Source organism: Bradyrhizobium sp. SZCCHNR1098 (assembly GCF_032489375.1).
Lineage (GTDB): Bacteria > Pseudomonadota > Alphaproteobacteria > Rhizobiales > Xanthobacteraceae > Bradyrhizobium.
In genome coordinates this window covers 1-384934 of the sequence record NZ_JAUEXY010000006.1, presented here as the reverse complement: position 1 = coordinate 384934, position 384934 = coordinate 1, and the positions used below count along the sequence as shown (strand labels likewise).

Here is a 384934-nt window from a genome sequence, read left to right as displayed (position 1 = left end):
GGTGAGCCGCGGCCGCACAAGACGGCGGACAGGCCAAGCGTACGATCAGAAGCCGGCGACAAGAAAAGCGCGTGACGATTTCAGTCCCGTTTCCAGAGAGATGCCTTGAGCCGCTCAGCCAATGCCTTGCGCCGGTGAGATCGTTCTGCGGTGGGTCGCAAGCTCCAGTTCGGGGTGTGGCTCGCCTTCGCTCAGCTGAGCACATTCGTGCTTGCGAACAACGCCGTCGACCGTTCGAGGTCTAGGCGGCCAGACTGCCCAGTCCAGGTTCACAGCCGCGAAGAGTGGAGAGGCCGATCGCCGCCCTAGCCGGACTGCGACGGGCGGGGCAGATCGTGACTGAGCAACTCGTGCAGAGCGCAACCGACCGCTAGGAACGCACCCAACAAACCGATGATCTCGCGCCAGAGCGGCGATGGCCCAGCAAGCAAGGCAACACTCAGCGCCGTATGACGGCCGGCCATTGCTGCCGGGACGAGAAAAGCTGCTGCCACGGAGGCGCGCATCAGCGGGGATCGTGAGGTTGCGAACAGAATTCGGCCGACGGTCAGGGTGAGAGCCGCCGCGGTGAGGCCGACCAAAAATGCCCCGGCGATCCCGACGCCTGCACTCAGGACCGCCATGCTGGTGCTGACCGCAACGAAGAACGGGAGAGCGTGAACAATGAGCTTAAACAGCGCGCGGCACAATAGTCCGACGCTGAACAGTGCAAAAATGAGAGCAATCGCGGGCATGGCGGTGGCCTCCGTGCAAAGCTATGACGGGATGCGCCTTCCACCACCACCGCGGCGCGATCCGAACAATATGCATCGTGATCTGGACAAAGTTGCGGAGAGTCATGCCGGCGCTGGAGCAGCGTCCGACGCGTTGTGAGATCGGCGGAACGTCGAGGAGCTGACGGCGCTCACGCGCCGCCTTTCCCGAAGGTCCAGACGGGAATGCCGAGGCGACGGGCCTTGTCGGCGAGGTTACCTTGGATCCCCGAACCGGGGAAGACCATCACGCCGATCGGAAGCGTCTCCAGCATGGCGTCGTTGCGCTTGAACGGTGCTGCCTTGTTGTGCCTCGTCCAGTCGGGCTTGAAGGCGATCTGCGGCACCTTCCGGTTCGCGGCCCATTTGGAGGCGATCAGCTCGGCGCCTTTTGGCGAACCGCCGTGCAGAAGGACCATGTCGGGATGCTTGGCGTGAACCTTGTCGAGCCGGTCCCACACCAGCGCGACGTCATTGAAGTCAGCCCCGCCGGTGAGTGCGATCTTCGGCCCCTGCGGCAGCATGATCTCGGTCTCGGCGCGTCGCTTGGCGGCGAGGAAGTCGCGGGAGTCGATCATGGCAGCCGTCAGCGTGCGATGGTTGACCTGCGAGCCTGATCGCGGGCGCCAGGGCGATCGCGTATGCAGCTCGAAGGCCTCCGCGGCAAGGTCGCGGAACAGCTCCATGACGTTGCGGCGTTCGACCAGCGACACTCCTTCCGATGTCAGCCGCTCGAGCTCGACGGAACGGACCTCCGAGCCGTTCTGTTCGCGTTGACTCGAGCGCTGCGCCTGCTCGTTGTCGTCGAGCTCGCGTTCGATGCGCATGGTGGCGCGGTGGAACAGGTTGACCGTCGACCACAAGAGATCCTTGAGCTCAGGCTCGAGGCGGGTGTCGGAGAGAGTCGCCACCAGGGCGTCGAAGATGTCGGCGACCGCACCAGTGATGGCCCTGCCCTCCGGCAGCGGCCGCGGATCAGGCTCGTCGTCGAAGGGCCGGTAGCCGTGCAACTGGAGTTCGGCCAAAGCGTCGTCGGTCGTCGACCTAGTGTCGTGCGGCTCACGCATCTCGTCGTGGTGGTCGGACATGGGGATCCCGTCTGTGATCTCTGACCGCGCCGATCGCGGCCTTCCATAGCGATCTCCAAGACGGCGGGCGGACCGGACCAGAACCCGCTGATCACTTCGAGCAGCGGGCCGGAGCGACAGCGGAGGATGGCGGTGCGCGGCTATTTTGCTTCGCGATGCAAAGGCCCGCAAACGGGCCGGCGGAAAATAGCCGCGCACCGCCATTGCCGGACCGGACCGCCTGCCGTCCGATCGCCTCTGAAGAAGGCCCCGGCGCGGCTCTCGGAGGCTCAGATGAGATCCTCTCGCCCACCCACGAGTTGCGATCGCAGAGCAGCCCCCCCGACGTGAGACCGACGTTTAGGCCGAGATCACGTCCAGGAAGCGCGTGGCGTCCTCCGGCAACAGCTGATGGCGCAGCATATCCCGGAGCTGGGCTTTCCCGAATGCGCGCAGATCTTCGTTGAAGTCCCCAAGGCGAGGACACAGGACGATCGCCTCGATACCGGCGTCCAGCGCTCTGACCGTCAACGCCTGTGCCGCATTGATCCCGGCAGCGTCAGCGTCGACAGCGACATACAGCCGGCGCAGCGTGACCGGCCAGAGCAGCGTGGCGAGATGGTTAGCCGAGAGCGCGGCGGCAACCGGCAGGGATGGCAGCACCGTCCGCAACGACAGCATGGTCTCGATGCCCTCACCGGCCGCCAGCACGTCATCAGCAGTCCCGAAGCGAACGGCATGCCCCAGGAGATCGCCCATCGCCCGCCGCGGCGTCTCAATCGGCGCCTTGCCGAGCCGTCGATCATCAAAGCCGTCAGGATCGAGCCAGGTGCGATGGACACCGGTGATGCAGTCATCGAGATCGGTCACGGCGGCAATCAGGGCCGGCCAAGTCTCGACCGTTGTGGTGTCATCCGGGCGATAGAAGCATTGCGGATGGAACCGGAGTGCTACAGCGTTGGCAGGCGGATCGATGCCTCGATTGCGCAGATAGACCTCGCCGAGCGTCCCCATCAGCGGCTGAGACATCGCAAAGAGCCGGCGCGCCGCCTTGATCGGGTCGCGCGAAAGCCGGGGAGCCTTGGGCGGCGCGATCGGCGGATCACGCTGCCAGCGAGGCAGCTTCAGGAATCGCCGCGCCTCGTCGGCAATTTCGCGGAAGCTGCGCAGCGCGCATGTTGTCCCGATAAGGTCGAGCAGATCGCCATGCTCGCCGGTCGCGGCATCGGTCCATTTGCCGGCCGGCCCCTTCGACGAGGCATGCAGCCGGACGAACAACGAGCGGCCGGGCGTGTTGTTGATATCCCCTACTAGCCAGTACCGCCCCTCCCTCCTGCCGTTGGAGAGATAGTGACGGCAAACCGCCTCGGCCTCACGCGCGAGGCGGCGCGCCAGTTCGGACGCGTCACCTGCCATCACGGTCGCTCCCGCCCACGGACCGCCGCAATCGGAAAGCGCTTCAGAACCTTCGCCAGAATCGCTGCACCGCTTGCATCGGTCGGCACGAACATCCGCAGCTTCCAGGAGATGATCTCGCCGAACAGTCCATAGGTCCTGAGGCAATCTCTGAGCCCCTCGGTGAAGCCCAATAGCTCGATCCGATTGGCGCCCATGACGCGGGCTCGCCGCAGCTGCAGGCCTTCGGCGAGATCGAACACATGGCCGTCGCGCAGCAGTGCCGCGAACGCGTCCTCAGCTGCGAGCGCCGGTCTCTCCGCCGACATTGCCGTGACCCAAGTGAGCGGGACCTTCCGGCCGATGATGCGCTCGCCTGCATCGGTCTGGAGGCGGTAGACCCGCGTCGACTCCTGAGGCAGGCGCTTCCAGATCGGCAGCAGAAGCCCGGTGACGAGGTAGATCGTGCTGGTCGTGAACTCTGGGATGGATGCGAGCTCCGCGCTCCAGCCGGCCTTGAACTGCTCGCGATCGGCCTCGACCCAACCCTGCTCGGCGAGCTTGGCCAGCGGCACAGTGCGGCGTCCCATCGGTCCGATCAGATGAACCCGTGGCTCGATCTCGCCATCGTCGAGCAGCCAGCTCGGCGCCGGCACCTGGATCGCCGCCCGCCCCGAACGACCATTGCGCAGCGGAACAGCGCGGCGCTGCAGCAGCCGCTCCACAGCCTCGTTCAGCGGCATGGGCCGGTTGCGATCGCGCTGGGTGATGGTGACGAGATGCGTTTCGGCGCCTGTCGCCGGATGGCTGTAGATCGTGCGCCGCTCCGTGACGACGAAGCTCTCGGCGCGTAGCGTCTCCAGGCCAGCATCGTAGGTCCCTGATGCGATGGCTCCCTCGATCCGCGCTGCCAGCAACTGCTCAAACACAGTGAACAAGATGTTCTGCAGCTCGATGGTCAGCGCCAGAAGCCGGTTCAGGAATGTCGTGATCGGCGGCAGCTCGTCACGCAAGCCGTTGTCGTCCGTCAGCTTCAATCCCGTCGCCTGCTCGAACCGCTGCAGCGAGCAGCTTCCGACCTGGCCACGAACCAGTAGCCCATAGAGCTGACGCAGCGCATCGCGGGCATGCGGGCTTTCGAGATTATCCTCCGGGCGGAACAGCCCCTGCCCGCCGGTCTGGCGCTGGCCGCGGGTGATGGCTCCCAGCGTGTCGAGCCGACGCGCGATCGTCGAGAGGAAGCGCTTCTCGGCCTTCACGTCGGTGGAGATCGGGCGAAACAGCGGCGGTTGTGCCTGGTTGGTGCGGTTGGTCCGCCCAAGCCCCTGGATCGCGGCATCTGCTTTCCAGCCCGGCTCCAGCAGATAATGCACCCGCAGCCGCTTGTTCTTGGCCGAGAGCTCGGCGTGGTAGCTGCGGCCGGTGCCGCCGGCATCCGAGAACACGAGGATACGCTTCTGGTCATCCATGAACGCGGCGGCTTCAGCGAGATTGGCAGAGGCCGCCCGCGTCTCGACCGCAAGCCGATCATGGATTCGGACGATCCTTCGCGATCGCCCCGTCACCTCGGCGACCATATCGGTGCCGAACCGCTGGACGATCTGGTCGAGTGCACCGGGCACCGGGGCAAGCGAGGCGAGATGCTCGATCATCCGGTCGCGGCGCGCGACCGCTTCGCGGCTCTCGACCGGTTGGCCGTCACGATAGACTGGCCGCGACAACAGATTACCCTCGCCGTCGGTGAACGGCTCGTAGAGCTGCACCGGGAAGGAATGGGCGAGGTAGTCCAGCACATATTCGCGGGGCGTGATGTCGACCTGGACATCGCCCCAGTCCTCGGTCGGGATCTCGGCCAGGCGGCGCTCCATCAGGGCTTCGCCGGTCGAGACGATCTGGATGACTGCGGCATGGCCGGCTTCGAGATCACGCTTGATCGCGTTGATCAGCGTCGGCGTCTTCATCGAGGTCAGGAGGTGCCCGAAGAAGCGCTGCTTGGCGGATTCGAAGGCCGAGCGCGCAGCAGACTTCGCTTGCGCGTTCAGCGTGCCGGTTGCGCCGGTGATGTTGGCCGCGCGCATCGCGGCGTCGAGATTGTTGTGAATGATTGCGAAGGCCTCGGCATAGGCGTCATAGATCCTGACCTGCTCGTCCGTCAGCCGGTGCTCGAGCAGCTCGTATTCGATCCCCTCGAAGGACAGCGACCGTGCCGCATAGAGCCCGAGCGCCTTGAGATCCCTGGCCATCACCTCCATGGCCGCGACGCCGCCCTCCTCGATCGCCGCCACGAAATCCGCCCTCGTTACAAATGGGAAGTCCGCGCCGCCCCACAATCCGAGCCGCTGGGCATAGGCGAGATGATGGACGGTGGTTGCACCGGTTGCCGAGACATAGACGACACGAGCTTGGGGCAGCGCGTGCTGCAGTCTCAACCCGGCGCGTCCCTGCTGTGAGGCCGCCTGCTCGCCCCGATCGCCCTTGTTGCCCGCGGCGTTCTGCATCGCATGGCTCTCGTCGAAGATGATCACGCCGTCGAAATCCCGCCCTACCCAATCGACGATCTGACGCACGCGTGAAAGCTTTTCGGCCTTCTCGTCGGTCCGTAGCGTGGCGTAGGTCGTAAAAAGGATGGCTTGATCGAGCCGGATCGGCGTTCCCTGGCGGAAGCGCGACAGCGGCGTGACCAGCAACCGCTCCATGCCGAGCGCCGCCCAGTCGCGCTGGGCGTCCTCGATCAGCTTGTCGGACTTGCTGACCCAGATCGCCCGGCGCCGGCCCTTCAGCCAATTGTCGAGCAGGATGCCTGCGACCTGGCGCCCCTTCCCCGCACCGGTGCCGTCGCCCAGGAACCAGCCGCGCCGGAAGCGTACCGCGCCGTCGGCGTCCTCGCTGGCCGCACGGACCTGGTCGAATGTCTCTTCGACCGTCCAGAAGCCCGCGAGGAACCCGCTATGCGCCTCGCCGGCATAGATGATGCTCTCGAGTTGTGCGTCCGACAGCACGCCATCGGTTACGAGCCGGGGCAACACATGCGGCCGATACGCCGGCTTGGGCGGAGCGACCGACGCCATGGCGGCGGATTGCACGAGCTTCGTCGGATGCGGCTGTGCTCCCTGGATTCGGATCGACTGCAGCTGATACGCCTCGTACAGCGCTTCAGTCAGGCGGGGTCCTTCCGCGGGCACATCATCCACCACTTCGTAAGCGAGCTCACAGCCCGCAGGCTCGGGCGTGGTCGACGGGGGAGAGGAGCAGCTAGAGGCCAATGCGCGCTGGTCTCTCGGCCGCCGACCCGCACGCACGTCCACCTGCACAACAAAGCGGCCCGCCATGGGCAGCCGCGGCGGCACGAGCGCCGTGATCCAACCAAGCAAGGCCCTCACATCGGGCGCGATCCCGGCCGACTGCGGAAAGACATGAGGATCTCGCGCCGGCTGCTTGTCGATCACGAGCAGCCGGGTGGCCGTCGTCGTCCCCTGCCGCGCATAGACAGCGCCATCGATCGCAGCAGAGAAGACGAGGCGGCCCCGCTCCTGCAGACACACGAAAGCATCCGTCCAGGTCGGATTGTCCGGCGCAAAGCTTGCGGCAGTGATTGCGACCAGCCGTCCTCCATCTCCGAGCCGTGCGAGCGCCGAAGAAACATGGCGCAACGTCGTATCGGCCAGACGGCGATCCACATTCGCGGTCGCCGAGAATGGCGGATTCATCAGGACGACGCTTGGGACAAGAGCGGCATCGAGATGATCATCGATCTGCGCAGCATCGAAACGCGTCACGCTCACACCCGGAAACACCAGATCGAGCAAGGCGGCGCGGCTTGCAGCTAGCTCGTTGAGCAGGAGCGAGCCGCCGGCGAGCTCCGCGAAGACCGCCAGGCTCCCCGTCCCTGCTGAAGGCTCGAGCACGCGATCGGCCGATGTCACTTGCGCCGCCGCGGCCGCGGCGAGCGCCAACGGCAACGGCGTCGAGAACTGCTGAAAACTCTGGCTCTCCAGTGAGCGCCTGGTATGGCTCGGAAGAAGAGCTGCGATCTTTGCGACCATCGGCAGCATGGCCGAGGGCACGCCATGGCTCGCCTTGATCATCGCCGGACCGTACTTGGCCAGGAACAGAACAGAAGCGACCTCGCAGGCCTCGTACGCCGTCTTCCAATCCCAGCTGCCCTCGGCATCACTGCCGCCAAACGCGGTCTGCATGACCAGGCGGAGGCACCTGGCATCGATGCGCTCGCCGCGGGCGAGGATTGGCAGGAGCAGCTTGGCCGCACGAAGGACGGCCTTGGCGCGCGCTAGCAGAGCAAAGGATGCTGTCGGGCAGCTCGTCTCGGTGATCATGTCGAGGAACCTCAGAGAAAGCGGGATGCGGAAGAGCGCCGCCGAATGCTCTCTCTTGTCCGGCGGCCTCACCCGCCCTGCTCCGCCTCTCTTCCTCTCGACCCGCTCGAGGAGACGGTGACCTCAACGAAAAAAGCCCGGCCGATTTGGCCGGGCTTCCATCAACGGTTTCTCAAGGCCCAGGGCGATCCTCCGCCGCGCGGCTTATTCCGCGGCAACGATCTCCTCGACTTGGTCTGCGCCTTCCGTCGCCTCCTCATCCTCGCTGAGGAACGCCGGCAGACTGTCGGCATCGGCGCCTTCGACTGCCGGCGTCATGTCCGCCTCGGCGCCACGCAGCGGCTCCGGCAGCCAGCGGCTGCCTTCGAGCAGCCGTTCGGCTTCGCGCGCCATGTCCGGCTTCTTCAAATGCGCGATGAGCTGAACCGAAGCTTCGCCCTTCGCTTCGCGCACCGCTTGCAAGATGCGGTGCTTGGTAACCCGACCGAGGTAATTGTCCACGGAGGGCCTCCAGCCGGCGCTGACCATATCGAGCCCAACGGCATGCGACAGCCGGCAAGCCTGTTCGAGGCGGCCGCGGACGCCTTGGGCCGACATGCGGCCTTGAGACATCCGGCTGGCCGGCTCAAAGATCGCGTTCACCGCCTGTGAGGCGCAATGGGCGAACAGTTCGGCCTGGGCCGCTCCGTCCATCGCCGTCAACGCTGCCCAGAGGTCTTTGTCGCTGGCCGGCAGTTTCGCCTTCCAGGCCGCGTGACGGGCGGCGATCGCCTTTGCCGGAGCGCTGTCCTGCAGGCCGGGCGGCTGCGCCGGGAAGCTCGGCGTACGCAGCGAGATATCCAGGCAATTGAGCGTCGAACCGAACGGATAGAATGTCGCCAGCACGAAGCTGTGCAACACCGCCTGGAACGCGATCGAGGGCTCCTGGCCGATCGCATCGCGAAGGGCGAACGTGCGATAGGCTGAGAGCTCGCTGATCAACCGGTCGGGCAAGGGGCGCTCGACATCCTCCCCGTCCTCATCAGTCCCATCCTGCTCGCCGCTACCGATGACGATCGTCGGCGCCGGTCCCCTGCCCGCCACGTCAGGAACGCCGGTCCCGTGATCGCCGTCGGCACCAGCTTTGGCATTCGGCTCGTCGCTGGTCGCCGCGACCTCATCCCTCCGGACGGACGAAGCCACGGGCGACACGGAGGCCGCCCTCGGAGTCGATGCTGACGAACGCGCCGGCCCGCGCCATCTCGGCGGCATCGTAGATCATCGGCCGTTCATCGAACGACTGCAGCGCCGCCTCGATCTCACCGAGACGCCGATCGACGTCCTCGGGCAATTCGTCGGCCTGGCCATAGTCAGCCTCGAGCTTGGCCTGCTCGGTCCGCAGTGTTTCGATGGCCGCCTGTTCATCGGCGGTGAGTTCGGCGGGCTCTCCGTGAAGCTCGCGCAGGCCATGCGTATGTCCGAACGGGAAATCGACGGCGGCTGCGATCCACTTCCAGCCCTCGGCGCCGATCCGCTCCGCTTCCGTCTGCAGCTTCTCAGCAACGAGCCGATCGAGCAGCGCGACATCCTGCAGCCAGCCACCGTCATCGGCCTCAAACAGATCCCGCAGCACCACGCCGCCGGCGGCCTCGTAGGCTGCAAGCCCGACGAACTGGGCCCTGCGATCGGAAGCCCGCACCGTCTGTTCCGTGAGCAACCGGCGGATCTGGTAGGGTGCATCGCAACCGGAACGGCTGACCTTGTCCCAGACCTCCTGCTGGCGCGCATGATCCGCCGTCACCGTAAACGCCATCAACTGCTCGAGCGTCATGCCGTCGGCGGCGTAGACATCGAGCAGCGCTGGCGAGACGGCAGCCAGCCGCAAGCGCTGCTTGACGACCGCAACCGTCACGAAATGCCGCGCCGCGATCTCCTCCTCGGTCATACGGCTCTCACGCAACGCCTGGAATGCGCGGAACTGGTCGAGGGGATGCAGGCCGACCCGCTGATCGTTCTCGGCGAGCGAGTCGTCTAGAGCCGAGCCCTGATCCCGCACCACGCAGGGCACAGCTTGCGTCTTCGCCATCCGCTTCTGTTTGACCAGAAGCGCCAGCGCCCGGTAGCGGCGGCCTCCCGCCGGCACTTCGAACATCCCGGTCTCCCTGCCCTCCCCATCGAGGACGGCGCGCACGTTCAGGCTTTGCAGCAGCGTCCGCTCAGCGATGCTCTCCGCCAGCTGTTCGATCGAAACGCCGCCCTTCATCCGGCGCACGTTGGATTGGCTCAGCACCAACTTGTTGAAAGGAATGTCGCGCGACGGCGACAGAGTGATCTTCTGGACAGCCTTGGTCATGTCTTGGTTCTCCACAACGGGCGGCCCAGAGCCTCTCTCTCAGGCCTTCACCCCGTCGCAGAGCACCTCTCGCCCTCTTCCTCTCCTGAGCTCGTCCAGAGCGTTATTCTCAGGCAGCGGCGCAATCCGGTCCGATCGCCTGAGCGAGGCCAGCCACATCCGGTGCAAAGCCGAGGAGATAATCGGCCACACGGCTCGCCTGGCTCGCCGCCCGCACGATGGCGCGATTGTCCTCGCGCAGGACGTCGAGCCAGAAGCCGATATAGTCCGCATGGCGCACGGTCGGCACGATGCCGAGCGCGGCGCAGCTGAAGGCGGACGCGATTTCTGCGATCAGCTCCTCGAAGGCGTAGTTGCGGCTGCCGAACCGGCCCGACAGATCGCGGTTCAGCCGCGACGCATGTCCACTCGCATGGGCGAGCTCATGCAAGGCCGTGCGGTGCCAGTTGATTGGCTCGAAGAACGCTGCTGGCGGTGGCACCTGCACGAAATCTTCAACTGGAGCATAGAATGCCCGATCGCCGCCAATCCGGAAGTCGACACCACTGTTCGCAATCAGCGACTCGACCACCGGCTCGATCGCCCCCGGCGGCGGTGGCGGCACCGCGGTCGCGATGTCCGCCGGCAGAGCCGCGCACTGATCGGCGTTGAAGACCATAAAGCGCTTCAGAAACGGAATCGCCCGTGCTTCTTCACCGGTCTCGCAGGCACGCTGCCGCTCATCCGATGGCACGAAGCGATCGGCATAGACGACCGTAACACCACGCTCGCCCTTGCGCACATGGCCCCCAACCGAGAGCGCCTGCTGGAAAGTCAACCAGCTCTGGCCGGTAAACCGATGCTCGATCACCGCTCCCCATAGGATCAGAACGTTGATCCCGGAATACGCCCGTCCTGTCGCGGCATTCCTAGGCAGTGACAACTGAGCCTTCGCCGCTTGTGTCCCCCATGGTTGAACCCAGGGCACGTGGCCGGCCTCCAGCTCGCCGATGATCTTCCCCGTAATCTCCTCATAAAGGCTCGCCCGGCCCTCGCCGGTGCGCGCTCCAATTCTCCGTCCCTGCATCGCGGATCTCCGCGACGGGCGCGGCGGAACTCTCTCGCCGCTTCCAACCCGTCACGGCCAACCCGGCCTGCACTCTTCCTCTGGCGTACGGGCCACCTCCCGAGACCCTCATCGTGTTAGCGGATGTAGCGGAACCTGACGTCTTCTGCGTGGTTCGTCCCATCCAGGGAGCAGCCGATGTCCATCAAACAATTCGACGGCACCACGCCGATCTTTCTGCCCGAGCGCTTCTTCGACGGGCGGCTTGAAGGGTGGGCCGTACTTGAAAGCCTAATTGGCGGTCTGCTGAAGCGGGCGACGATCACAGCAGAGGGCCGATGGGACGAAGCGAAGCAGGTCGTTCACTTCGTCGAGACGTATCGTTTCGATGATGGACACGAGGACACGCTCAACTGGATGATCCAAAAGCTCGGTCCAGGTAAGTACAACGGCCTTGAGCCACGCCTCGACGGAGAGGCGGAGGGCGACCAGGCCGGCTGCGCATTCCATTGGCGTTACACGAGGGACACACCGCAGTCCGACGGCAAGACCACGAAGCTGAACTTTGACGACTGGTTTTATCTGATCGAGGACAACGCCTGTATCGTTCGAGGATCAGCGGGCCGCGCCGGTCTTCCTTTCGCGACAGCCCATGTGACCTATCGTAAAATTCCTAGGCCATAGAGACTTCCGCTCGCGTGACTCGCTTCGCTTTCATCTGCTCGCGTACGCGAAAGCTACTGAAACACAGCAACAGCCGAAAGAAGGCAGCCGCCTCAATTCGATTTTTGCTCGATGATGAAACGGCGATCCGGAGAATCACCGAGGTCGAGCCGAAGCGGAGCGAAGGCAGAGAAGGCACCCGCAGGAGGGTCAGCATAGCGGCCGCCGCGTGAGCGGAGGGACCCGGGACCGAGTGCAGTCGCGAGACCGGTAACAAGGCACCCGCGCGAAGGCAGCATAGCGGCGCCGCAGCAATGCGGAGGCGGCCTTCGCCCGAGTGCCTCCGGCGAGCGACACGATATCCCGGTTTCAAAACGGCAAAGTCTCTTCCTTCCCAATTGAATTGGAGGCCCAGTCCCCCCTGCTCGCTGCAATGGTGTCGGAACTCACAACGTCCAAACGTCTTGAATCCGGACCACTTCAACCTCGGAGTTCCGCGTAAATGGCCCCCCGCGCCAACTGGAAAGGCTTCCTGCGTCTGTCGCTCGTCACGTGCCCGGTAGCCCTCTACCCGGCCACGTCGGAGTCCGAGAAGATCTCGTTCAACCAGCTGAACAAGCAGACCGGCCATCGTATCAGGTACGTCAAGGTCGACGCCGACACGGGCGAGGAGGTCTCGAACGAGGACATCGTCAAGGGTTATGAGCTCGAGAAGGGCCAATACATCGAGGTCTCGAAGGAGGAGCTCGAGGAGATCGCCCTCGAGTCCACGCGCACGATCGAGATCGACGAGTTCGTGGACAAGGCCGACATCGACCCGCGCTATCTGATCCGCCCCTACTACCTGCGCCCCGACGGCAAGGTCGGGCACGATGCCTTCGCCGTGATCCGCGAGACCATCCGGGAGATGAACAAGGTCGCGATCGGCCGGATCGTGCTCACCAACCGCGAGCACATCATCGCGCTCGAACCGATGGACAAGGGCTTGGTCGGCACGCTGCTGCGCTATCCCTACGAAGTGCGGTCGGAGCAGGAGTATTTCGACGAAATTCAGGATGTGAAGATCACGAAGGACATGCTGGATCTCGCGCGGCACATTGTAGAGCAAAAGGCCGGCACCTTCGCGCCGGAGAAGTTCGAGGACCACTATGAGACTGCGCTGATCGACCTGATCAATCAGAAGCGTTCGGGTAAGACGATCCGCCCCAAGGATCGGCCGAAGGGCGAGAATGTCGTCGATCTGATGGAGGCGCTACGGCGGTCGATCGGGCAGAAAGCGCCACCGACGGAGGTGGCAGCCAAGCCGGCGAAGAAGCCGAAGAAAGCTGCTGCCGGCCAGAAAGAGATGCTGATGCCGATCGCAGGCAAGAAGACCGCCGGCAAGGAGGCGTCGGCGAAGAAGCCGCCGTCCGGTCGGCAGCGGAAGTCGGCTTGAAGTATCCCGCAACTCCGGACGGACGCTACTTCGTCGTCCGCGGGCGTCTTTGGCGCATGACCGATCCTGCGATCAGCGAGGACGAAAGAGCTAAGCTGACCACGCAGCTCATGTCGGCAAGGCGCGCAGTTCGGGCCGCCAAAGCGGCGAAAGATCCGGATGCCGAAGCCGCAGCCCACCGCGCCGTGGATCAAGCCAAGAGAGCGCTGGGCGAGCGGGGGCCGGTCTGGTGGAGCGACGGCTCGCCCGATCTGAACCGTCACATGGCACGGAACACTCCCTACGCCGCGTGGTATGCTGCAGTCTCACGGTCGCGCAGGTAAGCTCCGGTGCCGCGTAAGCTGAAGACCTATCAGACCTCACTTGGCTTCTACTATCTCGCGATCGCGGCTCCCTCCATGAAGGCAGCGCTGGAGGCATGGGGCGCGGGCAGCAATCTCTTTCACCAGGGAGCCGCAACGGAGACCGAAGATCCGGACGTCGTTGCCGCCACCATGGCGAAGCCGGGAGTGGTCCTGAAGCGTCCGGCCGGGTCGATAGGACGATTTGCCGAGCAGTCCGAACTGCCCGATCTGGATGATGAGGAAAGTACCCCGAAAAAGAAGGCCAAACGTCCAGAGGCAAAGCGGCGAGCAGCCCCGAACGCTAGCGTTGAAGATTCGCGGAAGGCCGCCGCGCAGTTCGAGCGCGAACAGCGGCGTCGAGACGCCCAGCGGCGCAAAGACGAGGCTGTTAGGGAGAAGCAACGGGCTAAACGCGAAAAGCTGATCGCGAAGGCGCAAGCGGCGCTGGATGCCGCACAGCAGGAGCACGATGAGCGGCTTGGGACTCTCGAAGTCGAGCGGCGCGATCTCGAGAAGCGGATTGAAGCCGAGGACCGACGCTGGGAAGCCGAGGCGGCGAAGCTCAGGGACGATTTTTCCGAGCGCAGCTAATACAACTCTTCATTGACCGGCCCCCTCCAGCTAGCAAATTCGGATCTATAGGAAGCGTGGAAGTGCCCGTCGAATTCCTGGCCGCGGTGCACACACTAAAAAAACTGCGCGGTCGAGTTCTCCGGCATTTACAACCGGCATGTATTGGATAGAGTTTCAAACTTTTAATGGGGTGGGTGTTATGCGTCTGTTCGTCGAGCATTCCTTTGGCAATTGGCGGAGACAATACACTACCGCCTGCCATCCAACACTGATAGATGAGCGGTTCTCTCAGTTCGCCGGCTACGAGTAATTACACGGCGATCGAACCGCCCCTATTAAATCAGGTCTCTCCGAAGCTCCTGCGGATCACGCGGGATGACATGGGCACGCCTATTGAAGGTCTAGACTCATGATTTCTCCATTTCGTTCTGTCCGAGCCTGTCTCGTGATCCTTATATCCGCGATCTCTGGAAGCTGTGCCGTGGTGCCGCGGATCGACGGTGCCGCGAATGTTTCGCTGGACGATATTGCCTGGCGCGTAAAGTGCGACATCTGGAAGGTCGTCGCGCGCAAAATGAACGAGTTTCCGACCGATAAGCGGAACCCACGGGCAAACCCATATTATTTTCTAGCTGGCTGGGGCGCAAAGGTTCACATGACCCTGGCTGTTGACTTGACCGGCTCGCTAAATCCCGGCGCCACGTTGATTGAGCCGCTGAGCGGAAGCCAGTCGCGTAGCCTCGGGCTGGGTGCGGGGATTTCGAGCGAAGCGATCTCGACCACCGACTATGAGTTCTTCATGTCGTTTCCTGAATTACGGGACGACTATAACCGGACCGCGGCCGCCGGCCTTGTGGAAGGATACTGCGCCCGGCCGAAGGGGCTGCTTTTGGAGAGTGATCTTCAACTCGACGATCTTTTTGATCGAGCGCTTGAACCGGTAAAGAAGGGAACGCTGAGAGTCGGCATCCATCCGGGCTTTGCGGGAAGTTCGCCGCCGGCAACCCCTCCCGATCAGGTACCCGATTATCGGGAGCTTGAGAAGATCTTTAGTCAGATGAGGGACAAGAAGCCGAGCCCGACCGCGCGTCTCTCACCCAACGAGGTTGAGCTCTTCCGACAAAACTCAAAGACAAAAGACTTTTTTCAGCTAAACGATGACGCCATCCAACTGCAGCATGTCATCGACGACAACAAGCTAGCTGCCGCACAACAGGAGACAAAGGCGCAAGCCTACATCAACAACATCGTGAAGCCCGTCACTGACGTTCTGGCTTCTGTCTATCCAGGGTGCGTTAAAGCGGTTACTCAGCTACGCAATAAGGCGATTATAGAGGCTGCGCTCGTCTCAAATGACAAGATTGAGGTTGATCGCGCTACGAGCGAAGGCGCTTCAAATGACGCCCGTCGGGCCCTTGATCAAAAGGTGGCTGATCTCGAGAAGGTTGTTTCAGACGTGATCAAGCAATTGAAGCTTTGTCCGAATGTACCTGATCCGCCAAGCGCGCCGCTCGTTTACGACCCGCTGGATCTTGTGTCGCAGACCATAAACTTCTACATCACGTCGAGCGGAAGCGTAACGCCGAGCTGGAAGCTAGTACGAGTCACGGCGCCACTTTCGGGTACGTTCGCCTCGGTCAACCGCAAGGATACCAACACGCTCATTATCGCCTTCGGCCGCCCTGATCTGAGCAAGAGCAATTCGTCCGGCACCGCGATCAGCAACCAGATTTTGACAAGCACTCTGAGGGACGCCTTAAGCACGCCGCATTGAACGGCGGCCGAGTGGCATTGATGATCCCCCTCACGCTTCCTTTCACGACCACTCTCTCCTGAGGAGCGCGGCCGCATGATAAAACCTTAAACTGTGGAAAACCGGCAGATCGTCGTCCGGTTCACCGTGGATGAGAGGGCCGGCGGCTAAGATCGTCCTATTTCGTGGAGACTCGGATGGCCACCGCGCATTTCGGGGGCGACGATCAGGTACTGTTGATAGTGAGTCTGATCCTGACCGTTGCAACTCACTTTTTGAATCGCAGATCCCGGTCGATCGTTGATCGCGCGATGGCCCCCCTCTGTATTCCCGAACGCATGAGGCGCGGTTACGACGCCCATCAGCTTTCGGCCTTCATCGCGAAGGCGACCAGCTGCTCAACAGATCGCGGCCGGACGATCCTCGATCTGTACCGCGGTAAAGTGCTGTCAATGGATCTCGGCTTTGCCGTCGGCCTTTGTCTCTTCAGCGCGTTGGTCTGGAGCCTTGTGACTCCGCACCTACCGGCGTATCCGCTGTTCACCTGGGTCGGCTGGACCGCCTCGCTTCTCTATCTTTGCCTCGACGTGGCGGAAGATATCGCGCTTATCCGTCTCCTACGCGCAGATCGGCAGGTCGGCCGGATGGAGACCTCGATCGCAAGCATCTTCACAATCGGAAAGATCATCACGATCACCGTCTCGCTGTTTGGTCTGGCGGTCTTCCTTCTCCTTGCCGGCGTCGACCGGATTCTCGAACAATACGATTAGATCAAGCAGAAGGTCGCACGCAGCGAGGGCGGAATGGCAAAGAATATCGTGATCTTTTCCGACGGCACCGGCCAAGCCGGCGGCATTCATTTCGATGAAGCCCGCACGAATGTTTATAAGCTCTACCGTGCGTCCCGCGTGGGACCCGACACCAAAATCAATCCGGCCGAGCAGGTGGCCTTTTACGACCCCGGCCTCGGCTCGGCGGCGGATGGCGGCCACTTCAAGGTCGGCTGGATGCGCTGGGTCTATAATCTGCTCAGCATGGCAACCGGCCTGGGGATCACCCGCAACATCGTCGATTGCTATGCCGCGATCCTAGGCCTCTACGCCGAAGGCGACCGCATCTTCCTGATCGGCTTCAGCCGTGGCGCATACACGGTCCGGTCGCTCGCCGGTGTGATCGCGCAATGCGGCATCCCTCGCCATATGCCGGACGGGTCAACGCTGAAGCGGGACCCCGCCAACCTGCAAAAACTCGCCGAGCATGCGGTGAAGGATGTCTACCAGTTTTGTCCATCCTATGCGCGGACGCCGCATCATTGGTATCGTCAATTTCTTCTCGAAACCAGGTGCGCCATCGCGCGCCAGTTCCGCGAGCGGTATGGCAGTTCGGCGACCGTGAACGGAGTTGAGCAGGCGAATGTCTTCCCGTACTTCATCGGTGCGTTCGATACAGTTGCGGCCCTCGGCCATAAATATCTTGGCCCCGTCGTGTTTCTGCTTGGGACTGCTGTTCTCTTCGGCCTCCATGGGCTCGGCTCATGGATGGAGCCCTCGTGGCCGTGGGCAGGCCGGGTGATCCGCGATGTCAGCTATCTCGGTATGGCGACGGCTGGGGCCCTCTTCCTGAAGAACTATCTCAAGATGGCGCCTTCGCTGCCGGGCTATAGCTTCTTCAAACGGCTGCTTACCGTGCATTTTGCGCCGCCGAAGCACAAATTCTACGATACGACCCTGAATCCCAATGTGCCTTACGCCAAGCACGCGATCTCGATCGATGAAAATCGCGCCGACTTTGCGCGCGTGAAGTGGAATCCCCTGGACAGCTCGCGGACCTATACGCGCGATGCTCAAGGCAATATCTTCTTTGAGCAGGTCTGGTTTCCGGGCGTCCATGCTGATATCGGCGGCGGCTACCTGGAGAACGAGGCGCGCCTGTCGGATATCGCCCTCAACTGGATGCTCGCCGGGGCTTCCATGATACCCGATGGTCTGAAGCATGACGGCAGCGTGCTGCGCCTCTCGCCCGACCCCGCCGGGCCGCAGCATAATGAGCAGGCGGGCGGTTTCCTCAAGCTCGGCATCCGGACTATTCCAACCGATGAAGCGACGGGACTCTCGAACTCCCCGATGCACAAATCCGTCTATGATCGCTTCAAGGCGACAGAAGTCTTACTCTATGACCGGATCACCGCTTATCGGCCAGACAACATGAAAGTTCACGTGGATTTCCGGCACTACTTCGACGGAAGCCCTCCGCCGCCTGTACTCCAATCTGTTGCGGATGACATCGAATCGAAATGGACTACCGAGGGCTTTCCCGGCCGCCTTTGATACTGCCGCATTCTGCATATCCGCAAAGCCGTCGCAGATTGGCGACTACCCATGCCAGTCAGCGCTCTGAAAGCCTATGGCAGACTCGATCAACGAGTTCCTGAGTCGAAACTCTAAAGCGGGCGAATAATGAAGACCGTGAAGGAAAGCTGCGCATACTGCGGCAAGGATGCCGCCACATACGACCATGTCGTCTCGCGAGCGCTCTATCCCGCCTCAAAGGCGAAATCTCGTTTTCAACGAATCAAGGTGCCCGCCTGTAGTGCCTGCAATGGTGGCTGGGTCGATGACGAGCCCCATTTCCGAAACGTGCTGATGGTCGCAGGCGATCCGAACGCAGCAGTTCGGGAACTTTGGGAGAGCAAGGTTTGGCGAAGCTTTCACCATACCGATGGCCTCCGCCGTGTCAGGGATCTCGCGCGCAAGATCGAGCCGGTCGAGACCTCCGGGGGGCCTCGCCACATGATCTATCCGGGACGAGATGAGCGGGTGCTTCGGATCGTGAAAAAAGTCGTGCGAGGGCTTTCTTATCATCACGGCCTGCTATCCCCCGTGTCTGATGACCAGGTCTTCGCGGATATTCACCGGTTCGTCATTCCGGACGCGTTCCTCGAAGAGATGACCGCCGCGCATGCGGAAGCCGATATCCTTGAGTATCGCTACGCTGTGATCGAGGTTGAAGATATCCACGCGGTCTGGCTCCTGACCTTTTATGGACGGACGCCTTTCCTCGGCCTGGTTTTCCACTCGTCGGCTTCGTGTGACCGCGCCGTCATCGAGGCTCGTCGGGAAGCTTCGTAACAATACGATCAGGGCGCTGACCCTGCAGTTGCTTGGATGCGGGCATCGACGATACGGAGCAGATGGTTTGCCAGTAGAATGATCTCGGCGGCTTCCGCCGGATCATCGAGCGCGATATTACGGTGAGAGTGCGGGTTCTTGTAGGAGCCCATAGCACCGCTGAACAGGCTGGCACGAGCCTCGCGCTCGGCCTTCTCGACATTGAGATCTGTTAAAGGCCCGGTCTCTGGATCGAATGCCTTCCGCATAAGGTGAGTACCGACGTCACGGGCGGGCAATTTGGCGGCGTCACGAACGGCGACCTCAACCGCCTTCATAGCCTCGAAGACCGCCGTATCGTACTTTCCACGGTGGTAGAGCGCCCAAACATCCTCGCGTATGGACAAGTGGAGAATGTCCTTTGGCAGACGGCGGGCGCCGGCGGCCTGAGCGGGGTCAGGCTCCTCGGTCAGACGTAGTGCCTTACGGCTCAGGATACGAAGTGTATTCGGTTCATGATAACCCGGGTGCGGTATCAGTAGCGCAGCCCCTTCGAGCCAGTACCAGGCCTCGCGGATCGCCCGCTCCAGTTCGGATCTCTGATTGGGTGGATAGGCGCCGTTCTGGACCCCCAGCGGACCCAGTGCCGACCGAACGAAGGTCCCCAGTTCGGCATGCTGAAGGTGATCCGGCCAGTGGCGCAACACCTGAAGGATGCGCAGGCCGAGCTCTTCGGGCTCCAGCGCGGTAACCACTTCGGCATCGGGCAAGATATCAGACAGGTTCATGCGGCGACTCGCGTCATGCGGGCGGCATGTTATCCGGTTCGGTCGAACTCGTCATGCCGATGAATCTCGAATGCCAGTATCGGAGCGGTCACCGGTTCTGCGCGAGGCTCTTCAGTGCCCGACAATTCCAACAGTTACCAGACCGTGCCGTTTCTCGCGCCGCCGGCCCCGGTAAAGTGTGACGATCTGGTCAAATTCTTCTGAAGGGTCAACATGAGCAGTATCAACCGCATGGCGAAATTCGCACGCTTAATCGTCATGAGCGGACGAGCCATCTTTTCCTGCGCCATCGGCGGCGTATTAATCGCATGCGCCGCGTGGCTCGTGTTACCGGACGGGGGGTGGTGGCTAATCGACTTGTTCGCTGCCCATCTGAGCTGGAAAGGATTTGAGGCAATAAGCCTCGGCTTGGAGCCTTTCGCCAACCAGGCCAGCGGACCTCGCGGTGCCGCCTCGCTACGGACGACCGATGCCTTGTATGAAAGCCGCAGATTTGGGAGTCGTGAGCAGGGGGGCGCTGTTCCGCACCGGCATCTCAGCCGCCGTTGAGCCCCTCTCGATTTCGCGCCACGGCCGGTCGAGCTTGCACTTTCCGTGCCGGTGGGATACCGCCGCGGCTCAAGCCGCGGCGGATTTTTCAGCGCTAGGGGCGTGCAGGAAGTCTGCCGCGCGCTGTGCATGCGAAGCTGCCGAAAAGATCGCGCGCTTATCGTTCTTCAGCACATTGATCCAGGACGCGATATAGGCGGCGTGATCGTCGCGCACCTCAGGAATGAGCTCCAGATCGGCGCAAAGGAACGCGGCTCCGAGCTCGGCCACAAGCTCTTCCATCGCGTACCCCTCATCACCGAACCTCTTGCGCCCGAAGTCGCGGTTAAGGCGCGTCTCGTGACGGGTCCAGTGTGTGCATTCGTGGGCGAGCGTCGCGCAATAGCTGATCGCATCTTCAAGAACTCGATGCGCGGCATATGAATGGCGTCGGTCGCAGGGACGTAACAGGCGCGATTGCCGCCATGGATGATGGACGCACCGGCTGCGGCGAAGAAAGCATCGGCTCGGGAAATACGCTGAACGGCTTCGATGGGCTGCGGCGGCTTGCCGTAATACTGGCCGGGCAGTCCTTCGATCTGCTCGACATTGACCGTATAGCCCTTCATGAAGGGGATAGCGCGGTCGGCCTCTTCGCCGGTTTCCTTGTCGAGATCCTTGCGGATCATCTTGTCGGCATAGACCACTAGGGTTCCGCTCTCGCCCTTGCGCACATGCGCGCCGAGTTCGGCGGACTGCCTGAAGGTCATCCAGATGGGAGCGCTATAGCCATACTGAATAGCGGCAGACCACAACATCAGAATGTTGATGCCGTATAGGGCGCTCCGTTAGCGCGCAGGAGCCGGATTATACGGCCTTCGGCGTGCGAGGCGTTCCACGTCTGGTGCCAGGGTCGCACGCCGCATTCAAGAGCGGTGATGATCTGGTCGGTAATCTTCTGATAGATATCCGTTTTCATTTGTGGCCTTCCTAATTGCCGGTTGCGCATGCAACCGGAACTAGGCCAGCGCCAATGAGCGGGGGTTGGCCGTCACAGGCCGGAAAACGAGCGGAGCTGGTGCGGGCCGGAGCCGCGCATCGCGCGGCGACTACACGGTCCGCCGTTTTCCGCCGCATTCTTCACGCGGCCTCGGCCTTGACGGACAGGGGGCCGCAGGCCCCTCATTCACTCCCAGCCGTGTCCGAACACCATCAGGCATCGTCGTGAGCAGGCGCCCCCGATGCTCAAGCCGCCACTCGACCCGGACTTCGAGAATTACGAGCCCGAAACCGTGTCAGAGTCTGGGGAAAGAATGGGCCAAGGTTTGCCCGACGCCAGATCGGGGTGCCGCGGCTCGTCTTCCGGTGCGCCGAATTCATCCCGAAGGCGATCGATTTCGCGAAGCACGCGAGCCGCCGCATCAGCCTGACCGCCATCCGTCGTGAGAGCCAATAGTTTCAGCCGCAGCTCAGTGGCCGCGACTGGTAACATCTCAAACGCTCCCCGCGCTATGTCGGAGGGTATATGCTCCGTCACCGCTCTTTGTATGGTCCGCGAGGTGATGAACCGTTGACCGAGCTTGTTTTCCAGCTGAACAAGTTGGATAAGCCCATCCGGATCGCTGCCCTCGGCGATGGCTCTCGCCAATAGAGCCACCTTCGGCGCCTCCCCGTCGTTCAACACGTTATAAGCATATGTCCGCAACTCAGAGTGTTTATTCAGCAGCTCGGCAAGGTGCTCTGAGCTTTGCCAGCCGTCCCGCATGTCAATCTTGTTTTCCAATACCAGATCAAGATAGCGCCGGGCTGAGGTCAGTGTACCGCGAAGACGGATGGCCTCACGCCATACCTGACTGTCGAGGAACGCCGCGTCATTATCGGCCAGATCGAACAGTGCGCACTCGATCGCGGAGGACTCGACGTGCTCCGTCACGCGGAGCATTTCCTCCAGAAACTGTGGGCTGCGGAAACGCTCTGGTAAATCGGCGATTGTCTCGGGCAGCTTTTCGGGATGGTCCGTAAACGGCAGTAGTGAGAGCCAGGCCTTGAGCTGCCATCCTTCATCCAATATCCACGGGTACTTTTTCGCATCCTCAAAGACATCTTTGATCCCGACTTTTACGACGTCCAACGGGACCGCTCCACCAGAGAGGATGAGATTCCTTACAATGACCGCTCGGGCCTGTTGCGGCGCGATTTCCAAGAGGGTTTTAATCACGTCGGACCGATCACCGTGAGGCAGTCTGCCCCCGTGAATCGCCAGCTTTACAGCATGCTGCTTTTGTAATTCGGTAGCGCCTTCTCCGATGAGCGGGGTGATTGCCGCGAAGATTGCATCAGCTTCTGGCGTGGAAGCGTTGGAGCTGCTAAATCGAGCTTTCCGCGCGTCCTCAACGCGGGAAAACTCATTGCTATGGCCGGGAGCGCCTTCCAACTTCGGTTCGTGCAAGTCGGCCCACTGACTCTGGAGAACGTTGGCAGCCGTGTCGCCAAAATGTTCATCCGATAAATAGCTGACCATCAACGCGGTTGTTTCTGACGAGCGGATCGCCGCGAACGCACGTTGATAGCTCGGAAAGTGGTTCATTCTCGCCCCGTTCGCGGCCGGCCCTTGCCATTGTTCGGTTGCCGCCTCCTTTCGAAGGGTGCGATACTTCGTCAGCTCCACCTCCAGAAGTCGGTGAAGGATCGACAGCAATCCAACACTTGGGAACTGCGCGATAAGGTCTGCGATAGCGGCAAATTGCTCTCGTGTTGCCGTATCACCGCTGGCAACCAAGCGCTCGCCCCATTCGGTCGCCAATTTCGCGACTTCAGCGTGTGCATTATTCGGTAAGGGGCGTGCCCGTGCACCGTTCTCTTGTTTGCGGGAGAGCAACTTCGACAACTCATGGATGGCGTCGTTATTGGCTGAGGCAGCACGTTGTTGAACCGCGATGAGAACGCTGGCGCCGGGCGCGTGGGCGATGAGCTCGCGCAACCCGTAATAGCGGTTCGCTAAGCCCTCGTCATATCTTCCAAGTGCTTTCAGTTCAGCGTTCAGCGCGAGTTTCGCGTCGATCAACTTACTAACGCTCGCAGGGCCGAGCACGGAGGCAGCGGCTTCGGCCCGAAAGTCATTTCTTTTTGGTGGCGCCAGTGCCATCTCGACAAGCGTATCGTCTTCGATGACGATACCGGACGCGGCTAAAATGTCGTCAGCGCCATAGAACAGCTCTCGGCCGTCCTTGAGGCGTCTCAGTAGCCCCTGGCCGACTGTCTCGCTGTAGCGTCTACTTGCTTCGTAAATCAGCGCAGCCTGCGAGTCCTGTTGGCTCTTGATGTCGACAGTGGCAATCAGTTCAACGAGTTCCGCTACATGGTCTTTGCCGTCGCTTGAATACAATGCGGCACGAAGCCTCTCATAGGCCGACAACTCTTTCTCGGCGCGCGCACGCGCCGCTGAGAGACCATCCTGGACGGCTTTGTCGTCAATCTCTTCGAGATAGCCCTCTGTGTATAAAAGGTCGAAAGTCTCCTGGTTCGCTGTGCTTAGAACGTCAGCGATATGGTGATCCGCGCGCCGCCAGGCCATTCCCTCAACAGCAGCAGCTTTCAGCGCGGGGTCTGCATCACTCTTTGCAATCTGGGCGGCAAGATCGATTCCGTCCATGCCGCTCCGGAAGGCAATCTCGGAAACGATCGTCTCGCGCTTCTTTGAGGGCAATGCCAGAATGTCGTTCGCCGCATGGGGACCAAGAACAGACGTACGGAACCGCCGAGCCGCTCGGAGTGCTGGTAAGCTCCGCTGCTGATCGTCATGAGTGACGAGCGGCCACACCTGATCCCGGAACTCGGGCCTGCCGGACGTGATCATGAACCGCACGGCCCGATCGTACTTTTCTGGCCTATGCCACCGCCGAACGCGATCGCAAATCTCGGGCGAAACTTGAGCCCATACCGCATCGGTCGAACGGTAGATCATTTCGGCAGCCAAGTCGGGGTCTACGTCAAAAGCAGCAAGGATTGTCACTGCGCAGGCCTTCACTTGGCTGTCATCACCGCGGGACATACGCTCGGTAGCAAACAAAATCGCCTCTTCCCAAGGCTTGGCATTCAGTATGTCGGCTTTGAGCCTTTGCAGCGCTTGCACGTCCCTAATGGCTGAAAGCATCGCGCTTTCGACGTCCTTCGAGGCATACCACTCCTGAAACTGCTGATGCTGAAAGCGATAGCTCGTAGGTGCGCCTGTCTTGAGGAGCAGGTGATGTTTCACAAGGGCATCGAGCACGTCGTTCGGTTGCGGCTTGATCGTCAGTTGGCCGTCACTGACGAGCACGTCATCCGTTCTTGAGACGGATCGGCGGGCGGTGCTTTCCGGGATCGAGGTGTTGGCAGCCCGCGTAGCTGTCACGGCCAGATCGCTCAAGAACGCCGTTTGGAGTCCATGCGTGACGGCGCACAGCGGCTCGGCGTGCTGGGGCTGTTTTTCGTGAGCCTCGACGAAGCGCCGCAGCACCTCTTCCTTGGTATTTGGGAACGGTCGCCCCTCTGGTAGGGAAAGCAGGGTCGTAAGGTAGAGAGGTATCGTGACGAGCTCTCGTACACCCGGCGTGCGCCATGCCTGATCCACAAGCCGCACACCTTCCTGGCCCTTGAGCTCGCGAGCGATATCAATCTGTTGCTGATCGTTGAGCTCAAGCACAGTTAAGAGCTGGCCTTCGAACGGGACCGTAGAACTCTCTGGACGCGTGGTAAGGACGAATGTCGCTGCCGGCAATTCGGCCCGCAGGGCCTGAATTTCGCTCCGCGCGCGTCGTCGCGCGTCACCGCCGAGTTCATTCCAACTGTCGAACATGAACACAACGCCGGGCTGCTCGGCCACCGCACGCAAATCACTTTCGGTTAATCCGCGGAAGGCCGGCCGACGCAAAATGGACTCGACCAGCGAGAGCCCACCGGTTGACCAGTCCGATAGGGAAATGACCAAAGGCGTCCCGCTCTTGGCGCTAACGCACCCCTCGGCCATCTGAAACAGAACGGTGCTTTTGCCGGTGCCCGGTGGGGCCACGATCACCAGATCGTCCAGGATGCCGAGTGTTTGACCCAGCACGCTCGCGAGCACCGGCTCAGGCTGACCTTCGACCTTTAGCATTAGACTGACGTTGGTCTGTGGCCCTTTGCCGGAGCGCTTGAACACTTCGAGATCTGCAGCCGCTGCAGCTTGCAGGAGGGCACCGATCTCCCCGACGGTAGGGGGCATTGTCGGCCCGAACGGGGTCTTTTCGACAATGCTTCTCCACATGTCTTCGGCGTGCTTGCGCTTCCAACCGTGCAAGACCCGCTCCGAGAATGCGGGATCGTCAGAGTCGATAGTCTTGGCACAGTCTTGGCAAAGGTGGATGCCGTTGTCGGGCGACATCCGCTGCTCAGGCGTCATGTCGGAGCGGTAGCGGCGCGCGCCAGGACCTGGCGCTGCAGCGCAAATATGGGCGGCAACACCAATGTTGATTTCCTTGGCGCCGTCGCTCGTGGGTGCGTATGTCAGATGCCTACAGCTGGGATTGCTGCAATGATACCGAGCCTGCCTGGCAAGTCGGTTCTTCGTTGCCTGTGAGAAATCGTCTCGGTTGCCGTTCTTAGCCATTCAATGTGCTGCATAGGGTTTCAGCCACGGCTTTAAGGCGGCCACCTTGATAATACCGCATTTCGGGACTGCGCACACCTGGTCTACTCGGCTGATCTTACGTCCATCTGCGCGGCATGCGCCGCAAGCTCGTGCGTGCCCGGATCGGCTTTTTGTTCGTGAGCTGCAGCAGCAGGCCAGAGTTCACCGGGTACGCCAAAAACCTCTTGCCCCCGCCCTTGCGCCGCGCCGAGGGCAGCGCCCTAAGAACTGCCGCGGCAGCGGCGTGAAAAGGATTTACTTTACCGCATCGTCACCGCTTGCCGGACCGTCACAGCCTGATCAAACTCTCGGGCGAGCTTCGCCATGGCTGGCCAGGAGATCCCAGGGAAAACGTGCCGCTCGATCCCGATTGCGACGATCTCGCGCCGGCAGATGACGCATTGACGCCCTACGATCACGCGCATGCGATCACCTATCTGCGGCTGCTGGATGCGGACGCTGAGGGCGCGGACTGGCGAGAGGTGGCGGAAATCGTCCTGCATATCGATCCTGTCCGGGAGCCACCTCGAGCCCGTCAGGCTTATGAAAGCCACATGGCACGCGCCCGCTGGCTCAGCGAGAGCGGATACAAGCTTCTCCTGCGTCATCATGGTTGGCCCAGCGAGAACTGACGCAGTCAAACCGCGTGCGCCGAGAGGCGCATCGCCCGGAGACATGGCGTATCAGCCGCAGCGCAGCGGAGGCAACTCGCCGGTGCCGAGACCGGTTAACAGGGCACCCGCAGGAGCGTGAGCATAGCGACGGCCGAGCGCTAGCGAGGGCGGCACGCGGGACCGAGTGCCCCCGGCGAGGCACTCCAAAGCCCTTGCGTCAGGGATGGAAGCCCGCAGGGCGGAGACGCTTGCGGCTCCGTTCACGACAGCCCGGCCGCGCCATGCGCGGGACGCCACCGTCATCGCCAATTGCCGAAGCAACCACAAATCGCCTATGAATCTGCTTTCAATTCTATTTATGAGATTGACTGATGGCGGCGACTTACGACGAGAAGCTCAAGGCTTTTTCGCAGCGTTTCGACACCTCCTACGAAGATACAGCAGCCCAGAGCCGGGGCGCGTTTTTGCGGGCCTTTCCGCTGAACCGGCTCAAGTCTCTGAAACTCGACGACTACGTCATGGGAAAGCAGACGCCGACTTTCTGCACCTATGTGGAAGCCAAGACGAAACCCTGGGCCAACATCCTCGGCGCCACCGCGATCAAGTTCGGCATCTATTTCGGGAAGATCAAGGGCGATCCCACGATGAAGTACCGCTTTCACAAGCGATACGGAACGAAGGAGCAGGCGTTCGCCGCCGTAAAGCGGAACATTCTCGACCTGATTGAGGCTGGCCGGTCCCGGCAGTTCGATGTCGTCGACGACGATCGAGATTTCACAGAACTTCAAGGCCAAGATCCTGAGCCTCTATTTCCCCGATATCTATCTCAATGTGTGCAGCCGGGACCATATCGATGCGTTGAGCGACGAACTCGATATTCCGGGCGACCTCCCGACCAGTGAAAAGCAGCACCGCTTGCTCCAGGCCAAACTCGACAACAGGATCGCGCAATCCTGGAGCAATCCGAAATTCATGACTTTTCTCTACAACACCTATCTTCGCACGCCGAGCGAACAGAAGCATGTCGGGCGGCTGCGCAAGGTGCATCACCGCCGCGTCAACATCGACGAGATGCTGGAGAACCGCAACCGCATCGGAAAGTTGAGCGAAGCCTACGCCCTCCGATGGGAGAAGGAACGCCTGCATGGTGCCGGACACGCGAAGCTGGTCAAGAAGATCAAGGATTGCCGCGACCGGCCGGGTTGCGGCTATGATTTTCTGTCACACTCGGAACCGGGTAAGGAGCGTTTCATCGAAGTGAAGTCGGCCGGGAAGCTTCGGACCTCTCAAGGCTATCGGTTCTTCCTATCCGACACCGAGCACAGGGTCTCGCGAACTGCCGACGCCAAAGATAATTACTATTTTTATCTGGTGTTTTACGACGAGGCCGGAGAGCCCACTGACCTGCAAGCCTGGACGGCGGAGGAAGTGTACGCCATCAGCGAGCTCGGGCCCAATGGTTACATTGTTTCGTTCAACTTCGACCGAACCGATCTATAGGGTCGCTTCATGAAGCAACATGGGCCGCAGCCTCCAACCTTGACTCTGATCGACACCGCGCTTCAGAGCCAGAGCATCTGGGACTTCACGAACACTATTCTCTACAATCTTTGTCGCGATCACCCCGAACACAAACAGGTCGATGTCATCATTTCCAAGCTTATGATCGTTGGCCGCGTTTATGCCGCGCAGCTTGAGCGCCGCCGAAATGCAGGTGAGGAATCCACGGACACTTTTTACGTCAAGGTTGCTGAAGGGCTCATACGCTCTGATATCGATGAGTGGCTTCGATCGCTACGCACCGCCAATAAGCCGACGACCGACCTCACGCTGGTCGTCCATCGCCGTCTGCTCGACCTTTTCAAGTCGCTGACCGGCATGGAAAATCGCTCATTCGCGTCAAAGTATCTGCATTTTCATTGTCCTGGTCTCTTCTTCATCTACGACACGCGGGCACGCCGCGTTGCGCGCGAGCCGGTGAAGGAGCCTCGTCGGAGGGGATCTGCGGTACGGACTGATATCGACGCCGATTATGCTGCTTTTTGCCGGCAATGCACCTCTCTAACCGGATCGCTTCGTGAGCTTCTGGGACACACCCCGACGCCGCGGGAGCTCGACAAGATCTTGCTCTATCTGGAGGAGCGCAACCGTTCGCCAGCAATAGCGGCAGCGTTCTCCGGCGATCACAACTAGGCGGTGTTGATCTCTATCCTCGCTTACCAAGAGCCTTGTTCAACGCCGCGCGAACTGTGAGATCCAGATCTTCGTTGGCGAGCCGCGATTTGACCTTGCTGCGGTAATTCTCATAATCGCATATCTTGGCAACGATTTCCTTTTCGGTCGAGTAGATACTGCCATAGAGCATGAGCGTCAGACCGTCGACGGCTTCACTTTTTTCGAGCTGCTCATCCAGCGCCTTGCGGCAGGGCTCATCCCAAATGCCAGTGTTGATCATGGTATAAATAGGCATCAAATCCCAGCGGCATGGGATCAGCCGCCCGGACAGATGCTCAGTTCGCCAGCCGTGCGACAGGTCCTTGGTCATGGCTTCTGTTTGCTCGGCCGTGAGAAACAATGCCTTCTCCTGCTGCTTCTCCTGCTCATAAAGCCCGTAGCCAGAGATATGTCGCCGAAGCCAAAGTGCTGTGAGGACGCCGTCACCCTGGCTCTTGAGATTAACGAAGATCTTCGTAGCTGTTTCCTTAAACGCTGGATCGCGTTTAACGCGATCCATAAGTATGTCACTGAGTTTTTGCAGAATTTCATGCATGGGATTGTAACTTCGCATCCATTCGCAGTCGGGCTTCTTGGCGAAAAGTGCGATTCCAAGCCAAAGGTTGACGTGATCGACGTCCGGCGTTTGGGCGTAGATGTCATCAAAGCGGTCGATAAAGGCGCGTATTGACCTAGCATCATAAGCGGTCCGCAGAATGTCCGCGGCAGCTCTCGGCGAGGCAGCAATGAACGCCAAAATACTCGTCCGGGAATACTCGCCGGGGGGCAAGCCCAATCGCATTGTGGTGAGAAATGGTCGCCGATGGTAGATCGCATCGGGCCGATTTTCATTTCCGCTAGTCCCGCTCGCTCTGATGGACACGACAGGAAACATGAAACCTACAAGAGCTCGGATACCGTCGGAATACTCTTCTGCGGGGAGTAGCCTGTTGATCCGCTCTTCCTTTTTTTCTTCGTTTTTGTCGAGCCGATTTATTATCCGTCGAACTATGGCGGCTTCAGAGAAGATCTCCTGCGTAAAATCGTCGGGGGACGATCGCAGTAATTCGACGGCTTGCGGCGCCTTTGTAAGCAACGCAGTGAAACCAAGCAGGTCGATCCAGTCCACCTCATCGCGCAGCATGCCAGCGATGGCGTGAAACGTTCCGATCAGGCGGGAGACATCGCGGGGCGTATCGAGAACCTGCTCGGACAAAAGCTTTAACAGCTCCCGATAGCGATCTAGGTCTTCGAATTGATCCGGCAACTCTAGCTCGTCCTTGAGTGCCCGGATCTCGCCGGTCAGAAGTTCTGATATCTCGTTCGCAAAAATCGTCGGAAGCGGTATCTGCAGCTGGACGATCTTTTCCAGATAGGCCCGGCCGCGCTCCTCAGCGTTCGCGCCACTCTGGCCGACGCCGAGCGCCTGAACGACGCGCTTTTGATCGTAGGCAAGAACGTAAGAGATTCCCGGAAAATCAGCGACGGATCGGACCAGCTGGGCAATTGTCCGGATTTCTTCGTCCTCGACCCGGTCGAGTTCATCGATGAGAGCCACGATGGGCACATCAAGAGCAACCAGTTCCTTCATGAGACGGGACTTCAAGGCGCTCAGACTCTCGCGGTTTTTCGCGTGCTCCTTGTAAGCGGACGCACCGCCCCTTAGCAGGGTACCAAAGATCGGGTTCGCGAGAGTGGCGATGGGCGCGATATAGTCGCCATAGACAGCGAAAGTATCCCCTACTTTTTTGAGTTGGGCGCTCGCCCACGATTCCGTACCGATGGTGCGGATCAGCTCACGTATAAACTCCGCAATCAGATCTGTGCGGCCAGAAATGAGCCAAGGATCGAAGCGCACCACTACGGCTTTAGGAAAGCTTGCTTTCAGGTGCTCGCGAAGAAGATTTAGGATCGACGACTTGCCGCTTCCCCAAGGACCGGTAATTCCGATGGCTATACCACGTGATTTCCCAGTTTTTTTGTCGATAAGCGCATCCGCGAGCCGCCGGACGAAGTTCATTCGGCCGAGAACATCCTGCTCCTGACTATCGATCGGCCGCTCCGGCCGTCCAGGCGCCTCTGAATGATCTTTGGCGTGCGCGTCGGTCATGAGAGTTGTTCTTTCGTCCATGTTGAGCGGTCGTCTCCGTTCGCGGCCACACTTGGGCGGCACCGAGCAGACGCTTGAAATCGCTGACGCTGAGAGCGCCGCGTTCGTTCCGGGCCCGCGAGCCTGGCTCGGCCAGCCGCGTCGCAACCGAGCTGAACGGGGCTTCCCACATTTCCTTCGGCTCGAGCGTGGCAGCGTCGAGCAGCACCAGCAGCACGACATCGCAGTCGGAATCGAGCTTGATGCGCCCGATCCGCTGGCTCCGATTGGTGCCTTCGGTGAGAGCACGTCCTTTAATCTGGATACGAATGGGACCCCGGGGGCTTTGGCGTACAGCGTCATATCCGGCTGTGCGGGCAACCGTGAGTTCAAGACCGAGACACTCTGCGGCGGCGAACTCGGCAACCTCGCCGGTCACGCCAAGCGGCTTGCCTGTGAGCGCGTAATATTCGGCTGCCAGCGGCCGGACGGCAGCTAGGATCGAGCGGACGCGTGAAGCGGCGGAATCTCCAGGCGACGCCATGGCGGAAGAACGACCTGCGGTTGTCATTGGGTCATCCTGCAAGAAGATTCGGCAGGCGCAAAGAAGATTTCGGCCGTTTGTCCAGCGTCAAGGCTCCGGTCCTCGCCAACGTGCGCCTTGTTACGGCTTGATCGCGCCGGTTCGCCTGCAAGCAGGCCGTCGGCTCAAGGATGCAAGCGCACCTAAAGGGACGCTCCTCCACTTCGTTGCGGTCGCCAGCGATGCATCCGCCTCCTCCGGCGCAAGCCCCTCCGTCCAAGGCCGCGATTAGCGCGGCCGCACGATGGAGGCGATGATGCGACTTTGGACAATCGACGAATTGATGCTGCTGACCCGCGAAGAGCTCTGCCGGCTGGCGGAAGGCCTTGAGCGGGGGCTCACCAGGCTCGAGCCTGGAACGGCTGTCAGGATGACCGCCCTTACCTCTCTCGACAATATATGGCGGGTGATGACCATACGAGACCTGCATTTCTGACACCCATAGAGAAAACGCCTCTGCCGGAGCTTTCGGCAGAGGCGCTCTACACTCGATGCTTCAGGTTTCGTCCGACCTCAGGCCTGAAACCCTTCCATCCAGCGAGAGCCGTTTCGGCCTCTTTGCGGACGGCGTGGTGACCGTTTTGGGACGGGCGCCATCGCCACCTTGGCGCTCAGTATTTCCGCGATGACGATCTCGGGAGACGTGACGAGCAGCTTACTTTGCTCCTCGCCGGCGAGGTCCCGCCATTTGAGGCGCGTCTGGTACGGCTTGGCCGGCTTTAAGCGCTCGGTTGGCTCAAAGGTCTCGATCTTGAAGTGGATCGCCTTGTTGACCGCGACACTGTCCTCCGTGAACAGATGCAGTGCATGCTCCACCGCAAAGTCTTGCGGCGTCTGTTCGGTGAGAATCATCTCGCGGTTGAGCAGGACCACTCGTCCCTTGAACTCCTTCTTGAAGTCTGGATTGCTCGCGGGATCGAACGGTTCTACGTAAGCGATCTGTTCGACGGGAACGAGGCGTTTGCCGATCGTGATGACTTTCATGATGATCTCCTTGGTTGTGGTTGGTGGAGATCAGCTTACTGAAGGCAGCACAAACGCCCCATCGGAAGGATTGGGAATCGTAGCGGAATGGCTGAGAATCTCTGGTAGATGCGGTCTCATCCGCGACATAGAGCGTTGTCAGCGTGATCGCTCGCGACGCCGCTCGTCATCATCGGCGATATGGCGGCAGGCCATTTCGTACCACCTGTACCCATCGAAATAGTCAATCGCACCGCCAGCGCCGTTGATATAGTAAGCCCAGGCCTGAGAACGCTCGATCTCAACCCGCTGCGCGGCTGTGACACCACGGTTCGGCTCGCCCGTTGCTGTCAGCGGCTCCCACATTGCGCTCTCCCTCGGAACAGGTCGTCACCATCAATCGTGACGGTACTGACCTCTAGTACTCGCAAGGAGATGCCAACGCCCACGAAATGATTGGTATTCGTTGGTAGGCAGAGCTCGTGAAGGCAGCAGCCGAACGGCTCGATGAAAGGAGGAGCCTTTAGACTTTGCCGGCTTGTCGTTTGCAAGCGCCCGAAACGCGGAATCTTTGAGAAAGTCTGTTAATAGCTACCCCTGACATGTAAGGAGCGTCATGTCTCACCGTGGAAGCGCGTCAGCATCAAGATTATTACTGAGGCGGAATGATTGTGAACGTTCCGCACTGCACCATTTTAAGTTTGACTCCACACCTACCCAAAAATGACAATAGGACTTCTGCAGCCAGAGGTTTTCAAGCAGACGATCACAGGAACTACCTTTTATTGGCAGCATAATAGACCGCAGCAACGCGGCACGAGACTGAACCAGGGGATTTGCAGGTTACGTATGAATTCGAAAAGAACGTGGAGGGCGCATGGTGCTACAGGAGGTGACAACAGAACCTTTGGCTGACGACATCCTCAAGGGAGCAGCTGCCATCGCCTCATATCTTTTCGGCTCGGACGGGCATCGTTACCGCCGCAAGGTCTACCATTTGGCGGAAACTTCGAAGTTGCCCGTGTTCAGACTTGGGTCAGTCCTGTGTGCACGCACATCGGTGCTCGTTGACTTCATAGCAAGCCAGGATAAACGCGTTCACCGGCCGAACTAGAGGCGGCGGAAGCGCCTCAGACCTTATTTGGAAGCCAGTACGCGCTCAAGGCCGGCAACGAGTTCATCGCGCTTTTCTTGGGGCAGCTTGTTGAGGTTTTGCTGGCGCCATTTTACGGCCGGCAGATCAGGAGCGGCCGGAACACCAAGCAGATCCCAGTCGGGCTTACCCCGTTCGAACGCAACAAGAAATTTTCGGTGGTCATCGGGCATTTCGTCTAGGATTGCCGCGACGAGAGCCGCTCGCGCAGCAAGGAGCTCGTCTTTTGAAACCGCCTCATTGGTCATCCCCTGAAAGCCATGCAGGAATTCGTCGCTGATGTCCTTGGCCGATGATCCGAGCACTTCGAACATTGGCCGATCGTGGCTCAACAGATAAATGATGAAAGCTTTGCGGAGATCGTCCGTCACGCCCTCATTCGCGAGGAGGTCGCGTATGTCAAACAGGTCTCGGGGATGCTGACGATCGAGCGCCGCCACGATCTTTCCGCCATACAGATCGGCAAAGGATACGATCCGGGCCTCCGCAAAGCCGAACTGGTTTTGGACGGCATGGGTAGCAGGAGCAAGGACCGGCTCGAATACGCAACCGCGCAGGACCGGGGTTACTTCGATCTTGATCTGGACTCCCTGCGATCTGACCACGAGCTTGATCGTCGCATTTTCTTTTTGCGTCTCGTGAACCTGCGCACCCGGTATGGTTTGTCTGATCTTGGCCGCGATGCGTTTCATCGCAGCGTCGATGGCGGCCAACGATTTTGGTCGCAGCGCAACGGGGACGTAAGTCAGATCGATATCGGCCGAAAGACGCGGCATGTCGCGCACGAACAGATTGATCGCAGTACCGCCCTTGAGGGCAAAGCAATCTTCTTCCGTGACGATGGGTAGAACGCGGAGCAGCAGGGCGACCTGCTTTCTGTAGATCTCAGCGAACGCCATGGAGATCTCCCGGCACCGTTATCTGGTAGGTGGGATCGAGAACGCCTCCCCTTACGAGCATGCGCTTGCCATGGCCGAGGTCAACCGTGTCTTTCTTGAGATATTTGAGCCAGGCGTGCTTGTGGCGATCCGCGAAGTAGAAAAACAGTCGCTTGACCTTTACACTTGCGCAGTCATTGAGAAGTTTCTGCAGCCGGTCGGGGCGTAGATTGGCAAGGCCGCCGAACAAGGCATCAACTTGGTCGAAGCTTTCGTCCTTGGGAAGCTCATCAAGCAGTTCGAAGAGAGCGCGCTCTGGCGTCGAGAGAGTCAAAGGCCAATCCCACTGGCCCCAATTCAGCTGAGTAACATCGCCGCCTCGGAAGGCCGTGACATCGGTCATCTGCCCGGTCTCGACGTTCCAGCGAACGCTGCTTATGCCCTTGGCCACGGGATCGTTTTTGAAGAGGCGCCGGTCGTTGTGATAGACGAACGTGACCGATAGCGGCAACTTGTGGAGCCAGGCCGGGGGCGCTTTCGGGCCGTAGAGATGGACGCGTATCGTCGACTGCGTCAGGTAGTGTGCATAGCCTTGAAGTTCGAGTGCGGTTCGGCCCCCGATAACGAGGGGCGAAAAGTTCAGGATTGTCTGAAGCGAGATCACGGCCTGTTGCCAGCTCAGGGAGCCGCGCGGACGCCGAAAGACTCCGCGAGCGGGTTGCTCAAGCCAGCCCGACTTCACGTACTGATGCTGCAACTGGGGGGAATAGCCATGGGCCTTTAGCCAGGCAGCATCGACGAGCATCCCCTCGGGGAGCATGTCGGCGAGCTGGTTTAAAAGTTTGCCTCTTTGTCTATCCATGCTTGATAATATAGTACAATTTCAAACCGAAATCCAGTTTGAAAAAGTCCAGATATATCAAGCTACTATTGATATGTGAGGGCTTTCTCAAACCGTCGGTCAAAGGATTTTGTGCCATTTTTGTGCCGTGGAGAATCTGGGAGCAATTGGTAATTCTCGCCGAAATTCCCGTAACCAATTGAAAATACTTAGATTTATTTTGTACTGGTTGGGAGAGATTGGTAAGGCATGAAAAAGCCCGCCAGAGGCGGGCTAATCCGTTGATTTTACTTCTAAATTTTTGTTGCGGGATAGGATTTTGAACCTATGACCTTCAGGTTATGAGCCTGACGCGACTCCTAAGCACACTAAAGGGCACCACGAGCAATGTGATTGTTGAAAGAGAAAAAGCCGTTTGAAAAACCGTTTTAGTTTTCAAAACTCAAACGGTGATTTTGGCTAAGTGCTTGATTTGAATGGCGCGCCCGGAACGATTCGAACGTCCGACCCTCAGATTCGTAGTTACAAAGTCTGACCTCAGGGTACGCTAGAGTACCCTATTGCTTCCATTCGCTGGCGAATCTTTCAAATTGTCCTACCGACAGGCGTATGCCTGTTTCATTCGAGTTCGATCGGCTTCAATTGCTGCGTTTCGCACAAGGAAATCGATCATGGCTCGCCAGGAAGGCACGGTACTGAGACGAACGATCCGGCGGCACCAGCTCCGCGAAATGGTCCCTCTCGCCGACAGCACCATCTACGAAATGGAGCAGCGCGGCGAATTTCCGCGACGCTTCGCACTCTCTCCTCGGTGCGTGGTGTGGGACCTGAGCGAGGTAGAAGCATGGCTCCTGCTGCGGCGGAGCGCGCCCCTCACCCGCGCTCCTCATCCAGACGTAAAGCTGCGACGAAGCCGCCCGGTCAAAGGGCAGGATCGGGCTCGAAGATCGGCATCGAAGGCGGAATGAGGGTTGGCGCGTACTTTTGACCACCGACCCACGCGTCGATGATGTTCGACCACTCCTGCATCATGTGTCGGCGCTGCAGCTCGTACTCCGCCTTGTTATAGACTCCGCGTGACGAGCGGCCATCCTCGTGCGCCAGGCACTTCTCGATCCAATCGCTGTTGAAGCCAAGCTCGTTGAGCAGCGTCGACGCTGTCCGCCTGAGGTCGTGGACCGTGAAATGTTCGAGCGGCAGCGCCTCCTTACGGGCGCGCTCAATGACCGCAGTGGTGACCCGGTTGAATGTGGCGCGCGACATCGGGCTGTCAGCATCGTACCGGGATGGAAGCACATATCGCGAGTTACCAGCACAGGTCTTCAGCGCGATGAAGATATCGAGCATCTGACGCGAGAGGTAGACATTGTGTGCCTTCGAGCGCTTCATCCTCTCCTTCGGGATGGTCCAGACGGCATTCTCGAAGTCGACCTCATCCCAGGTCGCATCCTGTAATTCGCTTTTTCGCACCATGGAGAGAAGATAGAGCCTGACGCCCAGCCGGATGGTCGGGAGCGTCGCAACGTGTTCTAGCTGCTTCAGCATGATGCGGATTTCTGCCGGCGACAGCGAGCGATCGCGCGGTACGAACTGCGCGATGGACGATGGGCCGACGTCATCCGCTGGATTGGCGACCTTCTCGCCATGCAGAATGGCGAAGCCGTAGATCTGCTTGACGATATCGCGGACGTGGATCGCGGTTGCCGGCGCACCACGGTCGACAATCGCGGCACAGTGCTTTCGCAAATCGTCTGGCGTGATTTCGGACAAGAGTCGCTTGCGCCAGGGCGGCAGGAGCTCCCGCTCGAAGATTGAACGGCGCATAGCCCGGGTGCTGTCAGCCATCGGAGCCGCCGTGAGCCACTTCTCACCGAACTCTCCGAATGCCTTGGCCTCCATCAGACGCCGTTTGGCGCGCTGCTTCTCGATGGCTGGCGAACGCCCCTCCTTGATGGCGCGCCTCGCGTCGATGCAGAGCTCTCTTGCTCGTGCAAGCGACAGGTCGGCCGGACCGTATTTGCCGAAGGTGATGGTCTCCCTGCGTCCGTTCATCCTGTAGTCGAGCCGGAACGAGATCGAGCCCTTCGTACTGACAAGGACGTACATGCCGTCCCGATCGGTGACCTTGTAGGACTTTTCCTTTGGTCTCAGGTGCTTAAGCGCAGCATCGGTCAGCATTTGTCCGCCTTCTGGGTTCGATACCGTCACGCCGATTTCGGCCGCGGATCTGAAGGAAAGCGACGCCATTTCAATTGGTTGGACCAAAAAAAATACCGTCAGGGCTCATTTCGAGCTGACGGTATCGATCAAAACGGGGTGGGAATAAGGAAGCCGATGCCGTCAAACAGTCCGGCACTGGCGACCTTGGTCCAACGATAGTTCGCGATAGGAGCCGGCAGATTTTATTTTTCGTTTCAGGCAGTTAGGGCGTAGATTTGAGTAGATCCGATTAGCTCTGGCTAGCTGCGAATTATTCCCACTCAATCGTCCCCGGCGGCTTTGATGTCACGTCATACACCACCCGGTTCACGCCCTTCACCTCGTTGATGATGCGCGTGGCCGTGTTGCCCAGGAACTTCATGTCGAACGGATAGAAATCCGCGGTCATGCCGTCCGTCGAGGTGACGGCGCGCAGGCCGACGACGTAGTCGTAGGTGCGGCCGTCGCCCATGACGCCGACGGTCTTGACGGGGAGCAGCACGGCGAAGGCCTGCCAGATGGTGTCGTAGAGGCCGGCCTTGCGGATCTCGTCGATGTAGATGGCGTCGGCCTTGCGCAGGATGTCGAGCTTGTCTGTCGTGATCTCGCCGGGGCAGCGGATGGCGAGGCCGGGGCCCGGGAACGGGTGGCGGCCGACGAACACGTCGGGCAGGCCGAGCTCGCGGCCGAGCACGCGGACCTCGTCCTTGAACAGCTCGCGCAACGGCTCGACCAGCTTCATGTTCATGCGGGCCGGGAGGCCGCCGACATTGTGGTGCGACTTGATCGTCACCGAGGGGCCGCCGGTGAAGGAGACGCTCTCGATCACGTCGGGATAGAGCGTGCCCTGCGCCAGGAAATCGGCGCCGCCGATCTTCTTGGCCTCCGCCTCGAACACGTCGATGAAGAGTCGTCCGATCGTCTTGCGCTTCTGCTCCGGGTCGGTGACGCCGGCGAGCTCGCCGAGGAAGAGCTTTGACGCGTCCACATGCACCAGCGGGATGTTGTAGTGGTGCCGGAACAGATCGACGACGGTCTCGGCCTCGTTGAGCCTGAGCAGGCCGTGATCGACGAACACGCAGGTGAGCTGGTCGCCGATCGCCTCGTGGATCAGCACCGCGGCAACGGCGGAATCGACACCGCCGGACAGGCCGCAGATCACCTTGCCCTTGCCGACTTGCGCGCGGATCTTCTTGATCTCCTCCGCGCGGAAGGCGTGCATGGTCCAGTCGCCGCCGAGGCCGGCGATGTTGCGGACGAAGTTGCGGATCAGTTTTGCGCCGTCGGGCGTGTGCACCACCTCGGGGTGGAACATCAGGCCGTAGTACTTGCGCTGTTCGTCCTGGATCACGGCGAACGGCGCGTTCGGCGAGACGCCGGCGACCGAGAAGCCCGGCGGCATCTGCGTGATGCGGTCGCCATGGCTCATCCATACCTGGTGTTGCTCGCCGGTCTGCCAGACGCCCTCGAACAGGCGGCTCGTGGTCTTCACCTCGACGTCGGCGCGGCCGAACTCGCGGTGGTGGCCGCCCTCGACGGTGCCGCCGAGCTGGGCGGCCATCGTCATCTGGCCGTAGCAGATACCCATCACGGGGACGCCGGAGTCGAAGATCAGTTGCGGGGCGCGCGGGGAGCCTTCCTCATGGACCGATTCCGGACCGCCGGACAGGATCACGGCCTTGGGCTGCATCTCGCGGAAGGCGGCCTCCGCCTTCTGGAACGGCACGATCTCGCAATACACGCCGTCCTCGCGCACCCGGCGCGCGATGAGCTGCGTGACCTGGCTGCCGAAATCGACGATCAGGATCTTGTCGTGGAGCGCGGCCACGGAGGTGTCGGCGGCGGCGCTGGCGGGGGTGTTGGGCTGGGCTGTCATGGCAAGCAATTACGCCGCGGCGGGAGGACTCGCAACCCTTGCCAGCAAGCGATTCACCGGTGCGTACCCCACCCACCGCTGTCGTCCCGGCCAAGCGGACTGGGGCAATGCGCAGCATTGCGCCAGTTCGCGCCGAGCCGGGATCCATAGCCACAGGACGCGGGGCTCGGGCACGCTGTGGCCACAGCTCGCGCCAGACGACGGCCGCGGAGTATGGGTCCCGGGTCGGCGCCCCACGCGCTACGCGCGCGGGCTTGCCCGGGACGACAGCGGGGAATGTTCGTGGCGGGGGGCCGTAGGGTGGGCAAAGGCGCGCGGCAGGCCTTCCGTTTGGTCCACGCTGATGCGCGCCGTGCCCACCGTCGGGCGGCGTTCACCGCGGCGACACGGTGGGCACGGCGCCATTGCCATTGTCGTGCGCGGACATGGCGCGGCAGCGCCTTTGCCCACCCTACGGCGGCGTGGGTGCGGCTACGCCTGCTTCTTCAGCACCGACACGAAGAACCCGTCCGTACCCGTCCGGCGCGGGGTCATCAGCCAGCCCTCCGGCGTCTTCAGCGCGGCCTCGGCGAAGGCCTCGGCCTTGTCCCAGAGGACGGTGGCGGTTTGCTCCGGGGGCTGGATGGAGAACTCAGGGTGGCGTCCGACGAAGGCGCGGACCTGGTCGCCGTTCTCCGGGTTCAGCACCGAGCAGGTGATGTAGGCGATGCGGCCGCCGGGCTTGACCAGGGAGGCCGCGCGATCAAGCACTTCGGCCTGGTCCTTGAGACGGATCTCGAGGGCGCCGGGGCGCATGCGCCATTTGGCGTCGGGGTTGCGGCGCCAGGTCCCCGTGCCCGTGCAGGGGGCGTCGATGACGACGAGATCGGCCGAGGCCTTGATATCGGCGAGCGGGTCGGCGTCGCCCTTCGGGCTGCGCACATCGGCATTGTGGACCCCGGCGCGCGACAGCCGCTCGTGGATCGGCGCGAGCTGGCGCTTGTCGTGGTCGGTGGCGATCAGCCGGCCCTTGCCGCCCATCATCGCGGCCAAAGCGAGCGTCTTGCCGCCGGCGCCGGCGCAGAGGTCGATCACCTGCTCGCCGGGCTTGGCGGCGGTGAACAGCGCCGCAAGCTGCGAGCCCTCGTCCTGGACCTCGATCGCGCCCTTGATGAAATCCTCCTCGGCATGGATTCCGGGATTGCGGGCGTCGGCGCCGAGCGTGATGCGCAGGCCAATCGGCGACCATGGCGTCGGCACGGCGCCGAGATGCTTCAGCGAGGCCTGCACCTTGTCGCGCTTCGCCTTGAGCGTGTTGACGCGCAAATCGAGCGGCGCGCGGCTGGCCATCGCCATGGCTTCCGCAACGCGGTCGTCGCCGAACACGGCGGCGAGATACGGGTCGAGCCAGTCCGGATAGTCGCCGGCGACCGGCGGCGGCGCGCCGTCGGTGGTGCGCGAGGCCAGCGCCTTCTCCTCCTGCGTGTTCAAGGGCGGCGGGGCGAAGCGGCTGCCGTCGCACATCGCACCGATGGTCGCGACATCGAGGCCGCGCTCGAGCTTGAGCATGCCGAGCACGCGGGCGCGCGCAGTGTCGTCCTCCATGACATAGGCGCTGGAGGCGCGGCGGCGGAGCACGTCCCACACGAGCCCGGCAATGGCGGCGCGGTCGCCGGAGCCGGCGAAGCGGTGGCTGGTGCCCCAGTCCTTCAGCGCCTTGGCCGCCGGCGCCCTGTCGGCCTCGATGGTTTCGATGATGTCGATGGCGGCGGACAGCCGGGCGGCGGGGGTCATTCAGGGTCCAGTTCTAGATCAGGAGAAGGATCTTGAGGGCGAAATACAGCCACATCGCCAGCAGCACCAGCGCCGAGGCGGTCCAGGCGAGCCCGCGCTGGCGGCTGTCCTTGGCGCCGCTGACGAGACCGGCATTGACGAAGCGGGTCACCACGAACACCCAGGACAGCAGCACGATCACCAGATCGGCGTGGCGCAGCGGCAGCGCAATGGCGATCAGGGCGTAGAACAGGGTCGGCAGGCCGAATTCGTCGGCGGCGTCAGTGGCTTGCGCCCGCGTCCTGTTCCAGAACAGCAGCGCGAAGGTGAGCCCGACCTCGACGAAGACGGGCAGCAGCACCATGGTCAGCGACATGAGAATCCCCCTCACGAATGTCGAAGGCCCGGCGCGATGCCGGGCCCTCGTGGATGAACCGGTTCCCTCAGGACTCCCGAAAAGCGTCCATGGTTCCCATGTTTTTGCGGAAAGGCTTAAGAATTACATCAGGAGTGGCTCAGGCCTTGTCCGGCCCGACCCGCACCAGCTGCTTGCCGAAATTGGCACCTTTCAGCAGGCCCATAAACGCTGACGGCGCATTCTCCAGGCCCTCGGTGACGTACTCCTTGTACTTGACCTTGCCGTCGCGGACCCAGGCCGACATGTCCTTGAGGAAGTCGCCATGGCGGGAGGCGAAGTCGGAGACGATGAAGCCGCGGATGGTGAGCCGCTTGGTCAGCACGTTGCGCATCAGGGCGCCGGCCCATTTCGGCGCCACCGACTGGGTGTCGTTGTAATGGGCGATCAGGCCGCAGACGGGCATGCGGGCGAAGGCGTTGAACAGCGGGAACACCGCCTCGAACACCGGGCCGCCGACATTCTCGAAATAGACGTCGATGCCTTTCGGGCAGGCTTCCTTGAGCTTGGCGGCGAGATCGGGATCGCGATGGTCGAGGCAGTCGTCGAAGCCGAACTCGGATCGAACGTAGTCGCATTTGTCCTTGCCGCCGGCGATGCCGATGGCCCGGGCGCCCTTGATCCGGGCGATCTGGCCCACGGCCGAGCCGACCGCGCCGGAGGCTGCGGCGACCACCACCGTCTCGCCCGGCTTGGGCTGGCCGATGTCGAGCAGGCCGGTATAGGCCGTCATGCCGGGCATGCCGAGCACGCCGACCGCGGTCGAGATCGGCGCCAGCGCCGGGTCGACCTTGGCGAGGCCCTTGCCGTCGGAGATCGCATGCGTCTGCCAGCCGGCGCGCGCCAGCACGATGTCGCCGGCCTTGAAGCCGGGATTGTTCGAGGCCACGACTTCGCACACGGTGCCCGCTTCCATCACGCCGCCGACCGGCACCGGCTGGGCATAGGACGGCCCGTCGCTCATGCGCCCGCGCATGTACGGATCGAGCGACAGCCAGATCGTGCGCAGCAGCACCTCGCCAGCACCGGGCGTCGGGACGGCGTGCTCCTCGAGACGGAAGTCGGTCGGCTTGGGCTCGCCGACGGGACGTGCGGCGAGAACGATGCGCTTGGCTTGGGACATGGGATGTTTCCTCTTTTGTTGGTTGTGACGGTCGATGCTGGTAGCCCCACGGGCGCCGTCATTGCGAGAAGCGAAGCGACGAAGCAATCCAGGGCTTCACGCGCCGCCCTGGATTGCTTCGCTTCGCTCGCAATGACGGAGAGAGCAAGCGTCGCTTACACCCCGCCCGGATAGTTCGGGCTTTCGCGCGTGATCGTCACGTCATGCACGTGGCTTTCGCGCAGGCCCGCGCCGGTGATGCGGACGAACTCGGACTTGGAGTGAAACTCGCCGAGATCCTTGGCGCCGACATAGCCCATGGCGGCACGGAGGCCGCCGGCGAGCTGGTGCATGACGTTGCCGACCGGGCCCTTGTACGGCACCTGGCCCTCGATGCCCTCCGGCACGAGCTTGAGCGTGTCCTTGATGTCCTGCTGGAAGTAGCGGTCGGCCGAGCCCCGCGCCATCGCGCCGACCGAACCCATGCCGCGATAGGCCTTGTAGGACCGGCCCTGCCACAGGAACACCTCGCCGGGCGTCTCGTCGGTGCCGGCGAGCAGCGAGCCGACCATGGCGACGTCGGCGCCGGCGGCGAGCGCCTTGGCGAGATCGCCGGAGAACTTGATGCCGCCGTCGGCGATGACCGGCACATCGGCCTTCTTGGCCGCCTCGACCGCATCCATGATCGCGGTGAGCTGCGGCACGCCGACGCCGGCCACGATGCGGGTGGTGCAGATCGAGCCCGGGCCGATGCCGACCTTGACGGCGTCAGCGCCGGCATCGATCAGCGCCTGCGCGCCGTCGCGGGTGGCGATGTTGCCGGCGATCACCTGCACGGCGTTGGAGATGCGCTTGATGCGGTTGACCGCCTCGAGCACGCGCGAGGAATGACCATGCGCGGTGTCGACCACGATGAGGTCGACGCCGGCCTCGATCAGCCGCTCGGTGCGCTCGAAGCCGCCCTCGCCGACGGTGGTCGCAGCCGCGACACGCAGCCGGCCCTGGCCGTCCTTGCAGGCCAGCGGATGCGCGACCGCCTTCTCCATGTCCTTGACGGTGATCAGGCCGACGCAGCGGTACTGATCGTCGACGACCAGCAGCTTCTCGATGCGGTGCTTGTGCAGGATCTTCTTGGCCTCGTCCTGGCCGACGCCCTCGCGCACAGTGACGAGGTTCTCGTGCGTCATCAGCTCGGAGATCTTCTGGCGCGGATCGGTGGCGAAGCGCACGTCACGATTGGTGAGAATGCCGACCAGCTTGCCCGGGATGCCCTTGCCGCCGCCGGTCACCACCGGAATGCCCGAGAAGCCGTAATCCTTCATCAGCGCCAGCGCGTCGGCGAGCGTCGCGTCGGGCGAGATGGTCAGCGGGTTGACCACCATGCCGGATTCGAACTTCTTGACCTGGCGCACCTGGGCGGCCTGGCCCTCGGGATCGAAATTGCGGTGGATGACCCCGACACCGCCGGCCTGCGCCATGGCGATCGCCATGCGCGCTTCGGTGACGGTATCCATGGCGGAGGCCATGATCGGAATGTTGAGCGGGATCTCGCGCGTCACGCGCGAGCGGATGTCGACCTCGGAGGGAAGCACATCGGAGAGGCCCGGCTTCAGGAGCACGTCGTCGAAGGTGAAGGCTTCGCGAAGTGTCTGGACGGTCGCCATCGTCAACTCCTTGTCTGCGGCCAAAACGGCCGCGATGCGGGTACGGATGAGCGACGCCGCCGTCGAGACCATGCCTCGCCGTCGAATCGGTGCCCATCGGGGGGGTTGACGCGGGTCGATAGCATGGGCCTGTGACGAATCAAAGGGCCGATCCACCATCCTCCCGCGATTGCGAGGAAGGGCTGACAACGGCCCTCATTCGCGCGCCGCGCGCAATAAAAGATCGTGAATACCCTGAATCCGGAGCAGAAATTCCGCTCGCCTCCAGACCCGCCGGCCTCAGCGCCAAGCGCCCGGCGGCGGGCCGTAGCGCCGGATCGCGTCGACCACCTCGCGGTGCCGCCGGTCCTCCCGCCGCATGTGCACGGCGATCAAAGCGTGCGCCGAGGGCAGCAGCAGCAGCACATGGAAGAACAGGCCGAGGACCAGGCACACCACGCAGAGCAGCAAGTTGAACACCGCCGCAAACGGCTGCCCGTTGAGCAGCAGGCCCAGCGGCGGCACCAGAGCGGCGAGCAGGTAGATCATCGGCACATCTCCAAGAAGCGGGGACGCGACAGCGTCGCGCTGCATTTAGGCGGCCATGCCAGCAGCGCAATGGCCTCGTTCGTCGCAGGGTGTTAAAGCCCCAGCGCCCGCCCTAGTCCTCCCGCTGCCGACCTCCGATGAACAAGCAACGCGTCATTCCGCTGATCGTCGCCACCGCCCTGTTCATGGAGAACATGGACTCTACGGTGATCGCGACCTCGCTGCCGGCGATCGCCAGGGACATCGGCACCAGCCCGCTGACGCTGAAGCTCGCCATCACCTCCTATCTGCTGTCGCTGGCGGTGTTCATCCCGGCCAGCGGCTGGACCGCCGACCGCTTCGGCGCGCGACGCGTGTTCTCCAGCGCGGTCGCCGTGTTCATGATCGGCTCGATCGGCTGCGCCTTTGCCAACTCCGTCGAGAACTTCGTGTTCGCCCGCATCCTGCAGGGCATGGGCGGCGCGATGATGACGCCGGTCGGGCGTCTCGTTCTCTTGCGTTCCGTCGACAAGAGCGCGCTGGTCGGCGCGATGGCCTGGGTCACCATTCCCGCGTTGATCGGTCCCGTCATCGGGCCGCCGGTCGGCGGCTTCATCACCACCTATTTCTCCTGGCACTGGATCTTCCTGATCAACATCCCGATCGGCATCGTCGGCATCATCATGGCGCTGCGCTTCATCGATCCGATCAAGAGCGAGAACCCCGAGCCGTTCGATCTCACCGGCATGGTGCTGGCGGGCATCGGCCTCGCCGGTCTCGCCTTCGGCCTCTCCGTCGCCGGCCTCAATTTGCTGCCATGGTCGGTGGTCGGCAGTCTCGGCGCGATCGGCGCGATCTCGATGACGCTCTATGTCCGCCACTCCTGGCGGACCAACTCGCCGGTGCTCGACTTCTCGCTGCTGCGACTGCCGACCCTGCGCGCCTCGATCGTCGGCGGCTTCATGTTCCGGCTCGGCATCGGCGCACTGCCTTTCCTGCTGCCGCTCTTGATGCAGCTCGGCTTCGGCCTGTCGCCGTTCCAGTCCGGCCTCGTCACCTTCGGCTCCTCGGCCGGCGCGATGGGCATGAAGGCGCTGGCCGCGCGCCTCATCCGCGCCTTCGGCTTCCGCCATCTGATGACGGTCAACGCCGTCGTCAGCTCGGTCTTCCTCGCCGCCTGCGCGCTGTTCACGCCGGCGACGCCGCTGCTGCTGATCCTGATCATTCTCGTGGTCGGCGGCTTCTTCCGCTCGTTGCAGTTCACCGCGATCAACACCGTCGCCTATGCCGAGGTCGAGACTGCGCAAATGAGCCGCGCCACCACGCTCACCAGCGTCAACCAGCAGCTCGCGATCTCCGCCGGCGTCGCGGTCGGCGCGTTCTCGGTGGAGACCACGATGTGGATGCACGGGGCGAGCCAGCTCACCGCGTCGTCCTTCGCGCCCGCCTTCATTGTCGTCGCCATCACCTCGGCGCTGTCGTCGATCCTGTTCTGGCAGATGCCGGATGACGCCGGCAGCGAGATCTCAGGCCGTAAGGTGGCTGCGATCGCGAGCCGCAAGGGCGCTGAGAAGGGCGCGGAGAAGGCCGCCAGGAAATCGGCGAGCGAGACCACGCAGGACGTGCGGGATCAGCGGCTGGGGTAGCGACCGTTCTGCGGTCAAGGTCTCCTCGCGCCGGACTTCCAGAACTCGGCGAGGCGATCCGCCCACATCCGGGCGTGCAGCTCCGTGCCGGCACGGCTCATGTGGCAGCCGTCATGGCGCAGCGTAAGCCCGATCTGATCCGTATCCGGGCCAGGATGGACGCCGAGCGCCGGGTTCGGCACCGCAGCCTGCGCCGAGCGTATGATCTCGTCGGGAACGCTGCCGCAAAGCGTCGCCGTGGCCACGAAGATCGGCGCCGTCACGTCGGCCGCCCGCAGGCCGGCGACGATCTCCAGATAGTTTCGCAAATACGACAGCCGGCCCGCTTCCTTCATCTTCGGGGTGACTTGCAGATGCGTGCCGTCCTCCGCCCCGTTCGTCGAGAAGGCGAAGGCGTTGTGCTCGCCCTGATGCCAGAGCACCGCGCTTGGCTCGAGACCGGCGTCGCGCAGGCCGGCGATGGTTGCGAGCAGCACCTCGAAATACTTGCCGCCGCGGGCACGCCACTCCTCGAGATAAGTCCCGCCGATCGCAACGGGTGCGATCACGACCGTCTTCGCCAGCCCGCGATCGATCAATTCGTCGCCCAGCCGGGTGGCGACGTTCTCGCCCCCGCCCGGCGTTCCCAGCAATGGATTGCGCGCCACGTAGCAGCGGCCGTCGAAGCGGTCGAAATTGTAGAACCGGTTGTGAGGCTGATAGAGCCGGCCACTCTGATCGGGCGCGCCGGTGTTGGAGATGTTCGACTGGCCCGCGGTCAGAAGCACCACCAGCCCCTCGCGCGGAATGGCGTCGCAGGCAATTGGCGTCGCCCTGGCACGCGCAGCCTCGTTGTCCCCCATGAGACAGCGCGAGGCGTTGCCGCCCGCGATGAAATCCGCGTCAGAACCGTACAGCGCAAGGGCAAGGTTGCGTCCCTGCAGCAGGCTCTGCACCTCCGGGTCGCTGCTCGCGCCGTCGATGCGACGGTCGATGTCGGCAAAGGCGGCGCGCCGCGTGCGTACCTGCTCCAACAGCGCCAGGAAGCCTGGGCGGGTCGAGATCGGTCCGACGGCGCAGGGAACGCAATTGCCGTCGCGTGTCCTGGCCGCGGTGGTCGGCTGGCAGACGTCGCGGGCCGGCAGCACCTCCGCGGCGCCGGCCGTGGCAGCGAACGAGGCGAACCACGCTGCGACAAGTACGACGATTGATACACGCAGGTTCATGTTCCAGTCACTCTTCGTCGCCAACCTTGGATATCACCTCTGTTCCAGAGCTTGCATATGACTTCCAGCCGTTCCGGGCCTCATGGTTCGAGACGCGCCGCAAGCGGCGCTCCTCACCATGAGGGGCTTGGATTGCGCTCCGAACACAGACCTCGTCCTGAGGAGCGCGCCCCTTGGCGCGCGTCTCGAAGGACGGCCACAGGGCACTCCCGTTGGTGTCATCCATGTGAAAGCAGCCCCGCGTTCGTGCGGAAGAACCAAGGAGCGCCAATCTCGTTATGCACGCCGGCACCGCCCTGTTTTGTGGATACGGCGCGAGCCGCCTTTTCCATTATAGTCCGCCTCCATGAAGGAGAGCCGAATCGATGCACGGCCGCTCGCCACCCTGGCGACGGACTGTTGGCCAACCGCGCTTCTGCTCGCGGCGACGGTGCTCGCCGTGCCCGCACTCGGCGGCCTTGTCAGGCCGGCCTTCGTGCTCGGCTGCGCGGTCGCCGGCTGGTTCGCGTGGCGTCGCAGCCCCGAAGCCCACGTTCAGTCGGCGATCCTGATGTTCGCCTTCGCTCCTTTCGTGCGCCGCCTGGTCGACATCTCCGGAGGATTCGATTCGTCCGGCATCATGTTGAGCGGCCCCCTGCTGTTCATCATCGCGCCAGTTCCGAGTCTGGCACTCTCGCCCTCGGACAAGGACAGGCCGGGCAATCCCTGGCTCGTGGCGCCGCTCATCATCCTCGCCTGCATCGTCTATGGCGGCGCGCTTTCGATCTTCCAGAACGACTGGTTCAACGCCGCCAATGGCGGAATGAAATGGGCCGCGCCCGTACTCTATGCGATCGCCCTGCAGCAGCGGGCGCAATCCGACGGCGTCCTGCTCGATGCCATCACGCGCGTGTTCCTGCTGGTGCTGCCGCTCACCGGCCTCTACGGCATCTGGCAATATGTCGATCCGCAAGGCTGGGATCGGTTCTGGATGGTGAACGCCAGCATCACCTCGGCCGGCTATCCGCTGCCCTACATGGTGCGCGTGTTCAGCACGATGAACGGCCCGGCCAGCTACGCGACCTTCACGGCCACGGGCCTGCTGCTGGTGGGGTTCCTGCGCCCGGGATGGCTGGCACTGGCGGCGATGGCGCCCGCAGCGCTCGGCCTGTTGCTGTCGCTCTACCGCACCAGCTGGATCACGCTCGCGGTGGGCGTGCTGTTCTGCATGTTGTTCCCCGCGACGCGGCGTCGGGCCGTATCGATCACGGGCGGACTGGTCGGCGCGGTGATCGTCACCGTCATGTTCACGCCGTTCGCGGAGGTCATCACCTCTCGTCTGGAATCGCTCGGCAGCGTGTCGCAGGACAGTAGCGGCAGCGAGCGGCTGGATGAGTTCGTCACGCTGTGGAATGCGCCGAACAGCATGGTCCTGGGATCTGGCTTCACCATCACCGACGTCGGCGTCGCCGGCGCGATGCCGATCGACGGGCAGATCATCGCAAGCTGGGTGACGATGGGCATTCCGGTCGGACTGATCTGCCTCGCGGCCTATGTCTGGGTCGGGCTCGCCGCCACCGGCGCCGCCTGGCGGATGCCGACGCGCGAGGGCGCCGTGCTCGGCGCGCTCGCCATCAGTGCGCTGCTGATCCAGCTGCCGCTGACCAGCATCTCCTCCGGCGAGGTCTCGGCGCTGTTCTGGATGCTCGTCGCCATGGCCTGTCCGCTCGACCAGATGGCCGGCGGCGCACGGCGCACCGTCGCCGCTCAGCAGCATCAGGCCGGCGCCTGATCGGACGTTGCAACGCGCGGCGCGATCGCTGCGGCCTGCGGCTTGCGGGAGGCCGGCGGTGCAAGCCCGAAGACCGGCAGCAGATGCAGCCGCTGCAGGATGGCATGCGCCATCAGAGGAAGCACGACACCGGCCGCCGTCCCGGCCAACAGATAGACCCATGGCGATGGTGGGATGTGCAGCTTGAGCATGATGATGCGCATGCCCGAGCCGCTGAGGATGTGCAGCACATAGATCGTCATCGACGCGACGCCTGCGGCCGCAAGCCAGCGATGACGCGCCGGGGCAAGCAGCTTGCAGAGCCCGACCGTGCCGGCGATCCCGAGCACACAGGCCGGCAGGGAGGCGAGCCCATTGGCGTCCATGCCGGACAGCTGGCCGCCCAGCGCCACCGCGGCCGCAAACGCGATCCCGATCACGGCCAACGCGGACCAGCCGAACGGCCGCCATTCCGCCACCACGCTGACACCGTAGACGCCCGCGACGTAGAACGGCAGATGATGCAGGGTGAGTGCGAGGTCCGGCCGGATCGGCAGCGCGAGGAACACGCAGAGCCCGGCCAGCGCGAGCGTAATCAAGACCGTCCGCGACGGGACCAGCACCGCGATCACGTGGCAGATCATCAGCGCGTAGAGAAACCAGAACTGTGCGATCGGACGATACCAGATCGCGGCGAGATCGCCGGGATGAATCGGGATGTTGGCATCCCGCGCCAGCAGCATCGTGATCCCGCCCTGGATCAGCGACCACAGCACATAGGGATAGGCGATGGTCCAGAGCTTGGACGTGAGGAAGGGACGCGCGCCGCGCCGCAAGCTGTGCTGCACATTCAAGCCGGCCAGAAAGAAGAACAGCGGCATGTGGAACGTGTAGAGCGTGTAGTCCATCCAGCGCGCGACGGCTCCATCCGGGAAGATGCCCGGGCGCACCAGACCGCCAAGCACGTGACCGTACACGACCAAGATGACGCCGAGGCCGCGCGCGAAATCGATCCACGCCGTGCGCGCTGTGTCAGCCGTTGCCCTCTGCGTTCCAGCATCCATGCCCGACTTGTCCTGCCCGTGTCGCGCAGCCCGTGTCCAGTTTGCGATCCTACGAAGTCCGCGCCGCATTCGTCCAAGTCTTAGCGCAGCCGGCTTTGCAGCGCCGTCGGCGCCTGCCAGGACATCGGGGGTATTCTCGCGTTAGTCTTAACCAACCGATAAGCCTCTGCCGGATGGCTGCGCCTACGCCGGGGATCGCGACCAGAGGTGGCGCGGTTCGGCTTACGCGCCACACTCAATCCTCATTCGCCTTGAAGCGCCCGAGTCCCTTGAGGACGAACGGCGCGACGAGCGCAATCAGCGCGACCGCCAGCAGAGTGGCAGAGATCGGCGACTGCAGCAGGGTCATGGGATCGCCGAGGCTGATCGCGAGCGCCCGCCGCAACTGGCTCTCGGCGATCGGCCCGAGGATCAGCCCGACCACGACCGGCGCAATCGGGAAATCGAACCGACGCATCAGGAAGCCGAGCACGCCGAAGCCGGCCAGCATCGACAATTCGACCACGGACGGCTTTGCGGCGATCGTCCCCATCGTGGCGAACACGAGGATGCCGGCGTAGAGCCAGGGCGTCGGGATCGCGAGCAGCTTCACCCACAGACCGACCAGCGGCAGGTTGAGCACCAGCAGCATCGTGTTGGCGATGAACAGGCTGGCGATCAGGCCCCAGACCAGGTCGGGCCGCTCGGCAAACAGCAGCGGGCCCGGATTGAGGCCATATTGCTGGAAGCCGGCGAGCATCATCGCGGCGGTCGCCGACGTCGGCAGGCCGAGGGTCAGCAGCGGCACCAAGGTGCCCGCGGCAGAAGCGTTGTTGGCGGCCTCAGGGCCGGCGACGCCTTCGATCGCGCCTTTGCCGAATTGGTCGGGATATTTGGTCAGGCGCCGCTCGGCAGAATAGGACAGGAACGTCGGGATCTCCGCCCCGCCCGCCGGCAGCGCGCCAATTGGAAAGCCGAACATGGTGCCGCGCAGCCACGGCTTCCACGACCGCTTCCAGTCCTCGCGCGTCATCCACAGCGAGCCCTTGATGGCCTCGATCTTCTCCTCGGTATGATGCCGGCGCGAGGCGACGTAGAGCGCCTCGCCGACCGCGAACAGGCCGACCGCCAAGGTCGTCACCTCGACGCCATCGAGCAGCTCCGGCACGCCGAAGGCGAGCCGCGCCTGCCCGGTGAGCTTGTCGATGCCGATGAGGCCGAGCGTGAGACCAATGAACAGGCTGGTGAGGCCGCGGATCGGTGAATCGCCGAAGGTCGCGGACACCGTGACGAAGGCGACGCACATCAGCGCGAAGTAGTCCTCCGGCCCGAAGCGCACGGCGATGTCGACGAGATACGGCGACAGGAAGGCGAGACCGATGGTGGCGATGGTGCCCGCGACGAACGAGCCGATTGCCGCCGTCGCCAGCGCCGGGCCGCCGCGGCCGGCCTTGGCCATCTTGTTGCCCTCGAGCGCGGTCGCCATCGAGGCGCTCTCGCCGGGGGTGTTGATCAGGATCGCGGTGGTCGATCCGCCATACATGCCGCCATAATAGATGCCGGCGAACATGATCAGCGAACCGCCGGGATCGAGCTTGTAGGTCACCGGCAGCAGCAGCGCGACGGTGAGCGCCGGCCCGATGCCCGGCAGCACGCCGACGGCGGTGCCGAGGAACACGCCGACCAGCGCATAGAGCAGGTTCATGGGCTGGACGGCGATCGCCATCCCATGCGCGAGCGCGGCAAAGGTGTCCATCAGAGCAGTCTTTCGAGCGGACCGGCGGGAAGGCTCAGGGTGAGGAGGCGGTCGAATGCGAGATAGATCAGCGTCGTCAGCACCGCGCCGATGACGAGATCGGTGACGAAGGCGCGCCGGCCGAACGCGGCCGACGTCGTCACGAACAGCGCGGTGGTCGCCAGGATGAAGCCGCCACCGAACCCGATGATCGCGATCAAGAGCGCAAGGCCTGCGAGGATCAACAGCACCGCCATCGGATCGGAGCTCTCGCGCGGCGGCAGGTTGCCTCTGAGGGCATCGATCAGATTGGCCAGTGCAAGAATGCCGAGCCCGATCGCGATCACGACCGGCATGACCTGCGGGCCCATGCCGTACATCGTGGTCGCCGGGATCTGATTGGCGTCATAGACAAGCACGAGCGCGACAGCCGCCAGCAGCGCCGCAATGACGATGCCGGCCTTGTCGACGCCACCCGAGGCGGGTGTCTCGGTGCCGGCACTCTCCGTCGTCATGACTTGACGAGGCCGACCGACTTCAACACGTCGGTGACGCGGACGTTCTCCTTTTTCAGGAAGTCGGCGAACGCATCACCCGGAAGATAGGCGTCATCCCAGCCTTTCTGCTTCAAGATCTCCTTCCACGCATCCGACTTCACCATCTTCTCGACGGCCTCGCTGAGCACCTTCTTCTGCTCCGGCGTGATGCCGGGCGCCGCGACCACCGAGCGCCAATTGGCGAGCACGAGGTCGATGCCCTGCTCCTTGAAGGTCGGGATGTCGACCCCTGGAATGCGTTTCTCCGAGGACACACCGATGGCGCGCAGCTTGCCGCTCTTGATCTGCCCGTCGTATTCCGACAGGCCGGAAATGCCCGCCGTGACCTTGCCGCCGAGGATCGCCGCCAGCGACTCGCCGCCGCCCGAGAACGGGATGTAGTTGACCTTCTTGGCGTCGGCGCCGACGGCGCCGGCGAACAGCGCCGCCATCACGTGATCGACGCCGCCGGCCGAGCCGCCGGCGAAGGTGACCTTGGCGATGTCGGCCTTCAGCGCCGCGGCGAGATCCTGCGCCGTCTTGATCGGCGAGTTCGCGGGCACGACGATGACCTGGATCTCCTCGGTCAGCCGCGCGATCGGCGTCACCTGCTCCAATGTCACCGGCGACTTGTTCATGGCGAGCGCGCCGACCATGACGAAGCCGTTGACCATCAGCTGGTTGCCGTCGCCCTTGGCGCCGTTGACGAACTGCGCGATGCCGACGGTGCCGCCGGCGCCAGCGACGTTGGTCACCTGGACGCTGCGTGCCACGCCCGACGCCACGAAGGCCTGCTGCATGGCCCGCGCGGTCTGGTCCCAGCCGCCGCCGGGCGCGGCAGGCGCCATCACCTTCAGCTCGAGCTGCTGGGCGAAGGCCGGAGCACCGGCAAGGAAGGTCAAAGCGACGACGGCGCCGAACAGGCGCGTACAGAACGAATTCAAAGCGGTCCTCCACGGTCGGCCGAACGAACGGCTCGCGTTTCTTCTCTTGCCCCTCACGAGCGGCATTTCAGCGGGAAATGCGGCCTCTGTCCAGACGGGATTGCTCGCGCCGTCGCCCGCGTTGCAGCAGCAGCCCTGGGAGGACGAGACGGTTGTGGGAGGAGCGGCCTAACCGCAAGTCCAGACCATCCCCACTGGCGTCCGCGTCCAGCACGGGCCGAAGCTGCCGCCATTGTAATGGCCGCGATAGAAGCCTGGCTGGCCGAAATAATGCCACTCGCCGTTGTAGAGCATGTATTTCGGCGTGCCGTCGATATACCAATGGCGGCGGCTGCCGCGCGGCCCGTTGCGCATGGCCTCCTTGTCGGCATAGAGCGGCAAGCTGTTGTTGGGCGGCTGCTTGTAGCCGGGCAGGAAGCCATAGCCCTGCCAGCGGTGCGCCTTGCGCTTGTGCGACGGCGCGGCGGTCGCGATCGCGGGGACCAGCAGCAGAAGCATCACGATCGCGACGATGAAACGATGCGGCATCACGGCAGCCCGATGGGTACGAGGGTCTCGAATCTTCAGTTCGATTGCGGCACGGCAACGGCCGTTCCGTCATGAAATGTTTCAGCGATGCCGCCGATGCGCGCGGCGCGGCGGAGGCGACGGCGGGGCGTAGAAGGGATTGAGATCGCACATCGCCGCACGGCCCGACGCCGTCGCGCGACATTGCGGCAGCGACGTATAGCTGCAGTCGATCCACTCGCCACCGCCAAACCGGCCGCCTTCATAGACCTTCATGCACACGGGATAGCGCGGATCGTAGGCCTGGGCGTGAGCCGGCCCCGATATGGCCGAGCCCACCATCAAAGCGACCGCGACAGCGCTGCAGGTCAGGACACGCATTTCGGGACCTCCGGAACGGGTCTCGTCGGCCCAAGCCGATTCCCGAGACCTTGTTGCATCTGCTCTGTATCGCCGGCGCTGGCCGGTCGCAATGACGCCGTTACAGCAGGTCGGCCTGCTCTCCGCCGCGGAACCCCATCGCCAGCACGTAGCGCTCCGACGAATCCTGCCGGCTCGCCGCCGGCTTGACGTGGCGGACGCTGGCGTAATCGCGCTTGAGCTGCGCCATCAAGTCGGCATCGGCGCCGCTCTGGAACGTCTTGGCGAGAAAGCTGCCGCCCGGTTTGAGCACCTCGCTGGCGAAATGCGCGGCGAGTTCGACGAGACCGACGATGCGCAGCTGGTCGGTCTTGCGGTGGCCGGTGGTGTTGGCCGCCATGTCCGACATCACCACGTCGGCACGCCCGCCGAGCATCGCGCGAAGCTTTTCCGGCGCGTCCTGGGCGTGGAAATCGAGCTGGGTGAAGGTGACGCCGGGGATCTCGCCCATCTCCAGCAGATCAATCGCGATCACCTTGCCCTTCCCGGCTTCGGCCCCGACCCGACGCGCCGCGATCTGGCTCCAGCCGCCGGGTGCGGCGCCGAGATCGACCACCGTCATGCCGGGCTTGAGCAGCCGGTATTTGTCATCGATCTCGAGCAGCTTGTAGGCCGCGCGCGAGCGATAGCCGTCGCGCTTAGCCTGGACGACATAGGGATCGTTGAGCTGGCGCTCCAGCCAGAGCTTCGAGGACAGCTTGCGCTTGCCTCCGGTCTTGACCTGCACATGCATGCGGCCGGTCGTGTCTTTTGCCATGTGTTTCTCGGTCGTCGTGACCAGACGCGGGAGGCGAAAATCCGTCCATGCTCGAGGTCTGGCGGAACTACAAAGGTCACCCTCCCCTGGAGGGGGAGGGTCGATCGGGAGCGAAGCGAGCGATCGGGGTGGGGTGAGCCACACGAAGACTGCTCGTGGAACTCACCCCACCCCGTCTCACATTGCGCTGCGCTCCATGTGAGACGACCCTCCCCCTCCAGGGGAGGGTAAAGTCGCTACGCCGTGCGCAGCGCACCGTCTTCGCGCATCATCTCGACCAGCATGCCCTCGCGCAGGCCGCGATCGGCGACGCGCAGCCGCGGCAACGGAAACGCCAGGCGAATCGCGTCGAGAATGGCGCAGCCCGCGAGCACGAGGTCGGCACGGTCGATGCTGATGCAGTTGTTCTCGGCGCGCTCCTGGTAGCTCATCGCCAGCAGCTTGGCGATCGTCGTCGTGATGTCGGCATCGTTGATCCAGATGCCATCGACCCGGCGCCGATCGTAACGCGCGAGGTTGAGATGAATGCCGCCGAGCGTCGTCACGGTGCCGGAGGTGCCGAGCAGGTGCATGCCGGAGAGGTCGCCGCCGTTCTCGGCCGCGAACGGCCCGACATGCTCGGCCACGGCCTCGACCATGGCGGCATAGATCTCCGGCGTCACGTCGCGGCCGCCGAAGCGTTCGGCCAGCGTCACGACGCCGAGCGGGATCGACATCCAGGCCTTGATCCTCGGCTCGGCGTTGCGGTCTGCCGGATCGCGCTCGATCCGCACCAGCTCGCTGGAGCCGCCGCCAATGTCGAACAGGATGGCCCCGCGCCCGCCTGGATCCAGTAGCGGCGCGCAGCCCTTGACGGCCAGCGCCGCCTCGGTCTCGCGGTCGATCACCTCGAGCTCGATGCCGGTCTCCGCCGCCACCCGGCTGCGGAACCCCTCCGCATTGGAGGCGGCGCGGCAGGCCTCGGTCGCGATCAGACGCAGGCGGCTGGCCTTCTTGGATTGGATCTTGTCCCGGCAGATGCTGAGCGCGGCGATGGCCCGATCCATCGCCGCATCGCTGATGCAGCCGGTGGTCGAGATGCCCTCGCCCAGCCGGACAATGCGCGAGAAGGAGTCGACCACGCGGAAACTGTCGCCCGAAGGACAGGCGATCAGGAGCCGGCAATTGTTGGTTCCGAGGTCCAGGGCCGCGTAGACGCTGCTGCCATTGCTGGCGCAGGAAGGCGTCGCGACGTCCAGACCCGGACGCAAGCCGGGCTCCAGGTTCCCGCGCGGCGTGGGACTCTCCCGCAGCCGCGTGTCATTGATCATTCAAATGTCTTTCCGCTGGCCGAACCGGCTCAGATGGAAGTTCTCTTTCGTGAGACATTATCAGTGGATAGCGCCGGCGCAACAGCCCCTCCGTCAGGCGTGATGCACCATTCCTAATCAACCGTTGTCCGGCCGCGGGCGCTGCACTATCTGGGAACAGCCCGCATTTGCGACCAATCCAGCCTCTTGGGTCCTCATTCATGCAAGATCACACCGTCCCGGCCTCCCTCGAAAACGCGATCGCGCTGCAGAAATTCGGCGTCGGGCAGCCGGTCCGGCGCAAGGAGGACGACACGCTGGTGCGCGGTCACGGCAAATATACCGACGATTTCAACCTGCCCGGCCAGGCCCATGCCTGGATCGTGCGCTCCAGCCACGCCCATGGCATCATCAAGAGGATCGACACCGCGGCCGCCAAGGCCATGCCCGGCGTGCTCGGGGTGTGGACTGGAGCCGACCTCGCCGGAGCCAACTATGGCCCGTTCACCTGCGGCCTGCCGCTGAAGGGCCGGGACGGCTCGCCGCTGCTGCAGACCAACCGGCCGGCGCTCGTCACCGACAAGGTGCGCTTCGTCGGCGACCCCGTCGCGTTCGTGGTGGCGGAGACCGCGGCCCAGGCCCGCGACGCGGCCGAGGCGGTCGAGGTCGATATCGAGCCCCTGCCCGCGGTCACCAATGCCGAGGAAGCCGCCAAGCCCGGCGCGCCGCAGCTCTATGACCATATCCCCAACAACGTCGCGCTCGATTATCATTACGGCGACACGGCCAAGATCGAAGAGGCCTTCGCCAAGGCCGCGCACGTCACCAAGCTCGACATCGTCAACACCCGCGTCGCCGTGGTGTCGATGGAGCCGCGCGTGGCGCTCGCCGCGTTCGACGGCAAGACCGAGCGCTTCACCTTGCAGGTGCCGACCCAGGGCGTGTCCGGCAACAAGGCGACGCTGGCCAAGATCCTCAACGTCGCACCGGACAAGGTCCGCATCCTCACCACCAATGTTGGTGGCTCGTTCGGGATGAAGAACGTCTCCTATCCTGAGTACGTCTGCATTCTGCACGCGGCGAAGCAGCTCGGCCGTCCCGTGAAGTGGCGCGACGAGCGCACCACCGCCTTCCTGTCCGACAGCCAGGGTCGCGACCAGATCATCCATGGCGAGCTGGCGCTCGACGCCGACGGCAAGTTCCTCGCTGTCAGGCTGTCCGGCTATGGCAATCTCGGCGCCTACATCATGGGCGTGGCGCCGCTGCCGCTGTCGCTCAACACCGGCAAGAACCTCGCCAGCGTCTACAAGACGCCGCTGCTGGGCGTCGACATCAAGACCGTGCTCACCAACGTCACCCTGATGGGCGCCTATCGCGGCGCCGGCCGCCCCGAGGCGAACTACTTCATGGAGCGGCTGATCGACACCGCCGCGCGCGAGATGGGCATCGACCGTCTCACCATCCGCAAGCGCAACTTCATCAAGCCGAGCCAGATGCCGTTCCCGGCCGCGTCGGGCGTGACCTACGACTCCGGCGACTTCGCCGCGGTGTTCGAGAAGGCGCTGCAGGTCTCCGACTACGCCGGCTTCGCCAAGCGCAAGCGCGAGAGCCGCAAGAACGGCAAGCTGCGCGGCATCGCGGTCGGCTCGTATCTCGAGGTGACCGCGCCGCCGTCGGGCGAGCTCGGCAAGATCACCTTCGACGCCGATGGCGGCGTGACCCTGACGACCGGCACGCTCGATTACGGCCAGGGCCACGCGACCCCGTTCTCGCAGGTCTTGTCGGCGCAGCTCGGCGTGCCCTTCGAGAAGATCAGGCTGGAGCAGAGCGATTCCGATCTCGTGCGGTTCGGCAACGGCACCGGCGGCTCGCGCTCGATCACCGCGACCGGCCAGGCAATCGTCGAGTCCTCGCAGCTCGTCATTGCCAAGGGCAAGCAGGCGGCGGCGCATCTGCTCGAAGCCTCGGAAGCCGACATCGAGTTCGCAGACGGCCAGTTCACCATCGCCGGCACCGACCGCAGCATCGACGTCATGGAGCTAGCGCGCCGCCTACGCGACGGCAAGATGCCCGAGGGCGTGCCGGCCTCGCTCGACGTCGACCACAACTCGACGGTCACGGAGTCGACCTTCCCCAATGGCTGCCACGTCTGCGAGGTCGAGATCGAGCCGGACACCGGCGTCGCGCAGATCGTCGCGTATACCGCAATCAACGACTTCGGCACGGTGATCAATCCGATGATCGTGGCCGGCCAGCTGCATGGCGGCGTCGCCCAGGGCATCGGCCAGGCGCTGATGGAGCATCTGCGCTACGACGAGAGCGGCCAGCCGATCACCGGCTCGCTGATGGACTACGCGCTGCCGCGCGCCTCCGACGTGCCGATGATGACGGTGGACAACCATCCGGTGCCCGCCAAGAGCAATCCCTTGGGCACCAAGGGCTGCGGCGAAGCCGGCTGCGCCGGCTCGATGGCGAGTGTGATCAATGCCGTGATCGACGCGCTGTCGGACTATGGCGTGAAGCACCTGGACATGCCGCTGACCACCGAGAAGCTCTGGCGCGCGATCCAGGACGGCAAGGCGAAGACCGCGGCGTAGCTGCTTCGCTGCGCTCGCGATGAGGCGAAAACATCTCATTGCTAAACGAAAAGCCCGTAGCCCGCACGAGCGCAGCGATATGCGGGGTCTCACGGGCCGTATCGGTGAACCCGGATGTCGCTCCCGCCTGCACCCGCGTGCGCGCATCCGGGCTACGGACTGTCGAGATTGGGCCGCGGGTCCTCTCCACGTCATTGCGAGCGTAGCGCGTAGCGAAGCAATCCAGAATCCTTCCACGGAGACAGTCTGGATTGCTTCGCTGCGCTCGCAATGACGGGAGCGTGGGGCGACCAGCATGCCCCAATCTCAACTGTCATCGTCCGCATGCGGACGATCCAATACTCCGAGGCGGCTACGATTCAGCCGAGACGTCGCGGCGTACTGGATGCTCCGCCTGCGCGGAGCATGACAGCTGCTTTATGGATGCCGCCTGCCTTTTACCATTACGCCGCCGCCTGCGCGCGCGGCTGGTAGATCGCCACATGGTGACAGTGCGCCAGCGGCCGCGTGCCGTTCGCCACCACCAGCGCATCGATCTCGACGAAGCGGTGTCCCTTCTTCTCGTAGTTCGCGACCACCCGGCCACGCGCGGTGATCTCGTCGGTTTCGGCAATCGCCGACAGCAGCTGCATGCGGCTGCCGACGTGAATCCACGGACCGAGCACGATGTTGTCGACCAGCAGGCGGTTCATCACCCGCTGCAGCATGCCGGGATGACCGAGCCGCTCGCCGGAATAGATCGGATCGCGCTCGCGAATCTCGGCGAGATAGGCCGTCGCCGCCTGCCCCGGCCAGGCGCGTGGCGCAGTGCCGAGCCAGTTGCCGACGGCGAACGAGTCTGCGCCGATCACCGACCGCACCGCTGCTGGCGGAACATCGCGATAGCCGGCCAGCACCACGTCCGGCGCCGCCGCCGGCAACGACGCGGAACCGGTGGCGCAGATCTCGCTTTTACTCGTCACCTCCAGGCGGAGCCCGTCGCCGACCTCCTCCGCCCTGACCTCGGCGATCTCGCCGTCATAGACCGGCTTGGTGAACCGCGCCTCGATCAGCCCGCGCTCCAGGAATGCCCGGCCCCAGCGCACAACCGGCTGATGCAGCATGTAGGCCAGCACCTCGACGCCGGGCACGAGGCCGCCGGCGAAGCCGAACCGGCGCGCCACGCTGTCATCGTGCATCTTGTTCTCGGACTGCTTGGCCGTGTTGAACGCCTCGACCGCATAGGTCGCGATTCCGTCTGCCATCCTTGCCTCCCTTTGACCCTTTTCGGGCGATGGTAACGGCCGGAAAGGTCCTGGCAAGGCCAGCGTTTGGCTCGCAATTTGGCTGGCGATGGGGTACCAACCGGCCACCCCCAGCAGAACGCCAGATGACGACCGAAACCGCCGAGCTCGCCCCTGTCACGATCTATGTCGACGCCGACGCCTGTCCGGTGAAGGACGAGATCTATCGCGTCGCGATCCGCCACGGCCTGCCAGTGATCGTGGTTGCGGGCGGCTTCATCCGCGTGCCCGAGGATCCCCTGATCACGCGCGTGGCGGCCGGCAGCGGCATGGATGCCGCGGATGACTGGATCGCAGAGCGCGCCGGCGCCGACGACGTCGTCATCACCGCGGACATTCCGCTGGCGAGCCGCTGCGTCAAGGCCGGCAGCGCCGTGATCGCACCGAACGGCAAGCCGTTCACCGAGGAGTCGATCGGCATGACGCTCGCTGTGCGCAACCTCATGACCGATCTGCGGTCATCGGGCGAGGTGACCGGCGGCCCGCGCTCGTTCACGCCGCGCGACCGCTCCACCTTCCTCTCCACCCTCGATACCACGATCCGCCGCCTGCAGCGCCAGCGCGCGGCGCGGGTCCAGCAGCAGAGCTAGAGATATGGCGCCGCCTCTCATCCAACTCAAAGACATCCGCCTGACCTTCGGCGGCACCGCGCTGCTGCAGGGCGTCGAACTGTCGGTCTCGCCCGGCGAGCGCGTCTGCCTGATCGGCCGCAACGGCTCCGGCAAGTCGACGCTGCTCAAGATCGCCGCCGGCCTCGTCGAATGCGACAGCGGCACCCGCTTCGTGCAGCCGGGCGCCACGGTTCGCTATCTGCCGCAGGAGCCGGATTTCTCCGGCCATGCCACCACGCTGTCCTATGTCGAGGCCGGGCTCGGCCCGGGCGACGATCACTATCAGGCGCGCTATCTCGTCGAGCAGCTCGGACTGACCGGAGAAGAGGATCCCGCGCATGTCTCCGGCGGCGAGGCGCGTCGCGCGGCGCTGGCGCGCGTGCTTGCGCCCAACCCCGACATCCTGCTGCTGGACGAGCCGACCAACCACCTCGACCTCACGACCATCGAGTGGCTGGAGAACGAGCTCGACGGCCGAAGCTCGGCGCTGGTGCTGATCAGTCACGATCGTCGTTTCCTTACCAATCTGTCCCGCGCGACCGCGTGGCTCGACCGCGGCCAGATCAGGCAGATCGACCGCGGCTTTGCGGCGTTCGAGGCGTGGCGCGACGAGGTGCTGGCGGAGGAAGAACGCGAGCAGCACAAGCTCGACCGCAAGATCGTCAACGAAGAGCACTGGCTGCGCTACGGCGTCTCCGGCCGCCGCAAGCGCAACGTCAAGCGGCTCGCCAATCTGCATGCGCTGCGCCAGCAGCGCCGCGACTATCGCGGCACGGCGGGCGCCGCCAACCTCGCCGCGGCCGAGGCCGACAAGTCCGGCAAGCTGGTGATCGAAGCGAAGGGCGCATCGAAGAGCTATGGTGATCGCAAGATCGTCGACAACTTCTCCATCCGCATCCAGCGCGGCGACCGCATCGGCATCGTCGGCCCCAACGGCGCCGGCAAGACCACGCTGGTCAACCTGCTCACCGGCGGCAGCGAGCCGGACAGCGGCAGCATCCGGCTCGGCGTCAATCTGGAGACGGCGACGCTCGACCAGCACCGCGAGAGCCTCGATCCCCGGACGACGCTCGCCGAAGCGCTGACCGGCGGCCGCGGCGATCACGTCATGGTGGCCGGCAAGCCGAAGCACGTCGTCGGCTACATGGAGGACTTCCTGTTCTCGCGCGAGCAGATGCGCACGCCGCTCGAAGTGCTCTCCGGGGGCGAGCGCGGCCGGCTGATGCTGGCGCGCGCACTGGCCAAGCCATCGAACCTGCTGGTGCTGGACGAGCCGACCAACGATCTCGACTTGGAGACACTCGACGTGCTCGAGGACATGCTCGGCGACTACGAGGGCACGGTGATCCTGATCAGCCACGACCGCGACTTCCTCGATCGCGTGGTCACCTCGGTGATCGTCCCCGAGGGCAACGGCAAATGGCAGGAATACGCCGGTGGCTACAGCGACATGCTGGCGCAGCGCGGCGCCGACCTGAAGCGCCAGCATGCCAAGGCGGCTGAGGAGAAGAAGGAAACCAAGCACGCGGCCGCGGCGCCTGCGAGCGCGCCGAAGCGCAAGCTCTCCTTCAACGAGAAGCACGCACTGGAGACCTTGCCGAAGACGATCGCCAAGCTGCAAGCCGAGATCGCCAAGCAGCAGGCCGTGCTCGCCGACCCCGCGCTGTATGCGAAAGACCGCAAGAAATTCGACGCCGCCTCCCTCACCCTCGCCACTGCGCAAGCCGAGCTCACCGCCGCCGAAGATCGCTGGTTGGAGCTCGAAGTGCTGCGCGAGGAGATCGAGGGCGCGTGACGTTCATCGAAATCACTTCGTCATTGCGAGCGAAGCGACATGTCCGCCATAGCCCGAAGGGCGACGGCGGAAGCAATCCAGGGCTGCAGTCGTGACTCTGGATTGCTTCGTCGCTTCGCTCCTCGCAATGACGGTTATATGGAGTAAATGACATGACCACCCCGCTCGCCGCCAAGATCGCCAGGGACTACGGCACGCCCTGCGCCGTCATCGACATGGACAGAGTTGAGCGCAACATCGCGCGCATCCAGGCCCAGTGCGAGGCCGCGGGCGTCGCCAACCGCCCGCACATCAAGACCCACAAGAGCCCGGTGCTGGCCAAGCTGCAGATCGAGGCCGGCGCGCAAGGCATCACCTGCCAGAAGATCGGCGAGGCCGAGATCATGGCGGCCGCTGGCATCAGTAACATCCTGATCAGCTACAACCTGATCGGCGAGGAAAAAATGGCGCGTCTTGCCGCGCTGCAGACCAAGGCCGATATGACCGTCGCCGCCGATAACGCGACCGTGATCGCCGGCCTGCCGCAGGCAGCAAAACAATCCGGCCGCACGCTGTCGGTCGTGGTCGAATGCGACACCGGCCGCAAGCGCGCCGGCGTCGAGACACCGGCCGAGGCGATCCAGCTTGCGCGCCAGATCAAGGCCAGCGAGGGCCTGCGCTTCGCCGGCTTCATGATGTACCCGACCGAGACCGGCTGGGACGAGGCGCAGCGCTTCTATGACGAGGCCCTGGCCGGCGTTCGCGCCGAAGGGCTGGAGGCTGCCATCGTCTCGACCGGCGGCTCGCCCAACCTGAAGAATCTCGGCAAGCTCAAGGGCGCCACCGAGCACCGGCCCGGCACCTACATCTACAACGACCGCATGCAGGTCGCCGCCGGGGTCGCGAGCTGGGACGACTGCGCGCTGCACATCTACTCCACCGTCGTCAGCCGCGCCGCGCCCGAGCGCGGCATCCTCGACGCCGGCTCGAAGACGCTGACGACCGACACCGGCGGCCTCGACGGCCACGGCCTGATCCTGGAGCACCCGGAAGCGAAGATCGCGCGCTTCGCCGAGGAGCACGGCTTCCTCGATCTCTCCCGCAGCAACACCCGCCCCAATGTCGGCGACGTCGTGCGCATCATCCCCAACCACGTCTGCGTCGTCGTCAACATGATGGACGAGGTCGTGATGGTCCGCGGCGAGGAGATCCTGGGCACGTTGCCGGTCGCGGCGCGGGGCAAGCTGCGGTAGGACGAAGCTCTCTCGCAGCGTCACTGCGAGGAGCGAAGCGACGATGACGAGAAATCTGTAGGGTGGGCAAAGGCGCGAAGCGTCGTGCCCACCGCGTTCTTGTACGAATGCCAATGGTGGGCACGCTTCGCTTTGCCCACCCTACAATTCGAGCCGCTTCAAGATGCCCCTGCCCGCGGCGGCCCCGGTCGCGAACGAGGCTTGCAGCAGATAGCCGCCGGTCGGGGCCTCCCAATCGAGCATCTCGCCGGCGGCGAACACACCGGGCAGGCGTTTGAGCATGTAATCGGCGTCAAGCTCGTCATGCGCGATGCCGCCGGCGCTGGAGATGGCGCGGGCGAGTCCGGCGGTGCCCGTCAGCTTCAGCGGCACGGCATTGATCAGCGCCGCGAGACGATCGGGCGGCAGCGACGAGAGTGACAGGCCGTGCGCCCTGGCCGCCTCCTGCAGCAGCCCGATCGCCACCGGCGACAACTGCACCGCCTTGCGCAGCACGTTCGAGAACGACTGCTTGCCGCGCGGTGCCGAGAGCCGCGTGATGAGATCGGCCGTCGCGAGGTCGGGCCGCAGCGCGACGTGCAGGATCGCCCCCCCTGTCAGCGCGATCGCCTCGCGCAGCTCGGCCGACAGCGCATAAACGGCGCCGCCCTCAATGCCATCGCGCGTGACGACAGCCTCCCCGCGCACGCCGCGATCACCGAACGACAGCGCGATGCCCTTCAGCGGCCGGCCCTCGAAGCGATCGCGGAAGATGTCTGACCAGGCGACGGTGAAGCCGCAATTGGCCGGCCGCAGCGGCGCGATCGCGACGCCCTTCGCCGCCAGGATCGGCACCCAGCCGCCGTCGGACCCGAGCCGCGGCCAAGAGGCGCCGCCGAGCGCGAGCACGACAGCGTCAGCGGCGACCGCGCGCGCTCCCGCCGGCGTCTCGAATGTGAGATGTTCGTCCGCGTCCCAGCCGGTCCAGCGATGCCGCAACTCGACGCGCACGCCCTGCGCATCGAGGCGGCGCAGCCACGCGCGCAGCAGCGGCGAGGCCTTCATTGCCCTCGGAAACACGCGGCCGGAGGAGCCGACGAAGGTCGGCTCGCCCAGCGCCTCGCACCAGTCGCGCAGCCGCTGCGGCGGGAACGCGCGGATCGCCGGCTCAAGCCACGCCGCCGCCTCGCGGTAGCGCGCCAGGAAGGCGGGCAGCTCTTCGCTATGGGTAAGGTTGAGGCCGCCGCGACCGGCCATCAGAAACTTACGCGCCACCGACGGCATCGCATCGTAGACGGTGACGGCGGTCCCGCCCTCGGCCAGCACCTCGGCCGCCATCAGTCCGGCCGGGCCGGCTCCGATGACGGCGACCTTGTTGAGCAGGCGGTTGGCCGTGTCCGACACGATATCTCCAGGCATCGACTCAGCCCCTCATCCTGAGGAGCGGCTGTAAGCCGCGTCTCGAAGGATGAGGCCCGTGCGCGGCCTCATGGTTCGAGACGCACGGCTTTGCCGTGCTCCTCACCATGAGGGTCCTACGAGTTTGCACTTACAGCTTGAGCCCCAGCCGCGCCGCAGCCTGGCCGACGTATTTCTGCGTCTGCTCGAATGCGCCCTGCAGCGCCCTCGCCTTCGACATGTCGCTGATCTCGGCAAAATGCGCGGCGATCGCGTCCGGCGTCCACTCCTCCGGCGGCAGGTTGATGCCCTCGCTCTCCAGGATCTTGATCACCGCGAACGAGCCGGCGCCGGCGCCCATGATGGTGCGGGTGGGCGCTTCCTCGCTGAGAAGATATTCGACGGCCGGCGTGATCGATTCCGGCTTCATCAGCTGCAGCGCCTGCGGTGGCAGCAGTTCCTCCGTCATGCGCGTCGCCGCCGTCGGCGAGATGATGTTGACGCGGATGTTGGTCTTGCGGCCCTCCTCCGCCAGCACGTTCATGAGGCCGACCATGCCGGTCTTGGCCGCGCCGTAGTTGGCCTGCCCGAAATTGCCGAACAGGCCCGAGGACGAGGTCGTCAGCACGATGCGGCCGTAATTGCGCTCGCGCATGCCGTTCCACACCGCCTTGCAGCAGTAGAAGCTGCCGACAAGATGCACATCCAGCACCTTGGCGAAATCGGCAACCTCCATCTTGCCGAACGACTTGTCGCGCAGGATTCCGGCATTGGCGCACATGATGTCGACGCTGCCCCACTCTTTGGTTGCGCGCTCGACCATCGCCGTGACCTGTTCGAAATTCGAGACGTCGGCACCGTCAGCCATCGCGGTGCCGCCGGCTTTGCGGATCTCTTCGACCACCGTCTCCGCCGCGGTCATCGAGCCGCCGGTGCCGTCGCGCGCGCCGCCGAAATCATTGACCACGACCTTGGCGCCGCGGCTCGCCAGTCCCAGCGCATGCGCGCGTCCGAGACCATTGCCTGCGCCGGTGACGATGGCGACGCGTCCGTCGAATCTGATTGCCATGATGTTTGTCCTAGGTTCTAGGCTCGTCATGCCCGGGCTTGACCCGGGCATCCATCACTTTCCATCAGTGAGATGGATCGCCGGGTCAAGCCCGGCGATGACGAGGGGTGGGTTGGGACGAAGAGAGTTAGCTGAGATAGATCAGTCCGATCCAGTCGGCGACCAGCGCGGGCTTGTCCTCGCCTTCGATCTCGACCGTGACATGGGTGCGCGACTGCAACTCCTTGGGCTTGCGCAGCGTGGCTTCCGCCAGCACGAAGCGGCCGCGCACGCGTTTTCCCGATTTCACCGGCGAGATGAAGCGCAGCTTGTCGAAGCCGTAATTGACGCCCATCGCCGTGCCCTCGATCGCCGGCATGACCTCGTAGGACATCACTGACAACAGCGACATTGTCAGGAATCCGTGCGCGATCGTGGTGCGAAACGGCGTCGCCTTGGCTTTCTCCGGATCGACATGGATGAATTGATGATCCTCGATCACATCGGCATAGGTGTCTATGCGCTGTTGATCGAGCACGTGCCACGATGACACGCCGATCTCCTGGCCCACCATGGCCTGATAGGCTGCGAGCGAAATCGGCGGCTTCTTCCAGATCTGGTTCATGCGTTCCTACACCTCGTGCCCGGACGGCCTGGTCTTCAGCTCCGGGAAATCCTCTTCCTTGAACTCCGTGCCGCGCAGATGATCCGTGCGGTCGTCCTCATGCTCCAGCCGGCGCAGCTGCACGCGGCGGATCTTTCCGGAGATCGTCTTCGGCAGCTCGCTCACGAGCTCGAGCCGGCGGATGCGCTTGAACGGCGCCAGCCGCGCCTGAAGATGCACGAAGATCGACAGCGCCGTGGCGCGCGAGCGCTCCGCGCCCGCCGTCAGCAACACATAGGCTTTCGGGATGGCGAGACGGATGGGATCCGGAGACGGCACAACAGCAGCCTCGGCGACGGCCTCATGCTCCAGCAGCACGCTTTCCAGCTCGAACGGCGAGATGCGGTAGTCGGACGATTTGAACACGTCGTCGGAGCGGCCGACGAAGGTGAGATAGCCGTCGCCGTCCTGGAACACGACGTCACCCGTGCGGTAGCGCGTGCCATCGGCGCCGGACAGCTTACCGTCGTCGCCCTGATAGCCCTGCATCAGGCCGGCCGGACGCTCGCCGGTGAGCGCCAGCGTGATCTCGCCTTCGCTGGCGAGATTGCCGTCGATGTCGGCGACCTCGACGCGATAGCCCGGCAGCGGCCGACCCATCGAGCCGATCTTCAGTTTCTGGCCCGGCGAGTTGCCGACGATGGCCGCGGTTTCGGTCTGGCCATAGCCGTCGCGAATCGTCAGCCCCCAGGCGGCTCGCACCTGATCGATCACCTCCGGATTGAGCGGCTCGCCGGCGCCGCAGGCCTCGCGCAACGAGACCTTGAAGTCGGCGAGATGCTCCTGGATGAACAGCCGCCACACCGTGGGCGGCGCGCACAGCGTCGTGACGCCGCAGCGCTTGATGATGGCGAGCAGTCCCTTGGCGTCGAAGCGCGGCTGATTGACCACGAATACGGTGGCGCCGGCATTCCAGGGCGAGAAGAAGCAGCTCCAGGCATGCTTGGCCCAGCCCGGCGAGGAGATGTTGAGATGCACGTCGCCCGGCTGCAGGCCGAGCCAGTACATCGTCGAGAGATGGCCGACCGGATAGCTGCGATGGCTGTGCCGCACCAGCTTCGGCTTGGCCGTCGTTCCCGAGGTGAAATACAGCAGCATCGGATCATCCGGCTGCGTCGGCCCATCCGGCGTGAACGCCTCGGCCGCGTCGGCCGCCTGCTCGAACGGCAGCCAGCCGGCAGGCGCTGCCGGCGCGCCGACGACGATCCGGACGAGATCATCGGCGCCGAGATCGGCGAACTTCGCCACCTGGTCCTGCGCGGCGACGACGGCTTTGGCGCGGCCGCGCTCCAGGCGATCACGCAACTCGTCGGTGGTCAGCAGCGTGGTCGCAGGGATCACGACGACGCCGAGCTTCATCGCCGCCAGCATCGTCTCCCACAGCGGCACGACATTGCCGAGCAGCAGCAGCAGATGGTCCCCGCGCTTCAGCCCCTGCGCGCGCAGGAAATTCGCGACCTGGTTGGAGCGGCGCGACAGCGCCGCAAAGGACAGCTTGGTCTGGCGGTCCTGCGCGGCATCGAAGATCCATAGCGCCGTCCGCTCGCGACTCTCCGGATCAGATGCGAGTTCGGCATCGAACCAGTCGAGCGCCCAGTTGAACGGGACGGGATCGGGCCAGCGAAAACCCTTCACGGCCGCATCGTAGTCGGTGCGATGCGCCAGCAGAAACGCGCGTGCGTCCTTGAATGTCGTCATCAGATGGTCCCGGCGAGCTTACGGACGTGCTGAATGATCCCTGAAAAGTCGACGCCGCCATGGCCGGCAGCCTCAAATGCCTTATAGATCTCCTGCGCATGCTGCCCGAGCGGCGTCGCCGCGCCGGCCGCCTTGGCGGCGTCCTGCGACAGCGTGAGGTCCTTGAGCATCAGCGCGGTCGCAAAGCCGGGCTTGTAGTCGTTGTTGGCCGGCGAGGCCGGCACCGGGCCCGGCACTGGGCAATAGGATGTCAGCGACCAGCACTGCCCTGACGAGGTCGAGGCGACGTCGAACAGCGCCTGATGCGACAGGCCGAGCTTTTCGCCGAGCGCAAAGGCCTCGCTCACCGCGATCATCGAAATGCCGAGGATCATGTTGTTGCAGATCTTGGCCGCCTGCCCCGCGCCGGCGCCGCCGCAATGGACGATCTTCTTGCCCATCTTCTCCAGGATCGGCTTCGCCGTGGCGAAGGCGCTTTCCTCGCCGCCGCACATGAAGGTGAGCGTTGCGGCCTTGGCGCCGCCGGTGCCCCCGGACACCGGCGCGTCCACGGCGGCGATGCCGTGCTTCGCAGCCAGCGCATGCGCGGCGCGCGCGCTCTCGACGTCGATGGTCGAGGAATCGATGATCAGCGCGCCCTTCGTCATTGCCGGCACGACCTCGGTCCAGACTGCCAGCACATGCTTGCCGGCCGGCAGCATGGTGACGACGGCATCGGCGCTTTTGGCCGCGGCGACGGCGCTGTCGGCGATTTCGGCGCCATCGGCCTTGGCCTGGGCGCGCGAGGTCTCGACCAGATCGAACGCGACCACCTTGTGGCCGGCCTTGACCAGGTTGGCGGCCATTGGTCCGCCCATGTTGCCGAGGCCGATGAATGCGATCGTTGCCATGGTTCGTTCTCTCCCCTCGACCTGATTGTTATTTGCTCTGCGGAAAGGTCAGCTCGTCGGCGCCAATCTCGGCAAGATATGGCGCCAGCATGTCCGGTGTCACCTGATCGACATCAGGCGGCGACCATCTGGGATTGCGGTCCTTGTCGATGATCGCCGCACGCACGCCCTCGCGGAAATCGTCGCTGCGGAACACTTCGAGCGCCGCACGATACTCGCGCACCAGGCATTCCTCCAGGGACGCCGCACCGCGTGCCAGTCGCAGCAGCTTGAGCGTCACGACCATGCCGCGCGGCGACTTCTCCTTCAGCATCTTCAGCGTCGCCAACGCGAGCTCCGAGCCGTCCGCTCTCAGCGCGGTAAAGATGTCGTGCATGCTGTCATGGGCGAACCACGCGTCGATCTTCGCCTGCTGCGCCGCCACCGGGCCGGCCGTCTCCGACGTCGCGAAGCCGGCGATCAGCCGGTCGATCTCGATCGACAGCGTGCCCGGCCTGACTTTGGTCAGGACCTCGCGCAGCGCCGGCCATCTCTCGGTCGGCACCACGGCATCGGCAAAGCGCGCATGGATCGCATCGGGCCCGTTCATGGTCTGCCCGGTCAGGCCGAAATAGGCGCCGAGTTCGCCAGGCGCGCGCGACAAGAGCCAGGTGCCGCCGACGTCGGGAAAGAAGCCGAGGCCGACTTCCGGCATCGCGAGCTTGGTCTTCTCGGTCACGATGCGGTGACGGCCATGCGCCGACAGCCCGACGCCGCCGCCCATCACCAGCCCGTCCATGTAGGCGACATAGGGTTTTGGGAACGCCCCGATGCGCGCGTTCATGATGTATTCCTGGCGCCAGAACACCTTGCCGAGATCGCCGTTCGTCTTCGAGCTCTCATAGAGCCCGCGGATGTCGCCGCCCGCGCAAAGTCCACGCTCGCCCGCGCCTTCGAGCACGACAATTGCGACGGCCGGATCGCCCTCGAACCGATCCAGCGCGGCGTCGATGCCCATCGACATCTCCAGCGTCATCGCGTTGATCGCCTTCGGCCGATTCAGCCGGATGATGCCGGCCGAGCCTTCGCGGCGGATGATCAGGTCGCCTTCGATGACCTCGCTCATCGCGCCGCCTCGATCAGCTTGCGCGACACGATCAGGCGCATGATCTCGTTGGTGCCTTCGAGAATCTGGTGCACGCGCAGATCGCGGACGATCTTCTCGATGCCGTATTCGCTCAAATAGCCGTAGCCGCCGTGCAGCTGCAGCGCCTGGTTGGCGACCTCGAAGCCGACATCGGTCCCGAAGCGCTTGGCCATGGCGCACAGCATGGTCGCGTCAGCATCCTTGCGGTCGAGCGCAGCCGCCGCGCGCCAGACGAAGGTGCGCGCCGCCTCCAGCTCGATCGCCATGTCGGCGATGCGAAACTGCAGCGCCTGGAATTCGTCGAGCCGCTTACCGAACGCCTTGCGCTCTTTCGTATAGGCCAGCGTCTTGTCGAGCGCCGCCTGCGCGCCGCCGAGCGAGCAGGCGGCGATGTTGAGACGGCCGCCGTCGAGCCCTGCCATCGCGATCTTGAACCCAATGCCCTCCTCACCCAGCCGGTTGGCCACCGGCACCCGCGCATTCTCGAAGATCACGGCCCGGGTCGGCTGCGCATTCCAGCCCATCTTGCGCTCATTGGCGCCGAACGACACGCCGGGGGCATTGGCGTCGATCACCAGCGTGGAGATGCCTCCGGGACCATCGGCGCCGGTTCGCACCATCGCGACGAGGATATCGGTGGCGCCGGCACCGGAGATGAACTGCTTCTGCCCGTTGAGCACGTAGTCGTCGCCGTCGCGCACCGCGCGCGTGCGCAGCGCCGCCGCATCGGAGCCCGCGCCCGGCTCGGTCAGGCAGTAGCTCGCGATCAGGTCCATGGCGCAGAGCTTCGGCAGGTAAGCCTGGCGCTGGGCCTCGGTACCGAAGGTGTCGATCATCCACGAGGCCATGTTGTGGATCGAGATGAAGGCTGACACCGTGGGGCAGCCCGTCGCCAGCGCCTCGAAGATCAGCGCCGCATCGAGCCGGCTGAGACCCGAGCCGCCGACATCGTCGCGGATGTAGATGCCGCCCATGCCGAGGCCCGCCGCCTCCCGCATCACATCGACGGGAAAATGCTTCTCCTCGTCCCAGCGCAGCGCATGCGGGGCAATCTTCTCGGCCGCGAAGGCGCGCGCCATGTCGCGCACCGCGATCTGATCCTCGTCGAGAGCGAACTGCATCCGTTCTCCGCGTTTCCTGGTCTTGTTTGTTGGTCTTTGCGCTTTCCTCATGCGCCGTCATTGCGAGGAGCCGAAGGCGACGAAGCAATCCAGACTGCCTCTGCAGAAAGATCCTGGATTGCTTCGCTTCGCTCGCAATGACGAAGGAGAGAGTCCGAACGGACCCGACCTCACTTCATCAGCGGGATCGAGAACTCCGCGCCTTCCTTGACACCGGACGGCCAGCGCGAGGTGACGGTCTTGGTCTTGGTGTAGAAGCGGATCGAATCCGGACCGTGCTGGTTGAGGTCGCCGAAGCCGGACTTCTTCCAGCCGCCGAAGGTGTAGTAGGCGATCGGCACCGGGATCGGCACGTTGATGCCGACCATGCCGACATTGACCTTGGCCGCGAAGTCGCGCGCCGCGTCGCCATCGCGGGTGAAGATCGCGACGCCGTTGCCGTAATCATGCTCCGACGGCAGCGCCAGCGCCTCGGCGTAGTCCTTGGCGCGCACGACCGACAGCACCGGGCCGAAGATCTCCTCCTTGTAGATCCGCATGTCCTTGGTGACGTTGTCGAACAGACACCCGCCCATGTAGAAGCCGTTCTCGTAGCCCTGCATCTTGAAGCCGCGGCCGTCGACGGCGAGCGTCGCGCCTTCCTTGAGGCCAATATCGACATAATTCTTGACGCGCTCGACCGCCTCGCGGGTCACCAGCGGACCGAAATCGGCCGAGGGATCGACCGAGGTGCCGATCTTCAGGCTTTCAACGCGCGGGATCAGCTTCTCCATCAGCCGGTCGGCCGTGGTCTTGCCGACGGGCACGGCGACCGAGACCGCCATGCAGCGCTCGCCGGCCGAGCCGTAGCCGGCGCCGATCAGCGCATCGACCGCCTGGTCGAGATCGGCGTCCGGCATGATGATGGCGTGGTTCTTGGCGCCGCCGAAGCACTGGCAGCGCTTGGCGTGCGCAGCCGCGCGCTCATAGATGTACTGCGCGATCGGCGACGAGCCGACGAAGCCGATCGCCATGATGTCCGGATCCTCGAGGATGGCGTCGACCGCCTCCTTGTCGCCGTTGACGACGTTGAGGATGCCCGCCGGCAGCCCGGCCTCGATCATCAGCTCGGCGAGCTTCATCGGCACGCCCGGATCGCGCTCCGAGGGCTTGAGGATGAAGGCATTGCCGCAGGCGATGGCAGGGGCAAACTTCCACATCGGAATCATCGCCGGGAAATTGAACGGCGTGATGCCGGCAACGACACCGAGCGGCTGGCGCATCGAATAGATGTCGATGCCGGGGCCGGCTCCCTCAGTGTACTCGCCCTTCATCAGGTGCGGAATGCCGCAGGCGAACTCCGCGACCTCCAGGCCGCGCTGGATATCGCCCTTGGCGTCGGGGACGGTCTTACCATGCTCCCGCGCAAGCAGATCGGCGAGCTGGTCATAGTCGCGCTGGACGAGTTCGACGAACTTCATCATCACGCGGGCGCGGCGCTGCGGATTGGTCGCGGCCCAGGCCGGTTGCGCCGCCTTTGCGTTCTCGACAGCGGCACGGAGCTCGGCGCGAGAGGCCAGCGCGACCTTGGCCTGAACGTCGCCGGTCATGGGCTCGAAGACGTCGGCCGTCCGTCCAGACGTGCCCTTGACCTCTTTGCCGCCAATGAAATGACCGATCGAACGCATGGGGTATCCTCCGCAGGGGTAAGCAGTGCCGATTTGGCCGGCATCTTGCAGTCTTTGCGGCGTTTGGGAAGGGTCTAAGCGCTGCCCGGCGCTGCGAAAATGCCGCCCCTTCGCTCGGCCGGCACGATCACGGCAGACCCTGCAGCGTGGCGCGCTGCGTCCACCATCCGAGCCGCGACGGATCAGCGCTTCGCGGCTGCCGCCTTCTTCACGGGCCTTTTCGCGGGCGCCCGCGCAGGGGCCCTCCCCGCCGGCCCGCCGCCGCTGGCGACAGCCAGCGCCACCTCGCGCCCGGAGCTCAGGATTTCGTCTGACAATTCGCCGCTGCCCATGAGTCGCGCCATCACGAGCGTCCCCATCAGCGTCGCGAGCATCGCCGAAGCCCGCCTTCGCGCAGTCTTGGCCGGCACGTCGCTGATGTACTCGGCGAACAGGGCGATCAGCTCTTCCAGCTTCGCAGCAAAGGCCTTGCGGGTCTTTGCGCTCTCGCGGGCGATTTCCGCTCCAAGCGCAGGAACCGCGCAGCCGTGACCGACATCGTCGCGATGAGCCGCGGACAGATAGCCGTCGACGATGGCCGCGAGTCGCTTCTGCGGCGGCAGTTGGTCCAGCAGCTTGCGCCAATGCTCAATCGAACGGTCGATCGCATAACCGAACGCCTCCACGACCAGCGCCTCGCGCGAATCGAAATGCGCATAAAAGCCGCCATGAGTCAGCCCGGCCTCCTTCATCAGGTCGGCAACCCCGACACCGTGAGCACCACGCTCGCGCAGCCGCACCGATGCCTTGCGCACGATCCGCGCGTGGGTTTCCGCCTTGTGTTCCGGAGAGTAACGCATTGCCGTCCCATTGAATGTCTGCGGTCATACAATAACAGTTCTGCGTCCTGCTGACTGCAGCTATTTGATGAATTCGAGTTGATCTAAATCAACTTCGCTGGCCTGATTTATTCCCGGCACACTCTCCCTTGCCCAGGAACCCGACGAGGACAACCATGGACATGCTCAATTCCCACTGCGGCGTGAGTCGTGACGGCCGCGGCGTGGTCCGGCTGACGATCTGCAATGCCGGTCCGCTCAATATTCTCGGTTCGGCGGCGATTCTCGACATAGAAGCCGGCCTGCAATCGCTCGCCGCCGAAGCCGGCATTCGCGTTCTCGTTTTGGCCGGCGAAAGCGGGAAGAGCATGATCGGCGGCGCCGACATCAAGGAGATGGCGACGCTCGATCAGGCTTCGGCGGAAACGTTCATCTCGCGACTTGCCGGGCTCTGCGATGCGGTGCGAAATTTTCCTGCACCCGTGATTGCGCGGATGCCGGGGTGGTGTCTGGGTGGCGGATTGGAGGTCGCAACGGCCTGCGATATCCGTGTCGCGGCACCTGATGCCAAGTTCGGCATGCCCGAGGTTCGTGTCGGCATCCCCTCGGTCATTCATGCCGCGTTGCTGCCGCGTCTCATCGGCTGGGGCCGCACGCGCTGGCTGCTGATGACGGCCGAGACGATCGACGCGCCGACGGCGCTCGCCTGGGGCCTTGTCGATGCCGTCGCCACCGAGGGAGAGCTCGACATCGCGGTCGAGAAGGCCGTGGCATCCCTGCTCGCCTGCGGTCCCGAAGCGCTGCGGACTCAGAAGGCTCTGCTGCGGCAATGGGAGGAGCTGCCGCTGAAGGAGTCCGTCGAGATATCGATCGGCGCCTTCGGACGGTCGTTCCTGACCGACGAGCCGAAACGGCTGATGCAGCAGTTCATCGACCGCAAGCGATAGCAAGTTTCTCCAAGTCTCGTCTCACGGATTCCGGCAGTGTCGCGCCAGCTTCACGACAAGTTCAGCGCGATTGCCGGGGTTTCCTTTTTCGTGATGTCATTATATGATGATCATCATCTTTTTTAAGGGAGCCTGTCATGGCCTCGTCCGATCCCGTCGTGATCCTGTCCGCTGCCCGCACTCCACTCGGCCGCTTCATGGGCGAGTTGTCGCCGCTGAGTGCGCACAAGCTCGGTGCGCACGTGATCAAATCCGCGCTCGAACGCGCCGCCGTTTCGCCTGACGCGGTCACGGAGGTTGTCATGGGCAACGTGCTTCCTGCAGGTCAGGGCCAGGCTCCGGCGCGGCAGGCGGCACGGGGCGCCGGCCTGCCCGATGCCACGGGCGCCACCACCATCAACAAGGTCTGCGGCTCTGGAATGAAGGCCACGATGCTGGCGCACGATATCATCCAGGCCGGTTCTGCCGACCTCGTCGTGTCCGGTGGCATGGAAAGCATGAGCAACGCGCCGTATCTGCTGACCAAGGCGCGCGGCGGCTATCGTGCCGGGCACGATCGGATCCTCGATCACATGATGCTGGACGGCCTGGAGGACGCCTATGAGACCGGACGCTCGATGGGCGATTTTGGCGAGGCGACGGCCGAGGCCTATCAGTTCACCCGCGCCGACCAGGATGCCTACGCCGTCGAGACGCTGACGCGTGCGCGCAGGGCGGTCGAGAGCGGCGCATTCAAGGCCGAGATCGCGCCGATCACGCTCGTCGAGAAATCCGGCGCACGTCTGGTCGTCAATGACGAGCATCCGCTCAAGGTCGATCCGGCGAAGATCCCGGCGCTGAAGCCGGCGTTCCGCAAGGACGGCACTATCACGCCCGCGGCGTCCTCTGCGAACGCGGATGGTGCCGCAGCGCTCGTACTCGCCAAGCGCTCGCGTGCGGACCGTGACGGGCTGCCCATCATCGCGGAGATCAAGGGCCACGCCACGCACAGCCAGGAGCCGCAATGGTTCACGACCGCGCCGATTCCGGCGATCAGGAAGCTGCTCGACAAGGTCGGCTGGCGGGTGGAGGATGTCGACCTGTTCGAGATCAACGAGGCGTTTGCGATCGTCGCGATGGCCGCGCAGCGCGACCTTGGCATTGCGCGTGACCGGCTGAACGTCAACGGCGGCGCCTGCGCGCTGGGCCATCCCATCGGCGCCACCGGCGCGCGGCTGATCGTGACGCTGCTGCATGCGATGCAGGCCCGCGGACTAAAGCGCGGCGTGGCGTCGCTATGCATCGGTGGCGGCGAGGCGACTGCGATCGCCGTAGAGCGACCTTGATGTCCTGAAACGAGGGAACTTAGCCATTTATGTCGTTGAGGCGCCCTGGCAGAATGGGCGCGCAATCCCCATCGAACTGAGAAGCATATGATCTCGAACCGGCTCGCGGCAGCACTCGAACGGCGCAATATCCACTATGGCTGGATCATGGTGGCCGTAACGTTCTTCACGGCCCTGGTATCGGCCGGCACGGTGGGAGCACCCGGCGTGTTCATCGTGCCGCTCCAGCAGGAGTTCGGCTGGAGCACCGCGGAGATCTCCTCGGCACTGTCGATCCGCTTCGTGCTGTTCGGGCTGATGGCCCCCTTCGCCGCCGCCCTGCTCAACCGCTACGGTCTGCGCAACATCACGCTTTTGGCCCAGTTGATCGTCGTGACCGCGCTGCTTTCGTCGTTGGCGATGACCCATGTCTGGCACCTCGTGCTGCTGTGGGGCGTCGTGATCGGCATCGGCACCGGCATGACCGCGCTGGTGCTGGGCGCCACCATCGCGACGCGCTGGTTCGTCGCGCGCCGCGGCCTCGTCGTCGGCATCCTCACCGCCAGCGTCGCCACCGGACAGCTGGTGTTCCTGCCGCTGCTCGCCAGCCTCACCGAGCGGCTCGGCTGGCGCGTCGCGCTCGGGCTCATCTGCGTCATGCTCGGCGTTTCCGCGACCGCCGTCCTGCTGCTGATGCGCGATCGCCCGAGCGATCTCGGCCTGCGTCCCTTCGGCGACAAGGGCACCGACCCGATCGCCGCACCCGCGCCCGTCACCACACCGATCCTCGCCGCCGCGCTCGGCACCCTCCGCGATGCGGCGCGCGCGCCGGTGTTCTGGATGCTGTTCGCGACCTTCTTCATCTGTGGCGCCTCGACCAACGGCCTCGTCCAGGTCCATCTGATCCCGATGTGCCTCGACTTCGGCATTCCGCAGGTGCAGGCGGCGAGCCTGCTCGCCGCGATGGGCATGTTCGACTTCGTCGGCACGATCGCCTCGGGATGGCTGTCGGACCGGTACGACAATCGCTGGCTGTTGTTCTGGTACTACGGCTTGCGCGGGCTCTCGCTGCTGTTCCTTCCGTTCACCGACTTCTCGTTCTACGGCCTGTCGCTGTTCGCGATGTTCTACGGCCTCGACTGGATCGCCACCGTGCCGCCGACGGTGCGGCTGACCGCGCAGCGGTTTGGGGCCGAGCGGGCCAATCTGGTGTTCGGCTGGGTGTTCGCCGGACATCAGCTCGGCGCCGGCACCGCCGCGTTCGGCGCCGGCCTGTCGCGCACTCTGTTGCAGAGCTACCTGCCGGCGTTCTTCACGGCGGGCGCACTGTGCATCGTCGCCGCGCTCCTGGCGCTGGCGATCGCGCGGCAGGCGAAGCCCGCCGCGGCTTAACATCAGCCGCTCACGGCCGAGTCGTCATCGCCGTGGGCGGCCCGGGCGTGCGCAGCGGCTCGGCAAGGCGCGCGAACTCGCACAGCAGCGCGCGCGTCTTGCGCGGGTCGATGATCTCCTCGACCCAGAACTTCTCGGCCGAGCGGAACGGCGAGCGCAGCTTGTTCAGCCGATCCTCGATCTCCTTGAGCTTGGCTTTCGGGTCGGGCGCGGCGTCGATCTCGGCGCGATAGGCCGCCTCGATGCCGCCTTCGAGCGGCAGCGAGCCCCAATAGGCCGACGGCCAGGCGTAGCGGATCGAGAACCGGTCGGCTGGCTGATGCACGACACCGGCGACGCCGAAATTGTTGCGCACGATCACCGTGCACCACGGCACCGTCGACTGATTGACGGCGGCCATCGCGCGCACGCCATGGCGGATGGTCGCCGCCTTCTCCGCCTCGAGCCCGACCATGAAGCCGGGGCAATCCATCAGGTAGACGATCGGCAGATGGAAGGTCTCGGCGAAATCGACCCAGCGGATCACCTTCTGGCAGGCATCCGCGGTCCACGAGCCGCCATAGTGATAGGGATCGCTCGCCAGCACCATCACCGCGCGGCCTTCGAGACGCGCGAGGCCGATGATGATCGGACGCCCATAGTTCTGCGTCACCTCGAAGAACGAGCCGTTATCGACGACGGACTCGATGATCGGCCGCATCTTGTAGACGCGCCGGCGATCCCGCGGCACCGCGCTGATGAGCTGCTCGTCGACGCGCTGCGGGTCATCGGTGCAGGGCAAGGTCGGCGGCAGCTCGTAGACCGACGATGGCAGGTAGGACAGGAAGCGCCGCGCGCAGGCGAACGCCTCCGCCTCGGTGTCCACCGCATGATCGACGCCGCCGGCGCGGGTCTGGATGTCGGCGCCACCGAGCTCCATCTTGCCGAGGTCCTGCCCCAGCCGCTTCACGACCGGCGGGCCGGCGACGAACATCGCCGACTGCTTGGTCATCACCGAGTAGTGGCTCGCCGCGAGCCGCGCCGCGCCTAGCCCTGCGACCGAGCCGAGGCCGAGCGCGACCACGGGCACCAGCGACATGTTCTCGGTCGTGTAGCGGTACCAGCGATTGCCGCCGATGCCGCCGGGCAGGTTGGCCGCGCCCTTGGTCTCGATCGTCTTGACCGAGCCGCCGCCGCCGGAGCCCTCGATGATGCGGATGATGGGCAGGCGGAAGTCGTGCGCCATCTCCTCCGCCATCAGCGGCTTGGCGGCGATCGATGCGTCGGCCGAGCCGCCGCGCACGGTGAAGTCATCCCCGACCACGACGACGGTGCGGCCGTCGATGCGGCCGCGCCCGAACACGCAATTGGCGGGCGTCACATGCGTGAGCTCGCCCTGCTCGTCATACTCGCCGATCCCTGAGACCGCGCCGATCTCGTGGAAGCTGCCGGGATCGACGACGCCGTCGATGCGCTCGCGAACGGTGAGGCGGCCCTGGTCGTGCTGACGCTTGACCTTGTCAGGCCCGCCCATCTCCCGCGCGAAGGCCTCGCGCCGGGCCAGTTCCTCGAGCTCCGGCTGCCAACTCATTCGTTCCCCCTGCCCCGGTGATGGTCTTGTTCTTATGGTTGGTCTTCGCGTTCACCTGGAGCGGCTTTCTGTCCATCCGGCTGTTGAAGACGTCGGCTTCCGCGCCCTGCAGCAGCGCGGCGATGCTGCGGCCGAGCTCGCGCATCGGCTGGGCGACCTCGTCGTGCAGCCGCTGCTCGTCGTACATCGCCGACAACAGGCCGATCGTGAGCACGACATAAGTCTGGTATTGCGGCGACCACAGCGGCAGCGCGACGCCATTGATGTGCGGACTCCACAGGCCGCAGGCTACGACGTAGCCATGCTCCTTGAGAAACTGTCTGTTGTGCTCGAGGCGTGGCCGCAGCAGCTTGGCCGCGTCCGGCATCTCGCGCTCCATCTCGGCCAGCAAGGCGTCGCCGACCTCCGGCTCGAGCGCGGCGACATAGGCATGACCGGCCGCGGTCGAGGCCATCGAGATGCGGCTGCCCGTGGTCTCATGCAGGCCGAGCGCATTCGCGGCGCGGCCGAACTCGAGATAGACGAGGTGGAAGCGGTCGGGAATGACGAAGCCGACGGTGCCGGGCAACTGCTCGGCGACGTCCTGCAGCCGCTGCCGGATCAGATTGCGCAACTGCAAGCCTCTGGTCATCGACGTGCTCATCGCCACGGCGCTCGGGCCGATGCGGTATTTCTGATCGCGCGGCAGGTAGACCAGCTGGCCCATGCGCGTCAGCGTGTGCGTCAGCCGCGACACCGTCGACCGCGGCAGGCCGCAGCGGTTGGAGATTTCGAGATTGCCGAGCCGCGCCTCGTGCCCCTCGAAACAGCGAAGCACGTCGAACGCCCGCGACACCACCTGAATGACCTCGCCCTCGCCGGCAAGATCTCCGGGCAGCATGCTGCTCCTGCTCAATCGCTCAGACCGTCGTCCCATGCGTTTCCCACCAATTCCGTCATGCGGAATGATATTCCGCTTATTGAACAAGCTAACCCAGCCGTTTTGCCGTCACAACAGTAGACCGTCTCTAAAAGCCGCCGTTCTTCAGCGTGTTGGCACAAGACTCGGCATCCTTAGACAACGGCCAGCGGCATGCGGGCGTGACGACCATCGCCGGTTCCAAAGCGCGGTACCGCAGCGCTGGCTTTCGATCGGCATCGTCCCCGCGCATGGCAACACGGAGCGGTCATCGCGCCCGCAAACCCGCTCAATCGGTGAGCAGCGGCAACATTTGACCAGCGTTGCGACAAGTGTGGGCTGGCTGCGCCCTCGCAGCTGCGACATAACCGGCGCGAAACCTTGTTCCCGCCGAGCTTCCCATGACCACCCACCCCCGGCCGATCCGAAATCCGCAGCATTGGGCGACGGCCGCGATGCCGCCGCTGCAGCGCTTCCTGTCGGCCTGCCATGCCGACTTCTGGCCTGACCACGACGGCGCGGTCGCGAACTACATTCCCGAGCTCGGCAAAGCCGACCCGGCGCATTTCGGCATCAGCCTCGCCACGCTCGACGGCCATGTCTATGAGGTCGGCGACAGCCGCGTGCCGTTCACGATTCAATCGATGTCGAAACCGTTCGTGTTCGCGCTGGCGCTCGATACGCTCGGCTCCGACGAGGTCGAACGCGTGATCGGCGTCGAGCCGTCGGGCGATCCCTTCAATTCGATCCGGCTCAATGCGGAGAACCACCCGTTCAATCCGATGGTCAATGCCGGCGCGATCGCCTGCAGCGGCCTGATCCGCAGGGCACGGCACGACGACGCCTTCGAGACCATCCGCGATGCGCTCGGCCGCTTCGCCGGCCGCAAGCTCGATGTCGACGACGCGGTGTTCGCATCGGAAGCCGCCACCGGTGATCGCAACCGCGCGATCGCCTATCTGCTGCGGACTTCCGACGTCATCAGGGAGCCTGTCGACGACGTGCTCGCGGTCTACTTCAGGCAATGCGCCGTGCTCGTCACAGCGCGCGACTGCGCGATCATGGCGGCCACGCTCGCCAATCGCGGCGTCAATCCGGTCACCGGCGAGCAGGTGGTGACGCCCTACGCCGTGTCGCGCACGCTGTCGGTGATGACCTCGTCGGGCATGTATGACTTCGCCGGCGAGTGGATCTACCGCGTCGGCATTCCCGCCAAGAGCGGCGTCGGCGGCGGCATCCTGGCAAGCCTGCCGGCACGGCTCGGGCTCGGCAGCTATTCGCCCAGGCTCGACGGTCACGGCAACAGCGTGCGCGGCATCAAGGTCTGCGAGGCGCTGTCGGCGCACTACGGCCTGCACATGCTGAACCGTTCCGACGATGCCCGCACCACGATCATCGCCGACTACGACATCGGCGCCAACCCGTCGCGACGCAGCCGCCGCGCTCAGGAGCGCAACATCCTCACCGCCCATCCCGACGCGGTGCGCGTGCTCGAGCTGGTCGGCACGCTGTCCCTTTCCAGCGTCGACTACGTCTCGCGCCAGCTTGCGGCGAGCACGCGACCGCAATTCGTCATCGTCGACCTCCACCGCGTCACCGCGATGACACAAGCAGGCCTGCGCCTGCTCTCCGAGCTGTTTCACGAGCTCGCCGACTTCCACGTCACCGTCGTGCTGTCGGGCATCCGCCGCAGCTCGCCGGAATGGCAGGAGATCGCGGCCCGTACCGGCGACAGCAAGAACGTGCGCGACTTCTACCTGCTCGACACCGCGATCGAATGGGCCGAGGACCAGATCGTCTATCGCTATGGCGGCGCCATCGATTTCCTCGAAACCACCGAGCTCGCCGAGCAGCCGCTGCTCGCGGGGCTCTCCGCGGACGAGCGCCATGAGCTCGCGGCACTGGCGATCATCCGGCACTATCGGCAGGGCGAACGCATCCTTGCGGCCGGCGATGCTGCGGCCTCGCTGTTCTTCCTGCGCTCCGGCGTCGTCCACGTCACCCTGCCCGACGGCATCCGGCTCGCGACGCTGACGGCAGGGCAATGCTTCGGCGAGATGGCACTGCTGGAGCCCGTGCGCTCCGCCGACGTCGTCGCGGATTTCTCGGCCACCGCTTTCGAGATCTCGCTGGTGGATTTCGAACGTTTCCGCGTGCGACATCCGAAAGCCGGCGAGCGGATCATGCGCAATCTGGCGCAGCTGTTGGCCGAGCGTCTGACTGTCGCCAATGCGCGGCTCAATTTGCTTGCGGCAGACTGATCTCAGTGCGTCGAAGTCCGTCATCGAAGTGTCGCACGCGGTTGAAGTAAACAATTACTCAAGGTTGCAATCCACAGTAACTAACGGCTTTCGGTCGATAATTCGCATCACTCGTATTTGTACGGGCTCGCCTAAACGTTACCGGGACTCGGTCGCAGGACAACCATAAGCGAGCCCAATTCACGCCGCATTACCCGACGATGTTCTGAACCGTCGATGAACGCCGAGTGGGGACTCGCGAAGCGAACGTCGAAGTGGGGTGTTCCGAGTAAAATTCCAGCCGACGTAGCGTGTGTATTTGCGCCACGGAGAGTCGTGTCCAGTGTCCAGGGAGGAACGGCATGAAGGAAGCCACTAAGAGGGCAACGTCGGAGGCACTCGCGCATATGCTGGCGGTGACGTCCATGATCGTCATCGCCAGCGTCCTGTTCTACGGGCGATGAAGGGCTGTCTGGAGGTTCTGCGTCGCAGTTTCTTCATCGCCCGTAGGTAGGAATGTGAGCTTGATTGCTCACGCGAACGACCGAGTAGAGTTGCGTTTGAGTTGGTGAGCGTAGCGTAACAGTTTTGCGTCAATCGCGCGGCGATCCGGGTCGGGACGAATTTGTCATGCGTATCGTCCCGCCTCGGCCGCCTGCGCTTGGCGTGTCCTGTCATAGCGCGGCGCTCCATCGTCATTTCGCCTTCCTGAAGTAAGGCACCGTGCCGCCTGCAAAGGCGACGAAGCGCGCTTCGACCGAATCGCCGATCGCAAGTTCGTGGTCGCCATGGGCCATCATGCGAAAGCCCTCGCGCATATCCACCAGCACGATGTTGTAGGGCACATGCGCGCGCGTCTCTGGAGTCGCGGCCCGGCAGACCAATGATGCCGCATAGATGGTGCCTTCGCCCGTCGCCGCGTGATCGGTGAGCGCAAGCGAGCCGCAGGCCGCGCAGAAGTCGCGGCGGAAATACTGCAGGTGGGCACAGCACGCACAGCGCTGAAAGCGAATCGCTGCAACGCCCCTGGTCCAGTCGGCCGATTCGCTCATCGCACCCGCTCCCAGAACATGCTGACATGCGACGACAGCACGCCGCCATCGCCGTGCAGCAGCGCCAGCGCTGCTTCGCGGACTTGGCGAGGTCCGGCGCGCTCCGTCATCTGCAGATGTGCCTCGCTGAGATGCGCCATCGCGCCGCCGACGCCGCAATGGCCATAGCTCAAGAGCCCGCCATGGGTGTTGAGAGGCACCACGCCGTCACGGCTGAAATTCCCGGCCCTGACCCGCGCCGCAGCCTCGCCGCGGCCGGCGAGCCCAAGGTCTTCGAGCAGCATGCACAGCGTGATGGTGAAGCTGTCATAGACCGCGGCGTAGTCGACGTCGGCGATCTCGACGCCTGCGGCCGCCTTGGCCTTTTTGATCGCGATTTCGGCACCGAGCTCGCTCAGGGCCGGCGCCGCCGTGACGTGCTGATGCGTGTGCGCCTGGGCGCAGCCGCGCACGCGCACCGCTGTCGCTCCGGTCGGCTCGCGGCTGATGATGATGGCGGCGCCGCCGTCGGAGACCGGACAGCAGTCGAGCAGCTTCAGCGGCCGCGCCACCGGCTTCGATGCCATGACGTCGGCCACCGTGATCGGCTCTTGGAACTGCGCGCCGGGATGATCCAGCGCATGCGTGCGCATCAGCACGGCGAACTCGGCGAGGTCATGCTCGGTGACGCCGTATTCGTACATGTAGCGCGAGGCGACGAGGCCGTAATAGGCAGGGATGGTCGGCCCCAGCGGCAGCTCATAATCGGGATGGCCGACCTGGGCCAGCGCCTGGATCGACGCATCGCGGCTCTGTCCGGTCAGCCGGTTCTCGCCGGCGACCACGAGCATGTGCCTGACGACGCCGGCTTCGACCAGGTGATGCGCGAGCATCACCATCGCGAGCCCGGTGGCGCCGCCGACCTGCACCGCATGGGCGTAAGAGGGCGCGATGCCGAAGTGCTCGGCGAACACGGTCGCGAGCATGATGTGCGGCGACACCGTGGAATAGCCGCACAGGATGCCGTCGATGTCGCGCCGCGTCAGCCCGGCATCATCCAGCGCAAGCTGCGCCGCCATGCTCATCAGGTCGAGCGAGGAGCGGCCGTCGTGACGGCCGAATGATGTCAGGCCAGTGCCGGTGATATAGGTCATCGCGCCACGCCCTCCGCCGTCATTCCGGGGCATCGCGCAGCGATGAACCCGGAATCTCGAGCTGAGAAACGAATGCGCAAAACAATCTCGAGATTCCGGGTTCGCGACTTCGTCGCGCCCCGGAATGACGGCCACACAACGAATCTTTGCTGGGTACCCCCCTCCCTGCCCCTCCCCCACAAGGGGGGAGGGAATGCAGGCAGCGTTCGTCCCTGACAGCTGAATGGTTCATCATCTCAATACCGGCTCGTCCCACTACGACATCTCAATACGACTTGGGCAGGCCGAGGACCTTCTCGGCGATGAAGCTCAGGATCAGTTGCGGGCTGATCGGGGCGATGCGGGGGATCAGGGATTCGCGCAGGTAACGCTCGACGTGATACTCGCGCGCGTAGCCGAAGCCGCCATGGGTCATCACCGCCTGCTCGCAGGCGTGAAAGCCGGCCTCTGCCGCGAGATATTTCGCGGCGTTGGCGGCCGGGCCGCACGCCATGCCCTGGTCATATTGCCAGCCGGCCTGCAGCACCATCAGCCAGGCGGCTTCCAGCTCCATCCAGTTCTTCGCCAGGGGATGCTGGATGCCCTGGTTCTGACCGATCGGGCGGTTGAACACGTTGCGCGTCCGCGCATAGGCGCTCGCACGTGACAGCGCGAGATGACCGAGCCCGACGGCTTCGGCGGCAATCAGGATGCGCTCGGGGTTCATCCCATGCAGAATGTAGTCGAAGCCCCGCCCCTCCTCGCCCAGGCGGTCCTCGACCGGGATCTCGACATCCTCGAAGAACAGCTCGTTGGAGTCGACCGGCTTGCGGCCCATCTTCTCGATCTCGTGCACCTTGATCCGGCTGCGATCGAAATCCGTGTAGAACAGGCTGAGCCCATGGGTCGGGCGCTTCACCTCCTCCAAGGGCGTCGTTCGCGCCAGCAGCAGGATCTTCTCGGCGACCTGCGCGGTCGAGATCCACACCTTCTGGCCGTTGACGATGTAGCGGTCGCCCTTGCGCACGGCGCGCGTCTTGAGCTGGGTGGTGTTGAGGCCAGTGTTGGGCTCGGTCACGGCGAAGCAGGCCTTCTCGCTGCCATCGACGATGCCCGGCAGCATCCGCACACACTGCTCTTTGGTCCCGAACACGACGACCGGATTGAGCCCGAACACGTTCATGTGGATCGCCGAAGCACCGGACATGCCGGCGCCGGATTCGGCGATGGTGCGCATCATGATCGCAGCATCGAGAATGCCGAGGCCGGAGCCGCCATACTCCTCGGGGATGCAGATGCCGAGCCAGCCGGCATCTGCCAGCGCCTTGTGGAAGTCGAAGGGGAAGCCGCCCTCCTTGTCCTTCTTCAGCCAGTAGGCGTCGTCGAAATCAGCGCAGATTCTTGTCACCGCGTCGCGGATCGATTCCTGGTTGGCGGAGAGCGCGAAATCCATCGTCTCACTCCCTGGCTGGCGCCGGCGTCGTCACGCCGTCGCGGATCATCGCATCGATCTCCTCGTCCGAGAAACCAAGCTCGCGCAAAATCTGTGCGCCATGCTCATTCGGCCGCGCCGCCAGACGCTGCGGCTCGGCCTTGGTCTCGGACCAGGTCGCGGAGACGCGGGTGCTGCGAATGGGACCTTCGGTCGGATGTTCGACCACGGGAAAGAAATCGGTCGCCACGAGGTGCGGATCGTTCAGCAGGCTTTCGAGATCGTGCATCGGCATGACCGGAATATCGGCGTCGTCCAGCAGATCGGTCCATTCGGCCGTGGTGCGCGTCTGAAAGATGCGCGCGAGCTCGGCATAGACGAAATCGATGTTGGCGGCACGCCGGGCAAAGCTGTTGAACCGGTCATCGCCCCGCAGATCGGTGCGGCCGGACGCCGTGAAGAATGCGTCCCATTGCTTGTCGTTGTAGACGATCACGCAGATATGGCCGTCGGCGGTCTTGTAGGGCCGGCGGTCGGGCGACAAATGCCGCGCATAGCCGCCCTTGTCGAGCGGCGGCTCGTAGGTGAGCCCGCCCATGTGGTCGCCCATGATGAAGGCCGACATGGTCTCGAACATCGGCACGTCGAGGCGCTGGCCGCGCCCGGTGCGGTCGCGATGCACGAGGCTGGCGCAGATGGCACCGACCGCCGTCAAGCCGACGATGCGGTCGACCAGCGCATTGGGCACATAACGCGGCGTGCCGTCACCGGCGACCGCCATCAGGTGCGACAGCGCCGCCCCACCCTGGATCAGGTCGTCATAGGCGGGCTTGGCCGCATAGGGACCGTCCTGGCCGAAGCCGAACACGCCGGCATAGATCAGCCGCGGATTGAGCGCGGAGACCACGTCATAGCCGAGGTTCAGCCGCGCCATCGCCTGCGGCCGGATGTTGTAGAGCAGGACGTCGGCGTCCTTGACCATGCGCAGCGCGGCCTCGCGGCCGGCCGTCTTCTTGAGGTCGAGGCAGATCACGCGCTTGCTGCGGTTGGTGTTGAGGAACACCGGGCCCATGCCGGGATGGTGCCAGGGGCCGATCTTGCGGGTGACGTCTCCTTCCGGCGATTCCACCTTGATGACATCTGCGCCGTAGTCGCCGAGCGTCTGGGCAGCATACGGCCCCATCAGCACGGTGGTCATGTCGATGACCTTGATGCCCGCAAGCGGTCCCATCGTGGCGTCGGCTCCCTCGATCCTTGTTGTCGCCAGAGCTAACGGCACCTGATGTTCCCTAGCAAGCGGGCCTGCGGGTATGGGGCCATGCGTCTGATCCCCCGCCGCAACATTCCGTGTCGCGGATCACGGACGAGGACCGCTGCGCTGCACCAGATGTTCCCTGCAGCGAGCTACATTCTAGGATTCCATTTCAACGTTCAGGTGTGTCAGCATGCCGGTCCAACATCCAGAACACACACGAGGGAGAACGCTCTCATGACGCTCTATCAGGGCAAATGCTTCTGCGGCACGGTCGAGATCGAGGCCGACGGCGAGCCGGAGGCAATGGGCTATTGCCATTGTTCGTCGTGCCGGTCCTGGTCGGCCGGCCCGGTCAACGCCTTCACCCTGTGGAAGCCACAGAGCGTGCGGGTGACAAAGGGCGCCGATGCGATCGGCACCTACCACAAGACCGACATGAGCTACCGCAAGTACTGCACCAAGTGTGGCGGACATCTGATGACCGACCACCCGCCGCTCGGCATGATCGACGTCTATGCCGCGACGATTCCGACGCTGAAGTTCACGCCCGGCGTGCACGTCAACTACGCGGAAACGGTGCTGCCCATCAGGGACGGCCTGCCGAAGCTGAAGGATTTCCCGGCCGAGTTCGGCGGCTCCGGCGAGATGATGCCGGAGTAAGGCAAGGTCTGCTTCCAGCAACCACGCGAGCATCAGGGGCCTCGCGACAGGATCTGTCCGAGCTGTGCTGATCGAAGCCGCCCCCTTCGAAACAGAGGGCGCAGGGAAGGCCGGGTGCCGACTGGCACCCGTGGCCCCCGTGCGAAAGAAAGCACGGGGAGAGAACCACAGGTTCAGCCGGACCGACCCGGCCTTCCCTGCGCGATGGTTTTCACGCTTACTTCGCGATCTCCTCGGTGCACCGGCTTTTGGCCACCGTCGCCGTTGGGATCATCATGCCCCTTAGGCTTGGCATCAGCGTCGGGATGCCGGGACCACGCGACTTCACGTCCGCGCCATGCCGTTCGTCCGCGCAGACAAGCTACGCTGCGACACGTCGCGGCCACCGCCTCCCTGCCTCAACGTTCGTGACGATCGCGAAGCGCCCCTCGTGGCGAAGCAGGATGGCGGGAGTGAAACATATTTTCTGTAAAAACGAAACATGAATATTTTTCGCGCGGGGACTGGACAGGGCAAATCAGCCTGAAGGCACAAGCGAAATTCGCCGCTCGACGCAGCCACAGGCCTGTAGCCCGGATGAGCGAAGCGATATCCGGGGTCACACGAGCTGTGCGTATGAACCCGGGTGTCGCTTCGCTCAGCCGGGGCTGCGCGTTCTACGCCTGGACCTGCACCCCCTCCGCCGTCCGCTCCGGCGCCAGCTCGGGGGCGGCGTCGGGTGGCCTCGTATCCAATTCCTCGATCATACCGCGCGCGATCTCGCGCTCGCCCATGATGACCTTGTCCGCGCCCAGCGACTTGAGATGATCGACCTCGGCATCGGAATGCGCCCGCGCCACGATGTGCAGCGCCGGATTGGCGGCGCGCGCCTGCTCGACGATCTGCCCGGCCTCGAACGCCTCGGGGATGGCGATGACGAGCGCGTGCGCCAGGGCCGGATTGGTCGCGCGCAGCACGTTGCTGCGGGCGGCGTTGCCTGTGATGGTCTCAACGCCGGCGCCTTTCAGTTGCTTCGGGATGTCCTCCGACGTCTCCACCACAAGGAACGGATGCCCGCGCTGCTGCAGCGCCTCGCCGACGAGGCGTCCGACGCGGCCATAGCCGACGATGATCGTGTGCTCGGTCAGTTGCGTCACCGGGATCTCGGCCGCCGGTGTTGCGGCCGGTGCGGAGGCATCGGCGCGGCGGCGCTCCAGCCGCGGCAGCAGCCAATCGAGCGCGGCGAACATCAGCGGATTGAGCATGATCGAGATGATGGCGCCGGCCAGGATCAGGTCGCGGCCCGCTTTCGGCAGCAGGTTCGAGGCACCGCCGATCTCGGCGAGGATGAAGGAGAACTCGCCGATCTGGGCGAGGCTCGCGGAGATCGTCAGCGCCGTCGACGTGGGATGGCGGAATGCGATCACGATCAGGAACGCGGCAACCGACTTGCCGAACAGGATGATGAACAAGGTGGCGAGCAGCGGCCAGGGCTCGCGGATGACGCTTCCCGGATCGAACAGCATGCCGGCGGAGACGAAGAACAGCACCGCGAAGGCATCGCGCAGCGGCAGCGACTCCTGCGCGGCGCGCTGGCTCAGCGGCGACTCGCCGAGCATCATGCCGGCGAAGAAGGCGCCGAGCGCGAGCGACACGCCGAACAGTTTTGTCGATCCGAAGGCGACGCCGAGCGCGATCGCGAGCACGGCGAGGCGGAACAGCTCGCGCGAGCCGGTGTGGGCGATGTAGTGCAGGATCCACGGGATCAAGCGGCGGCCGACCAGCAGCATCACCGCCATGAACACGCCGATCTTGACGAAGGTCAGCAGCAGCACGCCGGTCAGCCCGAGGCCGAAGCGGGCGGCGAGCGGATCGGCGGCGGCGACGTCGCCATTGCCGTTCTGCAGGCTGGCAAAGGCCGGGATCAGCACCAGCGCCAGCACCATCGCGAGATCCTCGACGATGAGCCAGCCGACCGCGATGCGGCCACGCTCGGTGTCCATCAGCCGGCGCTCCTGCATCGCGCGCAGCAGCACCACGGTGCTGGCGACCGAGAGCGCGAGACCGAACACGAGCCCCCCGCCGATCGACCAGCCCATCGCCCAGCTCAAGGCCATGCCCATCAGGGTCGCCACCGTGATCTGCACGATCGCGCCGGGCACGGCGATGGCGCGCACCGACATCAGGTCCTTGAGCGAGAAATGCAGGCCGACGCCGAACATCAGGAGAATGATGCCGAGCTCGGCCAGTTCGGTCGCCAGCGCCTGGTCGGCGACGAAGCCCGGCGTGAATGGACCGACGGCAACGCCGGCGAGGAGGTAGCCGACCAGCGGCGGGAACCGGAACCGCTGCGCGAGCGCTCCGAAGACGAAGGCCAGTCCAAGGCCGGCGACGATGGTCGCGATGAGGGGTGTGTCGTGCGGCATCTCAACTTGTTGCACAGGAGGCGCAGCGATGCACCGCGACCAATTGTGGCAGAGTTCCGCAACGCGCATGGGGATGGTGCACGGATGGCTGCGGAAATCGGTGGTGAATGGCGTGATCAGTTCCGTATGATCTGCGGCGAGCCATCACGGGGTGCCCTGTCCCAATGCCCGCCGATCTCGTCCAGACCTTTCGCGCCTTCGCCTATAACAATGCATGGGCCAATCACCGGCTGCTGACCGCCTGCGGCCAGCTCAGCGCCGAGGATTTCGCCGCCGAGCGCACGGGCTTTTTCCCGAGCCTGCAGCGGACGCTGAACCACATCTACATCATCGATCTGTTCTACATCGATGCGCTGGAAGGCGGCTGGCTCGGCCCGATGGCGTGGCAGAACGAGGTGCCGTTCCCGCGCCTGGCCGATCTTGCGAAGGCGCAGAGCGCGATGGACCGCCGGCTGATTGCGTTCTGCGAGGCGCTGACACCGGCGCGGCTCGACGACACCGTCCGCATCAACCGCGAGAGCCGGGTGCAGAACGAGCGCTGCGACCGGCTGCTGCTGCACCTGTTCCAGCACGACATCCATCACCGCGGCCAGGCGCATGCCATGCTGTCGAGCACGTCGGTGAAGCCGCCGCAGCTGGATGAGTTCTTTCCGGCGGATGACGCCTCGTTCCGGACGAAGGATTTTGCCGAGCTCGGCTTCAGCGAGGAAAAGGTCTGGAAGCCGTAGCCCGGTTGAGCGCAGCGACATCCGGGGTCACACGAGCTGTCGCGATGGACCCGGATATCGCTGCGCTCATCCGGGCTACCAGAATGGCACCCTGGGGGTGGGCAAAGGCGCTGCCGCGCTCTCTCCACGCATGCGCTCGCAATGGCGCCGTGCCCACCATCCTGCTGATGCGCACGCCGCCCGACGGTGGGCACGCTGCCGCCTTCGGCGGCCGCTTTGCCCACCCTACCGCATCTCGCTCTTGGCCCACATCTCGCGTGGCAGCCGGTACATCACCTGCCGGCGCAGCGGACTGTCCGCCTCGACCCGCGGATGATCGAAATCGGACGCTTCGTCGCGGATCATGCCGAGCTTGCGCATGACGTTCTGCGAGGCGTGATTGGCCGGCGCGGCATAGGCGATGATCTCATCAAGGCCGAGCTCATCGAAGCCGAACGCGAGCGACGCGCGCGCTGCCTCCGTCGCGATCCCCTGCCCCCAGGCCGCGCGCGCCAGCCGCCAGCCGATCTCGACCGCCGGCGTGAACGGCGCGTCGAAGGTGACGCGGAACAGACCGGTGGCGCCGAGGAAAGTGCCGGTGGCGCGGTCTTCGACCACCCAGAAGCCGAAGCCGTGCGCGGCCTGATGGGCGATCTGGAAATCGATCCACCGGTCCGAGTCCTGCCGCGTTGGCAGCGCGCGGAGGAATTGCATCACGGCCGGATCGGCGGACATCGCCGCGAACGGAACCCGGTCCTCGTCGCGCCACTCGCGCAAGGTCAGACGTTCGGTGGAGATGATCATGATAGGCAATCGGACCAGCGAATGACAAAGAGCTTCCGCATCGCGGAAGCTCTCCTGTATCACCGTCATTGCGAGGAGCGCAGCGACGACGCAATCCAGGGCAGCATGCTCGGCCCTGGATTGCGTCGCTTCGCTCGCAATGACGGAGGATGGACCTCGCCTACTTCGCCGGCTCCAGGATCGAGACGTAGTTCGCAACCGCCGCACCGCCCATGTTGAAGATGCCGCCGAGCTTGGCGTTGGGGAGCTGCATGCCCTCGGGCGCCGTGCCGGTGAGCTGCATCGCGGTCATCACGTGCATGGAGACGCCGGTGGCGCCGATCGGGTGGCCCTTGGCCTTGAGGCCGCCGGACGGATTGACCGGCAGCTTGCCGTCCTTGAGCGTCCAGCCTTCCTTGATGGCGCGGGCGCCCTGCCCTTTCGGGGTCAGGCCCATCGCTTCGTACTCGATCAGCTCGGCGACAGTGAAGCAGTCATGGGTCTCGACGAAGGAGAGATCGGACAGCGTGACGCCCGCCTTCTCCAGCGCGCGCTGCCAGGCCACCGTGCAGCCTTCGAAGGCAAGGATGTCGCGCTTGCTCATCGGCAGGAAGTCCTGCGCGTGCGCGGTGGCGCGGACATTGACCGCCTTGGCGAACGACTTCGCGGTCTCGCTGTCGGCCAGCACCAGCGCGGCGGCGCCGTCGGACACCAGCGAGCAATCGGTGCGCTTCAGCGGACCGGCGACATAGGGGTTCTTCTCGCTCTCGGAGCGGCAGAACTCGAAGCCGAAATCCTTGCGCATCTGCGCATAGGGGTTGGCGACGCCGTTCTTGTGGTTCTTGGCCGCGATCAGCGCCAGCGCATCGGACTGGTCGCCGTATTTCTGGAAGTAGCCCTGCGCGATCTTGCCGAACACGCCGGCGAAGCCGCCCACGGTGTCGCCATCCTCCGGCAGGTACGAGGCCTTGAGCAGATTCTTGCCGATCTCCGGCCCGGGCGTGCGGGTCATCTGCTCGACGCCCACGACCAGCACGATTTTCGCGGCGCCGGCAGCGATGGCACGGATGCCCTGGTGCACGGCAGCCGAGCCCGTGGCGCAGGCGTTCTCGACCCGCGTCGCCGGCTTGAAGCGCAGCGCGGGGTCGGCCTGCAGCACCAGCGAGGCGGTGAAGTCCTGCGGCGAGAAGCCGGCGTTGAAATGGCCGAGCACGATCTCGTCGACGTCACCGGCCGAGATGCCGGCATCTGCGATCGCCTCGTTGGCGACCTTGACGACGAGGCTCTCAACGGTCTCGGCGTCGAACTTTCCGAACGGCGTATGCGCCCATCCGACAATGCTGGCGGTCATGATCTCTCTCCCGAATGTCTCCCTCTCCCAAAATGGCGCTTCGCGCCATTCAGGTCCAGGGCCTGGCGTTCTCAGGCCACGAACTTACCACCGAGTTCGTCCTCGATGTGAATCCGGATGATGTCGTCGAAGGTCTTTTCTTCCGTGGTGAAGCCGAGTTCGCGGGCCCGCTTGGCCTCGAAATTCCGCGGCCAGCCGTTGACGATGCCGATGATGAAGGGATCGGGAACCCGCTTGATGCGAGCCGCGACGTTATCGCCAGCGACGCGCCGGAGCGCGGCAATCTGCTCGCCCACCGTCGCCGACAGGCCGGGCATGGTGAGGTTGCGGCGCGGGCCGATCCGCGCGGTGTCCATGGTCGCGGCATGCAGGAGGAAGCCGACAGCGGAGCGCGGCGTCGCGTGCCAGTGCCGGACGTCCTCGGACACCGGCAGCACGGCCTCCTTGCCGGCCAAGGGCTCGCGCAGGATGTTGGAGAAGAAGCCGGAGGCGGCCTTGTTGGGCGCGCCGGGGCGGATGCAGATGGTCGGCAGGCGGATGCCGACGCCGTCGAAGAAGCCGCGGCGGGAATAATCGGCCAGCAGCAGCTCGCCGATCGCCTTCTGGGTGCCGTAGCTGAGCAGCGGCGCATTGACGAACTCGTCGCCGATCGCGTCGGGGAACGGCGCGCCGAACACCGCGATCGACGAGGTGAAGACCAGCCGCGGCTTGTAGCCGTCGCCGATCAGCCTGACCGCGTCGAACAGCATCCGCGTGCCGTCGAGATTGATGCGGTAGCCCTTGTCGAAATCGAGCTCGGCCTCGCCGGAGACGATCGCGGCGAGATGGAAGATCACGTCCGGACGCGCGGCGACCAGCTTCTCGGCAAAACCTGCGACGGCGAAATCGCCGGCGATGGTCTCGACCGCGATGCTCGTATCCGGCTTCGCCGGCGCCACGATGTCCTGCAGCGTCATGCGGGTGATGGCGCTGTCGCCGAGGCGGCCGTCGCGCACGAGCCGCTCGACCAGCTTGCGTCCGACCATGCCGGCGGCGCCGAGAACGAGAATATGCAAGGGAGTGCTCCTTCAAAATGTAGGGTGGGCAAAGGCGCATAGCGCCGTGCCCACCGCAGCACCGGGTGATGCCGGACGACGGTGGGCACGCTTCGCTTTGCCCACCCTACGAAAACTGGTCGTCATTGCGAGGAGCGAAGCGACGAAGCAATCCAGAGTCTTCTCCATAGCTCTGGATTGCTTCGCTGCGCTCGCAATGACGGAACACGCGAATCTCGCCTACTCCTTCACCGCGCCGGTCATCGCCGACACATAATGCTCGACGAAGAAGGCGTAAAGGATCACGAGCGGCAGCGAGCCGACCAGGGCGCCGGCCATCAGCGATCCCCATTTGTAGATGTCGCCGTCGACGAACTCGTTGACGATGGCGACCGGCACCGTCTTGTTCGGCGTCGACTGCAGGAAGGTCAGGGCATAGATGAACTCGTTCCAGCACAGCGTGAACGAGAAGATGAAGGCCGAGATCAGGCCGGGCACCGCGAGCGGCACCACGATCTTGACCAGGATCTGCCAGCGGCTGGCGCCGTCGATCAGGGCGCATTCCTCGAGCTCGAACGGGATCGTCTTGAAGTAGCCCATCAAGAGCCAGGTCGAGAACGGGATCAGCAGGGTCGGATAGACCAAGATCAGCGACAGCGGCGAGTCGAACAGCCCGTAGGCCTGGATCACCGAGGCCAGCGGGATGAACAGGATCGACGGCGGCACCAGATAGGCGAAGAAGATCAGCACGCCGACGGTGTCGGCGCCCTTGAAGCGCAGCCGCACGATCGCATAGGCCGCGAGCACGGAGGCGAAGATCGACAGCGTGGTCGCGCCGACCGCGACATACATCGTGTTCCAGAGCCAGCGCGGATACTGCGTCTCGAACAGCAGCTTGGAGATGTGCTTGAAGGTCGGATGCACCACCCAAAACGGATTGTACTTCTCCATGTCGATCAGTTGCTCGTCGGGTTTGATCGACGTCAGCCCCATCCAGTAGAACGGGAACAGCAGCACCACGAGGATGATGAACAGCGGCAGATACAGCGTGATCAGCCGGCGCGGCAGCGACTCCAGGTAGCTCATGCCCTCGGATTCGTCGGAGCCGGCCGTGGTGGGCGCCTTGGCGTGCAGCGTGGTGTCGGTCATTGGTCGGATCCTTGCTGCCATTTGCGCCGTTGCATGCCGAACCAGGAGATCGCGATCGCCGCCATCAGGAACGGGATCATGGCGGTCGCGATCGCGGCGCCCTCGCCGAGCCGTCCGGAGATGATGCCGCGCTGATAGCTTAGCGTCGCCATCAGGTGGGTGGCGTTGACGGGGCCGCCACGGGTGAGTGCCCAGATCAGCTGGAAGTCGGTAAAGGTGAACAGCACCGAGAAGGTCATGACGACTGCGATGATCGGCGTCAGCAGCGGATAGGTGATGAAGCGGAAGCGCTGCCAACTGGTGGCGCCGTCGAGCGTGGCGGCCTCATAGAGCGAGGGTGACACGGTCTGCAGGCCGGCCAGCAAGGTGATGGCGACGAACGGCACGCCGCGCCAGATGTTGGCGATGATGACGGAGGCACGCGCCCAGTTGGTGTCACCGAGAAAGTTGATGTTCTGAGTGATGACCCCGAGCTTGATCAGCGACCAGGAGATGATCGAGAACTGCGAATCGTAGATCCACCAGAACGCGATCGCCGACAGCACGGTCGGCACGATGAAGGGGATCAACACGATGGCGCGGATCATGGCCTTGAACGGCATGTGCCGGTTCAGCAGCAGCGCGAGATACAGGCCGATCGCGAATTTGATGGCGCTCGCCACGATCGTGTAGAGCAGCGTGTTGAACACCGACAGCCAGAAGATCGAGTCGTCCCACAGCCATTCGTAGTTCTCGACCCCGACGAAGACGCCGGTGCGGCCGATCTTCTCGTCGGTGAAGCTCATCCAGACGCCGAGCCCCAGCGGATAGGCCAGGAACAGGATCAGGAAGGCCGCCGCGGGCAGCATGAACCACAGCGCAATGACGTTGCGGTTGGTCTTGATGCGCACCCATGCCGAGGGCTCGCCGACGGCGGCGCCTCGCGGCAACGAGGTCTGAATGGTACTCATGGGTCGAGCAGCTCCCTTCGAACCGTAGGGTGGGCAAAGCGTAGCGTGCCCACCGGCGTTCGGGACGGATAGAAAAGTCGTTCCGTCATTGCGAGCGAAGCGAAGCAATCCAGGGCCGAGCAAAGAAACTGGATTGCTTCGTCGCCTTCGGCTCCTCGCAATGACGACAGTCAGCAACCCGTATGGTGGGCACGGCGCGCGATAGATCGCGATCTCTCGATTCGATCTCGGCGCGCCTTTGCCCACCCTACAAGGTCGGCGATCTTCCTCAGCGGAAGATGCGCTTGGCGGAGCGCTCGGCGCTCGCCATCGCCGTCTTCACGTCCTCGCGGCCCGTGCAGTAGTTCGCGAACATGTCGACCAGGACGAAGTCGGCGATCGCGGCCGCAGCCGCCTCGCCGAGCTTGCCGAGACCGGCCGGCGTGGTCGCGGTCGCCGCGACCTCACGATACGGCGTGTTCTTCGGATCGACGGTCCAGATCGGGTTGGCGTCGTAACCCTTCAGGAAGTGCGAGAGATAGCCCTGCGCCGCCTCGATCCATGGATTGAACTGCTCCGGCTCCAGCAGGAAGGCGGTGAACGCCTTGCAGGTCTGCGGGTACTTGGAGAAGTTGAACACCAGGATCGGGAAGCCCAAATGCATCTCGCGGGTCTTGCCGTCGAGGCCGGGCGGCAGATGCGCGTGGTTCATGTCCTCGGCGATCTGCGGCGCCTCCTTCTTGGCGGTGACATAGATCGAGATGCCGTTGACGGTCGCGTAGAGCTGGCCGGCCAGGAACGCCTTGTTGTTGGACGAGTCGTTCCACGACGCGGTGCCCGGCACGAAATTGTCGTACAGGCCCTTGACGTATTCGAGCGCCTTGGCGGTCTCAGGCGAGTTGATGACGACCTTGTTGTCCTTGTCGATCAGATTGCCGCCATGCGCCCACAGCGCCCAGTGCACCCAGCCGTTGGCGTCGCCCGAGGCGTGGCCGAGCGCCATGCCGCCCGGGGTGCCGTTCTTGTTCATCGCCTTGAAGAACTCGGACAGGCCGGCGAGGTCCTTCGGGAACTGCTTGAAGCCGGCCTTCTCGGCCGCCGAGATGCGGTAGTTGACGAGGCCGCCGGTGGCGGCCACCGGGATGCCGATCCACTTGCCGTCGAGCATGCCATAGGCCTTGCCCGAGTCGGTCCAGCCGCCGCACTTCTTGCCGAGGTAGTCGGCGACGTCGGTCATGTCGACGCACTTGTTGGAGAACAGGAAGGGCAGCGTGTAGAGGCCCCACACCATGTCGAGCCCCTGCCCCGTATTGGCCGCGACCGAGGCCTTGGGCTGGACGTCGTCATAGGATTCGTTGGAGACGTTGATGGTGACGTTGTTGGCCTTCTGGAAGGCGTCGACGATCTTCATGAAGGCCACGTCCTCGGCCTCGACGAAGCGCTTCCAGCGCATCATGTTGATCTTGGCGCCGGGCTCCGGCTTGAAGGGCGAGGTCTGCGCCCAGGCCTTGGCGTAGCCGAGCAGGTCCTCGGCCGACATGGTCGCGGCAGCCGCCAGCAAGGTCGCGCCGCCCTTGAGCAGAGACCGTCGATCGGTGGGGAAATGAGCCATCTGAAGTTTTCTCCCGTTGAGTATTTTGCTTGTTTTGCTTGTTGTCAGTTCCGCGCCGTGCGGCTGGTCAAATTCTCCGGCCGCTGTCCTTGTCGAACAGATGCGCCGCCGACGCGCGCGGACGCAAATGGATCTTCGCCCCAGGATTGACCTCGTGGCGATCGCGGAACACCGCGATGATGTCCTGGGTGCCGATGCGGGCGACGATCTGCGTCTCCGAGCCGGTCGGCTCGACCACGACCACTTCGGCCTCGATGCCGTCATCGGCGAGTTCGAGATGCTCGGGCCTGACGCCGTAGACGACGGGGCGGCCGTCGGAGGCAGCCGGCGCGGTGAGGATCGGCAGCCTGGCGCCGTTCTCGGTCTCGACATAGACCGAGCCGTTGGATTTGAGGTGGCCGTTGAGGAAGTTCATCGCCGGCGAGCCGATGAAGCCGGCCACGAACTGGTTGTCCGGCTTGTCGTAGAGATCGAGTGGCGAGCCCATCTGCTCGACGATACCGTCGTGCATGACGACGATCTTGTCGGCCATCGTCATGGCCTCGATCTGGTCGTGCGTCACGTAAACGGTGGTGGTCTTGAGCCGCTGATGCAGCTCCTTGATCTCGGTGCGCATCGCGACGCGCAGCTTGGCGTCGAGGTTCGACAACGGCTCGTCGAACAGGAACACCTGCGGATCGCGCACGATGGCGCGGCCCATCGCGACGCGCTGGCGCTGGCCACCGGAGAGCTGGCGCGGATAGCGGTCGAGCAGCGGCGTCAGCGCCAGGATCTCGGCGGCGCGCGCGACGCCCTTCTTGATGTCCTCGGGCCGTGCGCCGCGCAGCTTCAGCGAGAAGCCCATGTTGTCGGCGACCGTCATATGCGGATAGAGCGCGTAGTTCTGGAACACCATCGCGATGTCGCGCTCTTTCGGCTGCACGTTGTTGACGACGCGCTCTCCGATCGAGATGGTTCCGGCGGTGATGTTCTCGAGCCCTGCGAGCATGCGCAGCAGCGTCGACTTGCCGCAGCCGGACGGCCCGACCAGCACGACGAACTCGCCATCCTCGATCGGAATCGTCACGCCGTGCAGCACCTCGAATCCGCCGAATGATTTGCGCACGTCGCGAATTTGCACCGACGACATCAATTTCCTCCTCAAAGACCGACAGCATTGGCTGCTTGCCGGCGGCATTCTGACCGTTGTTCTCGGCCGTTTGATCAGGCCGCTTGTCGTTTTGTAGTCTTGGTCGTGCAGTCTTGTTTTTGGTGGCCTTGTTGTTGGCTCTGGTCGCTCCGACTGGATCTGAAACAAGGACCAGCTCGGCTGACATTGTCCGCAGTTCAGTTCGCTTCCGCAATGCCTCGCTTAGCAACCGCGTGATAGCGCTGTCAATATCGCTTGTGTACCAGACCGCCTATGCTATGAGCGAGGCATGGGACGGAAACGCATCGAGCCGGGCAAAGTCCGGCTGACCGAAGTTGCGGCACTGGCGGGCGTCAGCCCGATCACGGTGTCACGCTTCTTCCGTAATCCCGCCACGGTCTCGGCCGGCCGCCGCACGCGGATCGAGAGTGCCGCCAAGGAGCTCGGCTATGTGCCGAACCTCGCCGCCCGCGCGCTCGCTTCGCAGCGCACCGAAGTGATCGGCGTGCTGATACCGTCCCTCACCAACAACGTGTTCTCCGACGTGCTGCGCGGCATCTATGACGCGTTCGAGGGTAGCCGCTACAGCATCCAGCTCGCCAACACCCGCTACAGCGTGCTGCAAGAGGAACGCCTGTTGCGGTTGTTCCTGATGCAGAAGCCGGCCGGCTTGATCGTGACCGGTCTCGACCAGACGGCGGAGAGCCGGTCGATCATCCAGGCAGCGGACTGTCCCGTCGTGCAGATCATGGAGCTCGGCGCCGACCCGATCGACATGATGATCGGATTTTCGCATGTCGATGCCTGTTTTGCAGCCATTTCACACCTTCTCGCGCAGGGCTGCCGCCGCATCGGCTTCATCGGCGCCCGCATGGACCCAAGGGTGCAGCGCAGGCTGCAGGGCTATCAGAACGCGATGAAGGAGGCCGGCTTGTTCGACCCGCGTCTCATCGTCACGGCGCCTGTTCCGACCTCGACCACAATGGGTGGCAGCCTGTTCTCCGATCTGCTGATGAAGGCGCCGGATCTCGACGCGGTGTTCTGCGCCAATGACGATCTCGCCCTCGGCGTGCTGTTCGAATGCCAGCGCCGGCACATCGCGGTGCCCGAGCAGGTCGCGATCGTCGGCTTCAACGACATGGAATTCATGGCCGCGGCGGTTCCGACGCTCACCAGCGTGCGCACCAATCGCTACGAGATGGGCCGGCGCGCGGCAACGATGATCATGGACGCCGTCGAAGGGCGTCCCGTGGCGGAGCGCGTCGTCGATCTCGGCTTCGAGGTGATCGAACGGCAGAGCTCGACCTTGCAGCGCGCCGCCGCAAGTCCCCAGCCCGCGTCGGGGCGCGCTTCCGGAACAAAATGGTAGCGCAACCAAAAACCATGAATTAGAACCACTCGAACCAACAACGACTTGAACGAAAGACGTAGGCGATCTTCGACAGCGGGCCACGGCGCGCAGACGACGGACCGGCCTCGCCACGTTTGCACTGCGGGAGAAAGCACATGACGAAGTCGAACGGGCATGCCGGCAACGGCGCTGACAAGAGCCGCAAGCTGCGCTCGCAGGCGTGGTTCAACGATCCGCACAATCCGGGCATGACCGCGCTCTATCTCGAGCGCTATCTGAATTACGGCCTGACCCGCGCCGAGCTGCAGTCGGGCAAGCCGATCATCGGCATTGCCCAGACCGGCAACGATCTCTCGCCCTGCAATCGCCATCACATCGAGCTGGCGCACCGCGTCCGCGAGGGCATCCGCGCCGCCGGCGGCATCGCGATGGAATTTCCGACCCATCCGATCCAGGAGACCGGCAAGCGCCCGACGGCCGCGCTCGACCGCAACCTCGCTTATCTCGGCCTGGTCGAAATCCTGTTCGGCTATCCGCTCGACGGCGTGGTGCTGACGACCGGCTGCGACAAGACGACGCCGGCCTGCCTGATGGCCGCGGCGACCGTGAACATCCCCGCCATCGTGCTCTCGGGCGGCCCGATGCTGAACGGCTGGCACGAGGGTCAGCGCACCGGCTCCGGCACCGTGGTGTGGAAGTCGCGCGAGCGGCTCGCCGCCGGCGAGATCGGCTATGAGGAGTTCATGGAGATCGTCGCCTCCTCGGCGCCGTCGGTTGGCCATTGCAACACCATGGGCACGGCATCGACGATGAATGCGCTGGCCGAGGCGCTCGGCATGTCCCTGCCCGGCTGCGCCGCGATCCCAGCGCCCTATCGCGAGCGCGGCCAGATCGCCTACGAGACGGGAACACGCATCGTCGACATGGTGTGGGAGGACCTCAAGCCTTCTGACATCCTCACCCGCAAGGCGTTCGAGAACTGCATCGTCGCCAACTCCGCGATCGGCGGCTCGACCAACGCACCGATCCACATCAACGCTCTGGCGCGCCATGTCGGCGTCGAGCTCGACATCGACGACTGGCAGACGTTCGGCCATGACGTGCCGCTGCTCGTCAACATGCAGCCGGCCGGCTTCTATCTCGGCGAGGAATTCCATCGCGCCGGCGGCGTGCCGGCCGTGATCGGCGAGTTGATGCGCCACAAGCGCATCCACGAGGACGTCATCACCGTCAACGGCCGCAGCATGGGTGAGAATTGCCGCGAGGCGCCGAAGCCCGACGGCGACGTGATCTGGTCCTACGACAAGCCGCTGGTGAAGGACGCCGGCTTCCTGGTGCTGCGCGGCAACCTGTTCGATTCCGCGATCATGAAGACCAGCGTGATCTCCAAGGAATTCCGCGACCGCTATCTCGTCAACCCGAAGGACCCCAACGCGTTCGAGGGCCGCGCCATCGTGTTCGAGGGTCCGGAGGACTATCACGACCGCATCGACGATGCGTCGCTTGCGATCGACGAGCACTGCGTGCTGTTCATCCGCGGCGCCGGGCCGATCGGCTATCCCGGCGGCGCCGAGGTGGTCAACATGCAGCCGCCGGCGGCGCTGATCAAACGCGGCATCCTGTCCCTGCCCTGCATCGGCGACGGCCGGCAGTCGGGCACCTCGGGCTCGCCTTCGATCCTCAATGCCTCGCCGGAGGCCGCCGCCGATGGCGGGCTCGCTATCCTCAAGACCGGCGACCGCGTGCGCATCGACCTCAACAAGGGCTCGGCCAACATCCTGATCTCGGACGAGGAGCTCGCGAAGCGGCGCGCCGAGCTGAAGGCCAAGGGCGGCTTCCCGCACCCCGCCAACCAGACGCCTTGGCAGGAGCTCTATCGCAACACGGTGGGCCAGCAGTCCACCGGCGCCTGCATGGAGCTCGCCACGCGCTATCACAACATCGCCGGCACCGTCGGTGTGGCGCGGCATAATCACTAATCACAACGCACAAAGCCAACCACTGTCATTGCGAGGAGCGAAGCGACGAAGCAATCCGGAGTCCTCGTTCGGCCCCTGGATCGCTTCGCTGCGCTCGCGATGACGGAAGACATCAAATCGCATCTCCAGGGAGACCCCATGTCCGACCGTCTCAAGGGCAAGCGCGCCTTCGTCACCGCCGCCGCTGCCGGCATCGGCCGCGCCTGTGCCATTGCCTTCGCGCGTCAAGGCGCCACCGTATTCGCCACCGACATCGATGAGAACGGCCTGAACACGCTGAAGAGCGAAGGCATTGCCGAGGTCGCGACGCTCGACGTGCGCAACACCGCGGCCGTGAACGCGATGGCCGAGCGGGTCGGCAAGGTCGAGATCCTGCTCAATGCCGCCGGCTTCGTGCATAACGGCACCATCCTCGACTGCTCCGACGACGACTGGGATTTCTCGTTCGATCTGAACGTCAAGTCGATGCATCGCACCATCCGCGCCTTCCTGCCGAAGATGCTCGATCAGGGCGGCGGCGCCATCGTCAACATCGCCTCCGCCGCGGGCGTGTTCAAGGCGGCGCCGAACCGCTACGTCTACGGTGCGACGAAGGCGGCCGTGGCGGCGCTGACACGCTCGGTCGCAGCCGATTTCGTGGGCAAGCGCATCCGCTGCAACTGCATCTGCCCGGGCACGATCGAAACGCCCTCGATGCTGGGACGCGCGGCCTCGGCCGGCCCGAACGGACTGGAGATGTTCATCTCGCGCCAGCCGATGGGCCGGCTCGGCACGGCCGAGGAGATCGCCCATCTCGCGGTCTATCTCGCCAGCGACGAGAGCGCGTTCACGACCGGCGTAGCGCATACCATCGACGGCGGCTGGACGCTGTAGTTCTGCTCCGTCATTCCGGGGCAGCCCGCAGGGCTGAACCCGGAATCTCGAGATTCCGGGTTCGCGCTGCGCGCGCCCCGGAATGACGACAACAAAGATCGACCGGGGAAACATCATGAACCACATCGACCTTACCAACCGCTGCGCCGTGGTCACCGGCGGCGCGCAGGGCTTTGGCCGCGCCATCACCGAGCGCTTCAAGGCCTCCGGCGCCAAGGTCGCGATCTGGGATCACGACATCGCGCTGGCGGAGAAGACCGCGCAGGCGATCGGTTCGGAGGTGCTGGCGCTGCAGGTCGACGTCACCGACACCAAAGCGGTCGAAGGCGCCCGTGACGCGACGCTGGCCGCGTTGGGCGGCATCGACATCCTGGTCAACAATGCCGGCATCGCCGGCATCAACAAGACGGTGTGGGAGACCGATCTCGAGGAGTGGCGCAAGGTGCTGCGCATCAATCTCGACGGTCCCTTCATCTGCGCCAAGGCGATCGTGCCGGTGATGCTGAAGCAGGGCTATGGCCGCATCGTCAACATCGCCTCGATCGCCGGCAAGGAGGGCAACCCGAACGCTGCGCACTACTCGGCGTCCAAAGCCGGCCTGATCGCGCTGACCAAGTCGCTCGGCAAAGAGCTGGCGCAGCACAACATCACGGTCAATGCGGTGACGCCCGCCGCGGCGAAGACCGCCATCTTCGACCAGATGACGGAAGCGCACATCAATTTCATGCTGTCGAAGATCCCGAAGGGCCGCTTCGTGCTGGTCGAGGAACTGGCCGCGCTGGTGTCGTGGCTCGCCTCGGAAGAATGCTCGTTCTCGACAGGCGCCGTATTCGACATTTCCGGCGGCCGCGCAACTTATTAGTTTGGTTAGTTTGGTACGTCCCATGTGTAGGGTGGGCAAAGGCGCCGTCGCAGACGGCGACGTGCCCACCATCGGCTTTCGCCCATCAGGACGGTGGGCACAGCGCGCGGGAGATTTTGCGAGAACACAGGGCATGACTGCCTCGCGCCTTTGCCCACCCTACACGTCTCGCTGACGACACGGATTTCTGACCCATGGAGCTTGCCTGATGACCCACCACGGCGGCTGCTTCTGCGGCGCGGTGCGCTTCCAATGCACCGGCGAGCCGATCAACGTGCGCGTCTGCCACTGCCGCAACTGCCAGCGGGCGACGGGCGCGCCGTTCTTCGCCCGCGCGCTGTTCGCGCACGACGCGCTGACGATCACCGGCGAAACCGCGCGCTTCCCCTCCTCCGACGCGCTCGACCGCATGTTCTGCCCGCGCTGCGGCGTCAGGCTGTTCTCATGGCGCAACACGCGCGCGGTGGTCGGCGTGGCCCTGGCCTGCTTCGACGACCGCAACGCCTTTGCCCCGACCGAGCACATCTGGGTCTCGGAAAAGATGGATTGGGTGCAACTCAACGACGGCCTGCCGCAATTTCCGGAGAATCCCGCGTAGCATCGGGGAACCATCGTGCCTATGTAGGGCCGTAACGCGTCCGGAACCCCGATCCTTGAACATCTCCCTCTACGGCATCTCCGTCTGGATCCTGCCGATCATCATTGCCATCACCTTTCATGAGGCCGCTCACGCCTTCGTCGCCTGGCGCTTCGGCGACGACACTGCGTTGCGACTCGGTCGCGTCAGCTTCAACCCGCTCAAGCACATCGATCCGTTCGGCACCATCCTGCTGCCGGGCATGCTGCTGCTGTCCGGCTCGCCGTTCCTGTTCGGCTACGCCAAGCCGGTGCCGGTCGATTTTCGCAATCTGCGGCCGCTGCGCGCGGGCATGGTGATGGTGGCGCTCGCGGGCCCGGCGACCAACATCGTGCTGGCGCTGGCGGCCGGACTGGCGTTCCACGCCCTGCCCCTGGTTCCGCCGGAGGCTGCCCGGTGGGTGGCCAGCAATCTTTGGAATATTTTCTCGTTCAACATCCTGCTCGCCGTGTTCAACATGCTCCCGATACCGCCGCTGGACGGCGGCCGGGTCGCGGCCGGCCTGCTGCCGTCGGTGCTGGCGCGGCCTTTTGCCCGGCTCGAGCCCTATGGCATGCTGATTCTGATCGGATTTTTGATCCTTCTGCCGCTGGCGGGTTCCCAGTTCGGTCTCAATCTTGATCTTGTGTCGGGGCTGCTCCGCGCCACGACCGATTCTCTGAAGCAGCTGCTTCTGTTATTGACGGGTAACGTCTAAATCTACCCGTCAGGGATGGTAACGAACGAGCCCCGAGGCACTCTTGGTCAAAGCCGCCGACATGATGATCGCACGCCGCGCCGACACCCGCGCCCGTGCCGATTTCGCGACCTGGAAGATGATCGCCAAACTGAACGGCGCCTCCGGCCTGCCGCCGGCGGCGCAGGACTTCCTGGCAAGCTACAAGACCCGCCTCGGCGACATGTCGGAGGACGAGGCCACCGAGGCCACCATCCGCGAGATGTACAAGGCCTATTATGCCGAGATGGGCGGCGGCGGCGCCCCGCCCGAAGTCAAGCCGGTCGCCGCCGAGCCGGTGACCGACAACGTCACCGCCTTCCGCAAGCTGCCGCCGAAGCCGAAGGCCGCGCAGAGCGGAACGACAGCACCGCGCAAGCTGCCGGTCGCGTTGATCTTCGCCGCGCTCTGCGCGGTCTATGTCGGGGTCAGGCTGTATTGGCAGTGAGGTCGGCCAAAGCCCATGCCCTCATTTCGGCGGGTTGAACTTGACCGGCAGGATGAAGGAGAATTCGTCGTCGGTGAGGCCCGCGGGAGGCTTTGGCACGGGATCCGAACGGCGGACCATGCTGACGGCGGCCTGATCGAACTCCGGATCGCCGGACGTTTCCCTGACGTCCACCGAGACGACACGGCCGAGCCGGTTGAGCACGAGCGCCAGCTTGAGCTGGGCCGCAACCTTCTTTCCGGATGGATACTTCTTGTGCAGTTCGAAATAGGCGCTGATCTTGCGGCCCCAATTGGCCGTCAGCCTTTGCACGTCCTTGCCGATGCCGGCATTCGGCGCTTTGGTCTTCTCGGCTTCAGGAACCTTCTCGTCCAGGGCCTTGCGCGCCGTGTCCTCGGAGGCTTCCTGCGCCTCTGATGCCTGTGTCTGGACCGTCGCGACCCTCTGCTCCTCGGTCGGCTTCTTCACGTCGGAGGTCGTGACCTCGCGGTCGGCCTCCTCGGTCGTGGTCGGGACATCCTTCTGCAGATCGGTCTGCTCGACCTCGGCCTTCTGCTCCTGCATCTGCGGAGCGGCGGTCTGCGCCACCGAGTCCTGTCCGACCGGAACCTCGTCGTTCTCGACCTTCGGCGAGCCCATGTCGATGTCGATGACCTCAGCGCCCGCCGCGCCGAGGCCGCCGGCGTCCTCGTCGTCCTTCAGATGCGTCAGCGCCAGTGCGGCGCCGCCGACATGCAGCATCAGCGCGCCCATGATGGCCAGAAACCACAGACGGCGCGAGGGGGAGTGCCCGATGTCGAGGTCGCTCATCACAAGCCAGCGCCCCTCACGGCTGCGCGGGCTGGGCCGGCGGCACCTGGGCGGCCGCGGCAGGCGGCGCTTCCAGCGCCACCAGCTTGATCTTGGTGTAGCCGCCGGCGCGCAGCAGCTCCAGGACTCCCATCAGCTCGCCATAGGGCACCAGCTTGTCAGCGCGCAGGAAGATCGACCGGTCCTTGGGCTGATCGGTCATGGCGTCGAGCTCGCGCACCAGGTCGACGCGTTTGACCAGGTTTTCCCCGATCGCCAGCGACAGGTCCGGCTTGATCGAGACATAGGTCGGCTTGTCCGGCTTCTTCTGCGGCGTGGCGCTGGAGGACGGCAGGTCGATCGGCAGGTCGACGGTCGACAGCGGCGCCGCCACCATGAAGATGATCAAGAGCACCAGGATGACGTCGATGAACGGCGTCACGTTGATGTCGTGGGTCTCGTCGAAATCGTCGTCGAGATCGCCTTCGGAGAGCGAAACGGCCATCGCCTGCTACTCCGCCGCGCGCACGTGAATGCCGACCTGGCTGCGGTCGAGATCACGCGACAGCAGGCGGCCGGCGGCGCCCGATGCGCGGTTGACGAGCTCAAGATAGCCCTTCGTCACGCGCGAAAAGTGATTGTAGATGATGACGGCAGGGATCGCGGCGGCAAGCCCGATCGCGGTCGCCAGCAGCGCCTCGGCGATGCCCGGCGCGACCACTGCGAGGTTGGTGGTCTGCGATTTGGAAATGCCGATGAAGCTGTTCATGATGCCCCAGACGGTGCCGAACAGCCCGACGAAGGGCGAGATTGCGCCGACGGTGGCGAGCAGGCCCATGCCGACGCGCACGCGCCGGGCCTCGGCACGCACGATCTCGGTGAAGCTCGAGGCCGCGCGCTCCTTGATGCCCTCATCGCTGTTCAGCCCTGCCGACAGCCGGGCCTCCGATATCGCCGCCTGCAGCAGTACCGCCGCAACGTTTCTTCCATGGCCGAGCGCGAGCTGCGCTTCCGCCAGCGACTTGGCGCCGGTGAGCTTGCGCAGCGCGCCGACGAGCCGCCGGCGCAGCACGGAAAACTCGATGCTCTTGGCAATCAAGATCGCCCAGCTCGCGACCGAAGCCAGCGCCAGCGCGATCATGACCGCTTTGACGACCATGTCGGCCTTGAGGAACATGCCGAGTGGCGACAGCTCGTCGAGTCCGGTGGCAACCGACTTGCCGCTTCGGGTGCCGCTCTCTGCGCCGGCCGGCGCAGCAGCCATCGGCGCGGCCTGGACCGATGCCGGTGGTGCCATCGTGTGTGCCGTGCCCGGCGCCGGCGCGGACGGATCGGTCGAGACCGCCGGGGCGGACCTGGCCGGCTCCTGCTGCGCATATGCAGGTAGCCCCGCAGCAACAGACAGACATGACAGGACGATTGCAAACCTAACGAGGAACGATGTCATCATACTTCGGCCCATTAGACCTCGGCCCATTGCCGGATCAGATTGTGATAGATGCCGGTCAGCTTGACAGCATCGGGATCGTCCCTCCCGAGGCGTTCCGCCAGACTCTGGATCGCCGTGTCCAGATCGAAGATCATGCTCCGGACGTGGGCATCCCGTACCATGCTCTGCATCCAGAAAAAAGAGGCGACCCGGGCGCCGCGCGTGACCGGCGTGACCATGTGAAGGCTCGATGACGGATACAGCACCGCGTGCCCCGCGGGCAACTTGACTTCGTGCGAGCCGTAGGTGTCCTCGATCACAAGCTCGCCACCGTCATAGCTGTCGGGCTCGGCCAGGAACAGCGTCATCGATAGGTCGGTGCGGATGCGCAGGCCGGTCAGCGGATCGCCGCGCACGGCATTGTCGACATGGATGCCGAAATGATCGCCGCGCGAGGCCGTGTAGCGGTTGAACAAGGGCGGAAAGATCTGCAGCGGGATCGCCGCCGACAGGAAGCGCGGATGCTTCGTCAACGCCTGGATGATGCGCTGGCCGAGCACCCGCGCCGCCTCGCCGTCCGGCGGCAATTGCTCGTTGCGCTTGACCATGGCCGACTGTGCCCCGGCCGTCGAGCGACCGTCCTCCCACTCCGCCGCATCCATGATGCGGCGGAAGTCGGCCACCTCGTCCTTCGATAGAACGTCGGGGATGCAGATCAGCATGATCAGAACTTCGCAGTGGTGACGATGTAGACGGCGCGCCCCGGGGCCACGGCGACGAACGGCACCGCGCTCCGATACAGTGTGTCGTAATAGAGCTTGTTGGTCAGGTTCTGGGCATAGAGCTTCATGGTCCAGTGCGCATCAAGCTTCTTCTCGACGAACGCGTCGAAGCGCCAGTAGCTCGGCAGCTCGTTGCCGGTGTTCGCCGCGAAGGTGCCGCCATAGACCTTGGAGCGGTAGACCGCCTGGCCGCCGATCTCCCAGCCGTTGTCGAGCTTGTACTTCGACAGCATGCTGAACGACTGGTGGGCGATGTTGGCGAGCTGCAGGCCGATGTTGGAAGCGACGCCACTCTGCGTGACCTTCGACTGCATCAGCACCAGGCCGCCGAAGATGCTCCAGCGATCGGTGAGCTTGCCTTCCGCCTCGATGTCGATGCCCTGGATGCGGTAGGCCGCGCCCGAGGTGAGCAGGCCGCCGACGGTCTCGCGGGCATTGTCCTTGGTGGTCTCGAACAGTGCGGCTGAGACCAGCAGATGGCGGTCGACCAGCTCCCATTTGGTGCCGAGCTCGGCGGCCTTGTTGCGCTCCGGCCCGAGCAGCACGGCGGTGTTGGCGGGCACGCCGCCATAGTCGGTGCCGGTGGCGTCGAGTTCGGAGCCGAACGGATTGGCCGAGGTCGCATAGGCGGCGTAGATGCTGCCGATCGGCATCGGCTTGTAGACCAGGCCGACATTGTAGTTGACCAGATCCGCGTTCATCTTGAGGTATTTCGGCGAATTGGTCGACGAGCTCATGGTGTAGCCGTCATAGCGCACCCCACCGTTCAGGATGACCGTGTCCTGCCAGTTGGCCGTGTCCATGACGTAGACGCTGTTGGTGTTGACGCCGTAGCGCGTCGGGTTGCCGACCAGCGACGGCGTATTGCTGAATGGGATGTAGGTGTATTGCGGCGAGTACACGTTGACGCCGGTGACCGCGCCCGAGCTGGTCGAGCCGCCGCCGAACAGTTCGGACGAGAGGCCGGTGTAGCGATCGATCGAGATGTTCTCGTTCGAGAACTCGGTACCAAGCACCGCCGTGTGCTTGATGCCCCCGGTATCGAGCTTGAACGTCGCATCGTTCTGGTTGGCCCAGACGTCCACCGTCTGATAGCGGCTCTGCGCGCTCGCCGTGGTGGTCCAGAGCAGCGGATTGGGGCTGGTCGTGTTCGGATTTTGCGGCAAGGTGCCGATATAGTTGAGCAGCGAGTGCTCGCCGCGGAACTTGCTGCTGAGGGTGATCGCCTCGTTGACCTTGTACTCGGCCGCGGCAGTGCCGAAATCCTGCCGCGCCGTCTGGAAGTCGCGATTGAGGAAGCCATACCAGGTGCCGCGCGGAATGCCCGCGGAGGTCACGGGGACGTTGCCTTGCTTGTAGTAGGGTACACCGAAATCCGGATAACCCGACAGATCGGTATGGACATAGTTCGTCGTGATCTTGAGATCGTCGATCGGCGTCCACTTGGTCGAGAGGAAGGCGCCCCAGCGGTCATCGGTGACGTAGTTGCGCCCCGCGACGTTGGAGTCCTGGAACAGACCGCCGGTGCGCACCGAGAAGGTTGGCGAGATCACCTGGTTCACGTCGAGCGTGACGCGCTTCTGCTGGTCGGTGCCGAACTCGGTATCCATCCGCTTGAAGTTCGTATCGCCAGCCTGCTTGGTGACGATGTTGATGGCGCCGCCGGCGGTGCCGCGCCCGGCATACGAAGAAGCCGGGCCGCGCAGGATCTCGATCTGCTCGGTGAAGAAGTTCTCGCGGATCGACACCGCGGGATCGCGGATGCCGTCGATGAACACGTCGTTGCGGGCGTCGAAGCCGCGGATGAAGAAGCGGTCACCGAACGCATTGCCGCCTTCGCCCGATCCGAGCGTGACGCCGGCGGTCGAGCGGCCGATCTCCTTGAGCGCCGTGATGTGCTTGTCCTGCAGCACCTCCTTGCTCATCACCGTGATGGTCTTGGGCGTATTCAGGAGCGGCTCAGGAAACTTGCCCGACGCCTGCACGCGGTTGACCTTGTAGGGCTCGGCTGCGTCCGCGTAAGGGTTGGCGTCCGGCGCAGACAGCCCGCCCGCGTTCGGGAACGCCACCGCGGCCTGCTGCGCCGCCTGCTGACGGGCCGCCGCGCGGCGCAGGGCATTGCGCGCGCGGACCTGCTCGGCGGTCGGCTTGGAGGACGTCGGCTTGGCGCGCGCGATCGGCGCATCGACGTTGACCGGGGGCAGGTCGGAAGCCGGCTGCGCCTCGGCCGAGGACATCGATGCCACCGCCATCAGCCCGGCCACCGCCGACACCTTGGTGACGGAGGGCCCCTCTCCTCGTCCGTCATTGACCTTCATCGCTGCGACCCCACGCAGCGAACGCGGTGCTCTCACCTGTCCCATTTTATTTTCACGCGCCCCAGATTTTTTCATTCCACATCGCGAACGTGGATCATTTGCGTTGCAACGATGTGTCGTTGGTATCGGGCGCGTTTCAGGGGGTCAATTTGAGGAGCCCCAATTTGGCCTTGAATAGTTCCAGATCAAAACAATTCTAAAACGCTCAACTAACAACATGCGGAACTTGAAATCGTTCTAAACAGCGCGAATTGACTCGCGCTGCCGTCGAATCGCTGCGCTTGTCAGTTCGACGAGCCAGCCGGCTCGTCGCTGCTCGGCGGCTTCATCAGCGAGAACAGCTCGTCCACGGTCTGCACCGCGATCTGGCGTACACGATCGGAATCATCGACCCCCGCGATCCGCACGCCCTTGACGACGGCCCTGATCTCATCGCGAAAATCGGTCAGGAAGCGCAAGGGATCGCGCTGCTCGTTGGCGACGCGCGCGATCAGGCCGGTGACCAGGATCTGGCACGCGAGCATCTTTCCATTCAGTTCTTCCATCGTGAGCTCCCCATTCGCTATCGTCGCACGGCGCATCGTCGGGCGACGCAGCCTCGCTCCGGTTGAATCCTGCCCCTGCCCGACGGCGCCATGACGGCGGCCGGACTCATCGGCTTCTAATCAGCTCCCATCGGGCGCGACAAGACGGCGAGAATAGGTCGGAGTGCGGCTTTCGCACGAGAGACCCGCGCGGTCAGCGACAGATCCGGCGCGGCGCGCTGGCCGACGATGGCGGCAGAGGAATGCCGCAGACCGCCCTGCTCTCGCGCAGGCCGCACGGCGGCAAGGGCAAGCTTCTGCGCCATTTTTCGCACTCAAGATGTTTTAGTATAACGACGCAACTCAAGATGGGATCAAGACGGTCCGCGCTGCGGCTCGGCTATTTGCGCGCGACCTCGGCTTTCGGATCGGATAGCGTCTTGATCCGATCCTTCAGGTCCCTGAGCGTGGACAGGCTGGTTGCGACGGCCTCGTCCGGAATGTCGTGCAGAACCTCGCCGGCAATCGCATCGCGCAGCTCGTCGAGATCATCGACGAGCTTTCGTCCCGCGGCGGTGAGATGGAGACGGTTCGCGCGGCGATCCCTCGGATCGTGCCGGCGCTCCAGCAGCCCCTGCTCGACCAGCCTGTCGAGCAGACGCACCAGCGAAATGGGCTGCAGTTCCAGCACTTCTGCGAGATCGACCTGTGACATCCCCTCATGCGCGCGCAGCCGAAACAGCACCACCCATTGTGCGCGGGTCGTGCCGCGCTGTTTGGCACGATGATCAATATAGTTGCGCAGGATGCGCGAGCTTTCGACAAGCTGCGCAACGAGCTGACGTCTCATATCCAGCGACATGGCTGTGAACTCCTTTGCGATCCCTCGAAGCTTGCCGATTGTTTAGGTTTGTCCACGCGCTCGTGTGTTTACACATTAATTGCGTGCGTACTATATCTGGCGTGCTGGGAATGGTTTTAAAGACCGGTTATCCTGTTCGTCTCAGCATGTGGGCCAGCATGAAGACATCGCGAACCATAGGTTGGATCCTGCTGCTGGCGGCTCTCGGCGGCGCCGGCTATTACGGCTGGCAGCGCTATCAGGGTGCCGAGGCAGCGAAGAAGACGGCTGCGCAGAAATCGGCCGGGCCGCAGGCCGTTCGAGTCTCGACCGTGCTGGTCCAGAAGACGGACTTCCCGGTCTTCCTCACCGGCCTGGGGACCGTGCAAGGCTTCAACACCGTCCAGGTCCGCACCCGCGTCGACGGCCAGATCGACAAGATCGCCTTCACCGAAGGCCAGCTTGTGAACGAGGGCGACCTGCTGGTCGAGATCGACCCGAGGCCATTCCAGGCGGCGCTCGACCAAGCCAAGGCCAAGCGGGCGCAGGACGAGGCCAATCTCAACAACGCCAATCTCGACCTGCAGCGCACCACCAAGCTCGGCGAGTTCGCGACCCGGCAGCAGCAGGACACGCAGCGCGCCACCGTCGCGCAGCTCACCGCTCAGATCGCAGCCGACGACGCCGCGATCGCCAATGCCCAGACCCAGCTCAGCTACACGCAGGTCAAGGCGCCGATCTCCGGCGTCGCCGGCCTGCGCCAGGTCGACATCGGCAACATCGTCAATGCCTCGACCCAGACCGGCATCGTTTCGATCGCGCAGATCGAGCCGATTGCGGTGATCTTCACCGCGCCGGAGGAGCAGTTGCCCTATATCAACGAGGCGCAGAAGGTTGCTGCCCTGAAGGTGATTGCGCTCACCACCGACGGCAAGAAACAGCTCGCCGAAGGCAAGCTGATGGTCGTGAACAACCAGGTCGACACGTCGAGTGGAACGATCCGGCTGAAGGCGGTGTTCGACAACAAGGACCACGTGCTGTGGCCCGGACAGTCGGTGTCGACGCGGCTCCTGGTGCGGACGCTGAAGGACGCCACGGTGGTTCCCGACGACGCCGTCCAGCATTCGACCAACGGGCTCTATTCCTACACGGTGAGCCCGGACAACAAGGCCGAGCTGCGCAAGGTGAAGGTCGGCGTTTCGATCGATGGCCGTACCGTGGTCGAAGAGGGGCTGACCCCCGGCCAGCAGGTGATTACGGGCGGTCAATTCAAAGTGCAGCCAGGCTCGGTCGTGACCACCGCGGTGGCCAGCTCGGAGCCGGCGCCAGCTAAGGTCCGGCAGGAATGAACGGCGGCGGCATCTCGGCACCCTTCATCAAATACCCCATCGGTACCTCGCTGCTGATGGCGGGCATCCTGTTCATCGGCCTCGTCGCCTACCCCCTGCTGCCGGTCGCGCCGCTGCCGCAGGTCGACTTCCCGACGATCCAGGTGACGGCCAACCTGCCGGGCGGCAGCCCCGAGACGATGGCAACCTCGGTCGCCCAGCCGCTGGAACGGCAGTTCGCCCAGATCCCGGGCATCGCCCAGATGACCTCGACCAGCTACCTGGGCACCGCATCGGTTACGATCCAGTTCGACCTCAATCGCAGCATCGACGGCGCCGCCAACGACGTCCAAGGCGCAATCAATGCCGCCTCCGGCCAGCTGCCGAAGAATCTGCCGTCGCCGCCGACCTACCGCAAGGTCAACCCGGCGGACTCGCCGATCCTGCTGCTGTCGGCGACCTCCGAGACGCTGCCGCTGACCACCGTCAGCGACGCGGTCGACGCCGGTCTCGCTCAGCAGATCAGCCAGATCTCGGGCGTCGCCCAGGTGATCATCGGCGGCCAGCAGAAACCATCCATCCGCATCCAGATCGACCCGGCCAAGCTCGTCGCCAAAGGGCTGTCGATGGAGGATGTGCGCAGCCAGATCGCGATCACCACGGTCGACGCGCCCAAGGGCAACATCGACGGCGAGCGGCGGGCCTATACGATCTACGCCAACGACCAGCTCACCGAGTCGAAGGACTGGAACGACGTCATCATCGCCTACCGCAATGGCGGCCCGCTGCGCATCCGCGACATCGGCAAGGCTGTGACCGGAGCCGAGGACGCCAAGCAGGCGGCTTGGGCCAATGGCAAGCGCGGCGTGTTCCTGGTGATCTTCAAGCAGCCCGGCGCCAACGTCATCGAGACCGTTGACCGCATCAAGGGGCTGTTGCCGCGGCTGGTCGCGGCGATCCCACCGGCGATCAAGATCGATCTCATCTCCGACCGCACCACCACCATCCGCGCCGCCGTTGAGGACGTTCAGTTCACGCTGATCCTGACCATCTTCCTGGTGGTGATGGTCATCTTCATCTTCCTGCGCAGCTTCTGGGCGACGGTGATCCCGACCATCACAGTGCCGCTGGCGTTGCTCGGCGCCTGCGCGATGATGTGGGGGGTTGGCTACACGCTCGACAATCTGTCGCTGATGGCACTGACGATCGCGGTGGGCTTCGTGGTCGACGACGCCATCGTCATGCTCGAGAACATCTCTCGCTATGTCGAGGAAGGCGAATCGCCGATGGCCGCCGCCTACAAGGGCGCCAAGGAGATCGGCTTCACCATCGTGTCGATCTCGATATCGCTGGTCGCGGTGCTGATCCCGCTGCTGCTGATGGGCGGCATCATCGGCCGGCTGTTCCGCGAATTCGCGGTCACCCTGGCGATGACCATCTTCGTCTCGATGATCGTGTCGCTGACGCTGACGCCGATGATGGCCTCGCGCTTCCTGCGCAACGAGCACACCGCGCAGCACGGCAAGTTCTATCAATGGAGCGAGGCCGCGTTCGACGCGATGCTGCGCGCCTATGAGAAGGGGCTCGATCTGGCGCTGCGCTGGCGCTTTGCCACCTTGATGGTGTTCTTCGCCACGCTCGGATTGTCGGTCTATCTGTTCATCCTGATCCCGAAGGGATTCTTCCCGCAGCAGGACGTCGGCCTGATCACCGCGACCTCGGAGGCCTCCCAGGACATCTCGTTCAAGGCGATGCAGTCGCGCCAGGAGGCGCTCGCCAACATCGTAATGGCCGATCACGACGTCGCCAGCGTGGCCATGGCAATCGGCGGCTCCGGCCGCGCCGGCAACAACGGCAACATGTTCATCACGCTGAAGCCGCGCGAGGAGCGCAACGCGACGGCGCAGCAGATCATCACCCGCCTGCGGCCGCAGCTCGAGAAGGTCGAGGGTGCGCGGCTCTACATGCAGGCAGCGCAGGACATCCGGCTCGGCGGCCGCCCGTCCCGCACCCAGTTCGAGTTCACCTTGCAGGATCCCAACGTCGCAGAGCTGAACGAATGGGCGCCGAAGATCCTTGAGAAGATGCGTTCGCTGCCGCAGCTGCGCGACGTCGCCACCGACCAGCAGGCCGACGGCACCACCGTGCAGCTCACGATCAACCGCGACACCGCCTCGCGGTACGGCATCTCGCCGCAGCTGATCGATGACACGCTGTATGACGCGTTCGGCCAGCGCCAAGTCGCGCAGTACTTCACCCAGCTCAACTCCTACCGCGTGATCCTGGAGATCCTGCCTGAGCTGCAGGGCAACATCGACACGCTCAACAAGCTCTACGTGAAATCGCCGACCACCGGCGACCAGGTGCCGCTCTCGACCTTCGCCAGTTGGACCAACGTGCCGGTGCGGCCGCTGTCGATCAGCCACCAGGGCCAGTTCCCGTCGATCACGATCAGCTTCAACCTCGCCCAGGGCGTCGCGCTCGGCCAGGCCACCGATGCGGTGCAGCGCGCGATGGTCGAGCTCGGCGCGCCGGCAACCTTGAACTCGAGCTTTCAGGGCACTGCGCAGGCGTTCCAGCAGTCGCTGTCGACCGTGCCGCTCTTGATCCTCGCCGCCCTCGTCGTGGTCTATCTGATCCTCGGCATCCTCTACGAGAGCTACATCCACCCGATCACGATTCTCTCGACGCTGCCCTCGGCCGGCGTCGGCGCGCTCGCGATCCTGATGGCGTTCGGCTACGATTTCAGCCTGATTGCGCTGATCGGCGTCATCCTGCTGATCGGCATCGTGAAGAAGAACGGCATCATGATGGTCGACTTCGCCATCGCCGCCGAACGTGACCAGCATCTGCCGCCGGAGCAGTCGATCCGCCAGGCCGCCCTGCTGCGCTTCCGTCCGATCATGATGACGACGATGGCCGCCCTGCTCGGCGGCGTGCCCCTGATGCTCGGCAACGGCACCGGCTCGGAGATCCGCCAGCCGCTCGGCTATGCGATGGTCGGCGGCCTCATCGTCAGCCAGATGCTGACGCTGTTCACGACGCCGGTGGTCTATCTCTATCTCGACAAGGTCAACAACGCCTTCGCGCGCTGGGGCCGCACGCATATCGACCACGAGCCCGAGACCGCAGCGGCAGGTCCGGTCAAGGAAGCGGCGGAATAATCCGCCGCTTCTTGTCGTCTACTGCCGCGCCATCTCCGCGTTGGCCACGCCCTCGCCGACGCCATGAAGTGGGCAGCGAGCTTTGGCCAGAAGAAGGGAAAGCGCAGTGGCGCTGCCTGAGGGTGTCGAAAAGGTCACCGTTCGCAAGAAGAACGGCAAGGCCTACACCTACTACTACTGGAATCCCGGACGCGGTACCGATCGCGAAGGCGAGCGCATCAAGCTGCCGAACGCCGACACCGAGCCGCGAGCATTCTGGACCGAGGTCGAGCGGCGCCAGGCCTCCATTCGGACAGCATTTCCCGCGGGATCGATCGGCGATCTCATTTCGCGCTATCGCGCCAGCGACGAGTTCAAGCGCCTGGCTGACGGCACCCGCTCGAACTACGAAGTGACCATGCGCCGCATGGAAGAGCAAGGCGCGGCGCGTGTGCGAGATCTGACGCCGTTTGTCGTGCAGACAGCCCGCGACGCAATGAAGGCCACGCCGGTGATGGCGAACCAGATGCTGTCCGTCGGACGCACCATCTTCGATTGGGCGATCCCGCTTGGCCTTGCGGAGGCAAACCCGTTCGAGAAGGTCAGGGACTTCGACATTCCCGACCGTGGCCATGTGCCATGGCCCGATTGGATCGTCGATGACGTCCGGGCGAACGCGTGGCCGGACTTGGTCCGGATGACGCGGCTCGGCATCATGACATGCCAGCGCGGCAGCGACCTGATCCGCATGGGGCCGGAGCATCGCGACCGCAACGGGCTCTGGTGCCGGCCAAAGAAGACCCGGAAGCGCCGCCGCGCGTTCCACATTCCGCTTGCTACGGTCGACGCGATCGAGATCGACCGCTGGGCCGAAACGCCTATGACGTTCACAAACACGCGTTGGCTCAGGCCGATCGAGCGCTTCCGCGAAGACCTGTACCTCTATTCGCCGAAGGGCGCGCAATACACCCCGGACGGCCTGCGGGCGCGATGGGGCCGTTGGTTGGAAGGCACGTCGGAAGGCAAACAGCTCTGCCGCCGGTGGAAGGAATGGGTCGCCGGCCAGGTCAAAAAATACGAGTGGGACATCGACCCTGAGGATGCCGACCACCCAACGATCCATGGCCTGCGCGGCACCGGCATCCTGGCCCGCGCTGAGCAGGGTTACGAGGTCGACCAGATTGCCAACGACATCGGCATGTCGCGCCAGAACGTCGAGCACTACATGCGGTTTAAGGACCAGATGAAGGTCGCGGCAGACGGGCAGAAGCGATTGCGAGTGGTGCGCGCTGAAATTTAGCGATGGGCCGGTATAACCGCGCACGCAACCTGTGGTATGTTGAGCCTTTCGGCCAACAACTCGTAGAACACGATGTCTGACCAAAACACCACCGAAACGGGAAGCGAACAGCCCAAAGCAATGGAGTTCAGCTCGTTTTTGCAGGCCGTACACCCGACGGTAATGAGACCATGCATCGGCGCTTGGACGACGAAGGTGGGCAAAGGTGGCTGGCCTGCCCGCTTCGCTCTATGTCCCGATATCAGGCTACACTGCGAGACATGCGACGGCGAGCACTGGTTCCGCGGTAAAGACCTTGAGATGAAGAAGCAGAGTGGGCCCGATCAACTGTACCTGACGTACCGCTGCAGTGACTGCCAGCAACAGGTGAAGATTTTCAGCGTGTATCTTGCTCCGTCTGAAGCAAGTGATGACGGTGGGGCTCAAGTTTACAAGTTTGGCGAGTACCCAAATTTCGGGATACCCGTGCCAAATAAAGTACTGAAGCTATTCGACGGCGAGGATGCTGAGAACTTCAAGAAAGGTCGCCGTTGCGAGAGCCAGGGCTTGGGAATCGGCGCATTCGCCTACTACAGGCGTGTTGTGGAGAACCACAAGAACGATATTTTTGAGCAGATCATAAGAGTCTGCAAAAAGCTCAATGTTGCCGAGGACCTGGTGGCAGAGCTTGAGGACGCAAAAAAAGAGACACAATTCCTCAGATCGATCGAATCCATCAAGGCAGCATTGCCGCAGGGACTTCTCATCGAAGGACACAATCCGCTGACTGCCCTTCATGGCGCACTCAGTGGCGGACTGCATAACGAATCCGATGCCGAGTGCTTGAAGAACGCACGCGACATCCGCCTCGTCCTCGCCGCCCTAGTTGAGAGAATTTCCCTGCTGAAGGAGGATAATTCGGAGCTGAGTTCGGCTGTGCAGCGCCTGATCGCAAAGCGCGCAAAGGACTAGACCGCGAACTCCGACTTGGCTATATCACCGCCAGCAAAGTGGCCGATTTGCAAAACTCTCGGCCCCGATTGCAAAACTTCCGAAAATAGTGTTGGAATATCAACACCTTCGGTGGGGAATGGTGTAACGGTAGCACAACAGACTCTGACTCTGTTTGTCTTGGTTCGAATCCAGGTTCCCCAGCCATTTCGGCGCTGACCCACTATTTTTGAAGTCAGCCGGTTTCGACTCGCGAACGAAACGTCCCCCCGTCGTCGCGCACGCTTCGTCCCGTCACTGCACCTCGGCGTCTCCGCGCACTTCGTCCTCGGAGAGCTCTGTCGATCGCAGCGGTGCCCTGTTCTTCCAGATCCTCCAGCGCGATGCTTGCGATGGCGGATGGTCGACACCGCCTGACCCGGCGCCGAATTGCCGGGAACACAGTCCTCCCGATTGCGAATCGGCGAAAACAAAACAACCATTGCGAGCGATGAAGCGCTCCCCGGAGGAAACACTTGCAGAGCAGCGTTGGCTCCCGCGCCTTTCAAAACGCAAGGCTGCAGAAGCGCGCCAAGAAACAGGCGGACGTGCTGTTGCCAGCGGCGGTCAAGGCCTACCGCGAAGGCCGACATCCGGAAGCTCAGGCACTGTGCCAGCAGATCCTGCAGGACCTGCCGCATCATTTCGGCGCCCTGCATCTGCTCGGCGTGTCCGAGCGGGATTGCGGCCGTTTCGACCAGGCGGTGCTCGTCCTGACACGCGCGGTCGAGATCGACCCGCGCTCGGCCGAAGCCCAGTCCGATCTCGGTCTGTCGCTGTTCCGGCTCGGCCGCTATCAGGAGGCCCGCGCTCGTTACGAACGCGCCGTCGAACTCCAGCCGAACTTCCCGGCCGCGCTCACCAATCTCGGCACTACGCTGATGAGCCTCTCGCGTTTCGAGGAGGCGATTGCTGCGCATGACCGCGCCATCGCGCTGAAGCCCGGCTATGGCGACGCCCACGCCAATCGCGGAATGGCGCTGCTGCTCACGGGCCGGTACGAGGACGCCGGCCAGAGCTTCGATCGCGCGCTCACGCTGCAGCCGCGGTTGCTGACGGCCCTGTTCGGCAAGGGCCTGGTCAGCATGAACCTGCGGAATTTCGATGCTGCACTGGCGGCGCTGACTGCGGCGCTGGCCATCAATCCGAATGCGGCCCCTGCCCTCGCCCAGCGCGGGCGGGCCTATCAGGAGCAGGGCAAGTTCGACGAGGCAGAAGCCGATTTTGACGCGGCACTGGTCCTCGAACCGTTGCTCGAAGACGCCCTGCGCGGCAAGGCCACGGTTTCGCTCGTGCGCGGCAACATCGCCCTGGCGATCTCGTTCGTCGACAAGATCCTGGCGCAGAACCCGAAGCAGGAGAGCGCCTGGACCCTGCTCGGGGTCTGCTCTGCGATGCAAGGCGACATCGCCACGGCAATTGCGGATTACGACCGCGCGCTCGCGATCAACCCGAACTACGAGGACGCGATCACCAAGAAGATCTTCGCGCTGGATTTCCTGCCCGAGATCGGAGTCGAACGTCTCCAGGCAGAACGGAGATATTGGTGGGAAGCGATCGGCTCGCGATTACCCCGTGTCCAACTCGGTGGGCGAGATCTCGACCCCGATCGGCAGCTTGTCGTGGGCTACGTCTCCTCCGATTTCCGCGAGCATTCGGCGGCTCTCGGCTTCCTGCCGATCCTGCGCCATCACGATCGCGCCAAATTCGAAATCATCGCCTATTCCTGTTCGCCGGCAAAGGACGCCAAGACGGAGTTGTGCCGTTCGCTGGTCGATCGCTGGGTCGACGCCTGGCAGTTGACCGACGAGAGGCTCGCCGAGCAGATCCGGGCCGACAAGGTCGACATCCTCGTCGACCTCTCAGGGCATTCCGCCGGCCATCGGCTCACCTTGTTTGCGCGCAAGCCCGCCCCGATCCAGGTCTCCGCCGTCGGCAGCGTCACCGGCACGGGGCTGCCAGTGATGGACTATCTGCTGGCCGATGCGGTGACGATCCCGGCCGCGGTCCGGCATCTGTTTGCCGAAAGGATCTACGACCTACCGTCGCTGATCACGATCGAACCGCCGCCTCCAATTCCACCGTCGCCGCTGCCCATGCTTCGCAACGGTCACGTCACCTTCGGCTCATTCAATCGCGCCGACAAGTTTTCGGAGCCCACTCTGGCTCTATGGTCGAAGCTGATGGCTGCGACGCCGGGCTCTATGATCGTCGTCAAGAACCATGCGATGAGCGATCCCCTGCTGCGCGACCGATTGATCGCCCGCTTCGTCGCCCACGGCATCGCCGCGGAACGCCTCCGTTGCGTCGGAAAGACATCGCGCGAGGAGCATCTTGCGATGTTCGCCGATATCGACATCGCACTCGATCCGTTCCCGCAAAATGGCGGCATATCGACGTGGGAGTCACTGCAGATGGGCGTGCCTGTCGTCACCAAGCTCGGCAGCACCCCCTCGGCACGCGCCGGCGGAGCGATCGTCAAGGCGGTCGGCCTCGACGCGTGGGTCGCCGATGACGACGAAGGCTATCTCGCGGCAGCGCTGAAATTCTGCTCGCGGCCCGGCGAGCTTGCCGCGCTCCGTGCCGAGCTGCCCGCCAGGGTGTTGAATTCAGCCGCCGGAAACGGCGCGCTCTACACGCAGCATGTGGAACAGGGATACCGGACGTTCTGGCGTGACTATTGCGCACGAGCGACGACCGGCTAGCGCTTGAATCAGATCTGGTCCGGCCGGCACAGCGTCGCGCCCGTGCGCCGTTCGACCCATGCCGACGCTTGCGGTGCATCGACGACGCAGTCCCGCCGATCATCGTCGGCTCGCCGGCACGATCCTGCCAGCGTGCGCCCGATCACGGAATTAACCCGTCATTCACCACGATCCTCATCCAGCCGGAACGATGCAATTTGCTTCAAATTGTCTGGCCAGGGAGACGTGACATGACCAAGCTGACGGACCTCGACGACCAGATTGAGCGGGCCGAGCGGCTCGAGCGGAGCATCACGGACACGCTGACGATCGAGCGGCTGCGCCAATTCGCGGCCAAGTGCCGGCGCGAGCGCGAGCGGCTGTCGCAGCACCGGCAGCACGCGGCCTGAGGGGTTTGATCCGCTTTCGTCGGCGGCGGACGCGGCCGCTCACGAGCAGGTCGTCACCATGCTGGTGCAGAGCTGCCGGGTCCAGCCGATGCCTTTCTTCATGCGGATCTTGGCGAAGTCGCCGAAGCAGCCGAGCAGTTCGACAGCCTGGTCGCCGTTCGCATGCGGATCGAGCTTCGGGCTCGAGGTGGCATGGTCGCGATAGATCACCGCACCGTTCTGCAGGCCGCCGACGCCCACCACGCTCCGATGCACGAAGCCCCTGCCCTGAAAGATCACGCTCTCCTTGCCCTGATCGACGTCGTTCAGCACGGCCCGGTCGATCTCGAACCAGTCGCCCTGCTGCGCGGTGAGATGCACGACGATCCAGCCGTCGCTGGTCGGATTCTTCAGCCCCTTGATGATGCTGCCGCCCGGCTCCGCGCGGACATTGGCGCCGTTCGGATCGCGGTCGGCGATGTCGACCTCGACGTTGCAGGCTTCGCGATGAGGCGCCTGCGCAGCGGCCAAGCTCGGCGCCGCGAGCAGCGCCGTCAGCAACAGAATTTTCGTCAGCGTCATGCGGTCAACCGGCCTCGGATTCCTCTCGGATTGGTCGTGCCGCGAGCGCCGCAGTTCAACGCCGCGCGATAGGCGACTGCGCCGGGCCCGCCATGCGCATCGGCTGCCTCGATGGAGCCGGGCCATGGGTGCGGCCCTCACGCAAGACTGCCTGCTTCATTCGAGAAGGTGTTATGCTTGCACGAAGCTGACCCGAAAAAAGTCGTCAGATGCGTGAACGCCCCTCCGCCCGCCTGCTGGTGCTCGATCCCCACGACAGGCTTCTGCTGTTCAAGTTCGTCCACCTTGCCGGCGCGCTGACTGGGACGCAGTTCTGGGCCACGCCGGGCGGCGGCGTCCATCCAGGCGAGAGCTACGAGGCCGCAGCCTGCCGCGAGATGTTCGAGGAGACAGGCATTTGCATCGACGACCCTGGGCCGCAGATCGCGCAGCGCTTGGTCACCTTCACGATGGTCGATGGCGAGGAGGTCAGTTCGGACGAGCGCTATTTCCTCATCAGAGTTGCGCGCGCCGACCTGTCGTCGATGCACTGGACCGAACTCGAGCGCGCCGCGATTGCAGGACAGCACTGGTGGCGGCAGGCCGAACTCGCGGAAGCGGCCGACACCGTCTACCCCGAGGACATCATCGACATATTGACGCGTGCACGCGTGTGGTGACGGCTCCCTGCTACAGCCGTCCTCCTGCAAGCGCCGCAGCGCGCGGGCGGCCGACATCATCGAGCACATGCGGCATCGGGGTCACCGGGAACACCGCGTTGATCTGGCCCGTCCCCGACGACGGGAAGAACGGGGTCACGACCTCGACGCCGCGGTCGTAGTGGTTCCAGCCGAGCGCGCCGAGCAGCATGGCTGTATCGTGCATGAAGCCCTCGCCATGGCCCTTGCTGGCATATTCCGGCAGCATGTCGCAGAAATCCGGCCACTCGCCGTGCTCCCACATCTGGATCACCTCGTGGTCGAGCCGCTCCAGGAACGGGCTGAACATCCGGTCGCGATACTCGTCGGCGGTGCCGTTCTGGGCAAAGCGATGGCTCAGCGAGCCCGAGGCGAAGAAGGCCACCGTGCCGTCGTAATGATCCTCGACCGCGCGGCGGAACGCCCAGCCGAGCTTGGCGCTGTCGGCGAGATAATGCGAGGTGCACAGCGCCGAGACGGATACGACCTTGAAGTGGCGGTCGGGGTTCATGTAGCGCATCGGCACCAAGGTGCCGTATTCCAGCGCCAGCGACGTCGCATCGTGGGCCATGGTGGCAACGCCATGGGCGTTGGCGCCCTCGGCCAGGATGTGGCCGAGCTCCGGGTTGCCGTCGTATTCATACGTCATGTTGGCGATAAAGTGCGGCAGCTCGTTGGAGGTGTAGAGCCCCTCGAAATGCGGCGCGCAATTGATGTGGTAGCCGGCATTGACCAGCCAATGGGTGTCGAACACGACGATGGTGTCGACGCCAGCCTCGCGGCAGCGCCGGCCGATCTCGATATGACCGTCGATCGCCGACTGTCGCTTGCCCTTGGCCGGACCATCCAGCTCGCTGAGATACATCGACGGCACATGCGTGATCTTGGCCGCCAGTGCGAGCTTGCCCATCCTCTCGTCTCCCTTCCGGTCGTTCCCCGGTCCGGCATCGCAGACCGTTTGCTTGGGAGGCAGACTACCCCTGCAGCTCCGCGAAAAAAAGGGCCGCGCGCGCGGCCCCTCCTCGGCGTCCAATCCATCGCCTGTCCCACGATCATGGGACAGAAAGCCACGAGATGCGGTCACGCCGCCTTGATGTCGATGGTCTTGGCGGCCTTCTGCACCTCGGGATTCTTCGGCAGGGTGACCTTGAGCACGCCCTGCTTGAACACGGCCTCGATCTTGTCGGTGTCGACGCCGTCAGGGATCTGGAAGGAACGTTCGAAGGATCCGAAGCTGCGCTCACGGACGTAATAGTCCTTCTTCTTCTCCTCCTTTTCCTCCTGCTTCTCGCCCTTGATCGAGAGCACGCCGCTCGCAACTTTCACCTCGACGTTCTTCTCGTCGAGGCCCGGCAGCTCAGCCGTGACCTCATAGGCATTGTCGTGCTCGGCGACGTCGACCGCCGGCGCCACGGCAAAGGACCGTGCGCGGGCCAGATCCGGCAGTTGGTCGAACAGCGACGGCGTGCGCCAGATCCCGCCATGGAAGTCCTCGAACACGCGATCGATCTCGCGGCGCAGGTTCTCGAACGGCCGCCATCCCTGCATGGATGGCGCACCTGCCTTCTCGGTGTTGACGGGCAGCTTGGTAGGTTCAGCCATGACATCATCCTCCTGCTTCACGCGAGGATCAGGTCCGCAACGGCATGGGCGCGACCGATTTCGTTCGACGAGATCGGCGGCATCCGCTCCCTCGCGCTTGACGGGCAAAATATAGCAGGCACGCCCGGGTTCCAGATTGCTGCGATCAAATCGCTGAGCGGCTGGACGGGTTCGGATCGGCGTGGGACCATCCACTTGGCTTTCGGCAATCTTTCGGCACCGCGCGCCCAGAGCTGAAGAGCCTTACAGGAAGAGCCTCCAGGAAGAGCCTTGGAGATGGTGAACCGGACGTTAATCCGAGCGGCTCGCGCGACGCTTTAGGGAAGGATGCAGAAAGCCTTATGCCGCAAGGTGTTAGGCGCCATTGAGAAGGTGCATTCGCAACGCTCCGCGCGCCCCTCCGACCGCCGGGCTGGGCGGCAGCACGTTCACAAACATTGCCCGCTTAACAAATTTTCCAGTCCCAGCAGAGAAGGTGTCAGCTCAACAATTCACCACAGGTTTCATGACCGTGACATCCTTCGGACGCGTGATCTCGGTGCGGGGCTCCCAGGCCCGCGTCGGCATTCTGTCGACCCAGCAGATGACCGTTTCCGATATCCGCGCCACAGTCGGCCGTTTCATCAGCATCCGCTGCCCGAGCGCCACGATCATTGCGATCATCACCGAGGTGACCAGCGAAGACCTGTCGCATGCCAGCGAATACGTCGCGACGGCGTCGGTGGACCTGCTGGGCGAGATCCTCGGACCGGCCGAACGGCCCAAGTTCCAGCGCGGCGTCACCCACTACCCGACCATCGGCGACGCCGTCGACATGATCACGAGCGAGGAGCTGCGCACGATCTACACGCCGACCGCCGGCGACCACATCGACATCGGCGCGCTGCAGCAGGACACCTCCGTGCGCGCCTGTGTCAACGTCGAGGAAATGCTGTCGAAGCACTTCGCCGTCCTCGGTTCGACCGGCGTCGGCAAATCGACCGGCGTGTCGCTGCTGCTCAACGAGATCCTCAAGGCGCGGCCGAACCTGCGCATCTTCCTGCTCGACGTCCACAACGAATATGGCCGCTGCTTCGGCGAGCGCGCGCTGGTGCTGAACCCCCGCAATCTGAAGCTGCCGTTCTGGCTGTTCAATTTCGAGGAGATCGTCGACGTCCTGTTCGGCGGCCGGCCCGGCGTGCCGGAGGAGCTCGACATCCTCGCCGAGGTGATCCCGCTGGCGAAGGGCATCTACACCCAGTACCAGAACACGGACCGCATCGGGCTGAAGCGCGTCGATCCCAAGATGGTCGGCTACACCGTCGATACGCCGGTGCCCTACCGCCTCGTCGACCTCATCAACCTGATCGACGAGCGCATGGGCAAGCTGGAGAACCGCTCCTCGCGCATCATCTATCACAAGCTGATCTCGCGCATCGAGACCGTGCGCAACGACCCGCGCTACGCCTTCATGTTCGACAACGCCAATGTCGGCGGCGACACCATGGCCGAGGTCATCAGCCACCTGTTCCGCCTGCCGGCCAACGGCCGGCCGATGACGGTGATGCAGCTCGCCGGCTTCCCGGCCGAGGTCGTCGATTCCGTCGTCTCGGTCGTGTGCCGCATGGCGTTCGATTTCGGCCTGTGGAGCGACGGCGTCTCGCCGCTGCTGTTCGTCTGCGAGGAAGCCCACCGCTACGCCTCCGCAGACCGCTCGATCGGCTTCGGCCCGACCCGCAAGGCGATCTCGCGCATCGCCAAGGAAGGCCGCAAATACGGCGTCTATCTCGGCCTGATCACCCAGCGGCCGGCCGAGCTCGACGCCACCATCATCTCCCAGTGCAACACGCTGTTCACGATGCGACTCGCCAACGAGCGCGACCAGTCGCTGCTGCGCTCGGCGGTCTCCGACGCCGCCGCCAACCTGCTCTCCTTCGTTCCCTCGCTCGGCACCCGCGAGGTGCTGGCCTTCGGCGAAGGCGTCGCGCTACCAACCCGGCTGCGCTTCAAGGAGGTGCCGCTGCATCAATTGCCGCGCAGCGAGGCGACGATCGCGACTGTCCGCTCGGTCAATGCCGGACACGACATGCATTTCGTCAGTGCCGTGCTGGAGCGCTGGCGCGGAGCGACCTCGAGCCGCGACGCTGCGAGCGGCGACAGCGGCGCCGGCAGCCTCGGAGATCGCGGCAACCTGTCGGCCTCGCTGGACGCGCCGATGCTGCAGCCCTCGATGGGCCTCGATCCGGACCGCTTCTCGCTGCTGAAGAAGCCGCTGCGCTAAATACGGCGGCGGCCCCTCTCAAATCTCGATCGACGACGCCTTCGAGAAGGCGTTGCGGGCATTCCGCCACGGGGCGAGGTGATGGGCTGAGCTGGACCGTTGCGCCTGCGCCGCGATCCACTAAGGTTCGCCCCCTGCCACACATGCCGGACCCGTTGCCATGACCCAGCCCGCCATCAGCCGCTTTCCCGTTCCCGCAATAGAAGCCCTGCCGGACGACATCCGCACCCGGCTGCTCGGCGTGCAGGAGAAGAGCGGCTTCGTGCCCAACGTGTTCCTGACGCTCGCGCACCGGCCGGACGAGTTCCGCGCGTTCTTTGCGTATCACGACGCGCTGATGGAGAAGGACGGCGGGCTGACCAAAGCCGAGCGCGAGATGATCGTTGTCGCGACGTCGAGCGCCAACCAGTGCCAGTATTGCGTGATCGCGCACGGCGCGATCCTGCGCATCCGCGCCAAGAATCCCCTGCTCGCCGACCAGATCGCGATCAACTACCGGAAAGCGGACATCACGCCGCGGCAGCGGGCGATGCTCGATTTCGCGATGAAGGTGGCGCTGGAGGCGCAGACGGTCGGGGACGCCGATTTCAAGGCGCTGGCCGGCCACGGTTTCAGCGACGACGACATCTGGGACATCGCCGCAATCGCGGCGTTCTTCGCGTTGTCGAACCGGATGGCAAATGTCACGGGCATGCGGCCCAACGACGAGTTCTATCTGATGGGGCGGCTGCCCAAGGCGAAGTGAGCCAGTCAGTCGTCCGACGCGGGTCCGCACCAGCCGGGCAGATAGACGGCGTCGTGGCTCTTTGCGGCCGCCAGCGCGTGCTCCATGGCGGCGGCGAAATGGGTCTCGACCGTCTTGCGCTTGACCTTGCGGCGCAGGAAGTCGGCCCATAGGAACTCGCTGAACGGCGTCGTGTCCTTGGCAAAGCCGCCGGCGCGGCGCAACTCGCCGGCCAGGCTGCGGAACGGATCGTCCTTCATATCCGCGACGGTCTTCGGCAGGTCCTTGAAATGCCGCCGCTCGCCCTTGGCGTCGTAAGGATAGGCCCAACGCTTGTTGTCCATCACGCCCCAGAACGCCTCGCGATCGACCATCGACAGATCGCCGATCACCGTGACCAGCACGTCCTTGACGCCCTCGTCATGGAGCGCGCGGGCGAGGTGATGGTGGTCGACGACGTAGTGCCGCTGGTCGGGACCGAGCACCACCGGGATCATGTGCTTGCCGAGCAGCTCGGCCTGCTTCTTCTTCGACTTGTGCTCGCGCCAGCGCTCGCGCTTCTCCTTCACTTCGCGCATGCCGACGGTCATCTGCGTCGGGCGCAGCGACAGGATCGGCACGGGATGAAGCAGCGGCTCGCGGGTATTGGCCATGGCCTGGGCTCCCGGGGGATGATCAGCATTATGCCACGCCTGCCGAGCCGTTCCAGTGCATCTGCCCGTAGCTGCGACGCCGTTCGGACCGGTCGCGGCAGGTTCCAATCACCCGCGGAGCGGGCGCCGATTGGATGCATCCGAGGAGGGAGATGTTTTGCTGATGCAGCTCAATTGTGGCAAAGTTTCTTTGTGAGAGGTTGGGCCCGCGTGCTAAAAAGGACCATCGGAGTCGAGGCATGAAGTCCCAGCGCCCCATTGCAGCGGAGGAAGAGCATCGCGTGGTGCCGTTCCGGCCGCGCAGCAGTCCGGTGCGGCGCGTGACCGAGGGCGGCAGCCCGCCGATTCAGCTGCATCGGCGCGAGCGGCCGACACTCGATCTCTCCCGATATGAGCAGCCGCGCGAAGAGCCCGACGATTTCCGGCACCGCATCCTGGCCAACATCGCGGCGATCGCCTTCACGGTCGCGTTGACCGCGATCGGCATCTGGCTGGCGATGAGCATTGCCGACCTGCGCAAGACCCAGGACTGCCTGCTGACCGGACGGCGCGACTGCGCCCGCATCATCACTGAGACCTACACGCCCTGATCCCTGCTGGACGCCGCTCGGCCGCCAGCGGCGGAGCATCACAATCCCGCCACAACCGCCGTGTCCGGCTCCATTGAACTCACCGCGTCGCTCCGATATACGGGCACACGACTCCCGGGCGGCGGGGGTAGAAGGGCTCGCATCAGACGGCCCCGGGGGCGCGGTGTCCTCCCGTCGCCACCTACCGGATTAGCTCCAAAATATCAAAGGCTTAGTGATGTCCTCAACATTCGATCAGGTCGCCACGATCATCGCTGAAACCTGCGACATCCCGCGCGACACGATCACGCCGGATAGCCACGCCATCGACGATCTGGGCATCGACAGCCTCGATTTCCTCGACATCGCGTTTGCGATCGACAAGGCCTTCGGGATCAAGCTGCCGCTCGAGAAGTGGACGCAGGAAGTCAACGACGGCAAAGCCAGCACCGAGCAGTATTTCGTGCTGAAGAACCTGTGCGCCCGCATCGACGAGCTGGTCGCCGCCAAGGGCGCCTGAGCGCCCGCCATGCAAATCGAATATTTCCTGCTCATCGACCGCATTCTTGACCTCCGACTGGACGAGAAGGCCATCACTGTCGAAGCCAAGGTTCCCACCGAGAGCACGATCTTCGAAGGACACTTTCCGGGCTATCCGATCATGCCCGGTGTTCTCTTGATCGAGTCCATGGCCCAGACGTCCGGCTGGCTGCTGCTCGCGCTGATGAAGTTCGAGCGGATGCCGTTCCTCGCCGCCGTGAAGGAAGCCAAGATGCGCGGCTTCGTGTCGCCGGGCGAGGTGCTGACCGTCGAGGCCAACGTGCTGCACGAGGGCTCCGGCTACGCCGTGACCGAAGCGCGCGTGAAGGTCGGCGGCAAGCTGCGCTCGAACGCGACGATCACTTTCAGCCACGTCCCCTTCCCCAATCCGGAGCTGCGCGGACACATGGACGCCGTCGCCGAGCGCGTCGGCTTTCCGCAACAGGTCCTGCAGCGATGAGTGAGACGACAGCCGTGACCTCCAATCCCGTCGAAGTCTGGATCACCGGTATCGGTCTTGCGACCTCGCTTGGCGAGGGACTCGATGCGAACTGGGACGCCCTCAACTCCGGCCAGATCAATATCGACGAGCAGGGTTTCGCGCCCTACATCGTGCATCCCTGGGCCAAGGTGAACCTGGAAGCGCAGATCCCCAAGAAGGAGCAGCGCCAGATGGAGGCGTGGCAGCGCATCGGCACCTATGCCGCCGGGCTGGCGCTGGATTCCGCCGGCCTCAAGGGCAACAAGGACATCCTGTCCCGGATGGACATGATCGTGGCCGCGGGCGGCGGCGAGCGCGACATCTCCGTCGACATCGCGATCCTCAACGCGGAAGCCCAGGGCAATTGCACGCCCGGCTTCCTGAACGACCGGCTGATGAACGACCTGCGCCCGACCCTGTTCCTGGCGCAGTTGTCCAACCTGCTCGCCGGCAACATCGCGATCTCGCACGGCGTCTGCGGCACCTCGCGCACCTTCATGGGCGAGGAGGTTGCGGGCGTCGACGCCTTCAAGATCGCTTTGGCCCGCATCGCCGGCGGTCAGAGCGACATCGCGCTGGTCGGCGGCTCGCATAATGGCGAGCGCAAGGATCTGCTCGTGCTGTACGAGTTCGGCGACTACAATCTGAAGAACGAGTTCAAGCCGGTCTGGGCCCGCAAGGACCATCCGGGCTTCGCGCTCGGATCGGCCGGCGCGTTCCTGGTGCTGGAATCCAAGCCGCATGCCGAGGCCCGCGGCGCCAAGCCGCTGGCGCGGCTCAGCAAGGTCGTCGCCGACCGCGCCCGCCGCAAGGAGGCAGGTGCCGTCACCGGGACGCTCGACCGTCTTTGGTCGGCGCTGGACGTGCATGACGCGCCGGGCGCGATCATCACCGGCGCGACCGGTGCCGAGCCCGTGACGTCGGAGGAACGCGCGTTCCTCGACCATCACAAATCCTACGCCGTGCGCTCGAGCGGCACCCGCTTCGGCCACACGATGGAGGCGCATTTCGCGCTCGATCTCGCGCTGGCGGCGCTGTCGATCTCGCGCGGTGCCCTGTTCGCACCGGGCGACTCCTCGGGCGTCGAGGCGGACATGAAGGAGGCTCCGACCCAGATCGTAGTGGTCGGCGCCGGCCATTACCGCGGCGAAGGCATGGCCTTGGTCGAAGCAGTCAAGTGAACACGGCTCGGCAGACCGATTCACGACGGGGGACATCATGAGTGTACGCGACAAGTTTGGACGTCCCATCGTGGTCGTGACCGGGATGGGGATCGTCACCTCGCTCGGGGCCGGCAAGTCGGACAATTGGAACAAGCTCGTTGCGGGCGAGTCCGGCATCCGCACCATCACGCGCTTCCCGATCGACGGCCTGAAGACGACGATGGCCGGCACGGTCGACTTCGTTCCCGTGGCTCCGTTCACGTCGACGGGTCTGTCCGAGCGGCTGGCCCACATGGCCGTTGAGGAAGCCATCGCGCAGGCCGGGATCGGCTCCAAGGGCGACTTCCCGGGGCCGCTGTTTCTCGCCGTCGCCCCGGTCGAGATCGAATGGCCGCAGCGGCTCGAGCTCGCGCACGAGGTCGGCGGCACCCAGTTCACCTATGACGACCTGCTGAAGGTCTGCGGCGGCGGCAAGTTCGTCAACTATCACCACCGCTTCCTGTTCGGCTCGGTGGCGGATTCGCTGTCGGACACATTCGGCACCAAGGGCTCGCCGATCTCGCTGTCGACCGCCTGCGCCTCCGGCGCGACCGCGATCCAGCTCGGCGTCGAGGCGATCCGGCGCGGTGAGACCGACGTCGCGCTATGCGCCGCCACCGAAGGCTCGGTCAATCCGGAAGGGCTCGTGCGCTTCTCGCTGCTGTCGGCGCTGTCGACGCAGAACGACCCACCGCAAGGCGCCTCGAAGCCGTTCTCGAAGAACCGCGATGGCTTCGTGATGGCCGAGGGCGCCGGTGCGCTGGTGCTGGAGAGCTATGATGCGGCGGTCGCGCGCGGCGCCAAGATCCTCGGCGTCGTCGCCGGCTGCGGCGAGCTGACCGACTCCTTCCATCGCACCCGCTCCTCGCCGGACGGCAAGCCGATCATCGGCTGCATCCGCAAGGCGCTGGCCGACGCCGGCATGGCGCCGGAGCAGATCGACCACATCAACGCCCACGGCACCGCGACGCCCGAGAACGACAAGATGGAATATGTCGGCGTCTCCGCCGTGTTCGGCGAGCACACCGGCAAGATCCCGGTGTCGTCGAACAAGTCGATGGTCGGGCATACGATCTCGGCAGCCGGCGCGGTCGAGGCGATCTTCTCGCTGCAGACGCTCGAGCATCAGCGGATTCCGCCGACCATCAACTACGACATTCCGGATCCCGCGATCCTGTTCGACGTGGTCGGCAACAAGGCCCGCGACGCGCGGGTCACCACCGTGATGTCGAATTCGTTCGGCTTCGGCGGCCAGAACGCCTCGCTGATCCTGACGCGCGAACCGGCCTGATCCGCCGCTGCCATCGATGAGTCTCCTGCCACTCCGGACCAAGCTCGTGATCCGCCGAGCCGTGAAGTCGGCCGGGGCTTCCGCCGTCGGCGCGCTGACGGTCGGCATGCTCAGGACCACGCGCTATTTCGACCCGCAGAAGACGGCCGACCGCTTCGCGCGCCTCGCGCAGATGATCGGGCCACGCCTGCGCGAGCAGCGCATCGGTCGCGACAATCTCACCGCGGCCTTCCCGGAGAAATCGCCCGCGGAGATCGAGAAGATCCTCGCCGGCGTGTGGGACAATCTCGGCCGCGTCGGCGCCGAGTTCGCCCATCTCGACAAGATCTGGGATTACGACGAGGCGCATCCCGAGCGCAGCCGGATCGAGCTGTCGCCGCGCACCCATGAGCTGTTTCATCAGCTCCGCCTCGACGGCAAGCCAGCCCTGATCTTTGCCAGCCATCTCGCCAATTGGGAGATGCCGGCGCTGGCGGCGGTCGCCCATAAGCTCGATACGGCGATCCTTTATCGCCGACCCAACATCGCCGCCGCCGACCGCATCATCCAGGAGATTCGGCAGGTCAAGATGGGCGCACTGGTCCCGGCCGGCCGCGACGCGCCGCTGCGGCTGGCACAGGCGCTCAAGAACGGCCAGCACGTTGCCATGCTGGTCGATCAGTATCTGACCGGTGGCGTCGAGGTCACCTTCTTCGGCCGCAAGACCCGCGCAAATCCGATGCTGGCTCGCCTGTTACGCCAGGTCGAATGCCCCGTGCACGGCGTCCGCATCATCCGCCTTCCCGGCAATCGCTTCCGCGCCGAAGTGTCGGAGGAAGTGAAGCCGGTGCGGACGGCCGACGGTCAGATCGACATCCAGGGCACGACGCAGGCGGTCACCGACGTCGTCGAGGGCTGGATCCGCGAATATCCGGAGCAGTGGCTTTGGCTGCACCGGCGCTGGCGGTAGTCGGCGCCGTACCAAATTCCACCACGAGGAAGCCGGTCCGCAGCATCCCATTCCGTCGATCGGCTCATCCGAACAAAACCCTTACCTCTTGCACCAACGGCCGCTACCTTGGCCACCTATCCGACAGCTGTTCGGAAGCTCCAGGGAGGATAAGCGCGAATGTTTTCGCACGTGATGATCGGCACCAACGACCTCGACAAGGCCAAGGCCTTCTACGACAAGCTGCTGGGGACGCTGGGCGTGCGCCCGGCCAGGGTCGACGGCCACCGCATCTTCTACATCACGCCGACCGGCATCTTCTCGGTGTCAAAGCCGATCAACGGCCAGCCCGCGACCCCTGCCAATGGCGGCACCATCGGCTTTGCCTGCAGCTCGCCCGAACAGGCTGACGCGTGGCATGCAGCGGGCCTGGAAGCCGGCGGCACCACCTGCGAAAATCCGCCCGGCATCCGCGAAGGTTCGACGGGCAAGCTTTACCTCGCCTACTTGCGCGACCTCGACGGCAACAAGCTCTGCGCCATGCATCGGTTGGGGTGATCCGAGAGGTTGCCAACGGCGGGGATCGCCCATTGCCGGGCGGTTCCGGTCGATGAAGGCGCGGGGCTGACGATCGACTGGGACACGCCCGTTGGGCCTGATCAGGTCGCGCACCAGTCAGCGCAAAAGATGGACGCCGCGCGACAGCGGACCGCCAAGAGGGCTTTCGTCCAAACCTCGGCCAAGCTCGACGACCCCGTCATTCCAAACGCTGATCTAAATGGATCTCGGCGCGGCCGGTGACGGCTACGAGGTCGCCTGGTCGCGCCGACGCCATCAGAGCGGCGCATCACTCGCGCGAGACGCCGCCAGCTCGCTGAAGTGCCGTCCACCCCACCTGCAGACGAACCCCTCAGTCGCCGGGAGCGACGAGCCGCGCTGCCCGACCGTCATGGTGTGAAGCGCCCGGCACCAGTATGCGGGCACGGCTCTGGCTTGTGACTTGCAATTAGCAAGTTACTCGGGCATGGTGGCTGTATGCAGCCGAAGAAATTCAAATCTGCGGAATGTCCCGCCGCACGGGCGGTCGAGTGCGTCGGCGAGTGGTGGAGCATTCTGATCTTGCGCGACGCGTTCCAGGGACTCACTCGCTTCGACGAATTTCAGGACAGCCTGGGTATCGCGTCCAACATCCTGTCGCGTCGCCTCGCGCATCTCACCGATACGGGCATGTTCGAACGGCGGCTCTATAACGAACACCCGCCCCGATACGAATATGTCCTCACCCCTAAGGGCCAAGACTTCTTCCCGGTCGTGGTGGCGATGTTCGCGTGGGGAAACAGGCACCTCGCCCCCGAGGGCAAATCGATTGTCATGGCTGATCGCAACAGCGCACGCACGTTCGATCCGGTCGTGGTGGATGCCTGCAGCAAGACGCCGATCACGCCGACGAACGCGGTGCTTCTCCCTGGTCCGCGAGCAAGCGCAGGCATGCGCAAGCGTCTCGCCTCGATCCGAGCAATGCGCCCGGAGACGTCTTCCTCGCCAGACTAGTTAGGAGAGCAGCATGCGTCGGATTGTCGTGACGGGATTGGGTGTCGTGTCCCCTTTGGGATGCGGCGTTGAACTTGCGTGGGCGCGTCTGCTGTCCGGCCGGTCGGGACTCCGCGCGCTACCCGAATGGGCTGCAGCCTTGCCGGCCAAAGTCGCCGGGATCGTGCCCAGCAAGAGCGAGGATGCCGAGGGTGGCTTCGATGCCGACCTTGCCGCATCGCCAAAGGACCAGCGCAGGATGGACCGGTTCATCATTTTCGCCTTGGCGGCTGCCGCCGAGGCGATCGCCCAGGCCGGATGGGCGCCCGCTGATGCACACGCGGCCGGACGAACCGCCACGATCATCGCGTCCGGCATCGGCGGTTTTCCGGCTATCGTCGAGGCGGTCAGGACCACCGAGCAGCGAGGCGTGCAACGGCTGTCGCCTTTCACAGTACCATCATTCCTGCCCAATCTCGCAGCGGGTCATGTCAGCATCCGGTTTGGCTTCAAGGGGCCCGTAGGAACGCCGGTTACCGCATGCGCAGCGGGCGTACAGGCGATCGGCGATGGAGCACGCCTGATCCGATCGGGCGAAGCTGACATTGCGGTGTGTGGCGGCACGGAGGCCTGCATCGACCTCGTCAGCTTGGGAGGTTTCGCCGCGGCTCGGGCGCTATCGACCCGCTTCAATGACACGCCGGACCGCGCGTCCCGGCCGTTCGATCGAGACCGCGACGGCTTCGTCATGGGGGAAGGCGCCGGCGTCCTGGTGATCGAGGAGTTGGAGCATGCGCTTGCACGCGGGGCGTCGCCAATTGCCGAGATCGTTGGCTATGGCACAACCAGCGACGCCTTTCACATCACGTCCGGGCCCGAGGACGGCGAAGGCGCGCGTCGCGCAATGGAGGCTGCGCTGCGACAGGCCGGGCTCGAACCGGGCGACGTGCAGCATCTGAACGCTCACTCGACCTCCACGCCATCGGGCGATCGCAGCGAGCTCGAAGCGATCAAGGCGGTGTTCGGGTGCGACAGGCGCATTGCCGTGAGCGCGACAAAATCATCGACCGGCCATCTGCTCGGAGCAGCCGGTGGGCTTGAATCGATCTTCACCGTTCTGGCTCTGCGCGATCAGATCGCGCCGCCGACCCGCAATATCACCACGCCCGACGCCGCGGCCGACAGTGTGGACCTGGTCCGCGGTGAACCGAGATCAATGAGAATGGACCGTGCGATCTCGAACGGCTTTGGCTTCGGCGGAGTCAACGCCAGCATCGTTTTCCAGCGCTGGTCGTGACCCTTTCGAGTCAGGTTCAACCGCATCGACGAGCCCGTACGCGCCCACGCGCCTACGGGCTCGAGCCATCCTTTACGCTTCGCCATGCTACTGACTGTTGCGCGATGTTGTCATCCAGAGACAATCGTCTCGGACACCAGGTGTCGCGTCACCGCCCCGTCTTCACCTTGGTCCACAACCGGTTGATGGTCCGCTGCGTGGCCGGATCGCGGGCGGTGATGACGAACAGCTTCTTCAGCATCGCCTCGTCCGGATAGATGTTCTTGTCGCCGAGGATCTTCGGGTCGATCAGCTTCTGGCTGGCCAGGTTGCCATTGGCATAGGACAGGAAGTCCGAGTTCTTGGCGGCGATCTCAGGGCGGTAGAGGTAGTTGATCAGCGCATACGCCTCAGCCACGTGCGGGGCGTCGGCGGGAATCGCAAAATTGTCGAAGAACATCTGCGCGCCCTCCTTCGGGATGGCGTAGCCGATCTCGATGCCGTTCTTGGCCTCCTCGGCGCGGCTGCGCGCCTGCATGATGTCGCCGGACCAGCCGACCACCAGGCAGATCTCGCCGGTGGCGAGCGCGCTCAGATACTCCGACGAATGAAACTTGCGGACAGACGACGCAACCTTGCCGACCACGTCGCCCGCCTTCTCCAGGTCGGCCTGCTTGGTCGAGTTCGGATCGAGACCGAGGAAGTTGAGCGCCGCCGGAAAGATGTCGTCGGCGGAATCCAGCATGTGGACGCCGCAATCCTTGAACTTGGCGAGGTTCTCCGGCTTGAACACCATGTCCCAGCTGTCGATCCGCGCGCCGGGACCCAGGATCTTCTCGACCGCCTTGACGTTGTAGCCGATCCCGGTCGTGCCCCACATGTAGTTGGCGGCGAACTGATTGCCGGGGTCGTAGGTGGCGAGACGCTCGGTCACGACAGGCCACGCGTTGGCGAGATTCGGCAGCTTCGACTTATCGAGCGGCTGGAAGATCTTTGCCTTGATCTGGCGCTGCAGGAAATACGCGGTCGGAACCACGACGTCGTAGCCGGATTTGCCGGCGAGCAGCCGCGTCTCCAGGGTCTCGTTGGCGTCGAACGTGTCGTAGACGACCTTGATGCCGGTCTCCTTGGTGAAGTCGTCAAGGACACCTGGCGCCATGTAGTTCGACCAGTTGTAGAAGTTGACGACGCGCTCCTCGGCGCGCCCCGCCGGCACCGTGAGCGTCAGCGCCGCGACAGCCAGCGCCAGAGCCGAACCCATGCAGCCGCGCGTCATCCCTCTTGTCTCCTAGCGCCGGTGGATGGCGTCCGAAAGGCGCTCCAGCGCCGTATCCAAGGTTGCGTCCTTCTTGGCGAAGCAGAACCGCACGACGGACGTCACGGCATCCGTCTCGTAGAACGCCGACACCGGGATGGCGGCCACCTTGTAGTCGTGGACGATGCGCCGGCAGAACTGCTCGTCGGTCTCGTTGAGGCCGAGCGGCGAAAGGTCGACGGTCAGGAAGTAGGTCCCCTGCGCCTTCAGCACGGGAAACCCCAGGCTTTCGAGACCGGCCGTGAGCCGGTCGCGGCTGCGCGCGAACTCGCTGCGCATATTGACGAAATAGTCGTCCGGCTTGCCGAGCCCGTAGGCGACCGCGACCTGCAGGTTCGGCGCGGTCGTGAAGGTCAGGAATTGATGCACCTTGGCGGCGACGCGCAACAGATGCGGCGCGGCGCAGACGAATCCGATCTTCCAGCCCGTCAACGAGAAGATCTTTCCTGCCGAGCCGACCTTGATGGTGCGGTCGCGCATGCCGGGAATCGTGATCAGCGGAATGTGCGCGCGGCCGTCGAACACCACGTGCTCCCACACCTCGTCGCAGATCGCGACCGCATCGAACTCCTGGCAGAAGCGCGCCAACAGCTCGAGGTCCTCGCGCGGATAGACCACGGCGGCCGGGTTGAGCGGGTTGTTGAACAGCACCGCCTTGGTCTTCGGCGAGAACGCCTGCCGCAGCATCTCCTCCGAGAGCCGCCAATGCGGCGGCTCGAGCCGGACGAGGCGCGGAATGCCGCCGGCCTGGCGGATGATCGGCAAGTATGAATCATAGACCGGCTGGAAGCAGATCACCTCGTCGCCAGGCTCCACCACCGACAGGATCGCCGACGTCAGCGCCTCAGTGCCGCCGGAGGTGACCATGACCTCGCTCATCGGGTCGAGATCGAGCTTGTGCCAGTGCCGGTAGTGGGCCGCGATGGCCTGGCGCAGCTCGGGCAGGCCCATCATCGACGGATACTGGTTGTAGCCGTTGAGGACGGCGTCGGCCGCCGCGCAGCGGATATCCTCCGGGCCCGGATCGTCGGGAAAGCCCTGCCCCAGATTGATCGCGTTGTTGTCGCGCGCGAGCTGCGACATCTGCTCGAAAATGGTGACGGGCAGGTCGGCGAAGACCTTGTTCTGCGAGATCATGATCGCCTGTCAGCCGCCGGTCCTGGTCGGCAGGCCGGCCGCCTTCCAGCCGAGCATGCCCCCCTGGAGATGCTTGTCGTAGGGCAGACCGGCGGCCTGCGCCGCCAGCGAGGCCGTCACCGAGCGCTTGCCGGAGCGGCAGGCGAACACGACATCCTTGCCTTGGGGATCCGGGATCAGCTTCGGGTCGAAGCCCGACAGCGGAACGACGACGCCGTGGGGATAGGCTTCCGCAGCAACTTCGTTCGGCTCTCGCACGTCAACCAGAAGAATTCGCCCTTCCGCGATCCCCTGGGCCACGTCCTGCGGGGTCAAATCGTGCACAACAGCCACGCCCATCCTCCAAGCCTTCAGCAGGGCCGTACCGACCCTGATCCGGCCGCCAAACTCACCCTAGACGCTACGAAAATCAAGCGCTTCGGCACACTGGCGCGGCGGGTCCAGAGCTCAGATCGTGACCTGGGTGCCGACCTCCACCACCCGTCCGCTCGGGATCTGAAAATAGTCAGTCGCATCGTTGGCGGAGCGGCTCATCGAGATGAACAGGTGATCCTGCCAGCGCGGCATGCCCGAATGCGCAGCCGGCTTCAGCGCGCGGCGCGACAGGAAGAACGAGGTCGACATGATGTCGAACTGCCAGCCCAGCTTGCGCGCGATCGCCAGCGCGCGCGGCACGTTGGGCGATTCCATGAAGCCGAAGCGCAACGTCACCTTGGAGAAAGTCGGACTGATCTGCTCGAGGCGAACGCGTTCGGACGGATCGATGCGCGGCGTCGGCGCGGTCTCGATGGTCAGGATCACGTTCTTCTCGTGCAGCACCTTGTAGTGCTTGAGGCTGTGCATCAGCGCGGTCGGCGCGCTCAAGGGATCGCTGGTCAGGAACACGGCCGTTCCCGCCACCCGCTGCGGCGGACGCTTCTCGAGCATCGCAACGAGATCGGCGAGCGGGAATTCGAGCTTGCGCGACTTGTCGAACAAGAGCCGGCTGCCGCGCCGCCACGTGTACATCAGCGTCATCACGAAGCCGCCCAGCGCCAGCGGCACCCAGCCGCCTTCGAGCACCTTCAGGAGGTTCGCCGCCAGGAAGGTCAGGTCCAGGAACAGAAACGGCGCGATCAGCGCGGCCGCCGCGAACGGCGACCAGCGCCAGACCTTCCAGATCACGACGAAGCCCATCATCGCGGTGACGACCATGGTGCCGGTGACCGAGATGCCGTAGGCCGAGGCGAGTGCGCTGGACGACTTGAACATCAGCACCAGCAGCATGACCGAGATCAGCAGCAGCTTGTTGATGCGCGGAATGTAGATCTGACCCGAATGCGCCTCGGAGGTGTGGCGGATCTCGAAGCGCGGCAGCAGGCCGAGCTGGATCGCCTGCCGCGTCAGCGAATAGGCGCCGGTGATGACGGCTTGGCTCGCGATCACGGTCGCGGCGGTGGCCAGCCCGACCATCGGGATCAGCGCCCAGTCCGGGAACATCAGGAAGAACGGATTCTCGATCGCCTTGGCATCGGCGATCACCAGCGCCCCCTGCCCCAGATAATTGAGCGCCAGCGACGGCAGCACGATGAACAGCCAGGCGGTTTGGATCGGACGTTTGCCGAAATGGCCGAGGTCGGCATACAGCGCCTCGGCGCCGGTCACGGCCAGGAAGACGGCGCCGAGCGTGATGAAGCCGATGATGCCGTGATGCAGCATGAACGACACGGCATGCAGCGGGTTGATCGCCCACAGCACCTCCGGATGGTGCAGGATCGGCGGCAGCGCCGCGATCCCGATCACCACGAACCAGATCAGCATGATCGGGCCGAAGAACGCTGCGACCTTGGCCGTGCCGCGCACCTGGACCGCGAACAGCATGACCAGGATGATGACTGTGAGCGGCACGACGTAGGGATCGAACGCCGCCGTCACCAGCTTGATGCCCTCGATCGCCGACAGCACAGACAGGGCCGGCGTGATCACCGCATCGCCATAGAACAGCGCGCCCGAGATGATGCCGAGCAGAACGATGACGCTGGCGCCGCGCGTGACCGCGCGCTGGGCGAGCGCCATCAGCGCCAGCGTTCCGCCCTCGCCGTGGTTGTCGGCGCGCAGCAGGATCACGACGTATTTGAGGGTTACGACGACGATGAGAGCCCACAGGATGAGCGAGATCACCCCCATCACGGCGTGAGGCGCAGGTTCGCCGCCGCTGCTCGCAGCCATGACCGCTTCACGCAACGCGTAGAGCGGGCTGGTGCCGATGTCGCCATAGACGACACCGATGCTTCCCAGTGTCAGCGCCGCGAAGCTGGCCGTGGAATGGGCGTTGCCATGCCCGTTGGTCGCCGGCGCTTCCGCGGGCGTAGCTGCGACGTCGACTGTCATGGGGTAGCCCCCTCGAGGACTCGTTAATGCTTCACTGCACAACGCGGCAGAGCGCGCGGCTTATAGCGGCAGAGCGCTGCTATGGACCTGAAGAGAATGCGCTTCAGCCATGCAATTAAGCATGCATGAGCCGCCAGGGAAGATCAATCGATTAAATCGTTACCTGGGTACCCACTTCGACGACCCGGCCCGTCGGAATCTGGAAGTAGTCCGTGGCGTCATTGGCCGACCGGCTCAGGCCAATGAAGAGATGGTCCTGCCAGGTCGGCATGCCCGATTGGGACGATGGCTTCAACGAGCGGCGCGAGACGAAGAACGACGTCGACATGATGTCGAACTGCCAGCCGAGCTTGCGCGCCACCGCCAGCGCGCGCGGCACGTTCGGGGATTCCATGAACCCGAAGCGCAGCCGCACCTTGGAAAACTTCTCGCTGATCTTCTCCATGCGCACGCGCTCCGACACATCGACCCGCGGCGTCTGCGCGGTCTCGATGGTCAGGATCACATTGTGCTCGTGCAGCACCTTGTTGTGCTTGAGATTGTGCAACAGGGCCGTCGGCACGGAGGTCGGATCGCTGGTGAGAAACACCGCCGTGCCCTTGACGATGTGAGGAGGCCTCTTCTCCAGGCTGGTGATCAGGTCGTCCAGCGGAACCTCGATCTTGCGCGTCTTGAGCACCAAAATCGCCGAGCCACGCCGCCAAGTCCAGATCGTCACGACCATCGCGGCACCGAACAGCAGCGGAACCCAGGCTCCTTCGAGGAGCTTCAGCAGATTGGCGCTGAAGAAGGTCATGTCGACGATGACGAAGGGAGCGATTACGGCCGCCGCCACGGCCGCACGCAAGTTCCACAGCTTCCAGATCACCACGAAGCCCATGATGCCGTCGGCCACCATGGTGGTGGACACCGCGATGCCGTAGGCGGAGGCCAGATTGCTCGAGGTCCGGAACAGCAGAACCAGTAGCAGCACGCCGATCAGCAGCAACCGGTTGACGCGCGGCAGATAGATCTGGCCGGCATGGCTCTCGGACGTATAGCGGACCTCGAAACGCGGCAGCAGGCCGAGCTGGACCGCCTGGCCGACCAGCGAATAGGCACCGGTGATCACGGCCTGGCTCGCGATGACGGTCGCGGCGGTCGCCAGCACCACCAGCGGCAGCAGCAACAGTTCAGGCACCATCCGGTAGAACGAATTCTCGATCGCGGCGGGATCGGACAGCACCAGGGCGCCCTGCCCGAAATAGTTGATCAGCAGCGCCGGTAGCACGAAGAACAGCCAAGCCGACTGGATCGGCCTGCGGCCGAAATGACCGAGATCCGCATAGAGCGCCTCGCCGCCGGTGACCGCGAGGAACACCGCGCCCAGGGTGATCAGGCCGATCGTGCCATGCGAGAGCAGGAACTGCACCGCGTAATAGGGATTGATGGCCGCAAGCACGGAGGGGTCGTCGCTGATGTGGACGATTCCCATCACGGCGAGGCTGGTGAACCATGTGATCATGACCGGGCCGAACGCGGAGGCGACGCGCGCCGTCCCCTTGCTCTGGACCGCGAACAGCACGACCAGGATGAACACGGTCAGCGGCACGACGTAGTGCTCGAGCGCGGGCGCCGCGAGCTTGAGGCCCTCGACCGCGGACAACACCGAGATCGCCGGCGTGATCATCGAATCGCCGATGAACATCGACGCGCCGATCACGCCCAGCGACATCAGGAACAGGCTGCGCCGGCCCAGGGCGCGCTGTCCCAGCGCCATCAGCGACAGCGTTCCGCCCTCGCCATTGTTATCGGCACGGAGCAGCAGCAGCACGTATTTGGCCGTCACCACGATGAACAGCGACCAGAGGATCAGGGAAAGCACGCCGAGCACGATGATCCGCGACACCGGCTGTCCCTGAGCAGCGCCGTGCGCAGCCTCGCGAAAGGCGTAGAGGGGCGAGGTGCCGATGTCGCCGAACACCACGCCGATGCTGCCTAGCGTCAGCCCCCAGAACCCCGACGTGCTCGCGGTGTCCTGTCCTTCGGTCGATGTCGCGCTGGCCGTCATGTTGCTTGGAACGCATCTTCCTGTCTGGCCCGGCGCGTGTGAACGCAGACCGTTCGCAGGTCAAGCCTCTACCGTAAGCAGACCGATGTTCCCAGGCCGCAACCAAACGGCACGGCTGACGCGGATATCGCATGCCGCATCGCGGCAAGTGCCTTTAGCCCAAGCATCCTGAGGCAGATGTCGGATCTGCCTCGGGCGAATCAAGTGCCTGCCGATGCTCTTCGTTGCCGTTCGCAAGCCGCGATGCGGCAATATGATGCGGGAAGCGAAGCGTCCCGGCTAGGGCTTCAGATCGGGCGGCAATGGCGGGTCTTCCCGCATCAAGGTGATCGTCACGCGGCGGTTGGCGGCCAGCGAGGGGTCGTCCGGGAACAGCGGCTGGGTGTCCGCCTTGCCGGAGACCGCGTAGATGTGGCTCGCCGGCAGCCCTTCCCGCTCCAGGATCTGTCGCACCGCGTTGGCGCGGTCCGCCGACAGGTCGAAACCACCATAATCGCTGCGGGCGGGAACGAAGCCGGCGGCCGTGTGCCCGGTGATCTGGACCCGAAGCGGCGTCGCCTTCAGCGGCGCGGCCAGCTTCTCGATCAGGCGTCGCGTGCGGTCGAAGGGCACCTTCGAGCCATCCGCGAACATCGAACGCCCGTCCTGGTCGACGATCTCCAAGTTGAGCCCCTGCTTGGTCTCTTCGAACATGATGTGCTTGGAGATCTCGGTCATCTCCGGCATGTCCTGCAGCGCCTGACGCAGCGAGGCGGACGCCAGCGCGAACTGGCGATCGATCTTCAGCTTGGCGCCATTGGTATGCTGGCGCTCCTCCTGCTCGGGGCTCGGCTCGCGCGCGGTCTCCTCCGGCGAGATGTGGGCGGCGTTCTTGAGCTTCGGCCGGGTCGGCAGGCCGTCGGATTCCACGATGCCCGAATAGCGCGACTCGGACTGCACGCCGAAGGCGTCGCGCATCGAGCCTGCGACGACTTTCAGCTTGTTGTTGTCCATGGTGGAGAACGCGACCAGCATCACGAAGAAGCTGACCAGAAGTCCCATCAGGTCGGCAAAGGTCACGAACCAGCCGTGACCGCCGCCATGCGCATCGCCCCTCTTCTTCTTTGCCATTGCCTACCCCACCCCGGATCGCCCCGCCTCAGCCGATCAGGCCGGCACGGGTTCGCCTTCGGCGTGGCGATGCTTCTCGGGCAGATAGGCCAGGAGCATTTCGCGGACCAGGGCCGGGCTCTTGGAGTCACGGATCATCAGGATTCCGTCGATGATCAGCGTCCGGTTGGTTTCCTCGTCCAGCAGCTTGCCATGCAGCTTGTCGGCGATCGGCAGACAGATCAGGTTCGACACCAACGCGCCGTACAGGGTCGCGAGCAGCGCGGTCGCCATGAACGGGCCGAGCTTCGAGGGGTCGGTCATGTTGGCGAACATCTGCACCATGCCGATCAGCGTGCCGACCATGCCGAACGCCGGGGCGCAGTCGCCGATGGCGCGATAGATCTTGCTGCCTTCGTCCAGGTGCATCAGGAAATTGTCGCGGTCGCGCTCGAGATTGTCGCGGATGAATTCGAGATCGTAGCCGTCGGCCACGTAGCGGATTCCCTTGGCGAGGAACGGCTCGTCGGTCTCGACCTTTTCCAGGCCGACCGGGCCCTGCTTGCGCGCGATCTCGGCAATGCGGGCGAGCTCGTCGACGAGCTCGCGGGCCGACAGGCGGCTCATGGTGAAAGCGTACTTCATTCCAAGCGGAACGCCGTGCAGCATGACGCCCAGCGGAAAGCGAATCATGGTGGCTGCGATCGAACCGCCGAAGATGATGATTGCGGCGTGCTCGCTGACGAACATCTCGAGATCGCCGCCCAGCAGCATCATCGTCGCGATGACGATCACGCCAGCCACGAGCCCCGCACTCGTCATAATATCCATGAGTCAACTCCACCCGCGTACGCAAACCACGGACCCTGCCGGACCGACGCGGTGCTTCTGGACCGCGTGTCACGACCCTAAATGTCCGCCATTAAGGACGAGTTACTGAATTCGGTAGGCATAATGAAAGGTAAACGGCAGCGCCGCAGACCACGCCGACCTCGCTCAAGCGGCTGACGCTCCGGACTTGAGCAGGTTAGCCGCGGCGAAGACGGCTGACTGATCGAATGATCGCTGCATCTTGTGGATCATCTCCAGCATCTGCGCCGGCTCCATCGTCGACGATCCGACCTCGAGTTCGCGCGACAGGCGCGACAGCGCCGAAAAACCGAACGTCGCCGACGAACTCTTGATCGAATGCGCCTCGCGCCTCAGTTCGAGGCGATCCTCGAACTTGGCGGCAAGCGTGCCGAACTTTCCCGAGGTATCGTCGAGGAACGTGCGCAGGACTTCCAGCGCATCCTCCTCGCCGAGCTCGGAGACCAGGGTCTGATAGATGGATTCGTCGAATTGCACCAAGTCGGTCATGCGACAAGCCTTTCCTTGTGTGTAGCAGCGACCGCGCGAAGCAGAGCGGCATTCAGTCGATCGCGCGTGACCGGCTTGGTCACGAAGTCGTTCATGCCGGCCTCCGTGCACGCCAGATGATCCTGGCTGGTGGCGTTGGCCGTCAGGGCAATAACGTAGATGTCCTGGGCAGGCGGCGGCAGCGAGCGGATCATCCGCGTCGCCGTGAGCCCGTCCATCTCGGGCATCATCATGTCCATCAGCACGAGATCGTAGCTCTGCCTCTGCACGGCCGCGATCGCCTGCGTTCCGTTCTCGACGATGTCGTAGCGGTGACCGAGCTTGTCCAAGAGCTTCTTGACGACGAACTGATTGGTCAGATTGTCCTCGGCAACGAGAATCTTCAGTGGCTCGACGCTGGCCGGACGTTCCTCGGCGATCGCCTCGCCGACCGGCGCGATGGTCGCTTCGGGCGCGCTCACCTGCTCGACGTCCGGCTGCGGCTGGACCTGGATCGAGAAGGTGAAGGTGCTGCCCACGCCCACCTTGCTCTGCACCTTGATGTCGCCGCCCATGCAGGTGACGAGGCGCTTGCAGATCGCGAGCCCCAGACCGGTGCCGCCGAAGCGGCGCGAGATGGAATTGTCGACCTGCGAGAACTGCTTGAACAGCCGGCTGACGGCGTCTGCGGGAATGCCGACGCCGGTATCGGCCACCGAGAACACCAGCGTCAGGTTCGGCCCGGCAAGGTTCTCGGCACGGACATCGACATGGACGCCGCCCGATTCGGTGAATTTGAGCGCATTGCCGACCAGGTTGAACAGCACCTGGCGCAATCGCGCGGGATCGCCGACCACGTAGCTTGGCACTTCCGGCGCGATCGAGGTGGTCAGCTGCAGACCCTTTTCCTTGGCGCGGGACACCAGCAGTTCGGCGGTCGCCGTCACCGACCGGTGCAGGTCGAACTCGATGTGCTCGATCTCCAGACGATCGGCATCGAGCTTGGAGAAATCGAGGACGTCGTTGAGCAGCTGCAACAGGTAGTCGGCCGACTCGCGCAAGGTGGTCGCGATCTTGCGCTGCTCCGGCGCGAGGTCCGCCGACAGCAAGAGATCGGCAAGGCCGATGACGCCGTTCATCGGCGTGCGGATCTCATGGCTCATCATCGCCAGGAATTCGGAGCGCGCCCGCGTGCCGGCCTCGGCGGCGTCGCGTGAGGCGGCAAGCCCCGCCTGATAGCGCGCAATCAGGATCGTGATGATGCCGATGACCACCGTCAGCAACGCCCCGACCAGCAGATCACGATCGCGGTTGAGCTTGAAGGCGCTGAAGATCTCCTCGGAGGCCTGACCGACGATGACCACCAGCGGCAGATCCTTGATGCGCTGGAACGAGTAGATGCGCGTGACGCCGTCGATCAGACTCTTGAAGGTGTAGAAGCCGCTGCTTCTGTGCTGAATGGCGCTCATCACCGGGCTGCCGGCGAGCGAGGATCCCACGCCCCCCGGGCCGGCCGAGGCCCGTGCGCGCACGATGCCGTCGAGACCGAGGAGCGTGACATTGCCCTTCTTGCCGAGATCGACCGAATTATAGAAGCTCGACAGATATTCGGGATCGAGCGAGACCACGACGACGCCGCCGAACGAACCGTCCGGCATGATGATGCGGCGGGTCAGCTGGATCGACCATTTGTTGGAGACGCGGCCGAAGATCGGCTTGCTGATGAAGAGAAGATCATCCTTGCCGTCGGCATGGACGCGGAAGTGCTCGCGGTCGCGCAGGTCGAGGCCGCGCATCTTTGGATCGATGTTGCTGGACAGCATGATGCCGTCCTTTCCGATCACGACGACCTGAAACGAGAAGTCGGACAGGAACTGGCTGTTCTTCGACCATAGCGACATGTCGAAGTTGTGCGGATCCCTGGCATAGGAGTCGCGGACGTAGAGCAATGTCTGATCTGCCGCGCGGATCGAGCGGATGATCTGCTCCTCGAACGCGCGGGCCAGGTTGGCGCCGTTCTTCAGCGCCGACTGCTCGGTACGCGTATGCTCTTCGGAGATCGTGTAGAAGATGCCGGCCCACACCAGGGCGATCGCCGAGAGGCCGATCGCGGCGCTGCCGAAATGTCCGATCAGCCGAACCATCTTGTCGACGGTCCGGTCGAGCCGCCCGAACAACGGCCTCGATTTCGATATGAGCCTGCGCATGTCCTTCGCCCTCGGGCGACATGCCTATCGGGACAGGCTGGCCATCAGGTAAAGCTTGATGGATAAAATCTTCTCAACGAGCGACGGCCGCTTAACCTTCGGCGAATCCCGGCCTGTTTGCGGGTCATTCGCCACCACGTTCGATACTTTCGGCGGAAGCTCGGCCGTCACCCCGTAGTCATCCGGATGCGGTTGCAGCGTCGCAGTTCGGCGAGCGGCCCTGCGCAGGGCCCGAACGGGGCCGCACCGCCGAGCGGTACGGCTCTCGCTGATTGGGACCGGAGCGAAGCGAAGCTCAATGAATCTCCGCCGACCGCTTCAAGGCGGCCTTGAGCTTCTCGAGCGAGAAATCCGCTGACCGCGCGATCTCCAGGATCGGCGTTTCGCGGCGCGCGCACAGCTCGGCCGCCTCGGGAAGCTTCGCCGCGATGTCGGCCGGGATGACGATCGCACCATGGCGATCGGAGTGGATCAGATCGTCCGAGCGCACGGTCATCCCGGCGACGCGGACTTCGCCGCCGAAGCTCTCGGCATGCACCCACGCATGCGACGGACCGATCGAGCCCGCCAGAGCCTGGAAGCCGGCAGCCCATTGCGGAATGTCGCGGATCGATCCATCCGTGATCACGCCGAGGCAGCCGAGCGCCTTGTGGACATTGCTCTGCACCTCGCCCCAGAACGCGCCGTAGCCGATGTCGGGACCATCGATGTCCTGGATCACGACGATGCGGGGACCATGACCGGTGCCGACATATTCGTAGTAGTCTGTGCGCCGCCTCGCCTGCTCGTCCGCCGGCAGACCCGATTTGACGACGGACCGGATCGTCGCCGTTCGCGCGTAGCCGACCATGGGCGGCAGATCGGGGAACGGACACACCAGCGGCTTGGTCGTGTAGCCGACCAGGCGGCGTTCGGGCGCCACGATCTCCATCGCGTTGCAGATGGTCGGCGTATCGTAGCGCGCGAGCGCCTCGAGAACGGAAGCAGCGAGGGGCGCGGCGGCAGTGCGTGTCACGGGCGTTTTCTCCGGATGATGCGGACGGCATTCGCGGCCGTCCTTGGCCATCCGGTATAACTGAGGCGCCGAAGCCGGCAAAGCGCGCGCTGGGTCTTGGGGCCCTGCGCTCAGTGCAGCCGTTCCGGCGGCCGCTGCCCCTGCTCCGCCGCCGGCGCGCCGGCCGGCGCAAAAGCCGTCGCGGATGAAGACGAGGTGTGCGGCGCTGCAGCCGCGGCACCAAGGACCGCGGAGTGCCGCGCCGCCTGCTGCCGATACAGCCGCCAGCCGAACGGAAGGCTCAGGATGTAGAGGATCGATCCTGCCGACAGGATGTGCCAGGGATAGACCACCAGCAGCGCCACGAAGAACACCACCGAGGCGAACACTGGCAGCACGAGTTCGGGCGAGACGCGCATCCGCGTGGTCTTGCCGGAGAACACCGGCAGCCGCGACACCATCAGGAAGGCGATCAGCAGCGTGTAGAAAGCCGTCACCAGCGCCGGCGGCCTCGGCAGATCCAGGAACGCCAGATAGACCGGCAGCAGCACCGTGATGGCGCCAAGCGGGGCCGGCACGCCGGTGAAGAAGTTGGCGGCGAAGGGCGGCTTGTTGGGATCGTCAATGCTGGCATTGAAGCGCGCCAGCCGCAGGCCGCCGCTGATGGCGTACATCATGGCGGCGATCCAGCCGCCGTCGCGCAGCTCATGGAGCTGCCAGAAATACAGGATCAGGCCCGGCGCCACGCCGAAATTGACGAAATCGGCCAGGCTGTCGAGCTCGGCGCCGAACTTCGACTGGCCCTTGATCATGCGGGCGATGCGGCCGTCGATGCCGTCCAGGAAGGCAGCGAAGACGATGGCGCCGACGGCGAGCTCCATCCGCCCCTCGGTCGACAACCGGATTGCGGTCAGGCCGGCGCAGATCGCCAGCAGGGTGATCATGTTCGGCACCAGCAGCCGCACCGGGATCGGGCGGAAACGGCGCCGGCGCAGTTCGGGAGAGTTCGGATCGAAGCTCATGATCACACCACGTGTGGGTTGGTCGGAACCTTGTGTCGGAAGGTGCCTCAAGGACCTTTAATGAGTCATCATCGGCCGACGACGGTTCACTGGCTCCGGAAGGTCAGGCCGGGCACGGGCACGTCGAAATCGGCCAGGATCGTCTCGCCGGCAATGGCCGTCTGCCCCTCCGAGACCAGAACTTCCGTGCCGTCAGGCAGATAGACGTCGAGCCGCGAGCCGAAGCGGATCAGGCCGAAGCGCTCGCCAGCCCCGATGGTCTGCCCCTCGCGCACGAACGACACGATCCGGCGCGCCACGAGGCCGGCGATCTGGACCACGCCGATGCGGCCATGCGGCGTCGAGATCGCGAGCGAGTTGCGCTCGTTGTCCTCGCTCGCCTTGTCGAGCTCGGCGTTGATGAAGGCCCCCGGACGGTAGGAGATCTTCTCGATCCGGCCGGCCACCGGGCTGCGGTTCACATGCACGTTGAACACGCTCATGAAGATCGAGACCCGCAGCAGCGGCCGGTCGCCGAGGCCGAGCTCGGCCGGCGGCAGGGCGCGCGTGATCATGGAGATGCGCCCGTCGGCCGGCGCCACCACCAGCCCTTCCCGCTGCGGCGTGACCCGGATCGGGTCGCGGAAGAACAGCGCGCACCAGACGGTGAGCAGCGTGCCGATCCAGCCGAGCGGGGTGAATATCCAGAACAGGATCAGGCTGACGAGGGCAAATCCCCCGATGAAGGGATAACCTTCCGGGTGGATCGGCGGGATCTGAGCGCGGATGGAATTGCTGATCGACATGGCCTGCTTCGTTGAGTGTTGTCGCTCTGACCTCAGAGCGGACCGCCGCCTTGACTAGGTCGATGGCCGGCGAAGGTCAAAATGAATCCTTAATGCATTCTTGAGTTCAGATCAGGGCGGTCCGCGGCATCATTCGGCGGCACTCGCCACCTGGCCGGTCCGATCGGGCCCGACCGCGTCCGGCTCGCTCCGATCCGGCGGATTGCGGTTCGGCGCCGCCGCATCGTCGCCGATTTGCGCCAATTTTTCGCGCGCCTCCTCGGCCTCGCGCTGCCGGTTCCACATGCCGGCATACAGCCCGCCTTTGCCCAGCAGCTCGGCATGGGTGCCGCGCTCGGCAATTCGCCCCCGGTCGAGCACGATGATCTCGTCGGCCGCCACGATGGTCGAAAGCCGGTGCGCGATCACGAGCGAGGTGCGATTGCGCGACACGCTATCGAGCGCCTCCTGGATCTCGTGCTCGGTATGGCTGTCCAGCGCCGAGGTCGCCTCGTCCAGCACGAGGATCGGCGGCCCCTTCAGGATGGTGCGGGCAATCGCAACGCGCTGCTTCTCCCCACCGGAGAGCTTGAGGCCGCGCTCGCCCACCTGCGTCTCGTACCCCTTCGGCGCCATCCGGATCAGACCGTCGATCTGCGCGAGGCGGGCCGCCTCCTCGACGGCGGCGTCGTCGGCATCCCAGCGTCCGTAGCGGATGTTGTAGCGGATGGTGTCGTTGAACAGCACGGTGTCCTGCGGCACCATGCCGATCTGGGCGCGCAGCGACACCTGGGTGACGTCACGGATGTCCTGCCCATCGATCAGGATGCGGCCGCCGGAGACGTCGTAGAGGCGAAACAGCAGCCGCGAGATGGTCGACTTGCCGGCACCTGACGGACCCACGATCGCGACCGTCTTGCCGGCCGGCACCTCGAAGCTCAAGCCCTGCAGGATCGGCCGCTCCGGCTCATAGGCGAAGCGGACGTCCTCGAAGCGGACATGGCCGGAGGTTACCACCAAAGGCGTCGCCCCGGGTGAATCGTTCACCTCGGCATCGCGCGTGAGCACGCCGAACATCTTCTCGATGTCGATGATCGCCTGCTTGATCTCGCGGTAGACCATGCCCATGAAGTTCAGCGGCTGGTAGAGCTGGATCATCATGCTGTTGATCATGACGAAGTCGCCGACCGTGTTGCGGCCCTGGCGCACGCCCTGGGCGCACATCAGCATCGCCACCGTCAGCCCGATCGTGAAGATCACGGCCTGCCCGGCGTTGAGCACCGCGAGCGAGGTATAGGTCTTCACGCTGGCGCGCTCGTAGCGCTCCATGGAACGGTCATAGCGCTCGGCCTCGCGCGCCTCGGCGCCGAAATATTTCACCGTCTCATAGTTCAAGAGCGAGTCGATCGCCTTGGTGTTGGCGTCGGTGTCCGAGTCGTTCATGCGGCGCCGGATCTCGATGCGCCACTCGGTCGCAATGTAGGTGTAGTAGAGATAGGCTGCGACCATGGTGAGCGTGACCAGCACGTAGCGCCAGTCGAACTGCCAGAGCAGCACCGCCGTCAGCAGCGAGACCTCGACGATGGTCGGGATCAGCTGCAGGATCACCATGCGCACGATGGTCTCGATCGCGTTGCGGCCGCGCTCGAGCACGCGGGTCAGGCCGCCGGTCTTGCGCTCCAGGTGAAAGCGCAGCGACAATTCGTGCATGTGGACGAAGGTGATGGTCGCGAGCTTGCGCACCGCATGCATGGCGACGCGGGCAAAAATACCATCTCGCCACTGCGTCAGCACCGCCATCAGGACGCGCATCCCGCCGTAGCTTGCCGTCATGACGAGCGGCGAGGCCACCAGCCAGAACGCCCAGTTGGCGGGCGCAATCGGCGCGGTGTTGGCGCCGGTCAGCGCGTCGGTCGCCCATTTGAAGGTGAAGGGCAGGACCAGCGTCGCGACCTTCGCCACAATCAGCAGCACCACCGACCATAGCACGCGCATCTTCAGGTCGGCGCGATCGCTCGGCCAGATGAAGGGCCACAAATGGCGCAGCGTGCCGGCCACCGTTCCCTGCTCGAGGGACGATGGCTGGCTGGCGGCTGGTTCGGAGGAGGAATCGGGCGGCATCTAACGTTCTGGAACAGCGAGTGTCTCGGCATGTTGTGATGCCGGCGTTGCTGGTCATATAGAGTGTCCGGGCGCCGGATGCACCCGTGCGTCGGCGGATTCCGTTGCCGCGGCGCAGTATTTGCATACTCCATTCCCAGGCAAATGGATCCATCCAGTCCGCATCATTCCGTGAAAGCCCGCGAATCCACGCCCTCCGCCCTCGTCTTGACGCCTTTCAACTGCAGTGTCACATCCGTCCAATGACTGAAATCCGCACCGTCTGTGTCTATTGCGGCTCCGGCCCCGGGACCAATCCCAGCTTCATCGAATCAGCGAAAGCGCTCGGCAAGGCGCTCGCCGAGAACGGCGTCAGGCTCGTCTATGGCGGCGGCTCCATCGGCATGATGGGCGCGGTTGCCAAGGCGGTGCTCGACCATGGCGGCGACGTCACCGGCATCATTCCGGACTTCCTTGTGAAGAAGGAAGTCATGATGCCGCTGAAGGATCTCATCGTCACGCCCGACATGCATGAACGCAAGCGGCTGATGTTCGAGCATTCCGATGCGTTCGTGGCGCTGCCCGGCGGCATCGGCACGCTCGAGGAGCTGGTCGAGCAGTTAACCTGGAAACAGCTCGGACGCCACGCCAAGCCGGTGCTGATGGCCAACATCGACGGCTTCTGGGAGCCGCTGTTCTCGCTGCTCGCCCATATGCGCGAGACCGAGTTCATCCGCCCCGGCTTCTCGATCGAGCTCTTGAAGGCCGAGCGCGTCGAGGACATCCTGCCGCGCCTGCGCGCGGCTGCCGCCGGCATCGCCAGGGAAGAGACCGAAATGGCACCGGAGATCGCCAAGCGGCTCTGATCCCTACTCCGCGGGAAATGTGACGGCTTCGATCCGGTTGCCGTCGGGATCGAGCACGAAGGCGGCGTAGTAGCGCACGCGATCATGCGGCCGTAGCCCAGGCAGGCCGTCTGAAACACCGCCCGCCTCCAGCGCCGCCGCATGGAATGCATCGACCTCGGCGGTGCTCCTGGCACGGAAGCACAGATGCGAGCCGGTGTCGGACGATACCCGCGCCATCGCGGGGCGCAGATTGATCCAGAACTCCGGATAGGCCTTGCCGAAGCCGATGGTCGCCGGGCGCGCGACCAGGCGCGTCATCCCGAGCGGCGCCAGCGCGAGCTCATAGAAGCGGGCGCTGCGGGCGAGATCGCTGACGCCGACGGAGACGTGGTCGATCATGCGTTTGCTCCTGGCCTCTCCACGTCATTGCGAGGAGCGAAGCGACGAAGCAATCCAGAATCGCGCATTCAGCCCTGGATTGCTTCGCTTCGCTCGCAATGACGGATACACCATCTCACCCCGGCGCACCTGACTTCACCAGCTTGTAGAATACCGAATCCATCAGCGCCTGGAACGAGGCATCGATGATGTTCGGCGACACGCCGACCGTGGTCCAGCGCTCGCCCTTTTCGTCCTCGCTCTCGATCAGCACGCGCGTGACCGCCTCGGTGCCGCCATTGAGGATGCGGACGCGATAGTCGATCAGCTTCAGACCATCGATATAGCCCTGGTACTTGCCGAGATCCTTGCGCAGCGCGACGTCGAGCGCATTGACCGGACCGTTGCCCTCGGCCGCCGAGATCAGCCGCTCGCCGGCGACGTCGACCTTGACCACGGCCAGCGCCACCGTGACGCGCTCGCCGAGCGCGTTGTAGCGCTGCTCGACATTGACGTCGAACTGCTCGACCCGGAAGTACTCGGGCACCGAGCCCAGCGTGCGCCGCGCCAGCAGCTCGAACGAGGCGTTGGCGGACTCGTAGGCATAGCCCGCGGCCTCGCGCTCCTTCAGCTCCTCGACCAGCCGCGTCAGCTTCGGATCGCTCTTGGTGAAGGGAATGCCACCACGCTCCAGCGCCGCGATCACGTTGGAACGGCCCGCCTGGTCCGATACCAGCACCTTGCGACGATTGCCGACGCTCTCGGGCAGAATGTGCTCATAGGTTTGTGGATCCTTGAGCACGGCCGAGGCATGAATGCCGGTCTTGGTCACGAAGGCGCTCTCGCCCACATAGGGCGCGTGGCGGTTCGGCGCGCGGTTCAGCATGTCGTCGAGCGTCCGCGAGACCTTCATCAGCCCGGCGAGTTGGTGGTCGGAGACGCCAATCTCGAAGCGATCCGAGAACTCCGTCTTCAGCTTCAAGGTCGGGATCAGCGAGCACAGATTGGCGTTGCCGCAGCGCTCGCCGAGCCCGTTCAGCGTGCCCTGGATCTGGCGCACGCCGGCGCGCACCGCGGCAAGCGAATTCGCCACCGCCTGTTCGGTGTCGTTGTGGGCGTGGATGCCGAGGTGATCGCCCGGCACGTGCTTGACGACCTCGCCGACGATCGCCTCGATCTCGTGCGGCATGGTGCCGCCATTGGTGTCGCACAACACGACCCAGCGCGCGCCGGCCTCATGTGCCGCGCGTGCGCAGGCCAGCGCGAACTCCGCATTCTCCTTGTAGCCGTCGAAGAAATGCTCGCAGTCGAGCATCACCTCGCGCCCCGCAGCCTTTGCAGCCGTCACGCTGTCGCGGATCGAGGCGAGATTCTCTTCGTTGGTGGTCTCCAGCGCGACGCGCACCTGATAGGCGGATGACTTCGCGACGAAGCAGATCGCGTCCGCCTTGGCCTCCAGCAACGCTGCTACGCCCGGATCGTTGGACACCGAGCGTCCCGCCCGGCGCGTCATCCCGAAGGCGGTGAAGCGGGCGTGGCCGAGCTTGGGCTTGGCGGCGAAGAACTCCGTGTCGAGCGGATTGGCGCCGGGATAGCCGCCCTCGACATAGTCGATGCCGAGATCGTCGAGCATGCGCGCGATGGCCTGCTTGTCGGCCAGCGTGAAATCGACACCGTTGGTCTGCGCGCCATCGCGCAGGGTGGTGTCGAACAGATAAAGTCGTTCCCTGCTTGTGCCTGCCGTGCTCATGCCTGTGCTCCCCCGGAGCCGAGCGTCTTCTTCATCGTCGTGTTGGCGAGCCACTCGCCATTGATGGAGACGCTGTTGCGCTGCTGCGCGACGTAGCCGCGCTTGCGGAAGAATTCGACCGCCGTGTCGCTGGCGTCGACCGACAGACCGGTCGTGCCGCGCGCGCCCGCCAGCTTTTCCAGCGCGTCGCATAGCAGGGCCCCGACGCCCTGCCCCGCCGCGTTCGGATGGACATAGAGCATGTCGATGTGATCGTTTCCCTTCAGCGCGGCGAAGCCGACCGGCGAGCCCTGCAGGGTCGCAATCAAGGTGAGCTCGGACGCCAACCTTTTGCCGAAGCCCGTCTCATCGTCCACAGCGGAAGCCCAGGCCTCCTGCTGCTCCTCGCTGTAATCGTCACCGGTCAGCTCCTGGATGCTGGCGACGAAGATCGCGGCCAGCACCGGCGCATCAGCGGGAAGAAACGGCCGCAGCGCGGGCCTCGGGAGAGCCTGTCCCATGCGTCACCACATCCCGTAGAGTTTCGTGACCAGCGCCACTGCGCCCGCGATCAGAACCAGCTTGAGCAGGATGTAGTACAGCCAGTGCCGCGGAAACGGCGTGTCGGGCTTGCTCATCGCGCGATCTCCCAGGTCGTCACCGGCTTGCCGTCGGCGCCCTTGCCATCCTTCAACACGACACCCATCGCCGCGAGCTCGTCGCGGAGGCGATCGGACTCCTTGAAGTCCTTGCGCGCGCGAGCCGCGGTGCGCTCGGCGATCAGGCTCTCGACCTTGGCGGCGTCGACGCCTTTGGCCTGCTGCTTTCGCGCTTCCCATTGCGCGACGGTTTCTGACAGGAAGCCCGCAAAACGAAGCGAGCCTGCAAAGGCAGCGCGATCCGCCTCGCCGCCGGACGCCGCACGGCTCCGCAACGCGTGCAGCTCTGCGATCATCAGCGGCGTGTTGAGGTCATCGACGAGGGCGGCGATGATCTCAGGCTCCGGCTGCTCGCCCGGCGCATCGGCCGCGACGCGATACCAGTCGTCGAGCGTCTTCGCGCTCTCCTCCAGGCCCTTGACCGTCCAATCCGCCGGCGAGCGATAATGCATCTTGAGCATGTTGAGGCGCAACACCTCTCCGGGCCAGTCCGCCAGCAGGTCACGGATGGTGACGAAGTTGCCGAGGCTCTTCGACATCTTCGCGCCCTCGACCTGGACGAACTCGTTGTGCAGCCAGTAGTTCGCCATCACGGACGTGCCGTGCGCGCAACGCGACTGCGCGATCTCGTTCTCATGATGCGGGAAGATCAGGTCGAGCCCGCCGCCATGGATGTCGAAGACCTCGCCGAGATAGGCTGCGCTCATCGCCGAGCACTCGATGTGCCAGCCCGGCCGTCCGCGGCCCCACGGGCTGTCCCAGCCCGGCTCGTCCTCCGAGGACTGCTTCCACAGCACGAAGTCCGCCGGGCTCTTCTTGTGCGCATCGACCGCGACGCGCGCGCCGGCGAGTTGCTCGTCGAGCTTGCGGCCCGACAGCGCGCCATAATCCGGCATCGACCGGGTATCGAACAGCACCTCTCCGCCCGCCTCGTAGGCATGGCGGCGCGCAATCAGCTGCTGGATTAGCGTCACCATATCCGCCTTGCCATCAGGGCGCGGCAGCACGAAATCGGTGGCCCGCGGCTCGAAGGTGGGTCGGAGACTGCCGAGCGCAGCCGCGTCGCTGTGGAACTGATTGGCCGTCACCTCCGTGACCTTGCGGATCGCCTCGTTCAGCGGCAGCCCGGGAAAGTCGCGCGCGGCGCGCGCGTTGATCTTGTCGTCGACATCCGTGATGTTGCGGACGTAGGTGACGCGATCCTTGCCATAGAGATGGCGCAGCAGCCGGAACAGCACGTCGAAGACGATGACCGGGCGCGCATTGCCGATATGGGCGAAGTCGTAGACCGTCGGTCCGCAGACATACATGCGGACATTGTTGGGATCGAGCGGCACGAAGGGGCGCTTCTCCCGCGACGCGGTGTCGTACAAACGCAAGTCCATGGTCCGTCCCCGAATGCCCTGTGCTCACCGCCCCGCCGGACCGACAGTCCATGACGAAGCGCAACGGGTGTCCTACGCCGCACGACCGCCCGCGAGCGGGCCGCCACGGCACGAATCACGCTTCCGACCTGCCGGCCGGGCGTCCTGATCATCTCTGTTGAGAAAAGACGGCCTCAGCCAGCGAATCGCTAGCGCGTAATCTCGCGGCAAATGCAGCAGATGGCGAGGAAACCGTTCATGAAACTCACCATGCTGCAGCAGGCTGTCTCCGTCAAGAGCCGCAAAACGGCCGTTTTCACTGCCCAAATGCTCGCGCCCCGCCTCATGGTTAATCATTTTTAACCTTTTGGGCCTAACCATGAGTTGTCTCCTACACCCACCGGTGCACCATGCGAATCTCCTCGGCGCTGCTCGCCTGCTGTGTTCTCCTCGCCGCCGCGACCACCGCCACGGCGGAGAGCCGCATCTTCATCATCGCCAACGAAGCCGACGGCTACGGCGTCGACCAGTGCCTCGCCAAGGGCGACCGATGCGGCGCCTCGGCCGCGCGGTCGTACTGCCAATCACGGGATTTTGCACAGGCCTCCTCCTATCGCCGCGTCGACCCCGATGAAATCACCGGATCGGTGCCGAAAGCTGGCGCGAACTGCGCCCATGGCGGCTGCAGCGACTTCGTCGCGATCACCTGCCAGCGCTGAGACGGCCGGGAACGGCTGTTCCCGCCACCCCGGCGCCCCGGAAACGACGTGACGATGCCCGACAAAGCGGCTAAGGGATGCCCGCCGCTGCCGCGATTTTTCCGAATTCTGTGCTAGTCCCGCGGCTGCACCCATGGACCGGAATACCGCATCTTGATCGCATCCTTGTCTCCGCGCCTGTTGGCCGTCTCTGCGCTGCTCGGATTGACCCTGACCGGCTCGCACGCCCTGGCGCAATCCAGCTCCGAGTCCTATGCGCAGATGCCGCCGGGCCAGCCCGGGCCGCAGGCCGGCGTCAATCCGATCTGCCCGCGTCTGGAAGCGCAGCTCGCCTCGATCGATCGCGGCGGTGGCGGCGATCCCGCGCGTGAGGACCAGATCCGGCGTTATCAGGACGCGGCCGCCAAGCAGCAAGGCGAGCTCGACCGCGTCAGCATGCAGGCCAAGCGCATGGGCTGCGACAGCACCGGCTTCTTCTCGCTGTTCAATGGCCGTTCCGCGGAATGCGCTCCGGTCAACAACCAGATCCAGCAGATGCGAACCAATCTCGACCAGATCACCAACAGCCTGGAGCGGCTGCGCGGCGGCGGGTTTGGTGGTGAGCGCGACAATCAGCGCCGCTCGGTGCTGGCAGCGCTCGGCCAGAACAATTGCGGCCCGCAGTACCAGCAATATGCCAACGCCAATCGCGGCGGCGGCGGCAACTTCCTGACCAGCCTGTTCGGCGGCGGCGCCGACAGCAATCCGGCCGCATCGCTGCCCCCGCCGAGCGCCGATCTCGCGGCGCCGCAGGGCACCTACCGGACCGTGTGCGTACGTAGCTGCGACGGCGCCTATTTCCCGATCTCGTTCGCCACCGTTCCCGGCCGCTTCGCCGACGACGAGCGCGCCTGCAAGGCGCAATGCCCCGCCGCCGACGCGACGCTGTTCACCTATCGCAATCCCGGCGAGGACATGAACCAGGCGGTCTCGGTCAACGGCCAGCCCTACACCGCGCTGCCGAACGCCTTCAAGTATCGCACCGAGTTCAACCCGAGCTGTTCCTGCAAGGCCGCGGGACAGACCTGGGCCGACGCGCTGAAATCGATCGATGACAAGGCCGCAGCCGAGCAGCAGGGCGACATCATCGTCACCGAGGAGAGCGCCAAGCGGATGCAGCAGCGCCAGACCGGTAAGCCGCCGGCGAACGCCGCCCGGAAGGGTGCCGCGCCGGCCGAGGCCGCAGCGCCCGCGACCGCGGACACCACGGGCGCCGGTGGCGACAAGCAGATCCGCACGGTCGGACCGACCTTCATCCCGGCGCGCTGAGCGAGATCGCCGGACCATCGGGTCATCCTTCGAACGCATCTGAGAACGCGCGGCCAGCGAGATCGGGCGAGATGACTTCGCCCGACGGTCCCAGCGCGTTCGCAGGCTTCCAACGATTGCGCAGCGCTGCGAGACGAACGATCTCGGCCTGGGACATGTCGTCGAACAGAGCGACACCGCCGGCCGCGTCACCGATCTCACAGCCATTCCGATCCGACTCCTCGCCTGTAGCGACGGCAAGCGCACCAGAAAGACTCGCCAAGCCCAGCAGCAGCGTGCCGCGCACGCGCGCCAGCAGGGCGTGACGGGCGCCGCCCGCCAGCGGACCGGGCAGAACCGTTTCGAAGCCGGCCACTGCCGCCGCGATCGGCAACACCTCGGCGGCGACACCGAGCCGCGCCGCGATTGCAATAGCCCGCGCCTCCTGCGGCATGTCGGGCCCGGACAGCACCACGCAGCGAACCCTCGCAGCTCCCAGCGCATCGACGGCCATCGCCAATGACAGCGCGGATTCGATGCCTCCGGTCAGGCCGAGCACGATGCCGGTGAAGCCGTGCTTCTCGACATGGTCGCGCAGGCCGAGCACGCGGGCCGCGTAGTCCGCCTCGTCGCCCTCGATCAGCGTGGTGACCGGTCCCCGGCACTGCCAGCCATCGTCTCCCCTGCTCCATGCCAAGGTCGTGATTTCAGCGACGAAACCGGGGAGCTGTGCCGCCACCGAGAGATCGGCGTTCAGCGCAAAGGACGCGCCGTCGAACACCTCGCCATCCTGACCGCCGACCTGATTGAGCCAGACGAGCGGCAGATCGCTTTCGGTGACGCGGGCCACGGCGGCCGACAGGCGCCGGTCGCCGCCGCCGCGCATGTAGCATGAGCGGCTCGGCACGACGATGAGCTCGGCCCCGGTTTCTGCCAGCGTCTCGATGACGTTTTCGTAGTTCGAGGATTCTTCGAGCGAGATGTCGTCGCCGATCGCGACGCCGATGCGAACGCCCCGCGCGCTGAGCGGGCCGGCAGCCGGGCCGCGCGTGAACAGGCGCTTCTGATCACCATCGAGCAGGTTGGCCTTGAAGCGCGTCGCGGCGATGCGGCCGGCGTCGAGCAGCACGCAGGCATTGTAGAGCTTGCCGTCCTCGATCCAGGGCGTGCCGATCAGCACCGCCGGCCCGCCATCGGCGGTCTCGCGCGCGAGAGCCTCGATCGCGGCCTGGCACGCGGCCTGAAATGCCGGCTGCAGGACGAGGTCCTGCGGCGGATCGCCCGCAATGAACAGCTCCGGCAGCACCACGAGATCGGCGCCGTCGGCCGAAGCCTTCGCGCGCGCCTCGCGCGCCTTGGCGACGTTGCCGGCGATGTCGCCGACCGTCGAGTTGAGCTGGGCCAGCGTGATCCTGAAGATGTCAGCGACCATCGCTCAACCCGTTCAAAGCAGCCCAAGCCGCTCGGCGATCGCGAACAGCCAGAAGCTGCCGGACATCAACAGCGCGACGCCGACCGCGGCCGAGCCGAGATCCTTGACCCGGCCGATCTGCAGATCGTGCTCGGTGGTGAGGCGGTCGGCGAGCTTCTCGATCGCGGTGTTGAGCAGCTCGACCACCAGCACCAGCACCACCGCGCAGACCAGCTCGACGCTGCGCATCGGCGTCGCGCCGACGACATAGGCCAGCGGCAGCGCCAGCAGGAACGCAACCACCTCCTCGCGCACCGCCTGCTCGGAGCGGAGCGCGAAGGCCAGGCCGTTGCGCGAGTTGAGCGTCGCGCGCCAGATGCGCAGCATCAGAAGCCCGCGACGGCCGGCATCGGTGCGGACTTGCCGCCGCGCTGCTGCTTCAGCAACTCGGCGATCAGGAACGCCATGTCGATCGACTGCTCGGCGTTCAGCCTGGGATCGCACACCGTGTGATAGCGGTCGTTGAGATCCTCATCGGTGATCGCCCGCGCGCCGCCGATGCATTCGGTGACATCCTTGCCGGTCATCTCGAGATGGATGCCGCCGGCATGGGTGCCTTCCGCGGCATGCACCGCGAAGAACGCACGCACCTCGGCAACGATGCGGTCGAACGGCCGCGTCTTGTAGCCCGAGGTCGAGGTGATGGTGTTGCCGTGCATCGGATCGCACGACCACACCACCTTGCGCCCTTCCCGCTGCACCGCGCGGATCAGTCCCGGCAGATGATCGCCGACCTTGTCGGCGCCGAAGCGGTTGATCAGGGTCAGCCGGCCCGGCTCGTTGTCGGGATTGAGGACGTCGATCAGCTTCAGCAGCTCGTCCGGCTTCAGCGACGGGCCGCATTTCAGGCCGATCGGGTTCTTGATGCCGCGGAAATACTCGACATGGCCGTGATCGAGCTGCCGGGTGCGGTCGCCGATCCAGATGAAATGGCCCGAGGTCGCGTACCAGTCGCCGGTGGTGGAATCGACGCGGGTGAAGGCCTGCTCATAGCCGAGTAGCAGCGCCTCGTGGCTGGTGTAGAAGTCGGTGGCACGCAGCTCCGGATGGCTCTCGAGGTCGAGGCCGCAGGCGCGCATGAAGTTGAGCGCCTCGGAGATGCGGTCGGCGAGCTCCTTGTAGCGCCGCGACTGCGGGCTATCCTTGACGAAGCCGAGCATCCATTGATGCACGCTGCCGAGATTGGCGAAGCCGCCGGTGGCGAAGGCGCGCAGCAGGTTCAGGGTCGCCGCCGACTGCCGGTAGGCGTCGAGCTGGCGGCGCGGATCGGGAATGCGCGCCTCGGGCGTGAAGGCGGTGTCGTTGACGATGTCGCCGCGATAGCTCGGCAGCTCGACGCCATTGATCTTCTCGGTCGGCGACGAGCGCGGCTTGGCGAACTGGCCGGCGATGCGGCCGACCTTCACCACCGGCACCGCGCCGGCATAGGTCATGACCACGGCCATCTGCAGCAGCACGCGGAAGAAGTCGCGGATGTTGTTGGCGCCGTGCTCGGCGAAGCTCTCGGCGCAGTCGCCGCCCTGCAGCAGGAAGGCCTGGCCGGCCGAAACCCGCGCCAGCGCCTTCTTCAGGTTGCGCGCCTCGCCGGCGAACACCAGCGGCGGGAAGGTCGCAAGCTGCGCCTCGACCTCGGCCAGCGCCTTCTGGTCGGGATAGTCAGGCACCTGCTGCACCGGCTTGGAACGCCAGCTCTCCGGGCTCCAGCGCTCGGTCATGGCTTCAACTCCCTTGCGAATACCGCGCGTTCATCCCCTACTGCGGCGCGCGCCTTATACACAGCCTGCCTCCGCGCCGCCACTTGGAATTTAAGGCGCAGACACAAGGGCTTGCACCGCAAGCCGAATTTGACTTTGCTGCGGTCCGGCGCGTGATGGGAGGACGAGGCGTGGGCGAGACGGGATCCAATGGCGTTTCGAGTGAGGATCTGACCATTGCGGCCATCGACGGCTTTGAGCTCGCGGGCACCCTGTTCGCGCCGCGCGGTACACCCGCGCATGCCGTGCTGATCAATTCCGGGGCGGCGATCCCGCGCCGGATCTATCGCGGCTTCGCTGCTCATCTTGCCCAGCAGGGTTGCGCGGTTCTGACCTACGACTATCGCGGGATCGGCGGCAGCCGTCCCCTCTCCCTGAAGGGCTTTGCGGCCTCGATGACCGACTGGGCCGCACTCGACATCACCGGCGCGGTCGGTTGGATGCGTGCGCGCTACGGTGCGCTGCCGCTGCGCTATGTCGGCCACTCCTTCGGCGGCCAGACGCTCGGCCTGCTCGCCAACAACACCGAGGTGTCGCGCGCCCTCTTCATCGCCTCGCAGGCCGGCTATTGGAAGCTCATGGCCCCGGGCGAACGCTGGCGCGTGGCGACGATGCTCAACGGCGTTGGCGTCCCGCTGACTCATGCGCTGGGTTACACGCCGGGCTGGAGTGGCGTCGGCGAGGACCTGCCGAAGGGTGTCTTCCTGCAATGGGTGCGCTGGATCATGAGCCCGCGCTATCTGTTCGATGACGCATCGCTGCCGCTTGCCAACTACGCCAACTTCAAGAGTCCCGTCCGGGCGCTGTGCCTCGCCGACGATCCCTGGGCGACCCGGCCGGCGGTCGAGCTGCTGTGCGCCGGCTATACGGGCACCACGCCGGAACTGCTCAGCATCGCGCCGCAGGACGTCGGCGCGTCCGCAATCGGCCATATGGGCTTCTTCCGCGCGGCGCATCGCGACACGCTGTGGCGCAGCGCGGCAGAGTGGCTGCTCGAAAGCTGACGCAGCGAACGGTTCGTCATGGCCCACGAGCGAGCGCTCCCGCGGCAGGTGCTGCCCGAGCTGTGCTGATGTCGTTCACCCTCATCAAGTCGGAGGGCGCAGGGAATGCCGGGTGAAGGCCTCACCCATGGCCCGCCTGCGGAAGAAAGTGCAGGCGGCAGGTACCACAGGTGCAGCCGATCAACCGGCATTCCCCGCGCGACAGTCTTAACGCTTATACGCAGTCTGCCTGGTGCGCCGGGCTTGTTGGCCACCATGCACGCAACGCGCTTACGCGCCTTGCGTGGGACACCAGCATCGGGGTGTCAGCACGCTGCGACTTCACGTCCGCGCAAGCCGTTCGTCCGCGTGTCCGAAGACACGCTGCGGCTTACTCGCGGCCATCGCTCCCCGCCCCGCGTGTCGTGACGATCGCGCGCAACGCCCCTCCGAGTGAGGCGGGATGCGCACAATAGAGCACGATTTCTGATATTCGTAAAGAGGAATCTTCGTCGGAACGACCGCTTTTGCCGTCGACAGAACCGCGAGCGTAGCGACATCCGGCCTCGGCCCACTGATTGTCGTCCTCATCCGCAGCGTGCTACTGATCGTGCCAAGCGCCGATTTGACCATCAGCTTGCGGGCGCGTCTCAAAGTGCAGCTAAAGCGAACGGTTCATTGCATGGCAACGCCCTGCCCGCCGTTCCCTGAACGGAGGCTCTCATGCGGTTTGCGGCCATCGCCGACATCCACGGAAATTGCGACGCGCTGGCGGCCGTGCTGGCCGACATCGCTTCGCTTGGCATTGATGACGTCGTCAATCTCGGCGACCATCTCAGCGGCCCGCTCGCGCCGATACAGACGGCCGAGATGCTGATGGCACGCGATTTCCCGTCGGTCAGGGGCGATCAGGACCGGCATATGATCGATCGGCATCGTGCCGGAGATTTGTCCCGCGGGGACGTACGTGCGCTCCGGCAGGAGCAAGTCGCGTGGCTGGCGGCACAGCCGGCGACGTTGCTGTATCGCGATGAGGTGTTCCTGTGTCACGCCGCCCCGGACGACGATGCGGCGTTCTGGCTCGAAGGGATCACGGAGGGCGACACACCGCGTCCAAGCAATCTTGCCAGCATCGAAGCGCGGGCCGCCGGCATCGATGCCTCGCTGATTTTGTGCGGGCACAGCCACATTCCGCGCATCGTCCGGCTCGGCGATGGCCGGCTGATCGTCAATCCCGGCAGCGTCGGGCTGCCGGGCTATCGGATCTCCACGCCCAAGCGCTATCACGTGCAGACTGGCACGCCGGACGCCTGCTATGCGATCGCAGAGCGCCGAGATGGATGCTGGTCATTGACGTTTCGCGACGTGCCTTATGACGGCACAGCGATGGCCGCCCTTGCCCGACGCGGCGGCCGGCCGGACTGGGCCAACGCCATCGCGACGGGATGGGTGGAGTGATCGGCCATCACCCGCAATGCTCAGCAAGCAACGACGTCCCTCCCGTCAGACGGCCAGCAGCAGCCCTGACGCCAGCAGAATGCTCAGGATGATCTTCCTGAACAGCGCGTCGTTGATCTCACGGAAGACAAGGACGCCCAGCGAGCCGGAAGAAGCGGGGTTGGTCGGCCTTTCTCCGCTCGTCATCCCGAACCGCCACTATGGCCGCCGACGATCGGAGAGCGCAGGCGAAAGGGCCGTGCGGAAGCGCAGCAACTCCAGCTTGCACCCGCTGTTCCGACACGCCGCGCAGAGAACATGCATCGATCCGTCATCAGGCCGACACGCGACAGATGATATCGCGCGCCCCGTTATCCGGCATCATCGAGGGGATTCGACCAATGACACTTCGCCTATGGGCGGGCGCAATCGCGCTTGGATGCGCCAGTCTGCTCGGCAGCGCGCTACACGCAGCCGACGGAACGTTCAGCACGCTGACCTACAACGTGGCGGAAACGCCGACCGCCTATAACGGCGGCAGCGACGCACATTCGCGCGTGATCAGCTGCTACCTGCGCCAGTTCGGCATCGTCAACGTGCAGGAGGATTTTCTCTGGCACGCCGCGCTCTATGACACCTGCGACAACCATCCGTATCGCACGCCGACCTCGGGCACGGCCGGAATCGGCGACGGCATGAACACGCTCAGCACCTACGCGTTCGACGATCTCGATCGCGTCACCTGGACCAAGCGGGCCGATTCCGACGCGCTGACGCCGAAGGGATTCTCCCTGGTCCGCACCCGCCTCGCCGAGGGCGTCTATCTCGACTTCTACAACCTGCACGCCCAGTCCGGCACGTCCTCCACCGATCTCGCCTATAGCGAGTCCGACGTGGTGCAGATCCTGAGCTACATCGAGGCGAATTCCGCCGGCAATGCCGTCATGGTGATGGGCGACACCAACACGCGCTACACGCGGGCCGGCCAGAACATGTGGGAATTCCTGCATCACGGCTTCAGCGATGCCTGGATCGAGACGATGCGCGGCGGCAGCGTGCCTCCGATCGGCGCTGCATTGGTCTGCGGCGATCCCCAGACGGCACGGCCGGATTGCGAGATCGTCGACAAGGTGCTGTGGCGCAACAACGGCGTCCTCAACCTGCAGGCCACGTCCTATGTCGACCGGCAGGACGCGCTCGATTCGAGCGGCGCGCAGCTCTCCGACCATCACCCGATCGAGGTGAAGTGGAGCTTCTCGACGGCCGCGAACCGCAGGCTGAGCGATCAGTTCGGCGGCCCGCATGGCACGAGCTACAATGATTCATCGGCGCTGCCCGCCGATCCCGCGGTCAGCAAGCTGACCATCCGCACCGGAAGCCGGGTCGACCAGGTCGAACTGACGCTCTCCAACGGCTATGTCTACAGCCATGGCGGCACCGGCGGCACGGCGCAGAGCCTGACGCTCGGCAGCGGCGAATATCTCACCTCGGTCGGTCTGTGCAGCGATCAGTACCAGGGCCATACGCGCATCTTCCGGATTGCGTTCACCACCAGCACGGGCCGCACGCTGGCGGGCGGCGCGACCACCGCGACCTGCACCAGCTACGCCGCGCCGAGCGGCTGGCAGATCACCGGCTTCCATGGCCGGTCCGGTGACGGGATCGACAAGCTCGGCGTCGTCTACGCGCCGGTCTCCAGCGCCGCGCCACCATCGCGCCAGCCGGTCCGCATCGTCAACCGCACGTCCGCGCTGTGCATGGACGTCAATGGCGGCGCGATGGCCGACGGCACGGCCGTGATCCAGTGGTACTGCACCGGCGCCGCCAACCAGACCTGGAGCTACGACGACGCCAGCGGCATGATCCGCAGCATGCAGGATCCGCACTACTGCCTGGACAACAACGGCACCTATGGCGATGGTGCACAACTGATCATCTGGACCTGCACCGGCAACAACAACCAGCGCTTCCGCTATGATGCTGCGACCGGCACGATCGCGCTGCGCAGCTATGCCATCGAGGTCGTCAGCCAGAACGGCACCTCGGTCGGCAACCAGCTGCTGACCACCGCCGCCACGGCGGTGGGATCGCAGCTGTGGACGCTGACGCCCTGATCGCATCGAGCAGGAGCAGTGATCCGGGCGGCCACGCCGTCCGGATCACATCATCAATCTCCCCCCGACAAAGCCTGCGCTTGACATATCCATAACCGAACGGTTATGGGAATATCCATAACCAACGAGTTATGGATTGAATGGCGCGCTCCCCCGACCTCCTGTTCCGGTCCCTCGCCGATCCGACGCGGCGGGCCATCTTCGAAGGCCTGTGCCGGCATGGCGAGCAGACCGTCGGGGCGCTGACGGCCAAGGCCGGCGTATCGCAGCCGGCGGTGTCGAAGCATCTCGGCCTGCTCAAGCAGGCGGGCCTCGTGCGGGAGCGTCACGAAGGCCGCCAGACGCATTACCGTGCGCAACCGAAGGCGCTGGCGCCGCTGCTCGACTGGACCAGCCGGATGGCTGCGTTCTGGGAGAGCCGGTTCGACGAACTCGACACTCTGCTCAACAGGATGGATCAATGAGCTCACCTGCGCCAGAAACCCGCACCGTCGTCGTCGAGCGCGAATTCGCGCATCCGCCCGAAAAACTCTGGCGCGCGCTGACGCAGCCGCATCTGATCGCGGAGTGGCTGATGACCAACGACTTTGCGCCGTCGGTCGATCATCGCTTCAAGCTGAAGGCCGACTGGGGCGTCGTCGACTGCCAGGTCGTGACCATCGAGCCGCACAAGACGTTGTCCTACACCTGGGCGGCGGCTGGCCTCGACAGCATCGTGACCTGGACGCTGACGCCGACCGCCTTGGGCACGCACCTGCGCATGGAGCAGACCGGCTTCGCAGCCGACCAGACCCGCGCCTATCAGGGCGCACGCTATGGCTGGCCGAAATTCTTCGATGCGCTCGAACAGAGCGTCGCGCGCCTCGGCTGAGGCGTGCGCATCACGACGTCATCAGGGGAGAAGCACTTGAACTGGAACAACACCGTCCGGCAGGTCCATCGCTGGGTATCGATCGCCTTCACGGTCGCCGTCATCGTCAACATCGCCGCGATGACGCAGACGCAAGCCCCGCTGTGGGTCGGCCTGCTGGCGCTGATTCCGCTCATCGTGCTGCTCGGCACGGGGCTGTATCTGTTCGCGCTGCCCTACGTCGCGACGAAGTTGACCGCCTCGCGGGTGGAGCGCTGAACGGGCAATCGCGCCCAGCGGCGTTTTCCGGGAGGGAGTCAAGCCTCTTGGCGATCCGGCAGGTCGAGCGTGCGTCAGCGAAGACGATCGCTGGCCGCCTCCAAGGAACGTCTTGCGTTCGCGGCCGAACCGCCCCCTACTGGCGCGTCTTCCGCCAACGAGGCCATTCTGACGTGAACGCTCTTACGCTCTTCAGCTTCGCCATCGTCGCCTTCATCGGGATCGCGACCCCCGGTCCGACGGTGCTGCTGGCCCTCACCAACGGCTCGCGTGTCGGTGTACGCCGCGCCTGGGCCGGCATCGCCGGCGCGGTGGCTTCGGACTTCATCCTCATCGGCGCCGTCGCGGTCGGCCTGGGCGCGCTGCTGGCCGCTTCCGAATTCTGGTTCTCGGTCGTGAAGTGGATCGGCGTGGCCTACCTCGCCTATCTCGGGCTCATGCTGCTGCGGTCCAGCGGGTCGATCGACCTTGCGGCGTCCGCAGACGGCAAGGACGGGTCACGACAGCCGCACGCGCTGTTTCTGAAAAGCTTCCTCGTCGCGATCACCAATCCAAAGGGCTATCTGTTCTTCTCGGCATTCCTGCCGCAGTTCGTGGTGCCGTCCGCGCCGCAGCTGCCGCAATATCTCACGCTGGCCCTCACCTTCGCGATGCTCGATGTCCTGATCATGCTCGCCTACGCGAGCGCGGGCTCGCAAGCGATGCGTTTCCTCAAGCGCTCCGGTGCCCTCTGGCTCGATCGCATCTGCGGCGGCGCGCTGCTGAGCCTTGCCGGCGCCCTTGCGCTTTACCGGCGAGCCGGCCCCTGACCCGGCCGCGCGTCGCGGTCGTCCACGTACTCCGCCGCCTGCCGCACGTGGCGCTCGGTCACCGTGCGCATCGTCACCAGCTCCTCCGCGGCCGAGGGATGCCTGGCGCCAACCTCAATCGCACGAGCTTATACGTCCGTCGCGGGACGAGAAAAGCACGGCATCACGAAGGCCGGTCTCGTGAGGCCAGCCGGCGGTTCAAGGCCGAAGCAACCAGCAGAATGCCTCGCGCAGGATCTCGGTGCCGTCAGTCCGGTGCCAGGCGCCATGGGCGATCACGATCCGCTCGGGGTGCCATGCCAGCATGGTCTCGACCGCGGCCCGCAACTCGGGTCGGTGCCGCCAGGTAAATGTCAGCCGGAGATCGCGCGGCAGGCCGCCATGCGGCGGACCGACGCCCCCGATCCAGCTCAGGTAGCGCGCCAAGCCGGCACCGATCTTGGCCGGCTCGAAATTCTCCATCAGATCGGTCAGGATCAGCGTGCGCGAAGGGCGATGGAAGAACACGACCTCCGTCATATAGCTGCCGACGACGGGCAAGGTCGCGATCTCATCATCCCAGGGATAGCCACCGCTGCGATCCAGCGGCCTGCCCTCGAATTCGATGCGGCCCTTCGCCTTCGCGCGAATGCCCGGCGCCAGATAGATCGCCGCGTCGGGAAAGGCCGCCTGCCAGTCGGGGATCCACCAATAGTGGATGCGATTCGGACCGATGATGTCGCGGACGCGGCCTTCCCGGTCGATCTCGGCCCGCAGTGCCGGCGTCAACGGCGTGGGCGAGTGGATGAACAGATCTCCGGAGGCGCATCGCACCACGGTCATGCGGGTGGGAAACGGAAATTTCAGCCCGGGAATGCCGAAGCGGATCACGGGCCCGTCGACGATCCAGATGTTCTCGGCAACGGGCTTCAGGGTGTTCAGCGGCGGATAGGTCGCAAGGCAATCATCTTGGGACATGCTGGTCGCTCTCCAACCGCTGAGCGGTTCCAACGGCAGCAAGCCCGATCGGCCACGGTGTGGACCGTCGTCAGACCGTGAGCACCGGCCCACCGCAGTCGCTACGGGCGCCGGCCGCGCACGAGCCCCAAAAGCAGTTGGCGCCCTACTCCGCCGCCTGCCGCATGTGGCGCTCGGTCACCGTGCGCATCGTCACCAGCTCCTCGGCGGCGGAGGGATGCAACGCGATAGTGGCGTCGAAATCGGCCTTGGTCGCCTTCATCTTGATGGCAATCGCCACGGCCTGGGTGATTTCGGCGGCCATGTCGCCGACGATGTGGCAGCCAAGCACGCGATCGCTGGCGCCGTCGACGACGAGCTTCATCAGCACGCGGGTGTCGCGGCCGGACATCGTCGCCTTGATCGGGCGGAAGTTCGTCTTGTAGATGTCGACGCGGTCGTACAGCTCGCGCGCCTGCGTCTCGGTGAGACCGACGGTGCCCACTTCAGGCTGGCAGAACACGGCAGTCGGAATGTCCGCGTGATCAACGCGAACGGTCTTGCCGCCAAACACGGTGTCGGCGAAGGCGTGGCCCTCACGGATCGCGACCGGCGTCAGGTTGAAGCGATGGGTGACGTCGCCGATCGCGTAGATGCTCGGCACCGAACTCTGCGAGAACGCATCCACCGCAATGCCGCCGTTCCTCGGATTGATGGCGACGCCGGCCTTCTCCAGGCCGAGATTGGCCACGGCCGGATGGCGGCCGATCGCGAACATCACCTTGTCGGAGGCGATGCTGGAGCCGTTCGACAGATGCGTGGTGTAGTCCTGGCCGTGCTTGTCGACGCTCGTCACCGTGCAGCCGGTCAGGATGGTGATGCCTTCCTTCTCCATCTCGGAGCGGACGTGGCGGCGAACGTCCTCGTCGAAGCCGCGCAGGATGTTGTCGCCGCGATAGACGACGGTCACGTCGGCGCCGAAATTGGCGAAGATGCAGGCGAATTCGAGTGCGATGTAGCCGCCGCCCTGGATCACGATGCGGCGCGGCAGCTCGTCGAGATGAAACGCCTCGTTGGAGGAGATGACGTGCTCGATGCCGGGAATCGGCGTGCCGTGGTTGGGCGCGCCGCCTGTCGCGATGAGAATGTACTTGGCGCGGATGGTCTCGCCGGTCGTCAGCCGCACGGTGTGGGCGTCCTCGAGCACCGCGCGGGTCTTGACGATCTTGGCGCCAGACTTCTCGACGTTGCTGGTGTAGGCCGCCTCGAGCCGCACGATCTCCTTGTCCTTGTTCCTGATCAGCGTCGGCCAGTCGAAGGTCGCGGTCGGGATCGTCCAGCCGAAGCCGGCGGCATCGGCGATTTCCTGGCGGACATGCGAGCCGATCACGAACAGCTTCTTGGGCACGCAGCCGCGGATCACGCAGGTGCCGCCCATGCGGTATTCTTCGGCGACCATCACGCGGGCGCCATAGCCGGCGGCGATACGGGCGGCGCGTACGCCCCCCGAGCCGCCACCGATCACGAACAGGTCGACGTCGAATTCAGCCATCTCTCCCCCGACCTGGCCTTTCGGCCGCAAGCCTCAGATCGGCTTGTTGCGCTTGCGCATCTCGGCGCGGAACTGCGCGGTGACGGTGTCGGAAAACTCCGCCGCCCACAGGTTCATCGCCTGCATGCTCATCTGGATCGCCTTCGGCTCCGCCGCAAGCAGCTTCTGGCCGATGGCTGACTTGTAGAAGGCGACGAGGTTGGCGATCTCCTGGTCGGAGAACTCGTTGCAGTAGATCTGCGCCATCTTCTCGCCGATCTCCTTCTCCTTGCCGGCATAGGTCTGCGCGACCGAGACGGCGACCTCGTCGAGGTCTTTCTGGTAGTTGAGATTGGACTGCAGCAGCGCCTGCTTGGTCTGCTGCACGATGCCCGGGACGGCATTGGCGTACATCGCAGCCGCGTTCTTCATCCCCAGAATCTCGCGCGCGCCGGCCATGCAGGCGGGCGAGGCCGGCTTCAGCGCCGGTGCCTGCCCCTGCGCCGCAACCGGGCTTGCCGAGGCCAAGGCCAGTACGATTCCGGCGGCCGGCAAGATTCTGAACACGCTCTTCATTCCAAGTCTCCTGTGAGTTGCCGCCCTGAGCACAGCCTCGTGCCGCGCTCAGGGCCGCTGGATAACGCGAATTCCCTGTGCGCCTGCCAGGATCGCCGTGCTGCCGAGGCCGATGAACAGCCCATGCTCGACCACGCCCGGAATTGCGCTCAAAAGACCCGCCAGGCGCGGGGGATCCACGATCTCCCCAAGGCGGACGTCGATAATCCAGTGGCCGCCATCGGTGACGAAAACGTGGCCGTCTGCGGACTTGCGCAGGCTCATCGGCCCGGACACGCCGGCCGTGGCGAAGGCGTCACTCATCTCGCGCTGGGTCGCGGCGAGGCCGAACGGAACCACCTCGACCGGCAGCGGGTAGCGGCCGAGCTGCGCCACCCATTTGCTGTCGTCGGCGATCACGATCATGCGATCCGAGGCGCTGGCGACGATCTTCTCGCGCAGCAGCGCGCCGCCGCCGCCCTTGATCAGGTCGAGCGCCGGATTGATCTCGTCGGCGCCGTCGATGGTGATGTCGAGCCGGTCGATCTCATCGAGCGTGGTCAGCGGCACGCCGCACGCTTGCGCCTGCGCCCTTGTCGCCTCCGAGGTCGGCACGCCCACGATCTTGAGGCCGGCGCGCACCTTTTCCCCGAGCAGATCGACGAAATGCTTGGCCGTCGAGCCGGTGCCGAGACCGAGCTTCATGCCGCTCTCGACCTCCTCCAGCGCACGCGCCGCCGCCTGCCGCTTCAATGCATCCATGTCGACCAAGGAACCCGCCCTTCACACCCCGAGACCCCCACGGACGGGGGCCGAAAGCCGGCGCATATCTAGCGATGTTTTGACGCGGGGCCTAGCTCTCGCCGGCCACGAAATCGGACAAAAAGCCATTGCGGGCCTCTTGCAAGGACATGAGCCGGCCGCTAGCGGATACCGATGCCCATCTCCAGCACCATCGTCTTCGATCTCGACGGCACCCTGGTCGACACGGCGCCGGATCTCATCAGCGCGCTCAACCACATCCTGCAGCGCGAGGGTCTGCGGCCGATGCCGCTGGCCTCGGCCCGCAAGATGATCGGCCACGGCGCCCGCAAGCTGATCGAGCGCGGGCTGGAGGCGGAGGGTCGCCTGGCCAGCACCGATGACATCGGCCGCCTCACCACCGATTTCATCGATTTCTACGCCGACAACATCGCGGTCGAATCGCGTCCCTTCGAGGGGCTGGAGTCGGCGCTGGACGACCTCGCCGCGCGCGGCTGCCAGTTCGCGGTGTGCACCAACAAGCTGGAATGGCTGTCGAAGCGGTTGCTCGACCAGCTCGGCCTGTCCTCCCGCTTCGCCGCGATCTGCGGTGCCGACACGTTCGGGGTCGCCAAGCCGGATCCGGCGATCCTGCGCCAGACCATCGCGCAGGCCGGCGGTGAGATCGGGGCAGCGATCATGGTCGGCGATGCCGGCACCGACGTCGGCGCCGCGCGCCGCGCCGGCGTGCCGGTGATCGGCTGCACCTTCGGCTATACCGACGTACCGATCGCGGAGCTCAATCCGGACCACCTGATCGACCACATGCGCGAGCTGCCGGCGGCCGTCACGGCCCTCAGCCCATCGCTCAGGATCGCCTGAGCGGACTTGCGATTCCACTGCCGCATCGCACCCTAACCCACTGCCCTGTCGACCTGAATCCGCACCTTGCGGTGCATTAACGTTCTGTTGAGAATAGGGTTGACCGCAGTTGCGCCGCTGTTCTGACGCTCCTATGGTCGCCCTGGGATTGCGGCCGATGGCCGCAGGGTTGTGGGGCGGACATCATGATGCGGCGTGTCATCGCAATTGCGGTTGCGGGAGCCGGCTTGGCCGGGTGCTCATCCTTCTCCATGGACAGCTTCAAGATGGCAGCGCCCGAGGTGCCGGTGCAGCTCGACTCGGTGCCGCCGGGCGCCGACGCCAAGACCTCGCTCGGACCGGGCTGCAAGACGCCATGCTCGGTCTCGGTGCCGGCGCCCGATGCCGGCTTCAGCGTCACCTTCACGATGGACAGGTACCAGCCCGCGACCATCCCGGTGCAGGTGATCCGCAACACCGGGGATTTCAACAGCTCGCCGCCCGTCGTGATGGACCCGAGCCCGGTGGTCGCCGAGCTGCAGCCGATGCCGGGTACGCCGCCGAAGGCCGTCAAGCACATGCGGCCGAAGAAGCCGAAGCCGCAGAAATCAGCCGCCGCGCCGGCGGCGCCCGCGACCACCGGTTCAGCCTTCCCCGCCCCCGCACCGGGACGCCAGTAGCGGACCATCGTCCCGCGCGCCACCTGCCAGGGCGAAGCTGCATTGCAGCATCGACGGATCCACGTCGATGATTGTGAGGCGCGCCGATCATGATTAGATTGTCGTGAGATCGACATCCGGCCGCGCTTGCGCGGCCGCCGCGTGGCATCGCCGCCACCTGGGCCGCCACCAGCCAAGGCTTTTCATGACCGCAGAGACGTTGAGTGACACCGCCCTGACGCGCCCGATGACCGACCCGTTCGGTCGCCGCATCAGCTATCTGCGCGTCTCGGTGACCGACCGCTGCGACCTGCGCTGCTTCTACTGCATGTCCGAGGACATGACCTTCCTGCCGAAGGCCGACCTGCTGACGCTTGAGGAGCTCGACCGGCTGTGCTCGGCGTTCATCCATAAGGGCGTCAAGAAGCTCCGGCTCACCGGCGGTGAGCCGCTGGTCCGGCGCAACGTGATGGGCTTGGTCCGCTCGCTGTCGCGGCATCTGAAGAGCGGCGCGCTCAACGAGCTGACGATGACGACCAACGCGACGCAGCTCGCCAAATATGCCGCCGAGCTCGCCGATTGCGGCGTCCGCCGCATCAACGTCTCGCTCGACACGCTCGATCCTGACAAGTTCCGCGCCATCACCCGCTGGGGCGATCTCGACCGTGTGCTGGCCGGCATCGAGGCGGCGCGCGCCGCAGGTCTCGCCGTGAAGATCAACGCGGTCGCGCTGAAGAACATGAACGAGGACGAGATCCCCTCGCTGATCGACTGGGCGCACGGCAAGGGCATGGCGCTGACCTTGATCGAGGTGATGCCGATGGGCGAGATCGGCGAAGGCCGCATCGACCAGTATCTGCCGCTGTCGCTGCTGCGCGCGCGCCTGGCGCAGACCTACACCACGACCGATCTCGACGAGACCACCGGGGGCCCTGCCCGCTACGTCCGCGTCGCCGAGACCGGCGGCACAATCGGCTTCATCACGCCGATGACGCATAATTTCTGCGAGAGCTGCAACCGCGTGCGCGTCACCTGCACCGGCACCCTGCACACCTGCCTTGGCCACGAGGACGCCTCCGACCTGCGCAAGCCGCTGCGTGCCTCGGCCAGCGACGAGGAGCTCAGCGCCGCGATCGACCGCGCCATCGGCCTCAAGCCGAAGGGCCATGACTTCATCATCGACCGCCGCCACAACCGTCCGAGCGTCAGCCGGCACATGAGCGTGACGGGCGGGTAATCGGCGTCCATAACCATCGGGCCCTGCGATCAATCGCAGTCGGAACCTCATCGTTTCTGGGCTTGCGGCACGTCCCCATGCGGCGTAGCTTTCAGCTGCAGATCGCGCATTCGAAAGCAATTTGTCGGTTCGGCCTAGCGGGAGACAGCGATGGCAGACCCAGTCGCATGGCACCTGTCCGGTGACTATTTCGAGAATTGCAGTTGCAGCCTGCTGTGTCCGTGCCTCATGTCGGCCGCCCCTCCCCTGACCGCGCAACCGACCGAGGGGTTCTGCAACGTACCATTGCTGTTCCACATCGAAACCGGCCGCTATGGCGACGTCGCGCTCGATGGCCTCAACGCGGCGGTGATGCTCCATGCGCCCGGCGTGATGGCGGAGGGAGACTGGTCGATCGCCGCCTATATCGATCAGCGCGCCGACGACCAGCAGACCGAGGCGATGGCCGCGATCTTCACCGGCGCCGCGGGCGGCCCGATGGCTGCGTTCACGCCGCTGATCAGTACCAATCTCGGCGTGCGCAAGGTCGCCATCACCTTCCGGATCGACGGCAAGACGCGGTCCGCCGACATCGCCGACATTCTGCACATGTCCGTCGATCCGCTGCCGACCATGCATCCGAGCGGTGAGATGTGGGTGAATATCGGCCATCCCGTCAGCCCCGACCGGATGGCGCTGGCCGTCGGCGCTGCGGGCAACACCTACAACGATCACGGCATGCGCTGGGACAATTCCGGCAAGAACGGCCTGTACGCGTCGATCAGTTGGTCCAACCAGGCCTGATGCGACGTGCGGCAAGGCCGCCAACCCACCTTGCAGATGACGGGCAGCGCCCTGGAAGCCGTGCTGCGGCGTGATCGCTGGATCGTGGGCGGCGCGATCGCGATCATGGTCGCCCTGGCATGGGCCTACGTGCTCTGGCTCGCCAACGACATGGACATGGGCGGCATGGACATGACCGGCTTTCGCATGATCCCGGCCGGCATCGGAATCATGTTGCCGGCCAGCGAGCCCTGGCACGCGATCGAATTCGCCTATGTGTTCCTGATGTGGGCGGTGATGATGGTCGGGATGATGGCGCCTTCGGCCGCGCCCATGGTCCTGATGTACGCCCGTGTGGGTCGACACGGTCGCGCGCGGGGCCAGCCGTTCGCGGCGACCGGCTGGTTTGCGGCCGGCTATCTGCTCGCCTGGAGCGGCTTTTCGCTGCTGGCGACCTGCCTGCAATGGTTTGTGGAGCGGACTGCGCTGCTGGATTCGCGGATGGCGATCGACAACCATCTGCTCGGCGCCATCGTGCTGATCGCGGCAGGCGTTTATCAGTGGACGCCGCTGAAGAGCGCCTGCCTTGCCCAATGCCAGTCGCCGCTAATGTTCCTGATGCGCCACGGCGGCTTTCGCGGCGACCTGCAGGGCTGCCTGCTGCTGGGCCTTCGACACGGCGGCTATTGCGTCGGCTGCTGCTGGGCTCTGATGGCGCTGCTGTTCGTCGGCGGGGTGATGAGCGTGATGTGGATTGCCATTCTGACCCTGCTCGTGCTGTTTGAGAAACTGACTCCGGTCGGACGGTGGATCGCGCGCGCGGCCGGCATTGCTTGCAGTGCCGCGGGCGCCTGGATGCTGGTGTCCCCACCGCAATGACGCGCAACGACGCGATGCAGGTCGTCGCGAGAGTGGCGACTGCCCCTTGGCACGGGATGCGGGCAACATGGTAAGCAGGCTCCAGCGTGGCGACTCTGTCGCCTGGAATGCCGCAACCGAATTAACGCGAGACGCCCGTGATTCCCTGGAAGCTGATCGACACCGCAGACGTGCCCGGCGGCGGTGAGCCGCTGCGGCTGATGCAGCGTGGCAAGGAGTTCTCGATCAAGCTCGGTTCGAACGAGCTGATGAACAGCCGGCTGCACGGATCCGAAGAGGCGTTGGCGACCCTGAGCTGCGCCCGCATCAAGGCCGAGCCCGCTCCACGGCTGTTGATCGGGGGCCTCGGCATGGGCTTCACGTTGCGGGCGGCACTGAAAGTGTTGGGTCCGCAGGCCCGCGTCACCGTCGCCGAGCTGGTGCCGGCAGTGATCGCCTGGGCGCGCGGGCCGATGGCCGAATTGTCCGGCGCCAGCCTTGCCGATCCGCGCGTCGACATCCGCGAGGCCGACGTCGTGAAGCTGATCGCCGCCGCACGCGGCGCCTATGATGCGATCCTGCTCGACGTCGACAACGGCCCGCAGGGACTGACACGGCAATCCAACGACGCGCTCTACGATCCCACCGGCCTGCGCACCGCGTTCGCCGCCTTGCGTCCCGGCGGCGTGCTGGCGGTGTGGTCGTCACATCCCGACGACCGTTTCGCCCCGCGCCTGCGCAAGGCCGGCTTCGCGGCCGAGGAGATCAACATCCGCGCCACCGGCCGCGGTGGCGGCGGCGCCCGCCACGTGATCTGGATTGCCACCCGTCCAGCGTGACAGCGTCGTTGCCGCGCGTAGCTCAGCGCGGTGCTACTGGCCCGGAGAACTCTCTCCAGCGACTGGGTCACCTCGCTCACATCTCCCGTTCGGATCGGAGTGGTGACACATCGGCCATCGTCCTATGATGCGTCAGCCTCTGCGAAGCCTGCGGATGCCCGCATCCACGCGCGAAAGCCTCGAGGATGCTCCATTCTCCGGCATGCAGCCTGTAGCTCTGCAACGAGAGCGCAGCTGAATGGGAGATTGCCATGGATGACCGCGCCACGCGCGCTGCCCTGCAGCACCATTGGGATGCATCGGACGCAAATGATTTTGAGGCCGAGCACGCCATCTATCGCGACGATACCGTGCTGGATTATCCGCAATCGGGCGAGCGGATCCACGGCCGGCGCAACATTCAGGAAAGCCGCTTCGTGCAGCCCAACCACAAGCGCTTCACAGTGCGGCGGATCCTGGGCAGCGGCGATCTTTGGGTGACCGAACTGGTCCTGACCTATGATGGCGCCCCCTCCTACGTGGTGAGCATCATGGAGTTCCGCGACGGCGGAGTGGCGCACGAGACGCAATATTTCAGTGATCCCTTCGACGCAGCGCCCTCGCGCGCGCATCTCGTCGAGCACGCCGGCGTATTTCGGTGACAGTGTTGGACTGCACCCCTTAAGTGAGACACGATAATTTCTGTGACAGTGGGGTTGCCACGACGACTATCGTGCCTTGTTTTGCGCGAACGCGGCTTCGAACTCAATAGGCGATCGATAGCCGAGCGCCGAGTGCAGGCGCTCCTTGTTGTAGACATCCGCAATGAAGCTATCGATCCGGCGGCGAGCGTCTCTTATGTCGGAGAACGCCTTGCCGTTGACCTCCTCGGCCTTGAGCGTCTTCATGAAGCTCTCAGCCTTGGCGTTGTCGAAGGGGTTGCCCGGCCTGCTCATGCTGATCGTGATGTCGCGATCCGCTAATATTTGGCGATAGGCGATTGACGCGTATTGCACGCCGCGGTCGGAATGGTGGATTAGGCTGCTGCGTTGCGGCTTGCGGGCCTCGATGGCCTTGTTCAATGCCGCAATCGCGAGCGAGGCATCGAGCGTGTTCTCGAAGGCCTAGCCAACCGCCTTGCGCGAGAAGGCGTCGAGGATGACCGCGAGGTAGGCGAAGGTCGTGGCGAGATGGACGTAGGTGATGTCTGCGACCCCGATCTGATCGGGAGCGGACGGCACCAGGCCGCGCACGAGATTGGGCACCACGACAATGTCCCTTGGTCGCTCTGCAGGCGGCTTCAGGGCGCCTTGCGCTGTGCGAGAAGATTGTCCTCGCGCACGAGCCTGAGCACCTTCTTGGCATTAACGACCATGCCGGTAGCCGTAGAACGGATGCTTCAGGCAAATGCGTTGGATCTGGTCGCGTAGCTCGCAGTCGGCGGTCTCACGACTGCGTTTGTTGAGATGCCGGTAGTAGGTCGCGCGTGGCAGGCCGGCCAGACCGCAGAGCCGTTGCACGTCGGCGTGGAACTCCGTTGCCTCCGATGTCATGGCTTGGATGACTTCGATGATGCGGGTGCGGGTCTGCCTTGCGCTGCCGGCCGCTCCAATGCGCGCAAGGCTTGCCGAAAAAAAATCGAGATCCATCTGCTGACGGCCGACAAGCCGTTCGAGTTCGGCGATGCGAGCATTTGCGCGCGTCAGCGCAGACCGCTTGTCGTCATAGGTTGCCGTAGCTTTGAGCTTCCGGGGGCCGGGCTTCGGCCCTCGCTTGCGGTTCAATCCCTCGGGTCCTTGCGCCTTCCAGGCCTTGATCCAGTCATGCAGGATCTTGCGAGATATCCCAAGCTCGCGAGCCACAGGCAGAACGCCTTCGCCTCGCTCGACGCGCTTGATCGCCTTCAGTTTGTAAGCCGTCGGAAACTGACGGTTCTTCCCTCTTGCTGCCACAGGTCATCCTCGAAATGCCTGTCACAGAAATTATCGTGTCTCACTTAAGGGGGGCAGTCCAGTGCACTTTTTACCCGCCCGCCGCGTCGCTCCAGCGGCGCACCCGCGCCTCCCGCCACGCAGCAGAAGGCGCCATACCATCTCAGGTTGATTTCTCCCCCGCGCGGTTTACGCTTCCGCTCCTCGGCTCTGAATGTCGAGCGGGGTCCTTTGCATGGCGAGTCCCAAGATCATCATCCTGTCCGACGGGACCGGCAACGCCGCCTCGAGCGTGTGGCGAACCAACGTCTGGCGCATGTTCCAGGCGCTCGACCTGCAGGGCAATGCCCAGGCGGCCAAGTATGATGACGGCGTCGGCACATCGTCGTTCGTTCCGCTCGCCCTGCTCGGCGGCGCGTTCGGCTTCGGTCTCAAGCGCAACATCCTGGATGCCTATAAGTTCGTCTGCCGCAACTACGACCACGCGGACGGCTCGAAGATCTATTTGTTCGGCTTCAGCCGCGGCGCCTTCACCGTCCGGGTGCTCGCCGCGCTGATGCTCGATCAGGGGCTGATCGTTGCCGACACCGAGGCTGAGCTGCACGACGGCGCCGTGAAGGCCTATCGCGCCTATCGCGCCAAGGGATACCATTCGATCTGGCGGATCGAGGTGCTGTTCCGCTGGCTTCGCGACAAAATGCTGGTGCCGGTGATCGACCGCATCATGGGCCGCAAATCGCTCGACCTCATCGTGCGAAAAAGCCTCCCGGCGATCGAGTTCATCGGGCTGTGGGACACCGTCGCGGCCTATGGACTTCCGATCGACGAGATGACGCGGGGCATCTCCAACTGGGTGTGGCCGCTCGAGCTCCCCAACCGCGTGCTCAGTCCGCGGGTGACATGCGCGCGCCACGCACTCGCGCTCGACGACGAGAGGACGACCTTCCATCCGGTGCTCTGGACCGAGGCGGGTGAGACCAAGCCGCAGGATGCCAAAACGATCGATGACGAAAGACTGGTGCAGGTCTGGTTCGTCGGCATGCACGCCAATGTCGGCGGCGGCTATCCGGACGATTCCCTCTCCTACGTCCCCCTGACCTGGCTCGTGGACGAGGCCGTCAAACGCGGCTTGGTCTTCAAGACCGCGCCCGAGGCCGATCCGGATGCGATCAAGTCGATCGTCACGTCACAGGACAAGGACGGCCGACTCTACAACTCGCGCTCCGGGCTCGGCTCCTATTATCGATACGGCCCGCGCAAGGTGTCGGAGCTGTGCAACGACCCGGCGGCGGGCGTCCAGGTGTCGATGCCGAAGATTCACGAAAGCGTCTTCGACCGCATCGACAGCGGCTGCAATGCCTATGCGCCCATCGGCTTGCCGGACACCTACGTCATCGTCCGCTACGACGGCACGCTGGCGCCTCTCGGGCCGACCACGTTCGAAACGCCGGCCGGAGCGGCCGCCCGGTTCGCGGCCCAGGAAAAGCTGTGGAATCTGGTGTGGTTCAGACGTCTCGCTTATTTCGCGACGCTGGCGGCCTCCCTCCACCTCGCGGCCTTCTGGCTGTTCCACGACCTCGATCGCACGCACGAATACGACTCGCGCATCAGGATGGTCTCCGAGGCGGTCCGGCTGGTCGAATCGTTCCTGCCGACATCGCTGCACTGGTGGACGGACTGGTATGCCGCCAATCCCGAATGGTTCGCCGGCGGGATCATCATCCTCGTCGCGCTGATTGCGGCCGGGACATTCCTCAGCGACCGCATCAGCGACCTGATGCGCGTGATCTGGCGCGAACGAGCAGCGCCCCCGATGCTGTCCGGCCCGATGCATCAAGCCATCTACGCCCTCCGGACCAATCGCGCCTATCAGTTCGCCATCAGGAACGGCAAGCGGCATGTCGGCCCGTTGCTGCTCGCGCTCGGCACCGTCTGGCTCGCGGCCACGCTGATCAGCCATGTCCTGTTCAACGCCGCGGACTCGATGGGCGCCTTCTGCCATGGCACCCCTGCCCACGAGCTCGTCGCGGTCGACAAAGGCATTCCGCAGGATGCCAGGGATTTCTCGACCGATGCGGTTTGCGCTCCCACCGGGTTGAGAGTCCGTCCCGGCTTCTCCTACGAGATCGTCGTCACCATGACCGACCCGTGGGAGGACGCCGGGCATCCGGTCACGCCCGCCGGCTATCGCACCTCGACGGTCCGGGGCTACGCCCGCGGGACGTTCTACGCAGGCATCCTGCTGCGCCGCGTTCTCTTCCGGCCCTGGTATCGGCTGATCGCCAGGGTCGGCGAGACGGGAGTCGACGAATATTTCCTCGACCCCGTTCCCGCCCCCAACACGACGCCTCAGGCCTACAAGGCGAGGTTCAAGGCCGAGCGCGGCGGTGAGCTGTTCCTCTATGTCAACGACGCGGTGATCGGGCTGCCCTGGGTGTACGATGCATTCTATCCGAACAACACCGGCAAGGCGAAGGTGACCGTCAGGCTGCTCTGAATCGCTACCGCCGCCAGTGCGCCGGCTCGTCGATATCGCGACGTCCGTCGATGCACGGACGAGGTCGTGATCGATGTTCGCCTGCCAACCGCGGCGCGACGCGCTTGGGACACTGGCAAGCGCGCCACGGCGGGCGTGCGCGCGTGTCGCTGGATCCTGACGGGATCTCGCGTCCATCGCTGCCGACACTGCATCGCATCAACACAGGCTGCGCGTGGCGTACCGGAACCCCGACCAGCCGGCCGAGTTGCAAAGGCGGAGCATCGAACGATGAGGCAGAAAACTCCTCATCGAATCCCGCTCCCCTTTTGGCTGTTCTTGGAAAGAGAGGCGACAATGAAAGCACCCCTTCTTCTTGCCGGCGCAGTGATCATCGGATCGGTCGCGCCAGTGCTCGCGGACGAGTATTACATCGTGCAGGGACCGAGCCATCGCTGCACCATCACCACCACTCGCCCCGCCGACCGCGAGGTCGTCACGCAGATCGGACCGATGGCGTTCACCAGCCGCGTGGAAGCCGAGGACCGCATCCGCCAGACCAAGGTCTGCGAGGACGAAGGCACGGTCGGCAGCTCCACCAGCACCACCACGGTCATCAAAGAGAAGTAGTCGGCGGCGTCATTCCTGTTGGCGTTGCCGCGACAAGGCCGCGCCCATGTCCGTGGGCGCGGCCTTTCTGTTTTCCACAGATCATATTGCGCTCGCGGCAACGCCGCGCCCGGCGCATTCGCGACGGCGATGAACCGAGGATATCAGCTTTTCCGATAGCGAGCGGCCGGCAGCGGAGGTTGCGTTCCGCCGCAGCGTTGAGTACCCCAGCGCGGGATCGGATCAGGACATCATGGCCTCGCAATCGCTCAAGCTCGCCATCGGCAGCCTCGTGGTCGGAACGATCGTGCTCGGCCTGAAGTATCTTGCCTATTGGATCACCGGCTCGGTCGCGCTGTACTCGGACGCCCTCGAGAGCATCGTCAACGTCGTCACCGCCGCCGTCGCGCTCGTCGCGGTGCGCATCGCAGCCAAGCCCGCCGACGCCAACCATCCGTTCGGCCACCACAAGGTGGAGTATTTCAGCGCGGTGATCGAGGGCGTCATGATCGTCGTGGCGGCGCTGCTCATCATCCATGAGGCTTACGGGAATTTCTTCAATCCGCGGCCGTTTTCGGCGCCCGTCGAAGGGCTCGCGGTGAATGGGCTGGCGAGCGCGATCAATGCGGTCTGGTGCTGGCTGTTGATCACGCGTGGCAAGCGGCTGCGGTCGCCGGCGCTGGTGGCCGACGGACGCCATCTGCTGACGGACGTCGTGTCCTCGGGCGGCGTCGTGGTCGGCCTCGGCCTCGCGGTGATGTTGCAGCTGCCGATCCTCGATCCGGCGCTGGCCGTGCTGGTCGCCGTGAACATCCTGTGGTCGGGATGGCAGGTGCTGAAGGAATCCACCAGCGGGCTGATGGATGAAGCGGTCCCGGACGCCACGCTGGCGCGCATTCGCCTGATCATCAGTCAGCATGCCGGCGGCGCGCTGGAGGCCCATGATGTCCGGACCCGCCATGCCGGCAAGCTGACCTTCATCGAGTTCCACCTCGTGGTGCCCGGCGAGATGTCGGTCAACCAGGCGCACGAAATCTGCGACCGGATCGAGGCCGCCTTGCGCGAGCACGACGAGCACAGCTGGATCACCATCCACGTCGAACCAGAGAACAAGGCCAAGCATTCCGGCGTGGTGGTGCTGTAGCGCCGCACATCAGGCGGCGCGGCCGGTTTTTTTGATTTTTGAGGAGGCTCGCCGCGTCGGGTCAGGCCCCAGGCATCCCCAGATGCCTGCGGGTTCGACGGTGTCGGAGTGCCCGCCGCCAGCGGTCACGAAGCCATTTCACTTCTCCTGGAGCGCGTACTGCTTCGACAGATGGTCTCCAATCTGGACCAACATGGCGACGCATTCGGGATAGCCGGGCCTGCCGATCGTCTCCTGATCGGCACTGGCGCGAAACTCCCAGGAATTTCCGTCCCGCACGACCGCGATGAGAATGCCCTCGGCGTACTCGGTATGAGCCTTCAGCTCGGCCACCGCCATCGCGATCAGTTCGGCTTCGGTCTTGCTCGGCTTGCTCATCCGGTTGGTCCCTGCATCAAACGTCCACGACGACGCTTTTATCCAGCTTGTGGCCCCACGCCAACATTCCCTTGCCGGGGATCAGACGCCTCGCCGGATCACCACACCACATTCTGATCCCGCGCTCCGCCCCAGACAGCCCACGCGACCATCCTCCACGGCCGCCCCCATCGGAGCGATGGACGGCCGGCAGCGAACTGCCCGCTCTTTCGGCAGGCCGGACGCCGCCCCCCGAACCCGGGTTTAGCCAGCGCCGCCAGACTGTTGCCGGCGCGTCAATGTGTCCATTTTCCGATTGACGGCAGGACGGCGCGCTGAAATGGTGCCCCCGCTTTCAGGCCCAGCGCGGCCGATGGGCGCTCGCCCTTCATACAAGCGCCGAACAAGAGCTGAAGGCATCGAGGGGGAGGACGTTTCGTTGGATTCGCTTCAAGCGCGCCGTCATGACGACATGCACGTTCTGCGTGATCGCGAAGCCGTGCCTCCTGAGAGCTCAGGCGCGCTCGTCTGACAGCGCCCGCAGCGGAGACAATGATGCGCCCCTTGTTGGCAATCAGTAACGCCATCGATCAGCTCAACGAAAAGATCGGTTACGTCTGCAATGTCATGGTGCTGCTGGCCTGCCTGGTCAGCGCGATCAACGCCATGATCCGCTATGCCTTCAGCTACTCGTCGAACGGCTGGCTGGAATTGCAGTGGTACATGTTCGCGCTGCTGGTCATGTTCGGCGCCTCCTACACCTTCCGGCGCAACGAGCATGTTCGGGTGGAGCTGCTCTATCTCTATCTGTCCGAGCGCGGCCAACTCTGGCTCGATCTGATCGGCACGCTGTTCTTCCTGATCCCGACCTGCCTGCTGCTGGCCTACCTGTCCTGGCCGTTCTTCATGCAGTCCTATTCGGTCAACGAGATGTCGGCCAATGCCGGCGGCCTGCTTCGCTGGCCGGTGAAGTTCGCCATCCCCGCGGGCTTCGTGATGCTGGCGCTGCAGGGCCTCTCCGAGGTGATCAAGCGCGCCGCCGCGCTGCGCGGTGAAGTGACGATCGACGCCAAATACGAGAGGCCGACGCAATGATTACGCTGGAGATGATGCCGCCGCTGATGTTCGGCGGCCTGGTCCTGGCGATGCTGATCGGCTTCCCGGTGGCGTTCACGCTCGCCGCCGTCGGCCTGTCGTTCGGCTTCCTCGCCATCGACTTAGGGTTCTTCGACCTCAACTTCCTGCAGGCGATTCCGGGCCGCATCTTCGGCAGCGTGCTCGCCAACGACCTGCTGCTCGCGATCCCGTTCTTCACCTTCATGGGTGCGATCCTGGAGAGATGCGGGCTCGCCGAGGACATGCTGGATTCGATGGGCCAGCTATTCGGGCCGATCCGAGGCGGCCTCGGCTATTCCGTCATCATCGTCGGCTTCATCCTCGGCGCCATCACCGGGACGGTGGCGGCACAGGTGATCGCGATGGCGATGATCTCGATGCCCGTGATGATGCGCTACGGCTACAACATGCGCTACATCACCGGCGTGCTCGCGGCGTCCGGCACCATCACCCAGCTGGTGCCGCCGTCACTGGTGCTGATCGTGCTGGCCGACCAGCTCGGCAAGTCGGTCGGCGACATGTATCTCGGCGCCTGGGGCCCCTCGATCTTCCAGGTCGTGCTGTTCGCCGGCTACACCTTCGCGCTCGGCCTGGTCAAGCCGGGCCACCTGCCGCCGGTGCCGAAGGAGGCGCGTACGCTGACCGGCTGGGCGCTGTGGAAGAAGTGCCTGATGGGCATCATTCCCTCGGCGGTGCTGATCTTTGTCGTGCTCGGCACCATGATGATGGGCCTGGCCACGCCGACGGAAGCCGGCGCCATGGGCGCGGTCGGCGCGATCGTGCTGGCGGTGATCCACCACAAGGAGTTCACCAAAAGCGATCGCAGCATCCTGATCGTCGGCGTCGTCGCCGCCGGCATCGGCACCATCATCGCGATGCTGTTCACCGAGAACCTCGCGTTCAAGCTCTCTTTCGCGGTCACCTATCTCGCGGTTGCCTGGCTCTGCATCCGCGCCGTCGCCCTCCCCGACCTGCGCGACCTGATCAAGCAGGGCTACGAGACAACCATGCGCATCACCTGCATGGTCACTTTCATCCTGATCGGCTCGACCTGCTTCTCGGTGGTGTTCCAGGGCGTCTCCGGCGGCGAATGGCTGGAGCACCTGCTCACCTCCCTGCCCGGCGGCGTCTGGGGCTTCCTGATCTTCATCAACATCTTCATCTTCTTCCTGGCCTTCTTCCTCGACTTCTTCGAGATCGCCTTCATCATCCTGCCGATGATCGCACCGATCGCGCAGAAGATCCTGGCGCCGGTGGTCGGCCCGGAGGCCGCCCTGATCTGGTTCGGCGTCATGCTGTGCGTGAACATGCAGACCTCGTTCCTGCATCCGCCGTTCGGCTTCGCGCTGTTCTACCTGCGCGGCGTCGCGCCGAAGGAAGTGAAGAGCTCCGACATCTATTGGGGCGCGATGCCATGGATCGGCCTGCAGGCGATCATGGTGCTGCTCGTAATCGCGTTCCCGGTCACGGTGACCGGCCTGCTCGACAAGCCGGTCCAGGTCGACCTCGACAAGGTCAAGATCGAGGTGCCGCAGATCGATCTGCCGCCGCTGGATTTCGGCGCGCCGAAGCAGTAGACGGCGGCTCCGACCGAATGAAGAAAACCCCGGAAGCTCCGCTTCCGGGGTTTTTGTTTGGGGCCGCCTCTTTTGTTTGGGACCTGTTTGGGACCGTCTCTATCAGCGCGTCATTGCGAGGCGCCCTTGCGCCGAAGCAATCCAGGGGCACGCGCGCAGCCCTGGATTGCCTCGCTGCGCTCGCAACGACGGAATCTCGCTCAGCTCTGCGACCGCCGGGCCATGAAGTTGTCGTAGCCGACCTCGGCGACCTGGAACCAGGAATAGCCCGCACCCGAATAGGCCGTGAGCGAGTCCAGCGCCTTCTTGAAGTTTGGATTGCCGGCGGCGACCTCGGCATGCAGCTCCTTGGCGGCCTTGAACGAGGCTTCCATGACCGGGACCGGGAACGGATGCAGCTTGGCGCCGCCGGCGATCAGCTTGCGCAGCGCCAGCGGGTTGGCGGAATCGTACTTGGCCATCATCCAGTTGTTGGAGTAGTGGCCGGCCTGCTCAAGCAGCTTCTGATAGTGCTTGGGCAGCGCGTTCCACTTGTCGAGATTGATCATGGCGAGCAGCATCGGCCCGCCCTCCCACCAGCCGGGGAAGTAGTAGTGCGGCGCGACCTTGTAGAGGCCGAGCTTCTCGTCGTCATAGGGACCGACCCATTCGGCGGCGTCGATCGTGCCCTTCTCCAGCGCCGGATAGATGTCGCCGCCGGCGATCTGCTGCGGCACCGCGCCGAGCTTCTGCAGCACCCGCCCGGCAAAACCGCCGATGCGGAATTTCATGCCGTTGAGATCGTCGACGGAGTTGACCTCCTTGCGGAACCAGCCGCCCATCTGGCAGCCGGTGTTGCCGGCCAGCAGCGAGGTGACGTTGTAGCTCTTGTAGAACTCGTTGAGGATCTCCTTGCCCCCGCCCATCAGGTACCAGGCCTGGTTGATGCGCATGTTCGGGCCGAACGGCACCGCCGAGCCGAAGGTGAAGGTCGGGTCCTTGCCGAAATAATAGTAGGACGCGGTGTGGCCCATCTCGACGGTGCCGTTCTGCACGGCGTCGAGCACCTGCAGGCCGGGCACGATCTCGCCGGCTGCGAAGGTCTGGATCTGGAATTTGTTGTCGGTCGCCTCACCAATCATCTTGGCCATGATCTCGGCGCCGCCATGCAGCGTGTCGAGCGATTTCGGCCAGCTCGTGGTCATGCGCCATTTGATCTCCGGCATCGATTGCGCGATCGCGGGCGATGCGATCGCGGCGGCGCCGGCAGCGCCGAGCCCGGTGACCTTGATGAAGTCTCTCCGCTTCATGCTCTTTCCTCCCTTGGGGTGATTGTGTTCGTTTCCTGGGCAGCCTTCTTGCGAGGCTTAGTTCCAGTGTGGATCAAAGTGCGTCGGAGTGCCATTGCAAAACGATGTCGCAATGCAACGCAAAAGCCCGGCCTCTTGCGAGGCCGGGCTCAATGTCTATCCGCCGATCGAAATGCTGAAGATCAGCCGCGGGTGCGCGAGCGGATCATGAAGCTGTCGTAGGTGTATTCGGCGACCTGCCACCACAGATATTCGTCCGAGCGGTAGGCCTGCATGGCATCGATCGACTTCTTGAAGTCGGGATTCTTGGCCGAGATCTCGCCCCAAAGCTCGTTGGTCGCCTTGAGACAGGCTTCCAGCACCTCGTTCGTGAAAGGACGCAACTGGGTGCCGCCGGCGACCAGGCGCTTCAGCGCCGACGGGTTCTGCATGTCGTAGCGCGCCGCCATCCAAGTGTTCGCGGCCATGGTCGCGTTGGTCAGGATCGCCTGGTAGCTCTTGGGCAGCGAATTCCACTTGTCCAGGTTGGTGTAGGCATGGACGGTCGGACCGCCTTCCCACCAACCCGGATAGTAGTAGTACTTGGCCACCTTCTGGAAGCCGAGCTTCTCGTCGTCATAGGGGCCGACCCACTCGGCCGCGTCGATGGTGCCCTTCTCCAGCGCCGGGTAGATGTCGCCACCGGCGAGCTGCTGCGGCACGACGCCGAGCTTCTGCAGCACCTGGCCGGCGATGCCGCCGATGCGGAATTTCAGGCCCGAGAGGTCGGCGGCGGTCTTGATCTCCTTGCGGAACCAACCGCCCATCTGGGTGCCGGTGTTGCCGCAGGGAAAGCCGATCACGCCGAACTTCTTGTAGAACTCGTTGGCGAGCTCGTTGCCGCCGCCCTGATACAGCCAGGAGTTCTGCTGCCGGGCATTGAGGCCGAACGGCACCGAAGCGAAGATCGCGAAGGTCGGGTCCTTGCCGACGTAGTAATACGACACCGTGTGGCACATCTCGACGGTGCCGTTGGCGGTCGCGTCCAGCGCCTGTAGGCCGGGAACGATTTCGCCGGCCGCGAACACCTGGATCTGGAACTTGTTGTCGGTCATTTCGGCGACGTACTTGGCCAGCTCGGTGGCGCCGCCATAGATCGTGTCGAGCGACTTCGGGAAGCTCGAGGTCAACCGCCACTTGATCTCGGGCGACGACTGCGCGATCGCCGGCGAGGCGATGGCCCCCGTCGCCGCGGCACCGGCGGCCGAAACCTTCAGAAAATCACGACGCTTCATATTAGGGCATCTCCTTGTTGGGGGCGTTTCCCGTTGAAAAAGCATTTATCCGCCGATGCGATTGGCCGCACACGGTCGAAGGCGATCCGGGCCGGGCTTTAGCACGGAACCGGTTAAGCGAAAACGCGACGTTGGAATGACAAACGGTCCAATAGTCGCACGCGCTTCGCTGCAGTGCATCAAGCAGCGACGATGGCGTCCTTGAGCTGATCCCGCACCGACGCGGCGATGGCCCGGTAGATCGCGGCATGCGGACCCTTCGGCTCGCTCTCGACCACCGGGTTGCCGGCGTCCGACGTCGAGCGGATGTCCATGTGCAACGGGATCTCGCCGAGGAACGGCACGCCGAGCCGCTCGGCCTCGTGGCGCGCGCCGCCATGACCGAAGATGTCGGACCGGGTGCCGCATTGCGGGCACTGGAAGTAGCTCATGTTCTCGATGATGCCGAGCACGGGCACGTTGACCTTGCGGAACATCGCAAGCCCGCGGCGGGCGTCGATCAGCGACAGGTCCTGCGGCGTCGACACGATCACGGCACCCTTCAGCGGCACGTTCTGCGCCAGGGTCAGCTGGGCATCGCCGGTGCCCGGCGGCATGTCGACGACGAGCACGTCGAGCGTGCCCCAGGCGACGTCGCGCAGCATCTGGTTGATCGCCGACATCACCATCGGGCCGCGCCAGATCATCGGGCTGTCCTCGTCGACGAGAAAGCCGATCGACATGATCGACAGGCCGAACCGCGACAGCGGAATCATCTTCTTGTCGTCGGTGAGCTTGGGCTTTTCCTGCAGGCCGGTCAGCCGCGGCACCGAGGGGCCGTAGATGTCGGCGTCGAGCAGCCCGACCTTGAGGCCGAGGTCGCGCAGGCCCAGCGCGAGATTGATCGCGGTGGTCGACTTGCCGACACCGCCCTTTCCGGAGGCGACGGCGATGACCGCCGCGATGCCCGGGATCGGAGCCTGCCGGGACATCGGCGAGTCGGCCGGATGCTGGTGCTGATGCGGACGATGCGCCGCGACCGGCTGCACGCCGCCCTGTCGCGGCGGCGGGGCGGCAGCGCCCGCCTTGCGCTCGGCGGTCAGCGCGATCATTGCCATGGTCACGCCGGGAATGGCGCGCACGGCGGCTTCGGCTTTCGCGCGGGTGTCTTCCCAGGCGCGGGCCTCGCTGGCCTCGACATTGATCGAGAAGAACACCTTGCCGTCATTGGCCGTGATCGGCGACAGCACGCCGGCGTCCGGCAGCGCCACGCCGCGTGGCGAGCGGACCCGCTTGAGTGCCTCGATAACCTGCTGCTGCGTCACGCTCACGGCGCGTCTCCTGAAGAAGTTCAGAACGCGCCACATCGTCGCGCCCTATCCTGTTGACCGGACATGATCTTCCGTCGTCCGCGACGGGACCGCCCCGGCCCTGCGTTGCGCTGCCTCATAAAGCCGGCCGGCTCAAAACGCCACCTTGGTTCCGATGTCGCCGGCGGTCTCCACCGGCGCGTCGTCGGCCTGCTCCTTGGCCGCCTCGTAATTGAGCTCGATCGTCACGCCGTTGGGGTCGCGCACGAAGATCTGCCACAGCTCGCCGCCGGGCACCTGGCGGGCATCGAACGGCATGCCCTTGGCGGCGAGCCGCGCCTTCATGCCGGCAAAGCCGCGGCTGACAAAGGCGACATGGTGGACGACGCCAGAGTCCGGCTTCTGTGCCTCCGAGGTCGGCGAGATGTCGACCAGGTGCACCACCGGGCGGCCCTCGCTGTACATCCAGGCGCCAGGAAAGGCGAAGTTCGGCCGGGCGCCGTTCTCGAGCCCGAGCACGTCTTCATAGAAGCGCACCGTCTCGGCGAGGTTGCGGGTCCGGATGTTGAAATGATCGAGCACGCCGACGCTGACGCTCATGCGAGATACTCCCTGGCTGGTTCGTTGGTTGACTGGATTTCGTTGCCGGATGACGGCTTTGCAAGCCGTCATGATGATGCCTCTTTAGCACGGGCGGACGTTTTCGCATCCGTCACGAAGCCGTTGCCCCTGTTTCGCAAGCGGCTATGGTGCGGCGTCCAGCGCCGCCGCCGGAACCCGGCCGGCCGCTGATGTTTTCCGTCAAGAACGGCCCGGCCCTCTCAAGGCTGTCGGCAGAACCCCAAGGTCAAGGTAGCTCATATGGCTAAAGTCGCTTTCATCGGTCTCGGCGTCATGGGTTTCCCCATGGCAGGACATCTCGTGAAGAAGGGCGGTCACGAGGTCACGGTCTACAACCGTACCGCGGCCAAGGCGAAGGAATGGGCTGACAAGTTCGGCGGCAAGACCGCCGCGACGCCGAAGCAGGCCGCCGAGGGCCAGGACTTCGTGATGTGCTGCGTCGGCAACGACAACGATCTGCGCGCGGTCACGATCGGCCCCGACGGCGCCTTCGCCGGCATGGCCAAGGGCGCGACCTTCGTCGACCACACCACGGCGTCGGCTGAAGTGGCGCGGGAGCTCGATGCCGCAGCCACCAAGGCCGGCTTCAAATTCATCGACGCGCCCGTCTCCGGCGGCCAGGCCGGCGCCGAGAACGGCGTGCTGACGGTGATGTGCGGCGGCACGCAGGATGCCTATGCCGGCGCCGAGCCGGTGATCGCGGCCTATGCCCGGATGTGCAAGCTGCTGGGACCGGCGGGCTCCGGCCAGCTGACCAAGATGGTCAACCAGATCTGCATCGCCGGCCTCGTGCAGGGCCTGTCCGAGGGCATCCATTTCGCGAAGAAGTCGGGCTTGGACGTGCCCGCCGTGATCGAGACCATCTCCAAGGGCGCCGCCCAGTCCTGGCAGATGGAGAACCGCTACAAGACCATGAACGACGGCAAGTATGACTTTGGTTTTGCGGTGGAATGGATGCGCAAGGACCTGTCGATCTGCCTCAGCGAAGCGCGCCGCAACGGCGCCCATCTGCCGGTGACCGCGCTGGTCGACCAGTTCTATTCCGAGGTCGAGAAGCTCGGCGGCAAGCGCTGGGACACGTCGAGCCTGCTGGCCCGCCTGGAGAAGTAATCCGCGATCGCGATCCGATGAACGTGCCGCCGCGCGCTTCGAGCGGCGGCACGTTTATTTCTGCCCCGTGACGACCAACTGGCTCGTCATCGCCGTCGGCCGGGACCTCGCGCGCCCTATCTGACCCGTATCAGCCGGCGCCATTGCGCACCCTCCGACTCGCTGATACCCGTTGCAATCGCCAATCGTTCGCATGTGTTGCCGAACAGAGACAGGCTTGACCAGAAGAGAAGATATGTAATGTTATAACATTACATATCTAACGTTCTGCGTTAGCTCTCGTCCCGGTCACAAGAGCGCTGGAGGGGGCGCGGACACCGGCATGGCCGGACCGCGGGTGGGGGAATCGGAATGAGCATGCGGGACGTCCGGGGTTTGATTGCGTTGGCGGGGCTCGTTGCGGCGGTCTTCTGCGCAGCCGTTCCGCTGGCCCATGCGCAGCAGGCAGCAAATCCTGGCGTGAGGCCGGCGGCCGACACGCTGCTGCCAGACGTCACCGTCGATGCGCCGCGCCAGCGACAGGCTGCCGGCCGTTCGCCGCCACCGGTCAGAACAGCCAGCGGGACGGTACACCCCATGCCCCGAGGCACAGCGACGCCACCGCCGGCAGCCGCGCCATCGCCCCACGCCTCCGCCTCCCCAGCGGCGACGCCGCTCAACGGCAATGCGGCTCCGGCGGTCGGCGGCCGGCTGGGCCTGATCGCGCGCGAGGCGCCGGCATCGATCGAGGTCGTGGGTGCAGCGACGCTGCGCGAGCAGGGCTATCACACCACCGTCGATGCGGTGAAAGGCGCCGCCGGCGTCAGCGCCGGCGATGCCCCGAACGACGTCGGCTTTGCCATGCGCGGCTTCCAGGGCAACCAGGTCAACGTCCTCTACAATGGCATCAACATCGGGCCGACCGGCTTCACCGCGCTGACGATGGAGACCTTCAACCTCGACCGTGTCGAGTTTCTCAAAGGCCCCTCCTCGCTGATCTCCGGCCAGGGCGCGGTCGGCGGCACCATCAACTTCGCGACCAAGGCGCCGCACAACGGACCGGTCCAGAACGAGGCTTTCATAGGCTTCGACCAGCGCGGCACGTTCCGCAGCGGCTTTGGCTCCGGCGGCGGCACCGCGATCGAGGGCCTGGACTATCGCTTCGATATCAGCCGAACGAAAGAGGTCGGCTTCATCGACGACACCGAGTTCAAGAACGTCCATGTCTCGGGCCAGCTCGACTACCGACTGTCCGACAGTTTCAAGACCTTCTTTGCCGCCGAGTTCAAGGACTACAAGGCCAAGCCCTACGAAGGCACGCCGTTGGTGCCGGTCACCTACAGCGGCGCCAACGCGACCAGCGGCATCGTGTCGGGCACCAAGATATCCGCCTACAACGGCAGCGATCTCGGCGCCGTCACGATAGACGGCCGCACGCTGTCGACCAACTACAACGTCGTCGACGGCCACAAGACGATCAAGGAATCCTGGGTGCGCAGCGGGTTCGAATGGAACCTCAGCAACGACGTCAGGCTGCGGAGCCAGATCTACAACTACAATGCCAGCCGCGACTGGTACAACAACGAGGTCTCGGCCTTCAACGCCGACACCGGCCGAGTCGATCGCGAGCGCTTCTTCGTCCACCACAACCATAACATGGTCGGCAACACCACCGACATGACCTGGAACGGCAGCATCTTCGGTCTCGCCAACCGCTTGGTCACCTCGGTCGAGAGCTCGCATACCGACTTCACGCGGCCGGGCGCTGCGAATTTCTTTCACGACACCGTGCCGCTGGTCGGGTTCGACAGGAGCGTCTTTGGAACTCTGACGACACAGCTGCAGACCGCCACGATCGACAGCGTCGCCCTGAACCTCGAGGACCGGCTGAAGCTCACCGATACGTTCGCCCTGGTCGGCGGCCTGCGCTACAATCCGTTCTCGCTCGACCGCAACTCGGTCGACAGGAATGGCGCGGTGAAAAGTGGCTTCCCCTATTCGAAGAGCTGGCAGCCGGTCACCGGCCGCATCGGCTACACGTGGGAGGCGCTACCCGGCACCACCTTCTACAGCCAATATGCGACGGCCACCGACATCTCGGCCGACAGCATCTTCATCTTGAGTCCGACGCAGAACCTCGCGCTGTCCGACTCCCGCAGCTACGAGACCGGCGTCAAGCAGCTGCTGTGGAACGGTCGCGCGGAGTGGACCTTCTCGGCCTTCGACATCGCGCGCAACAACGTCTACAGCGCCCAGGCCGGCCAGCAGCTCAACCTCGCCGGCAAGGTGAAATCGCAGGGCATCGAGGTCGCGGCCGCCGTGCGGCCGACGCCGGAGAGCAAGCTATGGGGCAACGTCGCCTATGTCCGCGCCCGCTATGCCGACTATGATCTCGCGGGCGGCGGCTCGTTCTCGGGCAACACGCCGCCCAACATTCCCGCCATCATCGTCAATGGTGGCGGCTCCTACCGCTTCCTCAATCCCGGCTGGTGGCCGGTCGAGCTCGGCTTCTCGGTTCGTCACGTCGGCGACCGCTGGAGCACCGATGCCAACACGGTGAAGCTAAACGCCTACACCACCGCCGATCTGTTCGCCTTCGTCGATCTGCCGAAGGTGCCGATGTTCGCCACCGCGACCAGCACGCGCCTCGCCTTGCGCATCCGCAACGTCACCGACAGGCGCTACGCAGCCTGGAGCGATCCGTTCTATCCCGACCAGATCTTCCTCGGCGCGCCGCGCACCTACGAGGTCGAGGCCTCGTTCAAGTTCTGATGACAGCATGATCCAGGCGCTGATCCTCATGCACCGCTGGTTGAGCATCCCGCTCGGTCCGCTGTTCGTGCTGTGGTTCGCGACCGGGATCGTGATGCACTACGTGCCATTCCCGGCGCAGACCGAGAGCGATCGCTTCGCCGCGCTGCCGGTGCTCGACATCGCCGTGTCGCTGCGCAGTCCCGCGGAGGCCCTCGCCGCTGGTGGCATCGATCATCCCGCCCGCATCCGGCTGTTTCAGCGCGTGGATGGTCCGGTCTATGTCATCTCGGCCGCCGGCCTCAGCGCGGCCTTTCATGCCGACACGCTGGCCGCAGCCGACGTGAACGATCCCGGTCTCGCACTATCGGTGGCACGCGCAGCAGCCCAGCGACGCGGGCTCGAGGCCGATCGCGCCGCCATCGCAGCGCTGGACAGCTACGATCAATGGACGGTGCCGAACCGGTTCGATGTGCATCGTCCGCTGCACCGGATCGCGCTCCACGATCCCGACGGGACCGAGCTGTACGTGTCGTCGAAGACCGGCGAGGTCGTGCTCGACACGACACGCTTCGAACGCGCCTGGAACTACGTCGGCAGCGTTGTCCATTGGATCTATCCAACCGTCCTGCGCAAGGACTGGGCGGCCTGGAACGTCGTCGTGTGGTGGCTATCGCTCGCGGCCGTCATCGCCGCCGTGACCGGCGCCCTGCTCGGTCCGATGAGGCTGCGACCTCGCGAGGCGCGGCTGTGCTCGCGCTACCGCGGCTGGCACCTGTGGCATCATTGGGCTGGTCTGCTCTGCATGCAGTTCGTGCTGACCTGGATGGTCAGCGGTTGGCTGTCGATGGACCATGGCAGGCTGTTCGCGACCGGCCATCTGACGCCGTCCGAGGAAGCCATCCTGGTCGGCACACCGGATTGGAGCCGCCTGACTGCGGTTGCACTCGCGGCGGTGCATGGCGAGGCTCGCGAGATCGAGTGGTTCGCCTTCGGCGGCCGCCTCCATCAGCGCACCCGGCGAGCGCCGGGCCAGCAGCAGATTTCGGTGCTGGACGGCGCTTCGGCAAGGATCATCGGACGCTTCCTGCAGCCGGCCGACGTCAATGCCGCAACGTCCCGCCTGGGCCACGATTGCGCGCGCTCGACCGAAGTCGAGCCGGGCGACGACTATCCGTTCGTCTCCGATGTGCCGGGCGCGCCGGTCCATCGCGTGATCTGCGGCGACACCTGGTATCATGTCGACGCCGCCTCCGGCGCGGTGCTCGAGAAGCTCGATCCGTCCCGACGCGCCTATCGGTGGCTCTATCAGGCGCTGCACACGCTCGACTTTCCGGCCCTGCTCGCCCATGCGGCGCTGCGCACGGTTCTCATCGTCGGCCTTTGCGCGATCGGCCTCGTCTTCAGCATCACGGGCGTGGTGATCGGCTGGCGCCGCCTGCGAATGAAGCTCCGCTGAGCCTCGCACAATGGTTAATTTAACGCGCGGTTAACGCAAATTTTTCGTTGTCTATAATCCGTCTTAAGGATTTGGGCCCAGTTATAGACAATGCAGAAAGCAGCCCGTGCGTCCCGGGCAGGATTTGTGTTGTTTGATGAGTAAACCCGCTGAAAAGCCTGAGGTCGTCGAGCTTCCGGCAGATCCGCCGGCGCTTGCACCGGCAAGCCAGCGCCGGGCCGCGCAGCAGCGGGTGCGCGAAGCGCGCGACCGGTTAACGTCGACATCGGGAACGCGTCCGGCCTTCGATCGCGAGCTGCTGCGCCAATACGCGCAGACCCGCATCTCCGCCTCCTACATCGTCGTGCTGCTGGTGGTCGCAACCGGCCTGATGCTGAGCGCCTGGCTCCATACGCTGGCGGCCGGCGCCTGGACGGCCGGCGTGCTTTGCATCCACGCTGCGATCGTCCGCAACTGCTCGAACTTTCTCGCCGACCAGCCGTCGATGGCGGCGACGCGGCGTTGGCGCACGCGCTTCGTGCTGCTCGACCTGCTCTACGGCGTGTGCTGGATGGCGATCCTGATCCACCCCGCACTCGCGGCGGTGTCAGGCACGCTGATGATGTTCCTGATGCTGCTGGTGATCGCCGTCTCCAGCATGCTCGCTGCCAACCTGCCCGTCGCAGCCGTCGCGGTCACCGCACCAGTCACGGTCGCGATCACCCTCAGCCTCGTGCTGTCGGGCACGTTCGACAATTACCTGCTGGCCGGATTCGCGGTCGCAGCAGAAGGCTATTTCGTGCTGCTCGCCCATCAGCTGCATTCGACCACGCTCGCCACGCTCGAAGCACGCGCCGAGAAGGACGCCCTGATCGGCGAGCTCGAGCAGGCCAAAGCGATCTCCGACGAGGCGCGCTACCGGGCAGAAGCGGCCAACGTTGCCAAGTCGCGCTTCCTCGCGCAGATGAGTCACGAGCTGCGCACGCCGCTGAACGCCATCCTCGGCTTTTCCGAGGTGATGAAGAGCGAGATCTTCGGAACGCACGCGGTGCCGGTCTACAAGGAATATTCGGCCGACATCCACAATTCCGGCGTCCACCTGCTCAACCTGATCAACGAGATCCTCGATCTCTCGCGCATCGAGGCCGGCCGCTACGAGCTCAACGAGGAAGCCGTGGCGCTCGTGCACGTGATCGCCGACTGCCATCATCTCCTGAAGCTGCGCGCCACGAGCCGCGGCATCACCATTCACGAGGTGTTCGAGCGGAAGATGCCGCGGCTGTGGGCGGACGAGCGCGCGATCCGCCAGGTCGTGCTCAACCTGCTCTCCAACGCCATCAAGTTCACGCCGCAGGGCGGCGACATCTGGCTCAAGGCCGGCTGGACAGCCTCGGGCGGGCAATATCTCAGCGTCAAGGACACCGGCTCGGGCATCCCCGAGAACGAGATTCCGATCGTGCTCGCCTCGTTCGGCCAGGGCTCCAACTCGATCAAGTCGGCCGAACAGGGGGCCGGGCTCGGCCTGCCGATCGCCAAGAACCTGATCGAGATGCATGGCGGCACGTTCACGCTGAAATCGAAGGTCCGCATCGGCACCGAGGTGATCGTCACCTTCCCGCCGGAGCGGGTGATGTCGGCGCTCGCTCCGCTGTCGGACGAGGCCCCGCCATTGCAGCCGGAGCATGCGATCGCCCCCGCTAAGGAGAAGCGCCGGGTGCGCAAGCCGATCATGAATGCCGGAACGGGACTGTGAGATGATTGCACTTGCACGACAGTGGCAGAACCTTTCAAACTCGCTCCATGAGCCAGGATACGCCCTGCATCGCCGTCTGCATGATCGACCCGAAGACGAAGCTCTGCTTCGGTTGCGGACGCACGCTGCCGGAGATCGCCCGCTGGGGCCGCATGTCGCGCGACGAGCGGCTGGCGCTGATGGACGGGCTGCCGTCCCGCATGCACGACGCCGGCCTGCCCGCGCTGGCGCGTCGGCACGACTGAGCGCCTCCGTGCCGACGGGAGGCGCGGCATGAACAAGATCGCGCTCGTTCTCGTCACCATGGTGCTCACCGCGGGCGCCGTGATCGTCTACAAGGATCCCGAGCAGGCGGCGCTCGCAAGCGACACCGTGTCGGAGGTTCTGCGCAGCCGCGTGCTCAGAGCCAAGGCGAGCCCTCCGACCAACGCGGTCGAGATCGAGCGCACCAGAGGCGGTGAGTTCGCGTTGCGCGCCAAGATCAACGGCGTCACCGCGCCGATGGTGGTCGACACCGGCGCCACATCGGTAGTTCTGACCTACGAGACCGCCAAGGCCGCAGGCCTGCCGCTCGAACTGCTCGCCTACGACGTCGACGTCGAGACCGCCGGCGGTCACACCAAGGCGGCGCGCCTGACCTTGGACCGGCTTGCGATCGGCAAACTGGTGGAACGCTCGGTTCCGGCCTTGGTAGTGCCGCACGGCCAGATGAAGACCAATTTGCTCGGCATGAGCTTCCTCGACCGGCTGGAGCGCTGGGAAGTGCGCTCCGACCGGCTGATGCTGCACGGCTTTCCCGACCGCAGCTGAGGCCCAGCGCCTCGTTGCAGCCCTGCCGGAGGAGAATGCGCTCGCGCGACAGACCGTCACCGAGTTGCTGCCGCCGGCCTGATCCGCTCAGGCGAGCGCCGCAACCGCCGGACGATCCTCGACCATTGCCACCGCCTCGCGCAGCACCTCGATGCCGGCGTCCGGCTTGACTCCACGTTCGGCAAGATGGCGGCGGAAGGCGCGCGCCCCCGGCACCGCATGATAGGCCCCGACGAGATGCCGCGTCATCGCGTGCAGCCGCGTGCCCTGCCCGAGCTGATGTTCGATATAAGGCTCCAGCGCCGCCAGCGCCTCTTGCATCGACAGATGCGGCGCGGCCTCACCGAACAGCATGGGATCGACATCGAGCAGCCGCCACGGCTCCTGATAGGCAGCTCGCCCGAGCATCACGCCATCGACATGCGCGAGATGACCTTGCGCAGCCTCGATGCTGCCGATGCCGCCATTGATGATGACCGGCACGTGCGGCAGCCTCGCCTTCAGCCGGTACACCCTGTCGTAGTCGAGCGGCGGGACGTCACGGTTCTCCTTCGGCGACAAGCCGTCCAGCCACGCCTTGCGCGCGTGCACGATCAGCGCGTCTGCGCCGCTGTCGACGACCGCGTCCGCCAGCATATCGAGTGCGATTTCCGGATCCTGATCGTCGATGCCGATGCGGCACTTCACCGTGACGGGAATGCGAACGGCGTGCTTCATCGCGGCGACGCAGGCGGCGACGAGCCCAGGCTCGGCCATCAAACAGGCCCCGAAGCGGCCGTCCTTCACCCGGTCCGATGGGCAGCCGACATTGAGATTGATCTCATCGTAGCCGAACTCCTCGCCGATCTTGGCTGACGTCGCGAGATCGCCGGGATCGGAGCCGCCGAGCTGCAGCGCCACCGGATGCTCGCTTCGATCGAAGCCGAGCAGCCGCTGGCGGTCGCCATGTATCACGGCGCCGGTGGTGACCATCTCGGTATAGAGCAGCGCCCGGCGCGACAGCAGCCGATGGAACACGCGGCAGTGCCGGTCGGTCCAATCCATCATGGGCGCCACGGCAAATCTATGTAATTGATATTGCTTCATTTTTCGAGCATAATCAACTCGTAAGGTCGCCTCGTGTGCACTCTATTCTACGCCACAGCGCGATGTTTTTTCCGGCTTTTTGCCGCCTCAGTGCACACGGAGCGCACACGCGTGGCAACTATCACCAGACTGAAATCCGGCTCTTGGAGAGCCCAAGTCCGACGAAAGGGGAAATATGTCAACGGGACGTTTCTCCGCCGAAAGGATGCCGAGGAATGGGCCATCGATATCGAGCGGCGGATCGATCGCCAAGAACCGACAACGACGCAAAAGTCCCGCGACGTCCAACTCTTCGGCGATCTCGTCACGCTTCATCGTCAAGATTTGGCCGAGGTGGGAAAGGACATTGGTCGCTCCAAAACTGCGAGCCTCATCTTCCTGAACGAAAGACTTGGGCATCTTCGTCTTCCAGAGCTTGATCGAGAGCGGTTCATCAAATTTGGAAAAAGAGCGCGCGATGGAGGGGGCCGGCCCGGTGACCGTCGGTATCGATCTTGGATACATCAAAACGATTCTGTCTCGCGCCGCCGCAGTACACGGCATCGTTGTTTCAACCGAACCACTCGACCACGCCCGGATGGCTCCTCGACGTCTCGGGCTCGTCGGAAAAGGCGATGAGCGCAACCGCCGTCCCACGCAAGACGAACTCGATCGTATTATCTCAGCGTTCGAATTAAACAGTCGGCAACAGATCCCAGTCGGTCGTGTGATCCGATTCGCGATCGCAACGGCTATGCGGCAAGATGAAATTGCAAGAGTCGAATGCGCGACTTGATCGTGTCCTGTGGCGTGGTGTAGCTGAGTTGGGGCCACCACGTTCGCCGGCATGGGCCGGATCGATCAGCTGGCGATAGCCGGGAGGCTGACGGTGGGATCATCGCCCAAAGGAGCGATGGTTTCCAGTGTCATGTAGCGGCCGCGCTGGACCGCCCATTCATCGTTCTGTTCGAGCAGAATTGCGCCGACCAGACGGGTGATGGCGTCCTCGTTAGGGAAGATGCCGACCACTTCGGTTCGCCGCTTGATCTCGCCGTTGACGCGTTCGAGCGGATTGGTGGAGTGCAGCTTGGCGCGATGCGGCGCGGGAAAGCTCATGTAGGCCAGCACGTCGGTCTCGGCCTCATCGAGGAACGTCGCAAGCTTGGGCAGTTTGGGGCGCAGCTGATCGGCGACCCTTCGCCATTGGGCGCGCGCCGCTTCGGCGTCGTCCTGGGCAAACGCGGTGGCGATGAAGGCGGAGACGACGCGTCGGCCGCTTTTGCCGGCATGAGCAAGGGCGTTGCGCATGAAGTGCACGCGGCAGCGCTGCCAGCTGGCATTCAGGACTTTGCCGACCGTGGCCTTGATCCCCTCATGGGCGTCGGAGATGACCAGCTTGACGCCGCGCAGGCCGCGTCGCGCCAGCTTGCGCAGGAAGGCGGTCCAGAACGTCTCAGCCTCGGACGGGCCGATGTCCATGCCGAGCACCTCACGCCGGCCGTCGCTGTTGACGCCGACCGCGATGATCACCGCGACCGAGACGATGCGCCCGTTCTGACGCACCTTCACGTAAGTGGCATCGATCCACAGATAGGGCCAATCGCCTTCGATCGGCCGGCTCAGGAAGGCCTTCACCTTGTCGTCGATCTCCGCGCACAGCCGCGACACCTGGCTCTTGGAGATGCCGCTCATCCCCATGGCCTGCACTAGGTCGTCGACCGAACGGGTCGACACGCCCTGGACGTAAGCCTCCTGCACCACCGCAGTGAGCGCCTTCTCGGCCATCCGCCGTGGTTCAAGGAAGCCCGGGAAGTAGGAGCCCTTGCGCAGCTTGGGAATGCGCAGTTCGACGGTGCCGGCCCGGGTCTCCCAGCTGCGATCGCGGTAGCCGTTGCGCTGGACCAGCCGATCCTGGTTCTTCTCCCCATAAGCTGCGCCCGTCAGTCCCTCGACCTCGAGCTCCATCAGCCGGTGGGCGGCAAAGCCGATCATCTCGCGCAAAAGATCGGCATCGGGGGTCTTTTCCACGAGCGCGCGCAGGTTCATCATGTCGTCGGTCATCGGTGGTTCCTCGAATCAGGTTGTGTGCTGCAACCCGACCTTACCGACGAATCACCGATGACTACCGCAAAGCCGCCCGCTCGCTACGGCGCTATTGAGGGCGCGCTTCGCGAGCGGCTTTGCTCCAGCTACACCACCACCTGGGACACGACCGATTCCCGGGCTCGTCGTAGCGTCACGTTTGGTTAAGGCGAATGCATAAGGCCGCCGCCTCAATGCGTTCACATCGCCTTGGCGAGCACGAACAACCGGAAATCCTCGAGCGCCGCGTGCCGATGCGGGGCGACTTCGCGCTGGTAGGTCTCGGTGTCGACGATCGAGCGGAAGGCAGCGAAATCGCCGTATTCATTGATCGCCGCTTCGTCCCAGCGTTTGCCTTGCGGGCCGACCAGGCTCGCCAGGACCGGCCCGGAAAACATCCGCACCAGCGGCTTACCGGCTGCGAGACGCCGGAAGGCCGGTCTATAGCGTTCGTTAAAGGCTTCGCGGCCCGAACAGGGCGCGGCGTCGAAGCCGTCCTCGTAACGCGCATACGCGCGGTAGCGCAGCAGATTGAGCATGTAGACCGGCTGGCCGGGGGGAATCGCGCGCTCGGCGGCGTCGAGGGCTTGCAGCGTGATTTCGATGGCGTTCATGGGACTTCTCGCGGTTTCTAGCGGCGCAGCATGCGCGCTAACGCTCCCCATTTGGCCCATCGGAACGGCCTCTTGTAGCGACCCCGTCGCCATGACTATGTGGACTGAATGTCCACAACAGCCTTGCCTCCCGACCTCTCGCGTCTCCTCGCCTTCGTCCGCGTCGTCGAGGCGGGCTCCTTCGCCGAAGCCGCGCGGCGGGCGGGGACAACCACCTCGGCGATGTCCAAGGCGGTCGCCCGCCTCGAACAGGCTCGCGGAATACGGCTTTTGCATCGCACCACCCATTCGCTGGCGCTGACCGAAGAGGGCGAGCGGCTGATGGCGGCGGGACGCGCGCTGGCCGAAAGTCTCGATCGCGTCCAATCCGCGCTCGGCGAAGCCGCGCGTAACGATGGCGGACGGGTGCGAGTGACCGCCCCCGCCTCGTTCGCGCGTGCCTGCATCCTGCCGCGACTGCCTGCGTTCCTGCGGGAGCGGCCGGAAATCGAGATCGAGATCAAATTCCGCAACGAGATTCTTGATCTCGCAGCGGAAGGCGTCGACATCGCCATCCGCTCAGGACCCCTCGATCGCGCGCCCGGTCATCTGGCGCGGCGGCTTTGCACGTTCTCCTGGATCGCTTGCGCCTCGCCCGCCTATCTGAACGCGCGCGGCGCGCCGGCGACTCCATACGAGCTGTCCGAACATGACCACGTCGGCTTCCGCAATCCCGCGAGCGGGCAGATCCTGACCTGGCGCTTCACCGACCCGCGCGGCAAAAAACTCGTTCGCGTCGCGCCCAAGCCCAAGCACATTTGCGACGACGCGCACGCTTCGGTCGCTTTGATCGCGAATGGGTTCGGCATTGGCTGGGGCCCGGCATGGCTCGTCCACGACGACTTGCGCACAGGTCGGCTCGTCGAAGTGCTTGAGCCGTGGCGCGCGCCAGCGGAGCCCCTATGGATGCTGCGCACCTCGGACCGCCGGCCGCCCCTGCGCACGCAGCGCGTCATGGCGTTCCTCGCTGCGCTTCCCGCCGCGTTCAGCAACAAATCGGGATGAGGCGCCGGCCGTCAGCTGGGCTCTGCGGTCGGCGCGTAGGACGCCAGCCGTTTGGAGGGGAAATCGGGGACAGACCACGATTTCCCCGGCTTCCTGGGCTTCCGCCTGGGCGCGGTCAGCAATCTGCAGCATGCCGGCAACAACGCGCTGCGCGCCGTCTCTCAACTTCGTCCATCCGTGGTCAGTCAATTTGAGATGGGTCAACATGCAGACTGAGCACATCCAAGTTCACCTCGACAGAAGGACACGGCAGTACCTACCCCGAGACGTAGGAGGCACCGGGGGCGCCGTGCAAGAAGCCGTTGGCGAATGGAACGTCCGGATAGATCTCGCGCAAGCGATCCCTGGCGGCCTCAGCTTCCACGCGGCCCGCCAGGACCGCCTGGAATTGCTCGGACACCGCGACCATGTCGCAGGCCTGAGGTGACAGCCGCAGCGATCTCACGCCGCTCTGCGTCAGACGATCGAGATCGCCGAGCAGGTTGCAGCAACCATGCGACAACGTCTGCACGCCATTCATGGTGAGGAACGCTTCATTGTCCAGCGTCGTCACGACGAGGCCGTCCGGATCCTGCTCGCACACGAAGCGGCAATTGTCCTTGGCGAGCTTGTGCAGGCGGGCGTGATAGCAGCGCGCGGAGATCGCGAGCGGCACACGGCCGAAGGCGAACACTTCGATCGCCACCTGCGGCACGGCGCCGGCGATCGCGGCAACCGAGGACAGTGGCAGCTCCGGCGGGAGGCAGATCCGGGTAGCGCCCTGGGCGGCATGAAACGCGGCGCTGGCCTCGTTGTAGATGTTGACGAATGGCCCGATGGCATGCGGCCGACCGGCGATCGATTTGAGGCAGGTGAGGTCGTTGACCTCCACCAGACCGTGGCCAAACTCGGCGAGGCTTGCCGTCTGCCGGCGCTCGCGTCGCAACGACACCAGGACCAGCGAACCCAGCAGCACCTGCTTGCCGGCAGCCATAAGCCGCTCGATGACTTCAGGCAAATGGGGTTCGAAGAACGGCGCGCGCTTAGAGCAGACGACCTCGCCGACCACGACGCGGTCGAGCGGGGCCTCGTCGGCCATACGAAAGTAAAAATCACGCCAGCGCTCGGGCTGCCAATTGTAGAGCACGGGCCCCAGAGTGAGCTGCATTCGGCCTGCGCCTTGTTCCGCCATTGTCATGTCGTCCTAGCGCCAGGTCTTGCGGTAGGCGCCCTGCGTGGTGGCCTGCCCTTCGGTGAACGCCGTGAGGTCGGACGCGTCGGCGGACCGGCCGGCATCGAGCGCTGCCAGCACGCTGCGGAAATGCCGCACGACCCCGTCGACATAGGCGCGGCCGCGCTGGCGGCCCTCGATCTTGAGCGCGGTGACGCCGGCTTCGCGCAAGCCTGCGAGCAGGGTCGTGGCATCGAGGCTGACCGGATCCTCAAAGATGTAGCCAGAACCCTGTGCGGTCGAGAAACGCCCCTTGCACAGCGTTGGATAGCCGGCAGGTTCGTTGCGTCCGAAACGGTTGATTGTGAAAGCGCCAAGCCGCGAGGTCGTGCCCAGTATCGTCTCCTGATAGACGACATGACTGGCCGGCGAGCATACCCCCTGCATGTTCGGCGACTTGCCGGTGGCGTAGGAGGACAGCGAGCAACGCCCCTCGGCCATAACGCATAGTCCGCCAAACACGAACACTTCGGTCTCGCATGCCGTCTCACGGGTGATATCGGCGATCTCGGGCACGCTCAGCACGCGCGGCAGCACCACGCGGCGGGCACCGAAATTCTCGACATAGAACGCAATCGCGTCGACATTCGCCGCCGCCGCCTGCACCGAGACATGCAGTCGCTGTTCGGGATGGCGCCGCGCGGCATAGTGCATCAGCCCGACATCGGCAAGGATCAGCGCGTCGGCTCCGGCCTCGACGGCATCGTCGACCGCGCGACGCCACAGCTCGACGGCGCCGGCGCGCGGGAAGGTGTTGATCGCAACCAGCACCTTGGCGCCGCGCCGATGCGCGAACGTTACTCCTTCGCGCATCTGCTCGCGGCTGAAATTCAGCCCGGGAAAGTTGCGGGCATTGGTCTCGTCGGCGAAGCCGCAATAGACGGCATCGGCACCGGCTTCGACCGCGCTCTTCAGCGCCGCCGGCGTCCCTGCCGGGCAGATCAGCTCCATCGTCGCATCCCGCTTTCGTTCGTCGTTGATCTCAGCAGCGAGTCACGCGCGGCCGCGAGCAGGCGTTGCGCGGGCACGCCGAACGGCCCCGAAAGCGCTGCGATCTCGCCGACCAGATCCAGACCGGCATCGTCGATCGCATTGCGGAGCGCCAGCACCGCCTCGATATCGCCTTCGATGACGAGCTGACGCGAAAACATCAGCGCATCGCCGTCGAGCCGGCCCTCGACCAGCGCCAACAGGCTCACGATCGACGCGGAGATGGAGGCATCGAGGCCGGTGGGCAGCTCGCGCACCGCCGCGAGTTGCGGCTGCTGTGGGCCCGCCTGAATCACGAAAGCGAACGGCAGATCGGTCGGCTTGATGCCAAAGCGCTTTCCGCGATGCGACCCGAGCCGGTCGAGCAGATGCGGATGCCGGCGCAAGAGCCCACGCAGGAAAGCGCCGAGCGCGATCTGCAGGGGCAGCAACGGCAACGGACGCAGCACCTGCCTGAGCAGTGGCGGCAACAGGGGCAGTGAGGTCGAAGACGCGTCCTGAAGAGAGCTCATGGCACAAGCTCTGGCCGGATCGGCGGGGGAAGTATTTGACCCGGAACAAAGATCACACTGATTGTTCCAGCTACGAGGCGTTTTTTGAACGGAGCCTATCGTTGCGACGTGATGTCCCTCGCTTCCGCGAGCTGTCGGATTTCCTGCGCTTTCTCGACGAGCGGGGACAGCTGCGACGCATTCGCGACAGCGTCTCGGTCGTCCACGAGATCACCGAGATCCATCGCCGCGTCATCTCCGCCGAAGGGCCCGTGCTGCTGTTCGAACGGCCGATCAAGGCATGCGGCTCGCTCTCGGCAATGCCGCTCGTCACCAATCTGTTCGGCACCGTGGAGCGGGTGGCCTGGGGCATGGGCGTGCAGCCGGAACGATTGGCGGAGCTCGGCGAGATGATGGCGGAGTTGCGCGCCCCGCAGCCGCCGCGCGACATCAGGGAAGCGCTGCAGAAGCTGCCGCTGGCACGCGCAGCGCTGTCGACCCGGCCGAGGCTGCGATCAGCCGCGCCGGTGCATGAATGTGTCACGATGGGCGATGACATCGACCTGACCACCTTGCCGGCCCAGATCTGCTGGCCGGGCGAGCCGGCGCCGCTGTTGACGTGGCCGCTCGTCATCACCGTGCCGCCGGACGCGTCCGCCGGCGAGCAGGAAAATGTCGGCGTCTACCGCATGCAGGTGCTCGGCCGCGATCGCGCCATCATGCGCTGGCTCGCCCATCGCGGCGGCGCCCGCCACCACCAGCAGTGGCAGGCGCAGGGGCGCGACATGCCGATTGCGGTCGTGATCGGGGCCGATCCGGCCACCATCCTCAGCGCCGTGTTGCCATTGCCCGAGACCATCTCCGAGCTGCGCTTCGCCGGCATCCTGCGCGGCGACCGTCCCGAGCTGGTCGAATGCCTCACCGTGCCCCTGACGGTGCCGGCGGCCGCCGAGATCGTGATCGAGGGCATCGTGTCGGCCACGGAGACCGCGCCGGAGGGGCCCTATGGCGATCACACCGGCTACTACAACGCCGTCGAGAGCTTTCCGGTGCTTCAGGTCACCGCGATCACCACGCGTCGCAGCCCGCTCTATCTGTCGACGTTCACGGGACGCGCGCCGGACGAGCCGTCTCGAATTGGTGAGGCGCTGAACACGCTGTTCGTCCCCTTGATCCGACGACAATTCCCGGAGGTCGTCGACTGCTATCTGCCGCCGGAGGCCTGCTCCTACAGGATCGCCGTAGTAGCGATCGAGAAGCGCTATCCGGGCCAGGCCCGCCGCATCATGCTCGGCCTGTGGTCGATGCTGCCGCAGTTCAGCTACACCAAGCTCCTCATCGTGGTCGACCAAGACATCGACGTCCGCGACTGGCGCGCGGTGATGTGGGCCGTCGCGACGCGCTGCGACTCCTCGCGCGACCTGCTGCTGATTGACAACACGCCGATCGACTATCTCGACTTCGCCTCGCCAAAATCCGGCCTCGGCGGGAAGCTCGGCATCGACGCCACAACCAAGCTCGGGGTCGAGACCGAACGCCCCTGGGGCGAGGTACTGGCGATGAACCCCGCTGTAGCCGCGCGCATCGACGCGATGTGGCCGAGCCTCGGCCTCGGCGATGCCATAGCCGACCGAACGGCCTCGGCATGAACGGGCGGCATCACGTCATCGTCGGCATCAGCGGCGCCTCGGGCGCCGCGATCGGTGCGCGCATCGTCGAACGGCTCGCGGAGCAGCCGCAATGCGCGGTCCATCTCGTGGTGTCGGACGCTGCCGTGCGCACCTTGCACGAGGAGGTCGGCCAGGGCGGCCTGGCGCGGCTGCGCGATCTGGCGGCGCATGCTCATGATGTCGCCGACATCGGCGCGAGCATCGCCAGCGGCTCGTTTTCTGCAGCCGGCATGATCGTGGCGCCCTGCTCGATCCGCACCCTCTCGGCGATCGCCTGGGGGCAGCTCGACAACCTGCTGGTCCGCGCCGCCGACGTTCAACTCAAGGAGCGCCGCCGGCTGATACTCCTGGTGCGGGAGAGCCCGCTGCATCTTGGTCATCTCCGAGCGATGACGCAGGCCACCGAGATCGGCGCGATCATCGCGCCGCCAATGCCGGCGTTCTACCTGAAGCCCCAGTCGCTCGATGACGTCATCGAGCAGATCGCCTGTCGCGCGATCAACCTGCTCGGCGTCCCCGGGCTCCACGCCAACGCGCGGGAGTGGCTTCCGGACCGGACGACCGAAGCAGGCAACCTTGTTGAGATAGGGAAGCAAGACAGACGATAGGATTTGAAGACAGAACACGACAGACGCACTCGGGCGATGGGCCGAAGGCGTCCACGACGGTTGACGTGTTCTTCGACGAGCGGGCGTAACGACGCCGCCTCTCCGGCCGAGCGCTGCCAGCTTTTCGCTTTCGTTCGGTCAGTTGACGTTGTCGAAACCCAGCGCAGCACGAACGGCCGGATCAATTCTGGACGGCGTCCAAGGCGGATCGAATGTCATCGTCACGTCCACGGCTTCGACGCCCGCAATCTCCGCAATGCTGCTTGCGACCCCTTCCTTGAGAAAACCTGTTGCGGGGCACCCGGGCGTTGTGGCCGTCATCGTGACATGCACGACACCATCCGTCGCCGTGATCTCATAGATGAAGCCGAGATCGACCACGTTTTCCCCCAGCTCCGGATCGATGACCACGCGCATTGCGTCGCGGATGCGGTCGATGACATCGCGGCTCATAGCGGAGCCCTCACCGACAGTTCGTAGGTCGATCCATCCGGCGTAAACCCGCCGAGCCAGCGAAAGCCACGCTTCTCAAGTTCAGGGAACAGGAAGACCGGCTCGCGGCCCAGAAGTGCCGACAAGGTCTCTCCAGGGCCCAACTCCTCCGCGGCCGCGAGGATGCGCACCATCGGCTCGGGTGGGTCGAGCTCTCGGTTGTCGAGCGTGACTACGGGATCTGGCCATCGCTCGAATGCGAGGCTGGCACCAGCGTCTTCCTGACCGGCGTCCTCGGCAGCCAACGGCGAAAACAGCACTTCCCAGTCGCCATCGTCGAGCGGTCGATCGGTGTGGGCGAAGCCCTTTCCTGCCATGACGGAGAGCAGCGGAGCCGGCCTGAAGCTCGCGATCAGCCGCACACCCTGGCCTGGCGCCAGCCGGTCGACCGCGTCCATGATGATGGAGAACGGTTCGCCTCCGGCCCTGAGAATCGGTCGGACGTCGACGTCAATGTACGCGGTCATGGCTCTCCTCCTAGTTTCTGGCGAACAACAGGCTTGGCGCGATGGCTCCGGCCGGAAGCCTCCGGGAGCCCGCAACATCGGAAAGACGTCGGACTCGCACAAGCTCGTGTATGATTCCAATACTGCCCACGGCCATGACCGCCGCGGCGCCGCGAAACGCCTGGCCCTCGCCCATCATCAACATGATGGTCGCCGCCCAGATGCCTAGAAAATAGATGATGAACCACTTCTCGGACCGACGTTCCACCGCCAGGTCCTGAACCCGCGGCGTCGGCGCGCGCCCCATCACGGGACCGTAGGTTTCGAGCCAGGTCAGAAAGGCGACAATCTTGTAGAGCTTCGCGAATATGAGACCAGACAGCCAGCCGAACACGGCCAAGAACGCGAACGCGCCGACATGAACGCCGACCTTTCCGCTGACGATGATGACGGTGCCGAGCGTCACCGTCGCCGCCAGATTGGCGAAAGACACGGTTGCCATCCGCATGTTCAGCTCGAGCTGGCGCCGTTTGCGGGAGCGATAGATCGTCGCGATGTCCCGTCCATAGAGCGCAAGCGAGATCACCCCAAGAACGGCGGCGAGGATGAGCACGGCTCCGAGCTCGGCCCCGAGGCCGATTGCGAACAATCCGCCCACGACTGCCACCGATAGCGCGAGCGCACCGAATTTCAGCGCGGATGTGCTCTGTCGCTCGCCGAGGTCCGCCGAGAGCATGAACATGGCCAGCAGGCGATAGCTCACCCCCATGGCGGTCAGGGTCAGCCAGCCTCCCAGCCCGGCAATCGCATGGATCGGAATCGCCGCGGCCAGGAGCGCGTCGCCGAAGGCGCCCGCCGATCCGGCGAGGGCAAACGCGAACGCGGCGCCGAGCGCGACAGTTGCGCATAACGCGCCAAGTCCGGCGGTGACAAATAGAGCAGATCCCTTCGGCTGGCTGAAGAGAGACAGGCCCAGATCGAGCGCGACCATCGCCAGACCCGCGCCGAGCACCACGCTGCCGGCCGGCAGAAGCCAAACGGCTGGAGCAATTCGTCCGGCCAGTGAGAGGAAACCCAATATCAGGCAGACCAGACCGACGTTGATGAGGAACAAGGCCGGCAAGGCCCATTTGTCGAAGGGGAGCGGCCTTGCGACGAGAACGGGAACGAACTGGAACAAGGCGCCGCATACCGAGAGACTGAGCCAACCGATACAGACCGCATGCACAACGACAAGCGTATCGGGAGCGCCGAGCTCTGCGGCGGGGTAACCGAGTCCGCCGATCAGCATTGCCAAGGCAACGAGCAGCCACCCCAGCGCTGCCGCGAAATAGCTCATCGTCCAGCGCGAGATTTTCGCCCCAATCATGAGCGGCTCCAGTTCTTGATCGCGGACGCAGCACTCGCGACGACGATGCGCCATTCGGCAGTTGCCGTCGCCCAGAGCAACGCAGCCAAGGGGACGCGAACGTTCAGCTTGCGCCATACAATCCCCGGCGATCGGAAAGATGCTAAACTGGCCCGACCGGCCATTCTTTGTCGGAGCGCAACATTCTGCGTCATCAGCGTCGTGATGACCACTCCAGCTCGACCGGCGGACTCCCTGTCGCGTCGAGGAACATCCTTGTCAGCCGGAAGACATCTTCGGGGGTCTGGCTTGGCAGTTCTATGTCCCCCGCCCCCTCGATTGCTCGCAATCGCAATCAGCGCAGCTGGCTGGTTGAGTCTATAGTTCGATCCTGCCGAACACTTTCCAGCCACCGCTCCACGTCTCCGCGGGCTTCGAGCTCAACCCCCATATCTCCGGCGAAACCTCTCCAGGCATCGATATTGCTGCGCGGCACGGCGACAAGCGTCGGTATCGCAAGGTCCAACGCGCGGGCAATCAGATCAAGCGTTCCGCCTCCCCCGCACTCTGCCTTGCCAAATTTGTTCAACACCAAGATGTTTGGACGCGCATCCAGGCTGGCGAGGACTCGAACTGTCACCTCTGCAAGTGCCGATTCATCCAGCCGGCAACCTTTCGCTCCCGATCCACGATCCTCGAAGATCGGGGTTTGATTTGCCGTGTCGATCTCCTCGAGCAGGACGTCGCACCTGCGATTTTCGTCGAGGAACAGCCTTCGCTGCAGTGCGCCGGCGACCTTCAATCGCGCTCGACGCGAGTGATCCACGAGGTGATCGAACGTCTCGTAGGGATACTTCCCGTCGTCGTATACGAGCGCCACGAGCGGCGCGGCCGCAACGCCGACTTTCTCTACCATCTCATCGTGCATGCGAATCCCAACATCAACTTGATGCCTCGACACTTTTAACCCGCCCCTCCAGCACAGATAGCCTGCGGTGGATCCATTCTAGGAGTGATCGATTTCATCCCTCTGCAGCGACCACTTGATCATGGACGTCAGACAGACGATCGCGGGGTCGGCGGCGCTGTCGATAGCGCTCATCAACCCGAGCCAATCCTCGTTCTCTGCGAGATTTGCAAAGCGCCGGACAGCAGCCGACGCATACTCACCGACATCCTCGCCGAGGCGATCCGCGACAGAGCTGATGCGCACCAGGAGCGTGAGGTCGCCACACCCCTGCAACACCGCACTCGACTTCGCGTCGTCACTGAGATCGTGAATGAGATCCCCGAGCAGCATGATCGCCCCCTCTACTGCGGCAGTACCGATTGCGGCGCCGGCAACGTCACGCCAACGATCTCCGCACCGCCTGCCAGATTGGCTACATATTGCGCGAGCGCCTGATGCCGCACACGCTCGGTGAGATATTGCGAAATGCGCGCCCTTGCCATGTCGAACGGCAGGACTTGTCCAAGGGCCCGTCGGTCGAGGCGCACGACATGGATACCAAAGCGTGTCTCAATCAGACCGACCTCTCCAACCGACATCCGGGCCAGCGCGGCGTCGAACTCTGCGGTCGTCTGCCCACGCGACAGCTGCCCGAGCCTGCCACCATTCTCCGCCGAGCCCCTGCAATCGGAGCGTTCGCGCGCGATGGTCTCGAACAGTTCCGGGCTTCTCCGCACGGCCTCCACGATCGTCCGCCCCTCGTCTCGCGCAGCCGATCGAGCCATCGAATCGCTGCTCGGCGCGATCAGCAGGATGTGAGACGCTTCGTAGAGTTCTCCGACCAGGAACCGCTGCCTGTTCTGATCGTAGAAGCGACGGCACGTCGATTCGTCCGGCTCGTGTATCAGAACCTCGCGTGCGATCAGCGCCCGCATCGCCGCTTCTTCCTCGGTTTCGCTGCGACCTTCGGAATCGCGCAGGGGAGCGGTCGTTATGCCGAGCCGCCTGACCTCCTGTCTCAGCAATTCGCGCACCGCAAGCGCGCGCGCCGCCGCTTGCCAGGCGAGGATCGGCTTGTCCGACGGATGGTTCTGAACTTCCCGGGCAATGACGTCGCGTTCGATCACGACCCCGTTCACACTGACCAGCTTCGGCTTTGGAAGCGCCGCGCCCAATGAACAGTCCATCGGCTACTCCGCGGGCTGAATTGGTTGCACAAGATGACGGCGCCCGTCGCGGCTGCGCACCACCTGATAGCCGCGGCGGCCGAGATACCACACCGGCGCACTCCAGATGTGGACCAGGCGGGTGAAGGGGAAGAGCAGGAAGATAGTCATTCCCAGGACCAGATGCGCCTTGAAGATCGGATGGACGTCGACAATGTTGGCGGCGATTCCGGGCTGCAACGTGAGAATGCCCTGCGCCCAGGCCATGAACTTGACCATTTCATGACCATCGAGATGACCGAGCGACACGGGGATGGTCGCCAAGCCAAGCAGCAGCTGGACGAACAGCACCAGAAGGATACCCGTGTCAGCAAAAGACGACGTCGCGCGAATCCTGGGATCGAAAAGCCTGCGATGCGCGAGGAGTGAAATGCCGACCAGACACATCAGTCCGGCGCCGCCACCGGCGACGATCGCGAGCATCTGCTTGAAGCCGTGGGACACGCCGAGCATGTCAAACACCCAGATCGGCGTCAGCAGCCCGACGAAATGACCCGCAAAAATGAAGAGGATCCCAACATGGAAAAGGTTCGAGCCCCAGATCAATTGGCGCCGCCGAAGCAGCTGACTCGAGCCCGAGCGCCACGTGTATTGCTCGCGGTCGAATCGAATCAGACTGCCGACCAGAAAGACTGTCAGGCAGAGATAGGGATACCAGCCGAAGACGATGGCATTGAGCGTTTGCATGGCCAATCCCCTCATTGCAACTGTGACGGCGGCGCGTTGACCGCACGTTTGGCGTGGCGCAGTTTTGCGATCAGATTGTCGTGCCCACAGGCTGCCGGGTCGCCCCCTCCCGGGCCGAACCTGACCTCTTCATCCTCCCAGGCCGCGTCGAGCGCGTGCAGGTCCATCGGATCCACGTCCGCCGCCTTCAGCAGCTCATCGACGATCTCCGCGCGGGGCTGCTCCGCGGCGATCTGGAGCAGCGCATCGAACACCGCCCTATAGCTCGACTGCCGACGCCCCAATCGTTCCGCGAGCGCGGCGATGATGTGACTGGTCTGGCCGAGCAACTCGCGCGCGTCCGCAAGCTCCCGGGTGGCGAGGAATTCGAGGAACAGCGGCAGATAATCCGGCAGCTCGTTGCCGGCGATGACGAGGTTCGCACGGTCATACATGGCCCGCAGGTCGACCATGGCCTGGCCGCGGTCGCGGCCTTCGCCATGGACGTGCTCGAACAGATGCAGCGCCAGGGTCTTGCTGCGATCGAACAGCAGGCCGTAGCGCTCCTGCAGGTCGTAGACGTCGCCCGTGGCGATCTCCTGCAGCAGCACATCGAGCTCCCGGCGAATGCCAGGCTGGACGAGGCCTTCCTGGTCGAGCACCCGCGCGAGCTCCGGGATAGCCGCGATCAATTCCCCGCTCGGATAGTTCAGCAATGCCGACAGCACCTTGAACGTCTTCATCAGGCGACCTCCATCGGGTTCTTGGCCTTACGCGGCGATCCGAACAGGTTGACTTCGCTTTCGCCCCCGGAGCAGCCGTTGCCGAATGAGAAGCCGCAGGAGCCGCGGATATCAAACGCGTCGGCACCGAGCTCGCGGTGCGCGGTCGGGATCACGAAGCGGTCCTCGTAGTTGGCGATCGCCATGATGTGGTACATGTCGTCGATCTGCGGGCCGCTCAGGCCGACGCGCCTCGCGATCGCCTCGTCGACCACGCCGTCAATGGTCTTGGCCCGCATATAGGCACGCATGGCCAGCATTCGCTCGAGCGCCAGCGTCACCGGCTTCTCGTCGCCCGCAGTCAGCAGATTGGCGAGGTACCGCATCGGAATGCGCAAGGATTTGACGTCGGGCATCTCGCCATCGTGCCAGATCTTGCCGGACGAGGCCGCCGACGTGATCGGCGACAGCGGCGGCACATACCAGACCATCGGCAGGGTCCGATACTCCGGGTGCAAGGGGAAGGCGACCTTCCATTCCATCGCCATCTTCCAGATCGGCGACCGTATCGCTGCCTCCAGCCATGCATGAGGGATGCCCTGGCGCTCGGCTTCCGCAAGCACGTTCGGATCGCTCGGATCGAGAAAGATGTCGAGCTGGGCCTGGTAGAGATCGCTCTCGTCGGGCTTGGCCGCGGCCTCTGCGATGCGGTCCGCGTCATACAGCACGACACCGAGATAGCGAATGCGCCCGACGCAGGTCTCGGAGCACACGGTCGGCTGCCCCGCCTCGATCCGAGGATAGCAGAAGATGCACTTCTCCGATTTTCCCGAGGACCAGTTATAATAGATCTTCTTGTATGGACAGCCGGAGACGCACATTCTCCAGCCGCGGCACTTGTCCTGATCGATGAGGACGATGCCGTCCTCCTCGCGCTTGTAGATCGCGCCGGACGGGCAGGATGCGACGCATGCCGGATTGAGGCAATGCTCGCACAGCCGCGGCAGATACATCATGAAGGTGTTCTCGAACTGGCCGTAGATCTCCTTCTGCACGCCGTCGAAATTGACGTCCTGAGAGCGCTTGGCGAATTCGCCGCCCAGAATCTCTTCCCAGTTCGGTCCCCACTCGATCTTTTCCATCCGCTCTCCAGACACCAGCGAGCGCGGCCGTGCCGTCGGCATCGCAGATGCCTCGGGCGCACTTTGCAGGTGCTGATAGTCGAAGGTGAACGGCTCGTAGTAGTCATCGATCTCGGGGAGGTCGGGATTGGCGAAGATATTCGCCAGAACCCGCCACTTGCCGCCTATCCGCGGCTGGATCGACCCGTCGCGATTGCGCGACCAGCCTCCCTTCCAGCGGGACTGGTTCTCCCAATCCTTGGGATAGCCAACGCCTGGTTTGGTCTCGACGTTGTTGAACCACGCGTATTCCATCCCCTCGCGGCTGGTCCAGACGTTCTTGCAGGTCACGCTGCACGTGTGGCAGCCGATGCACTTGTCGAGATTGAGCACCATTGCGATCTGAGCACGGATCTTCATTCTGCAGCCTCCGAGGGAGTCGTGGCCGACCGGTCAGCAGTCGGCTGGTCCAGCCAATCAATCTTCGACATCTTCCGGACGATGACGAACTCGTCGCGGTTGGCGCCGACCGTGCCGTAGTAGTTGAAGCCATAGGCCTGCTGAGCGTAGCCCCCGATCATGTGCGTCGGCTTCGGAACGACACGCGTCACCGAATTGTGGATGCCGCCGCGCAGCCCCGTCTGCTCGGAGCCCGGCACGTTCACGATCTTTTCCTGAGCATGATACATCATGCACATGCCCTGCTTGACCCGCTGCGAGACCACAGCGCGCGCAACCAGCGCGCCATTGGTGTTGTAGGCCTCGATCCAGTCATTGTCGGCGATACCGGCAGCCTTTGCGTCGATCTCGCTGATCCACACGATGGGACCGCCGCGCGACAGGGTCAGCATCAGGAGATTGTCGGTATAGGTGGAGTGGATGCCCCACTTCTGATGGGGCGTAATGAAGTTCAGGATGACGGACGCATTGCCATTCGGCTTGCGATCGATCACCGGCTTGACGGTCTTGGTATCGATCGGCGGCCGATAGACGCAGAAGCCCTCGCCGAAGGCCCTCATCCATAGGTGATCCTGATAGAGCTGCTGCCTGCCGGTCAGCGTCCGCCACGGGATCAGCTCGTGGACATTGGTGTAGCCGGCGTTGTAGCAGACCTTCTCCGACTCGAGCCCCGACCAGATCGGCGACGAGATGATCTTGCGCGGCTGCGCGACGACGTCGCGGAACCGGATCTTCTCATCCTCCTTCGGAATGGCGAGATGAGCATGGTCGCGGCCGGTGAATTGCTCCAGGGACGACCACGCCTTGACTGCGACCTCGCCATTGGTTTCCGGCGCCAGGCTGAGGATCACCTCGCAAGCGTCGACCGCACTGTCGATGCGAGCCAGCCCCTGGGTCGGCCCGTCGTCAGCGACGACGCCGTTGAGGCGCTTCAGGAGTTCGACCTCATGGTCGGTGTTCCAGGCCATCCCCTTGCCGCCATTGCCGAGCTTGTTCATCAACGGTCCAAGCGAGGTGAAGCGCTTGTAGAGATTCGGATAGTCACGTTCGACCACCGTGACCGCCGGCATGGTCTTGCCGGGGATCGGATCGATCTCGCCCTGCTTCCAGTCCTTGACGTCGAACGCCTGCGCGATTTCGCCCGGACTGTCATGCATGATCGGGGTCAGCACGACGTCCTTCTCGACCCCGAGCACTTCGGGCGCGACCCTGGAGAAGGCCTCCGCGATCCCCTTGTAGATGTCCCAATCGCTGCGCGATTCCCACACCGGATCGATCGCCGCCGAGAGCGGATGGATGAAGGGATGCATGTCGGACGTATTGAGGTCGTTCTTCTCGTACCAAGTGGCCGTCGGCAGCACGACGTCCGAGTACATGCATGTGGTCGACATCCGGAAGTCGAGCGTGACCAGCAGATCGAGCTTTCCTTCCGGGGCCTCTTCGTGCCAAGTGACCTCGACCGGTCTATTGTGGCCCTGGTCGCCAAGATCCTTGCCGATCACGCCATGCTTGGTGCCGAGCAGATGCTTGAGGAAATATTCGTGGCCCTTGCCTGAGGCGCCGAGCAGGTTGGAGCGCCAGACGAAGAGGTTGCGGGGCCAGTTCTTCGGATGATCGGGATCCTCGCAGGAGAGCTTCAGCTCCCCCGACTTCAAGGCCTTAGCGACGTAGTCCTTCGGCTCCAGGCCGGCGGCGGCGGAGCGCTTCGATACCTCGATCGGATTGGCCTGCAGTTGCGGCGCGGACGGCAGCCATCCCATGCGCTCCGCGCGGACATTGTAGTCGATCAGCGCTCCGTCCCAAGAACCGGCCGGTGCGGTCGGTGAGAGAATCTCGCTGACATTGACCGTCTCGTAACGCCATTGGTCGGTGTGAGCGTAAAACGCCGAAGTCGAATTCATCTGCCTCGGCGGGCGCCCCCAATCGAGCGCAAAGGCGAGCGGCGTCCAGCCCGACTGCGGCCGCAGCTTTTCCTGACCCACATAATGCGACCAGCCACCGCCGGACTGGCCGACACAGCCGCACATCACCAGCATATTGATGATGCCGCGATAGTTCATGTCCATATGGTACCAGTGGTTCAGACCGGCCCCGACGATGACCATCGAGCGCCCCCGGGTCTTGGACGCATTCGAGGCAAACTCGCGGGCAACCGCGATGATCTGGCCGCGCGGCACGCCGCAGATCGCCTCGGCCCATGCCGGAGTGTACGGTTCCAGATCGTCGTAGCTCCTGCCGAGGTGGTCGCCGCCGAAGCCGCGATCGACGCCATAATTGGCGGCGAACAAATCAAAGACAGTGGCCACGACCGCCTCACCATCGGCAAGACGAAGTCGCTTCACCGGCACGTTGCGGGTCAGCACATCCGGATGATTGGTGCCGCTGAAGTGATCGTGCTGACGGTTGCCGAAATAGGGGAACCCCACCGGCGCGATGTCGTCCTCGATGCCGGCCAGAGACAGCCGCAGCCGAGTGTCGTTGTTCGCCGAGCTCTTCTCTTCCAGGCTCCACTTGCCTTTTTCGCCCCAGCGGAAGCCGACCGATCCCTTGGGCACGACAATGGCCCCGCTGATCTCATCATAGGCGACGGTCTTCCATTCGGGATTGTTGGCCTCGTCGAGCGATGTGGCGAAATCCGAGGCGCGCACGAACCGCTCAGGAACGAGCCGTCCCTCGGATCTCACCAGCCGCACCAGAAATGGCATATCCGTATACTGGCGCACATAGTCGTTGAAGTATGGCGTCTGCCGGTCGATGTGAAACTCCTTGAGGATCACGTGACCCATCGCCATCGCGAGCGCCGCGTCGGTGCCCTGCTTCGGCGACAACCAGAGATCGGCGAATTTCGCGGCCTCGGAATAATCCGGGCAGACAACGACGCTCTTGGCCCCCTTGTAACGAACCTCAGTATAGAAATGCGCATCCGGCGTACGCGTCTGTGGCACGTTGGAGCCCCACAGCATCAGGAAGCCTGAATTGTACCAGTCCGCGCTTTCAGGTACGTCGGTCTGCTCGCCCCAGGTCTGTGGCGAGGCCGGCGGCAGGTCGCAATACCAATCGTAGAACGACATGCAGACGCCGCCGAGCAGCGACAGATAGCGCGCACCGGCCGCGTAGCTCACCATGGACATCGCCGGGATCGGCGAAAATCCGAACACGCGGTCCGGACCATGGGCTCTGACCGTATAGGCATTGGCTGCCGCGATCAGCTCGTTGACCTCGGCCCAACTCGCCCGCACGAAGCCGCCCAGTCCGCGCTTCTGCACATAGTCCGAGCGCTTGCCCGGATTCTCGACGATCGACTTCCAGGCTGCGACCGGCGTCATCCGCGCTCGCGCCTCGCGCCACAGCCTGAGCAGCCGCGAGCGCACCAGCGGATATTTCACCCGGTTTCCGGAATAGAGGTACCAGCTATAGCTCGCGCCGCGGGCGCAGCCGCGCGGCTCATGATTGGGAAGATCAGGGCGCGTCCGGGGGTAGTCGGTCTGCTGGGTCTCCCAGGTGACGATGCCGCCCTTGACGTAGACCTTCCACGAGCAGGAGCCGGTGCAGTTCACGCCATGCGTCGAGCGCACGATCTTGTCGTGCTGCCAGCGCTTGCGATAGCCCTCCTCCCAGGAACGGTCCTCGGTCGTCGTCACGCCGTGTCCGCCTGCGAACTCCTCCTTGGCCCGGGTGAAGAAGGTCAGCCTATCGAGAAAATGGCTCATCGTTTACGTCCTCATTCAGCGGGTTGGGCAGCGGCCGCGATCGCCCGGCGCCGTTCGACGTCGTGCAGGACGCCGCCCTTGCGGGTGTAGACGGCCCAGGTGATCAGCACGCAGGTGACGTAGAAGCCGAAGAAGCCCCATAGGGCGGCCTGCACGCCGCCGGTGAGGTCGATCGAGGTGCCGTAGGATTTGGGAATGAAGAATGCGCCGAAGGCGGCAATCGCGGAGGTGAAGCCGGTGATGGCGGCGGATTCCTTCTCGGCCTGGCGCAGCCGAGTCTCCGCGTCCGCGGTCGGCATGAGCCGGGTCATTTCCTGGCGCATGATGTTGGGGATCATCTGGAAGGTCGATGCATTGCCGACGCCGGTCGCGAAGAACAGCAGCAGGAACATCGCGAAGAAGCCCCAGAATGCACCGGGCTGATCCTTGATGCCGAGGAAGTAGAGCACCCCGAGCACGCCGGCCATCATCAGCAGGAACACCCCGACGGTCACGCGCCCGCCGCCCCATTTGTCGGCCATCCAGCCCGTCGCGGACCGCGACAAGGCACCCACCAGCGGCCCGAGGAATGCGAACTGCAACGCGTCGACGGCCGGGAACTGGGTCTTCGCCAGCAGCGGGAAGCCCGCGGAATAGCCGATGAACGAGCCGAACGTGCCGGTGTAGAGCCAGCACATGATCCAGTTGTGCCGCCGCTGGAAGATGACGGCCTGATCAGCGAAGGACGCTTTCGCGGAGGCGATGTCGTTCATCCCGAACCAGGCGGCGAAAGCACTGGCGACGATGAACGGCACCCAGACGAAGCCAGCGTTCTGAAGCCAGATCGGCATCGGCTGCGACCCGCTCGTCGCCATCGCCGGATCTCCGCCGAACCAGCCGAACACGCCGACCGTGATGACGATCGGCACCACGAACTGGACCACGCTGACGCCGAGATTGCCGAGGCCGGCATTGAGCGCGAGCGCGTTGCCCTTCTCGGCGCGGGGGAAGAAGAAGGAGATGTTGGCCATCGACGAGGCGAAATTGCCGCCGCCAAAGCCACACAGCAGAGCCAATATCAGGAACACCGGATAGGGCGTTGCGGGATTCTGCACCGCATAGCCGATTCCGATCGCGGGTATCAGCAGCGACCACGTGGCCAGCGTGGTCCACAGCCGGCCGCCGAAGATCGGCACCATGAAGGAGTAGAAGATGCGCAGAACTGCACCGGAGATCCCAGGCAGCGAAGCCAGCCAGAACAGCTCATCGGTCGTGAACTTGAAGCCGACCGAAGGCAGCTTCGCAACTACGACAGACCAGACCTGCCAGACCGCGAAGGATAACAGCAGCGCCGGAATGGATATCCAGAGATTGCGTCGCGCGATGGCTCGGCCCTGCTCCCTCCAGAACGTGTCGTCCTCAGGCCGCCAGTCGGTGAGAACCGCGCCGGACAGGGCTCCGATGTGCTCGGGCCGGTGGATCTCCTCCATTTCCGGCAGCTCCGGCAGCCTCTTCAGCGCCTCGCCGGCAACGCCGCGCTCCATCTGCCGGATCGAGAGATGCATCCAGACCAGCGCGACCCCGACGAGCAGGAAGAGCAGCATGAAGCAGCTGGTTCGCAGACCGGTGAGATCGACCAGCGCGCCGAACGCGATCGGGAGCACGAATCCGCCGAGCCCGCCGATCATGCCGACCAGGCCGCCGACGGCTCCGACATTGTTCGGATAGTAGACGGGGATGTGCTTGTAGACGGCGGCCTTGCCGAGCGCCATGAAGAAGCCGAGCACGAAGACGATGACGACGAAGGGGACGAGCCCCATCTCCAGATGAAAGCCGACCTTTCCGTTGACGGTCGTCACGACGTAGTCCGTCGGCGGGTAGGACAACAGGAAGGTCGCGGCGACACCGACCAGAAATGTCCAGTACATCACGCGACGGGCACCGAAGCGATCGGACAAGTGTCCGCCGTAGGCGCGAAACACGCTGGCCGGAAACGAGAACATGGCGGCCATCATGCCGGCCGACTGGATTCCGACACCGTATACCTTGATCAGGTATTGCGGCAGCCACAGCGACAGCGCGACGAAGGCGCCGAAAACGAAGAAGTAATACAGCGCAAAGCGCCAGACCTGGATGTTCTTGAGCGGCGCGAGCTCAAGCCAAGCGCTGCCGGCCTTCTGCTTGCGCTGCCTTCGCGAGCGGACCACCGGGTCCTCCTCGGAGAACAGCCAGAAGACGATCGCCATGACGCCGATCGCGAGCGCCCATATCTGGGCCACGGTCTGCCAGCCATAGGCGACCAGCACGAACGGCGCGACGAACTTGGTGACGGCGGCGCCCACATTGCCGGCGCCGAAGATTCCAAGCGCAGTGCCCTGCTTGGCCGTCGGATAGAACCGCGACACATAGGCGACGCCGACCGCGAACGAACCACCGGCGATTCCGACGAAGAGCGCGGCGACGAGAAATTGCGGATAGGTATGCGCCCAGGTCAGGAGATAGGTCGCGACCGCCGCGGCGAGCATCACGACGGTGTAGACGCGGCGCCCGCCATACTGATCGGTCCAGATGCCCAGTATCAGCCGGATCAGCGAGCCGCTCAGGATCGGGGTGCCGATCAGGAGACCGAACTCGGTTTCGTTCAGATCCAGCTCTTGCTTGATCCGGATGCCGATGATCGAGAAGATCGTCCACACCGCAAAGCAGATCGTGAACGAGATTGTTGAGAGCCAGAGTGCTCGCGTTCGGTGCTCAGGGCTGAAATCTGCGGCGTCCATGGTGGCCTCGACGTATGGCTTCGACGCCACAGCAGTTATTCGGGGCACCAGGGAAAGGTTTTGCGATGCATCAACCGGACGGTCCGGTCGGCCACAATCTGCCAAATGTCTCAGATCGGATTGTCAGACTGCACGTATGCAATTGACTTTTGTCACGGTTCGGCGCGATAGCGGGTGAATGACTCTTGGAGCTTCGCTTGCGCCCCGACGAACTCGCCCAGTTGAAGACGCTGCCGCTGTTTGCGGACCTCAGCGAGGAGAACCTGAAGCGGTTGCTCGGCGCGGCTCTGCTGCAGCAATTTCCGGCCGGGGTGCGGTTGGCTCGCGAGGGAGATCAGGCCGACTTCCTGCATGTGCTGATTGGCGGGTTGGTGGAAATCTACACCGAGCAGGACGAGGCCGAGTGGGGCATCTCACTGCTTCGTCCCGTGTCGACCTTCATACTTGCTGCAGTCGTGGTCGATCAGGCGTATCTCAATTCAGCCCGCACGCTGACGGAGTCGCGGGTGCTGCTGATCCCCGCCCGCGATGTAAGGGCACTCTTCGACGAAGACATCGCATTCGCACGGATTGTTGCTCAGGAGCTGGCGTATGCCTATCGCGCTTCTGTCAAGAAACTGAAGGGCACCCTGGCCCGGTCGAGCATCGAGCGTCTCGCCAACTGGATCCTCGCCGAAGCCCAGCGCGAACCGGGGCATGCGAATATCGTCATCCCATTCGACCGCGGCACGCTGGCCTCCCACATCGGCACGACGCGCGAAAACCTGTCACGCAGTCTTGCCCAACTTACGAGCCATGGGATTCGCGTCCGCGGACGAGAGATCGTCATCGACCACAAGGAGCGGTTGGAGCTGTTTGCCCGGCCAAAGCCCCTGATCGACGATCCCGGCTCGTAGGCTTCTTTGGCGATCGGTCCTGCCCCTCTGTTGGGAACGGCAAATCAGCAGAGTACGGAAACGGAGCGTCGATATAGTTCTTCTCCGCCGCACACCCACTCCGCGTGACAGGCGCTGAGACGCCCCGAAACCGATCGGCCCTGGAAAGTGCGGCCGGCAAAGCCGTGATCGCGGGCGACGCTGAGCCTTGTCCACGAACTCGTCGATCTCGATCGTACGCGCGGACTCCAGGGCGATCTCCTCGAGCTCCTCCTTCGAGACCTCGATGTACTGGCCCTTCTCGAGCTCATAGCCCTTGACGATGTCTTCGTTTGGGGACCTCTTCGCCCGTATCGGCGTCGACCTTGACGTACTTGATCCGGTGGCCAGTTGTCCGGTTCAGCTGATTGAAGCTGATCTTCTCGGACTCGGAGGTGGCCGGGTAGAGGGCCACCGGGCACGTAACGAGCGACAGGCGCAGGAAGCCTTTCCAATTGGCGCGGGGGGCCATGTACGCGGAACTCCGGTTGAAACGGTCCGGACTCAAGACGAATGGCGGCGCCGGGTTCTGACGGGCGGCTTTGGTACGCTTCTAAATGACTGACGTCTCAAATAAAATAATGAAATCAACGCTTTGGTGCTTCTCCGTGGCGCCGATGATGGGTCTGGTCGTCGTTCCCTGACGGGCCTCATGCGATACAACCGTCTGCGCCGAACGGCTGCTCCCGCAGCTTCTGTCAAACCACCGTCACGTAACGCGAACACAAGGAAACGATCCCGACCTTGGCGGCCGGGGCAGCCGAGCTTGATCCAGTGCTCGGAGCTGCGCCCGCACGGCGCGCTGCATCCGAAGACCGATCGCAGGAATTGCGGGTACCGAATCTTGACCGAAGCAGGCCATGCAGGCCCGTGCGACAATGATCTGATCGCGGAGAAGCAAGGCGTCGGGTCTCTCGGCGTCGGTCCCGTCGCCTGCCGGAGCACGGCTCGGCTGAGGGCGCTGAAGCTGCTGATTGCTGCATCCGGGCTCGCCGGGCTGGGCTATGAGATCGTATGGACGCGCCAGCTCGCCCTCGCCCTGGGGACGGAGATGATGGCCGTGCTCGGCGCCATCGCAGGATTATTCGCCGGACTGGCGGTGGGCGCCTTCGTCCTCGATGGCCGGATCCGCCGCGCCGCCAATCCGCACCGGGTCTATGCCGTCCTCGAAGCGGTCATCGGACTGTGGGGGCTGTGTGCGATCTGGCTGCTTCCCGCGTGCGCACGCGCCCTCGCGCCGCTGCTCGGCACGGCTCCGTCGCCGGTCCTGTTATGGAGCGCGAGCTTCCTGCTGCCGACGCTGGTGCTGTTGCCGGCGACGGTTGCGATGGGCGGGACGCTGACCGCGCTGGAACGCATGATGTCCGCGGCGCGCGGCCCGCAGCCCGTCAGCGCCGGCGTCTACGGCGCGAACACGGCCGGCGCCGTCGCCGGCACGCTGCTGTCCACCTTCGTGCTGATCCCCGCGCTTGGATTGTCGACGACGCTGCTTTGCCTGGCAGCCGTCAATGCGGCCTGCGCGCTGGCGTCGCTTCGCCTCGGCCGAGCCGTGCAGGTCGCCCCTCGGGCGCGCGATGATCACGAGCCTGCTGTCGCCGACCTCCGCCTGACAGGAACGCTGTTCGTCACCGGCCTGCTCGGCATCGTGTTCGAAGTGCTGGTCGTGCGCCTGGCCGCGCAGATGATGCAGGACACGGTCTATAGCTTCGCCTGTCTGCTGGCCGCCTACCTGCTGGGTACCGCGATGGGCGGCATGATCTGGCAGCGCGTCGGGCCCACGGTTGCGCTCGGCAGAACCGCGTTGATCAGCAGCACCGCGCTCGTCTGCCTCGGCACGGCGCTCGTGACGCCCTTGCTTAGCGGCGTCGCTGACAGCGCGGCGAGCCTCGGTGTCGCCGGCGAGCTCGGACTCGCGCTGGCGCTGTTCCTGTTACCCGCGATGGCGATGGGCGCCTTGTTCGGCCAGCTCATGCAGGATGTCCGCAACGTCAGGGGATCAGTCGGCTGGGCCGTCGGCATCAACAGCCTCGGCGCAGCCGTTGCGCCGCTGACCGCGGCACAGCTGCTGATTCCCGCTTTCGGCACTTGGAGAGCATTGGTCCTCGTTGCCGTCGGATATCTTCTGCTGCTGCAGCCCCAACGCGCTGCGCTGCGCTTGGCGGCGGCGCCCGCTCTACTTGCACTCGCGCTGTTGTGGCTTCCCGCCCCCCTGCTCATCAAGGTCCCGCCGGGCGGCAAGCTTCTGGCCGTGCGCGAGGGACCGATGGCGACCGCGAGCGTCGTCGACGACGCCTCAGGAGCACGCTATCTTGAGGTGAACGGCCACTTCCGCATGGGCGGCACCAGTTCGGTGCGATCCGATTTCCGCCAGGCCATGCTGCCGCTGCTCTTGCATCCGGCACCGCGCAGCGCCCTCTTCCTCGGTGTCGGCACCGGCGCGACCGTGCTCGGCGCGGCGCAGATGCCGGGCCTCGACGTGCGCGCAGTCGAGCTGTCCTCCGAGGTCGTCGCGCTGCTGCCCTGGTTCGACAACCCCGCGGCCGAGAAGGAAAGGCCGCCGATCTCCGTTGCCGATGCCCGGCGCTTCATCATCGCCGATGACGGACGCTACGACGTGATCGTGGCCGACCTGTTCCACCCGGCGCTCGATGGCAGCGGCGCGTTGTACACGGTCGAACATTTCGCGGCCGTCAAGCGGCGACTGGCGACCGAGGGCGTGTTCTGCCAGTGGCTGCCGCTCTATCAGCTCGATGCGCCGTCGCTGCGCGCGATCGTCAGAAGCTTTCTCGCAGTCTTCCCACAAGGGTCCGCCTGGCTGAACCATTACAGCGTGCGCACGCCGATGCTGGCTCTGATCGGATCAGGCGCCCCGAGCCCAATCGACCCCGAGTTCCTCGCCGCACGGTTCTCCGACCGGAAGCTTCACCCGATCATTCAACCGCTCGGCTTCGATCAGCCGATCGATCTTCTGGGCCAGTATGTCGCCGGCGCGAAAGCGCTCGCGAGCTTCGCCGGTCCGGGACCGCGCAACACCGACGATTTCCCGTTCGTCACGTTCGACGCGCGCAGCAATGTCCACGCTCTCTCGGCGGCCCCATGGCAATTGCTGCTGACGGTCCTCAGCCAGACAAAGACCGACGCGGTCGATTTGCTGGAAGACTCGAAACGCGGAATGTGGGAGGAACGGCTCGGCGCCTATTGGCGGGCCCGCAACCGATTCATCCAGGCCGGCGCCGCGCTGACCGGCGAACCGCGCGGGCCGGCGCTCATCGCAGCCGCCGCACCCGGTCTCCTCGATTCCGTTCGCGCCAGCGCCGAGTTCGAGCCGGCCTATGCGCCGCTGATGAGCATGGCAAAAGCGCTGCTTGCATCGGATCGCGCGGCTGCTGAACGCCTGCTTCGGGCGATCGACGCCGCCGCGCCGTCGCGACGCGACGCGCGCGATCTGCTGTCGCGCGAGTTCGAACGGTAGCGCGTCATCAGGACGAGAAGCTGACGCGGTAGCCCCAGCAGTCCAGATGATCAGGAATCGCGTTGAAGGCGATCGTGATGCGCTGATCGCCCTGATTGCGCGGCACCTCGTGATAGAGATAGCTCGGGAACAGCACGAGATCGCCCGGCTCCGCCTCGGGCAGCACGTATTTGCCGGCATTGAACGGGCCGACTGCGGCGCTGCGCGTGTGATGGCGGAACGAGAAATCGCTGCCACCGGGCGGCCGCACGAACACGGTGCGGCTGCCGGGATGCGACGGCGTCAGATAGAAGATGCCCGAGATGAAGCTGTTGGCGTGGGCGTGCAGGGTCTGGTTGCCGCCGGTCTCCAGCATGTTCGTCCACATCTCCTTGACCGTCCAGCGCAGCTTCTCGCCGAACAGCAGCTCGCCGAAATCGACTAGCTTGGGCACGGCGAGTTCGGCGATGGTCTGAAACAGATTGTTGGCGCGGGGATCGGCGACCTCGGTGTGGAACAGCTGTCCGGACCGCAGATTGTTCTCGATCTTCGAATTGCGGATGGCTGCCACCGCCGCGTCCTTGAGCTCGGCGCTCAAGAGCCCGGGCGAACGCAACAACGGTATCGGGAAAAGAGCTTCGATCTGGTCCATGTCTCAAGGCCTTGCACGCGCCGCAACAGGACAGACAAATTGCCGACTTGCATGACAGCCGGATGACGAGAGTGGAGACGCGGCGCGCGCCCGTCAGCGCGTCGGCATTTCGTCGGCACGAAGAATGTTGAGCCGCTCGCCGGGCTTCAGGCTGTGGGGCCGGTCGCGCACTTCCAGCACGGCCCGCTCGGCCTTCTCGACACAATCATCGAACTCGCCATTGCCGGCCTCGACCAGCGCCTGCTGAATGTCCCGCTCGGCGAAATAGCGCGAGACGTCGTCCGCCGGCAAGGTCGCCGCCTGCGCACGTGCCTCGGCCACCGCGGCGTCGCAGGCCTCCTGCGTCGGCTCCTCGTCATGAGCCGATGCGACGACGGTCGTGAGGGCCAGGACGGCGAGAATCACGGCGGACAAGCGAGGCATCACGTCGACAAACCCCAGGGCAAAACAAGTTGCAAAGACGAAGCGCCGGTTCGCAAGCCGGCGCTCGGAGTGAGCAGGATCCGGCGGGACGATATCGTCCCGCCGGATCAATGCCGATCAATCAGTCGCGGTTGAAGGCCCAGCGACCCCAGTGGCCCCAATGGCCCCAATGATCCCAGTCGTGCCAGTGGTGATGGTCGTGGGCCAGCTTTCGCGCCAGCTCCTTGTTCTTCTCCACCAGCAGCTTGGGCGCATCGTACGGACGGACGAAGATCGGGTTCGCATAGAACCAGACGTTCGACCAGGCCTGCACGTCGTTGGTCACCTTCTTCACGCCGCCGACCGTGCCGAGGTGCGACGGACATGCCGGATCCGTGCAACTGACGGTGGCGTTGCTGGCATCGAGGAGCGGATTGCCGGCGCTGTCGGACACGTTCGGCGTGGCCGGCGGAATGTTGGTGCCGCGGGCGCGGATGTAGAACGGTGTCTGGCCGGCGATGAAGGTGGTCGTGAAGCTGAGGCGGGTCGAACCGTCGCGCAGCTTGCGGCTCCGCATCTTGGTCGCCTGGATCTGCTTCGCGATCTTGGCCGACGGGTTGTAGACGATGGCCGCACCATCGACACCCTTGGCATTGGCCACCGCATAGCCCGGGGCGCCCGGCGCGATCGGACCGGTGATGTCGCCGGTAATCAGATCGACGTGGTCGAGATAGGGCTTGTTCAACGGCTGCTTGATGCCGACCGGCAGCAGCAGCGGATTGTTGAAGCTGTACGGGCTGTTGTTGGAGGCCGGAACGGTCATCTCCATCTCGAGCGTGACCTTCTCGCCGGGACGCACGACCAGCGTCTCGCCCATCGTCTTCCAGTCGTCGTCCCACTCACCCTTCGCACGGAACTCCATGTCGGAGTCGATGATGTGGGCGTTGACCGAATAAGAGTTGCCCGAACGCATGCCGTCGATGATGGACTGCTGGGAGAAACGCCGCTCGTTCGGCACGTAGAGCCTGGTGTACTCGCCGGGGATGAAGTCCGCTGTCGTGCCGGGATCGCGCGCGCCATAGACGCCGCGGCTGTGCCAGTCCGAGCTCTGGAACAGGAAGAAGTTGCGGCCTTCGCCGAGCAGACCATCCCACAGCCCGCCGACCTTGGCGGTGTAGACGCCCTGCATGCCGTAGGTGCCGCCCCCGACTGCGCCTGAGCCATAGGAGCCCGAGCCGCCGTTCACGCCGCCCTCGGCCATGTGACCCGGGGCTTCGATGCCGAACGCGACCGTCGGGCCGGCATTGTTGAAGTCACGGAAGTGCTCGATGTTGTAGCCGGCCGAGCCGTTCGGGTTGAACGGTCCCTGCCGCTCGGTATGGGTCGGCACCACATAGGATTGCAGCGGGTGGTTCGCCTGCAGCCAGGCGATGCCGGCAACGGCCTTCTGGTGGCCGGCCGTGCCGGAATTGTTGACATTGTCCTTGCCGGCCCAGACCGGGTTGTTGCTGGCATCGACCGGACCGATCGCGTCGGTGTCCCCGCGGTCGAAGCGATATTCGAACTCGGCCATCTTGTCGGCATTGCCGTAGCCGCGCGGGTTCTGGCCGGCGATCACCGCCACGTCGCCATGCTCGTGGCCGGGCAGGATCCACTCCAGGCCCTCGACCAGCACCTTGTTGTAGGTCGCGGTGCGATTGACGATGGTCGGATACTCGATCTCCTTGATCGACTGCCAGCGCCACATCTTGGCGCTGGTGCCGGTGCCGTTCGGCGTGCCCTTCAGGCTGGTGATCGTGATGCCGTCGATGGTCTTGCCGAGCGTCTGGCTCCAATACGTCGTCGTATTGTCGCCCGGGATGTTGGCGCTCGCATCGCTGAAGCGGCAATCGCGGTTGCCCGAACCGCCGTGGTTGCCGAGCGTGAACCAGTCGAGATCGAAATTGGTGCCGCCAGCCGCCGCGGTGCCCTTGCCGACCGAGCGGTCGATCGCATAGCCGGCTGCAACCGAACCGTCGGTGCAGGTGTTGTGGTTGTGCATGTCGCCGGCGACATACGGACTGTTCTTGCTCGTTTCCCCCCAACGCTCCCCAGCGTCGGCGCTCTGTGACAGGGCCAGCGAGACCGAGGCCGCTGTCAGCAGGATTGTCTTGGTAGATGGAACCATTATCGTCGCCCCTAAAGAATTCGATCGATCTCCAAACCGAGATGACAACGCGACCGATGCGCCGTTATCATTCGCGGCGCGAACAAACCAAAACTCGGAGACAGTTTGTTGAAGGATTTATTTTTGCCGGTGCCTTCCCCACGAACATCGCGGTCCGCAGTCGTTGCGAAATTTTTGTGACACTGACGTTTGCCCGGTGACAACGGCAAGTGTGCCGTTGCATATACGCGCCGCGCAACGAGCGCGGTCCGAGTTGTAAAGAACGTATGTCAGCCCCTGCCATGTCGAATGCGGCGCAGACCTTCGAGAGCGCCTCTGCACGCTCCAATCAGCAAGATGGCAACAGCTCTTCCCCTGCGCGATCATCATCCGTGACCGCCCTGCGCGGGCTCAGCAGGGAGCCACTCCTGCACTTCCTTGTTCTCGGTGGCCTGATCTTTGCGGCCGATGCCATCATCCACCCGCCGGCGAAGGACGAGAAGGTCATTGCGGTGACCAAGGCTCTGCGCCAGTCCTTCATCGACACGTTCGACGAGGACAAGCAGCGGACCCCGAGCGAGACCGAGCTGCAGAAGATGGTCGAGGCCTGGGTCGCCAGCGAAATCCTCTATCGCGAGGGCAAGACGCTCGGTGTCGACCGCGGCGACGAGATGATCCGCGACCGTGTCGCGTTCAAGCTGCAATATCTGATCTTCGATCAGGTGCGCGTGCCACAGCCGAGCGAGGAGCAGTTGCGCGCCTGGTTCGCCGACAATCATGCCCGGTTCGACGAGCCCGAGCGTGTGAGCTTCCTCATGACGCCACCCAGCGACGAAGCGACGGCGCGGCGCTACCTGGACGACATTCGCGAGCAGCGCGAATCCGAGGAGCTGCACGATCAGACGCGCGCGGTTCTCGACCGACCGGTACCGAGCCTGGCCGCCGGCTTCGGCGACGGCTTCAGCGACGGCCTGCTCAAGGCGCCCCTCCAGGAATGGACCTTGCTGCAGTCGAAGGACGGGTGGCACGTGGTTCGTCTCGACGCCCGGACGCCGGGCGCTCCGGCGAAACTCGAGGACATTCGCGCCGAGGCGGCCAAGATCTGGCACACCGAAGAGACGCGGAAGCGGGCCTGGGAGGCGGTGAGCCGGCTCAAGGCCAACTACACGATCAGGTACGAGCCGTGACCGGCGCGCGCGCCCTGCTCGCCGTCGTGCTCGCGCTCGCGGCGCTGCTGCCTGGGCGGCCGGCGGCTGCGCATCAGGCGACGATCGCCGTGCTCGAGTTTCGCGAGATGCGCTCCGGCGTCTATATCGGGCGATGGACGACCTTGCCGAAGGATGGCGTCAACCGCATCGATCTCAAGATGCCCCCGCATTGCTACCTGCGCCTGCCGGAGCTGAATTGCGGCGACAAGGGCCTCGTCGGACAGATGACGATCGCCAATCTCGGCGAGGACATGTCGGCAGCCATCATCCGCGTGACGTCCCTGGCTGGAGAGACGCGCAGCTACACGATCTCGGCGGCCAATCCGGTCGTGACGGTGCTCGGCACCGACGCGCCGACGCTCGACACCTGGCTCGAGCTTGCGAAGACCTATGTCAATCTCGGCATCGACCACATCCTGCTCGGCGCCGATCACCTGCTGTTCGTGCTCGGGCTGATCTGGATCGTCCAGGGCGGCTGGCGCCTGCTCAAGACGATCACCGCGTTCACGATCGGCCACAGCGCTTCGCTCGCCGCAACGGCGTTCGGATGGATCGGCGTTGCCGAGGGGCCGCTCAATGCCTGCATCGCGCTCAGCATCGTGTTCGTCGGCGTCGAGATCGTCAAACAGCAGCGCGGCGAGACCGGGCTGACCGCCCGCTATCCATGGGCCGTCGCCTTCAGCTTCGGTCTCGTGCACGGCATCGGCTTCGCCAGCGCGCTGGCCGGGCTCGGGCTCGAGCGGCGGATCCTGCCTGCGGCGCTGCTCTTCTTCAATGTCGGCGTCGAGATCGGACAGATCCTGTTCGTGCTGCTGGTGCTGGCGCTGATCTGGGCGCACCGCCGCCTCGGCGCGGCGCTGCCGCGATGGGGCGCCGAGCTGCCGGCCTATGCGATCGGCTCAGTGTCGATGTTCTGGTTCCTGGGCCGTCTGGTGCGGGTTCTGGCGGCCGCATGATGACGAATGGGACGAACATGATCGCGCGCAAACTCCTGCACACCATGTTGGGTGCGGCGCTGCTCTCGCTGCTGTCGGCGGATCCGAGCCTTGCCCACGAGCAGACGGGCGTCGGCGGCGGGCTGGCCAGCGGCCTGCTGCATCCCTTGACGGGGCTGGATCACCTGGTCGCGATGGTTGCAGTCGGCATCTGGGGCGCGCAGCTCGGCGGCGCGGCGATCTGGATCCTGCCGGTCGTCTTCCCGCTGGTGATGGCGTTCGGTGCCGTCCTGGGAATCCTCAAGATCGGGTTGCCCGTCCCGGAGCTTATCATCGCGCTCTCGGCGCTGGTCCTCGGGCTTGCGGTCGCGCTGCGCATCCGTGTCCCGTTCGCGATTGCGGCAGTCATCGTTGCGATCTTCGCCATCTTTCATGGCCACGCGCATGGCGTCGAGCTTCCGACGGCGGCGAATCCGCTAGCCTATGGCTGCGGCTTCGTGGTCGCGACCGGTCTGCTCCACGCCTGCGGCATCACCATCGGCGCACTCGCCCGCTGGCCGGGCGGAGAGCGGATCATCCAGGGCGTCGGGGCAGCCATCGCCGCGCTCGGCGGCTACTTCCTGGTCTCCAGCCTGGGAGTCGCGGCATGAGCGCGTTCCGCCGGACTGCGCTGCTCGCATCGGTGCTGCTGCTGACGCAAGCGCAGATCGCCGATGCCCACATCGTATCGGCCCGGCTCGGCGACTTCTACGCCGGTGCCCTGCATCCGCTGCTCACCCTGCAGGACGTCGTGGTCTGGGTCGCGCTCGGGTTGTTGGCCGGCTCGCTCGGTGCTGCGAGTGGACGATGGCTGGTCGTGGTGTTTCCGGTCGGCCTGTGTACCGGGCTCGCGCTTGCTGTCGGTTCGGGCGTCACCCTCGTTTCCCCGTTGATCGATGCCGCGACGATCCTCGTGCTCGGGCTGCTGCTGGCGGCGGCCTTGCGCATTCCCGTGACATTGCTGAGCGCGATCGCATTCGTGCTCGGTGTGATGCGCGGTGCCGCCAATGCCGGCGAGCTGATGCCGCAGACCGACCGCCTCCTCTATGCCGCCGGGCTCGCCGGTGCGGGCTACGCCACCATCACCCTCGTGATGGCGCTCGCGCTCAGCTTCAGGCGTCCCGACACCGAGCCGCTGTCGAGCTGGCGCGGGATCGCCGTGCGCGCGGTCGGCGGCTGGGTCGCCGCGATTGGCCTGATGATGGCGGGACTATCGCTCGCATCCTGAGCCGCCTATGCTCAGGCGATCTGACACCGCTAGTCCCCACATCGCGTGACGAACGCCATCAACATCCTCTCCATCCTCGTGCTGCTCCTGACCTGCGCCGGCCTGATCTGGACGGATCTGCGCAGCGGCCTGCTGCCGGACTGGATGAATGCGCTGGTCGCTGCCAGCGGCTTTCTGAGAACCGCAACGCTCGTCGATCTGCCCGAGGCCCTATGGACCGCCGCTGCGGCCCTTGCCGTCGGCTTGGCCCTGTTGCTGCTGCGCCGACTCTACATGATGGCCCGCGGCCGCCACGGGCTGGGCCTCGGCGACGTCAAGTTTCTGATGGCTGCAACACTCTGGGCCGGCCTGCCGAGTCTGCCGATCCTGCTGCTCGTTGCCACGACGACGGCACTCGCCGCGGCGCTCGCGCTCTCCGTCACGGGCCGCCGGCTGACAGCCCAGACGGCACTGCCGTTCGGTCCGTTCCTCGTCCTCGGCCTGCTCGCCGTGCTCGCCCTGCAGGCCACCGGGAGCGAATTGCTCGTGACCTTTTGATTGCGGTGAGCCGGTGAACTCAGCGCGCCCGCCGCGCCATCCGCTCGCGTCCGCCCGGCGGCGCAGGCGGGGTCATCGGTCCCGCCTGCACGTCGCTACTGGCGGCTGTGCCGAGCTGCGGCATCTGCAGGGTCACGGTCTCCGGTGCCTTCAGCAGCGAGGCCTCGCGCGGTCGCAGCGACTGCAGCACCCATCCCTCATGCGAGGCGCCGACCCGCAAGCGCAGCGATGCCTGCGACGAGGCATCGATGAAGATGCCGAAGCTCTCCTCATCCCCGATGACCGTGCCCACGAGTTGCAGGTTTGGTCGTTCCGGCTCTCTCGGCGGCGGAGGCGGCGGCGCGCGCATCACCATGACGGGTGCGGCAACCGGCGGCGGCCGGCGCGAGGCCGAGAAGATCGGACGGTCGCGCGTCGCCGAGAGAGCGCTGATGGGAACCTCCCACAGCGGATTGGCGCTCGTGCCAGCCGGGACTTGCACGCTGGCAGCAGCGGCCGGCCGGTTGGAATCGAATGGCGCGGCCTGGACGGGCGAAGCAGGTTCGAGACCGTCCGCCGTCTCGCCGCACGCCCGGCCGAGCGAAGCTGTAAGAATGCACACGGTAGCAACGGTGACGAGACCTGAGCGGACGAACGATCGCATCACATCTTTCCTTGCCATTGGCCCGACACGGTGACCAGCACCGTCAGCCGCCCCACACCGCCGGCAGCAGCCGCCAGCGGCTGCTGCACGTGCAGTTGATCGACGAAGAGAAACGGCAATCCGGCTTCGAGGTCATAGAGCAGCTGCTGCAGCGCCGGCTGTTCGAGCTCGCAGCTGGCGACGACGCTGATCAGGTTGGTGGTGGCGCGCGCCGCCGGCAGCTCGACCTGGGTCGACAGCACGCTGCCGCCGACCTTGCTGATCGCCTCCGTGAGGCGCTGCACCAGCGCCGCACCCGCGATGGTGACCGTTCGTCCTTCGACAAACACCGATCCGCCCGAAGCCGTCGCGCTGCCCGCGGCCGAACTGCCGGCCGGCCGTTTGCGTCCGGAAAACTGCGACAGCTGCGCGTTGGCGTCGTTGAGCTGGTCGCGCTTGGCGACGAGATCGACGACCGCTGCAGCACCAAGCCAGAGCAGCGCCACGATGGTCACCGCATAGAGGATCGCAGAAGCGGCCGGCGAGTTCACGAAGATTCGGCGCAGCGATGTCGACCAGTTCATGCCCGGTCTCCGAAATAGGCGTTGATGCGCGCCTCGATATGGAAGCGCTCGCCCGCTTCCCCGGCGGTGCGCGTCGTCGGCGCGTAGAAGGTGGCGCGGCTGAACTGCGGCGATTGCTCGATCAGCCCAATCAGCGCGGGCGCATCCTGGGTCAGGCCGGAGATCTGCAGCCGATCATTCTCGATATGCATCTCGACGACATACGTCCCGTCGGGCAGAATTTTCGACAGCGTATCGAGCACGATGACGCTGGCGGGGCTGGTCTGCTTGCGCTTGGCGAGCAGCCCGTCGGCAGCGGTGGCGCCCATCGCGGGCCGCAAGGCGGCGCGCAGCCGCGCGACCTGCGCCTGCGCGTCATCGAGCTCACCATCCACATATCCGCCGATCAATGACGTCGTGATCAGCAGCATCGCCGTGGTCGCAGCCACCGACAGCCAGCCGAGCTTGAGCACGCGCCCGAGATCGCGGCCGCCGGCGAGCGACGAGCGCAGCGACGTCTTGAAGATCTGGATGCGGGCGGCATCGGGTGAGCCAACGTCGGTCGTGATGACGAGCTTGGCGGCGCCGACCTGATCGGCCAAGGCGAGCAACGGCTGGACCAGAGCCCGCGGCGTCGCCGCGAGCGTCAGTGCGATCCGGTCGTTGGCAGTGCGTGGGGCGCTGTAACCGTAGAGGACCTGTTCGAGATTCCACGGCGTCAGCCTGCCGATCTGGGTCCGGATCATGCCGTCGAGAAACGGCTCGGCCTGCTTTGGATAGTCAAGGGGGCGGATCAGGACGCTCTCGGCGGCAAGATGAATCTCCAGCGCGGCGCCGCGCAGCGTTCGCAGCCACTCCGGCGAGAGCCCGGCCTGCGCTGCGCCCGCGGCCGGATTCACCCTTGCCGGCGCCAGCGTCGGTTTCGCCTTCGGCGGCGCCTGCACCGTCATGACGACGGTTTCTGGCTGATCGTAGCGGATCAGGACCCGCGGACGTCTGAGCTGCCGATCGGCTACGGCCTCGATCGCTGTCGCGACGCTCGCCGTCCACACCGTCAGTCCGCGCTCGATCGCTTCGGTCAGCTTCATGGCATTCTCCGCGCCTGGAGCGCTCCCCTCGGTTGCGGCCCCTCGTCCTGGCGCGCCAGCAGCCGATAAGGCTCCTCGCCTTCGCCGGGAACGATCACCGCCGTCGCCGCATGACGAAGCCCGCCCGCCGGACCGACGACGATGCGCAGCCGATAGGCCTTGCTCTTGCCCTTGGCCGCATCCTTCGCGGCGGGGCCCAGCGTCTTGGCCAGCGTATCGGCATCCTGTGACAGCGACGCCCTTGCGTTGAGGAAATCCTTCAAGATCAGCGGCGTCATTCCCGGCAACGCTGCAACGACCTCCGGTGCAGCGATCGTCGGATCGATTCCGGGAGAGCCGTTGAAGACGGTCACCAACGGAAGCACCCGATCGACGAGCGATGCGGGAATGCCGAGGACGAGCGACAGCTCGCCGACATGCGCGAACGGCGCCAGCCGCGGGACACGCTTGAGACCGGCCGCCGCATAGCGCGCCTCCTCCGCCTGGGTCTTGGCTGCATCGGATGGCTTGGAGCGCCACGCAACCACCCGCTCGGCATGATCCTTGGCAACGTCCCGGTCGACGCCCAACGTGACGAAGAGATTTTCGAGCATGTCCTCCGACGCGGTGTTGAGATCGATCCGCGCCGCTTCGTTGACGAACGAGACCGCAATGTCGTTGCCTGCAAGCGCCAGCCGGAAACCGCCCTGTCTCGGCCGCTCCTCGTCCTTGGACAGCAGCAGACGATAGGCCGAGAGTTCGATGGCCGCCGAGATCAGCGCATCGGCCTCGACCGCTTCGTCTTCGAGCCGCAGCAATCGCGCCGAGCTTCCCAATTGCTGCGAGACGACCACGACGAGGGCGGCCAGCGCCGCAAGCATCCACAGCGCCGCAATGAGGATGAAGCCATCCTGCACGCCGCGCCCGTCGGCAGAACCTCTGGTGACGGAAGGGGCCGGCATCAATCGATCGGCTCGCTCTTGTTTGGTTGCGGCGGCTCGGCCGCGGCCGGCTGGTTTGCGGTGCCGCCCGCTCCCGAATCGGCAAAGCCGCCGCCCGGCGCATCGACCTGAATACGGACTGCGCTGACGAGAACGGCGGCGCCGCCGCGGCTGTCGTCGTGCACCGTCATGCGAACGGCGGACGGCAGCCTGGTCGCATCGCGCCACTCCGTCGTCCATGCCATCGTCCTGTCAGCATAGGCGAACGACATGCGGAACGGCGCAGACAACAGCACCACGGGATCGCCGAAACGGAAATGCTCGGTCACTGGCTGACCGACCGACACGGGCTCGAACGCGGCACGCGATCGCCGCAGAGCGCGCTCGCCCCTGCTCCCTTCCTCGCCGATGCGCACGATATCGAGGCCATGTCCCGCATTCGGACCAAACTCGGCGCGCACGAACACCGCCGAGACCTCGTTGCCCACGAACAGCGGTCCCTTCTGCTCGCGATTGGCCGAAACAAACTGCGCGGCGGCGAAATCATCGCCGACCCGCCGCAGCGCAGCGGCCACCATCTCCGCACGCTGCACGCGATCCAGGCCGCGCTTCCACGCCGGCAGCCATTGCGACGTCACTGCGGCCAGCGCCGACAAGACGATGCCGGCAATCGCGAGCGCGCCGAGCGCCTCGATCAGCGCGAAGCCCTGCTGTTGCGGCCGATCGGATCGGACGGTCATCAGCGCGCTCCTCGCGCGAGGCGGACCGTCTGCACATCGGCCATGGCGCCCGAGCCGGTCTTGACGCGCAAGGTCACCGCCTCCGGAATCCACCCGGTCTGTCCGGCCGGTTCATTCCAATCACCGCCGAGCGGCCTGATCTGCAGCACCACCGCGCCGGAGCCGGAGCGCTGATCGGTGCTGCCCGGCTGCAGCCGGCCGCGATCGGCCAGCAATGTGGCCAGCGCCAGCCTCATGTCGGTGACGAGAGTGACGTGCTGCTCGAGCTTGCGAACACTGGCCGCGTTGCGTGACACCACGGCGCCGATGGCGATGATCGACACGCTGACGATGGCGAGGGCGACGAGCACCTCGATCAGCGTGAAGCCGGCTTCGCTGCGATCAGCGGTCTCAGCCATTGGCGAGCGCGCGCGAGACAATGTCGATTCTCCCCGTCAGCCAGTTGACCCTGATCTCCAGGCTCAATTCGGCGCGCGACAATGTGATCGCTCCTCCGCAGGACAGTCCGTCAGGAAAGAAGCTGATCGTCGCCAGCACCGGCCGATGCTGGCAGCTGCGCGGCAACGTTGCCAGAAACGCGACATCGTCGGGCAGCTTCAGCGCCGCCGCGCCGCTGCCGGAGCGGATCAGGCGGCGCGACGTGTCGATCTCGGTGTCGACGCGCGTGCCGGTCCGCATCGACAAGGCACGATCGGACTTCAGGAGTGTCGCGGCCTGCAGCGCATAGGCCTGCAGCCGCGGCCGCGACGTCTGCCGCGGCTGGTAAGGCAACGCGACGGACGCCAGCAGCGCGACGATCGCGAGCACACAGACCATCTCGAGCAGCGTAAAGCCGCGCTGGCCGTCGTCACTCACCGCGCGCGCTCGTCTGCGTTCCCAGGACGATGTCCGCCGCCGTCCCGCTGCCGCCCTCCTGGCCATCGGCGCCGTAGGACAGGATGTCATACGGGCCGTGATCGCCCGGTGCGCGGTAGACGTAGGCCGTGTTCCACGGATCTTTCGGCACGGCCCCGCCCCTGAGATAAGGACCGTTCCAGGTGCTCAGTCCGGCCGGCCGTTGCGCCAGCGCCGCGAGGCCCTCCGAAGTCGAGGGGTAGCGGCCGGCATCGAGATAGAACAGATCGAGCGCCGCCGAGAAGCTCTGCAACTGGATCCGCGCTGCCTTGGTCTTGGATTCGCTGAGATAGTTCAGAACGCGCGGACCGATCAGCCCCATGATCAGCCCGATGATCGTGATCACGACCAGCATCTCGACCAGCGTGAAGCCGCGCTCGTGTTCGCGCCCGGCCCTCGTGGACGGCTCGATCTGCGTATCCGATCTCATGTCGTTCTCCTTGATGTCGGTCAGCCGACCAGTTGCGTCACCGAAAGCAGGGCCGTCATGATCGAGACGATCAGGCCACCGACCACCACGCTGATGAGCAGAATGGCGGCGGGACCGACGATGCCGACGACACGGTCGAGTCCCCGCTGCAGCTTGGCTTCGTAGAATTCTGCGATCCGGGTCGACAGCGTCGGCAGTTGGCCGGTCTCCTCGCCGAGCCGCAGCATGCGCAGCGCCATCGGCGGCAGCGTGTTGTCGGCCGACAGCGCCTGGGACAGCTTGCCACCGTGACGGACGCGATCCGCCGCCGCCGACCATGGCGCGCGCGACGACGTCACCGCCATCACGTCAACGAGAATCCGCAGTGCCGCGCTCAGATTGACGCCGCAGCCGAGCAGCAGGCCGAGATTGCGGCAGAACAGGCTGGTTCGATAGAACAGCAGGAGGCTGCCGATGCCGGGCGTCACCGCCAGCACACTGGTCAGGCCGGCGCGAACCGCGGGCTGACGCAACAGCCACCAGCCTGCCGCAAGCAGCGCCGCACAGCCGAGCGTGATCGCAGCTGCATTGGCGCGCAGCAGATCCGACATCGTCATGAAGAAGCCGAGCGCGGTATCGGCACGGCCACCGAAGTCGCGCAGCACGGCGGAGAAGTTCGGCAGCACGGCCACGAGAAAGAACAGCATTACGCCGATCGCCGCGAGGAACACGAAGGCGGGATACTGCATCGCGTCGGTCAATTTGCGGCGCGTCGCCTCCGAACGCTCGCGTTCGCCGGCCAGCGCGGTCAGCACATGATCGAGCGTTCCCGACGCCTCCCCGACGCGCATCAGCGCGACATACATCGGCGAGAACAGCTGCGGCTGGGCAGCCGCCGCGTCGGCGAAGCTTTCACCGGCCATGATCGCCGCGCGCAGCCGCGCCACCACGGGACGCAGGCGGCCGATGTCGGAATCGCCGGACAACAGATCGAGCGCGTCGTCGAGTCGCGCGCCGGCCTTGAGCAGCAGGGCCAGATCGCGCGTGAACGTGGTCACCTCGGCCGCGGTCGGAGCGCCGAAGGAAAGTCCGGACGCACCGCCCGTCCGCTCCTTCGTCTCCTCGACGGTTTCGATCGGCAGCAGCTGCAGATAGGAGATGCGCCGCTCGACCTCGCCGCGCGACGGCGCGTCGAGAGATCCGACGACGATTTCACCGGACTGCGTCAGGGCGCGATAGCGGTAGCTCGGCACGATCCACCTCACCGCGCCACGAGGACACGAAGCAACTCGGAGGCCGAGGTGACGCCGGCGCGGCACTTGGCGACACCGTCGTCGAGCATCGTCGTCATGCCTTCCCGGATCGCCAGCCGATCGATCGCGAGGCCGTCGGCACTATCAGCGATCAGCTCACGCAGGCTGCTGGTCAGCTCGAGCAGCTCGAACACGCCGACACGGCCGCGATAGCCGCTCTGACCGCATCGCTCGCATCCCGTCGGATGCCAGGTGATGTCGCCGGGCACGAGGCCGAGATGACCGAGGCGCGGATCCTGGCGGCACGTCTCCTCATCAAGCGGCTGCGGCGTCTTGCAGTGATCACAGAGCTGGCGCACCAGCCGCTGCGCGATCACCGCGCGCAGGGTCGAGCGCAACAAGAAGCCTTCGACGCCAAGGTCGAGCAGGCGCGGCACCGCCGCCGCGGCGGTTTCCGTGTGCAGCGTCGTCAGCACCAGATGGCCGGTCAGCGCAGCATGGACGGCGACATGCGCCGTCTCGCCGTCTCGGACTTCGCCGACCATGATGACGTCGGGATCCTGACGCACGAAGGAGCGCAGCGCGCTCGCAAATGTCAGCCCGATCGCCGGCTTGATCTGCGACTGATTGATGCCGGGGATCTCATATTCCACCGGATCCTCGACAGTGAGGATCTTGCGCTCCGGCGTGTTGAGCATGGACAGGATCGTCGCCAGGGTCGTGGTCTTGCCGCTGCCGGTGGGCCCCGTGATCACGATCATGCCGTGCGGCAGCGTGATCAGGCGCCGGAGTGCGGTGTCGTCGCGCGTGGAGAGGCCGAGACGGCTCGCCACGAGCTGCGAGCGATCCTTCGGCAGGATGCGCAGCACCGCCGATTCCCCGTGCTGGGTTGGCATGACCGCAACACGGACGTCGATCTCGGCTCGGCCGGCGCGAATGCGCGCGGCCCCGTCCTGCGGCAGACGCCGCTCGGCAATGTTGAGACCGGCGACGATCTTGATGCGCGAGATCACCGCCTGCGGCAGCACGCCCGCAGGCGCCGCGATCGGACGCAACAGGCCGTCGACCCGCAGCCTGACCACGAGACCGGTCGAGAACGGCTCGATGTGGATGTCGCTGGCGCGCATCTCGACGGCCTTCTCGATCAGGTCGTTGACCGCGCGGACGACCGGCGCGCCGCTCGCGAGATCGCGCAGACTTTCGATGTCGTCGTCGCGGAGCTCCTGCGCCGGCGAGATCTCGGCCTCGTCGGAATCGCCAAGTCGTTGGTCGAGGACGACGGCGATATCGTCATGCGAGGCGACCTTGAAAAGAGTCTGCGGGCCGAGCACCAGCTCGGCGGCCCGGCGCACGGCCTGATCGGTCGGGTCGGCCATCGCGAACACGGCGGCGCCGTCAGAGTCTTTGTATGGATAGCCGAGCACTTCGCGCAGGAAGCGATCGGAGAACTCACTCACCGCGGGCAGTGCCGCCATCAGCTCGCGCAGCGCGACGCGCTCCAGTCCGGTGAAGCCGGCAACCTCCTCCGCGAAAACGTCGGCGGTCAAGCCGAACCTGTCCCAGAGCGCGATCTGCGTTTCGCCCGCGGCTCCGCCTTCGCCCGCCGCCAGGGGATGGCGCTCGCGAAGATAGGCATGGAATTGGGTCGACAGTGTACCGCTCATGGCGTGATCCGGGTGGCGCCCGTGCCGGCTCTACGTCTCGGCACGGCGCAACTGGCGACCGACGTTATCGATCGCGAACATGACGGCTGTACGAATGTGGACGGCGCGGACATTTCCGACACACATGTCGCGCAAAGGCGGGCGGCATCAGGCAAAGATACATAAGTGTCACATTGGACCGCTATGCAGGCTGCGCGGTCGAACGAGGCGCGATCCTGGTTCGGCCGGTCAACACGAGTAGATCGGTAAGTCCATGTTTCGTATCGGCAATCGAAGCCAGTCCGCTGCGGTTGTCAGACATGCCTGGTTGCTGACCATCGCGGTGCTGCTCGCGTCCTGCAACATGGCAACCCTCAATTCCCAGGCCAGCGCGCCGGCCGATGTCGACGTCATCGACAAGGTACGCTCGCTCGATATCCTGCCGCGCGACAATGCACCGGTCGCATCGATCCAGGGACGCCCCGAGGTCGAGCGCGCGAGCGCGCGGACCTATCAGGGGACCACGGTTCAGGAGGTCGCCGAGGTCAGGCCGCTTCCGGCGGCCGATGACAAGGGATATGACCTCAATTTCGAGAACACGCCGATCGCAGTGGTCGCGAAGGTCGTGATCGGCGACATCCTCGGCGCGGGCTACGCGATCGATCCCCGCGTGCAGGGCAGCGTCAGCCTGGTGTCGGCGCGGCCGGTGCCGAAATCCGACATCCTGTTCGTGCTGGAGAGCGCGCTGCGCCTGTCGGGCGTCGTGCTGGTCCGCGAAGGCGGCGGCTACAAGCTGACTCCGCTCGGCGACGCCATCGGCGCCGGACGCGTCGACGGCGAGGCCGGCCGCGCCGAGCCCGGCTACGGCGTCTCCGTCGTGCCGCTGCAATATGTCGGCGCGCAGACGATCCTCAAGCTGATGGACAGCTTCGCGACCCGGGCCGGCAGCGTGCGCGCCGACACCACCCGAAACCTGCTGCTGATCCAGGGCACAGGAGCCGAGCGACGCTCCGCGATCGAAACAGTGATGAGCTTCGACGTCGACTGGATGCGCGGCCAGTCGGTCGGCATCTTCCCGGTCAGCAATTCGGCGCCGGAGCCGTTGATGGCGGAGCTGGAGAAGATCATGGATTCCGGCGAGAACGGGCTGAGCCAGAGCCTGGTCAAGCTACAGGTCGTCAATCGCCTGAACGCGATCATGGTCGTAACGCGCAAGCCGGCGCTGCTGCAGAGCGCGGCGACCTGGATCCGCCGGCTCGACCAGGCCGACTCCGGGCGCACCAGCGTCCACGTCTACCGCGTCCGCTACGGCGACGCGCGCCAGCTCGCCAAGGTGCTCACCGACATGTTCGGCGGCGCCGGCTCGTCCTCCACCGACGGCGCCGACGGCCAGACCGCGCCGGGGTCCGACGGCACGACGACGTCGGTCGCCGATCGGCTCTCCTTCAACACTAATGCAGCCGGATCATCGAGTTCGAGCGCCAATCCGGCGAGCCGGTCCCAAGGCGGTGGTCTCTCGAGCATGTCATCTTCGAGCACGTCGTCTTCCAGCAGTACGCCGTCCTCGACCGGGCTGGAGCCACGCAGCAGTGGTGCTGGCGGAGGCCAAGCCATCATGCCGAATGTCCGGATCACCCCGGACACGGTGAACAACTCGCTGCTCATCTATGCCGACCGCGAGAACTATCGCATCATCTCCAGCACGCTGCAGCAGCTCGACCAGCCGGTGCTGCAGGTCGGCATCGACGCCACGATTGCCGAAGTGACGCTCACCAACGAGCTGTCCTACGGCGTGCAGGCCTATCTTTCGAGCAAGGTGCTCGGCCTCGGGACCGACAAAGGATCGATCACCAATACGCAAGCCACGTCGGTGGCCACGGCCACGACATCCGCGGCGACGACGGCCTTGATCAACCGCGCTCTGCCTGGCTTCAACTTCCTGATCGGGCACGAAGCCTCGCCCAACATGATCCTCGACGCACTCCATACTGTCACCAGCGTCAAGGTGCTCTCCAATCCCTCGCTGGTCGTGATCAACAACCAGACCGCCACCCTGCAGGTCGGCGACGTCGTGCCGGTATCGACCGGCAGCGCGACCGTACTGTCGTCGAGCAACACGGTGGTCAACACCATCGACTATCGCAACACCGGCATCATCCTGCGCGTCGTGCCGCGGATCGCCGCCAACGGCAATGTGCGGCTCGAGGTCGAGCAGGAGATCAGCAACGTCGCGGCCCAGACCGCCGCGAGTCTCACGCCGACGGTGTCGCAGCGCAAGGTCAAGAGCGCCATCTCCGTCGCCAACGGCCAGACCGTGCTGCTGGCGGGCCTGATCAGCGAGCAGCAGACCGGCAATCGCAACGGCATTCCGGGCTTCGACGAGATTCCAGTTCTTGGCGACGCGTTCTCGCATCAGGGCAAGAAGGGCACGCGCACCGAGCTCATCATCTTCATCCGGCCGCAGATCATTCGCGACGGCAGCGATGCGCATCAGGTCGCAGAAGAACTCCGTTCCAAGCTCCGCGGATCAGTCGGAGCGAGCATCACGGATGATTTGCGTGTCCGCACCACCCGTTGACCCCAGCCAAGTGATCCGGCCGGCGATGGGGCGCCTCGCCATCGCCTGCACCGCAGCCATCCTGCTGCTGGGAGCACTGGCCTCGCCCGTTCGCGCCGATTCGGTCAGCACCGCACGCATCGCCTATGCGCGCGGCGACTTCGTCCGCGCCGTGCGCGTGCTGACCCAGCCTGCCCTGCGCGGCGATCCACGCGCTCAGGCGATGCTCGGCTTCATGTATGAAAACGGCTTTGGAACCCCGCAGGCCTACGAGGTCGCCAGCGATCTCTATTGCCAGGCCGCCGCAGCCGGCAATCCGTTCGGCCAAGCGATGCTCGGCCTGATGTACGACAAGGGTCATGGCGTTCCACAGGACGTCGTGCTCGCCTACAAATGGCTGAACCTTGCTGCCGGACATGCCAAGTCGACCCAGCGCAGCTACTTCCTGCGGCTTCGCAACGCCGTGGCCTCGAAGATGTCGGCCAGCCAGATCGCCCTGGGCCAGGCCCTCGCGCTGGGCTGGATCCCGGGCCAGCTCTGAGCGGCATCGCCGATCGGCGATCTTCTTCAGAGTTCAGAGCGAGCCGGCTTCCTGCGGCGATGAGCGAAGGCCCGCCGGCATGTGATGCCGGGCCTGCACGATGCGGCGCCGTGCGTCTCCTGCATCTACGCAAACGCGCGTCTCGCGCGCATTTCACAAAACCGAAGCAAGACCGACACCACGTTGCAATTTGTTGCCGCGATAAATTGCCGCAGGCGAGCAGCAATTCGTAAGCGCGCGCCACCACCCCACTCCGTCCGGAGATGTCATGACCAGAACAGTCACGCGGTCCAAGGCGCTCGCCCTTGCGACCACCGCCGTCTTCACCGCGACCAGCGTCGCACCAGCCTTCGCCGGCGCGGCGACCAGCACCCCGATCGAGCACGTCATCATCATCGTCGGTGAGAACCACACCTTCGACAATCTGTTCGGCACCTACAAGCCGAAGGCTGGTCAGGCCATCGACAATCTGCTCAGCAAGGGCATCGTCAACGAGGACGGCACGCCGGGGCGGCATTTCAAGAAGGCGGAACAGCGGATCGGTCGCGACGAGGCTCGCTACAGTGCCGAGACCGCGTCCACTGGCGCCTACGCAACGCTGCCGCAGCCCTACACCACATATGGAATCGGCCTGCCGCAGAACGTCCTCGACACCCGCTTCCCGGCCAATCTTCCCAATGGCCCGTATCAGATTTCGAAATACGTCTCCTACGCCGCCTATACCGGCGATCCGGTGCACCGCTTCTTCCAGATGTGGCAGGACATCGACGGCGGCAAGCACGACAAGTTCGTGTGGGTCGAGCAGACCATCGGCACCGGCTCGAACGGACAGCCCTATCCGGCCGGCGGGTTCAACCCGATGGAAGGCGCCATCTCGATGGGCTTCTACAACATGAACCCGTTCACCGATGCCTCCGGCAAGGCCCAGCCCGGTGACGCGCCGTTCTTCAAGCAGCTCGCCGACGAATATGCGATCAGCGACAATTATCATCAGGCCATCATGGGCGGCACCGGCGCCAACTTCCAGGCCCTCGTGACCGGCCACGCCGCGTTTTTCACCAACCCCGAGACGCTGAACGGCGCCCCGGCCGTGCCCTATGCCAACCAGATCGAAAATCCGGATCCGGTTGCCGGCACCAACAACTACTACAAGCAGGACGGCTACAGCGGCGGCTCCTACGTCAACTGCTCCGATCCGTCAGCGCCCGGCGTCGCCGCCATCAACGAGCAGCTGTTCAAGAACGGCGTCACCAGCAACAATTGCGCGTCGAACCATTATTATCTCGTCAACAATTACAGCATGTTCTGGAACCAGACCAGCGCGAAGCCGAATGCGCTCGGCTCGGACAAGTTCGTGCTGCCGCCGCAGAGTGCACCGACCATCGCTGACGTGATGACGGAAAAGGGCGTGTCCTGGAAGTACTACAGCGCCGATCGCGGCGACGACGCCACCACCTTCGCCAAGAGCGTCGACGGCGTGCCGCTGCTGTTCCACTCCTATTGCGGCATCTGCGACCCGCTCACCGGCTTCAACAAGATCATGAAGACTCCGACGGAGGAAGCCAAGCTGCAGAACTACGGCGCCTTCGTGAAGGACGTGCAGAGCAACACGTTGCCGGCCGTGTCGTTCGTGCGTCCGTTCGAGGCGCTCGCCGGGCATCCCGCCGATTCGACCACGGACCTCTATGAGAAGTTTCTCGAGGCCCTGATCAATCGCGTCAAGGCCAACCCGCAGCTCTGGGCCAAGACCGCGATCTTCATCACGACGGACGAGGGCGGCGGCTACTATGACTCCGGCTATGTCCAGCCGGTGGACTTCCTCGGCGACGGCACCCGCATTCCCTTCATCCTGGTCTCGCCGCTGGCCAAGAAGGGTCATGTCGACCACACCTATTACGATCACGTCTCGCTGCTGAAATTCATCGAGCGCAACTGGCGGCTGCCCACGATCTCCGCCGTCAGCCGCGACCGGCTGCCCAACCCGATTCATGATCGGGACGACAACCGCTACGTGCCGAAGAACCGTCCGGCGATCGGCGACCTGATGAACCTGTTCGCCTTCGGCGATAACGATGGCGATCACGATCACGACGGCGGCTGGCATCATCACGACCACGGTGAGCACGGACACGGCGACGACCGCTGATCGACGGGAGTCTGCCGCTTTCAAGAACAGCCCGCCGCACACGTTGCGGCGGGCCTTCTGTGCATTGTCCGCGGCGGACGACATTGATGGTGCACCGAATTGCAACATCGTGACGCCGTCAGCGGATTGTCAGCCGATCGTCACGCCCCCGTTATCGACCCTCCGCATCGTCCCGCCGCCGCTTGAATGAAGCGGCGCGATGCAACCGAGGTCTTGGGGGATCTTGTAGAATGTCACTTCGATCATCATTCAAATCTGCCTTTTACGAACTGCTCACATTGTCTGTTACGATGTTGTTGCTCGCGTTCGCCGCTGCCGCGCCAAGCCTCGCGCACGATCACGGCTTCGACGACGATGACGACAGCTACGCCATCGGTCTGTGGGGCGACCTACCCTATTCCACGCTGCAGGCCACCGTCGGCGTCCCGAACCTGATCGCGGACATGAACGCCCACCGGTTGAAATTCACCGCGCATGACGGCGACCTGAAGCAGGGCTCCAATTCCGCCTGCGACGCCGGCCTCTATGCCCAGGCGCTCGCCTTCTTCAACAGCCTCGAGGCGCCGGCCATGTTCACGCCCGGGGACAACGACTGGGTCGATTGCGATCGCCCCTCGAATGGCGGCTTCAACTCGCGCGACCGGCTCGACTACGAGCGCAAGGTGTTCTTCTCGACGCCGTTCTCGCTCGGCCAACGCAAGCTGCGCCAGGAGGTGCAGACCGATCCGCTGTGTCTCAGCGCCAACGGCACCAAGGTCGGCTGCGTCGAGAATCGCCGCTGGACCGTTGGCCGCGTGACCTATGCGACGCTGAACATCCAGGGCTCCTGCAACAATCTCTGCGACACCAATCCAGATCCGGACGAATACAACGCGCGCAATGCAGCCGTGATTCTCTGGATGCAGCAGACCTTCGCAGAGGCCAGGAAGCGCCATTCCGCTGCGGTGATGTTCATCACCCAGGGCAACCCGGGCTGGGACCAGGCCGATCCCACGCGCGCGCCGCTCCGCGATCCCAAGACGCTCGCCGAGACGGACGGGCAGCCGGACGGCTTCATCAGCTTTCTGACCGCGTTGCGCACCGAAGTCGAGGCGTTCCGCAAGCCGGTCGCCTACGTCCACGGCGATTCCCATTACTTCCGGATCGACCAGCCGTTCCTCAACAGTGCCGGCCAGCGGCTGGAGAACTTCGTTCGTGTCGAAACGTTCGGCGACAATCAGGGCAACGGCAACAACGACGTGCGCTGGGTCAAGGTGACCGTCGATCCGCGCAGCCGCGACGTGTTCTCCTTCCAGCCCGTCACGGTGCCGGCGAACCGCACCGCCGTGCCGGCGCCGGCCCGCAACTGAGCCTCATCATGATCGGGTCGCCCAGCCTGGCTGGGCGACCCTCGTCTTTCGCCAAGCAGCTCTGAATTTGGACTCAACCGAGCGACCGCAGCCAAGCCAGTCGTGCGATCGCCTGCGACGCCAGCCGCTGCATCAGATCGAGCCGGTCCGGTTCGGTCGCTCGCTCCGCATGCTCCAGATACGCGTCCGCGAGCGCCTCCGCCAGCACGGCTGCATCGGCTTGCGCGAGCGCAGCCGGCAGGCGCAGCAGGTCCGCAACCTCCGATGCCATTGCCGCGGCTTCATACGCAAGCTCGCGTACGCGATCTGCCGGTCGGCCCGTGGCACGCGACGCCATCGCGCCGAGCAGATCCGCGAGGCGGCGTTCCAGCCGGCCGGCGTCGATCGTGCCCGTGTCCGACGCCACCGTCGCCGCGCGCCTGGCGTCGGCCTCAAGATGATAGGCACGGCGCCGCTCCTTGCGCAGCGTCGCGACGTGACCGAGTTCCTCTCGCGCCATGGCCTCGGACGCCTTCTTGACCTCGGGATCATCGGCAAATGCCGCGACATAGGACCAGAACGCGAAGGCCCGCTCCTCGTTGCGCACCGCCATCGACAGCGCGCGGTACGGCGTCATCAGCCGTGAGTCCTGGATTTCGCGCGCCGCGCCGGGCTCAAAGGTCTCCGGCGGCTGCCAGAGCACCAGCGACGCATCGGGGGCACGCCCCGTTCGCGCTTGCGACCATTGCGCGACACTGTCGACATGCTCGCGCTCGGCCGCGGCCAACCTCGCGAAGACGTCGGCCAGATCGAGCCGGCCTTGACGCTGCATCTCTCCGGACAGCTCGTCGTAGCGATCGGCCGCCTCCTGCTCCATCGCATTGGCGAGCGCGAACAGCTCGTCAATCGAATGCAGGTTCCCGGCCGGTTCCGACTTGAGCGAAAGCGTGCGTGACAACAACATATCATAGTCTGCCTGATTGTCCTGGCCTGTTTGATCCAGCGCAACGTCCGTCGGATTGCGACCCACTAGACAACCGGCACGATAAGGAGTCAATTTAGCCCGACTCTATTTGCTCCGGGATTGTCAATGGCGACGATCCTTTCCTTCCCCGAAACAGTCCTGACTGGAATACGGCCCTTCGTGGGCCGGCCGTTCCGCTTGAGGTGATCATGGTTGCGAGTGATGTCGCCACCAAACGGTGGCGCATGCCTGCTATCTTGGTAGCAATCCTCATCGGGCTCTGCACGATCGCGGCCCCGCGCGCAGCACATGCTGCCGGCGATCTCGCAACCTACCTCTCGAAGATCACGCCGGGCGAGCTCTTCCCCGATGCGGATCGTTTCGGCGTGCCGCAAGGCGAGCCGCCGATCATGCCGGTGTATCGCGGCGATCAGCTCAAGGGCTACGTCTATCTCAACTCCGATTTCGCCAATTCCGTCGGCTATTCGGGCAAACCGATCCACATCCTCGTCGGCATCGATCCCAAGGGCGTCATCACCGGGCTGAAGCTGGTCGATCACAAGGAGCCGATCGTGCTGATCGGCATTCCCGAGCCACGCATCGTTGCCGCACTCAACGGCCTGCTCGGCAAGGACATGACGCCGATCGCGCACGGCGCAGAACATGCGCCGCAGGCCGACATCGTCTCAGGTGCCACGGTCACCGTGCTGGTGATGCACGACAGCATCGTGCGCGCCGCCACGCGCCTGATCCGCAGCGGCCGCATTGGTGCCGGCGCCGCGGCGAGCGCCGCCGCAGCACAGCCGGGCGTGACCAGGACGGTCGATCCCGACAAGAGCGAGATCCGCGACTGGGGCAGCCTGCTCGGCGACGGCTCGGTGCGGCGCCTGCATCTCAGCATCGGCGACGTCAACGACGCATTCGCCAAGTCGGGCAATGCGGCGGCCGCGCAAAATCCCGAGCCCGGCGATGCCGGCGACACCTTCATCGATCTCTATGTGGCCATGGCCAGCGTGCCCACCATCGGCCGCAGCCTGCTCGGCGACGAGGGCTATCAGCGACTCAAGCAGCGGCTGCAGCCCGGACAGCAGGCGATCGTCGTCGCCGGGGATGGCGTCTACTCGTTCAAGGGCTCCGCCTATGTCAGGGGCGGCATCTTCGACCGCATCGAGGTGCTGCAGGAGGGAGGGAGCACACGGTTCCGCGACAAGAACCACATGCGACTCGGTGCGCTGGCGGCCGCCGGCGCCCCTGCCCTGCGCGAGATCGGGCTGTTCGTCACGCCGCCCGAATTCACGCTCGACCCGACCGAGCCATGGCAGCTCCAGCTCCTGGTGCAACGAAGCACCGGCAGCCACGACAAGGCGTTCCTGACCTTCGATGTCGACTACACCGTTCCAGACGTTTATCTGAAGCACGAGACGCGCGCCGCTGCGACGCCGGCGACGGCCGCACAGCCCGCCCCGGCCACCGCGCAACCAGTCACTGACGACACCGAAGAGCCGTTATGGATGCGCATCTGGCGCTCGCAGACGGTCTCCATCGGCATCACCGCGCTCGCGCTGGCCGTGCTCACCGGGATCTTCTTCTTCCAGAACGTTCTGGTGCGCCGTCCCCGGCTCTACACCTGGGTCCGCCGCGCCTATCTCCTGTTCGTGCTGGTCTGGCTCGGCTGGTACGCCAACGCCCAGCTCTCTGTCATCAACGTCGTTACCTTCATCAACGCGCTGCTGACCGGCTTCCATTGGGAGTTCTTCCTCGCAGCGCCCCTGATCTTCATCCTGTGGGCGGCAACGGCGGCTGGACTATTGTTCTGGGGCCGCGGGCCGTTCTGCGGCTGGCTCTGTCCGTTCGGCGCGCTGCAGGAGCTGACCAACACAGTGGCAAAATGGCTCAAGGTGCCGCAGATCACGGTGCCCTGGGGGCTGCACGAGCGGCTGTGGCCGATCAAATACATCATCTTCCTCGGCCTGTTCGGGCTGTCGCTGTATTCGGTCGCGCTCGCCGAGCAGGTCGCGGAGGTCGAGCCGTTCAAGACCGCGATCATCCTGAAATTCTCGCGCAGCTGGCCGTTCGTGCTGTATGCCGCGGCGCTGCTCGGCATCGGCCTGTTCATCGAACGCTTCTTCTGCCGCTATCTCTGCCCGCTGGGCGCCGCGCTCGCGATTCCCGGTCGCATCCGCACCTTCGAATGGCTGCGCCGCTGGAAGGAGTGCGGCTCGCCCTGCCAGCGCTGCGCCAAGGAATGCCCGGTGCAGTCGATCCATCCCGAGGGACACATCAACGTCAATGAGTGCATCTACTGCATGCATTGCCAGGAGCTCTACTACGACGACCAGCGCTGTCCGCACATGATCCAAGTCCGGCTCAAGCGCGAGAAGTTCGAGGCGATGTCATCGCCGTCGATGCGCGCCGCCAAATCCGGTCCGAAGACCGTGATCACCCACGCCGGCCGGCCGACGACGGCGCCGGCCCAATCCAACGATCTCACCCATCCATCATAAGGAGACGACGATGGCGCACGACGACGACCAGACGAAACTCAGCCGCCGGCAGATCGTCGGCACCGCCGCACTGGGCGCGGCCGGCGTGGCCGGCAGCATCGGCCTCGGCAAGAGCATCGAGACGACACCGGCCGCGGCGCAGGCGCGAGCTGGACAGAGCGGGGGCAAGGCCGAGGTCGCGCCGGGTCAGCTCGACGAATACTACGTCTTCTTCTCCAGCGGTCAGACCGGCGAGCTTCGCATCGTCGGCATGCCGTCGATGCGCGAGCTGATGCGTATCCCCGTCTTCAACCGGTGCAGCGCCACCGGCTGGGGCCAGACCAACGAGAGCCGCAAGATCATGACCGAGGGGCTGCTGCCCGAGACGCGCGAGCGGCTCAAGGATCGGCTCGGCATCTGGATGAACGGCGACTGCCACCACCCACACATGTCGTTCACCAACGGCACCTACGACGGACGCTACGTCTTCATCAACGACAAGGCCAACACCCGCCTGGCCCGCATTCGCACCGACGTCATGAAGTGCGACAAGATCATCGAGCTGCCGAACCAGTACACGATCCACGGCATGCGTCCGCAGAAGTTCCCGCGCACCGGCTACCTGTTCTGCAACGGCGAATACGAGGTGCCGCTGCCGAACGACGGCAAGGTGCTCGACGACAAGTCGAAATACTGGTCGATGTTCTCGGCCGTCGACGGCGACACCATGACGGTTGCCTGGCAGGTGATCGTCGACGGCAATCTCGACAACACCGATTGCGACTACCAGGGCAAATACGCCTTCGCGACCTGCTACAATTCCGAGAAGGGCGTGACGCTCGCCGAGATGACCGCGAGCGAGCAGGACTGGGTGACGATCTTCAACATCAAGCGCATCGAGGAGGCCGTCAAGAAGGGCGACTTCAAGGAGATGAACGGCGTTCCCGTCATCGACGGTCGCAAGGGCTCGCCCTACACCCGCTACGTTCCGGTCTCGAACAGCCCGCACGGCCTCAACACGGCCCCCGACGGCATCCATGTCGTCGCCAATGGCAAGCTGGCGCCGACGGTCACCGTGATCGACGTCCGCCTGATCGACAACCTGTTCGACGACAAGATCAAGCCGCGCGATGTCGTCGTGGCCGAGCCGGAGCTCGGCCTCGGGCCGCTGCACACCGCCTTCGACGGCCGCGGCAACGCCTACACCACGCTGTTCCTTGACAGCCAGGTCTGCAAATGGAGCCTCGATCTCGCCAAGCGCGCCTTCAAGGGCGAGAAGGTCAACCCGATCATCCAGAAGCTCGACGTCCACTATCAGCCGGGCCACAACCACGCCTCGATGGGCGAGACCAAGGAAGCCGACGGCAAATGGCTGCTGTCGCTGAACAAGTTCTCCAAGGACCGTTTCCTGAATGTCGGCCCGCTCAAGCCGGAGAACGACCAGCTGATCGACATCTCCGGCGACAAGATGGAGCTGGTGCACGACGGCCCGAGCTTCGCCGAGCCGCACGACGCCGTGATCGTGCATCGCTCCAAGCTCGAGGGGCGCGTGACCTCGATCTGGAAGCGCGACGACCCGTTCTTCGCCGACGCCCGCAAGCAGGCCGCGGCCGACGGCGTCACACTGGAGAGCGACGCCAAGGTGATCCGCGACGGCAACAAGGTGCGCGTCTACATGTGGTCCAGCGCGCCTGCCTACGCGCTCGAGAAGTTCGAGGTCAAGCAGGGCGACGAGGTGACCGTCTATGTCACCAACATCGACGACGTCGAGGACCTGGTGCACGGCTTCTGCATCGTCAACTACGGCGTCAACATGGAGATCGATCCGCAGCAGACCTCGTCCGTGACGTTCATCGCGGACAAGCCCGGCGTGTACTGGTATTTCTGCACATGGTTCTGCCACGCCATGCACATGGAAATGCGCGGACGCATGCTGGTCTCGCCGCGGAACGCGTGAGCGATGCGGCGCGTGCGCCATATCAAGACTCTGGGGCTGGCGGCGCTCGTCGTCGCCGGCCTGCCCTTCCGCGCCCAGGCGGCGACTCTGCAGGTCGGAGCTGAAACCACCGACCTGCAGGCCCTGCTCGACCGCGCCGCCGACGGCGACGAGATCGCGCTCGCCACCGGCACCTATCGCGGACCGCTACGGATCAGCCACCGCTTGACGCTGGCTGGGGCTCCAGGCGCCGTGATCAGCGGTGGCGGCGAGGGCAGCGTCATCACCGTGGCGGCGCCGGGCACCGTCATTCGCGGCCTCGCCATCGACGGATCCGGCCATGCGCTGGAGCAGATGGATTCCGGCATCTTCGTCGAGCAGGCCGCACACGACGCACTGATCGAGAACAACCGCATCGAAGGCAATCTGTTCGGCGTCTATCTGCACGGATCAGCCAACGCCATGGTCCGTCACAACAGCATCATCGGCCTGCGCACGACGCGCGGCGGCGTCACCGGCAACGGCGTCTCCGTCTGGAACGCGCCGGGCGCCAAGGTGATCGACAACCAATTCCGGTACGGCCGCGATGGCGTGTTCGCCATCACCAGCCGCAACAACGTCTTTAGCGGCAATCGCTTCAGCGACCTGCGCTTCGCGGTCCACTTCATGTACACCAACGACAGCGAGATCTCCGGCAACGTCTCGACCCGCAACATCATCGGCTATGCGATGATGTTCTCCAAGGCGCTCGTCGTGAGGGATAACGTCTCGGATCACGACCGCGACCGCGGCTTGCTGTTCAACGCGGCCAATGGCTCGCAGATCTCCGGCAACAGCGTGATCGGCGGGCTGCAGCCGGCAGAGCGCTGGGCCACCGCGGAGAACCGGGGCACCGACGAAGGCGTGCCGCAGGCCGATGCGAGCACGGCCACGCCGACCGCCGGCGCCCGTCCCGGTCCCGAGAAATGCGTGTTCATCTACAACACCAACAACAACCATATCACCGACAACTGGTTCGAAGGGTGCGAGATCGGCGTTCACTTCACCGCCGGCTCCGAGGGCAACGACATCAGGGGCAATGCCTTCGTCAACAATGCCAGCCAGATCAAGTATGTCGGCACCCGCCATCTCGACTGGTCGAAAAGCGGCCGCGGCAATTATTGGAGCGACAACCCGGGCTTCGACCTCAACGGCGACGGCATCGCCGACACCGCCTATCGGCCGAATGATCTGATCGACCGCGTATTGTGGACCGCGCCGGCCGCCAAGGTCCTGATCAACAGCCCGGCCGTGCAGGTGATCCGCTGGGCGCAGGCGCAGTTTCCCGCGATCCTGCCCGGCGGAGTCGTCGACAGCCATCCCCTGATATCGCCGCCGGCGCGCCGCGCCGCTGCAGAAAGCAGGCCCCGATGACCGCGACAATCCATGTCGCCGACGTGATCAAGCACTACGGCAAGGTCGAAGCCGTGAGGGGCGTGTCGTTCGATCTCGCCGCCGGCGAGATGGTGGCGCTGATCGGCCACAACGGCGCCGGCAAGACGACGCTGATGAAGATGATGCTCGGGCTGATCCGCCCCACCCGCGGCACCATCGCCGTACTCGGTGAAAATCCAGCCGCCGGCGAGTTCTCCTCGCGGCGCCGCCTCGGCTACCTGCCGGAGAACGTTGCCTTCGATGCCGCCCTTACCGGCCGCGAGACCCAGACCTTCTACGCACGGCTCAAGCGCGAGCCGGTCGGACAGGCCATCGAGTTGCTCGACGTCGTCGGACTAGGCGATGCCGCAAAGCGCCGCGTCAACACCTACTCCAAGGGCATGCGCCAGCGCCTTGGGCTGGCACAGGCGCTGATCGGCCGCCCGCGCGTGCTGCTGCTCGACGAACCGACCAGCGGTCTCGATCCGGAGCTCCGCCAGACCTTCTACGAGGTGATCGAGAGGCTCGCCGCCGAGGGCACGACGGTGCTGCTGTCGTCGCATGCGCTGACCGAGTTGGAGGAACGCGCCGGCCGCGTCATCATCATGAACCGCGGCCTGAAGGTCGCCGACGGCACACTCGACGAGTTGCGCCGCCTCGCGCGATTGCCGACCCGGATTCGAGTCAAGGTCGCCTCCCTGCCACCGTCGGGCCCGCCGGCCTGGCTCCCGCCGGCCGCGTCCTATCGCCGGGTGAACGGCCACATCGTCGAGATCGACGCAGCGCCGGACGAGAAGATCGAGCTGCTGCGTCTGGCGACGGCCGACGCCACCGCCGTCCAGGATCTCGAGCTCATTCCACCCAGTCTCGACGAGCTCTACGCGCATTTCCTGCGCCACGCGGAGCACCCGCAATGACCAGCGTGATCACCATCGCCGCCAAGGAGATCCAGCAGGCGATCCGCAATCGCTGGGTGCTGGCCTCGACCCTGCTGCTGGCCGGACTCGCGCTGTCGCTGACCTTCCTCGGCAGCGCGCCGACCGGTACCGTCGGCGCGCGAGCGCTCGATGTCGTCATCGTCAGCCTGTCGAGCCTGACCATCTTCCTGATCCCGCTGATCGCGCTTCTGATCTCGCACGATGCCATCGTCGGCGACATGGAGCGCGGCACCATGCTGCTGCTGCTCAGCTATCCCGTAGCGCGCTGGCAGGTGCTGCTCGGCAAGTTCCTCGGTCATCTCGCGGTGCTCGCCTTCGCGACCTGCCTCGGCTATGGCGCCGCCGCGGTGGCGCTGCTGATCGCCGGCAGCCACTTCGACAGCGACGGGCTCGCGGCCTTCGCGGCGATGATCGGCTCCTCCGTTCTGCTTGGCGCGGTGTTCGTCGCAATCGGCTATCTCGTCAGCGCCGTCGTGCGCGACCGCGGCACCGCAGCGGGTGTCAGCATCGGCCTGTGGCTCGTGCTCGTCCTGATCTACGACATGGCGTTGCTCGGCCTTCTGGTGATCGACCAGGGCCGCAACGTCTCCGGCGGCGTGCTCAGCGCGCTGCTGCTGCTCAATCCGACCGATGCCTACCGGCTTTTCAACCTGACCGGCTTCGCCAATGTCAGCCTGTTCTCCGGCATGGCCGGGCTCGCCGGCAGCAGCACGCTGTCGGTGCAGGCGCTGCTCGCGGCGCTGGTGCTGTGGACGTTGGTACCGCTCGCCGGCGCCGCGCTGGCCTTCTCACGGAGGGAGCTATGAAACGCCTCGCTTTCGCCTGCGCGCTCATCGCCGCCTTTGCTCTCGGTGCCTGCAACGACAAGCAGGCCGCCGCGCCGCCGCCGCCGATCAAGCTGACGGCGGAGGCGATCGGGCACTATTGCGGCATGAACCTGCTCGAGCATTCCGGTCCCAAGGGACAGATCTTCGCCGCCAGCCTGATCGAGCCGGTGTGGTTCTCCTCGGCCCGCGACGCCATCGCCTTCACGATGCTGCCCGACGAGCCCAAGGACATCCAGGCGATCTACGTCTCCGACATGGGCAAGGCCGCGAGCTGGGACAATCCGGGTGCCGACAATTGGGTCGAAGCCCGCAAGGCGGTGTTCGTGATCGGCAGCCGACTCAGAAGCGGCATGGGCAGCGACGAGGCGGTGCCGTTCTCGGATCGGAGCGCCGCCGAGCGCTTCGCGGCCGAGCACGGCGGTCGCATCGTCGGCTTCACCGAGGTGCCGCGCGACTATGTGCTGAGCTCCCCCGACGACAACGCCGGCACGAACGAGCCGGACCACAAGGGCACGACTGAGGTGCGACGATGACAAATCAGCTCTCGCGTCGGCGCTTCATCCGCATCAGCGCCGCACTGGCGGGCCTTGCGATCGCACCCTGCGGCAGGCAGGCGGCCGGCAGCACCGCTGGCCTCGTCGAATGGCGCGGCACGTTGCTCGGCGCCGTTGCCACGATCAAGCTTCATCACCATGACCGGCGCGAGGCCGAGCGGGTGATCACGGTCTCGATCAGCGAAGCACGGCGACTCGAGCGCCTGTTCAGCCTTTATCTTGAGGACTCGGCGCTGGTCACATTGAACCGCACCGGCGTGTTGGTCGCACCGGCGCCGGAGCTGGTCGACATCCTCACGCTCTCGCAGCGCTACGCCGCGTTGACCGACGGCCGCTTCGACCCGACCGTGCAGCCGCTGTGGACGCTCTATGCCGATCATTTTTCGCGCCCCGATGCGAATCCCGACGGCCCACCGCAGGCGGCCGTACAAGAGGCGCTGACGCGGGTCGGCCATCAGCGGCTCAGCGTCAGCCGCGATCGCATCGTCATGCCGCGCGGCACGGCGCTCACCCTGAATGGCATCGCGCAGGGCTATGTCACGGATCGGATCGTCGACCTGCTGCGCAGCGAAGGCGTGCAGCAGAGCCTGGTCGACATGGGCGAAGCCCGCGCCATCGGCGCGCGGCCGGACGCCCGGCCCTGGGAGATCGCAATCGCCGACCCCGACGTTCCCGATCGGATCGCCGCGATGCTACCGATCATCGATCGGGCCGTATCGACGTCAGGCGCCTATGGCCTCCGCTTCGATCCGCACGGCCGCTTCAATCATCTGTTCGATCCGCACAGCGGCGGCTGCGCGCAGCGCTATCGCAGCGTGACCACGGTCGCCGGCAATGCCACGGCGGCCGACGCGCTTTCGACCGCGTTTAGTCTGATGTCGGAGCCTGAGATCCGTACGCTGCTGCCGCGCACCGAGGTCGACCGTGTCCACCTGATCGACGCGGCGGGAGCCGCAGTCGACCTTATCGGTTGAATTCTTTCTGCGGCTGGATCAGTCGAGAGCACGATCACAGGACGCCAGTCGAGGGACGAAACCACCGGCAGCTCGGACGCGACGCGCAGCGGGCCCGCCTCTTCATGTCATATCAAAACCGTGCAGCCATCTCCACGAGCCGCCTGTGCGCCCGCTCACGCGCCACGCCGGTGTGCGCGGCCGGCCCGCTGGTCGGCCCGATCGCCACGAAGTGCAGATCGCGAAGCCCCATGAAGCGCAGCGCCTCGCGCAAATAGGGCGTCGCGAGATCGGTGCGCCCCCGGCTGACGCCGCTGGTGAAGTCGCCGCCGCTGGCGAGGATCACCAGCGTTGGACGATCCTTCAGAAGTGGCAGGTAGCCGCGCGACGGATCGAAGCGAAAGGTGAGGCCCGGCTGATTGATGATATCCAGCCAGTGCTTGAGCTTGTAGGGAATGCCGAAATTCCACATCGGCGTCGAGATCACGACGCGCTCGGCCAGATCGAGCCGCACCGCCATGCGCTCGGCCACCGCGAACGCCTCCCGCTGGCCATCGGTGAAGGCGCGTCCGCCCATGCGGGCATACTTCGCCTGCAAAATCTCGCCCTCGAACTCCGGCAGCTTTTCGCGCCACAGATTCATCTCGTCGACGTCCCAGCCCGGCCGCGCCTGCCTGAAGCGGTCGAGGAAGGCGTGCGCGCCGGCGCTGGATTCCGAATCTGCCCGCGGCGAGGCGACGAGATGCAGCAGCTTGGGCATGTCTCACCCCAGCGCCCTGATCACTGCGTCGGCCCTGGTTACGACAGCAACGTTCTGCATGGCGAAGTTGATCGACGCATTGTGCCAGTCCGCGTTCATCGTCGAGCAGCAATCCTCCGGCACCACCATGAAGTAGCCTTTGTCGGCTCCCGTGCGCGCGGTGTGCTCGACCGACATGTTGGTCCAGGCCCCCGTATTGATGATCACGTCACGCCCGGTGGCCTTGAGAATGGTCTCGAGCCGCGTGCCCTCCCAGGCGTTCATCCGCATCTTCTCGACGACGAAGTCCCCGCTCCGCGGCTCCAGCCCAGCGACCGGCGCAGCCCCCCAGCTGCCGCGCACCATCGCCTTGCTGTCGACCAGCCCCTCGAACAGCGGCGCGTTCAACGTCACGCCGGGGGCACCGGGCTCGACGACGAACCAGACGTGGACGATGACGACGCCGCGCGCGCGGGCGACCTCGGCAAGCCGGCGGACGTTGTCGACGACGCGCTGCTGCCTGGCATGACCGGGAGCCCCCGAATCGGCAAACGCGCCGCCGTCCATGATGACGTCGTTCTGCAGATCCTGGATGATCATCGCGCAGCGGCGCGGATCGAGCTGCATGTCGCCCGACGCCAGCAGCGGCGCCGGTGGCGCGCCTGTGGACGTCGCGCTGGATGGGGACGAGCCCGCCGCAGCCCCCCGCGTCTGGGCCCTCATATAGGGCTCGTGGCGCGGGCCGACCTTGGTCGCGATCGCATAGACCGAATGCGTCGCGGTGAGATAGAGCGTGCGAAAATCGGCGCCGCCCCAGGCGAGATTGGCGACCAGTTCCGGGACGCGCACCTTGCCGAGCAACTCGCCGGTGCGCGCATAGACCCAGACGCCGCCCGGCGCGGTCACCCAGACATTGCCGCGCTGATCGCATTTCATGCCGTCGGGCACGCCGGGCTCCAGCTCGGAGCGGATGCCGCTGGCAAACACGCGCCCGTTCGAGAGCGGCCCGTCGCTACCGACGTCGAACACGCGGATCAACGCCTGCACGGTGTCGTTGACATAGAGCAGCGCCTCGTCCGGCGAGAAGCACAGCCCGTTCGGCTGGTCGAACAGATAACGATCGACCAGCAGCCGCGGCGGACCGCCGCCCGGCGGCACCCGGTAGACGCCCTGGAAGCCGAGCTGGCGCGGCCGCTCGACGCCGTAGACCGGCATGCGGCCATACCAGGGATCGGAGAAGTAGATTGCGCCGCTGGAATGGACGCACACGTCGTTCGGACTGTTGAGCTCCTGGTTGTCGACATGCGAGGCCAGGATCTCGCGGCGGCCATCGGGCCGCTCGCGCACCAGCGACGACGTCGCGTGCTCGCAGACGATCAAATTGAGGTCGGCATCATAGGTCATGCCGTTGCACTTGTTCGACGGCCGACGCATCTCGACCACGCCGCGCTTCGCGTCCCAGCGGCGGCGGACGTCGGCCGGCATGTCGGAGAACAGCAGGAAATGCTCGATCGGGTGCCAGATCGGCCCTTCCGTGAAGTCGAAGCCGGTCGCGACCTGGGACACCGGTGCGTAGGGGTCGATCAAGCTCTCGAATTCAGGGCGCAAGGTCACATGGGTCATGGCCGATCCTCGCGCCGACTACGCCGGAAACCATTGCCGCTGCGGCAGCGACTGCACGATGGGACCCGGCACCTGGTCGTGCAACCGCCCTGTCACCACGCCGCCCTCGATCTTGGCCGGGCGATCATGCACCGGCAACAGATAGCGGGAGCTCGACAGCAGCTTCTTGATCGCCGCCTTCTCGGCGCGCTTCGAGGTGCCGTGATTGCCGGTCGTGCGCGGCTCCGCGTCCTGGATCTCGTTGAACGGGGTCACGATCTGGTCGTTGAAGTCGTAGATCACGTCGCCGCAGATGGTGGCGATGCCGTCGGCGGTGTGGACGTGGATGTTCATCGAGCCTTCGGTGTGGGCATTGGCGGCATCGCAATAGACCCCCGGCATCAGCTCGACAGGTCCGGTCAGCTCGAGATCGAGGAAGCGCAGCGCGCTCTTGGTGTGCAGCCGGTCGATCAGGTGCTTGATGTCCGGCGCCGGATATTGCGGGTGCATCAGCCCGGACACCGAATATTCAAGCTCGCGGCGGTTGAGCACGACCGTCGTGTTCATCGGGAACAGATCGTCCTTTCCCGCATGATCGATGTGCAGATGGGTGTGGCAGACATAACGGACGTCGCCCATGCGCACGCCATGCCGCGCCAGCTGGTTCTCGATCATGTTCTCATGGTACTGCAGCCCGCGCATGCCCAGCGTCTCCATGATCTGGTTGGAGCGGTAGCCGGTGTCGACCACGACCGGATACGGTCCGCCCAGGATCAGGAAGCCGAGCGTCAGCACCCGGCGGGTGCGGCCGCAGTCGCGGCCCAGCACGAGGAAGCTCGATTCGAGCTCGATATCACCATAGTCGAGAATCTTGATTTCCAGCGCCATGAGCGTTCCCTGTTGCTTTTGTTGTCGTTGCAGGCGGTATCATCCCAGCCGATAGACGCGGCGCGCCGTCTCTCCCATGACCTGCGCGCGTGCACGCTTGTCGAGGCCGTGGATGGCAGCCTCATAGGCTGCCACCAGTGTGCGATAGTCGGTCCAGAGCTTCTCGATCGGAAAGTTCGAGCCGAACAGGCAGCGCTCGGGGCCGAAGATAGCGAGGGTCTCGCGTACGACATCGGCGACATCAGCGGGATCGTTGCGGCGGATGAAGGTGCCGAGGCCCGAGAGCTTGCTGACGACATTGCGGCAGGCCGCAAGCTTATGCATGCCGGCGCGCCATTGCTCGCGTCCCGCCGGCGACCGGTCCTCCAGCATGCCGGCGTGCTGGAGGACGAAGGTGACGGCCGGACAGCTCTCGGCCAGCGCCGCGGCGCCGGCCATTTGCCCGGCAAACACCTGCAGGTCGAACGACCAGCCGTAGTCGGCCAGCCGCGCCATGTTGGCGCGGACATTCCGTTGACTGCAGAGATCGGGCGACTCCGCGAACCGGTACAACGGATTCTCATGCCAGTGCAGCTGCATGCGAACGCCGCGCACCAGCGGATAACGCGCGAGCCGATCGAATTGCGGCCGCGCGTCATCAACGGCGAGATCGGCATAGGCGACGATGGCGTGCGGATAGCCGTGCTGATCGGCGGTTCGCTGCACCCACGCGGCCTCCTCCTCGAAGCCGTCCTTGGCCCAGTTCGTCTGGACGTAGACCGATTGCGTCACGCCGCTGCCGGCGATGTCCCCGAGATATTCCTCGATCGGGTAGTCGCGCCGGATCGGCTCATAGGGCCCGAAGATCCGCGGCTGCATCGGGCCGACCAGCCAGGGCAGGTCGGCCTGGCGCCAGATGTGATGATGCGCATCGACATAGCCGGTCATGCCGCCCTCCTCTGCGCCAGCGACAACACATGCGCGACGATGGCCTCGTCCGAGCCGCCCGGCACCATGTCATCGACAAGTGGCGCAATGGCCTGCAGCGCTTCCGTCTGCGGCCTGAAGCCCGGCCCAGTCGCCAGCGGCGTCAGCCAGCTCAGGCGCCAGGCGCGCAGCGACAGTTTCCACACGGCTTCGCGGAGCACTTGATGGTCACCCCGCTCCAGCCCGTCCGAGATCACCAGAACCGCCGCGCCCCGCGCATAGATCGAGAATCGCGGCACGCCGAGGAAGGCCTGCAGCGCCTCGCCGATGCGCGTGCCGCCGTCCCAGTCGCTGACGAGATGCGAAGCCGCCAGCAGCGCCTGCTCGCGCCGCTTCAGCCGCAACGGCCGCGTGACCCGCGTCAGCCGCGTGCCCAAGGTGAACACCTCGGCCTGCGGCACCGCCTGGACCAACACATGAGCGAGCCGCATGTTGCCCTCGGTCCGAGCCTTCATCGAGCCGGAGACGTCGATCAACAGCAGCAGCCGGCGCAGCCGCGGCCGGCGCCTCAAGCGCCGCAGCGACAGCACCTCGCCATCGCGCCGCACGCTTTCACGCAAGGTTCGGCGCAGGTCGACGAAGCTGCCGCGCCGCGCGCGCACGCGCCGATGGCCTCGCCGCTTCGGTAGCTTCGCACGCGCCTGCCGCGCCAGAAGCTGCAGCGGACCGTCTCCCGTGGTCGCACTCAACCGACGCGCAACCAACGCCTCCGCGCGCGTTGCCGCCAGACCGGACTCGTTCTGCTCCTGCGCAATGTCGGGATCGACGCCGCTGTCGCCCTCCTCCTGCAGCCGCACGACATCGTCCTGCCTGTCGCTCTCGCTGAACGCCGTCGCCTCGGCGACACCAAAATGGACGTCGAACAGCAGATTGTAGGTCGCGAGCCGCTCGGGAGGTGGCGCGAGGGTCGCCGTCCCGGCACGGCGGATATCCTCGATGCTGACAGGCCCCAGCAGTTCGATCGCAGCGAGGAAGGCGGTGGTCTGCTCCGGCGCAATTGCGAAGCCGTTTCGCCGCAACAGCGCAGCGAATGTCACGAAGATCTCGGCAGCCTGCGGCAGGCGCGCCTCGCTCATGTCATCGCCTCCGCGAGCAGAGCATCGAGCCGAGGCGCGATGAAGGACAGATCCTCCTCGTCCTTCAGCGCTACGCCGATCGAGCGCCGGAAGGCGTCGGGCCAGCGCGCGCCGGTCTGGTTCAGAAGCGTCGCGGCCTCGGCCCAGTCGACCGCCTCGGCAATGCCCGGCGCCTTGCTCAAGGGCTCACGCCTGAGCTTCGCCACCGCCGCCACGACGGCGCGCGCGGTCGCCTCGGCCACGCTGGACGCGCGCATCATCACGATGCGCGCCTCGCGCTCCGCATCGGGATAGTCGATCCAATGATAGACACAGCGGCGGCGCAGCGCTTCATGCAGCTCACGGGTGCGGTTCGAGGTCAGCACCACGATCGGCCGCTCGGCGGCACGGATCGTGCCACGCTCTGGAATCGAGATCTGGAAGTCGGAGAGGAATTCGAGCAGGAAGGCCTCGAACTCCTGGTCGGCGCGATCGATCTCGTCGATCAGCAGCACCGTCGAGTCGGGCGCGCGCAGGCAGGCCAGCATCGGCCGCTCGATCAGAAAACTCTCGCCATAGATGTCGATGCTGTCCTCGCCGGCCTGGCGGATCGCGAGCATCTGGCGCGGATAGTTCCACTCGTAGAGCGCCGCCGCAGCGTCGACGCCTTCATAGCATTGCAGGCGGATCAGCTTGCGGCCAAGCACCGCGGCGACTGCCTTCGCCGCCTCGGTTTTTCCGACGCCGGGCGCACCCTCCAGCAGCAGCGGCTTGCCTAGCGCAAGCGCGAGATAGGCAGCGGTGGAGAGTCCCTCATCGGCGAGATAATAAGCCGCGCGCAGCGCCTTCTCCAGCGCCTGCGGCGAGTCGATGCCGACGATGTTGCTGCGGACGACCATATCGTCTCACCGCCGCGTCTGCGGCCGCGCGCCGCCCTGGGCCTTGATCGCGCGCAGCACCTTCTCCGGCGTGATCGGCAGCTCGTCGATTCGCACGCCCACCGCATTGAAAATCGCATTCGCGATCGCGGGCAGCACCGGATTGGCGCACATCTCACCCGGCCCCTTGCCGCCGAACGGGCCGTCCGGCGCGGGGCGTTCCAGCACGGCAATGTCGTGCGGACAGATGTCGCCAGGTCCCGGCATCAGATATTCGACGAAGTCCCGCGGACCTTGTTTGGGATCGGGATAATACGGCTCGGTCGTCTCATAGAGTGCATGGCTCATGCCCATCCAGGCGCCGCCGACCAGTTGCTGCTCAACGAGGCGCGGATTGAGCGCACGTCCCAGCTCATAGGCGCTGTCCATCCTGACCGCACCGACCTCACCGGTCTCGTCATCGACCTCGACCTCCGCGACGAGGCACGCATGCGCGTAGCAGGTGGCCGGCGACATCTCGCCGGTCTCGGGATCGACGTCCGACAACGGCACCAGGAAGATGCCGCGACCGGAGATGGTCTTGCCCTGTCGGAACTGGGCGGCGATGGCGACGTCCTTGACCGAGATCGAGCGATGCGGCGCGCCCTTGACGTGGATGTTGCCGCGGCCGTCGGTTTCGAGATCGCTGGCGTTGACCTCGAGCTCCTCGGCCGCTGCCTCCATCATGACGCCGCGCGCCTCCTTGGCCGCCGCCATGACGGCATTGCCGACGCGATGGGTGCCGCGCGAGGCGAACGAGCCCATGCAGTGCGGCCCGGTGTCGGAATCGGCGGTGTCGACATAAACGTCCTCGACCGGCACGCCGAGCGTCTCGGCGCAGATCTGCCGCGTGACCGACTTCATGCCCTGCCCGAGATCGATCGACGACAGCGCCACCGTGAACTTGCCGCTGGGATTGGAATGCACCAGCGCCTGGCTCGGATCGCCGCCGAGATTCATGCCGATGGGATAGTTGATCGCCGCCATGCCGCGGCCGCGGTGCCTCGCCATGTCAGCGCCTCCTCGTGCCGAATACCGACGAGAACCGCGTCGCGCCGTGTGCGGGAGCCGGTGCCGGGCTCTGTGGGGGTGGTGACGGCGGCTCAGGAGGTGGAGAAACTGGAAGCCCGCGGTCGTAGCTGGTGCGCTGCTGCGCCGGCGCAGGCCGCGCGCTCGCCGGCTCACGTGGTGTGGAGGGAACAGCCGCCCGGGCCCCGCCGCCATCCTTGCGCGACGACATGCGGCGGAACTCCTCGCGGATCGGCCATTTGGCCTTCTCGGCCGCGACCTGCACGCATTCGATCAGCGCCGTGTTCTTGGCCTCGCGGCGATGCGCCTTCATGTCGCCGTCGCGATAGGCGTTGAGGATGCGGAACTCCATCGGGTCCATGCCGATCAGATGCGCGAGCTTGTCCATCTGGCATTCGAGCGCGAAGTCCATGCCCGTGATGCCAAAGCCGCGCATCGCGGTGGCCGGCGTGCGGTTGGTGTAGACGCAGTAGATGTCGCCATGGACGTTCGGGATCGTGTAGGGACCGGGCAGGTGCGCGGCGCATTTGACCACCGCGTAGCTCGACAGCCGCGTGTAGGCGCCCGAGTCGAAATAGGCGCGGATCTGGCGCGCGACGATGCGGCCGTCGCGCATCACGCCGTCCTTGACGTAGATGCGTTCGGCGCCGCGGGGCGGCCCGAACTGCATCTCCTCCTCGCGCCCGAGCACGTAGCGCACCGGGCGCCCCGTCAACATCGCAGCGAGAATGGCGAGCGGCTCGGTCAGCGTGTCGACCTTGCCGCCGAAGCCGCCGCCGACCGTGCCGCCGATGAAGTGGAAGGTGTTGGACGGCAGGTCGAGGATCTTGGCGCAGGTGTCGAGCGAGAAGAACAGCGCCTGGGTGGAGGTGTAGACGACATAGCGGCCGTTGGTGTCGGGTGCTGCGATCGAGCCGTTGGTCTCGACCGGCGCGTGCTCGATCGGCGACATCTGGTAGCGCTGCTCCAGCACATGGTCGGCCTGCGCAAAGCCGCGCTCGACATCTCCGAAGCGCAGCTTCTGGTGATCGTAGCGCTCGTGATAGGTGAACGTGTTCTTCGGATAGGTCTCGTTGACAACAGGCGCGCCCGGTCTCAACGCCTCCTCGACATCGAACACGGCCGGCAAGCTCTCGTAGTCCACCCGCACCTTGGCAGCCGCCTCGGCTGCGGCGCGCGGCGTGTCAGCGACCACGGCAACGATCGGCTCGCCCTTGTAGCGGACCTTATCGACGGCGAGCGTCGGCTCATCGTCCTTGCCGAAATTGATCAGGCTGAGCAGCGTGTTGAGGTTGCGCGGCACGTCACCGCCCCTGATGATCCGCCGCACGCCGTCGCTTCGCTCGGCCTCGCCGGTGTCGATGCGACGCAGCCGCGCATGCGACTGCGCCGACCTCACGACCCTCAGATGCAGCATGCCCTGCAGCTTGTGATCGTTGAAATAGGTCGAGGTCCCCGTGACATGGCCCAGCATGTCCTGGCGCTGCGTGCCCTTGCCGACCTCGTTGAGATTGTCGTCGCGCTCGTCGGCGAAGATGTCCTTGCGCAGTTCCAGCATGGCGATCTCCCCTCAGGCGCTCGCGCGCAGCGACGCGGCTGCCGCCAGCACCGCATTGATGATCGGCTCGTAGCCGGTGCAGCGGCAGATGTTGCCGGAGATCGCCTCCACCACCTGCTCGCGGCTCGGCTGCGGGATCTTGTCCAGCAGCGCCTTGGCCGCCATCAGCATGCCCGGCGTGCAATAGCCGCATTGCGCGGCAAAACCCTCGGCGAAAGCGCGCTGCAGCGGATGCAGGGTCGGACCGCTCTTGATACCGTCGAGCGTCTCGACCGCGCGGCCCTCGACGGCTTCGGCGAGCGTCAGACACGACAGATGCGCGTCGCCGTCGATCAGCACGGTGCAGGCGCCGCAGCCGCCCTGACCGCAGCCGAATTTCGGCGTGACGTCGCCGATCATCTCGCGCAGCACGACCAGGAGATTGGTGCCGCCGTCGACGAACAGCGCGACGTCGCGACCATTGTGCCGGAACTGAAGTGGGGTCTTGGCCATGGTCTAGCTCTCCTGTCCCGACAGCAGCCGCCGCAGATGCACGCCGACCACTTCGCGGCGATACCACGCGCTCGCAAGCGAATTGTCCGTGGGTGCCGTTCCCTCGGCTGCCGCAGCAGCGGCGGCGCTGATCGCGCCGGCATCGAGCGGCCGGCCTTCGAGCGCGCGCTCAGCGGCCTTGGCGCGAACAGCGGTCGGCGCCATCGATCCCAGCGCGATCCGCGCGCCGGTCACGCGACCGCCGCTCTGTGGAAGATGCGCCGCGAGCGTGACCACCGATCCGCCCTTCGGCTTGATGCGCGCGATCTTGCGATAGCGGAACGCATCCGATGACGCCGGCCTGATGCAGGACACGGCGACCACCAGCGCAGCACCCTGGCGGTCGCGCGATTGCAGGAAATCCTCGATCGGCATCTCCCGGACGCCAAAGCCGCCCTGCAGCGAGACCATGCCGTCGAGCGCCAGCAGCGCCACCGTGAAGTCGCCGAACGGCGCCGGCGCGAACAGATTGCCGCCGATGGTGCCCATGTTGCGGACCGCCGGGCCGCCGATCGAGCGCGCCGCCGGATGCAGGAAGGACAGCTCGCGCTCGGCCAGAACGCGGGCGAAGGTGACGCCGGCGCCGATCCGGATGCGCCCGCCCGTGGCGTCGATGCTCCGCAGCGCGCGATCGGTGGCGCGGATCACGGTGGCGATCGAGACGTCGCCTTCGTTGAGATCGCGCATGACCAGCGTGCCGCCGCCCAGATAGCGCGCGGCGCGGTCCGACGACAGCGCAGACGCAGCTTCGCTCGCGGCCTGAAACGTCTTCACCGTAACCGGCATCGATTCACCTCGTCCTCATGCCGCCTGCTTCAGATGCGATCGGATCGCTTCGAAGCCGGCTTGGTAGATGTCTTCCGCCACCATGCGAGTCAGCGTCTCGGCCTGTTCGGGCCGCGTCGTGAAACGGCTTTCCCAGTGCCAGAAGGTGCGGTCGCCGTCGGTGACCGGCAGCAGCCGGACATGGGCGACGTAGTTGAACAGCTGTAGCGGCGTATCGAGCAGGCAATAGCTGAAGCTCTGTTCGAGATCGGACAGCGCCAGCAGCTGCTCACGCAGCTCTGAGCCATCCTTGAGACGGAAGCGCCTGACACAGCCGATCTTGTCAGACGTCTGCGAACGCTCGATCGCCGACGTCGCGACCGCCGGGTGCCAGCGGTCATGGCCGTTGAAGTCGCGCAGCACCTCCCACACGGCCTCCGTCGGCGCATCGATGATGGTGCTCTTGACGACGTGCGGCACGGCGTCAGCCTCCGAACGCGCGCTTGAGCGCATCGAAGCCGCCCTGGAACACGCCGCCGCCGATCGAGGCGACGAGATCGGCCTCGCGCTCCGGCGCGCAGTCGAACTCGGCGGTCCATTCCAGGAAGGTCTTATCGCCATCCGTGATGGGGGTCAGCCGCAAAGTGGCGACGTAGTTCGTCACCCCCATCGGCGATTCCAGAATCGAATAGGTGCAGAACATGTCGTAGTCGGACAGGCCGAGCAGCTTCTCGCGGATGCGGTCGCCATTGCGTAAGCGGAAATCCCTGACACAGCCGATCTTGTCGGCGGGCTCACCGCCCTCGATCCGGCTCTCCGCAATCGCCGGATGCCAGTTCGGCAAGCCGTTGAAGTCGCGGACGCGCGCCCAAACCCGATCGTTGCGGGCGCTCACGACGGTGGAGACGTAGACCCTCGCCATGGTGCCTCACCCCTTTTTGCGCGGACCGCGGTCGGCCGGCGGTTCGGTTGGGCTGGTGTCATTTGCTCCACCTCCGCCGCCTGCGTCCTTGCGCGCGGCAGTCTCTTTCCGGATGCCCTGCATGTCCCTGGCTTCGCGGATCAAGCCCGGCATCTTGGCAAGGCTGCCGCCCTCGACGCCGATGTCGGAGAGGATGGAGTCGATCAGCGGCGCCTGGACACGGTAGCGCAGCGCGGAGTCGATCACCTCGTCGGTAGCGCTGCGGCCGCCATTGCCGTTGCCGCCATTGCCATTCAGGCCGTCGACCTGGAGGATGCGGATGCCCTCGATCTTCTCCATCGGCTTGACGCTCTCGCGCACGATACCCTCGATGCGGTCGAGCAGCTTGCGCCGGAACAGCGAGTAGCGCGCCTGGTCGGTCAGCACATTCTCGGCCTCGTTGAGCAGCTTCTGCGCTTCCGCCTCGACAGCCGCGCGGACCCGCTCGGCCTCGGCGGCGATCCGGGTCTCCTCCGCCTGCTTTTCGGCAATCAGCACCTCCACGGTCTTGCGCCGGCGGGCGATCTCGCTCTCGCGCGCAGTGATCACCTTTTCCGTTGCCTCGGTGGCACGCGTGCGCGCCTCCTCGGCGGCGACCTTGGCCGCGGATTCCTCCAGCGACTTCTGATACAGCGCGATCGCCTTCTCCATCAGCGCCGTCTCGACGTCCTTCTCGCGGTTCACTTCCAGCTTGCGCAGCTCGCGCTCGCGGCCGATGCGGGCCTCGTCGAGACCGCGATCGGAGGCGATGCGCGCGCGCTCGACCTCCTCGCGGGCGGCGATCTCGGCCTCCTGCAGCGACTGCACACGCGCGACCTCGAGCTGCTCGATGGCGCGGCGGCGCTCCAGCCGGACAGCCTCCAGCGCCTGTTCGCGCGACACGTCCGCAGTCTCGACCTGCTTGCGCGCGACGATCTCGGCTTCCTTGACCTGCCGATCGGCATCGATGCGCTCAGCGCGCTTGGCGGCGAGCTCAATCACCCTGATCTCATCGGCGAGCTCGATCGCCTTCTTCTGATCGATGTTCAGCACCTCGCGCGTCCGCGACGAGGCGATGCGCTCAGCCTCCAGCGCCAGCTCGACCTCGATGCGGCGCCGCTCCACGGCCTCGCGCCGCTTCAAATCCGCGGCTTCGACGGCCTCGGTGCGCTGGATCTCCAGGCTTCGCGTCTCCTTCTCCGAGCGGATGCGCTTCTCGGCGACAGCCTGTTCCTGCGCGATACGGGCCGCCTCGATCGCCTCGCGCGAGGCGATGTCGGCCTCCTCGATGGTCCGGATGCGCGCGATCTCCAGCGCACGCACCCGTTCCTCCTGCGCGATGCGGCTGGCTTCCGTCGCCTCGCGCGCGGCAATGCCGGCGATCTCGATGCCCTGGTTGCGCTCGATCTCCAGCTTGCGCGTGGCATGCTCGGCGGCGATGCGCTCTGCGGACAGCACCTGCTCACGCGCAATGCGCGCGGCTTCGACCGCCTTCTGCGCCTCGATCTCGGCCTCCTGGATGTTGCGCACCTGGGCGATCTCGGTGGCGCGCGTCCGCTCGTCGGAGCTGATGCGCTCCAGGTTCACGATCATGGTCTGGGCGATCCGCGCCTTCTCGGTCGCCTCGTGCGCCGCGATCTCCGCCTCCTCGATCGCGCGGGTGCGCTCGATCTCGCGGCGGCGTGTCTCCTCGTCGTTGGCGATGCGCGCATCGGAGACCACGCGGTCCTGCTGAATCCTGGCCTTCTCCACGGCCTCGCGCGCGGCGATCTCGGCTTCCTCGATGGTGCGGGTCCGCTCGATGTCGCGTTGGCGCACCTCGCGCTCGGATTCGATGCGCGCGGCATCGATCGCGCGCTGGTTGGCGATGCGCGCCTTCTCGATGTCCTCGCGCGCCAGCAGCTCGCGCTCCTCGACCGCGCGCGTGCGCTCGATCTCCCGCTGCCGCGTGTCGCGCTCGGCCGCGATCCGCGCCTCCGCAATCGTCAGCTCGTTGGCGATGCGGGACTTCTCGATCGCCTCCCGCGCCATGATCTGCGCCTGCTCGGCCTCGGTCTCGCGCAGCGCGCGCTCGCGCGCCACCTCCGTCCGCTGCAAGGCGCGGCGCATCTCGATGTCGCGCTCCTGCTCCAGCCGTGCCGTCTCGCTCTCCCGCTCGATCTCCAGCGCCTCGCGCTCGGCTTCGAGATTGCGGGTGCGGATCTTGATCATCGAGTCCTGCTCGATGTCGTTGCGCAGCTTGCGCTTGCTCTCGATGTCCTCCATCAGCCGTGTCAAGCCCTCGGCGTCGAACCGGTTCGAGGGGTTGAAGAATTCGAGATCGGTCTGGTCGAGATCGGTGATCGCGACCGATTCCAGCTCGAGGCCGTTCTGGGCCAGCGCTTCGGCGGCCGCCGCTTTGACGCGCGAGACGTAGTCGCCGCGCTGCTCGTGCATCTGCTCCATGGTCATCTCCGCGGCGACCGCGCGCACGGCAGAGATGAACTTTCCGGACAGCAACGCGTGCAATTTTTCCGGCTCGAGCGTGCGACGGCCGAGCGTCGCCGCCGCGATCGACACCGCCTCGCGGGTGGGCTGGACACGAACGTAGAAATCGGCCTCGACGTCGACCCGCATCCGGTCGCGCGTGATGACGGCATCCTGCCGCGCACGCGTGATGCCCATCGGCAGAACGTTCATGTTGACCGGCGTATAGTCGTGGATGAACGGCAGCACGAAGGCGCCCCCATTGATCACGACGCGCTCCCCCATGAAGCCGGTGCGGACGAAGGAGACCTCCTTCGAGGAGCGATGATACAGCCAGTTGACGATGTAGACGGCGACCACGATGACGACGATCGCGACGATCAGCCAAAGGATCAGCTCACCAACCAGAACCCCGGACATCTCATTCCTCCCTCGGTCTCCCGTCCGGCGAGCGCGGCGCCGTGCACCGTTGCTGCCGGAGCTCGTGTTGTCGCCTCAGACGCGGCGTGGCCGCGAGCTGATCGCCTTGAAATGTCGCACCTGCTCCGTCAGCGCCCGCTCCACCGGCAGCCGTTCCATCGAGGAGGCGCCGTAGAAGCCGTGGCAATTCTTCGTATGCTTCATGATGAAGTCGGCATCGGCCGGCTCGGCGATCGGGCCGCCATGCGCCAGCACCAGGATCTCCGGGTTGACGCTGAGCGCAGCCGAGGCCCAGCTATCGATCAGGCCGGGGCAGTCATCGAGCTTGGGCGCGGTCTGCGCGCCGATCGAGCCGCCCGTGGTGAGACCGAGATGGCAGACGATGATGTCGGCGCCGGCGATCGCCATACCCGCGGCCTGGGCCTCGTTGAACACGTAGGGCGTCGTCAGCAGGTCCTTGTCATGGGCGCGCCCGATCATGTCGATCTCCAGCGCGTAGGAAATGCCGGTTTCCTCCAGATTGGCGCGGAAGGTGCCGTCGATCAGGCCAACGGTCGGAAAGTTCTGCACGCCGGAGAAGCCGAGCGTCTTCAGCTCATCGAGGAAGACATCCATGTCACGGAACGGGTCGGTGCCGTTGACGCCCGCCAGCACTGGGGTGGACTTCACCACCGGCAGCACCTCGCTCGCCATCTCGACGACGATCGCATTGGCGTCGCCATAGGCCATCAGCCCGGCGAGCGAGCCGCGGCCGGCCATGCGATAGCGACCGGAATTGTAGATCACGATCAGGTCGATGCCGCCGGCCTCCTCGCATTTGGCCGACAGGCCGGTGCCGGCGCCGCCGCCGATGATCGGCACACCACGGCGCACCATGTCGCGAAACTTCTTCAGCAGCGGTGCGCGCTCATATCTCGCCATCCCCTCACCTCGCCTGTCTGCGCCGCGCCGGCAGCCGCCCGAGCATCGGCCTGATGGCGCCGACGATCGCCGCGACGAACTCGTTGTCGTTGATGTGATGCGGCACGCGGATCAGGCGCCGGCTCGAGGTCTGCCGCACGGTCTGTTCGAGGCTGCGGAACAGCGCCTCGTCCGCCTCGCGATCGAAGAACGGCTGGCCCGGCGCATCGAGCGCCGAGACGCCCTTCTCGGGCAGGAAGAACCGGACCGGCCCGTCCATGCGATTGAGCCGCTCGCCGATCCAGCGCCCCATCTGCGCGTTCTCCGCCGCCGTCGTCCGCATCAAGGTGACCTGCGGGTTGTGGACGTGAAACTTGCGGCCGCGATAGCGCTCGGGAATGGTCTCGGGCGCGCCGAAATTCACCATGTCGAGCGCGCCGACCGAGCCGACATAGGGCACGCGGCTGCGGATGATGGCGCCGAAGCGATCCTCGATGGCCGGAAACACACCGCCCATCAGCAGGTCGCAGACCTCGGTCGTGGTGAGATCGATCAAGCCGGCGAGCATGCCGGACTCGACCAGCTTCTCCATCGAGCGGCCGCCGACGCCGGTGGCGTGGAAGACCAGGCACTCGTAGTCGTCGCGCAGCTCGGCCGTGAGCTTCTGCACCGCCGGCGTGGTCACGCCGAACATGGTGATGCCGATGGCGGGACGTTGCGGTCGGGTGCGGTCAGCGACGGCGGACTGCTGCTCGCGCGCCGTCACCATGCCGGCAAGCGCATGCGCGCCATTGCTCAGCACCGCGCGCGAAATCGAATTGAGTCCTTGGACGTCGGTGACCGAGTACATCATCGCGATGTCGGCCGGCCCGACATAGGCGCCGACGTCACCGGATGCGACAGAGGAGATGATCAATTTCGGTACACCGACCGGCAGGTCGCGCATTCCCGGCGTGACCAGCGATGTGCCCCCAGACCCTCCGGCCGAGATGATGCCGGCTACATTGTCCTGCCGTCGCAGCCAACGTGCGAAAGCTTCTGCCATCGCGGTGACCGATGCGCCGCGATCGGGGCCGAACACGGCGGAGCCGCCGCGGGGATGATTGAGTGCGACCTCCTGGGCCGAGACGTCGCAGCTCGCGTGCCGTCCGCTGGTGGAGACATCGACAAGTCGGGTGCGCAGGCCGTGGCCCGCGACGATGTCGCGGATGAAGCGCAGCTCGTCACCCTTGGTGTCGAGCGTGCCGACCACGATCACCGCCGGCGGGCCCGCCGCGATCGACACGGCGCCCTCGCGACTCTGGCGAGTTGCCTCGTCGAGCCGGGTCACACTGGTGGACAGCGTGCGCGCCTTGGCCTCGATCTGCGCGATCGGCACCGGCTGCGACCAGCGCGTCGGCAGCACGGGATTAGAGACGTAAACCTTGACGGGCGCAGCTTTCGGCGTCGTTGACACCGCCGCACGTGCGACGGGCACCTCCTGAACCTCGCCCGTCCCGAGATCGGTCTCGTCGCCGGCATGCTGGCCGACGCCGAGCAGACGCTGCTGCAGCTCGCGATCGGCGGCGAGCCGGGCCGAGTCGATGATGCGGTTGATGCGGCCGTTGACCATGATGGCCACGCGCGGCGAGATCGCCGTGGCGACGCCGATGTTCTGTTCGATCACGAGGACCGCCATGTCGCCGTCCTGGCCGAGCCGGATCAGCATCTCCTCGACCTGGGCGACGATGACCGGCGCCAAGCCCTCTGTCGGCTCGTCCATGATCAGGAGCTGCGGATTGGTCAGCAGCGCGCGCGAGATCGCCAGCATCTGCTGCTCGCCGCCCGACAACTGGCCGCCGCCATTGTTGCGCCGCTCGGCCAGGCGCGGAAATGTCTCGTAGACGCGCTCGACGGTCCAGGCACCGCGGCGCTGGCCCGCTGCCAGGCGCAGATGCTCGTCGACGCTGAGCGAGCGCCACAGACGCCGCCCCTGCGGCACATAGCCGACGCCGAGCCTTGCGATGCGCGCCGGATTGAGCCCGGTGATATCCTCACCACGCAGCCGAACCGATCCGCCGGACGGCCGCAGCAGGCCCATGATGGCCTTGCACAGCGTCGTCTTGCCCATGCCGTTGCGGCCGACCAGCGAGAACACGCCGCTGTCGAGCCGGAGATCGACGCCCTGCAGCGCATGCGAATGGCCGTAGTACACGTCGAGGCCGCGGACCTCGAGCGCAGGCGCGGAGCGGCGGACGTCATTCATGGCCGCCTCCGAGATAGAGCTCCTGCACCTCCGGATCAGATTCGATCTCCTGCGGCGCGCCTTCCTTGAAGACGCGGCCGTTGTGCATCATCGTCACGCTCTCGACGACGCGTAGCGCCACGTCCATGTCGTGCTCGATGATGATGTAACCGATGTGCGGCGGCAGCGACGTCAGGATCTCGACCAGCTCGCGCCGCTCGGTCGGCGACAGACCCGCCGCCGGCTCGTCGAACAGGATGAATCGGGGCGCTCCGGCCAGCGCCAGCGCGATCTCGAGCTGGCGCTGCTGGCCATGGGCCAGCTCCGACACCAATTGATCGCGCACTGACGTCAGATGCACCGCCTCGATCAGGCGTTCGGTCGCCTGCATCAGTGCATCGTTGACGCTGGGCCGCAGCATCGAAAACCGCGCGCGCGAGACGCCGCGGCAGGCCAGGTAGACATTGTCGCGCACCGAGAGGCCGAGGAACAGCGCCGAGATCTGGTAGGTGCGGCGCAGCCCGCGGCGGATCCGCTCATAGGGCGGAAAGGTGGTGATGTCCTCGCCGAAGAAGCGGATCGTGCCGGAGGTCGGCAGAAAGTCGCCGGTGACGCAATTGAACAAGGTGGTCTTGCCGGCGCCGTTCGAGCCCAGCACCGCGCGCCGCTCCCCAGGCCGCACCGTGATCGTGATATCGGTCAGCGCGGCGAGCGCACCGAACATCCGCGTCACGCCGCGCAATTCGAGGGCTGCAGTCGAGCCGAGCGCCGAGAGCCGGTCCGCGACCCTATCCATGGCCGTGACCTCCGGGACGCGACCGCGTCTGCGATGCCTCGCTGCGACGGCGCCACCGATCATAGAGGCCGATCACGCCATCGGACGACCAGAAGACGATGGCGAGGAAGCCGAGCCCGATCAGCAGCCGGAACCGGTTGCCGTCGAGCCCAACCTTGACCAGGAAGTCGAGCGCAAAGGTGCGCAGGATGACGAAGATGAAGGCGCCGATATACGGCCCGACCGGCCGGGTGATGCCGCCGACGACGGCGACGATGAGAATGTCGATGCAGCGCTCGACCGCGACCGATCCGGGCGAGATCTGCCGATAGTTCCAGACCTGCAGCACGCCGCCCATGCCGGCGATCAGGGCCGCGAACGCATAGGCGGCGATGCGATGTGCATTGACGTTGAAGCCGAGCGCGGCCATGCGCCTGGGATTGTCGCGCACGCCCTGCAGCGCCAGGCCGAATGGCGCGCGCGACAGATAGAGCACGGCGAAATAGCATAGTGCGGCCACCGCGAGCGTCAGGTAATAGAACGCGATGTCCATGCGCCAATCGACGCCGAGAAAATGCGGCGTCGCAATCGTATTGATGCCGGTGTGGCCGTTGAAGATCGCCCAGTTCTGGTTGGTGAAGTAGTAGAACGCGGCGCCGATCGCGAGCGTGATCATGATGGTGTAGATGCCCTCGGTACGCACCGCGAGCGCGCCGCCGAGCGTGCCGAACAGCACCGCGAGCACCAGCGCCATGGGCGTCGCCAGCCACCACGGCCAGCCCAGGCTGATATTGGCGTTGCCGCTGACGCCGAACACGGCAACCATGTAGCCGGCAAAGCCCGCAATGGTCAGTTGCATAAGGCTGACCATGCCGCCATAGCCGGCGAGGAACATCAGGCTCAGCGCGACGGTGCCGAGGATCAGGGTGGTGCCGAAGATCTCGATCAGGAAGAAGCCGTTGGCGATCAGCGGCATGATCAGCAGCAGCGCCGCCACTGCCCAGGCCCAGGGCTGCTCGGTCACCGACCACGCCGCCGGTTGCGCTCTCGCGCTTCCCGCCAGCATGCTCTCCCGCGCCCGTGCCTCCTGGATCAGCGACATCTCAGCGCCTCGCCAGCAGGCCCTGGGGCCGCACCGCCAGCACCAGCACCATGATCAGGAAAGTCACGACGATCGCATAGGTCGGGATGTAGACCGAGCCGAGCTGCTCGGCGAGGCCGATGATGACAGCGCCGAGCGCCGCGCCAGGGATGGATCCCATGCCACCGACGATCACGACCACGAGCGACGCCAGCAGAAAGCGCGTATCCTCGCCGGGCGAGATCGACTGGAAGGTTCCGCCGACCACGCCGGCAATGCCGGCCAGCCCCGCGCCGAGCGCGAACACCAGCACGAAGACGAGCTGAATCTGGACGCCGGTCGCCGCCAGGATCTCGCGATCATCGACGCCGGCGCGCACGATCATGCCAACACGGGTGCGGTTGAGCGCGAGCCACATCGCGACGCCGATCACGACCGAGCCGCAGAAGATCACCAGCCGCACGAGGGGATACTGCAGGAACACCGCCTCACCCGACGATTTCATCGCCGTCATCAGCGGGAGCTGCACCGGTCCGATCAGCCAGGCCGGCGTCTGGACCTGATAGAAGTCGCCGCCGAACGCCCACAGCATCAGATCGGCGAACACGATCGAGAGGCCGATCGTCACCATGGTCTGGCGCAGGTCCTGCCCCTCCATGCGGCGAAAGACGAGCAGTTGCAGGAGAACGCCGATGGCCGCGACGACGATGAAGGCGGCGGCGAATGCGAGGATCCATGACCCGGTCGCGGCGGACACTCCGTAGCCCACATAGCCGCCGAGCAGATAGAGCGAGCCGTGCGCAAGATTGACGTTTCGCATCAGGCCGAAGATCAACGTAAACCCGCTCGCGACCAGGAAATACAGTCCGCCCAGCGTGATGCCGTTGAACACCGCACTCAGGAACACCTTCTTCCTACCGATCGCCTCCTCAAGCCCCGGCGGCCAGACGGCGAAGATCAGCCACGCCAGCAGCGCCAAGGCGAGGAGAATGATGAGGGACCAGATCGGGTGACGCTCGATGAAGCGGCTCATCGTCCCTCCCTCATGGTCAGAGGGACGGATCCGTCATCACCGCGGAAAGGCGCATTCAGCCGAAGATCGCCGGGTGTGCCGGCCATCGCTCGTCCTCCCTCGTCGGATCCTTTTCCGGATCACGTTCCGAAGAGTGTAGCGGCAGACAAGCATGCGCACTTGATCGACAGTCTCTTTCGCGCGACGCGCAGCAGCACGTCAGGCACGCAGCACTTTTGCAGCGCGGCGATAATCGGTCGGCGCCATGCCGACATTTCCGGCGAAGAAGCGCGTGAAGCCGCTCTGGGAGGTGAATCCGAGATCGAAGCCGATGTCGGCGATCGGCGACTCCGTCGCCACCACCGCATCGAGCGCCCGCTCCATCAGCAGCGTATTCAAATAGAGGTTGGGCGTTACTCCGGTCTGGCTACGGAACAGCCGATAGAAATGAGGCCGCGACAGTCCGGATTCGCGAGCGATGTGATCGAGCTCGATCTCGGCGCACGGACTGTCCGACATCAGCTTGATGCACTTGCGAACTCGAAAATCCGTCACTTCCGCGCACGGCCGCTCGGGCATCTGATCCGAGACGCGCCAGCTCTCCTCGTAGCAACTGTCGATCAGCTGCCGCAACTCGCCGTCGAGGCAACCTAGCGATGGCGCACCACATACCAACGCTGCGGCACGGCGAATGCAGCGGTCGAGGGCGGCGGTTCGCCGAAAGCAGGTACGACCAAACCGCAGGCCCTGCTCGCGCGCGGCCGACGGCGTGAACCACTCCGCATTGACGTAGAGCACGAAGAAGATGGCGCCGTTGCCGACATCGTTCGGCAGGAAGTTGTGCGGTTCCCACGGATTGACCGCGACGATCCAGTCCTCGCCGATCTGATAATGCTGGTCGCAGACGTCGATATCGGCCGGCGTCCCGCCAACATGAAAGATCAGATGTCCCTCGCGGTGGGCATGCACATTGAATGGCCGATTGAGCTGATAAACCGTCGCGCGGCCGAAGCGAGCATGAAAGACGGCGAGCGCCCTACTCATCACTTCCTCACCGAAATGGTTCTTATTGTTCGTCAGCGTCGATCATTGTTTTGCAGAAAGCAAGAGACGCGACGACGCGGCCCGAGCCCGCTCGAGCCGCGTCGCTCTCTGCAGAAGGTCAGTACTTCTTACATTCGGGCACGGTGCGGCTCGGCAGGCCGATCTTGGCGAAGGTGGCGGCGTCGTATCCCAGCGTCTGGTTGACGTCGGGAATCACCTTCACGACCTTGCTGAACAGCGCGCCCTTGCCATCGTCGACGACCTCGGTGACGAAGTTGGTGCCGATCGCCTGGCGGTTGGCGTCGAGCTTGATCTTGCCGTTGGGAGCATCGATCTCGATCTTCGCCAGCGCCGCCTTTAGCTTGGCCTGGTTGTTCGACAGATCGCCATTGACCTCGCGCAGCGCCAGGATCAACGCCATGGTCGAGCCATAGTAGTTGGTGGCAAGCAGCGACGGGCTTGGGAAGCGCTTCTCCGGCGGGAACGAGTCCTGATAGGCCTTCACGAACTTCTGCCAGCGCGGATCCTCCCAGGTATCGGCCTGCCCCGATGCCGCAATCGTACCGATCAGGGCGTTCTTGGCATTGCCCTTTGACGACAGGATGGTCTGGTCGATCATGATCGAGCCGCCCATCAGGTGCGCCTTGCCGCCGGCCTGTTGATACTGGTTGAGGAAGTTGACGGCATCGGCGCCGCCGAGACCGAGATAGATCGCATCGACATCATCGGGCAGCGCCGCGATCACCGACGCGAAATCCTTGGTGCCGAGCGGCACCCATTGCCGGCTGGAGATCTTGCCGCCCAGGCCGCAGAACTCCAGCGCCAGGCCGAACACCTGGGTATAGATGAAGGAATAGTCCTCGCCGACAGTCGCGATCTTGCGATAGCCCTTGGTCTCATAGGCATATTTGCCGAGGCCGACCTGCCATTGGGCGCCATCCATGTTGAAGCGAAAGAAGTTCGGCGCGGGATCGACATAGGTCGTCTCCTGCGCACCGGACGCCGCGTTGACGAATGTCAGTTCCGGGTGCGTCTTGGCGAAGTTCTTGACGGCGATGCCCTCGTCGCCCGACAGCGGCGACAGCAGGATCTGCACCTTGTCCTGCTCGATCAGCTTGCGCACGGCACGGACGGCCGAGTCCGGCGTGGCATCGGTCGACGCGACGACGAACTCCAGCTCCTTGTCGCCGACCTTCTTGCCGAGCACGTTCAGCGCGGTGACATGGCCGCGCATTCCGTCCTCGCCGAGCACGGTATAGGTGCCCTCCAGCGTCGCCGTGACGCCGACCTTGATCTTTTCCTGCGCGAATGCCGTGCCGGACAGCAAAAGCGCCGTGAACACGGCGATACCTACACTTCGCATGTGCATCGAACTCCTCCCTTGTCGCCCATTGCTGGGGCACACGAGCGTGTGCCGGCCACTGTTTTGTTGGCCATGTTGGCAGCGGACCTTCCCGACGCCTCGCGTGATCTCTGACGAGCGACGGTGAGCCCCCATCGACCGCGGAGGCTAGCGGATGAGCCGAGGCCGGGCGCAACCCGCCCGGCCTCGGCCTTGACGACGAGTCTCATTTTCCATGATGCGACGCGATAAGCATGTGATGCACTCCGCGTGCATCGCGGTCCCGTCAGGGCTTCGGCGGCGTGGCAGCGGCCTGGCCGCGCTGGCAGAGCACGGGCAACTCAACTGCCTCGGCCCGGCTCCCTTGGGATCGTCTTGGAGTTCAATCGACGCGATCGTACCGCCACCCGAGACCGCCGGATGCGCCGCTTCCGAAATTCCAATCCGCACATGGCAATATCGATGCTTTCGTGCGGATGCCGTAGACGGCGTCCGTGGAACGCGAGCCATTTCTCGACCTGGCGCACGACCACGCGGCCGAGTCCCAGTCGCCGCACCAACTCGTCGCGCGTATGCAGCGAGGCGATGTCGACGATGTAATCGAGCCGTTCCGACATGGTCCGGCCGACGAGCCGCGCGTATTCACTCGACACTAGCAAGGTTACGACCCGCTCAGGCAGATGCGGCTCACCCATTTCCAATCCTGCACTCCACCGTGCCCGCCGGCCGACACGAGATGTCGGTCATCCAGCAGTTGCAGGCACGGCGCCCCCCGATGACAATTCGACCGTGACACGCCAGGGACGGCCAGGTCGTCGCAAAGATGCCCTTTCGGCCTCAATCCACGACGTCGCGCGCGGCGCGCTCGTCGCGGCTCCGCATTCGGCTTTCCATCACGAGTACACGCGCTCGCCCCGGTCATGCGAGGACGCTGCGTCCTGTTCTCTCGCCGTTGTCGACACGAGCGACTTCGTGATCTCCTGAGCCCGCATCGGCAGCACCGAGAGCAGCGTATCGCTGAGGCCGTGCGAGGTTTCGGCGCAGCCCTGCACATAGACGTGTGGACGAAACGCGGGACTTGTCTGCAGACGATAGTCGCGATCAAGCGACGCCGACTCGATGTAGCGGCTGATCGGATCGAGACACCCCGGGATCGGAGATCGCTCGTAGCCGGTGGCGAGCACGACGGCATCGTATGCCGCTCGGCGGCGGACCTCCTCGTCCTTGTTATTGAACTCGAGCACCACCCCCTCGGGGGAGGCATGAGCTGCGACGATCTCGCTGCGCGGATGAAGCGCCAGCTTCCGAGCTCCGGCAACGCGCTGCTGATACGTCATCCGGTAGAGCTGATCGAGCAGGTCGGGGTCGACCACCGCATAATTGGTATTGCGGAAGCTGCGGACGATTGTCTCGCGCTGCCCGTCGGACCGCGAATGGAAATAATCGGTGTAGTCCGGGTTGAAGATCTCGTTCACGAACGGGCTGCTGTCGGCCGGCTTGAGCGCATGCCCGCGGAAGACCAGATCGATCTGGGCGCCCGGAATCCGCTCGCTGAGATCGAGGGTGACCTCAGCCGCACTTTGCCCGCCGCCGATGACCGCCACCCGCGGCGAGCGGCCGTCCGATCCTGCCGCAAGCGTCGAGCCGAGATAGCCGCTGGTGTGCACGACCCGCGGATCCATCGCGACCGCTCGAAATACGGACGGGATGTGCGGCACGCCGCCGACGGCGGCCACGAGGTGCCGCGTGACGCGTGACCGTTCTTTCCCGTCAGCCATGCGCGTGAGCACGCGAAGCGCGGTGACGGACTGACCGGCGTGCACGGGCTCGACAGCCTCGACTGTCTCTCCATATGCGACCATGGCGCTGAACTGGCCGGCGACCCATCGGAGGTAGTCGTTGAACTCGATCCGGCTCGGATAGAACGTCTTGCAGTTGGTGAAGTCGAGCAGCCGGCCGGATTTGTGAAGATAGTTGACGAAGGTGAACGGACTGGTCGGATCGCGAAGCGATACCAGATCCTTGAGGAAGGAGATCTGCATGCTGCTGCCGGGCAGCAGCATTCCGCCATGCCACTTGAAGTCCTGCTGCCTTTCCACGAACAGGGACCGGCATTTCAAGCTTTGCTGCCTGGCGCAATCGTCGAGTGCAATCGCCAGTGCGAGGTTCGATGGCCCGAAGCCAACGCCGACGACATCATATTCAGGGGCAGGATGATACGACATGAGTGATGCTCCGTCCGCGCTAGGCTTCTATGGGTGCTTCCTTAGGAGCCGGCTGCCACAGCCGGTCGCCGAAGAAGCGCTCGCGCAGCAACATGACCAGGGTTGCCCGCTTGTGTGGGAAGTCGAAGTTCTTGAGCCTGGCAAAGCCCGCCAGATCCAGGTTACGCAGCTGCTGGGAATGCGCCGCCGCCGGCTCGCCGACGATGCGCTCGGTGCGGCAATCGTCGAGGAACATGTAGTGCATGAGCGAGGGAAGCCAGGCCGTGATGAAGCGGCGGCCCCGGAAGCCGGCCTCGCCGACGATCACGTGCCAGCCGCGATCATAGTCCGCCGCCTCGTAGAACGGCGCGATGCGATTTTCCTTTGCCCAATAGAGCTCGAAATAGCCGAAAGGCTGATCACCGAAGGAGCCGATCAGCGGCACCATGTGCGGGTCCGACATGATCCGCGACAGATACTGCCGGTGCGCGTGGATGTCCCCCGCCTCGTTCCAGAACGAGTCCACCCGCGGGTCGTTGAGCCAGCGGTGGACCAGCGGGAGATCGTGAGCGATGTCGACGACGCGAAAACTGACGACGTCGGACAGCCAGGGAATAAAACGGGCGTAGACGGTGCCGACCGGCTTGGGCGGTCGCCGTGGATGGCGCCTGCCATCGGTCATCGTGTAGGATAGTGGAAACGGCGGACATGCGGCGTCCGTCAGCCAGTTCTCGCGTCGCTGCATCACCATGTCCGGACGCAGCGTCAACCTGCCGTCGGTGACCACCGCAAGGCCGTCTCTCGCCAAGGCCGATGCTGCTGCCGGATTGTCGTCGAGCGCAAGGACGAGCCTCTCCAGCGACGGCGTCCAGCCGAAGACCGCTTCGGCCATCGCCGCGACTCCGCGCGACACGCGGCCCCAATCACCGATGCCGTCGTGCACGGTCAGCCGCATCAGCTCGCCATCTGACCGGAACGACAACAGCGCCGCACCATCCGCGATCACCTTTATCCCGTCATCGTCGCGAACGACCGACATTGTCGCGTCAATTGCGACGGGAAATGTCCGGGCGCTGCCTGCAGCGCTCGCGGTCGCGCTCATGCGAAACCCTCCCCCTTCATTGATCTGCACGGGCGTCATCCCTGTCCACTCCCGTTCAGGATGTAGATCGGCCGGCACGACGAAAACAAGAAGGTCCGAGGCACCGCGTTTAGATTAACTACAAAGCTGCGCATCACGGCTTCGTTGCCTCAAATGACTCAATGGACTCCTGCAGAGCCGGCGTGAGCGAGCGTTGCCTTCGCGCCGGCTCGCGGCGCTCGGAGGGGGCGCCCACGTCAATATTCCCGTTGCGCAGGCGCACGATCCGATCGGCGCAGTGGAAGTAGCGATCGTCGTGCGAGATCACGATGATCGTCTTGCCGAGACGTTTGAGGTCGGCGAGCAGCTCGGTGTAGAAGATTTGACGGAACGCCGGATCCTGATCGGCCGCCCATTCGTCGAACACCAGCACGGGCCGTCCCTCGATCCAGGCATTGATCAAGGCGAGCCGCTTGCGCTGGCCTGTCGACAGGTCGGTTGTGGAGAATGCGCCGCCTTCGATGGAGACTTTGTGCGCAAGCTCGAGGCGGTCGAGATAGCGCTGTGCGAGCTCAGATCGCTGATTGCTCTGCTGTGCAAGGGTGTCGAACAGGAAATAGTCCGAGAATATTGTGGTGAAGAGCTGCCGGTAGTCGTCGCGGGTCTCGCTGACGACAGGACTGCCGTCGCGCAGCAGCACGCCGCGATCGGGCACATAGAGTCCGAGCAGCAGCTTGATCAGCGTCGTCTTACCGCTGCCGTTCTCACCGACGATGAAGACGATCTCGCCGCGGCGTATGCGAAGGTCGATCGGTCCGATGGCAAAGGGCCGTTCGGATGAGGACGCCGGGAATGCGTAGGAGACTCCGCGCAACTCGATCGATTCAATCTGGTCGGCAGTCCGACCGGCCGGATCATCAAGCAGTTCCGCCTCTTCGGTGGTGAAACGGTCCGACAATTCGGCGATCCGACGCATCGCGAGCTGGGCGCGGCCGAGCGACGGCAGCATACCGATCAACTGGTCGATCGGTCCGCGCATGAACAGCAGCACCAGAACGAAGCCGCTGGACACCGAGGCCGGGCTGTCGGGCCACAGCAGCGGACGCAGCACGAGCGTGGTCCCGATCACCAGGAACAGGAGAACCGTCCCGAGCGCACGCGCCGTCACGAGCAGATTGATGGCCTTGATCTGGACGTCGCCGATCCGGTCGACGGTCTGCCCTATCAGATCGACATGGACGTGGCGCCGGCGCGGGCGGTGCAGCCGCAACTCCTTGGCGCCGTCGGAGATCGCGCGGTAATGCTTCTGCAGGTCGTCTTCGTATTGGCGCGCGAGATTGAAGCCCGTCATTCCGCGCTTGCGAGCGAGATAATGGACAAACGATCCGAGCGCGATCAAGGCTGCCGTGACCAGGAACAGCGGCCACGAGAGCACCGCCAGGTAGATCAGGCAGCCGGCGACGATGACGCCGGACACCAGGAAGGCCGGAAAGAAGAAGGCGAAATCGCTGATGGCGTCGACATCCTTGGTCAGAACCGGGATGAGGCGGTGGGACCGATAGGATTCGAGCTGGTCGATCGGCGCCATCAGGATCTTGGCGGCCAGCGACTTGCGCAGCGAGGCGACGATCCGCTGTCCGACGACGTTGGCGCTGATGTCCGAGCCGACGGAGCCGACCACGATCAGGACGCAGAGACCCGCGAACGAGGCGACCAGCCCACCAATGTCGCCTGGCCCTGCGTAAAGGCCGCGGTTCACCACGGCGAGCAGACCCGCAACGCTGGCGCCGCCGAGGAGACCGAGCAGGATGGCTGCGACGAGCAGCAACCAATAAGGCCGCAGCAGGCTTCCGACGTTGGCAAGTCCTGGATTGGATGACGTCATCATCGGTCGCCAGCTCCCATTCCCATGCCGAAGACGGTAGCGAGCTTGTCGCCGATGTCGGCGCGGGCCCGCAGAGCGTCCGGCACGACGTTGCCCATGCGCAGGAACTCGTGGATCATGCCGGGATAGACCTTCAGATCCACGGCGACCCCGGCCGCGCGCAAGCCTTCAGCATAGGCCCGCCCCTCGTCGGCCAGCGGATCGAACTCGGCGAGCACGATCAGCGCAGGCGCGACGCGCGTGAGATCGGATGCCGCCAGCGGCGCAAATCGCCAGTCGTGGCGATCGGCGTCCTGGGGGAGATAGTGGTCGAAGAACCAGTCCACGGTCTCGCGCTCGAGCAGATAGCCCGAGCCGTATTTTTCGTAGGAATCCGAGATCTGCTGCGGGCTGAGGCCGGGATAAGCGAGGACCTGAAGAGCGGGCTGCGGCAAGGCCCGGTCATCGCGCGCGGCGATCGCCAGGGCTGCAGCGAGCGTGCCGCCCGCACTGTCGCCACCGACCGCGACACGCCGCGGGTCCAGACCAAGCGCAGGCCCCTCGCGCCCGATCCAGGCGAGCGCATCCACGCAGTCCTCGAACGCGGTCGGAAACCGATGCTCCGGCGCCAGCCGGTAGCCGATCGACAGCACCGCCGCGCCGCTGTCATCGGCAAGACCCCGGCACAGCGGCTGGTGCGAGTCGAGGCTGCCGACGACGAAGCCGCCGCCATGCATGTAGAGCAGCACGGGCATCGGATCGGCGACGTCCAACGGCCGCTGCGCATAGAGCCGCGCGGCGATCTCCGTCCCGTCGCGCATGGGCAGCACAAGCTGTCTCTCGCATGCGAGCGGCGGCGGATCGATATCCAGCAACGGCGAGGAGGCGTCGAAATCGGCACGCGCCTGCGCCGGCGTGAGTTGCCGAAACGGAATGCGCGCGCCGGATTCCGTTCCGAGCTGAATCATCTCGAGCAGTGCAGCGATATCAGGATGAAGGCTCATGATCACCTCATTCAGCCGGTTCGGGCTGCAGATCCGGCGATGTCTGCGCCGCCCGGACGGGCTCCAGCCACGCGCCGAGCGCCGCCAGGAAGGATTCGTTGCTAAGGATCGAGAAGTGGTCGTCGCCGGCCACGCCACAATCCGCCGCGTGCGGCAGCCGCGCCGCGAGCCGATCGCGCTGTCGAAGCCGGCCGGACGTCCACCAGCAGCCGGGTGCTGCAACGAGATCGGCCGGCCATTCGGCCGCCCGAGCCAGTTGCGCGAGGTGGCGCCCGACCCTGAAGGCCGCGACGATGTCGTCGACGCCGAGAAGACCGTCGCGCGGCTGCAGCGGCGCCATGCCGATTGCATCGGCGACCAGGCGCCGGATCACCTCGTCCGTCACCGGCACATCGCCGGAACGAATCGCCGTCACCTGCGACGTGATGGCTGAAGGCTGCACGCCCGGCGCCGTGACCGACAGCAGCGTCAGCAAGTCGTCCGTCCAATGCCGCCCGGGCGACGGCTGCTCGTCACCATGCGGAACGAAGCTGTCGATCAGCGCCAGGCGCTCGACCCGCTCACCGCGCCGCTCAAGTTCTGCAGCAACCAAGCACGCGACCAGTCCGCCAAGCGACCAGCCGATCAGATGATAGGGTCCCTTGCTTTGCGTCCGCACGATCTCATCGACATAGCCCACGGCCATTGCCGCCAGCGACTGGTCGATGAAGGATGGTTCGACCAGCGTCCGGCACTGCAGTCCGATCAGTTGTCTCTGTCCCTCCAAACGGCGCGCCAGCGGCGCATAGTCGAACACCGTGCCGAATCCGCCGTGAAGGCAGAACACCGGCGGCGTGCCATCGACCGGCGAACTCAGGGGCAGCAGCGCCGACGGCCGCGTGGATGATGCTGCGGGGGTGCCGAGCAAGGCGCGAATGGTCGGCCTCTGCAGGAGATCGCGCAGCTTGATCTCGCCATCGAGGACCGGGTCGCGGCGAAGTCGCGCGATCACCTTGAGGCTGAGAATCGAATTGCCGCCGAGTTCGAAGAAGTTGTCGGTGACGCCCACTTGCGCGACGCCGAGAACCTCCGCCCACAGCTTCGCCATCGCGACTTCGGCAGCGCTTTCCGGCGCGATGAACGCGGCCACGGCAGCGATGTCCGGCGCGGGCAACGCCTTGCGATCGACCTTGCCGCTCGACAGCGTGGGCAGGCGCTCGAGCACGATGATGCGGGATGGAATCATGTAGGCCGGCAAGGTCCGGCGCAGCGCGGCAGTCAGCGTTGCAGACAGCCGCTCGGCCGCAGCAGCGGCGGCGTCGCCTGGCGCCCGTGGCGCCACATAGGCCACGAGCTGATTTCCTCCCGCACCCACCACGGCGAGCACGGCAGCCTGCGCGACTGCAGGGTCGCTCAACAGGGCCGATTGGATTTCGCCAAGCTCGATCCGGAAGCCGCTGACCTTGACCTGATCGTCGCCGCGCCCGAGATATTCGATCGTGCCGCTCGCATCCCATCGCGCCAGGTCGCCGGTGCGGTAGAGTCGCCCACCATCCTCCGTTGAAAATGGATCCGGCACAAAGCGTTCCGCCGTCATGCCTGGCTTGGCGTGGTACCCGCGCGCGAGCCCGAACCCGCCGATGTAGAGCTCGCCGGCGGCGCCCGCTGGAACGAGATTCAGGAAGACATCGAGGATGTAGGCCGTGCGGCGGCCGACGGGACTGCCGATCGGTGCATAGGCCTTGTCGCACTCCGTGTTGCCGTCGACCTTCCAGACCAGCGGTGTCACGACGGTCTCGGTCGGACCATATCCGTTGATCAGGATCTGCGGCTTCAGCGTCCGCCTGACCTTGTCGAAGCCGGCCTTTGGCATGGCCTCGCCGCCGAACGAATACAGCCTCACCGGCGGCGGATTGCCGGTCTGCGCCACCCATTCGGCGACCTGCTGGAGATAGGCCGGCGGCAGGCCGATGTGCGTGATGCGCTGGGCATGAAGCGTCGCAACGGTCTGCTCGGGCGTCCATAGCTCCGCATCGCGCATGACCAGCCTTGCGCCCTGCGACAGCACCGTGAGCCAGCGCTCATGTGCGCCATCGAACGCCAGCGACAGGAAATGCAGCTCGCTTGCGTGCTCATCGAGCTCGTAGAGCGAAGCGGTCGCCCTGCAATGCATCGCGAGCGGGCCATGCGCAACCGCAACGCCCTTCGGCCGCCCGGTGGAGCCTGACGTGTAGATCACATAAGCGAGGTTATCCGGATGCAGATGAGGATCCGGCGCATGATGCGGACCGGCTTCGAAATCAAACGAGGCGAGATCGATGGCCCGGACGTCAGCGATGGCGGCGACGTGACGCGAGCCGGACAGCAGGACCGTGATGCCGGCGTCACGCATCACAAAGTCAATGCGGTCCGGCGGCAGCTCGGGATCGAGCGGCACATAGGCCCCGCCGGCCTTCAGCACGGCGAGCAGCGCGGCCATCGTGGCGTCGTTGCGCTCGACGACGACCCCGACTCGCTGGTCCGGCCTGAGCCCGGCCTCGATGAGATGGTGCGCGAGCCGATTGGCGCGACGATCGAGCTCGCCGTAGGAGACGTTGCTGCCGCCGATCGTGAGAGCGACACGCTCAGGATTGCGCTGTGCATGACCGCCGATCATTTCGTGCACGAGCGGACGCGTCGCGGCAGACGCCGCCCGACCATTGCAGACACGTGCTCGCTGCACGTCCTGAGCCGCCGCCGCATCGATCGCGCCGAGCGGGGCATCCGGACTTCGCATCATGACCGCAAGCAGATGTTCGAACTGTGCCCTCACCTGCTCCGCCTGACCCGGCGTGAAGTGGCTCGGCATATAGGTGAATTCGACCTGCAGCGTATCCTCGACCAAGACGGACAGATCCATCGGATAGTTGGTGACGTCAACATTGCGCAGCTCGCCGAATTGAAGCGAGCCGTCACCTTGCAGCAGGCCACGCTCGACCGGATAGTTCTCGAACACGATGATGCTGTCGAACATGGTCTCGCCGGCACGCCCGGCCCAGCTCTGGATGTCGTAGAGCGGCGTCTGCTCGAAGTTGCGGATCGCGGCGTTACGGTCCTGCACGGCGCGCAGCCAGTCACCGATCGTTGCGGCCGGCGAAGGCGTCTCGATCACGGGCAGCGTATTGATGAACAGGCCGATCATCTGCTCGGCGCCGTCGAGACCGGGCGGACGGCCAGCGACGGTGACGCCGAACGTGATGGTCTGCTGGCCGGTGTAGCGCTGCAGCAGCAGCGCCCAGACGCCCTGGATGAGCGTGTTCAGCGTGATGCGCTCGTGCCGTGCGAACGCCTTCAATGCCGCGGTCGCATCCTTGTCGAGCCGCGTGTAACAGCGGCGATGTCCGTGCGCATCGTGGCGCCGCGCGCCGAAGGCATCGGCCAGTTGCGTCGGCTGGTCGAAGGCCGTGAGTTGTCCTCGCCAGAAGCGCTCGGCCGCCTGCGCGTCCTGGGCCAGAAGCCAGGCAACATAGTCGCGATAGTGCGCCGAACGAGCCGTGAGCGCCCGCCCGGCATAGCGCTGCAGGATTTCGGCGATGAAGCGGGCCGAGCTCCAGCCATCCATCAGGATGTGGTGATAAGTCCAGATCAGGCGATGGCGATTGTGGTCGAGCTGCAACAGGCGGACACGCTGCAGCGGCGGTACCGCGAGATCGAACTCGGCGTCACGCTCTGCGGCCAGGGCCGCTGACAGCCGCGCCTCATCGACGGCCTGTCCGCGCCAGTCTTCCGTCGTGAACGGCACGCTCGCCTCGCGATGGACCGCCTGCAGCGGTGCGCCGGACAGCTCGCGCCAGAGGAAACCGGTGCGCAACATCGGATGACAAGCAGAGACCTCCTGCCACGCGCTGCGCAGCCGCTCGACGTCCAGCCCTCGGATCTCGACGCTGACCTGGTTGACATAGACGCCGCTGCCGGCATCGCGCAGGCTGTGAAACAGCATGCCCTGCTGCATCGGCGAGAGCGGATAGACGTCCTCGATGCGGTCCCAGTCGACACCAAGCCGCGCGAGCTCCTCGCTCGTCAGCCCCGACAATGCGCCGCGCGCGACGGTGACCGGGGGCTGGTCGTTCCGCGCCACCAGGCAGGCCGGCGCGAGCAGCTCGATCGTCTGCAGCCGGAACACATCTTTCGGCTCCAGCTCGAGACCGGCGCGGCGTGCGCGACTGACCATCTGCAGCGAGATGATCGAGTCGCCGCCAAGCTCGAAGAAGTTGTCGGTGACGCCGACATCCACCTGGTGCAGCAGCTCGGCCCAGATCGCAGCGAGTGCGGCCTCGGTCGGATTGCGTGGCGCGATGCGCTGCGCCTTAGCGGACCGCGTGTCAGGCAGCGGCAGCGCCTTGCGATCGATCTTGCCATTGGGAGTCAGCGGCAGTTGTGGCAGCACCATCACACGCGACGGCACCATGTAGTCCGGAAGCAAGGAGATGAGCTGCGCGCGCAGCTCAGCACCATCGAGCGCATCGTCGCTGCTGACGTAGCCGACCAGTTGCCGACTACTGCCGAGTTCCTGCGCCACCACGACGCTGTCGCGCACGCCGGGCTGTGATCGCAACCGCGCCTCGATCTCGCCGAGCTCGATGCGGTGGCCGCGGATCTTCACCTGGTGATCGGCGCGGCCGACATAATCGAGCAATCCATCGGGCCGCCACCGCGCCAGATCGCCGGTCCGGTACAGCCGCGCACCGGGATCGCCGAATGGGTCGGGAATGAAGCGCTCGGCGCTGAGCGCCGGACGGCTCCAATAGCCACGGGCCAGGCCCTCGCCACCGATGAAGAGTTCGCCTGTCACTCCGACGGGCGCGCGGTTGAGACCGCCGTCAAGCACATGGAGCGTTGTGCTGCCGATCGGGCCGCCCAGGACGGGTGCGGGATCGCGCGCATCGAGCCGATGGCGCGCCGACCACACCGTGGTTTCCGTCGGTCCAAACAGGTTCCAGACCTCGTCTCCGAGCGCGAGCAGCCGGAGCGCCAGGTCGGGAGCCAGCGCCTCGCCGCCGCTCAGCAACCGGCAGCCCCGAGGCAGCCATCCGTGCAAACCGTCGTCGTGATCGAGCAGCATGCGCCAGCTCGACGGCGTCGCCTGGATCATGGTCACGCCCTGCCGGGCCACGATCGCCTTCAAGGCCGCCGGATCATGGGCCGAGGCGCGATCCGCCAGCACGATCCGAGCGCCACGCGTCAGCGGCAGCCAGAGCTCGAGCACCGCGATGTCGAACGACAGCGAGGTCAAACCGAGCACGCGGTCATCGCGCGCAATGCCGGGCTGCTCAGCCATCGTCGCCAGGAAATTCGTCACGGCGCCATGGCGCACCATCACGCCCTTGGGCAGGCCGGTCGAACCGGAGGTGTAGATGACGTAAGCGAGGCTTTCAGGATGGATGGCGACGTCGAGATTGCCTGCGTCGACCGTTTCTTCTCCAGCCACCTCGTCCAGCAGCCAAGCCTGGGCGTGGCCGCCTGCCAGCACCGGCGCAAGCCCATCGTGGAGCGTCGCTTGCGTCAGCAACAGCTTCGCGCCGCTGTCGCTCAGCATGTGCGCGAGACGCTCGGCCGGATAGTCCGGATCGAGCGGCAAATAGGCTCCGCCTGTCTTGAGCACCGCGAGCAGCGCCACCATCATCGTGACACCGCGCTCGAGCGCCAGCCCCACCACCACGTCGGGACCTACGCCATGCTCCCTGAGCCTGTGGCCGAGCCGGTTCGCGCGCGCGTTCAGCGCGCCATAGCTGATCGTCTCCTCATTGTGCACGAGCGCGATCGCATCGGGCGCGCGCTCTGCTTGCGCCTCGAACTGAGCGACGACGCTCGGTGTCGTCACGGCCCTCGCCGAATCGTTGACCCGCGCCAGCAGCGCGATGTCTGCGGAATCATCGGCCGCAATGCAGCCGACCGCCTGCTCGGCATCGCGAGTGATGGCCGCGAGCAGTTGCACGAACGCCATCTGCAGCCGACGGATCTCGACTTCGTCGAAATGTTGCTGCTGGAAATTGAACACCAACCGCAGCTCTCTTTCGAGACCGACGCTCACGAACAGCGGATAGTTGCTCGTTTCGAGGATCCTCGTCCGGCTGACGCTCAGGCGGCCATCCTTGGTCTTCAAGGCCTCGTCGACCGGATAGTTCTCGAACACGAGAATGCTGTCGAACAGCGGACGCCCTGCCCGGCCCGCGATCCGCTGGATGTCGGCCAGCGGCATCCAGCCGTGATCCCGCAAGGCGAGATTGCGATCCTGCAGGTCGCGCAACCACGCGCCGATCCGCTGCTGCGGATTCTCGGCGTCGACCACCGGCAAGGTGTTGATGAACAGGCCGACCATCTCCTCGGCGCCGGCGAGCCCGGCGGGTCGGTCGGACACCGTCACGCCGAAGCAGACCGTGTCCTGGCCGGTGAATCGACGGAGCAATTGCGCCCATGCCGCCTGCATCACCGTGTTCAGCGTGACCCGCTCGCGGGTCGCGAAACGTTGCAGTCGCTCGCTGAGATCGACGTCCACCGCCATGGTGAGCGAGCCATGGCCCACGCGCCCGTCGACCGCAGGCTGCGCTAGCAGGCTCGGCTCGTCGAGCCCGGCCAACGCCGCTCGCCAGAACTCGGCCGCAGCACCATGGTCCTGCGCCTGCAGCCAGGCGATGTAGTCGCGGTAGCGCGGCGGTTGTCCCTGCAGCGCCGCCTGCTCCTCGTGCTGCATCACCTCGGCGATGAAGCGGGCCGAACTCCAGCCGTCCATCAGGATATGATGATGAGTCCAGATCAGCCAATGCCGGTCGTCGGCGATCCGGATCAGCCTCACGCGCTGCAGCGGCGGCCGCGAGAGATCAAACCCGTCGACGCGCTCGCGGTCTGCAACCGTCGTGAGCGCAGCATCCAAGGCGGCCGGAGCGAGCTGCGCCGCACGTTCCCGCCAATCCTCCGCGACGAAGGGAACGTCGGCACTGCGATGCACGACCTGCTGCGGCGTTCCTGACAATTCACGCCACAGGAAGCCGGTGCGAAGCACGGCATGACGATGGCTGACAGCCTGCCATGCGGCCCGCAGCTTGCCGGCGTCGAGACCGCGGATCTCGGCCGCGACCTGATTGACGTAGACCCCGGTGCCGTCGTCGTGCAGCGCGTGGAACAACATGCCCTGTTGCATCGGCGACAACGGATAGATGTCCTCGACCTCGCGCCAATCCAGCGTCAGCGCGTCGAGTTCGGCCTGGCTCAGCTTCGACAGCGGCACATCGGATGGCGTCACGCCATGGACGCCGCTCGTGCAGTGATCGACCAGCTCACGAAGCGCCGCCTCGAAACAGCCTGCGACGCGGGTCACGGTCTCGCGTCGATAGCGCTTTCTGCTGAAGCCGAACGATAGCTCCAGACGACCGTCGAGCACTCTCGCATTGATGGCGATATGGTGGCGCAACGGGCTCGATGCCGCACGCGACGGGCCGGCGCTCTCGGGCGCGATCGAGAACAGCGCAGTCTCGTCCGTGCTGCCATCGACCTGACCGAGATAGTTGAACCCGATGCGCGGCTGCGCTCCCGTCGTCAGCGTCGCACGCTGGGCATCAGAACCCAGATAACGCAGGACGCCGTAACCAAGTCCCCGGCTGGGGACTGACCGTAGCATCTCCTTGGTCGTCTTGATCAGCACCGCGGGTGGCTGCGATCCAGCCATCAGATGTACCGGAAACGCAGTCGTGAACCAGCCGATGGTTCGTGACAGATCGAGCCCGCCGCCCAGATCCTCGCGGCCGTGGCCTTCGAGCTCGACCGTCATGATTTCGCGGCCCGACCACCGCCACACCGCGCGCGCGAGCGCCGACAGCAGCAGATCATTGACCTGGGTTCTGTACGCGCCGTGCGCCGTACCCAGCAGACGCGCGGTCAGCTCGGCGTCGATCGCAAGCGGCACGTCGTCGGCGTCGGCGATCGTATCCCGATCCGCATGATCAGAATCGCACGGCACGTCGTCCGCCCGCCGGAGCCCTGACCAGTAATCCAGCTCGGCAACCAGCGCATCCGAGGCCGCGTGTGCGCGTAGCGCTGCGCCCCATTGGGCGTAGGCGTGCGTCTTGGCCGGCAGTGTCGCCTCTTGCCCGCGCATGAGCTGCTCATAGGCAGCCGCGAGATCCTCCAGCAGCACGCGCCACGACACGCCGTCGATCACGAGGTGATGGATCACGATCAGGAGGCGCTGCTCGCCCTCCGGCAGATCCATGCCGACCATCCGCACCAGACGACCATGCGCGAGCGAGAGGCTCGCCTGGACCTCTGCGGCGAGCGCGGTGACCGCCTCGCCGTCGGCGAGCTCGCACGACCGCAACAGGTCCGAGACAGCCGGCCCCAGCCCGTGCTCGGCGCGCCAGACACCGTCGATGCGTTCGAAGCGCAGTCGCAGTGCGTCGTGATGCGCGACGACGGCCACCGCTGCGCGTCGCAACACGTCCCAGTCGAGCCGCCGCCGCGGCCGCAGCAGCAAAGCCTGATTCCAGTGATCAGGGGCGTCCAGTTCCTGCTCGAAGAAGCGGAGCTGAATCGGCAGCAACGGAAGTGGCCCGGCGATGCGCCCCTGCTCTGCCGTCGTCTCCAGCCGGACGATCACCCGCGCGTCGCGCGCCAGGGCTTCCAGCGTCTGGTGCTTGAAGACGTCTCGCGGCTCGATCAGAAGGCCGGCCCGCCGCGCACGACTGACCATCTGCAGCGAGATGATGGAATCGCCACCGAGTTCGAAGAAATTGTCGGTCATCCCGACATCCGGCTGATGCAGCAGCTCGGCCCAGATGGCGGCCAACGCAGCCTCGGCCGGCGTCCGCGGCGCGATCCCCTCGGCTGCAGCGCGCGCCTCCGGCGTCGGCAGCGCGTTGCGATCGACCTTGCCATTCACCATCAGAGGCAGGCGGTCGAGGACCATGATCCGCGCCGGCACCATGTGGTCCGGCAGCGTTGCGGACAGGGCCTCACGCAGCGTCGCAGCATCGAGCATGCCGTCGCCGCAGACATAGCCGACCAGCTGCCGGCCCACGCCGAAATCCCTGGCGATCACGACGGCCGCGCTGACCGAGGGCTGCTGCAGGAGCCGCGCTTCGATCTCGCCGAGCTCGATGCGGAAGCCGCGAACCTTCACCTGGTGATCGGCCCGGCCGACATAGGCGATGGCGCCGTCGCTGCGCCAACGCGCCAGATCGCCGCTTCGATAGAGCCGCGCGCCGGGAGGTCCGAAAGGATCGGGAATGAAGCGCTCGGCCGTCAGCGCCGCGCGCCCGAGATAGCCGCGCGCCAGCCCGTCTCCGCCGATATGGAGCTCGCCCGTCGTTCCCTCGGCGACCGGATTGAGATCGGCATCGACAATGCGCAGGATCGTGCCCGGGATCGGGAAGCCGATCGGCACGCCCGACCCGCTCGGCCCGCGACAGTTCCAGAAGCTGGCATTGATGAGCGCTTCGGTCGGGCCATACCGATTGTCGAACCGGATCGCCGGGAACACCGAATAGACTTGGTCCTTCAGCTGGACCGGCAGGGCCTCGCCACCGGAGAACAGGCGCTTCAAGGTCACGCATCGCTGAACCTCCGGCTCAGCCACGAATTGCGCGAGCATCTGCGGCACGAAATGCAGCGTGGTCACGCCATGCGCAGTGACCGCATCGATCAGCCGCTTCGGCTCGCGATGTGCGCCCGGCGCTGCAATCGCAAGCCGCGCACCGACCGTCAACGGCCACAGGATTTCCCACACCGCGACGTCGAAGCTGAACGACGTCTTCTGCAACAGCGTTTCGCCGGGATCGAGCCCGTACTCCCGCTGCATCCAGGCGAGCCGCGCCGCCAGCGCGCCACGCGTGCAGGCCACGCCCTTCGGCACGCCGGTCGAGCCGGACGTGTAGATCACATAGGCGAGGCTCTCGGCGTGGGTCGGACTCTGGAGATCCAAGCTGCCGGTGTCCGTGTCCTGCGAGGCGCGTCTGTCGCCGACGGCGATCAACTCGGCGCCCGCCCCTGCCGTGATCTCGATCAGCCGATCACGCAACTGCGGCTGCGTCAGCACCAGCCGCGCGCCGCTGTCGCCCAGCATCGCGGCGAGCCGCTTGGCGGGATAATCCGGATCGAGCGGCAGGTAGCCGGCGCCGGCTTTCATAACGGCCAGCACAGCCACGACCAGGTCGGCGCTGCGCTCGAATGCCAAGCCGACGGGAGCATCCAGAGCAACGGTGGATTGCCTGATCTGTCGCGCCAGGCAGTTCGCCCGCGCATTCAGTTCGGCGTAGCTGATCCTCTCCTGATCGGAGATCACGGCAATGGCCGCAGGCGACCGTGCGACCTGCTGCTCGATCTGCGTCACGACGTCGACGAAGTCGTCATTCACCGTCCGCGCGGCGGGTCCCGAGCTCCAGCCGAGCACCCGTTGCAAAGCGGCGGCATCCAATCCATGCAGCTCTGCGACCGGTCGGCTGCTGTCGTCGGCAGTGCGCACGAGCAGACAGGCGAAAGCTGCCTGTATCCGCTCGATCTGCGCCTGGTCGAACTGGCTGCGATCGTAACGGAATCCAAGCCGGATGCCCCTGTCCGTCACGAACACCGCGACCGTGAGCGCATAGTTCGTGATCGAGATCTGCTCGGCGCGGCTGGCACACGGCCCCTCGGCGGCCTGATCGCGCAGCGCCGCGTCGACCGGATAGTTCTCGAACACGAAGATGGAGTCGAACAGCGGCCGGCCGGCGCGGCCCGCAAGCCGCTGGATCTCGTGGAGCGGCATCCAGCCATGCTCGCGCAGGTCGACGTTGCGATCCTGCAAGCCGCGCAGCCAATCACCGACCGACGTCTGAGGTCTCGCATCGTCGAACACGGGCACGGTGTTGATGAACAGGCCGACGGTCTCCTCCACGCCCGCGATCTCAGGCGGCCGGCCGGAGATCGTGGCGCCGAAGCAGACGACATCCTGGCCGGTCAAGCGCCGCAGCAGCTGTCCCCAGGCCGCTTGCAGGACCGTGTTCAGGGTCACCCGCTCGCGCCGCGCCACGACCTGCAGCCGCTCCGTCGTCGCCGCATCGATGACGAGATCGATCGAGCCATGGCCGTCGGCAGGCGCGGCCGGCCCGCCCAGCGCATCGGCAAGCAGGCTCGGCTCGCCGACCGTCGAGAGCGAGCGTGCCCAGAACGCACTCGACGTATCGCGATCCTGACGCTGCAGCCAGGCAATGTAGTCGCGATAGCGGCCGCGTGGGGCGGACAGCGACGCGCCACCGACATGCTGCATGATCTCGCCGATGAGCCTTGCCGCGCTCCAGCCGTCGAGCAGGATGTGATGATGTGTCCAGATCAGGCGGTGCACACCGCCGCCGAGATCGATGAGACGGACCCGCTGCAATGGCGGACGCGACAGGTCGAAGCCGGCCCGCCATTCGGCTGCGGCCACATCGGCCAGCGCCGCGTCACGCGCGGCCTGATCCATCGAGTCCACACGGTCGCGCCAGTCCTCCTCGACGAAGGGGACAGGAACCTGCCGGTGGACGACCTGCTGCGGCGCGCCCGACAATTCTCTCCACACGAACGCCGTCCGCAACACAGCGTGTCTCGCCGTCACCGCCTGCCACGCCGCGCGCAATCGCGCCGCGTCCGCACCGCTGATGTCGACGGCGATCTGGCTGACATAGTTGCCGCTGTCACCGTCGCGCAGCGCGTGGAACAGCATGCCCTGCTGCATCGGCGACAGCGGATAGATATCCTCGATATCGCGCCAATCGCGCGACGCTCCGAGCAGGTCGAGCTCCGGCTGGCTGAGGCCTGAGAGCGGAACGTCCGACGGCGTGAGGCCGTATACGCCGCTCGTGCAATGCGCGACGAGTTCGCGCAGGGCCGCGGAATAGCACGCGGCCAGCCGCTCGATCGTCGCGCGGCGATAGCGTCGGCGGCCGAAGCTGAATGTCAGCCTCAGCCGGCCGTCGAGCACCTGGCCGTTGATGCTGAGCCAGCGCCCGAGCGGCGCGCTGGCGCTGCGTGACGGCCCCGCGCTTTCCGGCGCGAGCGCGAAGGCAAGGTCGGAGCCGGCGCCGAACTGGCCGAGATAGTTGAAGACGATCCGCGGCTCGGCTCCGCCCGTCAGGGCGGCGCGCTGCTCGGGGCTGCCGCAATAGCGCAGCACGCCGTAGCCGAGCCCGCGCGCCGGGATGGCCCGCAACTCCTCCTTGATCGACTTGATGAGCGTGGCATCGTCGCTCGTGCCACCAGAGAGGCGAAGCGGAAATGCGGTCGTGAACCAGCCGACCGTGCGCGACAGGTCGAGGCCTTCGAACAGATCCTCACGGCCATGGCCTTCGAGCTCGACCAGGCATTCATCGAGCCCGCTCCAGCGGCTGACGGCGCGGACCAGCGCCGCCAACAGCAGATCATTGACCTGGGTCTTATAGGCAGCGGGCGCCTGCTTGAGCAGCTGCCCGGTCATGTCGGCATCGAACGACACGACGACGTCTTCGCCGTCGGCGACGCGATCGGTCTCGCCGTGATCATCGTCGCATGGCAGGTCGCCGGCGGCGGTCCGCTGTCTCCAATAGTCGAGCTGACCAGCCAGCTCCTCGCTGGCGGCATAGTCTTCCAGCCTGTTGCCCCATGACGCCATGGACCGGCTCTTGGAAGGCAGAGCAATCGCAGCCGCGCCCTGCGCCACCTGTCGATACGCCGAGGCGATGTCCTCGAGCAGCACGCGCCAGGACACGCCATCGACGACGAGATGATGCACGACGATGAGAAGCCTCTGGCTGCCGTCGGCAACGTCCATGCCGACGAGCCGCAGCAACGGCCCCTGCAGAGACAGGCTTGCCTGCGCGGTCGCGGCAGCCGAGGTGATCTCGGCCGCATCGGCGACGGTGCGAATCCAGAGCAGATCGGCGCTCGCCGGCATCGCGCCGTATATCGCCTGCCACGCGCCGTCGCTTTGCCGGAATTGCAGCCGCAGGGCATCGTGATGCGCCACCACGGCCTCGACCGCCTGCGCCATCACCCGCCAGTCGAGCCGCGCCGACGGCACGAGCATCAACGCCTGATTCCAGTGATGCCGTTCGCCGGCGTCCTCGGCAAAGAAGCGGCGCTGGATCGGCAACAGCGGCACCGGATCGCCATCGCGCGCGAGCGGCTCGGCGGAGACGATCGCCGCCCGATCGCGGCGCGCGACCCGCGCCAGCTCCTGCAGCGTCTGATGCCGGAACAGGTCGCGCGGCTCGATGGCAAGCCCGCGCTGGCGCGCACGTCCGACCACCTGCAATGAAATGATGGAATCGCCGCCGAGCTCGAAGAAATTGTCGGTCAGGCCCACCCGCGAATGGCCAAGCAATTCCGCCCAGATCGCCGCCAGCTCCAATTCCGCGGGGGACTGCGGCGCGACGTAGTCGGTCTCGGCAGACAATTGCTCGGGCGTCGGCAAGGCGTCGCGATCGACCTTGCCATGAGCGGTGAGCGGCATCTGCGGCATCAGCACGATCCGCGCCGGAACCATGTAGTCCGGCAGCTCCTCCGAGAGCGCCGCCCGCAGCCCGGTCTCGTCGAGGCCGTCCCCGCGGCAGACATAGCCGACGAGCTGCTGGCGTCCGCCGATCTCGCGTGCCACCACCACCGCCGACTGAACACCCGCCTGCCGCGTCAGCCGTGCCTCGACCTCGCCCGGCTCGATGCGGAAGCCGCGGATCTTGAGCTGGTGGTCGGACCGGCCGACATAGTCGATCACGCCATCGGCGCGCCAGCGCGCCAGATCGCCAGTGCGATACAGCCGCGCGCCAGGCGCGCCGAACGGATCGGGGATGAAGCGCTCCGCCGTCAGCGCCGGCCGATTCCAATAGCCGGCCGCGAGCCCCTCGCCGCCGATATGGAGCTCGCCGGTGACGCCGACCGGAACGATGTTGAGATCGCCGTCGAGAACATAGGCCGAGCGCCGGCCGACAGGACGGCCGATCGGCGCATAGCCGCAGTCGATCTCGGCATCGGCGTCGACCTTCCAGACCAGCGGTGTGACCACCGTCTCCGTCGGACCATAGCCATTGATCAGCTTGCGCGGCCGCAGCGCCTGCCTGACCTTGTCGAAGCCGGATTTGGGCATCGCCTCGCCGCCGAACGAATACAGCGACACGGGCGGCGGATCGCCGCGCCACGCCGCGAAGTCGGCGAGCTGCTGCAGATAGGCCGGCGGAAAGCCGGCATTGGTCACCCGCTGCGCGCCCATCACGTCGAGCGTCTTCTCCGCCGACCAGAGATCGGCATCACGCATCACCAAGGTCGCGCCGCAGCTCAGCGCGGTCCACAACCGCTCATGCGCGCCGTCGAACGTAAAGGAGAGGAAGTGCAGCTCGCGCGACTGCCGGCCCATCTCGTAGAGCTCGGCGGTGGCCTCGCAATGCATTGCGAACGATCCGTGAGCGACCGCAACGCCCTTCGGCACGCCGGTGGAGCCGGACGTATAGATCACGTAGGCGAGGCTCGAGGGATGGACATCGACCGCCGGGTCGCTCTCCGTCGTCTCAGCCGCCATCGCGCCGAGATCGACGACCGCGATCCCCGGCATCGGCGGCCATTGCGATCGTCCCGCCGCATCGACCAGCACGACGCGCGCGCCGGCATCTCGAACGGTGGCGGCCAGCCGCGCTGGCGGATGATCAGGATCGAGCGGCAGATAGGCCGCGCCGGCCTTCAGGACGGCAACAAAACCGGCGACGAGATCGGGCGAGCGCCGCATCGAGAGCCCGACGAGCTCGCCGGGTCGCACGCCGAGCGCCAACAGATGCTGCGCGATGGCGTTGGCGCGGCGATCGAGCGCCTGATAGGTGATCGTCTCGGCCCCAAACACCAGGGCCGCTGCGCTCGGCGTCTCCTTTGCGTGCCGGGCGAACATCCGATGCACCGGCTGGAACGGCACGAGCGCGGGAGGGCAAGCGTTCCACTGTCTGACGTCGTCGCGTTGCCGGGCCGACAACAGCTCCAATGCCGCGATCCGACGTGTGGGATCCGCGACCATCGCCTGTAGGATCGTGAGCCAATGCCCGGCGAACCGTGCGATGGTCGACCGGTCGAACAGCGCGGTGGCAAAGGAGAACAGCGCCGAGACGTCTCCCGACGGCGCCTCCTCGCTGTCGAGAGCGAGGTCGAATTTCACCGTGTCGATCTCTGCCGCGATCGTCTCGATCTGCAATTCGGACGCAGCCGGCGCATGCGCCGGCTCGCGCCGATGCTGATGGTTATAGAGCACCTGGAATAGCGGCATCTGGCTCAGGCTGCGCTGCGGCTGCAGCACGTCGAGCAGCCGCTCGAACGGAAGATCCTGGTGATCCTGGGCCTCGAGCGAGGCCTCGCGCAGTGCCTTGATGACGTCGCCGATCGTACCCTGACTGTCGATACGTGTACGCAGCACCTGGGTGTTGACGAGCAGACCGATCAGACGCCGCGTCTCCGACCGGTCGCGATTGGCGAGCGGAACGCCGACGCTGATGTCGGGCTGGCCGCTGTAGCGATAGAGCACCAGCTTCAGCGCCGCGAGCAGAAAGACGAACAGCGTCGTGTGCTGTCCCCGCGCCAGCTCGCGCAGGCGATCGGCAAGCTCCGCCCCGAGCGACAGCCGTATGGCATCGCCAGATTGATCGGCCTGGGCTGACCTCGGCCGATCGAACGGCAGCGGCAGCATGGCCGTGTCATGGAGACGGCCGGTCCAGTAGCGAAGCTGCCGCTCCTCCTCGACGGCACCGAGCCACAGTCGCTGCCAGGCGGCGAAATCGGCGTAGTCGATCTCGAGCGCCGGCAGCGAGGCCACCTCGCCGCGGGCGGCGGCGTGATAGAGCTGCCAGAACTCGTTGGTGAGAACCTGCATCGACCAGCCATCGGCGACGATGTGGTGCAGCGTGACCGAGAGGACATGGTCGTGCTCGCCAAGACCCAGCAGCGCCGCGCGCAGCAGCGGTCCGGATTCCAGATCGAACGGCAACGCCGCTTCCTCACGCAGCAGCCGGCGCGCCTGCTGCTCGCGATCATCGCCCGCGATCTCGATGCGGCGAAGCGCGACAGGCGCCGGCAACCCTACGATCTGCTCCGGCTCGCCGTCGTCCTGCCGGAACGTCGTGCGGAGCGCGGCATGGCGCATGACGAGTTCATCGAGCGCCCGTTGGAGCGCACCAACATCAAGCCGACCCCGCAGGCGGATCGCGACCGGCATGTTGTAGGCGGAGCCGCCCGGATCCATCCGCCACAGGAACCAGAGACGGGCCTGCGCGAACGACAACGGCGCGCGCTGCAGATGCTGCCGGGCGATCGGCAAGATCGACAGATCGATCCCCTTGGCCGCCAACTGCGTCAGGAACGCGCGCTGCTTCGACGCATCGAGACGCACCAATCGACGCGCGATTTCGCCGAGCTGCTGGGCCTGGAGTCCGGACTGATCATTCATTGGCAAACTCGACTTCCTCAAGCAGATCGAACATGGCGGCAATGTCGTCGCTCCGCCTGCTCATCGGCGGGTCCGCGGCGAGCACAGACGCCATGGCCTCGATCGTGGTCAGCTCGAACAACCGCTTCAGCGGCACCTCCCGCGCGAGATCGCGCTTGATGCGGCCGACGAGCTGGACGGCCACCAGCGAGTCGCCGCCGAGCTCGAAGAAATTGTCGGTGACGCCGACGTCCGGCCTGTGCAGCAGCTCTGCCCAGATCGCCGCGAGTGCGGCCTCGGTCGGATTGCGCGGGCCGATGCGATGCGCTTCGGGAGCCCCGACATCGGGCCGCGGCAGCGCCTTGCGGTCGATCTTGCCGTTCGGCGTCAGCGGCAGCTCCGGCAGCACGATCACGCGCGACGGAACCATGTAGTCCGGCAGCGCTGCTGCGAGCGCAGCGCGGAGGCCGCCGCTGTCGAGCGTATCATCGCCGCTGACATAGCCGACCAATTGACGGCCGCCGCCGAGCTCCTGCGCCACGACGACGCTGTCGCGCACGCCCGGCCGCTCCCGCAGCCGCACCTCGATCTCGCCGAGCTCGATCCGATGTCCGCGGATCTTCACCTGATGATCGGCGCGGCCGACATAGTCGAGCACGCCGTCGGCCCGCCAGCGCGCGAGGTCGCCGGTCCGGTACAGCCGCGCGCCGTCGCTGCCGAACGGATCCGGGATGAAGCGCTCCGCGCTCAACGCGGCGCGTTTCCAATAGCCGCGCGCGAGCCCGTCACCGCCGATGAAGAGCTCGCCAGTGACGCCGACCGGCGCCAGATTGAGTTCGGTGTCGAGCACGTACAACCGGGTGTTGCCGATCGGGCTGCCGAGCAGCGGCACCGGATCGGTCGCATCGAGGCGGTGACGCGCCGACCACACCGTGGTCTCGGTCGGCCCATACAGGTTCCAGACCTCGCTGCCCAGCGCGCCCAGCCGCCGCGCCAGGTCCGAGGCCAGCGCCTCCCCGCCGCTCAGCAGGCGACAGCCCTTCGGCAGCCATGGAGCCGTCTCGTGTGTATCGGCCGCGTCGTGATCGAGCAGCATGCGCCAGCTCGACGGCGTCGCCTGGACCATGGTCACGCCGTGCCGTGCCACCATCGCCTTGAGCGCCACCGGATCATGGGCAGCGGCACGGTCGGCGAGCACGATCCGGGCGCCATGGGTCAGCGGCAGCCACAGCTCCAGCACGGCGATGTCGAACGACAACGAGGTCAACGCCAGCACACGGTCGTCGGCCGCGATGCCCGGCTGCTCGGCCATCGTCGTCAGGAAGTTCGTCACCGCGGCGTGACGCACCATCACGCCCTTGGGCCGACCGGTGGAGCCGGAGGTGTAGATGACGTAAGCGAGGCTCTCCAGATGCACGTCGACAGCAAGACTATCGGTCTGGCCGAGGCCCTCGCCAGCCGCCACCTCGAGCAGCCATGCCTCGGCCTCGCTCCGGGCCAGCACCGGCGCGAAGCGGTCGTGGAGCGTGGCTTGCGTCAGCAGCAGCTTGGCGCCGCTGTCGTTCAGCATGTGCGCGAGCCGCTCGGCCGGATAGTCCGGATCGAGCGGAAGATAGGCCCCGCCCGCTTTGAGCACCGCGAGCAGCGCAACCATCATCGTGACGCCGCGCTCCAGCGCCAGCCCGACCACAACATCCGGCCCGATGCCGCGATCCCTGAGCCGCCGCGCCAGGCGGTTCGCCCGCGCATTCAGCGCGCCGTAGCTGATCGTCTCCTGCCCGTGTACGAGCGCGATCGCATCGGGAGATCGCGCCGCATGCACCTCGAACTGCCGGTGCACGCAGAGCGTATCCGCGAAGCTGACAGCCGTCGCATTCCAAGCGCGCAGCAGCCGCGCGCGATCGTCCTCTGGAACGACATCGAGCTGGCGCACCGGCGCGTGCGGCGCCGCTTCGAGCGCCAGCGCCAGCCGATCGAGCGACTGCTGCATCATCGCGCCGACCCGCTCGGGCGCAACCGGCGCCACGGCCTGGACCGTCAGGTGAAGTCCATGACCGTCGTCATCCACCGCCAGCATCAGCGGATAGTTGGTACGCTCCTCGCCACCGAGCCATTCGACGCCACGCAGAGCCTGGATGGGCTGCGCGTCTGCCCGCGCGTCCTGCCGCTGGCCGTGCCGATAGTTCAGGATCGCGGAGAACAGCGGCGTCGGCGGCGCGACGCCGCTGCAACGCTGGGCCATTGCCAGCGAGGCATGCTCATGAACCATCAGCTCCGCCAGCCGCGCATGCGTTGCGCGAACGCTGTCCTCAACCGACGTGCCGTCGAGATCGAGCCGCAACGGCAGCGTGTTGATGAACAGGCCCAGGCTGCGGCCGGTATCATGGCCAGCCTGCATGCGGCCGAGCAGCACGGTGCCGAACACGACCTGCTCACGTCCGCTGCTGCGCGCCAGCACCTGGCCCCAGGCGACATGACAGAGACTGGCGAGGCTCGCGCCAACGCGCCGCGCCTGCGCGCGCAGCCGCGCATCGAGCGCAGCCGGCAGGGGCAGCTTTGCCTCGCGCACGCCGGCGCCGTCGCTGCGCACCTCGATCAATCCGAACGGCGCCGTCGGCGCATCGATGTCGGCAAGCATGCTGCGGAAGAAGCGCTGCTGAGCATCCTGTCCGCCCGGCTTGCGAGTCTCGGCGACGAGATTGCGGAATGGAATCGGCGGAGGCAGAGCAGTACGGCGTCCCGACAGGATCAGTTGCACCTCCTCATGCAACGCCTGCAGGGTGGAATGGTCGCCGACCATGTGATGCAGCACGACCAGCAGCAGCAGGCGATCACTTCCTGGGTCGCGGGCGACAACGAGACGCAGCAATGGCGCCTGGGTCAGATCAAGCCGGCAGGAGTTCGGATCGAAGCGGCGCGCCAGCTCGACCTGGGCCGGCTCGTTGCCTTCGAGCTCAACTTCGGTGACGCTTAGCGGTGCCTGGCGCCAGACCACCTGCACCGGCACCGACAGCCCATCCCAGAGGAATGACGTCCGCAGGACGTCATGCCGGTCGATCACGTCCTGAACGGCCGCAAGATAGCGATCCAGCAGATCACGGCCCGCAAATGCCATCTGCGCGACCAGCACGTAGGGGTCGCCCTCGGTCGCGAGCAGATGATGGAACAGGATGCCCTCCTGCAACGGCGACAGCGCGTAGATGTCCTGGACGTTGGCGACGCCGCCCGGCACACGGCCCACCACGCGGTCGATCTCGCCCTGGCTCAGCGCGATCAGCGGCAGCATGTCCGGCGTGATGGCCGGGCTCTCCGCCGTGACCAGATTGGCGGGGATCGCGATCTCCTCGCCCTGCCGCAGGCTGGCCGCGAGATCGCGCAGCACCGGCTTGGCGAACACCATCTGCGCATCGATCGTCAGCGCATGGCGCTTCAGTCGATCCAGCATGCGGACGACGAGCAGCGAATGGCCGCCGAGCTCGAAGAAATGATCGTTGCGACCGACGCGCTCGACGCCAAGCAACTCGCGCCAGATGGCAGCGAGCGTCTGCTCGGCTTCGCCCTGGGGAGGATCATAGGTGGCGTGCGAGAACGCCTCGTCGTCCGGCGCCGGCAGCGCCTGCCGGTCGACCTTGCCGTTGGGTGTCAGCGGAAGTGCAGGGACGCGAACGATCGCCGACGGGACCATGTAGTCCGGCAGGCTTCCCTGCAGATGTGAACGGAGTTTCGCGGCCCACGCGCCGGTGCCGTCGGCGTCCTCCGCCGGCACCACATAGGCGACGAGCGTGAGATCGCCCTGCGCATCGCGCCGCGCCAGCACCGCCGAGTCCCGCACTCCGGCCTGCGCATTCAGCCGATGCTCGATCTCCCCGAGCTCGATGCGGAAGCCGCGGATCTTCACCTGATGGTCGTTGCGGCCCAGGAATTCGATGTTGCCGTCGGCGAGATGGCGGCCGAGATCACCGGTTCGATACATCCGCGCATCGGACGACAGCCCGAACGGATCCACGGCAAAACGCTGCGCCGACAGATCGGGACGGTTGAGATAGCCGCGGGCAACTCCTGCCCCGCCGATCCAGATCTCGCCGACGGCACCGCGCGGCACCGGCATGCCCTGGGCGTCGAGCAGATAGATCCGCGCGTTGGCGATCGGGCGACCGATTGGGACGACAACGCCGGCGAAGCCGGGCGGACGGCGCCATGCGGTGGCGCAGACGGTCGCTTCCGTCGGCCCGTAGGCGTTGAAGACCGCAATCTCGGGCGGCAGCGCTTCGAACAGCTCCGGCCTTGGCAACTCGCCGGCGAGAACCAGCACCTCGAGCCCGGAGAGCCGGGCGAGGTCCGAGCGGCCCTGCAGCATCGCGGGCGGCAAGGTGGCGTGGGTGATGCGATGTTCGACGAGATAATTCAACAGCTCCGGCGCGTCGCGATGCTCGCGGCTTCCGAGCAGATGCAGCTCGGCACCAGCACAAAGCGCCATGACGATGTCCCACACGCTTGCGTCGAAGCTGAAGGAGGCGAATTGCACGATCCGGCTGTGCGGACCGGTGTCGAACAGCCCGATCTGGGCCTGCGCGAGATTGACGAGGCCCTGGTGCTCGACCATCACGCCCTTCGGCTGTCCGGTCGAGCCCGACGTGTAGATGACATAGGCGAGATTGCGCGGCGTCAGGCCACGGGCAGCAACATCCGGTGCGCTCTCCGGGAGCCCGCTCCAGGCCGGCGCATCGCTTTCCACATCGATCAAAGGGTACGCCACGCTGCCGAGCGTGCTGGCGCTCTCACCGTCACAGAGCAGCAGCGTCGGCTGGGCATCGGCCACGGTCTCGCGCAGACGCTGCGGCGGATAGGCAGGGTCAAGCGGCAGATAGGCCGCTCCCGCTTTGAGAACCGCGAGCACGCTGACGATCGCATCAATGCCGCGCTGCTGGCAGATCGCGACCAGCCGGTCCGGACCGGCGCCCAGCGCAACGAGATGATGCGCGAGGCGATTAGCGCGCTCCTCGAGCTCGCGATAGCTCAGGCTGACCGCGCCATGGACCAGCGCCACGGCGGAGGGGCGGCGGCGCGCCTGCTCTGCGACGAGCTCCTGGATGCAGCAGTCGGCTGGCGTGAACGACTGCGTCCGGTTCCAGACATCCAGCAGCAGCGTACGTTCCTCGGCCGGCAGCAGCTCGATCCGATCGACCGGCTGGCTGGTGTCGGCGACCATGGCGCGCAGCGCAGCCAACAGATAGAAGCGATAGCGCTGTACGGTATCGGCGTCGAACAGCGCCGTCGCGTAGTTGAGCTTGCCAGTGATGCGGCCGCCACTTTCGCTGAGATCGAGCTCGAGATCGAACTTGATCTTGTGCTGCTCGATCGCAAGGCGTTCGACCGCCAGGCCGGGCAGTGCGAACGAGCCGACATCGTTACTCTGCCACGCGAACACCACCTGGAACACCGGCGTGTATTCCGGATGCCGCGGCGGCTGGAGCGCCTCGACCAGGAGCTCGAACGGAAGATCCTGATGATCCTGCGCCGCGAGGACCGCCGTCTTGACGCGGTCGATCAGCTCGGCGACAGCAGGACCATGCGAGAGGTCGAGCCGCAGCGCCAGCATGTTGACGAAGAAGCCGGCTAGGCCTTCGAGCTCCGAACGCATCCGATTTGCGCTCGGCGTGCCGATCACGAGATCCTGCTGGCCCGCCAACCGCGACAGCACGATGGCCCAGGCCGCCAGCACGATGACGAACGGGGTGGCGCCGAGAGCGTGGCCCAGCCGCCTGATGTCGGCCGATAGACCGTCGTCGATCTCCACCGGCACCGCGGCGCCGGCGTTGGATCGCGGCGCAGAACGCGCACGGTCGGTCGGCAATGTCAGCAAGGATGGCGCATCGCGCAGCACGGCGGTCCAATGATCGAGCTGCCGCTGCAGTCGATCTGCCGTCAGCGAATGGCGCTGCCATGCTGCATAGTCCGGATACTGAATCGCGAGCGGCGGCAACGGATCATCGCCGCCTGCGGCGAAGGCGCCATACAGCGCCGAGAGCTCGCGGACGATGACGCCCATCGACCATCCGTCGGAGATGATGTGGTGCTGGCTGAGCAGAACGACGTGATCATCATCGCCCAGACGGATCAAATGGCTGCGGATCAGCGGCCCCCGAGCGAGATCGAACGGCGCGCGCGTGCACTCATCCAGCACGTCGCCCAGCCGCTTCTCGCGGTTCGGCCGGCCGCGAAGATCATGCATCTCCAGCGGCAGGCTGGTGTCGGACGGCAACAGCGCAATTCGCGGCTCGCCGTCCTCGGCGACAAAGACCGTCCGCAGCGCCTCGTGCCGGGAGAACAGGCGGTCGAGGCTGCGGCGCCATGCGCCGATGTCGAGCCGGCCGCGCAACCGCAGCGCCACGTCGATGTGATAATTCGCGCTTCCGCCATCGAGCTGCGCCAGCAGCCACAGCTGCTGCTGCGCGAAGGAGAGCGGCAGCCGGCCCCCGCGATCGACGATCGGGATCGTGCTTGTGTCGCGTCTGGGGGCGTTGCGGCCGCGCTGTCGCGCGCGCGATGCCAACCGGCGCAGCGTCTCCAGATCGAGGTCACGCAGAAGAGACTGTCCTGATTGTCCGCTCATGATAGCTCCGCCGTCATCAGTTCCTGGAGCTCACCTTCGGCGAACTCCTGCTCGATCAGACTGATCGAGAGGACGCGCGCGAATTCCGCCAATTCCGGATGAGCGAACAGCTCGGACAATTGCACCGACGTGCCGAACTCCTGCGCGACACGGCCGAGCAGCCGCACCGCCAGCAGAGAGTGGCCGCCGAGCCTGAAGAAGTGATCGCCCCGCCCGATGCGATCGAGGCCGAGCAGCTCCGCCCAGATGCCGGCCAGGATGATCTCGATCTCACCGACCGGAGCCTGATAGTCGTCTCCCGCTTCGCCTTGTGAGGCCAGCGGCAGCGCCTTGCGATCGACCTTGCCGTTCGGCGTCAGCGGCAGCCGCGGCAGCACGATGACGCGCAACGGCACCATGTAGTCCGGCAGCATGGCCGTGAGCATCGCGCGCAAGTCGCCGCCGTCGAGGGTGCTGTCACTGCTGACATAGCCGATCAGGTGCCGCCCGCCGCCGAACTCCTGCGCGACCACGACGCTGTCGCGAACGCCGGGCAGTGCGCGCAGCCGCGCCTCGATCTCGCCGAGCTCGATGCGATGCCCGCGCATCTTGACCTGGTGATCGGCGCGGCCGACATAGTCGAGCGTGCCATCGGCACGCCAGCGCGCCAGATCGCCGGTCCGGTACAACCGCGCACCAGCACCGCACAACGGATCGGGAACGAAGCGCTCTGCGCTGAGCCCGGCGCGCCTCCAATAGCCGCGCGCCAGTCCCTCGCCGCCGATGAACAGTTCGCCGGTCACGCCGGGCGGCGCCAGATTGAGATTGGCGTCGAGCACGTAGAGCGTGGTGTTGCCGATCGGACCACCCAGCACCGGCATGGGATCGTTGGAATCGAGCCGGTGGCGCGCAGACCACACCGTGGTCTCTGTCGGCCCATACATGTTCCAGACCTCGCCGCTCAGCGCGACGAGCCGCCGTGCCAGATCGGGAGCCAGCGCCTCGCCGCCGCAGAGTACGCGACAGCGACGAGGCAGCGCGGTCCCGTCATGATCGAGCAGCATGCGCCAGCTCGACGGCGTCGCCTGAATCATGGTCACGCCGTGCCTGGCCACGATCGCCTTCAGCGCCGTCGGATCCTGCGCCGAGGCGCGATCGGCCAGCACGATCCGGGCGCCCCGTGTCAGCGGCAGCCACAGCTCCAGCACCGCGATGTCGAACGACAGCGAGGTCAATGCCAGCACCCGGTCGTCGGATGCGATCCCCGGCTGCTCGGCCATCGTCGCCAGGAAGTTCGTCACTGCGCCGTGACGCACCATCACGCCCTTGGGCAGGCCGGTCGAGCCCGATGTATAGATGACGTAGGCGAGGCTCTCCGGATGAATGGTGCTGCCGAGATTGTCGGCGTCGCCCGCATCATCGTCGCGATCGAGCAGCCAGGCCTCGGCTCCGCTATCGGCCAGCGCAAGCGTGAACCGATCCTGCAGCCCAGCTTGCGTCAGCAGAAGCCTCGCGCCGCTGTCGCTCAGCATGTGGGTAAGACGTTCGGCCGGATAGTCCGGATCGAGCGGCAGGTAGGCGGCGCCGGCCTTCAGCACGGCGAGCAGCGCGACGATCATCTCGGCGTCGCGCTCCAGCGCCAGTCCGACCACGACATCGGCGCCGATCCCGCGCGCGCGCAGTCGCCGCGCCAGCCGGTTTGCGCGCGCGTTCAACTCGCCGTAGCTGATCCGGCGGTCGCCGCTGACGATCGCAACCGCGTCCGGGACGGCGTTCGCCCGCGCCTCGATCTGCGCCACGAGGCTAGGCGCCGCGCCGATCGACGACGGTCGGGATGACGTCTCGCCAATCGCAGCTCCACTCCAGCGCAAGAGCCACGCCAGCGCCTCCCCATCGACCATTCGAAGGCTGCCGGTCGGACGGGTGGCATCCGCCGAAATCTGCATCAGCCAGTCCCGCAACGACGCGCTCACCCGTCGAATCGCGTGCTCGTCCAATTGCGCACGATCGTAGTTGAAGTCGAGGCGCAGGCCCTCGGGTCCGTCGAACACGATGACGGCGATCGGATAACTGGTCGGCGTCACATGTTCGACCCGCCCGATCTGCGGCCCGGCACCGTTGCGCGCGGTGAGCGCCTGATCGATCGGATAGTTCTCGAACACCATCAGGCTGTCGAACAGGGGCTGCCCGGCCCTGTCGGCGAGGCGCTGGATCTCGTGCAGCGGCAGCCACTCATAGTCGCGCGCCACGACGCTCTGCGCCTGAAGGGTTCGCAGCCAGTCGCCGGTCGCGGTCCGCGGGTGCGCACGGTCGATCAGCGGCAGCGTGTTGATGAAGAGGCCGACCATATGCTCGGCGCCGGCAAGCTCGGCCGGACGGCCCGAGACCGTCACGCCAAAGCAGACCGAGCTTTGTCCCGTATACTGCCGCAGCAATTGGGCCCAGGCCCCTTGCAGCAGCGTATTCATCGTGATGCGCTGCTGCGTCGCGAACCGCCGCAGGCGGGCAGCGAGATCGACGTCCACGCGCAGCGTCAGCCGGCCGTGGCCGCTCGCAGCGTCGATCGCGCGGCTCGCGCGCAAGGCGTCGGCGAGCGGCGTGGGCTCATCGAAGCCGCGCAGCGTCTCGCGCCAGAAATCCACGGCCGCCGCGTGGTTGCGCGTCTGCAGCCAGGCGATGTAGTCGCGATAACTGGCTTGCGCCGCCGACGGCGCGGCGCCGCCGATCTGCTGCAGCACGTCTGCGAGCAGCCGCGCCGAGCTCCAGCCATCGATCACGATGTGATGATGCGTCCAGATCAGCCACAGCCTGTCATCGCCGAGCCGGATCAGCCGCAGCCGCTGCAGCGGCGGCCGGGTGATGTCGAAGCCGAGCTCACGCTCGCGCCGTGCCGCCTCCGCAAGCGCCGCCTCGATATCCGCCGCCGCGGCCCCATCAGCAATACGGCCGCGCCAATCCTCCTCGACGACGGGCACCTCGAGCTGACGGTAGACGATCTGCTGGGCCGCTCCGGACAATTGCTGCCAGACGAATCCAGTCCGCAGCACCGCATGCCGCGCACTCGCCGCCTGCCATGCCGCACGCAACCGCGCCGGCGTCACACCTCGAAGCTCGATCGAGAGCTGGTTGACATAGACATCATCAGCACCATCGCGCAGGGCATGGAACAGCAAGCCCTGCTGCATCGGCGACAGCGGATAGATGTCCTCGACGGAGCGACAGTCGATCGTCGCGCAGAGCCGGTCGAGCGCCGCCTGATCGAGCCCCGCGAGCGGAACGTCGGACGGCGTGAGACCGCCGGCGCCGCCGAGGCAATGATCGACGAGACCGTGCAGCGCCGCCCGATAGAGCTCCGCGAGCCGTTCGACGGTCGCGCGCCGATAGCGCCGGCTGCCATAGCGGAAACCGAGACGCAGCTGCCCGTCACGCACCTCGCCGTTGATGGTGAGCCAGGCCCGCAACGGCGTGTCGGCGGCTCGCATCGGTCCCGGGTTTTCCGGCGCAATCCGGTACGGCGCCGACGCGCCGAGCTGGCCATCGAAGCGGCCGAGATAGTTGAAGACGATGCGCGGGTTCGGCACCGCGGCCAGCGCCTCGCGATGCTCCTTCGCACCGAGATGGCGCAGGACTCCATAGCCGAGCCCGCGATCGGGCACGGCGCGCAGCGTCTCCTTGACGCGGGTGATGAGCGCGCCGTCGGTCTCGCTGCCGCTGTCGAGACGGACCGGGAATGCGGTCGTGAACCAGCCCACCGTCCGTGTGAGGTCACAGTCCGCAAGGACATCCTCGCGGCCGTGGCCTTCGAGCTCGATCACGACGCCATCGATCCCACGCCAGTTCCAGACCGCACGCGCCAGCGCAGCCAGCAGCAGGTCGTTGACCTGCGTGCGATAGGCCGCAGGCGCGGCATCGAGCAGCCGTTCGGTCAGCTCCGCCTCAAGGTTCAGCACGACCTCCTCGGCGTCGGCTTCGACGTCGGTGCCACCATGGTCGTCGTCGCAGGGCAGCTCGCTGCCGTGGGAGGACGCCAGCCAGAACGGCAGTTCGTCTCCGAGCCGATCGGAGGCCGCATGCGCTCGCAGTCGCTGCACCCAGGAGGACGGCGTGGAGCTCTGGGGCGGCAGGTTGACGGCGCCCGCCTGCCCCGTCAGCTGCTCGCAAGCCGACGCGATGTCCTCGAGCAGAATCCGCCACGACACGCCATCGACGGCGAGATGATGGATGGCGATCAGCAACCGCTGGCTGCCGTCGCGCATGTCGAACCCGACGGCGCGCAGCAGAGATCCCGATGCCAATGACAGGCTCGCCTGCGCCGCCGACGCGATCGCGCTGACGTCGGCCGGCTCGACTGCCGTGCGGAGCCAAAGCAGCTCAGGCGCGGCAGGCAGGTCGGACGGCACCGCCTGCCATTCACCCGCGACCTGCCGATACGTCATGCGAAGCGCATCGTGATGCCCCACGACGGCAGCGAGCGCCCGCTGCAGCACGCTCCAGTCGATCCGGTCCCGCGGGATCAGCAGCACCGCCTGGTTGAAGTGATCGCGATTGGCGATATCCTCCGCGAAGAAGCGCAATTGGATCGGCAGCAGCTCCGCAGCGCAGGCGTTCATTGCGTTGCGTGCTGCTGCCGGCGGCGTGATGGCCGGCGCGGAGGTGGTCGCAACCACGCCGGCCAGCGCCGCTATCGTCTGCTGCGCGAACATCTGCTTCGGCGTCAGCATAACGCCGCGCTTGCGCAGCCGCGCGATGATCTGCAGGCTGAGGATGGAGTCGCCGCCGAGCTCGAAGAAATTGTCATTGCGGCCGATCCGCTCGCGGCCCAGCACGTCCTGCCAGACCGCGGCGATTGTCTCCTCCACCGCCCCGACCGGGGCGGCATAGGATAGCACGGCGTCCTCGTCCGGCTGCGGCAGCGCCGCGCGGTCGAGTTTGCCGTTGGCGGTCAGCGGCAGCCAGTCGAGCACGACGATGCGCGACGGCACCATGTAGTCCGGCAGCATCGCCGAGAGTTGCTGCCGCAGCGTCTCCGGCTGCAACACGGCGCCCGCTGCAGCGACACAATAGGCCACGAGCTCCTGGCGCTCCTGCTCAGCATCGACGGCGCGGGCCACGACGGCTGCATCGGCGATGCCGCTCATCAATGTAATCGCGCGGCTGATCTCGGCGGGCTCGACGCGGTAGCCGCGCAGCTTCACCTGATCGTCGCGCCGGCCGAGGAACACGATCCGGCCGGCCTGATCACAACGCACGCGATCGCCGGTTCGGTAGAGGCGCTCACCTGGCGCCCCGAACGGATCGGGGATGAAGCGCTCTGCCGTCGGCGCGGGCGCACAGCGATAGCCGCGCGCCAACCCAACACCACCGACGTGGAGTTCACCGGCGACCCCGGCCGGAACGGCATTCAGTGCATCGTCGAGAACGTAGGTCCGCAGATTGGCAAGCGGCAATCCGACCGGCACCGGACCTCGACCTGCGGCTTCCGTCCACTCATGTGTCGTAACGCCGACCGTCGTCTCGGTGGGTCCATAGTGATTGATGATCCGGCAATCCGGCCGCAGCCGGCGGACCTCTTCGATCAAGCCGTGATCGCACGGCTCGCCGCCAAGGATCAGCATGTCGCGCGGCAGAATGTCGGCCGAGCGCCGTGCCCGCAGCAAGCCGCGCAGATGGCTCGGCACGATCTTGAGGACGCCGATCTCGCCGTCGCGCATCGCTTGCGCAAACGCATCCGCATCGAACGCGGCATCGGCCGGAAGAAGATTCAAGGTTGCGCCGCTCGCGAGCGCGCCGAACAGCACGGTGTGGCCGAGATCGGCGGCAACAGTCGAGACCATCGCCATGCTCGCGTCGGCGCGTGGCCGCAGCCGGGACAATAGCGCCTGCACATAGTTGGCAAGTGCCCCGTGTGACACGGCGACGCCCTTGGGCGCGCCGGTCGAGCCCGACGTGTAGATGATGTAGGCAGTCTGCGCCGGATGAACGTGCGGGCGAATGAACTCGCCGCGAGACGCATCGCTGCGCGACTCGCCATCCAGCGCGACGCATTGCAACGCGCTCGCCGCAGCGAGGCATTCGCCGGTCGCGATCAGGGTGTCGATGCCACCATCGTGAAGAATACGGTCAACACGCGCCACCGGCCACGCCGGATCGAGCGGCACGGCGGCGCCGCCCGCCTTCAAGACGCCGAGCAGCGCCGCGACGAAGCTCGGCGACCGCTCGATCCACAGCGCCACCGGCGTCTCACGCGTGACGCCCGCCGCAACGAGCGTGCGCGCGATCTGGTCCGACCAGCGCACGAGCTCGGCGGCGCTGACGGTGTCCTGTCCTTGGCGCAGCGCGATCCGATCGTCGCGGCCCGCGAACGCAGCGTCGATCAGATCGAGGATGTCCATCGATGGGAAGCTCTTCACCTCCGCCGCGACGACCTGCCTGACGTCTCGCGCGATTGCGAAGTCGCGCAGCGGCCGGTCGATGCCCGCCGCGATCTGCCGCAGGAAATCGACGAGCTGGCTCCCGATCCGCTCGACCGTGGCCGCATCGAACAAATCAGTTGCGAAATTCAGGCTCGCATTCATGCCCTTTGGGCCGTCGATGATGTCGAGCGCGAGATCGAAATGCGAGCCGGCGAGATCGACGATGCGCGGCTCGGCGTGCAGGCCATCGCCGAGCGCAAATCCGGCCGGCGCGTCCATGTAGTTGAACTTGACCTGGAACAGTGGATTGTGGCCGCCGGATCGGGTCGGCTTGAGCGCATCGACGAGACGGTCGAACGGCAGATCCTGATGCGCCAGCCCGGAAATGACCTCCTCCTTCGCCCGCGCCAGCAGCTCGGCGAAGCTCATGCCGTCGGTCACGTCGGCCCGCAGCACCAGCGTATTGACGAAGCAGCCGATCAGCGACGCCAGCTCGGCCTGGCGGCGCCCGGCGACGGGCACGCCGACGCGCAGGTCGGAGCGGCCGGAGTAGCGGAACAGCAGCAACTGATAGGCGGCGAGCAGCAGCATGAACATGCTGACGCGATGCTCCCTGGCGAGCGCGCGGAGCCTCAGCGCCAGATCGGGCGCAATCTCGACGTGGATGGTGTCGCCGCGATAGCTCTGTACGGGTGGGCGCGGCCGGTCGAACGGCAATGCGAGCGGCCTATCCGCATCGCCGAGTCGCTCGCGCCAGTAGGCGAGCTGCTGCGCAGCCTCGGGGCCGGAGAGCCAATCCCGCTGCCATGCGGCGTAGTCGGCATATTGGACGGCGGACGGCGGCGGCAGCGCCCCTGCCCCGCGCCGGAGCCCGTCATAGAGCGCGGCGATCTCCGCCAGCAGCACGTCGAGCGAGAGGCCGTCGGCTACGATGTGATGCGCCGACAGCAGCAGCACGTGGCGGTCGTCCGCGAGCTGCATCAGCACGGCGCGCAGCAGCGGGCCATTGACGAGATCGAACGGCCGCGCCAGCTCCTCGCGTGTCCGCGCCGCGACCCGCGACGCGCGCTCCGCCGCCGGGCTGCGCCGCAGATCCTCGACCGCGACCGGAATGTCCGGCGCCGCATGGATGACCTGCACGACGCGGCCATCCGGGGCGGAGAAGGTGGTGCGCAGCGTCTCGTGACGGGCGACGATTTCGGTCAGCGCCTGCACCAGCAGTGCTTGATCGAGCGGGCCGTCGAAATGCACCGTGCAGGCGATGGTGTAGGCCGTGCCGGCCGGATCCATGCTCCAGAGAAACCACAGCCGCTCCTGCGCGGGAGACAGCAGCTCGCGTATGCCCGCCGGTGCCGGCTGCAGCGGCGGAAGCACTTTCGCGTCCGCGCTGGCGGCATCGATAAGCTCTGCGAGCGCGGCGAGCGTAGGCGCATCGAAGAAGCCGCGCAGCGCGAGCTCGATTCCGAACTGCTCGCGCACCATCGCCGTGATCTGAGCGGCCGCGACCGAGTTGCCGCCGAGCATGAAGAAGTCGTCGTCGCGATCGACGGTCTCGCGCCGGAGCACATCCCGCCAGATCAGCGCAAGACGGCGTTCGGTCGCCGTCGCGAGCTCCGGGGACGGCGATGGGTCCGCCGCCTCGCGTCGCCGCTCGAACACCATGAAGCTATCGAGCGTGCCCTGCGCCCACCTGGCGCGACAGGCGGACCGCTGCAGCTTGCCGCTGGTGGTCAGCGGCATGCCTTGCGGGTTCAGCAGCACGACCACCGCCGGATATTCCTGCGTCTGCCGCATGACCGCGTCGCCGATCGCCTTGATCAGCACGTCGGCCGGCGTTCGCCGCAGCACTGCCCTGCTGAACTCGGCAGCTACGCCAATGCCTTCGGCGCCATCGATCTGGACCGGGAAGGCCGCGACACGTCCCTTCCGCACCGAGGCCACCTCGGTCTCGACGGCCTGCTCCAGATCGAATGGATAGATGTTCTGGCCGCGGACGATCAGCAGATCCTTGAGCCTTCCCGTGACGACGAGTTCGCCGTCGCGGACGAAGCCGAGATCGCCGGTCCGCAGCCAGCGCGCGCCGTCGCGAACGACGAACGTCTGCTGCGTCGCCTCGGGATTGTTCCAATAGCCCAGCGCGACGCTCGGACCTGCGACCCAGATTTCGCCGACCTCATTCCTCTCGGCCTCGGCGGACGCATCGACCCTCATGATGCGCACGGCGTGGCCGTCTGCCACGGCGCCGCACGCCATCAGGTCCGTGCCCTCGCCGGCGCCCGCAACGCGCCCGCCGGCGAGCGCTGCGGGATCGAGCGTGTGACAAACCGCCCGGCTCGCGCGGTCGCCTGCCGTCACCAGCAAGGTCGCCTCGGCAAGGCCGTAGCACGGCGTCAGCGCGCGAGGATCGAGGCCCGCCGGCCGGAAGCGCGCGGCAAATCGATCCAGCGTCGCGCGGCGCACGAACTCCGAGCCGGAGAACGCGAACCGCCATCGGCCGAGGTCCAGACGCGCGATCGCCTCGTCCGAGATCCGGTCCGCACAGAGCGCGAACGCAAAGTCCGGCCCGCCGCTGCAGGTGCCGCCGTGGCGATGGATGGCGTCGAGCCAGCGCCGCGGCTGCTCCAGGAAATTGCGCGGCGACATCAGCACCGCCGTGAAGCCCGTGAACAGCGGATTCAGCAATCCGCCCATCAATCCCATGTCGTGATAGAGCGGCAGCCAGCTGACGAAGACGTCATCCTTGGTCCCGCCGAGCACCGCCTCGATTGCGATCTCATTGGCGACCAGGTTCCGGTGAGTGACGCAGACACCCTTCGGCTGCGACGTCGAACCCGACGTATATTGGAGGAACGCGATCGCTTCGCCGTGCAAGTCCGTCTCGCGCCACGATGCGGCGGCATCGACCGGCACCTCGTCGACGGCAACAACATGAGCATTGGTCTCGCCGAACGCAGCGACGACGGCGTCGCGCAAACGCGCCTGGGTGAGAATGAGCCGTGGCGCCGCATCGCGCAGGATGCCGTCGAGCCGGCTCGTGTAACGCTCCTTCCCGGTTTCCGGCGGATAGGCCGGCACGGCAATGACCCCGGCATAGAGGCACGCGTAGAACGCGACGGCATAGTCGGGACCGTTCGGCAGGAGAATCACGGCGCGCTCGCCTGCGCCGGCAAGCTCCTGCAGATGTGCGGCCGTTGCGCGAATGCGTCGATCCAGCGCGGCGAATGTCAGCTCGTCGACGACATCGTCGCCTTCGATGAAGCGCAGCGCCGGATGATCGGCACGCGAGGCGGCATGCTCGCGGAGTCGTTCGACGAGGGTCTGTGTCGGCATCTTCCGAAGGTCCGATAACAATGTGAGGATCGATCGCGCAGGCTCAATTCACGCGATGGGCTTGCGCCATCGCGACGATCACCCTGCGCGGCCCCTTGAACGGCTCGCGCGCGTGCGCCGTCAGCATGTTGTCGAGCATGACGACGTCGCCGGTCTGCCAGGGAAAGACGATCTTATGCCGGTCGAGCACGGCTCTGACCGTGGCCAGCGTCTCATCCTCGATCGGCGAGCCGTCGCCGTAGAACGCATTGCGCGGCAGCTCGAGCGGATCACCGACGATGTCGAGAAGACTTTCCCGTACCTCGGGCGCGAGGCTGGAGACGTGGAACAGATGCGCCTGATTGAACCACACCATGTCCCCGGTCACGGGATGCACCGCGGTCCCCTGGCAGACCTGCCGCGTCCGCAGCTCGTCGCCATCCTTCCATTCACAGGCGATCGCATGGGAGGCGCAATAGGCCTCGACCTCGGCCTTCGACTCCGTGCCGAACACCTGCCGCCAGTCGACGTCGAGTCCGCTGCCATAGTTGCGGACATACATGACGCCCCGCTCGGCGAAGCGGTTACGTATCGCGGCCGGCATGTCGCGATGGATCGACCGGCTGTCGGCGACCGGCGTCTCGCCGCCCTGCTGTGCCGCCTGCTCGCAATAGAACCAGATCTTCATCGGCCAGTCGCGCGTATAGGCCTGCTCGTTGTGCAGCGGGATGCTCTGGTGCGGCGGATATTCGGTCGAGGTGTAGACGCCGGCGCTGACCTGCGATCGGGGCGTCGAGCCGAATTCATAGGACAGCAGCGGATGGCCGAAGCTCGCGGCGAAGCTCCTGAACGCCTCGGCGCCGTCGAGATGGAAGCCACGGAAGAGAATTCCGCCGCACGCGTAGAGCTGGCGCTCGATCATGTCGCGGACCTCGCTGACGGCCTCCATCAGCGGCTGCTGCGTGCGGCTGGCCCGCAGAAGGAACGGCAGCGATTCTTGTTCTACTTTAGATTGTATTGCGAACATGACTTCTCCCCGTCTCCCGTCGATTTCAGCATCGAAGTTTCTTCACCAGCCGGCTTTTCCGGCTGGGTCCTGCTTTCGACGCGCCGCTCAAGGCCCCGCGCGAGCAACGGCGGGCTCCGGCCATGCCCGACGTACCAGCAATGCGGCAACGAGCTTCAGCAGATCCGCCTGCTGGCTGTGGATGAAGAAATGGTCGCCCGGCAGCATGTCGCGGCCGAACGTGCCGGAGGTCTCGGCCCGCCATGCCTCCAGTGCCTCGGCACGCGTTTCGTCGAGCTCTCCGCCGAACACGTGCAGCGGACACGGCAACGGCTGGCGCCGCCGATACACGTAGTTCCCGCACATCAGGAAATCGGCCCGCAGGATCGGCAGTGTGCCGCGCATGATCTCCATGCTCTGCAACGCCTCCGGCGGCGTGCCGTTCAGCCTGAGAAGCTCCTCGCGCAATGCGTCGTCACCGAGCGGCTCGCGCCAGCGGCTGCCGTCGCGCACGGCAGGCGCTTCCGTTCCGGACACGAGCAGCATGTGCGGCCTTGGCGCGCCGAGCGCGAGCAGCCTGTGCGCGAGCTCGAAGGCGAGCAAGCCGCCGAGGCTGTGCCCGAACAGGACGTAAGGCTCCGCCAACGGCGTCCCGACCAGTTCGGACGCGAGCTGATCGACCAACGCCGTCGCATCCGCTTGCAGTGGCTCGTCCATCCGCGCGCCCCGTCCTGGCAGCTCCAGCGGCTGGACCTCGATCCAGGACGGAAGACCTCTCCTCCAGCGCGCATAGACCATGGCGCTGCCGCCGGCATAGGGCAAACAGATCAGCCGCATGGCAGCCAGCCTCCTTCGCTTCAGGATTCAGCAGAGGCCCGGGCGTTCTCCTGCATGAACTTCCGCAGCGAGAGCGGCCGCATGTCGGTCCACACCTGCTCGATATGGTCCAGACACTCCTTCTTGCTCCCGGTCACGCCGACGGCCGTCCACCCGTTCGGGATGTCCTTGAAGGTCGGCCAGATCGAATATTGTTCTTCGTGATTCACGACGACGGTGAAGGTGACGTCATCTCTGTCGAAGACCATCATGCCCGGCTACTCCTACTAACAATCGACGTTGATGAACTACGAGTAATGCAGTTGATAATGACAGTCAAAAGGATACCGCCGATCGAAGTTTTTAATCTCTCCAAGGTGACACGCAGGTGACGATTCAACATGAGGATGTATCGGCTCCAACTAGATGATTTGCTGACCCGACCGCTTTGTCACCGCGGAGATGATCACGCCTCGACGCAATCGATGAGCTACGCAAATTTTCATCAGATTGGAATTGAACGCCGTCCGCATCGCTCAGACTAACAAGGCCGCCGCACAACGGCCGTGCGGCGGCCCCATCATCGCCAACGCGTATCGACGTCCTAGAAATTGAACGTCGTGGAAACGAGATAGGTGCGCGGCGCCCCCAGGGTGATCACACCGCTATAGGCCGACGCCCAATACGCCTTGTCGAATACATTCTCGACGCTCGCCCGCAGCACGATCGGCTTGCCGTTCCAGGGCGAGGTGAAGGTGTAGCGGGCGCCCAGGTCGACGCGTGTCCAATCCGGCAGCGAGAGTTTGTTGGCCGCGTCGACATATTGTGCACCGGTGTAGACGACCCGCCCCGTCAGCGTCAGATCCCGCACGAACGGTGTATCCCACTCGGCGCCGAGATTCACGGTGAGCTCGGGCACGCCGATCGCCCGCTTGCCGTCAGTCAGGCCGCCCGAGGTCTTCTCCTGCACGCCGTGAATATACGCGACGCCCCCCAGCAGCCGAAGCGTCGGCGTAACCTCGCCGAACACGTTGAACTCGGCCCCCGTATTGCGCTGCCGGCCATTCAGCTCTTGAGTCAGCACTCCCCCTGAACTCGTGGTAATCACGCTGGGGCGCGAGATATCGAATGCGCTGACGGTGGTCGTGATTCGGCCGAAGTCGACCTTGACGCCAGTCTCGACCTGCTTGGTCTGCCCTGGCGGGAAGACCGTGCCGCTGTTGGCATAGCCGGCGGCGACGACGGTCGGGGTCTGCAGGCCTTCGATGTAATTGGCATAAAGCGACACAAACTCGACGGGCTTGACCACGAGTGCATAGGCTGGCGTCCACACCGAGGTGTCCTCGAAGGGGCGGCTCGATGCTGGAGTAACGAGATTCGTGACTTCCGTTCCCGCGGTTTGTCTGCGCACACCGACGGTCAGTTGAATCCGCTTGTTCAGCAGCGACATCGTGTCGGAGACGCCGATGCTCCAGAGATTGGCGCCGACGGTCTGATTGGCTTGGAGCGTCGCAAAGCTTGGCAACGCGATGTTGGTCGGCTCGCTGTAAAGGCTCCAGTTGGGCATCTTGCCGGAGACCACCTGCTGGGTATAGGTGCGGTCGGTGATGGAATAGCCGACATTGACGGCATGGTTGATCGGGCCGGTATCGGCCGTCATGCGCAGGCCAGCCTCCCCGGCGTACGTCTTGTACGTCTCGCTTCCCGTTCCCGGAGTCCCGGACAATACGCCAGCGTTGCTCGCGAGCACCGGCGATGGATAGCGGTAGTTGATGTTGCTGTCGTGATAGCCGAAGCCGGCATAGGCGGTGATCCGATCGTTGAGATCGACTTCGCCTTTCACCGTCGAGAAGAAATCGGTCGGCGCATAATACGCCCACGGCACCTGGAAATTGGTCCCGGACGACGGTGGCGACGGAATGCTGGTGACGGCAGTACCCACGCCGAAGAATCGCAGCGGCGGATTCAGCTTGTCCGCCTGATAGCCGACATCGGCATCGATTCGGACATTCTCGCCATGATAGTCGACGGCGAGGTGGGCATTGCCGAACTCGTCGGTCTGCCGGTTCCAGGGGGTATCGCCGTTCGAATACTTGCTGTTCAGCCGGACGCCCCACTCCTTGTGCTCGCCATAGCGACGGCCGACGTCGATCTGCTCGCCGAATTGCGTCTTGGACGCATAGGTCGCCGTTAGCTGCGTGATGTCGGTGTCGAGCGCGTGCTTGGTGACGAGATTGACGCTACCGCCGACCGCGCCGCCGCTTGAGGCGCCAGTGCCGCCGACCGTCATGCCGTTGAGCAGAGCCGCGGGCCCCTTCAGCAATTCGACCCGTTCGATGAAATTGGCGCCCGTCGAATAATATGGCGCGATTCCGGCCAGCCCGTTCAGGGCGTAGTCACCGCTGTCGTAGTAGAAGCCGCGGATGAACAGGCTGTCGGCGCCGCCGCCGGCGGCTTGGATCGTGCGCACCGAGGGATCATTGATCAGCACGTCGCGGATCGTGCGCGCCTGCTGGTTCTGGATCAGTTGCGATGTGAAGCTCGTCTGATTGAACGGCGTGTTCATCACCCCGCGGTTGCCCAGCAGCCCAAGGCCGCCGCCGCTCGCGACCTGGCCGCCGGCATAGGGCGACGGCGGCGCGCCGATCGTGCCCGTCGACGGCGTCACGTAGGCCACCGGGGCGGTCGGCGGCAGGTTGCGCGGAGCGACGCGGCGCTGCTGAGCGGTCCGCGTCGCGGTCGTCTGCGGTCTCGAAGCGGTCTGCCGGACTTTCGGCTTCGGCGCGTCGACGGTCACATCGGGGAGCTTGGTCTGCGCGAAGGCCGATTGAACGCCTCCGACATTCAGCGAGAGCGCCAATGAGCTCACAAGTCCCAACGACATCGTCAATCCAACGTCTTTATCCCAAATGCGACAGACCATCCTGACACCCCGATCATTCCAAGTTCCAACTCGGCTCGTCGGTGGTCCTAACACACAGGTATTTGAGGATGGCGCCGCGCGACGTAGAACTCGTCTAACGAGCGACAGCTTCGCCGAATCGATCGGCTCAACAGATTGTCGCTACTACGAGATTCTTTTCCCTCCGCTTCTTTGAAGCCTTCAAAAGAAGCGCATGTCGCGGGGAAGAGCGATGCGATCGCGTCGGCTGATACAGCTCACGACACCGATCGTCTCGAACTCATCGAGAAACTTTCGATCAATCGTACGATGATAACTAATCAAATTGCCACTTTTGAATCAATCTTTGCTTTCAAATGCGCCACATCTCCGCCGCGCCGCGCGCTGATCGAAGAAATCACCAGGACCATTGTATCTGTTTGTTTCCGGGGTGGAGCGACGCCGCTCGCGTCGGCGCTCGCTGCGCGAGACCGATCACGCGCCGCCGACGCAGCGCGCTGCCATCGCGATGAGGCGTCGCGCGAGAGAGGACGCGTAAGAGAGGAGATGCGTGGGATCGTTGGCCGGCCGAGCGCATCAGGGTCATCGCGCCGGGCGCGTCGTCCAGCAGCGCGGATCGAGGTCAATGATGCGGGGTATCTTCCGCCGACCGACGGCGGACGTCAGCGCTCAGAGCGGCAGATCCTGCGTCCCGGCCTGAGCGCCTTGCGCTCCGGCCTTCGCGCCGCGGCTTAGTTTCGTGCCGTACGCGAGCGACAGCAGAATCGGAATCGACAGTCCGAGCCAGCACAGGCCGTCCCAGAGCCCGTCGCCGAACAGTCCGAAGGCGAGCCCGGCTGCGGCGACCAGGCCGATCAGCAGCGGCGCACGAAACACCTGCCAGGTCGAGAGTTGCGCGACGCGGGCAGATGGCGTCGCCGATGCGGCCGAGGAGCTCATGGCGACACCACCGCGGGCGCTGCCGACCTAACGACGCCGGACACCTTCCTGCGGAAGCCCCAGCGCTTGGCGGCCCACAGATAGAGTCCGCTGCACAGCACGATGATCGTGATGACATCGAGAACGGCCCAGATGATCTTCAGCGGCAGTCCGCCGTAGTCACCGAAGTGCAGCGGCCGCGACACCTGCAGCGCGGTGAGATACCAGGCGAGCTCGGGCGCGACCATCTTGCTGCTGTCCTGGGCGTCGACCAGAACCGGCTTGAACATGCGCGCGGTAAATGGCGTGCGGCCCTTGGTCCAGATCATCAGATGCTGCGGGCTGCCGAACCGTGTCGTCGTCGGCAGGGTGATGGACGTCACCAGCCGGTCCGGAAACGCGGTGCGGACGGCGCCAACGGCGGCCTCGATCGATTTTGCTTCCGCCAGCGGCTTGCCCCGATAGGGCGCGAGCAGCGCCGGCATGGTCTTCGCGCGCCAGAGATCGAACAGCGGCACGGCAAGCGTGTTGATGGTGCCGGTCAGACCGACCGCGAGCGCCCAGCTCACCGTGACGATGCCGAGCAGATTGTGCAGGTCGAGCCATTTCAGCCGGGCCGAGCGATCCCGCACGGTGCCGAACTGCAGGCGCCGCATGAACGGCCAGTAGACGACGACGCCCGAGACGATGGAGGCCGCGAACACCAGTCCCATCAGTCCGAGAAAGAGCTCGCCCGGCAGGCCGGTGAACATGTCGCGGTGGATGCGCAGGATCACGTCCATGACGTCCTGATGCGACGCCTCCTCGCCGAGAACGACGCCGGTGCGCGCATCCACGGTGAGGCGATGAAACTGCCCGGGCACCGGAATGGCGGTCGGCGACATCGCGACCACAATCAGCGGCTCCGCCTGCTTCAGGCTCACGAACAGCGCATGCTGATCCGGCAATTGCTGCTTGGCCGCCGCGATCAGGCGGTCGAGCGGCAGCAGCGGCGTGTCGGCCGGCATCGCCGGCGCGGCGATCTCGTCCTCGAAGAGATGATCGATCTCGTCATGGAAGATCAGCGGAAGCCCGGTCAGGCACAGCATCAGCAGAAAGATCATGCTGATCAGCGACGTCCACGTATGGACCTGAACCCACAGCCGCATGCGCTCGAACCCACCCTTCTTCATCGACGTTGCACGTGATGATCCGAACGTCCGGCAAGAGAAGGGCCGCAGCAAACTGAATCGATCTAAAGCCGTTGGAATTTCTTTAAAGTAGCGCGCCTGTCTGCCGCAACCAGCGGAGCTACAACGTGAATTTCGATCGCGCCTCGCACCATCGACACATATCGAAAAGCTGCCGCGCATGGCCGCGCGGAATGCAACCGGCTCTGGCTGCATCCGACGATGCGCCAGGGCCGGGCCGCAAACGCCATCTCAGAATGGATAATGCCGCTCGCCGGTCTGCACCGTGATCCAGCGCAGCTCGGTGAATTCGTCGATCGCGGCCTTGCCGCCGAAGCGGCCATAGCCGGAGGCCTTGACGCCGCCGAACGGCATCTGCGGCTCGTCATGCACCGTCGGCGCGTTGACGTGGCAGATGCCGGACTCGATGCGCTTGGCGACGCCGATCGCGCGGGCGATGTCGCGGCCGAACACCGCCGACGACAGACCATATTCGGTGTCGTTGGCGACGCGCACGGCCTCGTCGACGCCGCCGACGCGCACGATGGTGACGACGGGGCCGAAGCTCTCCTCGCCATAGATGCGCATCGCCGGCGTGACGTGATCGACGATGGTCGCGGGCATGATCGTGCCGGTGCCGCGGCCGCCGGCGGCCAACACGGCGCCCTTGGCCACCGCGTCCTCGATCAGGCCGCCGACACGGTCGCAGGCGGCGGCGCTGACCAGCGAGCCCAGCACCACATCGCCCTTGCGCGGATCGCCGTAAGGCAGGCTGTTGGCCTTGGCGGCGAACTTTGCGACGAATTCATCCGCCACCTTGTCGTCGACCACGATGCGCTCGGTCGACATGCAGATCTGGCCCTGGTTCATGAAGGCGCCGAACGCGGCGGCATTCACCGCGGCGTCGAGATCGGCATCGTCGAGAATGACCAGCGGCGCCTTGCCGCCGAGCTCGAGCAGCGCGCGCTTCAATTGCTTGGCACAGGCCATGGCGATGAGACGGCCGACGCGGGTCGAGCCGGTGAAGTTGACGCGGCGGATCGCGGGATGGGCGATCAGCGCCTCGACCACCGCCTGCGCATCCTCGGGCGCATTGGTGACGACGTTGACGACGCCGTCGCCGAGACCGCCTTCGGCCAGACACGCGCCGATCAGCCGGTGCACGCCCGGGCTCATCTCCGAGGCCTTCAGCACCACGGTGTTGCCGCAGGCGAGCGGCATCGCCACCGAGCGGACACCGAGGATGACCGGCGCATTCCACGGGGCGATGCCGAGCACGACGCCGACCGGCTGGCGATGCGCCAGCGCGATGTTGTCGGGCACGTCGGTCGGGATCACCTCGCCCGCGATCTGCGTCGTCATCGCCGCGGCCTCGCGCAGCATGCCCTCGGCGAGATGCACGTTGAAGCCGGCCCAGCCCGCCGTGGCGCCGGTCTCGGCCATCATCAGCGCGATGAACTCCGGGGCGTTGCGCGCCAGCGCATCCGCAGCCGCATTGAGCCGCTTGCGGCGCTCGCCCGGACCGAGCCGGGACCACGCCGGAAATGCCGCCGCGGCGGCATCGGCGGCGCGCAGCGCGTCATCGATCGACGCCGCCGCAACGATGGTTGCGATCTCGCCGCTGATCGGATTGAGCCGCTGGAAGGTACGCTGATTGGTGGCGGACTGGTCCTTGCCGCCAATCAGGAGATTGATCGCGTTCATGGGGCGCTCCTAGGTCGATGGGGTTGATGCGGTTGCGGAAGCCGGCGCGCGCGACTGGCCGAGATAGGCGCGCTGGATGTCGGGATTGTTCTTCATCTCGGACGCCGGCCCCCGGCCGGCGTTGCGCCCCTGCTCGATCAGGTAGACGCGGTCGGCGATGTCGAGGCTGGCGCGCGCGTTCTGCTCGACCATCAGGATGCCGACGCCGTCGCCGCGGATCGTCCTCAGCGCGCGGAACACCTCGCGGCTCAAGAGCGGCGACAGGCCGAGCGACGGCTCGTCGAGCAGCAGCAAATCGGGCCGCGACATCAGTGCGCGGCCGATCGCGACCATCTGCTGCTCGCCACCGCTCATGGTGCGCACCGCCTGCCCCATGCGCTCGGTGAGGCGCGGAAACAGCGCCAGCACGTGCGCCAGCCGAGCGGCCTCGCCGTCGCGGGCGCGCGAAGGATAAGCGCCGAGCTGGAGGTTCTCGGCGACGGTGAGATCGCCGAACACGCCGCGGCCCTCCGGCACCAGCGCGATGCCGCGCTCGACGATCAGATGCGGCGCGAGCGAGCCGATGTCCGTCCCGCCGAGCCGGATCACGGCTCCGGGCGACGGCTGGATCAGTCCCGCGATCGCCTTCAGCAGCGTCGACTTGCCGGCGCCATTGGCGCCGAGGATGGCGACGATCTCGCCGCGCGCGACCTCGAGCCCGACATCGGTGAGCGCCCGGTGCTTGCCATAGGCGTGCGACAGCCGCTTGATCTCAAGCATCGGGCTCTCCGAGATAGGCTGTGATCACGGCGGGATCGGCCAGCACCTCGCCCGGCGTTCCGCGCGCGATCACGGTGCCGGCGCTCATCACGACGCAGCGGTCGCACAGCGCGCGGATCGCATCCATCACATGCTCGACCATCACGATGGTGATGCCGCGGTCGCGCAAGGAGGCGATCAGCTCGATGCCGGTCTCCAGCTCGGTCGGATTGAGCCCAGCCAGCCATTCGTCGAGCAGCACAAGACGCGGATGCAGCGCCAGCGCGCGGGCCAGCTCCAGCCGCTTCTGGTCGATGTAAGTGAGGTCGCCCGCCGGCATCTCCGCCATGCCATCGAGGCCGACCAGGGCGAGCAGCTCATGGATCGATTCTGCGGCCGCACCGGTCTGGCGCGTGCGGAACAACACCGCCGCCGCGACATTCTCGGCGACCGTCAGGTCCGGCATCACCCGCACCAACTGGAAGGTGCGGGCGAGGCCAAGCCGCGCAATCCGGTGTGCCGCGAGACCGCTGATGACGATGCCGCCGAAGCGGATCGTGCCGGCCGAGGGCACGAGCGCGCCCGAGAGCATGTTGAGCAGCGTCGTCTTGCCGGAGCCGTTGGGACCGATCACGCCGAGGATCTCGCCGGCGCGGACGTCCAGGCTCACACTGTCGACGGCGCGCAGGCCGCCGAAGGATTTGCCGACGGCCTCCGCAACGAGCAGCGGCCGACCGTCCTGCTCGGGCTTCGCGGGCACGACCCGGCGCTCCCGCCGCCAGGTGCTGTCGACGAGGCCGATCACACCGCGCGGCAGCGCCATCACGATGCCGATGAAGATGAGGCCGAGCACGATGCTGAAATGATTGGGCAGCGCCGCGGTCAGCACCTCGAACAGCAGCACCAGCGGGATGACGCCGAGCACCGGGCCGATCAGCGATCCCGCGCCGCCGAGCAGCGCCATGATCACGACCTGGAACGAGATCATCGGGTTGAACGCGATCGCCGGATCGATATAGGTCCAGCGCGGCGCCATGATTGCGCCGGTCACCGACATGAACACCGCGCTGACGATGAAGACGCCGAGCTTCACCGCGGTCGCATCGATGCCGGAATGACGCGCGGCGGTCTCGTCGGCGCCGATCGCGCGCACCGCGAGGCCATAGCGCGAGCGCGTCAGCAGAAAGCCGGCGAGGAAGACCAGCGCCGTCAGCGCGCAGAGCTGCCAGTACAGCATCTCCTGGGTGATGTCGCTGAACAGATAGCGGCCGACCGATTTGTGAATGTTGACCTCGTACCAGATCACGAGCTGGCGGATCAGCTCGGCCAGGCCGAACGAGAAGATGATGAAGTAGATGCCGGACAGCCGCAGCGTCGACAGGCCGGTGATGGCCGCGACGACAGCGCCGACACCCGCAGCGGTCATCAGTTGCAGCGGCCAGCTCAGCGTCTCGCCCGTCACCGCCGCCGTATAGGCGCCGATGCCGAAGAACGCAGCGGTCGCCAGCGAGACGTAGCGGGTCGGTCCGGAGAACATTGCCCAGGCGGTTGCCAGCACGGTGAAATAGAGAATGCTGATGCCGAGTGCGAGATAGTAGCCGTTGGCGTAGAGCGGCAGCGCAACTGCCGCGGCAACGCTGACGAGCCCGATGCACCAGGCGAGAATCTTGCCGGGGCTGATCACGACGCCGCCTTTCCGAACAGCCCGGTCGGCCGGATCAGCAGCACGGCCAGAAACATCGCAAACGTCGCCGCCAAGGTCAGCCCGGGATCGACCAGCCGCGCCACCGCGGTCTCGACGACGCCGAGCAGCAGCCCTGCGGCCAGCGCGCCCATGACGTTGCCGACGCCGCCCATGATCACCACCACCAGCGCCTTCATCGTGAACACGCCGCCCATCGAGGCATTGAAGGTGAGGAACATGCTGACCAGCACGCCGCCGGCCGCGACCAGTCCACCGCCGAACGCAAACGCCAGGCCTGCGAGCCAAGCGACATCGATGCCGACCAGCCGCGCTGCATTGGCATCGACCGCGACGGCACGCACGGCTGTGCCGATCCTTGTTCGCGTCAGCGCGAGATAGACGCCGGTGCCGATCAGCGCGGCGAAACCGAGCGCGACCAGCCGGTTCACCGCGAGCGTCGAGCCGAGCACCGTCACGGGAATGGAGAGGTAGCTATAGCTGTAATACTGCCCGCCGAAGGCCACCAGCATGACGCCCTGGATCACGAACAGCACGCCGAAGGTGACGAGGATGCTGTCAACCTCTTGCGCGCCGGCGTCCTTGCTCCGGCGGATCAGACGCTGCAGCAGCAGACGATAGAGCAGCCAATTCAGCAGCCCCGCCACGGGAATCGCGAGCAGCAGCGCCAGCAGCGGGCTCAGCTGCAGGCCGGAATAGAGCGACAGCGTGCCAAAGGCGGCCGCGACCAGCGACTCGCCATAGGACAGGTTCATGATGCGCGCGACGCCATATTGCAGCGTGAGTCCGAGCGCGATCAGGGCATACATGCCCCCCAGCACCAGGCCGGGCAGCAGGATGTCGAACATCAGCATGGGGCGCGTGCCTCTTGCGCGAAGCCCGCGGACGCACGCCGGATCACGCGCGCCCGCGAGCTCACGACCTCGTTCCGGCTATTTCCATTCCGGCTTCGGCACGACAGCGGCGCGTGCGCCCGGCAGCGAGGCCGGCGCCAGCGCATAGAACTCGCCGTTCTGCCACTGGCCGACGCCCCACACCTCCTGCAGCAGGCCGTCCTTCAGCTTCACCTTGCCGATGATCGTGTCGAAGGTGCCTTCGCGGATCTCCTTGGCGACCGCGGCGCGATCGACCTTGCCGACCTTTTCGATCGCCTGCTGCAGCACCTGCAGGCTCGCATAGGTGATCGGGCTCGCCCAGCGATCCGGCTCCTGCCCGGTCGCCGCCTTGTGGCGGGCGAGATAGTCCTTGAGCGCGGGCGCGTCGGCATTCCAGCCGCCAATGCCCATGACGCCGTCGCTGCCCGCGCCGAACTTGCCCTTGAACAGCGGGAACGCCGTGCCGACGCCGACATAGAAGATCTTCGGATTGTACTTGAGCAGTTGCGCCTGCTCGGTCAGCCCGATCGTATCCGGCGGATAGCTGAAGGCGACGAAGGCATCGGCGTTGCTCGCGATCGCATCCTTGAGCAGCGGCTGCAGATCCTGCGACCCCATCGGATAGGTCTTGTCGTAGGCGACGGTCAGTCCGGCCTTCTTGAAGGCCTCGCGCCCGGCGGCGGCGAGCTCGATGCCGAACTGGTCGGCGACGCTGACCATCGCGACGGTGCCGCCGATCTTGCCCTCGCTCTTGAGCTTGCCGAGCAGCTCGGCGAGCGCATTGGAAATCTGCGCCGACGTGCCGAGCCAGAAGGTGGCATTGGCCCAGCGCTTGGCGAGCTCCGGCGCCTTGTCGGTCACCGACGTCACCGCGAGATGCGGATAGCCGAGCCGGTTGAGAGTCGGACCGACCGCGAGGTTGAGACCGGTGCCCCATGGCGGCAGGATGAAATCGACCCTGTCCTGATTGGCGAGGCGCTCGATCGCCTTCACGGCTTCTTCCGACGAGCTGCGGTCGTCATATTCGACGATCTCGACCGGCAGGCGCTTGTCGCCGAGCTTGATGCCGCCGGCCGCGTTCACGTCCTTCACCCAGAGCTGATAGTTGGGCAGCGTGGTGATGCCGGCGCCGCCGGCATAGGGGCCGGTCTTCGAGATCGCATAGCCGATGCGGATCTTGTCCTGCGACTGTGCCTGGGCGGCTGATACGGCAAAGCCGGCTGCGATCGCCGCCGCTCCCGCGATCCGCAACACCTGACGACGGTTGGTCGAAGTCATCTGTCTGTCCTCCTCCCATGTTCACGCGCGCGGACCGCGCGGGTGAATCGGTGACGTTCCTCTGCCCCGACGTCGTCCGCGGTTTTTGTTTGCGGTCGTCGGGACTTGACGAGGGAAACACCGCAGGCTTGGGTGGCGCAATGGACAGTTCCGGTAAAAGAGTGCACTTTTCTGGGGCGGCGATTGCGCGTAATGCCGCGCCTCGGACGCTGCCGCCGACGGCCCGTGGCACCCCGGCAGCGCTCGGGGCCGAAGCCATTCCCTCGCATTTCGAGGCACGGCGCTGGGCCCTGCGCTCGGATGCCGCGCGGCCGTTCGTCCACCTGCTCTGCCTGACCGCCGGAACGGCCTCCGTGCGCTTCGCCGAAGACGAAATCCAGATCTGGGCCGGTGCGGCGCTGGTCTGGGTACCGGCGGGAGGGGCCGAGCATCTCGACGTCGCGGCCGGTTCCGCCGGCCATCTCCTACGGCTGCGCTCCGGGCTCTGGCACCGCCACCTGCCCTCCTCGGCCGAGCCCGCCTATCTCGACCTCGCAGGCACGGAGGCCGTCCTGGCCTTCTCCGTCACGGCCGAGTTCGCGGCGATCATCGCGCGCTCGATGGCGGCGATCGCAGCCGAGATCGAAAATCCCTCACGGCGCGGCGCGGCCTCGATCATGTCATCGGAGCTGACCCTGTGCGTGCTGCGCTTCTGGCGGCTGTTTGCCGACGAGAGCGCCGGCGAGGCGCAAGGCTCCAGCGCCGAGATCCTGAGCCGCTTTCGCCGGCTCGTCGAGGAACGCTTTCATCAGCAGTTGCGGGTCGCCGACTACGCTGCGTTGCTCGGCGTCACGCCGGATCGCCTGCACGCGCTGTGCACCCGGGTGCTGCAGCGGTCACCGAGCGCACTGATTCAGCAGCGCGTCATTCAGGAGGCGGCGACCCGGCTCGAAACCACCACCGCGACGATCAAGCAGATCGCCTTCGCGCTCGGCTTCAAGGACAGCGCCTATTTCAACCGCTTCTTCGTCAGGCACACCGGTCAATCACCGGGCGCCTGGCGCAAGGGTGTTTCGTCGCAGCGGACCAAAGGCCAGTCACGGACCATGCTCAACTTCGCCGACTGGCCGTGACGGCGCGGCGCAGCCAAGCGCCTCGGTCGTCCTCTTTGACAGTCCAGGACGACGTGTCAGCGTCGGAGCAGCAAATCCCGAGTTCGGACGGGCGGCGCAACCGCTGGATGCTCAATGCGCCGAGAAACGCATTTCCGCTGCGCGATCAAGCTGATTTGGCCTGTCCAGTCCCCGCGCCGAAAATATTTCGCTTTCGTTTTTCCGGAAATCATGGTTCTATCCCCACATCCCGTCTCGAGCTGAGGGGCGTATCGCGGTCGTCACGACATGCGAGGCGGGGAGCGGTGGGCGTGGTGGATTGCAGCGCGGGTTGCTCGCGCCGACGAACAATCCGCCACGCACGGTCAAGTCGCTCGGTCCTGATATCCCGATGCTGATATCAACTCACGTCGAGGCTTTGCTTCGCGTGGGGATGGTGGCCAGAAAGCCCGGCGCACCAGGGAGAAAGCGAAGCAGCCGTTCAACCATCGCGCAGGGAGGGCCGGATTTCCGGCTGACCTGTGGTACCTGCCGCCTGCATTTTTTTCGCAGGCGGGCCACGGGCCTCAGTCGAGGTCCGGCCTTCCCTGCGCCCTCACGCTTTCCCGGGGGCCTCACGATGTATCACCCGGACGGGCCATCCGCCGCGGGATCGCGAGATCATGCGCGACTCTCTCCGCAGGAGAGGCGACCTGTTGTGCCCACATCGAAGGCAAATCGTCGCAGCCTTGAACGGTCCCGCCAGCATCGAGGACTCCCGAGGGAGCCGTCCGACATCGTTCCCGCTCCCCGGAGCGATCGCGAGTATTGCGGCACCGTTGCTACCTTGCCACGAATGCGCTATGAGTTGGACATGATCAGCCGGTCCTGGTCGCGCTCAAAATGCCAGTACCGCAAACCGATGCATCGCGCTCGGCGCGCGACGTCGGTCGATACGGACGCCGTGACCGCGCCCGCATCGCCAGCTCCGCGCTTCGCGCTCATTCGCATTCCGTAGCCGTGTCCGGGAGCCCGAACGCAGATGGATTGTGAAACCTGTGGTCGCCCCAATCCACCGGGCTCGGACGTATGCAGCGGGTGTGGCGGGGTATTGCGGCAGCCGTCATCCGATACGACGACGAACTCGCGCCTGCTCGGCATGCATCGCGCCGAGCGGCGGCAGGTCACGGCGCTGATCTGCGATCTCGTCGGCTCCGTCTCGCTCACCGTCAGGCTCGATCCGGAGGATATGACCAGCGTCATCGACGCCTTCCTGACGACCTGCGAAAACGTCATCGGCCGCCATGGCGGCGCCATCACGCAATATGCCGGCGACGGCGTGCTCGCGTATTTCGGCTATCCGCGTGCCGGGGAAGATGATGCGGCCACCGCGATCCGCGCCGCCATCGCCCTGCGCGACGCCGTCGGCCGGCTCGAGGCGCCGCACGGACAGGCGCTGCGTCTGCGCATCGGCATCGCCACCGGCCTCGTCGTGGTCAGCGACCTGCTGCCCCGCGCCGACGGCCGCCCGGTCGACATCGTCGGCGAGACGCCGAATCTCGCGGCGCGGCTGCAATCGATCGCCGCCCCCGACAGCATCGTCGTGGCCCGGACGACCGAGCGCATCGCGCGCGGCATGTTCGACTTCCGCGATCTCGGCACGTTCGCGCTGAAGGGATTCGCCGCACCGGTCGAGGCGTTCGAGGTGCTGGAGGAAGCCGCCGTCGCGAGCCGTTTCCACGCCCGCATTCGCGGCGAAAGCTCCCCTCTGGTTGGACGCGACCAGGAGCTGGCGCGTCTGTTCGATTGCTGGGCGGCGGCGCGGTTCGGCAGCGGACAGGTGGTGCTGCTCCATGGCGAGCCGGGCATCGGCAAGTCGCGGCTGGTCGAGGAGCTGCGCCGGCGCGTGGCCGACGTCTCCCAACTGCAGATGATCTGGTACTGCAGTCCCACCCGCTGTGACAGCGTGCTGTATCCGATCTCGGAACAGCTCGCGCTCATCGCCGGCTTCGACCGCTCCGACGGCGCTGCGACGCGTCGCGACAAGCTCGATCGCTTCATGAACGAGCACGGCGTCGGCGACGCCACGGCGCGCGCCGTGCTCGCCGATGTCCTGGGCGTCGCTCCCGAGCCGGACGGCCCGCTGCAGACGATGACCGTCGAGAAGCGCTCGGAGGTCACGCGGGAGACGCTGCTCCGGCTGATCGACCTGATGGTGCCGACCGGGCCCGCGCTGCTGGTGCTGGAAGACGCGCATTGGAGCGACACGACCACGCTGGAGCTGCTCGATCGGGCGATCCGGCGCGCCGGACAACGCCGCTGGCTGATCGTGGTCACGGCGCGGCTCGAATATGAGCCCCCCTGGGCCGCGAGCCCGCAGGTCACGCGGCTCCAGCTCGGACGATTGAGTCACGGCGACGCCGAGCGGATCTGCGCCCATGTGGCCGCTTCGGCCGCGCTGCCCCCGACGACGCTGCACCAGATCGTGAGCCGCGGCGAGGGCATCCCGCTGTTCCTGGAAGAGCTCGCGAAGTACGTCATCGAAGCCTCGGCGGCGCCGGCTTGGGACGGTCATGCGAGCGTGGCCATCCCCGCCTCGGTGCAGGATTCCCTTGTGGCGCGGCTCGACCGATTGGGACCGGCGCGACGGATCGCCAATCTCGGCGCCGCCATCGGCCGCCGCTTCAGCTACGATCTGTTGTCGGCCATCGTGGCGGAGCCCGAAGCCAGGCTCGGCGAGAGCCTGGATCAGCTCGTCAAGTCCGGCCTCGTGGAGAGCAGCGGCGCGCCGCCCGACAGCCTCTACACGTTCAAGCACGCGCTGATCCGCGACGCCGCCTACGAGTCCCTGCTCCGGCGCGAACGCCAGACATTGCACGGCCGGATCGCGGCCGTGCTGCGCGATCGCTTTCCCGAGACGCGGGACACCGAGCCGGAGTTGCTGGCCTACCATTTCACCGAGAGTGGCGCGATCGCCGAGGCCATCCCATTATGGGCGGCCGCGGGTCGGCGTGCCGCCTCGCGCGCCGCGCATGTCGAAGCGGCACGACATCTGCAAACGGCGCTCGACCTGCTGCGTCATCAATCCGCCGAGGGCGAGCGCGCCGGACTGGAGCTCGAGCTCCTGATCGGGCTTGCCGTCAGCCTCGCCGCCTCGCGCGGCTACACCGTGCCCGAGGTCGGCAAGGCGCTTTCCGAGGCAAGGGCGATCTGCGACGCGCTCGGCAACACCGCCGGTCTGTTCGCCGTGCTGCGCGGCATCTGCAGTTTCCTGATCATCGCGGGCGATCTCGACGGTGCCGAGGAGATGGCGCATCTGTGCCTGGGGATCGGCGAGCAGACCGGCCTCCCCGAGCACCGGATCGAGAGCGGCATTGCCTTGGGCTACATTCTCTTCGCCAGAGGCGACCTCCCCGCCGCGCGCCGGCTCCTGGCCGCCGCGGTGCAGCTCTATCAGGTGTCGAACGGGGCGCGGCTGCCGCAACTGTCCTCGCAGGATCCGCTGGTCGCCGGCCAGGCCTCGCTGCTGCAGGTGCTGCATGCGATGGGAGACGATGCCGGCGCGGCCGCGATCGCCAGCGATCTCATCGCGCATGCGCGCCGGCTCGGACGCCCGTTCGACCTCGCCTGGGCGCTGTCGTGGCTAGCCTTCTATCAGCTCGCACGCGGCGACTATGAGGATGTCCTCCTCGCGACCGAGGAGGCCCTGAGCATCTGCCGCGACCATGGCTATCCGCTCTATCAGCTGGTGGCGGGCAGCCTGGAGGCGCACGCCCGCGGCCATCTCGGCAAGAATCCAGACGAGGCGCTCGCGGCTGCGTGCGAGGCACTGCCGGCGTTCCAGACGCTCGGCATGATGCATTTCTCCTGCTTCTATCTCGGCGAGGTCGCCGGCCTGCAACTGATCGTCGGCAAGACGGCCGAGGCGATGCAGACGATCGACGCGGCGATCGACGCCGCGCGACGCTATGGCGACGGCTATTTCCTGTCGCCGCTGCATCGGCGGCGCGCCGAGATCCTGGCCGCCCTCCCCGACACCGCACCGGGGCAGGTGACGGCCGCGCTACGCGAGGCCGTCGCGGTCGCCGAGGCGCAAGGCGCGTCGGCGTTCCTGCGCCGGGCAGCGGCGCGGCTCGCCGCCATCGACGATGACGCGCCGAGGCGACAATCGGCGTGACGACCTGCTCAGGCCATGGGGCTGGCCCTGGCGACGGTGAAATCGATCTCGGCCCAGATGCGCGTGGTCGCGGTCAGCACGAGCTTGCCGTCGACGGGCGTGCCGAGCCCGAGGTCGCGTATGAACGGCAGGCTGTCGAGAGCGCTCATCTCGATCGACCAGCTGCCCGACTGCAATTGCCAGCTGCGCAGCCCCGTCAGGTCGAGCGCGCCGTTCAACAGCGTCTTGTAGCTCGCCGCGGTGAGGCTGTCCGCCGACCGCGCCTGCTTGAGATAGAACACGGGGATCGGCAGGCCCCAGACGCCGCCCAGGAACGACGCCATGCCCGGCCCGCTCGTGAGCTGCTTCATTCGCTCTTGGTCGGCCCCGGCACAGAGCTGCCGGAATGCATCCGCCGGAGAGGCCGCTGCCGTCGGAGTCGATCCCGCCGAGCCTTCGATTCGGATGATGCGCTGCTGGGAGGCGTGGGCCTCCGGCCCGTAGCTGGCAATCGCCAGCCCCGAGACGTCGAACGGATCGTTCGATGGTGCGCTGGCGGGCTGGGCGATGGTCGCGTGATATTTGGGAAAGCCCCAGAGCTCCTGCCCCGCAACCACCGACCAGGCATTGTCCACGAACAGATAGGCCGGCACGAAACCGATCGATTTCGGCAGCAAAGCGCCCCGCTCGTAGCTGCCCACCAAGAGCCACAGCCCGATATCGGTCTCGGACATCGTCCCCTGCTCCGCGAACGGCGGCGTGGCGGCCTGGCTCTTGCGCACCTGGATGACGTTGACGAAGGCCATGTCCAGCATCACGCGGAACTGGTCGCGGCCGGCGACGCGGTTGAAGGAGCGGTCGAGAAATCGCTGGCAGGCGCCGAGGTCGGCCGGCACGGCGAAGCCGTAGAAGGTCGAGTCGTTGCAGAGGTAGGGAGCCGGCGGAAGCGTGATCCATCCGGCGTAGTTGACGTAGGCGTTGGTGATGTAGGGTTCGGGACTGGTCGAGACGATCGGAATGTAGACGCCCGACAGCGCCGAGGCGGCGGCAAGACCGGACATCGCCGCGACCTCCACGCATCCGGCGTTGATCTCGGGCACGCGGGTCCAGTCACCGGCGAGGAAGAGATTGTCGTAGCCGGACTTGCCGGGCTCCATCCGATGCCGCAGCGTGCCCGGCAGGCTCAGCACGTAGCGCTCGCTCGGATTGATGTTGGCGCGCCAGAACTGAAAGTCGAGCCGCGCCGATCCGCTGATGTCGCTCGGCGCATGCAGGAGATCCCAGCGGAACGTGCTGCCGCTGCCGATGTTGGTCCACAGCGTATCGAGCCACGAGGTCATCCAGTCCTTGGATGCGCCCTTCACATAATCAGCAGCCAGCTCTTCATTGTTCGGCGCGCTCTCGTCGCTCATGATGGCGCAATAATAGGCGACCGAGCGCGGCCCCGGCGCCGGCCAGTCCTCGGCCGGCAGCAATTGCGACATGTCGGAATAGGTGTCGAGCGGCGGCTTGCAGGTGGTGACGATCGGCCCCATCGTCTCGAGCGACGGCCCAGGCGCCACGTAGGGACCGCCGAGATCTGCGACCGCGCAGTCGAGCCAGAGCTGCAGCGCCATGGTGCGCACGGTTGGGAGATTGGCGACCATGTCGGCCCAGGCCGGCTTCTGCTGCACCAGAGACTGGCAGATCTCATTGAGCGCGCCGACCGAGATGCCGAGGACCACCTTGTCGAAATCCTCGCCGAGCTGCAGGCTGAGCCGCGCCGCCGGGGGCGGCTGCGGCGGGTTGGGAGGACCATAGGCGTTCTCGAAATTGTAGCCTTTCAGCTCGTAGTACTCGCCGTTCTCGATCTCCTTCCATTTGGGCTCGGACGGCCAGCACCAGTAATCCTTCACCAGGACCAGGGGATCATATTTGCCATCGACGAACTCGACCTGCTTGTCGATGTGGATGGTCGCGATGTTGCTGCCGTCCTCGGTCGGCTCGAGACTCGTGACCTTGTGAAAGAACTTGAAGTTCACGCCGCGCCGCGCCAGCACCTGGTAGATCGGCGTGCAGATCGTATCCCCCATGCCAACGACGGATTTATAGAAGAACGCGCCCTTGTAGGTGAAGAACAGCCGCAGCAGTCCCTGAACGGCCGAGCAGGCCGACACCTGCTGCTGCGACGGCTCGCGGGAGCCGTTGCGAAAGGCGAAGATGTATTCATAGAGAGCGGTCACGATGGCGTTGTTGGCGGCCTCTTCATCCTGCTGCGCCAGAAAACTGCGGAATTCGTACCGGTCGAGAACCTCCAGGCCGTCCGTCAGGCAGTCGTTCTCGATGATGCCGAGCAGCATGCAGATGCCGAGATTGGTGAGGATCAACAGCCGCCGCAGGCCTTCCTCGATGCCGTCGATCGTTTGGTGCTCCTTGACGATGCCGCGGAACGCGTGGAGCAGCGCCGCCATGTCGCCCTGGGCATCGCGGCGGATCGCTTCGACGTCACTGTGCAGCTTCTCGCCGACGCGGTGGGCCAGCAGCAGCAGCGGATGGCCCTTGCCATCAGGCGAGACGGCTGCCAGCCGGGCCCGCCGCTCGGCGGGCATGGCGGCGATCACCTTCGCCAGCTCGGCATTCTGGTCGCCCGGCCAGTCGTCGAGGTAGTAGTTCAGGTTGAAGATGATGCTGGCGATGGTCCGCAGCAGCAGGGTCGAGAGCGGCGGCACGATGTTGTCGGCGGGTGCCCACAGGCTGTCCCGGCCAGGATAGACCGATTCATCGACATCCGGCTGGAACCAGAACGGCCAGGGCAACCATTGGCCATCAATGTCCTCGGCGTAGAAGATCTCGTTCTGCCGCTTGAACGCATCATCGATCGTCCTGATCGGATCGCTCGGCGGCGCATCGAGTGCCTTCAGCGCTGCACGCAGGATGGTGAAGGCATTCTCGTAGAAGCCGGCCCAGATATGCAGCCCGTGCTCCTCGATGCGCTGGCCCTGCTTGGCGTTGCGTCCGCTGGCAGTCTTGCCCCCGAGACGCCAGCCGAGCTGATAGAGAGTGATCTCGTAGCGCTCGCCGCGCGGATCGATCTCGCTCAAGGCAAAGGCCGCACTCAACGCGCCGATGCCGCCGCCCAATATCGCCACGCGGGTCTTTCTTGCTGCCATGTCGATGATCCTGCCCTGACCTCGGACGTTCGTGCCCGGGCGAGCCGGTACGACGTCGTCCATCGGCGCACGGGTCCGCGGTCCGCGCGGCCCGTGCGGTTGAATGACATTCGGTACTATGGGTTTACAAAATCGGCGCCGCGCCCAGTTCAATCCGCGTGGCGATGCAATGAGGATGCATCGAATACCTATCACAATCTCCACGCGATCATCAAGCGGCGCAAGGCGCATCGTCGACCTCACGTGAGGCGACGACGGAGGCCATGGCATCCTTCCCGCCCGCTACGTCGTCATCCTCAACTTTTACGAGAATAACGGCGGATTGCCACCACTCAAAGACAGCGCCCCGATCACGCCGCCGTCGATCACGCCGGATCGGAATGCACGTCGCCGGGTCCGTCGAGAAACAGCGGCAGCCGCACGACGATGCGGGCGCCGCGCGGCGCGTCGGTGATCTCGATGCTGCCGCGATGGGCCTCCACCAGCGTCCGCACCACCGCCAGCCCGAGCCCGGCTCCGCCGGTGCCGCGATTGCGCGACGTGTCCAGGCGCGTGAACGGCTCCAGCATGGCCTTGCGCTGGTCCCGGGGAATCCCAGGCCCCTCGTCATCGACCGTCAGCACGGCGTGCTCCGGCTGGCGTTGCAGCGAGACGTGCGCCGCCTCGCCATATTTGAGCGCGTTGTCGATGATGTTGGCGACGATACGGCGCAGCGCGACGCGGTCGCCCAGCATCAGCAGCTCGCGCCCGTCGCCTGCATTGTCGAAGCGCACCCGCGCCCGATGCGCGCGGCGATCCTCAACCTCGGCGCGCACCAGCTCGTCGAAGGCGATAAGCTCTTGCGGCAGCTCGCCGGCACCCGCCCTGCTCGCGAGCAGCGCGTCGTCGAGCAGACGGATCATGTCGGAGATATCGACCACGGCGCGCTGCCGCTCGGCGTCATCCGGAATCAGGTCGGCACGCAGCCGCAGCCGCGTGGCAAAGGTGCGAACGTCGTGAGCAATGCCGCCGACCAGCGCCATGCGCGCCTGCATCAGATCGGCGAGCCGGTCCTGCAGTCGTCCGAACGCCGTGACCACGGCGCGAACCTCTGGCGCATTGCGGCGGACGTCGGGCAGCGGTATCGCCGCCCCGCCGGGGTCGACCCGGTCGACGGCGGCCGCAAGGCGCACCAGCGGCCGCGTCTCACGCTGCATGATCAGGAGCGCGAGCAGCGCGACCACCGTTCCGAACAGGCCTGCGCCGAAGCCGATCGGCAGCCCCTGTTGGGTCAGCACCAGCGACGAGCGCGAGTCCACGACGAGAACATCGCCGCCGTTCAGGCCAATGCGAAACTCCAGGGCATTCTGCGGCGCCCGCGCGAGCCGGGGCAACCACCGACCCTCCGGCTCGGGCACGGAGGTGATGGTCAGCGGGCGCGCACCCAGCGCGCGGGCATAGGCGTCGCGCAATCCGGACCGGACCGGCGCGGGCTCTGTCCGCGGAGGCCGGACCGCCGCGTCAGCCCCGACCAGCCGGACCTCGAAGCGGTCGGAGGACACAGCATCGACGACCCGGCCCCGCTCCGTCCCGGGCGTTCGTTCGATCAGCTCGGCGAGCGCGGCCAGCCGCGTCGGCGGCGGCGTCGCGCCTTCGAGCTCGGCGGTACGGGCGCGGTAGAACCGCGCCAAGGTGACGATCCAGATCGCCAGCAGGCCGATGATGACGATGAGGCCGATACGCATCGCAAGCGTCAGCCGCATCATCACGCCACCGGCCTCACCGTCGCCGTGAACAGGTATCCGCCGTTGCGGACGGTGGTGATCAGGTTCGTTCCCGGGCTTGCGGCATCGAGCTTGCGCCGCAGCCGCGAGATCAGCATGTCGACGGTGCGGTCGAACGGCTCGGCGGAGCGGCCGCGCGTCCAGTCCAGGATCTGGTCGCGGCTCAACACCCGCCGTGGCCGCTGCACGAAGCAGGCGAGCAGGTCGAATTCCGCCGAGGTCAGCTGGATCGACGCGGCCTGCGTATCCACGATCTCGATGCTGCGGGCATCGACATCGACCACGAACCGGTCGAAACCGAAACGCCGGCTCGCGTCACGCGGTGGGCTCGCCTGGGAGCGCCGCAGCAGCGCGCGAACGCGGGCCAGAAGCTCGCGCGGTCCGAAAGGCTTGACCATGTAATCATCGGCGCCGAGCTCCAGCCCGACCACGCGATCGATCTCGTCGCTCTTGGCCGACAGCATCAGGATGGGAATGTCGTCGCTCTGCCGCAGCCGGCGGCAGATCGAAAGCCCGTCCTCTCCCGGCAGCATCAGGTCGAGAATGATGAGATCAGGCCGCAGCCTTCGCAGCACGGCATCCATCGCCGGCGCCGTGGCGGCGACCTCGATCTCGAACCCTTCCCGGCGCATGAAATCGCTGACCAGCCGGCTGATCTCCGGGTCGTCCTCCACCATCAAAAGCGTGGCCGCAGGCATGCTCATCGCCAGGACTGATGCCCAAAACCCGCGGCTTGGCAATGGGCCGGGAGCGACTGTTACAAGCCGTTACGCGGCAGCCAAATACCGGGATGCGGACGACCAGGACGCCGCCATCCGGCCGGCCGAGAAGGCCGCCGCAGGCGCAAGGCACGCCCTCCACGCAGGCGACATTTAATTTTGCAGAGCCACTTGCTGAGCAAAATCAGATTTAATATAAATTAAATCGCGCGGCACTCCAATATCATTTAATGGTTATAAAACAAGATCCTCGTTCTCGCAGGCAACCGGGCGGCTCCGACGTCCGAAGCGCAACTGAAAAGCCTCACAAAAATGCTGCACAATCCTAACGCGAGCACGGTTGCCTCCCCCTCTCCACAGGAGCAAGGTTGGGAACGTAGCGGACCCGGACCGTTCGACATGGCGCTGGGATTCCTGCGCCGGCACTATCTGGTGATCGCGATCACCACCGTGCTTTCGCTCGTGGCCAGCTTCGCCCTGCTGAAAATCCTACCGCCCACCTATTCGGCGGACGTCAAGATCATGCTCGGCACCTCGAAAGCCGCAGTTGTGCAGCCGCAACCGCCGGTTCAGGACGAGCCGCCGCTCGATATGGAATCGCAGATCGAGATCCTTAAATCGAAGTCGATCGCGACAGCGGTCATCGACAAGCTCAACCTGGCGGACGATCCCGACTTCAACGGCAAAGCCAGCCCGCTGCATGGTGCGGTTGATGCGGTTCGCCGCCTCGTGAGTTCGGCGCCGCAGCCGAACGGGCCCTCGATGGACGATCTCCTCGACGAATTCCAGCGCAGGATGAACGCCTTCAGAATTGGCACGAGCACGGTCGTCGAGGTCGATTTCAGCGCCAGCGACCCCAATCGGGCGGCGATGATCGCCAACGCCATCGTCAAGGAGTATTTCGATCAGCAGTTGAAGGCGGAGGCGAACGAGCACCGCACAATCACCGCCTGGCTTCACGACCGCCTGCAGGATCTCGGCAACGACGCGACCGCCGCCGAACGCTCCGTGAACGAGCTGAAAAGCCGGTACAACATCGTCTCGGCCGACGGCAGGTTCATGGACCAGCAACAGGTCACCGAGCTCACCAACCGTCTGGTGGCGGTGCGCACGCGTACCGCCTCGCTGATGACCCGGCTCAATCGGTTCGACGACATGCTCGCGACGAGCAATGCCGATATGACGATCGACCGCGTAGCCGCGGTCTCCGACTTCTCCCCGGCAGAGCTCAGCGGCAACGTCAATCCGCCCGACGGTCTCTCCTTGAGCAATTCGAACAGCACGCTCATCATCAACAGCTTGCGTCAGCAATATCTCGATAGCGCCAAGCGCGAGTACGAGTATTCCGCCAAATATGGCAAGGATCATATCGCGGTCGTCAATATCCGCGCGACGATGAAGAGCATCCGCCAGGCCATCGTCGACGAGGTGCGGCGCCTTGCCGACGTCGCCAAGCACGATTACGAGGAGTCCAAGCAGCAGCAGCAGGAGATCGAGAAGCAGCTGGCGCAGGCCGTTGTCCGGTCGCAGGATACCAGGGCGGCCGAGCTCAGCCTCCGCGAGCTGGAGACCAGCGCCAAGAGCTATCGTTCCCTCTACGACACCTTCCTTCAGCGCTACATGGGCTCAGTCCAGCAGGGCTCCTTCCCGATTGCGAAGGCGCGGGTGATCTCAACGGCCACGCCGCCGAAGAAGAAGATCAAGCCGAAGTCCATCGTGCTGATGGCGATCGGCCTGTTCGGCGGCCTGGCGCTCGGCGGCGGCCTGGGCCTGCTCGCAGAGGTCAAGGACCGCAGCTTTCGGACGACCGACCAGGTCGAGGATCGCCTGCGCCTGCCCTGCCTCTCAGTCGTCCCTCTGCTCAAACGAGGCGAAGTCGACAGGTTCACCAAGAAGGCGACGGTCAACGCCGTTGCCAAGGCCGACCCCGACAAGGCCGAACCCGACAGCAGCCAGCGCATGGTCTCGAGAGGCTCCGGGACCTGTTGGGCCGCATCCGCCATGCCCACCTCGCGCTTTGCCGAATCCATCCGCTCGTTGAAAGTCGCCATCGACCAGGATCCGAGCCGGACGTCGCGGAAGGTCTTCGGACTGACGTCCGCCCTGCCCAACGAAGGCAAGTCGATCATCGCCGCGTCGCTGGCTCAGCTCATCGCAAATTCAGGCAAGCGGGTGATCGTGGTCGATTGCGACCTCAGGAATCCGTCGCTTTCCGCCATGCTGGCCCCCGATGCCGGCACCGGGATCGCCGACATCGTCCTGGGAGGATGCCAGCTCGCAGACGCAGTCTGGACCGACCCGGTGACGCGCCTGGACTTTCTGCCGGGAACGGGCGCCGCACAGCGCGACACCAGCGATATCCTCGGCAACGAGCAGATGCGCAAGCTGTTCGAGCAGCTGCGGGCATCCTATGACTACGTCATCGTCGATCTTCCGCCGCTCGCGCCCGTTGTCGACGCGCGCGCCATCTCCGCGCTGCTCGACAGCTTCGTCCTCGTCGTGGAATGGGGACGCACGCCGGCCGAGGTGGTCGAGCACGCGCTGAACACAGCTCCCAACGTCTACGATGCCCTGTTCGGCGTCGTGCTCAACAAGACGAACATGAAGGCGCTGAAGCGCTACGCCAATCACTTCGGCGACTACTACAACCATAAATATTACGCTCGTTACGGGAGCGTGATGGCCGAGTAGGTCTGTCAGCGCGCGCCATCGAATGAGCCGGTGACAGAGAAGAGATCGGCCGTCAGCGCTGGTGCTCGGGGCGAATGGAGGGATGGGCGATGCCGGCACGCTCCAGAGCGCTGCGGACATAGACGCCTGAGAGATAGCCCACCTGGACTGCAATCAGACCGGCGCCGGCATACAGCGCGGCCGACAGCCCGCTGATGATCGAAGCCGCGATAGACTCCATGAAGACGATCGCGGCGAGCGCCAGCAGCGTGCGAACCGTGAACATCGTCCCGGCAACGACCCCGGCTGCAAAATGAAGCGCTATCACCCACATCAGTTCATGCCTCCTCGGGCGTCTCGAGAGGCTAGCGGCCAATGGTTAGCGATGAGCTAAGCCGCCCGGGAGGATTCGAGCAAGCGCACCGGAGCAACACTTCCAGGCGAAAGACGCCGCTACGGCCCGCTGAGCGGGTGCAGCACTGTCTGGCGGTTCTGCCAGCGTGCCCGGTAGAGCCAAAGCACCGCGGTCACCAGGACCACATCGAACAGGCCCATCATTGTCTGGCCGTAGACCTGCGGGTGAACGCCCCCCAGGAGGAGCGCGAGTTTGACCGCTTGCCGCACCACCTCCGACCCCAGGAACGCGATCAGCGAGTTCTGGCCGACGTTGAGGATGAGCGCGACCGCCGGCGATCGCCGGGTGCGCGCGAACACCGCCCACAACAGCGCCAACAGCAGCGGCAATGTCCAAAGCAGGTTGAGGAGCTTGTCGAACCGATAGGGGTATTTTTCGCCGTTGCTGGGAAAGCCGAGTCCGTAGTCGAGCAGCAGCCCGAAGATGAAGATCCCCGCCAGCGCCGTGTAGAACGCGGGTCCGATCAAGCGGTTGGACCGATGGAGATCTCCGAGCCAGATGCCAATCATGAAGAACATCTGCGCCTGGAGCGAGAACAGCAACAGAATGACGGCTGGATTCTCGAACTCGGTTGCCGTGGTCGTATTGCTGAACCAGGTGCAGGCCACGAAGATCGCAGCCGACAACGCGAGCACCAGGAGCCTGCGGCGCTTGAACACCAGCAGGATCAACGGAAGCAGCAGGAACATCAACCCGTAGAATTTGAGGATCGTGATGCAGGTCGGCTCGGACTGGAACGTCAGAACGTCGAAAATCGCCTGCCCCACCGGCTCTCGCTTCTTCCCCAGGACAGCCATGCCCATCGCGACCGGCACCGAGATGACGAAATAGGCGGCGAGCACCTTCAACCCGCGGACAACGAGCTCTCCGTGTCTCTCCTTGTGCAGATAGACGTACCCGACCATGAACCCCGAGATCACGACGAACAGTTCGGCGAAGGGGTTGAATTTCGTGAACAGATCGACGGAGTCCGGAAAGACGTTGGCTGTGTGATGATAGAATACGAACAGCATCGCGCAGCTTCGATAGAAGTCGATCAGAAGCTCGCGTCCTTTTGGACTTGCAGCGCTCAACGCTCAATCTCCGAACACGAGTCACTCCATGGGCGGCGATCAGCCGAGGGGCGCTGGTCGGACTCACGGCTCAGGCAATCCTTCGCAACGCCGGCGAGCGCCGCGGCGGCGATCATCGAACCACCGATTGCGGGAGCTGTGATGCGATCGGTGACGAGCCTCCCCCTGTCATTGCCGGTCCAGTCCGCCGAAGCGGAAGATGCGGGCCATCAGCGGCGAAACGCCCACGAACGTCGCTATGCAGCCATGGGCTTCCAGTTGCTTCCTCAGCATCAGCAGCAATCCAAGGAAGCGCGCATCGATGGCGCAGACGTTCGAGAAATCGAGCGTGACCGGCTTGCGGGACGCAGCAGCGGCACGGAAAACCGGGATGGCCCTGTCCACGTGGCGCGCATCGGCGGGCCCCGACAGGCTGAGCGTGACCGCTCGCGCTCCATAGTCCTGCGTGATGGTCAGCGCCTCACCCCGCTCATGCGTGCGCCGCATCCACCAGGTCCAGACCACGAACGGCAGCACGTGGGTGAGCATGAGGCCGAGCATCGCCGTCCCATCGTTCCAGTAGCGACGCCAGAGATAGGGCTCCTCCTTGATGCGCCACAGCCATTCGAAGCCTGATCGACGCAGGATTGCAGGTGCACGCTTCACCGTCCCGGCCTGGAAGTTGAGCGCGGCACCGAGGTGGGCGCGGACCGGAATCTCGAGACGCTCATGATTGCGCTGCAACCATGATTGTCCCTTCACGCTGCTCAGAGAGGCAACCAGGAAGTCGGCCCCACTGGCATTGATCTCGTCGATGATGTGATCCCGGCTCAACTCCTCGGCCGACAAGTAGCCGGGGTTCGACCAGCCGACGCATTGCAATCCCGCCGACTGGCCGTTCAGCGTCCGGGCGGCCCGTTCAGCGGCTCCCTCCGGGCCGCCGAAAAGAAAGAGCTTCAGCGCGTTCGCTGCTCCGGCCTCCGACTTCAGCGCGTCGAAGATGTCCGCGCCGGCCGTCCGGCTCTTGATCGGAATCCCAAGCAGCCGGGCGATCCAGACCACCGGCATGCCGTCCACCGTACAGAGATCGCTCAGGATCAGCGACTCCCTGAAGCTCCTGTTCGACTGGCTGGCGACCAGGAAGTTGAGATTGGGAGTCGAGATGAGAAGCCGCGTTCTGCGTCGGGCAGCGTCGCGGATGCGGCGCAGCACGCCGCGCATGCCGATGGCATCGACCGGTATCCCGAGGACGCAATAGACGTCGCGCGCGAGGTCGTCGGGAACTGCGGGGTCGGACATGGCTGCAGCATCGGCCTCCGGCCGACCGCGACCCGTCCCGGAGCGCCCTACGCGATAGAGGGCGGATCCCGGCTCCTGCAATTCATGCGTGGTCAGCATCAGCCGCTCTCCCTCAATCTGCCCCGCCGCACGAAGATGCCGGGTTGCGGACCCCGGCCGCACCTCCCTGACGGAGGCGGGTGACCAAAATATCACTATTTAATTTTAAATCACACGACGCATTTAATACGATTTATTTGTGAATACCAGAGCAGATTTGCGGCGCAGTCGCAGCAATGTCCCCCAGGCACACAACGAGGCGCTTTTATTTAATTGCATCTCTGGATAATATCGCTCGACAATATTCCTGGCGGCTGCCGGCCCGGCCGCCCCGTTCGAATGTCTGAGCCAGATTGTGATGCCGAGAATTTCAGCGACGACGTCGATGTCGGCCGGGCCGCGGGCCTCTGCGGGGACGTTCGACGTCTGCGCGCTGATACCGGTGCTGGCCTTCGCCTACTCGTCCCTCATTCAGCCGCTGATCTATTTCAGCTTCCCACCGTCGGCCGGGCTCCAGGGCCTCCTCGAGAGCCGGATTGAGAACCGGGTCTTCTGGCCGGTCCTCGCAGCCGTCGCCATCGTCGTTGCGATACAACGCCTGGCCCGCGGCGACCGGCTTGCCCTTCCGCCCAACATCATCGCTCTCTGCGCTTACTTCGGATTGGCAGGCGCCAGCATCGGATGGGCATTCAAACCCGAGTTCGCCTTCGTCCGCTTCCTCCAGGAAGCGATGGTTCTGACCGCCGTCGTGCTGCCCGCCTTGTTGTCGAACCCGAACGCCAACATCATGCGCGGAGTGTTCCTCTGCTTCGCGGTCGGCGTGATCCTCAACATACTGTTGCTTCCCGGCGGCTATGCGACCTACGCGCTATACGGCAACACGCTGGTCGACATCGGCTACCAGGGCTATTTCTCAGGAAAGAACCTGCTGGGCGAGTTTGCCGCCATTGCGTTCCTGCTCTCGGTTCACGAGTTGCTCTATCCCGGAACCCGCCGCGCGCTCGGGATCGTCGTTGCCGTCGCTGCCATCGTCCTGATCTTCTTCTCGAGCTCGAAGACCGCGCTCGGTCTCGCTCTGGTCGCTCCCGTCCTGGCCATCCTGACGCTCGCGATCGCGAGAACGCTGCGGCTTGCGCCGATTCTGATTCTCACCGCGATGATCCTTGGCTACTTCATGTTCGGCGAGCTCGCGGGCTTCACGACCGGCCGCATCGCCTATCTGCTGACGGGCGATTCCAGCTTCACCGGCCGGACGACCATATGGGCCTTTTCGGAGATGGAGATCGCGAAGAGGCCGCTCCTGGGATGGGGCTATCAGAGCTTCTGGCTGGTCGGGGCAGACGCACCGAGCATCACCGAGGCACCTGGCTGGGTGAAGGCCATGCCGAACTCCCACAACGGCTATTATGATGCGATGCTCGAGCTGGGCTATGTGGGTCTTGCCTTTCTCCTCGTCTTTCTGGCGGCCACCGTTCACGTCATCGGCCGCGTGGCGCGCTACGACTACAAGCGAGCGTGGATCCTGCTGTCCGTCGCCTTGTTCGTCATGTTGTATGATTTTCTCGAGACCTTGTGGCTGCGCGCTTTCGACGTGTCCTGGGTCGTGTTCGTGCTCGTCACGGTCGAGGCCGCGCGATACTGGCGGAGGTCGCAACAGAGCATGCCCGCCTCTCCTCAGCCGGTGAGCAGGCGACCGGCTCGTTGGAGCCGCACACGACCGGCATGGCGGCCGCGACTCGGTGTCCGCACCTGACGGAAACCCGTCGAAGCTTCACGCCAGCTCTCACGCCAGCTCTATTGCGTTGTTCCCGGCGTCGCCGCGAACGGCGTGCCCGCATCGAATCTCGCTTTGGCCGGCAACGTATGCAGCTTCGTATCGCCGGTCGGATCCACCCAGGGCCACGGATGATTGCCGAAAAAGCCCGGCTTGGCGCTCAGATACAGCGACGCCGGGAGCGGCTGCGCCGCGAGGCCGTCGGTCCAGACCACCTTGCTGGTGAGATAGTCGAAATTGCCACCGCGGATCACCGTGGCCAGCGTCTTCGGGTCTGGCGCCATGGTCCATCGCTCCGGATCGTAACCAAGCATCCAGACGTTGCCGACACCGCCCTGCCCCCAAACCGCCGTGCCGGCCTGCATCGAAGGATCGTCGTAGGTCCAACCGCTCATGCGTCCCGGCCGACCCAGCACGTTGCCGGCGAACGAATCCCACCACGAGCCATATGCGAGACCCACGGCTCGAATGCCTGAACGATCGACGAAGCGCTGGCGTTGCCCCGTGAGATGGTTGCGGAAAAAGGTCAGATAGATCGCGTTGCCATGGGTGTAGTCGCTGTCGGCATTGTGGGACAGATTGCCTTCGAACAGGACGTGATGGGCGCCGGCCATGTGCGATGCGTTGATGCCGACCTCGACCCAGCCGGGGTTGTCGAAATCGAACGAGTCGTCGACATAGTTATAGCCGACGACGCTGCCGGCGCCGGACGACCGGAACACCATGTTCTTGCAGACGTCGACGAGGATGTTGTTCTCGATCAGGACCTCCGAGGAGCCCGCTGCCAGGCTGATCGCGTATCCGGCGCCGCCCGGCTGCGGCCACGAGCCGGTATGAATGTAGGAATCGCGGAGCTCGACCCGGAACGAATTATTGATCGCCACGCCCTCGCCGAGCCACTGCGTCACCTCGACGGATCTGGCCCAGGAGTAAGCGGCGGCTTCGAACCGCAACGCGCCGTCCGCTCCACCTACGATGCTCAGATCTTCGACGCCCACATTGGCAACGTGGATGTCGCGATGATTGGCGGCGTGGCGACCGCTGTTCGGGTCTGTGCTGTAGGGCGTGAGCTGCGCCTGGTGATCCCTGCGATAGCTGATCGTGAGCGGCGAGGTGAATGTCACCGCGCTCCCGGTCACCGAGGCGATCTCCTTGATCTCGGCGGTCGCCCGGTCGGCGCGGGCGAACCACGACATCGGCTTCGGCAGCACACCGGGGGTCTGGTCAAAGGGACCTCCGGCATTCGCCCCGCCATTGTCATCGCCCGGCTGAACCGGATCGTGCATGTTCCAGGCGACGCGATCGCCTTGCCAGACCTTCGCTCCCGCCGGAAAACCGGCAGGCGTCGCCTGCCACGATGCGCCTGAGACTTCGTCGAGCAGGACGAAATCGCCCGGCTTCATATTCGCGGCGCTGGCGAGGGTGACGGTCGACGTTCCCTTATCGCCGTCGGCCAGCAGGTTCTGCGACGCGCTGCTGTCGGGGCCATTGTTCCAGCGCGAAGGTCCGACGATGATGACAGGCTTGGGATCATAACTGTACGAGCTCGGGTCGACCGGCGTGAGGATTCCCTTCGTGCCGGCAATCACGGCTGACGTTCGTGCGCGTGCGCCGTTGGTTTTCACCAGCCTGGTCGCACCTGCGCCCGCGCCGCGCAGCGTGACCGGGCGACTGATCAAGAGCGGCTCGTTGACGATGAACGTACCGGGGTTGAGCATCACCACCCGGCCGGCGGGCGCAGCGTTCAAGGCGGCCTGGATCGCGCCGCTGTCGTCTCTCCCGCTCGGAGACAGCGTGCGATAAATGATGGTGCGGCTCGGAATACCGCCGGCTGACATCAACCCCGGATTCCAGGCGGCCAGGCGCTCCGCCGGCAGGAGACTGCCGGCCAATGCCGGCCGGGTGGACGCGGCCGGCTCGGCGGCCTCGGCAGCTCCGCTGAGGATCAGAAGGGCAAGCGCTGCCGTGCAAAGCGCCCGGATGCCCACGGCATCGATCCGGCGCGACACCCGTGCAGACGACCGGGACGGAGCCTGAGTGCAACCGGGGATCACGAGGCGGACGCTATCCATGGGACATTCTCGCAGGACCGACCACACATTGAAAGGGCGCGCCGATCTAAAAACACCATGACTTTGACACGCGCCATGACATAATATTAAATCACGATTTAATTTATTGAAAAGCGACCGGTGACTCCCCTGCTCGCAGCAGGTTTGCATCGGTCCTTCCGTCTTCCGCAAGGGATTTGATTCGTGACGCCATCGCGCCGCTACCTGCTCGTCTCGCCCTGCCGGGATGAGGGCCAGTACCTCCGCCGGACTCTCGACAGCGTCGCTGCGCAATCGGTGCCGCCGGCGCTATGGATCGTGGTGGACGACGGATCGACCGACGACACCCCCGCCATTCTCGAGGAGTACGCCCAGCGCCTGCCCTATCTGCGCGTGATCCGCCGCGCCGATCGCGGCGGACGCAAGGTCGGTCCTGGCGTGATCGAGGCGTTCTATTCCGGCCTGGAGACGGTGCGGCTGGAGGATTTCGACTATCTCTGCAAGCTCGACATGGACCTCGATCTGCCCGAGCGCTACTTCGAGCTGCTGATGGAGCGAATGGAGAGCGATCCGCGGGTCGGGACCACCTCAGGCAAGCCGTGGTTCGTCCACCCGCAGACCGGCGCCCTGGAGCCTGAGGTCTGCGGCGACGAGATGTCGGTTGGGATGACCAAGTTCTACCGCGTCGCCTGCTTCCAGGAGATCGGCGGCTTCGTGCGCCAGGTCATGTGGGACGGTATCGACTGCCACCGCTGCCGCATGCTCGGCTGGATCGCCGAGAGCATCGATACCGAAGCACTGCGCTTCATCCATCTGCGGCCGCAGGGCGCCAGTCACAAGGGCATCTGGACTGGACGCCTGCGGAAGGGCTTCGGCCAGTACTTCATGGGAACGTCGCCGCTGTACCAGTTCGCGGTGGCGGTCTATCACCTGCCGGCCTATCCCGCCTTGATCGGCAGCGCAGCGATGCTGTGGGGCTATTTCCGGAGCTGGCTGGCGGGCCTGCCGCGCTACGACGATCTCGAGTTCCGGCGCTTCCTCCGCGCCTATCAGCACGCCTGCCTGCGCCTGGGCAAGCGCGCCGCGACGGCCCGGATCGATGCGGAGCGGGCTCAGCTCTGGCGGGCCAGCCACGCCGCAGCCGATACGCGATGACGCTCGGCGGACAGATCGCCGCGGTACTGACGCGAGAATTGCGAAGCTAGGTGTTTCTCCGACTCCATTTGGACAGCATGGCCAACATTCTCGAGTTCAGCCGCCTTCGTGATGCTTCCGCCGTGCCGCCGATGACGTCTGTCGACGGCGGTGCGGCCGCGCCGACAGCGTCACGCGGGAAGAACGCGCATGGCAGCGCATCCCTGCTCATTCCATCACTCGACGGCATCCGCGCGCTGTCGGTGCTGATCGTGGTCCTGGGCCATTCCGGACTTCAGGCCATGGTACCCGGCGGCTTCGGCGTGACCATCTTCTTCTTCCTGAGCGGCTTCCTGATCTCCACGCTCATGCTCGCCGAGCATGAGCGCACCGGCGCGCTCGACGTTCCCAGCTTCTATGCGCGGCGCGTGTTCCGGCTGATGCCGCCTTTGCTGCTGTCCTTGGCGATCGCTTACGGTCTCACCGCCGCGGGCCTGCTGGACGGCGGAATGACCGCCAAGGGGCTGGCGGCCCAGGTCCTGTATTTCGCCAACTACTACGGCCTGTTCTTCGATCCAGGCAATACGGTTCCCGACGGCACCGGCATTCTGTGGTCCCTGGCGGTCGAAGAGCACTTCTACATCGTCTATCCCCTGCTGATGACCCTGCTGCTCGGATCGGTGCTGCGGCCGCGCACCATCGGCGCGCTGCTCGGGCTCGTCTGTCTCGGCGTCCTCGCCTGGCGCATCCATCTGGTGCACGCCCCGGAATTCTTCTCCGACCGCACCTATTACGCCTCGGACACCCGCATCGACTCGATCGCCTATGGCTGCATTCTGGCGCTGGTCATGACCCCGGTGCGGCAGCGCTCTTCCTCAGGACGGATGTCGGTGGCTCAATGGGCACTGCTCGCCGGCGCCGCGGCGGCGCTGCTGGTCTCCCTGATCTACCGTGATCCGGTGTTCCGGGAGACCGCCCGCTACAGTCTTCAGGGACTGGCGCTGATGCCGCTGTTCTACTTCGCGGTCCGCTTCGCCGACGCGCCGCTGTTTCGTCATCTCAATCACGCCTGGGTGATGACGCTCGGCACCTATTCCTACGCGATCTATCTGATCCACAACGTCGTGATCCGAACGATCGACAAGAACTTGCCCGCCATCGCCGCCAAACCCTACATCCTGTTTCCGCTCGCGCTCCTGATCTCAGTCCTCTACGCGGCGGCCATCGAGCGCTTCATCGAGCCGTATTTCAGGCAGCTCCGGCACAAGTTCAGGCCGGTGCCTGCCGTAGGCCGAGCGCAGGATACGTCTGGCGCAGACTGGCCGCTTGGCGACCGTCTCGTCGAGAGTCCGACGACACGCGCATCCTGAGCGCTCGGCCCTCGTCAACGCTCACCGGCTGCTGCAGCCGGCACCAAAAGCGCGTACCGGGCCCGGGCGCCCTTATGAACCGATCGGTGCACCCACCCGAACAAATGCGGCAAATTGTGCAATTCAATTTATTTAATCGCGCATTTAATACTCGACCCGAGCCAACGAATACTTTCGGGGGACGGGTGGATGCGGATCGCGAGCGCAGTTGCACGACGAATTCGACGAAATACGCTCGGTCCCCTGCCGGACGATCCGGCGCTGAGACCGTTGAGGTCACCGCTCCAGATCGATCTGTCGGGCAAGGTCGCGCTGGTCACGGGAGCGGCCGGAGAACTCGGCCGTCCGATCGCCCGGACGCTGGCGGCCTGTGGTGCCAAGGTCGCCATCCACTATCTGACGGCACGCGCTGCTGCCGAACGACTATGCGATGAGCTGAACGAGCTTCAGCCGCAGCACGCGTGTACGATGTCGGGTGACGTTGCCGTGCTTGAAGATGTCCAGGCGATGCGCCGCATCGCCGAGAGCACGCTCGGCCCCGTCGACATCGTCGTGAACAATGCAGTGACATGGTTCGACGAACGTCCCGTCGTCGAGCAGACACCCGACCAGTTCGACAAGGTGTTTCGCTCCTCGGTCCTGCAGGCCTGGGCCACCGCGCGGGTGTTTTCCGGCCCCATGATCGAGCGAAAATGGGGACGCCTGATCTCTCTCGGCACGGAGATGACGAGCCTGGCTCTGCCCAACCGAGCGCCCTACACCGCAGCCAAATGCGCCACGGACGGCATGCTGCGGTCCCTGGCGCGGGAGCTCGGACCGCATGGCATCACGGTCAATCAGGTCGCCCCGGGCTGGGTCATCTCCGACAAGGACCGTCGTGACCGTGACGAGGTGCAGCCGCTCTACGAGCGGTCCGTGCCGCTCGGACGGCGCGGCTACGATCAGGACGTCGCCAACATGATCGCGTTTCTGGCCTCGGACCTCGCAGGCTTCGTGACCGGCGTTCGCGTGCCGGTGTGCGGCGGAAGCGTCATGCCGGAGGCCTGAGCACGCGCACCTCGATGGCGCCGGCTCTTCTGATGTCGGACGTCAGCGGAAGACGCGGTGACGGTGGCACCAGCGCACGAACACATAGATCGACCATACGCGCGACCAATAGATCCCCGGCGCGCCATCGAGGAAGGCGCGCCAGAGGCGCTCCACGGCCGTGGGGTCCAGCCCCACCGGCGCAACGGCCTGCGGGTCCCGCAGGGTCCGGTCCATTGCATCCTGCAGGCCGCGCCGGATCCAGCGATCGAGCGGCAGCACAAAGCCGCTCTTCGGCCGGTCGAACAGCGACGGATCGAGGCCACGCAGGCCGATCCGCCTGAGCATCGCCTTGCTTCGCAGCGGCTGATAACGCGTCGCATCGGGCAGCCGGTCGACGCTTTCGAACAGCACCTGATCGACCAGCGGCACCCGCTGCTCCAGCGAGGCCGCCATGCTCGCCACGTCATTGTCGCGCAGCAGGCGCTCGCCCAGAAACAGGCGCTGCTCCATGACGCTGATCGCCGACAGCGGGGTGCGCGCGCGGGTCTCCGCGGTGATCTTCGCTCTCATCGCGGCCGGAAGCCCATCGCTCAGCGTATCGACGAGGTCCGGCGCGAGCAGCTCGCGCTGAAAACCGGGCAGGAACAGCGCATAGGCCATCTGGTAGAGCGCCAGAAGATCATCGCCGCGTCGAACCATCTCCGGGAGCTTGGCCCAGCGCGTCTGCGGCGCGACCGTCCCGCCCGAGGGTGACAGCATATTGGCAGCCAGCTTCGCCGCAGCAACCTTCAGGCCGGCCGGCACCCAGGCCGTACGCTTCGACCATTGCTGCAGGACCGGCAGGTCGCGAAACGACGTGTAGCCGCCGAACAGCTCGTCACCGCCGGTACCCGACAGCGCCACCGTGAAGCCTGCGCCGCGGATGGCATGCGACATGTAGTAGGAGTTCAGGCCGTCGAAGGTCGGCTGGTCCACGCTGTCGAGCGCCGCTTCGAGGTTGTCGACGAAGTGCTGCTCGGTCAGCACCACCTCGTGATGCTCGGTCCCGATCGCGGCGGCGATCTGCCGCGCGATCGGCCCCTCGTTCAGCTCCTGCTCCTCGAACGCCAGCGTGAAGGTGTGGATCCGGCTCTTGGCCGCACGCTGCGCCAGATTGGCCATGACCGAGGAATCGACGCCGCCCGAGAGAAACACCGCAAGCGGCACGTCGCTGGCGAGATGCAGCCTCAGCCCCTCCTCCAGGATCGCGGCAAGCTGATCCTCATCCATCGTCGGGTCCGAGGCGCGCTCGGGGATCGACCAGAAATCCTCGTCGCGGATGGTGTTGCCGACACCGTCGAACGCGGTGAGATGGCCGGGAGACAGCAGCTCGACCCCCTTGACCGCCGTGCCGGGGCCGACCACGAAGCCGTTCCAGACGCCGCTGGCGACGGCCTGCGGATCGAGCTGGGGCCTGCCCAGAAGACCGGACGCCAGGAGAGCGCGCAGCTCGGATGCGAAGGCCACCGACCAGCCCGTATCGGGCTTCGACGCGCGGGCGACATACAGCGGCTTGATGCCGAGGGGATCGCGCGCCAGCAGCAGCCGGCGCTCCTTCGGGTCCCAGCAGGCGAACGCAAACATGCCGCGCAACCAGGCCACCGCCTTTGGCCCATGCAGGCCGAGCGCGCGCAGCATCACCGCGGTATCGCCCGTCGAGCTGAACTGCTGGCCGTCGTTGACCAGACGCTGCCGCAGATCGGCGAAATTATAGATCTCGCCGTTGAAGACGATGACGTGCCCGGTGACCGGATCGATCATCGGCTGCACACCGGCGGGCGACAGATCGAGGATTGCGAGCCGGCGGTGCGCCAGCAGCGCGCCCCAGCCACGCTCGTCCGCGGCCGAGGCCCAAATTCCCCCGGCATCCGGACCGCGATGGAGCATGGCGTCGTTCATCCGCTGCAGCGCTGCGCGGTTGTCGTCGTCCACCCGTCCGATGATCCCAGCGATGCCACACATCAGAACAATCCGCTTGAGACGCGCGACGTCAAAATGGCGGACGACACGGAAACGGCCTCGCGCGCGAGATCGAGCACGACCAAAAGCCCTCTCCATCTCAGGCGCCGTTGGACCATCGCGGCCCTCAAATGGAAGCAGCCGTTCCAGACGACCAGGACGCCGGCGCTGCCGCCGAAACCGGCAACGGACCGTAGGTCCGCGCCAGACATTGTTCGTAGTCGAGCGGCGGCGTCCAGCCGAGCGTATCCCTCAGCTTGCGATTGTCGAAGCGCAGCGGCTTGAGCATCGCGTCGAATTTCTTGGGCGTCAGGATCGCCGGCACTTTGGTCGCCCGCCTGAACACGGTCGCGAACGCCAGCCGTACGACGGCGCTGGCCAGCCAATGCGGGATGGGCAACCGCAAGCCACGCTCGCCGGTGCCGCGCATGTAGTCCGACAGATAAGTCCAGACCCGCTCGCCGGGACCATCGACGACGTTCAGCGTCTGGCCGATGGCCCGCGGATCCGTGGCCGCCAGCGCGAAGACATCGGCGCAGTTCTCGACGTGGGTCATGGGGATGCGGGTCAGCGGCCCGATCACGACGTGGTGGCGCCCGATCTGCTGGCCGAGCGCCGCAAGATAGCCGTGACCGCGTCCCCAGATGAAGCCGGGACGCAGGATGGTGAGGTCCCAGCCGTGCTTCTCGACATAACGGCGTGTCACCCGCTCCTGCCACCATTTGGCGACGGTGTAGCCGCCGCGGGTGTAGACATCAGGTGTCTGCTGGAGCGGTGCGCTTTCGTCGAGGATATCGCGCGTCGCCGTGTAGTCGTAGACCGAGAAGCTGCTGCACAGCACGAGCCGGCGGCAGGCGCTGCCCGCCATCGCCTCGAGCAGCCGCTCGGTGCCGCCTACCGTGCCGGCGAATTGCGCATCCTCGCCGCCGGCGACCACGGCCGCCAGATGGATCAGCACATCCACATTCTCGAACGCGCGAACAAGGTCGCGCGAGGTGCGCAGGTCGGCCCTGACGATGTCGACCGACGACGGCCAGCCCAGCGCGTCAACGCGCGTCGCCGGACGCACCATGGCGCGAACCTCGATGCCGCGGGCCAGCAGCGCATCGACGACATGCCGGCCGAGAAACCCGTTGGCGCCCGTGACCAGGGCTTTCATATCGCCAGCTTCCTCATGTCCGCCTGCTCCGTCGGCTTCATCGCTTCGACCATCCGATTGACCGCGAGGACGTCCTCCATCGTGATCGGCAAGGATGCTCCCGAGCCAAGCGCCTGATAGGTGCGAGCGAGGCACTCCCACAGCCCCTCATAGGCCCCTGGACCCTTGAACTTGCGCAGCAGGGTCGACAGCGCGGCACGACGGATGTCGCGGCCCTCCTCCAGTCCGCTGAAGAACGGGCGCAGCGGCTTCGGCACGTTGCGGGGGCCGTCGAACGTCAGCCGCGTCTCGAACAGATTGGCGGTCGCCTGCATCCGCTCGCCATAGACCCGCAGCCAGAACGCGTCGGGCTGAGCGCTCGCGCTGAAGCCGAGCGTTGCCGTGCCGCGCTCGGCCTCGACCACGCAGCGAAACTCGTCGAACGGCAGCGGCGACGGCTTGCGCTTGCTCCAGACGGTATGCGCGTTGCGATGCGGGCCGACGAATGCATGTGACAGCGAGGCGAGATGCGGCAGGAAGTCGGCGATCGCACCGCCCGCAAGGCTGAGCGCCGGATGCGGCGAGTTCGGATCGGCAAAACCGTCGGGACCGAGGATGTCGAGGCATATCTGCACGTCGACATGGGTGACGGCGCCGAACTCGCCGGTCTCGATGCGACGCAGGATCTCCTGCGGTGCCCGGTTGAAGACGTAGTTGTAGTCCTCGACGACATGGCGGCCGGTTTGCTTGGCGCGCAACGTCAGGGTCTGCAGCTCGTCGAAGGTCGAGGTCGCGGGCTTCTCCACGATCACATGCGCGCCGGCCTCGAGCGCATCCATCGCCAGCCGGAAATGCGAGGTCGGCGGCGTCGTCACATGCACCACATCGGGCCGGACGGTCTGCAGCATCGCACGATGATCGGTGAACCAAGACGGGATGGCGTAACGCTCGGCTGCGGCCTCCGCCGTCGCCGGCGACAGATCACAGATGCCGGCCAGTTGAACGCCCGGCAAACTGTTGAGACAGGCCAGATGCTGGCGGGCGATCTGCCCTGCCCCGATGAGCGCGGCCTTCATCACGATCTTGTCTCCAGGATCTCGCAGTAGAAATCTTCAAGCGCCTGAGCCGCCGAGCTCCAGGCATACTTCTCGACCGCCACCTGCCGCGCCGCGCCGCCGATCCGCGCCGCGAGATCGGGCTCGGCCAGCAACCGATCGACCGCGCCCGCAAAGGCGTCGGGCTCGTCTGCGATGAGGATGTCGCGCCCGGGCATGGCCTCGATGCCCTCGGCACCCAGGCTGGTCGAGACGATCGCCTTGCCCATCGCCATGGCCTCGACGATCTTCAGCCGCGTGCCGCCACCGAGCCGCAGCGGGACGATCACCGCCGCGGCCGCGGCGAGGTGCGGCCGCAGGTCCGGCACGAAGCCGGTCAGCTCGATCCGCGGCCCGGCCAGCGCCGTCAATGCCGGCGGCGGCCGTCCGCCGATGATCTTGCAGCGCGCATCCGGGTGCCGGGCGGCGATACGAGGCCAGATGTCGTGTACGAAATGCGTGACCGCATCGATGTTCGGCACCGTCGACAGCAGGCCGAAATAGACCAGCGTCCGGCCGTCGGGCGCGGGGTCGGTGCTGCGCGGCTGATAGAAGTCGATATCGGCGGCGTTGGGAATGACCGCAGTGCGGGCGTTCGGAACGTCGTCATGCAGACGCTTCTCGTCGTCCGCGCTGCAGAGATAAACGCCATCGGCTTCGCGATAGGCCGCGATCTCCTCGCGGCGCAGCTTGCGCCAGTTCGCACCGGCGTAGAGCCGGCGGCCCAGACTCGCGCCCGTGGCGGCGAACTGCCGCGCCAGGTCATAGGCGATCTCATGCGAGTCCACGATCAGCCGCGGCCGCGGCGCGCCGGCCGGCGCCTGACGGAACAGGCAGTGGCCGAGATAGGGAAATTCGAGATTGACGATGTCGAACGGTGTCGTCCGCAGCACCCGATCCAGCGCCCGCTGCAGCTCCGGCAGGGCCACGCGCAGCCGATCGAAACTGCGCAACGAGACCAGCGAGCGCAGTTGCAGCAGCCGCTTCGCCAGACCGTCACGGCCGTAGGGGTTCGGCACCAGCACCACGTCGCGGCAATAGGCCTGCATGGCCCGCCGACACTCGTCGATGTCGAAGGCGTCATCGACCAGCATCACCGCCGTGAGGTCGTGGCGGCGCGCGAGCTGGGTCATCAGCCCGTGCATGCGCGCCTGTGCCCCGAACCGCGGCGGGCTCGCCGGCATGTGCGAGACGCTGAGGATGCTGAGCCGCCGTCGGTCGGCGAAACCGGCTGCGGACCATTCGGGTTCGCGCTGCGCCGACGGCGCAGGAGCCGCCTCCATCACATCCAAGTCCGGGTGGTTGTCGCTGGCCATGACCATTTAAAGGATTTAAATCACGGGTGTTTTATATGGGGTATTCAATGATTGCGATAGTTAATCGCGACGTGCGGTGCTGTCCGAGCCCCCCTTTCGCTCCCTCTCAGCGCTTGCCGGCGAAATCCTGCACGATCGTACCTGCGATCCTGAGCGGCTCGCGGACCCGGAACACGCCGACGACGATCGCGAGATAGAGACAGCCGCAGAAGCACCCGGACAGGAACATGCGCAGGAGGACGGGATAGGCCCCTAGAAGCGCGGCTTGCAGCCACCAGCCGGCAGCTGCAGTCGCGACGGCGCCGATGGTCTGCGGTCCGACGGCCCGGATCACGACCTCCGCACCGATGCCGATCGGACGTCCGGCGTACATGACCGACGGCAGGGCGATCAGCGAGTATCCGACCACGACGCCCCAGGCCACGCCGACCGGCCCAAATGGCAGCCCCACCAGCACCGCAACGACCTGCGCGACGAGCGAGATGATCCCCCAGGTCTGCCACCGGTCCGCCCGTCCGAGCGACAGATGCAGCCAGCCCTGCGAGCCCTCGACGACGTGCGAAATGCCGCGCAGCGCGATGATGCTGAGCAGCGCTCCCGCAGCCTGCCACTTCTGCCCGAGCAGGACGACGGTCAGGTCCTCGGCGGTGACGGAGAGGATCGCCGCCGCCGGCATCACGAAGAAGGCCAGGATCGAGAGCGCCGCCTCGTACTTCTGCCGCAGCGCGACCGGATTGGTCTGCAGCTTGCTGAGCGCCGAGCTTCCCACCGCATGCGTCTGATTGAGCGCCGCATAGATCGAGTTGTCGTACAGGTTCATCGCATTCTGGTAGTACCCGACCTGATCGGGCCGGTAGAGCAGACCGAGCGCGATCCGGTCCACCGCCCGTGACAACGTATAGGCCACGGTGAATCCGACCACGTGGAGGCCAAAACGCACCATCGATCGCACCTCGGCGTCGAACACCGGCGCGCTGGGCCGCCAACGGCATGCCGACCACGCGGCGACCACGACGCAGATCGATGTCACGACGGGGCGAATGACCAGCGCCCAATAGCCGTAGCCCTCGAACGCCATGGCGACGGCGGCAACCGTCCCCGCCAGCGTGCCGAACAGCTGGATCCGACCGATGCGGCCAAATTGCAACGTGCGCCGGAGCAGCGCCATGTGCTGATTGGTCAGCCCGGACAGCACGAAGGTGATCGCGACGCAGAGCGCGATCGGCTCCAGTCGCGGATCACCGTAGACCCAGGCAATCAGCGGACTGGATGCAGCGACGACGATCGCCACCGTCGCGCCGATGCCGGTGCTGACCCAGAACAGGCCGCTGACCTGGGCCGGTGTGATCCTGCTGCGCTGGGCGGTGGCGTCGAGCAGGCCGAAGTCGATCAGGAGCGGCGCGAAGCTCGTCAGCACGGTGATGATGGCGACGAGCCCGAAATCCTCCGGCGCGAGCAGCCGGGCCAGGACGATGGCCGCTCCGATCTGGAGCACGGCATTGCCGTATTGGATGACGATGGAAATCAGGCCGCCGCGCAACGCGCGGCGTCCGAGATCGTTCGACTCCCGATGTTCCTCGAAATAGGCGGCGACGGCTTCCGACATCTCCGTTCAATCGCTTTCAAACATTGCAACCAACTTTCCTATTCCCAGTCACGGCCAAACAGATCCGTACAGGGCAATGAAACATCCAATCGTCGAAATGCAGCCGGTATAAAATCGTCTGCAGCCGAAACATGGGCCGCCGGGGCGGCGATGACGCCAATTTGTGGCGGAGAAACGGATTGAAACATCACTGCGCCAACAATGCCGGCTCGCGATCTAATTCATGCTCGCGCGCCACCCCCGGACCGGCCGCCATCTCGGCCAGCCTCTTCAGCCGATCCTTGCGTGCAGCGACGCCCGGCATCGGCTGCAGACCCGTGGCCTCCAGGATCGTCTCCCACCGATACACCCAGTCGTGCCGCATCAAGGTCTGGGCCATGCCGCTTCGCCGCATCCGGTCCTGCCGGACCGGGTCACCGTCCAGCTCCCTGATGACCCGGTCGATGTCGGGCGACGTGTGCGGCACGTCGACCATCGCCTCGGGCCAGTCGAACAACCGCGGAAAGAGTTCGTTGTCGGGACGCTCACCGAGCATGATGGCTCCCGATGCCGCGCCCTCGAAATACCGGTAGCCGAACTCGACCTGCCGCCCGGTCTCCTGCGGCTCGTCGAACTTGCCGGGATTGACCAGAAAATACCTGCTCCTCTTGGCGAGGTTTGCCATCTGGGCCCGGTGCTCCCGAAGGTCGATGGCCTGGCTGCCGCCGATCGTGTCGTGGAGATAGAACATGCCGCTGTCCCGCGCCATCGCGAGCAGCGTTTGGTGCGTGACACGGGAGCGGCGCCCCATGCTGAAGACGTCGATGACCCTTTCGGGGGGATCGGGATAGGGACAAAAGCGGATCGCGTCGATGGCGAGCGGGAGATGCACGCAAGCCTGGCCGATCTCCTCGCTGAGCGGCTTCACGGTGTTGATCTGGAACGGCATCACGACGTCGAACTTGGCGAGGATCTTCAGGAAGTGCCGGTGCTTGGCGATCTCCTTCACCCATAGCTCGTCCAGCAGACACACCGAGGTCCTGGACGCACCTCTCAGATCCTCGATCGCATCGAACATGATCAGGTCCTGCGGGAATCCACAGATCGCGAACAGAACGTCGTATTGCTGCCGCGGCTGGATCCGCGCGATCCCAGGATTCAACAACACGGGCGCGTGGTAGCCCAGCCGGGTGGCGAAGCTCGCCCGTCTGCGCGACGGATCGAGCTCGGGCGCGAACAGCTCGGCGGAATCGACCTCGCAGATGATGTCCTCGAACTCGACGTGGGGGCCGCGATTGAGCGCCTTACCGAAGATGTTTCGGAGTGAAAAGACGGCGATGCGGGGCTTGCCCGGTTGCGAACTCATGACGCCTCACTCTGGTCTTGTCGGCTCACATGCTCCGGTGCTGACGGAGAAGGCGATGACGTTACGATAACGAGGCCGGCGTCCAGCGCGATCCGTGCGGCGGCCTCGATTCGCGCGAACGGAACGTCGGCCCGGACTGCCATGTCGAGCAGGCTGTGCCTGCCATCCGCCAGATTGAGGACCCAGAGGAGGTCCATCTGCGTCGCGCCACCTGCCTCGCGCTGACCGGCAATCGCGCGATACAGACCACGCCGTCCCAGTTGCGGCTCCCCTCGCCCATCGACGCGCTCGTAGATGCAGTCACGATCGAGCAGATCCAGCACCTCCTCGATGACGGCGTAGGATTGGTCGAGACAGTCCGACTTGACGAAATTCAGATTGTCGGCCGAGGTGTGATATTCGGGGAATGTGCCGTGCACGCCGCGCATCAGGCACCCGACTGGGAGATCGAATCCCGGTGAGCAGAACTGCCGCTCGTCATATCCATAGGGACTGAATGGCAGAATCTCGTGAGGATGGCCTGATTGCTTCAGGACATGCGCGACGACGCGATCGATGGTCGCGCCCCGCCGGCTTTGCTTGTAGTGAAATCCACTGGGGTCGCCGAGACAGGTGAGGACGAGGCCGTGTTCGACACGGTCGAGATCCCGCTCGTTGCGATCGAGCCATGCAAGCGCGCCGATCGTTGCCGGCAGGAATAGAAATCGGTACCCGAGCCGGCGGGGCCGTTGCGCTTGCCGCATCGCCAGCGCCGTCATGACGGCAATCCCTGAGAGATTGTCGTTGGCGAGGCTCGGATGGCAGACGTGGCAGGTGATCAGGACTTCCTTGTCCGTCTGTCCGGGGACGAAGAATTCGCCGTAGGTCAACGATCCCTGCGAGAGCTCGCTGTCGATCTCGACGTGGTAGCTGTCGTCCGTCATCTCCCGCCAGAGACGATCCGGCAGGCAAAACCCCCAATCGTCGGCATAGTAGCCGGTCCGGTATGGAATGAGATCAGGCTGCTCCGGCAAGGTATGAACGTGCTTCGCAAGCTCAGCGCGGCTGAGCACCGCCTGGACCGGCTTGCTGTAGCCCATCACATGCAGATTATTGTCGGCGAAGTCGACGAGAGGGCGGCCCGCCAGGGTCGAGATCGTCGCGCGACGAATGTTCCACTCCGCCGGCACATGCCAGTCGAGGACGGGCGTTCCGGACGGCACTTCGTGAATCACGAGGTCGACATAGCGTGAGACGATCTCGAGCGTCTGACGGACCCCAGCTCCCGTGAGGCTACGGTTGATTGGAAACAGCTCCGTAATCAGATCATGGAGATCGATCGCCGGCGCCCGCGGCCCTATTGATGATGTGAGGATGTCCAGCATGACCTGCGAACCTTGCATCATCCGTCAGGCCGATGCCTGCGCGGCATCGGCTGCGAGACCGCCGGTCGCCAGCGGCACGATCGTCGGCTGATAGATCAGATGATCGCGGGGCGCCTCGACCTGATCATACGGCGCGACGACCTCCTCAGGCAGCCGCACGAGGTCGGTCACCCGCAGGAAGTCCCGCAGGTTCGTGCCCGTGGACTCCGAGTCGACGTTGACGGCGCCGTGCCTGCCGCTGACGTCGGCAGAATGCACGGTACGGAAATCGATGCTGAACCGCGTCACGCCCGAGGTATTCGGAACCGACGAATGCAGATGCGCTCCGGAGAAGATCGTGACACCGCCGCTCGGCGCGATCACCCGGATCTGCGGATCCAGTGCTATCTCCTGCTCCGGCTTCGGCTGCACCCGTGTATCGGTCTTGATGTGCTGCGCCGCCGATGCCCGCGAGGTCCGGTTCCACTCGTAATAGTTATAGTTTCTGGAGCCGTTCTCGATCGCTTCGTCGAAATAGCGCGGGTGGAATGCAAGGCCGTTGTCTGGCGCGATGTCATACACCGGCAGCCACCAGTTGAGCTGGCACGGCGGCGCCGAGTACCAGGTGTCGCGATGAGGGTGGAATGCGAATGCGATCCCGGTGGTGAGATAGTCATCGCTCGTTGCCGACCGCAGCCGCGGCACGTCGAAATAGGTCAGCTCGGGATCGCAGCCAAGCTCGCGGAGCGCTCCTTGCACCAGCTCCTTCGACCGGGCGTGATGAATGAAGAATGGCTTGAGCCTGACGAGAATCTCGACGTAGCGCTCGACAGGAAGCTCGAATTGCGCCGTCCGCGGATCGTAAGGATGAAACGCCTCCTCGATCAGCTCCCTGGCAAACGCGACCAGCGCATCGAGCGAGGGCGTCGGCGAGTACAGGAACAGCGCACCCTCGTACAGTTTCTGGCGCCGCTCGTCATCGGGCATGATGGCATCAACGAAAATGTTCGTCATTCCGTGATCCTCCTCGACAAATAGTCAGAACCTTCGAGGCGATCGGGCCGCTCCGGGGCCGCCAGATTCCTCCCCCAAGACACCGAGCTGCCGTCATGCTGCTTCACCACAGCTCCCGCTCAGCAAGCGAGGGCCAGGCGGCATCCTTGGCCGACAACACCGTCACCGGCTGCGGCCATCGGATGCCGATCATCGGATCGTCGTGCCGGAAACCGTCCGAGAGCTCCTCGACATAGTCCTCACCCATCAGATACTCGACCGTCACGTCGTCGGTCAGCGTCTGGAAGCCATGGGCAAAGCCCGCGGGGACGTAGAGCATCCGCGCCGTCGAGGGACCGAGCTCACAGGCATAGACCTCGCCGCGCGTCGCAGAATCCGGTCTGATGTCGACGATGACGTCATGCATCAAGCCGGCGCTGCAGCGGACGATCTTGGCGTCGGGCTTCGGCGCGCGCTGGAAATGCATGCCGCGGACGGTGCCGCGGAGACGGGTCACCGAGCTGTTGCCCTGCACCGGGATAAACGCGATGCCCTGCTCAGCAAAGGTCTTCGCGCACCAGGTTCGCGTGAAGCTGCCGCGCTCGTCAGAGCGAACGGTAAGCTCGATCAGCCGCGCATCCGACCGTCCCAGCTGGACAAACCTCATGGCTCAAAACTCTTCGCGCAGTCGTGCGGCAATGCCCTGCTCTACTCCTCGATGGTCGCCTTGGGGACCGGCACGATGAAGCGGCCGCCCCAGTCGCGGATGGCCGCCATCTGGGCCTTGATCTCGCTCTTGATGTTCCACGGCAGGATCAGGACGTAGTCGGGCTTGGCTTCGAAGATCGCTTCCGGCGGCAGGATCGGAATGCGAACGCCCGGCATGTAGCGGCCCTGCTTGGACGGGGCGCGATCGACCGTGAAGTCGAGGAAATCGGTGCGGATCCCGCAATAATTGAGCAGCGTCACGCCCTTCGCCGGGGCACCGTAGCCGACGATCTTCTTGTTGTCGCGCTTCAGTGTCGTCAGGAGCTCGAGCAGAGCCCGCTTCGTCTCTTTGACCTGCTCGTTCCAGGCCATGTAGATCGCGTCGTCATGCAACCCATAGGCCCGCTCTCGTGCCAGGACGTCGGCGACGTTCGGGCTCTCCGCATGAGCGGCGCCCTCGTGACAGACGAAGAACCTGATCGAGCCGCCATGCGTTTCCGGGAGCTCGACGTCGAAAACGCGCAAGCCCGCCCGTGCGAAGATGCGCAGGCCCGCGATCAGCGACAGATAGGAGAAATGCTCGTGATAGATGGTGTCGAACTGATGCCGCTGCATCAGGGTCAGCAGGTGCTGGACCTCGAAGGTCGCGACGCCCTCCGGCGCCAGCAGAATTTTGACGCCACCGACGAAGTCATTGATATCAGGAACGTGCGCGAGCACGTTGTTGGCCGTGAGGAGATCGGCCGACCAGCCCTCCTCCCGGAGGCGGGTCGCATAGTTGCGGCCAAAGAACTCGATGCGGGTCTCGATGCCCTTGGTACGTGCAGCCAGCGCAACGCTTTCGCAGGGTTCGACGCCAAGGCAGTCGATCCCCTTCTGGAGGGAGTATTGCAGCAGATACCCGTCATTCGACGCGATCTCGACATGCCGCGAGGCCGGACCGAGCTTGAAGCGATCGGCCATGGCTTCGACGTAGCGCCGCGCGTGCTCGAGCCATGAGGTGGAGTGCGAGGAGAAATAGGCATAGTCGGCGCGGAAGATCTCGGACGCGGCCAGGAGGTCGCGTGTCTGCGCCAGACGGCACTCGCGGCAGACGAAGGTCTCCAGCGGATAGAACGGCTCCGCGCGCATGTAGTTGGCCGGATCGATGTAGTCGTTCGCGACCGGCGAGGCGCCGAGGTCGATCAGCTTGAGGGTCAGGTCGTCGCCGCAGTGCCGGCACTTGGGCGCGACGCCGACGGCGGTGGGAAGGGTCAGTTCCATGATGTCTCCGTCACTGTCTTTGCCGGCCGAGGCGACCGTCTGCCCGGCGCAATCACGTCCATTGCAGCCTGTCGTTGATCCTGGCTGTCTCCATGTGGTCCTGTAGGACCTTGAGACGGATCAGATCGGACGAGCGAAACTCGGCATCCTTGAACTGCATTCTCTTGAGACCCTCGACCAGGTTCTGGATCGACTGGTCCAGGGTGACCTGCGGTTGATGATCGGGTGCGAGGGAGCGGTACAGGCCGAAATCGACCTTGTAGGAGCGGCTGTCCACGGGCGCGGAGGTGTTGATCGATACGCTGGTCCCGGGCACTCGCGCAGCCACCGCATTGGCGAGATCCTTGACCTGGTAGTTGCGGTCGTCGGAGCCGGCATTGATGGTGAGGAAGCGGCCGCCCGTCGCCGCCGGCCGGTCAATCGCCCAGTCGATCGCCCGCGCCATGTCGGCGACGTCGATCAGAGGGCGCCAGGGGGTGCCGTCGGAGAGCACGCTGATCTGGCGACGGGTGAGCGCGCAGGCCACGAAATCGTTGAGGACGAGGTCGAGCCGCAGCCGATCCGACATGCCGCAGGCCGTCGCAAAGCGCAGACAGGTGATGGTCATGCCGGTGTCGATGGCGGCGAGTTCCTGCTCCGATCCGATCTTCGACTTGGCGTAGGCCGTGATGGGATTGAGCGGATCGCTCTCCTTGCGCGGCGGTCCGTCGGCGATGCCGTAGACGCTGCAGCTCGACGCGAACACGAAATTCTTCACACCAGCCGCCGCAGCCCTCCTGGCGAGCGATACGGTGGCGTTCTGGTTGACGTCGAGCGTCACCTCCTGGAAGCGATTGCCCATCGGATCGTTGGAGATCGCCGCCAGCTGGACCACGGCGTCATAGCCACGGAGGTCGAGCGACATGTCGCGGACGTCGCCATGGATCTGCTCGTCGAGACATCGCTCCGGAACAACCGGCGCTCCGGTCAGGCAGTGCGCGAAATAGGCGTTGTCGAAGCCGTGTAGCGTCGCATCCGGGCGCTGCGCCCGCAGATGCCGCGCGACGACCGGACCCACATAGCCCATGTTTCCGGTGATCAGTACCTTCAAAATCGCACCCTCTATGTCACCAACCAAAACGAGAATTTAAATCACCCTCCAATAGATTATAATTTAATTTTCTAGCCAGCGTCCAGTGAATCCGTCAGCAAGCGACGTCGCCAGCCGTTTTCTCCGGCGCGGCACATAAAACTCCGGGAAAACCCGTGTATTTACCCCGATCCGCCTGATGTCGCGACCATCCGGCCGGCGCGGCATCAGGCGCCCTCTTGATTTAATTAATTGGCTCAAATTAAATAACGCCACAAAAGGGACAAATGTTGACCGCAGATCTCGGCAGCTTTAATTCGATCCCTGGCAAATGAGGCGTCCCGCGCGGGATGCCCCACCCGCCTCGATGACGCATTGATTTAAGCATTGAAAGACAGAGCATGACACTATCCGCCGGCGACTGGGTCGAAGTGCGCAGCAAGGAAGAGATCCTGGCCACTCTCGACGCAAACGGGCGCCTGGAAGGGCTGCCGTTCATGCCGCAGATGTTCAAATGGTGCGGTCAACGCTTCCAGGTCTACAAGCGCGCCCACAAGACCTGCGACACGGTCACCGGATACAACACCGGAGAATGGCTCGGCCGGCGCCTTCCCAACGCGGTGCATCTGGAGCACCGCTGTGACGGCGAGGCTTATGGCGGCTGCCAGGCGGCCTGCCTGATCTTCTGGAAGGAGGCGTGGCTCTCCCCGGTGGATGCGACCAAACCCGCGCCGGCCGGCCCGGACCGCGCGGCTGCGCCTCAGCCGTCCGGCGGATGCACGGTGCGCGCGGTGTGGGACGCGACGAAGTCGCCGGATCAGCAGCCGGGAAAAGGCCCGCGCTACGCCTGCCAGGCAACCGAGCTGCCGACCTACACCCAGCCGCTCAAATGGTGGGACGCCCGGCAATACGCCGAGGACGTCGCGTCCGGCAATGTCTCGCTCGCGAAGATGTTGAAGGGCTTTCTCTACTTCGCCTATGTCGGCGCCACCATGGCGCGCCGTCCGCGTCTCGGCCGGCCCGCGCGCTGGGTCTACGACCGCGTCCAGTCGCTGTGGGGCGGCGTACCGTTTCCGCGCAAGCGCGGAGATCTCCTGACAGACAAGGACGCGCCGATCGCCGATCTCGGGCTGCAGCCCGGCGATCTCGTCCGCGTCCGCCCGCACAAGGACATCCTGGCCACCATCGACAAGCAGACCAACAACCGCGGCATGGGCTTCGACGCCGAGATGGTGCCCTATTGCGGAAAGGTGTTCCGGGTGCGAACGCGCGTCGAGAAGTTCATCGACGAGCGCACCGGCTACATCCGGCGGATGAAGACACCGGCCGTCATTCTCGACGGCGTCTATTGCCAGTCGCGCTACAGCGAGAACCGATTGTTCTGCCCGCGCGGCATCTATGCATGGTGGCGCGAGGTCTGGCTGGAGAAGGTGCCGGCCACCGCAATCGAGCGTCCGCCGGCAGAGGAGATCGTCGAACTTCCCCGACGGGCGGCCGGCTGACCGCCGGCCGCAGCCACGCATCGCGGCCAAGCGCCGATCATCTCCTCGCAGATCGGACATTGCCGATCGGACATTGATGCGTCGTCCGCGAGGACCTCACGGCGAACGGATTCGGCCGCCGTTCACCCCAAGGACAGCTTGCGCACGACGAATGCCTCGGCATAGCGCTCGGCGGCGCGGCATTCCATGCCCCGCAGTCGCGCCAGTCCCATGAACGTTTCCGGGTCGAACCATTGCTTGGAGCGCTGGCTGCCGAAATGCGCCATCAGCAGCGCAACCTTCCGCTTCATGATCCGCTCGGAAATGGGCATGTAGAGATTGGGCCGTCCGAGATCGCCGTCCCATTTCGGAATCTCGTACTCCAGGACGAGATGATCGCGGAACGTGTTCCAGACCAGGCGGTTGACCTGCCGATGATCCTGATGGGCGTCGTCGCGGCGGTGAGCGAGAATGACGTCCGGGTTGATCCGGCCCTTGAGCTGCTCGAACCAGGCCTTGATCTCCTCCCCCTGCTCGGGGAAGAAGCCGTCGCGGAACTGCATGATCTCGAGATTGCGGCCGGCGGCTTCGGCAAGGAAATCGTCGGCAGATGCTCGCGCCTCGACGCCGCGCTCGCCATTGCCGCTGAGCACGCACCAATGGACATCCAGGCGGACGCCCTGATCGAGCCAGGACAGCAGCGTGCCTCCGGCCCCGATCTCGATGTCGTCGGAGTGCGCACCGAGACACAGGACCGACAGCCGGTCGCCGCGACCGGCGAGCTGCAGCGCCCTCATCCGTTCACCACCGCCGGAAGGCTGGCGCCGAGCTGCCAGGGCGTGTCGCCGCGCTCGATCATCTCCTCGAGCACCTGGCGGTCACGGAGCGTGTCCATGGCGCGCCAGAACCCTTCGTAGCGATAGGCCATCAGCTCGCCGCGGTCGATCAGCCGCTTGAACGGCTGCACGACGAGCTCATCACCCTCGTCGATATAGTCGAATATCTCCTTGCGGAAGATGAAGTAGCCGCCGTTGATCCAGATGTTGGAATCGTTGCTCGCTGCCATGCGGCCCACGGTGCCGTCGGCGTCGAATTCGGCGAGGTGAAAGCTGATCGGCGGGTGGATGGCGATGAAGCAGCCGATCTTCCCGCTGCGCTTGAAACGATCGATCATCTCCGGTAGTGGCGCGTCCGTCAGGCCGTCGCTGTAGTTGGCGAGAAAGATCTCCTCACCCTCGACCATGTGCCGGACCGCCCGCAGTCGCTGACCGATGTTGCGCCAGATGCCGGTGTCGACCAGCGAGACCCGCCAATCCGGGGGGCGATCGCCCAGCAGCTCGACCTTCTTGCCGAACTGCGAGATCGTGCAGTCGGTGGTGGACGCCTGATTGTAGTTCAGGAAATAGTCCTTCACCACATTGGCCTTGTAGCCCAGGCACAGAACGAAATCCCGGTGCCCGTACTGGCTGTAATACTGCATGACGTGCCAGAGGATCGGCTGGTGGCCGATCGGAATCATCGGCTTCGGAATGCTCTCGGAATATTCCCGGATCCGCGTCCCGAGCCCTCCACAGAACAATACAACCTTCATGGCGCGACGTCCTTCGGGTTCTCTATCTTTGAAATGAGCATCATAATCTTCCAATCTCGCCGGCCGGCCTCGAAGACAGCTCGCCGTGCCCTCGCTTCGCCCTCCCGGCTGCACGAGGAAAACCTGCCCCTGCATTCGGTCGGCTGCGGACGCGTCACCCGCGTCGCGGGCGCCCGGCACCGGATTAATAATCCAATTATATCTCTTTTTAAATGCCATTCTTGGCCGCCCGCATTGAAATATCCGTCTCACGAACATTAAATCGTCACGCGGGCATTGCCAGGACCGACTTGGAGGGGGGCGAGCGGCATCGTTCCGTCCTCCAGAACCGGCATTCCGGTGTCACCGGCCTCGTCGCGGTATCGGGAGACGTCTGACGGCGCGAATAAATCCCAATGGCAGTTTTTAATTGTTTAAATTAAATGCCAAAACATATAATGACGGCTAATCGCTATTTAACCGAGTTTCGAACACCGACATCCCATGCATTACGTGGATCAGCCCAAGACTCTCGATCGAAATGGCATGCCGGCCGTCCTCTTGGAACGACAATTCCAAGGGCGGAAATGGCCCGTCCACTACGACTCGGTGGAGCCCTTCGCGATCGCGGCGGACATTGCAACGATTACCATGTCGAGCGTCCTGTCCGGGTTTCTGTATCATCTGCAGGATCCGGCGGGAGCCAACGACGTCAGTAAATCGCTCGGATTGGCGATCCTCGTGTCGGCGCTGTTCGTCTCGCTGATGAAGATCCGCGGGATGTACCGGCCGGCCGAGCTCCTGATCCTGCCGCGCCAGATCCGCGCGGCCTGCCTGACCTGGGTCACGGCGTTCCTCGTGCTGGCCGGCGCGCTGTTCGCGCTCAAGATCGGGAGCGAATTCTCGCGCGGCACCAGCATCGTATTCGCGATGTTCGGGCTCGCGGCGCTGATCCTGCATCGCCGCACCACCGCATATCTGCTGGCAAAGGGGCTGGCGGAGAGACGATTTTCCGGCCGAAACATCGTTCTGATCACCGATGAAGCAGGCAAGGACAACGCCGGGCTGACCCAGGTGCTCACCGACACCGGCTTTCGCGTCCAGCGACACTTCCTGCTTCCTGAGCCCGACGCGGATCCGGATCAGCGGCAGCGGATCGTTTCGAGCGTGATCGATTATGTGCGCGGCTCCGATATCGAAGAGATCGTCGTCGGCGCCAATCCCGAACCCTGGTCCGATCTGCGAACGCTCGGCGCGGAGCTGAGAGTCCTGCCGTTTCCAGTGAGTTTCGTGCCGGTCGGAACGGCTTCGGACATCTTCAAGCGGCCGTGCCGCGAACTCGGCAATGCGGTCTGCATCGAGCTGCAGCGCGGCCTGCTGAGCCCGCTTGAACACGCCACCAAGCGGCTCATGGATGTCATGCTGGCGGGCATCGCGCTGGCATTGATGTCGCCGCTGCTCCTGCTGGTGGCGGTCGCCATCAAGCTCGACTCGGCCGGGCCAGTGCTGTTCCGGCAGCAACGCTGCGGATTCAACGGCCGATCTTTTCAGATCTACAAGTTTCGCACGATGTCCGTTCTCGAGGACGGGCCTTCGATCGTCCAGGCCCAGATCGGCGACAGCCGGTTCACCCGGCTCGGGACCTGGCTGCGCCGGACCAGCATCGATGAGCTGCCGCAGTTGCTCAACGTCCTGGACGGCAGCATGTCCCTGGTCGGCCCCCGCCCCCACGCATTGGCGCACGACAACGAATTCGACAAGCTCGTGCGCAACTACGCGTTCCGTCGCCGCGTCAAGCCCGGACTGACCGGCTGGGCGCAGGTGCATGGCTGCCGCGGCCCGACGCCCACGCGTGCGTCGATCGAACAGCGCGTCGAATTCGACCTCTGGTACATCGACAATTGGAGCCTGTCGCTCGACGTCGCGATCCTGCTGAGGACGCCGATCGAGCTGATCCGCGGCAACAATGCCTATTAGGCGCATTCGCAACGGATGATGATCGCGAGCCAATCGGCGGAGCCGTGCGGGGCAGATCGGACGGGCCCACTTCGGTCAGGTCTTGATCGGCGGATCGCGACGTTGCGGCGTCAAACCGCTCACATGTCGTTCGTGGATGCTGAGAGGGCGAATCAGGCCCGGTATCGACGCGCAGCGTCGCTCAACTATCGGCGCGACGAGCTTGATTGAAGCTACCCCGATCAGGCGCGCTGACGGCGACTTTTCGAAGCGCCAGCCCCATTGATCGCAAATTCCTCGATCCGATGCCCGGTCTTGATCGCCGCCACCAGCCAACGCGGCTGCTTGCCTCGGCCGGACCAGGTCTCGGAGGTCTGTGGGTTGCGATACTTCGGCAGGACCCGGGGATATTTCCGCCGCGCCTTGCCGCTGGTGGTGTAGGACTGCCCACCCTCGCTGCCGGCGCCTTCGATGGCACCGCGGCTGCGGTTGAGAACCGCCAGACGACGTTCGAGTTCGCGCTTCTCCGACGTGATCCTCACGGCGAGGATCTGACTGATCTGCTCATGGAGAGACCAGAGGTCATCGAAAGACATCGCCTCGAAATCGATCTTCTTGGTGGACATGCAGCGACCTTTGTCTGTGATCTCTATCCTGCCGAATTAACGTCATATAATTCGGTATTTCGTTCCGCAAGTGGCTCGCGCTCGGAAAAACTGAATATTTGAGTTTATACCAATCCGGCTAGACCTAATGGTTGTAACTCAAACAATTATCAACCCGCAACCCCCTTTTCCGAAATTATGTCGCACCGCCTCCAGATTGTGGCAACATTCGTCTGCACGCTGGAAGAAGTCGCCGAATCAACACGATTTGCAACGGATTCGCTGCGCATTGAGGCAAGATCGCGTCAAAGTGACGTAGGTTTGATGATCAAACGATGCCGAATTCGGTCGCTGAACATTTTCACCGCGCCATGTTTTTCAAAGCTGCCGCGAGGGCTTACAACCTATTTGGGCGAGCACCCCGATAACCCGGATCGAGATATTTTTGCATGCGCACAAAATGTCGCGAGCTGGTTTAATTGAGCCCGCATCGTGAACATGCCGCAAAGCCGCCGACATCGATTCGGCGAATCAAGCGCCTTCGCCAAACACGGGATCCTTCAGGCGCGCTCATGCGAATCAGACTCAAACACGTCGCGCCGACGGCATCCGGGGTCGCGCGGCGTGAGACAGGCACACCACCGGCAGCGGAAACTGACTGCCGCGCGATCGGCTGTGGCGTGGAGGACGGCTGCGGTCCCCCGGCGGCCCGATCCTCCGCCCACCGGTGACATGGGTTCCGGCCGGCACTGTCTCGGGGCGCCGTCTTTGCGCGATACGACGGCTGAAGAACGCCCGGATGACGTCCGGCCGTCGCTGCCAGCGACAGCAGCACTGGGCGATCTGATGCGCCGTCGGGATCGATGCTGAGCGGCTGTCGCCTCGCGCCGGCAACCGGCGCGACCATGACGGGCGGCCGCCGCGTCGATCAATTTCCGATGCGATTATTTCTGCTGCCTGGTCCGACCCGGCACCGCCGGCTGGGGCGCGATCAAATGAGCCGTCCCGCGGCGGCGCCGCGTGGCCATCGGGCGACGCCTGGGAGCCGCGGACTTCTTCGCGCGCTTGCCCAGGCTGCTGCTGATGGATTGGATCTCCTCGAGCAGGGCATCACAAAGCTCGATCTGAGACCGCAGCGCGGATTGCGGCGAACGGCCCGACGATGGCCGGCCGAAACGTGATTTCGCAAGGCGCATCTTATTCAGCGATTTCAGGACAGCATTCAGAGCGCCACCGCCGCCATCCGTCTCAATATCCTCGATCAACGCGGTACCAAGCTCGTCACACAAGGACGGACCCCACTCATTGGCGAGTTTTGAGGGATTTTTCTCGACTTCCGGCAAACCGTCATCGCGACGATGCACGGATTCGATTTTAGAAATTAAATTAACCACTCGCGACAAGTTAATTTACCATCTAGCAGCAAGACATTAAATACTTCTGGCACTCGCTACGGTTTGCAGTAAAATGCTACCGCATTGCCAGAAAGGACTTATTAAGCACCTTTGGTCCGGTACAATTGAAGCTTTAGTTTGTTCAGTCTACCGTTTTATGTCTCCGACCGCGCGGAATCGTCTGGACACGATTAATTTAATTTCAGATCACGTAAAAGCACGGTGCGGAACTGCCCATTTAATCGTGCGCGCGATGATCGACACTCCCGAACACGGCTGGGGCGGGCGCCAGCCGTCGGAACGAGCACGGCCCGCATCAACCATCGCGGCCGCCATCTCGCGCCAAGCTTGACCATGAAGCTGCCGAGCGGAGCGTCCAGCGCCCTTCGGAGACGCCGAGGAAAGGGCCGAGGTTACCACATCATGGGCCGTTCCGGCGCTCCGCACACCACCGCGCGGCGGTACAGCACGCCCCGGGGCGTCTGGACGGCGACACGCCGAATGCACCCGGGATGAATCGCGAGATTGTAATGAAACGGAGTGGCCTCGAATGCCCCGTGCAGCCGGCAGAGTCTGCTGAGATCCGGCCCGCACTCCGTCAGCGGATAGAGACCGCGCGCGGACGCGGGATCGGATAGGCCCGTGACGGCGATCGCGAAAGCAGCTGCGGCGATCCTGATCACGTTCGACAATTGCGTGCTCCGTTGCAAAGAGCCTCAAGGGCTGGCGCAGCAGCATAGACTTGATCGGCGGCCTTGGACAGCCGGCCGCCCGCTTGCGGTCCGGGCGCCCCGTCCGACGGCCTTGGCTCACCGACTCGTTGCGCGGCCTGCGATGGCGTCGCCCCCTGCCTGAGCGAAGCGACTCAGGCTAACCGTTGCGCAACGGCTTTGTGCTTAAAATTGCTCGTCTTCTGTTAGGTCGAACGGATCATCCGTCCACCATGGACCTCCGGCGAAGTTGACAGCTCGTTGCGGTAATATGGTAAGGTCATACTGTGACCTAATTGGCACGGCCGGGCAAAAGCGGACCAACCCGCACGGCGGTGCGCTTTCGTCCAGTATGGTCGCCGGGTAGGTTGAAATATGTGGGACGTTCTCCCTTCTTGGTGGAGGGAGCAGCGTGGGGAAACGTATTTTTGCTGTATTCGGGGATGGGTTTGAAGGCCTTGATCAAACCGCGCGGGTCGACCGGCGGCGGGGGGTCTCCTGTGCGCAACAGCGCAGTGGACCCGAGCGGCTTTCATAGCCTTTGCCGTGGCTCGCGCGCGCTCCTAACTCTGGTGATCTTGGCGCTTCTGCCAGCCTGTTCCTTGCTCCCCGGAACAGGACCGACCAGCGACGCAGTGAACGACAATGCCACGGCCAGCGTGCGGTCGAACACGGCGCTTCCCTATGCGCTGGTCGACATCAGCCCCGAGACGATCGGCTTCCTGTCGCAGCCCAACATGGTCACGTTCCAGGGCGTGTTTCCGGACAAGCGGCCGAAGCCGGTGCAGGTCGCCGGCATCGGCGACGTGCTGAACGTTTCCATTTTCGAAGCCGCCCCAGGCGGACTGTTCACGCCGCCCACGGCCGCCGGCGCCCGCCCGGGCAACTTCGTGGATCTGCCGGCGCAGGCGGTAGACCAGCAAGGCAATATCCGCGTTCCCTATGCGGGCGAGATCGCCGCCGCCGGCCGGACTCTGCCGCAGATCGAGCAGGACATCGTCTTCCGGCTGCAGAAGCGCGCCCTCGAGCCGCAGGTCGTCGTCAGCCTGAACCAGCAGCATTCCAGCGTGGTCAGCGTGCTCGGCGACGTCAATACGCCGGGCGTGCTGGCCCTCAACAGCGTGGGCGAACGCCTGCTGGCGGTGATCGCACGTGCGGGCGGCCCGAAGCACGAGGCCATCGAAAGCTACGTGACCCTGCAGCGGGACGGCAAACGTGTGCGCGTGCTGCTCAGCCGCGTGGTGCAGGATCCGCGCGAGAACATCTTCATCCGCCCGAACGACGTCGTCTACATCACGCGGGAATCCCCCACCTTCACGGCCCTCGGCGCCCTCAATCAGAACGTCTTCGGCTTCAATTCCGAGATTTCGTTCGATACGGAGACGCTGACGCTGGCCCAGGCGATCGGCAAGGCGGGCGGCCTGAACGATCAGCAATCGGATCCAGCCGAGGTCTTCCTCTATCGCTACGAGGAACGCCCGCTGCTGCAGAAGCTCGGCATCGATACCAGCCGCTTCATCTACGACCGCATTCCGACCATCTACCACGTCAACCTGCGCGACCCCTCCGGCATGCTGCTGGCCTCGGGCTTCCAGATGCGCAGCAAGGACGTGATGTACGTCGCCAACGCCAAGGTCGTCGATTACTACAAGCTGCTGACCCTGATCAACAACACGGCGACAACCACGTCCAACACGGCCACGGCGGTGATCAACGTCAACACGGCGACGAAGACCAGGTGGTGAAGCACACCGACGGGCCGGTAGTGGCCTGAACAGGCGCCGGAACGTCGAGGGTGCGGCTGGACCAGAGCCCGCCGCGCCGCTCGATGTTGCGGTATCGGACGGCGATCGCGTGACAAGCCGTTACAATCCGGCCAATCACCGCGACCAAACGACACCGGCGGTGCATCCGCCCGCGACATCCAACGCACAGTATCCCTCTGCAGGCGACGCGATCGCCGGCGCGAACGAATTGGGAGACTGACGTGAAGACATCCATCGCGACCTTTTTGCTCGTGGCAGTCCTTTCGGCGGCAGCCGCGGTCGACGCGAATGCCTGGACCCGCAGCGGCTCGGTCGCCGGACCGCGCGGCACCACCTCATTTGGCGGCTCCGGCAGCTGCTCCGGCGGCGCCTGCGCCTGGCAGGGTGGCGGCACAGGTCCCGCCGGCCGCAGCTGGTCGCGCTCCGGCTCCGCGAGCTGCAGTGACGGCAGCTGCACCCGGCAGGGCCAGGGCACGGGACCGCGCGGCAACTCCTACAGTTACAGCCGCACCGTCACGCGCTGAACGAACACCATAGCGTTGCTGCTCGCGGCCTCCCTGAAGCATCGATGTCGCCGGTCCGCCTGCCTCTCCGGGGCGGACCGGCGCGCCGCCTCCATTCGATGAGGTCGGATGCGCGCCATGCCCATCTTCTCTTCCCTACCGCCGTCGACGCGCACGATCGTGCTGCTGACGGCGCTCGGCTTCATGACGCTGGAATATGGGCTCGGCCGGCTCGCAGGCCGCGAGACTCACGACCCGCGCGAGACCGCAGCCTCGTTCGCCATCGCGATCGGACAGCATCTGATCCGCGCAATGGTCGCGCTCGTCGCGGCCTTTCCCTTCGCCATCGCCTATCGCCACAGGATCTTCGATTTCGACGCGAGCCGGCCGCTCGCCCTGCTCGCATTGTTTCTCGCCAGCGAGTTCGTCTACTACTGGCACCATCGCGCCTCGCATCGGGTTCGCTGGCTGTGGGCCACGCATGCCGTGCACCACTCTTCGACGCATCTGAACCTGACCGCCGCCATTCGTCTCGGCTGGACGAGCGAGATCTCCGGTCATGTCCTGTTCTATCTGCCGCTGGCGCTGCTCGGCTTCCATCCGCTCGCCATCATCGGCATGCTCGGCGTCAATCTGCTCTACCAGTTCTTCATCCATACCGAGCTCGCGCCGCATCTCGGTCCACTCGAATATGTGCTGAACACGCCGCGACATCACCGCGTCCACCACGCAGCCAACGAGTCCTGTCTCGATCGCAACTATGGCGGCGTGCTCATCATTTTCGACCGGCTGTTCGGTAGCTTCGCCGAGGCCCCGGCCGGCGAAACCTTGCGCTACGGCCTCGTCGGCGTTGCGCCGAGCTTCAATCCGTTGCGGATCGCATTTGGCGAATGGATTGCGATCGCCCGCGACCTCGCGGCAGCCCGGAGCTGGGCGATGCGGCTGCGCGTGCTGGCCGCCGTGCCCGGACAGAAGCCCCACCGCGGGGAGTCACCCGACAGCCGAGAAGGATGCTCATGACGTCACATCTCCGATCGTTCATGGCCGCCATGGCGGCGGCTCTGCTCGTCTCGACCGCGGCGGTCGCCGCGGAGCGCGGCATCACCATCGACACACGCGACGGTCCGCGTCATGCGCTGGTGATGACCACGGGCAAGACGCCGCAGCCGACTGTGATCGTGCTCCATGGCGCGCTCGGCAGCGGCGCCGGCGCCGCGCGCACGACCGGTTTTGCCGAAGCCGCGAGAGCTCATGGCTTCATCGCGGTCTTTCCCGATGGCCTCGACCGGCAATGGAACGACGGGCGCGACGGCCACTCCGGCGGTCCCGATGATGTCGGCTTCATCCGCGCCTTGGTGCGGCAGCTCGTCGCCGACGGTACGGCCGACCCCCGGCGCATCTATCTTGCCGGCATTTCGAATGGCGGCATGATGAGCTTCACCCTGGCCTGCAAGGCGCCGGAGCTGTTTGCCGGGATCGGCACGGTGATCGCCAACATGCCGGATGGCATCGCGCCCTGCGCCGCGCGGCCGGTGCCGGTGGTCATGATCAACGGCACGGCTGATCCGATGGTGCCCTATCGCGGCGGCGAGGTCGGGCTGCGCGGCGGGCGCGGCCGGGTGTGGAGCGCTGAAAAGACGGCGGAGTTCTTTGCGCGGCGCGACGGCTGCGGCGCGCGCCAGGCCGCGGCGCTGCCGCATCGGGATCTCGCCAGCGACACCTCCGTCACACAACTCAGCTGGCGCGATTGCCAGGTGATCGGCGGCGTGTCGCTGTACCGCGTCGAAGGTGGCGGACATGCCCTGCCCGGCCGCCGCCCGCTGGCGCCGCGCCTGCTAGGCCCGAGCAATTTCGACATCGATGCCGCCGAGGTCATTCTCCGCGCGTTCGATCTCGCGCGCACGCTGTAGTCCGGCAAGTCCGCCCAGGCTCCGACCGTCCGGAGACGGCGCGGTCACCAGTGCGCGCGCGCGAGCTCAGGCCGCGATCGTCGGCGTGGTGTTCGGCTCGCGCGGCAGCTCTGCCTCGCCGTGCGAGGGAAGATTCTCGCCGCGGATGCCGAGCGGCTGTCCGATCCACAACGCGTGCGCGGTGTGATGGGCCAACGGCTCCGTCGTATTCGGATGCACCAGCACGCTGAGGCGGCCATGATTGAGCATCAGCCATGGCACCAGCACTGGAAACACGTCGACCGCGAAGGCGACTTGATACATCGGCCGCTCGTGAGGCCCGACCAGCGCGTCATGCCAACGCCCGAGCGTCACAAGGAAGCGGTCGGCAATCCACTGCCGCAGCTGCGCGGCTTCGGTTCGAGTGGCATCATCGAAATAGATGTGGGCATGAAAGCTCGCAATTGCGCTCAGGCGATACGGCTGCCCCGCCGAGGTCGTTTCCATCCGCGCCTCTCGATCATTTTCAATCGCGTTGGCCGCGCGGGCGAACCGATGTGGCATGGTCATCCTAGCATCGCTAGCCCGGCCTCAGTCGCGGCGCGAGTCACCGCCAGCGGACTCTGGCCTCGAGAGCTCGGCGGGGCTCGAGCTTCGACCTCGGCAGCATGTCGCCGCGCGAGCTGGCGCACCAAGACAAACGACAACGCCGCGCTGAGGTTTCAGCGCGGCGTTGTTGTTGTTGGGGTGTGAAGAGGGGATGT

305 protein-coding genes, 1 tRNA gene and 5 pseudogenes are annotated in these 384934 nt (G+C 65.2%); 116 read left to right on the top strand and 195 right to left on the bottom strand.

The annotated features are described in order from the left end of the window. Positions 1 to 305 precede the first annotated feature (305 nt). From QX135_RS16175 to QX135_RS16150, 6 genes and pseudogenes are all read right to left on the bottom strand, one after another. On the bottom strand, positions 306 to 734 hold the full coding sequence (locus QX135_RS16175) for a hypothetical protein (RefSeq protein WP_315745552.1): 429 nt from the start codon (positions 732 to 734) through the stop codon (positions 306 to 308). 170 nt (positions 735 to 904) lie between these two features. Beyond that, positions 905 to 1840 carry a DUF2493 domain-containing protein gene (locus tag QX135_RS16170; protein WP_315745551.1) on the bottom strand — a complete coding sequence of 312 codons (936 nt, stop codon included), beginning with the start codon at positions 1838 to 1840 and terminating at the stop codon, positions 905 to 907. Positions 1841 to 2179: 339 nt separating this feature from the next. Continuing rightward, positions 2180 to 3235: a toprim domain-containing protein gene (locus tag QX135_RS16165; protein WP_315745550.1), complete on the bottom strand. Its 1056-nt coding sequence runs from the start codon at positions 3233 to 3235 to the stop codon at positions 2180 to 2182. After that, the gene (locus QX135_RS16160) at positions 3235 to 7548 is read right to left on the bottom strand and encodes a strawberry notch family protein (RefSeq protein ID WP_315745549.1); all 4314 of its coding nucleotides are present in this window, start codon (positions 7546 to 7548) and stop codon (positions 3235 to 3237) included. The genes QX135_RS16165 and QX135_RS16160 overlap by 1 nt, the downstream gene beginning before the upstream one ends. 204 nt (positions 7549 to 7752) lie before the next feature. After that, positions 7753 to 9880, bottom strand: a pseudogene (locus tag QX135_RS16155) (ParB/RepB/Spo0J family partition protein). Positions 9881 to 9989: 109 nt separating this feature from the next. Further along, entirely contained in the window at positions 9990 to 10946 is a 957-nt protein-coding gene (locus QX135_RS16150) for an ArdC family protein (protein ID WP_315745456.1), read from the bottom strand. Between the two features lie 177 nt (positions 10947 to 11123). Between QX135_RS16150 and QX135_RS16145 the strand changes: the two genes are divergently transcribed. The 8 genes from QX135_RS16145 (at position 11124) to QX135_RS16110 (ending at position 18821) form a co-directional block, all read left to right on the top strand. Then, positions 11124 to 11609 carry a DUF3833 family protein gene (locus tag QX135_RS16145; protein ID WP_315745458.1) on the top strand — a complete coding sequence of 162 codons (486 nt, stop codon included), beginning with the start codon at positions 11124 to 11126 and terminating at the stop codon, positions 11607 to 11609. A 481-nt stretch (positions 11610 to 12090) separates the two neighbouring features. Further along, on the top strand, positions 12091 to 13023 hold the full coding sequence (locus QX135_RS16140) for a Ku protein (protein ID WP_316234157.1): 933 nt from the start codon (positions 12091 to 12093) through the stop codon (positions 13021 to 13023). Next, a complete protein-coding gene (locus QX135_RS16135) occupies positions 13020 to 13346 on the top strand; it encodes a hypothetical protein (RefSeq protein WP_315745460.1) in 327 nt (108 codons plus the stop codon). Before QX135_RS16140 ends, QX135_RS16135 begins: the two co-directional genes overlap by 4 nt. A 6-nt stretch (positions 13347 to 13352) precedes the next feature. Continuing rightward, positions 13353 to 13958, top strand: coding sequence for a cell envelope biogenesis protein TolA (locus QX135_RS16130; protein ID WP_315745461.1), 606 nt, complete (start codon positions 13353 to 13355; stop codon positions 13956 to 13958). A gap of 463 nt (positions 13959 to 14421) precedes the next feature. After that, positions 14422 to 15714, top strand: a complete 1293-nt coding sequence (locus QX135_RS16125; protein ID WP_315745462.1) for a hypothetical protein — start codon at positions 14422 to 14424, stop codon at positions 15712 to 15714. Positions 15715 to 15890: 176 nt separating this feature from the next. Further along, a complete protein-coding gene (locus tag QX135_RS16120; RefSeq protein WP_315745463.1) occupies positions 15891 to 16463 on the top strand; it encodes a hypothetical protein in 573 nt (190 codons plus the stop codon). A gap of 33 nt (positions 16464 to 16496) precedes the next feature. After that, entirely contained in the window at positions 16497 to 18020 is a 1524-nt protein-coding gene (locus tag QX135_RS16115; RefSeq protein WP_315745464.1) for a DUF2235 domain-containing protein, read from the top strand. A 129-nt stretch (positions 18021 to 18149) separates the two neighbouring features. Then, on the top strand, positions 18150 to 18821 hold the full coding sequence (locus QX135_RS16110) for a hypothetical protein (RefSeq protein ID WP_315745465.1): 672 nt from the start codon (positions 18150 to 18152) through the stop codon (positions 18819 to 18821). Between the two features lie 8 nt (positions 18822 to 18829). Here the strand turns inward: QX135_RS16110 and QX135_RS16105 are convergent, their stop codons facing one another. Further along, positions 18830 to 19588, bottom strand: a complete 759-nt coding sequence (locus tag QX135_RS16105) for a TIGR02391 family protein (protein WP_315745466.1) — start codon at positions 19586 to 19588, stop codon at positions 18830 to 18832. Positions 19589 to 19801: 213 nt separating this feature from the next. Between QX135_RS16105 and QX135_RS16100 the strand changes: the two genes are divergently transcribed. Then, positions 19802 to 20137, top strand: a complete 336-nt coding sequence (locus tag QX135_RS16100; protein ID WP_315745467.1) for a hypothetical protein — start codon at positions 19802 to 19804, stop codon at positions 20135 to 20137. A 69-nt stretch (positions 20138 to 20206) separates the two neighbouring features. Here the strand turns inward: QX135_RS16100 and QX135_RS16095 are convergent. Continuing rightward, positions 20207 to 21095: pseudogene (locus QX135_RS16095) on the bottom strand (ArdC family protein). A gap of 297 nt (positions 21096 to 21392) precedes the next feature. After that, entirely contained in the window at positions 21393 to 25742 is a 4350-nt protein-coding gene (locus QX135_RS16090; protein ID WP_315745468.1) for a hypothetical protein, read from the bottom strand. Positions 25743 to 26116: 374 nt separating this feature from the next. Between QX135_RS16090 and QX135_RS16085 the strand changes: the two genes are divergently transcribed. The 4 genes from QX135_RS16085 (at position 26117) to QX135_RS16070 (ending at position 28570) form a co-directional block, all read left to right on the top strand. Then, positions 26117 to 26395 (top strand): DNA -binding domain-containing protein, encoded by a 279-nt coding sequence (locus QX135_RS16085; protein WP_315745487.1) that lies wholly within the window; start codon positions 26117 to 26119, stop codon positions 26393 to 26395. A gap of 353 nt (positions 26396 to 26748) precedes the next feature. Then, the gene (locus tag QX135_RS16080) at positions 26749 to 27279 is read left to right on the top strand and encodes a hypothetical protein (protein ID WP_315745469.1); all 531 of its coding nucleotides are present in this window, start codon (positions 26749 to 26751) and stop codon (positions 27277 to 27279) included. After that, a complete protein-coding gene (locus tag QX135_RS16075) occupies positions 27236 to 27877 on the top strand; it encodes a DUF3883 domain-containing protein (protein WP_315745470.1) in 642 nt (213 codons plus the stop codon). The genes QX135_RS16080 and QX135_RS16075 overlap by 44 nt, the downstream gene beginning before the upstream one ends. A 39-nt stretch (positions 27878 to 27916) precedes the next feature. Continuing rightward, positions 27917 to 28570, top strand: a complete 654-nt coding sequence (locus QX135_RS16070; RefSeq protein ID WP_315745472.1) for a hypothetical protein — start codon at positions 27917 to 27919, stop codon at positions 28568 to 28570. 13 nt (positions 28571 to 28583) lie between these two features. Here QX135_RS16070 and QX135_RS16065 read toward each other — a convergent pair whose 3' ends face one another. Together QX135_RS16065 and QX135_RS16060 are read right to left on the bottom strand one after the other, a co-directional pair. Then, positions 28584 to 30701 (bottom strand): KAP family NTPase, encoded by a 2118-nt coding sequence (locus QX135_RS16065; RefSeq protein WP_316234156.1) that lies wholly within the window; start codon positions 30699 to 30701, stop codon positions 28584 to 28586. Beyond that, the gene (locus QX135_RS16060; RefSeq protein ID WP_316169135.1) at positions 30637 to 31251 is read right to left on the bottom strand and encodes a DUF6998 domain-containing protein; all 615 of its coding nucleotides are present in this window, start codon (positions 31249 to 31251) and stop codon (positions 30637 to 30639) included. Before QX135_RS16060 ends, QX135_RS16065 begins: the two co-directional genes overlap by 65 nt. A 268-nt stretch (positions 31252 to 31519) precedes the next feature. On the opposite strand from QX135_RS16060, the gene QX135_RS16055 reads away from it, so the two are divergent. Beyond that, positions 31520 to 31699, top strand: a complete 180-nt coding sequence (locus tag QX135_RS16055; RefSeq protein WP_315745475.1) for a hypothetical protein — start codon at positions 31520 to 31522, stop codon at positions 31697 to 31699. Positions 31700 to 31776: 77 nt separating this feature from the next. On the opposite strand, the gene QX135_RS16050 is transcribed toward QX135_RS16055, so the two are convergent. The 4 genes from QX135_RS16050 to QX135_RS16035 all read right to left on the bottom strand — a co-directional run bounded on the left by QX135_RS16050 (position 31777) and on the right by QX135_RS16035 (position 35119). After that, positions 31777 to 32247, bottom strand: coding sequence for a hypothetical protein (locus QX135_RS16050; protein ID WP_315745476.1), 471 nt, complete (start codon positions 32245 to 32247; stop codon positions 31777 to 31779). A 138-nt stretch (positions 32248 to 32385) separates the two neighbouring features. After that, complete coding sequence (locus QX135_RS16045; protein WP_315745477.1) at positions 32386 to 32592, bottom strand: hypothetical protein; 207 nt, start codon at positions 32590 to 32592, stop codon at positions 32386 to 32388. Between the two features lie 771 nt (positions 32593 to 33363). Further along, positions 33364 to 34278 carry a nucleotidyl transferase AbiEii/AbiGii toxin family protein gene (locus tag QX135_RS16040; RefSeq protein ID WP_315745478.1) on the bottom strand — a complete coding sequence of 305 codons (915 nt, stop codon included), beginning with the start codon at positions 34276 to 34278 and terminating at the stop codon, positions 33364 to 33366. Beyond that, complete coding sequence (locus QX135_RS16035; RefSeq protein WP_315745479.1) at positions 34265 to 35119, bottom strand: type IV toxin-antitoxin system AbiEi family antitoxin domain-containing protein; 855 nt, start codon at positions 35117 to 35119, stop codon at positions 34265 to 34267. Before QX135_RS16035 ends, QX135_RS16040 begins: the two co-directional genes overlap by 14 nt. A 650-nt stretch (positions 35120 to 35769) precedes the next feature. Between QX135_RS16035 and QX135_RS16030 the strand changes: the two genes are divergently transcribed. After that, on the top strand, positions 35770 to 36066 hold the full coding sequence (locus QX135_RS16030; protein WP_315745481.1) for a helix-turn-helix transcriptional regulator: 297 nt from the start codon (positions 35770 to 35772) through the stop codon (positions 36064 to 36066). Here the strand turns inward: QX135_RS16030 and QX135_RS16025 are convergent. The 7 genes from QX135_RS16025 to QX135_RS15995 form a co-directional block, all read right to left on the bottom strand. After that, on the bottom strand, positions 36020 to 37276 hold the full coding sequence (locus tag QX135_RS16025; RefSeq protein WP_315745483.1) for a tyrosine-type recombinase/integrase: 1257 nt from the start codon (positions 37274 to 37276) through the stop codon (positions 36020 to 36022). The genes QX135_RS16030 and QX135_RS16025 overlap by 47 nt on opposite strands. A 292-nt stretch (positions 37277 to 37568) precedes the next feature. Then, the gene (gene guaA / locus QX135_RS16020; protein ID WP_315739190.1) at positions 37569 to 39173 is read right to left on the bottom strand and encodes a glutamine-hydrolyzing GMP synthase; all 1605 of its coding nucleotides are present in this window, start codon (positions 39171 to 39173) and stop codon (positions 37569 to 37571) included. A gap of 471 nt (positions 39174 to 39644) precedes the next feature. After that, positions 39645 to 40946, bottom strand: a complete 1302-nt coding sequence (locus tag QX135_RS16015; protein WP_315739189.1) for an RsmB/NOP family class I SAM-dependent RNA methyltransferase — start codon at positions 40944 to 40946, stop codon at positions 39645 to 39647. A gap of 13 nt (positions 40947 to 40959) precedes the next feature. Next, the gene (locus QX135_RS16010) at positions 40960 to 41301 is read right to left on the bottom strand and encodes an MAPEG family protein (RefSeq protein ID WP_315739188.1); all 342 of its coding nucleotides are present in this window, start codon (positions 41299 to 41301) and stop codon (positions 40960 to 40962) included. Between the two features lie 139 nt (positions 41302 to 41440). Next, on the bottom strand, positions 41441 to 42463 hold the full coding sequence (locus QX135_RS16005; RefSeq protein ID WP_315770934.1) for an NADP-dependent oxidoreductase: 1023 nt from the start codon (positions 42461 to 42463) through the stop codon (positions 41441 to 41443). Positions 42464 to 42618: 155 nt separating this feature from the next. Next, entirely contained in the window at positions 42619 to 44106 is a 1488-nt protein-coding gene (gene guaB, locus QX135_RS16000; RefSeq protein WP_315739185.1) for an IMP dehydrogenase, read from the bottom strand. 279 nt (positions 44107 to 44385) lie between these two features. Then, positions 44386 to 44634 (bottom strand): hypothetical protein, encoded by a 249-nt coding sequence (locus QX135_RS15995; protein WP_316180464.1) that lies wholly within the window; start codon positions 44632 to 44634, stop codon positions 44386 to 44388. Between the two features lie 137 nt (positions 44635 to 44771). On the opposite strand from QX135_RS15995, the gene QX135_RS15990 reads away from it, so the two are divergent. Continuing rightward, the gene (locus QX135_RS15990) at positions 44772 to 46259 is read left to right on the top strand and encodes an MDR family MFS transporter (protein WP_316180466.1); all 1488 of its coding nucleotides are present in this window, start codon (positions 44772 to 44774) and stop codon (positions 46257 to 46259) included. A 14-nt stretch (positions 46260 to 46273) separates the two neighbouring features. Here QX135_RS15990 and QX135_RS15985 read toward each other — a convergent pair whose 3' ends face one another. After that, positions 46274 to 47488 (bottom strand): sialate O-acetylesterase, encoded by a 1215-nt coding sequence (locus QX135_RS15985; RefSeq protein WP_316180468.1) that lies wholly within the window; start codon positions 47486 to 47488, stop codon positions 46274 to 46276. Positions 47489 to 47810: 322 nt separating this feature from the next. Between QX135_RS15985 and QX135_RS15980 the strand changes: the two genes are divergently transcribed. Further along, positions 47811 to 49235, top strand: coding sequence for an O-antigen ligase domain-containing protein (locus QX135_RS15980; RefSeq protein WP_316234155.1), 1425 nt, complete (start codon positions 47811 to 47813; stop codon positions 49233 to 49235). On the opposite strand, the gene QX135_RS15975 is transcribed toward QX135_RS15980, so the two are convergent. The 8 genes from QX135_RS15975 to QX135_RS15940 form a co-directional block, all read right to left on the bottom strand. Beyond that, complete coding sequence (locus QX135_RS15975; RefSeq protein ID WP_315770926.1) at positions 49220 to 50278, bottom strand: acyltransferase; 1059 nt, start codon at positions 50276 to 50278, stop codon at positions 49220 to 49222. The two genes, QX135_RS15980 and QX135_RS15975, sit on opposite strands and share 16 nt — an antisense overlap. A 235-nt stretch (positions 50279 to 50513) precedes the next feature. Beyond that, a complete protein-coding gene (locus QX135_RS15970) occupies positions 50514 to 52013 on the bottom strand; it encodes a tripartite tricarboxylate transporter permease (protein ID WP_315770925.1) in 1500 nt (499 codons plus the stop codon). Further along, positions 52013 to 52507 carry a tripartite tricarboxylate transporter TctB family protein gene (locus QX135_RS15965; protein WP_315739177.1) on the bottom strand — a complete coding sequence of 165 codons (495 nt, stop codon included), beginning with the start codon at positions 52505 to 52507 and terminating at the stop codon, positions 52013 to 52015. The genes QX135_RS15970 and QX135_RS15965 overlap by 1 nt, the downstream gene beginning before the upstream one ends. Continuing rightward, on the bottom strand, positions 52504 to 53472 hold the full coding sequence (locus tag QX135_RS15960; protein ID WP_315739176.1) for a Bug family tripartite tricarboxylate transporter substrate binding protein: 969 nt from the start codon (positions 53470 to 53472) through the stop codon (positions 52504 to 52506). The genes QX135_RS15965 and QX135_RS15960 overlap by 4 nt, the downstream gene beginning before the upstream one ends. A gap of 168 nt (positions 53473 to 53640) precedes the next feature. Next, positions 53641 to 54000, bottom strand: coding sequence for a hypothetical protein (locus QX135_RS15955; protein WP_315739174.1), 360 nt, complete (start codon positions 53998 to 54000; stop codon positions 53641 to 53643). Positions 54001 to 54081: 81 nt separating this feature from the next. Next, on the bottom strand, positions 54082 to 54360 hold the full coding sequence (locus tag QX135_RS15950; RefSeq protein WP_315739173.1) for a DUF3551 domain-containing protein: 279 nt from the start codon (positions 54358 to 54360) through the stop codon (positions 54082 to 54084). A gap of 100 nt (positions 54361 to 54460) precedes the next feature. Then, positions 54461 to 55156, bottom strand: coding sequence for an RlmE family RNA methyltransferase (locus QX135_RS15945; protein WP_315739172.1), 696 nt, complete (start codon positions 55154 to 55156; stop codon positions 54461 to 54463). A 236-nt stretch (positions 55157 to 55392) separates the two neighbouring features. After that, positions 55393 to 56466: a Ppx/GppA phosphatase family protein gene (locus QX135_RS15940; protein WP_315739171.1), complete on the bottom strand. Its 1074-nt coding sequence runs from the start codon at positions 56464 to 56466 to the stop codon at positions 55393 to 55395. Between the two features lie 200 nt (positions 56467 to 56666). On the opposite strand from QX135_RS15940, the gene QX135_RS15935 reads away from it, so the two are divergent. Beyond that, a complete protein-coding gene (locus tag QX135_RS15935) occupies positions 56667 to 59042 on the top strand; it encodes a xanthine dehydrogenase family protein molybdopterin-binding subunit (protein ID WP_315739169.1) in 2376 nt (791 codons plus the stop codon). A 443-nt stretch (positions 59043 to 59485) separates the two neighbouring features. Here the strand turns inward: QX135_RS15935 and QX135_RS15930 are convergent, their stop codons facing one another. Continuing rightward, a complete protein-coding gene (locus QX135_RS15930) occupies positions 59486 to 60286 on the bottom strand; it encodes a hypothetical protein (protein ID WP_315739168.1) in 801 nt (266 codons plus the stop codon). Positions 60287 to 60411: 125 nt separating this feature from the next. Between QX135_RS15930 and QX135_RS15925 the strand changes: the two genes are divergently transcribed. From QX135_RS15925 to QX135_RS15915, 3 genes are all read left to right on the top strand, one after another. Further along, positions 60412 to 60915 (top strand): YaiI/YqxD family protein, encoded by a 504-nt coding sequence (locus QX135_RS15925; RefSeq protein WP_315739167.1) that lies wholly within the window; start codon positions 60412 to 60414, stop codon positions 60913 to 60915. Positions 60916 to 60919: 4 nt separating this feature from the next. Further along, on the top strand, positions 60920 to 62731 hold the full coding sequence (locus tag QX135_RS15920) for an ABC-F family ATP-binding cassette domain-containing protein (protein WP_316234154.1): 1812 nt from the start codon (positions 60920 to 60922) through the stop codon (positions 62729 to 62731). A gap of 152 nt (positions 62732 to 62883) precedes the next feature. Further along, positions 62884 to 63963 carry a D-TA family PLP-dependent enzyme gene (locus QX135_RS15915; protein WP_316180487.1) on the top strand — a complete coding sequence of 360 codons (1080 nt, stop codon included), beginning with the start codon at positions 62884 to 62886 and terminating at the stop codon, positions 63961 to 63963. A gap of 141 nt (positions 63964 to 64104) precedes the next feature. Here the strand turns inward: QX135_RS15915 and QX135_RS15910 are convergent, their stop codons facing one another. The 9 genes and pseudogenes from QX135_RS15910 to QX135_RS15870 all read right to left on the bottom strand — a co-directional run bounded on the left by QX135_RS15910 (position 64105) and on the right by QX135_RS15870 (position 74393). Further along, complete coding sequence (locus QX135_RS15910) at positions 64105 to 65361, bottom strand: NAD(P)/FAD-dependent oxidoreductase (protein ID WP_410052066.1); 1257 nt, start codon at positions 65359 to 65361, stop codon at positions 64105 to 64107. Positions 65362 to 65491: 130 nt separating this feature from the next. After that, complete coding sequence (locus QX135_RS15905; RefSeq protein ID WP_316180489.1) at positions 65492 to 66409, bottom strand: SDR family NAD(P)-dependent oxidoreductase; 918 nt, start codon at positions 66407 to 66409, stop codon at positions 65492 to 65494. Positions 66410 to 66536: 127 nt separating this feature from the next. Beyond that, positions 66537 to 67013, bottom strand: coding sequence for a MaoC family dehydratase (locus QX135_RS15900; protein WP_316180491.1), 477 nt, complete (start codon positions 67011 to 67013; stop codon positions 66537 to 66539). Positions 67014 to 67019: 6 nt separating this feature from the next. Further along, on the bottom strand, positions 67020 to 68750 hold the full coding sequence (locus tag QX135_RS15895) for an AMP-binding protein (protein ID WP_316180493.1): 1731 nt from the start codon (positions 68748 to 68750) through the stop codon (positions 67020 to 67022). After that, a pseudogene (mmsB, locus tag QX135_RS15890) lies at positions 68750 to 69658 on the bottom strand (3-hydroxyisobutyrate dehydrogenase); the annotation flags it as partial. The gene QX135_RS15895 and the pseudogene mmsB, both read right to left, overlap by 1 nt. Before the next feature lie 10 nt (positions 69659 to 69668). Continuing rightward, positions 69669 to 70745: an enoyl-CoA hydratase/isomerase family protein gene (locus QX135_RS15885; RefSeq protein ID WP_316180497.1), complete on the bottom strand. Its 1077-nt coding sequence runs from the start codon at positions 70743 to 70745 to the stop codon at positions 69669 to 69671. Further along, positions 70742 to 71887 carry an isobutyryl-CoA dehydrogenase gene (locus QX135_RS15880; protein WP_315776854.1) on the bottom strand — a complete coding sequence of 382 codons (1146 nt, stop codon included), beginning with the start codon at positions 71885 to 71887 and terminating at the stop codon, positions 70742 to 70744. The genes QX135_RS15885 and QX135_RS15880 overlap by 4 nt, the downstream gene beginning before the upstream one ends. Before the next feature lie 170 nt (positions 71888 to 72057). Continuing rightward, positions 72058 to 73554, bottom strand: coding sequence for a CoA-acylating methylmalonate-semialdehyde dehydrogenase (locus QX135_RS15875; protein ID WP_315739156.1), 1497 nt, complete (start codon positions 73552 to 73554; stop codon positions 72058 to 72060). Positions 73555 to 73736: 182 nt separating this feature from the next. After that, the gene (locus tag QX135_RS15870) at positions 73737 to 74393 is read right to left on the bottom strand and encodes a TetR/AcrR family transcriptional regulator (RefSeq protein WP_315739155.1); all 657 of its coding nucleotides are present in this window, start codon (positions 74391 to 74393) and stop codon (positions 73737 to 73739) included. A 155-nt stretch (positions 74394 to 74548) separates the two neighbouring features. Between QX135_RS15870 and QX135_RS15865 the strand changes: the two genes are divergently transcribed. From QX135_RS15865 to QX135_RS15855, 3 genes are all read left to right on the top strand, one after another. Further along, on the top strand, positions 74549 to 75319 hold the full coding sequence (locus tag QX135_RS15865) for an enoyl-CoA hydratase (RefSeq protein ID WP_315797680.1): 771 nt from the start codon (positions 74549 to 74551) through the stop codon (positions 75317 to 75319). Between the two features lie 137 nt (positions 75320 to 75456). Further along, on the top strand, positions 75457 to 76644 hold the full coding sequence (locus QX135_RS15860; protein ID WP_315739153.1) for an acetyl-CoA C-acyltransferase: 1188 nt from the start codon (positions 75457 to 75459) through the stop codon (positions 76642 to 76644). Between the two features lie 87 nt (positions 76645 to 76731). After that, entirely contained in the window at positions 76732 to 78015 is a 1284-nt protein-coding gene (locus QX135_RS15855; RefSeq protein ID WP_316180500.1) for an MFS transporter, read from the top strand. 10 nt (positions 78016 to 78025) lie between these two features. On the opposite strand, the gene QX135_RS15850 is transcribed toward QX135_RS15855, so the two are convergent. Next, positions 78026 to 79585, bottom strand: a complete 1560-nt coding sequence (locus tag QX135_RS15850; protein ID WP_315739151.1) for an acyl-CoA carboxylase subunit beta — start codon at positions 79583 to 79585, stop codon at positions 78026 to 78028. Next, positions 79515 to 80501, bottom strand: a complete 987-nt coding sequence (locus tag QX135_RS15845; protein ID WP_315739150.1) for an IclR family transcriptional regulator — start codon at positions 80499 to 80501, stop codon at positions 79515 to 79517. The genes QX135_RS15850 and QX135_RS15845 overlap by 71 nt, the downstream gene beginning before the upstream one ends. 383 nt (positions 80502 to 80884) lie before the next feature. On the opposite strand from QX135_RS15845, the gene glsA reads away from it, so the two are divergent. Further along, the gene (gene glsA, locus QX135_RS15840; protein ID WP_316180503.1) at positions 80885 to 82744 is read left to right on the top strand and encodes a glutaminase A; all 1860 of its coding nucleotides are present in this window, start codon (positions 80885 to 80887) and stop codon (positions 82742 to 82744) included. 674 nt (positions 82745 to 83418) lie between these two features. Here glsA and QX135_RS15835 read toward each other — a convergent pair. The 4 genes from QX135_RS15835 to QX135_RS15820 all read right to left on the bottom strand — a co-directional run bounded on the left by QX135_RS15835 (position 83419) and on the right by QX135_RS15820 (position 87550). After that, a complete protein-coding gene (locus tag QX135_RS15835; RefSeq protein WP_316180504.1) occupies positions 83419 to 83775 on the bottom strand; it encodes a Zn-ribbon domain-containing OB-fold protein in 357 nt (118 codons plus the stop codon). Next, positions 83772 to 84908: a thiolase family protein gene (locus QX135_RS15830; protein WP_316180505.1), complete on the bottom strand. Its 1137-nt coding sequence runs from the start codon at positions 84906 to 84908 to the stop codon at positions 83772 to 83774. Before QX135_RS15830 ends, QX135_RS15835 begins: the two co-directional genes overlap by 4 nt. A 265-nt stretch (positions 84909 to 85173) precedes the next feature. Further along, positions 85174 to 86340, bottom strand: coding sequence for an acyl-CoA dehydrogenase family protein (locus QX135_RS15825; protein ID WP_316180507.1), 1167 nt, complete (start codon positions 86338 to 86340; stop codon positions 85174 to 85176). A 4-nt stretch (positions 86341 to 86344) separates the two neighbouring features. Further along, positions 86345 to 87550 carry a CoA transferase gene (locus QX135_RS15820; protein ID WP_316180509.1) on the bottom strand — a complete coding sequence of 402 codons (1206 nt, stop codon included), beginning with the start codon at positions 87548 to 87550 and terminating at the stop codon, positions 86345 to 86347. 258 nt (positions 87551 to 87808) lie between these two features. Here QX135_RS15820 and QX135_RS15815 point away from each other — a divergent pair, with 258 nt between their 5' ends. Continuing rightward, positions 87809 to 88234, top strand: coding sequence for a GFA family protein (locus tag QX135_RS15815; protein WP_315739144.1), 426 nt, complete (start codon positions 87809 to 87811; stop codon positions 88232 to 88234). Positions 88235 to 88890: 656 nt separating this feature from the next. On the opposite strand, the gene ybaL is transcribed toward QX135_RS15815, so the two are convergent. Further along, positions 88891 to 90639 carry a YbaL family putative K(+) efflux transporter gene (ybaL, locus tag QX135_RS15810; protein ID WP_316180511.1) on the bottom strand — a complete coding sequence of 583 codons (1749 nt, stop codon included), beginning with the start codon at positions 90637 to 90639 and terminating at the stop codon, positions 88891 to 88893. Positions 90640 to 90803: 164 nt separating this feature from the next. Here ybaL and QX135_RS15805 point away from each other — a divergent pair, with 164 nt between their 5' ends. Then, a complete protein-coding gene (locus QX135_RS15805; protein ID WP_315770911.1) occupies positions 90804 to 91367 on the top strand; it encodes a DinB family protein in 564 nt (187 codons plus the stop codon). 225 nt (positions 91368 to 91592) lie between these two features. Here the strand turns inward: QX135_RS15805 and QX135_RS15800 are convergent, their stop codons facing one another. The 7 genes from QX135_RS15800 to QX135_RS15770 form a co-directional block, all read right to left on the bottom strand. After that, positions 91593 to 92150 carry a GNAT family N-acetyltransferase gene (locus tag QX135_RS15800; RefSeq protein WP_315770909.1) on the bottom strand — a complete coding sequence of 186 codons (558 nt, stop codon included), beginning with the start codon at positions 92148 to 92150 and terminating at the stop codon, positions 91593 to 91595. A gap of 160 nt (positions 92151 to 92310) precedes the next feature. Beyond that, the gene (locus QX135_RS15795) at positions 92311 to 93480 is read right to left on the bottom strand and encodes an acetyl-CoA acetyltransferase (RefSeq protein ID WP_315770907.1); all 1170 of its coding nucleotides are present in this window, start codon (positions 93478 to 93480) and stop codon (positions 92311 to 92313) included. A gap of 71 nt (positions 93481 to 93551) precedes the next feature. Then, a complete protein-coding gene (gene denD, locus QX135_RS15790; protein ID WP_315776864.1) occupies positions 93552 to 94535 on the bottom strand; it encodes a D-erythronate dehydrogenase in 984 nt (327 codons plus the stop codon). Between the two features lie 219 nt (positions 94536 to 94754). Continuing rightward, positions 94755 to 95663 (bottom strand): carbohydrate ABC transporter permease, encoded by a 909-nt coding sequence (locus QX135_RS15785; RefSeq protein ID WP_315739708.1) that lies wholly within the window; start codon positions 95661 to 95663, stop codon positions 94755 to 94757. Further along, positions 95660 to 96613: a sugar ABC transporter permease gene (locus QX135_RS15780; protein WP_315739707.1), complete on the bottom strand. Its 954-nt coding sequence runs from the start codon at positions 96611 to 96613 to the stop codon at positions 95660 to 95662. The genes QX135_RS15785 and QX135_RS15780 overlap by 4 nt, the downstream gene beginning before the upstream one ends. Positions 96614 to 96881: 268 nt before the next feature. Then, complete coding sequence (locus QX135_RS15775) at positions 96882 to 98204, bottom strand: ABC transporter substrate-binding protein (RefSeq protein WP_315739706.1); 1323 nt, start codon at positions 98202 to 98204, stop codon at positions 96882 to 96884. Positions 98205 to 98271: 67 nt separating this feature from the next. Further along, positions 98272 to 99333, bottom strand: a complete 1062-nt coding sequence (locus QX135_RS15770) for a sn-glycerol-3-phosphate ABC transporter ATP-binding protein UgpC (RefSeq protein ID WP_315739705.1) — start codon at positions 99331 to 99333, stop codon at positions 98272 to 98274. Between the two features lie 289 nt (positions 99334 to 99622). On the opposite strand from QX135_RS15770, the gene QX135_RS15765 reads away from it, so the two are divergent. The 7 genes from QX135_RS15765 (at position 99623) to QX135_RS15735 (ending at position 106198) form a co-directional block, all read left to right on the top strand. Continuing rightward, entirely contained in the window at positions 99623 to 100702 is a 1080-nt protein-coding gene (locus QX135_RS15765) for a LacI family DNA-binding transcriptional regulator (protein WP_315739704.1), read from the top strand. A gap of 137 nt (positions 100703 to 100839) precedes the next feature. Continuing rightward, on the top strand, positions 100840 to 102663 hold the full coding sequence (locus QX135_RS15760; RefSeq protein WP_315739703.1) for an IlvD/Edd family dehydratase: 1824 nt from the start codon (positions 100840 to 100842) through the stop codon (positions 102661 to 102663). 138 nt (positions 102664 to 102801) lie between these two features. Beyond that, a complete protein-coding gene (locus QX135_RS15755; protein ID WP_315757943.1) occupies positions 102802 to 103536 on the top strand; it encodes an SDR family oxidoreductase in 735 nt (244 codons plus the stop codon). 115 nt (positions 103537 to 103651) lie between these two features. Continuing rightward, positions 103652 to 104398, top strand: a complete 747-nt coding sequence (locus QX135_RS15750) for an SDR family NAD(P)-dependent oxidoreductase (protein ID WP_315739701.1) — start codon at positions 103652 to 103654, stop codon at positions 104396 to 104398. A 208-nt stretch (positions 104399 to 104606) separates the two neighbouring features. After that, positions 104607 to 104996: a GFA family protein gene (locus tag QX135_RS15745; protein WP_315739700.1), complete on the top strand. Its 390-nt coding sequence runs from the start codon at positions 104607 to 104609 to the stop codon at positions 104994 to 104996. 55 nt (positions 104997 to 105051) lie between these two features. Next, complete coding sequence (locus tag QX135_RS15740; RefSeq protein ID WP_315776869.1) at positions 105052 to 105732, top strand: site-2 protease family protein; 681 nt, start codon at positions 105052 to 105054, stop codon at positions 105730 to 105732. Between the two features lie 61 nt (positions 105733 to 105793). Beyond that, on the top strand, positions 105794 to 106198 hold the full coding sequence (locus tag QX135_RS15735) for a hypothetical protein (RefSeq protein WP_315739726.1): 405 nt from the start codon (positions 105794 to 105796) through the stop codon (positions 106196 to 106198). A gap of 21 nt (positions 106199 to 106219) precedes the next feature. Here QX135_RS15735 and QX135_RS15730 read toward each other — a convergent pair whose 3' ends face one another. The 7 genes from QX135_RS15730 to QX135_RS15700 form a co-directional block, all read right to left on the bottom strand. Further along, the gene (locus QX135_RS15730) at positions 106220 to 107008 is read right to left on the bottom strand and encodes a TonB family protein (protein ID WP_315757947.1); all 789 of its coding nucleotides are present in this window, start codon (positions 107006 to 107008) and stop codon (positions 106220 to 106222) included. A 16-nt stretch (positions 107009 to 107024) separates the two neighbouring features. After that, positions 107025 to 107492, bottom strand: coding sequence for a TonB system transport protein ExbD (gene exbD, locus QX135_RS15725; RefSeq protein WP_315757948.1), 468 nt, complete (start codon positions 107490 to 107492; stop codon positions 107025 to 107027). A 6-nt stretch (positions 107493 to 107498) separates the two neighbouring features. Continuing rightward, positions 107499 to 108437 (bottom strand): tonB-system energizer ExbB, encoded by a 939-nt coding sequence (gene exbB / locus QX135_RS15720; protein ID WP_315757949.1) that lies wholly within the window; start codon positions 108435 to 108437, stop codon positions 107499 to 107501. Positions 108438 to 108448: 11 nt separating this feature from the next. After that, the gene (locus tag QX135_RS15715; protein WP_315757950.1) at positions 108449 to 109138 is read right to left on the bottom strand and encodes a Fe2+-dependent dioxygenase; all 690 of its coding nucleotides are present in this window, start codon (positions 109136 to 109138) and stop codon (positions 108449 to 108451) included. Positions 109139 to 109140: 2 nt separating this feature from the next. Then, entirely contained in the window at positions 109141 to 111561 is a 2421-nt protein-coding gene (locus tag QX135_RS15710; RefSeq protein ID WP_316180517.1) for a TonB-dependent receptor, read from the bottom strand. Between the two features lie 239 nt (positions 111562 to 111800). Beyond that, entirely contained in the window at positions 111801 to 112061 is a 261-nt protein-coding gene (locus QX135_RS15705) for a hypothetical protein (RefSeq protein ID WP_315739693.1), read from the bottom strand. Positions 112062 to 112440: 379 nt separating this feature from the next. Continuing rightward, positions 112441 to 112902: a MarR family transcriptional regulator gene (locus tag QX135_RS15700; protein ID WP_316180519.1), complete on the bottom strand. Its 462-nt coding sequence runs from the start codon at positions 112900 to 112902 to the stop codon at positions 112441 to 112443. 158 nt (positions 112903 to 113060) lie between these two features. Here QX135_RS15700 and QX135_RS15695 point away from each other — a divergent pair, with 158 nt between their 5' ends. From QX135_RS15695 to QX135_RS15665, 7 genes are all read left to right on the top strand, one after another. Next, the gene (locus QX135_RS15695; RefSeq protein ID WP_315739691.1) at positions 113061 to 114230 is read left to right on the top strand and encodes an efflux RND transporter periplasmic adaptor subunit; all 1170 of its coding nucleotides are present in this window, start codon (positions 113061 to 113063) and stop codon (positions 114228 to 114230) included. Then, complete coding sequence (locus QX135_RS15690) at positions 114227 to 117373, top strand: multidrug efflux RND transporter permease subunit (RefSeq protein WP_316180521.1); 3147 nt, start codon at positions 114227 to 114229, stop codon at positions 117371 to 117373. The genes QX135_RS15695 and QX135_RS15690 overlap by 4 nt, the downstream gene beginning before the upstream one ends. Before the next feature lie 106 nt (positions 117374 to 117479). Beyond that, positions 117480 to 118652 (top strand): hypothetical protein, encoded by a 1173-nt coding sequence (locus QX135_RS15685; RefSeq protein WP_316180522.1) that lies wholly within the window; start codon positions 117480 to 117482, stop codon positions 118650 to 118652. 72 nt (positions 118653 to 118724) lie between these two features. Further along, complete coding sequence (locus tag QX135_RS15680) at positions 118725 to 119603, top strand: hypothetical protein (protein WP_316180524.1); 879 nt, start codon at positions 118725 to 118727, stop codon at positions 119601 to 119603. 112 nt (positions 119604 to 119715) lie between these two features. Then, a tRNA-Gln gene (locus QX135_RS15675) sits at positions 119716 to 119789 on the top strand. Between the two features lie 308 nt (positions 119790 to 120097). Beyond that, positions 120098 to 122326: a tetratricopeptide repeat protein gene (locus tag QX135_RS15670; RefSeq protein ID WP_316180526.1), complete on the top strand. Its 2229-nt coding sequence runs from the start codon at positions 120098 to 120100 to the stop codon at positions 122324 to 122326. Between the two features lie 230 nt (positions 122327 to 122556). Continuing rightward, a complete protein-coding gene (locus tag QX135_RS15665) occupies positions 122557 to 122715 on the top strand; it encodes a hypothetical protein (protein ID WP_315781062.1) in 159 nt (52 codons plus the stop codon). A 39-nt stretch (positions 122716 to 122754) separates the two neighbouring features. On the opposite strand, the gene QX135_RS15660 is transcribed toward QX135_RS15665, so the two are convergent. Beyond that, a complete protein-coding gene (locus QX135_RS15660) occupies positions 122755 to 123276 on the bottom strand; it encodes a hypothetical protein (RefSeq protein WP_316180528.1) in 522 nt (173 codons plus the stop codon). Between the two features lie 209 nt (positions 123277 to 123485). Here QX135_RS15660 and QX135_RS15655 point away from each other — a divergent pair, with 209 nt between their 5' ends. Continuing rightward, complete coding sequence (locus QX135_RS15655; RefSeq protein WP_316180530.1) at positions 123486 to 123935, top strand: NUDIX hydrolase; 450 nt, start codon at positions 123486 to 123488, stop codon at positions 123933 to 123935. Between the two features lie 10 nt (positions 123936 to 123945). Here the strand turns inward: QX135_RS15655 and hpaD are convergent, their stop codons facing one another. Together hpaD and QX135_RS15645 are read right to left on the bottom strand one after the other, a co-directional pair. Beyond that, positions 123946 to 124863, bottom strand: coding sequence for a 3,4-dihydroxyphenylacetate 2,3-dioxygenase (gene hpaD / locus QX135_RS15650; protein WP_315776881.1), 918 nt, complete (start codon positions 124861 to 124863; stop codon positions 123946 to 123948). A gap of 170 nt (positions 124864 to 125033) precedes the next feature. Further along, positions 125034 to 125555: an Hsp20/alpha crystallin family protein gene (locus QX135_RS15645; RefSeq protein WP_316180532.1), complete on the bottom strand. Its 522-nt coding sequence runs from the start codon at positions 125553 to 125555 to the stop codon at positions 125034 to 125036. 505 nt (positions 125556 to 126060) lie between these two features. Between QX135_RS15645 and QX135_RS15640 the strand changes: the two genes are divergently transcribed. Next, positions 126061 to 127815, top strand: coding sequence for an ATP-binding protein (locus QX135_RS15640; protein WP_315739682.1), 1755 nt, complete (start codon positions 126061 to 126063; stop codon positions 127813 to 127815). 160 nt (positions 127816 to 127975) lie between these two features. After that, positions 127976 to 128560, top strand: a complete 585-nt coding sequence (locus tag QX135_RS15635; protein ID WP_315739681.1) for a peroxidase-related enzyme — start codon at positions 127976 to 127978, stop codon at positions 128558 to 128560. 5 nt (positions 128561 to 128565) lie between these two features. On the opposite strand, the gene QX135_RS15630 is transcribed toward QX135_RS15635, so the two are convergent. Next, the gene (locus QX135_RS15630) at positions 128566 to 129192 is read right to left on the bottom strand and encodes a ParB-like protein (RefSeq protein ID WP_315739680.1); all 627 of its coding nucleotides are present in this window, start codon (positions 129190 to 129192) and stop codon (positions 128566 to 128568) included. A 239-nt stretch (positions 129193 to 129431) separates the two neighbouring features. Between QX135_RS15630 and QX135_RS15625 the strand changes: the two genes are divergently transcribed. The 9 genes from QX135_RS15625 to fabF all read left to right on the top strand — a co-directional run bounded on the left by QX135_RS15625 (position 129432) and on the right by fabF (position 137030). Further along, the gene (locus QX135_RS15625; RefSeq protein WP_315739679.1) at positions 129432 to 129782 is read left to right on the top strand and encodes a hypothetical protein; all 351 of its coding nucleotides are present in this window, start codon (positions 129432 to 129434) and stop codon (positions 129780 to 129782) included. Positions 129783 to 129999: 217 nt separating this feature from the next. Next, positions 130000 to 130281, top strand: coding sequence for an acyl carrier protein (locus QX135_RS15620; RefSeq protein ID WP_006609130.1), 282 nt, complete (start codon positions 130000 to 130002; stop codon positions 130279 to 130281). A gap of 9 nt (positions 130282 to 130290) precedes the next feature. Further along, a complete protein-coding gene (locus tag QX135_RS15615; RefSeq protein ID WP_315739678.1) occupies positions 130291 to 130761 on the top strand; it encodes a 3-hydroxyacyl-ACP dehydratase FabZ family protein in 471 nt (156 codons plus the stop codon). After that, positions 130758 to 131963, top strand: a complete 1206-nt coding sequence (locus tag QX135_RS15610) for a beta-ketoacyl-ACP synthase (RefSeq protein ID WP_315739677.1) — start codon at positions 130758 to 130760, stop codon at positions 131961 to 131963. Before QX135_RS15615 ends, QX135_RS15610 begins: the two co-directional genes overlap by 4 nt. A 37-nt stretch (positions 131964 to 132000) precedes the next feature. After that, complete coding sequence (locus QX135_RS15605; protein WP_410052067.1) at positions 132001 to 133275, top strand: beta-ketoacyl-ACP synthase; 1275 nt, start codon at positions 132001 to 132003, stop codon at positions 133273 to 133275. 16 nt (positions 133276 to 133291) lie between these two features. Beyond that, on the top strand, positions 133292 to 134224 hold the full coding sequence (locus tag QX135_RS15600; protein WP_316180535.1) for a lipid A biosynthesis lauroyl acyltransferase: 933 nt from the start codon (positions 133292 to 133294) through the stop codon (positions 134222 to 134224). Positions 134225 to 134383: 159 nt separating this feature from the next. Continuing rightward, positions 134384 to 134761: a VOC family protein gene (locus tag QX135_RS15595; RefSeq protein ID WP_315739675.1), complete on the top strand. Its 378-nt coding sequence runs from the start codon at positions 134384 to 134386 to the stop codon at positions 134759 to 134761. Positions 134762 to 135238: 477 nt separating this feature from the next. Then, the gene (locus QX135_RS15590) at positions 135239 to 135754 is read left to right on the top strand and encodes a helix-turn-helix domain-containing protein (RefSeq protein WP_315739674.1); all 516 of its coding nucleotides are present in this window, start codon (positions 135239 to 135241) and stop codon (positions 135752 to 135754) included. A 13-nt stretch (positions 135755 to 135767) separates the two neighbouring features. Next, positions 135768 to 137030: a beta-ketoacyl-ACP synthase II gene (gene fabF, locus QX135_RS15585; protein WP_315797641.1), complete on the top strand. Its 1263-nt coding sequence runs from the start codon at positions 135768 to 135770 to the stop codon at positions 137028 to 137030. Between the two features lie 148 nt (positions 137031 to 137178). On the opposite strand, the gene QX135_RS15580 is transcribed toward fabF, so the two are convergent. The 13 genes from QX135_RS15580 to QX135_RS15520 all read right to left on the bottom strand — a co-directional run bounded on the left by QX135_RS15580 (position 137179) and on the right by QX135_RS15520 (position 153416). After that, positions 137179 to 138285, bottom strand: a complete 1107-nt coding sequence (locus QX135_RS15580) for a polyamine ABC transporter substrate-binding protein (protein ID WP_316180538.1) — start codon at positions 138283 to 138285, stop codon at positions 137179 to 137181. 12 nt (positions 138286 to 138297) lie between these two features. Next, the gene (locus tag QX135_RS15575) at positions 138298 to 139461 is read right to left on the bottom strand and encodes an aminotransferase (RefSeq protein WP_316180540.1); all 1164 of its coding nucleotides are present in this window, start codon (positions 139459 to 139461) and stop codon (positions 138298 to 138300) included. A gap of 9 nt (positions 139462 to 139470) precedes the next feature. Next, positions 139471 to 139800, bottom strand: coding sequence for a rhodanese-like domain-containing protein (locus tag QX135_RS15570; RefSeq protein ID WP_315739670.1), 330 nt, complete (start codon positions 139798 to 139800; stop codon positions 139471 to 139473). Positions 139801 to 139908: 108 nt separating this feature from the next. Further along, positions 139909 to 141831 carry a potassium transporter Kup gene (locus QX135_RS15565; RefSeq protein WP_316180542.1) on the bottom strand — a complete coding sequence of 641 codons (1923 nt, stop codon included), beginning with the start codon at positions 141829 to 141831 and terminating at the stop codon, positions 139909 to 139911. Between the two features lie 151 nt (positions 141832 to 141982). After that, positions 141983 to 143881 carry a potassium transporter Kup gene (locus tag QX135_RS15560; protein WP_315770897.1) on the bottom strand — a complete coding sequence of 633 codons (1899 nt, stop codon included), beginning with the start codon at positions 143879 to 143881 and terminating at the stop codon, positions 141983 to 141985. A 279-nt stretch (positions 143882 to 144160) separates the two neighbouring features. Beyond that, positions 144161 to 144991, bottom strand: coding sequence for a flagellar motor protein MotB (locus QX135_RS15555; protein ID WP_315739667.1), 831 nt, complete (start codon positions 144989 to 144991; stop codon positions 144161 to 144163). A gap of 36 nt (positions 144992 to 145027) precedes the next feature. Then, the gene (locus QX135_RS15550; RefSeq protein ID WP_315714499.1) at positions 145028 to 145801 is read right to left on the bottom strand and encodes a motility protein A; all 774 of its coding nucleotides are present in this window, start codon (positions 145799 to 145801) and stop codon (positions 145028 to 145030) included. 165 nt (positions 145802 to 145966) lie between these two features. Then, positions 145967 to 146329, bottom strand: coding sequence for an Hpt domain-containing protein (locus tag QX135_RS15545; protein ID WP_315739666.1), 363 nt, complete (start codon positions 146327 to 146329; stop codon positions 145967 to 145969). Beyond that, positions 146326 to 148515 carry a hybrid sensor histidine kinase/response regulator gene (locus QX135_RS15540; RefSeq protein ID WP_316180546.1) on the bottom strand — a complete coding sequence of 730 codons (2190 nt, stop codon included), beginning with the start codon at positions 148513 to 148515 and terminating at the stop codon, positions 146326 to 146328. Before QX135_RS15540 ends, QX135_RS15545 begins: the two co-directional genes overlap by 4 nt. A gap of 295 nt (positions 148516 to 148810) precedes the next feature. Beyond that, the gene (locus QX135_RS15535; RefSeq protein WP_315758933.1) at positions 148811 to 149530 is read right to left on the bottom strand and encodes an RraA family protein; all 720 of its coding nucleotides are present in this window, start codon (positions 149528 to 149530) and stop codon (positions 148811 to 148813) included. Between the two features lie 110 nt (positions 149531 to 149640). Continuing rightward, positions 149641 to 150531 carry a phosphatidylcholine/phosphatidylserine synthase gene (locus QX135_RS15530; RefSeq protein ID WP_316180548.1) on the bottom strand — a complete coding sequence of 297 codons (891 nt, stop codon included), beginning with the start codon at positions 150529 to 150531 and terminating at the stop codon, positions 149641 to 149643. A gap of 86 nt (positions 150532 to 150617) precedes the next feature. Then, positions 150618 to 151352, bottom strand: coding sequence for a phosphatidylserine decarboxylase (locus tag QX135_RS15525; RefSeq protein ID WP_315739724.1), 735 nt, complete (start codon positions 151350 to 151352; stop codon positions 150618 to 150620). Between the two features lie 93 nt (positions 151353 to 151445). Then, a complete protein-coding gene (locus tag QX135_RS15520) occupies positions 151446 to 153416 on the bottom strand; it encodes an ABC transporter ATP-binding protein/permease (protein ID WP_316180550.1) in 1971 nt (656 codons plus the stop codon). Positions 153417 to 153658: 242 nt separating this feature from the next. On the opposite strand from QX135_RS15520, the gene QX135_RS15515 reads away from it, so the two are divergent. Further along, positions 153659 to 154261 (top strand): TIGR00730 family Rossman fold protein, encoded by a 603-nt coding sequence (locus tag QX135_RS15515; protein ID WP_315739659.1) that lies wholly within the window; start codon positions 153659 to 153661, stop codon positions 154259 to 154261. A gap of 3 nt (positions 154262 to 154264) precedes the next feature. Here the strand turns inward: QX135_RS15515 and QX135_RS15510 are convergent, their stop codons facing one another. The 5 genes from QX135_RS15510 to QX135_RS15490 all read right to left on the bottom strand — a co-directional run bounded on the left by QX135_RS15510 (position 154265) and on the right by QX135_RS15490 (position 158754). Next, entirely contained in the window at positions 154265 to 154642 is a 378-nt protein-coding gene (locus tag QX135_RS15510) for a VOC family protein (RefSeq protein ID WP_315739658.1), read from the bottom strand. A gap of 115 nt (positions 154643 to 154757) precedes the next feature. After that, entirely contained in the window at positions 154758 to 156371 is a 1614-nt protein-coding gene (gene cimA, locus QX135_RS15505; RefSeq protein ID WP_316180552.1) for a citramalate synthase, read from the bottom strand. Next, positions 156368 to 156871 carry a GNAT family N-acetyltransferase gene (locus QX135_RS15500; protein ID WP_315776894.1) on the bottom strand — a complete coding sequence of 168 codons (504 nt, stop codon included), beginning with the start codon at positions 156869 to 156871 and terminating at the stop codon, positions 156368 to 156370. The genes cimA and QX135_RS15500 overlap by 4 nt, the downstream gene beginning before the upstream one ends. 113 nt (positions 156872 to 156984) lie before the next feature. Next, positions 156985 to 158394, bottom strand: coding sequence for a cysteine--tRNA ligase (gene cysS, locus QX135_RS15495; RefSeq protein ID WP_316180555.1), 1410 nt, complete (start codon positions 158392 to 158394; stop codon positions 156985 to 156987). Positions 158395 to 158466: 72 nt separating this feature from the next. Further along, the gene (locus QX135_RS15490; RefSeq protein WP_315758940.1) at positions 158467 to 158754 is read right to left on the bottom strand and encodes a hypothetical protein; all 288 of its coding nucleotides are present in this window, start codon (positions 158752 to 158754) and stop codon (positions 158467 to 158469) included. 29 nt (positions 158755 to 158783) lie between these two features. Here QX135_RS15490 and QX135_RS15485 point away from each other — a divergent pair, with 29 nt between their 5' ends. After that, positions 158784 to 159092, top strand: coding sequence for a hypothetical protein (locus QX135_RS15485; RefSeq protein WP_315739652.1), 309 nt, complete (start codon positions 158784 to 158786; stop codon positions 159090 to 159092). Between the two features lie 153 nt (positions 159093 to 159245). Then, positions 159246 to 160400 (top strand): DUF2865 domain-containing protein, encoded by a 1155-nt coding sequence (locus tag QX135_RS15480; protein ID WP_315739651.1) that lies wholly within the window; start codon positions 159246 to 159248, stop codon positions 160398 to 160400. A gap of 22 nt (positions 160401 to 160422) precedes the next feature. Here the strand turns inward: QX135_RS15480 and QX135_RS15475 are convergent, their stop codons facing one another. Genes QX135_RS15475 through QX135_RS15465 form a run of 3 tightly spaced genes read right to left on the bottom strand, consistent with a single transcriptional unit; the run spans position 160423 to position 163565 of the window. Further along, a complete protein-coding gene (locus QX135_RS15475; RefSeq protein ID WP_316180557.1) occupies positions 160423 to 161811 on the bottom strand; it encodes a nitrilase-related carbon-nitrogen hydrolase in 1389 nt (462 codons plus the stop codon). A gap of 12 nt (positions 161812 to 161823) precedes the next feature. Further along, positions 161824 to 162177: a diacylglycerol kinase gene (locus QX135_RS15470; RefSeq protein WP_315739649.1), complete on the bottom strand. Its 354-nt coding sequence runs from the start codon at positions 162175 to 162177 to the stop codon at positions 161824 to 161826. After that, the gene (locus tag QX135_RS15465) at positions 162177 to 163565 is read right to left on the bottom strand and encodes a class II 3-deoxy-7-phosphoheptulonate synthase (RefSeq protein ID WP_316180559.1); all 1389 of its coding nucleotides are present in this window, start codon (positions 163563 to 163565) and stop codon (positions 162177 to 162179) included. Before QX135_RS15465 ends, QX135_RS15470 begins: the two co-directional genes overlap by 1 nt. A gap of 170 nt (positions 163566 to 163735) precedes the next feature. Between QX135_RS15465 and QX135_RS15460 the strand changes: the two genes are divergently transcribed. Both QX135_RS15460 and QX135_RS15455 read left to right on the top strand, forming a co-directional pair. Then, the gene (locus tag QX135_RS15460) at positions 163736 to 164608 is read left to right on the top strand and encodes an alpha/beta fold hydrolase (protein WP_316227494.1); all 873 of its coding nucleotides are present in this window, start codon (positions 163736 to 163738) and stop codon (positions 164606 to 164608) included. 702 nt (positions 164609 to 165310) lie between these two features. Next, positions 165311 to 166045, top strand: a complete 735-nt coding sequence (locus QX135_RS15455) for a metallophosphoesterase family protein (RefSeq protein ID WP_316234153.1) — start codon at positions 165311 to 165313, stop codon at positions 166043 to 166045. A gap of 45 nt (positions 166046 to 166090) precedes the next feature. Here QX135_RS15455 and QX135_RS15450 read toward each other — a convergent pair whose 3' ends face one another. Next, positions 166091 to 166231, bottom strand: a complete 141-nt coding sequence (locus QX135_RS15450; RefSeq protein WP_315739645.1) for a hypothetical protein — start codon at positions 166229 to 166231, stop codon at positions 166091 to 166093. Positions 166232 to 166425: 194 nt separating this feature from the next. Between QX135_RS15450 and QX135_RS15445 the strand changes: the two genes are divergently transcribed. The 5 genes from QX135_RS15445 (at position 166426) to QX135_RS15425 (ending at position 170076) form a co-directional block, all read left to right on the top strand. Next, entirely contained in the window at positions 166426 to 168138 is a 1713-nt protein-coding gene (locus QX135_RS15445; protein WP_315776902.1) for a jacalin-like lectin, read from the top strand. 140 nt (positions 168139 to 168278) lie between these two features. Beyond that, positions 168279 to 168602 carry a metalloregulator ArsR/SmtB family transcription factor gene (locus tag QX135_RS15440; RefSeq protein WP_315739643.1) on the top strand — a complete coding sequence of 108 codons (324 nt, stop codon included), beginning with the start codon at positions 168279 to 168281 and terminating at the stop codon, positions 168600 to 168602. Continuing rightward, positions 168599 to 169009: an SRPBCC domain-containing protein gene (locus tag QX135_RS15435; protein WP_315739641.1), complete on the top strand. Its 411-nt coding sequence runs from the start codon at positions 168599 to 168601 to the stop codon at positions 169007 to 169009. Before QX135_RS15440 ends, QX135_RS15435 begins: the two co-directional genes overlap by 4 nt. A gap of 36 nt (positions 169010 to 169045) precedes the next feature. Then, entirely contained in the window at positions 169046 to 169267 is a 222-nt protein-coding gene (locus QX135_RS15430; RefSeq protein WP_315739639.1) for a hypothetical protein, read from the top strand. 173 nt (positions 169268 to 169440) lie between these two features. Then, the gene (locus QX135_RS15425; protein ID WP_315739638.1) at positions 169441 to 170076 is read left to right on the top strand and encodes a LysE family translocator; all 636 of its coding nucleotides are present in this window, start codon (positions 169441 to 169443) and stop codon (positions 170074 to 170076) included. Positions 170077 to 170274: 198 nt separating this feature from the next. Here QX135_RS15425 and QX135_RS15420 read toward each other — a convergent pair whose 3' ends face one another. The 4 genes from QX135_RS15420 to rpiA all read right to left on the bottom strand — a co-directional run bounded on the left by QX135_RS15420 (position 170275) and on the right by rpiA (position 173860). After that, positions 170275 to 171033: a DUF4336 domain-containing protein gene (locus tag QX135_RS15420; protein ID WP_316234152.1), complete on the bottom strand. Its 759-nt coding sequence runs from the start codon at positions 171031 to 171033 to the stop codon at positions 170275 to 170277. Between the two features lie 145 nt (positions 171034 to 171178). Then, positions 171179 to 172564 carry a glutathione-disulfide reductase gene (gene gor, locus QX135_RS15415; protein ID WP_316234151.1) on the bottom strand — a complete coding sequence of 462 codons (1386 nt, stop codon included), beginning with the start codon at positions 172562 to 172564 and terminating at the stop codon, positions 171179 to 171181. Positions 172565 to 172597: 33 nt separating this feature from the next. After that, positions 172598 to 173119 carry a DUF2059 domain-containing protein gene (locus QX135_RS15410; RefSeq protein WP_315739635.1) on the bottom strand — a complete coding sequence of 174 codons (522 nt, stop codon included), beginning with the start codon at positions 173117 to 173119 and terminating at the stop codon, positions 172598 to 172600. Between the two features lie 48 nt (positions 173120 to 173167). After that, positions 173168 to 173860 (bottom strand): ribose-5-phosphate isomerase RpiA, encoded by a 693-nt coding sequence (gene rpiA, locus QX135_RS15405; RefSeq protein WP_315739723.1) that lies wholly within the window; start codon positions 173858 to 173860, stop codon positions 173168 to 173170. Between the two features lie 174 nt (positions 173861 to 174034). Here rpiA and QX135_RS15400 point away from each other — a divergent pair, with 174 nt between their 5' ends. From QX135_RS15400 to QX135_RS15370, 7 genes are all read left to right on the top strand, one after another. Further along, positions 174035 to 174721, top strand: a complete 687-nt coding sequence (locus tag QX135_RS15400; RefSeq protein WP_315739634.1) for an HAD family hydrolase — start codon at positions 174035 to 174037, stop codon at positions 174719 to 174721. A gap of 266 nt (positions 174722 to 174987) precedes the next feature. Next, positions 174988 to 175380, top strand: coding sequence for a hypothetical protein (locus tag QX135_RS15395; protein WP_315739633.1), 393 nt, complete (start codon positions 174988 to 174990; stop codon positions 175378 to 175380). A gap of 184 nt (positions 175381 to 175564) precedes the next feature. After that, positions 175565 to 176596, top strand: coding sequence for a GTP 3',8-cyclase MoaA (moaA, locus tag QX135_RS15390; protein WP_315739631.1), 1032 nt, complete (start codon positions 175565 to 175567; stop codon positions 176594 to 176596). Between the two features lie 150 nt (positions 176597 to 176746). Beyond that, positions 176747 to 177379, top strand: coding sequence for a DUF1326 domain-containing protein (locus QX135_RS15385; protein WP_315739630.1), 633 nt, complete (start codon positions 176747 to 176749; stop codon positions 177377 to 177379). Positions 177380 to 177415: 36 nt separating this feature from the next. Further along, the gene (locus QX135_RS15380; RefSeq protein WP_315739722.1) at positions 177416 to 178237 is read left to right on the top strand and encodes a DUF2182 domain-containing protein; all 822 of its coding nucleotides are present in this window, start codon (positions 177416 to 177418) and stop codon (positions 178235 to 178237) included. Positions 178238 to 178374: 137 nt separating this feature from the next. After that, on the top strand, positions 178375 to 179055 hold the full coding sequence (locus tag QX135_RS15375) for a spermidine synthase (protein WP_315797628.1): 681 nt from the start codon (positions 178375 to 178377) through the stop codon (positions 179053 to 179055). A gap of 251 nt (positions 179056 to 179306) precedes the next feature. Continuing rightward, positions 179307 to 179696 (top strand): nuclear transport factor 2 family protein, encoded by a 390-nt coding sequence (locus QX135_RS15370; RefSeq protein ID WP_316234150.1) that lies wholly within the window; start codon positions 179307 to 179309, stop codon positions 179694 to 179696. 66 nt (positions 179697 to 179762) lie between these two features. Here QX135_RS15370 and QX135_RS15365 read toward each other — a convergent pair. The 3 genes and pseudogenes from QX135_RS15365 to QX135_RS15355 all read right to left on the bottom strand — a co-directional run. Then, positions 179763 to 180131: pseudogene (locus QX135_RS15365) on the bottom strand (transposase); the annotation flags it as partial. A gap of 27 nt (positions 180132 to 180158) precedes the next feature. After that, on the bottom strand, positions 180159 to 180302 hold the full coding sequence (locus QX135_RS15360) for a hypothetical protein (RefSeq protein WP_316234149.1): 144 nt from the start codon (positions 180300 to 180302) through the stop codon (positions 180159 to 180161). A 96-nt stretch (positions 180303 to 180398) separates the two neighbouring features. Next, entirely contained in the window at positions 180399 to 180986 is a 588-nt protein-coding gene (locus QX135_RS15355) for a helix-turn-helix domain-containing protein (RefSeq protein ID WP_316234148.1), read from the bottom strand. Between the two features lie 214 nt (positions 180987 to 181200). On the opposite strand from QX135_RS15355, the gene QX135_RS15350 reads away from it, so the two are divergent. From QX135_RS15350 to QX135_RS15340, 3 genes are all read left to right on the top strand, one after another. Beyond that, positions 181201 to 183462, top strand: a complete 2262-nt coding sequence (locus QX135_RS15350; RefSeq protein WP_316234147.1) for a DUF2235 domain-containing protein — start codon at positions 181201 to 181203, stop codon at positions 183460 to 183462. A 336-nt stretch (positions 183463 to 183798) separates the two neighbouring features. Further along, on the top strand, positions 183799 to 184071 hold the full coding sequence (locus QX135_RS15345) for a hypothetical protein (protein WP_315717640.1): 273 nt from the start codon (positions 183799 to 183801) through the stop codon (positions 184069 to 184071). 232 nt (positions 184072 to 184303) lie between these two features. Further along, complete coding sequence (locus QX135_RS15340) at positions 184304 to 185194, top strand: cation diffusion facilitator family transporter (protein WP_315739622.1); 891 nt, start codon at positions 184304 to 184306, stop codon at positions 185192 to 185194. Positions 185195 to 185332: 138 nt separating this feature from the next. Here QX135_RS15340 and QX135_RS15335 read toward each other — a convergent pair whose 3' ends face one another. Next, a complete protein-coding gene (locus QX135_RS15335; RefSeq protein WP_315739621.1) occupies positions 185333 to 185572 on the bottom strand; it encodes a hypothetical protein in 240 nt (79 codons plus the stop codon). Between the two features lie 534 nt (positions 185573 to 186106). Between QX135_RS15335 and QX135_RS15330 the strand changes: the two genes are divergently transcribed. Both QX135_RS15330 and QX135_RS15325 read left to right on the top strand, forming a co-directional pair. Continuing rightward, a complete protein-coding gene (locus QX135_RS15330) occupies positions 186107 to 186646 on the top strand; it encodes a TRAP transporter small permease subunit (RefSeq protein WP_316234146.1) in 540 nt (179 codons plus the stop codon). Further along, positions 186643 to 188244 (top strand): TRAP transporter large permease subunit, encoded by a 1602-nt coding sequence (locus QX135_RS15325; protein WP_316231208.1) that lies wholly within the window; start codon positions 186643 to 186645, stop codon positions 188242 to 188244. Before QX135_RS15330 ends, QX135_RS15325 begins: the two co-directional genes overlap by 4 nt. Before the next feature lie 200 nt (positions 188245 to 188444). On the opposite strand, the gene QX135_RS15320 is transcribed toward QX135_RS15325, so the two are convergent. The 4 genes from QX135_RS15320 to QX135_RS15305 all read right to left on the bottom strand — a co-directional run bounded on the left by QX135_RS15320 (position 188445) and on the right by QX135_RS15305 (position 192696). Beyond that, positions 188445 to 189533 (bottom strand): ABC transporter substrate-binding protein, encoded by a 1089-nt coding sequence (locus QX135_RS15320; protein ID WP_316234145.1) that lies wholly within the window; start codon positions 189531 to 189533, stop codon positions 188445 to 188447. A 182-nt stretch (positions 189534 to 189715) separates the two neighbouring features. Then, positions 189716 to 190852 carry a TRAP transporter substrate-binding protein gene (locus QX135_RS15315; RefSeq protein WP_409997703.1) on the bottom strand — a complete coding sequence of 379 codons (1137 nt, stop codon included), beginning with the start codon at positions 190850 to 190852 and terminating at the stop codon, positions 189716 to 189718. A 134-nt stretch (positions 190853 to 190986) separates the two neighbouring features. Beyond that, positions 190987 to 192117 carry an Mrp/NBP35 family ATP-binding protein gene (locus QX135_RS15310; protein WP_316180581.1) on the bottom strand — a complete coding sequence of 377 codons (1131 nt, stop codon included), beginning with the start codon at positions 192115 to 192117 and terminating at the stop codon, positions 190987 to 190989. Between the two features lie 132 nt (positions 192118 to 192249). Further along, on the bottom strand, positions 192250 to 192696 hold the full coding sequence (locus QX135_RS15305) for a VOC family protein (RefSeq protein WP_316180583.1): 447 nt from the start codon (positions 192694 to 192696) through the stop codon (positions 192250 to 192252). 261 nt (positions 192697 to 192957) lie between these two features. On the opposite strand from QX135_RS15305, the gene QX135_RS15300 reads away from it, so the two are divergent. The 6 genes from QX135_RS15300 (at position 192958) to QX135_RS15275 (ending at position 200558) form a co-directional block, all read left to right on the top strand. Next, a complete protein-coding gene (locus QX135_RS15300; RefSeq protein ID WP_316180585.1) occupies positions 192958 to 193827 on the top strand; it encodes an NAD(P)-dependent oxidoreductase in 870 nt (289 codons plus the stop codon). Positions 193828 to 194178: 351 nt separating this feature from the next. Continuing rightward, a complete protein-coding gene (locus QX135_RS15295) occupies positions 194179 to 196578 on the top strand; it encodes a TonB-dependent receptor (RefSeq protein WP_316180587.1) in 2400 nt (799 codons plus the stop codon). Between the two features lie 7 nt (positions 196579 to 196585). After that, positions 196586 to 198016, top strand: a complete 1431-nt coding sequence (locus QX135_RS15290; protein WP_316180589.1) for a PepSY domain-containing protein — start codon at positions 196586 to 196588, stop codon at positions 198014 to 198016. A gap of 136 nt (positions 198017 to 198152) precedes the next feature. Further along, positions 198153 to 199748 (top strand): HAMP domain-containing sensor histidine kinase, encoded by a 1596-nt coding sequence (locus tag QX135_RS15285; RefSeq protein WP_315739609.1) that lies wholly within the window; start codon positions 198153 to 198155, stop codon positions 199746 to 199748. Positions 199749 to 199795: 47 nt separating this feature from the next. Then, the gene (locus tag QX135_RS15280; protein ID WP_315739608.1) at positions 199796 to 199993 is read left to right on the top strand and encodes a DUF1289 domain-containing protein; all 198 of its coding nucleotides are present in this window, start codon (positions 199796 to 199798) and stop codon (positions 199991 to 199993) included. 28 nt (positions 199994 to 200021) lie between these two features. Then, on the top strand, positions 200022 to 200558 hold the full coding sequence (locus QX135_RS15275; protein ID WP_315739607.1) for a TIGR02281 family clan AA aspartic protease: 537 nt from the start codon (positions 200022 to 200024) through the stop codon (positions 200556 to 200558). An 87-nt stretch (positions 200559 to 200645) separates the two neighbouring features. Here the strand turns inward: QX135_RS15275 and dusA are convergent, their stop codons facing one another. Continuing rightward, on the bottom strand, positions 200646 to 201644 hold the full coding sequence (gene dusA / locus QX135_RS15270; protein WP_316180591.1) for a tRNA dihydrouridine(20/20a) synthase DusA: 999 nt from the start codon (positions 201642 to 201644) through the stop codon (positions 200646 to 200648). An 87-nt stretch (positions 201645 to 201731) separates the two neighbouring features. Then, positions 201732 to 202043: a hypothetical protein gene (locus QX135_RS15265; RefSeq protein ID WP_316180593.1), complete on the bottom strand. Its 312-nt coding sequence runs from the start codon at positions 202041 to 202043 to the stop codon at positions 201732 to 201734. Between QX135_RS15265 and QX135_RS15260 the strand changes: the two genes are divergently transcribed. Then, positions 202036 to 202419 (top strand): hypothetical protein, encoded by a 384-nt coding sequence (locus tag QX135_RS15260; protein WP_316180595.1) that lies wholly within the window; start codon positions 202036 to 202038, stop codon positions 202417 to 202419. The two genes, QX135_RS15265 and QX135_RS15260, sit on opposite strands and share 8 nt — an antisense overlap. 65 nt (positions 202420 to 202484) lie before the next feature. Here the strand turns inward: QX135_RS15260 and QX135_RS15255 are convergent, their stop codons facing one another. Together QX135_RS15255 and QX135_RS15250 are read right to left on the bottom strand one after the other, a co-directional pair. Further along, positions 202485 to 203684, bottom strand: coding sequence for an IS256 family transposase (locus QX135_RS15255; protein ID WP_316181148.1), 1200 nt, complete (start codon positions 203682 to 203684; stop codon positions 202485 to 202487). 221 nt (positions 203685 to 203905) lie between these two features. Further along, entirely contained in the window at positions 203906 to 204319 is a 414-nt protein-coding gene (locus tag QX135_RS15250) for a hypothetical protein (RefSeq protein WP_315772874.1), read from the bottom strand. Between the two features lie 108 nt (positions 204320 to 204427). On the opposite strand from QX135_RS15250, the gene QX135_RS15245 reads away from it, so the two are divergent. Beyond that, a complete protein-coding gene (locus QX135_RS15245) occupies positions 204428 to 205363 on the top strand; it encodes a LysR family transcriptional regulator (protein WP_315776923.1) in 936 nt (311 codons plus the stop codon). A 256-nt stretch (positions 205364 to 205619) separates the two neighbouring features. On the opposite strand, the gene QX135_RS15240 is transcribed toward QX135_RS15245, so the two are convergent. Genes QX135_RS15240 through QX135_RS15230 form a run of 3 tightly spaced genes read right to left on the bottom strand, consistent with a single transcriptional unit; the run spans position 205620 to position 208033 of the window. Continuing rightward, positions 205620 to 206510 carry a U32 family peptidase gene (locus QX135_RS15240; RefSeq protein ID WP_316181566.1) on the bottom strand — a complete coding sequence of 297 codons (891 nt, stop codon included), beginning with the start codon at positions 206508 to 206510 and terminating at the stop codon, positions 205620 to 205622. Positions 206511 to 206546: 36 nt separating this feature from the next. Continuing rightward, positions 206547 to 207524 (bottom strand): peptidase U32 family protein, encoded by a 978-nt coding sequence (locus tag QX135_RS15235; protein ID WP_315757284.1) that lies wholly within the window; start codon positions 207522 to 207524, stop codon positions 206547 to 206549. Beyond that, positions 207515 to 208033, bottom strand: a complete 519-nt coding sequence (locus QX135_RS15230) for an SCP2 domain-containing protein (RefSeq protein ID WP_315757285.1) — start codon at positions 208031 to 208033, stop codon at positions 207515 to 207517. The genes QX135_RS15235 and QX135_RS15230 overlap by 10 nt, the downstream gene beginning before the upstream one ends. Before the next feature lie 143 nt (positions 208034 to 208176). Here QX135_RS15230 and QX135_RS15225 point away from each other — a divergent pair, with 143 nt between their 5' ends. Together QX135_RS15225 and QX135_RS15220 are read left to right on the top strand one after the other, a co-directional pair. Beyond that, positions 208177 to 209703, top strand: a complete 1527-nt coding sequence (locus QX135_RS15225) for a UbiD family decarboxylase (protein WP_316181564.1) — start codon at positions 208177 to 208179, stop codon at positions 209701 to 209703. Then, entirely contained in the window at positions 209700 to 210332 is a 633-nt protein-coding gene (locus QX135_RS15220; RefSeq protein ID WP_315714245.1) for a UbiX family flavin prenyltransferase, read from the top strand. The genes QX135_RS15225 and QX135_RS15220 overlap by 4 nt, the downstream gene beginning before the upstream one ends. Positions 210333 to 210470: 138 nt before the next feature. Here the strand turns inward: QX135_RS15220 and QX135_RS15215 are convergent, their stop codons facing one another. The 11 genes from QX135_RS15215 to QX135_RS15165 all read right to left on the bottom strand — a co-directional run bounded on the left by QX135_RS15215 (position 210471) and on the right by QX135_RS15165 (position 224227). Beyond that, entirely contained in the window at positions 210471 to 210785 is a 315-nt protein-coding gene (locus tag QX135_RS15215; protein ID WP_315750147.1) for a metal-sulfur cluster assembly factor, read from the bottom strand. Next, positions 210782 to 211291: a DUF2249 domain-containing protein gene (locus QX135_RS15210; RefSeq protein WP_316181562.1), complete on the bottom strand. Its 510-nt coding sequence runs from the start codon at positions 211289 to 211291 to the stop codon at positions 210782 to 210784. The genes QX135_RS15215 and QX135_RS15210 overlap by 4 nt, the downstream gene beginning before the upstream one ends. Positions 211292 to 211301: 10 nt before the next feature. Beyond that, on the bottom strand, positions 211302 to 212756 hold the full coding sequence (locus QX135_RS15205; protein WP_316181561.1) for a hypothetical protein: 1455 nt from the start codon (positions 212754 to 212756) through the stop codon (positions 211302 to 211304). A gap of 217 nt (positions 212757 to 212973) precedes the next feature. Then, complete coding sequence (locus QX135_RS15200; protein WP_316181559.1) at positions 212974 to 213546, bottom strand: DUF2478 domain-containing protein; 573 nt, start codon at positions 213544 to 213546, stop codon at positions 212974 to 212976. A 78-nt stretch (positions 213547 to 213624) separates the two neighbouring features. Beyond that, positions 213625 to 213918: a hypothetical protein gene (locus tag QX135_RS15195; RefSeq protein WP_316181557.1), complete on the bottom strand. Its 294-nt coding sequence runs from the start codon at positions 213916 to 213918 to the stop codon at positions 213625 to 213627. Between the two features lie 11 nt (positions 213919 to 213929). Then, positions 213930 to 214754, bottom strand: coding sequence for a peptidylprolyl isomerase (locus QX135_RS15190; protein ID WP_316181555.1), 825 nt, complete (start codon positions 214752 to 214754; stop codon positions 213930 to 213932). A gap of 3 nt (positions 214755 to 214757) precedes the next feature. Next, the gene (narI, locus tag QX135_RS15185) at positions 214758 to 215480 is read right to left on the bottom strand and encodes a respiratory nitrate reductase subunit gamma (RefSeq protein WP_315714236.1); all 723 of its coding nucleotides are present in this window, start codon (positions 215478 to 215480) and stop codon (positions 214758 to 214760) included. An 11-nt stretch (positions 215481 to 215491) separates the two neighbouring features. Next, positions 215492 to 216202 (bottom strand): nitrate reductase molybdenum cofactor assembly chaperone, encoded by a 711-nt coding sequence (narJ, locus tag QX135_RS15180; RefSeq protein WP_315757295.1) that lies wholly within the window; start codon positions 216200 to 216202, stop codon positions 215492 to 215494. Then, positions 216202 to 217722 carry a nitrate reductase subunit beta gene (gene narH / locus QX135_RS15175; RefSeq protein ID WP_316181552.1) on the bottom strand — a complete coding sequence of 507 codons (1521 nt, stop codon included), beginning with the start codon at positions 217720 to 217722 and terminating at the stop codon, positions 216202 to 216204. The genes narJ and narH overlap by 1 nt, the downstream gene beginning before the upstream one ends. Continuing rightward, a complete protein-coding gene (locus QX135_RS15170; protein ID WP_316181551.1) occupies positions 217719 to 221471 on the bottom strand; it encodes a nitrate reductase subunit alpha in 3753 nt (1250 codons plus the stop codon). Before QX135_RS15170 ends, narH begins: the two co-directional genes overlap by 4 nt. 11 nt (positions 221472 to 221482) lie before the next feature. Beyond that, entirely contained in the window at positions 221483 to 224227 is a 2745-nt protein-coding gene (locus QX135_RS15165) for an MFS transporter (RefSeq protein ID WP_315776938.1), read from the bottom strand. 197 nt (positions 224228 to 224424) lie between these two features. Between QX135_RS15165 and QX135_RS15160 the strand changes: the two genes are divergently transcribed. Continuing rightward, the gene (locus QX135_RS15160; RefSeq protein ID WP_315739582.1) at positions 224425 to 225123 is read left to right on the top strand and encodes a helix-turn-helix domain-containing protein; all 699 of its coding nucleotides are present in this window, start codon (positions 224425 to 224427) and stop codon (positions 225121 to 225123) included. A gap of 129 nt (positions 225124 to 225252) precedes the next feature. Here the strand turns inward: QX135_RS15160 and QX135_RS15155 are convergent. Beyond that, positions 225253 to 225613 (bottom strand): annotated as a pseudogene (locus QX135_RS15155) (Ku protein); the annotation flags it as partial. Positions 225614 to 225985: 372 nt separating this feature from the next. On the opposite strand from QX135_RS15155, the gene QX135_RS15150 reads away from it, so the two are divergent. After that, positions 225986 to 228613, top strand: a complete 2628-nt coding sequence (locus tag QX135_RS15150; RefSeq protein ID WP_316181549.1) for a spermidine synthase — start codon at positions 225986 to 225988, stop codon at positions 228611 to 228613. A gap of 7 nt (positions 228614 to 228620) precedes the next feature. Here the strand turns inward: QX135_RS15150 and QX135_RS15145 are convergent, their stop codons facing one another. From QX135_RS15145 to QX135_RS15135, 3 genes are all read right to left on the bottom strand, one after another. Continuing rightward, complete coding sequence (locus QX135_RS15145) at positions 228621 to 229208, bottom strand: 2OG-Fe(II) oxygenase family protein (RefSeq protein WP_315776940.1); 588 nt, start codon at positions 229206 to 229208, stop codon at positions 228621 to 228623. Between the two features lie 129 nt (positions 229209 to 229337). Continuing rightward, complete coding sequence (locus QX135_RS15140; RefSeq protein WP_315739579.1) at positions 229338 to 229667, bottom strand: hypothetical protein; 330 nt, start codon at positions 229665 to 229667, stop codon at positions 229338 to 229340. Between the two features lie 121 nt (positions 229668 to 229788). Further along, positions 229789 to 231813 (bottom strand): hypothetical protein, encoded by a 2025-nt coding sequence (locus QX135_RS15135; RefSeq protein WP_316161771.1) that lies wholly within the window; start codon positions 231811 to 231813, stop codon positions 229789 to 229791. Positions 231814 to 232094: 281 nt separating this feature from the next. On the opposite strand from QX135_RS15135, the gene QX135_RS15130 reads away from it, so the two are divergent. The 5 genes from QX135_RS15130 to QX135_RS15110 are packed head-to-tail and all read left to right on the top strand — an operon-like array spanning position 232095 to position 235739. After that, entirely contained in the window at positions 232095 to 232979 is an 885-nt protein-coding gene (locus QX135_RS15130; protein WP_316181574.1) for a peptidylprolyl isomerase, read from the top strand. Then, the gene (locus tag QX135_RS15125) at positions 232976 to 233956 is read left to right on the top strand and encodes a HupE/UreJ family protein (protein WP_316181546.1); all 981 of its coding nucleotides are present in this window, start codon (positions 232976 to 232978) and stop codon (positions 233954 to 233956) included. The genes QX135_RS15130 and QX135_RS15125 overlap by 4 nt, the downstream gene beginning before the upstream one ends. Before the next feature lie 17 nt (positions 233957 to 233973). Beyond that, positions 233974 to 234585, top strand: coding sequence for a HupE/UreJ family protein (locus tag QX135_RS15120; protein WP_315781142.1), 612 nt, complete (start codon positions 233974 to 233976; stop codon positions 234583 to 234585). Next, complete coding sequence (locus QX135_RS15115; protein WP_316181544.1) at positions 234582 to 235202, top strand: HupE/UreJ family protein; 621 nt, start codon at positions 234582 to 234584, stop codon at positions 235200 to 235202. Before QX135_RS15120 ends, QX135_RS15115 begins: the two co-directional genes overlap by 4 nt. A gap of 45 nt (positions 235203 to 235247) precedes the next feature. Then, positions 235248 to 235739: an A24 family peptidase gene (locus QX135_RS15110; RefSeq protein WP_316181542.1), complete on the top strand. Its 492-nt coding sequence runs from the start codon at positions 235248 to 235250 to the stop codon at positions 235737 to 235739. Between the two features lie 19 nt (positions 235740 to 235758). Here QX135_RS15110 and QX135_RS15105 read toward each other — a convergent pair whose 3' ends face one another. The 10 genes from QX135_RS15105 to QX135_RS15060 are packed head-to-tail and all read right to left on the bottom strand — an operon-like array spanning position 235759 to position 243892. Beyond that, on the bottom strand, positions 235759 to 236382 hold the full coding sequence (locus QX135_RS15105; RefSeq protein WP_316181540.1) for a hypothetical protein: 624 nt from the start codon (positions 236380 to 236382) through the stop codon (positions 235759 to 235761). Continuing rightward, positions 236382 to 236945: a type II secretion system protein GspM gene (gene gspM, locus QX135_RS15100; RefSeq protein ID WP_316181538.1), complete on the bottom strand. Its 564-nt coding sequence runs from the start codon at positions 236943 to 236945 to the stop codon at positions 236382 to 236384. The genes QX135_RS15105 and gspM overlap by 1 nt, the downstream gene beginning before the upstream one ends. Further along, a complete protein-coding gene (locus QX135_RS15095; protein ID WP_316181536.1) occupies positions 236942 to 238012 on the bottom strand; it encodes a PilN domain-containing protein in 1071 nt (356 codons plus the stop codon). Before QX135_RS15095 ends, gspM begins: the two co-directional genes overlap by 4 nt. Continuing rightward, the gene (locus QX135_RS15090) at positions 238009 to 238953 is read right to left on the bottom strand and encodes a type II secretion system protein GspK (protein WP_316181534.1); all 945 of its coding nucleotides are present in this window, start codon (positions 238951 to 238953) and stop codon (positions 238009 to 238011) included. Before QX135_RS15090 ends, QX135_RS15095 begins: the two co-directional genes overlap by 4 nt. Beyond that, positions 238953 to 239672 (bottom strand): type II secretion system protein, encoded by a 720-nt coding sequence (locus QX135_RS15085; protein WP_316181532.1) that lies wholly within the window; start codon positions 239670 to 239672, stop codon positions 238953 to 238955. The genes QX135_RS15090 and QX135_RS15085 overlap by 1 nt, the downstream gene beginning before the upstream one ends. After that, positions 239672 to 240070: a type II secretion system protein gene (locus QX135_RS15080; protein ID WP_316181530.1), complete on the bottom strand. Its 399-nt coding sequence runs from the start codon at positions 240068 to 240070 to the stop codon at positions 239672 to 239674. Before QX135_RS15080 ends, QX135_RS15085 begins: the two co-directional genes overlap by 1 nt. Continuing rightward, positions 240063 to 240527, bottom strand: a complete 465-nt coding sequence (locus QX135_RS15075) for a prepilin-type N-terminal cleavage/methylation domain-containing protein (protein ID WP_316181528.1) — start codon at positions 240525 to 240527, stop codon at positions 240063 to 240065. The genes QX135_RS15080 and QX135_RS15075 overlap by 8 nt, the downstream gene beginning before the upstream one ends. Then, positions 240520 to 240996: a type II secretion system major pseudopilin GspG gene (gspG, locus tag QX135_RS15070; RefSeq protein WP_316181526.1), complete on the bottom strand. Its 477-nt coding sequence runs from the start codon at positions 240994 to 240996 to the stop codon at positions 240520 to 240522. Before gspG ends, QX135_RS15075 begins: the two co-directional genes overlap by 8 nt. A 20-nt stretch (positions 240997 to 241016) precedes the next feature. Then, complete coding sequence (locus tag QX135_RS15065) at positions 241017 to 242228, bottom strand: type II secretion system F family protein (protein ID WP_316181525.1); 1212 nt, start codon at positions 242226 to 242228, stop codon at positions 241017 to 241019. Positions 242229 to 242236: 8 nt separating this feature from the next. Beyond that, positions 242237 to 243892, bottom strand: a complete 1656-nt coding sequence (locus QX135_RS15060) for a GspE/PulE family protein (protein ID WP_316234144.1) — start codon at positions 243890 to 243892, stop codon at positions 242237 to 242239. 253 nt (positions 243893 to 244145) lie between these two features. On the opposite strand from QX135_RS15060, the gene gspD reads away from it, so the two are divergent. From gspD to QX135_RS15040, 4 genes are all read left to right on the top strand, one after another. Further along, positions 244146 to 246449, top strand: coding sequence for a type II secretion system secretin GspD (gene gspD, locus QX135_RS15055; protein ID WP_316234143.1), 2304 nt, complete (start codon positions 244146 to 244148; stop codon positions 246447 to 246449). After that, positions 246421 to 246969 carry a tetratricopeptide repeat protein gene (locus tag QX135_RS15050; RefSeq protein ID WP_316234142.1) on the top strand — a complete coding sequence of 183 codons (549 nt, stop codon included), beginning with the start codon at positions 246421 to 246423 and terminating at the stop codon, positions 246967 to 246969. Before gspD ends, QX135_RS15050 begins: the two co-directional genes overlap by 29 nt. A gap of 268 nt (positions 246970 to 247237) precedes the next feature. Next, positions 247238 to 249115 carry an alkaline phosphatase family protein gene (locus QX135_RS15045; protein WP_316234141.1) on the top strand — a complete coding sequence of 626 codons (1878 nt, stop codon included), beginning with the start codon at positions 247238 to 247240 and terminating at the stop codon, positions 249113 to 249115. 230 nt (positions 249116 to 249345) lie between these two features. Further along, positions 249346 to 250464 carry a hypothetical protein gene (locus QX135_RS15040; protein WP_316234140.1) on the top strand — a complete coding sequence of 373 codons (1119 nt, stop codon included), beginning with the start codon at positions 249346 to 249348 and terminating at the stop codon, positions 250462 to 250464. 73 nt (positions 250465 to 250537) lie between these two features. On the opposite strand, the gene QX135_RS15035 is transcribed toward QX135_RS15040, so the two are convergent. Beyond that, positions 250538 to 251407: a ferritin family protein gene (locus tag QX135_RS15035; protein ID WP_316234158.1), complete on the bottom strand. Its 870-nt coding sequence runs from the start codon at positions 251405 to 251407 to the stop codon at positions 250538 to 250540. 209 nt (positions 251408 to 251616) lie between these two features. Here QX135_RS15035 and QX135_RS15030 point away from each other — a divergent pair, with 209 nt between their 5' ends. From QX135_RS15030 to QX135_RS15000, 7 genes are read left to right on the top strand one after another with little or no spacing between them, the layout of a single operon-like run. Continuing rightward, on the top strand, positions 251617 to 253911 hold the full coding sequence (locus QX135_RS15030; RefSeq protein ID WP_410053224.1) for a 4Fe-4S binding protein: 2295 nt from the start codon (positions 251617 to 251619) through the stop codon (positions 253909 to 253911). 10 nt (positions 253912 to 253921) lie between these two features. After that, positions 253922 to 255847, top strand: a complete 1926-nt coding sequence (gene nosZ, locus QX135_RS15025; RefSeq protein ID WP_315739552.1) for a TAT-dependent nitrous-oxide reductase — start codon at positions 253922 to 253924, stop codon at positions 255845 to 255847. A 3-nt stretch (positions 255848 to 255850) separates the two neighbouring features. Then, positions 255851 to 257239 (top strand): nitrous oxide reductase family maturation protein NosD, encoded by a 1389-nt coding sequence (locus QX135_RS15020; protein ID WP_316234138.1) that lies wholly within the window; start codon positions 255851 to 255853, stop codon positions 257237 to 257239. Beyond that, on the top strand, positions 257236 to 258156 hold the full coding sequence (locus tag QX135_RS15015) for an ABC transporter ATP-binding protein (protein ID WP_316181512.1): 921 nt from the start codon (positions 257236 to 257238) through the stop codon (positions 258154 to 258156). Before QX135_RS15020 ends, QX135_RS15015 begins: the two co-directional genes overlap by 4 nt. Beyond that, positions 258153 to 258983, top strand: coding sequence for an ABC transporter permease (locus QX135_RS15010; protein ID WP_315739548.1), 831 nt, complete (start codon positions 258153 to 258155; stop codon positions 258981 to 258983). Before QX135_RS15015 ends, QX135_RS15010 begins: the two co-directional genes overlap by 4 nt. Beyond that, complete coding sequence (locus tag QX135_RS15005; RefSeq protein ID WP_315776964.1) at positions 258980 to 259537, top strand: nitrous oxide reductase accessory protein NosL; 558 nt, start codon at positions 258980 to 258982, stop codon at positions 259535 to 259537. Before QX135_RS15010 ends, QX135_RS15005 begins: the two co-directional genes overlap by 4 nt. Further along, positions 259534 to 260532 carry an FAD:protein FMN transferase gene (locus tag QX135_RS15000; RefSeq protein ID WP_315776965.1) on the top strand — a complete coding sequence of 333 codons (999 nt, stop codon included), beginning with the start codon at positions 259534 to 259536 and terminating at the stop codon, positions 260530 to 260532. Before QX135_RS15005 ends, QX135_RS15000 begins: the two co-directional genes overlap by 4 nt. 112 nt (positions 260533 to 260644) lie before the next feature. On the opposite strand, the gene QX135_RS14995 is transcribed toward QX135_RS15000, so the two are convergent. From QX135_RS14995 to QX135_RS14805, 39 genes are all read right to left on the bottom strand, one after another. Beyond that, the gene (locus QX135_RS14995) at positions 260645 to 261271 is read right to left on the bottom strand and encodes an NAD(P)H-dependent oxidoreductase (RefSeq protein ID WP_315776966.1); all 627 of its coding nucleotides are present in this window, start codon (positions 261269 to 261271) and stop codon (positions 260645 to 260647) included. A 3-nt stretch (positions 261272 to 261274) separates the two neighbouring features. Then, positions 261275 to 262873 (bottom strand): isochorismatase family protein, encoded by a 1599-nt coding sequence (locus QX135_RS14990; RefSeq protein ID WP_316234137.1) that lies wholly within the window; start codon positions 262871 to 262873, stop codon positions 261275 to 261277. A gap of 18 nt (positions 262874 to 262891) precedes the next feature. Then, positions 262892 to 263740 (bottom strand): MBL fold metallo-hydrolase, encoded by an 849-nt coding sequence (locus QX135_RS14985; protein WP_315758239.1) that lies wholly within the window; start codon positions 263738 to 263740, stop codon positions 262892 to 262894. Between the two features lie 39 nt (positions 263741 to 263779). After that, complete coding sequence (locus QX135_RS14980) at positions 263780 to 264667, bottom strand: amidohydrolase family protein (protein WP_316234136.1); 888 nt, start codon at positions 264665 to 264667, stop codon at positions 263780 to 263782. Further along, positions 264664 to 265782 carry a VWA domain-containing protein gene (locus QX135_RS14975; protein ID WP_316234135.1) on the bottom strand — a complete coding sequence of 373 codons (1119 nt, stop codon included), beginning with the start codon at positions 265780 to 265782 and terminating at the stop codon, positions 264664 to 264666. The genes QX135_RS14980 and QX135_RS14975 overlap by 4 nt, the downstream gene beginning before the upstream one ends. Further along, positions 265779 to 266660: a MoxR family ATPase gene (locus QX135_RS14970; RefSeq protein ID WP_315739539.1), complete on the bottom strand. Its 882-nt coding sequence runs from the start codon at positions 266658 to 266660 to the stop codon at positions 265779 to 265781. Before QX135_RS14970 ends, QX135_RS14975 begins: the two co-directional genes overlap by 4 nt. 6 nt (positions 266661 to 266666) lie before the next feature. Then, entirely contained in the window at positions 266667 to 267689 is a 1023-nt protein-coding gene (locus QX135_RS14965; protein ID WP_316181496.1) for a xanthine dehydrogenase family protein molybdopterin-binding subunit, read from the bottom strand. Between the two features lies 1 nt (position 267690). Further along, positions 267691 to 269265, bottom strand: a complete 1575-nt coding sequence (locus QX135_RS14960) for a xanthine dehydrogenase family protein molybdopterin-binding subunit (RefSeq protein WP_316234134.1) — start codon at positions 269263 to 269265, stop codon at positions 267691 to 267693. A gap of 12 nt (positions 269266 to 269277) precedes the next feature. Beyond that, positions 269278 to 269757 (bottom strand): (2Fe-2S)-binding protein, encoded by a 480-nt coding sequence (locus QX135_RS14955; RefSeq protein ID WP_315776971.1) that lies wholly within the window; start codon positions 269755 to 269757, stop codon positions 269278 to 269280. A gap of 3 nt (positions 269758 to 269760) precedes the next feature. After that, positions 269761 to 270582, bottom strand: a complete 822-nt coding sequence (locus QX135_RS14950; RefSeq protein ID WP_316181493.1) for an FAD binding domain-containing protein — start codon at positions 270580 to 270582, stop codon at positions 269761 to 269763. Between the two features lie 15 nt (positions 270583 to 270597). Then, entirely contained in the window at positions 270598 to 271041 is a 444-nt protein-coding gene (locus tag QX135_RS14945) for an SRPBCC family protein (protein ID WP_315812231.1), read from the bottom strand. Between the two features lie 4 nt (positions 271042 to 271045). Continuing rightward, positions 271046 to 271483 (bottom strand): SRPBCC family protein, encoded by a 438-nt coding sequence (locus QX135_RS14940; RefSeq protein WP_316181491.1) that lies wholly within the window; start codon positions 271481 to 271483, stop codon positions 271046 to 271048. Positions 271484 to 271489: 6 nt separating this feature from the next. Further along, positions 271490 to 274387 (bottom strand): flotillin family protein, encoded by a 2898-nt coding sequence (locus tag QX135_RS14935; protein WP_316181489.1) that lies wholly within the window; start codon positions 274385 to 274387, stop codon positions 271490 to 271492. Positions 274388 to 274462: 75 nt separating this feature from the next. Further along, the gene (locus QX135_RS14930; protein ID WP_315739529.1) at positions 274463 to 275308 is read right to left on the bottom strand and encodes a phosphoenolpyruvate hydrolase family protein; all 846 of its coding nucleotides are present in this window, start codon (positions 275306 to 275308) and stop codon (positions 274463 to 274465) included. Positions 275309 to 275312: 4 nt separating this feature from the next. After that, the gene (locus QX135_RS14925) at positions 275313 to 277532 is read right to left on the bottom strand and encodes an ABC transporter permease (RefSeq protein ID WP_316181486.1); all 2220 of its coding nucleotides are present in this window, start codon (positions 277530 to 277532) and stop codon (positions 275313 to 275315) included. Further along, a complete protein-coding gene (locus QX135_RS14920) occupies positions 277525 to 278307 on the bottom strand; it encodes an ABC transporter ATP-binding protein (protein WP_316181484.1) in 783 nt (260 codons plus the stop codon). Before QX135_RS14920 ends, QX135_RS14925 begins: the two co-directional genes overlap by 8 nt. Continuing rightward, entirely contained in the window at positions 278300 to 279388 is a 1089-nt protein-coding gene (locus tag QX135_RS14915) for a branched-chain amino acid ABC transporter permease (RefSeq protein WP_316181482.1), read from the bottom strand. The genes QX135_RS14920 and QX135_RS14915 overlap by 8 nt, the downstream gene beginning before the upstream one ends. A 1-nt stretch (position 279389) precedes the next feature. After that, the gene (locus QX135_RS14910) at positions 279390 to 280400 is read right to left on the bottom strand and encodes a branched-chain amino acid ABC transporter permease (protein ID WP_316181480.1); all 1011 of its coding nucleotides are present in this window, start codon (positions 280398 to 280400) and stop codon (positions 279390 to 279392) included. A gap of 198 nt (positions 280401 to 280598) precedes the next feature. Next, positions 280599 to 281423, bottom strand: a complete 825-nt coding sequence (locus tag QX135_RS14905) for an AraC family transcriptional regulator (RefSeq protein WP_315739524.1) — start codon at positions 281421 to 281423, stop codon at positions 280599 to 280601. Between the two features lie 118 nt (positions 281424 to 281541). Further along, positions 281542 to 282792 carry an ABC transporter substrate-binding protein gene (locus QX135_RS14900; protein WP_315781202.1) on the bottom strand — a complete coding sequence of 417 codons (1251 nt, stop codon included), beginning with the start codon at positions 282790 to 282792 and terminating at the stop codon, positions 281542 to 281544. A 314-nt stretch (positions 282793 to 283106) separates the two neighbouring features. Further along, positions 283107 to 283460: a hypothetical protein gene (locus QX135_RS14895; protein ID WP_316181477.1), complete on the bottom strand. Its 354-nt coding sequence runs from the start codon at positions 283458 to 283460 to the stop codon at positions 283107 to 283109. A gap of 198 nt (positions 283461 to 283658) precedes the next feature. After that, positions 283659 to 284990, bottom strand: a complete 1332-nt coding sequence (locus QX135_RS14890; RefSeq protein ID WP_316234133.1) for a lysine N(6)-hydroxylase/L-ornithine N(5)-oxygenase family protein — start codon at positions 284988 to 284990, stop codon at positions 283659 to 283661. Positions 284991 to 285009: 19 nt separating this feature from the next. Next, entirely contained in the window at positions 285010 to 286008 is a 999-nt protein-coding gene (locus QX135_RS14885; RefSeq protein ID WP_315797578.1) for a GNAT family N-acetyltransferase, read from the bottom strand. 196 nt (positions 286009 to 286204) lie between these two features. Beyond that, positions 286205 to 287938 (bottom strand): cyclic peptide export ABC transporter, encoded by a 1734-nt coding sequence (locus tag QX135_RS14880; protein WP_315797577.1) that lies wholly within the window; start codon positions 287936 to 287938, stop codon positions 286205 to 286207. Then, the gene (locus QX135_RS14875; protein ID WP_315797576.1) at positions 287935 to 288918 is read right to left on the bottom strand and encodes an alpha/beta hydrolase; all 984 of its coding nucleotides are present in this window, start codon (positions 288916 to 288918) and stop codon (positions 287935 to 287937) included. The genes QX135_RS14880 and QX135_RS14875 overlap by 4 nt, the downstream gene beginning before the upstream one ends. Positions 288919 to 288925: 7 nt before the next feature. Next, a complete protein-coding gene (locus QX135_RS14870; protein WP_316234132.1) occupies positions 288926 to 305332 on the bottom strand; it encodes a non-ribosomal peptide synthase/polyketide synthase in 16407 nt (5468 codons plus the stop codon). After that, entirely contained in the window at positions 305325 to 311924 is a 6600-nt protein-coding gene (locus tag QX135_RS14865) for a non-ribosomal peptide synthetase (RefSeq protein ID WP_316181467.1), read from the bottom strand. Before QX135_RS14865 ends, QX135_RS14870 begins: the two co-directional genes overlap by 8 nt. Continuing rightward, complete coding sequence (locus tag QX135_RS14860) at positions 311921 to 321646, bottom strand: non-ribosomal peptide synthetase (protein WP_316181466.1); 9726 nt, start codon at positions 321644 to 321646, stop codon at positions 311921 to 311923. Before QX135_RS14860 ends, QX135_RS14865 begins: the two co-directional genes overlap by 4 nt. Positions 321647 to 321689: 43 nt before the next feature. After that, complete coding sequence (locus QX135_RS14855; protein ID WP_316181465.1) at positions 321690 to 322652, bottom strand: TauD/TfdA family dioxygenase; 963 nt, start codon at positions 322650 to 322652, stop codon at positions 321690 to 321692. Positions 322653 to 322739: 87 nt separating this feature from the next. After that, positions 322740 to 323468: a thioesterase II family protein gene (locus QX135_RS14850; RefSeq protein ID WP_316181464.1), complete on the bottom strand. Its 729-nt coding sequence runs from the start codon at positions 323466 to 323468 to the stop codon at positions 322740 to 322742. 20 nt (positions 323469 to 323488) lie between these two features. Next, positions 323489 to 323719 carry an MbtH family protein gene (locus tag QX135_RS14845; RefSeq protein WP_316181463.1) on the bottom strand — a complete coding sequence of 77 codons (231 nt, stop codon included), beginning with the start codon at positions 323717 to 323719 and terminating at the stop codon, positions 323489 to 323491. Positions 323720 to 324051: 332 nt separating this feature from the next. Continuing rightward, complete coding sequence (locus QX135_RS14840) at positions 324052 to 326331, bottom strand: TonB-dependent receptor (protein ID WP_315781228.1); 2280 nt, start codon at positions 326329 to 326331, stop codon at positions 324052 to 324054. Positions 326332 to 327018: 687 nt separating this feature from the next. After that, the gene (locus QX135_RS14835) at positions 327019 to 327288 is read right to left on the bottom strand and encodes a hypothetical protein (protein WP_315781231.1); all 270 of its coding nucleotides are present in this window, start codon (positions 327286 to 327288) and stop codon (positions 327019 to 327021) included. Continuing rightward, on the bottom strand, positions 327285 to 328415 hold the full coding sequence (locus QX135_RS14830) for a PepSY-associated TM helix domain-containing protein (protein WP_316181571.1): 1131 nt from the start codon (positions 328413 to 328415) through the stop codon (positions 327285 to 327287). The genes QX135_RS14835 and QX135_RS14830 overlap by 4 nt, the downstream gene beginning before the upstream one ends. 273 nt (positions 328416 to 328688) lie before the next feature. Continuing rightward, positions 328689 to 330140, bottom strand: a complete 1452-nt coding sequence (locus QX135_RS14825; RefSeq protein ID WP_315772824.1) for an aldehyde dehydrogenase — start codon at positions 330138 to 330140, stop codon at positions 328689 to 328691. A 9-nt stretch (positions 330141 to 330149) separates the two neighbouring features. After that, positions 330150 to 330899, bottom strand: coding sequence for an ABC transporter ATP-binding protein (locus tag QX135_RS14820; RefSeq protein WP_316181462.1), 750 nt, complete (start codon positions 330897 to 330899; stop codon positions 330150 to 330152). Beyond that, positions 330892 to 332562 carry a branched-chain amino acid ABC transporter ATP-binding protein/permease gene (locus QX135_RS14815; protein WP_316181460.1) on the bottom strand — a complete coding sequence of 557 codons (1671 nt, stop codon included), beginning with the start codon at positions 332560 to 332562 and terminating at the stop codon, positions 330892 to 330894. The genes QX135_RS14820 and QX135_RS14815 overlap by 8 nt, the downstream gene beginning before the upstream one ends. After that, positions 332559 to 333434 (bottom strand): branched-chain amino acid ABC transporter permease, encoded by an 876-nt coding sequence (locus QX135_RS14810; RefSeq protein ID WP_316181458.1) that lies wholly within the window; start codon positions 333432 to 333434, stop codon positions 332559 to 332561. The genes QX135_RS14815 and QX135_RS14810 overlap by 4 nt, the downstream gene beginning before the upstream one ends. Positions 333435 to 333512: 78 nt before the next feature. Then, positions 333513 to 334733, bottom strand: a complete 1221-nt coding sequence (locus QX135_RS14805) for an amino acid ABC transporter substrate-binding protein (RefSeq protein ID WP_316181456.1) — start codon at positions 334731 to 334733, stop codon at positions 333513 to 333515. 17 nt (positions 334734 to 334750) lie between these two features. Here QX135_RS14805 and QX135_RS14800 point away from each other — a divergent pair, with 17 nt between their 5' ends. Beyond that, complete coding sequence (locus QX135_RS14800) at positions 334751 to 335845, top strand: helix-turn-helix domain-containing protein (protein WP_316234131.1); 1095 nt, start codon at positions 334751 to 334753, stop codon at positions 335843 to 335845. A gap of 1069 nt (positions 335846 to 336914) precedes the next feature. Then, positions 336915 to 339980: an ATP-binding protein gene (locus QX135_RS14795; RefSeq protein WP_316181453.1), complete on the top strand. Its 3066-nt coding sequence runs from the start codon at positions 336915 to 336917 to the stop codon at positions 339978 to 339980. A gap of 8 nt (positions 339981 to 339988) precedes the next feature. Here QX135_RS14795 and QX135_RS14790 read toward each other — a convergent pair whose 3' ends face one another. From QX135_RS14790 to QX135_RS14780, 3 genes are all read right to left on the bottom strand, one after another. Then, the gene (locus tag QX135_RS14790; RefSeq protein WP_316181451.1) at positions 339989 to 343108 is read right to left on the bottom strand and encodes an NAD(P)-binding protein; all 3120 of its coding nucleotides are present in this window, start codon (positions 343106 to 343108) and stop codon (positions 339989 to 339991) included. Positions 343109 to 343473: 365 nt separating this feature from the next. Continuing rightward, positions 343474 to 344853, bottom strand: a complete 1380-nt coding sequence (locus QX135_RS14785; protein ID WP_316181449.1) for an ATP-binding protein — start codon at positions 344851 to 344853, stop codon at positions 343474 to 343476. After that, positions 344853 to 345575 (bottom strand): response regulator transcription factor, encoded by a 723-nt coding sequence (locus tag QX135_RS14780; protein WP_316181447.1) that lies wholly within the window; start codon positions 345573 to 345575, stop codon positions 344853 to 344855. Before QX135_RS14780 ends, QX135_RS14785 begins: the two co-directional genes overlap by 1 nt. Positions 345576 to 345989: 414 nt before the next feature. Between QX135_RS14780 and QX135_RS14775 the strand changes: the two genes are divergently transcribed. Continuing rightward, positions 345990 to 348281 carry a polysaccharide biosynthesis tyrosine autokinase gene (locus QX135_RS14775; protein ID WP_316181445.1) on the top strand — a complete coding sequence of 764 codons (2292 nt, stop codon included), beginning with the start codon at positions 345990 to 345992 and terminating at the stop codon, positions 348279 to 348281. A 52-nt stretch (positions 348282 to 348333) separates the two neighbouring features. Here the strand turns inward: QX135_RS14775 and QX135_RS14770 are convergent, their stop codons facing one another. The 3 genes from QX135_RS14770 to QX135_RS14760 all read right to left on the bottom strand — a co-directional run bounded on the left by QX135_RS14770 (position 348334) and on the right by QX135_RS14760 (position 351026). Beyond that, positions 348334 to 348594 carry a hypothetical protein gene (locus QX135_RS14770; protein ID WP_316161846.1) on the bottom strand — a complete coding sequence of 87 codons (261 nt, stop codon included), beginning with the start codon at positions 348592 to 348594 and terminating at the stop codon, positions 348334 to 348336. A gap of 119 nt (positions 348595 to 348713) precedes the next feature. Further along, entirely contained in the window at positions 348714 to 349748 is a 1035-nt protein-coding gene (gene opgC / locus QX135_RS14765; RefSeq protein ID WP_315739497.1) for an OpgC domain-containing protein, read from the bottom strand. Positions 349749 to 349916: 168 nt separating this feature from the next. After that, the gene (locus QX135_RS14760) at positions 349917 to 351026 is read right to left on the bottom strand and encodes a WecB/TagA/CpsF family glycosyltransferase (RefSeq protein WP_315739495.1); all 1110 of its coding nucleotides are present in this window, start codon (positions 351024 to 351026) and stop codon (positions 349917 to 349919) included. A 397-nt stretch (positions 351027 to 351423) separates the two neighbouring features. Between QX135_RS14760 and QX135_RS14755 the strand changes: the two genes are divergently transcribed. Then, positions 351424 to 352818, top strand: coding sequence for an O-antigen ligase family protein (locus QX135_RS14755; protein ID WP_315772812.1), 1395 nt, complete (start codon positions 351424 to 351426; stop codon positions 352816 to 352818). Between the two features lie 41 nt (positions 352819 to 352859). On the opposite strand, the gene QX135_RS14750 is transcribed toward QX135_RS14755, so the two are convergent. Further along, a complete protein-coding gene (locus QX135_RS14750; RefSeq protein WP_316181444.1) occupies positions 352860 to 354911 on the bottom strand; it encodes a glycosyl hydrolase family 28-related protein in 2052 nt (683 codons plus the stop codon). A 183-nt stretch (positions 354912 to 355094) separates the two neighbouring features. On the opposite strand from QX135_RS14750, the gene QX135_RS14745 reads away from it, so the two are divergent. The 3 genes from QX135_RS14745 (at position 355095) to QX135_RS14735 (ending at position 358441) form a co-directional block, all read left to right on the top strand. Next, positions 355095 to 356045 carry a glycosyltransferase gene (locus tag QX135_RS14745; RefSeq protein WP_316181442.1) on the top strand — a complete coding sequence of 317 codons (951 nt, stop codon included), beginning with the start codon at positions 355095 to 355097 and terminating at the stop codon, positions 356043 to 356045. Between the two features lie 77 nt (positions 356046 to 356122). After that, a complete protein-coding gene (locus tag QX135_RS14740; protein WP_316234130.1) occupies positions 356123 to 357394 on the top strand; it encodes an acyltransferase in 1272 nt (423 codons plus the stop codon). A 270-nt stretch (positions 357395 to 357664) separates the two neighbouring features. Further along, entirely contained in the window at positions 357665 to 358441 is a 777-nt protein-coding gene (locus QX135_RS14735) for an SDR family NAD(P)-dependent oxidoreductase (RefSeq protein WP_315739490.1), read from the top strand. A 42-nt stretch (positions 358442 to 358483) separates the two neighbouring features. Here the strand turns inward: QX135_RS14735 and asnB are convergent, their stop codons facing one another. From asnB to QX135_RS14680, 11 genes are all read right to left on the bottom strand, one after another. Then, positions 358484 to 360424 (bottom strand): asparagine synthase (glutamine-hydrolyzing), encoded by a 1941-nt coding sequence (gene asnB / locus QX135_RS14730; protein WP_316181438.1) that lies wholly within the window; start codon positions 360422 to 360424, stop codon positions 358484 to 358486. 124 nt (positions 360425 to 360548) lie between these two features. Next, positions 360549 to 361580 (bottom strand): NAD(P)-dependent oxidoreductase, encoded by a 1032-nt coding sequence (locus tag QX135_RS14725; RefSeq protein ID WP_316181437.1) that lies wholly within the window; start codon positions 361578 to 361580, stop codon positions 360549 to 360551. Further along, positions 361577 to 362635, bottom strand: coding sequence for a Gfo/Idh/MocA family oxidoreductase (locus QX135_RS14720; RefSeq protein WP_316181435.1), 1059 nt, complete (start codon positions 362633 to 362635; stop codon positions 361577 to 361579). Before QX135_RS14720 ends, QX135_RS14725 begins: the two co-directional genes overlap by 4 nt. Beyond that, positions 362635 to 363969, bottom strand: a complete 1335-nt coding sequence (locus QX135_RS14715) for a glycosyltransferase family 4 protein (protein ID WP_316181570.1) — start codon at positions 363967 to 363969, stop codon at positions 362635 to 362637. Before QX135_RS14715 ends, QX135_RS14720 begins: the two co-directional genes overlap by 1 nt. 106 nt (positions 363970 to 364075) lie before the next feature. Then, the gene (locus QX135_RS14710; protein ID WP_316181433.1) at positions 364076 to 365575 is read right to left on the bottom strand and encodes a lipopolysaccharide biosynthesis protein; all 1500 of its coding nucleotides are present in this window, start codon (positions 365573 to 365575) and stop codon (positions 364076 to 364078) included. Between the two features lie 187 nt (positions 365576 to 365762). Further along, positions 365763 to 366920, bottom strand: coding sequence for a glycosyltransferase (locus tag QX135_RS14705; RefSeq protein WP_316181431.1), 1158 nt, complete (start codon positions 366918 to 366920; stop codon positions 365763 to 365765). Further along, positions 366917 to 368284, bottom strand: a complete 1368-nt coding sequence (locus tag QX135_RS14700) for a DUF4910 domain-containing protein (RefSeq protein WP_316181429.1) — start codon at positions 368282 to 368284, stop codon at positions 366917 to 366919. Before QX135_RS14700 ends, QX135_RS14705 begins: the two co-directional genes overlap by 4 nt. A 24-nt stretch (positions 368285 to 368308) precedes the next feature. Beyond that, complete coding sequence (locus QX135_RS14695; protein WP_316181427.1) at positions 368309 to 369277, bottom strand: phytanoyl-CoA dioxygenase family protein; 969 nt, start codon at positions 369275 to 369277, stop codon at positions 368309 to 368311. A gap of 103 nt (positions 369278 to 369380) precedes the next feature. Next, complete coding sequence (locus tag QX135_RS14690; RefSeq protein WP_316181425.1) at positions 369381 to 369923, bottom strand: dTDP-4-dehydrorhamnose 3,5-epimerase; 543 nt, start codon at positions 369921 to 369923, stop codon at positions 369381 to 369383. Between the two features lie 41 nt (positions 369924 to 369964). Then, positions 369965 to 371227, bottom strand: a complete 1263-nt coding sequence (locus QX135_RS14685) for a class I SAM-dependent methyltransferase (protein WP_316181423.1) — start codon at positions 371225 to 371227, stop codon at positions 369965 to 369967. A 52-nt stretch (positions 371228 to 371279) separates the two neighbouring features. Beyond that, positions 371280 to 372317 carry an SDR family oxidoreductase gene (locus QX135_RS14680; protein WP_315739475.1) on the bottom strand — a complete coding sequence of 346 codons (1038 nt, stop codon included), beginning with the start codon at positions 372315 to 372317 and terminating at the stop codon, positions 371280 to 371282. Between the two features lie 380 nt (positions 372318 to 372697). Here QX135_RS14680 and QX135_RS14675 point away from each other — a divergent pair, with 380 nt between their 5' ends. Next, positions 372698 to 373798, top strand: a complete 1101-nt coding sequence (locus QX135_RS14675) for a hypothetical protein (protein WP_316181421.1) — start codon at positions 372698 to 372700, stop codon at positions 373796 to 373798. 122 nt (positions 373799 to 373920) lie between these two features. On the opposite strand, the gene QX135_RS14670 is transcribed toward QX135_RS14675, so the two are convergent. After that, positions 373921 to 374574 carry a PIG-L deacetylase family protein gene (locus tag QX135_RS14670; RefSeq protein WP_316181419.1) on the bottom strand — a complete coding sequence of 218 codons (654 nt, stop codon included), beginning with the start codon at positions 374572 to 374574 and terminating at the stop codon, positions 373921 to 373923. Continuing rightward, entirely contained in the window at positions 374571 to 375368 is a 798-nt protein-coding gene (locus QX135_RS14665; protein WP_315777018.1) for a glucose-1-phosphate cytidylyltransferase, read from the bottom strand. Before QX135_RS14665 ends, QX135_RS14670 begins: the two co-directional genes overlap by 4 nt. Positions 375369 to 375851: 483 nt before the next feature. Between QX135_RS14665 and QX135_RS14660 the strand changes: the two genes are divergently transcribed. Continuing rightward, positions 375852 to 377324 carry an undecaprenyl-phosphate glucose phosphotransferase gene (locus tag QX135_RS14660; RefSeq protein ID WP_316181417.1) on the top strand — a complete coding sequence of 491 codons (1473 nt, stop codon included), beginning with the start codon at positions 375852 to 375854 and terminating at the stop codon, positions 377322 to 377324. A 221-nt stretch (positions 377325 to 377545) separates the two neighbouring features. Here QX135_RS14660 and QX135_RS14655 read toward each other — a convergent pair whose 3' ends face one another. Both QX135_RS14655 and QX135_RS14650 read right to left on the bottom strand, forming a co-directional pair. Then, positions 377546 to 377929 carry an H-NS histone family protein gene (locus QX135_RS14655; RefSeq protein WP_315739468.1) on the bottom strand — a complete coding sequence of 128 codons (384 nt, stop codon included), beginning with the start codon at positions 377927 to 377929 and terminating at the stop codon, positions 377546 to 377548. Between the two features lie 923 nt (positions 377930 to 378852). Beyond that, positions 378853 to 379311: a hypothetical protein gene (locus QX135_RS14650; RefSeq protein ID WP_315739467.1), complete on the bottom strand. Its 459-nt coding sequence runs from the start codon at positions 379309 to 379311 to the stop codon at positions 378853 to 378855. A 1078-nt stretch (positions 379312 to 380389) separates the two neighbouring features. On the opposite strand from QX135_RS14650, the gene QX135_RS14645 reads away from it, so the two are divergent. The 4 genes from QX135_RS14645 to QX135_RS14630 all read left to right on the top strand — a co-directional run bounded on the left by QX135_RS14645 (position 380390) and on the right by QX135_RS14630 (position 384191). Further along, positions 380390 to 381757, top strand: a complete 1368-nt coding sequence (locus tag QX135_RS14645) for a polysaccharide biosynthesis/export family protein (RefSeq protein ID WP_316181568.1) — start codon at positions 380390 to 380392, stop codon at positions 381755 to 381757. Positions 381758 to 381999: 242 nt separating this feature from the next. After that, on the top strand, positions 382000 to 382302 hold the full coding sequence (locus QX135_RS14640; protein ID WP_315758308.1) for a hypothetical protein: 303 nt from the start codon (positions 382000 to 382002) through the stop codon (positions 382300 to 382302). A gap of 117 nt (positions 382303 to 382419) precedes the next feature. Next, positions 382420 to 383301, top strand: coding sequence for a sterol desaturase family protein (locus tag QX135_RS14635; protein WP_316234129.1), 882 nt, complete (start codon positions 382420 to 382422; stop codon positions 383299 to 383301). Then, the gene (locus QX135_RS14630) at positions 383298 to 384191 is read left to right on the top strand and encodes an alpha/beta hydrolase family esterase (RefSeq protein ID WP_316181410.1); all 894 of its coding nucleotides are present in this window, start codon (positions 383298 to 383300) and stop codon (positions 384189 to 384191) included. Before QX135_RS14635 ends, QX135_RS14630 begins: the two co-directional genes overlap by 4 nt. A 66-nt stretch (positions 384192 to 384257) precedes the next feature. Here the strand turns inward: QX135_RS14630 and QX135_RS14625 are convergent, their stop codons facing one another. Then, positions 384258 to 384677, bottom strand: coding sequence for a DOPA 4,5-dioxygenase family protein (locus QX135_RS14625; RefSeq protein WP_316181408.1), 420 nt, complete (start codon positions 384675 to 384677; stop codon positions 384258 to 384260). Positions 384678 to 384934: the final 257 nt, after the last annotated feature.

Coding starts and splice junctions, on each gene's coding strand:
- QX135_RS15805 (WP_315770911.1), top strand. CDS start 90,804: ATGCCCGCCGATCTCGTCCAGACCTTTCGCGCCTTCGCCTATAACAAT.
- QX135_RS16145 (WP_315745458.1), top strand. CDS start 11,124: ATGTCCATCAAACAATTCGACGGCACCACGCCGATCTTTCTGCCCGAG.
- QX135_RS15520 (WP_316180550.1), bottom strand. CDS start 153,416: ATGCCGCCCGATTCCTCCTCCGAACCAGCCGCCAGCCAGCCATCGTCC.
- QX135_RS15455 (WP_316234153.1), top strand. CDS start 165,311: ATGCGGTTTGCGGCCATCGCCGACATCCACGGAAATTGCGACGCGCTG.
- QX135_RS14805 (WP_316181456.1), bottom strand. CDS start 334,733: ATGACTTCGACCAACCGTCGTCAGGTGTTGCGGATCGCGGGAGCGGCG.
- QX135_RS15750 (WP_315739701.1), top strand. CDS start 103,652: ATGAACCACATCGACCTTACCAACCGCTGCGCCGTGGTCACCGGCGGC.
- QX135_RS14890 (WP_316234133.1), bottom strand. CDS start 284,990: ATGTCGTATCATCCTGCCCCTGAATATGATGTCGTCGGCGTTGGCTTC.
- QX135_RS15570 (WP_315739670.1), bottom strand. CDS start 139,800: ATGGGCGTGGCTGTTGTGCACGATTTGACCCCGCAGGACGTGGCCCAG.
- QX135_RS15005 (WP_315776964.1), top strand. CDS start 258,980: ATGAAACGCCTCGCTTTCGCCTGCGCGCTCATCGCCGCCTTTGCTCTC.
- QX135_RS15435 (WP_315739641.1), top strand. CDS start 168,599: ATGAGCTCACCTGCGCCAGAAACCCGCACCGTCGTCGTCGAGCGCGAA.
- QX135_RS15710 (WP_316180517.1), bottom strand. CDS start 111,561: ATGGGACAGGTGAGAGCACCGCGTTCGCTGCGTGGGGTCGCAGCGATG.
- QX135_RS15340 (WP_315739622.1), top strand. CDS start 184,304: ATGGCCTCGCAATCGCTCAAGCTCGCCATCGGCAGCCTCGTGGTCGGA.
- QX135_RS14655 (WP_315739468.1), bottom strand. CDS start 377,929: ATGTCCACCAAGAAGATCGATTTCGAGGCGATGTCTTTCGATGACCTC.
- QX135_RS15130 (WP_316181574.1), top strand. CDS start 232,095: ATGTCGAATGCGGCGCAGACCTTCGAGAGCGCCTCTGCACGCTCCAAT.
- QX135_RS15165 (WP_315776938.1), bottom strand. CDS start 224,227: ATGGACGCCGCAGATTTCAGCCCTGAGCACCGAACGCGAGCACTCTGG.
- QX135_RS14635 (WP_316234129.1), top strand. CDS start 382,420: ATGCCCATCTTCTCTTCCCTACCGCCGTCGACGCGCACGATCGTGCTG.
- QX135_RS14685 (WP_316181423.1), bottom strand. CDS start 371,227: ATGGAACTGACCCTTCCCACCGCCGTCGGCGTCGCGCCCAAGTGCCGG.
- QX135_RS16170 (WP_315745551.1), bottom strand. CDS start 1,840: ATGTCCGACCACCACGACGAGATGCGTGAGCCGCACGACACTAGGTCG.
- QX135_RS15735 (WP_315739726.1), top strand. CDS start 105,794: ATGATGATCGCACGCCGCGCCGACACCCGCGCCCGTGCCGATTTCGCG.
- QX135_RS15995 (WP_316180464.1), bottom strand. CDS start 44,634: ATGATCTACCTGCTCGCCGCTCTGGTGCCGCCGCTGGGCCTGCTGCTC.
- QX135_RS14965 (WP_316181496.1), bottom strand. CDS start 267,689: ATGGCGAGGCACCGCGGCCGCGGCATGGCGGCGATCAACTATCCCATC.
- QX135_RS15115 (WP_316181544.1), top strand. CDS start 234,582: ATGAGCGCGTTCCGCCGGACTGCGCTGCTCGCATCGGTGCTGCTGCTG.
- QX135_RS15470 (WP_315739649.1), bottom strand. CDS start 162,177: ATGCTGCGCATCTGGCGCGCGACGCTCAACTCGCGCAACGGCCTGGCC.
- QX135_RS15290 (WP_316180589.1), top strand. CDS start 196,586: ATGATCCAGGCGCTGATCCTCATGCACCGCTGGTTGAGCATCCCGCTC.
- QX135_RS15220 (WP_315714245.1), top strand. CDS start 209,700: ATGAACGGGCGGCATCACGTCATCGTCGGCATCAGCGGCGCCTCGGGC.
- QX135_RS15930 (WP_315739168.1), bottom strand. CDS start 60,286: ATGGCAGACGGAATCGCGACCTATGCGGTCGAGGCGTTCAACACGGCC.
- QX135_RS15895 (WP_316180493.1), bottom strand. CDS start 68,750: ATGACGACATTCAAGGACGCACGCGCGTTTCTGCTGGCGCATCGCACC.
- QX135_RS15245 (WP_315776923.1), top strand. CDS start 204,428: ATGTCCACAACAGCCTTGCCTCCCGACCTCTCGCGTCTCCTCGCCTTC.
- QX135_RS15600 (WP_316180535.1), top strand. CDS start 133,292: ATGAGTCTCCTGCCACTCCGGACCAAGCTCGTGATCCGCCGAGCCGTG.
- QX135_RS14970 (WP_315739539.1), bottom strand. CDS start 266,660: ATGGTCGTCCGCAGCAACATCGTCGGCATCGACTCGCCGCAGGCGCTG.
- QX135_RS15690 (WP_316180521.1), top strand. CDS start 114,227: ATGAACGGCGGCGGCATCTCGGCACCCTTCATCAAATACCCCATCGGT.
- QX135_RS15215 (WP_315750147.1), bottom strand. CDS start 210,785: ATGAGCCGCGATGTCATCGACCGCATCCGCGACGCAATGCGCGTGGTC.
- QX135_RS15800 (WP_315770909.1), bottom strand. CDS start 92,150: ATGATCATCTCCACCGAACGTCTGACCTTGCGCGAGTGGCGCGACGAG.
- QX135_RS15330 (WP_316234146.1), top strand. CDS start 186,107: ATGCGCCCCTTGTTGGCAATCAGTAACGCCATCGATCAGCTCAACGAA.
- QX135_RS15085 (WP_316181532.1), bottom strand. CDS start 239,672: ATGACCGTCCGATCCGATCGGCCGCAACAGCAGGGCTTCGCGCTGATC.
- QX135_RS14725 (WP_316181437.1), bottom strand. CDS start 361,580: ATGAAAGCCCTGGTCACGGGCGCCAACGGGTTTCTCGGCCGGCATGTC.
- QX135_RS15730 (WP_315757947.1), bottom strand. CDS start 107,008: ATGAGCGACCTCGACATCGGGCACTCCCCCTCGCGCCGTCTGTGGTTT.
- QX135_RS15240 (WP_316181566.1), bottom strand. CDS start 206,510: ATGCAGCTCACTCTGGGGCCCGTGCTCTACAATTGGCAGCCCGAGCGC.
- QX135_RS15770 (WP_315739705.1), bottom strand. CDS start 99,333: ATGTCGTCGGTGCAAATTCGCGACGTGCGCAAATCATTCGGCGGATTC.
- QX135_RS15550 (WP_315714499.1), bottom strand. CDS start 145,801: ATGGATATTATGACGAGTGCGGGGCTCGTGGCTGGCGTGATCGTCATC.
- QX135_RS14880 (WP_315797577.1), bottom strand. CDS start 287,938: ATGATGACGTCATCCAATCCAGGACTTGCCAACGTCGGAAGCCTGCTG.
- QX135_RS15620 (WP_006609130.1), top strand. CDS start 130,000: ATGTCCTCAACATTCGATCAGGTCGCCACGATCATCGCTGAAACCTGC.
- QX135_RS14755 (WP_315772812.1), top strand. CDS start 351,424: ATGCCGAGAATTTCAGCGACGACGTCGATGTCGGCCGGGCCGCGGGCC.
- QX135_RS14670 (WP_316181419.1), bottom strand. CDS start 374,574: ATGAGGGCGCTGCAGCTCGCCGGTCGCGGCGACCGGCTGTCGGTCCTG.
- QX135_RS14975 (WP_316234135.1), bottom strand. CDS start 265,782: ATGAGCGAGGCGCGCCTGCCGCAGGCTGCCGAGATCTTCGTGACATTC.
- QX135_RS15335 (WP_315739621.1), bottom strand. CDS start 185,572: ATGAGCAAGCCGAGCAAGACCGAAGCCGAACTGATCGCGATGGCGGTG.
- QX135_RS14740 (WP_316234130.1), top strand. CDS start 356,123: ATGGCCAACATTCTCGAGTTCAGCCGCCTTCGTGATGCTTCCGCCGTG.
- QX135_RS15410 (WP_315739635.1), bottom strand. CDS start 173,119: ATGAAGAGCGTGTTCAGAATCTTGCCGGCCGCCGGAATCGTACTGGCC.
- QX135_RS16140 (WP_316234157.1), top strand. CDS start 12,091: ATGGCCCCCCGCGCCAACTGGAAAGGCTTCCTGCGTCTGTCGCTCGTC.
- QX135_RS15000 (WP_315776965.1), top strand. CDS start 259,534: ATGACAAATCAGCTCTCGCGTCGGCGCTTCATCCGCATCAGCGCCGCA.
- QX135_RS15190 (WP_316181555.1), bottom strand. CDS start 214,754: ATGGACTGTTCATTGGGCGCGGCGCTTCCAAAGCCGAAGCTGGTCAGT.
- QX135_RS15210 (WP_316181562.1), bottom strand. CDS start 211,291: ATGACCGCGTACATTGACGTCGACGTCCGACCGATTCTCAGGGCCGGA.
- QX135_RS15980 (WP_316234155.1), top strand. CDS start 47,811: ATGAAGGAGAGCCGAATCGATGCACGGCCGCTCGCCACCCTGGCGACG.
- QX135_RS15195 (WP_316181557.1), bottom strand. CDS start 213,918: ATGCTGCTCGGGGATCTCATTCACGATCTCAGTGACGACGCGAAGTCG.
- QX135_RS15515 (WP_315739659.1), top strand. CDS start 153,659: ATGACTGAAATCCGCACCGTCTGTGTCTATTGCGGCTCCGGCCCCGGG.
- QX135_RS14860 (WP_316181466.1), bottom strand. CDS start 321,646: ATGCCGACACAGACCCTCGTCGAACGACTCCGCGAGCATGCCGCCTCG.
- QX135_RS15295 (WP_316180587.1), top strand. CDS start 194,179: ATGAGCATGCGGGACGTCCGGGGTTTGATTGCGTTGGCGGGGCTCGTT.
- QX135_RS16160 (WP_315745549.1), bottom strand. CDS start 7,548: ATGATCACCGAGACGAGCTGCCCGACAGCATCCTTTGCTCTGCTAGCG.
- QX135_RS15325 (WP_316231208.1), top strand. CDS start 186,643: ATGATTACGCTGGAGATGATGCCGCCGCTGATGTTCGGCGGCCTGGTC.
- QX135_RS14760 (WP_315739495.1), bottom strand. CDS start 351,026: ATGTCCGACCCCGCAGTTCCCGACGACCTCGCGCGCGACGTCTATTGC.
- QX135_RS16090 (WP_315745468.1), bottom strand. CDS start 25,742: ATGGCTAAGAACGGCAACCGAGACGATTTCTCACAGGCAACGAAGAAC.
- QX135_RS15450 (WP_315739645.1), bottom strand. CDS start 166,231: ATGACGAGCGGAGAAAGGCCGACCAACCCCGCTTCTTCCGGCTCGCTG.
- QX135_RS16055 (WP_315745475.1), top strand. CDS start 31,520: ATGCGACTTTGGACAATCGACGAATTGATGCTGCTGACCCGCGAAGAG.
- QX135_RS15760 (WP_315739703.1), top strand. CDS start 100,840: ATGACGAAGTCGAACGGGCATGCCGGCAACGGCGCTGACAAGAGCCGC.
- rpiA (WP_315739723.1), bottom strand. CDS start 173,860: ATGGATGCATTGAAGCGGCAGGCGGCGGCGCGTGCGCTGGAGGAGGTC.
- QX135_RS14980 (WP_316234136.1), bottom strand. CDS start 264,667: ATGACCGGCTATGTCGATGCGCATCATCACATCTGGCGCCAGGCCGAC.
- QX135_RS15250 (WP_315772874.1), bottom strand. CDS start 204,319: ATGAACGCCATCGAAATCACGCTGCAAGCCCTCGACGCCGCCGAGCGC.
- QX135_RS16150 (WP_315745456.1), bottom strand. CDS start 10,946: ATGCAGGGACGGAGAATTGGAGCGCGCACCGGCGAGGGCCGGGCGAGC.
- hpaD (WP_315776881.1), bottom strand. CDS start 124,863: ATGGGCAAGCTCGCACTGGCGGCCAAGATCACGCATGTGCCGTCGATG.
- QX135_RS15990 (WP_316180466.1), top strand. CDS start 44,772: ATGAACAAGCAACGCGTCATTCCGCTGATCGTCGCCACCGCCCTGTTC.
- QX135_RS16025 (WP_315745483.1), bottom strand. CDS start 37,276: ATGCTGACCGATGCTGCGCTTAAGCACCTGAGACCAAAGGAAAAGTCC.
- QX135_RS15015 (WP_316181512.1), top strand. CDS start 257,236: ATGACCGCGACAATCCATGTCGCCGACGTGATCAAGCACTACGGCAAG.
- QX135_RS15545 (WP_315739666.1), bottom strand. CDS start 146,329: ATGACCGACTTGGTGCAATTCGACGAATCCATCTATCAGACCCTGGTC.
- QX135_RS15010 (WP_315739548.1), top strand. CDS start 258,153: ATGACCAGCGTGATCACCATCGCCGCCAAGGAGATCCAGCAGGCGATC.
- QX135_RS15285 (WP_315739609.1), top strand. CDS start 198,153: ATGAGTAAACCCGCTGAAAAGCCTGAGGTCGTCGAGCTTCCGGCAGAT.
- QX135_RS16015 (WP_315739189.1), bottom strand. CDS start 40,946: ATGACCCCCGCCGCCCGGCTGTCCGCCGCCATCGACATCATCGAAACC.
- nosZ (WP_315739552.1), top strand. CDS start 253,922: ATGGCGCACGACGACGACCAGACGAAACTCAGCCGCCGGCAGATCGTC.
- narJ (WP_315757295.1), bottom strand. CDS start 216,202: ATGAAGACGTTCAAGGTGCTGTCGGCATTGCTGAACTATCCGAGCGGG.
- QX135_RS15050 (WP_316234142.1), top strand. CDS start 246,421: ATGATTTGCGTGTCCGCACCACCCGTTGACCCCAGCCAAGTGATCCGG.
- QX135_RS14660 (WP_316181417.1), top strand. CDS start 375,852: ATGCATTACGTGGATCAGCCCAAGACTCTCGATCGAAATGGCATGCCG.
- QX135_RS15485 (WP_315739652.1), top strand. CDS start 158,784: ATGCGAATCTCCTCGGCGCTGCTCGCCTGCTGTGTTCTCCTCGCCGCC.
- QX135_RS15395 (WP_315739633.1), top strand. CDS start 174,988: ATGGCAGCGCCCGAGGTGCCGGTGCAGCTCGACTCGGTGCCGCCGGGC.
- QX135_RS14870 (WP_316234132.1), bottom strand. CDS start 305,332: ATGAATGATCAGTCCGGACTCCAGGCCCAGCAGCTCGGCGAAATCGCG.
- QX135_RS14800 (WP_316234131.1), top strand. CDS start 334,751: ATGTTCACGCGCGCGGACCGCGCGGGTGAATCGGTGACGTTCCTCTGC.
- QX135_RS15625 (WP_315739679.1), top strand. CDS start 129,432: ATGAAGTCCCAGCGCCCCATTGCAGCGGAGGAAGAGCATCGCGTGGTG.
- QX135_RS14895 (WP_316181477.1), bottom strand. CDS start 283,460: ATGGGTGAGCCGCATCTGCCTGAGCGGGTCGTAACCTTGCTAGTGTCG.
- QX135_RS15320 (WP_316234145.1), bottom strand. CDS start 189,533: ATGAAGCGGAGAGACTTCATCAAGGTCACCGGGCTCGGCGCTGCCGGC.
- QX135_RS15825 (WP_316180507.1), bottom strand. CDS start 86,340: ATGGATTTCGCGCTCTCCGCCAACCAGGAATCGATCCGCGACGCGGTG.
- QX135_RS14790 (WP_316181451.1), bottom strand. CDS start 343,108: ATGGCAGCAAGAAAGACCCGCGTGGCGATATTGGGCGGCGGCATCGGC.
- QX135_RS14850 (WP_316181464.1), bottom strand. CDS start 323,468: ATGCGGCTGATCTGTTTGCCCTATGCCGGCGGCAGCGCCATGGTCTAT.
- QX135_RS14630 (WP_316181410.1), top strand. CDS start 383,298: ATGACGTCACATCTCCGATCGTTCATGGCCGCCATGGCGGCGGCTCTG.
- QX135_RS15845 (WP_315739150.1), bottom strand. CDS start 80,501: ATGGGACGACGGTCTGAGCGATTGAGCAGGAGCAGCATGCTGCCCGGA.
- QX135_RS15635 (WP_315739681.1), top strand. CDS start 127,976: ATGACCCAGCCCGCCATCAGCCGCTTTCCCGTTCCCGCAATAGAAGCC.
- QX135_RS14985 (WP_315758239.1), bottom strand. CDS start 263,740: ATGGCGCTGGAAATCAAGATTCTCGACTATGGTGATATCGAGCTCGAA.
- glsA (WP_316180503.1), top strand. CDS start 80,885: ATGACCACCCACCCCCGGCCGATCCGAAATCCGCAGCATTGGGCGACG.
- QX135_RS16010 (WP_315739188.1), bottom strand. CDS start 41,301: ATGTCGCTGACCATGGTGCTGCTGCCCGTCTTCGTCGAGGTCGGGCTC.
- QX135_RS15170 (WP_316181551.1), bottom strand. CDS start 221,471: ATGAGCCATTTTCTCGATAGGCTGACCTTCTTCACCCGGGCCAAGGAG.
- QX135_RS16040 (WP_315745478.1), bottom strand. CDS start 34,278: ATGGCGTTCGCTGAGATCTACAGAAAGCAGGTCGCCCTGCTGCTCCGC.
- guaB (WP_315739185.1), bottom strand. CDS start 44,106: ATGGCGACCGTCCAGACACTTCGCGAAGCCTTCACCTTCGACGACGTG.
- QX135_RS15850 (WP_315739151.1), bottom strand. CDS start 79,585: ATGAGTTGGCAGCCGGAGCTCGAGGAACTGGCCCGGCGCGAGGCCTTC.
- QX135_RS15140 (WP_315739579.1), bottom strand. CDS start 229,667: ATGCCTCGCTTGTCCGCCGTGATTCTCGCCGTCCTGGCCCTCACGACC.
- QX135_RS15095 (WP_316181536.1), bottom strand. CDS start 238,012: ATGAAGCTGACCGAAGCGATCGAGCGCGGACTGACGGTGTGGACGGCG.
- QX135_RS16045 (WP_315745477.1), bottom strand. CDS start 32,592: ATGTGGGAGCCGCTGACAGCAACGGGCGAGCCGAACCGTGGTGTCACA.
- QX135_RS16080 (WP_315745469.1), top strand. CDS start 26,749: ATGGCGGCGACTTACGACGAGAAGCTCAAGGCTTTTTCGCAGCGTTTC.
- QX135_RS15765 (WP_315739704.1), top strand. CDS start 99,623: ATGGGACGGAAACGCATCGAGCCGGGCAAAGTCCGGCTGACCGAAGTT.
- QX135_RS15370 (WP_316234150.1), top strand. CDS start 179,307: ATGGATGACCGCGCCACGCGCGCTGCCCTGCAGCACCATTGGGATGCA.
- QX135_RS15420 (WP_316234152.1), bottom strand. CDS start 171,033: ATGTCCCAAGATGATTGCCTTGCGACCTATCCGCCGCTGAACACCCTG.
- QX135_RS15605 (WP_410052067.1), top strand. CDS start 132,001: ATGAGTGTACGCGACAAGTTTGGACGTCCCATCGTGGTCGTGACCGGG.
- QX135_RS15580 (WP_316180538.1), bottom strand. CDS start 138,285: ATGACGCGCGGCTGCATGGGTTCGGCTCTGGCGCTGGCTGTCGCGGCG.
- QX135_RS15200 (WP_316181559.1), bottom strand. CDS start 213,546: ATGCACGATGAGATGGTAGAGAAAGTCGGCGTTGCGGCCGCGCCGCTC.
- QX135_RS14875 (WP_315797576.1), bottom strand. CDS start 288,918: ATGAGCCTTCATCCTGATATCGCTGCACTGCTCGAGATGATTCAGCTC.
- QX135_RS16050 (WP_315745476.1), bottom strand. CDS start 32,247: ATGAAAGTCATCACGATCGGCAAACGCCTCGTTCCCGTCGAACAGATC.
- QX135_RS15020 (WP_316234138.1), top strand. CDS start 255,851: ATGCGGCGCGTGCGCCATATCAAGACTCTGGGGCTGGCGGCGCTCGTC.
- QX135_RS14910 (WP_316181480.1), bottom strand. CDS start 280,400: ATGAGCCGCTTCATCGAGCGTCACCCGATCTGGTCCCTCATCATTCTC.
- QX135_RS14865 (WP_316181467.1), bottom strand. CDS start 311,924: ATGAGCGGACAATCAGGACAGTCTCTTCTGCGTGACCTCGATCTGGAG.
- QX135_RS14820 (WP_316181462.1), bottom strand. CDS start 330,899: ATGCTTGAGATCAAGCGGCTGTCGCACGCCTATGGCAAGCACCGGGCG.
- QX135_RS15445 (WP_315776902.1), top strand. CDS start 166,426: ATGACACTTCGCCTATGGGCGGGCGCAATCGCGCTTGGATGCGCCAGT.
- QX135_RS15665 (WP_315781062.1), top strand. CDS start 122,557: ATGACCAAGCTGACGGACCTCGACGACCAGATTGAGCGGGCCGAGCGG.
- QX135_RS15940 (WP_315739171.1), bottom strand. CDS start 56,466: ATGATCAATGACACGCGGCTGCGGGAGAGTCCCACGCCGCGCGGGAAC.
- QX135_RS15935 (WP_315739169.1), top strand. CDS start 56,667: ATGCAAGATCACACCGTCCCGGCCTCCCTCGAAAACGCGATCGCGCTG.
- QX135_RS15745 (WP_315739700.1), top strand. CDS start 104,607: ATGACCCACCACGGCGGCTGCTTCTGCGGCGCGGTGCGCTTCCAATGC.
- QX135_RS15120 (WP_315781142.1), top strand. CDS start 233,974: ATGATCGCGCGCAAACTCCTGCACACCATGTTGGGTGCGGCGCTGCTC.
- asnB (WP_316181438.1), bottom strand. CDS start 360,424: ATGTGTGGCATCGCTGGGATCATCGGACGGGTGGACGACGACAACCGC.
- QX135_RS15715 (WP_315757950.1), bottom strand. CDS start 109,138: ATGCTGATCTGCATCCCCGACGTTCTATCGAAGGACGAGGTGGCCGAC.
- QX135_RS15105 (WP_316181540.1), bottom strand. CDS start 236,382: ATGCGATCGTTCGTCCGCTCAGGTCTCGTCACCGTTGCTACCGTGTGC.
- QX135_RS15440 (WP_315739643.1), top strand. CDS start 168,279: ATGGCGCGCTCCCCCGACCTCCTGTTCCGGTCCCTCGCCGATCCGACG.
- QX135_RS15280 (WP_315739608.1), top strand. CDS start 199,796: ATGAGCCAGGATACGCCCTGCATCGCCGTCTGCATGATCGACCCGAAG.
- QX135_RS14705 (WP_316181431.1), bottom strand. CDS start 366,920: ATGAGTTCGCAACCGGGCAAGCCCCGCATCGCCGTCTTTTCACTCCGA.
- QX135_RS14835 (WP_315781231.1), bottom strand. CDS start 327,288: ATGAGCTCCTCGGCCGCATCGGCGACGCCATCTGCCCGCGTCGCGCAA.
- QX135_RS15540 (WP_316180546.1), bottom strand. CDS start 148,515: ATGCGCAGGCTCATATCGAAATCGAGGCCGTTGTTCGGGCGGCTCGAC.
- QX135_RS14940 (WP_316181491.1), bottom strand. CDS start 271,483: ATGGCGAGGGTCTACGTCTCCACCGTCGTGAGCGCCCGCAACGATCGG.
- QX135_RS15955 (WP_315739174.1), bottom strand. CDS start 54,000: ATGCCGCATCGTTTCATCGTCGCGATCGTGATGCTTCTGCTGCTGGTC.
- QX135_RS14675 (WP_316181421.1), top strand. CDS start 372,698: ATGACACTATCCGCCGGCGACTGGGTCGAAGTGCGCAGCAAGGAAGAG.
- dusA (WP_316180591.1), bottom strand. CDS start 201,644: ATGAAGCAATATCAATTACATAGATTTGCCGTGGCGCCCATGATGGAT.
- QX135_RS15755 (WP_315757943.1), top strand. CDS start 102,802: ATGTCCGACCGTCTCAAGGGCAAGCGCGCCTTCGTCACCGCCGCCGCT.
- QX135_RS15500 (WP_315776894.1), bottom strand. CDS start 156,871: ATGGGACAGGCTCTCCCGAGGCCCGCGCTGCGGCCGTTTCTTCCCGCT.
- cimA (WP_316180552.1), bottom strand. CDS start 156,371: ATGAGCACGGCAGGCACAAGCAGGGAACGACTTTATCTGTTCGACACC.
- QX135_RS15920 (WP_316234154.1), top strand. CDS start 60,920: ATGGCGCCGCCTCTCATCCAACTCAAAGACATCCGCCTGACCTTCGGC.
- QX135_RS15860 (WP_315739153.1), top strand. CDS start 75,457: ATGGCCTCGTCCGATCCCGTCGTGATCCTGTCCGCTGCCCGCACTCCA.
- QX135_RS14950 (WP_316181493.1), bottom strand. CDS start 270,582: ATGCCGGTTACGGTGAAGACGTTTCAGGCCGCGAGCGAAGCTGCGTCT.
- QX135_RS15885 (WP_316180497.1), bottom strand. CDS start 70,745: ATGAGCGAGGTCATCGAAGGCGACCTGATCATCCGCCGCGAAGGCTCG.
- QX135_RS14810 (WP_316181458.1), bottom strand. CDS start 333,434: ATGCTGATGTTCGACATCCTGCTGCCCGGCCTGGTGCTGGGGGGCATG.
- QX135_RS15830 (WP_316180505.1), bottom strand. CDS start 84,908: ATGACCTATATCACCGGCACTGGCCTGACATCATTCGGCCGTCACGAC.
- QX135_RS15380 (WP_315739722.1), top strand. CDS start 177,416: ATGACGGGCAGCGCCCTGGAAGCCGTGCTGCGGCGTGATCGCTGGATC.
- QX135_RS14720 (WP_316181435.1), bottom strand. CDS start 362,635: ATGAAGGCCGCGCTCATCGGGGCAGGGCAGATCGCCCGCCAGCATCTG.
- QX135_RS15135 (WP_316161771.1), bottom strand. CDS start 231,813: ATGGTTCCATCTACCAAGACAATCCTGCTGACAGCGGCCTCGGTCTCG.
- QX135_RS15645 (WP_316180532.1), bottom strand. CDS start 125,555: ATGGCTGAACCTACCAAGCTGCCCGTCAACACCGAGAAGGCAGGTGCG.
- QX135_RS15640 (WP_315739682.1), top strand. CDS start 126,061: ATGACCGTGACATCCTTCGGACGCGTGATCTCGGTGCGGGGCTCCCAG.
- QX135_RS16035 (WP_315745479.1), bottom strand. CDS start 35,119: ATGGATAGACAAAGAGGCAAACTTTTAAACCAGCTCGCCGACATGCTC.
- QX135_RS14825 (WP_315772824.1), bottom strand. CDS start 330,140: ATGAACGCGATCAATCTCCTGATTGGCGGCAAGGACCAGTCCGCCACC.
- QX135_RS15700 (WP_316180519.1), bottom strand. CDS start 112,902: ATGTCGCTGGATATGAGACGTCAGCTCGTTGCGCAGCTTGTCGAAAGC.
- QX135_RS15630 (WP_315739680.1), bottom strand. CDS start 129,192: ATGGCCAATACCCGCGAGCCGCTGCTTCATCCCGTGCCGATCCTGTCG.
- QX135_RS16175 (WP_315745552.1), bottom strand. CDS start 734: ATGCCCGCGATTGCTCTCATTTTTGCACTGTTCAGCGTCGGACTATTG.
- gor (WP_316234151.1), bottom strand. CDS start 172,564: ATGGCTGAATTCGACGTCGACCTGTTCGTGATCGGTGGCGGCTCGGGG.
- QX135_RS14930 (WP_315739529.1), bottom strand. CDS start 275,308: ATGGCGAGATATGAGCGCGCACCGCTGCTGAAGAAGTTTCGCGACATG.
- QX135_RS15855 (WP_316180500.1), top strand. CDS start 76,732: ATGATCTCGAACCGGCTCGCGGCAGCACTCGAACGGCGCAATATCCAC.
- QX135_RS15865 (WP_315797680.1), top strand. CDS start 74,549: ATGGACATGCTCAATTCCCACTGCGGCGTGAGTCGTGACGGCCGCGGC.
- QX135_RS15560 (WP_315770897.1), bottom strand. CDS start 143,881: ATGACGGCCAGCGCGACATCGACCGAAGGACAGGACACCGCGAGCACG.
- QX135_RS14905 (WP_315739524.1), bottom strand. CDS start 281,423: ATGAGTAGGGCGCTCGCCGTCTTTCATGCTCGCTTCGGCCGCGCGACG.
- QX135_RS16165 (WP_315745550.1), bottom strand. CDS start 3,235: ATGGCAGGTGACGCGTCCGAACTGGCGCGCCGCCTCGCGCGTGAGGCC.
- QX135_RS15590 (WP_315739674.1), top strand. CDS start 135,239: ATGCAGCCGAAGAAATTCAAATCTGCGGAATGTCCCGCCGCACGGGCG.
- QX135_RS16030 (WP_315745481.1), top strand. CDS start 35,770: ATGGCTCGCCAGGAAGGCACGGTACTGAGACGAACGATCCGGCGGCAC.
- QX135_RS14785 (WP_316181449.1), bottom strand. CDS start 344,853: ATGATGCGGCTGACGCTTGCGATGCGTATCGGCCTCATCGTCATCATC.
- fabF (WP_315797641.1), top strand. CDS start 135,768: ATGCGTCGGATTGTCGTGACGGGATTGGGTGTCGTGTCCCCTTTGGGA.
- QX135_RS15900 (WP_316180491.1), bottom strand. CDS start 67,013: ATGAACCAGATCTGGAAGAAGCCGCCGATTTCGCTCGCAGCCTATCAG.
- QX135_RS14915 (WP_316181482.1), bottom strand. CDS start 279,388: ATGTCGCTGATCCAGGAGGCACGGGCGCGGGAGAGCATGCTGGCGGGA.
- QX135_RS15655 (WP_316180530.1), top strand. CDS start 123,486: ATGCGTGAACGCCCCTCCGCCCGCCTGCTGGTGCTCGATCCCCACGAC.
- QX135_RS15660 (WP_316180528.1), bottom strand. CDS start 123,276: ATGACGCTGACGAAAATTCTGTTGCTGACGGCGCTGCTCGCGGCGCCG.
- QX135_RS15610 (WP_315739677.1), top strand. CDS start 130,758: ATGAGTGAGACGACAGCCGTGACCTCCAATCCCGTCGAAGTCTGGATC.
- QX135_RS15785 (WP_315739708.1), bottom strand. CDS start 95,663: ATGACCGACACCACGCTGCACGCCAAGGCGCCCACCACGGCCGGCTCC.
- gspM (WP_316181538.1), bottom strand. CDS start 236,945: ATGAACTGGTCGACATCGCTGCGCCGAATCTTCGTGAACTCGCCGGCC.
- QX135_RS15680 (WP_316180524.1), top strand. CDS start 118,725: ATGTCTGACCAAAACACCACCGAAACGGGAAGCGAACAGCCCAAAGCA.
- QX135_RS14665 (WP_315777018.1), bottom strand. CDS start 375,368: ATGAAGGTTGTATTGTTCTGTGGAGGGCTCGGGACGCGGATCCGGGAA.
- QX135_RS14700 (WP_316181429.1), bottom strand. CDS start 368,284: ATGCTGGACATCCTCACATCATCAATAGGGCCGCGGGCGCCGGCGATC.
- QX135_RS14900 (WP_315781202.1), bottom strand. CDS start 282,792: ATGCACATGCGAAGTGTAGGTATCGCCGTGTTCACGGCGCTTTTGCTG.
- QX135_RS15350 (WP_316234147.1), top strand. CDS start 181,201: ATGGCGAGTCCCAAGATCATCATCCTGTCCGACGGGACCGGCAACGCC.
- QX135_RS14625 (WP_316181408.1), bottom strand. CDS start 384,677: ATGGAAACGACCTCGGCGGGGCAGCCGTATCGCCTGAGCGCAATTGCG.
- gspG (WP_316181526.1), bottom strand. CDS start 240,996: ATGAGATCGGATACGCAGATCGAGCCGTCCACGAGGGCCGGGCGCGAA.
- QX135_RS14690 (WP_316181425.1), bottom strand. CDS start 369,923: ATGAGGTTTGTCCAGCTGGGACGGTCGGATGCGCGGCTGATCGAGCTT.
- QX135_RS14855 (WP_316181465.1), bottom strand. CDS start 322,652: ATGTTCGCAATACAATCTAAAGTAGAACAAGAATCGCTGCCGTTCCTT.
- QX135_RS15975 (WP_315770926.1), bottom strand. CDS start 50,278: ATGGATGCTGGAACGCAGAGGGCAACGGCTGACACAGCGCGCACGGCG.
- QX135_RS14775 (WP_316181445.1), top strand. CDS start 345,990: ATGGCGCTGGGATTCCTGCGCCGGCACTATCTGGTGATCGCGATCACC.
- QX135_RS14990 (WP_316234137.1), bottom strand. CDS start 262,873: ATGACCCATGTGACCTTGCGCCCTGAATTCGAGAGCTTGATCGACCCC.
- cysS (WP_316180555.1), bottom strand. CDS start 158,394: ATGGACTTGCGTTTGTACGACACCGCGTCGCGGGAGAAGCGCCCCTTC.
- QX135_RS15705 (WP_315739693.1), bottom strand. CDS start 112,061: ATGGAAGAACTGAATGGAAAGATGCTCGCGTGCCAGATCCTGGTCACC.
- QX135_RS15880 (WP_315776854.1), bottom strand. CDS start 71,887: ATGCAGTTCGCTCTCGACGAGGATCAGATCGCGGTGCGCGACATGGCG.
- QX135_RS15965 (WP_315739177.1), bottom strand. CDS start 52,507: ATGACGACGGAGAGTGCCGGCACCGAGACACCCGCCTCGGGTGGCGTC.
- QX135_RS15595 (WP_315739675.1), top strand. CDS start 134,384: ATGTTTTCGCACGTGATGATCGGCACCAACGACCTCGACAAGGCCAAG.
- QX135_RS16065 (WP_316234156.1), bottom strand. CDS start 30,701: ATGACCGACGCGCACGCCAAAGATCATTCAGAGGCGCCTGGACGGCCG.
- QX135_RS15040 (WP_316234140.1), top strand. CDS start 249,346: ATGTCACTTCGATCATCATTCAAATCTGCCTTTTACGAACTGCTCACA.
- QX135_RS15915 (WP_316180487.1), top strand. CDS start 62,884: ATGACCACCCCGCTCGCCGCCAAGATCGCCAGGGACTACGGCACGCCC.
- QX135_RS15775 (WP_315739706.1), bottom strand. CDS start 98,204: ATGGCTCATTTCCCCACCGATCGACGGTCTCTGCTCAAGGGCGGCGCG.
- QX135_RS15030 (WP_410053224.1), top strand. CDS start 251,617: ATGGTTGCGAGTGATGTCGCCACCAAACGGTGGCGCATGCCTGCTATC.
- QX135_RS15795 (WP_315770907.1), bottom strand. CDS start 93,480: ATGACCGCCAGCATTGTCGGATGGGCGCATACGCCGTTCGGAAAGTTC.
- QX135_RS16110 (WP_315745465.1), top strand. CDS start 18,150: ATGAAGACCGTGAAGGAAAGCTGCGCATACTGCGGCAAGGATGCCGCC.
- QX135_RS14830 (WP_316181571.1), bottom strand. CDS start 328,415: ATGCGGCTGTGGGTTCAGGTCCATACGTGGACGTCGCTGATCAGCATG.
- QX135_RS15925 (WP_315739167.1), top strand. CDS start 60,412: ATGACGACCGAAACCGCCGAGCTCGCCCCTGTCACGATCTATGTCGAC.
- QX135_RS15400 (WP_315739634.1), top strand. CDS start 174,035: ATGCCCATCTCCAGCACCATCGTCTTCGATCTCGACGGCACCCTGGTC.
- narH (WP_316181552.1), bottom strand. CDS start 217,722: ATGAAGATCCGTGCTCAGATCGCAATGGTGCTCAATCTCGACAAGTGC.
- QX135_RS15465 (WP_316180559.1), bottom strand. CDS start 163,565: ATGACCGAGCGCTGGAGCCCGGAGAGCTGGCGTTCCAAGCCGGTGCAG.
- QX135_RS15875 (WP_315739156.1), bottom strand. CDS start 73,554: ATGCGTTCGATCGGTCATTTCATTGGCGGCAAAGAGGTCAAGGGCACG.
- QX135_RS15205 (WP_316181561.1), bottom strand. CDS start 212,756: ATGGCGCAAGCTGAACGTTCGCGTCCCCTTGGCTGCGTTGCTCTGGGC.
- QX135_RS15870 (WP_315739155.1), bottom strand. CDS start 74,393: ATGCGTTACTCTCCGGAACACAAGGCGGAAACCCACGCGCGGATCGTG.
- moaA (WP_315739631.1), top strand. CDS start 175,565: ATGACCGCAGAGACGTTGAGTGACACCGCCCTGACGCGCCCGATGACC.
- QX135_RS16060 (WP_316169135.1), bottom strand. CDS start 31,251: ATGACAACCGCAGGTCGTTCTTCCGCCATGGCGTCGCCTGGAGATTCC.
- QX135_RS15090 (WP_316181534.1), bottom strand. CDS start 238,953: ATGCCGGCCCCTTCCGTCACCAGAGGTTCTGCCGACGGGCGCGGCGTG.
- QX135_RS14845 (WP_316181463.1), bottom strand. CDS start 323,719: ATGATGGTCTTCGACAGAGATGACGTCACCTTCACCGTCGTCGTGAAT.
- QX135_RS14715 (WP_316181570.1), bottom strand. CDS start 363,969: ATGGCCAGCGACAACCACCCGGACTTGGATGTGATGGAGGCGGCTCCT.
- QX135_RS15835 (WP_316180504.1), bottom strand. CDS start 83,775: ATGAGCGAATCGGCCGACTGGACCAGGGGCGTTGCAGCGATTCGCTTT.
- QX135_RS14960 (WP_316234134.1), bottom strand. CDS start 269,265: ATGCTGGAACTGCGCAAGGACATCTTCGCCGACGAGCGCGACGACAAT.
- QX135_RS15490 (WP_315758940.1), bottom strand. CDS start 158,754: ATGGTTAGGCCCAAAAGGTTAAAAATGATTAACCATGAGGCGGGGCGC.
- QX135_RS14885 (WP_315797578.1), bottom strand. CDS start 286,008: ATGTCGGTCGTTCGCGACGATGACGGGATAAAGGTGATCGCGGATGGT.
- guaA (WP_315739190.1), bottom strand. CDS start 39,173: ATGACAGCCCAGCCCAACACCCCCGCCAGCGCCGCCGCCGACACCTCC.
- QX135_RS14770 (WP_316161846.1), bottom strand. CDS start 348,594: ATGTGGGTGATAGCGCTTCATTTTGCAGCCGGGGTCGTTGCCGGGACG.
- QX135_RS15345 (WP_315717640.1), top strand. CDS start 183,799: ATGAAAGCACCCCTTCTTCTTGCCGGCGCAGTGATCATCGGATCGGTC.
- QX135_RS16100 (WP_315745467.1), top strand. CDS start 19,802: ATGAGCAGTATCAACCGCATGGCGAAATTCGCACGCTTAATCGTCATG.
- QX135_RS15555 (WP_315739667.1), bottom strand. CDS start 144,991: ATGGCAAAGAAGAAGAGGGGCGATGCGCATGGCGGCGGTCACGGCTGG.
- QX135_RS15475 (WP_316180557.1), bottom strand. CDS start 161,811: ATGGTCGCTGACATCTTCAGGATCACGCTGGCCCAGCTCAACTCGACG.
- QX135_RS15905 (WP_316180489.1), bottom strand. CDS start 66,409: ATGGCAATCAGATTCGACGGACGCGTCGCCATCGTCACCGGCGCAGGC.
- QX135_RS15780 (WP_315739707.1), bottom strand. CDS start 96,613: ATGAGTACCATTCAGACCTCGTTGCCGCGAGGCGCCGCCGTCGGCGAG.
- QX135_RS15265 (WP_316180593.1), bottom strand. CDS start 202,043: ATGCCCAAGTCTTTCGTTCAGGAAGATGAGGCTCGCAGTTTTGGAGCG.
- narI (WP_315714236.1), bottom strand. CDS start 215,480: ATGCAAACGCTCAATGCCATCGTCTTCGGCTGGTATCCCTATCTCTGC.
- QX135_RS15045 (WP_316234141.1), top strand. CDS start 247,238: ATGACCAGAACAGTCACGCGGTCCAAGGCGCTCGCCCTTGCGACCACC.
- QX135_RS15060 (WP_316234144.1), bottom strand. CDS start 243,892: ATGAGCGGTACACTGTCGACCCAATTCCATGCCTATCTTCGCGAGCGC.
- QX135_RS14710 (WP_316181433.1), bottom strand. CDS start 365,575: ATGTCGGAAGCCGTCGCCGCCTATTTCGAGGAACATCGGGAGTCGAAC.
- exbB (WP_315757949.1), bottom strand. CDS start 108,437: ATGATGACATCGTTCCTCGTTAGGTTTGCAATCGTCCTGTCATGTCTG.
- QX135_RS15950 (WP_315739173.1), bottom strand. CDS start 54,360: ATGCGTGTCCTGACCTGCAGCGCTGTCGCGGTCGCTTTGATGGTGGGC.
- exbD (WP_315757948.1), bottom strand. CDS start 107,492: ATGGCCGTTTCGCTCTCCGAAGGCGATCTCGACGACGATTTCGACGAG.
- QX135_RS14935 (WP_316181489.1), bottom strand. CDS start 274,387: ATGTCCGGGGTTCTGGTTGGTGAGCTGATCCTTTGGCTGATCGTCGCG.
- QX135_RS14955 (WP_315776971.1), bottom strand. CDS start 269,757: ATGGCCAAGACCCCACTTCAGTTCCGGCACAATGGTCGCGACGTCGCG.
- QX135_RS15510 (WP_315739658.1), bottom strand. CDS start 154,642: ATGATCGACCACGTCTCCGTCGGCGTCAGCGATCTCGCCCGCAGCGCC.
- QX135_RS16120 (WP_315745463.1), top strand. CDS start 15,891: ATGGCCACCGCGCATTTCGGGGGCGACGATCAGGTACTGTTGATAGTG.
- gspD (WP_316234143.1), top strand. CDS start 244,146: ATGTTTCGTATCGGCAATCGAAGCCAGTCCGCTGCGGTTGTCAGACAT.
- QX135_RS14995 (WP_315776966.1), bottom strand. CDS start 261,271: ATGCCCAAGCTGCTGCATCTCGTCGCCTCGCCGCGGGCAGATTCGGAA.
- QX135_RS15575 (WP_316180540.1), bottom strand. CDS start 139,461: ATGATCTCGCAGAACAAGGTCTTCGCCGACCTGCCCGTCACCATTTTC.
- QX135_RS15300 (WP_316180585.1), top strand. CDS start 192,958: ATGGCTAAAGTCGCTTTCATCGGTCTCGGCGTCATGGGTTTCCCCATG.
- QX135_RS15695 (WP_315739691.1), top strand. CDS start 113,061: ATGAAGACATCGCGAACCATAGGTTGGATCCTGCTGCTGGCGGCTCTC.
- QX135_RS15255 (WP_316181148.1), bottom strand. CDS start 203,684: ATGACCGACGACATGATGAACCTGCGCGCGCTCGTGGAAAAGACCCCC.
- QX135_RS14780 (WP_316181447.1), bottom strand. CDS start 345,575: ATGAGCATGCCTGCGGCCACGCTTTTGATGGTGGAGGACGACCCGGAG.
- QX135_RS15235 (WP_315757284.1), bottom strand. CDS start 207,524: ATGGAGCTGATCTGCCCGGCAGGGACGCCGGCGGCGCTGAAGAGCGCG.
- QX135_RS14840 (WP_315781228.1), bottom strand. CDS start 326,331: ATGTCGTTGGGACTTGTGAGCTCATTGGCGCTCTCGCTGAATGTCGGA.
- QX135_RS15035 (WP_316234158.1), bottom strand. CDS start 251,407: ATGTTGTTGTCACGCACGCTTTCGCTCAAGTCGGAACCGGCCGGGAAC.
- QX135_RS15945 (WP_315739172.1), bottom strand. CDS start 55,156: ATGGCAAAAGACACGACCGGCCGCATGCATGTGCAGGTCAAGACCGGA.
- QX135_RS15275 (WP_315739607.1), top strand. CDS start 200,022: ATGAACAAGATCGCGCTCGTTCTCGTCACCATGGTGCTCACCGCGGGC.
- ybaL (WP_316180511.1), bottom strand. CDS start 90,639: ATGCCGCACGACACACCCCTCATCGCGACCATCGTCGCCGGCCTTGGA.
- QX135_RS14750 (WP_316181444.1), bottom strand. CDS start 354,911: ATGGATAGCGTCCGCCTCGTGATCCCCGGTTGCACTCAGGCTCCGTCC.
- QX135_RS15305 (WP_316180583.1), bottom strand. CDS start 192,696: ATGAGCGTCAGCGTCGGCGTGCTCGATCATTTCAACATCCGGACCCGC.
- QX135_RS14920 (WP_316181484.1), bottom strand. CDS start 278,307: ATGGATAGGGTCGCGGACCGGCTCTCGGCGCTCGGCTCGACTGCAGCC.
- QX135_RS15385 (WP_315739630.1), top strand. CDS start 176,747: ATGGCAGACCCAGTCGCATGGCACCTGTCCGGTGACTATTTCGAGAAT.
- QX135_RS15910 (WP_410052066.1), bottom strand. CDS start 65,361: ATGCCTGGAGATATCGTGTCGGACACGGCCAACCGCCTGCTCAACAAG.
- QX135_RS15820 (WP_316180509.1), bottom strand. CDS start 87,550: ATGGGACCGCTTGCGGGCATCAAGGTCATCGACATGACCACCGTGCTG.
- QX135_RS15080 (WP_316181530.1), bottom strand. CDS start 240,070: ATGGCTGAGACCGCTGATCGCAGCGAAGCCGGCTTCACGCTGATCGAG.
- QX135_RS15565 (WP_316180542.1), bottom strand. CDS start 141,831: ATGACAGTCGACGTCGCAGCTACGCCCGCGGAAGCGCCGGCGACCAAC.
- QX135_RS15970 (WP_315770925.1), bottom strand. CDS start 52,013: ATGGACACCTTTGCCGCGCTCGCGCATGGGATGGCGATCGCCGTCCAG.
- QX135_RS15315 (WP_409997703.1), bottom strand. CDS start 190,852: ATGCTTTTTCAACGGGAAACGCCCCCAACAAGGAGATGCCCTAATATG.
- QX135_RS15615 (WP_315739678.1), top strand. CDS start 130,291: ATGCAAATCGAATATTTCCTGCTCATCGACCGCATTCTTGACCTCCGA.
- QX135_RS15530 (WP_316180548.1), bottom strand. CDS start 150,531: ATGAGCTTCGATCCGAACTCTCCCGAACTGCGCCGGCGCCGTTTCCGC.
- QX135_RS16105 (WP_315745466.1), bottom strand. CDS start 19,588: ATGAACCTGTCTGATATCTTGCCCGATGCCGAAGTGGTTACCGCGCTG.
- QX135_RS15815 (WP_315739144.1), top strand. CDS start 87,809: ATGACGCTCTATCAGGGCAAATGCTTCTGCGGCACGGTCGAGATCGAG.
- QX135_RS16005 (WP_315770934.1), bottom strand. CDS start 42,463: ATGTCCCAAGCCAAGCGCATCGTTCTCGCCGCACGTCCCGTCGGCGAG.
- QX135_RS14695 (WP_316181427.1), bottom strand. CDS start 369,277: ATGACGAACATTTTCGTTGATGCCATCATGCCCGATGACGAGCGGCGC.
- QX135_RS16115 (WP_315745464.1), top strand. CDS start 16,497: ATGGCAAAGAATATCGTGATCTTTTCCGACGGCACCGGCCAAGCCGGC.
- QX135_RS14925 (WP_316181486.1), bottom strand. CDS start 277,532: ATGAATGACGTCCGCCGCTCCGCGCCTGCGCTCGAGGTCCGCGGCCTC.